The sequence below is a fragment of the Paludibacter propionicigenes WB4 genome, from assembly GCF_000183135.1.
In the GTDB taxonomy this organism is placed as follows: Bacteria; Bacteroidota; Bacteroidia; order Bacteroidales; family Paludibacteraceae; genus Paludibacter; species Paludibacter propionicigenes.
In genome coordinates this window covers 115,344-576,716 of the sequence record NC_014734.1, presented here as the reverse complement: position 1 = coordinate 576,716, position 461,373 = coordinate 115,344, and the positions used below count along the sequence as shown (strand labels likewise).

Sequence of the window (461,373 nt, the reverse complement as noted above, 5' to 3'; positions counted from 1 at the left end):
CAGATAACTTCTGCCATAATAACCAAAACTCTGAAGCTCGGAATAACTTCCCAAAATACCTTTTTCGATACCTGCTTTATTTTTAAAAGCCTGTTCAGCTGTTATCTTATCGGCCGGATCCACATCCAATGTATTGCAAGCCGGCATTATGACTAAAGAACTAAGAACTATCAGTTGATAGAAATATTTATATACTCGTTTCATTTTTTAGAACTTTATGTTTACACCAAAATTATAACTTCTCGCTTGCGGATAGGTAAAGAAGTCAGTACCTATAATTGAATTGTCGTTACCAACATAATTCACTTCAGGATCTAAGCCACTATAATGCGTAAAAGTGAACAGATTCTGAGCCGTAACGTACACCCGGAGGTTTTCCAGCTTGAATTTTTTAATCCACTCCTTTTTTAGTGTATAGCCTAGGTTTACATTTTTTATCCTCAAATACGACCCATCTTCGATAAAGCGTGAAGAAGCACGGCGATTGTTGGCTGTAGCCGTAGCATCGGAAGTAGCACGGGGAATGTCGGTTATATCACCTACATTTTTCCAACGACGGGTGACAGATTCCAGCTGGTTATCACCCCCTGTGAGCGACTCCAGATAGAGGCGTGAACCGTTGAACACATCATTGCCATACGAAAATTGAAGGAATATGCTTAAATCAAATCCTTTATAATTAAACGTATTGGTAATACCTCCGATAAAATCAGGTTGAGGATTGCCCACAATAGTCCGATCGTCAGCATCAACTCTTCCATTTTTATTTAAATCGGCATAAACACAATCACCCGTTGAAGGGTCAATACCCAGCCATTTATAATTGTAGAAAATACCGATAGGTTGTCCCACCATGACCCTATTACCTCCCCGGCCAATATTATCGATAGGTTTGTTGTTGTATAATTCCAATACTTTATTGCGGTTAGCAGATAGGTTGAACACAGTAGTCCATTTAAATGCACCATCCAAATTGACAGTTGATAAATTAAATTCAAAACCCTTGTTTTCAACCCGCCCTATGTTCTCTATAACGGATGAGTACCCCGAACTTTCAGGAATCAGGCGATCCAGCAAAAGATCTTTTGTTTGTTTATTGTAATAATCTACCGTCAATGTAATTCGGTTATTAAACAAACTCAAATCGAGACCCACATTAAACTGTGCAGTGGTTTCCCATTTTAAATTAGGATTAGGAATACCGGTAGGATAATAGCCCGATTGCTCATTATAGGCAGTAACGCCATACAGTTCTTTATACAAAAATGGGGTAATATCATCGTTTCCTGTCAAACCATAACTGGTTCTGATTTTTAGTTCACTAATTTGTTTTGGTAGATTAAGCCATTTTTCTTCAGCCAATCGCCATGCCAACGAAGCTGAAGGGAAAAATCCCCAACGATTGTTCGGTCCAAATTTAGAAGAAGCATCGCCACGACCAGAGAAAGACGCTATGTATTTATTGTCGTAATTGTAATTCAAACGACCAAAAAATGATTCAGTTCCTTCATCCAACGCATTGGCATAGGATTGCACAATGGTAGCTGCTGAAACAGTATACTGAAGGTTCTCATCCGGATAATCCTGCGCACGCGTAAACGAATAACGGTTTTGTTTCTTTTCAAAACTATAGCCGGCTAAAATATCAAAATCATGTTTTTTGAGCGAAAAATGATATTTCAGCGTGTTATTCGAAACAGCATTCATCACATTGTTGTAAGCCTCAAATCCCAATCCATTGTATTTCTTCCCTTGAACCGTATTGTATTCAAAAGCATGTTCCCTGAAATTCAGGAAATCAATTCCCCATTTAGTAGAAAAAGTCAAACCGGGAATAATGTTGTAGTTCAAGAATGTATTACCAATGGTTCGGAATGAAAAATTTTGGTTTGTTGCTCCGTCAACAATAGAAATGGCATTGGAATACGGTCCGCTCTGATTGTAAGAACCATCGGCATTATACACAGGAAAAATAGCCGGAGTTGAAATTCCGTTGGGTAGTACACCATGTGTCGACTGATCACCTTCTACGCGATCGGTCTTTGCATAAGAAATACCCAAACTGGCACCTATCGATATTTTGTCGGTCAAACTGTGATCTAGATTTAATCGGCTGTTCAAACGGTTGTAATCTGTTCCTTTCAGAATTCCATCCTGTTGAAAATAATCACCGCTTATATAGAATTTGGTCTTTTCGTTTCCTCCTGCAACCGATAATTCCACTTTAGTTGTTGGAGCTGTACGGAAAATTACATCCTGCCAGTTTGTATTCACGGTTATATTATCCATCTGGCTTTGCGTAAATCTCTGCGAACCTGCCAAATCATTGCTATATTCCATCCAACCGCGAGCATCCAGCATCTTGAGTTTTTTACCAACTTGCTGTACTCCATGCATTAAATTCACACTCAAGGTACTCTTTTGGCTTTTACCCCGTTTGGTAGTAATCACCACCACCCCATTGGTTGCGCGTGCTCCGTAAATAGAAGCAGCCGCAGCATCTTTTAAAACAGTTACAGATTCAATATCAGAAGGATTTAAATCCGATAATGCATTGGTCCCCTGCCCTTCATATCCTATCTGTGCATAATCACCCGTGGTAACCGGAATTCCATCAATAACATACAGAGGTTGATTAGAGCCCGAAACCGAACTCACACCACGAATTCTGACCGACATAGCGGCTCCCGGAGTTCCGGAATTTTGTGTTACCTGCAACCCGCTGGTTTGTCCCTGCAACACACCATCAATGGTCGATACCGGTATTTTATTAAGAGTTTCTGAATTTACAACACCTACCGACCCTGTTAGTAATGCCTTTTGTTCAACAGCATAACCCACGACTACCAATTCATTCAACAAAGTGGCATCAGGCTTCATCACTACATTAAACACCGTACGAGAACCTACAGTAAACTGTTGCTTAGTATACCCGATAAAGGAAAACTCCAACACGCTCGATTCGGATGGAACCGAAATGGAATACGTACCATCGGACTGAGTAATCACCCCGGTTGCTTTTCCCTTAATTGCAACGGTTGCACCGGGCATAGGGTAACCTTCATTGTCAACGATTTTTCCGCTGACCTTGATCTCGGATGCCGGAACTGAGGGAGTGGTAGTTTCATTACCTGCTACTAATTTCGTCGAACAAATAAATATCAGAAAAAGAATCTTCAATAAGTTTCCTCGCGTGCTCAACTTACCCGATGGTTTTATCCATGCCAGTTTATGCACTGCAATGGAAATTAAATTACATAATATTGCTCTCATTGAGAAAATAAATTTTGGGTGGAATTTTACAATAATTACATCTTTAAACAAAATACATATTTAAATAGATTTTGCAAAACTAATGAAAATATGCCATAAAACAAGTACTTTTATGAAAATAAATACCGAAATACATACAATTTGCTATACAAAGTTCATTTTCTTCATACATATAGAAAAATATAAATAAACCAAATATACAAAATAACATTGATAATCTTTGGCTTGTAACAAACTACATTTCAATAGATTTAATAGCGTATTTTGTATCGAGACATTGGGTGATTTCCCCCAAAAGGGTCTTTGTTGAGTTTTAACGCCTGCTTAGAAATTTTCAATAAATTGTCAGGGTAAATTCGTCGCTGATTTAGACAAAAAGGTTGGATATGAAGGATTTTTCTATCCTTCGGCAAGAGGGTCAAAAGGTTGAGTTGGGAATTTTAGCTTTCCATCCGTTAGTTCAGCGGTCTTTTCTTGATCATACCGCCTTTGGCATCTTTCACACTATGCATGATTATAAAAGCGTCATTGTCTATTTTCTCTACTTCTGTATTCAGTTTGGACAACTCCAATCTGGTTACCAAAGTGTAAATGATATTTGTTTCCTTCAATGGCTCGCCTCTTTTGCTAAATCCTTTTTTACCGGAATAAATGGTACAGCCACGTCCCAGTTTTTCAATTATAGCCAGCCGGATCTCTTCGTTTTTTTCTGAAATTATAGTTACACCAATATACTCCTCAATTCCAGAAACCACAAAATCCACTGTTTTTGCCGCCGCCAGATAAGTAAGAATAGCATATAATGCAATTACAATCGAAAAAACATAAGCCGCAACCGAGAATATCAATACATTAAAAACCAGTATAATGTCTCCAATGGTCAACGAAGTTCGCCGGCTGATATATACAGCGAGAACTTCGGTTCCATCCAACACCGAACCGCCTCTGATAGCCAACCCAATACCTAAGCCCAAGAAGAAACCTCCAAAAACAGCTATCAGCAGTTTATCGTCAGTAACAGAGGGGAAAGGTACAGCATGTACAAATACAGCCAATAGAATAATCGCAAATAAACTTTTTACTGCAAAGCGCTTATTTACTGTAAAATAGGCTAATATAAGGAATGGAATGTTTATTAAAATCAAAAGAATAGAAAGAGGAATGGTTGTTAGTTCGGCTGTGATAAGCGATATACCGGTAACTCCTCCATCTACAAACGAATTGGGCAATAAAAAACCTTTTAATCCGAAACTTGCAGAAACCACTCCCAGTAACATAAAGAAAATATCACTTCCCCAATGAGAGAACTCAACTTTTATATTTTGAACTTCATTCTCAAAATCTTCCGCACTTATGGTCTCGATTTTGTTTTTCAGTTTATATTTTACAATATTCCGAACTATAGTATATTGAATAAAAGGATGCATACGCTATTTGTTTTTAGGTTAGACATATACACCAAAAATACAAAAATATATTCAACCCCAACCTATTGACATATTGAGATAAACACACTTTAACTAATCTAAACTTACTCCGTGTATTTTAATGAGTTTTACTTTTAGCAGTTCAGAGTCCTGTTTTCTGGCAGTCAGTATCAGACAACAGTTGTTATCAAATGTCTGCTCAGTGATTTGTGCACCAGTATCTTTTATTATACGCATCACATCGTTCATCAACAGGTAGTCGAACCTGACTGAAATAACCTCATCAACCGTTTTTTCAATTATTTCAGCCCGATTAAGAGCATCGGCTGTAGCTTCTTTATACGCCACTACCAGTCCGCCTGTACCAAGTAAAACTCCACCGAAATAACGGACTACAATAACCAATACATCGGTTAGCTCACGAGAATTTATCTGTCCTAAAATTGGTCGGCCGGCTGTACCGGATGGTTCTCCATCATCGTTAGCTCTGAAATCTTTATGCTCAGCACCAAGCATATAAGCATAGCAAACATGGCGCGCATCGTAATACAGTTTTCTATATTCTTTTATAATCTCTTTTATTTCTTCGGCAGTTTTTACAGGGATAGCAAAAGACAGAAATTTACTTCCTTTCTCTTTGTATATTCCTTCTGCGGGAGAAGATATAGTTTTATAAGTATCTGACATTGGGATATTGAATCGGGTATAGTTAATCTGGTGAATGCGACTGTCTGTGCAAAAGTACAATTAAATTGACGGTTCTAAAATCAATAATTTCAGAAAAATCATCCCGAAAAACTAAAAATACAGTATCTTTGCAGAAGTTATAAACAACCGACTACGCTTGTTGTTAGTATAAATACAGTGTAAATGCCTCTTTAGCTCAGTTGGTAGAGCAATTCATTCGTAATGAATAGGTCGCGGGTTCGAGTCCCATGAGAGGCTCTCGATAATTCACAATTGATAATTGTTTATTTATGTTGATGTTTCAGAACGGCTTACTGGCAACTTTTATCCCTGAGATTCTCATGGTGATAGGTTTCGTTCTGTGCTTATTCACTCCTGGTTATAAGGCTAATAATTCGCATACAGAACAAGCACCGATTGTTGCTCATGTAGCCAGTTTTGAACAACGCCAGACTGTTACCTACGAACTATCAATTCATGATTTTCAGGCTGTAGCCGAATCTGTTCAGGAAACAGTACTTTCGCATCAACCCTATATTGATAAACAAACCCCAAACAGATTTGAGTTTCAGTTTTTTACCTCTGCGGGGCTCAGTTTTGTTGATTTTTCCCGTCCCCCACCCTCTTTCATTTCATAAATAATTCTGATTGAACTATAATCAGACATGTCGAACAGGTATTTTGCTGTTTGACATTCTTCTGCATTCTTTTCATAAGGCGCAGAATACTATGCTATTTTTAATTTATAAATGAAAGAGAAATGAATAAATTATTTTTTCTGGTTGTTTTTGTTTCAACTACTCTTGTTGCTCGTGCCGAGGATAAAGTAGATACTACACATGTTGTAAAACTTGAAGAGGTTGTAGTAAGCTCATTGAAAGAAACATCACCCCGCCAGACGCCCGTATCGTCGACAGTATTGACTACTGCCGGAATAAAGGCATCGCAGATTAGCAGTGTCAGAGACCTGAATGCTCTGGTACCTAACTTTTTTATCCCCGATTATGGTTCGGCTATGTCAACTACTTCGTATATACGCGGTATCGGCTCCAGAAACAGCGGTCAGTCAATGGGCTTATACGTTGACAATGTTCCGTATTTAGAAAAATCCACTTTCGACTTCGATTTCTTTGATATACGTCAGATAGAAGTGCTTCGTGGTGCACAAGGCACGCTTTACGGACGAAATGCAGAAGGCGGTATTATCAACATTTACACACTGTCACCACTGAATTACCAGAGCACAAAAATGTCGATAGGTGCTGGTAATTATGGGTTACTAAATGCCAAGCTTGGTCATTATGGTAAGCTCACCAACAATCTTGGATTTGCTGTAAGCGGCTATTACAATCACAGTGATGGATTCTTCACCAACCAGTTTACGCAAAAATCGGCAGACAAAGAAACATCAGCCGGTGGACGTTTTAAGTTGGATTGGAGTATTTCACCTGAATTTACAGCCCAATATGCAATAAATTTCGATCATGTTGATCAGGCCGCTTTTCCATACGGAGTATACAATTTAACAACGAACAAAGTAGATCAGCCTTCGTTCAATGATCCTACTTCGTACAACCGGAATATGCTTACCAACAGCTTGTCATTACAGTATAAGACCAATAAATGGATATTGACCTCTATCACTTCACATCAGTATTTCGAGGATGATATGAAGATGGATTTAGACTATTCTGCAAGCGATAAAATGGCATTGCAGCAAATGCAAAAACAAAATGCTTTTAATGAAGAACTGATATTTAAATCGAATAGCCAGAGTGATTATCAATGGAGTTTCGGGGCTTCGGGTTTTATGCAACAACTGGACAACAACAGTCCGCTTAACATGAAAAATTATCACCTGACCATTCCCGGCTTTTTTAATACCGACAACAAAGGTGCAGCGCTTTTTCATCAATCTACCTTGAATAATCTGTTGATAAAAGGGTTGTCGGTAACCGGTGGATTAAGACTGGATTATGAAGATGTAAACCTTGATTACAACACTTATGTAGATCAGGTAGCTACCGCAAAGTTCAAAGGCAATGAATCGGTTACCTTTACCGAATTGCTTCCAAAACTTTCACTGAAATATGAATGGAATGATCGCCAGTTTGTGTATGCCACTGCATCGCGTGGATATAAAACCGGTGGTTTCAATGTTCAAATGTTCTCCGATTTACTAACCAATGCATTGCCTCCATTGAGCATAACGAATCCTGATGTACGTAAAACCACTTTATATAAACCTGAATTTAGTTGGAATTATGAGATTGGCGGCCAGTGTCTGACATTCGAGAATAGATTAAAAACAACTGTTTCGGTTTTTTACAGCAAACTGGATAATGTGCAACTGGCAAAAATATTTTCGAGCACCAGCGGACGTGTGGTAACCAATGCCGGACAAGCTGAAAGCAAAGGTTTTGAGTTATCATTGGATGCAAATTTAGGAAGTGGTTTCAGTGCAACGCTCAATTATGGATATGCTAAAGCAACATTCACAAATTACACCGACACATTGAAAACCTACAGTTCGACCGGTAAAGCGATTTATACTCCGGTAGATTATAAAGGAAAGCACATACCGTATGCTCCTCAAAACACTTTAAGCCTTAGCGGAACTTACGAACACGAATTCAGAAATACTTTTATCGATAGGATATCGGCCACCGTACAATATACCGGAATAGGTAAAATATACTGGACCGATGCTAATGATGTTTCGCAGGACTTTTATTCGCTGGTAAATGCGAAGGTAGGCATTTCAAAAGGTGCACTGGGCTTAGAACTGTGGGCCAAAAACATATTGGATACCCGCTACAACGTATTTTATTTCTACTCCGGAGGAAATTTCGGTCAGCAAGGAAAACCTACTCAAATAGGCGCAACACTCAAAGTTGAATTTTAATGTATCGTTGAACATTTTGTCAAAGCCTGTGTGTTCAACTACCACCCTCTCCCCAAAAGGAGAGGGTTTTTCTTTGGCGCGACATACATTGTTTTAAAATAACATTCAGAGAATAAAATTTTTAAGTAGAAACTACTTATCGATTCTATAGAGCTGAGTTCATATCAGCTGTTAATTATTAATTGTCAATTATCAACTGTCAACTATTTCTTCAACACTCCTATCACTCCCCGCGGCGTAATGGTTTCTGCACTGATGCTAAAACTCTTGCAACTACTATTGTTATAAAACTGTATCAGGGCTTTACCATCTTTATCTGTTTTAATAGAAGGATTCCAGTACAGCGTACGGCGATAATCTTCCTCTGGTGGTAGTATGCTGTAATTCGGACTGTAAAACTCCTTTACCTGACTGTAACCATCCAACCAGGTCTTGCGTACGCCCTTGCCAGGTTGGGTAGGGCTATTCCAGTCAGGAAAAATTTCAATAAAAACTACGCAGCCATAGAGACTAGGTGGCCCCTCCACTGGGTCTTTCCATTCAATCGGCACTACGTAATTTACAATTGAACGCTCATCCTCACTGATATACATGGATTTGACACATTCGGCTCTAAGATTTTTTGGAGTATTAAAACTTTCCTCTCTATAGGTCATTTTGTAATCAACCACCAGAAAAGCCAGTTTAGTTTTATACCTTAGTATTTTGTCTGGACCATGATACAGCCAAGAAAAATCCTTATTTTTCTTTACTAAAAAATCACCCAGAAAATCTTCAGTTACTCCTCCCTGATCCAAAACTTTATCCTGCTCTGCATAAACATCATAATAAGCAAGTGATTTGGAACGGTTCTCCAAAATATCCTTTTCCTTGCTGTGTTTCTTGGCTTTCACCACCACTTCTTTCAAGTGCAGCATTTTACCTTGTACGCCTTTCTTTGCTACTGAGTCGTAGTTGATCTTCGGTACGGCGATTGCAGTTGAGTCATTTACTGCACGAAGCAATGCGTCTGTTACAATCGGGTTATCTTCTTCGGGATTGGGTATGTGGGAAAATAAGTCGGTGTAGCGGTATTGTTTGGGCGAGGGACTGAACAGTTTGTCTAACACCGTACGGTAGTCTTTCTTTTTTCTCTTTTCCCTTACCGCAAAAATCATTTCCCATCTCCCTTGCACATCGGCATTGAAACTAAACCTTCCTAAGCTGTCGGTGACAAAATACTCTGTAAAACTATTAAACAATTTGGTGCTATCATCCTTTTGGGAAATAAGGCTCGATACTTTTACATTCGGTTTAGGAATCGATCGTATAAACGAAACAACCTGACCATTAATCTCAATTCCTTTCTCGGGTTGGTGTTTTAGCTGAAAAGGTTTGGTGTCATCTACCCATGCCCAGTTGAAGCGATGCCATCCCTGTACCATCAGGAGTAAGTCTAATGCCCGTTGGTGAATGGAATCATTCGATTCAAAATAATAATCCGGATTATGCACATACCCTTTTATCTCCGACATAAGCAGCAGATTCGATTGAATGTCCTGATCAGGTTTAACATCGTTTTGTTTGTCTTTGACAGAAACGGAGAAAGTGGTTTCTACCGGAATAGTATCCCGTTCGGTAAGGGCAAACTGCATATTAATTTGCTCGTTGGGGTTGTAGGACTTTTTGTCCATTTTCGCCTGAATGTTTAGTTTCTCTGTTTGGTGAATAAACAAGAGACGGTCACACAGAATCTGTCCTTGTGAATTGAAAAGTATAAGCCTTAAAACTCCTGCCGGAAAATTGGTTTTGCAGATGCGGAAATCAATCGGCTTTCCTTCCGAGGTATCAATCATCATGTATTCATGCAGGTAGCTTCCACTTAGTAGTACCAATCCGAATATCCCGCTTGGTGTATCATTGTTTGAAAGCACACTTACCCCAATGCTATCGGGAGAGGAAAGATTATCTACTTTGAGTACTATTCCTTGTGGGTGAACAGCAGGAAGGTCGAAAGTGTATTTTTTTTCTTTGTAATCAAGAGTTGCCTGCGGGAATTTATCGGCTTTGTTTTTTTGTGTGGATAATGCTTTTGTCGGAGTGTATGTAAAGACTCCTTTTCCATCGTGCACGGATTTAAATCGAACGATAGTTTCTTTATTTTCACCGATCACTTGACCCGATACTTCAATGGGATTACCGTAAGCATCCGTAGCTTCGAAAGCAACTTGTGATGTCACTCCAGCAACCAGGTTTCCACCCTCAGGAAAGAACTTCAATGTGACTGCTTTCTCTTTTACGGGTGCTTTACGCAATACAGGATATGATCCACGTCCATATTTCATCAAACTTTTTTCTTCATAAGCTCCCGGTTTGGTAGGTTTATCATACACGGCAAAGGTACGAGAGAAAATAGTTTCTTCTCCAAAGTTGAGCATATACTTGGTATAAGCCCGCACTTCATAGAAGCCGGAATAAAACGGAAGCTTGCTCAACTTAAAGCTTCCATGACACCGACCGTTCTCTACTTTCAATATTTGCTTGTCGATGACTTCACCTCCCGGGTTAAGCAATTCCACATACAGCGTTTGGCTCAAAGTACTAGTCTTGTGAAAGCCCGAAGCAACCAGATAGCAACTAAACCAAATATCATCTCCTTGGTAATAGGTAGAGTTATCAAAGTGCAGATACACTTTTTCCTGTGGTAGGTTTTTGGAGAAATGATCTACGATACTAACATACTGCACCAGTTTGTTGACAATAGTATCATTGCTTTGGCCGGAAACCTGAATTATCAGGCAAAAGCCAAATAACAGAAGAACTGCTGTTTTTTTGGTTGTGTTCATACTGTAATGTGATTTGTTCAATAAGATTAACAACTCTGCAAAGATAATTATTTTTAGTAAATTTATGCTTTTATAGAATAAAAAAATGCATATCCTGTTGGATATACATTTTATATTGTATAAAGCAGATATATTAATCTTGGATTAAAAATCCTGATAATACATACAGATGGAATAACATATCTCAAGAACTAAGACAAACTTTCAGTCCTTCCAATAACTATATCCGATTGGGCAGAGTATAATAGCTACAACTAAAAGTTATTAGACTAAAAGTTTTGAAGCAACTTTAATTTGTTCTTGTACATGAGAAGCCATTGTGGATGCAATTTTCCGAACAACTAATTGCACCCATAGAAAACTTAATAAACCGGTCATAGTAATTGTGCTGGTTATTTTTAGACCATCTGGAGTTTCCTCTATAATGTGTTCATAATACATTTTAGCCAGTGGAAATTCTCCAAGTTCTAAACATTGTCTATTTTCAACGACTTTAATCAATTTGACTTTAACTGTTCTTCCGTTTCTTGGTTGAATCAGATAATGATTCCCAGCCTCAAATTTACCTTCTAGTTTTGCAAATTCAATTTCATTGTTCCAAACATGCCAATTATTTACGTCAGTAAATAGCTTCCACATTTGTTCTTTTGTGGCTTCTTTTGTTATGACTGTATGAGATTTTGTCCACATAGATTTATTGTATAAGTATTTAGTTTCAACATTCCTACTTATATTTTGTTCGCTTTCTCAATTACTTTTCAATGTGAAAGTTTGGACACATCCTTTTAGCCTGAACGAAGTGTGGACACTTTGCAAAACATCGAGAGATAAGCTACACTCAACAAAGTCACTTTTCTTGTCTCGGTTTATTGCTCGTTTGTTTTAGTATAACTAATAGAACTATTACTCCAAGAATTATATTAAACATTACACCTCCAATTATAGCAAGAAAGCCGTCATGGAACTTGGTTTGTATTACCATTAGTCTCATCAAATAAGAGCCAACTATAGCCACAATAACTTGACTGATTATACTTATCACACTTATCTGCCAAAATTTTAATTTTAGACTACCTTTTATAGATTTATTACCAAAGAAAATCTGAAAAACTAGTGGTAAAAATAATAGAACATCATAAAGTATTGTCAAAATCGTATTCATGTTTCAATTATCAAAGTCGGTTTTTTTCATTTATAATACTCGTTATGGAAGTCATGTTTTTTTGAGTTTTCATTCTTGTCCTTCCAATTATAAAGCAATCTTTTCTTTTTTACTACACTTCCTTTCCATTCAACACCGGTTAGAAACAAGTCTCTGCCTAGTATATCCTATTCAATTACTTTTCAATGTGGAAGTCCGTAGACTTCCTTTTAGCTTGAACGAAGTGTGGACACTTTGCTAAACGTCCAGTGCTAAGCTACGTTCAACAAAGTAGTTTTTTTATTCGTATCTAAATGCTACAGGTATAATATAATAGGTGTTTACATTTTTTCCTTTAATTTTTCCAGGTTCGAATTTCGGTAGTCTTGCAATTATTCTTAAGCACGTCAAGTCAAATGCTCGATCTAAACTCCTCAAAATTTCAATGTTCTTTACTTCACCTGTCGACGTTATTACTGTTCGGAATATAGTTTTGCCTTGAATTCCCGATTCAGCATATATTTCTGGTATTATGATTCGTTTTGATATGTAGTCTCGCAAATTTCCATATTTACTTGGAAATATTGGATACTCGTCAACACTTGTGTATATTGTGTCTGTATTTTTTATTTTCGGAGTTTTGTAGTCCTTTAAACTGCCCATTTCATAATGTTCAGTCAACAAGGTGTCATTTACGCTGTTTAAATATATGAAGCTTCCATTCTTGACGAAGGGAATAATTGAATATGCTATTCCTTTTTGTACATATTCGCTGTCTCTTAGATTTACAGCATAAACATTATTACATATCTTTCTAAAACTCCAACTTTCATTTTTTATAATTAAAATGCTATCGTCCTTTATTTTAAATCCTTCAGTATAACCTGTCGCATACCTTTTACCGTCATAATAGTTGCAGTATTCAATTTTAAATGAATCTTTACCCACTTTTATTATTTCTCTTGCATACTTTTCCGAGTTATTTGACTTTTCTTTACTTGAAAAGTATTCGATTTTCTTGTCGATATAGGTTGTGTCTTGGGCATAACTGACTTCTACAAGTAACAGAAAAGTAAACAGGATAAGCATCAAAGGTTTCATACGTCTTATTTTTTTAATATTACTGCTAACGACCGAGGCTATGGACATTGGCGGTTTGCAGGAGCAAAACTGCCGGAATGCACGTCAACCAGCCAATGAACAAGCGTGTGTTAGCAGCAGATTTTTATATTTTCTTATTTTTTTCTTCTTCTCTTATCTTTTTTCTTGTTTGATATTCATTTTCAATGATATTATTTAATTCATCATCTGAAATCTTAGTCCTCGAAATAGAATTATTTACTTCAGTAAATCCTTTTGTCAAAAGGAATCTTTTGAATTTTCTTAGTTTTTTTTCTGGACAAGCAAATACGATATTATCGATATCAAGTTCATTTTCTCGTATAATAAAATTTATATATTTATCTGTATCTATGTATTCTTTGAGAAGTTTGTCAAGCTCTAATACTAAATAATGAGTTGATTGGATTATTGCTGCAACTTCTTTAAAAGTTGGGGAATTGTGATCCTTGAAATTTTCATACATTAAAATCGGATCTAGTCCTCGAAATCTTTCTTGAATTGAATCCATTTCAACATTCCTGATATATGTTGCATATTTTTGTTCTAGTTCATTGTCAGCATGATAATGAACTAAATTATTTCTCCATTGTATTCCAAGGTGTACTAATGATAAAGGAAGATCTATAGGATATTGCGTGAAATCAATTACCTTATTAAATAGACTAAAAACAAATCTTTCATTTTGAATACTATCGTTAAAATCTTCAGGAAAATTAAATGGTTGTCTCTTAAGAAATCCTAAATAAGCATCGAGAGCATCCATTGTCCAAGACAATGCAGAATTTCGAGCAAATCTTCTCGAATTTCTAGTTGTTTCTTCAATAGAGACAGGATTCCACGTTACATGAAATGAATCACCTTTTGTTACTTCTCCTTTTCTAACGCCCTCAATGCCAATTAATATTGTAATCAAATAATGATTTGAATGACCTATCAATTGTTTGAAGTGTTTCAAATGTCCAGTCCAAATTAGTTCAAGCATATTTTTTTAATAATTTGTGAGCTTTGTCAGATTCGAACTGACGTTTCCTGCTTTATCTTAATTTCTTTGAAGGCAGGTGACTTAATCCCATGAGTCTAAAAGCTCTTTTTTTAATTTGATGCTAAATGCACGTCAGACAGCCAATGAACATAGGCGGGTGTTTGGCGGTCGTAGTTTTCTTTATTTAATGTTATTTCTTTCCCCATTTAATTTTTCCTGCAAATTCAATAGGTATATCCATGGATTTCATAAATAGTGGCAAATCCATTATTAGTGCATTATTTTCGTTAAAGTATTCTACTGGATTCCCGAGTTCGTTACTTGGATATCGGAAATTATCAGGTTTAAACTTACTACATATCAAAGAATTCATTAGAAGAACTTGCAATATTTTCATTCCATAGTTAATCAAAATGATTGTATTTACTGCTTCTTTTTCCATGGTTATTGCTACGAGTTTCTTGTAAGGATCTTTGTCTAGACCCAAATCCATTGCAGGAGCAATTTTCTTAATATAATCACAGACAGCTTCAAAAGCAGTCGGAAATTGGTCATCGTGAATTATTTTTGCCTCATTGCATATAGATTGTATCATATTCCAAGCTCCATTAACTACTTCTTTTTCGGAACCAGAATCAATTATTTTTTTTGCGTTTGTAAAAAGATGTGGATCAATGTCTGGTATCAATCCATTAGATTGTCCCTTGAAATATTTAAATAAAAGCTTAAAAGCGTTTATCGGGTCATGACTTATTTCTTTGTTAAGTTGTTGCGTAGTAATACCACCAATTGACAGTCCAATATATTTGATTGACTTTTCGACACTCTGATGATAGTGATAAAGCGAATTAGAATACTTTTTATTGTTGTACAATAAATTAGCAATTTCTAAGTCTTCTTTTGCTAGTTTCAATAGATCTTCCATAATTTTTAATTTGCTGTCAATTTTATGACCTTTATTTTTTTACTATGCCGCCTAACTTGTATATATGCGAACTGCGATCTCTCATATTTCCACTTAAGAGATGGATTTATTTTGGTGTTTAATTAATTTAATCCCCAAAGGTAAAAACATTTTTTTTATTCACAATACCTGTTCTTAATTATTTAGTATTGCGGGGATAGTTTGTTGAGTGGTAGCGGTGTTGGTTTTCTTTATGGCAAGGTTTTGTATCATGAATGGCGCATTCTCTGGCATTATTGAAGTAAACACGGTTATGTCTGTCCTTTTCCTTTGTTCTATTCCGGCATTACTGCCCTACTTCGGTCTGTTTGTTGTCAGTAAAGCCTTAATGTAGTGTTACAATGCGGCATTCCTGTACTATAATAGCACATACTTATACTACAATGCAGCATACTTTGTAAAGAATTGCTTGTTTTCTATAGGAAATAATATATTTCTCATGAGAAATAAACTATTGTTTATAGTAAACAGTATATTACCCGTTAGAAATACTTTATTTACCGTAAATAATAACTAATTATCTAATGAAAATAGTATATTATTTACAGAAAATAACTTATTATAAATAGAAAACTGTATATTTGCCATCGGTAATGAACCATTTCTAATAGTAAATTACGAATTACTGCTAAGGAATATGCTATTCTAATACAGGAAAACCGTATTGTACTATAAGAATAAGGCATTCTTTATCAGTACGGACGGAATAGTTACAAGGTGTTGGAGTTTGTAACTGAAGAACGAACGATTGTATGGTTCAATAAGTGTAAAACTGCTATACAATGGATGAATCCTGTACAATAAATTGAGAATCTAACTAATTGAAACTATATAATGTCGTATTTTTTAAATCTTACACTTTCGTGTAAATTCGTGAAATTCGTGGTTTATTGATTATTTAAACCACTAATTGCACGAATTCCCACCAATTAATTCGATAAATAAATGGTGGAAAAATGAATTGTCACAAATGAATATATGATTTTTAATTGTTCGTCCTACTTACTTTAAAAACAACGATATGGATAAAGCTATTGTTTCAAAAACTTTCTCTCCGAAGAAATACCGGGACTTGAAATTACAAGCAAAAGCACGCAGTATATTGGAACAAATGACCAATAATGCTCACTTTCCGGATATTCAGGCAACACTGGATGAATTAAAGGCTAAAATTCAAAGTTATGAGACTTCTATCATCGAGTCGAATGATGGAGGCAGACTAACTACGGTTGTTAAGAAAAACTGTCGGCGCGATTTGGAACTTTGTCTGCAGGAACTGGCCACTTATGTGGAGCTAACGAGCAAAGGCAATGCTGCGATAATAGCCAGTGCCGGTTTTGATATGCACAAGAAAGCAGCTAAGGTTGGGCAACTGGATAAAGCCATGAATGTAAAAATAAAGTTGGGATATAAACATGGAAGTGCCTGGGTAAGTTGCAATGTTGTGGATCGAGCACTCTTTTATGTGTTTGAATATTGCGAAGCTCCACTTACTGACGATAGTGTGTGGATTCAAGTCAGCGGTACGCGACGAAAGATATTGATAGAAGGTCTTACCAGCGGTAAAGAGTATTGCTTCAGGGTGGCCGGAGCACGCACCCATCCTTCGCGCATATGGAGTGAGGTGGTAAAGAGTTATGTGATTTAGACAGCAGGCGGAATAAGGAGGTCGGTTTTGTTCGTTGAGGTGGTAAGTACCGGAATAAATATAATGTTGTATAAGTAAATCCGTAAATTGGGAGAAAATAGAACCTGCCTACCGCAGGCAGGCGCGGATAAACGCTGATATAACGGATTTTTATACGGATTTCAATCTCGACAAGTCGAGATGATTTTCAATAGTTCAGGATTATATCTGTCATGCTTGCATGACTAAAATCAGTTAAAGATCCGTTTTATTATCATCCGTTTAAATCCGCTCAATCCGTAAAATCAGCGTTCCATCCTTTTTTGATAATACGAAATTAGAATCATTCGCTTACTTAAAACAAACTACCGAAAATCAGCGTCCTTCGAAAACCCCGATTCCAAACAGCGCATAATCGTATTTTATCGGATCGTGAGCATCGAAAATACGGAGTGCAGCGGTAATTTCTTCCACCGCTTTCCAGTCGTTTTGCTTACGGGTGAGTAAACCCAGTCCCCGGGCAACATTGCCTGTATGAACATCGAGCGGAAGCATGAGTGCCGAAGCCGGAATGTTTTTCCACAGCCCGAAGTCTACTTGGTTGTCGTCGTTTCGTACCATCCAACGCAGAAACATATTCAGGCGCTTGGCCGATGAATTGGCCGAAACATCAGAAACATGTTTCCGAACCCTGACTTCGTGCGGAGTGGATAGAAATACCTCCCGAAAATGCTGTAATGCGCTTTGAATGTTTTCCCCGTTGTTGTATCCGTTGGTAAAAACGGTTTCCAACCCGTGGTGATGACGATAGATATTCCTGAGCGATTCCAGAAAAAACAGACAATCGTTGCCATTAAAGGTTCGGTGAACAAAGCCCGAAACGGTTTTCCAGTCTGCCGCATCGGCTTCCATCAAAAAATCATAGGGCGAATTGTCCATCAGCCGCATAAGTCGGTTAGCATTGTTGATAATGCTTTTTCGTTGTCCCCAGGAAATGGTGGCAGTAAGAAATGCTGCTATTTCTATGTCTTCCTTTCGCGAAAACCGGTGCGGAATCTGTACAGGGTCCGAGTGAATAAATTCAACGTTATTGTATTGTTGCACCCGGGCATCCAGAAATGACTTCATATCAACATCAGGGATACGTATCGACGTATCCCTGATAGGTTGTGGAGAATCTGTAGTTGACAAAATACTCATATACAAAATGATTCCTCGAAAGACAGCGACAAAAGGTTTTCCATGTGGTAAGCGCCTTTGTTGTATCCTTTTTCTTTGAGCGAGGTGGTTAAGTCTATAGCTGTTCTTCCACTTCTGTCAGCCGATTCTTTGCTCGAAGGTTTCAGGTATCGTTCAAAAGTGGCCGCAGGTTCGCCCAAGTTGAGCACGGCATGATACAGTAGTACATTTTTACTCCTGTAGATGGCCGAACCCAGTATTCTACGGCCTGCAACAGCTATATCGGAGATTCCCACCAACGACAATCCTTTGATACCTGTTTTTTCGATCGATGAAATTATCAGTCGGTTAATGCGTTGAAATACATCTTTCGCACGCAGGTTTTTTATATTGCAGAAAACAGCAGAAATCATAATGTTATTCGGGGTAAGAATGATCGTTTCACCACCCGAAGGTCGTTTAAGTACGGTGATATTATCTTCTTGTACACTTTCCATATTCAAAGATTCGTCCGGATTACCGGAAGCTCCAAGAACTATATAGGTTTTGTCGGGTATCCAGATCAGAAACTGATCGTTTTTCTTTTTAAGCAATTGTACATCCGGAAGGCAGTAATCAAATGTGTTCAGCATAATATTCAGTGTTAGGGTATTAATAATAATCAACAGAATTATTCTACCGGCCCGAAAGCCGATTGGAATATAAAAACAAGACGGGGTTTAAAAAAACCGGGGAAGCCACCACTCTATCATCAATTCAGTGGACAACAGAACAGAATAAGCCATTCTGTTACGAGAAAATAACACGCCTGAAATAATAAGGTTCGTAAAGATGCCCTTTATAAATGAATTTTAGCGAGTTATAACCAATTTTCAAACAAGGAAACAAAAAGGACCGAAATAGATAGATTTCGATTTTTTTTATTATTGCTTTTCAGTAAAAAGAAAATAAACGACTTACAGAGTAATTAAGTATTAGGATAAATATAATGTAGTATAGTATTTTATAAATGAAAAAAGATTAGAACCTGCCTACCGCAGGCAGGCGCGGATAAACGCTGATATAGCGGATTTTTATACGGATTTGAATTTCGACAAGTCGAAATGATTTTAAATAGTCAAATATTATATCTGTCATGTTTGCATGACTAAAATCAGTTTAAGATCCGTTTAGTTATCATCCGCTTTTATCCGCTCAATCCGAAAAATCAGCGTTCAATTTTTTTTGAAAACACAACATTATATTCTTCTGCTTACTTAATATGTCTTTACAACGAAAATAGATTTGTGGTCATTCAGGTTTTCGGGATTAGTTCCGGTAGGAATGCTTTTGAGGGGTTTATATAAAATCATGTCATTGTTAGTGTCCAGTCCGTGGAACAAGGTTCCAATACTTTTGTGGATAGCCTTACATTCATTACCCAGTGTTGCCATATCATTCAAATCGACAGAGGTAGTATAAATCACTAACGGGAAACATCCATTGGGTGCAACTTCAGAATAGACTCTGTAAATAACCGGTTTGGAAGGAACATCTGTTACGGTAAGTGGAAAATGATATTTACTGTAAATCTGTTTTGTGATTTGTCGTTCAAACAGCTGAATCTCTTTGCCTTTGTTGTATTGCCACATGTGATTTCCCGGATTCAATATGCGGGTGGCTAAGTTTACATGACACATAGCATCTATCAAATAGCCTTTCTTGTATTCAGCCTTTGCCTGTTGATACCAATCTATGGCATCTTTGTGCATAATCTTCAATATCCCCGCCTGCAGGTTGTTTAGTTTCCATCTATCACCGTGCTTTGCATAGACAAACGTGAAACTTTTTTGGTACAGACTGTCCTCAAAACTGGATGTGATAACATACATCTCTTTGTTGTGCGAGTCGTAGGTTAACTGATAATCGTGTAGAGTTGCTGTACCTGAACTGACTGAAGCGATGCCTTTTTTGGCGGCATTCTTTTGATAAAATTCATTCAATATCCTGTAGTCCTTTACTTTCAATGCGCCTTTTACAACTTCCATCAATTGCAAAACTACTTTTTTATTGTCCTTCAGTCTGTCATCGAAATCGGGCAATATTCTACTGATATTATTCTGTACTATTCCATCAACTATTCTGTTGTTCAGTGTGTGTATCTCTTTCTTTATCTGAGGATCAATTTGATTGTCTTTTTTGTTTCGCTTACCGTACAAGCGGATAATAAAAGGACAAAAAGGACGGGTGATAAAAAACTACGTTTCATTATTTCTTATAAGTTTCAATAATTATTTTCTTCAACGGAATGAGATAAAAAACGGTCTCCGAGCTAAAATCTCTATTCGGCTTGCAAAGTTATAAAAAATGATACTTGTAAGTTTGATACGTTAGGATTTCTTAGCGATATGAGTACATAAAATCATTAAAGCCGACTGTCGGACGGCTTAGTAACTTTACTTCATTTCCTCTAAAAACTCTTGTTTGTAGATTCTGCCAAGTGGTATTGCTTTTCCGTTGCTCAACTGCACTTGTTGATGATTGAAAGAAACCACAAAAGTTTTATTGACAATAAAACTCTTATGAATACGGGCAAATAATTTGTTGGGTAAGATGTCCTGAAGCGATTTTAAAGACATCAACGTGATATAAACTTTGGAATGGGTATGAAACTTTATGTATTCTCCCAGTCCTTCAATATATATAATATCCTGATGCATGATTTTATTTACCAAATGATCGGCATTTATCATCAAATAATCAACTTCAGGTTGCTGATGGGTCTCAGCTAAACGTCTGTAGTTTGTAAAGTCCAGAGCTTTTTGGGTAGCAAGTTGGAAACGACCGGGCGAAATAGGTTTTACAAGATAATCCAGCACATTTAGTTCATACGCTTTTACAGCATAATCGGGGCGCGCAGTAGTGAAGATTACAAGCGGTGGATTATCGAGTTTTGCAAGCAACGAGAATCCATCCAGTTCAGGCATTTGAATGTCCAGAAATAACAAGTCAACCGGATTTGACTGTAAAAATACAAGCGCTTCTTCCGGTCGTTTAAAAGCTCTGACCAATTGGAGGTTTTCTGTTCGGGAAACGTAATCTTCCAGTACTTTTATGGCCAGGTATTCATCATCCACTATTACACAGCTTAATATCATAGAAGGTGTATTTTTAATGTTACCTCAAATATTGTATCGTCTTCATAAACTTCGAAAACGTATTTCCCAGGATATATGTTTTCCAATCGTTTCCGTATGTTAGCCATTCCTATACCGCTTGCTTCCTGTACTTTATTCCGGACACCTTTACTGTTGCTGATTTTAAAAACCAGCATATTATTCTCTACCTTCAGTTCCAATTGAATAAAAGCGTCGGAATTATTTCCAATTCCTGAGTATTTCAAGGCATTCTCCAGTAATGGAATATAAAGCAACGGCTCGATTTGGTAATCGGTAATTTCTACATCGTTTATAAATGTAAGCTTAAGGTCTTCTTCATATTTAAGCCTGAAAAGTTCTATATACGATTCAATGGCTTCGATTTCTTGTCGTAATGATACTTTGTCGTGACAATCATAAAGCGAATAACGCAAGAGTTCCGAAAGTTTCATTAATGCTTCGGGTGCTTTGTCGGATTTGAGCAATACGAGCGAATAAATATTATTGATGGAATTGAACAGAAAATGCGGACTCATTTGAGATTTCAAGAACTGCAATTCAGTGTTCAGTTGCAGTTTTTCAAGTTCGGCCATTTTCCTTTTATTTTCATAAGATCCTACTGCCAGTTTTAATAAACACGCAAATATGGCAAAAGTCAGCTCGCCGGAAAACATTAGAATAAATCTTCCTCGTTTGGGGATGTCGTATAATGGTTCCTGATTAAATTTATCCATCAACAACCTATCTCCTATTGAACGCAGAACTATGATAATTAAAATCAATAGCAGAATTAATACCGCTGCTTTTCCTATTTTTTTCTTCTGGATATAGGTTGGTACAATCCAAAAGTAGCAAGCATAGAATAATATCACATTAATTGTAACCAACACCAGCGAACGCTGAAAAAGATAAACACCATCAACAATTAATGCCATCAAATAAACAATAAGGCTAAACATAACGATCCAAAAAGACAAGTGTATGCCCCAAAAAGATGCTTTCGACTGATTATTGATTGTCTCGTTTGCCATTTAAAACTGTTTGTTACCTTGTAAATTCTTGTATCGCTGCAAAATTACGCAAAAAATATGTGCTTGTGAAATAGCTCCTATGTCGTTCATTGATAAGTTCCGGTCGTTCGTTGAAAGTAGAAAATAATTTGGTATAATGGCTCTATCTTTGTTTCAGAAAGAGAAAATTCTACAATATTAATATCAAAAAAATTAAGACAACATGAAAAAGAATGCTTTAATTTTATCGTTGGCAATAGTTACGCTATTGACAGCATGCAAGGACGAGGAAACAACAAGTTCAATCACCAATGACCAGGCTGCCGAAATGGTTTCGATGTCTTTGGCTGAAAACTCTATGGGTGCAACTGCTATTGTTCAAACATCAGTTCAAACCGGAGGTAGTACAACCCGCAGTGCTGCTCCACAAAAAGTACAATCTGTCAGTCCTGATCTGACTTTTGCCAAGGACACTACTTTTACTCTGACAAGCAAGCCGGGAGCAATCATAAGCTATTCGTTCACGGCAACGTATGGTTACAACTTTACGCTGAACCTTCAGGGGCAATTCACAAGTGCGACCGAAAATTACACTTATAGTGGAAATTATGATGCCCCTCGTGTATCTTCCACACATACCGGAAACGGAACGCTGGCCTTGACAAATATGAATACCAGTGTGGTTACAGTAAACGGAACATTTGCAAGAACAGCAAATCACACTTTCAAAGGTACTGAGGCTCTGACTACAAATACTGTAGTTAATCTGAATCTCGCAGATATTTTAGTAAATAAATCTACTGCCACTATCCAGAGTGGTTCTGCAACACTTACTATTACAGGTTCTGTTCCTAATAAAGGCGATTTTAGTTATACCGGTACTATTACTTTTAATGGCAACAGTATGGCTACGCTTGTTATCCAAGGACAAAGCTATAGTGTAAATATCAAAACCGGTGAATATACAGCTATTTAGTCCGAAATGAAAAAGTATAAAATTTAAAAAGTCAGGAAAAATATGAAAACAAAATCATTTCATGTAATTTTGCTTCTGATTCTGTGCATGCTGTTACAAAATAACGAGGCGAATGCACAAAGACGAACTGTTATTGTAAGTAACAGACCGACCAGAACAACAGTTGTAGTAACAAGAATTCCCCGGCATAGGGTTGTTTATGTAAATCGTCGAATAGTTCGTCCGGTATTGAGAGTATTGCCAACAGCAGCTATACTGATTGCACAGGCAAATTCGAAATACTATTATCATTCGGGATGTTATTATATTGAGACACCAGCAGGGTTTAGAACTGTAGCGCCACCTCCGGGGCTGGTTGTAGCTACACTTCCTCCTCATTTTGTAAGAATAACTGCTCGTTCGGGTTCTTACCTTTATTATGGCGGTGTTTTCTACGAAGAGGTTTCGGGAGGTTTCCGTGTTATCGAATCTCCGGTAGGTGCGCGGATTATTAACCTGCCCGAAGAAGCTGAAATGGTAACAGTGAATAGAAATAATTACTATGAATTTAATGGAACGCTTTATAAAAAAATACAGACTGAAAATGGAGCTGTTTATGAAGTTAGCGGAATAATTAATGATTAGATAATTGTATAGTTCTAAAGATTGTGATTAAACTAAAACCTAAAGTGTATGAAAACTACATTATTTAAAATATGCTTGCTCCTTCTTCTTTTTGGAAGTTGTTCAAGAAATATCGATACAACCGGTACTACTACCGAACCGCTGGATGATAATCTGGACGGTCCTATATCCAGACCAACGTCAGGCTATGGTGCTGACGGTACATACAAAGTGTCGGAGATTGAATTTTCGAATACAGAATATCCCGGGACTAAAGTCACGGTGTTTTACCCTACCGGTATTACATCTCCTAAGCCCACTATTTTTTATTCGCATCCTTTTGGTGGCGAAAGTAAGGAATTTAATAGAGGATTATTTGAATTTATAGCCAAAAAAGGGTATGTAGTTGTATTTGTTCCTTACGCGACAAATGATGTTAGCGTTGATCACCGTTACCTGACTTTATGGACGGGTTTTACAAAGGCGGCAGCCAATTATCCGAACATTATTGATACAAAAAAGGTTGGTTTTATGGGACATTCTTTTGGAGGAGGGGCTTCCATTGGGTTAGCTTATAAAGCCTTCACCGAAAATGGTTGGGGTGAAAACGGACGCTTCCTGTTTACTATGGCTCCGTGGTACAGTTACCAAATCAGTTCCGATCAATTGGCAAACTTTCCATCCAATACAAAGTTGGTTAGTCAGGTGTATGATGAAGATGTCATCAATGACCATCGTTTGGCAATTGATATTTTTAAAAACATCAACATCCCTGATTCTGAAAAGGATTTCTATTATTTCAGATCTTCAACAGTGGCGGGATATAAGTATGTAACAGACCATGCATTACCCAATTCAAGGTCGGCTTATGATGCCTTAGATTATTACGGGATTTACCGGATATTGGATGCTTTAATGGATTATAGTTTCAATAATAATTCGGCGGCAAAAAATATAGCTCTTGGAAACGGTTCTGCTGAACAAATAACTATGCCTGGATATAAAAACCAGTTAATGACACCGATAGAGATAACCGATAATCCTACCCCAAAGTACAGTCAAAGCAAGTACGAATTTAAATGTGGTAGTGCCAATAACCCCAGAATAGCTAATTGTAACTAACAAAAAAATAGTATGACAAAAAAAATAGTATCACTACTTCTGTTTCTGCTTGTTTGGACTAGCATTCAAGCTCAGCATGACTTTACCGAAGTAGATAAATGGATGAATGCCCATGCCGAAGACATGGGTGGTCGATTAGTTTTGCAGGTTTACAAGGACGGGAAAATAGTTTATAGTCACTCCGTCAACAAAATGAATTTCAAGCAGAAAATGGTTGTAAGATTAGCTGCAAGAAAACAGGGAAAATCTGTTGATATGGAAGATTTTACACCAACTACAAAACTTCAGATTGCCAGTTGCAGCAAATGGCTGAGTGCTGCTTTGGTGATGACTTTTGTAGATGAAGGTAAATTACAACTCACCGATACTGTTGGAAAATTTCTACCGGTGCTTTCAAAAAGTGGAAAAGGAGGCATTACGATAAGCAATTGTCTTTCTCATATGACTGGAATTCAATCACCGGACTTGAAAGAAGATCTTAAAGAAATGAAAGATCTCAACAACATGAACGATGCAATAGCCCGGATAGCTACATTTCCAATGGAAGGTCGTCCCGGATTGGTTTTTCGATACAGCAACACCGGATTGCAGATAGCAGGAGCAGTACTGGAAAAAATTAGTGGAAAGAGCTTCGAAAAACTTTTTGCAGAACGCATAGCCGCTCCACTGGAGATGAAAAATACTGATTTTGGCAAAGGGAAAGTAGCATTACCTGCAGGCGGTGCGAGCAGCACATCCAATGATTATATGAACTTTGAAATAATGATACTCAACAAAGGTGTGTTTCATGGAAAACGAATCTTGTCTGAAAATAGCATCGCGCAAATGCAGATAAACAGAGTAAACTCTGGTGTAAAAGTCGCCTACACTCCGGCCGAGACAAAAGGTGCCGGATACGGTTACGGTGAATGGGTGATGGGTAATGCAACTGTTAGCAGTCCCGGTTTATTTGGAAGCTATCCGTGGGTGGATAACAATAAAAAATATTGTGCATTCCTGACAGCGTTTTATCTAAAATCGGATGGAAGACAAGAAAAATATGCCGAACTGAAAAAGTTGGTAGATCAATCATTGAAATAAATAAATCAACAAGATGTGGTTGCAAAACAAAGAAAATATCTTGAGAACACAGGCTTTAAAATTTTTGACTAATTGATTTATAATTTAAATCATAGAATGCAATTCAGGCAAACCTCTGTAGCTGATCTACGGAGGTTTGTTCGTTTTACAATTAAAATCCTGGAAAAATACAGACTCATTTCATAAGCTAATCGCTTGTATTGGTTTTATAAGAGTTCATCTAAAGGGGTACAAAGAGTTGGTATTATATGGATTTATTACGTTTAGCGCAGATGTTTCGGTTAAGAAAACATCAATTCAAAGGGATTTTTATTATGTTCATCGGAAAATTTAAGGCATTCATCAGATTAAATGTTAGAATAAAAGCAGAATATTGTATTTTTGCAGTGTTATAATTCAATAGAAAAAACGTCTATTAATAGAATGGAAAAAAGAATTTCCGGTTTTATTCGTTTTAAAACTATTATTAAGCAACAATAAACGTTATATAAGTTATGAATATAGAAGTTAATTGAATGAGTATTTATTGCCACGAAGTGGCTAAATGTAAATAACCCCCGGTAAGTGAAGCGTAACCGGGGGATGAAAAACCGAAACACAACTCCAGCCCCGAAGTGGGCTGAATATCACTATAGATAATATATAATCTAAATAACTACAAAACAATAAATTAAACGTAATGAATTTTCGAAAAATTATTTTATTCTGTTTGTTTTCCCTGTTTGTTTACAATGCTCATGCGGTTTTACCTGCCGATAGAATTAGTTTGAACGGGAATATAAAAGACGATGCAAATGGTGAAGCGCTTATTGGTGTTACCATTTCGATTAAAGAATTAAGAACCGGAACAGTAACTAACAGTTACGGGTTTTATTCTATCAGTGTGCCCAAAGGCGAATATACGCTGGAAATTTCGTATGTAGGTTATCAACCTGTTTCCAAAAAGATCACATTGGACAAGCCGATAAAGCTGGATGTAGAGCTTAAAAATGCTGCCAAGGAAATGAAGGAAGTTGTGGTTACGTCGCAACGCAAAGATGCGAATGTAACTCTAAACCGTATGAGTGCACAACAAGTATCGATAACTACCATCAGAAAAATGCCTGCTCTAATGGGCGAAGTGGATTTACTAAAAGCTGTTCAATTGTTGCCGGGTGTTGTTTCTGCCGGTGAGGGTACATCCAGTTTTAGTGTACGTGGAGGTGGTATAGACCAAAACCTCATAGTGCTTGACGAAGCTACCATTTATAATGCATCGCATATGATGGGTTTCTTCTCGGTATTCAATAATGATGCGATTAAGAATATGACGCTTTACAAAGGCGACATCCCTGCTTCTTACGACGGACGATTGTCATCATTACTCGATATACAAATGCGTGACGGCAATTCAAAGAAATTCTCTGGGAGCGGCGGAATCGGTTTAATTTCAAGTCGCCTCACCCTCGAAGGCCCTATCGGATCGGATAAAACATCGTTTATCGTTTCAGCCCGACGAACCTATGCAGACTTGTTTCTGAAACTCTCATCCAATGATGAAATTAACAAGAACAAACTGTATTTCTACGATCTAAATGCGAAAATAAATCATCGGATTGATGAAAACAACCGTATTTTCCTGTCGGCATACCTTGGAAAAGATCTATTCAAAAATGCCGATGCAGGTTTTAATTTTGGTAATGCAGCTGTTACAGGACGTTGGAATCATCTTTTCTCGCCTAAATTATTCAGTAACTACTCGCTGAACTACAGTCAATACAACTATGGTCTGGAGTCTAGCATGAGTAATGAAAGTAATTTCGACTGGAAATATAACATGCGTGACATGAGTGCAAAAGCCGACTTCACATACTTTATTTCTCCCGAAAACACCATGAAATTTGGGTATAATGCCGTTTTGCATAATCTCAAACCCGGAACCGTAAAATCAACGGGTGGTTCAACCAATTACGACCCCTATGTTTTGCCCGATATTAATGCATTTGAACATGCACTTTATTTATTGGACGAATATCAGGTATCCAAAAAGCTTTCGGTAAAAGCAGGATTGCGTATAACCGGATTCTCCAGTATTGGAAGCGGTACGGTTTATAACTACGATAAAAATTACAATGCCATTGATTCTACAGTTTACAAGTCGGGTGAAGTCATTAAAACTTTCTATCGTTTCTCGCCACGTGTCGGAGTCACATATCTGCTCGACAATCAGTCGTCGGTAAAAGCAAGTTATGCGCGTACCAATCAGTTTCTGCAAATGGCATCCAATTCTACTGCCGGTACCCCACTCGACTTGTGGTTTACAGCTGGCAAAAACATAGAACCTCAAACCTGCGATCAATATGCGGCAGGATATTTCAGAAATTTTCTGAATAATGAGCTGGAAGCTTCGGTGGAATTCTTTTATAAAGATATGCAAAACACCATCGACTTTAAAGATCATGCCCAGTTGTTGCTCAACAAAAAACTGGATGGTGAGTTGCGCTTTGGACAATCGAAAGCTTATGGAGCAGAATTTCAGTTACAGAAAAACACAGGCAAACTTACCGGATGGATTAGTTATACCTATTCAAATGCTAAGCATACAATACAAGGCATAAATAACGGAAATTCTTATCTGGCACCTTACGACCGGCCACATACTTTCTATGTTGTTGCCAATTATGACTTAAGTGAGCGTATTTCATTTGGTGCCAATTTCATATATGCTTCCGGTCAGCCAATAACCTATCCTGTGGCCCGAATGGAAGTAGGAAATGTCATTTTACCTGTATATTCAAACAGAAACGAGTATCGTATGCCCGATTATCATCGATTGGATGTATCACTGACCTGGAAACCAAAAACCAAAAAGCCCCATGCATGGTCCGGTGAGTGGAACTTCTCGGTTTATAATGTTTATGGTCATAAAAATGCCTGGGCCATCAACTTTGTAGACGATGCTGATACAGCTTATAAGACAAAAGCTCAAATGACATACCTGTTTACGTTTGTTCCTTCTATTACCTATAACTTTAAATTTTAAAACGAAATGAGAATTAAATTCAATATAGTTGCCATTATAGTTGCAACAATACTTACGGCTTGTACTACCGATATAGCACTGGATCTTAAGAATGCAACTCCTGAACTGGTAGTGGAAGGTGCAGTTACCAGCGATACACTTGCACATGTAATTCAACTGAAAAAGACAGCCGCTTATTTCTCCAATCAGTCAGCGGAAATGATTTCAGGAGCCACAGTCACGCTGGATGATGGTGTAAGCAAAATAACACTAATAGAAGATGCTATAAATAAAGGGAACTATCAAACACCGGTCACTTATCACGGAGTAGCAGGTAGAACCTATACACTTACAATTGATAATATCGATGTAAATGCAGATGGCATCAAAGAGCAATATACAGCAACAACCAAAATGAATGCAGTGTCGCGCATAGACAGTATAATGGTTAAGAAAGAACGTATTTTCCAGAGTGATATGTGGGCAGTGAAAGCCTCGATACAAGATCCGGAAAATGAAAGGAACTATTACAGAGTCAGAAGCTACAAAAACAATAAACTGACAACGGACAGTATACAGGAATGGGGAGTTACCGATGATGAATTTTTTAATGGAAAATATCTTATCAACGAAAGGATGATTTATTTATCGGGAAGCAAAAAAGATGAAAAGCTAAAAAGCGGTGACTTGATCATGCTTGAAATGTCGGGAATTACCAAAGAATACAAAGAGTTTATCGAACAGGCTCAAAGTGAATTCTGGGGCAGAAATCCGATGTTTGGCGGTCAACCGGCAAATATAATAACCAATATCAAACAAACTCTGCCTTTAAATGGAAAAAACAATCCACATGGGTACTTTGCAGCATATTCTATAAGCAGAGCAACAACGGTATACGATGGGAATTAGATAATCATTTCGTTTCAAGAGCTCTAATTCAGGTTATAAAAGCAAAAACGATTCAATGAATAAATTGAATCGTTTTTGCTTTTATGTCTTAAATATCTAAATTAATTCCTGTTCATGCAGAACAAGGTGCGACCGTTCATATTGATTGCCTGAAAAACATGAAATCCGGTTTTTTTTATAAATACTTATATTGGTTGTGTTTGCAGTTTCCAAATAAAGGGCAGTATCATTGCTCTTCGACTTTTCTACCATATAATTTATCAGCTCTCTCATATATCCTTTTCCACGGCTTTCCGGTAACACGCCTATAACATTCAGATGTGCATATTTTCCTATGCGTGGATGATATTGATTTACCAGCTTATCCATTCTCAGAATTCTGTAGGTCGATTGAAAACCTATTTTAAAAATAAATGAAAGCTTTCGATAAATATAATTCCAGGTAAGTTTCTCTTTATTTCTAACTTTCCACAATGCGGTTGCTGTATTGTCGTCGCTCAGGTAAATCTCTCCCTTATTAAAAGATTCCTCAAATATATACTCCATTATGATCCTGAACTTATTCTTATTTTTAGATTTTTCCAGGAGATAATCAAAATAAGGATCATTTTGAAATGATCTGGTCATAATTTCCACAACAACATTTTTGTCTTTTAATCCTGCTCTTTTCATTTTCTCAATTACAATAAAATTGGCACTAATACCTTAATTTTGAACTATAAATACCCCTTAATCAGTAAGCAAAAAACAGATTATACATGGATCTTTAAAACTGATTAAAAGATTATATTTCACTACAAATATCATGCTATTTTTTATATTGAATTTTGACAAAAGTCAAAAAAAGAAGCTCTCTGTGCGTTATTTTTTTGTGCGAATCCGGCTCAAAGTTTCTTGAGATATTCCAAGATAAGATGCGATATGGCCCAATGTTGCCCGTTGTAGAATCTGAGGTCTATTAACAACCAACTGCTCGTAATTTTCTTTTGCCGATTGATATTGCAGACACAATGTTCGTTCCATTAAATCAATGTAATATTTCTCGGTCAGGATTCTGCCTACGTAATTAAATTCGGGATATTTCTTATAAATGGAATACAAATCGTTATAAGAAATGACGTATAAAATACCGCTTTCGATAGATTCTACAATCTCAAATCCTGTCGTCTGAGTAATAAACGAATAGGTAGACGTACCAAAATCATCCTCAAAACCAAACCAGCTGGTAATGTCTTTTCCATTGTGGTAATGAAATCCCCGAAGCGCACCTTTCTTAATAAAAAACAGTTGATCGCAGATCTTACCTTCATTTACAATTATCTCGCCTTTCTTTACTTTTCTAATGCAAATCTTATCAGCAAGATCAGATTTTAACTCCGAACTTAAATCCATAGATTCGCTCAGCAGTTGAAAAATTCTTTCCATTGAATTCTTATTTATATATAAACAAATCAAACTACTTACAAATATAGTCGTTTTCTCAAGGTATATGGAAATTCATTGACGAATTTGATATTAAAGAAATAAAAAAACGCTCTCCAAAATATCGTTGATATTTCGGAGAGCGCTAACTATAATAAAACCTTTATTGCAGGAAGCAACATCGGGTATAATTGTTTGATGAAAATAGGTCAGATTCGTCAAGAATCTAAGAAATCAGACTCCGCTGTATATGCTGAATCCACCATCGATTGGCAGTACAACTCCAGTGATAAACGATGCGGCTTCTGAACACAAGAATTGAACAGCACCATTAAGTTCATTGATATCACCAAAACGGTTCATAGGAGTATTCGCTAATACTTTTACGCTTCTTTCTGTCAACGATCCATCTGGGTTCAGAAGAACAGCACGATTCTGATCGCCAATAAAGAAACCCGGAGCAATAGCATTTACCCTAACACCGTCTCCGTATTTCATTGACATCTCGGTAGCTAACCATTGTGTAAAATTACTTACAGCAGCTTTTGCAGCAGAATAACCAGGTACACGGGTAATAGATTGTAAAGCAGCCATCGAAGATATATTGATGATGCTTCCTGATTTCTGTTTAGACATCACATTTCCAAACACATAACTAGGGTAAACTGTACCATTCATATTCAGGTTGGTTACTTTATCCCAATCGGCAATTTTCATATCAAAAAATTCCTGATCTGGTGCAAGCGTTGCTCCAGGAATGTTGCCACCGGCAATATTCAATAAAATATCAATGCGTCCCCATTTCTTAATAATCTCTTGAGCAGCAGCGTCCAAACTCGGAATATCAAGAACATTTCCAACCAATCCGATAGCTTCGCCGCCTAAATCGGTCAATTCTTTTACTCTCACGTCAAGATTTTCCTGGCGAATGTCCATTGCCACTACCTTCGCACCGGCTTTTACAAAACTTTTGGCAATACTTCCACCCAATACACCACCTGCACCGGTAATTACTGCCACTTTTCCTTCAATACTAAAAATTTCGTTCATATGATATGTTATTTTCTATGATTGTATATTTTTCATTTCGTTCTTTACAGTAGCCATAATACCCGAAACCTGAGCCAAAGCGTACATACGTCCTAAAAACGAATAACCTGGGTTATAAGGTCTGTTGACATCGTCGAGCATCAGTTTTCCATGGTCTACGCGCATGGGTAAATCTGGATTTTGCTGTTCGAAAATACGTACCAAATCAATCAAATGTCCTCTTCCTTCTAAATGAGACGCTTCAATAAAATTGCCATTTTCATTTACATCGGTACTGCGCAGATGCACAAAGTGAGTGCGCTTAGCAAATCGCTTAGCCAGTTCCGGAACCTGATTATGTAACCCGGAGCTCAATGAACCTGCACAAAATGTCAAACCATTATTCGGACTATCAACAGCATTCAAAAACCACTCTATATCATCTGCATTGGTAACAATGCGTGGCAAGCCAAGCACTGCAAACGGAGGATCGTCAGGATGCACACAAAGATTTACGCCATACTCTTCTGCTACAGGAATTACAGCTTCGAGGAAATACTTCATATTTTCACGTAACTGATTCTTATCAATTCCATCATAAAGAGCAAGTAAACGCTTGAATATTTCAACAGGTTGCTGATCGCCTTCCTTTATATTTCCATTAATAAAGCCTTGCGTTTTTACAATTATTGTTTGGATTAATTCATCTTTTTCAGCCTCGCTGATTGTTTTATCCAATTCATAAACCTGCTTCATTTCTTCCTGAGTATAATCTTTCTCCGCTCCTACGCGTTTTAAAATCATACAGTCGAAATATATAAAACGGATCTTATCAAAATAAAGCGAATAAGTTCCATCTTCCCCTTTACGGTATAAATCGGTTCGTATCCAATCGATAACAGGCATAAAATTATAGCAAACCGTTTTAATCCCTGCTTTACCCAGATTAGCCAAACTAACTTTGTAGTTTTCGAGCAGTCTGTCTCTGTCAGCACCACCATACTTGATACTTTCCGAAACAGGTAAACTTTCTACCACAGACCACCTTAGTCCTGAAGCTTCTATATAGCTTTTCAAATCATTTATAGCTTCCAAAGTCCAGATTTCACCATTCGGCACATCGTGCAACGCAGTTACAATGCCCTCTACTCCTATCTGGCGAAGCATATCAAGCGTTATGATATCCTTCTTTCCAAACCATCTCCAAGTTTTTTCCATCTTTTATAGCTTGTACTTTCCATAAATTTCAATAAAACAGGAAAGTGATATACATTTTTATTAATTATGATGCGTCAAATCCAGTTTGATTTTCATTAGGTCATCCAATTTATAAACGGGACGCTCAATATCATACGGAATTGGACGCTTTGAAAACTGTTGAAAATAAAGTAAACAGGCATCTTTCCACCATACTGCATCATGAGCCTGAATTCTCAGTCTGTTTTGAACTTGAGTAAATCTCTCCGGATCAACAAATCTTTCAGCTTTATCCCAGTTTTTTTGAAATTCGCGAGTCTGTTGCACCCCTTTATCATAAGTATAACAAAGCTCATCCCAAAGGATTCTGCCACTTTTCATTTTAAAATCCCAGGGTAAAAAGTGAAACCACAAGATATACTTATCAGGACAAGTGTTCGCATCGTTGAAATCCTCTTTTAGTGGAGAGAAATATTGTAGCACGGCATTGCTGCCTGTTGTTGAACGGTCAAAGCCGATACCTTTGACAGACGCATTATGATAATACTTTGGCATCCAGTCCTGACGAGCTCCAGCTACATCACACCATGGCTCCGGTCCGTAATGGTGTCCGTAAGCAAAAAGATGGTGTAATCCCAACGGCATCATATAGTTTACCGTAGCTTCACGCGATTCTAACATCATTGATTTTACCGGTTCCACAAATTTCGCATCCGAAGAGAAAGTCTGTTTAATCCATTCATCCGCAATCTTGGCTGAAGTAAGACTATTATTCCAGGCTAGTCGTCCAAAGGCATACCAATTGGCTTGCGCAAACTGATGACCACACCAGTTTGCATCGAGTCCGATATTGGCGACACCGGCTATAGCAGTTAGTTTTTGTTTGAAAATTGTGCCATCGGTAGTTTTAGCTACGGTCGAACCTTTTCCGTTGCAATAAGTATCACTTTCCAAAAACTCTTCCCACATTGTTGAAAGGAAAACCAAATGGTTAGAAAAGCCCAGATATTCCTGAGTAATTTGTACTTCGGGCATTAATGGAGTTTTTTTCATTGCTCCGAATAATGGACTAAACGGTTCACGGGGTTGGAAGTCAATTGGTCCGTTTTTGACCTGAATAATTACATTGTCTCTAAACTGTCCGTCAAGCGGCATAAATTCTTTGTAAGCCAGTTTTGCACGATCATCTTTTCCTGCATCATAAACAAATGCACGCCACATAACTATCCCGCCATGAGGTTTCAATGCATCAGCCAGCATATTAGCCCCATCGGCATGGGTACGTCCAAAGTCCTGTGGACCGGGAAGACCTTCTGAATTAGCTTTTACTAAAAATCCGCCAAAATCAGGAATCAATTTATATATTTCATTTACCTTTTTTGCCCACCACATTTTCACTTCAGGATTCAGCGGATCAGATGTTTTCAATCCTCCTAAATTGGTCGGCGAAGAAAAATTTATGGACAAATAGACCTTTATATTATATGGACGCAACTCCGATGCAATTGCTTTTACCTTTAAAAGATATTCTTCTGAAAGCATTTTAGGCGAGGCATTTACATTATTCAAAACGCTTCCGTTTATCCCTATTGAAGCATTGGCACGAGCATATTCTCTCCAAAGAGATATATCCTTGTCGGTTATAGTAGGATGTTCTTCAGAATATCTCCAAAAAATAGATCGCCCGGCATATCCGCGTTCAATGGTACCATCCAGATTATCCCAATGATTCAATACACGCACCGAATACGAAGGCTTTTCCGATATATTAAGCGCTTTATTGAATTCTCCTGTTTGAAGAATTCTCAACAAATGGTAAACACCATACAACAAGCCTTTTTCATCTGCCGATGCTACCACTGTAAAAGTTTTATTTTGCTTGCTGATAGTCTTAATTACATAACCTTCTTTTCCTTGACGTACTAATTCTTTATCAATTCCCAACGAAAGAATATTCTTATCTTTCCGGGTACCGACTATCAACTGGTTGTCTATTTGTCCGGAAACGACAGGCAGCAATTTACCTGTCTTTTCCTTCCAAATCTGTTGAAACTCTTTTACTGCAAATTTAGATTTATCTGCATTGATCCCTGAAAAAACAGGTGATTCAGCTTCTAATCTATCAAAGCGCAACCATAGTTGGTGCCCATTTTCAGCATTTACACCGATTACCATCAAGAGCATTAGTGTAAATGCTATCAGATTTCGCATCATGAAGTTATTTGTTTTTATTTGAGTGCATTTTGTTTAATGCACATGAACGATTATTTTGAAGGTGCTTATTTATCTTCTCCACCTCCATCGATGGTTTTTATAGTACCATCTTCGTTATACTCTAATTCTACAACTTTAATACTTCTCAACCATGTTTTACCTCCTGAGGGTACACTGTCGTGATGGAAAAGATACCATTTACCCTGAAACTCAACAATCGAGTGATGTGTGGTCCAGCCAACTACAGGAGTTAAAATAACGCCACCATAGATAAACGGTCCGTATGGATTATCTCCTATTGCATAACATAGTTTGTGTGTATTTCCTGTTGAATAAGAGAAATAATATTTTCCGTTGTATTTATGCATCCAGGGTCCTTCGAAATAACGACGATCATGATCTCCTGCTGTAAGTGGTTTACCATTTTCATCCAATATCAGAACGTCACGTGGTTCTTCATCAAATTGAAGCATATCATCGCTTAGCTTAGCAACGCGCGCACATAGTGCATCTTCATTATCAGCAGGTTCAGCTGGGTTTTCAATGGCTTTATTATTGCGATATCTCTGAAGTTGACCTCCCCACAATCCACCAAAGTAAATATAATAATCTTTATCATTATCTTGCAAAACAGCAGGGTCTATAGTGAAGCTTCCTTTGATAGGATCACTCTCAGGCACGAATGGACCTTCAGGTTTATCGCTTACTGCAACACCAATACGGAAAATATCATTTTTATCTTTCAACGGAAAATACAGGTAGTATTTACCATCTTTATATGCTGCATCAGGTGCCCAAAGCTGACGACCTGCCCATGGAATATCTTTAACATCGAGTGCCACACCATGATCAGTTACTTCGCCATCGATACTATCCATTGAGAAAATATGATAATCACGCATATCAAAATGGTCTCCGTTGTCATTTTCAGGAATACCCGATTCAACATCATGGGAAGGGTAAATATAAATTTTACCATTAAAAACGTGAGCCGATGGATCAGCAGTGTAAAGATCTTTTACTAGATAACGAGGTGTCTTCATAATTTTTTCATTTCCGGCTCCTTCACCGGTTTACATTAATATTTATTTATTATTTATATATTACTCCTTTGAGATATAACCTTGTACATTCTAAAATCAACTTTTAAATCTAAAAATACAGACTCAACAACATGGTTTTATATTTGAAAACAAAGGTACTAATATATAACAAAAACTCCTGATTCAATGCGAGTTTTTTCACTATTATATTGAATTTTTATCAACAAAAGAAGTTCGAAAGACATTTAGCAATGAGCAAAATATTATATCCCTGGTACATTCTTCAATGCTAACCTGTGAATATTTTTCTTTAGTATTATCATTATTCTAGTTCATAAAAATCTATTCACAAAAACTCAAGATAAAAAAAAAGAATCCCCTACTGCATTACCAGAAGGGGATTCGATTTCTAGAGTTATTATTTTCAATCTAAACACATAATGTATAAGTTATAATCTATCGAAATTTCAATACTCTCAACATAATTCGTGATTCAGCCAGATTGAAACTTTGATAAATGGCACTATTGATTCTTAACTATTGAATAGTATTCAGGTTTAATACCCCTGTCGCGAACGACTAAAGTATCTTTAGTTTCGTACTTTAAGTTCAATAATTATATTAATGTATTTTATTTAACTGTAAATTGTTCCATAGCTACACCACGATTTCTCATCACAAGTGTATCTTTTGTTACAGTATTTATTCCTTTAGCAATGTGGTTAATTTGATAACTTAGATAAAGCACGTCTCTGTCTTGATTATCGAAACTATTCTTTTCTCCTTTCTTTACAAACGAACCAGTACCACTTACAGAATAATTAGTTGGATCTGAAGAAGAAATTGTACAATTACCTGTAGTAATGTCAAAAGTCAAAATTAAATTACAAGTATAATTAGATCCACTTGCATCTTTTAATGTTACTGGATATTGTAAACCTGTAAGAGAAGTGGACGTTAAATAGCATAGATATTTTGTAAGAGAAGCATTATCTGTTAATACATCGTAAGTTTGTACATCTTTTGGATGCCTGATAATAGTACTATTAACAGAACCGGTTTGAACATCTATTCCTCTTCTTAGGTAGTAGCCATGCCAGGTATTAATGTATTTAATGGCATATAACACATAATCTTTAGATTTTACATCCCAATTTGATGCATCTAACATTCTTGGATGAAAACCCGCGTGCAAAGGTCTTCCATGTAATATAGAGTCAACATTTGTTGCCGTAGTCATTTGTAACGGAATTACATAATTATTCGTCAATGATTTTGGGTCTGCAAAAAATTTATCTGTTAACTGAACCTCAACACCACCAGATATATCACCCTTCTTAATGACAATTTGATTTGATGTTAATGTATAATAATCATGTGGCATAAAACTGATTGGAACAGTTGGATTAGCAGCTCTACCACCGGTAGGGTTACTAACCAGATTGTAACCTGTACAAATCGAATCAGCAACATTAAAATTAATGATTACATCTTTTTTATTATCATATACACCGCCCATTGTTGCATAAATAGCACATTTGTGCTGATTATCCAAACTTGTATCAAAAATATCTTCTCCTAAGGTGATAGTTCTTACCGGATATTGATAGGCAAAATACACTGAAGAATATTTAAAGTCATCAAATGTTATTGGATCATTATGACATGAAGACAACGATGTCATAACGAATAAAAACAAAATTAGTTTTTTCATGTTTTTTATATTACTTATTATTTATATTACCAGCCATCATTCTGAAGTAAATTGCTCCATTTTACTGTTTCTCCGTAAGGAACAGGACCATAATAATATTTTTTATCATTATATTGTCTAGTTTCAACAGTTGCAGGAGTACTAATTGTATAAGCTGAAGTAGTACCCGTAACAGTAATACCAAGAGCTGGAGCACTTAATTCTGGAAGAGTTACTTTCCAACGACGTAAATCCCAGAATCGAAAACCCTCAAAACATAGTTCTAAACGACGTTCATTATGAATTAATTGTCTCATAGCAGCCGGATCACTTTTAATAGATTCTAAGTATGGGTCTGTAGCTATACCTAAAGCTCTTTTTCTAATAGCTTTAATAACATCGTAAGCAGAATAACCATACCCTTTGGGATCAGCCAATGGTCCCCAGGCTTCATTAGCAGCTTCAGCATAAATAAGATAAATTTCTGTATAACGAATTTTTGGGACATAATGTATTTGCGTACTATTAATATTTGGCGCTTTATTTACATCTTGCCTAAGCAACTTACGCATGTAATATCCAGTACGAGTTGAAGTCGCAATATTATTCACAGCATCATTACCTGACGCAATATTAATTGGTACGTTAGGAACGCCAGCTTTACTTCCATGAACTACGATGTAATTTAACAAACGAGGATCTCTATTTGCATATGGATTCGCGCTCGAGTATACAGAAGCTGTATTAGTAATAGGATAACCATTTTTATCTGGAAATGCTTCGACTAAGTTTTCTGTAGGATTAATACGTCCATTTCCATTTAAAGATGGTGGAAAATTGTTGGTTTCCAACGTATTGTTAGCACCTTGAATTCCCTCTCTCCACAACATTTCCGGAGGATTAGTTCCATTATTTAATGAAGAAATTTCAGCACTATTATTATACCAGGACGTTCCATTAGTAAACCATGCAGCTGGATATGCTGGAAATCCAGCAATTCCGCCCTTCAAATTAATGATCTGAGCCGCCGCTACAGCAGCAGTTTCCCAAGTTCCATTAGAACCGTTAGCAGATCCATCATTAAACGCAGGACTTGCAGCTAATAATGCCGCCTGCGCACGAACTGCTTGCGAAATCAGACCGCTCATAAGACCTAAAAACTTTACACCAAATACACGATTGTACTTTGTATAATCAGTTATACCTGCACTTACATATTTAGCAGGAATACCTGTACTGGTAATATCAGTATAAGTTGTGGGTAAAAGAGATTTTGCACTATCTAAATCCTGATAAATTTGCGTCATACAGGTATTGAAATCAGCACGTGGCAGATTAAAATTAGAACCTGAAGCCTGTTCAGTCAAAAAAATCGGGAAACCGAGCAATTTGCCATTTACCCAACCCGCATGAGCACGTAGCAAATGATACATTAAGAGTGCACGTAAGCCATAAGCTTCGCCTCTCATACGATCTTTATACATCATATCACCCTGAGCATCTTCTGTAAACTTCATTTTGTTTACTTCAGAAATAAAGATATTCATATATTGAATACCTGTATTACAATTAGTCCACATATCTACAGCATTATTACTCGAAGTCAATTGACCTGTTGCCATTTTCAAATAATTATTTGAAGGATCATTAGTCACAGCATCATCCGTTGCAACATCGTTAAAGGACCAGTTATTCAGAGGTACTCTATCATATCCATTTACAATTAGACTATATCCAAAATTTGGATTAACATAAGTCGTATTCTTACCTTGATTATTTTCTAAGGATGGATCTAATACATCCGAACAGCTGACAAATAACACAGCAAGAATTAAGATTACAAATATATTTCTATTCATTGTCATTTTTTTTAATTCTAAAATAATATCATTAAAATGCTACTTTTACACCTGCACTGAAATATCTGGTTTGCGGTGCACTGCCAATATTTGTTTCCATCAACACTCGTTCCTTTGCAATAAGCAATAAATCATTTCCGTTGATATATACGCCCAAATCACTAATAAATGTTTTTGATAGTAATTTCTTTGGAATATCGTACGAAAGCTGAACCTTTGCTAAATTTATACGGTCATTTTTGTACAACCAGAAATCTGAATTGCGGAAGTTATTATCTCCACTCGTTGTTGTCAATCGTGGATAGGTCGCAGTCTCAGCAGTGGCAGCAGTCCAACGTCCTAACATCGGTTCAGAATATTTTGCAGTAGTACCTCCAGTAGCCCAGTAATAAGAGCCATTTTTCATTCCATAAGAACCTGTTCCGCTATTAGCAAGTATAAAGAGCGTAAAATTATTCCACTTAGCTGTTACATTTAGAGCCAAAGTCAATGGAGAACCATAACTGCCCCAAGTTCCCAGATAAACACGATCTTTATCATCAATAACTCCATCATGATTTACATCCTCATATTTAATGTCACCTGGCATCACTGTACCATACGTTTGTTTCGGACTAGCAGCTATATCGGCAGCATCTTTAAAAAATCCTAAACTTTTCAATCCCAAAATTGCATCCAATGGCTTGCCTTGAAGATTTTGATAAGCATATTGATTATTCTCACTGCGTACATTAGCTTTTGTATGGTAATAAGTTGCCACTACTCCAACACTTAAATCCAACTTTTGAATTCGTTTATTAAAGTTAGCACCTATATCAAATCCGGTACGCTGATCCTCATTGTAATTAACATAAGGTATAAAAGATGAAGCCGATGGATAAGCAACTTGCAAATAATTAGGGAATAAGTTTGCAATTTGAACAGGAATACCACTCATCAAATTATAAAAGTAGTTGCCACTAATCTGAATAGTTCTATTAAAAAGAGAAGTTTCCAACCCTAGACTAATTTCCTTTTTCTTTTCAAATGTTAAACTCGGGTTTGCTCCACGAGTAACATCAGTAGACCTAAGTTGTCGACCTTCTTGCCATGACCAATATGAACCTGCTCCGTTAGAGTAAATACCTTGGTACATATAGTAACCACTACCTGCAACAGGACTACCATTGTTAAATGAAACAAAATCAAGATCGGTATTCAAAATACCTGCTGAAGCAGTTATTTTCAAGTCATTAACAACATCAGATTTTGATAAGAAATCTTCATTACTGATTCTCCATCCTAAAGATACTGTAGGTGAGAAAGCATCCCGATGTCCAGGAGCAAGTTTAGCCGAATGAACAACACTTCCTGCAAAATCCAGATAATACTTCTGCATATAATTATAACTTGCCTGAAGACCAAAATTTAAATTAACTGCTGACGCATGATACACCTGAGATTCTTGTAACTTATAAGTATGACCAAGCAACATAGCAGATACATTATGCACCTTATTAAATGTGTTAGCGTATTTAAAAGCACCTGAAAAGAACAAAGTTTGTTGATCGTATGTATTATTCAGCCCTTGAGTATTTGTTAGTTGGTCAGTTCCATATTTAGTCAATGACTTAATAGAATCATTACTCCAACTGGATGCACCAGTTTTTAGTAGTGGCGCATAGACCGCATAAGAATTATCTCCGTGAACTGTTTGATAACTGGAGTTATAATCAACAGCAAATTGAGTTTCAAAAGATAAACCCTTTAATACTTTGGCCAAATCAAAATTCAATGATGCATCAAACTGATACTTTCTGGTTGTATTAGTATTGTAACCTCTAACATAAGCATCTGCAAAAGGGTTTGTTAATTGTGTTGAAATTCCTCCTAACAAACTATTACCATTAATCAAAAAGCTACTATTATTCACATAACCTTGAGTTGCAGCATCTGCTCCCTGCAAATAACTAAGCGGAATAAACGGTGCAAATTGATTAGGTCGTAAGGTTGCAGCCATTTGCCAATAACCGTTACTTGCTGTACTACCCGTATTGATAGTATTTTGGTCATAGAATGTAATACTTGAATTTACCTTTGCAGTAATCATATCACTCAATTTAAGATCAAGATTACCTCTTACATTAAATCTATTTTCACCTTCATCTTTACCATGACCAAAATTGATCAAAGTATTTGTGTTATAATACCCCATATTCAAATAAAACCGCGCTCTATTGTTACCACCGGTATATTCAGTTGTTACATCAGTACGATTTGAATATTTTTTAATATAGTCAGATGAATAAAAATTTACATCAGGATATTTTATAGGATTTGTACCTGCTGTAGTTCCATCTATTTGCGATTGAGGATATAAACCGGTTGCAGGTGCAACTCCATTATTATCATTAGTCAGAGCTTCATTATATAATTTCATATAATCAGCTGAGCCTAAATACTGCGGATTACGTTTTGGAACATATATTCCAGTATTCAAACGCACCTTAAATTTATTTTCATCTTTTATACCTCTTTTGGTAGTAATATTAATTACACCCCTTGCTGCACGACTTCCATACAATACGATAGCAGCAGCACTTTTCATAACAGTAATCTGATCAATTTCTGACGGAATTACATTGTATTGATCTCGTGGGACGCCATCCACCAAAACCAATTTATCACTTTGCCCCCAAATATTATTACTGTAGCCTGGAATGAAACTTGATAGATTATCTAGACTTCCATTATAATAGTTATTATTTAATAAATTAACAACATTTAAATTGGAAACGCCTCCTTGTAAGTCCGCTTTATTCGCTTTATTAAAAGCAACTTGCACTAAATTATTTTCGATTAATTTAAGTTTTACAACTTTCAATTCAGCGTTTGCTGTAACTACATTAGTTTCATATCCTACAGCTCCTACGTATAAAACACTTTTGGGAGAAACAGTAATAGAAAATTCACCAGATTCATTTGAAACTGTGCTTGCTTTATCTTTATTGTTAGTGATTACTGCACCGGGAATATGATCTCCTTTAACATCAAGCACTACCGCAGACACATTTATCTTGCTATTTTGCGCATTAGCTTTCTGCGAGAAAAGGCTAAAAAATGCGCAAAGAAAAAATATTATTTTAATATATTTCATCGTTGTTGTTGTTTTTCGATTATATATTCTTAATTACCATCCCGGATTCTGAGGAAACTCCAGATACATGCTTACATCAACCCTTTTTAATGGCAACCAGTAATGTTTCTCAGAAAAATTACGTGTGTATTGAGGCACTTCCCTCAAATTCAATATTTTATTATTCTGAGGAGTAGTCTTATCTGTGAAAAGATTAGCTGGATTTGCATTATTAGTTTCAGGAATAGCACGATCAAAATAAATACGTGTTTTTACATTATATGGGTATTTAGCCAACAAATGCCAACGACGTAAATCATTAAATCTATGTCCTTCATAAGCTAACTCTACTGCACGTTCACGTCTAAGTTCTGACATAAAACTTTCAACAGAAGTCAAATATTTAGCATTCACACCTGGTAGACGTGCATCTGTTGTTTTATCTACAACAACGCGATTACGAACCTGATTTATAGCATAAATAGCATTCTTATTAAAAACTGTGACTGGAGTATTAATGTCACCATACCCTTCAGCTACAGCCTCTGCATACATCAGGTAGATATCAGCCAAACGCATCCAAACAGGATGAATTTGGTGAGCAGCAAGTCCATCATATTGGTTAAATCCTATCGGGTCAAACTTAATCAACAAATAACCAGTGTTAGATCCTTTAAGCGGATCACAGTAGTTTCCACCGGTGTAAAGATTCGCGTATTGATTGGGTTTGGCACTAGGATTAGAAACATTATTTATCATTTTCTGAGTATCAATCGCAAAATTTAAATAGAAACGAGGATCTCTATTCTTCCAAGGATAATTTACATCATAACCTGAATTTGGATCAGCTACATCAGCTTTATTTTGATCATTAATAGGTAAACCATTATTCATACCAAAATAATTCACATAATTTGCAGTTGGGTATTGCGACCAACTTCTGCCCCATAGAATTCCGGCACACAAATATTGTTGGCTTACAGAAGAACCTAATTCACCCCAATATGTACCCCTGAAAATGGTTTCACTAGTATACGGAATTTGGCTACCACTCAAAGTCATATAGTTTTGAGAAAATTGAGAAAAAGGACACAATTTATATTTACATGAACCCTCCTCACTTGCTTTTAACAAAACTGCAAAAGCATCCGCCGCTTTTTTACAATAATCTTTATTGTATTCTTCAGCACCACCAGAAGCCATATTCATTAACGGACTTCCAGCATACAAATAATTCTTTCCAAGATAAGCAATAGCCATCCATTTATTAACACGAAGTACATTCTTGCTACTTGCATCTCCTGGAGTAATAGTTGAGGCTGTTGCCTGTCCTGCAACCGTTTTATCCCATTCATCAGGTAATAAATCATATGCTTTTTTGAAATCTTTAGCAACAGAATCGGCACTTTGCTGATAAGACAAACGCGGTAGAGTCAACTTTTGGTCAGCAGGTAGTACAGAACTAATATAAGGTAGTCCTCCCCAATATGTAATCAGGTGTAAATGAAACCAGGCTCTAAAGAAATATAATTGACCAGCAATCAAATTTTTTTCTTCCTCCGTACCATTTAACTTACTTAGATTTTTAAGTCCTAGATTACATTTTTTTATTCCATACCAACATCCAGGCCATAGCCCCTTATTTCTTGGATCATTTGCTGTACTGCTAAAATTAGAACAATCAAACCAATTTACACAGCCAGACTCTTTTTGCCAAGCCCAAAAATCACCAATATCAATTTTCCAAACCAAAGCACCTTGATTCCTAGCATTATCTTGCCAAGCTTCATCGTCTCCATTGTTAAAAAAATTATTATTATTATTATTAGCAAAATCGGGGACGCAATTATATATTTCTTCCACAAAACCCTGAAAATTTGTGAAGTTTTTATATGCGTCATCAGGATTAATCGTTGTGTTTTTCGCTTGATCTAAATACGAGGTACATGATGATATCATCCCCGTTATAGAGAAAAGGAAACCACAATATATAATTATTTTTTTATATTTTTTCATTTTATTGCAATTTTACAATGTTACCTTTAAGCCTAAATTAAAACGTTTCACAAGTGGATAGCTGGTTCCTCCATTTACTTCACGGTCATCCGGCGTTTTTGTCCATAAAAATAAGTCATTCCCATTCACAAAAATGCGTAATGACTGAAGTCCAAAACTCTTAACAGCTTTTGAATCTAGAGTATATGAAATTTCAGCATTTTTTAAACGAATATATGAACCATCATACATATAACGAGTTCCCCAAGAAGCATCACTCAAAGCAGTATTATTCACACGAGGATTTGGCGTATCTGCATTTGTATTAGATTTTGTCCAATAAGAACCTTCCTTATAAGCAAGATCAAGATAATTAAAACCAAAACTAATGTCTCCAATATAACGACTCACATTATTTACACCATAGAATTGAACAAAAGCACTAAATCCTTTCCAATCTACTCCAATAGTTGCATTATATGTATTTTCAGGATTGGTTGGATAAGCATATGGAGCTTTATCTGTAGTTGCGTTAATTACACCATCGCTATTAAAATCAACGATCCTGTAATTACCTGGTATTTTGCTATCATTTACATCAAAAGCAGTACTTCCATATAATTGATCCCATGTATTGTAATAACCATGACTTATTGTTGAAGTCACTTGATTAACTGGGAATCCCGCTTTCTTTAAATAATCTGCTAAAAGAGCTGGATCATCTTGGTCTATTACTTTACTAACAGCATGAGTCATACTGAAATTACCCCATAAGCGTAGATTTCTATTTAAGTTCTTACTAAGACGAAGATCAATTTCATATCCATGAACTTCAGTTTTACCAAGGTTAGCTGTAGGGGGAGTCATACCAAAATATGAAGGAACTGACCTTGTATTACCATTCATAATAATATTAGAACGGTTATCTTTAAATACATCGACACTACCCGCAATTAAATTTTTAAAGAATGAAAAATCAGTACCGATATTCCTTTTCGTTACTTTCTCCCATCCTATATTGGGATTCCCAATCTGAGTTTGTGTATTGTACTTATACGGACTGTTTTCACTCAATGTATTAGTCATAAAAGCTTGTGAAGTAGAATTATTCCATACATCCTGATACAACCAACGATTGCCACTACTATCGTCTCCAATTTCTCCATATGTTGCCCTTAGTTTCAGCATATCTAAAAAAGTAAGATCTTTCATAAATTTTTCTTCACTTAACATCCAACCAATTGCACCTGAAGAAAAGAAACCAAATCTATTTTTCGAAGCAAACTTTTCAGAACCGTTGTAAGCTCCATTATATTCAGCGAAATATTTTCCTTTATAGTTGTATGTAGTACGAAAAACCCAATCTTCACGAAGAGATTGAACCATAGCACCAGTAGCATATTGTCTACGTTGGAAATTTCCCATAGCAGTAACATTATGATCTCCAAAACGACCGTTGTAGAGTAGTTGAGCCTGATAATTAAGATTGCGATAAGTGCTGTTTCCATCCATTCCACCGCCATTATTAGACCAACTAATCGTTGGATAAAAATCAAAATTGGTATTTGCATCATTCGTGCTAGCATACTGTGGAATACCTGTAACAGGGTCAATATACTTTTGTCTAACAGTAACATACATATCAGTAATACCTCTATTATTTTCAATAAAGCTATTATCCAACGAAACAGTCAAGTTTGCAGAGAGTCCCTTGAGTAACATTCCTAAATCTTGATTAAGAGCAAAATCAGTAGTCAAGCGAGTAGTAGTTGTGGTTGCTTCTCCACCGTTAGCCAAGTTTGCCTCTGAATTCGGAGCACTAACACCATTAGTCGGACAATATCCCCATGTTCCATCTGAATATTTTGGATAAAACACATTGGCAGGTAAACCATATGCACCGGCCCACAGGTAATCTTCTCGAATCACATAACCAGGTGCACTTTTAGCTCCATATGAACCGAAAAGATTTACTTTAAATTTTGTTGAGTTTGTTATATTAAAATCTAGATTGGCTCTGGTATTTGCTCTATTGTAACCATAAGAAACATCATAGCCTCTATCATTGGGGAAAATTCGTGTGATATCACCTTCATGAACATAATCCATAGCAGCAAAGTATTTCACAAACTTAGTTCCTCCTGAGATATTTATATTTGCATTGTAAGACATTGCATAATCCTTGAACATCTCTTTCTGCCAATCTATATTCGGATATCGTTCCTTTTGCTCTTGTGTAGTTTGATTTCGATAATTATCAATAAAGGACTGAGGTCTGATATAATTCCAACTATTCGGAATTGTACTCATTTCATATTCTACAATGTTATTTTTTATTTCCATTGCATCGTAAGCATCATATTTACCCGGAAGTTTTCCAGGAACTTTCATTGTAGAACTAAATCCAACATCAATTTTTGCCTTTCCTTCTACACCCCTTTTCGTAGTAATAAGAATTACGCCATTTGCACCCTTAACACCATAAACAGCTGTAGCAGAAGCATCCTTTAAAACAGAGATAGATTCAACAGAATTGATATCTACACTACTCATTGAACGTTCAATTCCATCTACTAGGACAAGAGGACTACTATTATTCCAAGAACTTATACCACGTATAATAATTTGAGGATCTTCTTCACCTGGTTTACTGGTTGTTTGCATTGTGGATACTCCCGGTAGATTTCCTGTCAGTGCTGCACCCAAACTGGATACTCCACCAGTACGTGTAAGCTTATCTCCTGTAGTTTGTGTAATTGAACCCACAACACTTGCTTTCTTTTGTTGGCCATACCCTACTACAACTACTTCATCCATATTTACAGTATTGTCTGCCAATCTAACTGTAATATTATTCTTGCCTGTAACACTTACATCCTGAGAATTGTAACCGATGTAAGACACAACAAGTGTATTTTGTCCGTCTGGAACGTTTATTGTAAACTTTCCATCCACATCAGTTATAACACCTGTGTTTTTTACGTTTTTAACCACGACTGTTGCTCCAATTAAAGGTTGATTAGTTTCATCTAATACTGATCCCTTAACTACATGCTTTCCTTGAGCCAAAACAACTGAGCTCATAAAAAGCATTGACAGGAGCAAGATACTTGTCAGTTTAATTTTCTTTTTTGACATAAGAAAAAACTTGATCAATGAAATCTTGTTTATGTTTTCCATTATATAATTGATTAACTTTTTGTATTGATTTTTTCAATTTTGAATAAAACCTATTGAAATTACACTAATTAGCATTCGGTATACACTAATTATTTTGCTAAAACAATTATATTTAACTGTCATCTAATTCTTTTATCATACATCTATTGTTTAAAATTAGGTAATAATATATTTATACTCATAAAATAAAAAATCATAATAATTTTTATTTCCTTCTAATTTCACACGTGTGCTTAAATTAACTTTTCACAAGGAGAAACATAAACATCTGCCTACAAAGCACTTAAGAAATCGACTACCCACAAAATTGCTGTGTACGCCCACGAAATTTCTGTGTACGCCCACAAAAATACTGTGTACGCCCACAAAGATACAAATAATTTTCTACAACAAAAATAATAATGTAAGGATATTTTTCGATACAAAAACAAAAAAAGAAGCAAAAACACACAAATGCCAAAATTCACTCACAGCAATCATAGACTTACGAAACTTTAATTATTTTTATACAGAACAGGCATATAAATCCATTATTTCTCTTAATAAATTTTCAATCACAAGTATATAATTGACATCTTAGCTTTTTTACTATCTTTGAGAATCATATTACACAACAAAATGAATAAACTAACTGACACGCTAAAAAGCATTTACAGTCATCAACCCTACCTGCTCGTATTATTTATTTGCATATGTCTAACATTGCCTTGGATTACCATGGGCGAATTTTACACTAAAGGCGAGCCGCGCGAGGCCACTGTAGCTACTTGCATACTCAACACCGGGAATTGGGTTCTTCCTTCAGATTATGCTGATGAAGTGGCTTATAAACCTCCCTTTATGCACTGGTTTATAGCAATTTTCTCGTTACCGGCAGGTCATGTAACAGAAACAACTGCACGACTCCCATCGGCTTTAAGTTTGATTGGGATAACCATGATGTTTTTTTATCTTCTATATAAACGAACAAATTCTTATCGTGCTTTTGTGGCATCTATAATACTGTTAACTAGTTTTGAGATGCATCGTTCGGGAATAGAAGCCCGGGTAGATATGACGCTAGCATTCTTCATGATTGGCGCACTCATAAGTTTATTTAAATGGGAAGAGAAAGAACTGAAGGGCTTTCCGTTGCTCATTCCTATTTTTTTAGGAGGTGCTGCACTTGTAAAGGGACCTGTAGGCATACTTCTACCTTGTATGGTATTTGGAATTTATTTACTGATTCTGAAACGTTATTCAATATGGAAGATTATATATAAAAACATACTCATAGCTCTACCCGCTTTAGCCATTCTTTTGATTTGGTACATTTTGGCTTACAGACAAGGTGGTGAGCATTTTCTAAATCTGGTATATGCCGAAAATTTTGGACGCTTTCTGGGAATGGACAGTAAAAAATTAGGCATATCCTATGAACTTGGACACGAAGGTCCTTTTTGGTATTATATTCCTGCCATTATATTAGGTTTTATGCCTTGGAGTCTTTTGCTCATCTTCGCTGCGTTTTCAATTTCTATAAAGAAATCAACTCAAAAACAGTCTATTTGGCAACGATTTATAAATCTGGATAAATTGACTTTATTCAGCATCATTTCGGTTGTGATGATCCTTACATTTTATGCTATTCCGTCATCAAAGCGAAGTGTGTACATCATGCCTGCATATCCTGGTGCTGCTTATTTACTTACATTACTTTACGAATGGATTATCAATAAAAAACCGGTTTTAATTAAACTACTGTCACGCATACTATTAGTTATATCTGGAATTTTATTATTAATTATTGGCTGTTTTCATTTTATAGATTTATATTCTGTAGCCGCATTATTGCCACTTGATACAAAAACACTTCATGATATAAATTTATTTTCTACAGCTTTCCAACATTCTTCCATCTTTGGATTTCTAGTATGGTTTTTGTTACTTAGCGTTTTTATTAGCGCATGGTGTGTTTTAAGAAAAGGAACTGCCAGAATCGTACTAATCTCTACCTTAGTATTATTTATCTGTACGCAAATCTTTTTGGAAGGTTTAGCTTACCCTGTATTTAAAAATGGATATTCTTCCAGACCATTTGCTGAGAAAATAATGTCTAAATATGATTTAAAAAATAATACATATGTAATGAACAACTTGAAAGAATATTCCAACTTGTATGGTCTAAACTTTCACATGGGTAATAATTACAAAAATTTTGAAAAAGAACAACCCAAAAATGGATATTTCATTACAGGTCTAAGCTATATCGACAAAATAAAAGCTCTATACAACAATAAATATGTATTTAAAGAACTGGAAAGAACCTCAGACAGATTCAATGATTACGGAGATGTTATTGTATTATATAGATTCAATCAAACAGCCAAAGAAATTAAACGCTAAAGAGAGTTTTGATATATTTAAATTGAGTTTTTTCAGCAGCTTTTAAATAAATTCCATTATATATCGTTTTAATAAAAATAAATAGTCACAACATATAATTTTTTTCTAATGATGAACTTACTTTCCATTATTCTTCAGATTCCAACAGATTCTATAGCAAACGCTGCTGCCTCAGCTTCAGCGGCAGTTTCTCAACAAAATTATTTCCTCTTATTATTAAAAGGAGGTTGGGTTTTACTCCCATTATCAGTTCTATTTGTCATGTCCAACTATGTTTTTATCGAGCGGTGGGTTTCAATTAATATACTCGGAAAAGTAGATGCCACATGGGTAGCCAGAGTAAACGAAATGGTAGCTGAGGGAAAGATTGATAAAGCCATTAAGTTTTGCAACGAAAGGCAAACAGTATATGCCAAAGTACTTGCAGCAGGATTAGAATCGGCTCATGGAGAGGATATTGAAGTGCAGGATGCACTCCAATCGGAAGCCCGTCAACAAATATCGATTCTTGAAAAAAGTATGAATGTTTTGGGAATTTCGGCTTCTATTGCCCCAATGATGGGTTTCTTAGGAACTATTTTTGGAGTAATCAAGATTTTTTACAACATCTCTGTTACTAACGATTTGAATATTGCCAATATATCTGATGGTCTTTATCAGAAAATGATTAGTTCAGGAGCCGGTTTATTTGTTGGAATCATTGCTTATGCCGGATATTACATTTTAAATGGTCGTATAGACAAAGTTGTGGTACGCATAGATAAATACTCAAATGATTTATTGAAAGAAATACGTAACTACAAAAGAGGAATTAAGGCATAAATACTATAAAGCGCATAAAATAAATGAAAATAGAACGTCGAAAATTAAGAACGGCAGAAGTTTATACAGCATCGTTGAACGATATTATGTTCTTCTTATTGTTATTCTTTCTGATAGTATCTACGCTGGTTACTCCGGCTACTATTCAGGTTCTTCTTCCTAAATCCAAGACATCAAGCGATGTAGTGGTAAAAAAACAAATAAATCTCACCATTACTGCCGATCATAAATACTATATAGAGAAAAAAGAAATTACTTTTGAAGAAATCGAGCCTCAGCTGGCAGCTCTGGTAGCGAAGAAAAAAGAAAAAGAAGAAATGATTGTTCTTCTTCATGCCGATAAATCTCTAAATTTACAAGACGCAGTAAGCGTTATAGACATAGGTAATAAGCTTAAAGTAAAAATGATACTTTTCACTAAAAAGGAAAATGGATAATTACTTTAGGTTGATACAGAACGAAAAAAAACGGCTTCATTCTTCGCGAATGTAAGCCGTTTTTGTATATTCTGAGTATGTTGTTGCTATTAAAACTCACCTAACCTATGTTTCCTCACTATTTTTTCAAGTGCCGCATCTTCTCCAATGGAGTCATATTTCGTTTTCAAGTTCTCATGAAACAATAGCCCCACACCATACCAAAAAGTGGCAGGAATACCTCCCTTATACGTTTTAATAAGCCCATAGGCGCTCTCATTCGTCTCCCTTGCCAACAACTTCAACAATAATTTCCCCTGAGAGTAAGACATTTTACGTACATCTTTCTCGAACTGACTAAACAATTCCTTTTCCGTTTGCTTTATCAACTTTTTCTTTTCTTTAGCGTCATTCATTGTCGCCAGTTTAGCATTCAGATTGTCAATTACTTCTTTGGCTTTTAAAACATACGGATAAACACGGCGGATATTTTGAATTGTTTTGTAGTTGCTTTTTATAAATTCCCAATCAGAAGCAGTATTTTGACCTCTTTCTGCCAAGGCCTGACGTACCTTCTCTGTGGTTTGTTGTTCTATCGGATTCTTAGCTAAACTGTCGGGTGGAATTACTTCTTTTAATACGGATAGCGTTTTTTTTAATTGCTCCATCATTACGGAGTCTTGATTCAGAACCACGTTTGTCGGATCATCACTATCGGCTTTGTCGATGTTTTTATCCACATCTTCGTTAGTTATTTTAGATTCAATTGCTTTTTTATCTGTTGATTCAGCCTTTCCTATAGTTTTCTTATCATCAGCTTTGGTTTCAGTCATTGAACGCAAAGCTATATCCTCCAGCATTTGGAACTGAATAGGCTCCTCCTCTATTTTACTATCGTCCAGATTCATTGCTGAATCAAAACCCGGAATAACAGCAAGTAACAAGAACATTAGACCATATATCACGAGTGATAGTACTACAGCTATTGATTTTGATTTATATTTCTTAAAAATATTCATTTTAGAGTATTACTTCCAAAGCTTTTGAAGTTGCTTTTATTAAGTTACTTTTTTAAAGCAAACGGTTGCAAAGATATGGATTAATTTCTGCTTTAATGGTTGTAAGCGCTATAAAAACGATACAGAATTTTTATTAAATCATCTACAAATATTATACCCATAAATAGAATCGTCTGAACTTAAGAGAATAAGTCCAGACGATATATATGCACGATTAATTGAGACCTAATACCAACAATTCAGACATTTAAATACTCTGTCCAGAGTATACGTCAACATAATTTCATGAGAACCATAAGATTTTGTACTAATAGCGCTTACATTATAATCATAACTATAAGACAGGTGCAGGTTTTTAGACAAATCCAATCCTAAAATAGCCCCAATCTCGCTATAGGTTCTAAAAAATGCACCAACCTGAAAACCATTAGATTCGGGAGTTGGCTTGAAATATGTCGTTAGATTTAGCTCTAACTGATAAAAATTACCGTATTGAACTCCAATGGCTCCGAAACCAAGATTCATCTTTTCTAAGCTATTATTGCGGTATTTCGTATAAATATAATTCGTATTTGAAAACTGCGAATTGATAGGCTGAAATAAAGAGATTAAATTTTGAGCTGCAGCACCAAATTGCCATTTACGTCCCTGTAATTCAATTCCCAAATCCGAATTAAAATTACTCACATTTAATAGTTTTGCATACACAACAGGATCATTGGGTGTAGGCGAATTTACCTTGGAAAGATCGTATCCAACACACTGATAATTCAATCCCAAACCCAGATTTAAATGCCAGTCTCTGTTGAGAATTAAAGCATAAGCATAGGTAAAACCCAGATTAGTTGTTGAAGTATATCCTATTTTATCCTGTATTGCCTTCAATCCAAATTGCGTATTCAGATTATCCAGAAACATTGTACCCGAAGCGTAAAATGTAGTTGGAGCACCGGGAAAATTGACCCACTGCTTACGAGCAGCCATATTAAATTCCGCAAAATAGCGATCGTTTACAGATGCCGGATTGAGTGTATATGTTTTTTCCCAAAAGTGATTTAAACGTACACTTGATTGAGCAATCACAAGGATTGTCAACATATTAAAAATAATAACTATTGTCGCTTTCTTCATTGAATAAAATTATCTAACTACAGTTACATAACCGGAATTTGTTTTTGCTCCTGACTCGGATGCATAATATACCACAAAGAAATATGTATCGTTCGATACCGGTTTTCCTTTATAAGTCCCATCCCAACCATCTATACCATCATATATAAGTACTGAATTCCGATTATACACTTTTATATGCCAGCTTTTCATAAATACATCATCAATACCATCTCCATTAGGCGTAAACGTATTATACAAGGATGAATTTACGACAATGATTTGCTTGGTAGCATACTCTGTACAACCGTCCGGATCAATTGCTTTCAACGTAACATTAAATGTCTTTTCATTGGTTATATCAAATGTATGATCCAAATTATTACCGTGATCTGTTTTACCATCTCCAAAATCCCAGATATATTGTGAACCTGCATAACTTTCGCTCCCGAAACGTACTATCGGGCTGGTTACCGAAACTTCATTTTTATTTGTTTGTATGGTATAATTGTATAAATTGTAATTTGAAACCATAAACTTCAAGGTTGCAGTACAACCGGAAGCAGAAGTTCCCGTGACGCTATATTCTCCCGTCCTGTTAATCATAATGCTATCAGACTTGGAGTTATCATTCCAAAGGTAAGTAGCGGCACCTGACACATGAATGATGGTAGAATCACCGATACATATCTTAGGATCTCTGTCAAGGGTCAATACCGGCGGAGTTTCAACTGTAACAACCTGTGAGAAATTAATAGTACAAGCAGGACTTGTTATTTTCAGCTGAACAGTCTTATTTCCGGTTGTTGCAAAAGTGTGATTTACAGTTTTGTTTACGTCTGTAACTCCATCTCCAAAATCCCAGTTATATGTGTAAGCAGATAATGAATCTAACACCAAAGCATTAAACTGATAAGAATGTTTATCGCAATCTAAAACCTTATAATCAATACCAATAGGTTTTATGGATAGATTAAAAGTAGTATCAACGACACAACCATTTCCATCGGTTATCTGTAAAGTTACAGGACCAGCCTGACTGCTTTCCATTATTTCTTTATTCAATCCACTTACAGTGCCCCTTGACCATAGAAGATTATATGGAGCTACACCTCCCGAAACATGAGCTGTTGTAACCTCACTTACGATCTTAGTTGCACAATCAAGTTTAGGAGCAGAACTAAAGTTGACAAGAATAGGACTTGGTTGAGTTACTACAACTGTTAGTTGTTTTGAAAATCCGGAATTATCTGTTACATTTAAAACATAAGCTCCTGCAATAAGATTTGTCAAATTTTTACTGGTACTTGTAAAACCATTAGGACCAGCCCAGGAATATGTATAATCAAAGACACCCGGTGAGACCTGGATAGGGGTACCTCCCACAACATCTACCGTTATTGCCCCGTAATTATCACCAAAGCAATTTAAATCTACTTTGCTCACCAAACTTACGATTAATTCCGGTGGTACAGTTACATCGTAAAAAGCATGCTTAGGTACACAACTATGAGAATCGGTTACAGTAACCTCGTAGTAGCCCGGACCTATATTACTTAAGTCTTCAGTGGTAGCAAATGCAACACCATCCTTGGTCCAGGCATAATTATAGGGAGGAGTTCCTCCTGTGACGGTAATATGAATTACGGCATTATCTGCTCCAAAAAAAGTCACATCAGTCTGGATGTCGGTAGTAATTTTGATATCTGCAGGTTCAACTATAGTATATGTACTTGTTACCTGACAACTTTTGGAGTCAGTTACAGTAAGCGTATAGTTACCAGCATATAGGTTTGTTAACGTGGATGCATTTGAGGTGAACCCTGATGGACCTGTCCACGAAAGAGAATATGGAGGAATACCACCTGCAATTGAAGCAGTGAGAGATCCATCAACAATTCCAAAACATGATATATTCTGAACAGTAACAGTTGGAACAATTGTAGGATCTACAGTGACAACGACATTGAAAGCGGGTCCAGGACAAGCTCCGGAAAGTGGTGTAACCGTATAGGTTACTGTTGCGATACCAGTTGTATTATTTGTCAGTATCTGACTAATACCGGTCTGACCAATCGGCTGCGCTGAAGCACCCGATACTGACCCGGCAGGACTAATCGTAGGCATAGACCATGTATAAGTTGTTCCGGCAGGAACAATTCCATCAGTAACATCCTGAGGAATTATTGAAAATGCAGTTCCATTACAAATTTCGGTATTAAATGATGTAATAACCGGATTAGGGTTTACAACCACCTGCGCAACATTAGAAACCAGCGTAGTACAACCACCAGGCGCCATTGTTATCACACAATAATAATATGTTGTGGCTGCCAAAGCTGAAGGAGGATTATAAGTAGAGCCTGTTGCCAATGCAATCGGTGTACCTGTCGTATTATTATTTATTGTATTACTATACCACTGATAAGAAGGAGTACCGGCACCATCTTTATAAGTTATAGACAAAGGAGCAGGAGCACCACCCACACATACAACACTTGAAACAGGCTGTGAAGTAAATGTTGGTTCCGGATTTACGGTAACAGTAGCAACATCGCTGGTAACATCACAGTTTGCACCTAAAGAAGACTTTACAATACAATAATAATACAGTGTGCCCAGACTTGCTGTTGATGGCACATAAGTGCTACTTAAAGCTCCGGTAATTGCGATTCCACCGGTAGAGCTATTCACTGTATTCTGATACCATTGGTAAGTATATGCACCCAGTCCTCCCGAAGCAGTTATCGACAGCGTTTGAGGAATGGTATTTATACAAACGGTTTGAGTTGGGACTAACTGAGGTGTAAGAGTTGGATTAGCATCAACTATAATCTGAGCTACATTACTGATAGCAGGCACACAACCATTACCCGACAAAGTAACTTCTACATAATAGTAATAATTACCTGAAACAGGAAATGGCGGAGGAGTATAAGTAACATTGGTAGCACCTGCTATTGCGGTTCCACCCACCGACGAATTAACCGTATTAGAATACCACTGATAAGATGGAGTTCCCACACCGTTTATATAACTAACCGTAAGAGGAGCACCAATAGCATCTCCGGCACAAATTTCCTGAACGGGAGTTGGATGTACATCTATTGTTGGAGATGGTATTACAGTTACTGTAGCCGTATTAGACGTAATGACATTACAACCGGCCGCAAAAGTAACTTCACAATAGTAATAAGTGGTTCCTGCAGCTGCACCGGATGGATTATAATTGATACTGGTTGCTCCAATTATCGAAGTCCCCGTTGTATTGTCGTTTACGGTATTGCTATACCACTGATAAGTTGGTGCACCAACTCCATTAATGGTCGCGACAGACAATTGCGAAGGCAGTCCGTTAACACAAATAGTACTGGATACAGGTTGTGAAGTGAATGTAGGTTGAGGATTTACAATTACTTCAGAAGTATTACTGGTAACCGCACAATTCACTCCGGTCTGAGAAATAAAACAATAATAATAGCTAGTTCCTGCAGTGGCTGTTGAAGGTACATACGTACTGTTTGTGGCTCCCGTGATTGATGTTCCACCGGCATTACTGTTAGTTGTATTCTGATACCATTGATAACTAAATACTCCTAACCCTCCCGTAGCAGTGACGCTCATCGTTGTAGGAATTGCTCCCTGACACACCGTTTGAGTCAATAAAGGCTGAGCACTGACAATAGGATCTGCAACAACATTTACATCTGCTACATTACTTGTTGCAAAACCACAGTTGCTACCCGACAAAGTAACAATAGCGTAATAGTAATAATGGCCTACCGAACTCAATACAGGAGGAAGGTAGGTTGACGAAGTGGCACCCGCAATGGCCACACCACCAATTGTTGAATTAACCGTATTTGAATACCACTGATAAGACGGAGTTCCTGCGCCACCGGTATAACCAACGCTCAAAGGAGTACCGATAGTACCACCAACACATATATCTTGCAATGGAGTTGGATGCACATTTATGGATAGTGGAGAAGCAACAATAATTTCTGCAGTATTAGAAATTATAGTATTACAACCACCCATAGCAAACGAAGCTATACAATAATAATACGTTGTACCTACAACCGCACTTGAAGGTGTATAGGTTGCATTGGTTGCAGTCGGTATTGATGTACCGCCGGAAGTACTATTAACAGTATTGCTATACCATTGATAAGTCGGGGCTCCTACTCCACCTGTTGTCGATACAGACAAAGGACTAAGTGTACCGCCTATACAAACTGATTGAGGAAGCGGCTGAGTAGAAAAAGTTGGAGCCGGATTTACAATAACCTCAGAAGTATTACTAGTTACATCACAATTTAATCCTGTCTGCGAAATTAAACAGTAATAATAAGTCGTACCGGTTGCCGCAGTTGAAGGAGCAAAAGTACTTCCGGTAGCTCCGGCAATTGGAGTTCCGCCACTATTACTGTTAGTTGTATTTTGATACCATTGATAGATAAATATGCCTACCCCACCAGCAGCAGTTACGCTAATGGAAGTAGGGATTGATGTTTGACACACAGTCTGCGTCAACAATGGCTGAGAAGTAACTGTCGGGTCAGCTACTACATTTATTTGAGCAGGATTACTCGTTGCCGATCCACAATTACTTCCCGACAACGTTACTTCTACATAATAGTAATAGCTTCCAACTACCGTAAAAGCTGGAGGTGTATATGTTGACCCGGTAGCTCCTGCAATTGAAGTACCGCCGACATTTGAATTTGACGTATTCAAAAACCACTGATAAGTAGCTGTACCTGCACCACCGGTATATCCAACACTCAAAGGAGCACCAATAGTACCACCCACACAAATATCCTGTAGCGCAGTAGGGTGAGAACTTATTGTTGGTAATGAATTAACCGTTACCGTTGCCGTATTTGATGTCACTAAATTACATCCTCCCGATGGGTATGAAATTACACAATAATAATAGGTAGTTCCAACAACTGCTCCGGAAGGATTATAATTAGCACTTACAGCTCCTCCAATAGGCGTACCCGATGTGGTGTTATTTAGGGCATTGCGATACCACTGATAGGTTGGAGTACCAACTCCATTAACTGTTGATACGGTAAGGCCTGCTGGCGTTCCTCCAACACAAATCGTACTGGATACAGGCTGAGTTACAACACTTGGTTGAAGATTTACGACAACTTCAGACGTAGTACTGGTCACACTACAATTTAATCCGGACTGAGATACTTCACAATAATAATAGTTAGTTCCCGTGACAGTAGTTGGTGGGGTAAAAGTACTATTGGTTGCACCAGATATCAAAGTACCTCCAACGTTACTGTTTGTAGAATTCTGATACCATTGATAATTGAAACTTCCGGTTCCTCCGGTAGCTGTAACTCCGATGGTAGTAGGGACACTACCCTGACAGACTGTTTGAGTTGAAATTGGTTGAGAAGTAATAACCGGATCTGCAACAACAGTAACCCGAGCAGGATCACTGGTGGCCGAACCGCAATTATTGCCTGATAACGTAACTACTGCATAATAATAGTAATTTCCGGGTACCGTAAAAGTTGGTGGAGAGTACGATGAGCCGGTTGCACCTGATATTGCTGAACCACCAACATTAGAGTTGGAAGTATTAGAATACCATTGATAAGTAGGTGTGCCTGCTCCTCCCGAATAACTTACACTCAATACAGAGCTGCTTCCACCTACGCATATATTTTGCGATGCAGTAGGCTGTGTACTTATACTTGGAGGAGGAGCTACAGTAACATTCACCGTATTAGACTGAATATCGGCACATGCTCCCGAAGAAAAACTGACAATACAGTAATAACTTGTAGTTCCAACAGCACTTGTAGAAGGGGTGTACACTGGGTTTGTAGCACCCGGAATAGCTACTCCTGAAGCATACCATTGATAAATCGGAGTATCAGCAATCGGAGAAATAGCCACAGACAGATTCGTTGGAATACCGTTTAGACAAACAGTGCTGGGCAAAGGCTGTAATGTAAACACAGGAGCAGGATTAACAGTCACAACATAATTTACTGTCGGACCTGTGCATCCATTGAAAAATGGAGTTATGGCATAAGTTACAGTTCCTGCAGTAGTACCCGTTGTCGAAAGGGTTTGTGGTGGTAGCGTATTAGTTGTACCCGATGGGATAAAACCCGATACACCCGGAGATGCAGTAGCAGTCCATGAAAAAGTAGTGCCGGGAATATCTGCCGTTAAATTCACCTGCGACGTAAGAAATCCAGAGCAAACCGTTTGGCTTAAAGGAGAATTTGTTACTTTGGGTGCATTCTTAACAGTAAAAGTCTTTGAGTCTGTTACTGAAACTCCACATTCATTGGTAACATTCAATAAAACTGTATAAGTACCCGGTGAAGAATATGTGATATTAGTTGGATTTGCGTTGGTAGAAAAAGAAGGAGACCCACCCGGAAAACTCCAGGCGTATGTCAAAGCATTCAATGGAGAACAACTGGTAACATTCGCTGTTGGATTAAGCGTAGCCGTTTCACAAAAATCAGGAATATTGTTGATAGATACAATAGGAGGCTGCTTAACCTCTACTGTTTGCGTGTTATAATAAGTTCCGCAAAAATTAGTTACCGCCAATTTGATTGTATAGATCCCTGGATTCGTGAATTGAAAAGTGGGACTTGCCGATGAAGAGCCAGAACCTCCAAGATATGTATAAGCAGCAGTAGTTCCACAGTTCCCTGGCATATAAGTAACATCCCAGCTATAATTAGGAGTTGAACAGATAGCCGTAGTATTGGTAGTATTAGTTGCATTAACCGTCAGAGGAGCACAACCTTGTGTAACATCTAAATTGAATGTTGGTACAGGAGGTGGTTCAACACAAATATCGATTGAATTAGTCAATGTTCCACAACCATTCGTAGCTTTAAGTGTGACATGATATAGTCCCGGAGTAGAATATGTATGAGTTTTACTTTGAGGAGAAGTTAACTGCGTAGAAACCACTGTAAAACCATCCCCAAAATCCCAAACATAATTAGCCAGGTTTGAACAGCTGTTCCCGGGGATTGCAGTATTGGTTAAAGTTACGCTTGTATTAACACAAGTAATCATTATGCTGGGAGCTGCCTTTACAAAATTCTTTGTGACAGTATCTTCGGCCAGTTGAAATAAAGCATTTTCAACATTAAAGCTTTCTGAATTTGATATTTCGACCTTAGAATTTTTGGTATTAGTTGCAAACGAACCGTTATTGTTTATTTGAAGCAAAATCAATAATATTATCCCCAAAAAATGTTTCATAAGTTATTTTTATATGAAAAATGTGTGTTTGTATTGAAATACCATCCTGTAGCGTCAATTTACACAAGTAAATGAATGACTTGTAAGAATTAATACTACAACCAAAATTGCTTGTAAAATTACAATATTTTTTCTAATTCTTTAAAAAATACGACAACAATTTAGACAGTTAACTTGTTTTTAACTATAAAATTATTCATTATGAAGTTATTTGGATAAATTACAATGAAGAAAGCAAAATAAACCGTTTCCTGTAGCCTCCATAGAAGCTACTGGAAACGGTTTATGGAATTAAAACCAAAAATGGAATTAAGAGAATTATTACTACAAAAACATTAAGAAAACAAACAACCCGATGCAAGCTGAACACAAGCATCGGGTTTTAAATCCCATAGGTAAGGTAAACAGACGTAATATTTTGAATTTATCTTTTACTAGACTACTAAATCTTTCTACGAATAGTTTTTCGGGAACAAAGTTTCATCTAAGAGAACAAATCAAAAAAACATTCACTTTATAACTATAAAAACCACTAAATTTCTATAGAACACTAAAAAAAATTATGATACAAAAGTAGATTAAAGCATACACTTAAGTGTGTCATTTTATAAAGTGATACAAATTCTGAAATGTAATCAGGCACAACATAATGATAAGTAATTCACAAGCAGACATATACACGAACATAAATAGAAACCGCCTGCTTAGTTAAAAGAAAACAAGATACAGTTAAATATAATGAAGCAGCATCAGTTCTGTTGACGAAATTGAGATGGAGTAAACCCGGTATGTTTTTTAAAAGCCTTATTGAAACTACTTCGGGAACCAAATCCACATTCGTATCCTATTGCTTCCAGGGTCATTTTTTCACATTGAGTTGTAGTGAGTAATTTCTGAGCCTCTTTAATTCTATATTCATTTATAAAGTCCGGAAAGTTTTTCTGAAAATGATTATTAAGAATATTTGATAAATGATGAACGGGAATCCCCGTATTCATTGAAACAGAATGAATACTACATTCTTCTTTAAGAAATGGCTTTTGTGTTTCGAAATGAGTCATTAATATCCTGAAATAATCTTCAACCAAGTCATCAGATATCTTAAGAACTGCTTCTGATTTCTTTATTTCACTCGTCGATTCAGTTGAAAACATTTCAGAATGCCACATAGATTTTACAAATAAATAAGCGAACTGCACAAGCATGGCAAGCTGAGCAATTATTAAGTTCACCTTTTCATTCCCTAAATAAAAGCTTAAAGGTGCAGCCAACAACATAAACGATAGGTTGATAACAATATAGAATCTCAACCAGGAAATACTCATCTGGAAATTATTGATTGAAATTTTCGGCGAAATTTTAAACTGTTTTTTCACCGCCAAATAACAGCAAAAAAGATAAACGATTAGCTGTATAAAAACCAGAACGTTCAAGAGATTTGTATGCCACAGACCTTGTTTAAAATTAACCACCAAAAGATTCAAACGGGTTGATGTGTTTTGAGACAAAAAATAAACAATAAATGCTACAGCCGGAATGAATGGTAAAATCTGAACTAATATGTTTATTGGGGTGAGTTTTATCGGCTGGCCAAGCAGTGTTTTTACGTATAAATACAGAACCGGCCCAAACATCAGTAGCAAAATCAAGTCGAAAGGTACATAATGAACCAAATGAAAGTAGTTCTTATTCAATAGGGCAGTATAATAGAACGAAAGTTCAATACTATACGCAGCCATCAGTACGAATAAAAAACAAAGCACATTATTAGCTTTTTTAATAGGAGATTTTTTCAGCAATAGCACGGCGGCAAATGCAAAATAACTTATTCCTAAAAAGAGCGTTACGTATTTAAAAAACATGACTTGGTTCAAAAATTCAAATGCAAAGTAAATAAAAAAATATTAAATACAGCATCTGATTTCCCTGTACAACAAGCACTTTTCGACAAATATTGAGTCAAATAACTAATATAATAGAGGCGTACACCCACATAAGTCATTGACAAACATAAAAATAATAATAAAATAATAATCTGAAAGAAAAATGAATTACAGTAAACTTTTTATTACAACTTGTGATAAAATTAAAAAAAATAAATACGAATTGAAGAAACTATCCGACAATTTTATTCAAACCAGCACCAGACGGTTTCAGTAAATGTATTTTAATACAAATATAAATTCAGCGGACTGACTATGTTACATAAACCCGACAAAGAAATCTGTAGAATAATTTTGTACCTTTGTTCTATCAATCAAAAAAAATCTATATGACATATATACGCAAACCTGAATGGTTAAAAACTAAATTACAAAGCGGTTTACAGTTTGTTCATGTAAACAACATAGTAAAAGAACACGGACTTCATACAATTTGCTCAAGCGGCAGATGTCCTAATATGAGCGAGTGCTGGAATAAAGGCACAGCAACATTTATGATCTCGGGTGAAATCTGTACACGCTCGTGCAAGTTCTGCAACACACTTACAGGTCGCCCTCTCCCACTCGACCCGACTGAGCCGGCTAAAATTGCCGAATCGATTCAATTAATGAACCTGAAACACGCAGTTGTTACATCGGTCGACCGGGATGATTTACCCGACGGAGGTGCTTATCATTGGGCTGAAACCATTAAAGCTATCAGAAAAACAAATCCTGATACTACGTTGGAAGTATTGATTCCCGATTTCGATGGAAAAACAGAGCTGCTTAATATAGTAATAGCTCAGAAACCCGATATTATATCGCACAACCTGGAAACCGTCAGAAGACTTACGCCCTCTATACGTACTAAAGCAAAATATGATATCAGTTTGAAGGTGCTTTCTTACATTCACTCGCAAGGTATTATTGCCAAAACAGGAATTATGGTTGGATTGGGAGAAACTGAAGAAGAAGTTCTGACACTTATGGATGATGCTCTAGCAACAGGTTGCTCAATTCTGACAATAGGTCAATACATGCAACCATCACGTAAGAATATTCCGGTAAGCGAATATATTACTCCCGCTAAATTTGAAGAATACAAAATCACAGGACTACAAAAAGGATTCAGAATTGTAGAAAGTGCTCCTTTGGTTCGTTCGTCGTATTGCGCCGAAAAACACATTCTCTGAGCACGTATGCGCTGGTTTATTAAGATGTATATGCAGTACGCTACCACACACTAAAAACTTTTCAATAACAAAATCTTATTATTTTTTCTAAAGGATACTGATTATCAGCATTGAATTGTGCAAAATTTTATTTGTAATCGTTTCAATTTTATAAATAATCTATTTTTCTCATATCCCGTTAAAGATTTTCATTCAAAAGTGTACTTATATCAAAATATTATTTATATATTTGTATCGTAAATCTACAACAATTGATTTCGAAAGAGCTCTTTACTTAACATTATTCAGTATAGACAACTGACAATCAATCATTTATTTCTGTTTTCAGAAAGTTTTTTCAAGAAAAAATTTGTTTAGATGAATTATCACCGACTTAGTAAAGTTTTCGTTGCTAAGTTTTATCTATTCACACAAAAAAACTACAACATTATGAAAAACGTTGAATTTGAAAATGAATTAGTAGCGTTACAAAGCAACATGCGTAATTTCGCATTTTCGCTAACTTTGAATCGCGACGATGCCGAAGATTTATTGCAGGACACAACACTAAAGGTTTTAGACAACCAAGAAAAGTTTACTGATAATGTCAATTTTAAAGGTTGGGTATTGACCATTATGAAGAATATCTTCATAAACAACTATAGAAAGATTGTACGCAATCAAACTGTGGTTGATAAAACGGAAGATTTGCATCATTTAAATTTACCGCAAAATTCGGGATTCGACAGTCCTGAAGGATCTTACGCCATTGGAGAAATCTCAAACAGCATTGCTGCATTTTCAGACGAATATCGTATTCCTTTTTCAATGCATATCCAGGGATTTAAATACGAGGAGATTGCACAACACATGAATTTACCGATAGGCACAGTAAAAAGCCGAATTTTCCTTGCACGCAAGCGTCTGCAAGAACAATTGAAAGATTATCGTGATTAATAAAAAAATACATTCAAAAATAAAGCCGAAGCAACAAACTTCGGCTTTTTTGTTTAACTTTGACTGGAATTTGAATAGCAACAAATTTTAATTTAGGACTCTATGAATACAGCAATAATTATGTTAGGTAGTAACGTGAATGCTGAAGTCAATATCGAACTGGCAAAAGAGAAGCTGTCGCTGGAGTTTGATATTGAAAAAGAAAGTGCCTGCATTATATCTAAACCCTTTGGTAGTCATTACGTATCGGATTTTTGCAATAAAGCTGTAAAACTTTTGTCGGCCGAAACCAAGGAAGAAACCATCTACATGTTTAAAAGTATAGAAACTGAACTGGGACGAAATCCGCAAAGTAAAGAGTCCGGAATCATACCGATTGATATCGATTTGATATTTTGGAATGATGTTCAGGTACATCCGGATTATGACAGGTTTGACTTTGTGAAGAAATGCATTGATGAAATTAAATAAAAGAGAATAGCGTTCAGATATAAGATTATAAATTTAAAATCAAGTATATTTGTATTTTTATTCGAAATTTCAAACAGAAATTATAACTCGTTGAATTTATGAAACGAGCATGAATACAGACATTCACCAAATAGTATGAAAATCTGACATGCGAGTTCCATACGACCTTTAAAAACAATTATTATCGTATGAAACATTTTCCACCATCCGAATTGATTTTAAACAGCGATGGAAGCATATTCCACTTACATTTAAAACCGGAACAACTTGCCGATAACGTTATTTTAGTGGGTGATCCCGGCAGAGTAGCTTTAGTGGCCGAGTACTTTGACACGCAGGAATGCTCGGTATCGAGTCGTGAATTCAACACCATAACAGGTACCTACAAAGGCAAGCGTATATCGGTGATATCGACAGGAATAGGTACGGATAATATTGACATTGTAATGAATGAATTGGATGCATTGTCCAATATCGACCTCGAAAACCGAACCGAAAAGAAAGACTTTCGGCAGCTAACCATTATCAGAATAGGTACTTCGGGAGGCATGCAACCCGAAATTCCGTTGGGAAGTTTCCTGATTTCGGAGAAATCCATTGGTTTTGATGGCATGCTGAACTTTTATGCCGGCAGAGACTGTGTCAGCGACCTGGCATTTGAAAAAACGCTCAAAGAGCAATTGGACTGGAATCCTCAGTTGGCTGCTCCTTATGTGGTGGATGCCGATGAAGAACTGATACAGCGCATTGGTAAAAACGACATGCTGCGTGGTGTAACCATTTCGGCGAACGGATTTTACGGACCACAAGGAAGAGTGTTGCGCATTGATCTGGCCGATATGCATTTAAATGACAAAATAGAACGATTCCGCTACGGCAACTATAAAATAACCAATTACGAAATGGAGGGTTCTGCCATTGCCGGACTGGCCAAACTCATGGGACACAAAGCTATGACGGTATGCTGTATCATTGCCAATCGCAGAGTAGAAGCCGCTAATACTGACTATAAACCCTATATTGAAAAATTAGTAACAACGGTTCTTGAGCGGATTTAAATATAAGCGCTGGTTCATATGATAGATTAATCTTATATGTGAGCTGAACCAATGAATTAAACTTTTTAAACTGCCCCTATATCCCCTAAAGGGGACTTGGATTAGTATCGTCTGGTAACTTACTCTTTTAGTCCCCTTTAGGGGATATAGGGGCGGTTGTTTCATTAAAACAAAAAATGAAGTGGGGTTTTGGGTAAAGCCCCAATATGAAAACTACTATATCTTATAAATGTACTACGGGTAAATGCACTACCTATTTATCCTGAAAAAAACAGCAGAACTAAAAAACACGCTATGTCTACCATAACAGCTATATCCACAGCTCCGGGCACCGGAGGAATTGCGGTAATACGTGTATCGGGAAAAGATGCATTTAAAAATTTCAATCCTATTTTCATTCCCCGAAAGAAAAACTTTGTATTCCTGGAACAGGAAGCCAATACAGTAAGTTTCGGGAACATTGTAAACGGAAAAAATGAAATTGTAGACGAAGTACTGGTAAGTGTTTTCCGCGCTCCGCATTCGTTTACCGGAGAAGATGTGGTGGAAATCTCCTGCCACGGATCTGTTTTTGTACAGCAACAGATTCTACAGTTACTGATCAACCAACACTGTGTATTGGCACAGCCGGGAGAGTTTACCCAACGGGCATTTTTAAACGGCAAAATGGATCTGTCTCAAGCCGAGGCTGTTGCCGATCTGATTGCGGCTAATTCTGCAGCTTCGCACAGAATGGCATTAAACCAAATGCGTGGAGGTTTTTCGAGTGAATTGTTGAAACTCCGAACTCAGCTTCTCAACTTTGTTTCGCTGGTGGAACTGGAACTGGACTTCAACGAGGAAGATGTGGAGTTTGCTGACAGAACACAACTAAAATCGCTGGCTACAACTATTGAAAGACTTATCCTTAAACTTTCCGATTCTTTCAGTTTGGGCAATGCGCTAAAGAACGGTATACCCGTGGCGCTGGTAGGCGAAACCAATGTGGGTAAATCAACATTGCTGAATGTTTTACTGAACGAGGATAAAGCCATCGTTTCGGACATACACGGTACCACCCGCGACGTCATTGAAGACTCTATCAATATTGATGGTATAACGTTCCGGTTTATCGACACGGCCGGTATACGCGACACCAAAGATAAGATTGAGAATATGGGTATAGAGCGTACCTACCAGAAAATTGAACAAGCTTCGATAGTACTGTGGATACTGGACTGCACCCAACTGAGTGAGCATATGGAGTGGCTGACCGACCGAATTGCTAAACGTTCGGCAGGAAAGAAAGTAATCCTTGTTTTCAATAAAATAGACAAAATTGCGGATGACGAACGCGATGTATTGTCGCAACTGTTTGAGCAGTTTGAAGGTGAACGGATTTATATATCGGCTCGCGAACGGATTAACACCGACAAGCTTCAAAAAGCCCTTACTAAAGCTGCGCAGTTGCCCGATATTCATCCCGGCGACGTGGTAGTAAGCAATGTGCGCCACTACGAAGCATTAAATCATGCCCATTCTGCCATTTGCCGTGTTATTGATGGATTGGATGCCGGCATCTCTGGCGATTTTCTTTCTCAGGACATCAGAGAATGTATGCATTTTCTGGGCGAAATTACAGGACAAATATCCAACGACGAAATTCTCGGTAATATCTTCGGGAAATTCTGTATTGGGAAGTGATTGACAATTAACAGTAATTATTTTTGATCTAAATAATCATTTACACATACTGCAAATATTGTTTTCAAGGACGGAATTTGGTATGCAGAAGGTTTACATATTGAAATGAGTAGAGAAGAACTAGTAGAACTAAACAATAAAAGTAAAGTCATATACAAAAGGCTTGGATAACTATCCCATTCATGAAACAGTCTACGAAAATGATTATCCAATACGCTTCCGACTTACATTTGGAATTTAAAGAAAATAAGGTTTTTCTAAATGCAAACCCACTACAAGTATTGGGCGATATTTTGTTGTTGGCTGGAGATATAGTTCCATTTAAACTATTGGAGCAGCATAAAGACTTCTTTAGTTTTCTTTCCGATAGTTTTTCAGCTACCTATTGGGTACCAGGCAACCACGAATATTATCACTTCAATATTGCAACAAAATGTGGCGTAGTGAATGAGAGAATACTAAGCAATGTATTTCTGGTGAATAACACTTCGGTAATGCATGATGATGTAAAGTTTATTTTTTCAACATTATGGAGCAAAATTAGTCCAGCCATGGAATATCAAATTCAAAGAGCTATGAATGATTTTTATGTCATCAAATACCGTGGCTATCCTCTTTCAATAGCGCAGTATAACCAATTACACGCCGATAGTTTAGCATTTCTAAAAGAAGAATTGACATTGGAAACTTCAACTAAAAATGTAGTAGTTACCCACCATGTGCCCACTTATAAAAACTACCCTGAAAAATATAAAGACAGTATCATAAACGAAGCATTTGCTGTAGAATTATTCGATTTAATTGAGTCTACTGCCCCTGATTATTGGATTTACGGTCATACACATGGTAATACGACTGATTTTGAGATAGGGAAAACTCAATTACTCACCAATCAATTAGGATATGTGAAGTATGGAGAGGAATTAGGTTTTAGTACTGACAGAAAATTTATTTTATAATATAGTATTGTATATCAATATAATTGCATTATATTTGCACAATATCATCACTAATGCAATTATGCATAAATAATGATATTATACTAATTACTAGAATATTAAATGAAAGAACTTAAAAATTACTTCGATAGCACTTTGGGTGTAAACGTGGTGATAAAGCCATTGAAAGATGAAAAAATGAAAGGTTTGCCTTATTTTGTGATAGGTAACTATAATTTATTCACTACCGAATTATTTGGTTCTGAATTACTTTTGGTTGAAGTGAAAGAAGATATTACAGCGGATAGACTAAGAAAGCAACTTGACATCATTCAGACAACAATTCAACTTAAAGCTATAGCAGTTTTAAAACCAATTGAAGCCTATAACCGTTTGAGGTTGATTGAGAAAAAAGTTCCTTTTGTTATTCCTGGCAAGCAAATGTATATGCCCAGTTTACTTATTGATTTAAAAGAATTTGGTGTAACCCAAATAGTGAAACAAGAAGTAATTCAACCGGCAGCTCAACTTTTATTATTATTTCATCTGCAAGTAGAGTCGTTGGAAGGTCAGAATCTTAAAACGATTGCTGAAAAACTTGAATACAATGCAACAACCATTACTCGGGCTGTTAAATATTTGTTAATCAACAACCTTTGTGAATTACAAGGTACAAAAGATAAATTTCTACACTTCAGTTTCACTAAAAAAGAACTCTGGACTAATGTAGAACCTTTGATGATTAATCCAATCAAAAAAATCACATATTACACAGAAATCCTGAAGGATCAGAATTTGCGAAAATCAAATATCAATGCACTTTCCAATTATTCCGATTTGAACCCAACAGCAATGGAATCTTATGCTGCAAAACCAAGGTACATCCAACTACTTAAAGTTCAAAATCCAGATAAAATTGGTCAAAAAGAGGGTGAAATTCGCATAGAAGAATGGAAGTATGATCCTGCAAAACTAAGCCATACTGAATTTATCGACTGTTTGTCACTGTATCTGTGCTTTAGAGACAATAAAAATGAGCGTATAGAAAATGCTTTAGAACAATTAATTGACAATGTGGAATGGTAAGAGGATTGGATATATTCAAGAAATACTTTGAGGCATACCCCGATAACTATGTAATTATAGGAGGTACTGCTTGTGATTTGATTTTAGATGAAGCTGGCTTTATTCCTCGTGCAACGAAAGACATTGATATTATTTTGATAGTAGAAGCTTTGAACACAGAATTCGTAAAACAGTTTTGGCAGCTTGTTGTAGATGGAAATTATGAACGTAAGGAAAAAAACGAGGATGAACGTAAATATTATCGTTTTATGAAGCCAGGAAATACTGAATTTCCTTTTCAAATAGAACTGTTTGCCAGAAATCCAGACTTATTGGACTTTGACGAACAATCATACCTTACTCCCATTCCCGTAGATGATGATTTAACCAGTCTTTCAGCCATATTAATGAACGATGACTATTATCACTATATGTTGGAACATAGTGTGCTTGAAGATGGATTACACCTTGCCAATATCGAAGCGTTGATATGTCTAAAAGCAAAAGCATACCTTGAAATTGCGGAACGTATCGTCAATGGTAGTAAAGAAGATGCTAAACAGCTACGCAAACACAAAGGCGATGTATTTAGGCTGGCGGTCATGCTTACTGGAAACGATGTATTTAAACTTCCGGAAAGTATGAAAGCTCACTTACAAACCTTTGTTGATGGCATTGCTGAAGAATTGCCAGACAAAGCCATATTTAAAGAAATGGGACTGAATTCAATATATGCAGAAGAAGTTTTGAAGCAGCTAATCAAAAGCTTTGAATTGAATTTTGAAGCTAAATAGTTAACTTGATTATCGACAGAATGGAATGATATTAAAGCAAGGTATAATCTGATACAATAGTTACAAATATGAAAACTTTTGCCAATAACATAATACCCTTTTCGCCCACACACCCGGGAGAAGTTTTAAAAGATGAAATTGAATTTCTAAATATCTCGAAACGTAAACTTTCAACACAAATGGGCGTTTCCTACTTCGTTTTAAATGGGATATTGAATCTAAAGCGCCCTGTAAACGTGGAATTTGCATTGCGAGTTGAAGCAACTTTAGGATTGGAAGCCGAGATGCTGATAAACATGCAAACAAGATACGATATACTTACCACTCGCGCAGACAAGATCTTCATGCAGAAACTAAACGAAATCAGAAGAAGCTAGATATTATATTTAAGAGAGTATTTTGAAAGTCCCAAAACTATATTATCACAGGTGTATTTTTTAAATAACTATGGTATAAAGTTCAAGATCACAATATGCGTAAAATGACAATGTTTCAATGACATTATACACTATTTGTACCTCAACACATTTAAAATGCGAATATAACATAAGCTACATTTTTTTATTTAATAATTAGCAGCGATTGTTTTTAACAGAAATAATCATTAAAGCCCTATTTTTTCAAGGCTTTTTTATGTTATCAAATAATTATATTTAATCAAAATAAGTTGATATTACTTTCTATTTCGTACAAATCAAATTCATTATTATCTATACAAAAAATAGAAAAAACTTTGTGATTATATCTTTTTGATATTTTTTTGTTTTTCTTCTATTCGACGCATTATTGTACGAATACCAAGATTAGTTTTATTAGTTAGATTTGCAATTTGAGAGATTGACATATCACGTACAACGAGTTCGTTGACCAACGTTTCTAATTTTGTCAATCTTCTATATCTTATTTTTTCTTGGATAGAGTCATTTTCGACCAAGCTTACCTCGATTTCTTTCATTTCTTTGTTTTCTATTCTTTCCAAATTGGGAGCCCAATCATTGCTCTGAGAAGGGATGTTTTCAATGGTTTTTTGAGACTTCGGATTGTAAGAAAAAGAACCTAAATTCCAAGTAACCGCTGGAAAAATCTCAAATAACTGGAACAGATATAAATCCTTCTGTCCATTGATCATACACGCACACAATTCTATAACACCTATACTGTTATCTGCGTATTTTATTTGAGTTTTCTCATATCGCACTGTTTTTCCCTGTTTCAAATCTTGAATAATAGTTTTAATATAATCAGATTTAGGAAACATTTCACCCTTTCTATTATTGAAATCTTCAATACTTCTCAATTTTAATAATTTCAGAGCAGGTTCGTTAATATCAACCAAATTGCTTTTTCTATCAAAAATTAGTGTAAATGCAGGCAAAGACTTCAACATTATCATCATTTCCTGTAAATTACCAGTAAGAGAAAGATATTTATACATAATATTCTTTTGATTAAAATTGTATTCTTATTGATTTAACGTTAGTTTAATTCGTGCATCTTCGTTTTAATATGTTTATATACAAAAGATATTGTATCTATGATAATGCACATTATGATACCCATAACTGCCGCTAATAACATAATTGGGGTGAAAATAAACATTCTTATAAATGACACGATAGAATTCAGCATAATTGTCTGTGTTTCATATTTTCGAAATTAATTAGGAGTTATTCGCAAATTAATTTCGGGTTAATTTATTGTCCATTTGGTTTAAAAATCACACCTGCAGTCGCAATCATTATTTTAATATCCAGAAGGAGTGACCAATTATCAATATATTCCAAATCCATATCCATCCATTCATTAAATGTTACCTTATGACGTCCCCAAACCTGCCATATACAAGTAATGCCAGGCTTCATACTGAGGCGACGTAATTGATGTCGTTTATATTGTTGCACTTCTTTAAGGAGTGGCGGACGTGGTCCTACAATGGACATGTCACCTTTGATAACATTCAGAAACTGAGGCAATTCATCCAAAGATGTTTTGCGGAGTATATGTCCTAATTTTGTTATTCTTGGATCATTTACAATTTTAAAAACAGGCCCGTCGGCTTCATTTTTTTCTAATAGTTTTTCCTTAAGTTCTTCTGCATTACTCACCATAGTACGAAATTTATAACAGTAAAATCTGCGACCATTTTGTCCTATCCGTTCTTGTTTGAAAAATATTGATCCTCCATCCTGAAGTTTAATTGAAACTGCTAATAAGAAAATTACAGGTGAAGATATAAACAGTACAGCTGTACTCAGTAAAATATCCAGAATCCCCTTTATCTTCAAACCAATATAATTCTCAGAAGTGGTTTGGTGAGTTATAAAATTATGATCGAATATCGGATTAATCGTATAATCAAAATTCATTTTTTGTTTAAAAAAATGCTGCATAATATGCAGTCTGACTCCTATTTCGTTTAACTCAGAGATCATTTGTTCCAAATTATACCGTTTATCACTCAAAGGGAGGCAATAAAAAACATCATCGACAGGGTAAAGTGTTATATAGCGTTTGAGTGTATCTTGATTCTTTATTATATGAGCCTTTTTATAAGTTTCTTTGAATATTTCATCAGGTGATATAATAGCTAATAAGCTATAGCCCCAATCTTCAGCTTTTATAAATGACTTGATAAAAGAATGTGAACTTTCATCGCCAACTATAATTACATTTCTTGTATTGTATCCTCTTTTTCTGAGGTAGCACATTGAGTAATATAAAATAAACTTAAAGCATATTAAGAGCAAGAGATCAGCAGTGAAAAATATTGATAAGTATTGAAATGAATGATTTATATTCCGTAAATAGGGAACAAATTCTAATTCAAGAAGTAAAAATAAAGAGCCAAAAAATACTGTTGCTGCATACCCACGCAACATGCTAAATACCGAACTTGCTCTAAAAATAATACCTAAACGCAGTTTGTATATAAATGCACCCCATATTACTGCTATTTGGCTTAGCAGAATTACTTTTTCATTAAAACTAAAGACCTCTTCTGTAAAAAAACTTTCTGTGAATATAAATATTAAAATTGTGATTATTATTTGGACAAAAGTCATTAATAGAGATAACCATAATTCTCTTTTATTTATCATATGTTTATTATTTTAATTTTGTGATAGGAAAACAAAGGTACTATCCAACAATTTCGATAGGATCAATCAACGACACTTAATCAATTAATGATTAGATTCGATTGATAATAAGACAGATACATTCTTATTGTAGATAAATACTGACTTTATGCCTCATGGACATTTATCTAAATACAGGTGTTAGTATTATGTATTCGGGTTCATAGGGCATAAGAAATGTGAATTGCTGAGAATGCGAGGACTTCAATTGTGAGAAAAGTATGGAACTCTTATTTTTAAACAATATTGCTATAAGGATAGCATCATAGTCAGCGTTAACAGTAATTTATAATTGCTTTATTTATCTCCTTGGCAGGACTCCCAGAAACAGTCATAAAAGGCTCTGTATCAGACACGACTAAGGATTGAGCACCTACCATGGTATATTGACCCAGATTCACTCCCTGTCTGATACTACAACCTGCAGAAATCCAACAACCGTTACCTATGACTGTGATGCCTTTAGTTTGGATAAAAGTTTTGTCGCTATGATCCTGAGTTGCAATATTCACATTGCTACCAATGCGACATTGTTTACCAATTTTAATTTTATCATCACAATAAATATTAGAGTTACTACCTATAATTGATAAATGATCCATCTCTAAATTCCATGGATGATAAATTGTGGTTGTTCTACTGATAATGACTGTTTTTGCAAGTTTGGCTCCAAATATTCTTAGAAGCATAATTCTTGGGAATCTTAGCCATGTTGGGAAAAGCCTAAATATTGTTTTATTTAAAAATGGCCACATAAAGTTCCTAATTCGAATATAACTTGTATCTGAACTAGCTTGTATACCATTTTTACATAGATTATTATCCATATGTATATTGGGTTTAATGTATAGACATTTTAGTCATTAAACATTCTTGTGAGTAAAACTATATTCATAATTCAACTAAGCGAATCAATTTAGATTCTTATATTGTTCTGAATAATATTCTAATATTTTCCTAAGATTATTTCATCCATCCATTCCTGATTATCAAGATACCAACGGACTGTTTTTTCAATACCCTCTTCAAATTGTAAACTTGGTTCCCATCCTAACTCTGTTTTTAATTTAGTGGAGTCTATCGCATAACGCAAATCATGACCGGCTCTGTCGGTTACATAAGTAATCAAATGATCGCTACTTCCCTCAGCATGACCTAACAAACGATCTAAGGTTTTAATCAATACGCGAATAATATCTATATTGGTCCATTCATTGAAACCACCGATATTATAAGTTTCTGCAGTTTTTCCTGTATGAAAAATAAGATCAATAGCTCGAGCATGATCGACCACATACAACCAATCCCGTACATTTTCGCCTTTTCCATAAACCGGTAACGATTTTCCATGTCGTATATTATTTATAAATAGAGGAATAAGTTTTTCCGGAAACTGATAAGGGCCATAATTATTACTGCAATTGGTTACAATAACAGGCATACCATAGGTATCATGAAATGCACGTACAAAATGATCACTAGATGCTTTACTGGCCGAATATGGACTATGAGGATTGTAATTAGTCGTTTCAGTAAACAGCTCACTATCCATTTCTAAAGCTCCGTATACCTCATCAGTAGAAATATGATAAAAAAGTTTTCCATCATAAGCATCTTTCCACGACTGTTTGGCAGCCTGTAAAAGCGATAGTGTGCCCATTACATTGGTCTGCGCAAAGGTAAACGGATCTTTAATACTTCGATCCACATGACTTTCGGCTGCCAAATGAATCACTCCATCGATCTGGTATTGATTAAAAAGTGCCAGCATCTGATCAAAATCACAAATATCTCCTTTTATAAAAGTATAATTTGCATTATCTTCTACATCCTTCAAATTAGCTAAATTACCGGCATAAGTCAACTTATCCAAATTAATGATCTTGTATTCGGGATATTTATTTACAAACAAGCGAACCACATGGGAACCGATAAATCCGGCACCTCCTGTAATTAATATATGACGTTTAAAGTCCATGTCTTATTGATTAAATTATTATATTATTGTAAAAAACTAAATTACAATCCAAAGCTCAGAATTACGAAGTCTCAGAAACTTCCTTCCAGCTCCTTCATACACTTTTGTAAAGAAACTTTCCAATGTGGTACCTTACAATTAAAATCAGCTTTGACTTTGGTTTTATCGAGTACTGAAAAGGCCGGACGTTTCACCTTGCTGGGAAATTCATCCGAATGGCAAGGCTGTATATCACATGTATCGTGCGCAGCCAATGCGGCTATCTCAATTGCAAAATCATACCAGGAGCATACCCCTTCGTTGCTATAATGATAAATACCATTCAATGTTTCGTACTGCTTTGTTTCAATAGTTTGGAAAATAAGGGCAGCTAAATCTCCGGCATAAGTCGGAGTACCTACCTGATCAAAGACTACTGATAGTTTTTCCCGTTCGTCAGTCAAGCGAATCATCGTTTTTACAAAATTGCTTCCAAAGGCAGAGTACAACCAAGCAGTACGAAAAATTAAATACTTACAGCCGCTGTTTTGAACAGACTGCTCACCTGCTAGTTTTGTTTGGCCATAAACACCAAGCGGATTAGTCTGTTCATCTTCCCGACAGGGTGTATTTTTAGTGCCTTGAAATACATAGTCGGTTGAAACATGAATCAATGTCGCACCAACATCCTGACAGACTATAGCCAGATTTTCAACTGCTTTGTTGTTGATCAAATTCGCCATTTCACTATCATCCTCTGCCTTATCAACATTGGTGTAAGCAGCACAATTTACTATTATCTCTATTTGTTCTTGCTGAATCAAAATTCGAATTGCTTCTTGATTGGTAATATCCAATTCCTCAATATCCGTAAAAATGAATGTATTCGTTTTTGAGATGGGAGCAAGCTTCCGCATTTCATTGCCCAACTGGCCATTGGCTCCTGTTACTAATATTTTACTCATATTGATTAATTTTATAGTCAAATACTAACTTCATTTCCTTTAATGACGAATGATGTTTATCCTTTTCCGATAAAATTACATCTCCGCTCGGAATCTTCCAGTCAATACTCAAGTCTGCATCATCCCAAGCTAAAGCTCCTTCGTTTTTAGGCGCATAGAAATTATCGCATTTATACTGAAAAATAACATCTTCACTCAATACCACAAAGCCATGGGCAAAACCTCTGGGTACAAAGAATTGTCGTTTATTCTCTTCACTTAGCTCAACGGCTACATGCTGTCCAAATGTTGGTGAACCTCTACGAATATCTAAGGCAACATCCAACACCTTCCCTTTCACTACGCGTACCAGTTTGGATTGTGCATAAGGCGGTTTTTGATAATGTAGCCCCCGCAAAACACCATAAGTCGATTTAGACTCGTTATCTTGAACAAATACCGTTTTACATACTTTCTCTTCAAATTCTTTTTGCGAAAAAGACTCAAAAAAGTATCCTCTCTCATCAGCAAATACCACAGGTTCAATAATACAGACCCCTTCAAGCTTTGTTTTTATTATATTCATCTTTCATTATATTTAATTAAAATCCGAGATGGATAATTTACTCCTATTTCTCTAATTGCAACAGATATTGTCCGTATTGATTTTTCTTCATGGGTTGAGCCAGTGCAATCAGTTTTTCTTTAGCAATCCAACCTTTGCGATAAGCAATTTCTTCCAGACAGGCTATTCTTAATCCTTGTCTTTTTTCAATAACTTCCACAAAAGTGGAGGCTTCCGATAGCGAATCGTGTGTGCCGGTATCTAACCAGGCAAAACCACGTCCCAATAATTGTACTTTTAATTCCTTCACCTTCAGAAATTCCTGATTGACCGTTGTTATTTCCAACTCACCTCGTGCAGATGGTTTTATACGTTTGGCTACCTCTACTACTTTGTTCGGATAAAAATAAAGGCCTACCACCGCGTAATTCGATTTGGGATGCTCTGGCTTCTCTTCGATGCTTAACACAGTACCTTCTTTATTAAACTCAGCTACACCGTAACGCTCCGGATCATTCACATAATAGCCAAACACCGTGGCTTTTTGTTGATCCACATTGCTCACAGCATCGGCTAAAGTTTTACTAAAGCTTTGTCCGTAAAAAATATTATCGCCCAATACCAGACATACCGAATCGGTACCAATAAACTCCTCGCCTATCAAAAAAGCCTGCGCTAATCCATCGGGAGAAGGTTGTTCGGCATACTCAAACGATACACCAAAGTCTGAACCATCGCCAAGGAGGCGTTGAAACCCGAACAAATCTTGTAGAGTTGAAATAATCAGAATTTCCTTTATTCCAGCCAACATCAACACCGATATAGGATAATAAATCATCGGTTTGTCATATACCGGTAGCAGTTGTTTACTCACTCCCTTCGTAATGGGATATAAACGTTTACCGGAGCCTCCGGCTAAAACTATTCCTTTCATACCTCTTATTTTTTATTTAATTTTCAAAAATACCATTTTCAGATTGCTCTGTGTACAGTCTAAAATTTTGAGAACTTAGCCCATGTTTCTTAAAATACATCAACATACTTTTTACATGAAGTAATGTTTTCTTTCCAAATTTTGAACTAGCTCTTTGATGATTGTGAATCATAGTAGATTCAGGATAATAAATAACTGGCTTTCCTAACTTCCATGACCTTAAACAAAGGTCTTCGTCCTCCATGTACAAAAAATAATCTAAATCAAATCCTTTCAATCTAGCAAAATGCTCACGCGACAAAAAAAGTGCAGCACCAAGAGCCCAATCTACGAATTGACATTGGGACACATCTATATCTTTACGCAAGTAATTGTAAATAATTGAATTAATAGATTCATCTTTACCTCTTGACAAGGCTCTATAGAATAAAATTTTCAAATTAATGAATGAACGTACAGAATGTTGAAATGTTAAATTCGAGTTAAGTAGCTTAGGTACAATAATTCCAAAATTATTTGATGATTCTGCATAATGAAACAGCTTATCAAGACTTCCTTTAAAAAGGATAATGTCTGGATTTATTATTGCTATATATTTACCTCTAGAGGCAAATACACCGATGTTATTATTTTCTCCAAATCCACATGGTTGCTGGTTTTGAATAACTTTTATACTTGGATAATTTATAGTAATATATTCAACACTGCCATCTGTTGAACAATTGTCAACATAGATAGCTTCAAAATTAATTGTGGGTTTATTATCTCTAAATAATGACTGATAGAGTTTTACTATATAGTCGAGATGATTCATTCCAACAGTTATGATAGATACTTGGGGCAATTGGTTCATTTGAAATTAAGTCATTTTATTAATAAATAATTGATACAATCATTTGGCATTTAGCCGAATTAACCACATCCATAAGATTGAATTACAGAAAAGTATCAATCTCTTATATCTTGTTATGCAATGTACTAACAGCAGATGTGGTGACGTAAAATTTTAAAAAAGGAGGGTAATAAATAAGAATTAACTCACTGATATTTTTACAAATAGAATGATTATATATTTTAATATTTCTGAAGTATGTTCTGAATATATGATAATAACTTGAACTGAAAATATTAAGACATAATTCTCAACGATTAACTTGATATTTGGGTATATCAAATATATTAGCTCTCCAAGCTATTGTATCACAGTCAGCTCTGTTAAGTACTTTGGAATAGCTCGTGCCTAACAAATGAAAATTGTAAATTTGAAATAAAGAAACTAAGAGCAGAAATTAAACTGTAATAAGATTGAAAAATTACACAAATAACGATGGATGGTAAAACAATAATACTTTAGTTAATGAAAAGAGTGCTCATAAACACTAATCAATACAAATTGTCTATTTCGAAGGCGGTTTGATTGAGGATATTTAAAGACAAAAAATTACAAAACAAACAATCAAATAGCAATCAGTTTAAGTTGCAGTAAATGTCATGATTCTTTTATACTCGTCCTGATATAAGATTGACATTCGCTTTGCTGTATAATATTCTTCAAATAGCTGTTGTATATATAATGACGTAGAATTAGCATCCAGTAAAAGAACATTATCTATGGCTTTTATCAAACTTGCAGTATTACTTTTGTCGTAAAGGTATCCAATTAATTTATTTGCTTTACGCATAACTTCTCGGTGAGAAGGGATGTCAGACACTACACAAGGTAATCCTGCAGCCATACTTTCCAATTGAGAGTTTGATAAACCTTCAGTATCGGATGCCGAAATATAAAAGTCTGAAGCCCTTAAATAGTCTGAAACATTACTTTTAAAACCTAGTAAAAGAATCAAATCAGATTCGTATTTTTTTAAATCTTCATACATTTCGCCATTTCCAAGAAGAATGATTCCAATATCTTTACGGTTCATCTTTGTAAATAATTCTACTAGTAAATCAGGACCCTTTTCTTTTGAAAATCTACCAACAAATATAAAATACCTAATATTATCCTTTAACCCTAGTTGCTTCCTCAAAGTCGCTCGCTCGTATGGCGATGATTTCCAAACAGGAAAGGAACATCCGTTGGGAATAGCCAGCATTTTAATTCTCTTTTCCTGCCAATAGGATTCTGCAACACTTTCGGAACACGCAATTGGTAAATCCATTCTTGAAGTAAAAAAATGGCTTAGAAGAATAACTGCAGAACCTTTCAATGCACCATATTTAATTTTTTGCTGGATTCCCGGATAAATATGAACTGTTTCAATTTTTTTATACCTTTCAGAAAGAAATGGTACCAAAAACATCGATCGAGGGCAGTGTGTATGAAGAATGTCTGGTTGGATATTCTTAATTACTTTATTTAAATCAACAAACATTCGCAACGGATTAAGAAACTCTTGGGGTGATAACTGTTGAATATCTATAGGAAGACTGGAGAAGTCATTGATTCTTGTTGTTTCTTTTTCTGGAACTAATGTAATAATCGAGACTTTAAAAAAATCAAAATTAATATATTTTATAATATTGTACATTACATTGACAGGTCCCTCGTTACACAATGAAGAAACCACATAGCAAACAGATATTTTATTTTGAACCATATGAATGTTAGTTTAGTTGATACTCACCATTTATTGTACGACCTTCGTTGCATAAATACATATTTAGTGAAATGCCATCAGTATCTATAATTCTCAAAAAGATATGTGCTTTCTTCGAAGGTTGGGTTTTTAAAATATTTTTAATCTCGAAATTAATTGAATCAAAAACTAGCATTTTTTTTCCGGGATAAATTTTCTTGATATCAATATTGGGTTGTATCACTTTTATTTGCCGTCCTGCTAAATCTCTTAAAACAATCTGGAGCTTCCAATAATTAGCATAAACTGGAGCCAAACCCAGATTTCCGACTCTCATTTTTATCATTAACCTATTATTTATTGAATAAACACTGTCTTTCTGAAAATAAAGTCGAAAACCAACAATGTTTAATAATGATTTCATTACGGCAGCTTCTTCACTAGAATAATTTCTTTTCATTGGTAGAAAAGAACTTATATGATATTTATAAATATCATATTGTTCTATCGGTAAATCTGTTCTAACAACTCGTCCTTCTTCTCTATTAGGTATCAGATCGTTAACTATATTTCCCTCTCCAGTAACTGGAGCTTTTGTCCATTTAATTAATGCTAAATTATGCGTATCTATACCTTTGTAGTTAAGCGTAAAATCACCAGAACTTGTTTGGCTGATATGATCTAAAAATATACCAAATTCTCCAACATCCGTTTTTGCGGTCATTTCATAGAATGCCCATTCTTTCCACTTATCAGGAATATTACTCGTCTTTCCCATAGCTGGAGCAATTAACCGAATATCGTGAAAATATTTTTGATACATTCTATCCATTTGTATCATGGTTTTTGAATCCTCAAACACATCTGGTTTATTTTTGTATTGGGTAATAAGATAATTATTATGTCCTTCTCCCCAAAATCCCCAAAAACGGATTTGAATTGAATTTATATATCTTCGTCTTGTCACGTTATGCCAAGGAGCGTTTAAAAAAACATTAAAATTTAATAGTAATTTTTGATACTCATTTTGAGCAATATGATTTCTCCAATCAATACAATACCAGTATGTATCAGATTCATTTACATAAACTAATCTAGGTCTGTATTCTTTTGATTTCATTAACTTCTCATGTATCTCGTTTGGATAACATACATATACTTCTTTCCCATTATACATTTCCAATCCTAATCTATATCTTGTATCTTTTTTCATCGAAAGATTAAAAAAGATTCCAATATCAATTCTTTGCTTATATTTATATGCTTCTTGGAATACACTCCTCAAAATACTAAAATCAATTTTTCCATTATTTACAACATCTCTCCAAGATAGACGAGAATATAGTCCATCTAGAAAAGGCTTTAAATAACTAGGTTGTTTCTCCAAATTCGACCAAGTTAAGCAACCAATTCCTGGATTATGAAAATAAACAGTCGAATCTAAGTAGTATTTTGATTGATTATCAATGCCAAGCAAATTGAAATTAATGAAGATAATAAGAAATATGACTAGGGTTGATTTCATTATATTTTTGACTTTATAACATATAATAAATTCCTTGCGTAATCAATGTATTTATTATTCATTATCTGAATGCTATCTCGATCTATTAGAATTGAATCCAATATTAATTTTCTAACAATATCCAAATGTTCGTATTCTTTTAGATTTACATGATATTTTTCAAGTCCGTAATCTGACAAAATCCCTAAAGTTTTTGAATTACCATTTTTTGAGAATCTTTTCTTTTCCCAATCTATAGCTATAACTGGTTTACAATTTCGAAGTGTGAAAACTGAATCATGAAATCTTTCTGTAACAGATAAATCAATATACCTGAAAACGCCAGCCCATTCCATAGCGTCAAGCTTGTCCAAACAAATATCAGCATAAGGATTATATGCCGTTGAAACAACATTGTAACCCAATTTTCTTAAAATATCTGCCAACTCTTTTCTATAAGGAAAGCCTGAATTGAAATTATACAATACATACCGTTCTTCTCTCTTAAACAGATTCCGATGTTTAGGTTTGAGATCAAAAAGAGATAAATCCAAAAAATAAGAAGGATCAGGTTGCTTAAGAACCATATCTTTAGATAAGCCTAATCTATTTACAAATAAATCAATGGTAAGATCATCTCGAACTCCAATATGCAATGCCATAGATGCAACCTCCATTAAATCCTGATTAACTTCAAAGTTAGCTGGAGAAGCACTCGCTGCAAAATAAACTTTAGGGACATTCAATGGCATCCAATTTAAACCAATTTGCCCTTTACTTCCAGTCACCTCTTCTAGTATGGTATCACTCCCAATAACAACTAAATCATACGACTTTATAAAGTTGATGGATGTAACATCATAATTAAACATATCAACTTTTTGTTTTGTATAAATGAAATATTTTTGCTCAAGCATCTTATACCTAAGCATACGATAAGCAGCTGCTCCTTTTTGAAATATATATGTTTTTATTGAAATCTTACCGGAACGAGCCATTTGATTTCCTCGTTTAAAATCAGGAAAATTCAAAAATACAATTTCCGAGTCAGGAAAAATTTTTCTTAGACCTGTTTGTACCCCAAAAGCTTGAATAAACGTTCCAGGATTGACACCTCTCGAAAAAGTAATAACTAGTATCCTCATATTTATCTAAATAATTGTCAAATAGTTGCTATATGCAAATCTTTCTGAAATTGCAACATTAAATATATCTTTCAAATGTCCAACGCCAATAAGAACAATTGGAACCTCATTTTCCTTTACTCCAAACTTTCTATATAAAATTTTTGTCTTTGAACTCATCATTGCCACAGTCAAAGGAATAGTACCTAATCCTAGAGAATGTAAAGCATACATAAGTGTCATAGCATATAAACCTCCATCGACATAAGCTTGATGAGATTCATTTATAAAATAGCTTTTTAAATTACATGTTATCAATAAAGCTGTGTCAATAGTATTTCCAAAGCCTTTATTACCTAATTGCCAATCAAGAAGTTCACTTTTTATAATTATATCTCGGAAAGCATATATATGCCAAGGTTGACGATTACATGCTGAAGGGCTTTTTGAAGCTATTCTCACAGCTTCCTTTATTAAATCTAAATCAACGAGCAATCCAGAAAAATCTCTTACGGAAAACCTCTTGTCACAAAAAGTCGCAAAATCTACCTTCGAATATTTAAAAATATCAATCTTTGAGACTTGCATTGTTCCACCTAAACAAGAAAGTTCAGGAGAGAAATTTTCAAATAGATCATTGTACCTATTCACAATTTCACGATCAGTCTTTTCACCAGAAAAAGAGATGTAAGCGTCAAAAACAGGTTTTGCTAAATCAAAAAGATTATCATACCCATAGTATTCTTTATAAGAACGCATAAGCGATAAAACATTCAGAATTTTCAATTTACCAAATCCTGCTCTAGGTTCGGGTAATGATAACCCTTTTTCTATACTATGAATACCAATAAGAATATTGGCATAGAACTTTTCTCTATCTTTTTCAATACCTATAGCTCCTATATTATTTATTAACCGTTTATAATCATAGAGCATTTCAATGAATAGACGAATAGATACGACTAGTCGATTGTTTTTTATTTTTTCCTTATTTATCATTTTAAATCATTTTAAAAAAATCGATATAGCTTAAAGAGACGGCCTCCAAAGAATACTTAGAAATTACGTTCCTATGAATTTCATTTTTCATTTGTTCATAAGTATGATTATCCATTCGTGCTGCTTCCACTAAAACTTCTCTTAATGAATCTACATCCCCATTTCTAAAAAGTAATCCATTTATTCCGTGTGTTATGTGTTCCTTGAAGCCATCTATATCAGATGCTATAACCGGAAGGTTATAATTAAATGCTATCATAAGTGGTCCACTTTGAGCTACATTTTCATATGGCAGCAGTAAGAAGTCTACTTTCGTGAAAAGTTCGGGAATATGATTGTCTGGAATACGTTCAAAGAAAGTGATTATCGAGGGATGATTATCAATCATTTTAGAGTAATATTCTTGATTATCACATGAACCGGCTATTATCAACTGTATTTTTCTTGACGTATAATCAGGTAGTAGACATAAAGATTTAATTGCCAAATCAAGTCTTTTGTTATTTTTTACATTTCCAAAGAATAAAATCTTCAACTTGTCTAAATCAAAATTATAGTTATCTGATTTCACACAACCATAATCCTTTATTACTAATGGAGCATAAAAATATTTCTTATTAGGATATTTTGAGTTTAAGTAATATTTTAAATGTTCGGAAAAGATATGCAAAACAGCTCTTCCCTTAAGAACATAATTTACATACCAAGTCATCACACGTTTATTTGGCCACCCATCATATGGTATAACATTATGCGCGGCGTGAACTATTTTAATATTTCTATTTAACATCCAATATAAAATAGGGTAAAAGAATGGCATTCCAAAAAAATTTACGTAAAGAACATCGGGTCTTATCTTATTTATCTTTTTAATTAAGGCTACATATTCCTTTATGATATTTATCGACATATTCCTACTGTGTAACACACAGATATCCATATTGGAACTTAAATTATTAACTATTTCTACTTTACTTCCAAGTGTTTTAAGAATAGTCCATTCTACATCAATATTTTTACTTTTTAAAAACGGAATTAGACTCATATCCACATCTAAGAAGTAATCGCCCGTTATCCAATAAATTTTTTTCATAAAATAATAATTACTAAATACCATCAAACAAAAATCTAAATATATTTAGACAAACATCACACTAAGTGATAGAAATTAAATAGTATCATACTTTTCAAAGATCTACTTTTCAATACTGTTGTAATTTCAAGCCCTCTCAGGGAATTTAGAAGCAATTATCAAATAAATTTTCCGTCTAAAGTCTCTAAGGGCAATAAAAAACAATTGAATATAGAGAAATACGTTTAAAATTCATTATTACTTTCTATTGAGTTTAAACAATCAATTGCATCTCTTAATGCACGAATATAAGCTTTCCCAAATACTAAATCAGGTTCCATGTAATTGCCTTCACCCCATTCATTCCAAGACTTAAGCATAACAACACGACGTTCAGGCGACTTTTTATGCACAATATCTAAGACTTCATCAACATGTTTTCTGAAATATTCTGGAGTTGCATGAACGAACAATGTGCCATTCCAACCACTTCTTGGTGTATGATCCCAATTAGGAACAATTGTAGGCAATACATCTTCACAAGCATCTTCGCTTTTATCTACCAAAAATTTATAATATTTTCGATAATCAGTTATTCTTGGTGGTCTATGAAGCAATAAACCTTTCAATCCTTTTGCGATACGAAATAAACCACGACCTATCCTTCCCATATCATTTATTACTGAACTAGAGCTGCCACCCAATCTCTGATATGTAACTGCATTAAATCCTTTTTGCAACATACTATCTTTTGTTATATTTGGGTGAACAATATTAGCAACCAAATATAGTCCTTTATCAAAGCCAATATCTTTAGCCCATGCATTAAACAACTTCAAATATTGCTCTGGTATTGAAACAGGATCAAATATTAACAGAAATGGACAATCATCAACTCTTACATATCGACTGTCTGAAAATGCTTTAGCTAAATAATCAAAATGTAACTTAGCATCATCTATTCCAGGATATTGTTGTTCAATTAAAATATTATTCGTTGAAGAGCCATCATTATTCCAATTTTTCGAAAACCAAGAATGGTTTGCCCAAGCTAAACAGAAAGGAAAATCAGGTTTTCCTGTTTTTAAAACCTCGTCAAAAACATTCTCAAGTAACCGCTGTCCATTACCAAACCAATAATGCCAATAGCAAAAAGCATCTACACCCGCCTCTTTTGCTAACAATGTTTGCTCTTGTCTTACCTCAGGCAACCTTAAATCGTAATAGCCTAAATCTGCAGGAACTTTCGGTTGATAATGACCTTTAAATAAAGCTTTTGCCTTACCTACATTTGTCCATTCTGTAAAACCCTTTCCCCACCATTCATCATTCTCTGGAATGGGATGGTATTGAGGTAAATAATAAGCCAATATCTTTATGTTTTTATCCATGAAAATTATACTTTACTTGTATTTTTAAAATGTATGTAATAATGATTGAGAAAATAAGAATATAAGTACTATTTATGTAGGAAAATGTGAATAAGCCCATAAAAATAGAATACGAATACAAATTAATGTATACTAAATCAAACGGGTTAATACAACCTTTCCTTATACTAATTCTTCGAATTAAAAAAGCTATTGACAACAGTATTAATAAAGTGGCGAATGGGCCAAAATCTATAAGCAAATCACCGAAACTAGTATAAAAAACATACATTCTGATATGAGTTATTTTTTCTAATAACATAATATTTCTCTTATCACCAAAAAGTTGATAAAAGGAATTTTGACCATTAGTAAAACTAGTTGTACTCCACCCATCTTTGTAAAAGTTGACCAGTCCCTCTCCTAAATATCTGTATATCCAATCAAGTATTGTGTTATCAGAATTGTATATGCCATGATCACCAAACCTGCTTAATGTTGCCCAAAATAATCCTAAAACAAACAATGTTCCGATGAACAAAAGGGATAATCTAATAATTTTATTAATGAATATTGGAAGAAAGTTTTTAAATAACAAGTAACAATATGCAACATTCAAAATTGTAGCAGTTGCAATACCTCTTGATCCACTACATAATCCAAGAATAGAAGAGTTAAAAGCCGCAAAAATCAAACCAATGGCTATAATAATATTGACTTTAAATTTAGATAAATATATAAAGAGAAACGAAGGGGTAACAAATTGCATCCATATAAGTATAGAATTAAAGCGAGCTCCTAAAAAAGACATATGAGCTCTTGGATCAAAATCTAAATTATCTCGCGACTCATAAATACTACCAAAATTACTAAATCCACTAGTTAATAAATGAAAGATATTTTCAATAAAAGGGAGATATGCAATAATAGATATAAAATATATAATGTATAAGAATAGATTAGATGGTGATTTTATATATTGAATATTATTCGAATTAATTTTAAACAAAGGACTGACTGTTATTAAAAAGCAAACATATATATATATAATTGGAGCAAGAGTTATTGTTGATTTATAAGAGCTATAGGCAGCATTTGAGGAATTGTACAAAACGGAAAATATTGAAAATAAGAACCATATAATAAAGATATATAGTAATTCATTCAACCGTTTAATCTTTATCAAATAATACAACAATGGAATTAAAAATAAAACATTGCTAAAAATGAGATATATAGATTCTTGTATTGATTGACTCATTTTAGAATTGATTTAATTTTCAAAGCTAGTTCATTGATTATATTCCTTTCTTTATCAGTTAAAATACACAAATATCCAACTGCACATATGATAAAAGTATTACTCATGAAAACGACACATAAAGAAATCAAGTTATTGCTAAATTTTTCGAAGAATTGTGATATAAAATAGCTGAATAAAACATTAAATGCAATTAAAACACTGATAGGAATTAACACTTTGTTGAAATAATATTTGTAATCCAAATCACAATATTTTTTTGCGAAATAGACGGTCACAAATAAATTAACAACACCTGCAACTATTGAACAAATTAATATTGATGATGCTTTATAGCCAAAATATAATAGTAAATAACCTATCGGAATTACCATAATTTGAATGGAATAAGTTGTTATCTGAAACCATTTAATCTTTCCATACGCATGGATTGATAGTTCTAACCCATGATAAAACTGATATATTAATGTATAAATAAGAATTAATGTACAAAAAATCACAGAATTATCTGGTATTTTACTTAACCATAAATGCAAAATGTAGTCCATTTTAATAATTATTGGTATTACTAAACAAGACATCATTAATGTCGGAAATTTACAAGCAGACAGGCTAAGTTCTAACATTCTGGAACGATTTTTAGCACCTTCACTTTTTATTATTTGTGGCTGAATGGCTCTAAGTATTGTATTAGAAAAAAAACTCATTTGCCCGTTTACTTGATTGGCAATTCCATACGCAGCATTAGCAATTACTCCTAAGAATAAATTCATTATAATTGCTATACCCTGACCCTTAGCTATTACCCCTACAGCTCCGATTAAGTTCCAACCAGCATAAGATGCGATTACTTTAAATTGCTTGTAGTCAGTTATTTTTGTAATTTTCAACTTTGTAACCTCAGCATATCTTTTGAAACAATAAACCCGGGTAATAATCATTGTCAAAACACTTATAGACATAATTAAAACTGAATATAGCTCCAATCTATTTCCTAAATATTGAATTAGAAGAAATGCTGACAGAAATTTTAAAATTGATTCCAACACATCTGTAAATGCTAGGAATGTCATATTTTCAAATGAATTAATTACGGACTGGTAAGGTACTGATATGATAGTAAAAAATGTACTCACAGATAAGCAATGCAAAACAAAAAATGCAAGACTCGTTTTCCCTTCTGGTATTTTCAAAAAATTATATAAAAGAAAATATCCTCCAATTTCAAATAAAATTATAATAGCAATCCCAATAAATAAATGCAAAATCAAACTGTAATAAAACGTTTGTCTTAATTTTGTTTCATTTCCTTCCCCTATAGCAAAAGATAAAAATCGTTGCGTTGCAACTGACATTGCAGTATTCAAAAAAGATAACATTAAGATCACTCCAGCAACAAGATTAAAGATCCCATAATCCTCACTACCGAGTGCCTTTAAAACCCACCTTGTAGCAAGGAGTGAGAGTACCGCTGTAATTATCATTCTTACATAAAGCACACCTGTATTGAAAATAATTTTATTACTTGCTTTCATTAGAAATGAGTGGTTTTAAAATTTTTGCGGGGACGCCCCCCATTATCGTATATGGTAACACATCTTTTGTGACCACTGCATTTGCAGCAATTACTGCACCTTTACCAATATGTACCCCTGCCATGATACTTGCTTTGTCTCCAATCCAAACATTGTCTTCAATTATTACAGATCCTTTGGAATAAATCTTTCGTTTTATAGGAGGGATTTCTAGTTCTCCAAATGAAGAATTCCCATGAGAATTGTCCGTTATAGTAACTCTGCGACCTGTTAATACTCCATTGCCAATAGAAATTAAATTAGTAGAACTTATATGGCAATATTCACCAATTGAACAATTATTACCTATTTTTATTGAAGGATAAAGCTTAACTTTCTCATATTTATCCCAACATGTTATAACAGCATGGCAGCCAATACTTGTATTTTCACCAATTTCGATATGTTTTCCTCCTAATAAAAAACAATCTCGACCAATTACCGAGTTTACTCCTATATATTTAATATTATTCCCAATCCAAAAAGTATATAGCCTATCTAATTTACGTTTAATTATACGGTAAGTTTGATAGCTATAGAAGCGATGCACAACTTTAAAGAAGATTCGATATACTTTATATAAATAACTTTTCATCTTAACTTAACAATAAAATCAAACATTATAACTACTAAATTGTAAATACCAATATCAACTGCTCCTTGCATAATACTACTCTAAATATATAAAGAAAGACCCTTATGATAAAAAACAACCGAAAATACAGCATCAGTGTATTCTTCGCTATTCGCTTATTATTTTCCGAATGAGACATCTATATATTTCATAATTAATTGGTTTAAAAATAATGGGTTTTTAGAGATTTGTGATTCAATTCATTTATAACTGGTATAAGTATAAAAAATCAGTTCTTTATAATATATAAGACCAGATTTTACAATAAGATTATAATAAAATAAGAAAGAGCTGGAAATAACGTTTGACTGTTGCGGCAGCAGCAACCAATATTTAAGAGATAACAAGATTTTCAACCTTATTTCCGGCTCTTTCTTTCAATCGTGTGTTGTTTAGTATTAGCATCTAAGAACTTATAAAAATTATATAATCTAAGGAAACATTTTACCTCAAAGTACTTTTGAATCCTATACCGATTTATTGAATAGGTATTAAATCAACATTAACAAAATATATTCCTTATAAAGAAACCAGATAATCTTGTATTATACATGTTTTCCAGTATCGGTTTTCTTACTTCCATAACCATAGCCGTATCCATATCTGTTTTTTCCATACCCATATCCGTATTTTCGATGATAAGCATATTTATTCGATTCTAAATCTACGTCGTTCACTACCAGGAAGAGCCGTTTTAATGATTTTTCATCCTGAATACGATTAATAAAGTCTATATTTCTTTTATCTGTATACCGTGCTCGACAAACATAAAGTGTAAGATCGGAAACACGATCAATCAGGTAACTATCCGAAACTACACCTACAGGAGCCGAATCAATCACTATATAATCGTATTGTTCTTTCAGCTCATCCAGGAGGCTATCAAAGCGTCTCTTCATAATCAACTCATTAGGATTTGGAGGTATAACCCCTGCTGGTAATATATCGAGTAATGGAAACTCGGGAGACGAAAATATCATGGATTTATAATCCGTAATTTGCCCCGATAAATAAGCAGTAATACCATCTTTAAATTCAATTCCGAAATGCTTGGCTAATTGAGGTTTTCGTAAGTCCATGCCCATTATCAATACTTTTTTCTCGGCAAGGGACAGCATAACCGATAAATTGATGCCTACAAAAGTTTTGCCCTCACCCGCCATAGTGGAGGTTACTAATATGACCTTTTCAGTAGGATGATCAAGTGTAAACTGTAACTTTGCACGCAACAAACGGAATAATTCGGAATTTGAACTGGAATTTGTGTGATAATCGATAAATATTGAACTGGAATCGTTATGACCTAATTCTGATATAACCGGTATTTTTGTGCTTTTTTCAACATCGGTTCGGTTTCTGATAGATGTGTTTATTATTTCCAATAAGTAAATAATAGCAGCCGGGATCAATAAACCTATGACCAAAAACATCAACATAATCATTGTACGATGTGGTCCCACCTGAGTAGCATCGTCAGGCGCATTCAATACTCTTCCTTTAGGCACGGTTACAGCCATATTGAGTGATGCTTCTTCTCTTTTTTGGAGTAAAAAAAGATAAAGGCTCTCTTTCACTTGTTGCTGGCGCTTAATTTCGATAAACTCTCTTTCCTGACGGGGCATATCCCGGATTTTTGATTGTATAAGTGAGTTTTGTGCACCTAAATCAGTATTACTTATTTGCAAGCCTTTACGGATATTGGATATACTTATCTGAATGGCTTTACGAGTGGCATTAATCTGTTCATTTAATGTTTTGAGTACTGGATTTTCAGAGGATGAACCTAGTGCAATTCGTCCGCGTGTCATAAGTAATTCATTGTATTTTTGAATTACAGCTACCAATCCAACATCTGTGAGTCCTAAATTTGGAATCAGAGCAGATTGATGAGCAGGATTGTTTATAAACTCATCTACATATTTAATCAGATGCTGTTGCATTTCTACTTGTACCTGAAGTTGATTGTATGTACTATTCTTTTCGAGGTACATTTTAGCATCTTCATCAATGTCTGTCAGTTTATTGGTTTTTTTATAACTTTCCACATCCTTTTCCACATCACCTAACTCACTTGCAAGTAATTTTAAACGACCATCAATAAAAGTAGCTGTATTAATTGCCGACAAATTGTTTTGCTCGGTGGCATCCTGATTGTATATAGTACTTAAGGTATTCAGAATATCCTGCCCTTTTTTTGCATGAGCAACTTTCAGGGTTAGATCAATCACATCTGCTAATTTTCCGACTTCAGTAGTTAGTGATTTTTCAGCCAGATATTTAGCAACTTTAGATGGATTGCTGATTGAAACTTTAATTGGTTCATCAGGAAACGTTTTTCCATGACGAAGAAGTATAGAAATTATTCCAGCAGGAGTTTTCAAAATGGCCGGTAGTTTTTTCGCTTGTAATTGGAAAGTTGAGTCGTTATAGTTTCCTTTGATATTTAATTGTCCGTCTTCTGGTGTAATATCAAGTTCTAGCGGAAATTGCAATTGATTTAATGAAAGACTGTCTAAATGAACATACAGTGGAGAGGCGGTGTAAAGATCTTCACTTTTCAAAAAAACTTTATGCGAATAGTTAGTATGTAGTTCCAGATTATTAACCACTCGTTTCATCAGAGTAGTAGAGTGAATTACCTGCTCTTCATTATTTGCCATTGTAGCTGACTTACCCCCTCCTATTCCTACAGCATCTAGTTGTTTTAGCACAGAAAGTTCATTCATTTGTCCACTTTTTGACTGATCAATAATTAATATGGATGATTTTACTTCATACACATCATTTTGAGTACGGCTGTAAAAGAAGCCGGCAATAATTGCAATGACAGCTGAAAATAAAAACCATTTCCAATGAAAAATTATTCTTTCGAATATTTCTCTCCAGTCGATAGGCTTTTCCTGAATATCCTGTTCGAATTGTTCAAAGTTATTGTCCATTATATAAAATAATTATGTTATTCATTATGAAATAAAAAAACTATAAATCAATTATTAAGTCTATTTTCTCAAAACGGCAATTAAAGATGCTAATGAGATAAGTGTGCTGATGATTGAAACAGATAACGTTTCAGCAGTACTTAGACTTGAAGCTCTCGATTTGGGGCCATTTGGTTGAATATAGAGCACATCGTTTTGTTGTAAATAATAGTAGGCTGATTTAATCAGGCGTTCATCACGTAAATCAATCCTGAGGGTCTCCCGTTTCCCGTTTTCGTTTTCGCGGATCAGTAACACATTGTCGCGTTTTCCATAAATAGTCAAATCGCCGGCTAATGCTATGGCTTCAAGAATATTAATCTTTTCATTTTGGATAGTATATACATTAGGGCGTGCTACTTCACCTAAAACAGAAACTTTATAGTTGGCATACCGGATGGAAATAATAGGATCTTCTTTTATATAAAATGGGTGAATTTTATCTTTAATAAAATTGGATAATCCTGTTTTGGTCATTCCTACTGCTTTAATTTTCCCAATTATAGGAAATGTGATTTCTCCATTGGTATCAATTAAATAGTTTTGCAAATTGCCACTGGTAGCAATTGATGTTATATTTGTACTGCTCGGATCGTAATTAGAGAGACCTTGACTTTGAACTAACGGAAGATTAAAAGGTAGTGCAGACTCGGGGGTATTGGCATTAACGGTAATAACCAATAAATCGCCAACCTTTAACTTTGGATCGGGAATTTTTGACTTAGTGGTATCTGCATAACTAACCTGAGATCCGGCATTTTGAACATAAACTATCTTTTTAGACATATTGCAGCTGCTTAGCAGTATCAATACTATAAAAAATGGAATTATTTTTTTCACTATATAAGTTGTTTAAGTGATTAGACAAACGATTATTTATTTTGAGATGTCAGAGCGAAGATCGAAGTTGTAGCTAAGTGGATGCTTTCATTCTGCTGCAAACTGTTTAGTTCCGAATCTAATTGTCAAATAGAGTGTTAGAAACTAAAGATAAGAAGCTGTCTTATATGGCAAAGCCCCTCCAGTCCCATAAATGACCAGATAATTTGTTTGTTTATAATGTTTTAATCGGAAAAATCGAAGCAATTATTATTGTCGTTAAGAAGGATTTAGCCCTAGATATTTCGTTACGACACCTTTTTGTATTCTAAAAATTGCTTTTTGTACATCCAACTTTAAAAGAAAAGCTAGATAGTAAAGATCTGAAGCTGCCTTATAAAGCAAAGCCCCTCCAGTCCCATGAACGACCAGATAATATACTTATTTACAGAGAATTACTGTATATTTAAATCAATTTTAATTTGTCGATATAAAGGAATTTATCACTAAATAGCCGTTAATACCAACATCTTATTCAAAACTTGTATTCTTTTTGAGAACAGTATCTTGCTCAATATCTATAGTCGAGCCGAATTCCTTAAATAGCAGTTATTGTATAACCCATGCTATATTATCGGTTTACTTCAACTCAGTCCATGTACCCAAATTCATTCAGATATATATTCAAAAAAGAAATATATTTACCTTTCTATCTTTACCACCTGGTTTAATTTGACGCTCACAAAGATTCCTATTTGGGCAATTTGTAAAATGATATACTCTTTACCTACTTTTGTTACTGTACCATCTATATTTTTTAATGGCCCGCAGGCAATTTGAACTTCATCATTCAATCCGAAAGTACAAATTTTCCCTTTTGCTTTTTCTATAAATAATTTTATCGAATCTATCTCCGTCGGCTTTATAATAGCAGGACGAGCATTATAAAATATAATTCTTAAAACACCATTAACTCGAACTAGACCCCGTAAAATCTCATCAGTAGTTCTTACGAAAATATAGGATGAAAATAATGGCAGTTCAACGAGCGCTACTCTATCCGACCACCTGCGTGGAGAAAGATGCAAAGGCAGATATGTTTCAACTCCCTCTGCTTTCAAGCGTTGTTCTACTAACTTTTCTGCTCTGGATGCTGTATAAAGAAGATACCAATTCATTATTTAGGTCAAATATTTAATACATTAATTATGAATCCTAATAAAATTCAATTCGGTATAACGAACGAAATTATTAAGTTGCATTTAAATTAGTCCAATAATATAATCAATGTACTAACTTTACAATTAATCAATTAATTGATTAATATGATTCTTTTATTTTATTATTACTCCGCCTAGTTTTATGGCAGTATTCCGTATTGATATTTTCTGTGGAGTGCTAATATCTCCATTCAGAGCTTTACGGATAGTTGGGTAAGTGCCTAGTTCTAATAGATTTTTCTTTACCCTATAGTCAACAATAATTCTTTTTTCTTTCTCCATATATGTCTCAATTAATAATATTTCATATATTTGTAAGTTTGCAAGTTTGAAATAGATTAAAATACATTACAACGAATCAGAGTATTTGCTACTCACAACTGTAATTTTCACCTCGTATGATAGAATTTTATATTACCATGCTTTGTAGTATAATATGCTATTAAATACTATTTGTTTAGCATTTTTGTGTTCTATTAAACACTTTGCAAATATACACATTTAGTTTATATTCGAGATGTATTGTGAGTTAAAAATACACATTATGTTTATTTTTAAAGTTTATTGCCATGAAAAGCTTAATTCTAAATGAGTTGAAAAGACACTACAATTTCAAAAAAGATGTCGAACTTGCAAAATTTCTGGAAATAACGCCACAAATATTGTCAAATTGGGATAGTCGTGGAACTTTTGATCTACATAAGATATACACAAAATGTGTAGATGTTAGTCCGGATTGGATATTATCAAACGGACAAGGTAACATGCTGCGAAGTAATTATACTCAAAATGAGAATGAAGTCAGAAAAATCAATTTATCTAAGCCAAACAATGATTTAAACATTAAAATACATATCGTCGATACTTCAGTTATAACGAAAGTGTCAGATCAACTAGATGAAATAAATTTTAACGTTTTTGATTGTATAGTATTACCTAAAACTGCACTTCCTGACAACTACAAATATCTATGTATCAACATGTCAGGAAATTCAATGTTACCGACGCTTTATGATAAAGATAAGATTGTTGTCCGCCTACTCAAGAAATCTGAATGGTATGAAATGCCAAATGAACATGTTTATGTGGTGGTTGATAAAAATAAAAAAACCTATATAAAGCGAGTAAGAAATAAACTCAATAATGGTTTTATCGTTTGTACCTCAGACAATCTGGATAAAATGAATTATCCTTGTTTCAATATCGCTGAAAGCGATATTATGTCTATATGGCATGTGGAACTATACATCTCCAGTAAAATGATAAATATCAATGAAAATTACATCAATAGACTAAAGGTTGTAGAAGATCGTTTAGACAATCTCTCTCAAGCGCTAAATAGATAGCTCTTATTATATTTCAATGTAGCACTTATTCAAGAACATTCCCCCAAAAAAAAACAATCATAATTATTCTACAGGTTCGATTATTATCATCAAACTCATCTTGAGGCATATTTATTAAAACAGCTATATCTTGAAGAAAATTAAATATATCTACATCATAGATCGATAAACAAACTACGCTGACTACTTATATTCTCTTAGCATTATGAATAAATAGACAGCAATAAGTCTTTTGATAAAAAACAAAAAATCATAAACATATACAAGAATAGTGCAGTAAGAATATGTGAGGATATCTAATTATTAAAAATGAATTTACTCATACAGAAATACCGAACTATAGCCTATCCGATAAATGGAGTATTTTAATTATTATTTATATAGGTATTTTATTATTTTAAAAGAAGTATGATTTTTCAATATGTTTTTTCACTATTTGTACCTCAATAGAATCATATATCTAATATAATGACTGTTATACTTTCTGTATCGGGAAATAAATACTACTGAGCGGAAATGAGTATGCCCTAAAAACATTTTATCCACTAAGTACGTTGCACCTGTAGGAAGTTTACATTTAATCAAACTCCCTGCAGGTGCAATTTTTATATTTAAAACTCAGCTCGTATGACATCGAATACCCCCACCAGACTTTCAGAAACAGAACAGCACGAACTGCTTAAAACACTCAAAAGCCGTTTCGTAAAAAATATGAACCGACATACAGACCTGACATGGGATGCGGTGGAACTGAAACTCAGCGCGTATAGCGAAAAGCTTTGGTCATTAAACGAAATGGAAAGAACCGGAGGAGAACCCGATGTGCTGAAAAAAGACCCAGAAACAGGAGAATTTGTTTTCTACGATTGCTCAGCCGAAAGTCCCAAGGGACGCAGAAGCTTATGCTACGACAGGGAAGCGCTTGAATCGCGCAAGGAATACCCACCTGCAAACAGTGCCGTAGACATGGCCAATGCAATGGGAATAGAGATACTCACGGAACAGGAATACCGCGAATTGCAACAGTTCGGAATTTTCGACACCAAAACCTCGAGTTGGATAGTGACTCCCAAAGAAATAAGAGCACTGGGAGGAGCTATATTCTGCGATCGTCGGTACAATCATGTTTTTGTGTATCACAATGGTGCCGAATCTTATTATGCCGCCCGGGGTTTTCGGGGTTCGCTGAGAATTTGAACATCCACAAGCCTTTGTCCGCCTAAAAACAAACCTGAAATGCGTTTTAACGGCAACCCGGGGTGTATACATAGAGCATAAGTAAATGATCAGGATATAGTTGCGTGTGCTGAAATATTCCGACAAAAGTACCGATTGGCAACGGTTGTTATTTTTTAGCAAAATAAAATTACTTACAAAATTATCTAAAACACAAGTCATCCATTTACAAACAGAACCATATTACAGCAAAAGAATAAAAAATGAAAGCAAAGTCTATCCTCAACGGGTAGACTTTTTCATTCTATACAACAGAAAAATGCAGTTTTTGTATATTCTTTCTATCTTTCTGATAATCAAGAATAAGAAAAAATATGAAAATTATTCATCTATTTCGTTGATAATGAAGAATAATTAATGTAAATTTGCACGAAATTTGAAATACGGAAAAATTTCAGTAATCAGCGTAAAAAAACTGTCCTGCTTTTCCGTGCATTCAGGTTTGTTTTCAGTTCGGAATTATCAAACTATTATAACTTATATTATTATGAAACCGACTCATATTGAGCATTTAGGTATTGCAGTAAAAAGTCTCGAGACTGCTATCCCTTACTACGAAAATGTTTTAGGATTAACATGTTACGCTGTAGAAGAAGTACCGGAGCAAAAAGTAAAAACAGCTTTTTTCAAAGTAGGACAAACCAAAATTGAATTGTTGGAGTCAACGGACCCTGAAGGTCCGGTAGGAAAATTTATCGAAAAGAAAGGCGAAGGCGTTCATCACGTTGCATTTGCAGTAGAAGGCTTGCAGGCAAAACTTGATTTAGCAGCTGAGCGCGGTGTAGCTCTTATCGACAAAGCTCCACGCAAAGGTGCAGAAGGACTAAACATTGCTTTCCTGCATCCAAAATCTACTTTCGGAGTATTGACCGAGCTTTGTGAAGATCCAAACAAGTAATTTCTAACAAGCCGACAGATTTTGACTGGTACTTACACGTGATTTTGTATTGGTAGTGTGAATCTGAAAGTTATTGATATATATAAAAATGGAAAATCAACAAAAAGTAAAAAACCTCATTGATTTGCGCGTTCAGGCCAAATTAGGAGGTGGTGAAAAAAGAATTGCTTCACAGCATGCAAAAGGCAAGTTTACAGCTCGCGAACGTTTGGAAATGCTGCTGGATGAAGGTAGTTTCGAAGAACTGGACATGTTTGTTACGCACCGTTGCAACAACTTCGGTCTGGAAAAAGAAAAATACCTTGGCGATGGTGTAGTCACCGGTCATGGTACTATCGACGGACGTACTGTGTATGTTTTTGCGCAGGATTTTACAGTTTTTGGAGGTTCATTGTCAGAAACAATGGCGCTTAAAATTTGTAAGGTAATGGATATGGCCATGAAAATGGGTTGTCCAATGATTGGTATTAACGATTCGGGTGGTGCTCGTATTCAGGAAGGTGTAACTTCATTGGCCGGTTATGCGGAAATTTTCCAACGTAACATTATGGCTTCGGGAGTTATTCCTCAGATTTCAGCTATCTTCGGACCATGTGCCGGTGGTGCTGTGTACTCTCCTGCCCTTACCGACTTTGTATTGATGACTGAAGATAACAGCTACATGTTCGTAACAGGACCTAAAGTTGTAAAATCGGTTACCGGTGAAGATATTTCTACAGAAGATCTTGGTGGTGCCGATATTCACTCACGCAAATCGGGTGTATCGCACTTCAAAGCCGAAAACGAAGAAGAAGGTATCCTGCTTATCCGTAAGTTGCTTTCTTATCTGCCTTCGAACAACCTGGAAGAAGCTCCGTTATTCGAAAACACAGATCCTATTGTTCGTTTGGATGACAAACTAAACTCTATTGTGCCAGACAATCCGAACATGCCTTACGACATGAAGGATATCATTCACGGTATTGTGGACAACGATGAATTCCTGGAAGTTCACCAACACTACGCTCGTAATATCATTGTCGGTTTTGCTCGTTTCAACGGTGCCCCTACCGGAATTGTGGCTAATCAGCCTAACTTCCTTGCTGGTGTGCTTGACTGTGATGCTTCACGTAAAGCAGCCCGTTTCGTTCGTTTCTGCGATGCGTTCAACATTCCTGTATTGACATTGGTTGATGTTCCCGGATTCCTTCCCGGATCTGGACAAGAGTATGCCGGTATCATTTCGCACGGTGCTAAATTGATGTTTGCTTATGGCGAGGCTACAGTTCCTAAGGTAACTGTAACAATCCGTAAATCGTACGGTGGAGCACACGACGTAATGAGCTGTAAACAACTTCGTGGTGACTTTAACTACGCATGGCCAACTGCTGAAATCGCCGTAATGGGTGCAGCCGGTGCTATTGAAGTATTGGAAGGACGCTCTATTTCTAAAATTACCGATCCGGAAGAAAAAGCAGCATTCGTCAGTGAAAAAGTGAATGAGTATAAAGACAAATTCGCTAATCCATATCAGGCAGCCTCTTATGGTTATATCGATGATATTATTGAACCACGTAATACACGTTTCCGTGTAATTCGCGCATTCCAGGCGCTGGAAACTAAAAAAGTGGTTAATCCGCCTAAAAAACACAATAATATACCTTTATAATTAGTCCTATGATATTTGATAAACTTTTTGGTAAGAAAACCAAGTCTGAAGAAACAGTTGAAGACAAGGTAAACGGTGAAATTCCGTCAGCAGATATCGTGGCTATTTCAATGGCTTTGCATTTGTTTTATGACGAGGTTCACGACAATGAAAGTAATGTTATTACGATTAAACGAATCGAAAGACGCTACTCACCCTGGAGTTCAAAAATTTATGGTATAAACAACAGTATCAGATAATAAGATATGAAGAAATTCAAATTTACAATAGATGGGGCTTCATACAGTGTGAATGTCAAATCGATAGAAGGTAATCAGGCCGAAATAGAAGTGAATGGAAAATCGTACGCAGTAGGATTGGAACAAGAGGTAAACACCCTTAAAACTCCTATTTTAGTTCGTAAAGAAGTACAGTCAAAACCGGGCGAAAACAAAATTACTGCTGCACCAGTACCAAAATCAGCAGGTAAACCAAGTGCTAATGCGCTGAAAGCTCCGCTTCCAGGCAGCATTATACGTGTTGTTGCCAAAGTTGGTGACACCGTAAAACAAGGTGACTTGTTGTTGGTAATGGAATCTATGAAAATGGAAAACAACATTCTTTCTGAAAAGAACGGTGTGATTAAAAGCATTTCTGTAGAAGCCGGACAAGCTGTATTGCAAGATGATATATTACTGGATATAGAATAGATTTAAAAGCTGTGAAAACAGCTTTATTGCAACAATAAAAAATGCCCATCGATAATTCGATGGGCATTTTTGTTTTAGTAAGTTTTATGTCTAAGGAAATTACAACTCAGAAACCAGTTGTTTTAGTTTAGTTTCAGCCAGTTTCAGGTTATACCTGAAATTTATCAGACGGGTATTGGATTGCACATAGTCTTCCTGTGCTAAATGAACCTCCAGCGAAGTCGCTTGTCCGTGTTTCAATCTGTCAATACTGATTTGTAGATTTTCTTTGGCTAACTGGTTATTTTCAGATTCAATTTTCAACAATTGCTGTTGGTTCTCAAACTCTGTCAATGTATTCGTCAGCTCTGTATTCACCTGCAATTTTATGTTTTGTAAGTCAAGCTCTGCAGACTGCGCCTGTATTTTGGCGGTAGTTTCTTTCCGTCTTGTTTCTCCGGCGTTGTACAACGGAATAACCAACGTTCCTCCAACCTGAGGCCCATTAGAGTTGTTTTGCAACAGAGAACCTGCCGAATTCACCGTACGCGAAGCATAATAACCACCTTTTAAACTCAGTGTGGGCAGATAAGAAGCACGGCTTTCTTTCAAAGCCAGGTTAGCAATCTCAATTTGTTTCTGAAAGTTTAGAATGGATGCATTTGATTTGTTTAGCTTATTAAACAGCAGTGCCCGATCGGGCTCGTATCCCAACGGAATTGAATCTGAAATCTCAATAGATTCAGTGGCACTTTTGCCCAATAGCAGATTCAGCGTTTTTAATGCTTCATCAATCGCAAATTCCTGATTTATGACATTCTCAGTCGTAACATTCATATCTATTTTGGATTGCAACAATTCCGATTTCAATCTCGAACCCGCATTATAACCGGTCTGAGCTATAGTAACTCTGGTAAAATTATAATTCAACGCTTCTTTAATCGAATTCAGTTGTTGCTTTTGGCGGACAACATTGTAATATGCAGCTATTACGTTGTACAAAGTCTGCGTGACTTTCTCTTTAAACTGAATTTCACCCAAAGCCTGAATTTCGTTCAGTTTGCTTTTGGTAACGAACATTTTACCTCCATCAAACAGGTTCCAGCTTAGTTGAGCACCAGCAGAAAGAGCCGTTGTGGAAAGTGATGGTATATTCGTTTCAGTCCCGTTACTGAGCTTCTGAGTAGAATTATTCACACTGTAGTTACCGGAACCCGTAAGAGCCACCGTAGGCAGCATACCGGCATTTCCGGCAGTGTTATTCACTCTGGTTATTTCCGCATCATTTTCGGCTACACGTATATCAAAATTCTTTTTCAAAGCTGTTTTGATAGCATCCTCTATAGTCAGTTTGTTTTGAGCACCGACAGTAGTACAACCTAAAAATAAGATGAACAAAACGCTTATCTTCATTATATCTATAGTTTTGTTTTTCATTCCTCAATGTTGGTTTTATTTTTACTTGACATAACGATATACATAATCGGAATAACAAATAAAGTTAGTAATAACGAAAAGCATAAACCTCCCACCACAACAATACCTAATGGTATACGACTGGTTGATCCGGCACCTAAAGCCAATGCAATAGGCAACGCACCGAAAATAGTAGCCAGCGAAGTCATCAAAATCGGACGGAAACGAGCTGCAGCCGATTCGAATGCTGCTACCCGTTTATTCATGCCCAATTTTCGCTTCTGATTGGCAAATTCAACGATAAGAATACCATTCTTAGTCACAATACCAATAAGCAGAATCATACCGATTTCAGAGAAAATATTCAGTGTCTGACCGAATATCCACAACGAGAGCATAGCTCCTGCAATAGCCATCGGAACTGTAAGCATAATAATAAACGGATCGCGAAAACTTTCAAACTGCGCAGCCAGAATCAGGTAGATAAGCAACAGAGCCAGAATCAAAGCGAAAGAGATATTAGAGTTACTTTCGGCAAAATCTCTGGACGGACCTGAAAGCGCTGTGGTAAAGCTCGAATCAAGCAGTTTGTCTGCAATGCGATTCATCTCGGCAATTCCTTCGCCCAGCGTTTTACCTTCGGCAAGGTTTGCAGAAACGGTTGCTGACTTATACCTATTGAAATGATATAAAACAGGCGGTGAACTATTTTCTTTCATTTCCACTAAGTTGTCGAGCTGTATCATGCTGCCACTATTAGATCTGATATACATCGAGGAAATATCGGCAGGAACATTTCTGTCCTGACGTTCCATTTGCCCAATAACGTAATATTGCCTGTTGTTACGCAAGAAATATCCATAACGACTACCACTGAAAGCAAGATTCAAGGCGTTGGTTATATCACGTTCATTAATTCCAAGGCTGGTTGCTTTTAATCTGTTTACAGTAATATTCAGTTCCGGTTTATTAAACTTCAAATCCACATCCACATTACTGAAAACCGGACTACTCTGGGCTTCTTCCATAAATTTAGGCAATACAGCCTGGATTTTATCAAAATCGAGGTTCTGCAATACGAACTGAACCGGTAAACCTCTGGAATTGGAAGTGGCAATAGTTGGCTCCTGACTGGCAATAACGCGAGCATCAGGAACAGAGTCATTAATCTTACCCATACGTTTGAAAATCTCCTGTTGTGATAACTTACGCTTCGTTGGGTCTGAAAGGAAAATCATCAGCGATCCGCCATTAACTCCCGAACCAGGACCACCGCCACCATAACGTGCTAAGGTATATTTAGCAGCAGGGAACTTCTCCATCGTGGTTTTAGCCAGGTTATCTATTATCTTTTGCGTCGAGGTATACTCTGTACCTTCAGGAGTAGTGATACTTGTACGGATGTAACTATGATCTTCGAGAGGAGCTAATTCCGACTTAAGGTTTCTGCCAAGCGCAAATATAATAACAATACATAAACCAAGAATTGAAAATGAAATCCATTTATTCTTTATAAAAAAGGATAGAAAACGTCTGTACTTCTTTTCCATTCCGACAAAGAAAAACTCGCTTTTCACATAAAAGTTTGAGTGATGAGAAGCAGATCCACCCAAAAACACATTTAATACGGGCGTAAGCGTTAACGAAACCAAGGCAGAAATAAGTACTGCACTAGCCACCACTATACCGAATTCGCGGAAAAGACGTCCGGTAAAGCCCTGCAAGAAAATAACAGGAATAAACACAATGGCCAGTGTAAGCGAAGTGGAAATAACCGCAAAAAATATCTCGCGTGTACCTTCCAGCGCTGCCTGAAATTTATTCATTCCCTGCTCAATACGTTTAAATATATTTTCCGTTACTACAATACCATCATCCACCACTAATCCGGTGGCCAATACAATTCCGAGTAAGGACAGTACATTTATGGAAAACCCGAAAATATACATGATAAAGAACGTTCCGACAAGTGATACAGGAATATCTATCAACGGACGCAGTGCAATAATCCAGTTACGGAAAAATAAGAATATAATAAGTACTACCAGAAAAATAGAAATCAGCAAGGTTTCAACTACATCCTTCACTGACTGACGAACAAAATCTGATTTATCGCGTCCGACATTCAGTTCCACACCTTTGGGTAAGTTGAGCTTAATCTGGGCTAAACGTTTGTTGAATTCATCAGAAATCTGAATAGTGTTAGCTCCCGGCAATGGGATAATGGCCAGGTTTAACCCTGTATTTCCATTGATAGTTCCACCCGATTCTTCATTTTGAGGACCCAGAACCGCCTCACCAATATCACTCAAACGAATAACCTGATTATCGGTTTGTCTTATAATTAAATTATTGAAATCCTTCTCTGTAAGTAATCTTCCAAAGGTTTTCACTGTAAGTTCAGTTGCGTTACCCCGTATTTTTCCACCGGGCATTTCCACGTTTTCTTTTTGAAGTGCAGTGCTTACATCACCGGGGGTGACATTGAGCGCAGCCATCTTGGCAGGATTGAACCACAAGCGCATAGCCGGACGTTGCTGTCCGAAAATTGACACCGAACTAACTCCGGGTATGGTTTGCAATTTTTCCTGCAAAACAGTCTCAGCATAATCACTCAGCTCTATTGCATTCATATTGGCACTTTGAACTGTGAGCATAATAATCGGATCACCGTTAGCATCTGCTTTGGTAACAATAGGCGGTGCATCAATGTCTTGCGGAAGACTTCTCATCCCCTGCGAAACTTTATCACGCACGTCATTAGCTGCCTTTTCAAGGTCAGCACCTAATTCAAATTCAACTGTAATATTACTCGAGCCAATGGCCGACTGCGAAGAAATAGATTTTACCCCTTCAATACCATTAATCGCTTTTTCAAGCGGTTCGGTAATTTGGGATTCAATAATTTCCCCATTAGCTCCCGTATAGCTTGTCTGCACGGTGATAATTGGTGGGTCGATAGCAGGATAAAGGCGTACCGACAAAAAGTTGAATCCAACCGCACCCATTAAAATAATAACAAGACTTAGTACAATGGAGCCTATTGGTCGTTTTAATGCTATATCTGAAATGGTCATAATTATTTTTTTACAGATGAAAATTTCAATGGATTACCTTCTTTCAAAAATTGCAATCCTGAAGTTACAACAGAATCACCCACTTGCAAACCTTCAGTAACTTCAACTTTAGATGATTGGCGAACTCCTGTTTTAATCGTTACAAAATGAGCCTTCCCTTTCCGCGAAACAATGACTGTTTTGCTGTCCTCCTGAGGAATAATACATTGTGTGGGTATTAGCAAAGCATTTGGATTTTCGTTTAGTCTTAATGTCACATTTGCAAAAGCACCGGCTATCATTTCAGGCGAACGGCTATTGACAACAGCTCTCACCTTCAAATTACGGGTTGAAGCATCGATACCTTCTTCGGTTGCTATCACCGTTGCATCATACACCTTCTGCGGATTACTCATACTGAATTTCACCTTCATACCGGTTCTTACCGATGAGCTGTATTTTTCAGGAACACTAAAATCAATCTTTATCTTATTTTCTGTGCGTATAGTTGCCAGCAAAGTCGATGGTGTGATAATCGCACCTACACTTATATTACGCAATCCTATCACACCATCAAAAGGTGCACGAACTTCGGTTTTACGTATCAGTGTTTTTTCTACTTCAATATCAGCCCTTAACGAATTGAGTTGCAAACTGGTTTGATCATAATCATTCTGCGTAATACCATTCACTTTAAGCAATTCGGATTGGCGATTATAAACCTGCTGTTGTATAGCCAGTTGTGATTGCAGTTTTTTAAGAGTAGCCTGCAGGTCATCGTCAAAAAGCTTCACCAACAAAGCACCTTTTTTCACAAACTTACCTTCCGGTAAATTAATCATTACCACTCTTCCGGCTACCTCATTTTTCAAATCTACTGCTTCGTAAGCCATTAAGGAACCTGAAACAGAAATTTCAGTTATCAGGAGCGATGGTTTCAAAACGTAAGTTTCCACTTTTTTCTGTTTCTTTTCTTTTGGGTCTCGTTTATTCTCTTTTTCAGATGGTTTTGAAAAACCTATTTTCAAAAAGAACGCCACCAGTAATATCATTATTACGGCAATCCAGAGAGTTGATTTTTTTTTCATATGAGAATCATGTTGTTAATTGTTCGCTTGATTATATAGTACATTTAAACTTTACAATTCTTTTGTTTCAAGATTTCTCTCAATAACAGAAAGTGTCTTGTAGAGCTCTTCAATGCTGTCTGTGGATAAACCATCGAATGCGCACGAAGTAGTTTGACCGATTGCATTTTTAATATCGGGTAAAGCAAGTCGCGCTTTGTTGGTTATAGTAAGTTTATATTTTCGTTTATCAGTTACACTCTGAACGCGTTCGACATAACCATTGGACGACAGATAATCTATTATACGAACAACTTGTACCTTGTCGCACAATAGTTTATTTGCCAACTCCTGCTGCGTAATACCATTACCAGCTTCTATCAACAACAGCGGATAGAACGAGCGATTAATGTCGAGATGAGATAAGTGACCGTTAAGCTCTAGCCAGAACATTCGAGCTATTCTGTCCATTTTACGGCCAACAGGTTCTTTCATGGCTTAGTTAGACTTATTATTATTCAAAAAGTTTATTCAATGCTGTAAAATTACTAATAATATTTTTAGTTATCAATGTTATCTATTTTTTTAATAGAAAATTCATATGTTCAGCCAACACCTTTTCATACAATGCATTTCTTCTATAAAAACTCAATTAACAAAACATTAAGCACACTCAGATATTATAGTTATAGAAAACAACATTGAATTCCTCATGAATATTTAAACCAAATTGTTTGAACAAAATAACCTTTAAATCTAAATATATAACACAAAAATGCAGTTAAGTTCTGAATTATGTCTATTTTTACCGCTGAATAGCTGAGAGCTTGGATATAAGCAACAGCTGTGACTGCATTTCCAAACAATTACTGTAGAAAGCAAATAATAAACGACATATAATTTCAGGGAGCTTTTTGTAGCTTCATAATCTCAAAATAATCACTTATATGAACTTTTAGCCCCAATGCTATGTTCTTCGTATGAGTGATTTTTATTCTTGAAATGATTATTTTTTAAGTACAACAATTTAAATCACACGCAATGCAACCTAATCCAGAGCAATTTATTCAAATTTTTGCAGCTCTAATAGCCGGCTCCATACTTGGTTTAGAAAGAGAATATCATAATAAACCGGCGGGGTTCAGAACTATGATTTTGATTTGCGTCAGCTCATGTTTATTCAGCATACTTTCTGTTTCGCTTTCTGGAGGTGATCGCATAGCTTCAAATATCGTTACTGGTATTGGTTTTATTGGAGCCGGAGTTGTTTTTAAAGAAGGCGTAAATGTAAGAGGAATAACCTCGGCAGCAATAATATGGATGGCAGCTGCTATTGGGATGAGTATAGGTCTGAAGCATTATGCATTAGCAGCCTTGGTTGTATTTATTGTATTAGTAGTGTTGGTTGTACTTACCAGACTTGAGCGTTTAATTGAAAGTTTGCATCAAATAAAAACCTACGAAGTTCATTTCAGAGCTGCTGATTATTCTATAGAAGAACTTGAAAATGAATTAAATAATCTTCGTATACGTTTTACCAGAATAAAAACAGGAAAAGAAAACAATATTGTAAAAGTTGAATATAATATTGTATTCTCACCCAAGAAAAACAGAGACAGAATAGATAATTTCTTTATCAATAACAACAAAATAACAGGATTTGACGTTTAAAATACAGTAAAAAAATCAAGTATGAATTCAAAACGCATTTATTTGCTAATCATAGCATCATTCCTTTTTTGTGGCACAACAATGTTCTCGGCCACTCCCAACGACTCAATAAAAAGTCAAACTCCTGCAGAAATATTGCCTTTAGGAAAGACATTATACGAAAACAGCTGTGTTCGTTGCCATAAACTTAAAGAACCAGGTAATTACACACAAGAACAATGGCCGGGTATAATGGATAAAATGCAAAAACGCTCCAGAATTACTGACGAACAAAAAGCCACAATACTTACCTATTTACTTAGTGAAGCTAAGAAAGATGTAAAAACTGTTGAATAAATTTATTTATTTCAATTGAAGCAGGCTTATCGTATTCCCAATTTATAAAAACATTCGGTGCGCTTTAGCGCTGAAATCAATATATTTTAAATAAAAATACAATATATTTGTCCATTTAAAATTAAAGTCGTACATTTGCAACGTTTTCAAATCGCAACAGCAGTCCTGCTATTGTCACACAATCAAAAAACTTAACATTCACACAACAACGTTTTTTCCTTTAATGGAAAACCTCACCAACAACGTTTATTCATCACTTTATGAGTAATTACACCATTTTGCAATTGAATGCGAAAGAACTGTCCGAGCTAAAGGATATCGCAACCGCATTGGGTCTGAAAGTATCAAATTCAGCAAAAAAAGAAACTTTGGTCTATGACATTCTGGACCAACAAGCCGTTGTAAATGCACAACGCAAAACTATCACTAATGAAAATCAGGAAATTGATCGTAAAAAACGTCTCAGAGTGCCTATTAAAAAGACACCTGAACAAAAGGCGCAGCAACAGGCAGCAAAACAACCTGTTGAAAACCCAACGCAAAAACCTGAACAAAAAGAGATTAAAGAACAAAGACCTTTAATTGTCAAGCCTGTAGAAGCAGTAGTAAAAGAGGATGCCAAACCGCTTGAAAATGCAGTTAAGGAAACTAAACCGGCAAAAAAAGTCAATAAGCCAAAACAAAAAAGTGCAAAGCCTATTGTAATCAAACCATCGGCAGATGATGCTGAAAAAATTGAGGCAAAAGAGACACAAACTTCTGCTACCATTGCTCCTCCGACCAAAATTATAGTACTAGAAGACAGGCTTGAAAGCGAATCTATCGAAGAAACTTTATTCGTTCCTGAATCTACAGAAAACCAACCGACTAACGAATCTGAAATTCCAAAACCAATATTGGAAACTGCAGAAATTAAAGCGGTTAAACAAAATAATAACCAGAACAACGGGAATAACGGAAATAACGGAAATAACAATCGCAACAAGTTCAATCAACGACCAGAAAAAGGAGAAAAACAATTCGACTTTGATGGTATACTAGAAGGAACAGGAACGTTAGAAATGATGGCCGATGGCTATGGTTTCCTTCGCTCTGCAGACTATAATTATCTGGCATCGCCTGATGATATATATGTATCACAATCTCAAATTAAACTTTTTGGTTTAAAAACAGGAGATACCGTAAAAGGCGCTATACGCCCTCCAAAAGAAGGAGAAAAATACTTCCCGCTAATTAAAGTAGCTCAAATTAATGGTCGTTCGCCTGAATATGTGCGCGATCGTGTACCATTTGAACATCTGACTCCACTTTTCCCCGATACTAAATTTAATCTTTGCAGTGGCAAAAACGACACTTTGTCTGCGCGTATGGTTGATTTATTTTCGCCAATTGGTAAAGGTCAACGCGGATTAATTGTTGCGCAACCTAAAACAGGTAAAACTGTATTATTAAAAGATATAGCCAATGCAATAGCAGCTAATCATCCTGAAGTTTACATGATTGTATTATTGATCGATGAACGTCCGGAAGAAGTAACCGATATGGCTCGCAGCGTGCGTGCTGAAGTTGTATCATCTACTTTTGATGAACCTGCAGAACGCCACGTAAAAGTCGCCAGCATGGTTCACGAAAAAGCAAAACGTATGGTAGAATGCGGACAAGATGTAGTTATTCTGCTTGATTCTATTACCCGTTTGGCTCGCGCTTACAACACGGTTTCGCCGGCATCGGGCAAGATTCTTTCGGGTGGTGTTGATGCTAATGCATTGCACAAACCTAAACGTTTTTTTGGAGCAGCCAGAAACATTGAAAACGGTGGTAGTTTAACAATCATTGCAACTGCACTGACAGAGACCGGATCAAAAATGGACGAAGTAATTTTCGAAGAATTTAAAGGTACCGGTAACATGGAACTACAACTCGACCGTAAATTATCAAATAAACGTATTTTCCCTGCTGTGGATATTATGGCATCAAGTACGCGTCGTGACGATCTGCTTTTAGATCAGGACACATTAAATCGTATGTGGATACTTCGTCGCCATTTGGCAGACATGAATTCTATGGAAGCAATGGAATTCTTAAAAGACCGAATGGAACGTACTGAAAATAACGATGAGTTTTTAGTTTCGATGAACGCCTAAATTAAATTCAATCAATATTCAATGAAAGAATCGCCTGATAAATCAGGCGATTCTTTTTTATATAATTGATAATTTTTATACCGAAAATCATACAATTGTTATACTAACATGATAATTAGTATTATATTTGTATTCTAAATTTTTATGTCTGTAGTTATACTTTAACCTTAAAGCAATGAAATTAAGTTTACTGACTGTCCTTATTGTATTACTCTCATTTTCCGCCTGCAGAAAAGATGAGGTGACTCGCGTAAACCTGAATTATAACAGAATAACACTCAAGGTTGGCGAAAAAGACACCCTATTGGCAAACTTGTTATACGATGGAGATATAAATAAATTTCCAATAACATGGTCGTCAAGTTCCACCAGCATCGTACAGGTCTCCGGTGGTATTATTAATGCTATCAGCGAAGGTTCAGCTACAATTACTGCTGAAGCCGGAGGTAAAACAGCTAAATGCCAAATCACAGTTATCAAAAAGAATACTGATTTTGTCTTCACAAAAACATCTGCCTCATTTTGGGGAGACTATTTCAAAGTCGGGTCTAATAATCTCACAATGTATCTTCTTGAAAATACGTTAAGCATTGACCCCAGCGGAAATCTGCAAGGAACCGGAAGTTACCTGTACATTGATTTCAATATTGCGGCATCGGATAGCACCCTGAGCGAAGGAACTTACTCGATAGCCAACACCAGAGCTCCCAAGACTTTCATTCCGGGCGATACAGTTAGTTATGAGGGAGACACATTTGTCATTGGCACAAATATTAACACCATAGGTTCCAATGCAAAATCCTATATCATCAAAGACGGTTATTATAAAATATCTAAAGATGGAAGCGGGTTCAAGATTGAAGGGCAATTAATTTCGACAAAAGAAGAAATAATCCAGTTTACATATAATGGCTCTGTAGACCTAATTAACAAGATCAAGCCAGTCTACCCGGCTTTAACTCAGGCAGATTTATATTACTGGGGTGATATATACACAAGTAAAACAGCCAATAATTTTACTGTATTAATGGGAGACAAGAATATCAACATGGACAATATGTCTGGGAATGGTGACATGCTAATGCTGGAACTAAATACAGCTCTTAGCGTTACCAACACCATCCCCGATGGAACATACGAGATGATGGCAGGCTTACAAATCCAGTATTTACTACCCAATACGCTAGTGCCCGGCTATTCTTCCTCAACGGGCAATAAATGGGGCTCGTGGTATATAGGAAAATCAACCGAAGCCTTGCTAACCGGAAATGCCACATTTACTAAAACCGGAGACATATACAACATCAACTACCAACTTTTCAATGACATAAAAACAAAAGTTTCCGGTACGTTCAGCGGTAAAATGCGTTACTTTAATTACTCCTCATCTTCTTCCAGTGTAAAAGCAGAAAAAATGAGGCAATTACAAACACAAAAAGAGCATAAAAATCTCAAACAGAAAAGTCTTAGAAGAATGATTTTAACTCCTGTAAGACAATAATAAAATTAAACAAAGCATCTCGTAAACTATTATGAGATGCTTTGTTTTATGCACAAAAGTGTTCATTCTATGCAAGTTTTTTATGGGTTTAGGAAAAAAGAACTATCTTTGCAACCGAAAAAAAACAACTATCAATTAGAGTTTAGAAAAAAAATAGTCGTTTACTCATCTAAAACCATAATAATACGCTACAAATCAATCGCATTCATAGTGTATTCTATTTTAAAAATAAAACCACATATTTTATGAAATTACTAGAAGGAAAAGTAGCTATCGTAACCGGAGCTGCACGTGGAATCGGAAAAGCAATTGCACTTAAATTGGCAAGCGAAGGTGCTGCCATTGCATTCACCGATTTAAATATCGACGAAAATGCCTTAAACACACAAAAAGAAATTGAAGCATTAGGAGTAAAAGCGAAAGGATACGCTTCAAACGCAGCTAATTTTGACGAAACTCACACTGTAGTTGCCGAAATAGCTAAAGAATTTGGCCGTATTGATGTATTGGTAAACAATGCCGGTATCACAAAAGATGGTTTAATGATGCGCATGAGCGAAGGTCAATGGGATGCCGTTATCAACGTCAATCTTAAATCGGCTTTCAACTTTATACATGCTGTAACTCCAATCATGATGAAGCAAAAAGCCGGAAGCATTATCAACATGAGCTCTGTTGTTGGAGTTTCGGGTAATGCCGGTCAATCTAACTATTCAGCTTCTAAGGCAGGAATGATTGGTTTAGCAAAATCTGTAGCAAAAGAACTTGGTTCGCGCGGTATCCGTGCTAATGCTATTGCACCCGGTTTTATCGAAACAGAAATGACTCATGCACTAACCGAAGAACAACGTGCAAAATGGAATGAAACTATTCCATTGCGTCGTGGCGGAAGTCCTGACGAAGTGGCAAAAGTAACCCTTTTCCTTGCATCTGATTTATCAAGCTATGTGAGCGGACAAGTTATCAATGTATGCGGTGGTATGAACACCTGATTATTATTGATATTTAACTATAGACCATATATTATTAAAGCGCTTCAAAGAAATTTGGAGCGCTTTTTGCATTTAGTATTGTTATGGAATAAAACTTATATTTACACGCATTTAAAACGAAAAAATAGTATCTTTGTCAGTCTTTTTCCGAAAATCTGACAAAACAGGCAAAAACACACCAATACATTTATATAAAACATTGAAAAAATGGGATTTAATGAATTTTTAGGAAAACTACTGGGAAATAAATCACAACGGGATTTAAAAGAAATATCTCCTTACGTAGATAAGATAAAAGCAGCTTATTCTGAAATTGTATCACTTACTAATGACGAATTACGTGCTCGTACAGAAACAATTAAAACACGTATTCAGGATTATGTGGCTAAAGAGACTGCACGTGTGGCAGAGCTGAAAGCAAGCATTGAAGAGACTGAAATTGATCTGCGTGAAAAGATTTATTCGGAAGTAGATAAGCTCGAAAAAGAAATTACTGCCAAATATGAAGAAATTCTGGACGAAGTATTGCCTGAAGTATTTGGAATAATGAAAGACACTGCCCGCCGTTTAAGCGAAAATGACGAAGTAATAGTTACCGCCAATGACTTTGACCGCGATTTGGCAGCAAATCATGATTTCGTAACCATACACGGAGACAAAGCCCATTATAAAAATCAATGGTCTGCCGGTGGAAACATCATTAAATGGGAGATGGTACATTACGATGTACAATTATTCGGTGGTGTAGTACTACACAAAGGAAAAATCTCTGAAATGGGTACCGGTGAAGGAAAAACGCTGGTAGCGACCCTTCCTGTTTTCCTGAATGCTTTAACACGTAATGGTGTGCATGTGGTTACTGTTAACGACTATTTATCAAAACGTGACTCCGAATGGATGGGACCATTATACATGTTCCACGGACTCACAGTAGATTGTATCGATAAACATCAGCCAAATTCAGAGAGTCGCCGACAAGCCTACCTGGCAGATATTACATTTGGAACCAACAATGAGTTCGGGTTCGACTACTTGCGTGACAATATGGCAACTGCCCCACTGGATCTGGTTCAACGTAAACATAATTATGCGATTGTGGATGAGGTTGACTCGGTTTTGATTGATGATGCTCGTACACCGTTAATTATCTCTGGTCCGGTACCAAAAGGAGAAGATCAGTTATTTGAAGAATTACGCCCGAAAGTAGAACGGTTGGTTAATGCCCAAAAAGCACTGGCAACTAAATACCTTGCCGATGCCCGTAACTTATTGAAATCGGATGATAAAAAACAACAGGAAGAAGGAGCTCTGACCCTATTCCGTTCGTATAAAGGTATGCCTAAGAACAAACCGTTGATTAAATACCTCAGCGAACAGGGAATGAAAGCGTTGTTGCTTAAAACTGAAGAGTTTTACATGCAGGAAAACAACCGGAATATGCACATTGCTACCGATCCGCTTTACTTTGTCATTGACGAAAAAAACAATACAATTGAACTTACCGATAAAGGTATTGATTTAATTACCGATAACACAGACGACGCACATTTCTTTGTATTGCCTGACGTAGGTAGCGAAATAGCTGAGTTGGAAAAAAATAAAAGCCTTAGCGCTGAAGAAAAGCAAACCGTTAAAGACGAAATTCTTCAAAGCTACTCTATCAAGTCAGAACGCGTTCATACAATTAATCAATTATTGAAAGCCTACACATTATTCGAAAAAGATATTGAATATGTGGTAATTGAAAATAAGGTAAAAATTGTAGATGAACAGACCGGTCGTATTATGGACGGTCGTCGTTATTCCGATGGTTTGCACCAGGCTATTGAGGCTAAAGAGCGCGTAACCATTGAGGCAGCTACTCAGACTTTTGCAACCATTACGCTGCAAAACTATTTCCGTATGTATCATAAACTTTCGGGGATGACCGGTACAGCTGAAACAGAAGCAGGCGAATTATGGGATATCTATAAATTGGATGTTGTTGTTATTCCTACCAACAGACCGATTGCAAGAAATGACATGGAAGACCGCGTTTATAAAACAAAACGCGAAAAATATACTGCCGTAATCGAAGAAATTGACCGCTTAGTGGCCGAAGGACGTCCTGTTCTGGTGGGTACTACTTCGGTAGAAATTTCAGAATTGCTGAGCCGTATGCTTACCGGTCGCAAAATAAAACACAATGTACTGAATGCCAAATTGCACCAACGCGAAGCTGAAATCGTAGCTGAAGCCGGACAAAAAGGCACTGTAACCATAGCCACCAATATGGCGGGTCGTGGTACCGATATTAAACTGACGCAGGAAGTAAAAGATGCCGGTGGTTTGGCCATTATCGGTACTGAGCGTCATGAAAGCCGTCGTGTGGACCGTCAGTTACGTGGACGTGCCGGTCGTCAGGGCGATCCGGGTTCATCTGTTTTCTACGTTTCACTGGAAGATGATTTGATGCGTCTGTTCGGATCTGAGCGTATTTCGGGCATTATGGATAAACTGGGCTTCGAAGAAGGTGAAATGATTGAACATTCAATGATTTCAAAATCGATAGAACGTGCACAGAAAAAAGTAGAAGAAAACAACTTCGGTAGACGTAAAAACCTGTTGGAGTACGACGATGTAATGAACTCACAACGCGAGGTGGTTTACTCAAAACGTCACCACGCTTTGATGGGAGAACGTATCGGAGTGGATATTACCAATATGATTTACGATACCGTAGAGAATATTGTGGAAAGCACCCGTAACAATGGTGACTACGAAGAGCTGGAGGATGAATTACTCAAGGTTTTCGCCATGGATGTTCCTTTTAGTCAGGAAGAATTTACAAGCACCAAAGCCAACGTTCTGAGCCAAAAGGTTACTGAAGCTGCACTGGAAACTTTTAAACGCAAGATGGATAAACTGGCTTCTATTGCTTATCCTGTAATTAAAGACGTTTATGAGCAAAAAGGTCAACAATATGAAAGCATACTTATTCCAATTTCGGATGGAAAAAGGGTATTCAATATTACAACGCACCTGAAAACTGCTTATAATACCGAAGCGCGTGAAGTGGTAAAATCGTTTGAAAAACAAACGCTGCTTTATGTGATCGATGATGAGTGGAAAGAACATCTTCGTCAGTTGGATGAGTTGCGCAACTCGGTTCAGAATGCAAGTTACGAACAAAAAGATCCTCTTTTGATCTATAAACTGGAATCGTTCGGGTTATTCAAAGAAATGATTGACTCAATGAACCGTAAAGTGCTCGCGATTCTTATGCGCGGTCAAATTCCGATGCGTGAGCCGGAACAGGTTCGTGAAGCCCGTCCAAGTCAACGCATGGATTTGAGCAAATACAAAACTCAAAAAGACGATGCAGACAGCCGTAGCGAGGATCCAACCAAACAAGATACACGCGAGCTTCAACACCATGAACCGATACGTGTAGAGAAAAAAGTGGGACGAAACGACCCTTGCCCTTGCGGAAGCGGAAAGAAATACAAAAATTGCCACGGCGCTAATTAATAAGCAACCCCTAACCCCTAAAGGGGGAATTGAAGTTACTATTGTATGTGAAATAATATATACGAAGTAATTATGTTCCCCTTTAGGGGTTAGGGGTTTAAATTTAATATTGATATCTATGTTATTAGGCTACATTAACTGGACTGTTGATCCCGTATTATTTCATCTCGGACCATTGACTGTTCGCTGGTACGGATTTTTATGGGCTGTGGGTATTTACGCCACTTTGCTGATTGTGCAACGACTTTTCAAGCACGAGAAACTACCTTCGGAATGGCTGGACAAGCTTTTCATTTACACAGTAGTGGGTGCTATAGTTGGTGCCCGTCTGGGTCACTGCCTGTTCTACGAATGGCAGTTATTACCCGAACCTGCAACATTCCTGGGCATAACCTTCAAATACGGCAATCATTACCTTTCGCATCCGTGGGAGTTATTATACATCTGGCGGGGTGGTTTGGCCAGTCATGGTGGCGCTATCGGAATTTTGATAGCCATATTTTTCTATAATAAAAATGTATCGAAAAAAGGTTACATCTGGGTTTTCGACCGCTTGGTTATAGGTGTAGCTATCTGTGGAGCCGCTATTCGGTTGGGAAATCTTATGAATTCTGAGATTTACGGCAGTGCCACTTCCCTACCCTGGGGATTTATTTTCCTGCGCGATGGACAAACAGAGCCCATGCATCCTACCCAGATATATGAAATGATCTATTGTCTGCTAACTTTTGTGGTTACCTGGTGGTTATACTGGAAAAAAGAAGCGTATAAAAAGAACGGTTTGATCTTTGGCGTTTTTCTTATCGGTATTTTCGGTTCACGTTTTATCTTGGAATTTATAAAACTGAATCAGGAAAGTTTTGAGTCGGGCATGATTCTTAATATGGGACAAATTCTTAGTATTCCATTTATCATTTGGGGAATTTGGTTGATAATAAAGAGCAATAAAACTCCGATTGCCGAAAAATAGTCATTCAGGAAAGCCTTACAGCAAAACTATATGAATAAAAAAAACGAAGTTGATTTTACGAAAGTAAAGCCATACAATCAGGATGAAGAAAAGACGGCTCAGCTAGCCCGAATGTTCAATACCATATCGGATAAATACGATAAGTTTAACGACATCATGACCTGGGGACTGGCCAGAATGTGGCGTAAACAATCTCTGCTGGCGTTGAAAGCATACAATCCGCAATACATTCTGGATATTGCTGCAGGAACTGCCGACATGTGCATCAAATCCTATAAATATCTGAAACCAACACATGTTACCGGTGTAGATATTTCGGAGAGAATGCTGGAAATGGGACGGGTGAAAGTGGCAAAAGTCAACTTAACGGATAAAATTGATTTAGAGGTTCAGGACGTTTCGGCAATGACCTTTGCCGATGCCAGTTTCGATGCGGCAACCATTGCTTTCGGCATACGTAACTTCGAGAAGCTCGATGCCAGCCTGCAACAAATACACCGGGTTTTGAAAACCGGCGGACACTTGTTGATACTGGAAATGAATGAGCCTCAAAAAGGATTGTTATTTAAAGGTTACAAGCTATACACCCGGGTTTTTGTACGCTTAACCGCCAAGTACCTGTCGAGCGACGAAAAGGCCTATGATTACCTTCAGGAATCGATGCACGCTTTCCCCAATGGTGAGCGATTAATTGCTATTTTAGCAAACAATGGTTTTACTCTGAACAAGAACCACAAATTCAGTTTTGGAGTTTGCAGCATGTATTTGGTTCAGAAGTAAATTTCGTATAAAGAAACAACCCGAACTTATCAAAAAACAAAGGCTTATCGAATTGTCGATAAGCCTTTGTCAATTTATGTTTGTTTTTACAGACACTTGGTTTTTAGTTATCTGCTCCACGCAGCAGATTAATATCTCCTTTAAGTTTATATTCCCCTACTCTCAGTTTGGTTTTCGAATCGGGTTTTGAATTCGGATCGTAATCGGACCCCAGGGCTTTGATAATATAAAAATAAGCTCCAGGGGCTGCTTTCCTACCTCCTATGTTACCATCCCAGCCTTTCATTGGGTCTGTCCACTCATAAACTAACCTGCCCCAGCGATTATATATCCAGCAATGAAAACTTATAATGGATTTGTATGCCACCCTGAATTCATCATTAAATCCATCTCCGTTCGGTGTAAATACATTGGGAGCAACAATTTGAGATTCGGAGACCGTAACCATAATAGAGTCAGTAAACATGCAAGATTTAGCATCGCCATGACTTACTGTGACAGCAACTTTATAGACACCTGCTTCTGAAAAAGTATTTCGGATATCTTTATCTGTTCGGCTAATAAAAGGTTGAAAGGCTTTGTCTTTAAATATTTCCCATTTATAATACTGAGTTATCGGTTCATTAGCATTGCTCAAAAATTGCATATCAAACGGAGCCGATCCTCTGATTTGCTTCGCTGTCGTTGGTCTTTCAGCTTCATTTGTGGCATTACGGGTGCTCACTATGGATGTCTCGTGGCAGACAACTGCTATCGGAGTATAATCAGTACTGACAGGTGTAAGCTCTATTCCCAAATCCTTTGCATATTGATCGCCGATAAGAGTGAATTTAGTGCTGCAATATGGAGCAGGAACTGATTTTGGAGATGCAATTGGTGAAGAAATAGTTATTGTTGTATCTTTGGGTGTCCAGGCAGTACCGTTCCAACTAAGCGTAGTATAAGCGATATTAAAATCTCTGGTAATTGGTAAAGAAGTAGCACTGGCGGGAGTTTGGTAGCTGAGTGCCGGAATATCTGCATCAATAGCCAGACTCACCGTTTTACACTCACTGGTTTGAGCTGTAGGAACGCTGACAGACTTTAGAACCGGAGGCCTATAATCAATCACCCAAATATCTGCAATCTTCTTATCATCAACAGTCAATCTATAACCTGTAGCATCTTCTGGAGAAATAATGTTTTGTCCGGTATTACTAGAACCAAAAGCACCACTCGTAAACTTTGTCCATGTAATACTGTTTTTGTCTAAAAAGGGACCGTTATAAGTTATTTCTGTCATTGGATTTGTTATATCTTTAAAGATAAACACATAATCAACACCGGGGAATATCTTTCGTACACCATTAGAAGAACAAGTAATATCCGGGGAAGCAGAAACAGCTATAGTAGTCAGGCAAAAACTAACTAGAAATAAGATTTTTTTCATGAACGAATGGCTAAAAATTGCTTAATTAAATTACTGTATGCAAATGTACATCTTTCTTATCAATAACAAAAAAAACTTCTAATTATTAGCCTTATTTGCTTGATAAAGTATATTTTTAGTATTTTTGTCGTTGTAACTAAAAACAATTAGTAACAGCCGAAAAATGAAAAAACAATTAGCCAACTATATACTCGCGGGATTTCTTATATTGACATTTTCTTTAGCCGGACAAAACCATAATTATCCCACAAAAAAAGTAAATGGTATAGAGTATTACGTCTATACTGTACAGGTAAGTGAAGGCCTTTTTGCGGTAGCCCGAAAATTCGATACCACGCCGGACGAAGTCAGTAAAGCCAATCCATACATTAAAAACGGATTGAAAGCAGGTCAGGAAATTCTTGTGCCGATAACTAACAAATCTGCCAAAAACATCAAACCGGAAACACCTGCTAAAGCCACACTGCAATTTACCCAGCACAAAGTAGAAAAGAAGCAAACGGTTTTCGCTATTTGTCAGAAATACAATATCAGCCAGGAAGAACTTATAAAATACAATCCGGAAATTGAAAAAGGATTCAAAGAAGGTTTGATACTGCGAATTCCTGTTGCACGTAAAGACACAAAACCAGCGGTAAAAGAAACCGCACCGACTGTGGCTGCCGCTCCGGCTGTAGCAAAACCAATTTCTACCCCTGCTGCTGCAACAAGTAAAAGTCCGCAATTTACCACACACACCGTAAAACAGGATGAAACTTTATTTTCAATCTGCAAACGTTATAATGTAGAGATTAAAGACGTAGTAAAAGCCAATCCGGGTTCGGAGATTAAAATAGCCGTAGGTACTGATTTAAAAATCCCTCTCAAATCGGATTCTCCGAAAGTGAAAGAGCTTAAAAACGAGACTGCAAAAGCAGAATCGAAAGCTGTAGTTGAAAAGCAGGTTGCTCCAAAAGTTATTGAAAAGAAGATGATCCGAATTGCTTTTTTGCTTCCGTTTATGCTTGATCAGGCAACAAAAGAAGCTAAATTCGACCGTTTTATCAACTTCTATTCAGGAGCTTTACTCGCCATTGAGCAAGCCAAGGACAAAGGCATTTCCTTCGAAATTTACACATTCGATACCGATAATTCGGATGAAAAACTGAGTGAAGCGCTGGCCAGCCCCGAACTCAAATCCGTTGACCTGCTTATCGGCCCGGCTTTCACGAACCATGTGCCCATGGTTAGTAATTTTGCTAAAGAGAACAAAATAAACACCTTAATTCCATTTACAGGCAAAGTTTCCGACATAGACGAGAATCCTTATTTATTCCAGTTTAATCCGGGAACTGACACCGAACTATCCTACTTAATGGAGTTATTGTCCGGAAAGTATAAAAATACGCACATTGTGTTTGCCGAGATACAGGGCGTCAATCCACTGGACGATGGTAAATTAAAAGCCGATGCTCTTCGCAAAGAACTTACCAAGGGACGAAAAACATTTTCTACTATAGAACTATCAGGATCAAGTAATGGGGATTTTGCCGGTGTCCTTAAAAAAGGAGAAAAGAACCTGATAGTCTTTAATACAGACAAATTCCAGAGTGTAAGCTCGTACATAAACTCTTTGAGCTTGTACGCTCCTAACTTCGACGTTACGGTACTGGGTCAATACAGCTGGAGAAATCAGGCAGAGAAAACTCCCAAAAGCATTTACCTGTCACCTTTTATCTCCACCATGAATATTGGACTAATTGGTGAGTTTAATAAAAAGTTCGACCAATACTACGGAAAAGACTTGACAAACGAATCTCCCCGTTATGATGTTTTGGGTTATGATTTGACGAATTATTTTATAACGCTGATTTCAAAATACGGAAGTAAATTTGGCACCAAAATCAGTTCCACGTCGTCCATAACCGGTATCCAATCGCAACCGCTCTTCGAACGCAATGCGCCCGATGCAGGATTTATCAATCAACGTGTTTATCTGGGAGAAGATAAAGCACGCTAAAATCAGTACGCCTACAAGAAATGAAAAAAACGCTCATACTACTGTTCATTACAATAAGCTCTTCGCTGATGGCGCAAGACCGGTTAATTAAGCCCGAAATATATGTTGGAGCTAACTTTGGAGTTACAGAATCTATGGTTAGTTTTCATCCAAGTGTAGATCAGAGTTTTTTGAAGGGTTACAACGGAGGATTGGTATTCAGATATATAGCCGAGAAGAACGTAGGTATGCAAGCCGAATTAAACTTATCTCAAAGAGGCTGGAAGGAATCATCGGGGCTCTATACCCGCCAGTTGAATTATCTGGAACTGCCTTTTATGACGCACATTTACATTGGCAAAAAGAACAGATTCTTTATCAATCTGGGTCCTAAAATTGCATACTTGATTTCCGAGAAAACCATTGTAGACAAAACCGTAAATTCTACCGAAACGCAACACACTACGGCCATCGAAAATCCTTTTGATTATGGTCTCTGCGGTGGAATAGGGATTCTCTTTAATATTAAAGGAAGCATCTTTCAACTCGACTCCAGGGCTGCTTACTCCTTTGGAGATATATACTCCAACAGCAAAAAAGATTATTTTGATAACTCGCACAATATCTCACTGTCGGTCAATTTAGGCTGGTTAATTCAGGTGAAATAATTTTCAAAAAAAAAAATAAAATGTCTATCATTCTTCATATAGAAACATCTACAAACGTCTGTTCGGTAGCACTGAGCGAAAACGGCAGTTGTTTATTTTCCAAATCAAACGCCGAAGGAATGAACCATGCGGCGCTATTAAGCGTGTTTATAGCCGAAGCACTTGAGGTTTTAAAATCTAATGAAAAGAAACCTGACGCGGTGGCTGTAAGCAGTGGTCCGGGATCGTATACCGGCTTACGCATAGGCGTTTCTACCGCCAAAGGTTTGTGTTACGGATACGGTATTCCGTTAATCGCCGTGAGCACACTTGAAGTACTTACTGCCCAGGCATTACAATCTGTTTCCGATCAAAATGTACTTTACTGTCCAATGATCGATGCACGACGCATGGAAGTATATGCTGCTTTTTATAACGCTGATTTGGAAATTAAACGTGAAATATCGGCAGACATTATCGATTCAAACTCTTATGCTGACATGCTTGACAAGCAACCTGTGTACTTTTTCGGAAATGGAGCTGAAAAATGCAAGAGCACCCTCACCCACCCTAATGCCCGCTTTATTGACAACCTTGTCCCACTGGCAGAAAATATGATTTCGTTTGCCGAAAAGGCATTTGCAGACAACAACTTTGTGGATGTGGCCTATTTCGAACCATTTTACCTGAAAGAATTCCAGACAACAACGCCTAAAAAAATGTAGAGACACACATATTGTGCGCCTCTACAACTTCTTACAATGTAAATTCCTGTCCGGCCTCCGGTATTTCAATATCATGGAAACCAGCCTTTTTCAGTTCATCGGCATACGATAACTGCACCTTATACTCACCATGGACTAAAAATGTCTTTTTAATTTCGACGGGATTCTGGCAGCTCAAAAATGATTTCATCTCATTGTAATCGCCATGACCAGAGAATGCTTCAATACGGGCAATGCGGGCATTGATTTCGTGCATTTCGCCGAAAATGGATATAAACCGTAAACCCGGTTCCTGAATACGTGCTCCAAGCGATGTTGGCGAGCAATAACCCACCATCAGAATGGTATTCCGCCAGTTTGAAATATTATTAGCCACATGGTGTTTAATGCGACCGGCTTCCAACATGCCCGAAGAAGAAATGATAATACAAGGTTCGTTATAATCGTTCAGCGCTTTGGATTCGTCTACATTTTTAATGTAGTGTAGCGAATTAAAGCCAAACGGATCATCGTCTGTTTTCAATACCTCTTTTACATCAACGTTCATGCATTCAGTATGCATTCTGAACACATCAGTAGCATTTACCGATAGCGGACTATCTACAAACACCTCTATCTTTGGCAATAAACCTTTGTTGTACAAATTATTGAGCACAAACACAATTTCCTGAGTACGTCCGATAGAAAACGATGGAATGATAAGTTTTCCCCTGTTGTCGACACAGGTTTCCCTTACTATTTTCAATAAATCTTCTTCACTTTCTTTTTCCTCGGCGTGCAATCTGTTACCATACGTAGATTCGGTAATCAGGTAATCGCACTGCGGGAAGGCTGTTGGCGGATGTATAATACGATTATGTGGACGACCAATATCGCCCGTATAAGCCAAATGAACTTTTTTACCATTTTCCAGCAGTTCAAGGTTGACAACCGCGCTGCCCAGCATATGCCCTGAATTGGTAAATTTCACATTGATTTTATCATTAATCTGAAAACGACGGTCATACGCAACACCTATAAACAGTTCCATACATTTCTCTGAATCTATTTGATTATAAATAGGTTCAACGGGTGGAAGACCCTGTTTATCACGCTTTTTATTAAACCATTTATTATCCAGTTCCTGAATATGTCCACTATCGGCCAGCATAATGGCACAAAGGTCGCGGGTGGCATTGGTACAAACCACAGAACCTCTGAAACCGAGATTGTACATATAAGGAATTAAGCCCGAATGATCAATATGGGCATGACTAAGAATAAGATAATCGATAGATGCAGGATCGAACATCAGATTACGGTTCATCGAGTCGGTTTCCAAGCCCTTACCCTGAAACATACCGCAATCCAGTAAAATACGCTTGCCTTCGTTGGTTGTAATTAGATGCTTACTTCCGGTAACTTCGCGGGCAGCACCAATAAATTTGATTTTCATGGTATAATGATTTTAAATGTTTAAGGAATATCATTCAAATAAACCGATAGTCAAACCGTTTTACTTTTTCTACTCCAAAACTACACATTCTATTTTACAATTCCAATTTTACCAGTTAATTATTTATTTATCTTTATCAGAAATTAATCTATTGTAAATTCTAAGCAACTGCATAAACTTTAATTTTTTTCAGTATTATTATACAGCTAATAAACCATAAAAAACTTGTTTTGCATTGATTTCAATGAAAATATGCTAATTTTGCCATCTCTGCATTGCAAAATAGAAATTTATTCCTACATTTGTGTGCTAATAAATGCATATGGAAGCGTTTTATAAAACACATAAGTATTTAGTTGAACACGTACAATCGCCGGTTAGGCGCTTATTAATGGACGAAATCGACTGGACACATCGCCTGATTGGTATAAAAGGCAGTCGGGGTGTGGGAAAAACTACTTTTCTGCTTCAATATGCCAAAGAGCAATTTGGTACCGATCGGAGTTGTTTGTATGTGAACTTCAACAACTTTTATTTTACAAATCACACACTTGTAGATTTTGCTGCTGAATTTTGTGCACAGGGTGGAAAAACTTTGTTGATAGACCAGACGTTTAAGTACGAAAACTGGTCGAAAGAGCTGAGAGAATGCTACTTTCGTTTCCCCGATTTACATATTGTCTTCTCTGGATCGTCTGTTATGCGTCTGATTGAAGATAATCTTGATCTACAGGATATTGTTGCTTCCTATAATTTGCGCGGGTTTTCATTCAGAGAATTTCTGAATTTGCAGGCCGGAAAAACATTTCCCTCTTATAATCTCGAAGAAATCATACAAAATCATGTTCAAATAGCTCAAACTATTTGCAGTCAGGTTAAACCCCTAGATTATTTTCAGGATTATCTGCACCATGGTTTCTATCCTTTTTTTCTGGAAAACAGAAATTTTTCAGAGAACCTGTTGAAAACCATGAACATGATGTTGGAAGTAGATATATTACTTATCAAACAGATAGAATTAAAATACCTGTCTAAGATACGCAAGCTACTGTATCTGATTATGAATACTGCCCCCGGAGCGCCCAACGTAAGTCAGTTGAGCAAAGAAATAGAAACTTCGCGAGCAACTATAATGAATTACATTAAGTACCTGAAAGATGCACGGTTACTAAATACCTTGTATGCCGAAGGCGATGAATATCCCAAGAAACCGAATCAGGTTTATCTTCACAATACGAATCTGATGTACGCGGTAACGTTGGGCAATGTAGATAAAACAGCCGAGCGAAAAACGTTTTTTTATAACGCGCTGCACTCCCGCCATAAAATAAATATGTGTAAGTATCACATGGATTTCTGTATTGATCAGACACATCATTTTAAATGCGAGAGAAAACCGGATACGGGCAAGCACTATTCGAAAGCTATGTATGCTGCCGACGAAATAGAGGTCGGCAATAAAAACGAAATACCGTTATGGTTATTTGGTTTTCTGTATTAAGAAATAATTAAAAACAATTTGCTTCTCTCCCCTTAAGAGGTTTGAAGTAATCAGATAATAAAAACAAAAAATCAAACATTAATAAATTACTAACAAAATGGCTAAAACAAAGAAATTTTTAACCTGTGATGGTAATCAGGCTGCAGCGCACATATCCTATATGTTCAGCGAAGTAGCTGCTATTTACCCAATCACACCTTCGTCGACTATGGCAGAATATGTTGACGAATGGGCAGCCTCAGGTCGTAAAAACATCTGGGGTGAAAAGGTGCAAGTGCAGGAAATGCAATCAGAAGCCGGAGCCGCTGCCGCTATGCACGGGTCTCTACAAGCTGGTGCTTTGACTACCACTTTTACTGCTTCTCAGGGTTTATTGCTTATGGTTCCGAATATGTATAAAGTAGCCGGTGAATTGCTTCCTGGCGTTTATCACGTATCGGCTCGTGCTTTGGCTTCACATGCTCTTTCAATCTTCGGCGACCATCAGGATGTGATGGCTGTACGTCAGGTTGGTTGTGCTATGTTTGCCACTGGCTCTGTACAGGAAGTAATGGATTTGGCAGCTGTAGCTCACTTAGCAGCTATCAAAACCCGCGTGCCTTTTGTACACTTCTTTGATGGTTTCCGTACTTCACACGAAATTCAAAAAATAGAACAACTAGATCAGGAAGATTTAATTCCTTTGATTGATCAGGAAGCATTGAAAGATTTCCGCGACCGTGCTTTGAGTCCTGAACATCCAGTGGCTCGCGGTACTGCTCAGAATCCGGATGTATATTTCCAGGCTCGCGAAGCAAGTAATCCTTTCTACGATGCTATTCCATCGGTAGTAGAAGAATATCTTGATAAACTGGCTATCGTTACAGGTCGCAAATATGGCTTGTTCGATTACTATGGAGCTGCTGATGCTGACCGTGTGGTAGTAGCTATGGGTTCTTCAACCGAAGCTATCCGCGAAGGTATTGACTACCTGAACGCTAAAGGCGAGAAAGTAGGTTTAATTTCAGTTCACTTATATCGTCCGTTCTCAGCAAAACATTTCTTGTCTGTATTGCCTAAAACTGCAAAACGTGTTTGCGTATTAGACCGGACCAAAGAACCGGGTGCTGGTGGCGAACCATTGTATTTGGATGTAAAAGATGTATTGTATGGTACTGCCGAACAACCTATCGTTGTTGGTGGACGTTACGGTTTGTCTTCAAAAGACTTTACTCCTGCTCAGGTTATTGCTGTGTATGAAAACCTTGCTTTACCGGAACCAAAAAATCACTTTACTGTAGGTATTGTTGACGATATCACCTTCACTTCACTTCCTTTGAAAGAAGAAATTGCATTGGGTGGAGCAGGAACTATCGAAGCTAAATTCTACGGATTGGGAGCTGATGGTACAGTAGGTGCTAACAAAAACTCTATTAAAATTATTGGTGACAATACCGATAAATACTGTCAGGCTTACTTTGCTTACGACTCTAAGAAATCCGGAGGTTTTACCTGTTCGCACCTGCGTTTTGGTGAAACACCTATCCGTTCTACCTATTTGGTTACTACCCCTGATTTCGTGGCATGTCACGTGCAGGCTTACCTGAATTTGTACGACGTAACCAAAGGATTGAAGAAAAACGGTACATTCTTATTGAACACTATATGGAGCCCTGAAGAAGTTCAGAAAAATCTGCCTGCTAAAGTAAAAAAATACCTGGCAGCCAATAATATCAGCTTCTATATTATCAACGCAACGAAGATTGCCGAAGAAATCGGATTAGGTAACCGTACCAACACCATTCTTCAATCGGCATTCTTTAAAATCACCAACGTAGTACCTTACGAACTGGCTGTTGAAAAGATGAAATATGCCATCAACAAGTCATACGGTAAGAAAGGTGAAGACGTAGTGAAGAAAAACTATGCAGCTGTTGACCGTGGTGGTGAATACACCAAGGTAGATGTATTACCTGAATGGACGAATCTACTTGAAGAAAGCGATATCAGCACTGACATTGTTCCTGCATTTATCGGCGACGTGGTTCGTCCTATCAACGCACAGGCCGGTGATGACCTTCCTGTATCGGCGTTTAAAGGACGTGAAGATGGAACCTGGGATCAGGGAACTTCTAAATACGAAAAACGTGGTGTGGCTTCGCACGTACCGGTTTGGAACTCATCAAACTGTATACAGTGTAACCAATGTGCTTACGTTTGTCCTCACGCTGCTATCCGTCCGTTCATTCTGGATTTGAAAGAACAGGAAAATGCACCTCAGTTCGAAATGTTGAAAACCAACGGTAAACAATTTGCCGATATGACATTCCGTATTCAGGTAGATGTGCTCGACTGTATGGGTTGTAACAACTGTGCTGAAGTTTGTCCGGGTAACAAAGGCAACAAAGCGCTTACAATGGTGCCAATCGAAACCCAATACGACAATCAGAAAAACTGGGAATACTGTATTGATCACGTAGCATCTAAACAACATTTGGTAGATACTAAATCTAACGTGAAGAACTCACAGTTGGCAACTCCGTTGTTCGAGTTCTCGGGTGCTTGTGCAGGTTGTGGTGAAACTCCATACGTGAAGTTGATTACCCAATTGTTCGGCGACCGTCAGATGGTAGCTAATGCAACCGGTTGTAGCTCTATTTACTCTAACTCTGCCCCTTCTACCCCATATACCACTAACCCTGAAGGTCACGGACCGGCTTGGGCTAACTCATTGTTCGAAGACAATGCGGAATTTGGATTGGGTATGGTGTTTGCCAACGATAACATGCGCGACCGTTTGGTACGTTTGTTTACCGAAGCGCAAGCTGAAGCAGGTATTTCAGACGAGCTGAAAGCTTTGTTTACCGAATGGATTGAAAAACGTAACGATGCTGACGAAACTATTATTTTGGAACGCAAAATTACTCCGTTAGTAAAAGCATCCGATAACGCAATCGCAAAACAAATTGCAGGTTTGACACAGTACATTATCAAACAATCTCAATGGATTATTGGTGGTGACGGTTGGGCTTACGATATTGGCTTTGGTGGATTGGATCACGTGATTGCCTCTGGCAAAAACGTAAATATCCTTGTACTTGATACAGAAATTTACTCTAATACTGGTGGACAGTCGTCAAAATCTACTCCGGTAGGTGCTGTGGCTAAGTTTGCTGCTTCGGGTAAACGCGTACGTAAAAAAGACCTGGGTATGATTGCTGCCACTTACGGATATGTTTATGTAGCTCAGGTAGCTATGGGAGCTAATCAGGCACAAACACTGAAAGCTATTCGCGAAGCAGAAGCTTATGACGGACCATCAATCGTTATTGCTTATTCACCATGTATCAGCCACGGTATACGTGCCGGTATGGGTAAAGCACAAGAAGAGCAAAAACGTGCTGTAGAATGCGGATACTGGCATTTGTATCGTTACAATCCTACATTGGCAGAAGAAGGAAAGAACCCAATGACACTGGATTCGAAAGAACCACAATGGGAAAACTTCCAGGACTTCCTCAAAGGAGAAGTACGTTACACTACCCTGTTGAAACAGTTCCCTGAAGAAGCAACAGAACTGTTTATAGCAGCCGAAGCTAATGCCAAATGGCGTTATGATGGCTACAAACGTATGGCCGATCAGGTTTTTTAATACTTAAAACCATATAATTATCATTTAAGACCGCTCCCTGTGAGCGGTCTTTTTTTATACTAGAGTCAATAAACTTCCTTAGTATGGAGTTTATCATCCAACATTAAATCCCCGCTGACGAATGTTATCTTAAAATGATCTCCGTTTCCTACATGTTATTCCCAACAAATGGATATGGCTTTTCCCTCTATTTTTTCTATCCATTAACATAGTGGTTCAACTACAAAAGTCACTAACTATCCCGACATATTTACTCCTGATTACCGGTATATATAATCATCTATTAAGTGAAAGATAACGCAGTGGCATTTATGGATTTTTTACTACATATTTCAGTCATATTTATTACTATTATAAAAATTTAATTTATATTAACATTGGCCTAATTTATGTTTTTTTATGAACAAAAAATACACTCAAATGGTATAAATAATTATACCGTTACACTAAATATCTATTTTTCAATATTTTGACGTACAAAAAATATTTCTAAGAAAACCCTAATCATTTACCATTATCATTTCCAAACACAGAATATTAAACATCTATCATTCAATATTTTAAATATATTGCAGTAATTTTGAAAACAATTAGAATAATACAAACATTGACATGATTATAAATAAACGATATAAACGCCGTGATGATATATAATGAAAAAACAATAATGCTTTCAGATGAGAACGCATTAAAATTTAGTGAACTATTCGACTTAGCAGAATTGCAAAAAATACAAGATTCGTTTTCAGAACTTACCGGAATAGCATCTATTATCACATTACCGGATGGGCAACCTGTTACGCAGCCCAGTAATTTCAATTCATTATGCAAAATTATTTGCAAATCTGACAAAAGACATATTAACTGTCTGAAATCGGAGACTCAACTTACACAAATGAGTTTCAACTCTGGTTATGTGCATATCCAACCTTGCTTAAGAACCGGACTTTGGAATACTGGAGTTTGCATTGTTGTAGGCGGAGTTCATGTTGCCAATTGGATGATAGGGCAAGTAAAAAACGATGAACTGGACATAAATGAGATAATAGAATATGGAGAAACCATAGGTATTAGTACGAAAGAGATAACTGAAGCTTATGAACAAGTACCTTTTATGACCGGCGAAAAGCTTAAATCTATTAGTACGTTTCTAAACTCGATAGTAACTGAATTGGCTCAAAAGGCTCTATACAAGTATAGACATAAACAAATAACCTCGGAAAATAATGCCCTGAAAAAAGAAATTAAACACATTAAATCTAATTATGAAATAAGATTAAACCATATAAATCAAGGGGTAGTAGCAATTGATCCTGACTCCCGAATTATCTATCACAACTCGGCATCTTACAGCATTTTTAATCTTCAACCCGATACATACAAAGGCTTCAGTATTTATGATTTTGCAATTGAAATTTACAATATCCGTGGAGAAAAGATAGATATAAGAGATCATTTTGCAAACTTAATAGCAGATAATTTAAATCCAATTGAAAATGTGCTTCTTGGAATATCGGTAAATAAAGGAAAAATCATATGGATTAAATTGAATAGTAATCATATATACTCTGCCGAAAATAAACTTTTGGAAGTTATATTCTCGTTCGAAGATGTTACTATTGAAAAAAACAACAACGATGGCTATATTGAAACAATTCAGTTTCTCAGAAAAACCCAACAAATAGCATCAATAGCAACTTATACTACACGTCCTCAAGAAGATAAATGGTATGGTTCAAAGTCTCTTTACGAAATTTTAGGGCTGAATAACCAAAGAATAAGATCCCATAAAGAATGGGTGGATTTGATTCATCCTGACTTCAAAGGCGAAATTATCAACTGTGTAGATGATATAGTATCTAACAATAAAACATCCTATAGCAGGAGCTATAAAATAATAAAACAACACAATAACGAAGAGCGTTGGGTACATGATAATGGTGTTGTGATTAGAAACAATGAGGATAATACTCTTACTGTTGTCGGTACCTTACAAGACATAACCGACCTGAAAAAAGAGGAAGAACAGGCTCAACTAAATGAAGAAAAATACAAGATGATTTTTGAAAATGCGTTGGATGTATATTATAAAATTGACACAACTGATTATAAAGTTTGTGAGATAAGTCCGGCATTAAAACATTATACAAAAATCAAACGTGAAGACATTATTGGACAGAAATACAATAAATTTTGCATTTTTGAAGAAAAATGGCAAGAATTTAAAGAGAAAATACATGCTGAAAAACGAATACACGATTATTGCACTAATCTATATGTCAGCGGAGAAGGATTGATTCCGGTTTCTATCAGTGCTAACCTGACATACGACAACTACGGCAATCCAACACATATTGAAGGATTTATACGTGACATATCTCAGCGAAAACACATGGAGGATATGCTGAGATTAAGTGAATCGAGGTTGCGAAGCTACATTGAATTTTCGCCTTATGCTGTAGTCGTTTGGACCACTTCCAAACAACTGACCGAAGTAAACCATGCAGCTTCAAGAATAACCGGGTATAATTCTGAGGAGTTACTTTCAATGGATATATCGTTACTGGTTGCAGATGTTGATCGTACAAAATTTACTCGTCATATACAAAAAGCAATTGATTACGGACTGGCTGCAGATGAGCTCCAAATTCAGACCAAATCGGGCAAAATAAAACATGTAATTGCTGACACTGTCAGAATGTCTGAGAACGAATATATCGGTTTTCTAAGCGACATTAGTTATCGTAAACGAATAGAAAACAGTTTAAAACAAAAACAGTATCAGCTTGAAGAAGGTGAAAAAATTGCAGGTATAGGCTATGCTTTGATTAATTTCAATAAAGGAAGCTGGGAATCCTCATCGATGATGGATCAAATTATTGGGATAGATGAAAAATACGAGAAGAAAATCGAAAATTGGATTAATATAATTCATCCGGATATGTTAGAAAAGCTCAAAAATGATTTTCTCAATGAGTTTATTCCTAAAAGGCTTCCGACAATGGAAGCAGAATTTAAAATTATTCGCCAGAACGATCATCAGGAACGTTGGCTGAATGTAGTTGGAAAATCCGAGTTTGATACAAACGGGCGTATAATAAGCCTTGGATTCACCTTGCAGGATATTACCGAGAAAAAAAAATGGGTAGACATACTTTATGGAAACGAAGCTCTCTACAGAAGCATAATAAATGCTTCACCCGATGTTATAGTAGTAATTGGATTAGATGGAACTGTGAAAACAATTTCTCCCATTGTGAAACAAATGTATATAACCGAAGATATCAATAGTATAGTTGGTCATTCAATTTTTGAATTTATACATCCCGATGAACATGAACGAGTAAAAAACAATCTCAAATTAATGTTTGAAGAATACATAGGCTCCATTGAGTATCAAATGATACGCTCCAATGGGGAAGTATTTACGTCTGAAATTAATGGGGACATAATAAAAGATAATAATGACAACCCTACCGGTATGGTATTTATCATAAGAGATATTACACAACGAAAGCAAGCAGAAGATAACTTATCCAAATCGAAACAGCAACTCAGAGAATTTGCAGGACATTTGCAAAGTATTCGCGAAGAAGAAAAAATAGCATTGGCACGAGAAATACATGATGATCTGGGACAAATACTGGTAGCTATGAAAATAGACATGGGCATTTTGAAAAAGAAACTAACAAATCCGCTCAACGGTTTGTCAGCTGAGTCAATAGATAAAGAGATGACAAAAATGCTTGATCTAACAAATAAAACTATCGGAATAGCTCGAAGAATAATGTCGGATTTACGTTCAGAAACACTAAATCACCTGGGCTTCATAGAAGCAGCTACAATATATATCAATAATTTCCGTGAGAGGTTTAAAATTAATTGTAAGTTCGAAAAAAACGTGGATAAAATTGAACTCTCTCAAGAACAAACTGTTGCACTGTATAGAATATTGCAAGAATCATTGTCCAATATAGTTAAACATGCAAATGCGACCAACATAAAAGTAGCTGTTTGCAGTACCAATAAAACTCTGACGTTTCAAATTGAAGACAATGGTTGTGGATTTGACATGAACAGCCCGGGCAAAATAAACTCTTATGGACTGATAGGAATGAAAGAACGAGTAACCTTGTTGGATGGTAACATTAATATCGAAAGCCATGTTGGAGCAGGAACATCGATACGTATAGAAATACCTATTTTGCCTTAATTTTGTTTCGGCCTTATAAATCGTATCAAAACAAAATGAATAGCATGTTGTTAGTTGTATATACAGGAAGCAGTGCAATCGCCCTATTCTGAGAATAAACAACTTAATAAAGTTTATCTGAGAGAACAAATTACTTATTCAATCAGTCAATGAGAACATCAAAATTATTATACATCCTTAAAATCTTTATCATTATGACAGGATTGATTTCATGTTCCTCAATACCCAAAGGTGTAAAAGCTGTTGAACCCTTTAATAAAGAATTATACCTTGGTAAATGGTACGAAATAGCCCGGATTGACTTTAAGTATGAAAAAGACCTGGATAATACAACAGCTGAATATTCTTTAAATACCAATGGCACCATTAAGGTGGACAATAAAGGATATAATACTAAGAAAGGAAAATGGAAACAAGCTATAGGTAAAGCAAAATTCGCAGGTGCAGACACCATTGCTATGCTTAAAGTTTCATTCTTTGGACCGTTTTATGCGGGATACAATGTCATTACCCTTGATGCTGAATATAAGTATGCATTGGTAGGTGGAGCCAGTTTTAAGTATCTGTGGATTCTATCGCGTGAAACTACCATACCCGATGAGATTAAAAAGAGATATTTGAAAGTTGCCACTGATGCAGGATATCATACCTCCGACCTGATATGGGTAAAACATGAAAACCTGAAATAAATTACAAGCCTTACGCAACGCTATTACGAAAAAAGCAATTACCCGAAAACAGGTAATTGCTTTTTCTGTAAATGAACGCTAGTTGTCTTTAAATCTGCACAACAAGGTATTTAGATACGCTCCAGAACTTCGACGGATTGAGAATTTCTATAGAAACTTTCTTATCATCGCCCGGTACCAGTTTATAGCTATTTTGAGGATGTAGCGATAGTATCTTTACACTTTTGCTATTAGTAGGTATTGACGATACATTTCGTAAATCGATTTGTGTAAATACAGAATTGTCGAACTCTGTACTCAACACTTTTCGGCTCTTGAATAGTCCTCCGGCCGAAATCACTTTGGCTTCCTTAAGCTTTTTAGAAGTAGCTACACAGTACCATACAGTATTAATACTGGCGTCCTGACCTTTGATGGTTGATTTTTGTTGCTCAATAGCACTTTGCTGTTCGGCAATACTTTTGCCCTGAGCATCTACAGTAGAGCTCAATTCGGTGATTTTGATATTTTTCTGGTCAAGCTCATCCTGCAACGATTTGATACGTATATCTTTTTCTTCCATTTCGGCTTGCAGGCGCTTAATTGTTTCGGTCAGCAAAGCATTTGCTTTTCCTTTTTTGGTAGCCAAATGTTGTAGTTCTACTATTTTAGCCCGGTTTTGCTCCATAGTTTCCTTAATGGCTTTCATCTGAGCTGCTATTATCTCTCTTTTGCTAGCAGTACTGCCTTCTACGCCTTTGAGGTTAACCTGCATTTGCTTTTCATTCTTATTAATTTCCGAGAATCCGGCTTCAATATCATTCAAAACTCCAAGTGTCTGGCTATAACTGGAGTCCAACGTTTGCTTGACCATAGCCAACGAATCGCGTTGAGCAACAACAGCTTTGTATTTTCCTGAATTCTCCACACACGACGGCGTCAGAAATACGAGCGCTGCAATAACTGCATAAAATTTAATTGTCTTCATCTTTTTATTGAGTTTAAATAGTTTATAAAATACTTTATTATAATATGATTTCTATCATCCTGATAGAGCGGATCAATAGGTTTAAGCAATGTTATTTCAAAGCTGCGTCAGAGTGTGTATCTCATCTGCACTGTTTCATACATTTATAAACTTACATATAGTACCTTTTATTGTAAATCTTTACAACTTTTAAGTACTTTGCTACAAAAAGCCCCTGAAAACAATTCGCATTCATTGATTATAAAAGCCAGAAGAACCATTCTGAACAAAAAAAATACAGGATTGTTAGCTGTGTGTATTAAAAAGAGATTCAGAAATAATCTGACGTAGTTAATTGTAAAAAAAGTTTGTTTTGAAAACCATATTAGCATTATTAGGATTGATCAGTTTAGGACTCGGTATAGTCGGAGCCTTTTTACCATTACTGCCAACGGTTCCGTTTGTTCTGCTTTCTGCATTTTTATTCGCACGAAGTTCGGACAGATTACATAACTGGTTAATGACTCATAAAATCTTCGGTCAACTTATCAGAGACTATCATGAAGAGAGAGGCATCACCATTCAGGGGAAAGTTGCAGCTATTGGTATGATGTGGATTTCCAACATTATCAGTATTATATTTGTAATCAAAGATATACTCTGGCTTCAAATACTAATGAGCATAATAACGCTAAGCGTCACAATTTATATACTTCAATATAAAACAAAAAGAAAATCGTGACATACTCAATTTAATTCCATCGTATTAGTATTGTTATTTAAACGCCTAAAAACTATTCACTACCGAATACTTTTTAAAGTCCTACCCTCCCCTGCTTATAAATCACAGACAAACTTTTTCTTTTAAACACCAACTAATTGTTTTAAATTTAGCGTTATTCCTTGAAGATATTTTAGTAATATTGCAAAGTGAAACCTACACATTAGAAGTTCAGCAATAGAACTATCTGGAATTTATTATTTCGTTCGCAATAGGATTTTAAATATTTTATTTTCAACGCCTTATTAAATTCTATTATCTCGGCTCTTCATTATTACCCTTTTAATAAAAAAGATATCTTTTTCCAATGCTAACTCAAATTGAATTTTCATTAAGCCAACGGAACCGGGGATTTCATTTGATTACAAACGAAATCGAACGAAATTTGCCTTCGCTTCCTGAAGCAGGAATACTCCATTTATTCATTAAACACACTTCGGCTGCATTAACATTGAACGAAAATGCAGACCCTGATGTACAATCGGATATGAGTAAGATATTTGACCAGTTGGTAAAAGAACGCGAACCATACTACGACCACACGCTCGAAGGCAGCGACGATATGCCAGCCCATGCAAAATCAACTATTGCCGGCGTTAGCTTGTCTGTGCCTATCACCCGCGGTCGATTAAACCTTGGAATATGGCAGGGTATCTACTTATGCGAGTTTCGGAACAGAGGTGGAAACCGACAAATAGTGGCAACAATTATCAGTTGAAAAACACAACTTTTTCATAAAATACACATACTGACTTTACAACAGCATGCAAAAAACAAAAACAATCAATAAGATACTTGTTATCCGGTTTCGTCGGATTGGCGACGCGGTATTATCATCGGCTATATGCTCTTCGTTAAAGAAAAGTTTCCCAAACGCAGAAATCCATTATGTGCTGAACGAGAATATAGCTCCGCTGTTTGAAAATCACCCGGACATCGACAAGCTTATTACTTTCTCGAATGACGAAAACGATAATATCGTAAAATATCTTCATAAAGTATGGAAGATTGTACGCTCAAACCGTTATGATATAATTGTAGACTGTCGATCGACTGTCAAAACTCTGTTTTTTTCGTTGTTCTCCTCACCCACCCCGTACAAACTGGGCATCAGCAAAAAATACAATCTGATTTCCAACCACACGATTGAAGTTAGTAATTACGAAAGCAATGTAGACAGAATGGTGGCTTTGCTTGAGCCCGTCCAAAAAGAATTAAACCTTCAATTGACAAAAGATTTTGTTCTTGGAATTACGGAAAAAGAACAAGCGGAATTTAAAAGCTACATGATACAGGAAGGTATCCACTTTTCAAAGCCAATTATTGTATGTACTATTGCGGCCCGAATTCCACGTAAAATATGGAATATCGACTATATGGCTGAAGTGCTTTTGCGGGTTATTGAAAAGTATGACTCTCAACTAATATTCAACTTTGTAGGCGATGAGTTTTCTGTAGCTCAATCGGTTAAAGAAAAGATGGGAAATCCGTCTCAGGTGTTTTTAAATGTAGAGGCAAAATCACTCAGGGAACTAGGTGCGTTACTCAAAAATTCCGACTTCTTTTTTGGAAACGAAGGAGGTCCACGTCATATATCGCAAGCCTTAGAAATACCTTCGTTAGCAATTTATCCTCCGGGAGTTGCCAAGAAAGAATGGCTTCCCAATGCATCCGATAAATATCAGGGTGTTGAACCAGCCGATATTTTAAGTGATTCAGAACTAGTCAATTTGGATTATACCGAAGCTTTCAATTCTATGACACCCGATATTATTGGTGAAAGACTATTCAAGATGCTGGATATTTACCTGAAAGCTAAAATCAATTGATAAATCAAAATACATTAGTACTCTAAGGATATATTTACGAAATGACTATCTTGTAAGTAAATGATAATTATTGTTGATATGTTTTTTGTCACATAGTTCACACTCGTTTTAAATAGGAGATATAAGACTAAGAACACATAGCATTATCCCGAATACGGGATAATTTCAGACTGAGCAAGATTATCGTCAGATACTTTTACTATGTGACCTAAGTCTTTTTTATCATGATTTCTATGTGTTCTATTGTGGTAAAAATATATCATTAAATATTAGCAAGTACTTATATTTATATTTAAAGAACAAATCGATATTCTTTATCGTTTTTAATCATAATCAGGAAAGTTGCCAGAGTGGTCGATTGGGTCGGTCTCGAAAACCGATGTACGGGTAACTGTACCGTGAGTTCGAATCTCACACTTTCCGCCAGAAGTGATACATAGAGACACTTATACCAAAAACGCCACTGTAATCAGATTACAGTGGCGTTTTGTATTATATAGGCGGTAGGCAATTACATACCGAAACTTAATGCGCTTATCTGTGAGTAAATGGTGCTGATAAGACCAACAACCAAAATACCTGCTGTACAGATTACCAAACTAAGTTTTACAGGGAAATCACTTTTTACTGTTTCAATTGGATTCTCGCTTTTGTTCAGGAACATTGCTTTAATTACGAGCAGATAATAATACAATGAAATAATAGTGTTTAATAATGCGATAAATACCAATACATAATATCCTTGTGCAATTGCTGCAGAGAAAACAAAGAACTTACTAAAGAAGCCTGCAAAAGGTGGTATACCGGCCAAAGAGAATAAAGCCAGCATAAGCACAAAGCTTAGACGAGGATTAGACTGGTATAAACCGTTATAATCATCCAGTTTAATCTTTCCTGTACGTTCTTCAAGCACAGAAATCACTCCGAAGGCTGCTAGATTGGAGAACATATACACCAACACATAGTAAACCAACGAAGCCATTCCTATCGTTGATCCGCTAATAATAGCCAATAAGATATAACCGGCCTGAGATATAGAAGAGAACGCTAAGAAACGTTTCAGATTCTGTTGACGAATGGCGAATAAGTTAGCTACTGTTATACTTACAATTGCCAAACCATACAAAATCGGTTGCCATTGGTCTACCAAATTAGCAAACACTTTTACCAGTAAAGTAAAGAGTACAAACACTGCAGATCCTTTAGATATGACAGAGAGGTATGAAGTAATGTTGGTTTGCGCTCCTTCGTATACATCGGGAGTCCACAAGTGGAAAGGAACCAACGAAATTTTGAAAAACAAACCTACAGCAAAAAATACAAATGCCATTATCTGAAGAGGTGTGCCGGTAATCAATGTGGCTAAATCAGCGAAATAAAGAGTACCTGTTGATCCATAGATTAAAGACATACCAAATACCGAAATACTCGAAGCAAAAACTGCAGAAAGTATGTATTTAGCACCGGCTTCAGCCGATTTTCTATTGTATTTGTCAAAAGCAACTAACGTAGCCATAGGAATAGAAGCTGTTTCAAGTCCGATAAAGAATATCAGGAAGTTGCCTGCAGAAATCATGAAATACATTCCTAACAAGGTAGAAAGAGTCAGGAAGTAAAATTCTCCTCTTTTAATGCGATTAGCATCTTCATTCAAGAACTTGTGTGCCTGTAATAAAACCACGATAGTTCCAATATTCAAAATACTTTTCACATAAGTGTGTATGGGTTGATATTCGAACATTCCTCCTGCTATACTGAAAGTATCGCGTGGCATACAATTTATAATGGTGTGTGCTGTAAGAAGTACCAGAGCTAACGGTTGAAAATACTTCAACGCTTTTTGGCTGGCAAATATATCGAAAATCAAAAGAAAAATCATCACTCCTAACAGTGAAAACTCTTCGCGCATTTGTAAAAAACTACTGTAATCCATTATATGAGTTGAGTTGTTTAGTTGTTGATTTGTTTATTTCTTGAATCTAAGTTGTGTACTTGTTTACTCATCAACTTGTATACTTGTTATTATTTAATCAATTGTCCTATAACAGGAAGAACACTTTCGTGAATCATGCTCGAAATCCAAAAAGGTGCAGATCCTATAGCAAAAATCGAAACAATAAGTACAACAACTGAAATGCGTTCGTACCATACAGCATCGGTCAATTCTTCGTGATGCTTATCAAATACAGGACCTAAGATAATTTTACCCACAACACGCAAGATATAAACAGCTGTAATTACGATAGATGCACAAGCCGCAATAGTCAATACTCGGTGGAACATATCTGTGTGTTGGAAAGATCCGACAAAAATAGTCATTTCAGCAACGAAGCCACTTAAACTTGGCAATCCTAATGATGCCATACCTGCAATCACATAACTAACACCAAGGAAAGGCATGATTTTCATCAAACCGCCCATCAGGCGAATATCCCTTGTATGAGTACGTCCGTAGATCATACCAATCAAAGCAAAGAAGAGAGCCGTCATTAATCCGTGCGAAAGCATTTGCATGATAGCACCAGTAGCGGCAGTTTCATTCATCATCAGAATAGCAAACAACACCAATCCACAGTGACTAACTGAAGAGTAAGCATTGATATATTTCAGATCGGTTTGGTGAATAGCACCAAAAGCACCATAAACCACCGAAATACCGGTCATAATAAGGAATATCCAGGCCATTTCGTGTGCTGCCTCTGGCATAAGATACATTGCTACGCGAAAACAGCCGTATCCACCCAGTTTCATCAACACACCTGCGTGCAACATCGAAACTGCTGTAGGAGCTGAAGCATGACCATCGGGAGACCATGTGTGGAATGGAAATAATGCACCCAACACACCAAATCCCATAAAAGTAAGCGGGAAGAAATAACGTTGCATTTCTACCGGAATGCTATGCAGTTTTGCTATTTCCAAAATGTTCATGGTAGTGGCACCTGAAGCGAAATAAATACCTAAAATACCAACCAATAATAAAGCCGAACCACCCATCAACATAAGGGTTAGTTTCATGGCAGCATATTCTTTCTTTCCACTTCCCCACACTCCAATAAGCAAATACATTGGAATAAGAGCGATTTCGTAGTACATAAACATGGTAAATAAATCTATGGAGATAAAGAAACCATATACTCCGATTGACAAAAGACTGTACCACAAGAAAAACTCTTTAGGAAGCGGATCTATTTTCCACGAAGCGAAAACCCCTGTAAAAACAATGATGGAAGACAGGATAAGCATAGCCACCGAAATTCCGTCGACACCTACCGAGTAGTGAATATTAAATGCAGGATACCATACAGTTGTGGCTGTATATAGCATTTCCGCGGTATTACCGGCTGCACGATCGGTAAGATACATGTATGTCAATACACCTGACAAAATCATCAACAGCGATGCACCGGTTGTCATAACAAACAGAATCTGTTTTCGACTGCTCGAAACAAATAATCCGATAATCATTAAAACCGGTATAAGAACGAATAAGGATAAAAAGTTCATATTATAATTATTAATACTACCCCGAACCCCTACAGGGGAAAAGATAAGTTAGTAATATTGTAAATAAATCAAAGACAAAACTAATAAACCTCCCTTTTAAAGGAGAATGGGGCTAGAAAATCAGCACCAAAAGTGTAATTAAAAGTGTTCCTAATAAGAATACATACGCATATTGCTGTACCTGTCCCGATTGGAAGCTTTTGATTTTTACAGACACCCATTGACTGGTATTCGCAAATCCATCCATAGTGGCATCAATAACATGACGGTCGAACCATGCAATAGGACGTGATATATTGTTGAAAATAATTTTCTTGGTGATAAACATATACACTTCATCAAGATAGAAACGATTACTGGCACCTTTGTACAATCCAGAGAAAGTATTAGCCAGCTTATCCGGTGTAGCTGTTGGTTTGCGATACATAAGCGTAGCCACCAAAATAGAGATACTTGCAATTACAACACTCATAATAGCAATCGTAAGATCAATATGAATATGATAATCGGCACCGGTACTGCTTACAAATTCACCGAAAGGAATAAATCCGGCAACACAGGTTACTGCAGCAAGAAATACCAATGGGAAAGCCATTGCAAAAGGAGATTCGTGTGGAGTATGTCCATGTCCGTGGTCATCGTGTCCGTGAGCTGCTTTTACCTGATAGTCTTTACCCCAGAAAATGCTGTAGTATAAACGGAACATATAGAAAGCTGTCAATGCAGCAACGAAAGTCATTAAACCTCCAATGTAAGGACTGAATTCATAACTTGCCGAAAGAATTTCATCTTTACTGAAGAATCCGGAGAAAGGAGGAATACCGGCAATAGCCAAACAAGCAATAAGGAATGTCCAGTTAGTTATCGGCATATATTTGCGAAGTCCGCCCATATCTTTCATCTCATTACTATGTACTGCGTGGATTACCGAACCTGCACCAAGGAATAACAATGCTTTGAACATGGCGTGAGTAAACAAGTGGAACATAGAAGCCATAAAACCGGTTCCTTCATGTCCTTCGTAGCCTGAAACACCCAATGCAACCATCATGAACGCAATCTGAGATATAGTTGAGAAAGCCAGTACACGTTTAATATCGGTCTGTACACACGCAATAACGGCAGCAAACAAAGCTGTAAATGCACCTACATACGCTACGCCGTGTAAAACTTCAGGTGTTTGGAAATAATATACGGGGAAGAAACGGGCTACAAGAAATACACCGGCAACAACCATGGTTGCAGCGTGTATTAATGCCGAAACAGGAGTTGGACCTTCCATCGCATCAGGCAACCATATTTGTAACGGAAACATAGCCGATTTACCTGCACCACCGATAAAAATACCGGCCATGGCCCAGCTGATAACCGAGAAACCCATAAAAGTAACCCCTGCACTTCCGGCAAACACGGTTGGGTGTTCTGCTGTCAATGCTCCAAAGTCAAATGTTTTTGTATAAAATGAAAGTATCAGAATTCCAATCAGGAAGAACAAATCGGCAAAACGCGTTACGATAAATGCTTTTTTGGCAGCAGCCACCGCCGAAGGTTTCGTGTAATAGAAACCAATCAGAAGGAATGATGAAACCCCTACCAATTCCCAGAAAATATACATTTGGAAGATATTGGTTGCAACAACCAGTCCTAACATAGAGAAAGTAAACAAAGACAGAAAAGCATAATAGCGCTGAAAACCTTTTTCACCGTGCATATAGCTAAGACTGTAGAAGTTTACCAAAAACGATATTGTAGTAATTACCACCAACATCATTACGGAAATAGGATCCAGTAATATACCTAAATCAATATGCAGGAATTCTGTAAAACGAATCCATTCCATATTCATAGGAATAACTTTTTCATAAACACCGTTCACTTTATGCATAGTGAAATATTCCCAGGCTGTGTAGTATGAAAGAGTTGTAATTATTCCCAAAACAACAGTTCCGATGATGCCGGCAACCTTTGGCTTCCATTTCGAATCCACAAGTCCCAATACAATGAAACTAAGCAGTGGAAGTACTAAAATCAATAATGTATATTGCATGTTTTATAATTATAAGTTATGAATTATTAATGGCAAATTAATAATACTATTCTTTCATTTGATCTAAAGTTCCCACTTCAACACTAGTCAGATTACGATAAATGTTGATAATAATAGCTATGGCTACAGCTGTTTCACAAGCTGCAATAGCGATGGTGAACAACGTGAAGTAAAAACCTTCGAGCTGTCCGGGATACAAGTAGCGGTTAAATACTACAAAGTTGATATCGGCAGCATTAAGCATAAGTTCTATTGAAATCAAAATCATCAGAAGACTTCTGCGGGTCAGAAAGCCATACACTCCTGAGAAAAACATTATCAGACTTACAGCCAGATATGCTTCCATAGGCACTGAGCCTGTAAATAAATTCGTTAATAAATCACCCATGATATAGTTATTAGTTTGTAGTCGGTAGTTAGTAGTTTTACTTCTTATTACTTACTTCCTGCTAAATTTAATTTATCGTTTTCTTGCAATCATAATAGCTCCGATAATACAAGCCAGCAATAAAATACTGATAGCTTCAAACGGCAACAGGTATTGATATTTTTCAGTTCCCATCATGGTATGACCCAGTTGTTGAGGAGTCAGATCGGCTTGTGCCACCAAAGTAGAAACTTTCCTGATATTCCAGTAAATAATATGTCCACAAAATGCAACACCTGCCAAAGCTGTAATTCCGGCTGCTACACGACGTATAGGCAATTCTGTTTTTACACTCTCACCGGGTCTGTTAGTCAAAAGGATCGCGAAAATAAACAACACCATTACACCACCGGCGTATACGGCTATTTGTACCGCAAAAAGATAGTTGTACCCCAACAACAGGTATAGACCGGCTGTTGCTAATAATACAAATAACAAATAAGTTGCTGAGCGAATGATACGTTTGGATGTAACAGCCATTATTGAAAAAATAGCTATGATTGCGCCTAAAATGTAAAATATAATTTGTTGTGCCATAAGTTAGTTAATAGTTGATAGTTGACAGTTAACTGCCAATCAGCATTTATATTATTTCTTACTCCCCTTTAGGAGCCTGGGGTTGTTCTTTCTTTTTATCTCTGAGTTTGGAACCTTCACGATTTAATTGTTGCATAAGCTTTCCGCGAGTAAATACAGCATTTTCGAAAGTGTTTTCAAACTTAATAGCATCCGACGGACAAGTAATTACGCAAAGATTGCAAAAAGTACACATTCCCAAGTCCCATTGGTAGGTATCCAGTATCTTTTTCTTTTTTCCGTCTTCGGTCTCTATCATTTTAGGATTTACCTTGATAGTACCGTTAGGGCAATTCATTTGGCAAATACCACAAGCAGTACAGGCATGCTCATTATTTTCGTCATGCGGCATGGTTAACTCTGCGCGAAAACGGTCAGAAATTACTAGTGTGTCTCTGTTCTCAGGATATTGTTGCGTTACTTTTTTAGTCCACAACTCTTTCCATGTTTCGCCCATACCTGTAAGCAACGACTTAATACCGGTAAATAAGCCTGAAAAATATTTTAGTATTGATTTCATCTAATAAATAATTTATAATTCACAATTCGTTTATTGCCCTTAGATTTATACTTATTATCTCTATTTAAAATAAGCCGGGAAATAAATCGGTGAGAGTTAAACCGGTAAGAACCAGAATAACCATAACCAGGATATTCACTAAATTGATTGGCAATAGGTATTTCCATTCCAGATTCAACAGTTGGTCAATACGCAAACGAGGGAATGACCAACGAACCCACAAGCTTAAGAAAATCAAAACTGCAGTTTTTCCGAAGAACCAAACGTAAGAAGGAATGAAATCCATAATTCCGTTGAATGAGTCCCATCCATGAACCTGAATTGGCATATATCCACCTAAAAATACTGTAGTAGCAATTGATGCAATAATAAACATATTCAGATATTCAGCCAGATAGAAGAATCCAAACTGAAGTCCAGAGTACTCAGTATGATAACCGGCAGTTAATTCAGATTCTGCCTCCGGTAAGTCAAAAGGACCACGGTTAGTTTCAGCATGTCCTGAAATCAAATAAATAACAAAAGCTATGATAGACGAAATATGTCCATTAAATATATTCCAACAATAACGTTGTCCTTCTATCATTTCAGAAAACTGCATAGTTCCCGCCAATACTACAATTGTCATCAATGCAAATCCGGCTGAAAGCTCATAACTTACAAACTGAGCACCACTTCGCATAGCACCAATCATGGAGTATTTATTATTACTTGACCATCCTGCCAATAACACTCCAATAATTCCTAACGATGAAACCGCTGTAACATACAACACACCGATATTGAAGTCAATAGCATGAAGTCCTTTACCAAAAGCAATTGCACCAAAAGTTCCCATTGATGCTACAATCATAAAGAAAGGAGCCGTAAAGAACAAAAAGCGGTCTGAACGATTGATCTTGATAATTTCTTTCAGCAAAATCTTAATCATATCGGCCACACTCTGGAGCAAACCCCATTTTCCTACACGATTGGGACCGAAGCGCGCCTGAAAGAATGCTGTAATTTTACGCTCAGCATAAATCAATATCAATGCAATAACCGCGTAAGCAGTCAACAGCACAACAGCGACCAAAACAAATTCAATCAATAATACCCAAAATTCGGGTAAACTACTTCTCAATGTAGTGTCTAACCACGTTGTCAGGTTGCTAATTTCTAATGGTTGTGAATAATTTAATAACATATTATGTACGAATTTCTCGAATTAAAACGAATTATACGAATTTTAATAACGCCGGAGACTAATAACAACTAATATCGCCGTAGGCAAATATCAATGAAATCATCTGTCAATATCCGGAATCACGTAGTCCATAGAACCACCAATACCAATAAAGTCTGATATTTTTTCATTTTTACAAATCAAAGGCATAGCAGAAACCAAAGCCATAGAAGGCGAACGGAATTTCAAACGATATGGAGTTTTGTCGCCACGGCTTTCGATAAATACACCGAATTCACCACGACAAGCTTCTACACGTGAGAAATACTCACCTTCAGGAAGTTTGATAATGGCTTTTGTTTTAGCACAAACATCACCTTCAGGTATATTATCAATCAATTGTTCTATGATATGCAGAGATTGCTCAATTTCATCCAAACGGTTCAGGTAGCGGGCATACGAGTCGCCTTCTGTACGAATAATTTCCTTGAATTCCACTTTATCGTAAAGCGCATAAGGTATGTGTTTACGTATGTCGCACGACCAACCTGATCCACGTCCGGCAGGTCCCGTAACAGCGTAATTAATAGCATCTTCTTTAGACATATTACCAATTCCTATCATACGACCTAACGCAATTACGTTGTGAGAGAAGAAACGGTCATATTCAACCAGTTTAGTTCTCATGTAAGGAATAAATGCTTTTACATCTTTCTGAAATTCGTTGTAGATATCGAACATTACACCACCAATCACATTCTGATTGATAATTAAACGTCCACCGCAGGTTTTTTCAAAAATGTCAAGAATAATCTCGCGCTCGCGCATACCATAGATAAAAGCAGTAGTGGCTCCAAGGTCATTGGTCTGACAAGCCCAAGCCAATAAGTGAGAATCAATACGGTTAAGCTCATCCATTATAGTACGGATATATTGAGCGCGCTCAGGAACTTCAATTTCAGCTGCTTTTTCTACACAAAGACACAAACCATGGCGGTTGATATTGGCAGAAAGATAATCAAGACGATCTGTAAAGTGAAGTATTTGAGGATAAGTAAGGCTTTCGCTGAGTTTTTCGATACCACGGTGTATATAACCACTGTGAACATCTATTTTCTTTACGATTTCACCATCCAGTGCAGTACGGAAATGCATTACTCCGTGAGTAGAAGGGTGCTGTGGGCCTATATTAATGATATAATCATCTTCTTCGAAGATATTGACATTTTCTTCCACCAGTTTACCATCAATTTCCATGATGCGTGGCGCAACGTCAATAATATCTTTACTTTCGAGCGATAATGCATTCAGTTCAGGATTTGCATCATAGTCCTTGCGCAATGGATAACCATTCCAGTCGGCGTTAAGGAAAAACTTGCGCATATCCGGATTGTTGATAAAACGGATACCTAACAGTGCGTACACTTCGCGCTCATTGTAATGTGCAGTTTCGAACAAGTCAGTTACCGAGTATAACAATGGATTTTCTCTGTCGGTTGTGCCTGTTTTCAGAACCAGTTCCTTTGATAAATCGGTAGATGAACAAAGCAGGTAGTTTACACCCAGTTCTTCTCCACGATCCATACCGATAAGTTTTACCAGCATATCGAACGGAAGTTCTACATTGTCGCGAAGCGTTTTAGCTAACAAATGTAATTTGTCCGAAGCAACGGTAACTGTTAGTTTTTGCTTTTCTTCAATAACTGCAGTTGGTACAGTATTAAGTATTAGCTTTTTTATATTTTCCATTTTTCTTGAATGTCTTATGTCAAAGGTCAAAAGTCTGGTATCTTGTCTTTCGACAATCGACTTTTGTCATCGTTTTATCGTTGTTTATGTCCCAAAAACTGTTCAAGCTTAATTTTACGTTGTAACTGCATTAAGCCATAGAATAATGATTCCGGACGTGGTGGGCAACCAGGAATATAAACGTCCACAGGAATAATCTGATCTACACCCGGTACCACATGATATGAATTTACAAACGGACCTCCTGATATAGCACAGGCACCCATGGCCACCACATATTTCGGTTCAGCCATCTGATCGTACACACGCTTAATAAGTGGAGCCATTTTATGAACCATAGTTCCGGCCACAATCATCAAATCGGCCTGACGCGGACTGTTACGTGTAACCTCCATACCGAAACGAGAGATATCATGGTGAGCAGCTGCAGAAGCCATAAATTCAATACCACAACAACTTGTAGCGTAAATCAACGGCCAAACAGAATTGGAACGACCCCAGTTTATCAACTCATCTATTTTACTCAAAACGACATTTACGCCATTGGCCTCGAGTTCTTTGATGTAATTTTCCAAATACTCGTTGTCGTTAAATTCCGCGGTAGGAATTCCTTTTATATTGATATTTTTTAATTCCATTTTAATACTCCTTTCTTCCATGCATAAGCAAGGCCTAAACCAAGAATTACCACGAAAAACATAATACTGTACAATCCGGTGTATCCTAAGTCGCGCACAATGGTAGACCATGGGAACAAGAAAATTGTTTCCACGTCGAACATTAAATACAAAATGGCATACAAATAATAACCTGCCTTAAACTGCATCCACGATGTGCCGTGTGTTGGGATACCACATTCATAAGGTTCTCCTTTTTGGAGATTGAATGATTTTGGTGCTAACAAAATGGCTATACCAAGTCCGGCAATAACCAATGCGACTCCGGTGAGTACTACTACCAGAAAAAGCGATAAACTGCTCATATATATGAATAAATTTTATTTGCCTAAAAACGGTGCAAAGGAACGATTTTTTTTTTACTTCAACGAATATTAAGCGGTTAAAAACCCATTTTTGAGGGCTATACCCAATTTTGCAATCCCGACGTTACATTTAGTACAATAAACTAATATACAAATACTTAATCACAAATCAAAAAGACAGTGTTAATCGCGATTATAATATATTATATTTCATTAACTGTTTTTCGTGAACTTTTTCGGCATACAGAGTAAACAATATGATTTTAATCGTGTGTAAAACATGAATGAATAATTTTAACATTAGTAGCACACAAACCTAAAAGCTGGCTTGCTTAATAGCAAGTTAGCATTTAGCTCTATGAGTAATAATTCCGAACAATACAAAGTATCTTTTGAGATAAGAAATAATCAAACACTCAATATTATAAACATCAATTCAGATTCAACAATAAACAGGGCAAATCAAAAAATAAATATATACATTTGGAGCATCAAATTAAACCAAGCAAAAACAATTATTAAACTTAATTTCTAATTACATTATGAAGAAAAACTATTTTTATGTTATTCTCTTTGCATTTACCGCATTCTGTTTTCAAAATTCTGCATTCGCTCAGGGAAGTGCTCCGGTAACCCGACCTACATCAAGAGTGGTGGAAGATGGTGGAACCGGTGCTTACAGTGCTATTATGCTTATTGAAAGTACACTCCCAACCCATACAGTGTTCCGTCCAAAAGACTTAAGTGCATTTGGCGAGAAAAAGAAATTACCCATCATTGCCTGGGGTAACGGTGCTTGTGCTAATTCTCCGTGGGAACATATCAACTTTTTATCTGAAGTAGCTTCGCATGGTTTTCTGATTATTGCCATTGGTCCAATGCCTCTGGAAGGGGAACGTGGAGGTGGAAAATCTACTTCGTCGCAAATGGTTGATGCCATTAACTGGGCTATTGCTCAAAACAGCGACAAGAAAAGCCCGTATTATAACAAGATTGATATTACCAAAATTGCCGTAAGCGGTATGTCGTGTGGTGGGCTTCAGACATTGGAAACAGCTCCCGATCCGCGCGTAACTACAGCTGTAATCTGCAACAGCGGTATTTTGGGCGATGCAGGAGGTGGAATGAGCGGAATGCCAAACCTCAAGAAAGATCATCTGTTGAAACTGCATACTCCAACACTTTATATCCTTGGTGGCGAAACGGATATTGCTTACAACAATGGTATGGACGATTTCAAACGCATCAATCATGTTCCGGTTTTTGTTGCCAACCTGAATGTTGGTCATGGCGGAACCTACAGCAAACCTCATGGTGGTGAATTTGCCAAAGTAGCAACAGCATGGTTTCAGTGGCAACTGAAAGGCGACTTGGAAGCTGCAAAAATGTTTACAGGTAATCCTGCCGGCTTGTCGAACTTACCTGAATGGAAATACGATAAAAAGAAAATGCCTTAATTGCTTTATTGACATAGGTGTTGCATCCTGCAACGAAATTGATTGAACCGTCCAACTGCTGAATGTTGGGCGGTTTTTTTTATAGAAATAATCGATAAAATATTGCATCGCTAAATTTAAAATGCTGTGTCGCCGCCATGCGGCTTACATATCATTTAGATCGGCGAATTCAACCAAACTCTCGCCACTATGTGACTAATACAGGTGCAGAGCACCGAAAGTTTGATAGAACAAGGAATCCCAATAACAATGAAAGCCGCATCGCGGCGATAGATAATGAAAACTAAACATTCAATTATGACAACTTATCCCATTTTATTTGAGTCGTTTTAGAGTTAAACGAAGTTAAACTATAAATATTAGTTCAAAAACTATAATAAATAGTTGTTCAACTAAAAATATTAGTTTATGTTTGCATCGTAATTAATCAATAAAAGGAAAAATGAAAGAACTAACCACCAAAGAAGAAGAAATCATGCAGTTTTTTTGGGCAGAAGGACCCCTGTTTGTAAAACAATTAGTGGACAAATATCCTGATCCGAAACCGCATTTCAACACGCTTTCTACTTACGTGCGCGCTTTGGAAGAAAAAGAGTTCCTAGATCACGAGAGCTTTGGAACTACCTACCGTTACTTCCCCGTTATTCAGGCTGAGGATTACCAAAGCCGGACGTTGAAAAATGTGGTGAAGAAATACTTCAACAATTCATATCTGAATGTAGTCAATTCATTTATCAAGTCGGATGATATATCGATAGACGAAATCAGGAAATTGCTGGATGAAGTTGAAAAATCAGCTAAAAATAAATGACAACCTCTAATACGCTAAGATATGGAAACAACACTTTTTTATCTGCTACGTGTAAGCATTGCTGCCACCATTCTGTACCTCTTTTTTAAGTTTATTCTGAGTAAAAGGACGTTTCATGCCCTTAATCGAATTGTAGTGCTTTGCATGGTGGTCATGACCCTAGTGCTGCCCTTGTTTACGATAACGCTGCCGATAATAAGCTTCTTCCAACCCAAGGTGGAAACAGCAACCTCACAACTCACAGTCGAACAGGTACTAGCGCTATTGAAAGCTGGGGGATATTTTAATGGTTCCACAATAGAATCTACACCAGCCACAGAAATTCCGGGGATAAAAATTTTCGGAGTAATATATCTGATAGGTTTTACCCTTGCTTTGATGCGGTTTTCCATCAGCTTTATCCGCATGAGTCGCATTATCCGGCTGACTCAAAAAGCTCAATTGGATGATAATAGCTTGCTGTGCATTTCCGACAAGAAGGTTTCACCCTTCAGCTGGATGAAGTACATTGTGCTGTCAAAGGACGATTTTACTGATGAAAATAAGGATATTATTCGTCACGAGCAAGCCCACGTAGCTTTTGGGCATTCGTACGATTTGCTCTTTCTCGATCTGTATTCCCTCGTTTTCTGGTTCAATCCGTTTGCCTGGTTGCTACGGCTGGAACTGCAAACCATTCACGAATATCAGGCCGACGAGAAAGTACTGGCTGAAGGTGCCAACGCCAAAAACTACCACCTATCACTCATCCGCCAATGCGTGGGTGAATACAAGTTTGCCTTAGCTAATAATTTCGAATACAACAATTTACACAAACGAATCAAAATGACAATGGGCACAAAATCCTCTTCCCGTCAGAAATGGCTTTACGGAACCATTGGCTTATCTGTCATGCTTTGTATAGTAGTTCTCTCCTTTAGTGGACTGAAAGCCAAAGCCGCTGATTTGAAAGAGATGATTAAATCAGAACTTTCTGCGGCTGATTCTACTCAAAAACCAACCCCGTCCGTTGTAAGAATAAGGAAAGTGGATGTAAAAAATAACGAAACAGTCACTCCCCAAATTATTGTTGGTGACACTGTAGCACCTGACTCAAAAATTAAAGTGCGACTAAGCCCAAACGAAGATATTCGTGTTGTGGGGTATGGAACACAGTTAGTAACGGAATCAAAAGCAAATCATAGTCCATTGGGTTTAAATCTTAATGGTACAGCAAAACCAATGATAATTGTTGATGGGAAAGAATACTTTCAAAGTATTGATGCAATCAATCCGAATGATATTTTAAGTATTGAAGTTTTGAAAGATGCTTCTGCTACCAAACTATATGGAGATAAGGGTAAGAATGGCGTAATATTGATTACGACTAAGAAGAATGCTGCCAGTTCAACAAATAACGAATTGAAAATCAACACAAGTAAACCGCTCAAATTACATGCAGAACTTGTTTATGACAAAGAAAAAGATGCAGGTTCAGCATCGAATGAAGTCAAAAACAATAAAGGTCTTCGGTTCAATGCTACATTTCATAAAGATGTGCATCAACCACTTACTTCGGTTGATGGTAAGGAAGCACCAGCTAACCCTATACAAATTTCGATTGCTAATATAGAGGCTATAACCATACCTATGGACACTACTATCGCCCGATGATTATCTGACAAAATAGATAAGAATGAAGTGGTATTAATCGAAATGAAAAAAAAGTAATACAACTTTGCAAAGAACAATAAATTAGTAATCAGTATGAAAAGAATCATAATTTCGTTGTTATCCGTTTTTCTATCTTTCAGCGCTTTTGCTCAAGGGGGAAAAGAGTTTGTAATTAAAGGTACGCTTAAAAATGTAGCAGATAGTACAGTGATTCTTTTAATGAAAGAGGAAGGAGCTTTCGGATTGCAAGCAAGTTCGGATACCGTAAGGAATGGTAAGTTTATGTTTAAATGGAAGGTTGAGAATGGGAAAGAAAAATACTCATTGTTTCGTGGTCCTAATGAAAGTGAATTTCCAACAATGTCATTGGATATTTGGGTAAAACCCGGTTCTGTGATAGAAGTAACCGGAAACAACAAATGGATATATACATGGGATGTAAAAAGTGATATTCCTGAACAGATAGAGCGAAGCAGGTTTATCAAGATAAATAAAACAGATTGGGATAAATATCAATATGTAGATGTCGAAAAAAATACTATAGCTAAGGGAAATCTCGAAACATCGAGAAAAAAAGCTCTTACCGACTCATTAAATAAATTGACCAAAACAATAATCAATAGAATAGTTATAAAGGAAATAGAGCTATTAAAACAAAAACCGATAAAAACCATTGCGGGCATGGAAGTTTTAAATAGAGCTGTTACAGAAATGAAAAATAAAAACAATAAGTCAAAACTGTTAGAGTTGAAGCAAATTTACCGCCAATTGACAAAACAACAAAAAGAAAGTGTTGAAGGATATAGCATCTACACTCTCCTTTATCCTCCTAAAACAGTTAAGGCAGGTGACATGATGGTAGATGGTGATTTATTCGATTTGGATGGCAACAAACATAATCTGGCAGAATATAGAGGGAGGTATATCCTTTTAGACTTTTGGAATTCCGGTTGTGGTGCCTGTATTATGAAATTTCCTGACTTGGCGGAGATTTATGAAAAACAAAAGGATAAACTTAATATCGTTGGTATTAATATGAATACAGTAGCTGCGTGGAAAATAGGAAACCAATTTGCAAAAATAACGTGGACCAATCTAAATGATAGGAAAGAATCTGCAGGTCTCGCTACAAAATACAAATTGAAAGCAACACCACATTATGTATTTATATCTCCCGAAGGAAAAATTCTTTTTACCACCTCATATTGGGAGGAATTGGTGAAAAACATGGCAGAATATATAAAGGATTGAAAGGCAATTTGTCGATATATACACTAAAGGACAAAAGAATTGAATGCTGGAAAGAAAGCAAAACTTGCTTATAACACGCTCTCTTAGAAGCTCTATACATAATACATTTTGAGTATAAGAATCCACACCAAAGAATCAAAAACGCCATGAAAACAAAACAAATCCTGTTAGCAATCACAACTTTTCTATTGACTATAAGTATATCTACCGCGACAGCACAATCGTCCTTTAAGACAGATCCTCAGGCTGCTACTTCGATTGATAAAGCATTGATTGAATGTATTTACAGTTACAGGTTGAATGTACCCCTGCTTGAAAGTACGACCAACGAGAAAGAACTTCAGACTTATACTACCATTTTGCAAGCCAACAGCTCTACTTCCAAATTTTGGGATTGGAACTCTTTCAAGAAAGATAGTATCATCTACACTTCGACCGACTTACCGGCAGATAGCTTAAAAAAATTAAATGAAAAGTACTATTCGATGGTAAAATATATGTTCACACCGGTGATTATCAAAAATTATCCCAAGGAAAAAATGATCGTTACCGATGACATAATCCCTGAAGATTATATTTACGCGGAAAATAAAGTTGACCGCAAATGGACATTACAGGATAGTACACTAAAGATTTGCGGATACGAATGCAACAAAGCTGTTGCCAAGTTTGGCGGCAGAGAATGGACGACGTGGTATGCACCCGAAATTGCTATCAGTGACGGTCCGTGGAAACTTTACGGATTACCGGGACTGATACTGAAAGCCAGTGATGCCACAGGAACTCATACCTTCGAGGCCATTTCGATTCGAAAATCGGATCGCCCTATTTACTTGGATAAGAATATTACACAATTAAAAATCAGTCGTGATCAGTTTATCAAAAACAAGAATAAATTCGAAGAAGATCCGATGAAGAATATACCCATGGCGCAGATAAAATCAATTAGTGTTAATAAAAATTTGAATGTGATACAGATCAATAACAAACGAACTTCGGCTCGGGGAGTTAACAAAATTAAGTATTCTCCGCTGGAACTCGAATAGTAGTAACAACCCCGTTTTGTCAATAGCCCTATCTTGAATAAGTATGCGTAATAAGCTGTCGTTCATTTGTTTTCTGGTTCTTTTCAGTCATTCTCTGTTTGCGCAGAAAACCGAAATTAGCGGAACTGTGAGCGATAGCATTACACATTCGCCGGTAGAAGGGGTGGTGGTAAAAGCATTGTTGAATCAAAAAATGATTGCTTTCTCTACCACAAACAAATTAGGCAAGTACAATCTGGGATTTGAAAATCAATCGGGGGCGTTAACCCTCAATTTTCAGCATATCTCTTACAACAGCAAAATAAAAATTGCGTCAAACCGATCGCAGCAATTAAACGTGTCTTTGAGTTCAAAAACCTTGATGTTGCGCGAAGTCAGTGTTGCTGCCCCCGCGGTAATTCATAAAAGCGATACGGTGTCGTTTAATGTCGGTTCCTTCAAAACTGCGGGTGATCGCTCGATAGAGGATGTTATCAAAAAAATGCCGGGTATAAATGTGAATAGCGATGGAAAAATTGCTTATCAGGGTAAGGACATCAGCAAGTTCAACATCGAAGGACTGGATATGTTGGGAGGGAAATACACCCTTGCTTCGCGTAATATTCAGGCAAAAGATGTAAACCGGGTGGAAATGATTGAAAACTTTCAGGATGTAAAACAACTGCAAGGCAAAGAGTATAGCGATAAAGTAGCCCTGAATCTGAAACTAACCAAGGAAGCCAAAATGCGACTACTTGGAACTGCCGAGCTTGGAGGTGGATTCAGGGGAGATGATGTGCTTTATCACGGTGTACTGACCGGAATGACATTTGCCAAAAAAGTTCAGTTTATTGGTACATTAAAGGCTAATAATTACGGGAGTTCCCTCTCGAACGAGGTTATAGGCTTTTATCAAAACGATAATATTACTAACGTGATGAACGGACTGATGAATTCCGATCTGTCGTCATCACCTCCTTTAACTGCTAACCGATTCCAACAAAAAAACGACTTGATGGCTTCGCTCAATTCGGTGATTAAAGTAAACGAAAATGTTATTTGGAGAATTAATGCAGATTATACACGTGATCAAAAGCAATTTCAGTCAGAAACAACCTCAAATTATTTTGTAAACAATAGCAACGTTGAAATAAAGGAAACACAAGCACCTCAATATTTGAAAAACTCGCTGAAAGCAACCGCATATTTGCAGGTCAACAGTCCGAAAATTTACCTCGACAATGCTATAACCTTTTTGGCAAGCAATGTAGATAATCGTTTCGGTGTGATTACGGGCGGTAATTCCATTCAACAAAATGTTACGAACAATCTGACGGGAATTCAAAATCGTTTTACTTTGATAAAAAGAACCAAGAAAAAGCAGTACAACTTTGCTTCACAGGTTAATTACAGTGACATGCCGGATAATCGGTTATCCATAACAGGCGTGCCGGGTGTTTCGGGCGAATTCTATCAGGCAGGAAAAGGAACTACATTTGCAACTACCAACAGCACTTCTTTTGGCTATGATTTAAGCCGGGTATCACAACTCAGTCTGGCACTTGCATTAAATGCTGACTACGATCGGGTTTATACTCAACTTCAGCGGGGCGATAGCTCCATAATTAATCGGAATCAGGGACTAAAAATTACAACATCCATTTCGCCTATATATCGTTTGCAGTCGCTAAATCAAAGGTATGGATTTAGCATCGGGCTACCGGTGAATTTTTACAATTTAGCCTACCTGAATCGATTAAACCCAAATGCCGATTTTTATTACAATATGCCTTTCTTTAGTCCGAAAATTGAAGGACACTATATCTTCTCAGCATTCACCAAGCTGGAGTTTAACTCCGGAATTAATAACAGCATTGGCGATATAACAGATTTTGTGGTGAATCCCATACAAACGTCTTATAACCAGCAGACCGCCAAATCCGGCATTTTGGCAAAAAGTAGTAACTTTTCTTCCCGATTGAATTTTGAGTTTAAAAAACCTGTGGAGCTGTTTTTCTCCAACTATTCGGTTTCATACGGTGCTGTTAAACGTAATATTCTGAGTAGTCAGACAGTGAACACCGGAACAACCAATGTTGGGGTGAATACATCCGCCGTGGCAGATGAAAATACAACAAAAAACATCTCATTTTTGGGCAATGCCAGCAAAGTATTTACCGCCATCGGAACCACACTTTCTCTACAATCCACCTACGGCATATCAACCGGTTTTCAAGTACGCCAGGGAATCAAAACGGATATCAATTCTACCAATTTCTCAATTTCACCCGATGTAAAGACACAAATTTCCAAACAACTGGAAATAAGTTATTCTATGAATTATAGTCTGTCTTCACAACAAGCAACCAATTTCACTACCACTTATCACCAGCAATCGCATAACATCTCCATGTCATACAGTCCTGTTGATCAGCTGATAATCTATGGAAAAATGGATTTCAACCGTCGTGAAATAAGCAAGGATAATTATAAAAACATACAGCTCTTCGATGCAGGTGCGCGTTACAAACGCAAAAAGTTTGAGGCTGAACTGAAGCTCAACAATTTATTGAATACGAAAGAATACAGCTACACCGTAGTCAACCAATTGGATGTATTTTCGTACAAATATTACCTCAATCCCCGTGAAATTCTCTTGATTTGCAAATTCAATTTGTAGTTTCAATATTCCCACCATCTCTGATTTTGTCGGATTGTCAACGATTATCATTCTACAGTATTTTCATCTAAAATTTAAATCATATAACACTTTCTGACAACTAAATCGAACTGACCAAAGTTTTTCAAATTTTATTTAAAGTTTATATACAAATCTTTGGTTACAATAAAAATAGTTAGTAGATTTGGGGTGTGAAAGAATCAAATCAGCCAGTACATTTTTGAGACTGTATTCAGGACAATTTGGTAAATAGCGGGTTACGTCGTGTTTTATAAATAAAGGATATTATCGGATTTTCATAACGTTATATTTTCCTTACAATTTAAAACTACAAAATCATGAAAAAGGTAACATTCGCATTGTTTTTTTGTTTCGGATTGCTTACGAGCGCTTATTCGCAAACAAAACAAGAGTCTATCCGTGAGTTATTCCAACTTATGAGACAAGATTCGGCAGTACTGAAAAGCTTCGATTCATTAGCGCCCATGTTTATTCATAAACGCAATCAGCCGATGGATGCAGAGGCGAAAGCAAAATCGCAGGAAACAATCAATATGCTGAGGCAAATGACCAAGATGATTATTGATATGGTAACTGAAGACAAGGTGAAATTGTACGACAAAAACTACTCACGGGAAGAAATCAATAAACTGATTGAATTTTACAAGTCGCCTGTAGGGCAGAAATATGTAAATACTACCCCGGGAATTACCAACGAAATAATGACAAAGGTGCTAAAAGAATATCTGCCTGAGTTGCAGAAAAAAGCAAATAGCAACGAGGAATAAAACATCGCTTCTTGAAGCTCCAATAATACGATTTGTATGAAAGTACAGATACCGCAAGCCAACCCTTTTCGCCACATATTTCCGGTTTTCATCACGCTGTTGCTCTTCGGCTGTAGTTCAACCCGACATCTGGAAAACAAACGCAACAAGGAAGTATATGACGCGTTGGGACTGACTAAAGAGCGGAGCGATAATATTGCGCTTTACAAAGAAGCGGCTTCGTGGTTGCACACCCCTCACGTAGACGGAGGAACATCACGCAAAGGTACAGACTGTTCCTTTTTAGTATTCAGCATTTATAAAACCGTTTATAACAAGGTACTTGAACGAAACTCTTCTGCCATGTTGAAGAAAAACTGCGAAAAAATCAACCGAAACAAAATCAGGGAAGGCGATTTGGTGTTTTTCAATACGAGTGGCAAGAGCAAATCAACCGTTAACCACGTAGGCATTTATTTGAAAGATAATAAGTTTATTCATGCTTCTACTTCCAAAGGTGTTATTGTTAGCAGTTTGGACGAGAACTATTTCCTTAGAACCTGGGTTTGTGGAGGAAGAGTCCGATAAACTCTGATTCATTTATGCTCAGAACCTACAAAGCTTCAACAGTATTAAATACCCCGATTTGACTGATGAAAATACGGTCAATCGGGGTATTCTGCTTTATTTCACTTCAGCTTACTGTAACCTTTAAACAAAACCTGCGTCTAATAATCAATCGTGACGCAAAAGGTGACTAACAAATATATCGCTTTTTCTATTTGTAATAATATCAGCAGATTGAGCGTTTATATACAATACCAACTCTATAATCAAAAACAATAAAAATCAGAAACAATATGGGATTATTTGATGTATTTAAAAGAAAAAATTCCGATGAACAGTTTAAAGAATCTGAACAACAGTCGGACGAACCGAACTCTGTGGATACAAGTGAGCAAAATTTATTAAACAATGGAGATTTCAGTTCCACCAACAAAAGTTTATCTGCCGAGCTACCTATTGATGAAATCTACAAATACCTTCAGTTCGACTTTGAAAGCAGAGGATACGAAGATGCATTGAGTAATCCGGATATATCGTACCGCGATATGAATAAAAAATTGATCGTCAGCAACCTGAAAGTAATTTTCAAACAGACAAAACAAACCTATACCGATAATCTGAACCGAACCGATTTTCATATCAGCTCACGTTCGCAAGCAGGGTTGGTTGACATTGTGGAACTACTCAAAAATCAGAAAAGTATGCTGACGGAACATCTGAAAGAAGTGATAAAAATGGAAGAAGATCTTGAAAAAGAAGAAGATTATATGATAGGGATGCTACTATCTTACGAACGAGGATTCTTACGAGGACTGGCTGCATTATCGCTCGAAACATTAAACATAAAAAGATAAGCTATGAACGGTTGGACAAGATTTAAATGTTTCATAGTCGGTTGGAATCCCGATATACTAAAAAACTGTAGCGAAGCAAGCTATAAAGCTTTAAAGAAGTATGCTTCCTCCATTCTTATTCTGTTGTTTATTTGGGGTGCTACCGGATACACATTTGCCCAAAGATACCTCTCGGTACATACGTGGTGGGGCTGTGCCCTGACAGCATTGATATTTATGATTATCGTTATCCAGATAGAGCGGCAGGTGATACTGACGGTGGGTAAAAACAAATGGATCGTGCGATTCAGAACACTGCTTGCCATACTGATGGCACTGATAGGCTCTACGATATTGGATCAGATTATTTTCAAAAACGATGTGGAAAAAGTGCTGGTGGACATACGGGCCGATAAGATAAACGAAATTTCGGGCAAACGGCAGAAAACCATGCAACTTGAAATCAATAAATTGAATATGATCATTGATTCGTTGGATGTGATTAATTCCAAGCTCAATGATGAAGTGGCCAAAAGACCAACCATTGCTGTTACAAACGTAACTACCGAGAAAAATCCTGTCGTAAATCAGGATGGCACCAAAACCACCAACACCAAGACCATAGTATCGACGCAGCATGTAGCCAATACGAGAATAGAACAAATAAAATCGAACACCGCTACGATAGATAAATGCAGGAGCAGGCTTGACGAATTATACAACCAGAAAATCAATGTAGAGGTAACAGTCAGAAAAGAGCTGGAAGCAAATGCAGGCTTTTTGGAAGAACTCAAAGCCATGATAGTACTGATTAGTTCAGAAGCGCTGGCCGGAGTTTTTTACTTCCTGTTGTTCACGTTTATTCTGGCGCTTGAATTGCTGGTGGTGGTGAGCAAAACAAAAGACGTAACCTGCGACTACGACCTGGTGGTGGAACATCAGCTTAATGTAAAAAGAGATGTTATGAATGATTTGGTAAAGAAACAGTAAAACCACTCTCCTACCCTTTTCTCCAAAAGCAAAAGCAGGTGAACCAGAACCGGTTCACCTGCTTTTTTCTTATTCAATGATTTGTTTATCAGCAAAATTAATTCTGCAACCTGTAAACCGCAAAGGTTTTACTTTCCAGCTTAACATTAAGCACATTGCCTTCCAAGGTCACGGGAGTTTCTACCGGTACAACCGCGTAAGGATTGTCCAGCGTATTTTCCATATCCAAATCGGGAGAATGCAACTTTGTACAAGTGCTTTTGGCAAAAGCAACGCCTTTTTTTAGACCCGCTAGCGTTATACTCACCGATTGCTCTTTGTCACTTGTATTGGCTACTTTGATTATGTACGCCTTCGCCGTTTTGTCCCATGCCGCAGTGGCATAAAGTCCGTCTTTACCGGTCACTGGTTGATTATTTATTGTAAGTGGCAACACATTTGTGCCTTTATTCATTCCATAAAGTTGCTGCACGTAATAATTCACAGACCGAACACTGCGCAGGTTATCAAACCAAATCAGATCCGGACGCCACTGGTAACCATCCACATGAGCAAACAACGGAGCATAGGTACACATCTGAACTAAATCGGCATTACGCTCAAAACCGGTCATGAAAGCAGCTTCACACAAAGCCGATTCAAAATTATTCTTCACGCTCTGAACATGGCAGGCATACTCGCCGGCAAATACCTTTGGACCTTTGCGATCGTAAGCATCATAGCGGGTAGCGTTAGTCAAAAACCATTTCGGATCTTTGTAATAATGCTCATCTACCAAGTCGGTTTTCAGACGTTTCATTTCTTTCCAACCAAACTCAAAATCTTTACCATCGGGGCTTGGTCCAGCCGATCCGATAATTTTGAAAGTCGGATATTTTGCACGAATAGCTTTGATAAAAGGCTCCAGTCGTTCAGGATAAAGCGTACCCCACTGCTCATTACCAACAGCCATCACTTTTAGATTAAACGGTGCAGGGTGACCCATATCGGCGCGTAGTTTGCCCCATTTGGTGGTAACATCTCCGTTGGCAAATTCTATCAGATCAAGTGCATCCTGTATATAAGGGTCAAGTTCTTTGACAGAAGCGTGTGCTTTTTCGTCTTTGTTCTGAAACTGACAAGCCAGTCCGCAGCTCAACACCGGCAGAGGTTCGGCTCCAATATCTTCGGACAACTGGAACAATTCAAAAAAGCCCATGCCGTAGGTTTGAAAATAATCGGGGAAGAAACGGTGCGTAAAAGTGTACTGCCAGCGGTTTTCGTTCAGCTTACGGTTTTCAACCTGACCAACGGTATTTTTCCACTGATAGCGTGTTTCCAAATCGGTACCTTCCACAATACATCCGCCGGGAAAGCGAAACACACCGGGGTGCAAGTCATACAATGCCTGCGCCAGGTCTTTGCGTAATCCGTTTTCACGTCCTTTCCATGTATCGACAGGGAAAAGCGACACATGATCCAAATCAACCGCAGCTTTGGATGTCAGGAAAATGCGCAAACGTGCTTTGGCTTCAGTTTTGGGAGCTTTTAAAATCACCTGATATTTTTTCCATTCCTTGGAGTCAAATGTCAGATTTTCCTTGACCAGTACGTTGCTTGCACCATCGATCAGTTCCACCCTGATGCTTCCGGCTCCTGCTTCGGGCAATCGAGCCCAAACCGAAAAGCGGTAAGTGGCATTCTGCTTCACAGCTACGCCAAAGAAACCTTCGTTGTCCAGTCCTGTTTGCTTATCGCTATGACCTGCTTCGTGTAGTCGGACGAAATGCGGGTTGTTCGTAAATGCCGGTTTGTCGTCGCGCACTTCTACTTTTCCGAAACTTGTCCATCCAAGCAGGCTTTGTGGAAACTCGAAAGAGCGGTTTTTGATCATTTCGGCATACAATCCGCCATCGGCTCCGTAATTAATATCTTCAAAAAAAATACCATACATGGTTGACTGAATGGGCGAGCCCACTTTTTTCACATCAACCTGCATGTTCAGTGTTTGAGAAATGGTTGGCTGAGTTCCCAGTAAAGCGGAAAACAGCAACGCACCAAAAAATAATGGTCTTTTCATGCTTAAATCTGTTATTTTAAATTATTATCTGATGAAAATCAACGGTATCTCGATACAAGAAAAAAGCTACAAACAATTAAACAATGTGGTTTAGAATCATGAAAGGATTCAATGTAATTTGTAAATCGGCCTAGCCAATAACCACGGGTAAAATCCGTGATATAAGTATAAATAATCTGAAGCTCCAATGAGATTCAACCCATAGTTTCTAGATATTGAACCCCATTCGGGGTTCTGATTCCAGTTGAGTTATTTCCACGGGTTACACCCGCGGTTATTCACATTCAAGTCCTTCGGACTTGACAAATTGACTACAGCCCCAAAAGTCAGGCAAAGATATTATTTTTAATTGCAAGTTTGCTTGCGTTATATCATTCAGAGTCTCAAATTCGGTAGAAATTGCTCTGTTTATTGAGTAGTCAAAATAATTAATTATGCTATCTTTGCCTGACAATAAAAAATAATACCTGAAAAAATGAATATGACATCCAACTTCTCCAAAACTTTCTGCAGAAAATTGCTCCCTCTGCTAGGCTTTATCCTACTCATCCAACCCTCAGCCGTAAACGCTCAAAACGCGGTAAAATATCCTTTTCAGGATACCAGCAAAACGATTGACGAACGGGTAAAAGACCTGGTTTCGCGCCTGACGCTGGACGAAAAAGCGGGACAAATGTTACACAACGCACCCGCCATTAAGCGACTGGGAATACTCCCCTACAGTTGGTGGAATGAAGCGCTTCACGGAGTAGCCCGCACAGGCCGAGCCACCGTATTTCCCGAAAATGTAGGCCTAGCAGCCACATTCGACGAAGACCTGGTGTACAGAATAGGTCAGGCTATTTCGGACGAAGCATGGGCAAAGTATAATATTGCGCAACGATTGGAAAACTACGGACAGTATTCAGGGATTACTTTCTATGCACCCAATGTAAATATATTCAGAGACCCACGCTGGGGACGCGGACAGGAAACCTACGGCGAAGATCCGTTTCTGACATCACGCATGGGAGTTGCTTACGTAAAAGGTATGCAGGGAAACGACCCTAAGTACCTTAAAACTGCCGCCTGTGCCAAGCACTACGTTGTACATTCGGGTCCGGAAGCACTACGCCATTCGTACGATGCCGAACCGCCTATGAAAGACTTTATGGAAACCTACGTGCCTGCATTCGAAACATTGGTGAAAGAAGGAAAAGTAGAAAGCGTGATGTGTGCCTACAACCGCACCTTTGGGAAACCCTGCTGCGGCAGCTCGTTCTTACTGCACGATTTGCTGAGAGAAAAATGGGGATTTACTGGCTATGTAACCACCGATTGCTGGGCTATTCAGAATTTCTACCTGCACCACGGAGCTGCTAAGGACTCGTTGGAAGCCTGCGCACTGGCTATAAAAAGCGGAGTGAATCTGAACTGCGGTAACGAGTTCAACTACCTGCCGGCTGCTGTCAGAAAAGGACTGGTGACCGAAAAAGAAGTAGATGAAGCATTAAGCCAGCTGTTGCGTACCCGTTTCAGACTCGGCTTGTTCGATTCGCCCAATGAAAATCCGTATGCCAAAATCAAAGAAGAAGTGATCGGCAGTCAGCAAAACATAGACCTGGCCTACGAAGCGGCTGCAAAATCGCTGGTACTGCTGCAAAACAAGAACAACACGCTGCCGTTGAAGAAAGATATGAAATCGCTGTACGTGGTAGGACCTTATGCCGCTAATCAGGATATTTTGCTTGGCAACTACAACGGGGTAAACAGTCGCCTCACCACCATTATGCAAGCCATTGTAGGCAAAGTAAGTGCCGGAACGTCGGTAAACTACCGTATAGGGGTTGAACCCAGCGCACCCAATAAAAACAGCATGAACTATTCGATAGGAGAAGCTGCCGATGCTGATGCAGTGGTAGCCGTATTCGGTATTTCTGGCGTATTCGAAGGCGAGGAAGGTGAATCGACTGCTTCTACCAGTCGTGGCGACCGCCTGGATTTGAACCTGCCACAAAATCAGCTCGACTACCTGCGCGAGTTAAAGAAAAAATGCAAGAAACCCATCATTCTGGTACTTACCGGAGGTAGCCCGATATGTACACCCGAGTTGGCAGACATGGTAGATGCCATTTTGTTCGTGTGGTACCCGGGTCAGGAAGGCGGACATGCTGTGGCCGATGTGATTTTTGGCGATGTAAACCCATCAGGACGCTTGTGTATCACTTTCCCTAAATCGGTGAGTCAGCTACCGGCGTTTGAAGACTACAGCATGAAAGGACGCACCTATCGCTACATGACCGAAGAACCGCTTTACCCCTTCGGGTTTGGTCTGAGCTATACAAACTACAGCTACAGCAATATCAAAACCGATAAAGATAAAATCAAAAAGGGCCAGTCGGTACACGTTACCGCTACCGTTAGCAACACCGGAAAAACTGCCGGCGAAGAGGTGGCGCAACTTTATATCACGGACGTAAAGGCCAGTGCTCCTACTCCACTTTATGCACTCAAAGGCACAAAACGCGTAAAACTGGCCGCGGGCGAATCGAAAGAGGTTTCGTTTGAAGTTACTCCGCAAATGATGGAGCTGGTAACCGTAACGGGCGAAAAAGTTATCGAACCCGGCGACTTCAAAGTGTACATTGCCGGAAGCACACCTTCTGCACTCTCCATCAAACTGGGTGGTGCAGCTCCCGTATCGAAGACTTTCAGTGTGAAATAACATGCTCCGCACTTATCCAAATTCAGCAGAACCTCCATAACAGTTGTCGTGGAGGTTCTGCCGTTTGTAGAATCTTAAAAACAGTTGTTTGGGAACATCTATAACTTGTAGAACCTTGAAAACAGTTGTTTTGGAACATCTATAACTTGTAGAACCTTAAAAACAGTTGTTTTGAAACATCTACAACTTGTAGAACCTTGAAAACAGTTATTTTGGAACATCTGACGGAAATAATAGACCAAAAACAGTTGTTTTCTAACAACTGACGAGTGTCAGAGCCTTCAAAACAGTTGTTTTGAATCTTCCGCCGTCAATTATTCAGGTTTCAACAACACTCCTTTGTTCTTGCGTCCGTCCACTTTCATCACTATCGGTTTGTCGAAGCGCACATGACGGATATAGTCCGACTCGTACACGGCTGGCTGAGCATTGAGGTAGGCAGTATCGTAGGTACCATCCTGCTGATAAGGATTAATGGTGAAATACGCCACCCCAAACGATGTAAGGTTCTGAAAAAAGTGCGTCCCCTGACTCGGATCGACCCGATAATTCGACAAGCCCGATTCCACAATCAGGCGGGCATTGCTGATGTGAGGCCATTTCACCGGAATGCCCAACCACGGATCTGCAGAGCCCCATCTGCCCGGACCTACCAGAGCGTAATGTCGATTTTCGGCGATTAGTTGGCGGTTAATACGTTCAATTTCGGTGGTTATCTTCGGATTATTGGCTGCGCTGAAAGCCTCGGGTTTCACGTAAACCAAATCGTAAAGATCAGTTGTCACACCATGTCCCAAAGCGCTTTTACAAGTGATAATGGCATTCTCGTCGGCAATAGCGCCAATATCTTCGTTTATCATTTCCTTGCTGTCCACTATCGGACGGATTTGCAGCAGGTAAAACACATGTTGCTTAGCCGGTGAATAATCCAGGTTCACGGCAAACTCTATTTCTATCGGTCGTCCCATTTCGGCTTGGGCTATCCGCAGCACCTCTTTCAGTATGTCTGCCAGCGGAAACACATCGTGCTGTAGTATATTGGCAAAGGTTATCACCTTGTGCCCACCATCGTAGAGGCCGTTCTGAATCACATTGTCCTGTAGGTTGTAGGTAGAAGCTATGTATTGCAGCGTACCGTCTTTCAGCGCATCATCAACAGGCACTTTCAGCAGATTAAAACCATCGTCCACCTGCGGCACAAAGTTGGTTTCGTTCAGATCCAGTGCATTGAAGAATTTCTGCGTTTCGCGTAGCGTTAGTTCAAGCGTACTGGTTTGTAACACATTGTTAGGGTAAGCCGGCGAGAAGCGCAAACTCATGCCACCATCCATTATGTGCTTGCCCAGCCCCATGGCTATATTGGCAATACCGTCCTCCGGTTTCTCCGCCCCTATGGGGTAATAATTCAGCGAGCGCGCCACCCCCGAAAACGAAGGATAAAAGCGGTTATCATAAGCGTTTCCGCATATTTCCTGCAACACGATAGCCATTTTTTCTTCGTCTATCACATTCTTGGTAGCCGTCATGTATGCTTTGCTGTCGCGATAAAACACCGAGGCATACACTGCCTTGACGGCTTCGGTTATCATCACCAGCATGTGGGTTCGGCTTTGCGGATTATAGGGCACCATGTACGTGGAGTATATTCCCGCAAAAGGCTGGTAGTGCGAATCTTCCAGCAAGCTCGACGAACGAACGGCAATGGGCGAAGCGATAGCTCCCAGAAAAGCGTGCAAGTCGGCAATGAGTTGCTGTGGCAGGCGCGCCTTCAGAAAGTGCGCCAGTATGTCCTCGTCCTGCATGTCCGACAAAGCCAACGGATAAAGCTGATTCAGCTCCATAAATTCCGTAAAGTTATCGGTACACAATACCACCGTTTTGGGGATGGTTATCTGCGTATGTTCAAAATTTTCGAAACTCTCATTACGTTTTATCATGGCATCGATAAATGCCAGTCCGCGCCCTTTTCCGCCCAATGAACCTTCGCCAATGCGGGCAAAGTTGGAGTACTGGTCAAACCTGTCGCGCTGAAAAACGGCCACCACTCCCCTGTTCTTCACCTTGCGGTAATGCACTATGGCATCGAATATGATTTGTCGCACTCGTGTCAGGTCGCTGGCCACATCGTTGTCCACATTGATGTTTTTCAGAAATTCTGCCAGCGGAAACATGGCGCGCGAATATAGCCATCGCGATATATTATTGCGCGACACATGATAATAAAGCGATTCGTTGCTGATGCTGAAAATCGTTTCCTGCAAGCCCCGCAGGTTTTGCACCCGGGCTTCTTCTTCGCCGGTAATGGGATGTATAAACAAAAAATCGCCAAACCCGAAGTTGTCCGTTATTTTCTCACGCAGTTCCAGCAGCAGGGTTTTGGACATCTTGTTCAGGAATGCAGCTTTAAGCTCATCGGCAGCAGCATGGTTAGCCTCTTCGGTCGACTCAACTATGAGCGGGATATACGAATCCTGAAGGCGAATGGCTTTACACAGGTTGATGCCCGCGGACTTGTTTTTCATGCCGTCTTGCGAGTAACTCACATCGGTAATCACCCCCAGCATGTTTTTCTTGTATTTTTCGTAAATGGCCATGCCCTCTTCGTAGGAACGCGCCAGCAGAATCTTAGGACGTCCGCGCATTCTGAGCATTTGTTCGTGCTCGTTGAGCGCCTCGGTCATAAATGAGCGCGACTGCATAAACACGAATTTATACAAATGCGGTACAATGGACGAATACCACCGGATGGAGTCTTCTACAAACAAAATAACCTGCACACCCACCGAGTTCACATCCTCCTCCACGTTCATGCGGTCTTCTATGAGCTTAATGATGGCCAGCAGAATATCTGAATTGCCCAACCAGCTGAACACGTAGTCGATGGCGCTTACATCCTCGTTGGCTATGCGCTGCGATACCGATTTGGAGAAAGGCGTAAGCACCACAATGGGAATATCGGGAAATTGCAACTTCACGCTTTTAGCCCATTCAAAAGGATTGATGCTGTCGCCACTGGGCATGGAGATAATCAGTTCAAACTTGCGCTCAGCCAGTAAGGCATTGGCTTCTTCGGCCGTGGACACCAACGTGAAGCGTGGCGGATAGCGCAGGTTGAGCGACGTATATTCATTAAAAATCTGTTCGTCGATGCGTCCGTCTTCCTCCAGCACAAAAGCATCGTACTTACTGGCATACAGCAGCACATTGTAGATGCGGTGCGTCATCAGGTTAGCAAAAGACGTATCTTTGAAATACAGTTTTTTTATGCTGGGTGAGTTCATTGGATTGGCAGTTTGAAGATTCACAGTAACGAAATGCGACATAGCAAAAGTAATAAAAGGATTTAATCTATAGCCGTAAAACGAATAAATATTTAACCCCGATGATTTCCTGTCATTTCATGCCACATATTGGCAAAGAATAAAATCCTATAAACTCATCATGCAATAAAGTACTGCATTACGATAAAAAAATACTGCCATAACTAACACTTATTATTTATATTTGTACAATTAATTATTCTGATACAAAAATGAAAAACAAACTAACCGGATTAATTGTCGCATTGTTATTGAGTTCATCGATTCTCAGTGCGCAAAAAACAAAAGATTTCGACCTAAAATCGCAAGATGGAAACATCACACTACATGTAGTCGCTGGTAAAAAACTCGTATGGTCGGTACAACTCAAAGGCAAGCAAATCATTGCCCCTTCAGCCATGTCACTGCAACTGGGAAACGGAGACGTATTGGGCGATAATGCTAAAGTCAGTTCAGCGAAAACCGAAAAGATTAATACCACATTTAAGGCTTTGAACTACAAGAAAACTAACGTTCAGGATGTGTACAATGAACTTACACTGACTTGCAAGAACGATTTTGGCGTGAAATTCCGTGTTTACAACGACGGTGTGGCTTATCGATTCTTCACGAAGAAAAAAGGCGAAATCGTAATAAAGAACGAAGAAGCCAACTTCAACTTCACACAAGATTACAAAGCATTTATTCCCTATATGTGGGATTATCGCGACGGAAAAATCTTCAATTCGTCATTCGAAGCACTGTATAAAGAAACCAAAATTTCAAAATTTGCGACCGATTCACTGGCTTTCCTCCCGCTTATGGTGGACGAAGGCGATAACAATAAAGTGGTGATTCTGGAAGCCGATCTGGAAGATTACCCCGGCATGTACCTGAACCTGAACGACACCCACAAAGGTTTTATGGGCGTATATGCACCTTATCCGTTGGAAACAAAAATGGGTGGATATAACAATATGAACGTTATCCCTACCAAAAGAGCCGAATACATTGCTAAAACCAACGGAACCCGCAGTTTTCCATGGCGCGTGGTGGTTATCAGCCAAAGCGACAAAGAATTATTAAACAACGACATGGTGCAAAAACTGGCTTCTCCGTCCAGAATAACCGATGCCTCGTGGGTTAAACCCGGACAAGCGGCCTGGGACTGGTGGAACAACTGGAACATTACCCATGTAGACTTTAAAGCAGGCATCAACACCCCTACTTACAAGTATTATATCGATTTTGCGTCAGCCAATAAAATCAGTTATATCATTTTGGACGAGGGTTGGTCGGTAGAAGGAGATTTGAGCAAAGTTTCACCGGCTATCAACCTGAAAGAAATTGTGGACTATGGAAAACAAAAGCATGTGGATGTAATTCTGTGGGCTACCTGGTCGAACATTGCCAGGCAAATGGATGAAATCTTTCCACAATACTCAAAAATGGGTGTGAAAGGGTTTAAGATTGACTTCTTCGATCGCGATGATCAGGTGGTGGTTGCTTCTACCTATGCCATTGCCAAAAAAGCTGCCGAATATCATTTGATGGTAGATTACCACGGTATCTACAAACCAACAGGTATCCAGAAAACCTATCCAAACGTTATCGGTTTTGAAGGCGTGAAAGGCATGGAAAACTATAAATGGGCTACCGAAGACCAACCACGCTACGCGGTGAGCATACCGTTTATCCGCATGATGGCAGGCCCGATGGATTATACACCGGGGGCTATGCGCAATGCTATCAAAGCCAATTACCATCCGGTTTCCTCAGCGCCTATGAGCATGGGAACACGATGCAACCAACTGGCTATGTACGTCGTTTTCGAAGCACCATTCCAGATGCTGGCCGACAACCCTACAATCTACATGAAAGAGCAGGAATGTACCGACTTTATTACCGGCGTTCCTACTACCACCGACGAAACAGTGGCTCTCGATGGCGAAGTGGGAGAATATGCAGCGCTGGCACGACAGAAAGACGGGATTTGGTACGTAGGCGCAATGACAAACTGGAATAGCCGCCAACTCACGCTCGATTTTTCTTTTTTGCCAGAAGGCAACTACAAGGCCGTAGTATTTTCGGACGGAATTAATGCCGACCGCGACGCTACCGATTACAAAAAAGAAACAAAAAGTATAAAATCCGGCGACAAACTAAAAATACAACTGGCACCCGGTGGCGGATGGGCAGCCCGGATTGAAAAGATTCACTAATCACTACTTAAGCCACCGCTGGCGCGGATTTGTAATCCGTGCCAAGACAGATAAAGAGAACAATTTGTAATAATATGGAGTTGGCACGGGTCGCAGACCCGCGCCAGCATGGGGAATAATTTCAACCTATTAATTATAATGTATTTCAATCAATCCCTTTTGCTAAATTGAAACTTTCAACGATTGAATAAATCCGTCGATAAATACCAGGTGATAGTGCAACACAAGGGGGCTACCGTCAAAAGAGCCCGAAACTTCAGCCGATAAAACACCGGTTAACCCTGTTTCAGTATATCTAACAGGCTTCATAATTATTTTATAATTCTCATTGGCATTTTTAATCCAACGCTCTATTTCGGTTCTGCCGTTGTAGGTTTGGCCTTCATCAACAACCACAGCTGTTTCCGCAAAACAATTGGCATAAACTATACTGTCATGCCTGTTCTGCGCTTTTACTAATTCTGATACTACTTCAGGTAAATTCATTGTTTCCATTTTTTATTCTTTTTAAATTGTTGGTATTGTTCCTCCGTCAATGACGTATTCCGTTCCTGTCAGATAGCCTGCACGGGGTGAAACCAAAAATCCAACCAGTTCAGCCACTTCTTCGGGTTTAGCCGGCCTGCCATAAGGTATTCCACCCAAGGCATCCATTACGCTTTGAGTTGCTTGTTCAATTGTACTGTTCGAGCTTTCGGCAATTCGCTCCATCATCTTAATGGCAGATGTTGTCATAATCCATCCGGGCGAAACAGTAAGTACCCGAACTCCTTTGGGCGAAACTTCGTTGGATAAAGCTTTGCTATAATTAATCAGCCCCGCTTTGGCTGCTGCATAAGGTAAGGTAGATTCATACAGAGGCAATTTTCCCTGAATGGAAGCTATATGAATAATAACTCCATTTTTCTGCTCAATCATTTGCGGTAAAAAGCCTCTGTCCAATCTAACCGGTGCTATTAAGTTGGTTTGAATCGTAGTTTCCCAGTCCTGATCTGTCAAAGCCCTAAAACCTCCGCCGGACGTTTCCGAGCCACCCAGATTATTTACAAGAATATCAAGTCTACCGAATTTTCCCAGAATTTCGTCCACTACCTTCTGTGTTCCTTCGGGTTTACTCAGGTCAGCAGAGATAAAATGAAGTTGCTTATTTTCTTCAGGTACATTTCTTGCCGTAATGATGACAGTTGCACCGGCATCCAATAATCTTTGAGCAATTGCTTTTCCCGCACCTTTTGTTCCACCTGTCACTAAAGCAATTTTATTGGACAGTTCGTTATTAAAATTAAATGGTTCCATATTTCTATTATTTTTGATGACAAAATTAGGGTATACAGTCAGGCTGAGCAAGTACGGAAAATCGAATTGCATAGGGATAAATTTATCACCTATTGATTATTTTGGAACATTGCATTATATTTGTTGCATGTATGAAAGAAAAATTCCATTGAATTTAAATTGCGGTCTCGACCTTATTGGCGAGGTACTTTACGGCAAGTGGAAAATCCGGTTGATATGGTTTATCAACGAGGGTTTTCAGCGACCGAGCGAACTACAACGTAAAATACCGGATGCTTCCAGAAGAGTACTTAACATACAATTGAAAGAACTAGAAGCACATGAGCTTGTCACCAAAGTGATTTATGCGCAAGTACCGCCTAAGGTTGAGTATAGCCTTACCGAATTTGGAAAAACACTAATTCCTGTTATTTCAGCTCTGGGGTATTGGGGTGATGAGCATCAGGAACGCTTACGAAATCTAATTCTGCAAAATATATCATCAAATCAGATTTAATACAGAATTATTGATTTGATATCTTACGTTTTTCTTCATATAAATAATGGAAGAAAGCCGTATCCTCACAGATTTTCAGCGCAGTTTGTCATAATCCCCCGCTGGCGCGGATTTGTAATCCGTGCCAAGACACAGAGGAGCAAAATAAAGGAGAACAATTTTCTAAAAGTTGGAGTTGCCACGGGTCGCAGACCCGCGCCAGCATGGAGGAAGCTTCAACCTTGAGTATATCGAAAATGGAGTCAAAGAGTGAGGAATCCAGGGATTCTTGGGCAAACGAGAAGATGAATGATAAAAATCCATGGATTCTTGACCCAACGAGGAGATAAACAGCCAAGGACGATTGGGCAAGCGAGAAGATGAATGATGAAAATCCAGAGATTCTTGGGCAAACAAGAAGATAAATGATGAAAATCCAGGGATTCCCGGGCAAACGAGAAGATGAATGCCGAAAATCCAGGGATTCTTGGGCAAACGAGAGGATGAATGATAAAAATCCAGGGATTTCTAGTCAAACGAGAAGATGAATGCTGAAAATCCGAGGATTCTTGACTCAACGAGGCGATGAATGATAAAAATCCAAGGATTCTTGGTCCAACGAGGCGATGAACAGTCTAGCAGCCAAGGATGCCTCGTTTGAACGCCCGCTACCTCTCTGGAGTAACTCTGACCCTCTTCGTAGTGGGTCGAAGCCTCTCTGAAAGTATGGAGAGGGACTTAACTATGATTTGAAATTCCTGGGGTTTATTTGCCAAACATTATATAATTCAAGTTCTGCTACTTATATTACAAGATATACACTATATTTGCAGCAGATATTCTGTGCTGGTATCAGCCGGATTATAATAAACCTGTTTACACTCGTCCATAAGCTATGAAAGCTACGCATGTATTATTTATCATTGCCTTGTTCTTCGCGATAGGTTGCACCGATCATTACAACAGCAACCGGGACAGCGAGGTGAAACCCGAAGCCTCGTTCAGCTTTCGGGGCAATACAAGTGCCACACTTAAAATGGCTACTACCGATACCTGCACCCTGTTCAACACATCGGTCAATGCCGACTCGTCTACCTGGACACTGGGTGACGGACGAACATTGAAAACACGACAAATAGTACTCTCCTACCCCAAAGCCGGAACATACACACTAAAACTCAAAGTCCGCAAATTTGATGGACAAACAGCCGAAATATCCAAAACCGTGGTGGTGGTCAACCGCATTTTAAAGAAAATAATTATAGACAAGGTTCAATGGGACACCACCATCGTGAGTCAGGGATGGCCAACGACCAACAAGGTGGATATTTATTTTCAGATACAGCTGTACAATGACATCACCATGAAACCGAAAGGCATTTACCCCAACTGCCCTGTTTTATACGCTTCGCCCGTGATCAAAAACATAGTTAGCAATTACGTGCCGCCCACCTATGCACCCATCGAAATAACCCTCACCGACAAATTTGTGCTCGAAAAAGCCCTGTTATCCAAAACCGTCAGTCCATCGAGCCTCAACAACCTTTATATACTAAGCGTGATGGCTGTGGATGCGAATGGCAAAACCTACTGTTTGACCAACAACGTGTGGTATGACATTGAACTGGACATGCTGGAAGATTTGCCGGGCAATAAGTTCAGCGTAAGCAGCAATTTCATCACATCGTTTAAATTGATCTGCGACTACGAATAGTTTCCTGCCAACCCATCCGTCTTTTTGATTTCGTTGAGAGATTATCCCAACTGTAATGCCTCGCCACAAGGTCGTGCAGCAAGCATTAGTATGTCCACATCTTGCCTGTCAAACAAAAATCATATGTCATTGTTATAGTTATTATTCAAAAAAACTCCCGAAGAATTTGAATAACATTTCGTTTAAAAAATCACATATAACAAATCAATCTAAAACGAATTATTATGGCAAGTACAAGCACTTATCTCAACTTCCCGCGCAATACCGAGGAAGTTTTCAATTTTTATAAATCGGTTTTCGGAGGCGAATTCAGCGGAGGCGGCATAGCCCGTTTTGGCGATTTTCCATCGCCCGAAGGTGCTCCTGCGATAGCAGAAGCTGATAAAAAACTGATTATGCACATAGAATTACCAATACTGGGTGGACACATTCTGATGGGATCTGATGCTCCAGAATCGTTCGGTTTCAAAGTAAATCAAGGAAACAATATACAAATTTTGCTCGATCCTGACACGAAAGAAGAAACTCAAAGATTATTCAACGCCCTGTCAGAAGGCGGAAAAGTAACCATGCCGCTGCAAGACACTTTTTGGGGAGCTTACCACGGACACGCTACCGATAAATATGGCATACAATGGATGTTCAACTTCACTGCTAAATAAACACACTGTATGAGTCCATTCAAATCTATAACCATCAGAGCCACCATCAAAGCCCCGCGCGATGTGGTGTGGAAATACCTTACGGAACCTGCGCACGTGGTACACTGGAATCATGCGTCTGACGACTGGCATACTACCAAAGCCGAGAACGACTTACAGGTTGGTGGAAAGTTCAACTACAGAATGGAAGCCAAAGATGGAAGTTTCGGCTTCGATTTCGGAGGCGTTTATGAACAAATTGTCAAAGAACAACTGATCAGATACTCACTTGGCGACAACCGAAAAGTAAGTATCGAGCTCAGCGGACTGGGCGACGTTACGGTTGTGACCGAGACATTTGATGCAGAAAACGAGAATCCGTTGGAAATGCAGCAGACAGGTTGGCAGGCTATACTGAACAATTTAAAGCAATATACCGAAAGCAATAAATCCTGACAAATATGACAAATCTAATTACACCATGTCTTTGGTTCGACAATCAGGCGGGAGAAGCAGCCACGTTTTACACCTCCATATTCCGAAACTCCGAGATTGAAACTACCAGCTACTACGGTAAAGAAGGAGTTGAGTTTCACGGACAACCGGAGGGGACTGTATTAACGGTGGTTTTTCGGATTAACGGGCAACAGTTTACGGCGCTTAATGGCGGTCCTTTATTCAAGTTCAACGAAGCTATTTCGTTTCAGGTTTTCTGCGACACACAGGAAGAAATTGACCATTACTGGGAAAAACTGACCGAAGGCGGCGAGGAAGGACATTGCGGTTGGTTGAAAGATAAGTATGGTGTATCATGGCAAATAGTGCCATCCGTACTCTCAAGCCTAATGACAAATCCCGAAAAAGCAGGCAAAGTAACCAATGCATTTATGCAAATGAAAAAGTTCGATATCGAAAAGTTGCTAAATGCCTAATGAAGAAGTCCCAATAGAACAATCTATCATACTATCACTCGGGTTGCCGGACAGCAACCCGAGTTTTATTTACAAAATTTCACACACATACTGATTCTTTTATAACTTCTCCATAATTAGTTCAGAGTCACAATGTGTAACTTTGCGTTCGAAAAAAAACATCAATATCCCCGTTGCGCTCTGCGGTTAACTGACATATAAAAACAATAATGCAAAACAAACGAACAGAACAGATACCCGGAAGAAAAACCGCTAAACCTAATATATTCGGAGTACTGAAACCTTACAAATTAATGATCTCTGCTTTAATAGGTTTTGCCCTGTTAAGCAATGCAGTCAATCTTATTATTCCTAAACTCATTTCTGGAGGTATTGATGAATTTACCGGCGGAGTATTTTCATATCAAAAGCTGATTGTAGAATTTCTGATAGCAGCCCTGATAATTTTTATTTTTACGCTGCTACAAGGCATTCTGCAAACGTACGCATCCGAAAGAGTTGCGCGCGACCTGAGAACCCGACTAACGGACAAAATATCCCGTCAGAGCTATGACTTTATCCAACAGTCGAACCCCTCAAAACTGCTTACCAACCTGACATCCGACATTGATTCCATCAAAATGTTTGTGTCGATGGCCATTGTGCAGCTTGCTTCATCCATCTTTATCATTATTGGTGCCAGCATCCTGCTCATCAGCATCAATTGGGAACTGGCGTTGTGTGTACTTATCATTATTCCTATTATTATCAGCGCCTTTGTAATCGTTTTCCGCCGTTTGCAAAGCTTGTTCAAAAAGAGCAGAGAAGTAGTAGACTGGCTCAACAAGGTAATCAACGAAAGCATTCTGGGTGCTGCATTAGTGCGTGTACTTAATTCCCAAATGCTGGAATACAACAAATTTATGAATGCCAGCACACAGGCTCGTAACCTCGGGTTATCCATTCTCAGCCTGTTTGCCACACTTATACCCATCGTGGTTTTCGTTGCCAATATGGCTTCACTCATTATTCTGGCACTGGGCGGACATTATGTGATAAGCGGTGCCATGTCCTTGGGTGATTTTGCTGCATTCAGCTCCTACCTCACCATTCTTATTTTTCCTATCATGATTATAGGTTTTATAAGCAACTTTGTGGCTCAGGCTTCGGTGTCGTATGGAAGAATATGTGCCGTGCTCGATGCCGAAGAAACCCGCGATACAGGAACTGTCAATACACCACTGAAAGGCAACATCGAAATGCAGAATGTGTCTGTGGTTTACGGCGACAAACCTGCACTGAAAAATGTATCGTTCAGCATACAACCCGGAACCAAAACAGCAGTAATAGGACCAACTGCAGCAGGCAAAACACAACTGTTGTATCTGCTCACCGGACTTATAAAACCGGCTAAAGGCTCCATTCTCTTCGATGGCATCAACATTGATGATTACGATAAAGAAACATTTCAGCATCAAATCGGATTTGTGTTTCAGGACAGCATCATGTTCAACATGAGCCTGCGCGAAAACATAGCTTTCAACGAGAAAGTAACGGACGAGCTGATGAAAAAAGCCATTGAAACTGCCGAACTGAATGACTTTATCGACACACTGCCGCAAGGGTTGGACACCATAGTCAGCGAACGTGGCACCAGCCTTTCGGGAGGACAGAAACAGCGAATTATGCTGGCGCGGGCATTGGCATTGAATCCCAAAATTCTGTTGCTCGACGATTTTACAGCCCGGGTGGATACGCAAACCGAAGAGAAAATTCTGCATAACGTAGCGCAAAATTACCCCGACCTGACACTGCTTTCGGTAACACAGAAAATAGCGTCGGTAATCAACTACGGACAAATTCTTTTGCTCGAAGAAGGCGATATTCTGGCACGCGGAACTCACGAAGAACTGATGATTTCCAGTCCGGAATATGTTCAGATTTTTAATTCTCAACGTAGCACCAACCATCTGACTATTGACAATTAATACTGCAAGAATGAACTACAATCTCAATATAAAAAAAGGATTTCTACCCAACGAAAAAGTAAGCACCGCCACCACCCTGAAAAGGTTGATGTCACTCATAGGTATAGAGCGTAAAAACCTCTATATTGCCATGGCTTTTATATTTCTCAATTCAGGTCTGAGCCTTATCGGACCTTACCTGATGGGACATGCCGTGGATAGTTTTGTAGTGACTAAACAATACGATGGTCTGATAAAATACTCAATCATACTTTTCTGCGTATTTTGTGCAGCCCTGGTGAGCGGCTATACCCAGGCTCAGCTGATGGGAAGAGTAGGTCAGCGAATGTTGTACAATCTTCGAAATACCATTTTCGGCAAATTGCAGGAACTGCCCATCGACTTCTTCAATCAGAATAAAGCCGGCGATCTTATATCGAGGGTAAACAACGATACCGACAAAATCAACCAATTCTTTTCTCAGTCGCTGGTGCAATTTATGAGTAGTATTTTTACCATGCTGGGAGCCGGTATATTTCTGCTTTCGATAAATGTAGAACTGGGTCTGGCTGCTTTGGCTCCCGCCATTGCATTGCTCGTTATCACACGCTCAATATCGCCGTGGGTAAAAAACAGAAATGCCAAAAACATGAAAAGTACCGGTAGTTTAAGCTCCGAAATTCAGGAAAGTCTGAATAATTTCAAGGTCATTGTGGCATTCAACCGTCGGGATTATTTCCGTAAACGATTCGACGAAGTGAATAAGGAGAACTATCAAACAGCTGTAAAAGCAGGTATTGCCAACAACATCTTCACACCCGTGTATGGTTTTTCGTCCAACGTAGGACAAATGGTGGTGCTTGCATTTGGTATTTATCTCATTGCCCACGGACAATTTTCGGTGGGCTTACTCATCAGTTTCTTGGCTTATATCAATCAGTTTTATAATCCACTGCGTCAAATTGCCGCTCTTTGGGCAAACTTTCAGGTGGCACTCGCCGGCTGGGATCGTATTTCGCAGATTCTGCAAATGGAAAACAACCTGACTGTTCAGGAAAGTGATGTCAAAGAAGAAAGCTGCTGCTTACTGTCTTTCCGTGATGTTTCATTCAGCTATATTCCCGGAAATGATATTTTGAAAAATGTAAGCTTCGATCTGGAACGTGGAAAAACATACGCTTTTGTTGGACCTACCGGAGGTGGTAAAACCACTACCGCATCGCTGATGGCCAGACTGTATGATCCTACTGCCGGACAAATCATACTCAACGGTGCGGATATCCGCTCACTGGATGCAAGCACCCGAACCGCCAAGATAGGCTTTATCCTGCAGGAACCTTTCCTGTTTACCGGAACCCTGCGCGATAATATTCTGTACGGAAATCAGTGCTTTATAGGGCTAAGCAACGATGAACTGATGGACGAACTAAAAGAAGTAGGACTGGAAGGCTTACTCGAACGTTTTGATGGAGGTCTGGATGCAGAAATCAAATCATCGGGCGATGGAATAAGTCTGGGTCAAAAGCAACTAATTGCGTTCATTCGTGCCGTTCTACGCCGGCCGGATTTACTCATCCTCGATGAAGCAACAGCCAATATCGATACCGTAACGGAGCAATTACTCGATGAGATTCTGAAAAAACTACCTAAAACAACAACACGGATTATCATTGCACACCGACTGAACACCATAGAAAGTGCCGACGAAATTTTCTTTATCAACGCCGGTGCTGTGACCAAAGCCGGATCGATGGAAGAAGCGGTGAACCTGCTGATGAAAGATAAACGCGAAAGCTAAGAAAGTAGTTGCTAATATTTAATGATATATTTTACCACAGTAGAACACATAGAAATCATGAGAGAAAAAGACTTAGGTCACATAGTAAAGAGTATCTGACGATACTCTTGCTCAGTCTGAAATTATCCCGTATTCGGGATAATGCTATGTGTTCTTAGTCTTATATCTCCTATTTAAAACTAGTGTGAACTATGTGACAAAAAAAACATATCAACAATGATTATCATTTGCTTAACAATAAAACCGCATGAAACAAATATTCGTAACCGCAGCCATCAGCGGCATGCTGGCAGTAGCGCTCGGAGCTTTCGGGGCTCATATTATCAAAAAAATGATAACACCCGATATGCTTGAGGTTTATAAAACCGGCGTTCAGTATCATTTCTATCACACTTTCGCATTGCTGGCAACAGGAATACTACTGTATTTGCAACCATCGAAATCACTCAAAACTGCTGCATATCTATTTATGGCAGGAATAGTTTTATTCTCGGGGTCATTATACGCTCTTGCTATCACCGGCATCAAAGCATTGGGTATCATTACTCCCTTTGGCGGTGTGGCCTGGCTCATAGCCTGGTTATTATTAGCCATTCATTTCGGTAAATATACCCGTACAGAATGATGTAAAATCTCTTTATTACTGCATAAAAACGAAACAAGCCATGATGAACTCAAATATTCATCATGGCTTGTTCTATAATGTGGGTGTTCTATTGTTGGCGCGCTACCTCACCGTGGTGAATTAAATCCAGTCCTACAGTTTGTTCTATGTTAGATACACGAACAGGAATAAATTTATTGATAGTTTTAAACAACAAAACGGTAAATATAAAGGCATAGCTGATGGCAAACAAAATAGCCACACACTCTTTCAGCAACAACATACCGTCGCCGCCAAAGAAAATGCCATTAGGAACGGCAGCATTAATAGCACTGTTGGCAAAGAAACCCAGGCAAATAGTTCCGATTACTCCACCCATGCCGTGTACTCCCCATACATCCAGCGCATCGTCCCAGCCTTTGTGTTCTTTAAACTTAACTGCCAGAAAACAACCTACAGCCGCAATGATACCGATAATGGCCGCTGAATAAATATCAACGTATCCGGCTGCCGGAGTAATGGTAGCCAGTCCGGCAACAGCCCCTGTCATCAAACCAATAAATGTCGGTTTCTTTTTGCCTGTATTCCATTCTATCAACAACCAGGTAATAGCGGCAAATGAAGCGGCAGTATCTGTGTTGAGAAAGGCCGAAATTGTAACAGAATTTACCGCCAGCTCACTTCCGGCATTAAATCCGTACCAACCGAACCAGAGCAATGCTGTACCAATGGCAACCAGCGGAATGTTATTCGGATCAGTTTTCTCTTGCCGGCGCCCCACAAAGTAAACCGACGCCAATGCTGCAAACCCGGCCGTAGCATGTACCGTGATACCACCTGCAAAATCGAACACACCCCATTCGGCAAGCAAACCACCGCCCCATACCATGTGAACAAACGGGTAATACACAAAAATTTGCCACAACACGAGGAAAAAAATGTAGGATTTAAATGAAACCCGATTGATGAATGCACCGGTTATCAGAGCCGGAGTAATAATCGCAAACATCATTTGATAAGCAATAAAAATGTACTCCGGAAAACGCTTATCGGGCGAGTAAAGAGTAGATGGCGTAATTCCGTGATAAAATGCTTTATCCAGATTACCCAAAATTCCAAAAAAGTCGGTGCCTGAATGTAAGTTGCCACTAAAGCAAACAGAATATCCAAATGCGAACCAAAGAACAGTGCTTATTCCCATAGAAACAAAGCTCTGCATCATAATACTTAAAATGTTTTTTTTACAGCCTAAACCTCCGTAAAAGAAAGCTAATCCCGGCGTCATAAGCATGACGAGACTGGTGGCCAAGATCATAAACGTGGTCAATCCTACATCTAACATAATGGTGTTTTTTAGTTTGGCGCAAAACTACATAAATATGTCCATATTTCCTACCTAAATGTAGGAAATATTCCTTTTGAAGTTCAAATTGTCATAAACTACTGATTTTTATTATCAAAAGGATATGTCTTTAAGCCTAAGACTGTTTAGTTTTTGCATATTAATTCAATAAAATTGAATATCTATAATTTTATGCCTAAAAAAACGACTTTGAATATAAAACTCAAAGCCGTGCTATTTATATCACTATACGTTAATCTTAAATAGTATTCTCAAAACGAACCTGTTTTACAAATTGAAAGACGAATTTTCCTATTCAATGGTATTGTCAATCAAAGAATTATTTGTACCTTTGCCCCGCTTTAATAAAAAACTAAGTATTAATTACTAAAAAGCTAACAAACAGTATGTTAAATCATTATGAAACCGTTTTCATTTTAACTCCCGTTTTGTCTGATGTACAGATGAAGGAAGCGGTAGAAAAATTCAAGACCATTTTGACAGAAAATGGCGCGACTATTACCAATGAGGAAAATTGGGGATTACGCAAATTGCAATATCCTATCCAAAAGAAATCAACTGGTTTTTATTCATTGCTTCAATTTGATGCAGAACCTACAGTAATCGCTACACTGGAAACTCAATTCCGTCGCGACGAACGTGTACTCCGTTTCTTATCGTTCCGTTTGGACAAATATGCATTCGAGTACGCTGAAAAAAGAAAAAATGTCAAATCTAAAGAAGTAAAGGAGAACTAAACCATGGCAGCAAACAACGGAGATATCAGATATTTGACTCCACCATCAGTTGATGTAAAAAAGAAAAAATATTGTCGCTTCAAAAAAAGCGGTATTCGTTACATTGATTACAAAGATCCTGAATTTTTGAAAAAATTCTTGAACGAACAAGGAAAAATCCTTCCACGTCGCCTTACCGGTACTTCGTTGAAATTTCAACGTAAAGTAGCTCAAGCAGTTAAAAGAGCACGCCATATTGCGTTGCTTCCTTATGTAACCGATATGATGAAATAATAAAGAAGGAGGAAAAAGTATGGAAATTATATTAAAAGAAGATGTAACCAACTTGGGTTACAAAGGCGATATCGTTAAAGTAAAAGATGGTTACGGACGTAACTTTCTGATTCCAACAAAAAAAGCCATCATAGCTACTGAATCGGCTAAAAAAATGTTGGCTGAAGATTTGAAACAACGTGCTCACAAATTAGAACGTCTGAAAAACGATGCTATCGAATTAGCTGAAAAAGTAAAAGATATCACATTGACAGTAGGTGCAAAAACAAGCACTACCGGCAAAATCTTTGGTGCTGTTGGTCCTATCCAATTGGCAGATGCATTCGAAAAAGCTGGTTTCACAGTTGATCGTAAAGTAATTGTTATTAAAGATGCTGTAAAGGAAATTGGTTCTTACAAAGCTACTTTAAAACTACACAAAGAAGTAAGCGTAGAAGTTGCTTTCGAAGTTGTAGCAGAATAATTTCGCAATTCAAAAACAGAAAAGACCGATACGCAAATTTGCATATCGGTCTTTTTTATAATCTTCAGCGATTCTTAGCTGATTTTCTTCGAAATCAAATTATCGAAAGAAAATTTACCGCTACCTCCAATCAGTAAAGCAATTGCCAGACCGACTACCAGAATAAAATACTCTATTCCTTCACCTTTTTGCATTCCAAACCAGTTCATAAAGAAACCGTTATTGATATGTCCGCCCAGGAAAGCTGCTCCGGCCATAGTTAAACCAACCGAAAAGGCCATAAAACGGGTTCCTAAACCAAAGATAATTCCTATAGCACCTACAAATTCGGCAAGTATAACAAGTACGCCAATCAAATAAGGCATTCCCATCGATTGAAAAGCTCCTATTGTTCCGGAGAATCCGTATCCGCCAAAAAGACCAAGTGCTTTTTGCATACCATGAGGTAAAATTACGATACCTAATGCCAGGCGCGATACTAATAAAGACCATGATTGTTGATCTGTAGCTAAAAATTGTTTAATTGTTTTCATAATCATTTTTTTGTTTTGTGTCAGGTCTGCTTTATAAAATTCAAAGACCCGGTTTGTATATTTAATTGTATGAGTTTTAATTTATTTCGGTTTCAACGCATAGGAACTTCCATTATAAGCAGCTTGGATAATCCTTCAGAAGATATCTCTATCGAAGATACTTCGCTTACTCCCAATCCGTCGCGCTTGCTTAGTTTCTGACCCGCAACCGTCACTTCTCCTTCTATCACAAAGAAGTATGCACCGTTATTCTTATCTTTTAATTCATAATTTCCTTTCCAGCCTTCGGATAAGTCTCCCAAATGAAACCATGCATTCTGATGTATCCACACTCCCTGATCGTTAGGATTTGGCGAAAGTATCTGGTACAACTCATCAGGTTTCTCAACTCCGGCCAATGAAATCTGATCATAGCGCGGAGTTACATTTCTTTTATTCGGTATCACCCAAATTTGCAATAGCTGTAATTCCTGATCTTTATTTCGGTTGAACTCACTGTGAAAAATTCCGGTTCCGGCACTCATCACCTGAATTTCTCCGGCAGCTATTTCACCGTGGTTACCCATGCTGTCTTTGTGCTCTACAGCTCCGATCAATGGAATAGTAATGATTTCCATATTATCGTGCGGATGTGTTCCAAAACCCTCTCCACTGGCAATCCAATCATCGTTCAATACCCGTAGAGCACCGAAATTAACCCGTTCTGGATTGTAATAATTTGCAAAGCTGAAAGTGTGGTGAGTATCAAGCCAACCATGATTGGCATGACCGCGTGTGCCTGATTTATGCAAAATTGTTTTCATAATTGTGTCGTTTTTTTTAACCCCTAGCCCCTAAAGGGAAACTTGATTAGTATTGTCTTTAAAAATTAAAGATCAAAATATAATAGATTTACTAGCTCAATTCCCCTTTAGGGGTTAGGGGTCGTGTTTATTTTTTTGATACGACAAAGGTACGGCGACAAAACGCAGAGGGAGGTAATGAAATCAGGCTAATGATTGCAAAAATCAGGACTGACGTGCTGAAACACGAAATTCGGATGGAGTTTGACCGGTAATTTTCTTAAAAAAATTATTAAAGTGAGCAGCTTCATCAAAGCCAAGCTCGTAAGCCAGCTCTTTGTTGCTGATATTGCTAAACAGTAAGGAACGTTTAGCTTCTGTTATTAATTTGCTCTGTATATGGTCTTTGGCCGATTTACCGGTTAAGTTTTTCACCGTTTTATTGAGGTAGTCACTCGTAACGGATAAATCATCGGCATAATCTGACACCATATGCGCTACAGCATATTTATGATTCAGTTGTTGCTTGAAAGTACGTAGTATGTGGTTACTGGTTTCCACCAACTGTGGGTTGTTACTTTTGCGCAGGCTGCAATGATTATTACTCTGTATAAGAAATACCTTGACCAATGAGCCCACAGCCTCCTGAGTGTAGGTTTGTAACGACTGAGAAAAGTGTTCCATCTGAATCAACAGATTTCGATAAACCGGCAGATCATTCTCATTTATCGGTAGTGGTGGCGATTGCCCGTAATCGTTGAATAAATAAATGTCATTTATCAGCTTATCAGGAATAGAATTAGCTATCAGGAATTCCTCGGTAAACGTAACAACCCATCCCTGAGGTTCGTCAGTAAATTCTATTTGGTGCATCTGCCCGGGAAGAATAAAAAAGATAGAACTATCTACGATAGGAAATTCAGTAAAATCAATATAATGAGTTCCTATGCCCTTCTCTATGAAAATAATAGTGTAATAATCGTGTCTGTGAGGGCTGTCAGCTTCTCCGTTGGCATTTTGGTAAACAACGTCAAGCTTCTTCAGCGCAAAGCCGGCATACCCCTGCGATGCCTCAGTAAACGAATATGTTTTTATGTCTTTATGCAGCAAATTCATCTTACACCAATAGTTAACCTAATAATTCAAGAACACCACAAAGGTAATCATTGTTTAATAGAAATAAAAAAAGCAGAACAACTTCCTTACAAAAAAGGGTTCTGTTCTGCTTATTATAGTATCTAAAAGTTATTGATTACTTTCTACCCCAAAATTTCTTTGAAACTACAGGTTTCGCTGGAGCTTCGTTTTTCACAGGTGGAGCAATTACTTTTCTGGGTTCAGCGGCACTGTCTGTAGCAGCTTTGCTTATCGGCGCTCTATTGTGTGTAATTTTGGGTTTATTCGGGTTAGGCTGACGGATATTCTGATTTGGTTTTGATTTCGACTTGGATTTACCAACTACGGGCATGTTTTCAGCCGGAAACGGATGGTCTTTAATTACCGGAATCTGAATAGAAATTAGCTTTTGAATATCGCGCAGGTATTCATGCTCTTCAGCATCGCAAAACGACACAGCCTTTCCATCCAGTCCTGCCCTACCTGTACGTCCTATACGGTGAACATAGGTTTCAGGGATATTCGGGATTTCATAATTAATAACAAGATTCAAATCATCAATATCAATACCACGTGCTGCGATATCGGTTGCTACCAAAACACGCGTTGTTCTGTCTTTAAAATTTCGCAACGCATTCTGACGGGCATTTTGAGACTTATTGCCATGAATTGCTTCTGCTTTAATTCTAGCTTTCGTGAGCAAACGCTGTACCTTATCCGCACCATGTTTGGTGCGCGTAAACACCAAAGCAGTTTTAATTGATTTATCCTGCAACAAATGTATCAACAAATCCTTTTTGTTGACTGCATCCACAAAATACATTTCTTGCTGAATAGTTTCGGCAGTGGTTGAAACCGGAGTAACAGCCACTTCTTCGGGATTCGTAAGGATTGAACCGGCCAGCACTCGTATCGATTCGGGCATAGTAGCCGAAAAGAAAAGCGATTGACGCTTAGCAGGAATGATTTTAATCAGTTTTTTTACATCATGTATGAATCCCATATCAAGCATACGATCGGCTTCATCCAATACGAATATAGAAAGCTCATTCAACTTCACATATCCCTGTGTTTGCAAATCGAGTAAACGACCCGGTGTAGCTATCAGTATGTCAACGCCCATTTTAAGTGCGCCAACTTGTGCTCCTTGCGGTACACCACCAAAGATAACGGTATGCCGCAAATTCATAAATCGACCGTAGGCTGCAAAGCTTTCGCCAATCTGGATAGCCAGTTCGCGCGTAGGAGTTACAATCAATGCTTTGATTTTGCGTGGAGCTCTTTCGGCTCCTTTATTTAATTGCAACAACTGCAGGATAGGAATAGCAAAAGCAGCTGTTTTACCTGTGCCTGTCTGAGCACAGCCTAATAAATCATGTCCTTTAAGTACAATTGGAATTGAAATTTCCTGAATAGGTGTAGGTTGAGTATAACCTTCGTGAGAGAGAGCGTTTAAGATCGGCTCTATAAGATCTAATTTATCAAATGTCATAAAATAATAGCGTATTCGTTCTCTTTCACAAACTTTTCATTAAAACACGACGAAATACGATTTTGGACAAAGGTACGGAAAATAAACGAGGGAATCAAAAAAGACACATTGATAGCAGCTCCGTGTGCGAACACAGGAATTTATATAATTATTCATTAAATCAATCTCTGAAGTCTGATTCCGTGCACACGACAACTGCATTTGTGCAAAATTTAAAGTTTTTTAAGCATAAAAATTGATATAATAAGGATGCTGACCAATATAAATCCTTATTTTTGTAGCGTTGAAAACAAAATTGAAATTTAAAAAAGCTACTATCATAGCATTATTTATCAGTTTCTGATATACAATTTTCAGCTTTCATTTCACTTGAAATGGAAAAACAATAAAAACCTCGAATCACTTGAAATCTGATCACCCACATAAAATCTCCGTAGGGAGAGGTACATTTGCATCCCCGTAAATGCAACTCCCTAAATTGACTCTTCTGTAGGAAATAATAGACAATATTATTTCTCCAACAAATCAGCCAAACACATCCGATAATTTTACCACGGGTAAAAGGCATAATCATCACATGCTTCCTATCCAGCAAAAATTAGGTCTTTAAGTGTATAGAAAACAAGTTGCATGAGAGCTTTCTCTATCAACAAAAATACTACCAGTTAACAAAATTATCGGATAAACATAATGAGTTCATCCAACGAAAAGCTTATTATTTACATAATTACGTTTCAATTTTCCATTTCGATATAGACTAAATTAAATTCATAGAATAATCAAAATTATAAAAGGAGGAAAATAATGAGTAATGCTGATACCGTTTCAACGGATATTTTAATTATTGGAGGCGGACCTTCCGGTTTGGCAACTTCCATTCATTTAGCCGACATCTTAAAGCAGAATGGCTTAGCGCGCAGAATTTTACTTATAGAAAAAGGAAGTTCTATCGGAAGCCATATTCTATCGGGCGCTGTAATTAAACCGGAAGTTTTCAAGCATTTATTACCGGATGTAGAATTCTCCGACATTCCGTTTAATGCCAAAGTAACAAAGGATTCAACGGTATTATTAAGCGAGAATGGTGCGTTTACACTGCCGGTACATGTGCCTTACATGAACAACGCAGGGAACTATACCGCTTCTTTAGGACAGATTTGTCGGTTTCTGGCGCAAAAAGCAGAAGAAAAAGGTGTTGAAATTTATACCGGATTTGCAGTTGATGAAATTCTGTACGAGCATGGAAAAGTAATCGGTGCCAAAACCATTGATACCGGAGTGGATCACCATGGCAACAAGCAGGAAAATTTTCAGGCAGGAACACGCATTGAAGCAAAACTCACCGTATTTGCCGAAGGTACACGCGGCAGTCTGGCTAAAAAGCTCATAAAAAAATATGATTTAGAGAAAGACAAAAACTGCCAGATATATTCGTTAGGGATTAAAGAACTCTGGAGTGTTCCCGAAGGAAATATCAAACCGGGTGAAGTGTATCACACCATGGGCTACCCATTGAATCTGAAAGAATTCGGAGGTGGATTTGTGTACGGATTAAATGATAACAAAGTTGCTGTTGGTCTGGTTGTTGGACTCGAATACGAAGATCCGACCTTCGATGCTCACAGTGCTTTTCAGGTATGGAAAACAAACCCGTTTATAGCCAAGTTTCTGAAAGGTGGAAAATTGGTGGAATACGGTGCAAAAACATTGCCCGAAGGCGGCTATTACTCTATTCCTAAATTATACACTGACAATGCATTAATTGTAGGTGACAGCGCTGGATTGGTAGCCATGCCTGCTTTAAAAGGAGTGCATTTAGCCATAACTTCCGGTATGCTGGCGGCTAAAACTGCAGCAGATGCTTTGACTAAAAATGATTTTTCCGAAAAAAGACTATCAGCATACGAAGCATCTATCAAGGAAAGTGTAATTTACAAGGATTTATATCCTGTTCGGAATTTCAGACAAGGATTTTCGAAAGGATTAATCGCAGGTGCATTCCATTTCGGAACACAACTGATAACCGGTGGAGCAGGCTTCAGTGGTAAACTGAAAAGTCATCCGGATAAAGATGCGACCAAAACGCTCGCCGAATTTAAAGGTAAGCCATTCAAAGAAAGATTTAAAGGGAAACTTGAATTCGATAAAGTATTGACATTTGATAAAGTTACAGATGTCTATTTCTCAGGAGTTAATCACGATGAACAACAAGTTCCGCACGTGAAGGTAAACAACCCCGAGTCATTTAACGCCATCAACATCAAACAGTACGGTGCTCCGTGCCAGTTCTTTTGCTCATCCGAAGTATATGAACTTCATACAGACAAAAACGGACATCAGGAGTTACGCATACATGCCGAAAACTGTATGCACTGTAAAACCTGCGACATAAAAACTCCCGGTGATGGCATTACCTGGTCGGTACCCAATGGCGGTAATGGTCCTGATTTTCAAAACATGTGATTAATTCATAATTATTAATTCATTATTCATAATTAAAGAAATGGCTCTTACAATTATAAGTTTAATAAAACAAGTACCACTCGCCACAGAAATGCGAATGGGGGAAGATGGCTTAATGGATAGAACGAAAGCAAAGTCAATCATCAACATCGATTGTCAGTTTGGTCTTGAAGCCGGATTACAACTCAAAAAACAATATCCTGACGCCAGACTCATTGCCTGTTCTATGGGACCCGGTTCGTTCGAAGTAGCATTGCGCACCGCCATCTCGATGGGTTACGACGATGCGTACCTGCTTTCGGATCGTAAGCTCGGAGGTAGCGACACCTATGCTACAGGATTGGCCATATCAACTATGCTAAAACACCTCGGCTTTACCAAAGATGCTAAGGAACCGTTTATCATTCTGGCGGGTCGCCAAACCAGCGACGGAGATACGGCGCACGTTCCCTCGCAGGTGGCAGAATCTTTAGGCATTCCACAGGCAACTTTTGTGGAAACAGTAAAAGCTGACGGAGAAGGCAATGTTATCGCTAAGCGTATTATCGAAGGTGGTTATCAGATGATGAAACTACCAATGCCGTGTACCATTTCATTGACTCCAACGGGCATTCCTCCTCGCAAACCTTCGCTGACCGGAGCTATCAAAGCACGTAATGCCAAAATCACGGTTTTTGGCATCGATGATATCGGGCTGGGAACAGAAAAAATCGGTTTGAGCGGATCACCCACTATTGTTGCCGGCGTAGTAAATATCGTGAGTGAACGTGCTCCTATTATCATGTCGCAGGGAAGCAATGAGACTGCTTTGGTTGACAGTTTAATAGCCAATTACAACAAAGGAGCTAATGTACTGGAGAAAAAAGAAGCCACTGAAAAGAAAGTTTCGGAGAAACCTGAATTTCCATTCTACGATAACCGCAACGGCGCTAAAGGTATTATTACATGGGCAGAATTGGCAAACGGAAAAATTGCACGCCCATCGCTGGAGCTGCTAACTCCCGCACGCCATCTTGCCGATCAACTGGGAGATGATACGAAAATAATGACACTGCTGATTGGAAAAAATGTGAAAGATCAGGCGCAAATTCTGTTCGAACATGGTTCGGATGAAGTTATCGTTGTAGAAGATGATAAACTCGAAGAATACCTGGTACTACCGTTTTCCAGTATTTTTGAGCAGGTAATAAAAGAAAGAAATCCCGAGATTGCCCTTTTTGCAGCTACGACATCGGGTAGAGAACTTGCACCCCGTATCGGCATGAAAACCGGTAGCGGTGTAACGGCAGACTGTACAGGACTGGAAATAGGAGAATACGTAAACCGGAAAGAAAAGGTTATCAATAAACCGATTTTGCACTCACGTCGTCCAACCTACGGCGAAAGCAAGTTGGCAACCATCCTTGGCTTTGTGTATCCACAAATTTCAACTGCGCGTGCCGGAACCTTTGAAGTACCTGCCAAGGTGGAAGGAAGAACAGGAGTCATTTCAACTTTTGCCCCTAAGCTCACAAAAGATGAGTTCAAAGTTGAGATATTGCAAACGGTTCGGGGTGAGGGTAACTCTGTAAACCTCTTTGATGCAGATGTCATTGTTTCAGGTGGACGCGGTACTACCAGTGACGGACTGGAGTTGATCAAAAAACTAGCCGATGCACTCAAAGCACAGGGCGTGAAAGCCGAATGGGCATGTAGCCGTGTGGTGGTGGACGAAGGTTTCTCTGAATATGCCCGCCAGGTAGGTCAAACAGGTAAAACAGTACGTCCTAAATTGTATATCAGTGTTGGGATATCGGGTGCCATCCAGCATATTGCAGGAATGAAGGAATCCGAAAAAATTATTGCGATTGATCATAACCCCAAAGCATCGATATTCCATTTTGCCGACTTTGGTATTGTGGGCGAATATACCGATATTATACCGGAATTGACAGAACGTGTAAAGGCCGGATTTACCTTTGGGATTGAACCTGCAAAGAACTGATTCAACACACAAATGTAGGCAGAGCTTAATCGTTTCTGCAAAAAATAAGAGGGAAAACCAATGCTTTCCCTCTTATTATATCCGCATGTACCGAAATTACATATTCAGCCTGTTGAGTTTTACACTCCAGGCAACCCAGTCAACTACATTGGTGGCAAAATAAACCTGGCGCAGCGAGAGGAATAACGAACGAACATCCGTAATGGTAGAACCTAACAATTGATTAACCGTAGTGCTTGTTCCATCATCAAAGGTTATTTGCAAATCTCTGTTATGACCTATTACGCTAAACTCTGTCGCATCATCTTTGCTACCCGAATCAATAATTTTCACCACAGCTTTCGTTTGCAGCACGCCTCCTAAATAAACTTTGGCGCTATCCAGACCATTGTTACCGTGCGTAGGAGTTCTTATAACCTGAACATTTCCGATTGTCAATGAATACTGTTTTTCGCGATGGCGACTGGCCGAATCTTTGATAGCTGTAAATTTTTCTTCAAACAATGTTGTACCGCCTTTGGAGATATTGTAAACCGATAAAATTGTATCACCGGTTGAATACTTCAATTTAGCTTCGTACCCATTAGCAAAGGTAAAACCTGATACAAAATTCTGACCTTCTGACTTGTTTCTTGACGATTGAACTGTCAGAGAACCGATACTGACATTTTTAACCGTAATGGTAGAAGCCAGATTGTAGTTCCAGAGGTAACGTCCGAACACATAATTATACTTCGAAACGTCAATTACATAATCATTCACCAGCGTAGTATCGGCCGGAGTGTACAGAAGCAATAGTCTGGGATGTTTTATTTTTGCTTCCGGAAGGCGTACAATAAAATCGGAGCTTGTCCCGGTTTTAGCAAAGAAATTAAACAACATCGGACTCCATTTTTTGTACTTTGCCGCTTTATAATCGTAAACTCCGGCAATTTGAGACAGGCTAATAGTGTCAGTAATAGGAGTAACTGATGATGCTTCAGCAGATTTTACCATACTGGGAGACGTAGCCAAATCGGAATTGGATAAAATACCATAACCTGATGAAGCGGTTATTGAGTTCACTGCAGTGATTAGTTCCTGCGCATTAGCAGTTATAGAAGTCTTCAACGACTGATTATTTAATCCGTCCTGAGATGTACAACTCCATGCAATAACGCTAAATAAAACTAAAGCTAAGTAAATACCTTTTGTTTTCATAATCCATTAATTGAAAGTAATTAAACTATTTGTTTTTCATTTAAAACAGCGATTTACACTTATTATTATAGCGCAATCATGGATTATAACAACTTTTACATCAACTATATTTTATCTCATTCAGTATTTTTAAAAGTTCACTAACGATATTCACAAGAATTAAACTTCAGCTTTCCTATTTTAATATTATGCAAACCTACACTATATTATCATCCGCTTCGTTTTCGATATGGCTTATCTCTTCCGGCTCTGCATGGATATAAACTTCACTGCGTACTACTCTCGATTTTATTTCCTTTTCTATTTTATCGCACACTTCATGCACATCACGCAGGCTTAAATCCGGATTAAAATGAACATTAAATTTAATAAAAGTATCGGCACCGGCGGTACGCGCTTTCAATCCATGAAATTTCAACACCTCCGGAAAACCCTTCAGTACTTCGTGTACAATTATGGTTGTATTCTGAGGCGATTTGTCCAACAGAACATCCACCGCTTTTCTACCCAACTGATAAGAAACATACAAAACAATGACCGCAACAAGCAATGCCGCCACGGCATCAGCTGCATACCAACCCAGAAACTGGTAGGCTATCAGACCGAACAATACCACCGTAGAACTCCATATATCGGTAGAAAAATGCAGCGCGTCGGCTTCAAGCGCCTGACTATTGTGTTTCTTTGCCACCCGGTATAAAGCCCTGGAACGTGAATAATCAATAACGATGGAGCTGATAACTACAACGTAGCTCCAAACACTTACCTCAATATGAGTATTGCCAGACACCAGGCGATGAATAGCTTCATAAATAATCCAAACACAGGTAACGAGCAATAATAGTGTTTCGATAAAAGCGGATAAATTCTCCACTTTACCATGCCCGTAGTTATGATCCTTGTCGGCAGGCTTATCCGAAACCCGCACCGAGAAATAAGTAATCATAGCTGCCACCATATCCAGTGCCGAATGAAGCGCTTCGGACAAGATGCCCAAACTACCGGTCAACAATCCAATTATTAATTTAAAGCCAGTAATAAATACAGCTGCCAGCACCGACATTAGTGCCACACTCTTCTTTTCTGTAATCATGATACCTTTTGTGTTGTGAAAATCTGCTCAAAAATACGCAAAGAATTTATTATCCAATCAGAAATTAGCACTAAGTTATTAGCATGCAGCTAATTTAGAATGATCCAAATTAGCTATAAAAAAACAGAGCTTATACATCCTTCTGTATAAGCTCTGTTTGTGCAGCATTTTATCTATGTGGTATTTAAACCGTCTTCTTCTTTATGAATTTATTATAATCAATATAGTATAATACTTTGAGCGAAATACTGTTTTTCTGGTTCAACCAGGTGTTGTGCAGATTGTTCCAATAATTATTATTGAATACATTCTGATCGGTATAAGCCGAATTTTTCCAGGTGCAAACCAACTCCGATCCCGGAGCAAAGTTCCATCTGAAACTCATATCCACCGTAAAAGCATTGTAGTTTTGATCTTTGCTCTGTTTATAAGACGGGTTATCTGCCAGCGAACCATCCGATTGGAGCAAGTAAAACGACTTGTTATTGGCGCCCGACCAATAATGACGAGCCCTGAGGCTCAGACTGGCTTTGTTGCTAAGAATGTACGATGACGAAAAAATATTTTCCAGCGAATTCACATTACGACGGGCAAAGATAATCGAATCATTTGCAGAGTTTTTATCCACAAAACCTTTTTCGTGTGTAGAATTATAGAAGCTGATCATATAACTTATCTGGAATCGTTTCCCAATGCGAAGCGTAGTCTGAAAATCACCAAAATTAGAATATTGACCTATTGAAGATTGGCTTCCGTGTCCGTAATGAAAGTAAAAATTCAGGGGTTTTCGTTCATCCGTACTCAGATTTAAATTGAAGTTGTAAGCTCTGGGCCTTTTATAAAACCTGCCGGATACACGCGGTTCAAAATAATCATAAACATCGGTATCATATCTTCCGTTTATATTCAGCCAGTAATTATTTTTAAACTGGGCATTGGCATTATATCCCAGCTCATTACAATACAAAGTATTGGGGTTAAACATTCTGATATAATCCCAGTACACAAAGCCGTTTATTTCCCTGAAAATTCCAAATGGTTCGGTTTTCTGAGCATGAGCATAAACTTCTGTTGTTTTCTGATTGTTGCGCTGAAGATAGCCCAAATCGTTAGGATTATACTTATCGGTATAGAGATCCTGGTACACACCGTATTGGAAATTTCCTTTGTTTTTGGACAAGGACAAATAACCGTAATATCCTGTCTCACGAATACTATCGCCACGGTAACTTACAGCTCCTTTCCCTTTCAATGCATAGGTTTTCGATTTATCACGGAGCTGGAACTCAGTAGCACTAACGTTGGCTCTGAACGGACTGCCAAACATGTAAACATTGGTATTGATAAGACTTACATAAGAATTGTTTTTCAACGATTTATCCACCACCATTACATTGTAATTGGTGAAAGGCTGTACACTCACATCGTGGGTTAATCCAGTCAAAGTATCTTTCACTGTAGCATTCGACTGTAACGACATAGCATTCAATACACCTATGCCCCACCCGTCTTTGGTTCTTCCGGATATTTTGGTTGCATTCACCAGTTGTGTTTCACCGGGATTGTAATCTACGATTTCATGATCTTTCAGATTATCTCCAGCCGAAAACATGGGAGAAGCACCAATGCGTCGCGAATAAAAGATATTGCCCCGCTGGAAAAGCTCGGTTCCTTCGTTGAAGAACTGTCTCTTCTCACTGTAGTAAAGTTCATAAGGAGAAAGATTCAGTTTTTTATCATCAGATTGTATTTGTCCAAAGTCCGGTACAAGCATCATATCCAGCGTGAAACTTTCGTTTATACCGTATTTAAGGTCTAACCCACCCTTGTATAAAAAACTGGAAGAAGAAGTACTGCTTTTAGGCTCAAAGTAAGTAGCCAGGTACGGACTCAGCGATAATCTCAGGGGTGGTTTCACATCCTTTATTCCGGTAAGTTGCCCTTCCTGATGAATAAAACCGGATACTTTCCTATCTATAAAACTCCAGGAATTATTAGAATTATATCGACGAATGTTTCTGAACATGTTCAATCCCCAGGTACTACCCGATTTCTCGGAAAACCTGAGTTCCGAAAAAGGGATACGCATCTCTACTGTCCATCCTTTGTCCGTTACACGGGTTTTACTTTCCCACACGGCATTCCAGTTGGTATCTTCGTTATCGCCATCTCTTTTTATTGCTTTCAAATCCACCTGAACACCCGACGGAGTAATAAAAAATCCATAGGCCAGCTGTCCCTGATTATACGGGTCGATATAAACGCCAAAAAAATCGGACATACCCATATCATCGCGTTCAGTCAGGAAATTAAAAATACTGTCGGGCTTGCTGTCGTAAAGCGTTGCCCCAACATAAATGGCCGATTCGTCGTAAAAAAAGTAAGCCTCCGTAGACTCCATGGCAGGTTTACCGTTATAAGGTTGGATTTGCAGAAAACCGCCGGTTGGTTTATGTTGGCTATAAACCTCCTCATCCAGTATTCCATCAATGATAATCGGTTTAGTTATTCGAACGGCTTCTACGCTTTTCTTTTCTTGTGCAGATACAGAGTTCAGACAAAACAGAAGTAATAAAACAGCGATAAACTGGTGTTTCATAGTTATATTTAAAGGATTAATCTAACAAAATTATAAATACAATCAATTCAAATCAATACAGAAATTTCTAAAAATTTGTCAATGCAAAAATAGTCTTTGCTTTCAAAGTATTAACTCATTAAACAGTTAAATAAATACAGCGCATTGAAAACTGTTACAACTAATAGCATCGAACGAAGATCTGGCATAACCCCCTATAAATTCGTCATTATAGATTTTCGGTTATGTATATCGATTCAAGTTCCAACTACCTGTTCAATTATTAAGACGACACAGAGCGAAAAATCTTACATCAACATCGAAAAAAATTGATATTCAGAATAAACAAACAAGAAATACTTGAATAAGTTTAGTTCCCGAATCAACAAAGAAGCTGAGTATTTACCCAATAATTATCGGCAAATAAATTAAACAGTAAATAATCACTGATTGACAGAATTAAAACTAAAAGAATTCGTAAATTTGCAGCATCGTTTGAAACGATTTTTTTCGAAGGAAAAAACTATAAAAAACAAACTGTTATTTAGTAATGAAACGACAAGAAGAGTTGCTTAAAGAGACTTTAAACAACGGCAATAAACCCAAAATTTACTCCCATAAAGTGATATGGGGTTTTTCAATTTTTTTCTCATCTATTTTCGGAGGGGTATTGCTTATGCAAAACCTGCGTGATATCGGTAAAAAGAAGGAAGCTAACATTGTGCTGTCAGCATCGGTAGTTTATACCATTATCACTTTTATCGTGGTTAACATCCCCGAAAAATCTATTTCGTCGCTCACCATGGCGTTCAATTTTGTAGGAGGTTACGTGTTGTCAGAGTATTTTTTCAAAAACTACATCCATGACGCTGAGCTTTATCCCCGTAAAAAAATATGGAAGCCCCTGATTATTTCCATTATCATTACCTTGCCCATTATTGTCACCCTGATATATGCGCTTAGTATAGAAGAATAAAATGCTGAAAAGCAGTTAAGTAGAACGAACAATTAAATGTCGTATATTCATTCGTGACAATTCATATTTCCACAAATTAATTCAAGAAATAATTTGTGATAATTAGCTCCGCTGACCGTTGGTTCGTGCAATTTGTGGTTTAAATAATCAACAAACCACGAATTTCACAAATTTCCACGGAAGAGGAAGAATTAAGAAATACGACATTATACAGTTTAAATTACTTACAACACTAGGTTTATGAAAAGAATCATTTTTCTGCTTTCCGTTTTCTGCTTTTGCTTCTTTTTAAACGGCTCTGCACGCGGAGGCTTTCGCATGTCGGGACGTAGTTTTCGTTCTTCTGGGTTCAGAACCCACAGTAATACACCTAAAGTTGTAACACGTCCTGTCGGCAGAGTACGTGTAATCAGACCGGCATCCTTTTATCACCGAAATCCCAGTTACAGAATGGTAAACAACCGGTATTATCCGGTTTACCACCGAAGCCCGAATTACCTGCTGTGGTACTTTGTATTGTTCAATCACAGAACACACCGCAACGATACTATCCGGGCAAAATCGAAAGAAGAACTGGACAGAAAAGTAAAAGCAACTTCTACAGAGTGGTAACAAACAAAAAGCACGTCAGCCAGCCAATGAACAAAAGCGTGTATTAGGGGTTATGCGATTCATTTTCTATATATTTGTTGTTTCTAATTTGTCAATGTTGGAGTCAGTCAGATTTTGAATGTTCTTTGTTATTTTCTCTATGTCCCATTCCCACCATTTTAGTTTACGTAACCTTTCAATTACTTCTGTTGAAAATCTTTTTTTAATCTCAATTGCAGGATTTCCGCCAACGATTGAATATGGTTCAACATCTTTGATCACAGTTGAATTTGTCGCAATAATTGCTCCGTCCCCAATTGTCACGCCTGCCATAATTGTTGCGTTATAACCAATCCAAACATCGTTACCTATGATTATGTCACCTTTTTGAGGATATTGCTTTCCGTCCATTGCATTTTCCCAGCCGTTTCCGAAAATCGCAAAAGGATATGTTGTCAATGAGTTTGTCAAATGATTTGCTCCATTCATAATAAATTTCACGTCAGAAGCTATCATACAAAACTTGCCAATAATTAGTTTGTCGCCAATAAAGTCAAAATGATATTTTACATTTTTCTCAAAGTTCTCAACATTTTCAAAATCGTCATAATAGGTATATTCACCAACAATTATGTTTGGATTTTTGACGATATTTTTCAGAAAGCAAAGTCTGTCATAGTTCTCAAGTGGAAAGTCTTTTTCTTTGTCTGGTCCAGTCATCTCTTTACTGTTTTGGATTTCTAAATTCGTTGTTTCTTTGTTTTTTTCGCTTACCCATAACGACCGAGGCTATAATTTTTTGGCAGTATGCGGTCTTGCCTGCTGCAAGCGGGAACAAAACTGCCGGAATGCACGTCAGCCAGCCAATGAACAAGCGTGTGTTAGGCGGTCGTGCTTTGTTGATTTAAATTAGTCTTACGTCTAGTGATATATTCAATATATTCTGGATAAGTGAATACATTAGTTGAAAATCCACTCTTGCTTGCAGCGTTTTTTATCTCACGATCAGACGTCACAAAGTAAATTCGGGAATTTGTTTCAGGTTCAATAAAATCTCCAACTAAAAACATTAAATGAATGTCCCAAATGAAATTTTCCCTATTTCTTTCCTCAAAATTGAAGTTTGGCTGAATAAACTTCTTTAGTACTTCTTTGTAAAGTTGTATAGGAGCTTTATATATTTTCTTGAAGACCTTTGATTTTATTAAAAGTTGTTCTTGGCTTTCTTGTACAATTAAACCTTTACTTATAAGATTTTCATGCATTTGCAATATATAACCCATTGAAATTTCATCTTCCACTTCATCAGAATTAAAATACTTTAACGCTTTGTTTCGCATATTTACATCATTTTCAAATACTGTCCAGTCTTTTGCAGTTGGATCAATTTCCGCTATAAGTCCTTTGAGTAAATTTTTGAAAAATAATTCTGTTTCGTTTACTTGGTCTCTTATTTGTTTCAAGTTAAACTGGTATTTTCGTAATACTTTTTCAATTGGTTGTTGCGCTATAGCTGCTACAATTTCACCTAATTGGATGTCAATACTTTCTCTTTTCGTATCTCTTACATTATAGAAATAATAGTTCATCTGTAAATCAAAGTCAGCCAGAATAGAGAATTCTTTTGAGTCACCACAATGAATAAACATAGCTTTCAACGCTTTAATTGCTTTTCTATGCATCTTATCTCTTTTTCCAGCAACGTGGTAAAGTAATTCCTTAATAACAATTGGATGCATTAATGCAGATATGTTTTCTCTTTTCTCAATTGATTTGAAATTTTCAACGTCAACTTTTAATTCCGAAAAATTTTTGTCTGATGTCAGATATCTATATGCATTTGTATCAAAAATCACTTTTTCCATAATGTTTTGTTTTTTTGCCTTGCAGCTAACAACCGAAGCTATTGGCATTTGGCGGTTTGCAGGAGCAAAACTGCCGGAATGCACGTTAGCCAGCCAATGAACATAGAGCGTGTGTTATGGGCTAGTTATTTCTGGTAATAGTTTTTCACTAGTTCTTCTGTTAACAACTCAGTATCAATAATCATTGGCTTTGTCGCTTTTCGAAACAAGATACACCTACCGATTCTTATATTCTCATTTTTCCTAGTGTCGATAAAATATTCTTTTCCATTTAATTCGAACTTAACAAATCTCTTGTTCGACCAATATTGTTTAATTTTCATGTTGGTCAATAGCTCACCAGCACTCATTGAAGCATTGTTCGTATTTTCTGAAAAGCTTTCATAAGCTTGCTCGTCTGCTTTCTGCATAGAGTCGCATTCAGCATCTGTCGATTGAATAAAAAAGATTCCGTCACTTTTAATTTCAAACAGTTTTGACGTGTCAGCTATCTCAGAAGATAAAATAGTCTTAAAATCAATTGTTCCTAGAGTGATTTGTTCGACTGATTTTTCTGTGAAGTCCTTGTCGTTTGCAATATGTTGTTTTTTGTTTTCTGTCTGTCTACAAGAGGTTATAACAAATAATAGAATGCAAATAGTTGTTGTTTTCATGTTCATATTTCTTCTTATTTATAAGTTTTGAGTCGTGAAATAAGAAAGTCATCGATGTTCTTTTTTCTTTTTTAATAACTGCCGCTAATGACCGAGGCTATGGGCATTTGGCGGTTTGCGAAAGCATTCGCTGTCGTGGAACGACAAAGTGAATTGAAAATCAGCGAAGCTAATGCGGGCTTGCCTGTGGCAAGCAGGAGCAAAACCGCAGGAATGCACGTCAGCCAGCCAATGAACAAAAGCGTGTGTTATGTGGTCGTTTGTTTATATTCAATTCCTTTTATATGAACTTTCTGCCTGTTATATCTACTAAATAACAATTCCTTAAATAGCTCTTTCAAATCTTGTTTTCCTGTCAATGACATTGTAACTTCGCCCTTTTCAATTGTACTATTTATTTGTGGAACGCTAATTATTTTATTGTTAATACTGAATGCAATGCGATTACCTATATTATTCTTTGTCAGATTATAAAACTGTTTGGTGCCATAATTATCTAATTTGAAATTTACTATATAATTTGCTCTCTTCTCCCATTTAGTCGGTTTCCAATTTTTATCAAATTCTATAGCAATATTGGTTACGCTTTTCTCAATAGATAGATTTGTAAAATTTTGTTCGTCCAGTTTATTTCTCGTTTTGTTCTTATTTATCAGAAATAATGCAATTGAATCTTTTTTTAACGTGTTGCACCATGCAAAAATTAAGTCAGAAGGTAGTCCTTTTATGTTATCTTTCTTTTTCAAAGAATTGTTTATTAACAAAGTGTCACTAATTGCAAAGTCTCCAACATGAGAATTCCCAGATTGTATTTCGTTTATACCATATTGTCTAAAAACACTAAAGATTGACGACTTTGTCAACACTTCAACTTCATAAGTATCAAGAAAATATATACTTGCATTTCTTAAAATATTTTTCAGTTGTTTAGATTTAAATATGGGAACAAAAGTTATTCTTACGATTGAGTCGTTTTTATAGACTACATTTAAATCAGGAAGACTAAGTGTTTTTAATTCACTAACAATATTGTCAATATATGGATGCTGAACTTCAATATCAATTTCAATAATTGAATCTTGTTTTTGTTTTGAGTTTAAATTGGTTCCCTTTAAATCAAACAAAGACAGCATAAGAAATATCATTAATACCAGTTTATTTGTCATACTGTTTTTTTTTAATTACACCTAACAATTCGCTATGCTAACTGCTTATTCGCATACAGGAATATAATCCGGTCATATTATTACCCATTTCTTGTTAACGAATTCGTATTGCAAAGATATTAATATAATTTAAATGACAATTAATTTCTTATTAGATATTTAAATTATCCAACAAGGAGGAGAGAGATACTTACTGGTCAGCAACACACATTCTTGCTCTACACACGGTTTTTTAGACCCTTCCAAACGAAAATTAGACGGGTCCAAGAATATTTTGTTGCCTTCCAAACGAAATTTGTTGCCGTCCAAAAATTGTTTGGACCCTTCCAAACGAAAATTAGACGAGTCTAAAAATATTTTGTTGCCGTCCAAACGAAATTTGTTGCCTTCTAAAAATTGTTTAGACCCTTCCAAATGAAAATTAGACGGGTCTAAAAATATTTTGTTGCCGTCCAAACGAAATTTGTTGCCGTCTAAAAATTGTTTGGACCCTTCCAAACGAAAAGAAAACGGCAACAAAAATATTTTGTTGCCGTCTAAACGAAATTTGTTACCTTCCAAAAAATGCTTGGAACCCTACTACAAATAGGTCGGGTCTATTCAATAAACAGTGTACTTATATCCGAATGTGCAAACGTGCAGAGAACACATTCACCGGTCCTTGCCTGTCTTTGTTATAACCGGGATTTAGTACCAGTTGATATGTTCCGCTCAGGGACATAGCGGGAGTTAATGCAAACGAATAATAGATTTCGGCCAGCTGCTCCAATCCGTAATTCAGATTACCATCGCCCAGCATAAAACCCCTGCCGCCTGCCTGCAAATAATCCTGATGTGCTTTCGAAATGCCTGAAACAACTACGGCAAGTCCCACATTATCATTCTTACGCTTCCATCTATCGCCGGTCATGGATAGTCCGGCGCTTGCACTGCGGTCTATTTCAGTAAACACCCAGGTTTCATTGTTTCCATCGTTCCAGCTCGCCTTGAAAAAGCATCCTAAATCGTTGGTTATATTCTGTTCGGCATTAATCCCAAAACCATATTTAGTATTTCCGTATTTCTCTACCGATTGGATAGTAGGATTTACAGGGTTCTGAGCAATGCTTTGCCGGTAGTTACCCATATTGCCTGTAGTAAAGAATCCGAGTAGACGAACAGCACCGTCCTGATTGGCTATTTTATAGCGGTGAGTATATTCCAGCGTATGCGAGCCGGCTTTTGAAACATTCCAGTTCATCACACTACCGTTGGCTGTTTTGGGGATGAGAGAAAATGCGTATCGAAGTTCATTATTTGGTGTTACATACTCTAACACTGCACTCGGCGTATAACCTCGTGTATTTGCCGGATAATCCCATGCACCGTTACTCATCAGTCCCCAACTCATAAACTGGGTTCTTGGATCGTGGCTGAATTTATTATCGTCAAAAAAGTCGGAAATACTTATTTTACCCAGCGTAAGGGATATATAGCTGGTTGGCAGCTTACCGGCCAATTGATTTAAGTCACTAGCCTGAAAGGTCGTTTCATTGGACAAAGCAAAGGTCTGAGTGAAAAACATTCGTGCCATGTAAATTTTAGGAGCCGGATCACCAATGCGGAAAGTTTCACCATTGGTAGCGGCAGCTATTCCCAGAGCACCGCTCAAACCCGATCCTCCGGCTATTTCGGGATTAATAAATGCACTTGCACCTTTCCATAAACGGGCTCCAAGATACAAGGTAGAAGTTAAAGATGTCTGATTTTCTGCATCTGTTGTCAAGCTATTATCTCCACTGTATTTTGCAGCGAATGATGTTTTGTTTTGATTGATAATGGTTGTTTGAGCATGAATAGAAACATTCTCTGTTTTTAAAGTGTCTGCTTGCTGAGCAGCTAATCTGAACGTAATAAGCGATAAAATAATGAGTGTAAATTTAAACTTCATTCGAAATGGTTTTTGGATGAATTATAGAATAAAAGACAAACGCCTTTCATTTTCAATTTGTTTTATGCCGGTTGAAATTCTGCCAATGTATTTTCATTAATCACCGGAGCAACCGGATATTTTGCGCAAAGATAATGCTTATTATATTCAGACAAACACCCCTCGCTTGTAACGAGAGGTTAAGTGGTTATTTGTTTACAACAAAAAAATCAGACTCTCATCCTCAAGGGTACGCTCACCATACGATTAAAAGCTCCGGACTGTCACCTGAAACCAATGACAAACGCCAACATGCTCTCATATTATAAACTTATCCGGAAGGGCAAGACAATTAATGCATTAACTTCGATAAGATCTCTGTTGAAATACTAGAATAACTTGTATCTTTGCTTCATCACTGTTTTTCATTAAATATCTGCGAACTAATGTAATTGAGATCATTCGAATAAGAACCATTGCCTTCGAAAGAGGCTTTAAAAAGTCTGTTGCATGAAAATTTTACTCACCGGAGCAACCGGATATATTGCACAAAGATTATTGCCCGTTTTATTGGAAAATGGACATGAAGTCATCTGTTGCGTACGAGACAAGAACCGGTTTAACACGAAGAATTATTTGACTTCGAACCTGTCGGTCATAGAGGCAGATTTTTTAAAGGCTGAGAGTCTACAGCAGATTCCATCGGATATAGATGTAGCTTATTACCTCATTCATTCCATGTCGACACAAAACGCTGACTTTAATGATATGGAGGCAGTATGTGCCACTAATTTCAAAAAACGCATTGAAGAAACAAATGCCCGACAGGTTATTTACCTTAGTGGAATCAGTAATGCGGATGAGTTGTCAAAACATTTGTCATCGCGAAAAAATGTGGAAACTGTTTTGTCGGGTTCTGATTTTGCACTCACCACATTAAAGGCCGGCATAATAGTCGGATCAGGAAGTGCTTCGTTTGAAATCATTCGCGATTTAGTGGAGAAACTTCCCTTTATGATTACACCACGTTGGCTAAAAACAAAGTGTCAACCCATAGCCATTCGTAATGTCGTAGAATTTTTAATTGCTGTAATTGCTAAAACAGAAACTTACAATAACAGTTACGATATTGGAGGTCCCGATGTACTTAGTTACAAAGAAATGCTGTTGCAATTTGCCCAAATACGAGGTCTGAAAAGGCGGATCGTTATTGTTCCGGTAATGACGCCTAAAATTTCGTCCTACTGGTTGTATTTTGTTACGTCCACATCGTATGCACTTGCAAAGAATTTAGTAGACAGCATGAAGGTTGAAGTAATTTGTAAACCGAATGATTTAGCCCGGCTGCTTGGCATTAAACTTATTGATTATGGAACAGCCATACAACTTGCCTTTGATAAAATAGAACAAAATCAGGTGCTTTCAAGCTGGAAAGATGCACAAACAAGTGATATATTCAGCAAAGGATTCTCCAGATTTATAGAAGTACCGGTCAATGGATGCTTTAAAGACATTCGTACAGTTACGGTTGAGAACAGCAATACTTCCCTTGATAAAATATGGGCCATTGGGGGTAAAACAGGTTGGTATTACGGAAACTGGCTTTGGGAAATAAGAGGTTTGTTGGATCAAATTGCAGGAGGTGTTGGAATGCGAAGAGGACGGAGAAGTGCCACAGAAATATTCTCCGGCGATGCACTCGATTTTTGGCGTGTACTTATAGCCAATAAAGAAGAAAAGCGCTTACTGCTGTATGCCGAAATGAAACTGCCGGGCGAAGCATGGCTGGAATTTAAAATCGATGAGAACAATTGCCTTACACAAACAGCCACCTTCAGACCGCTGGGCCTATTCGGCAGACTGTACTGGTATTCGGTACTTCCTTTTCACGGACTAATTTTCAAAGGCATGATCAATAAAATAGCGGAAAACTAAAATACAGTCTGTGAATAACGTAAGCTTAACTAAGCTTTGCTATATTGGAAATAAATCAGTCAATACCCGTTCGTTACTTTGCTGACTATGCTGTTTTTCTTATTCTGTAAATTCAATAATTCTGTACATTCTGCTTCCGACAAATTGCACGTCAGTTAGCCAATGAACTAAGAGCGTTTGTTAGCAAATCGTGCATTCATTTTTTGTTTGTCGTTCTTTTGATTAGAAGTCTTTGCCACAACCACAAGCTTCAATATAATTTGTTTTATAGAAGTTCATCAATGAGGCTACTGAGTCTAAAGTTTCGTCATATTTAAAGTTTAGTAATCGTCTAAATAATTCAACTGAAATCTCGAGCTTAATGTCAGATTTAGTGTGAACTATCTCATCTCTTAAATTTTTCAAGTTAATAATGTGTTGATTGGTTGGGGTTCTGTCTTTAAAAAAATTCTTTTTGTGAAATTGTGGTAGCACGATTTTTAATTTGTCCATAAAACACACATTTTCTTGAATTTGTATTTTATTATAAACCTCTGTCTTTTTTCTGCCATCAACAATGTAATTTTCTCCATCTGGTAGCATCGAATTTATAAATGATTCTATTGAAGTAAATAAGTTTACGACGTATGAACTTGCAAGACCATAAAAGTTGAAAAGTTCATTACTACAATCATGAGTAATTGTATCAACATTGGATAAATGTGATAATAATATTTCTTGTTGTTTTTTTCTTTCAATGTTTAGTGAATAGGCAAAGTTATAATATACTAATGTGTAGTCAGGTAATGGTATGTTGATATACTTCCCATTATGGTTGTAAATAAATGCATAAATCATTTCTTCACTATCAGATAATTTCAACCCAACAAAACAATCCTTAGATTTTTGTTTTAGCAATTTTTGATTATCTTCAAGCAAATCTATTTTCTGAAGATTATTCAGGTTTGTAATTGGTAAAGTACCTTGAAATAAATATTTTTTCTTAATATGTTTCATAGCTTATGCTGTTCAATTTCAAACCAGTTCTGTTTCTTTTTTTATAACATCTGTTTATGCGAACATCATGTTCGTCTATTTCCACCTTATGTCGGGTCATGTATTTCTTTTCCAGCCCCAAAGATAAAAACATTCTTTTACAAAATCTATAATTGTATTAATTTTTTAATTCACACAACAAACAATGTATTAGCTTAATGCAGCTTTTGTCCCCCTTTCCCGCATATTCAGTCTCCTGCGTTTATGTTTCTTGTTCCTGCGTTTATGTTTCTCGCTCCTGCGGTTATGATTCTTAGTCCTGCGGTTATGATTCTTGCTCCTGTGGTTATGATTCTTGCTCCTGTACTTGGCGGAATGGCTTCTGCGATGAGCGGAACAGCTTCCGCGGTGAGCGGGATCGTCTCCGCGGTCTGCGGGATTACTTCCGCGGTGTGCGGGATGGCTTCCGTGGTGTGCGGGATGGCTTCCGCGATATGCGGGATTACTTCCGCGATGTGCGGGATGGCTTCCACGATGTGCGGGATGGCTTCCGCGGTGTGCGGGATGGCTTCCGCGGTGTGCGGGATCGTCTCCGCGCTGTGCGGAATGGCATCCGCTTTTAAGAATCTTGCTCATTGGGGGCAGATAGTTTTCGCACCAGCCGAAAAACAAGTACCTTTGCTGCCACAACTAAAAACATCAACTCAATGACTTTTGCAGACTTAGGCATAAACGACGATATCATACAGGCGCTGGACGGTAATAATATCAGCACTCCCACCGACATTCAGCTACAGGCCATCCCGCATATACTGAGCCACACCTCCGATTTGGTGGCGGTGGCGCAGACCGGCACAGGCAAAACGGCCGCTTTCAGTATACCCATTCTGCAGTCGGTCAACCCGCTTCTGCCGCAGATACAGGCACTGGTGCTGGTTCCTACCCGCGAACTGGGTCAACAGGTAGCCCGCGAATTTTTCCTTTTCTCCAAATACCTGTCGCGGGTCTTTGCCGAAGCGGTTTACGGCGGTGCGCCCATCGAAGATCAGATACAAAAGCTTAAGCGCCCCACCCACGTGGTAGTAGCTACGCCAGGCCGGCTCATCGATTTACTGGAACGCAAAGCCCTGAGCCTGGATCACCTGAAGTACCTCGTGCTCGACGAAGCCGACGAAATGATGAATATGGGATTCAAGGACGGGATAGACAGAATTCTGGAATCCTGCAACAAGAACATCACCAAAATGCTGTTTACAGCCACCATGCCAGCCGATGTAAAACACATTATCAGCAAATACCTGCGACCGGGCTTTGCCGAAATTCACATCAATGCCGAAGAATTTATCAACCGCAACATAGAGCACAGCTACCTCCTGTACAAGCAAGGCGAAAAGCTGGAATACCTCAAAGCCTTCCTGTCCGGACATGCCGACGAGCGGGGCATTGCCTTCTGCCGTACCAAGCTGGATGCTAAACGTCTGGCCAAGCAGCTTGCCGGATGTATTGTGTCGGCAGACGCCCTGCACGGCAATCTCAACCAGGAAATGCGCGACAAGGTAATGCGCGCTTTCAAAAGAGGGAGCATCAACCTGCTAGTGGCTACCGACATTGCTGCACGCGGCATCGACGTGAAAGACCTGGATTACATCGTCCATTACAGCCTCCCCGAAAAGACTGAACAATACACCCACCGCAGCGGACGCACCGCTCGTGCCGGAAAATCGGGGATATCGGTATGTCTTGCCACAAAAGATCAGTTGGAAGACATCCACACTTTGCAATCCGAACTCAACATCCTGTTTAGTCCCCTGAATCTACAGCCAAAACACGAAAAACCCGAGCCACCCATCACCCTGCATGTAAACATCGGTCTGGGACAAGGCTTTACTAAAAACAGCCTGAAAGAATTTCTGGTGGAAGAAGCCGGACTCAACACAGACGATATACAAAACGTGTTGGTGGAAGACAACCGATCGCGTTTCAGCATTCCGGGTCAACTGGAGAAACAGGTATTAATCAACCTCAAAGGTTACAAACTGGCGCACCGCAACCTGAAATTCAGCCGTTAAAGGAAAAAGACAACCGTAAGTCGGGGTATGGGGCAGAAGCCCCTCCAAATAACCACATCAACCGTTCAACAAGAAAAATCGGCTCTTCAACCGATTTTTCTTGCATCCGATTCGTTGAATACATTATATTTGTACCCGACAAATCAACCAGTCAACCAATCACCCAATTAACTAATCAACCAATCACCCAAATGGATACATTCTCCGCCAACAACACCCGCCTGCTGGGGCTACTCGAAATATGGGAGCCCCGTTTACTGGCATTACCCCACGATATTATCGCCGTTCGCCGGAATAGTCAGAACCGCAGCATCAAACAAATTCTGGGGCACATGATCGATTCCGCTTCCAACAATACACATCGTATTATTCATTTGCAGTATCAAAACAGTCCGTTGATATTTCCGGATTATGCAGCATTGGGTAATAACGACCGCTGGATTGGCATTCAGAATTATCAGGACGAGGACATGAACGATCTGGTTCAGCTCTGGAAATACAGTAACCGACACATAGCCCACGTTATCAATCAGGTGAACCCCGACAAGCTCGACAATATATGGCTATCGGCACTCAACGAAGAAGTATCGCTCCGCAATATGATTACGGGTTACCTCAGCCACTTCGAGCTGCACATCAGCGAAATAGAAGAACTGATAAACCGGAAATAAACGCAGCTTGCCGAACGATTGATATCGTCCGGCAAGCCGAAATACAAAAACTGTTGGGAGAATTTAGTCCCAGTTCAGAATCACTTTACCACATTCGCCGCTCTCCATCACGTCGAACCCACGCTGGAAATCATCGACCGAAAAACGGTGCGTAATAACCGGGGTAAGATCAATGCCCGTAATCAGCATTTGCTCCATCTGGTACCAGGTTTCCCACATTTCGCGTCCGTAAATTCCCTTCAGCGTAAGTGCTTTGAATATAATTTTATCCCAGGCTACCGTGGTGGTATTAGGCAAAATTCCCAGCAATGCTATTTTCGAACCATTGTACATGTTTTCTACCATATTGTCAAAAGCTATCGGCGAGCCTGACATTTCCAGTCCGATATCAAAACCGTGCATGTTCAGACTTTTAATGGCACCCTCTATTGTTTCGCCACGACGTGGGTTCACTGTCATGGTTGCACCCATTTTTCTGGCTATATCCAGTCGGTAGTCGCTCAGATCCGTAACCACTATATTACGCGCTCCGGCAAACTTACAAATGGCCGTAGCCATAGTTCCGATAAGTCCGGCACCCGTTATCAGCACATCCTCGCCTATCATGGGGAATGATAAAGCCGTGTGAGTTGCATTACCGAACGGATCCATGATGGAGGCAATCTCGTCAGGAATACGCGCATCCAAATGCACCACGTTTTCGGCCGGCAACGACAGGTATTCGGCAAAAGCTCCATCGCGGTTTACTCCCACTCCTACGGTATTTTCGCATACATGCAGTTTACCACGGCGGCAATTCCTACAATGTCCGCAGGCAATGTGTCCTTCGCCCGTTACGCGGTCGCCAATGCGGATATTACGCACCCCGTGTCCTTTGTCCACCACCACACCCACGTATTCGTGTCCTATGGTCATCGGTGTTTTGATAGTGCGCTGCGACCACTCATCCCACTTGTAAATATGTAGGTCGGTACCGCATATAGCTGTTTTCTTTATTTGAATTAATACATCGTTTACTCCCACGTGCGGCATGGGCACCTCTTCCATCCATATTCCCTTTTCGGGACGAAGTTTTACGAGTGCTTTCATATTGTTGATGTGTTGAATAGTTGATTAGTTAATTGGGTAATTGGTTGATTGGTTGATTGGGTAATTAGTTGATATGACAATAAAAATTGGTTGATTGGTTAAATAATACCCTTTCTCATAATATCGCGAACGAAGTAAGCAAATATCGCCGTAGGCAAATATCACGAACGAAGTGAGTTAATATCGCCGCAGGCAAATATCGCGAACGAAGTGAGCTAATAACGACGAAGTCAAATAACCTTCATTTCTTTACCCACCTTGCTAAATGCTGCAATACACTTATCGAGATATTCGGTTTCATGCGCTGCCGATATCTGAACACGGATGCGCGCCTGACCTTTGGGTACAACGGGAAAATAAAATCCCGTTACGTAGATTCCCTCGTCGAGCAAACGTGTAGCTACTTCCTGCGACAGTTTGGCGTCGTACAACATCACAGCACAAATAGCCGATTCAGTAGGTTTTATATCAAATCCAGCGGCTTTCATACGTTCAACAAAGTACAGGGTATTTTTGTGTAGTTTATCCTGAAGTTCGTTGGTTTCATCCATCATCTCAAACATCTTTATTCCGGCAGCAGCCACCATCGGCGGAATAGAATTTGAAAATAAGTACGGACGCGAGCGTTGGCGCAGCAAATCAATTATCTCTTTTTTGCCGGTGGTAAATCCGCCTATCGCACCACCAAAAGCTTTACCTAGTGTTCCGGTTATTATTTCAATTTTTCCGCGCAGGTTATAACGTTCTGTCACTCCCCTACCCGTTTCGCCGACTACCCCTGCCGAGTGTGATTCGTCCACCATCACAATAGCATTGTATTTTCCGGCCAGTTCATATATTTTATCCAGCGGCGCCACATTACCGTCCATCGAAAACACACCATCGGTCACTATCAATCTGAAACGTTGTGCCTGAGCTTTCTTCAGTTGTTCTTCCAGTTCGGTCATGTCCGCATTAGCGTAACGATAGCGCTGCGCCTTACAGAGGCGCACACCATCAATAATAGAAGCATGATTCAACGCATCGGATATAATGGCATCTTCTTCGCCGAGAAGGGGTTCGAAAACTCCACCGTTAGCATCAAAGCAGGCAGCATACAAAATGGTATCTTCCGTTCCGAAAAAGCGGGCTATTGAAGCTTCCAGTTGTTTGTGAATATCCTGCGTTCCGCAAATAAACCGTACCGACGAAACACCGTACCCATGCGTATCCAGTCCCTTCTTTGCCGCTTCTATCAGCGAAGGGTTGTTGGACAGTCCGAGATAATTATTGGCACAGAAGTTCAGCACTTCTTTTCCATCGGCTACCCGAATGGCAGCACCCTGTGGTGTAACTATAATACGTTCCTTTTTATATAAACCGGCATGTTCTATATTGGTCAGTTCTGTTTGCAAATACGACCTAAAATCCTGGTACATAACAATCATTTCTAAATTAATACTATATTATTTTGAGCTTCCGTAGCTTTTGTGCACAGCAGCTTTGAATGAAAACTATTGAAAGCAAAAGTAATCAAATAAGTAAATAATTATTCAAAAAACAGTACTTTTCTGTTGCACATACCGGCAGGCAATCAAATAGAAGAAAACAAAAAAAGCTACCTTCGTTTTTAAACGAAAATAGCCTTTAAAACACACATCTGAAAGTTCGGATGTTCAGTTTTTCAATTTTTGAACGATAAATTGATTTTGTAAACCACGGGATAAATAAGACACGCAACGCAAATCCCAAAAGCAGATTCAAGAAATGCGAAGGTCGTAAAGATTCCTGCTAAAATTAGTGCAGGCGTATTCCATCCTGCCAGAAAAGAGAAAATTATTGCTATATTAAAAACTAAACCTATTCTTGCTGCAAAAATTTTGGGTCCCGCATTTATCAATGCAGGTTTTAAACCAACGGTTTGCGCTATGATCTTCGAAACAGATGACAATACACTGTATCGGTACCACCGACCAGATCTCAAACCAAAATCGATCAGTAAAAACACAATCGGAATAATACTTCCGCTAACAAGAAACACTGAGAGCAAAACTACGGTAAAAGCGCCGTTTAGACGGGCTACGTGCTCGTCAATTCTTCTATCGGATATGGGGCAAAATGCTGTTGATTTCATAAGCTGAATGTATGACTATTTATACGATACAAAGATAGAGTGAACGATCAGCTCATAAAATACCATTCAAACAGTATTTTATATACCATAAAGCAGGGATATTTTCGCTTTTGGGAGTATCGCTGAGCCTCTCTGCCCTGTCTGACTATGAAACGTTGTATTTTTTTAAAACTTCGTTTTGTATATCGTTATAAAAAAGTGTACTTTTGCACAACTAATCAGCGCTTATGACAAACGATAATATGGTGTTACGCACCGAACATTTATTCAAAAAATACGGCAAACGTACGGTGGTGAATGATGTATCCATCAACGTGAAACAAGGAGAAATTGTAGGATTGCTCGGACCTAACGGTGCCGGAAAAACCACTACCTTCTACATGACAACCGGTCTGGTAACTCCAAATTCAGGAAAAATTTTCCTGAACGATGTGGATATTACAAACTATCCGGTGTACAAACGGGCTCAGAATGGTATCGGGTACCTGGCTCAGGAAGCATCTGTTTTTCGTAAAATGACGGTAGAGGATAATATAAAGTCAGTACTGGAGATGACCAAATTCAGTAAAGCCGATCAGAAAATCAAACTGGAAAGCCTGATTGCTGAATTCAACCTGGAACATGTACGCATGAACATTGGCGACCGCCTTTCGGGAGGTGAACGCCGTCGTACTGAAATTGCGCGCTGTCTGGCTATCGAGCCCCGTTTCATTATGCTCGACGAACCTTTTGCAGGAGTTGACCCCATTGCTGTGCAGGATATTCAGGATATTGTATGGAAACTGAAAGATAAAAACATCGGTATTCTTATTACCGACCATAATGTAGATGAAACGCTGACCATCACAGACAGAGCGTACCTGCTTTTCGAAGGACGCATCCTGTTTCAGGGCACATCGCAGGAACTGGCCGACAATCCGGTCGTTCGTGAAAAATACCTGGGTCGTGACTTTGAGCTGAAAAAGAAGACGCGTGTATAGTAATGCTTTTCGCATCCTGTTTCTTTATAAAGCAGATTGCTAACTTGTGAAGTTGACTCACCGAAAACAACTGATATTGACACGAGAATAATGAATCACGATAGTATTGAAATAATTGTAGATAAGGATATACGCCTCAAGATTGTTGGAATTGAGGATGCAGAATCTATTTTCAACACGATAAATAATGAACGTAAATACCTTGAAGAGTGGCTGCCATTCGTAGAAGATACGCGCGATATTTCATACACAAAAGCATTTATTGAAAACTCCACAGCAGCTAATTCCTCCAATTTTACTTTCACTATTTCATACCACAACCATTTTGCCGGACTCATCGGATTTAAAGATACTGATTTTGACAACAAGAAAACCGAAATCGGATACTGGCTTTCTGAATCGCTTCAGCACAAGGGCATTATCACTCGTTCCTGTAAAGCTTTAATAAATTACGCTTTCGATAAAATGGATATGAATCGTATCCAGATAAAAGCAGCCGAAGAAAATCAGAAAAGCCGGAACGTAGCCGAGAGACTTGGCTTTACCTGCGAAGGAATAGAGCGCGATGGTGAACTTCATAGCCGCGGTTTTGTTGATTTAGTCATATACAGCTTACTCAAAGCCGAAAGATAAAACTTACATGCAAAAAGCAACTGTCACCATTTTGGGTTGTGGATCGGCCATGCCAACACGCAAAAACTTTCCGAGCTCGCAGTTATTGGAAATCAGGGATAAGCAGTACATGATTGATTGCGGAGAAGGAACCCAGATACGAATGTGCCAAACGGGTGTCAAAACCAATCGTCTGGGTCATATTTTTATTTCGCACCTCCACGGCGACCATTGCTTTGGTCTTATAGGACTTATCTCGACCTTTGGCATGCTCAATCGTACGGCAGAGCTTCACATACACGCTCAACCCGACTTAGAGAAAATAATGCAACCGCAACTTCAGTACTTTTGTGCCGATCTTTCTTTCAATGTTGTATTTCATTCGATCAATCCTCGAAAACATGAAATGATATTTGAAGACCGCTCTATACGGGTCTTTTCCATTCCACTCAAACATCGGGTACCTTGCTGCGGTTTTCTGTTCGAAGAAAAAGCGCGCGACAGGCATATCATTCGCGAAATGATTGACTTCTACAAGATCCCTACCTGGCGCATCCCTAAAATAAAACAGGGCGAAGATTTTGAAACCGAAGAAGGCGAAATAATTCCGAACGAACAGCTAACCCGCGAGAGCACTCCTCCAAAGCGATTTGCTTATTGCTCCGACACGGCATATTCCGAAAAAATTATCCCTATAATCAGTAACGTAGACTGCCTCTATCACGAAGCTACATTTATGGAAGATGAGCATGTCCGGTCTAAACAAACCGAACATTCTACTGCTCGACAAGCAGGCACTATTGCTTTAAAGGCCAACGTCAAGAAACTCATCATCGGGCATTATTCCGCTCGTTACAACAATCAGACAGAATTACTCAACGAGGCCAAATCCGTTTTTGAAAACACCGTTCTGGGTGAAGATATGACTATTTACGAAATCTAATATGATAATGGAATGATGTGATAATGTGTTGATATATTACATTCTACACTTTCAAAGCATTCAATTCAATCTAAATTTCGAGTTTTAAATCTTGGATTCTTTGTTCTTGAATATCGTCTCTTGTCTAAATCAACACATATCCCCACCGGGTTTACCTATTTTTGCCAGTCCACCCAGCGACGTTTCCTTGTACAAGCTTGGCAAGTCTTTTCCGGTCAGCCGCATTGTTTCCACCACTTTATCAAAACTAATGATGTGCTTACCATCCGAAAGCATGGAAGCCATATTGGCATCTAACGCACGGAGAGCAGCAAATGAGTTTCGTTCTATGCACGGTATCTGTACCAAACCGCATACCGGGTCGCAGGTCAGCCCCAGGTGGTGTTCCAGCCCCATCTCTGCAGCATATTCTATCTGTTGCGGACTAGCACCAAACGCCTGACTGGAAGCAGCAGCAGCCATAGCACACGCCGAACCAACTTCTCCCTGACAACCAACCTCAGCACCGGAAATAGAAGCATTTACTTTAATGACATTGCCAAACAGTCCGGCTGTTGCCAGTGCCTGAAGAATATTTTTGTCGGAGAACTCATGGTAGTTTTTCAAATGATACAAAATAGCAGGTAAAACACCTGCCGATCCGCAGGTGGGAGCAGTAACTACTTTCGCACCACTGGCATTTTGCTCCGACACAGCCAGCGCATACGACATTATCAAACACCGATTCTGCAAACTGACTTTATAGCTCTTTGCCTTAACCCAATAAGAAGCTGCCTTACGTCTTAGATTCAACTCGCCGGGCAACACACCATCATTATCCAATCCGTCCTGAACTGATTGCTGCATAGTCTTCCACACTTCATTCAGATAATCCCAGATATCAGACTCCTCGCGCTCCTGAACATATTCCCAGTAAGTTTTACCCTGACGCTCCACCAAAGGCAGTATTTCTCCAAGAGTATTATGTTCGTAGATATGTTTTTCAGTCATGTACGAATTTTCATCGGCTATTTTTCCACCACCAACGCTGTACACCAACCAGTCTTTAATCAGATGATTCTCTGCATCAAAGGCTTCGAATTTCATACCATTGGTGTGAAACGGCAAAACAATATCAGGAAACCAAGCAAAATCAACAGTAACCGGAAATAACGAATCGGTTATAGCCTGGTCTGTAAAATGCCCTTTGCCTGTTGCTGCCAGACTGCCATATAAACTAACTTTGTACAATGCAGCGTTTGGAGTTTTGCTCTTAAACTGTTCAGCTGCTATTTTCGGACCCATAGTATGGCTGCTCGAAGGTCCGTGTCCTATTCTAAAAATCGATTTTATACTTTCCATGTAATTCTATCATTTAATAAGTTATGTCATTCTTCAAAAGAATAATAAACATAAACAAATGTACTATTATTTTCTATACCCTTTTATAAAAAAAAGTAAAGACGAAAAAAAATCCGTCTTTACTTTGAATGCGTTATTTATTAATAATTCACCTAAATCTTCGGATAAGCCTCCTGAAAGAACGAACCATTTTATACCCAATCAGCAATCCATCAACCAGATTCAGGCTTTTCTGAAATGATCCGAGAATATACGAAGATATAGAAGCCGGAGAAAGCAACCTTTGCGACGAAGTACTGATAAGTTCTTTTTGCTGTTGAATTTGTTGGCGCAATTCGGCTTTACGGAACTGTAGTTCATCTAAGCCTGCTTGTTTTTTCTGAGCCGGATTTGTGGTCGGAACTATTTCCATAGCTTGTAATTATTGATTTTTAGACAAAAATAAATTTGAAAGAAATCTAACCATTGGATTGATAATTAATTTCTTCCGAAACACCATCAACAAAGCAATTAATCCGAAATAAATAACCGAAATAATGGCAAAACTCAGGCTCAAACTACCAACCAGCGGTTCAACAGCATAAGCTATTGAAAAAAACAAATAAAACAAAGCTATGATAACCAGAATAATAATCAGCGAAACGATTAAAAGAGTCGATAATAATATCGCCAGCTTTTCAACAAATTCCACTTTTACATATTCGGTCTGCAGCAATACATACTTCTTTATATCGTCGTAGAGTTGCTGAAAGTTCTCAACAGGTTCTTGCGTATTAATCATTAGCTTACCTATTTAAATGAATCATTTTTGTTCGGGAGATACCTGCGATTTGATTTCATCCACCAAATCATCCATTTCAGCTTTGCTTAGTTTAACTCCTCGTTTTTCGAGTGCATCTACTATTTTTTTGCGGGTTTCTTCCCCACTTTCAGGAGCAAACAGCACGCCTAAAGCTCCACCAACAATAGCACCGCCAAGAAATGCGGCTAAAAGACCAATTGGATTTTTCATAACACTACGTTTTTAAAATTTAATATCAAATAAAACGATCTTATCAGAAAAAAATTTATTTTGTTGCCATTTATAATAACAAAATTAGACTCCTTAAGTTCAAAGTTTTAGTCTAAACTATAACCGAATCCCCGCAGTTTTGTGTCTTTATTTCGCCAGTCTTTTTCAACCTTTACAAACAGTTCTAAAAATACCTTTTTATCAAAAAACACTTCCATATCTTTACGCGCCTCGGTTCCTACCTTTTTCAGCGATTTTCCACCGTGACCTATCAAAATTCCCTTTTGAGAATCCCGCTCAGCGTATATCACAGCATTAATGCGTATCAATCTATCGTCTTCCTGAAACTGTTCAACCTCCACTTCTACCGAATAAGGAATTTCCTTTTCGTAATTCATCAAAATTTTCTCGCGGATAATCTCAGTAACAAAGAATTTTGCCGGTTTATCGGTCAGTTGGTCTTTATCAAAAAACGGTGGCGACTCCGGCAATAAATCTTTAATGCGCGAAAACAGCGAATCAATATTAAACTTTTCCAACGCCGATACAGGATAAATCTCGGCACGGGGCAATAACTCTTTCCATTTTTCCACCAGCACAACCAGTTTCTCTTCGTCTATCAAATCTATTTTATTGATAATAAGAAGCAATGGAGCAGGGTTTAATTTTACTTTTTCAACAAAATCTTCATTCTTCTCGTACGAATCGAAAACATCAGTCACATAGAGTAACACATCTGCATCGGATAATGCCGAGCGAGAGAATTTAAGCATAGATTCCTGCAACCGGTAATTCGGTTTCAACACACCGGGAGTATCCGAATATACAATCTGGAAATCATCACCATTTACAATCCCCAAAATACGATGACGAGTTGTCTGAGCCTTTGAAGTGATAATTGATATTCTTTCACCTACTAAAGCGTTCATTAAGGTCGACTTACCGACATTGGGATTACCTACAATATTTACAAAACCGGATTTATGCATGTGGATAGTTTAATTTCAGCATCAGATTCATCGTTTAAATTATTCTGAACCTGTGGCATTACAATATATTTTCGGCAAAGATACGATAATTTATGCATATGTAAAATCAAAGTTTTGATTCATACTTTTTTAGTATATTTGGCGTTTCAACAGAAAGAAGCTATTTTATTACAATCTGTTTTATTTCATGCTCAATATCAACAAAATAAACGAAATATCTCAACGCCTTAAACTTATATTCATTGTATTGGCCATAGGTATTGTAGCTGTTTCCACACTTTTCACAAACAGATTGGCTCATTCTTTGGCATTGGAAGAGAGAAAAAAGGTTGAAATCTGGGCTGAAGCAGTGCGCCAGTCCAATCTGGCCGACGAACACACAAACCTGGACTTAATCATCAAAATCATTGAAGGAAACACCACCATTCCTATTATTTATACCGATGCCAACAATCAGGTTATATCTACCCGTAATATAAATGAACCCCAAGAAAACATCCCTGAATTTTACAAAAATGAAATAGAAAGATTAAAAACAAAAAATACGCCTATCGAATTAAAGTTCGGCAAATCAAAACAATATCTATACTACGATGATTCACTGTTTATCAAACAATTATACTATTTCCCTTTTGTACAGCTCAGCATTATCATAGCATTTATACTGATTGCATTTTTTGCCTTCTCCAGTTCCAAAAGAGCAGAGCAAAATAAAGTCTGGGTGGGACTTTCAAAAGAAACCGCACACCAGCTTGGTACTCCCATTTCGTCTCTGCTTGCTTGGGTCGATTTACTCAAAATGCGACACAGCGAAGACAATCTCATTGGCGAAATGGAAAAAGATGTCAACAGACTGGGTATAATAGCCGAACGATTCTCCAAGATAGGTTCAAAACCCGATTTGCAGGTGGTGAGTTTGAATGATACGCTGCTCAACGCGGTGCAATACATGACAAAACGATCATCGCAAAAGGTGAACATACAATGTCATTTTCCAACCGAAGAGCCTGTATTTATCAGGTTGAACACACACCTTTTTGAATGGGTTATAGAAAACTTGTGCAAAAATGCAATTGATGCCATGAATGGCATTGGCAGCATCGACATCACTCTGAGTCAAAAAAATAAGTATGTATATATCGACATAAAAGATACCGGAAAGGGAATTGACCGCAGAAAATTTAAAGTCGTATTCAATCCGGGATTCACCACTAAGAAAAGAGGCTGGGGACTTGGGCTTTCGTTAGCCAAGCGTATCATTGAAGAATATCATGGTGGAAAAATCTTTGTAAAACAATCGGAATTAAATATCGGAACCGTGTTCAGAATAGTCTTAAAAACTAAACACAAGTAAAAAGTTGATAATAAGTTAGCCAAAAATACTCCGACAACTATTTTAAACACCATTAAATTCGGCAATAAATTTATTTTTAGCAATAAATTTGATAAAATAAAAAAGAAAGTATTTTGTAATAGAACATATTTTTGTACCTTTGCGCGGTTTTAAATATAAAGTGAATAATGTCAAAATTCGAGTTATATAATGTAGTATTAAAGGATATTGATAATGAAACTCGTGTCATCGAATATGATCTTGATGACGCCTATTTCAAAAAGATTGATAGCCCTGAAGTACAAAAAGGAAATGTAAAAGCTAAAGTAAGCGTTCATAAAAAGATGAATACTTATGAGCTACAATTTCAGCTCGATGGTTCTATTATAATTCCATGCGACCGTTGTTTGGATGATATGGAACAACAAATTCACTACAAAGAAAAACTACAAGTTAAGTTCGGTGATAAATTTGCCGAAGAAGACGAAGTTGTTATAATTCCTGAATCAGAAGGAGCTATAAATGTTGCCTGGTTTTTATACGAGTTCATTGTATTAAACATCCCGATAAAGCATGTACATGCTCCCGGAGAATGCAACAAAACAATGGTTGTCAAACTAAAAAAACACATTACCCGTCAGAAAGATGATTTGGACGATGACAATTCGCCGCTTGATTTCGATGACGATGATGACTTTACAGCAGAAGAAGTTCAAACTGACCCGCGATGGGATGGTTTGCAAAATATAACAGAAAACAATTAAATAAACAACTAAGATGGCACATCCTAAGAGAAAGATCTCGAAACAAAGAGCAAGAAAAAGAAGAACGCATTATAAAGCTATACCTCAAACATTGGCTAATTGCTCAAATTGCGGCGCTGCACATATTTATCACACTGTTTGCGGCGAATGTGGCTACTACAGAGGTAAATTGGCAATTGAAAAATTGGCAACAGTTTAATACAGATAATATTGTAATTAATATTTTCAAATAATCAATTAAGCTCTAAATTCAACCTTTAGGGCTTGATTTTTATATACTTAATAATTTTAATATGTCTAGTATCAGAGCAGTTATTACAGGAGTTGGCGGATACGTTCCAAACTATATACTGAATAACGAGGAGCTTAGCACCATGATGGACACCAACGACGAATGGATTACTTCCAGAGTCGGAATAAAGGAACGCCGCATTTTGAAAGACGAAAATGTAGGTACATCATATTTAGCCGCTAAAGCTATTGAAGACTTGTTTGCTAAAACCGGTACAAAACCGGAAGAAATTGACTTGATAATTTGCGGTACTACAACTGCCGATCATATATATCCTTCATGTGCTTCGATGATTGCCGAGAGAATGGGAATCAAAAATGCACTTGCATTTGACTTACAGGCAGCATGCTCTGGATTCATTGTTTCGCTTACCACCGGTGCGAGCTTTATAGAATCCGGTCATTATAAAAAAGTACTGATTATTGGTGCCGACAAAATGTCTTCGATTACAGACTATAGTGATCGTACTACTGCACCGCTATTTGGTGATGGTGCCGGAGTAGTATTACTAGAGCCTACCAATGAAGAATTTGGCGTAATTGACTCAATTTTGCGTACCGATGGAATTGGAGTGAAACACCTTCACATCAAAGCAGGAGGTTCAGCTATTCCTACAACCTCTGAAACTATTGAGAAAAAAATGCACTATACCTATCAGGAGGGTGCATACGTGTTTAAACATGCTGTAACCAACATGTCTGAAGTTTCGGCCGAAATCATGGAAAAGAATAACCTGAGCAAGGATGATATTGCGTGGTTAGTACCACATCAGGCCAACTTGCGAATAATAGACGCAGTTGTACAACGAACCGGCGTGGAATACGACAAAGTAATTATTAATATTGATCACTTTGGCAACACTTCAGCTGCAACTATTCCTCTGGGAATATGGGAAGCACAAAGTAAATTCAAAAAAGGAGATAACATTATCCTTACTGCCTTTGGAGCAGGATTTACCTGGGGAGCTGTGTATTTAAAATGGGGATATTAAGAAACATTTCTACTATATCAAAAAAGAACCGCACTGAAAACAGTACGGTTCTTTTTGTATAAAAACTTATACAGAATTATTTCTCCAACCTGCTGTTGGCTATATTGCAATACTCCGTCGATAGCTCATACCCGATAAAATTTCGCTTCAATTTTTTAGCTGCGACAGCTGTACTACCGGATCCCATAAACGGATCAAGCACCAAATCACCTTCGTTACTGCTTATTTCAATAAATGGCATACAAACCTTCAGCGGTTTTTGAGTTTTGTGTTTGGTGCGTTCCTTTCCCATACAAATAGGAGCCTGTATAAAATTATGCATATCATTTACAGGCTTATGGTTCCATGTTTTAGGCGAACCCTTTGAAAAATGAACCAACAACTCCATGCTGTTAGCATACATTTTTCGGGTATACATGGCTGGAAACGGATTGGTTTTATGCCAATGGATAACTTTACGAAACTGAAAACCCGTGCGCTCTACCATACGGTTGATAAATGAAACAAAATCATCGCCACACCACAAATAACCGGAAGCACCCGGTTTACACACCCGAAAACACTCCATCAGAACATCCTCCAAAAACTGTAAATACTCATCTTCTGATTTAAACCCATCAAAATCGAACTCGGTAACAACATCTTTATGATTTTTCAAACCCTGTACATTTTGAGCCCGGTGCTGATAATAAGGTGGATCAGTAAAGATCAAATCCACACATTCATCCGGCAGCTGCTTTAATCCATCAAGGCATGACTGGTTATAAATTATATTGAGTTCCATTTGTGAGATGTATAATATCTAAATGAATTAGGTGTTATGACAGGTCTGTCAACAAATAAAATAGAAGTAAAATGTCTAATATATTTCAAAGAAGAGGGTCAATCATTCATCCCTCCAAAATACTTATCCAGTAGATTCTTAGCAGCAATAAACGAACTTACCTCATTCGAAAGCACCCGTCGTTCACTGTCAGAAAGCGCTTGCTGAATTTCCACATTCTGATAGAAATTTGCTTTTAGCTGTTCATTTATAGTTTCATACATCCAGTATTTCGACTGAGAGTTACGTTTAAATTCAAAGTAGTCATTTGATTTTACGAACTTCACATAACGCTCAACCATATCCCAAACTTCTGGAATTCCATTCAATTCGACTGAAGAACAGGTAATAGCCTCCGGCGACCAACCTGAATCGTGAGGTGGAAACAGGTGCAAAGCATTCTGATATTGCGACTTAGCCACACGTGCTTTGTCCACATTAGTTCCATCGCACTTATTAATGGCAATACCATCGGCCATTTCCATTATTCCACGTTTAATTCCCTGCAATTCGTCACCGGTACCCGCCAACTGGATCAGCAAAAAGAAATCGACCATTGAATGTACCGATGTTTCCGATTGCCCTACTCCCACCGTTTCTACAAAAATGGTATCAAAACCGGCTGCTTCACACAGAATAATACTTTCTCGCGTTTTACGGGCTACGCCGCCCAATGAACCTGCCGAAGGAGAAGGACGTATAAATGCATTCTTAGCTACTGAAAGCTCTTCCATACGGGTTTTATCGCCCAATATACTCCCTTTGGAACGTTCACTACTGGGATCGATAGCCAACACGGCCAGTTTATGCTTATTTCTCACTAAATGCATTCCCAGTGCTTCGATAAAAGTACTCTTACCTGCTCCCGGAACGCCGGTAATACCAAGACGAACAGCATTGCCTGCATAAGGAAGACATTTTTCTATCACTTCCTGCGCTATAAGCTGATGCTCCGGTAACGAACTTTCTACCAACGTTACCGCCTGACTCAACATACTGATATTACCCTCCAGAATACCAGCCACAAACTCTGCAGCAGTAAACTGGCGTCGTTTTCTTGATGGTTGCTTATAGGGGTTGACCATAGGTGCAGACTGCACACCTTCATTCACGCTTAATCCTTTGTACAAAGGATCATTCTCAGGATGATCATTATTTTTATAATGCATATTATCACAGACTTAAAAAGCCAAGAAGTTGCAAACAAATCCTGGCTTTTTAAATTTAAAATTGTATTTAATTTTATTCTCTTTTTTCTTACTTCTGAACTTTCCAACTTACCACTACAATCAGAAATGCATTTTCAGGATCGTTAGTTTGTATGGTGAAAGATTTCTTATACTCCGCTTCACTCAGATTTCGGGTGTTGAGACCTATTACTATATCTGTCTTTTTATTGACAGCCACACTATTCTTTGAAGTTTTGATCGACAGCTCTTTATTATTGTTTATAATTCTTCTGATTTCAAGTGTACTTAAGCCTTTGTTTAGTAGTTTGAGTTTTCCGGTCCTTTTAGAGCCTTCCCTCAAAGTTCCTAGGTCAATTTCTCTTTCAGGCAACTCAATTACGGGAGATTTCCGTCGTTGCTCCAAAGTCAGTTTACTGAAATCTTCTAGGATATTAGCAACTACGAGTATTCTTGTATCATCAGTAAATCTACGGACACCGTTCAGGCTTAGGTAAACATCGTCAGACAAAGGACCCCATTGGTTACAGTTTTTTGAGTTGAGCGTAAACGTAATTTTGCCTTCTTCACCCGGATTCAACACCTCGGGCAAAACAGTAGCCGACAGATATCCCGGAAGATTTTCAATTGTTGGTCTCAGAGATGCTTTACTCGTATTTTGAATTCCCAACACGCGCGTTTGCATCCTGCCCCTTTCCACATTTCCGATCGACACCACCTTGGCTTTCAATCCTAAACCTCCGATGTTTACCGGATATGTTGAATCTTCACCTGATTGCCTCGGAATGACCTCACCCTGTATTGACAAATTTACCAGTTCATCAGTTGCATTACTATACACTGATACAGGTTTAAAGAACTTACCGGGACGTCCGAGCGGATTATAGGTTACCGTAATTGTACCCTTTTTGCCCGGTTCAACAGGTGTTTTAGTCCAAACAGGTGTTGTACAGCCGCAAGAAGACTGAACCCTGCTAACAACCAAAGGTCCTTTTCCGTTATTTACGAAACTAAAAATATAAGTTACTTTACCATCTTCCTCCTTAATTTTCCCAAAATCATGCGACTTCACGTCAAAAGCAATACTTGCTTTCTGAGACATTACCAATACGGAAAAAAGAAGACCAATCAACAACAAACTATATTTTCTCATAACTTTCTAAAAGCAAGGATTCTACTGTCAAAATAGCAAGAACTATTTCTTTGATGCGGCTTCAGCTTGTTTCGAAACAGGAATAACCTCACCTTTTATAACCAACATAATAGGCTCCGCTGTATCGTTTGTATACACCATTATTTGTTTTTCAAAAATAGTTTTGTTTCTAACATCAAATGTTACAGTTATACTGCCTTTTTTGCCCGGTTCTACAGGTTCTTTAGTCCACGATGGAGTGGTACAACCACATGAAGTCTGCACACGACTAACTACCAAAGGAGAATTACCCTTATTTGTAAACTCGAACACGTGTGTAACACTACCATCTTTTTCGTTTATTTTACCGAAATCAAAAACTTTTTCGCTGAAAGTTGCAACCGGTTTTTGAGCCATTGCTACAACTGAGAATACTAAACACACCAAGAAAAGACTATACTTCTTCATAATTCTAAATTATTAATATTTTAAAAAATAAATCCATTTTTCGTTGAGACATGCAAAAATATAAAAAATGTAGCTCATTCTTCCGAAAAAATTAATATATCTGTTTAATTTTAGTTAAGAATTGTATTGAACCAATACAATCAACAAATTAATACCGTTTCTCAGATAAGACAGAGTGATTTATTCATGATCTTCTCTCTGAAAATTAATCCGGACAGCTCACAAAAAATGGCTACCTTTGTCGGACAAACTAAAAAGCGTATGAAATCAACCATAGAGCAACTCACAGCAGACTACAATAACTATGCTATAAATTGCTATCGCCACCTGCATGCACACCCAGAGCTTTCGTTTCAGGAATTTGAAACATCCAAATTCATTCAGGCTGAATTAACCGATATGGGTATTCCGTTTCGCGCAGGTATAGGTGGAAATGGCATTCTGGGAAAAATAGAAGGAGCAAATCCACATAAAAAAGTAATTGCCTTGCGAGCCGACATGGATGCATTGCCTGTTTGCGAAGCAGTGGATATTCCCTGGAAATCAACAGTAGAAAATGTTATGCATGCCTGCGGACACGATGCTCACACTACTTGTTTGCTGGGAGCTGCAAAAATTCTGCAACAATTAAAAAATAATTTCGAAGGAACAATATTACTCATTTTCCAGCCGGGCGAAGAAAAAGCACCCGGAGGTGCCCGACTTATGCTCGAAGATGGATTATTTGATGATATAAAACCTGAATTAATACTGGCTCAGCATATTTCTGTTGATTTCCCTACCGGTACAATGGGCTTTCTGCCAGGAAAAATAATGGCTTCTGCCGACGAAATTCACCTAAAAATTACTGGCAAGGGCGGACATGGAGCATTACCGCATCTGTGCAATGATACTGTACTGGCAGCTTCGCAGATCATAGTTTCACTACAGCAAGTCAGTAGCAGACTCTGTCATCCGCTTACACCCATGGTACTCACCTTTGGAAAACTGATAGCCGATGGGGCTACCAATGTTATCCCTAACGAAGTCCTCATTTCGGGCACGCTGCGCACTTTCGACGAAAAATGGCGCAAAGAGGCAAAAGAACATATCCGCAGAATAATCAAAGAAACCTGTAATGCCTATGGATGCGACGTTGAAATAAACATGCCTGATGGCTACCCCAGTGTAGTAAACGACGAAAAAATAACTTCGGAGGCACGTAAATTTGCAGGAGAATGGATTGGTGAGAACAATGTCAGAACACTTGAAACACGAATGACATCGGAAGACTTCGGTTTTTTCACCCAGCAATATCCTTGTTGCTTTTTCAGATTCGGTGTAAAAGGCGAAATAAATGCCAACACGGGAGGATTGCACAATCCCAATTTTCAGATAGATGAAAAAGCGCTGACGATTGGAATAGGGGGAATAGCGTGGTTGGCTTGGAAGTTTATGACGAAATGAAGCAACGCTAACCCTAAAAGGGAACTATGCAAGTATTAATTCATTTAAAATATAACACCACAAAACAGGCAAAATAGAGAACAGAAAATAGTAAAGAAAACAATACTAACTTTAATCCCTTTCAGAAGTTAAGAACTCTCCAGTTCCTCTTTAGGGGTTAGGGGTCTATCTTCTTTATAATGATATACTTTATCGTAAAGTGTTTCCTTTATAAGACCAAAATGTGTTTCAGCAAAATGTTTGTCGTTACACATTAATTGCATCGGAATCAGAAAATCATCGCCTTCATACGGTGGCTGAGCATAATTATGCGATATAACACTAAAGCCTAGTCGTTCATAAAACTGTATGCGTCGGATAGCCGTAGTATCAACAGGCATTTCAACCTCAAAAACAACAGGCAATTTGGTTTGCTCTTTAAACATTTTGAGCGCCTCAGTACCAATGTGCTGATCCCTCATGGTAGGTGACACTGCAAAATGTTCTATATAGAAGAACCTGTCAAACGTCCAGTAGTTAAGCAGTCCCACAAACTTTTCATCCCTGAGAATTGCCTGGGCAAAGAATCGCTTTTCGTAATTCAGCTCATATTCAAGTCCTGCCCATGTGCGGCGTTCGGCAGTGGGGAAAGCCAGCGCATACAAGTTGAACAAATTACTGAACAACAAATCAGAAACATTATTAATTCGATGAAAACTAAGCATATTCCGTATTTAAAATATAAAGTTAGTTGTGCAAAATTAATACTTTTATGCGCTTAACAAAATATACGGAAAAATGTTCAAAATTATACGCATTTTGAGTATAGTACTCCATTGCAAAACAATAAAAAAAACGTACTTTTGCGCTCGGTTTCAATTAAAGAAATTTTTATTCAATCAATATATTAACTAAACAAGAAAAGTATGATTTATTCGCACGAAGTAGAACACATGTGTGTTGTAAAAAAAGGCCCAAATCATGGACCAGCTCCCATACCTGAAGAAGGCAAATGGGTAAAATCGAAAGAAATAAAAGACATTTCAGGTTTAACTCACGGTGTGGGTTGGTGTGCACCACAACAAGGCGCATGTAAACTGACTTTGAACGTTAAAGATGGTATTATCGAAGAGGCTTTAGTTGAAACAATCGGTTGCTCGGGTATGACTCACTCAGCTGCAATGGCTGCTGAAATTCTGCCGGGAAAAACTATCCTTGAAGCATTAAATACTGACCTGGTATGTGATGCAATCAACGTAGCAATGCGTGAATTATTCCTTCAAATCGTGTACGGACGTACACAATCTGCTTTCTCTGAAGGTGGTCTGCCAATCGGTGCAGGTTTGGAAGATTTGGGCAAAGGTTTGCGCTCGCAAGTAGGTACTACATTTGGTACAAAAGTAAAAGGTGTTCGTTACCTTGAGTTGGCTGAAGGTTATATCAGCCGTATGGCATTAGACGAAGACGGAGAAGCTTGCGGATACGAATTCGTACGTGTAGGTCCAATGTTGGATTTAATCAAAAAAGGAGTTGATGCAAACGAAGCATTGAAAAAATCGACCAGCAAATACGGTCGTTTTGATAACGCTGCGAAATATATCGATCCACGTCACGAATAATGAATAATTGATAATGAATAATGAATAATTATGAAAGAGAATGTTGTTGTAAATAAAAGCAAAGCATTTGCTATCAGAATTATTCGTTTATATCAGTATCTTTTATCAGACAAAAAAGAATATATTCTTTCAAAACAATTATTACGTTCAGGAACAAGTATAGGTGCAAATGTAAAAGAAGCAATTCAAGGTCAAAGTAAAAAGGACTTTATTGCCAAAATGCAAATTTCACTCAAAGAAGCCAGTGAAACAGAATATTGGCTTGACTTATTACATGAAACTGATTATTTGGACGAAAATCAATATATTAGTATTAATAATGATTGTGTAGAATTAATCAAACTACTGACTTCAATAATCAAACAATCGAAAGAATAATTCAGATACAAGTTTTAATTATCAATTATTAATTATCAATTATCAATTAAATATTATGCCACTATTTGAAAGTTATGACCGTCGTATAGACAAAGTCAATGCGGCTCTTAATACATACGGTATCAAAGATATCGACGAAGCCAAAGCAATTTGTGCTGCTAAAAACATCGATCCTTATGCAATCTGCGAAGGCATCCAAAATATCGCGTTCGAAAACGCAAAATGGGCTTACGTGGTAGGTTCAGCTATCGCCATCAAAAAAGGTTGTAAAACTGCTGCTGAAGCTGCCGAAGCTATCGGTATCGGTTTGCAGGCATTCTGTATCCCGGGTTCAGTAGCCGAAGACCGCAAAGTAGGTCTTGGTCACGGTAACCTGGCTGCTATGTTACTTCGCAACGAAACTAAGTGTTTTGCTTTCCTTGCCGGACACGAATCATTTGCTGCTGCCGAAGGTGCTATCGGTATTGCTCAATCAGCTAACAAAGTACGTCAGGAGCCATTGCGCGTTATCCTTAACGGACTTGGAAAAGACGCTGCTATGATTATCTCTCGTATCAACGGATTTACCTATGTTCAAACTGACTTCGATTACGCTACAGGCGAATTGAACGTAGTGAAAACTAAATCATACTCTGACGGACCTCGCGCTGCTGTAAAATGCTACGGTGCTGACGACGTTCGCGAAGGTGTGGCTATCATGCGTGCCGAAGGTGTTGACGTATCGATTACCGGTAACTCTACTAACCCAACACGTTTCCAACACCCTGTTGCCGGTACATACAAAAAAGAATGTATCGAAAACGGTCGCAAATATTTCTCTGTTGCTTCAGGTGGTGGTACCGGACGTACCCTTCACCCTGATAATATGGGTGCAGGTCCTGCTTCTTACGGTATGACCGATACTATGGGACGTATGCACGGCGATGCTCAGTTCGCAGGTTCTTCTTCAGTTCCGGCTCACGTGGAAATGATGGGATTCCTGGGTATGGGTAACAACCCAATGGTTGGAGCTACTGTACAAGTGGCTGTAGCTATTGAAATGGCAAAATAAGATAACCCCTAAATCCCCTCCTAAAGGGAACTTTAAGATTAGAAACTCCCCGATATGCTGATGCGTATCGGGGAGTTTTGTTTAGTAAATTGAAATTGAAGGAGATTATAACCTACATTTTCTTTCCAATATAGAACACATAACCGTAGTACTCCTTATACTTATCGTATAGTTGAGCTTCATACCGCTGGTATCCAACAAATTCTTCCGCAGTTTTATTACCTGCATGCTTTTTCAAAAAAGATTCTTGTCGCAATGCCTGTGCTGTATAATAATCCGTCCAGGTCAGTTCTGGCACAACAAAAGTAGCTATAGGAAGATAACCTGCATTTTCCATTTGAGCAACCTTGTTCGAAATTGTATCAATCTCCGGATAAGCATTCTGCCAAAAACCCCCGATTTCGTCAGGTCGTTCTGAAGTAAACCAGGTGTTTTCAGTCATAGCGATATAACCGCCCCGTTTTAAGAATTTCCGCCACTCTTTTAATCCGCATTCAAATCCGATATTATAAATCGCACCCTCACACCAAATCAAATCAAGTTCTTCATCGTCAAACGGAAGATTATCCATATTGCCAACAACGCCCGTTACTCTGTGTTGAAAATTATTCTTTTGGGCATTTTCATTCAGTTGACTGATAAAATCCGGCCATAATTCTATACCGATAATTTTACTCGGCGTATTTTGAGCAAGCACCATTGTCTGACCACCGGTTCCGCAACCGATATCGGCAATTTTGGATTGCTGCGAAAGACCATTTATAAAACTTAATGCCTTGAGCGTTAAATCAGCATTTCCGGGTCCCTGACGTTCTGTGTCTGAAAAATAGTCATAAATAATATTCAAATCAAATTCGTGAATGGTTTTATTTTCGTTATTCATGGTTTTAATGTATTGTGGCATACACGCAAAGACATATCAACGCCTTCGGCATTGTATGCAAATTAAATTAAAGTTTATATAATAGGAAATTGCCCCGGAAAAGAACTTACCGGGGAACTAACGAAAGGACAATCTGTATAAGCGATACAGACTGTTTACAATACCAAATCCGATTTAATTGAAGAACTAAACATCCATTTGTTTTAATGACACAAAGATATTGAAAATAATGATACAAAAAACAGCGTGGGATAAGAAAATAGTATCGGGGATTTTATTATATTCAGATTCCCAACGCTTCGCTCGTCCCTTTAAAAAGGGAATATTTTTGAGGATACGACAGAAGATCTGTACATTAAAGCGTATTTGTATTTTACATTAATTCTCGGACTGTTCATGCATTTCTGCTTTCGTTAATCAAAATATAAGTATCTTTGCATGCTGAAAAAACAAGCTGAAAATTTTAAACCTCGCCATGCTCAAAGAATATCTGAACCAACCCTACCCCAGAGTGCACAAAAGCTGGAAGTATGCCATTCCCCTTAGTATATTCATCGCATTGTTTATGATTGTTTTTCAGCCCTTCGGTTTTTCGGACTACAAGGGTAGCAAAATTATTATCGGGTCCGGATATGGATTGGTTACATTGGTAACATTGATTTTCGACACTATCGTCAGCAGAATTTTTTTCAAAGACTGGTTTGAAAAGAAAGAGTGGACTGTGCTAAAACAAATAATCTGGCAGGTATGTGTCCTTTTTACGATAGGGTTGGGAAATTCCCTTTATGCCTCGTGGATTAACGGGTCGTGGGGTTTCAATATGTTTCTGGCATTTCAGTGCTATACAGTGGCTATAGGCATTACCCCCATAGTATTGATAACGGTAATTCAGCAAAACCGACTACTGACTGAAAACCTGAAATCGGCGCAAGACTTTAACACCCAGTTACACCCGAAAGACGAAATTGCGGGGAACGAAATAGTAAGCCTGCTTTCTGATAATGAAAAAGACCGACTTGATATTGAACTCTCGCAACTATTGTATATCGAATCGAGCGGTAATTATATCGAAATCTTTTACACAAAAGACAAAGCGCCGAAGAGCATGCTGCTGCGCTCCACCCTGAAACGAACAGAATCGCAACTGGAACCACACCCGTCGGTAGTAAAGTGTCACAGAGCTTTTCTGATTAATGTGGACAAAATCATTCATGTCAAAGGAAACTCTCAAGGATTGAGGCTGGTACTCAAACACACGGATACGGAAATACCTGTTTCGCGCAATTTTTCAAAGTCTCTGAAAGACAAACTGAACTCTCTGACTTAAACACCAAAGACCGACAACACGTAAATGTCTATTATTTAATATTATAACCTATTCAGGCATTTATGTGGTCAAGAATCCGGGCTTTTCTAAATAAAACAGCTTTTATTGTAGTAATTATTGCCTTTTATTAGCATATCTTTCTCAACATTACTAAAAAAATAATCATAACCATTAAACCTTTCTGTTTTACTTTCGTCCAATAAAACGAATGAAAAAAGGATACAAGTATGTTGTTGATGCTTTTTATTCATAGTATCATAATTATTGAAAGAAAATTGTTTTTTAAGGATTATTCATTTATACAATTCGTTTATGAAAAAGTTATTATTAATTATTATCGTTATTGTTTCAACCAACCTGTTGGGATTTGCCCAGCACAGCATCCAGTCAATGGTATTTGACTCGAAAAACGCGTTGCCTTTAGAATTATGCGCAGTAAGATTATTACATCTTCCTGATTCGGCATTGGTACAAGGCACTCAGACAAACGGCAACGGGAGTTTTATGCTAAGCAAAGTAAAACCCGGAAATTATACACTTATTGTCAGTATGATTGGTTATGTAAGTAGCCGTCAAAATGTAACAATGGCAAATAAAGATATCATTCTGAAAAACATTCAACTGGGAGAAGATTCTCACTTGCTTAAAGAAGTAGAAGTTAAAGGTACCGCAGCCCAAATGGTGGTAAAAGGTGACACCATGGAATACAATGCTACAGCATTTAAAACCGTAGAAAACGCCGTGGTAGAAGATTTATTGAAAAAATTACCGGGAGTGCAGGTAGGAAGTGATGGTAAGATTACCGTAAACGGACAATCTATCACTAAAATCCGTGTGGATGGTAAGAAATTTTTCGATGGAGATGTAGAAACTGTTACCAAGAACCTGACAGCCGATATGATTGAAAAAATTCAGGTATTAGATCAGAAATCGGATGTAGCATTGATGACAGGTTTTGAAGATAATGACACAGAACGTATCATCAACTTAACCACTAAAACCAATAGAAGAAAAGGTGTATTCGGTAGCGTTACCGGAGGTGGAGGTTTAGACATAAACGACGGTGCACGATACGATGCTAACGCTATGATAAGTATTATGAACGGCGATTCGCAAACTGCTGTACTTGGAGGTGCCAACAACACTAACACAAGCCGTAGCGGACTCTCCAGAGGCGGATTGGGTGGTCCATCCGGTGGGCTTACTCAAACTCAAAACTTTGGAATGAATAATAACACAACTTTAAGTCCAAAATTTAAATTAGGTGGAGATGCTTCATTTAATCACTCTACCAACGAGTCGATTACTGAAAATAACACCACCAGCTACCTTTCAGGTTCAACTTTCACGAATCATTCATTTAATAATTCTACTCCGGAGAACTATGCAGCCAATTTAAGACTGGAAAGTGAATGGAAACCGGATAGTCTTACTACTATCGTTCTCCAGCCAAGTATTCGTTACAATCGCTCATTCTCAAACAGTACAAGTGATTATACTTACCTTACCGGCAATGACACTACTACTGTGGGTAATTCGGCCAATACAGGTAACGGAACTTCTATCAATGCAGGTTTGAACATTATTTATAACCGCAAGATGCAATCCAAAAAAGGACGTACGTTGAATGTTAATTTCAGATCTTCTTTATCTTCAAGTAATAATGAAAGTTACAACTCATCGAACAAAACAACAGCGAATGTACTTACGCAAGTAAATCAATACACTAAGAATACTTCAGATCGTTATAATTTCAACTTAAATGTATCATTTGTTGAACCACTCTGGAACGAAAAGAACTTATTGCAAACAATTGCATCTGCTAGTCTGTCTAACAGTACTTCTGAAAAAAATCAATTCAGGAAAGATCCATTTTCAAGCGATTACACGCTTAAAGACAGTATCTACAGCAATAGCTTCGACAATCAGTTTTATACAGAATCATTGGAATTGAACTACAAGCACGTAGAAAAACTATGGAATGTTACCTTTGGAGGTAGAGTAGAGCCTTCGCAAACGGTAAGTAATACAGTTTATGGTGATGGAACACTACGCGATGTACCTACATTATCTGTAGTTAACTTTGCTCCTACCGCACGTCTTCAATACAATTTCACAAAAAAGACTTTCTTACGTGCCGACTATCAGGGAAGAACTTCTCAGCCAAGTATAGATCAGATGCAACCGGTTAAGAATAATTCAAACATAATGAACGAAACAGTAGGTAATCCCAATCTGAACCCTTCTTTCAGCCACAATTTAAGAATTATGTACTCAGCTTTCAATGACGCGACATTCTCGTCATTCAACACAGCCATAAATCTTCAGGCCACAAAAGATGCGCTTGTAACCAATAGTATATATGACAACACCGGAAAACAATATTCTCAAGCAGTCAACTCCGGTTCAATGCCATTTAATATCATGGGAATGGTAATGTTTAACACGCCGATTTTAGCAAAAACATTGCACTTTATGACTAACACTTCGTTCGGTTTAAATCAACGCTATGGCTATTCTAAACATTTAAATTCTCAGGCTATTAGCACAGACAATTTAATTCTGGGTGATTTGAGCGACACCAAAGCTTATAGTGCAGGCGAAATGCTTTCATTGACCTATACTGGTACAATATTGGAAATCGGAGCAAGAGGAAATTTCAGGTACTCAAATACCAAGAACAATTTGAATACAGGCACACAAGTAACTAAGGACTGGACAGCTTCAGGAAACTTAACGTTGCACTTACCTTACAATATCAACATTGGTACAGATTTGAATTATTCAACGTTGCAAGGTTATGCAACAGCAGACCAAAAACAATTAATCTGGAATGCTACATTTGATAAAACTGTATTTAAAAACAATAAAGGTGTAGTTGCATTCAAAATAAATGACATTCTTCACCAACAATTGAATTTCAGACAAACAGTTGGCGATAACTATATCACCTACAGTAAATTCAACACACTTCCGTCTTACTTTATTGTAAGCTTCTCTTACAAAATTGCTGATTTCGGAGGAAACGGTAATCAACGTGGACCTGGAGGAGCAGATTTCCAACGTTTCGGAGGTCCTGGTGGCATGGGTGGAGGACGTCCAGCTGGTGGATTCGGTGGTGGAGCCGGTGGCTTCGGAGGCGGCAGACCAACCTTCTAATCTACATTTCTTATAAAAAGACCCCTGATAAATTATTATCAGGGGTCTTCTTTTATTACTTTAGCAAATCTTTCAGCGCCTTAGCAACGTCAGGATATGCAAACCGGAAACCTTCGTCCAAAAGCCTTTTGGGGTACACATTGACACTATTGAGAACCAGATCGGGTTCAATGCCTCGGAGCCTGGCTCCTATTTTCACTGCAAACTCGGGTGCAGAGATTCCAATGGGTACACGAAGACAATTCCGTATCTGCTCCATAAACCCCCGATTAGGGATCGGTTGAGGTGAAGTACAGTTTATCACTCCATGCATATTTTTGCTAGCTATCAGAAACTGTAATATCTGAAAATAATCTTCCTCATGAATCCAACTCATGATTTGCCTTCCATCACCCTGTTTTCCGCCTAACCACAAGCGGGTAAGGGTTACAAGCGGTTGTAATGCTCCCCCACCCTTGCCTAACACAACAGAGGTACGCAGAGCTATCTGGCGTGTATCAGACAACTGAAACGCGAAAAATGTCTTTTCCCAATGTTTCACTACTTCGGCCAGAAAATCATTTCCGGATTCAGTTTCTTCCTCCGTCATCAAATGATCGAATGATGGTTTGTAGATTCCGGTAGCACTGGCATTAATCCAAACCTTCGGCGGTTTTATGCAGGCCAGTAACGCATTACCCAACCAAAGTGTGGTATTTATACGCGATTCGATAATCGCTTTTCTATTCTCCTCAGTGTATAAACAACTGATTGATTTACCTGCAAGATTAATAACTGCCTCAGCACCTTCTAAAGCCTCTGTCAACCCAATAGGATTCCATGAAATATGTTCAGGATTTCGTGACACTATCTGCACATTATACCCCGCTTTCTGAAAACGTTCGGCAATATAAGTTCCTATAAATCCTGTTCCTCCGGCTATAACAATTTTTTTCATACGTATATCTGAAGACAAATTCCTAATAATATATGGTTTATACAGGTTATTGTTCTATAACAAAAAATCCTCTGCAAAAGTTGCAGAGGATTTTTCTTTATTCTAATACGAAATATATCGTTGACTACTCGTGAGCACCCATTTTAAGCATGCTTACTTCTCTTTCGCTAAGGAAACGATATTTTCCACGTGGAAGTTGTTTTTTAGTCAGACCGGCAAAGTATACGCGATCCAGACGAATGATTTTATATCCAAGCTTTTCGAAAATACGACGAACTACACGGTTCTGTCCGGAGTGAATTTCAATACCTACTTGTTTCAAATCGCCTTCTTTCACAAATTCAAGTGCATCGGCAGCTATGTTTACATCATCAAGCGGAACTCCGGCCAAAATAGTTTCAAAATCAGCTTTTTCAAGCGGTTTGTCCAGCGTTGCATGATAGATCTTCTTCTTATCGTATTTTGGATGAGTCAATTTTGAAGCCAAATCGCCATCATTAGTCAGCAATAAAACTCCGGTGGTGTTTCTATCCAGTCTACCCACAGGATAAATACGCTCGCTACAAGCATTTTTCACTAAATCAAGCACTGTCAAGCGATCATGTGTATCTTCCGAAGTAGTAACACAGTCTTTCGGCTTATTGAGCAATAAATACACCTTACGTTCAGAGCGTACAGTTTGTTCGTGGAACATAACCTTATCGGTGAGTAAAACCTTAACACCCATTTCAGTTACAATTTCGCCATTTACCGAAATTACTCCAGCCTGGATATATTCATCAGCCTCACGGCGTGAACAGATTCCTGCATTAGCCAGGAATTTATTTAAGCGGATAGGTTTTGTAAGGTCAACAACTGTTTTCTTAAATTCCAGTTGTTTCTTATTACTGTATTTAGAGTTTGGATCGTAGCTATCATCGGCTTTGCGGTAAGGCTTGCGGAATGTAACTCCATCCTTTTTATTATCATAACGAGTTTCTATGAATTCTGATTTCTGACCTTCACCCGGCTTTTTGAAACTCAATTTGCCTGTACGTGGTTCATCTTCCGAAGGTCTGTTATAACTTCTTCCGTATGTTTTTTCTCCATTGCTGTCAAGACGGTCTTCCCACGGTTTTGGTTTACTATCACGGTTCTCCCAGGGTTTTTTAGGTCCACCAAAGCCCGGTTTACGATCACCGTAAGCAGGTTTATCGCCCCAAGGTTTACGCTCTCCTGTAGAGTTTCCTGTTTCCCATGGCTTTTTGTTAGTTGTAAATCGTGGTCTTCCACCTTCACGGTTTTCATAGGGTTTACGTTCACCGTAGGCAGGTCGGTCATCACCACTGCTTCTGAAGGATTTTTTTTCTCCGAATGAAGGGCGACCACCTTCGCGGTTTTCGTATGGTTTGCGTTCGCCATAAGCTGGTCTGTCGTTTCCACCACTGCTGAAAAATGATTTCTTTTCGCCAAATGCAGGGCGGTTATCTTCTCTCTTATTGTAATCCGATGTTCCTGATGTCCTGTTATCATCACGATTCGGTCTTTCGGAACTAAATTTTGCTGCTCCACGAGAGCCTTTCAATATCGATTTCACATCGCGTTTCTCAAACGGTTTACCATCACGGCCGGCACCTGAATTCGAATTACCTTTCGAATTTCCCTGCCATTTTTCATTGTTTGTCTTCATTCAAATTTTTATATGTATATTTGGGGTACAAAGTTCGTAAAAAATCCCGAATAAACCGCACATTTTTAGCCTAAAAGCAAGTTCAAGCAGAAAAAAAATGAATTATTCTTTACAGATTACAAATTGTAACATGAATCAATCCATTATAAGATTTCTCTTAGTAAACAGCTTCAATTTATTCGGTAGTGTAAAAACATATTTCATTATCAATTGTTTTGATGATGAAAAACGTTTAACAAGATAATACACTTATAAACCAAATGACTACATACATTTCTATGCTGCGCGGGATAAACGTGGGAGGGCATAAAAAAATCAAAATGGATGCATTGCGTCTAATGTTTACCGAAATGGGCTTTGAGAATGTACAAAGCTATATTCAGAGTGGGAATATTATTTTCAGGGCAAATAAAACTGATTCTATCAGGCTTTCAAACAAGATATCAAAACAAATTCTCTCCACTTTCGGATTTGATGTTCAGGTAGTGATTATTACGGTAAAAGAGCTTGAAGAAATACTGACAAACAATGAGTTTAGTTCAGCCCCGGAGAAAAATCCCGAAAATAGCTATTATATTTTTCTGCAGGCAAAACCAGATCAAAGCCTTTTGAAAAACATTATTCCGGCAGATTATACTCCTGATGAATTCTCTTTCGGAGATAAAGTCATATACGTATATTGTGCTTCAGGATATGGCAACACCAAACTAACCAACTTATTTTTCGAAAAGAAACTAAAGATTTTCGCCACTGCCCGCAACCATAGCACCACCACTAAATTACTTACTTTGGCAAAAGAACTATAGCACTATCCCTCTCTTGAACTAAGTTCTTAGATAAATATAATGTCGTATAAGTAAATATAGAAATGGGAAAAGATTAGAACCTGCCTACCGCAGGCAGGCGCGGATAAACGCTGATATAGCGGATTTTAATACGGATTTTAATCTCGACAAGTCGAGATGATTTTCAATAGTTTAACCTCTTATATGTCATGCTTGCATTACTAAAATCAGGTTTAAATCCGTTTAATTATCATCCGTTTTTACCTGCCTGCCGCAGGCAAGTCCGCTCAATCAGCAAAATCAGCGTTCCATTATCTTTTAATAATACGACATTATATTATTCCGCTTACTTATTTTATTCCGACTGCATTAAACAAACAAAAGCAAATTTTGCAGCCAAAATTCCAAATTGTACTTAAAATACCGTCGGTAAAGGTTATTATCTATCGTTGTAAGCAAACAAACAGTTGAAACTGTATGTTTGAGAAAGAAAAACAACATGAAATACTATATCATTGTTTTACTGACAATAATTACGCTTGACGGTTTTGCTCAACAAAAGGTAAGTAGCGGATATCAGGTAAAGATTGTCCGCTTTGAGGACTTAGAAAAAGTTCTGAATAAGAACGATGACAAACTGTATGTGGTCAATTTCTGGGCTACATGGTGTAGGCCTTGTGTATTGGAGTTACCGGAATTTATGGAAGTAAATAAAGCAAACCGCAGTAATCAGCATTTCAAAATGATACTGATAAGTCTGGACATGGCAAAGGATGCAAAAACGCTTGTACGACCCTTTCTGATTAAAAACAAAATTGATGCGGATGTCTATCTGCTCGACGACAACAAGCGTATGAACGAATGGATACCGGCTATTGATAAAAGCTGGAGTGGTGCCATTCCGGCAACCGTATTCTACAAAAATGGAAAGAAATTAGAATTTATTGAAAGTCAATTAAACAAAAAAGAACTGGAACAAATCATTAACAAATACTTATAAAACAACAAACAATATGAAAAAGATAGGATTAATTATATTTTCGTTACTACTCATGGCCGGTCAGACAAAAGTTGCGGCAGAAAAAGGATATAAAATCGGTGATAGTGCCGCAGACTTCAAATTAAAAAACATTGATAACAAAACAGTATCACTAGCTAACTACACTTCAGCCAAAGGATTTATTGTCGTATTTACCTGCAATCATTGTCCGTATGCTAAAGCGTATGAAGACAGAATAATAGCCCTGAATAAAAAGTATGCACACTTGGGTTATCCGGTGATTGCTATTAATCCAAACGATCCGAAAGCAGAACCATCAGACAGTTTTGAAGCGATGCAGGTACGAGCCAAAGAAAAAGGATTTACATTCCCGTATTTATTTGACGATGGTCAGAAAATCTATCCATTATTTGGAGCTACAAAAACTCCGCACGTATTTGTGCTGAATAAAGAAAACGGAAAAAATATCGTAAGATACATTGGGGCTATAGATAATAACTATTCTAACCCTGCTGATGTAAGTCAAAAATATGTAGAAGCAGCTGTTGATGCCTTGCTTACAAACAAACCCATTGCCCAAAGCACAACCGTTGCTATAGGTTGCAGTATCAAGTCACAGAAAAAATAATACCTTAACTCAGTTTCTGTATAAAGTGCGAACCAACTGTATGTGGTTCGCACTTTTTTTTGGTAACATTAAGGCCGAACTTCCAATAACAATAAAACTGTTTGAGATTATTCTGCAAGAATATTTTATCACTAATTAAACAAATAGAACCAACTAAAACAATTTTTTCATATTTTTGCACAAAACAAATTTTAGGTTAAGCGAATTGACCTGGCTAAGTAATGACGGTATACGCATGCTGGTACCGATATGCAAAAAAAATAAAATGGCAATCAGCATGTAGATTGTCTGTAACAAATTAACGAATAGAATAATGAAAAGACTCTTTGTTTTAATGATGGTGTGCTTATCTGCAACCATTTTTGCCGAAAGCGCATTAGCTGCAACTCCTACAAAAAAGACAGTAAAAACAACTACTACTGCCACAAAGGCTAAAGGAAAAACCACAACAGCTAAAGCAAAAACTACGACTAAAAAAGCTGTAGTTGCGAAAGACACCGTAAAAATTGCAGTGAAAGACACAGTTGCTACCGTAAAAAAAGAAGACTCGATAATTAAATCGGTTTACACAGCCGTTAAGGACACGCTTACTAAAGTAGCCAAAGACAAATTAAACAAAACATCATTTGGAGTTAAAGATTCAACTGCCAATAAAATAAAATCAACACTTGGTGGTATTTTAGGAGGAAAGTAAATCCAACACACATATACTAAAAACGCGAGCCGAATTAAATTCAGTTCGCGTTTTTTTATTATGAATTATGCATTACGAATTGTGCATTATTTATTGTATTGATTCACCAAGCTATCCACTTCATCAAGTATAAGTTTAGAGAAATCGGCTACCTTCATGGTTCCTTTGTCACCTTCACCCTGACGGCGTACTGACACTTCCCCATTTTCAGCTTCTTTTTCGCCTACAATCAACATATAAGGGATACGTTTCAATTCGTTATCACGGATTTTACGACCAATCTTTTCGTTACGATCATCCACCTGCACACGAATATCCTGAGCGTTCATTTCCTTCGCAATTTGGAATGCATAATCGTTGAATTTTTCGCTGATTGGCAATATCACTACCTGATCAGGAGTCAACCACAACGGGAATTTCCCGGCAGTATGTTCTATCAGTACAGCCACAAAACGTTCCATAGAGCCAAACGGTGCACGGTGAATCATTACCGGACGATGTTTCTGATTATCTTCGCCGGTATATTCCAGTTCGAAACGTTCGGGCAGGTTATAATCCACCTGAATAGTTCCCAGCTGCCACTTACGTCCGATGGCATCGCGAACCATAAAGTCAAGTTTCGGACCGTAAAAAGCAGCTTCGCCGGTTTCAACACGGGCTTTCAATCCTTTTTCGGCACAAGCCTCAATAATGGATTGTTCGGCTTTTTCCCAGTTCTCGTCTGAACCTATGTATTTTTCGCGGTTATTTGGATCGCGTAACGAAATCTGAGCTTCAAAGTTTTCAAACTCCAATGCATTGAAAATAATAAAGATAATATCCATTACTTTCAAGAACTCATCTTTCACCTGATCGGGACGACAGAAGATATGCGCATCATCCTGTGTAAAGCTTCGTACACGAGTCAGTCCGTGTAGCTCACCGCTTTGTTCATAGCGATAAACCGTACCAAATTCGGCCAAGCGAACAGGTAATTCTTTGTAAGAACGAGGTTTGAATTTATAAATTTCGCAGTGATGCGGACAGTTCATTGGTTTCAACAGGTATTCTTCACCTTCTTCGGGTGTATGTATCGGTTGGAATGAATCTTTTCCGTATTTCGCATAGTGACCGGAAGTCACATACAGTTGTTTGTTTCCGATATGCGGAGTCATTACCTGTTGGTAATCGAAACGGCGTTGGATCTTCTTTAAGAAATCTTCCAAACGCAAGCGCAACGCTGTTCCACGTGGTAACCACATGGGAAGCCCCTTGCCAACCATTTCGGAGAACATAAACAATTCCAGCTCTTTACCAATCTTACGGTGGTCACGTTTCTTAGCTTCTTCCAACAAAACCAAATACTCATCGAGCATTTTCTTTTTTGGGAAAGTAATACCGTACAAACGAGTCAACATCTTACGTTTTTCGTCACCACGCCAGTAAGCACCTGCTACGCTAAGCACCTTGATAGCTTTAATATCGCCTGTATTCGGTAAGTGAGGTCCACGACAAAGATCTGTAAAATTACCTTGTGTATAGAGTGTAATTTTGCCGTCTTCCAACGCTTCAATCATTTCTGTTTTATATACTTCGCCAATATCACCAAAGCGTTTCAGTGCATCAGCTTTACTAATATCGCTACGAACAATAGCCTCTTTACGCTGGGCTAGTTCCAGCATTTTAGCTTCAATGACAGGTAAATCACCTTCTTTAATGGAAACTTCACCCGGATCTACATCGTAGTAGAAACCGTTTTCGATAGCCGGACCAATACCGAACTTAATGCCCGGATACAATTCCTGAAGGGCTTCGGCCATAAGGTGAGCAGATGAATGCCAAAATGCATGCTTGGCTTCTTCATCATCCCATTTATGCAATTTAATGGCTGCATCGGTTTCGATAGGGCGGGTTAAGTCCCAAATTTCATCATTTACTGTGATAGCAAGCACTTCTTGTGCCAGTCGGGAGCTGATACTTTCAGCTAGTTGCAGTCCGGTTATGCCTTTGGCAAATTCGCGAACCGAACCGTCGGGGAATGTTACTTTAATCATACGTTTTTTGAACCTTACAAATGGTTTTTAAATTTTGAGTTGCAAAGATAGAAAAAAATGAAATGTTTCTAACTTATTTTTCGGAGAAACACCGTGAGGTTGATTTATTTCGATACGATTCGGATAAATCTGCATCTTTAATGACGCTGTTTTTCTGAAAGTTTAAAATTAGAGTTTCTAAAAGTTTGTTTTTATATTTACTCTGACTTGCTATTTTCATAATTCAAAGGCGATAATCCTTCGTTCATCGATTTTTACTTGTTAGAATATGTTCATAATCTGTAATTTTGTCTATTGATAAATGTTACATTTACGTTAAACATTGCAAAGTGAACAATTACATCCAGAAAATAGTTATACTTTTGTAACCATTATCAAAACAAAACAAAATGCCGGATAATATTATTTCAATTGATTCAGTTATTGAAAACTTAATTTCGATACATCCACTTCTAACAAAGAGTTTTACAAGATCCATCCGATCTAAAACAAATCTTAACCCCGGATCTCTATACGTATTGGGTATTCTAACACGACATGGCAAATTATCAATGTCAGAAATTGGTTGTAAGCTATCGATGCCAAAACCACATATTACTGCCTTAGTTGACAAACTGATTCTGGAAGAAATGGTGGAACGCCTTTTCGATCCGAAAGACCGTCGACTGGTCTATGTGCAGGTAACCCCAAAAGGCACTGAAGATTTCAATGTCATAAAGCAAGAAATAAGTCAGGAAATGAGAGTGAGACTGGAACTACTTGATGAAGAAAAAATAAAAATTCTAGCACAAGCATCGCAACATTTAAAAGAAATCCTCATGGAAATTTTTGTTGATAATAAAACCGACTCATCTTGCTGTAAAATAAAATAATATATTAATACAATTAAAATCAAATTTAGGTATATGAAAAAGAAAAAAGACTGGAAAATTTACATTCCGCTGGGTGCGGTTATTTTACTGGTGGTTATTGGTTCAATCTATTGGTACATAGATTATGCTAGCTATATTAAGACTGATGATGCTGTGGTAGCATCAGACAATGTTTCGGTTAGTCCGAAAATCATGGGTCGTATAAGCAAACAATACGTTGAAGAAGGTGATTCGGTGAAGGAAGGACAATTGCTGGCCGAAATTGACAGCGTAGATCTGCTGGCTCAGAAACAACAGGTTTTAGCTTCAAAAGTACAAACTGAAGCCAATAAAGTACAAACTGAAGCCAAATATCAATTTGACCAGAAGAACATTAAGGTGCTTGAAATTGCACTTGAGAAAGCAAAAGAAGACTTTGCCCGCTCAAAAGCGCAATATTCGGGAGGTGTCACCACCAAAGAACAATACGAACATTCTTTAAAAACACAGGAAACAGCACAAGCACAACTAGATGCTGCTAAAGCTCAGTTACTTGTTTCTAAAACACAAATCAAGAGTGCCGAAACAGCCATTGCCAGTGCACAAGCTCAGATTGGTGTAATCTCAACTCAATTGAGCAATACTCGCCTTTACGCTCCGGTAAGCGGTGTTGTTGCAAAACGTTGGTTACTGGCAGGTGATATTGCTCAACCAAGTCAATCTATCTACACCATAAACAACAATAGCAAGTTCTGGATTCTGGTCTATCTGGAAGAAACAAAAATGGAAACATTGCACGTAGGACAAAAGGCCAAGTTTACATTGGACACCTATCCTGACGTCGTATTTACAGGAAAAGTATTTACAGTAGGCTCAACTACAGCTTCTCAATTTTCATTAATTCCACCCAATAATGCATCAGGCAACTTTACTAAAGTTACCCAACGTGTTGCTATAAAAATTTCAATTGATGGAACTGAAGGTCAAAAACAACTTTCATCGTTTAAACTTTTAACCGGCATGTCAGCTGTAGTTAAAATCATAAAATAAGAATGCGTAAAATATCAAATACACATAGACTACGCCGTAAACTCAGAAGCAATAGCTCTATATATCACCCGAAAAGCCCTACATACAAGTGGTTTGTATTAGCCAACATCATGGTGGGGACATTTATGGTGGTATTAGACAGCACCATTGTGAATGTAAGCTTACCTAAAATCATGTCATCATTCGGAGTAGGGTTATCGACCATACAATGGGTGATCACAGCTTACATGCTTTCAATGGCAGCAATGCTTCCGACTTCAGGATGGCTGGCCGACAAATTCGGGTACAAAAGAGTTTATTTTTGGGGATTATTTCTCTTTACTTTAGGTTCTTTGCTCTGCGGTTTGTCTAATGACGAAAGTACACTGATAATTTCACGCGTTATTCAGGGAATTGGTGCAGGAACTGTTCAACCACTTGGTATGGCCATTATTACCCGCGAATTTCCGCTTAAACAACGTGGTGTGGCGCTCGGGTTCTGGGCAATTGCCGCGGCAGCATCCGTTTCTTTCGGACCGCTTATCGGAGGTTATCTGGTAGATAATTTCTCGTGGCAATTAATCTTTGACGTAAATGTTCCTGTAGGAATTCTGGCTCTTCTGTTTACCATACTTATACAGCGTGAATTTGTAAGCAAGAATGCCCGTAAGTTCGATTATATAGGTTTTATATCCGTCATCATTTTCTTGCCTGTATTACTTTATGCACTGTCAGAGGGAAATGCACAAACAAATTCAGCAGGTTGGACCGCTCCTTACATTCTGGCCTGTTTTGCAATTTCAGGAATAGCATTTACAGTATTCTTAACCCGCGAACTTACAACAAAGTACCCGTTGCTTGATTTGCGTCTGTTGAAAGACCGCAACTTTGCTATGAGTAATTTGCTGATGTTTGTATTTAGTATCGGAATGTTCGGTAGCACATTTTTACTGCCGCTTTTCTTACAAAATTCGCTGGGATATACGGCCTTGCAGTCGGGAGCCGTTTTTCTACCGGTAGGTATAATTCAGGGACTCTTCTCCCCTATTTCAGGTTGGTTCTCAGATAAAGTAAATCCCAAAGTGCCAATCATTGCCGGAGTAGGTCTATTGGTTGTAAGTTTCTTCCTTAATTCAGAATTGTCGTTGTTCACCGAACATGATTACATCATGACATCACTGTATCTTAGAGGATTAGGCATGGGGCTGATTTTTACACCATTGAGCACTTTGTCTTTGCTTACTATTCCACGTGAGAAAATGGCGCAGGCTTCGGGAATTATGAATACCATTCGTCAAATCGGAGGTAGTCTTGGTGTGGCGCTGTTATCTACAATTTTGACTGCCCGTGTAAACTTTCATGCCCAAATGTATGGAGGCTCGGTGCTGTCTGGTTCAGAATCGTTTAAGACCATTACAAAGAACATGGCTTATTACATTCAGCAACATGGCGGAGGCTCATTTAGCACTGCGCTAAAACAAGGTCAGAGCCTATTAATGTCGAACGTAAGTTCGCAAGCCTACATACAGGGCATTAACGACGACTTTCTGATTGCGGCGTTTATCTCCATACTTGGTTTCATTCCTATCTTATTGCTCAAATCCAAAAAGAAAGGTTCAGCACCTATAGAAAGTGAACATGTAGCAATGATGGAATAGACTACTAGAATTAAGCATTTTACAAACAAACACGTATAAAATGAAACAGGCATGAACTATGAGTTTCATGAAAGAAAAATGAAAATCTGCCATGCAAGTTCCATGTGACTTTTAAAAAACAATTATTTTCACATGAAATCAATAATTAAACTAACAGTAATTTTACTTCTGCTTCCGGCATTAGTTGCCCACGGACAAAGTGCAAGTAAAATTTCAGGAGATTCATTGAGTTTATCTCAGATTCTCAACGAAGTGATATACAACTATCCTTCAATAAAGAAGGCTCAATCAGACATTGAATCGTCAGATGCCAGAATAGGATTGGCTAAAACCGCCTACCTGCCCGATGTAAATCTGGCTGGCTCTTTTGCACTTCTTGGACCAACCACATCACTGACGATGCCAGGTTTGGGGTCATTTCACTTGTATCCACCCGACAGTTATTCTGCCGCAATAAATATAAGTCAGACTATTTACGACTTTGGTAAAACCGATAAAAACATAGCCTTCGCAAAACAAAATAAAGAATTGGTCGGATTATCGGTAGATCAACTGAAGCAAAAACTTTCAGGTATGCTGGTTGGAAACTACTACTCCATAGTTTTTGTTCAGGAAGCTCTGAAAATCAAAGAAGAAGAACTAAACACGTTGAATGTCCATTTGCAGTTTGTTCAAAAAAAGGCTGCTACCGGGTCGGCTACAAATTATGAGATTCTGACTACGAAAGTTCGAATCTCTACAATTGAGAATCAGAAAACCGATTTATTAAACACTCTGCAAATTCAACTGAGCCAACTAAACTCATTTTTGGGGAAACAGCAAGACACTAAACTTACAGTGAAGAAAAGTCTGCTTAGCCCTCAAATTATAGCTGCGAATGACTCGTTGTACAACTTTGCCATCAATCACAGAAGTGAGATGAAAATTGCCCGTCAGAAGAACATATTGACTGATACACATCTGAAAATTGTAAATGCACAAAACAATCCAACCTTAAATTTCAACGGTACAGGCGGCATTAAAAACGGGTACTTCAATAACAAATATCAGGATGTAGGTAAATTGAATTATGTTGTTGGAATTGGACTGAAGGTACCGATTTTCGATGCCAATCGTACAAAATATAACAGAATTCAGGCGCAGTCCGAGATTAAAAGTAACCTACAAGACACCGAACTGACCCGAAGAGCTATTATAAACGAGGTAATTGAAAGTAAATCGAATACTGAAACGGCATTAAAAAAAGTCAACCAATCCGAATTACAACTTGAGCAAGCAGAACAAGCTTATTCATTAGCAGACACCAACTTTAAAGCCGGAGTTATTACCAATCTTGATTTGCTCGACAGCTCAACGGCTGTGGCAGAAAGCAAACTGGCATTACTAAAAACAAAAATTGAATACTCTATTAATTTCTTAAAACTGAAGATCGCACTTGGCGAACAAATTTACTAAGTTCAAAATCAAAACATGTTTTTTCAAAGAGCTAACCGTAAAAGGTTGGCTCTTTTTTTGTAAAAGCCACAGCATTATTAGTTTTTTTCGCTACATTTGAAGTCTGAAAACAACATTAAATTAAGAAACAAATGAAATCAACCTTTCTAATCAAATGCCTTTTTATGGGGACACTATTATTCTCCGGTATGGAGCTTCAAGCTCAGGATTGGCCTAATTTAAACCGCTTTCGCGCTGAAAATGCATTACTGGGTGCTCCTTCTAAAAAAGAAAAGCGTGTAGTTTTTATGGGCAATTCCATTACACAGGGCTGGAAAGAAGCTCGTCCTGATTTTTTCACGAAAAACCCGTACATAAACCGTGGTATAAGCGGACAAACTACTCCACAAATGCTTGTTAGATTTCGTCAGGACGTAATTGCACTACAGCCCAAAGTGGTGGTAATACTTGCCGGAACCAACGATATTGCAGGAAACACCGGACCATCAACTCTCGAAATGATTGAAGACAATTTAGCCTCTATGGCCGAACTGGCAAATGATAATGGAATACGCGTTGTATTATCATCAGTACTTCCTGCGTTTGACTATCCGTGGAAACCGGGCATGGAACCTGCCGAAAAAATCGTTACACTTAACGCCTGGATAAAAAGTTACTGCGAAAGAAAAGGTTTCACATACCTGGATTATTTCACTCCAATGGCCGATGAACGTCATGGATTAAAAAAGGAACTTACCTATGACGGCGTTCATTGCACTGTAGAAGGCTATAAAGTTATGGAACCGCTGGCAGAAGAAGCCATCAAAAGCGCTTTGAAACACAAGCCAAAGAAATAAGCATCTATCCATCAAAGATATAGACTAAAGACAGTAAATTTCTCTGATCCACTTCGCAAAGTGAGTGAGTCGGAGAAACCGAGATAATATCAGCTTAATACCTAAGGGAAATGCATCAATTATTTTGATGCATTTTCTTTTGTGTTATGATTATCTTTTTGTATCTTTGCGCCCTGTATTTTCACAGTCAACATAATGTCTAACCTACTATTTATTAGTAACAAAAACAATTTTCAGAAATGGAAGAAAACAAAAACATCACTGAGGAAGTAATTCCAACAGTGGAAGAAACAGTAATTGAAGAAACACAAGCAGTTGTAGAAACTCCTGCTGCAGCGGAAGAAGCTCCTGTAGTAGAAGTTATCGAAGAAGCACCAACAGCTAAAGTAAAAGCTCCTGCACCCGTACCAGCAGGTGATTTTGACTGGGATGCTTACGAAAAAGGAATCACATTAACCGACTCGGCTAAAGAAGATTTAGAAAAAATTTACGACAATACTCTGAATGCTATCAAAGACAAAGAGGTTGTTGAAGGTACAGTTATTTTAATCAACAAACGCGAAGTAGTTGTAAACGTAGGTTACAAATCAGATGGCGTTGTGCCAATGAGCGAATTCCGCTACAACCCTGATTTAGCCGTTGGCGACAAAGTAGAAGTTTACATCGAAAGCCAGGAAGACAAAAAAGGACAATTAATCCTTTCTCACAAACAAGCTCGTGCAACCCGCTCATGGGATCGTGTAAATGCAGCTTTGGAATCACAAGAAATCGTAAAAGGTTTCGTAAAATGCCGCACCAAAGGTGGTATGATCGTAGACGTATTCGGAATCGAAGCATTCTTGCCAGGATCACAAATCGACGTGAAACCAATCCGCGACTACGATGTATTTGTAAATAAAACAATGGAATTCAAGGTTATCAAAATCAACCACGAATTTAAAAACGTTGTTGTATCTCACAAAGCTCTTATCGAAGCTGAACTTGAATTACAGAAAAAAGAAATTATCGGTAAACTTCAAAAAGGTCAGGTTCTTGAAGGAACTGTTAAGAATATCACTTCTTACGGAGTATTCATTGACCTTGGCGGCGTAGACGGTTTAATCCACATCACCGACCTTTCATGGGGACGTGTTTCTCACCCTGAAGAAATCGTTACATTGGATCAAAAACTCAACGTTGTTATTCTTGACTTCGATGATGAGAAAAAACGTATCGCTTTGGGCTTGAAACAACTTTCTGCTCACCCATGGGATGCTTTGAGTGCAGATCTTAAAGTTGGCGACAAAGTAAAAGGTAAAGTAGTGGTTATGGCCGACTATGGTGCATTTGTTGAAATTGCTGCCGGTGTTGAAGGTTTAATCCACGTTTCTGAAATGAGCTGGTCACAACACTTACGCTCTGCTCAGGACTTCTTGAAAGTTGGAGACGAAGTAGAAACAGTAATTCTTACTTTAGATCGTGACGAACGCAAAATGTCTTTAGGTATCAAACAACTAAAATCTGATCCTTGGGATAATATCGAAACTCGCTACGCTCTTGGAACTAAACATGTAGCTAAAGTTCGTAACTTCACTAACTTCGGTGTTTTTGTTGAAATCGAAGAAGGCGTTGATGGATTGATTCACATTTCAGATCTTTCATGGACTAAAAAAGTAAAACACCCATCTGAATTTACTCAAATAGGTGCCGAAATTGATGTTCAGGTTCTTGAAATCGACAAAGCAAACCGTCGTTTGAGCTTAGGCCACAAACAATTGGAAGAAAACCCATGGGATGTTTTGGAAACTATGTTTACCGTTGACAGCGTTCACGAAGGTGTTATCGTTGAAATGTTAGACAAAGGTTCTGTAATTTCATTGCCTTATGGTGTTGAAGGTTTTGCTACTCCAAAACACTTGGTAAAAGAAGACGGATCACAAGCTCAGGTTGATGAAAAATTAGCTTTCAAAGTTATTGAATTCAACAAAGATGCTAAACGTATCATTCTTTCACACAGCCGCATTCATGAAGATGCTAAACGTGCAGAAAAAGGTGAATCTACTGCAACAGCTGTAGAAGCTCCTGCTAAAAAAGCTGCTCCAAAACGTGCTAAGAAAGAAGAAACTGTTGTAGCTTCAGCAACTCCTGCTGCTGAAAAAACTACACTGGGTGATATCCAGTCTTTGTCTGACTTGAAAGACAAAATGGATTTAGCTGCTGAAAAGGCTGCTAAGAAAGAAAAGAAAGCAAAAGCTGCCGATGCACCTGCAGCAGCTGAAACTACTCCTGAAGTAGCTCCAGAAGCTTAATTCTATCCTTTATATAATTGAATGGCTGTCAGGAAATCCTGACAGCCATTTTTATTTCGAATCAGACTGCTACACACATACAAAAAAATCAGGCTAACCATTTCGGTTAGCCTGATTTAGTATTGAATAGTTACGATATTTTTTCTATTTCTTCTTGTAGGTCAATTTCATTTCCCTTTTTGTCGTAAAATTTGTATTGTAAGAAGCCTAGTTTTTGAGCAGCTATTACCTTACAACCTTTTCCAAATTTACGTTTCCATTGCCACTTCATCGAGAATAAACCTTTAGAGATATAGGCATCTACGTAGGGGTGGATATGCAATGTGAATTCTTTAATTAATAATTTGTTTACTAAATAATCTATTTTACTCTCCAACTGATCTGTAAACAAGATCGATGGTTTAGTTTTACCATGTCCGAAACACGTCGGACAAGTTTCTTCAATATCAATATGTATAACCGGGCGAACTCTTTGTCGCGTCATCTGCAATAACCCGAATTTACTCAATGGTAGAATATTGTGCTTGGCTCTGTCATTGGCCATGTTCTCACGCATTCTGTCGAATAATTTCTGACGGTTCTCTGTCTCATGCATATCAATAAAGTCAACCACGATAATGCCTCCCATATCGCGCAAGCGAAGTTGACGGGCTATTTCGTCGGCTGCAGCTAAATTCACATCAAGGGCATTGTCTTCTTGTCCGTTACCCGCTTTTGATCGGTTTCCGCTGTTAACGTCAACCACATGCAGGGCTTCAGTGTGCTCAATTATCAGATACGCGCCATTTTTAAACGATACGGTTTTACCAAAAGCTGATTTAATTTGCTTGGTTATACCAAAACTATCATAAATAGGCAATTCATCCTGATACAGCTTAACAATATCTTTACGATCGGGAGCTATCAGATTGACATAATCCCGTACTTCTGCAAAAACTGCCTGATCGTTGATATGAATATGCTTAAAACTTGGGCTGAATAAATCTCTAATTATTCCTACCGTGCGACCTAATTCTTCTAAAATCAGCGAAACTCCTTTTGTTTGTTGTGTTTTGATTACAGCTTCTTCCCAGCGTTTTACCAAAATCTTCAACTCATTATCGAGTTCAGCTACTTTTTTTTCCTCTGCAACCGTTCGTACAATAACACCAAAACCTTTGGGTTTAATGCTTTGAATCAGCTGTTTGAGTCTTTGTCGTTCTTCTTCTGTTTTTATCTTCTGAGATACCGACACTTTGTCGGCAAACGGAATCAGAACTAAAAATCTGCCTGCAATAGATATTTCCGCAGTCAATCTTGGACCTTTAGTAGAGATAGGCTCTTTGGTAACTTGTACCAATATATCCTGTCCCGGTTTTAAAATGTCATTAATTGAACCGTTCTTCTCAATTTCCGGTTGCAGTTTTGTTTTTTGAATGGCAGGCGTTTTTTTACGGTCGCTCAACGCCTGCGTTGTAAATTGTGTAAGGGTGTTGAAATTGGAACCTAAATCAAGATAATGTAGAAAAGCGTCTTTGTCGTAACCTACGTCCACAAAGGCTGCATTTAAACCGGGCATTATTTTTTTTACCCTTCCCAAGTAGATATTTCCCACGGCGAACTGTTCTTCACGTCCCTCCTGGTTAAGTTCTACAAGGCGTTTGTCCTCGAGCAGCGCAATAGAAATTTCGGATGTCTTTACATCTACTACTAGTTCGCTATTCACTTTTTATTATTTTTGATTAAGTTGTTTTAAAAAAAAACAAACTTAAAGCCAAGATTTACGCTTATAAGTTTGTTTTCTTGGACTTTATCACTAAAGACCATTAAGACTTATTTCTTTTTGTGTCTGTTCTTTCTTAGTCTTTTTTTCCTCTTGTGAGTCGACATTTTATGTCGTTTTCTTTTTTTACCGCTTGGCATCTTAAATTGAATTAGTTATATGTATAAAAAAAATTATTTTACTACGCTCACGAAAGTTTTAGCAGGTTTGAATGAAGGAATGTTGTGAGCTGGAATAATGATTGTAGTATTTTTTGAGATATTACGGGCAGTTTTTTCAGCACGTTGTTTGATAACAAAGCTACCAAAACCTCTTAAATACACGTTTTCATTTTTAGATAGTGAGTCTTTTACAGTTTCCATAAAAGCTTCAACAGTTGTCAATACAGTAACCTTGTCAATACCTGTATTTTTAGCAATTTCATTTACGATGTCTGCCTTAGTCATTTCAGTAATTTTTTATAAGTTAGTTAATAATGATATTTCCTTTTTTTTATTCAAACGGACTGCAAATATATTGCTTTTATTCTGATTAAAAAACAATTGCAGTCTTTTTTTTCTCCTAAACAGCGATTTTTTTTATTTAGACAGCCCTTTTTTAATCTGTAATTTCTTTATCATGAGCAAACCTAAATTCCCTCTATACAATATTATATTCACTGCCTATTAATATTGTATCAGAAACAGTTTTGAGATCTCAGAGACTTATTCCACGACATTTACAATCCTTTAAATCAAATACTTGTTTCACCCTATTTGATTTCCGAATATAGCATTCTTCAATGTCCAGGCATTAAAGAAGAACAACAGCTAAAATGTTATAAATCGAAAGTGTCACTAATTAAATGAAATGATTTCGAATCGGGTTAGAAGTGCATAATAATTCATAATTCGAATCAAAATAAGTGCCCCATCAGTATAGTTCATTAATGTCAACAATACATTTTCAAAGTCAGTTATCCTCCCAATTTAAGAATACTAACAAATCATAGAATTAAAATTTGGACGGTTTTAATAATTTCCATTTTGAGTGTTGAATACAACCCCTTACCTTTGCCGGCAAAGTTCAGAATAATTAATTCTATCAGCAATACCAATAAAAGGGTATTTTTATACATAATTTACAAAAATGAATAATACTACAGACGCTTTATCTCAAATATCCAACATACTAACCAAATGGTACATAGAAAATAAACGTGATTTACCATGGCGAGAGATTACTGATCCCTATAAAATATGGATATCCGAAATTATATTACAGCAAACACGTGTAAATCAGGGAATGAGTTACTATCTGCGATTTATAGAACGATTTCCTACGGTAAAAACACTTGCCGTAGCTGATGAAGATGAGGTGCTTAAGTATTGGCAAGGATTAGGATATTACACCCGAGCAAGAAATTTACACAAAGCAGCCAAGAAAATTGTTTCGGACTTTGAGGGTGAGTTTCCGAAACTACACGCTGACATCCTTAAACTAGCCGGAATTGGAGTTTATACGGCCGCAGCTATTTGCTCATTCGCCTACAATCAGCCATATGCCGTTGTAGATGGAAATGTGTATAGGGTTTTATCTCGTTTGTTTGGAATAGAAACACCCATTGATACAGGCTCCGGTCAGAAAGAATTTGCCGAATTGGCGCAAAACTTACTACCAACTCAACAGCCGGGGCTGCATAATCAGGCTATAATGGAATTTGGAGCTTTGCAATGTACACCAGGTCTACCGGATTGTGTGAAGTGTCCTTTGAATACTTTTTGTAAATCTTTACAAAACAACAATATAAACAACTTGCCAATAAAATCTCAAAAAACAAAAGTAACGAGCAGATACTTCAACTATTTGTTTATTGAATATCAAGGAAATACATTTATCCAAAAGCGAACGCAGAAAGATGTGTGGCAAAACTTATGGGAGTTTCCACTGATTGAATCAAATCATTTACTGACTGACAAAGAACTGATCGACAATCAATTTAGCAATTCTCTATTTGAAAAAGTCAACAATATAACCATTTCAAAAATATCAAACCCGATGAAACATGTTCTGAGTCATCGGGTTATATATGCGCAGTTTATTACAATCAGTTTAGCCGAATTGCCCACAGGATTATCAGAGCTAAAACAAATTCCAATAAGTGAGTTAGATAATTTTGCAGTATCAAGACTTATGGAATTATTTCTGGAGACACTGACAAAATAGAATTTAATTCAACGACAAGTTCGTTTTCACCATTTTTTCAAGCTCACTATAATCTCCACTGTATCCTACTTCAGGCTTATATTTATCTTTCATTCCGATAAAAATCATTGTAGGCATAGCATTCACTTTAAAGCGCTGAGCCAACTCTGGGTCTTTATCAACATCAATCTTATACACTATAAGTTTTCCTTTATACTTATTTTGTATAAGCTGTAAATGCGGAGACAGTATTTTACATGGTCCACACCAAGTAGCATGGAAATCAAGAATAATTGGCAGATTCCCAATTCGTTTAAATGATTTATCTTTATCAAAATTCCAGACTTTTTCCTTAAAACTTTTAGCATTAAGCTCTACTATTTCAACATTAGCGGATTTTTGTGCTAAAGCCACTGTACTAAACAGCAAGCCAACTAACAGTATTTGAAATATTTTTTTCATATTATTTTTTTCAACTTAGTTTATATCGATTATTCAGATTACTTATTTTGCTTATCACTATTTATCCTGGCAATTATGGCTTTGGCCTTCTTCACTTCCTTTTGTAGATTAACAACATCCTTTTTTACTTTCCACAAATGATAAGTTTCTACAATTGCATTTTTATCGGTTTCAGCTAAATTGTAAACATACGTTCTTTTGCCATACAAGGTTATTTTTATTTTGGAAGTAGCATTTTGAGCAATAAAAGCCGCAACACCTTTATCGGCATTATTTTTAAAAGTCAGTGTTTCCCAATGCAGACCTCCATCACTGTAACCATGATATGCAGGATTGGTTATTTCAAGAGTATCGGTATGCGCAAACAAATCATTAACCGAAGCTTCCAGCGATGTTTGTTCTATTTTTGCGCCATAATAATTACTAACAAGATAAATGTCAGCATTTTCATCTACATAAGATTTCAGATAAGTCCTGCTGATATTACTTTCGGTCTGTTGGGTTTTGTAGATATAATTACCTACGTCCTGATATTTTAAATCTTTTTCGAAACGAAAGTTTTTTTGAATAGAATCCGACTCACGCTGTTTGATTGGTAAAATGCTGTCACAATACGCCAGATTTCGGGTACTTTCTATATAGGCAATTGTATCTGCAAATGCAGCTGCTATACGTCGCTTATCCACTAGCCGAGGATACAGGAGATGAATACTATCAATTTCGATTTTGGCCGCATTCAACGAATTCGCTTTTATAAGTGTTTCGATTCGCTTTAAACGCTCATCAGCTTGCTTCTCTTGTTTGCGTCGTTCACTACACGAAACGAGCAAAACAAAAAGCATCAGTAAAATTAAGCTTTGATATAATTTTCGCATCTTTCTTTTTCTAGGTATGTTATTCGGAGTTTTATATAAAAACAAGCTTAATCTGGATATGAGAAAAATCCTTCCAAAGCTTATTCCCGACAAAATTAATCGATTTTTCTTAAAGTACCAATTTCATATTTCAATAGAACAAACGTACATGCAATAAACAAAGTTTAATTATTTTGTCATCAACTTCATTTAAAAACATAACTATAACTTGTTTTAACCCGCTAAATAAATTTATTGCCAGTCTTCATTTTCTTAGATTTTTGCAGTTATTTTACACATTTTGTATATCTTTGCTTGAAAATTATCAATTCAAATTAAATGATGCGAAAATCGCTTACCCGGATTTTACTCTTCATGATGTTGGCTCTACAGCTAACTTCGTGTATTACAACGCACCAATTGAATTATTTACAATCTCCCAAAAACAACGTACAAACTTATAAAGACACCATTTCTTACAAGGACTACCGGCTAAAAGAAGGTGATCGTTTGTTTATTCAGGTTTATTCCACCGACGAAAAAACGAATACATTATTTAATGGAGCCGGAAATACCGGCATGCAAATGATGACCGGATCATCAGAAAATATGGATTTATACACCTACCTAGTGAAGCCTGATGGCAATATAAAGTTCCCATTAATAGGCGATTTAAGCGTAAAAGGAAAAACCATCCGAGAAACAAAAGAGAGTTTGGAACAAGCAATAAAATCTATTCACAAAGCCAATTCTGTTGATTCTGAAAGCTCTGTTGATGTCAGAATGGTAGGTCGTACTTTCAGCATTATCGGTTCCGGAAAATCTGGTCGTTTCCCATTCCCAAAAGAGAAAGTAAATGTTTATCAAGCACTTGCCATGGCCGGCGATTTAAGTTATTATGCAGATCGAAGTAAAGTCCGAATTTTGCGTGTAACAGAAAACGGCAATCAAATTAAAAGCTTTGACCTTCGGAGTGCCAGTATAATCAATTCTGAGTTTTATTATCTGGAGCCTGACGATGTGATTTTTCTTCAACCAATGAAGCAACAATTTTTCGGAGTATCTACATTTTGGGCAGCTTTATCCACTATAATCACAACATATTCATTGGGTTACTTTGTTTATAAAAGCTTTAAATAGAATTTAATCGTTGTAAATACTATATCGGTCAAATTCTGATTCAATGCAACATGAGAAATAAAAAAAATATACTGGTTTTGGTTTTGGTATTGTTCACGCTTTCGTCGTGCTACAATTATCAAAAATTGCGTTTGTTGCAGGAAAATGACCGCGCCTTACCTGTATATGATAAATCCGGTTATAAAAATTATAAGATTCAAGTCAATGACGAGATAACATACCGCTTAATAACTTCTGATCAAACAATCTCAAAGGTCATTGGATCAAACGGAGGAAACTCTTCTCAAAATCAAATTTCGTACAGAGTTTACACCGATGGCACAATAGATTTACCTTTTATTTCTCACATTCCTGTGGCTGGGCTAACGCTAGATGAAGCAACAACTGTTATAGAAAACCGATTTAAAAAACTCATGGCCGATGCGGTTGTCAAACTCAGTCTGGCAAACAAAACTTTCACAATATTTGGCGATGCAGGCTCAGGTATATTTCCTATTTACAAAGAAAAACTAACTATTTTTCAGGCTCTCTCTATGTCCGGAGATTTCAGCGAAACCAGCGATAGAAAGCATGTCAGGATTATTCGAGAATCTGAAAAAGGAACCGAAGTGCTGGATTTTGATATACGCCCTAAAAGTTTAATTGATTCTAAGTACTATTATATTTACCCGAATGATATTATTTACGTACAAAGAGATTCTTCGAGCTTCTATAAAGTCAATAATTATGCGACTTTACTTAGCGTTATCAATTTCTCATTATCCTTATTGTTTGGAGTTTTAAACTACAAAAAGTAATTTACAATCATTTGTTTCACTTAATGAACCAACCAGATGGACAAGTTTAATTTAGAAAAACCATTTAATAGTGAGGAGGAATCCGGTTTTGACATCATGGAATGGGTTTCCTATTTCCTGAACAACTGGTACTTGTTTGTCATTGGGATTATTCTTTCATTGGGATTAGCCTACATTGAAAACAGGTCTTGGTTGCCAACTTTTCAAACTGAAGGAAGGGTATTGATAGATGAAAACCGCTCGTCCAACGCCAATAGCTCTCAGGCCCTAATGCAAGGATTTGGGATTCAATCGGGATACAAAAACGCAAAAAATCAAATTATTATGTTGGGGTCTAACGACTTATTCAGCAAGGTTGTGGATAGTTTGCCTTTCTTAAAAGTAGATTATATATCCAAAGGAAGTTTTAAAACCCGAAATTTATACAAAACAACTCCTATAATCATTCAAACAGATTATATTGCCCCTGAAGCTTACGGGGTACTTTTCAAAATCAAACTACACTCTAACGGATCCTATACAATTTCTGTTGATGACAAAAATTTGTTTAGTAAATTTCAGATAAATGGAAGATATGGACGTCCGTTGCAGCATAATTTATTTTTCCTGACTGTACATAATGTAAATAAATATATGGGAAATACAGAAATGTATTTCAAATTCAGAACCAAAGAATCTCTCGTAAATGATTTTATTTCCCGCTTCAGCACCAGCTATGTAACTGAAGGGTCATCTGTTTTACGAATTAATTTCGTGAGTGACACACCTGACAGGGATATTGACTTTATAAATAAACTCTGTGAAACTTTTCTTGCTGATAATCTGAGTAGAAAGAACGATGCTGCAAATAAAACTATCCAGTTTATAGATGAGCAATTAAAAGGTGTATCAAAATCGCTGACAACCTCGGAGAGTCAGATGACTAATTTCCGACAAAGCAATAAGATTGTTGACGTATCAAGTCATACTAGTGATTTATTGGGCAAAGCAACAAAATATGATGGACAGCAAGCAGAACTTAAACTAAGAGAAGACTATCTTACTTATTTGACTAAATATTTAAAAACCAATTTAGAAGATGGAGCAATTGTTGCACCTTCTAGTTTGGGGTTGAGCGAACCGATGTTAATGAAACTTGTCGAACAAGTAAACGATTTGTACAATCAACGCTCTGACTTAACAGAAGCAAACCCGTACTATGCCAAGTTTACAAAACAGATTGAAACTTCCAAATTGACTATCCTGGAAGTAATAAAAAGCATGCGCGCTTCACTTGAAATAGAGAAATCGGATTTCAATAAACGCCTGTCTGTTGTAAACAAACAAATTGAAGAATTGCCGGAAAAAGAGCTTGAACAAATTGCTATCCAGCGTAAATACAAAATGGATGACAACTATTACACTTTCTTTTTGCAAAAACGTGCTGAATCTGAAATCCTCAAAGCATCAAATACACCGGACAATGACATTCTGGATAAAGCGCGTATAGTGGGAGTTACTAATTCCGACAAAAGGTCGAAAACCACAATGGTATTTCTTCTATTTGGGCTTTTGATTCCAACTTTTATTGTAATATTAATTGAATTACTAAATAATACTGTACACTCCACCAAAGACGTAGAAAAGAATTCTGTTTTCCCACTTATTGGGGCTGTCAGACATACAAAAAGTACCGATCCTCTGGTTGTTTCCAAAAATCCACGATCTGCATACACCGAGATGTTCAGAATTATTCGAACGCGTATAGAATTTATAGTACAGCGTAAAACTAACATAATAGTAATGACCACATCTACCGAATCTGGAGATGGTAAAACATATTTTTCAATCAATCTGGCCTCCGTTTATGCAATGGCCAGTAAGAAAACTATTTTGGTGGATATGGATATTCGGAAGCCGAGTGTAAATCAACGATTCAATATTGTGCACCCACTTGGAGTCACCAATTATCTGGTCGGTCAATGCGCATTGGATGAGATCATTTTAAAATTACCGAAAGTTGATTTTGACATTCTACCTGCAGGATCAATTCCGCCTAATCCCGGAGAATTAATTCGTTCCGAAAAATTAGGTAAAATGTTCGAAGAGTTACGCACCCGATATGACTTTATTATAGTTGACTCCAGCCCGATAGGTATGGTTACAGATGCTTATTCATTAGCACAACATTCTGATGTCAATCTTTTTGTTGTTCGTAACGGGAAAACAAATAAGACATTCTTTAAAAAACTATGCGCTCAATTGAAGCTGGACAATATACCTCAATTATACACTGTCTTAAACGATGTACTGGATGATGAAAGCAAATACACTAAATATAAATTATATAAATACGCTTATCTGTTTGGGTTTAGCTACGGGTACACCTCTAAGAAGAAAAAAGGTGATGCCGAGAAATATTTCCACTACTATCAGGATGATACCGAAATATAATCTGAACAAAATAGAATTAGTCTATGTTACTCATTTAAACAGCTAAATGAAATAATTAATTAATACCCGAATTTTAGATGAAAAAAGTTGCTCTTATTACAGGAATTACAGGACAAGACGGCGCTTACTTAGCCGAGTTATTGTTGAAAAAAGGTTATACCGTACATGGATTGAAACGTCGTTCTTCACTTTTCAACACTGATCGTATTGACCATTTGTATCAGGATCCACACGTGGATGACCGAAATCTGGTTTTGCACTATGGAGACATGACAGATTCCATGAACCTTACAAGAATTATTCAGGAAACTCAACCTGATGAAATTTACAATCTAGCAGCTATGAGCCATGTAAAAGTAAGTTTTGACACACCTGAATATACAGCCAATGCAGATGGAATAGGTACTTTACGTATTCTCGAAGCTGTAAGATTGCTTAATCTGACTAAAAAGACTCGTATCTATCAGGCTTCTACTTCAGAATTATACGGACTGGTGCAGGAAGTACCTCAAAAAGAAACAACCCCCTTCTACCCTCGCTCTCCTTATGCTGTTGCAAAAATGTATGCATACTGGATTACAGTGAACTATCGCGAAGCATATAATATTCACGCTAGCAATGGAATTCTGTTTAATCATGAATCTCCCTTACGCGGTGAAACTTTCGTAACCCGTAAGATAACCCGTGCAGCTGCTCGTATAGCAATGGGTATGCAAAATAAACTGTTCTTAGGTAATCTATCATCAAAACGTGACTGGGGGCATGCAAAAGATTATGTACGCGCTATGTACCTCATCTTACAACAAGACGAGCCAAGCGATTACGTTATAGCAACAGGAATAACAACTGAAGTAAGAGAATTTGTACGGATGGCTTTTGCGGAAATCGGTATTAAAATTGAATTTAAAGGTGAAGGTATCGACGAAAAAGGGTATATCGGCAGTGTTGATAAAGATGTATTTACAAAAACTGTAGGGGCCGAGTTTTTAGATGCTATCTTAGCAGTAAAAGAACCGGTAGTTGAAGTAGATGCTAATTATTTCCGCCCTACCGAAGTTGATTTGCTGATTGGCGATGCTACTAAATCCCGAACCAAATTAAACTGGACTCCTGAATATGATCTGAAAGCATTGGTAGAAGATATGATGATTTCGGATGTAAAGCTAATGAAAAAAGAAACTTATCTGAAAGACGGTGGATTCAGAGTTTTAAATTATTTTGAATAAAACATAGTACAGTAGAGACAAGTTAATACTTGTCTCTTTAAATTTAATTTCATGGACAAAAATTCAAAGATATACATTGCCGGTCATAACGGCATGGTAGGCTCTGCAATAAAACGAAATCTTGAAAGTAATGGTTTCTCCAATATAATTACCCGCTCAAAGGAACAACTCAATTTACTCAGCGAAGAATCTGTTGCCAGCTTTTTTGCACAGGAAAAGCCGGAATATGTGGTACTGGCAGCTGCCAAAGTTGGTGGAATTGTAGCCAATAACACCTACCGAGCGCAATTCATTTATGAAAACCTGATGATTCAAAATCACGTTATTCATCAAAGCTATCTGAACGGTGTAAAGAAACTTCTATTTTTGGGTTCATCTTGTATATACCCCAGAATGGCTGAACAGCCAATGCGCGAGGATGCATTACTCACAGGAATTCTAGAGTCAACCAATGAGCCTTATGCAATAGCCAAAATTGCAGGAATAAAAATGTGTGAGGCATATCACGCTCAATATGGCTGTAACTTTATTTCCATTATGCCTACCAATTTATACGGGCAAAATGACAATTATGATTTGGAGAAATCGCATGTTTTGCCGGCTTTAATCAGAAAAATGTATTTAGGAAAATGTTTAATGGAAAATGCATGGGACAAGCTGCGTGCAGACTTAAACAAACTACCTATTGAAGGCATAAACGGATCATTTGGCGATGAAGAAATACTTAAGATACTTGAGAAATACGGAATATCATCCATGAACAATAAAGTCTCAATTACTTTGTGGGGTACAGGATCACCGATGCGTGAATTCTTACACGTAGATGATATGGCTGCATCAAGCATATTTTTACTAATGAATTACGATGCTCCTGACACAACCCCATCGCACGTTAATGCCGGCTGTGGAGAAGATTTATCAATTAAAAAATTATCGAAAATTGTTCAAAAAACAGTTGGTTATTCTGGTGAAATAATCTGGGATAGCACAAAACCTGATGGAACTCCGCGGAAGTTAATGGATGTATCAAAACTAAAAAGCTTAGGCTGGGAACCAAAAATTTCGCTGGAAGAAGGAATCAGAAGAGTAGTATCTGTGTATATAAATGAATAATTCACAGTATCCGCATTAATATAAGTATTTTTTTAAATGAAGATAGCTATCGTTGGAACCGGCTATGTCGGTTTGGTTTCCGGAACTTGTTTCGCCGAAATGGGCGTTGATGTGACTTGTGTTGATATTGATGCCAACAAAATCAACAATTTGATTAAGGGTATCATTCCTATTTATGAACCAGGCCTCGAAGACATGGTTTTGCGAAATGTAAAAGCTGAAAGATTGCATTTTACAACAAATCTGACATCTGTTTTAAACGACATTCAGGTTGTTTTTAGCGCTGTAGGCACTCCGCCCGATGCTGATGGTAGCGCAGATTTACAATACGTGCTTGAAGTAGCACGTACTATTGGACAAAACATGCAGCAGTATATTTTGCTCGTTACTAAAAGCACAGTTCCGGTTGGAACGGCATCGTTAGTTCGTCAAACTATACAAACTGAATTAGATAAACGCGGTGTTTCTATAGATTTCGACGTAGCTTCAAACCCTGAATTTTTAAAAGAAGGAGATGCCATTAAAGATTTCATGAGTCCGGACAGAGTGGTGGTGGGTGTTGAAAGTGAAAAAGCAAAAGAATTAATTACTAAGCTTTACAGGCCATTTCTACTGAACAATTTCCGAGTTATTTTCATGGATATACTTTCGGCCGAAATGACTAAATATGCTGCCAATGCAATGTTGGCTACACGTATAAGTTTCATGAATGATATGGCCAATTTATGCGAACTTGTAGGAGCAGACATTAATATGGTGCGTAAGGGAATAGGTACCGATCAACGGATTGGAGGAAAATTCTTATATGCCGGCTGTGGCTATGGCGGATCATGTTTTCCAAAAGATGTGAAGGCTTTAATTCAAACTGCCGATAAAAACGGATATGATTTACGCGTGCTTAAAGCCGTTGAAAACGTAAATGCTTACCAAAAACAAGTATTATTCCACAAGTTGGAAAAACACTTTAAATCAGATCTGGCAGGTAAAACCATTGCTATCTGGGGATTATCGTTTAAACCAAACACAGATGATATGCGTGAAGCACCATCGCTGGTGCTAATTGAGAAACTACTTCAGGCTGGCTGTAAAGTGCGTGCTTTTGATCCGGTAGCAATGCATGAAGCAAAACAAATCGTTCACTCAAAAATGGCTGATTTGATTCAGACTGATTCATCTAAGATATACTTTGCCAACGATATATACGATGCTGTATTGGATGCCGATGCGCTGATGCTGGTAACAGAGTGGAAAGAGTTTCGTATGCCAAGCTGGGGTGTTGTAAAAAAATCAATGAAAGGCGTTTTGGTACTTGATGGCAGAAATATTTACGATAAAAGCGAAATGCAAGAATTTGGATTTACTTATGAACCGATTGGATAAAAAATATCCTAAATAAAAAAATAAATATATGACCTCTGTTGAAACCGTCGGTTTTTTTGCTTCTGTACTATCAGTGTTAAATCAATTTCCTCAGGCAATCAAAGTTTTCAAATCAAAAGACACGCACAGTATTTCGCTTGTAATGTATTGCATTGTAGTTGTGTGTATTACAATGTGGCTGGTATACGGAATTATGCTACGCGATGCCCCATTAATATGGGCTAACGCGTTGTCACTTTTGCCAATTACCTACATCTTTATCATGAAACTCAGTAATACGATTAAAGGTAAAGATAAACTGTCAATATAAATTACATTCGGAAATCAAATCGCTCTGTACGGGTTTCTTCGTAAATATCACGATTAAAACTATACAATCTGGCTGGCTTGTGAGACACGCCTGTTTGAAACTCATCTAACGGAATAAGGTATTCCATTTTATTGATCTTTCTACGATAATTTCGTTTATCGTAGTTTGTATTGAAAATAGTTTCATACAACTTCTGCATTTGAGTGAGCGTAAATTTTTCCGGAAGTAATTCAAACACTAATGGGTCGTGCAATAAGTCGTTTCTTAGCTTCTTAAATGCTTCCTCAAAGATTTCGTTGTGGTCGAACATTAGGCGTTCTACTTCATAAGCATTCATCCAATTCGCGTCCTCAATAAGCATGCTGTTATCAATGTCATTCATATTCAATAGTGAATAAAAACCAACAGTAACAACTCTATCATCCACAATTCGAGGGCGAACCCACTCATAGTCAACCAGATTTCGCTTTAGCCTTTCAGGATCACTGAAAACTGAAAACTGTTTTACATAGATATTTTCAAGTCCCGTTTGTTCCTTGAGAATACGTGCAGCAGTATCATATATTGTTTCTGTACGTTTCACATGGTTTCCCGGAAGTTTCCACTCTAAATGCACATCTCCATCCAACGGGATATACTCTCTTCGTACCAACACGCGTAAATTATTATCATCGTAACCAAAAATTGCACAATCGACGGATAGAGTCGGCAAAAACTCTCTTTCAAATGCTTCTTGACTTATTCGATTTGGATTTGATTCTGATTCAATAGCCATTGTGTAAATAATTATAATTTCGTGATTTTATTCAAAAAAAGAAGAAGACTTTGATTTAAATAATAAATTACCGTCCTTTTTATTCGAGTACAAAGATATTGTAAATAATACACTATCTAATAATATTGAACTATAAATATTGTTTTTTTTGTTTATTAACTATTCTTGTTGTGAATTGATTATCAAAGAACTATAAACAAAGTTAGAAATAAAACATAATCTTTGTGTATTTTAGACACTATCAAACTTGGAGAATGCAACATTTCATTCTATATTTGCAATTCAGTTATAATCAAAATCACGATAATGAACAAATCACAGAACAGATGAAAAAGAAATGCTATTTAAAAAAATATCCTATTTTAATATTGTGTTTGCTGATACAATTTTATGGGATTGCAGCTGAAAGAAACAAAACTCGCTTTTTTAATATTTCCGGACAAAATATTATAGCTCCGAATGGTACAAATTTCCAGATAAAAGGAACAAACTTAGGTAACTGGCTTAATCCTGAAGGATATATGTTCCTTCTCGACAATGTCAATTCTTATAGATTAATAGACCAGACATTAAAAGAGCTCGTTGGAGCTGAACGTACAAATAGTTTTTGGAAGCAATTTCAGGAGGCTTATATCACCCGACATGACATAGCTTACATAAAAAAGACAGGGTTGAACTCTATTCGTATTCCTTTTCATTATAAACTATTCACAGCTGAAGATTATATGGGATACAATAATCCCAATAGAGGGTTTGAATTGCTCGATAGAGTGATAAGTTGGTGTAAAATGGAAGGATTGTATGTTATTCTGGACATGCACGATGCACCGGGAGGCCAAACCGGCGACAATATAGATGACAGTTATGGATATCCCTGGTTGTTTGAAAATAAAAACGATCAGGCTCTGTATTGTTCAATTTGGTCGCGCATAGCAAAACATTACAAAAGCGAAACTTGTATTATTGGATACGACTTGCTTAATGAACCTATTGCACATTATTTTGAAAACAAGAATGAAATAAACAAAAACTTAGAACCTGTATATAAAATGGCAATCAATGCCATAAGAAAATATGACAAGAATCACATAGTAATGCTTGGTGGGGCGCAATGGGATAGTAATTTTGAGGTTTTCTCTGATTGGCATTTTGATAATAAAATGATGTATACCTGTCACCGATATTGGAGCGACACCATACAATCCAGTATTCAGGACTTTCTGGATTTTAGGAAAAAAGTAAATCTACCACTTTATATGGGAGAAACTGGTGAGAACAAAGATGAATGGATTAGTTCCTTTCGTAAATTATTGGAAAGGAATAATATCGGCTGGCATTTTTGGCCATACAAAAAACTTGAGAACAAAAGTGGAATTGTAAGAATAATTGTTCCTGAAAAATGGAAATTGATTGTAGAATACGCTAAAAAAGACAGAAGTAGCTTTGAGAAAATAAGAAATTCCCGACCAGTCCAGTCAGATGTTCTTGAAGCAATGAATACATTAATAATCAACATGAAATTTGAAAATTGTAAAAAAAATGAAAACTACATAAAGGCTCTGGGAATGACCCCATAAATTACCATATTTAACACATGTAGTAAAGCCTTGCCATACAATCATTTGGCAAGGCTTTGTTTTAAATTAATGTTAAAGTTTATACTTAGTGTAAGAAAAACACTCTGTTTGTTTGTTTATTGAAATAATAGATTTTATATTTGCAGAGTCAAAGTTATTGTTATTATGACACTAATATAGAATAAAGCCCTTAAATCCATATTGAAAATGTTATAAATTTTAGTGAACAAAAAAGTTCTATCCGCTAGTATTTAAGACTAGATATAGAAATTGAGATCACAAGATTTAAGCACAACAAATTATTATATGAAAAAACACGTATTACTACTCCTCTTTACTCTTATCTGCCTTACTACTTTAGGGCAATCAAAATCAAATCCTGCAGCACAGGCTGACTTACTTATTCGTCAAATGACACTTGATGAAAAAATTGGACAGCTAAACCAATACACTAGCGATAGAAATGCAACCGGTAAAATAACTGCCGATGGAGATAAAGCCAATCAGATTCGCCAAGGAAAGGTCGGCTCCATGTTGAACGTGATTGGCGTTGAAGAAACTCGAAAATTACAAGAACTAGCGTTACAATCCCGCTTAAAAATCCCAATGATTTTTGGATTGGATGTAATTCATGGTTTTAGAACTACTTTCCCTATCCCACTAGGCGAAACAGCAACCTGGGACTTAGAATTAATGGAAAAAACGGCTCATGCTGCAGCCACCGAAGCAGCAGCTTATGGTATTCACTGGACCTTTGCTCCAATGGTAGATATATCGCGTGATCCTCGCTGGGGACGTGTTATGGAAGGAGCAGGCGAAGACACTTACCTGGGATGTTTAGTGGCTAAAGCCCGTGTAAATGGTTTTCAGGGAAATGGCTTAGGTAATATTGATGCTATAATGGCTTGTGCGAAGCACTTTGCTGCTTATGGTGCAGGTGTTGGTGGACGAGATTACAATTCTGTAGATATGAGTCTAAGGCAACTTAATGAAACCTATCTCCCACCCTTCAAAGCTGCTGCAGAGGCAAATGTAGCTACATTCATGAATTCATTTAATGATATTAATGGTATACCAGCTACAGCTAATAAATACATTCAACGCGACAAATTGAAGAAAGAGTGGAACTATAAGGGATTTGTAGTTAGCGACTGGGGTAGCATTGGTGAAATGGTTGCCCACGGATATGCAAAAAACAGCTATGACGCAGCTATGAAAGCAATAATCGCCGGTTCAGATATGGACATGGAAAGCAGATGTTATAAGGATAATTTAAAACAATTAGTGCTCGATAAAAAAATAGACATCAAACTAATTGATGAAGCTGTTAAAAGAATTTTAATAAAGAAATTTGAACTCGGCTTATTTGAGGATCCATTCCGGTTTTGCAATCAAGAAAGAGAGAATAAGCAAACTAATAATTTAGCTAACAGAGAATTGGCTCGTGAAGCAGGAAAGAAAAGCATTGTATTGCTAAAGAACGATAATCTTAGCACCGGAAAGCCTCTACTTCCACTTTCTAAACAAATTAAAAAAGTCGCCTTAATTGGACCTTTATTTAAAGCTACAACAGCCAATCATGGTTTTTGGTCAGTTGCATTCCCCGATGACAGCTCCCGAATCATATCACAATATCAAGGTATCAAGAATAAACTTGATAAAAGCTCAGAGATACTATACTCTCATGGCTGCAATATAAATGATAACGATAAATCTGGTTTTGAAGAAGCCGTTGCAACTGCTAAATCGGCAGACGTAGTTATCCTATCGCTAGGTGAGGCCGCCAATATGAGTGGCGAAGCCAAAAGTAGAAGTAACTTACATCTACCCGGTGTGCAAGAAGAATTACTCAAAGAGATTCACAAAACCGGAAAACCTATTGTTTTATTAATAAATGCCGGTCGTCCTTTAATCTTTAATTGGGCTGGGGATAACATTCCTTCAATTTTATATACCTGGTGGCTTGGCACCGAAGCCGGTAATTCTATTGCCGATGTACTGTTTGGCGATTATAATCCTGCAGCAAAACTACCCATGTCATTCCCTCGAACTGAAGGTCAAATTCCGGTATACTATAACCACTATAGCACGGGTAGACCAGCTAAAGATGAAAATGACAAAAACTACGTTTCAGCTTATATCGATTTACAAAATAGTCCACGATACCCATTTGGATACGGACTTAGTTATACAAAATTCGATATCGATAACCTCAAATTATCATCAACTGAATTATCAAATCAGAAGAATAAACTGACTGTGACAGTAGATCTCACTAATTCGGGCAATTACGATGGAGAAGAAGTAGTTCAATTATATATACGCGATTTGTTTGGATGTGTAGTTCGTCCGGTGAAAGAATTGAAAGGTTTTCAAAAAGTTATGTTGAAAAAAGGAGAAACCAGACAAATCACCTTCACCCTTACTCCAGAAGATTTGAAATTCTTCAATAACGAAATTGAGTATATCAACGAAGCCGGAGATTATGAACTATTCGTTGGAAGTTCTTCTGATGCCAGTTTAAAAGCAAACTTTAAATTAATATTATAAACCAAATCATGAAAGTCAACAATCATGAATAATTCCTCTTGAATAAGAATTTATATAAAAAGAACAAATTGACAATTAAAAATTATTGTTTTATTATTAAATTAAACCTATGAACAAAAAATCACGCCAAAGATGTAAAAATCTAAATTTACATCTAAACAAACTATTTATTAGTTTGATTTGTACTGCTACTTTGCTGATAATTAGTACAGCATCGGTATCTGCAGCGACACCTATAAAGGGTACTATTACAGACGAGAAAACAGGTACTGCTCTAATCGGTGTAGGTGTTTTGGTAGAAGGAACTACTACTGGTACTACGACCGACATCGATGGACATTTTACAATCAATGTTCCATCAGAAAATTCTGTTCTAGTAATTTCATACATCGGATACACTAAACAGAAAATAAAAGTAGGTCGACAAACAAATCTGAAAATTTCACTATCCGAAGACTCACAAAATCTTGACGAAGTAATAGTTGTAGGATATGGAACTCAGAAAAAGAGTGTTGTAACAGCTGCAATTAGCCGTGTAACAGCAGAAGATTTGAGCAAGACTACACCTTCACGTATTGAAGATGCCTTAAAAGGAAAAATTTCGGGTGTACAAATCACTCAAAGTTCAGGACAACCTGGATCGGATTCAAAAGTTCGTATTCGTGGTATTGGTACCGTAAACAATAGCGAACCACTTTATATTGTGGATGGTATGGCTGTTGGCGGTGGTATTGATTATCTGAACCCTGCCGATATACAATCAGTAGAAATATTGAAAGATGCAGCTTCTGCTGCCGTGTATGGAACACGTGGTGCCAATGGTGTAGTGTTAGTAACTACCAAACTGGGACAAAAAGGAAAAATGGCCATCAACTACAATGTAACTTATGGTATACAAAACCCCTGGAAAAAAAGATCAGTATTGGATGCAACTCAATACATGACTTTAATGAACGAGGCGTCTATCAATGATGGTAATGCTCCTAAATACACTAACACCCAGATTTCAAATGCAGGTAAAGGTACCGACTGGCAAGATGCTACCTTTAATTACGACGCTCCTGTGGTAAGTCATCAAATTAGTGCAAGTGGTGGTACCGATAAGGCTACTTACTTCCTATCATTTGGATATTTCAATCAGGAAGGTATCGTAGGTGGTAACTTTGGCAAATCAAACTACAATCGTTACAGTTTGAGATCAAACAATACTTACAGCGTATTTGAAACAAAAACACGTGATTTCTTAAACAAATTAAGAGTTGGCGTAAACGTAAACTATTCAAGAACAAAATCTACAGGCGTTGAAACAAACTCTGAATATGGTTCAATTTTAGGTAGTGCATTGGCATTTGACCCTACTGTTCCTGTATATGCATTGGATCCGACAGCTGTTTTAGCGGCTCATCCTACTGCTGTAAAAGACAAAAATGGTAATGTATATTCAACTCCTCCTGCAGGTTTTCAGGAAATTGCCAATCCGGTAGCAATGCTGGATGCACCTTCAAAATCGACAGGTAATGCTGATAAATTCGTAAGTAGTTTTTGGGCTGAAATGGATGTAATCAAAGATTTGAAATTCAAAACTAATTACGGGGTCGATCTCGCATTCTGGGGTAACGACGGTTATGCTTTCCCACATTTCCTTGCTACACAAGGTAAAGACATAACTCAAAGTTCTGTTCACTCTGAAATGCACCGCGGATTTACCTGGCAACTTGAAAACACGTTGACCTACACAAAGAAAATTGCAGAAAAACATAACTTATCCGTTTTACTCGGCCAATCAGCTAAGAAATACACTTATCGCGATTTATATGGCGATGACTATAACTTGTTAGAAACAAACCCTGACAAAGCCAATATCAACTCGGCTATTGCAGCCAGAACACTTGAAAGAGTTGCCGGTGGAACAGGCGGGTTCACTGCTCAAACATTGGCTTCGTACTTTGGCAGATTAGATTATAACTACGATGAACGCTATATTTTCCAGGCTACAGTTCGCCGTGATGGTTCTTCAAGATTTGGTTCTATGCACAAATGGGCAATATTCCCTGCATTATCATTAGGTTGGAATGCAACAAATGAAAAATTCATGGAAGGCCGTCCTGAATGGTTCAGCACATTAAAATTCCGCGGAAGCTGGGGTAAAAATGGTAACGAAAACATTGGTGATTTCAGATACACTAGTTTAATGGATGGTAATCAAAACTATTATTTCGGTTCAGGAACCAATTCAACCATGCAATACGGTACCAGCCCATCGGTTATTGCCAATCCGGAAGTAAAATGGGAACAATCGGAACAACTTGACCTTGGTTTTGAATCACGCTACTTCAACAATGCTTTAAGCTTTAGTTTTGATTATTTCAAGAAAAAAACCAATGGTATGTTGATGGACTTACCAATACCTGCCTACGTAGGTAAAGGAGCTCCGATTGCTAACGTAGGTGATATGGAAAACTGGGGATTGGAATTTGAAACAAGTTATAAACTGAATGTAAAGGACTTTACATTTAATATCGGCGCTAATGCTTCTTTCTTAAAAAATAAATTAATCAAACTGGGTAATGCATCCGGCGAAGCTATTTATGAAAATGCTGGAGCAACAGGTGTAGGAAGTTATGTAAAAGGCAAAAACGGAGAAGTTTTTCCATATTTCTATGGTTATAAAACCGGTGGAATTCTTCAAACACAAGCCGAAGCTAATGCTTACAATAGCAAATATGGTGAAAAAGCACAACCCGGAGATGTTATTTTTATGGATATTGCAGGAGCTAAAGATGCAAATGGCAATGATATAGGCGATGGCAAAATTGATGACAATGATAAAACCAAAATTGGTAAAGGAATGCCGGACTGGACTTTCGGTTTGAATCTTGGAGCAGAATGGAAAGGATTTGACTTAACTGCATTCTTCCAGGGAACAGCCGGTAACGATATTTTCGATTACTCACAAAGAGGTGATATCACTGCAATGAACAGACCATCATGGGCACTTGGCAGATGGATTGGTGAAGGAACTTCAAACAGTATTCCTCGTATGACAGCTGTAAATCCTAATCGTAACTGGCGTTCTTCAGATCTTTATGTTAAAAACGGATCGTATATTCGCTTAAAAACGCTGCAATTTGGTTATACATTACCTCAAAAATTGATGCGTAAAGTTGCCGTTGACCGCTTACGTTTATTTGTAACAGCCGAAAATTTATTGACGCTGACTAAATATGATGGTTTTGATCCTGAAATTGCAGCCGGTGGTTACACCACAATTGGTGTTGACAAAGGAATTTACCCACAAGCCAGAACGATTTCAGTAGGTGCTAACATTACTTTCTAACTTTAAAAAAAACAGAAGATATGAAAAAATATAAATTTATTCTATTATTAGCGGCAGCAATAGGATTTGTGTCATGTGGCGACGAATTTCTGACCAGCCATCCGACCCAATCGCAAGAAGCGGGTGGAGCTGCTACTGAAGGTGCGATATTATCCAATCTGGGTTCTTGTTATCAGATTTTACTGTTTGACAGTTATGCTGCCAACAACTATAACAGTATCGTTTTGATGTCCGATTTACGGTCAGACGATATCTATAAAGGTGGTGGCGATGCCGGTGACCAAGGACAATTATACCGTCTTTCGCAATTGGATGCTACAGCTACTGAGTTACCTGGAGGCCTCTGGAATATTTATTATTCGGGCTTGAGCCGTTGTAACAATGTAATTTTAGCTTGTGATAATGCAGTGAATGTACCTGAAGCTAATCTGAATCAATACAAAGCAGAAGCACATTTCTTACGTGCTTACTACACTCATTGGTTATGGAAATTCTGGGGTAATATCCCTTATTTCGAAGCTGACTTGGCTGCACCTTATATGGCTAAACAATATACAGCCGACGAAATCTATACAAAAATCATTGCCGATTTGGATTTTGCAATCACAGGCGACAAATTGCCAATGCGCACTACTGCTGCTAATGATGGACGTGTAACCAAAGCGGCAGCGCAAATGCTAAAAGCCCGCGTAGTTATGTATCAGAAAGATGCAACTAAATATGCAGAAGTATTGAAAGATATGACTGAAATTATCAAAAGTAACAAGTATGCTTTAGTGAGTGACTTTTCATCGATATGGTTGAATACAGGTGAATTTGGCAGCGAATCTATTTTTGAAACCAACCAGTTACCTGAAGGAAAAACATGGTCATCAGGCTGGCAAGGATACGGAACTAACCTTCCTGCCTTTATTTCGCCGAACAACCTTAGCGGTCAATCGCTTTACATTGGTGGTTGGGGATTTGGTCCGGTACGTACCGAAGCTTACTCTATATACGAAGCAGGCGACAAACGTTTAGTCGGAACCATCAATAAATTTGATGATGGTACTTATACTCCACGTTTCCAAAACACAGGATTGTTTATGTCTAAATATGCTGCACGTAAAGGGTATAACCCTCCTCCGGGCGATATAGATTTGAACTTTGATAACAATCTACGTATTTTCCGTTATGCCGAAACATTATTGAATGCTGCTGAATTAATGGTAATGAACAATGTAGCTCCTGTAAATGGTGTAACAGCTCAGGATTGTTTGGATCAAATCAGACAACGTGCCGGATTAACTTCGATACCTGCTACTGCAGCTAATATCAAACTTGAACGTCGTCGTGAATTCTTAGGTGAAGGTATGCGCTTCTGGGATATCGTACGCTGGGGAGATACCAGTTTATTGACCGAAAACAAACCTGCATTTTCATCAGTAAGAACCTGGGCAGATTACAAAAAGTACTTACCTATTCCACAATCTGAAATTGAAAAAACAGAAGGTGAGTTTAAGTTGAAACAAAACACAGGCTACAATTAATTCACACATCATAAAAACAGAATAGATATGAAAAATATATTTAAAACAGGAGCGTTAGCAGTGCTTTCATTGCTTATGATGACAGCTTGCGATCCGCAACAAAATTCGGATTACGCTTTGGGAGCAATGCCAACAGCTGATCAGTTAAGCTTCACGGCCACACCAACAGCATCGAAAGCCAATATTATTGACTTCGCGAACACCTCTTCTGTAAAAGGAATTGCGACCTGGGATTTGAACGGTAGCAAAGCTAAAGGTGAAACTACACAAGCTACTTTCCCATTTAAAGGAGAATATACAATTACAATGACATTGTATACCTCAGGTGGATCGGCAAGTATCACCAAAAAAGTGGTCATAGCTAATGATGACATGTCATTGCTGAACACACCAATGTACAATTCATTAACCGGTGGAGCTTCTAACTTAACCGGTAAAACATGGGTATTTGATCAATATTATGATGGACATTTCGGAGTTGGTCCTTTCGATGCCAACTCGCCAAGTTGGTGGAGCTGTCCTGCCGAAGGAAAATCAAAATGTAGTTTATATACTCAGGAATTTACCTTTACACAAGTGGGTGTAAAATTCGGTTGGAAAAATAATGGTTATGTTTATACTAATGCATCTGGAAAAACTGCACTTGCTGCTTTGGGTTATTCAACCTCAGTTGTGCCACCGGATGGTGACTTTGATGTGGCTTATGTACCAAAAACAGACTATACGTTTACATTGAACGAAACGGCAAAAACAATCACACTTAGTGGCGGAGCTTTCTTAGGACATTTTGCAGGTACTTCTACTTATCAAATTTTGAGTATCTCGGACGATGCATTGTACCTAAAATGTGTAAGTACAGTTGAACCCGGTAATGGCTGGTGGTACCGTTTAGTTCCAAAAGAAAAGAACATTAAACCGAATATCATCATTCCATTGAAAGAAATTGCACTGAATGAAGATTTTGAATCGGCTACACCTAAAGTTGTTTTCGCTAAAGAAGACATGGGTTCACTCACAAATGCATTCTATTCGAATCCTGCTCCGGTACCTGTAAATACTTCTTCGAAAGCATTTTTATACCAAAAAAGCACTGGCTTTTATTCAAATGTTTTCTTCCAGGCTACAGGTTACAAATTTGATTTATCTGCACAAAACAAAATTACATTGAAGGTATTTATTCCTTCGTATAATGACTATACAACTTCAAATGCTGTGGCTGGAAGCTGGGTAACCAATACGAAACTGAAACCTCAGGTAGCTGTAAAACTTCAGGATGGAAGCTTGGGTGGAAATGCATACACCACTCAAACTGAAATAATCAAAGGCGATTTGGCAACTGATAAATGGATTGATCTAACATTCGATTTCAGCAGTGTTAGTGGTCGCAAAGATTATGACAAGATTGTTATCCAGTTTGGAGCCGAAGGTCAGGCCGGAACAGGTATCTTCTATATGGATGAATTTCACTTTATCAAGTAATTAATAAAAGTAGATAGTCGGAGTGCAGGTATTATTCGACAAGCTTGCACTCCCATCTATCCGCAAATCAAAAAAAGTGTTAAATATAAATATTCTGAATAGTCGGATTTAAAAGTGGTTGAGTCCGACTATTCTTAACACTTCCAATAAAAAATATATGAAAAAAGCACTTTCTCTTATCAGTTTGGTTCTTCTTATCAGCTCGTGTAGCGGCTCAAACTCTCCCGAAAATGAAATAACTTCAAAACTAGCAGTAACGAATGTTATTCACGAAAGAAGCAGTACGACGACTACGACTTATCGATTCACCATAAACGTCACCCCTACCTGCTCAAAACCCATTACGGTCGACTATAAAACCGTTGATGCAACAGCTGTAGCAGGTAAAGACTATACGGCACTAACCGGTAAGCTCACCATTCCTGCCAATACTTTAAGTGCTTATGTAGATGTTACTGTACTAAAAGATAGCCTTCGACAGGAAGATCAAACTTTTACGTTCGAACTGAGTAATCCTACCAACGCTTCTATTTCCGGCACAGGAAAAGCTATCGGAACAATTCAGAACTACGGAACCTATTTACCGATTGATGGCACAGGCTATACAGGTGCAACAAATTACCCCGGAATGACACTCGCCTGGAGCGATGAGTTTACGGCTAACTATATCAACTCTAGTAACTGGTCGTACGATATCGGTGGTTCGGGCTGGGGAAATAATGAATTGGAATACTACACCAATTCCAACAAAAATGCCTACACAACAGGCGGATATTTAGTGATCGAAGCCCGCAAAGAAACTATGGGTACCAACAACTACACATCGGCCAGAATGATCTCAAAAGATAAGAAAACATTCACCTACGGACGAATTGATTTCAGAGCCAAATTACCAAAAGGACAAGGCATTTGGCCGGCATTGTGGATGCTCGGCAATAACATTGGCACAACATCATGGCCCGCATGCGGCGAAATTGACATAATGGAACTACTGGGACATGAACCACAAAAAACATACGGCACCATTCACTGGGGTGCTGCAGGCGGAGCAAGTACACATATCGGTGGCAACTACTCTTTACCTTCACTGACTTTCAACGATAAATTTCACCTATTCAGTCTTAAATGGGAGGCAGATAAAATGACCTTTCTGATAGACGATGTGGTGTATTTCACCGCTAATAAATCACAGGTTAATGGTGATTATCCGTTTGATAAACCATTCTTCTTTATCATGAATGTGGCTGTTGGTGGTAATTGGCCGGGCAATCCGGATGCAAATACAGTATTTCCGCAACGAATGATAGTGGATTACGTACGGGTTTTTCAATAATTATTCAGGTTTAAAAAAGAAAAATACAAAATATGTTTAGTAAACAACTTCCTTCGCTGCATTCTTTCTTAATATTCTCAGTTGTATCAGCATTGGCAATAGTGTCAAGCTGTGCAACCGGGAATGAAATAGTGCAAAACAAACCCGAAGAGCCTAAAAGTATAAATTCGGATGTATCCTATTGGTTGACGGAATCCAGCTCAATGAGCTATTTAAAGAAACAAACAAAAGCTTTAAATTTCGCAGCCACATCCAATGTGAATCCAACAATAACTGTGGACTCGCTAACAAAATATCAAACTATGGACGGGTTTGGATTTGCTATGACTGGCGGAAGTGCCTTTTTGATTAACAAACTGGGCGCTACTGACAAAACTAATTTGATAAAAGAACTTTTCTCGAACGACAGTACGGCTATTGGTATCAGCTATCTACGGGTAAGCCTCGGCGCATCCGATTTAAGTTCCTCCGTATTTTCGTATGACGACATTGATCCATCGGATGTCGACAACGATTTGCAACATTTCAGCCTAAAACCCGATTCAGCCGATTTGATTCCAGTATTAAAATCCGCATTGGCCATCAATCCGAACATCAAAATTCTGGCTTCACCCTGGTCGGCTCCTGCATGGATGAAAACAAACAAAAGAGCAAAAGGCGGTAGTCTGAAACAAGAATTTTTCGGAGTGTATGCCCGCTATTTCGTAAAATACATTCAGGCCATGAAGGCACAGGGAATTCCTATCGATGCCATCACTATTCAAAATGAACCGTTGAATCCGGATAATAATCCGAGCATGTACATGACGGCGCTTGATCAGGCATTGTTTGTCAAAAACTATCTGGGACCGGAGTTTGCTAAAAACAGTATCACCACAAAAATTATTTTGTACGATCATAACTGCGATATGTACAGCTATCCGATAACGGTGCTTGACGATCCGGATGCACGTAAATACAGCGACGGATCAGCTTTTCACCTTTATGGTGGGAATATAATTTCGCTTACAACGGTTCACAATGCGTACCCCGAAAAGAATGTGTATTTTACCGAACAATGGGTAGGTGCACCGAGCAATTTTGTGGAAGATTTAAAATGGCACGTAAAAAACCTTGTTATTGGTGCCCCGCGTAACTGGAGTAAGAATGTGATTGAATGGAATCTGGCTTCCGACCCTAACTACTATCCTCATACCGATGGTGGTTGTGGAACGTGCCTAGGAGCATTGACTATCGGCAACAGCGTAACACGTAACGTAGCTTATTACATTATTGGGCATGCATCTAAGTTTGTCCCTGCCGGATCGGTACGTATTGAATCGAGTGTAGTAACAAATTTACCAAATGTAGCTTACCTCACTCCTACCGGCAAGAAAGTGCTGATAGTGCTCAACGAAAGCAACGCATCGCAAACTTTCAATATTCAGTTTAAAAACAAAATTGCAAGCACTGTTTTGGGTGCAAGTGCAGTTGCAACCTACGTTTGGTAATATCCATAGAAAAAAAGAATAAATAATCAATATGAAAAAATATATAATTACTTTAGCTATTACATTAATATCCACCAATTTGTATATTAATGCTAAAGAGAGCATCGATTCGGGTTCAACAAAAACTGCCAAACAATACACTACTTCCGAGACTGGGAATCAACGATTGACATACGTTGGCGACTTAAAGTTTGAAGCTAGAAAACAACCCGCTGAAGCCGAGATCAGCATTTTTGTAAACCAGAATAAAAAGTTCCAAACTGTATTAGGAATCGGAGGAGCTCTGACCGATGCTTCTGCCGAAACATTTGCTAAAATGCCCGTTGAAAAACAAAAAGCATTTTTGAAAGCTTATTATAATCCAATTGATGGTATTGGTTATACGCTTGCCAGAACCAACATCAACAGTTGTGATTTCTCAAGCGATAGTTATACCTACGTTAAGGATGGAGATGCGGCTCTGAAAACATTCAATGTTAGTCATGACCTGAAATATAAAATTCCATTAATCAAGCAGGCAATAGCTGCAGCTGGTGGTAAACTTACATTGTATGCTAGTCCATGGAGCCCACCGGCTTGGATGAAAGACAACAATGACATGCTGCATGGTGGAAAATTACTGTCAAAATATAACCAGTCCTGGGCTAATTATTTTGTTCGGTTTATCCAGGAATATGAAAAAAATAAGATTCCGGTTTGGGGTATATCGGTACAAAACGAACCAATGGCTAAGCAAACCTGGGAATCATGTATTTTCACTGCTATTGAAGAAAAAGATTTTGTAAAAAACTTTCTGGGACCTACACTGCACAAATCCGGCATGGAAACCAAGAAAATCATCGTTTGGGATCATAATCGCGATGTGATGGTGCAACGAGCTAATGATACCTACGCTGACAAAGAAGCTGCAAAGTACATTTGGGGAGTTGGTTTTCATTGGTACGAAGACTGGAGTGGTGGCAAACAGCAGTTTGAAAATGTACAACGTGTAAACGAAGCATTCCCCGATAAACATCTCATCTTTACCGAAGGCTGTATTGGCAATTTTGATTTATCCAAAATCAATGATTGGAATATGGGAGAACATTACGGAGAGTCGATGATAAATGATTTCAATAATGGTACAGTAGCTTGGACGGATTGGAATATATTATTGGATGAACAAGGTGGACCTAATCATGTAAAGAACTTTTGCTTTGCACCGGTTCACTACAATACAAAAACCGACGAACTGATTTTTAATAGCGAATTTTATTATATTGGTCACTTTTCAAAATTCATAAAACCCGGAGCCAGAAGAATTTCGGCATCTTCCAGTAAAAGTTATCTGATTACTACCGCTTTTCAAAACCCTGATGGAAAAATTGTAGTAGTGGTAATGAATAAAACAGATAAGAGCGAAACATTTCTGGTGTGGCTGAATGGCCAGTCAATTAAATCCACCTTGCCTCAAAGATCTATTTCTACATTTTTCATTGATTAATTATGGTTAACTGATTATTATTGTGTTTTAGGTATTAGTTTTTTTTAAAAGAAAGGGAGGTATTTATCAATACCTCCCTTTCCACAAAAATTTCAACCATTCCCCGAGCTTGCTTTCAGCGGGATTATTCTGGATATTCCAGATACGCTCCTTTACCAGTTCATCCGGTAAAAACTGTTGTTCTACAAAATGATTCGGGAAATCGTGAGAATATTTGTATGCCTTCCCGTAATTCAGTTCTTTCATTAGTTTCGTTGGGGAATTTCGCAAATGCAAAGGAACCGGCAAATTTCCGGTTCGTTCGACCAACGCCAACGCATCATCAATGGCAAGATAAGCCGAATTACTTTTAGGCGACGAAGCAAGATAAACTGTAGCTTCTGCCAGAATAATACGCCCTTCAGGCCATCCTATTTTCTGCAACGCATCAAAACAGGCATTTGCAATCAGCAAAGCATTTGGATTAGCCAATCCAATATCTTCAGCTGCAGAAATCACCAATCTGCGTGCAATAAACTTAGGGTCTTCCCCACCCGCTACCATGCGTGCCAGCCAATAGACAGCCGCATCGGGATCGCTACCTCGGATAGATTTGATGAACGCTGAAATAATATCATAGTGCATTTCACCATCCTTGTCGTAAGCCGACGGGTTTTGCTGTAAACGTTCTGTAACAGTTTCGTTGGTAAAAATTACTTTTCCTGATTCTTCTGCATTTACCACAAGCTCAAGAATATTCAACAATTTCCGGGCATCGCCTCCGGAGAACCGTAATAAGGATTCGGTTTCTTCCAACACAATTTCGCGGTTTTTCAACTCAATATCTGTGGTTATGGCACGCCCTGCCAATTCCAGCAAATCTTCTTTCTCCAACGATTTTAGCACGTACACCTGACAGCGCGAAAGCAAAGGTGTAATAACTTCGAATGAAGGATTTTCGGTTGTGGCTCCAATAAGTGTTACAGTTCCATTCTCAACTGCTCCAAGCAATGAGTCCTGCTGAGACTTGCTGAAACGATGAATTTCATCAATAAAAAGAATCGGATTAGCCTGCGAAAAAAAACGATTTGCCTTTGCTTTTTCTATTACCTCGCGCACATCTTTTACACCCGAAGTTACAGCACTCAAGGTATAAAAAGGACGATCCAGCTTATTGGCTATAATCTTTGCCAGCGTAGTTTTACCCACACCAGGAGGTCCCCACAAAATGAAAGATGCCACATGACCGGACTCTATCATCTTTCTCAAAATGGCATTTTCTCCTACCAAATGTTTTTGTCCGATATAATTATCGAGCGTTTGGGGGCGAAGTCGTTCAGCTAAAGGAGGCATGATATTGTAGTTTATTCTTTCTACAAATGTAGGGAAAATTCAGCAATAGCAGCATAATAAGAAGTCCGATTTATCAGATTTTTATCTTTCGCAATTTTTAAAAACAAAGCGCTTATTTATCAATATATTTGATTCATATTCCGTCGTTTCCTTTAATTTCTTTATTTTTGTAGCAGAAAAGAGTTATAAAATCATTTACCAATAAAGCTGTATGAAAAAACGGTACTTTTTTGTTTTCTAATGTTGAGTCTTATTGCCGGAGCTCAAACAGCTTATCGCACACAAATATTTTATCCTAACATTAAAACATTGCAGATTGGTTTGGTTGGTGAAAAAATGGGATTGCCTCTGGTCAAGCTAAACAGTTCGGATATATTACAAATCAGTTTTGACGAGATGTCTCACGAAGCTCATTCATTCAGCTATAAAGTGCTACACTGCAATGCCGACTGGACTCCTTCAACCATCAACACCAACGAATACCTGAATGGATTTACGACCGGCAATATAACCGATTACGTCACATCGCTCAACACCACGTATTTGTACACTCACTATACCTTTCAGCTACCCAACAACGATCTGAATTTTAAAATATCCGGAAATTATGTAGTCATAATATACGAAGATAATCAGGCTGACAAGCCCATTGCTCAGGCCTGCTTTTCGGTAGTAGAACCTCGTATAGTAGTAACAGCTGCGATAAGGGGAAATACAGACTCCGAGCTTTCAGGAAAGTCGCAACAGCTGGATTTTGATGTTTTACTGAACGGCTATCCTGTGCGCGATCCGGGATCGGAAATAAAAGTTGTGGTGAGACAAAACAACCGAATTGACAATCAGGTGACAGATATAAAACCCACCTATTTATCCGGTTCAAAATTGAGCTATATCAACAACGGAGCTTTAATTTTTGAAGGAGGAAATGAGTATCATCGGTTTGATATATCGTCCGTTTACGCAGCCGGCGAAGGAGTTGATTTTATAAAATACATTCAACCGCATTACGACGCTTTCCTTGTCAAGGATAAAATCCGAACTTCAAAATTTTATTCGTCAGAGAAAGATGTAAACGGAAAGTTTGTAATCAATATGCAGGAAGGGCAAGACGATAATACCGAATCCGATTACATGACTGTGCATTTTAATTTGCCGACAAAACAACCTTTCCTCGATGGGCAACTCTATCTCGGAGGCGAATTTAATTACAATCTGCTGAATGAGGCTGTTCGAATGAAATACGACAACGATGCTGAAAGTTATACCCAGACTGTATTATTAAAGCAAGGGGGTTATAATTATCAGTATTGGTTTGTACCCAAAGGTCAGCGAAAAGGATCTGCCGAACGTGTTGAAGGCAGCTACTGGCAAACCAACAACGAATACACCATATACGTTTACCATCGCCCCTGGGGTGAGCGATACGACAAACTGATTTGCGTCAAAATTGTTGATCAATTATAATTAATCAACGCATCATAATATCCTCGCTTCAATCTCACATGTTAGTATTTTTTTGTATTTTTGCCGCCCGTATAACGTCAATAATAATTCTCAGTAAAAGATGAAAGTATATAAGTTTGGTGGCGCATCGGTGCGCTCAGCAGAAGGAATCCGCAATATAGCTCATATTGTTTCGGGAGTGAATGATCAGCTTTTCATAGTGGTTTCGGCCATGGGAAAAACCACCAATGCCATGGAGGTTGTGCTCGATTATTTTATGAAAGCCAATCATCAGGCTTCGCTGGATAAACTAACCGAAGTAGAGACCTATCACCACGATATTATTACCGAACTATTCGCCCAACCAGAAACAGGTAAAGCTGCTATCAAACCACTTTTTGATGAACTGAGGCAATATATTACCAACGGAATTGGCGACGACTATGATCGTTGGTATGACCGCCTGGTATCGTACGGTGAAGTTATCTCTACTAAAATTGTATCTGTTTTTCTTGCCGAATCCGGTATTGATAACGCCTGGCTTGATTTGCGCCAACTGATTGTAACTGACAGTAACTACCGCGAAGCCAATGTGCGCATGGACGAATCACAAATCAGATTACAACAAGCAGCCGACTTTAGTAAAAACCGTATTTATATCGGTCAGGGTTTTATCGGTGCAAATATTAAAGGTGACCCTACAACATTAGGGCGCGAAGGCTCCGATTACTCGGCAGCTGTTGTAGGCAACCTGCTCAATGCCGAAAGTGTGACTATCTGGAAAGATGTTCCCGGAATTCTGAATGCCGACCCACGCATTTTTGAAAACACAGTGCATATACCGGAGCTGACTTATCTGGATGCTGTGGAACTGGCTTACAGTGGAGCACAAATTATTCATCCAAAAACAATTAAGCCACTAGAGAACAAACAAATTCCACTTTATGTACGTCCTTTTGGCAGCCCCACAGAGGCAGGGTCGGTAATTAAAGCAACGACAGAAAAACCGATTGAAGTACCCATACTTATCTTGCGTAAAAACCAGGTGTTGGTTACCATTCGTCCGCGTAATTTCTCTTTTGTTCTTGAAGAAAGCCTGTCTAAGGCTTTTGCCGTAATGAACAAACACCGGCTCAAAGTGGCTATGATTCAAAGTTCTGCCATTAGTATCTCAGTGTGTGTAGATAACACGCGCTACCTGGCCGGAGCATTGGATGAGCTGGGAAATGATTTCAAAGTAACCTATAACGACGGATTGGAATTGCTAACTATCAGAGGTCTCAACGATGAAATTGTAGAAAAAAACACTACCGGAAGAACATGCTTACTCACACAACGTACCCGAAGAAGCGGACGGTTTTTAATGAAAGAAATCTAAGTCAATAGAGTGATAGAATGCCTCTAAATTCATGTTTTTCATGACCAAACAAATAAGCAAAAATTGGCTGTATCTCTCAAACTGATACAGCCAATTTGCTTTTATTTATTAACCATGGATTACATGATATTATTTCTCACCTGCTTTCTTTCCCAAAACCATATCTATGGCTGATCCAACAGGATTTTCAGTTTTATAATCAAAACCGAGCAAGGCTGCTATAGTTTTCGCATACTGATTATTATAGTATTGCCCACTGGTAATCTCACCCTTGGCAGGAGTATCCGGACCCATAGCTATAAACCATGTTTGGCTTGAATTGGCTGTGTTGCTTCCGTGATCCTTCCATCCTTTAGGACCTTCACCACGTCCATGATCGCACGTAACAAGTAAGGTTGTCTTATCCTTGTAAGCAGGATTGTGTTGCACCCAATCCCATAATTTTCTCAGAAAGTCGTCGGTGTAATGAGCAGAATTAAGGTAATCGTTGTATCTTCCACCGTGAGCAAAATCATCGGTTTCGTCGAAAGCCAGATAAAGAATACGAGGACTTTTCTCTTTCAAATACTCAAAGCCCAAATTGAATGTTACCCCATCCAGCCTTACACCGTCAAATACATCGGGCAGTTCTGTTTGCATCTCATTCAGAAGTTCCAGCTTGCTGCCGCTTTTTAATCCGTCCATATTGTCAAATGCAGCGTTCACCAAAAGACCACTTCTCTTTTCGTTGAGGATGTCGTTAAATGCATCCCATGAACTGAATGCAGCTATGCGTCCATTGAATTCTGCTGATTTGTTCATCATTTCAAATACTCCAACATTGGGATTTGGACCAAATTCATTTGAATTGACACGCTCATCGGCAAAACCGGTAAGGATTTCATTATATCCCGGATACGAGAACCAATACGGATTCTTTACATTCACGAAACAACCCTTAGTGCGGTTACCGTAAATCTGACCTTGTTCGGCTACCGTTCCCCAAATAAATGGCAACAACATTTTGCGTCGTTCAGCAAGGTTGTCGTTCCAGTATCTTTTCTCGTATTTTCCGGTATTTTCTACTAACTGTTTATTATGAAGGAATGATGAATCGGCACCATTGAAAAGCTCTTGCCATCTAAGGCCATCAATTGTAACTAAAATGATGTTTTGAGTTTTGGTTTTTGTTCCGGCTGTGAGTGAAATACTCATTGATAAAATAAGAAATTGTAATAATATTTTTTTCATTAGATTCTTTAATTAATGATTAAATTAATTCTGTATTTATTTCAAAATCCACATTACACCGTTGATATCGTCGTTATTGTTATACTGCGATATAGCGGCTTTATAATTTGCTGTATTTGCTGTTTTTTCGCTATCGAAATACTGAAAACGAACAGGAATTTTCTGGTTATTGCCTGTACCTGTACCTGTTTCAAAGGTTGGAACTCCAGTACGACGGTAAGTGAAGTAAGATTCTAATCCTGAGTGGAATGCCAATGCAAGATACTTCTGCTGCAGGATCTGAGTCAGCCCTGTATTATCATTACCGGTATATTTTACCGTCGATTGATTATAATACGTATCCCAATCCACATTTACAGAGTAAGTATTATAAGGCGAAGCATCGCTTATTCCCGATCCTTGTTTCATAAAATACACGCTCATTGCTCCCGAAGAAGGAATACTGTAAAATGCCCAGGAAGTTTTAATGCCGGCTTTATAATGATCTTCGGCAGTTCCCAATGGTCCGGTTGTAATCCAACCTCTGTTGATAGCTTCGGCAATATTAAAACACAGCTCCTGATAACTAATTTCCAACGTAGGCTCACCTGTATAGGTTCTATAAAAATGATATCTGTTGATCATAGAGTATTGTCCATTCGTATTTTTTGTGTACATGATACCCTGATCTTCACCCGGATTAGCACCTTTAAATACATTAAAATCAGTAGCAGAATAGGTAGAAAGCAAAGCTTGTGCCGGCTCACAGGTTATAAACACACGCGGATCTTGCAATTTAGTGAGTAAACCAACATAAGTGTCCGAACAGTTTTCGCGCGTAGCATTGTATCCATAGCTTCCCGGATTACGTGGGTACATATTGCTTGGATACAAATAGGTGAATTTTAAATCATCAGCTGCACTCGTCATAATTGGATAAGTAGCTGGAGTGGCTATTATTTTAGCAAATTGTTGTTTTACATTCAAATCTGTGTCCGACGTTTTCTTGCTCAAATGAATAAGCAGACGGAGGCGGAATGTATTTACAAGTTTTTGCCATTTGCTTAGGTTGTTACCATAATAAATATCTCCGGCAATTGTAGTTCCTTTGGATATCTCGGTAGCCAGTAATGAATTTGCAGTTTCCAACCATTGGAAAGCCTGAACAAATACTTCCTTTTGGGTATTGTACTTTGGCGTCAGATTACTGACACCGGCCAAAGCTTCACTCATAGGAATATCGCCCATTTCAAGACTCATTTTTGTAAAATAGTAAGCTTTCAGGAAATCTGCAAGTGCAATATAAGCCTGATTGCCCATTGCTTCAGTCTCCATTTGTTTTACATTTTTGAGAGTCTTATAGTAATTATCTCCACCACCAAAATCGTAACGGTTGTTACCATAATAGTCGTAATTCATCAAATAGTACTGACACCACCGTTCATTCATTCCCTCCGGCTCGTCATTCAACGAGTATAATACATTGTTGAGCAATATCGAAGCAGGAACAGCGCCGGCTAAATTCTCGTTTTTCTTGAGTTCGTTGAAATCACTGCAAGACGAAAACAGTAGCACAAAAAGCGAAACGGTAACTATTAATATATTATTCTTTTTCATTTTATAATACATTTAAAATTAGAATGTAACATTTAAATTCACTCCAAATCTGCGGGTAGTAGGTGTTTGGAGACCCGAGGAACTTGAAGCCCCATTGTATTGATCAAGATCTACATCTTTAAAACGCTTATCACCATAGATATAAAGCAGATTTCTGGCTACAAAAGACAGAGATACTTTTGTTATTTTAAGCGGAGATATCCATTCCTGAGGGAAATTATAGCCAATAGTCAATTCGCGTAACTTAACGTAAGTTTTGCTCATCAGATTTGATTCATTTACCCCATAATATTTGCTCACATAGTCCTGAACTTGAGTAACTGTTGTATTCGGAGCAAATTGAAGTGCATCATAATTGGTTATTGCACCTGTTTTAGTATCATACTTAATATCTACACCATTGGAAACAACCACTCCCTGACCAACATAGGCTCCTGCCCATGCTTTTTCTCCCGCATGTTGATCGTCCAAACTTCTGGCAACACCATAAGCACCTTGTACTGTTTCTATATTACTTCCTCCACGCATGGTTTTCATGTGTAGATAATCAAGCATCACACCGCCTACATTGCCATCGAACTGGAAGCTTACATACGCATTCTTATAGCTGAATCTGTTGAACAAACTCCATTGAAAATCACCGTTCATGTTACCCAGATATTGACTCACTTGCATTGCAAGGGGTTTACCTGAAGCGTCATGGATAATTTGGCCATCTTTCGTTTTGTAAAATGCAGCTCCGTATAGTTTATCGGTACGATCACCTTTTTGGAAGAAAGTATTGTAAGTATCCTGACCTGAAGGTAGTTCTGCATAAACCTCTTTAAATCTACTCCAGTTAGCTAAAACATCCCAGCTGAAATCCCTTGTTTTAACAGGAACTCCTTTAAACGATAACTCAATACCAGATTTGCGGGTTTTTAGCGCATTGATATAGTTGTAATCATATCCGGTAGTGGTCGAAATCACATTCTGTAGAATTTTAGGACCATCTAAGTATTGAAATACAGTTGCATTAAGACCTAAACGATTTTTCAGGAAGCTAATATCAAGCCCCTCTTCATAGTTTACACGAACTTCAGGTTGTATATTCGCATCGAAAAGCGTGTTTGTATAACTGGCTGAAGTTTGGTTATTGTATAACTTTGATATTGAATAGGTATTACCCATTGAATAGCTGGGACCACCGTAAGGTGATAGATAATTCGTTCCGTAGTCCAGCGGATAACCGTAAATATCTGTAGACGAACCTCCACCAAGCGATGTAATTGTATTAAATGGAGCTGTTCCAACAGTTTCGCTGGTAGGTACGCTTTTTACTTGTGCAAACGAAGCTCTTAACTTCAACGACGAAATAAAATCAGGCAGTTTCACGTAATCCGAAACCAAAGTAGCCACTGACACACTTGGGTAAAAATACGTATCGTTACTACTTACAATAGCCGACGATTTATCCACACGGGCTGTTGCCGAAAGCGTGGCATATTTACCAAAATCCAGATCCATAGAAGCATACGCGCTATAAACATTCATGCGGGATACAAAACTGGTAGATTGAACTGCATTCAACGAGTTTCCAAATGAATAAACATTGGGAACAACCAAATAATCAGTGGTTGTAAAGTTGGAGTTATATTTAAAGATACGAATGTTACCTCCTGCCAAACCTGACAGTTGAACAAAATCTCCCAACATATAATTGTAATTCAGCTGCAAGTCGGTATTGTTGTCCAACAAATTTCGATGATCTTCGCGATAGTCACCCATCCCACCTTCACGACCATAAGGATGTGCCGAAAATGGCATCTTTTCATTGCGCAACATATTGTAAGTTGATATTTGTGTACGCAAACTCATATTTAAGTGATCATCAATAGTGTAATGACCCGTAACATAACCGTATGTATCTTTCTTGTCATGTCCTCTTAACCATTCATTAGTCATGAGCCAAGGATTATGATAACGTTGGTACTCTGCAAAAAATGATTGAGTGTTTGTCTTTCCCGGTTGCCAAATAGCTTTTATTGCAGGATCATTCACATCCCAGTCGGCACCAGTCCAAATGGCTACGTTATATATCAAACTGTTCGGTCCGTAACTAACATCGGGATAATTAGGTGTGTACTGATAATTAAAATTCAAATTGGCATCTATCGAAAATTTCTTACTGATATTATAAGATGCAAATACATTGAAATTAGTGATATTCAGACTCATGTTCGGAATAATACTTTTCTGATAAGAATGTGACATCGAAGTTCTGATGGTATAATCTTCACCACTTTTAGTCACAGAGATATTATTCGTTGTTTGAAATCCTGTTTGTAGAAAATTGCCCAAATTATTCTGACCTCTTGACAAATAAGGCGTTGGTTTAATGTGCCCGTTATATTTCACATCGCCAAAAGTAGTTGTCCATGTTTGATTTGGCGTATATTCACCATCCCATTGAGGTATCAATTGCCCTCTGAATTTTGGTCCCCATACATCATAGTCCCCATCATTCAAACCGCCGCCTTTACCATCGCTGAACGCGTAAATACAGTTTTCGCCTGCACCGTATTCTGTTTGCAAACGTGGGAATGCTAAGAATCCTTTGTCGAACATATTTGAAGAATTCAATTCAACGCTTAATCCCTTTTTACCTTTAGTCCCTTTTTTAGTAGTTATCAGAATAGCTCCGTTTTTAGCACGGCTACCGTACAATGCTGCTGCAGCCGGTCCTTTTAGCACTGAATATGAATCAATGTCATCCGGACTAATATTCCATGTATCGGAACTGATAGGAACACCATCCACAACATACAGCGTCAGATTATCACCTCTTAATAAAACGTTTGGAGTACCCAGCATTTCCGATGAAGCTCCCACCGATAAACCAGCCACTTTTCCGGTTAATCCGGTTATAGGGTTCGCATCACGCGCCTTTACTAAATCCTTTCCTTCAACCTCTTGCACAGCATAACCAATCGTTGATACTTTCTTCTCAATACCAAGTGCCGTTACCACAACTTCTTTGATCGCCTGTGAAGTTTCTCTCATCACAAGTCTGATTTCACTCTGATCTTTAACCACAACCTGACTGGCTTCGTAACCAATATACGAAAATGTAAGGATGTCTCCTTTTGTGGCATTAATGCTGAAACGTCCGCTTACATCTGTTACAGAACCGATGCTTTTACCCTTAATCATGATACTTACACCGGGCAATTCTACCCCTTGGGAATCTACAATTTTTCCTTGTACGGACATCTTTTGCGCATAGGCAAAAGTTCCATATAACAGCAAAAATTGAATTAATAGAAAAACACTAATTTTTTGCATATTTTTAATTTTTAGTTATAATATTCTTTTGGATTAAACATAGGTAATCCCGTATCACAATTCATGTAATTTTTTACATGAATGTAATTCAACACATTAATCGAAATATGATTGTGATTAGGATTCCTAGGGGCTAGAAATTAATTGATACTTTCGAGTTTTACCTCATAAAGATAGACTTCCAATAGTTTTGGAGCATCTTCACTTACTGATTTCAAACGCTGTTCAAATTTATCTGTATTCTCGTCAAGTATATTTAACGCAATGGTAAGCACTTTGTCGTACTCTTTTTGTGCTACATTGCTATTTAAATCTCCTTTTTGTACTGATTTTTTTAAATAGCGTTCTATCTTTTTTACAGACAAATAGATTTCCGGTTTGCGGAAAATTGTTTTTGTTGCGCTATTACCGGGAGCAACAGGCACTTTATAACTGTAATGGTCATTAAATAAATACATTTTCTTTGCTATTTCATTGCCAAAAAAATGATTTCCAGCCATTTCATCTGTTACATTCTCTGTAGATTGAGCCTGTGAAGTTGACATAAATTCAAAAGTCGGCTTTACGCTAGTGACAGTATTTATAACTTCAGTAGCTTGAGTCTGAGTTCTACCGGCAATCAATACTTCCTGAGCATTAGCCGAAAAAATCGTGCATAACAACACCATAGTGAGTTTTCCTAAATTTCTCATTGATTTTACCTGTTTAAATTATACCTGTTTAAGTTTACTAGTTTTGTCTAACATCTGTATATATTATACATTTTATACGATACAAAATTACTCGTAACATATTACTATCTAATTAATGCGATGTTATATTCCAATTAAACAATTGTCCATTATCAGCGATTTGTTTACTAATAAGAAACAAAAGCAACTTCTTACCAGAATTTCATCCTTTGTATTGTCTCAATCAACTTTTCCATATCGGAGGGATAAACCACGCCTATATTGCCAATACGAAATGTATCTCCATTCGATATTTTTCCGGGATATATCACATACCCATTATCTTTCAACACATTATAAAATTTCAGAAACGAGTATTCTTTCTCTTGCGGTGACAAAAAAGAAGTAATTATCGGCGATTGCATATTGTCCGGTAAAAGCGCGTCAAACCCGATTTTCCGCATTCCGTCCACAAGTGTTTTCTGGTTTTGGGAGTAGCGTTCAAAGCGTTTTTCGATTCCTCCTTCTTCTTCCAATTCAGTCAAAGCCTGTAAAAAAGCCCGAACTGCGTGCGTGGGAGATGTAAATCGCCATTTACCTCCGCCGTCCATAGTTGCCCACTGATCGTATAAGTCGAGTGATAAGGAACGAGCCTGATTCTTGCATTTTTCCAGTTGATCTCTGCGGGCTATAATAAACCCAAAGCCGGGAACACCCTGTATGCACTTATTGGCTGAACTGATTAGAAAATCAATTTGCCATTCGTTGATATCCATCGGAATACCACCAAAACTACTCATAGCATCCACAATGGTGATTTTATGATATTCTTTGGCTAAAGCAACAATCTCGCGTACGGGATTTAGAATGCCGGTGGTAGTTTCGCAATGAACAACAGCCAGATGGGTTATTTCGGGTATTTCTTCAAGCAATCTTCTTATATGAGCAAGATCCGGTTGACTGGTTTCGGGCAAGATATAGGCTTCGAACGGAATATTCAACACTTTTGCAATTTGAATCATACGCAGACCATACGCCCCATTAGCTATAATCAACAATTTTCCTGTAGCAGGTATTGCAGAACCTATAACCGACTCTACAGCAAACGTTCCGCTACCTTGCATCAACACAGTAGAATACCGCTCAGTAGCTGATGTAGCCAGCTGAGTTAGTCGCGTCCGTATCTCCTGAACAACTTTCAGGTTATAATCTTCGTCCCACGTACACCAATCACGCAACATGGCTGCCTTCACGGTTTTACTTGTAGATAATGGCCCGGGAGTCAGCAACAGATAGGGGTTCTCCGGTAAATTCATGTTGTTCATTTTCTTTGTCTGTTTTAAATTGATAATATTTATTCCTGAAATAAAAATAGGATAGTGTGGTAAGTGTGAGTCCTAACACAGAAAGCCAGAGACCGGCCTGACTAAAAAAGTCGATCCATCGAATCTGAGAGCTAAAGAAATTTTTATAGAACGTAACTCCCAGGCTACCCAAATATCCGAAAGCATCGGAGACATAAATGACAAATCCGATATTGCTAATGTATTTAAAAGACGAAATCAGCCTTTCATACAAGAATGCGTTGAATGGCACATAGCCCAGGTAAAGACCTATGCCTACAATAATCATCCACGGTGTTCCACCAATTACATGTGAATTAAATAACAAAGTAGCGGCAATAATCAACAGAAACCCGACGAATATGATGAACAAAATCAGATTAAAAGCTTTGTAATTGGAACGAACAAAAGTGATTAGTGCCAATGAAAGCAGGGTGAACAACGCAACCGGAAGTTCAGCAACTGTAAAAATTGCCGGATCATTTTCGTAGCCTAATGATTTCCAAATTTCCACCGAAAAGTTATCACGCAACTCCCTGAAAATAGTGAGAAAGGTATAGGTTGTTACCAGCAAGATAATTCCCCAGTAAAATTTATGGAGAAAAGCTTTTCTTTCGGTTCGGTTCATCGGAAGGCGTTTGGTGCGAAGCCTTTCGTCTTCAGCCGTAGGAGGAGGAATGCAATCGAGCAGGAATACGGACAGTACCAACGGAAGAGCAAAAAATAAACCCGTGAGAAAAGGCATAGCAAACTCGCTTACATGCAAGTCGACAATCACCCATTTACCTACCGACTTGACAACCCCCGAAGCAATAATAAAACTGGCGCTGAGTCCCGCTCCCAACAATTCAGTCAGCCGCCGACCTTCAAGATAGCTAAAAACAACACCCCAAATCATTCCCAGCGGAAGACCGTTGAAGAACATGAAAATGACATTGTAGGGCTTCGGAACAAGCCAGAAAAGTAGCAGAGCCACTTCGGCTATCCCGACAAGAATCAGAATATATGCAGCCCGGGAATTAGCCTTTAATTCCGCAATGTATTTAATTCCCAAAAACTTGCTCAAAGTATAACCTATTACTTGCGAGCTGATAAGCCATATTTTATAGTCGACACCCCAGAAACTCATACCTTCGAAAACCCCTACGGTAAAAGGTTTTCGGAACGCGTACATACAGGAATAGGTGAGAAAGGCAGCAAGTGATACCACCAGCGCAAACACCCAATCGGGCTGACGCTCCATCCATTTACGAATCTTTATTTGAATAGAATACATACAGTTAGAATATTAATGGATAAAATCTTGAAAAGCATCATTCAAAATATCTAGCGCCCGATGCAATTCGGCTTCCGAAATGATAAGTGCCGGCGACAGCGTGATCACGTTACCTTGGGAGACTTTAAAGCTCAAACCCTTTTCAAGGCAACGATACATCACTTGCTCGGCTTCTGTTACTGCTCTTTCCTTGGTTGCACGATTGGTAACCAAATCAACACCCCACAAAAGTCCGATTCCACGCACATCGCCTATCATCTCGAATCGCTCCTGCATTTCGAGCAATCGGGTCTGCATAATTTGTCCTAAATCTTGCGCGCGTCTCAACAAACCATTCTGCTCAATCACTTCCAGTACTGCCAACGCAGCCGCACTTCCAACCGGTGATTTTTCATGCGTGAAATGACCTACCGAATGTTCGGCTACAGCATTGTACTTTTCGTTGGTGAGAACCGCAGCCATTGGAAACACTCCCCCACCCAATCCTTTGCCAATAGTCACCATGTCAGGCACAATACCGTAATGCTCAAAAGCAAAGAACTTTCCGGTTCGTCCTAATGCAATCGGAATTTCATCGAGAATAAGCGTTACATTAAATTCGTCGCACAAAGCACGGACTTTCTTCCAAAATCCTGTTACCGGTATTTGTACGTCCGTGTTACGAATTGTTTCGGCTATAAAAGCTCCTACATCACCTTCGTTTTCAAATACATGCCGGATATATGCCACGTACACGTCCTGATCGGGATCGTTTTCCCAAAGCGAACGATAGCTTACAGGTTGTGGAACATGCTCCACTCCCGACATCAACGGACCCGTACTTTTCCGAAAAGATGCTTCACCGCCTACTGAAATCACATCCAGTCCTCCTCCATGAAAAGAACCCCACATCGACACAACTTTATGCTTTCCGGTTACAACCCGCGATAGTTTCAGTGCTATTGAGTTAGCTTCAGAACCGCCCGGGGCAAAAAGCACACGATTTAATCCGGGAACCATCGTGCAAAGTTTTTCAGCCAATTGAATGGACTCATTGTTTGTATATCTCCGGGGAGAAAAAGGTAGCTTATTCAGTGTTGTCACCATGGTCTGAATGACTTTCGGATGCCTGTATCCAACCTGATGTACATTATTACCGTGAAAATCCAGCAATTTTCTTCCAGAAGCAGTAATGATGTATGGACCTTCGCACTCCTCCAGTACCTCCATGCAAGGCGATGACATAGCCTGATGAACAAACCACGATGCGTCCCTGTCCAGCTGTTCGATTGTCTCTGTTTGCAATCCTGCGATCCAGTCTTTTCTGGCTTCTGTCAGGTTTATATCTCCTTCAACCTTCAATGTTCTGTCATTGCTCATGTTTACTTATATTAAACTCTATTAATTTTTTATTGCACAAAGTAACAGCTTAGATATTACAAGTATGTTGCATAGTTATGAATAACTTATAACTATATATCTGGACTAATATATTTTTCATATTTTTGCAGCGAGTAGAAATAAGAACAGCACAAAATTCACTATTAGTAAACTATATGAATGGAAATGAAATAAGTTTTGTCGGCAAACGGATAAAAGAAATGAGGCTTAGTAAGGATTTAAAACTCGTAGAGGTTGCCATCAAATCCGGAGTTAGCAAGGGGCTGTTGTCGCGTATTGAGAATGGTCGAACGATTCCGTCATTACCCGTATTTTTTAATATTATAAGTGCACTGGATGAAAATCCGAAGACATTCTTCGAGCAAATGAATTTTGATTCAAATTCACCTTTTTACATCCTTGTAAAAAGAGAAGAGTATCAACCTATCGAAAAAGAATATTCGGTGGGCTTTCATTATTTTTCCATACTGAGTCACTCGTTTAAAGACATTACATTCAGTGCCGTCTACCTTGAATTAAAACCTAATGCAAGACGCGATATGGTCATTACCGATGGTATGGAGTTTATCTATTTAGTAGAAGGAGATATTGATTACAAACTGGGTGAGGCGATGATTACCATGAATCAGGGTGATTCACTTTTTTTCGACGGACGTGTGCCTCATCTGAAAATCAATAACTCGACAACAACTGCGCGTATACTCGTAATTTATCTATTATTTAATTCGTAAAAACAAACAACTTATGTCACAACTTGTAGAAATGATCGTTTTTGATATGGCCGGAACCACCATAAAAGATAACCATGAAGTGGAAGATTGCTTTATCAAAGCTGTAAATGAGACCGGATTAACTACTACCCACGACGAAATAAACGCCATGATGGGATGGTCGAAACGAAATGTATTTGAAAAATTGTGGAGGAAAGAATTGCCAAAGGCATCGGCAAAGGATTTAGCCAAACGGATTGATTATTCATATGATGCTTTCCGCGAAATTCTGGAAGCACACTATTTGCACACAGCCATAATCCCGACAGAAGGAGCTTTAGAAGTATTCGAATTTCTAAAAGAGCGAAACATCAAGATTGCACTAACAACCGGATTTTACCGTAAAGTAACGGATATCATCCTTCAAAAACTAAATTGGAATGTAGGCTTGGATAGAAATTACGCAGGCAACGTGCTTATAAATGCATCCATCAGCAGCGATCAGGTGATAGCCAGCCGCCCCGCTCCTTTCATGATTTTCCGCGCTATGGAACTTTGTAATGTCGCAGACGTTAGAAAGATTATAAAGATTGGCGACACACCGTCCGACCTGGCCGAGGGGAAAAATGCAGGTTGCCTTTATTCCTTTGGTATAACCAACGGAACTCATTCAAAAAGTGAGTTGGAAATATATGAAAATGATGGTTTGCTGGAAAATCTTTTTGAGTTTAAGACTCGGCTTGAAAGCATTTTGTAAAATGATCCAATAAAATAAGAACCTATGACAACACTAAAACACCTAAGTTTATTCATTCTCCTGTTGGCAATGCATACGGTGCAAGCTCAATCGATAGATGAAATCTCTAAAAACAGGTTGATTCTGCCAAATGGCTGGGGATTGAGTCCCGTGGGAAAAATGCTCACGCTTGGTGATCTTCCATTGAATATTGCTGTATCGCATTCGCAAAAATTACTGGCGGTTACGAACAACGGACAAAGCACACAAAGCATTATGCTGATTGATGCTGTGAAACAAACCCGACTCGACTCCGTGATAATCGGCAAATCGTGGTTAGGACTGGCCTTTTCGGCAAACGATCAGTTTCTGTATGCATCGGGAGGAAACGACAACTGTATAGTCAAATACAGTCTGGCCAACCAAAAGCTAAAGGCTGTGGACACGCTGGCATTAGGCAAACCCTGGCCGGTACGAATATCCGTAGCGGGTATTGCGGTGGATGATGCACGTAATAAATTATACGCAGTTACCAAAGAAGACAATGCCTTGTATGTCTATGACCTGAAAGCGAAACATGTTCTGTCCCGCACACCTCTGGGAGGAGAAGGGTATAACTGCATCCTGTCTCACAGTAAAAACGAACTTTACATAAGCTGTTGGGGAAGCGGCAAAATCTTGGTTTGGGACACGCAGCAAGCGAAGTTTTCGTCCGACATTGCCGTTGGCAGCAATCCGAATGATATGTGTCTGACAAAAAATGGTAAATATTTATTCGTCGCCAATGCAAACGATAACTCGGTATCGGTTATAGACCTCCGAAAAAGACAAGTAATCGAAACACTCAATGCAGCTTTGTTTCCTCATTCGCTGGCCGGCTCCACCACCAACAGTGTAGCACTTAGCGAAGATCAGAAAAAGCTCTTTATTGCCAATGCCGACAACAATTGCCTGGCGGTATTCGACGTGAGCGAACCCGGCGAAAGCGTCAGCAAAGGATTTATTCCAACAGCCTGGTATCCAACCTGTGTGCGTACGGTAGGAAAAACCATTTTCATTTCCAACGGAAAAGGAAGTATGTCGATGGCTAATCCTGACGGTCCGAATCCCTACGGAAGAGATGAAGAAGTGGTGTACCAACAAGGGGGAACTATCAAGAAATCGACTCCGGTACAATACATCGGGGGGCTTTTCAAAGGAAGTCTTCAGATACTGAATAACCCTACCGATAAGGCTTTGGCTGTTTATACCAAAAGTGTATATAAAAACACCCCCGACCCACAAGGCAAAGACTTCAAAATTCCGGAAAACAACCCGATTCCACATAAACCCAATGTTACATCGCCCATCAAATATGTATTTTATATCGTCAAGGAAAACAGAACCTACGATCAGGTTTTAGGCGATATGCCCGAAGGCAATGGTGATAAAAATCTCGTACTTTTCGGCGAGAAAGTTACTCCCAATCAACATGCCATTGCGCGTGAGTTCGTTCTTCTCGACAACTTCTATGTTAACGGCGAAGTGAGTGCCGATGGGCACAACTGGAGCTTAGGAGGATATGCCACCGATTATTTGGAAAAAACCTGGCCGACAAGCTATGGCGGACGCGGAGGCGATTACGATGCAGAAGGAAACCGGAAAATTGCCAACAACAAAGACGGATTTATCTGGGACTTTTGCAAACGAAATGGAGTGAGTTATCGCACCTACGGAGAATTTGCCGACGATTATAAACCGAACATTCCGGTGCTAAAAGATCACTTCTGTCCCTTTTATACCAGTTGGGATCAGAAGGTGCGCGACACCATTCGTTTCACACAATGGCGCAAAGACTTCGATTCATTGCTGGTTCATCAGTCATTGCCGCGGCTCAATACCCTCCGCTTTATCAACGACCATACCGAAGGCCTGAACAAAGGCAGACCTACTCCCAAAGCACACTGTGCTGATAATGATTTAGCCGTGGGGATGTTTGTCGATTACCTGAGCCATTCACCCATCTGGAACGAAAGTGTAGTCTTTGTTGTGGAAGATGATGCTCAGAACGGCCCCGACCATGTAGATGCGCATCGTTCACCGGCCTTTGTGGCAGGAGGATTCGTAAAAACAGGTTTTGTGGATCACACCATGTATTCTACAGCCGGTATGCTTCGCACCATGGAACTCATTCTGGGTATTCCGCCCATGAGTCAGTACGATGCTTCGGCCGAACCCATGTGGCGCTGTTTCGACAATACCCCACAGCATCAACCTTATCGCGTAAAGCCACATCAGGTTGATCTGAACGAAGTGAATACCGACACCAGCAAATATGCATACATCAGTCAGAAACTCGACTTCAGAAAAGAAGACGAAGCCCCTGACGGCATTTTGAATGAAATAATCTGGAAAGCAGTAAAAGGAATTGACAGCCCCTGTCCGCCTTCTGTTCATGCTGCATTTTTTATAAACCGGTAAATTGAAAATCAGACTTTCATATTTTGTCCGATAAATCTTCAAATTAAAAACAAAGAGCTGATAAATCATTATCAGCTCTTTTGAGTATTAGTATAGCTCATGCTGCCGCACGATTCTATCGTGTGGCAAACCATCAACTAATCTCCAAAACCTTTCTTTTTTGTATTTCCACGCGATATAATCGCGCGGGAGCGGTAGGAGTTTTTTCTTTAGTTATCATTTCGGAAAAACGGATTCAACATAAAGACTTTCATTCATAAATTCATTGTCTGTGTCAAATCCATGTTCTTTTAATATTTTCAATCCGAGTTCATAATTTTCTTCACTGACAGATAATTTAGCACATCCTGAGACATGAAAAGGGCAATCGGCTTCTGCCATTAATACAGTATCCATTTCCGACTCAATTCCATTTAATTTTAATAAGATTTGTGCGTCACTACATTCCCAGTGCATCATGGTAATCATTAAATTCTTTCTATTGCTCATGTTTTTCTTTATTAAGTATCTATTAAGTATGTCTATCAGCATCTTCGCTGTCGCACGATTCTATCGTGTGGCAAACCATAAACTTACCGCCTATTGCTCCTTAGCATTACCATGCGATACAATCTCGCGGGAGCGGTGTGTTTCAAAAGAAAAAAGGAACGCAAATTTAGCTACGCTGACCGCTGGTTCGCAAATAAACACAAATTATAAATAGCTAATATAGCCATATTTACAGAAACAACATTTGCGTTCAAAAAAAACACTTATTGGATAAGCCTCTTTTGAGTATTAATATAGCGTTTTCGATATCAAAACCGATAACGAACACTTACGGAAAGATCCTCGAATGATCCTCCAAAATTTTTTGGCAAGCAATACCATCCCGGACGATAATCAACCGAAAGCTGCAACGGTATTGTAAAGTTATACTCAAGACCCAGCTGACCCAGTGCACCAAGTGCATTACCATCCTTTAGAATACCAAATTGCGGACCGACTCCCAGATACCACTTAAAACCTGCATCAGATTTATTGATATCCCAAACCCATTGATAGATTCCGGTCAGACAAGTACCTGTATCACCACTGCCTGCATTCCAACTGTTCACGCCCAAGTCCACTTCCAATCGGTTAGAACTCCCGAGAAAACGTTGATAGGTGAATTCCCCTCCGTTTCCATAACGAAACCCTATTGCGTTACGCTTGTTTTGAGCACCCGTTGTACTCACCATAGTTGCTATAAAAGCAAGTGTAAAAATTAATTTCCTCATTGTTCTTCAACGTTTATATCTACCAAAATTTAACCTCTATTATTTCAGCACAAAAATATAACATAAATTTGACATTTACAATAGGAGTTATATATACAACTATAAAAATTATTATAATAGAAGTTGTTACATATTGAGAATATAAAGTCAAATAAAAACAGCTGCACCAATGCTGCCGCACCATTCTATCGTGTGGCTAACCATAAACTACCGCCAATCCTCCTTAGCTTTCCCACGCGATACAATCGCGCGGAAGCGGTGTTTTTTGTCTATATTTCAATTATTCTTAGATTTCTCATAATTTCAGGAATTGAATTCTTTATATCTTCTTTGTTTTCAGGAGTCATGTCTCTTCCTAAAATCAAACAATTAAATGCTTCTACTGGGAGAATTATGTGTCGTTCTTCTTCCGTTAATAAATCGTTGGAAAATCTATGTGTTCTATATTCTTCCTCTTCTATATATTGAATTTTCTTAGAATATATTTCTAAATTCATTTGGGTGTTGACTGAATGTTTGGGTGTTGGATATATTATTGGTAATTCGTGATAATACCTTACAACTCTTCCACCACCAAGATATTTAAATAAAATCTCTGAATTAAATCCAATACAAAACCCTTGATGATTATTAGCGTATTCAATCCACATTCTTTCATTTTCCGGATTTCCGGTTAAGCTTAAAACTCCAAATTGTGATGAAAAGTCTTCAAAGAAACCTTTATGAAAAATCTCAATATATGTGCTATTTTTAAAAGGATTATTGTTAGTCATTTTTTTCGCATGAGTACGATGCTGACTTCTCGTCCAATTAGGATTATCTTCTTTAGAATGAAAAACATATTTCTTAAAAACGTCGTCTCTTGATAACAAGTCGAACCTAATAGGTATTCTACAGTCGTCCTCGTCAGTAAATGAACTTGGTGGTGCTAAATACACTTCTCTTTGAGTAATAATACTCTTATGTAGAGTTCTATCCCAGTCTCTATATTTGTATAAAATAGTTGGATATGGTGTATTGTACGGCATTTTTTCTTTTTTTAAACTTGCTGCTAACGACCGAGGCTATGGGCATTTGGCGGTTTGCGGGAGCAAAGCCGCCGGAATGCACGTCAGCCAGCCAATAAACAAAAGGTGTTAGCTGCTAGGCGCTGTTGAGAATAGTAAGTTTTTCTATTTTCTTAAATCTAACATCGCTTTTCTGACCTCAATTAAATCATACTTCTCAGAGTTTACTTTTTTTATAACATATCTCAACAATACGTCAATTTGTCTTGCTTTTACCAAACAAACTTCCTCTGAAAATTCATGAATTCCACCAGATAATTGGTCATGTAATAGTTTAATTGGATTGTCTCCAATCTCTTTCAATGACTTTGGTATATATGGATTTATATTCGTTATTAAATTTGACATTTGGTGGTTCATTTCATACTCGCTCCAAGCTAATTTGACTTTGTCGGAACCATCGAAATCCAATTCAGAAATGTCTTTTACTAGTCGTTTAATTTCATTCTCAATTATTCTTCTAAAATATGCAAATGCACCAATTCCATAACTTACAGATAAGTTTGATAATGCTTTTCTGTAATTTTCCTTATCTTCTTCATTTAAATAATCTAAAACTATTTTCTCAGGATTTCTTTCAAATGTAGGAAACTGACCAAATTTTCGAATATATATTTTTGGAAGATCTTTACCGTTCTCAATTGCTTCGTCTGTGAAAATATTAAACAAGAATTCCATTTTATAGTCACAAGATTGGCAATTACTAGGAAGAGCAAAAGTGAAATTTAATTTTCCAAAATTGTCTTTGAAATAGTCAACAATATTATTTCCGACAAGAATATATTGTTGTCCGTAATTTCTTCCAAATTTAAATGTGTGTTCTTCCTTTTCAAACGGACAGTAAAATTTATATGCTTTACTTTCGAAAAAATCGAGTACATTAAATTCATAGTTCTTGTCAAAAGTGTCTAAAAATAGAGTTTTTGAATATAGAGGGAAATCTCTCAAGAAAGTAACTAATTCTTTATTGTCAATAATTTTCATGGTTCTAATTTTCTATAGTATTTAAAACATGTAATGCTCTATCTTGTTTTTTTTGCGCTTGCAGCTAACATCTGTGTATGCGAACATCTAATTCGCATATTTCCACTTTATGTCGGGTACTATATTTTTACAAGCCCAAAGATAATAACATTACTTTACAATATCAATTATTATGTTGTTTTTTTTAATTTAGACAATTTACTGCACAGTCTCTTATCAGAAAACTCTTCAAAAAAAACAAACCGTCTCCGGCAATGCAACCGGAAACGGTTTTCGGGAAAAATTTCAAACTTTCACAGGTCTGTGCAGCTGTTGCAGCCTACAGACTCTCCCTGTGTATGCGGGAGGAACGTTTCAATGTTGATTGATACAGGTGTTATCCTACTATCATGGCGCTGGCGGTAATGCTCCACGGACCGCTTTCGCCGTGCGTGTTTACCCAACGCAGCCAATAATACGCCATTTTTCCTGCCTGATCTCCGTCAAAGTCCACTTCGTAAGGCGAAGCGGTGCAGGTAGTCAGATACTTTAGTTCGGAAACCAGCTTAGGGGCTTCGCCATCTACTTTTATATAGATTTCGCATCCGTGCACTCCTGCCGGTTTCGCCTTGCTTCGTGGTGATGCTTCGTCCGCAAAGTTAACGATGTGTCTTTTGCGTGTCGAAAAATCAATAGAGGCTACAGGGCTTGTTTCCGGTTTTGCTACCGAAGTGCGTGTTCCTGTTTTTACGGTCAGGCCCATGCGTGTGCGGTCGCTATCCGAAACTCTCGAATTGTTGCTCAGCCACTGTGCTACGAAACTTCGGATATAGCTTTCGTAGTCGGCACGTGCTTCTTTTTTGTCGGCAACATCGGCAGCCGTACGGTTTTGTTTGTTACTGGCCTTGGCATACGATGTATCCCAGACGCTCTTTTTTACATTTAAGGTTGCATAATCTTCTCTTGAAATTTGCCACCTGTCTACATTCGGTTCGGTGTTGCTCACCAAACTTTCCTGCCAAGAGTTGAACTCCCCATCGCTTCGGGGGATGTAATCAGAGTTGCTCATAGGTTTGTGATTTGAATTAGAAATTAGACAATTAAATATACTGAAAGTTTGAAATTCCTGTTCTGCCACCGTTTCGGATTAAAATCCCAATGTTCTGTATTTTAATCCCAGCCATTGGGGCTTTAATCCCAAAGTTTGGTGTCTTAATCCGCAACTTTGGGGTTTTAATCCCAAAGTTCGGGGTTATAATCCGGGACTTTCGTGTTATAGCCCCATTGTCTCGTGTTATAGCCCCATAGCTTCGGGTTATAGCCCCGATTAGTGGGGCTTTAACCCCATCGTCTCGGGTTACTCTGTCAATGGTTGGGGTTAAACCACGGATGCATTGTAGAGCTCTACAAATCTATTTGTAATCTCCGCAACGGATCAGCATACCAACCCGACATTTTCGGGTTTGTCTACCAACTATATTTATAAGTGGATGATTACCTGATGTTTCACTTTCAAATTTAAATTATATAGTTTAATTTTCCAAGAAAAATCATATATACATCGTGAAATTGTTGGCGTTAATAATTAGTTTAAAATCAATAAAATAACGATTGGCCAAAAAACTATTTTATATACATCCAAATTTGGACATAAAAAATAGCGGTATTTTAACCAACGTAAAATACCGCTCAATGCGTAAACCCCAAAAAAAGAATGAATGAAAAGGATCAATACAGGAGAGAAAGATCAATAGGAAAAAGTGGAGTTAAGTAGTAGAAATTAAATAATGTCGTATAAGTAAATCTAGAAATGGAAAAAGATTAGAACGCGGATAAACGCTGATATAGCGGATTTTATACGGATTTTAATTTCGACAAGTCGAAATGATTTTCAAAGGTTTATATTCTTATCTGTCATGCTTGCATGACTAAAATCAGTTTTGTATCCGTTTAATTATCATCCGTTTTTACCTGCCTGCCGCAGGCAAGTCCGCTCAATCCGTAAAATCAGCGTTCCATTCTTTTTTAAAAATACGACAATATATTCTTCCGCTTACTTACATTATACACATATCATATTGCGAATAAAAAAATATAATGTCTGGGGCAAATTAAAACAACCTCTCGGCAAAGGGTACAAGCAAAGCAGTCATAATGCCCATAATACCGATAGCCAGGCCACTGATAGCTCCTTCTACCGCTCCCATTTCCATGGCGCGGGCAGTGCCTAAAGCATGAGAAGCAGAGCCCATAGCCAGGCCTTGTGCTATTTTACTTTTAATCCCTAATTTTCGGAGTACTATGGGTCCGGCCAGTCCGCCAAATATACCGCATATCACCACAAAAGCTGCCGTGAGCGAAGGAACTCCGCCCGATTTTTCGGACAGGCTCATGGCTATAGGCGTAGTAACCGACTTTGGAGCCAGCGAAGCCATCATAATGTGATCGGCACCCATTAATCTGGCAACAAGCACTACACTTAGTATGCCCACCAGACTACCCACAAACACGGACGTAAGGATAGAAACCACGTTTCCGCGTATATGTTCTATTTGTTCGTAAAGCACATAACCCAGCGCCACCACACTGGGACCAAGCATAAAGTTCAGTATTCGGGTTTGCTTGTAAAACGTAGGATAATCGATACCTGTAAATTTCAGGAAAGGAATGATGATAATCATCGAGATAAGCAGCGGCGGAAGCAAAGCTATTTTTGTACGTTTATAGATAAACACACCCAACAGGAATGTACCCATCGAAAACATCAACAGAAAAACCTCCGTGCTGATAAGCGGTCTGATGTGGTCTAATACATTATTCATAATTTGGGTCCTCCTTTTTTTGCCCGTTTTTTTTCAAATCGTTCCTGTATAAGCGCTACGGTAACAATGGTAAGCACCGTGCTAATGGCAATGGCTATAAGAATGGTGAATAAGGATTTGGAGAGTAGCTCGGCATACACCATCAGCCCAACTGCCGCCGGAATAAAGAACACAGCCATGTTTTTGGTTATTACAATAGATACATCTTTTACATTATCCGGTTTAATAACCTTGAAAAAAAGGCATACAAAAAGTAATATCATGCCTAATACACTACCGGGTATAAATCCCCTGATAAGCAAACTCAGCATTTCGCCCAGAAAATAGAACAGCAAAATAAAAAATGAACCTTTTATCATAAATCGTTACTAATATTTAATGATATATTTTATCACAATAGCACACATAGAAATCATGGGAGAGAAAAAGACTTAGGTCACATAGTAAGAGTATCTGACGATACTCTTGCTCAGTCTGAGATTATCCCGTATTCGGGATAATGCTATGTGTTCTTAGTCTTATATCTCCTATTTAAAACTAGTGTGAACTATGTGGCAAAAAACATATCAACAATAATTATCATTTACTTAACTCACAAGATCAGATCATGAAAAGATTAAATTGTAACAAATCAACCATCGGTTTGTTTTTATACGCAATCAAAGATAAAGACTAAATGAAAGATGTCAGCCGTAGAATGCGTATTATTTTTCATATAATATATCGGTGCTCTGCACCTCTGGTTTATATGTCTGACTAATTTCTACAAATAGTTCGGGACTCTGTCCCTCAAAAAGGTGCAGAGCACCAAACTATTTGTAGCAATTGGTATCGTTTTATCATCATTAGGTGCAGCGCACCGTAACATTGTATTATCTTATCTGGAAATAAGCCGGAGTCAATCTCAAATTCAGGTTTATAAAAAACTGAAAAGCAGCATATTTCCCAATTCTATCTTTATACTTTAAAAAATGTACATTACCGAAGCAAGCACACGATGATTATTTACGTTATTCGCAGTGCCTGCGGTTCCGTCTTTGCGTACATTACCATAAGCAGCCGTTGTAAAATCGTATTCAAGCCCGAATTTCATATTTGCCAGGTTATAGCTTACCTGTGGAGCCACCCGATACAAACGATCAACGACAGACTGCGATGCATCATAATAGCCATAACCGTAAGCAGTGTATTTACCACCCTTGCGTGCAGCCAGATCCTCATTTGTACCAAGGTTCTGAGACAATCCAAGGAGCACACTCACCTGAATTTTTGTTCCGTACACTACGTTCAGCCACGTACTCAGATTATTGAAGTTAGTATATTTCAATACGGTAGTAGAGTCGGCAGCATATTTACTCACACCGTATCCGCCCAACATAAGCTGATCGCTCAGGTTTTCGCCATAAATGGCTTTCGCTTTTATCTGAAATTTGTTGTTTACATACTGGCTATAAGCTACAGCACTTAACGACGATACATATTTTACATCAGGTTTTAGCGATTTAAAATCAACCCCTACTCCATTGGTCCAATGCGCATTTTTATTTTCCAACCCTACAAAAAGATTCGGAACTAAAGCATTTTTCATATAGGTATTAATGGTTCCCAGAGGTCCCTGCGATGCATATTGCATTTCGTAAAGTGCAGCAGCCGTAAATGAAAGAGTAGAACTCAGGCTTTGTTTTAAACGTACCTGCGGACTGCGGTTAAAAGGTTGGAATGGTGCACCGGCATTGGCCGAAAAGGTAGAAGGAATCACGCTTCCGAACAAGGGATGCCAGGTTTGACCTACAAGTAATTCGGTTTTAGCCCAGTTCAGTTTCATGTAAGCCTGACGGATACGAAAAACATAATAAGAAGTTCCGAAACCTGCAAAGTCGGCTTCAATCTTACCCGAAGTTTTAGCACCCAACACAGGTGTTCCGGTAATATCTACACCAAGGCGGGTATTAACGCTAAGCATCTCTGCTTGCGCCACTTCATTTTTATCAACTCCGGCGCTTAGCTCAACCGGTTTAGGAAATAACTGAATAATACCATCGACCATCTCTACATTCTGACGGGAATTATAAAAAAAGTCGTTACCTACGTAACCGTATATTTTAGTTTTTGTAGTTTGTTCCTGAGCAAAAGCAAAACTTGCAGAAGCTAACAGAATACAGGAAAGTAGTTTTTTAAATGTCATTTTTATTTTTTTGATAAGAAAACTATTTGTATTAGATTTATCAGGTGGAAAGGAGTGCAAAAAAACGCGTAAATCGGGCGGTTATTAATAGCCCATCAAATGTTCAATCAGAATTTTCAGACCAATACCCATAAGAATGACTCCACCCAGAATTTCAACTTTAAAATTAAACCGTTTGCCGAAATGCACGCCGATAAACATACCAATGAGCGTGAACAGAAAACTGGTGAGCCCGATAATAAGTATGGCTTCCCATATTACTCCTGAATATGGAATAAGCACAATGCCTGTTGCCAATGCATCGATACTGGTTGCCACTGCCAGCGATAACAACACCGACCATTTAAAAGGATTCGGAGCCTCGTCTGAGTCGGGATCTTTAGGTTTAATTCCTTCAACTATCATTTTACCGCCTATGAGTGCCAGTAATACAAAAGCTATCCAGTGGTCAAAGGCTTTCATATAACCTGCATAGCCCACACCCAGCGTATAACCTATCAGAGGCATAACAGCCTGAAACAATCCAAACAGCAGCGCCATCCGAAGAGTAAGCCATACGTAGTACTTCTTTGCATGCATACCCTTGCTTATCGAAACAGCAAAGCAATCCATAGCAAGTCCAATGGCGATGATGATGATTGATAGAATATCCATGTAGTTGAGAGGTAAGGGGTAAGAAAGCAAGAGGTAAGAAAAAAATAAAAAGGTAAGGAATAAAATGATATAGCAAATTGCCTACCTCTTACTCCTTACCTCTTACTTCTATTTATTAAAGCATTGCTTTTACTTGTTCGTAAACGTTCTTGCCAGTAAAGCCAAGTTTTTCGTCCAATACTTTGTATGGAGCAGAGAAACCAAATGACTCTAATCCCCAGATTTTACCGTTAGCACCTACTAAACCTAATAAGTTTACAGGCAGACCGGCTGTAAGTCCGAAGATTTTTGAACCTTTAGGCAATACGCTTTCCTGATATTCTGCCGATTGGCTACGGAATAATCCTTCTGAAGGCACAGAAACCAAACGAATTTTTACACCTTCGGCGCGAAGCAATGCAGCTCCTTCGTATAATGTAGCAACCTCAGAACCTGAAGCCACAAGAATTACATCAGGATTTCCATCACATTCTACCACATATCCGCCTTTTTGAGCTTGTTCAGCTTCTGCTTTACGATTTGTAGCTGCAGGAAGATCAACAATGTTCTGACGAGATAGAATCAAACCTGTAGGAGTTGAAGTATTTTCCATGGCCATCTTCCATGCAACTGTACATTCTTCAACATCGGCAGGACGAAGAACCAACATAGAGTTGTGACCTTTGTGGTTTTTCAGTTTTTCCATCAAACGGATTTGAGCTTCTTGTTCAACAGGCTCGTGAGTTGGTCCATCCTCACCTACGCGGAATGCATCGTGTGTCCAGATAAACTTCACCGGTTGTTCCATCAAAGCAGCCATACGTACGGCAGGTTTCATATAGTCTGAGAATACAAAGAAAGTAGCACAAGCAGGAATTACACCACCGTGTAAGCTCATACCGATACAAAGACAAGCCATGGTCAATTCGGCCACACCAGCCTGAAGGAATGCACCTGAGAAATCGTCTTTAGTAAATGCTTTGGTGTTTTTCAGGAAGCCGTCTGTTTTATCAGAGTTTGACAAGTCGGCACTTGCAACCACCATATTTTCTACTTGTTTAGCCAATTCAGCCAAAACAGTAGCCGAAGCTGCACGTGTAGCCTGACCCGGTTTTTGAACTACGGCATCCCAGTTCATTTTAGTTTTTCCGCTGAAGAAGAACTCAAGTTTTTCTGCCAATTCAGGATTTGCTTTTGCCCACGCTGCTTTTGCTGCTTGTTTTTCAGCTGCAATTTTCTTCAATTCTTCAGCTCGTTTAGCATATAATTCTTTTGTTTCTTCGAAAAGAACAAATGGATTTTCAGGATTTCCACCTAAGTTTTTGATACTTTCAGCATAAGAAGCTCCACCTTCGCTCAATGGCATACCGTGAGTTGCACATTGACGTTCGAAGCTTGTTCCATCAGCTTTCACAGCGCCTTTACCCATAATGGTTTTACCAATAATCAAGGTAGGACGTTTAGCTTCAGCTTTTGCTTCTTTCAATGCAGTACGGATTTCAATGGCATCGTTACCATTAATTTCAACTACTTTCCAACCCCATGCAAGGTATTTTTGAGCTACGTTTTCGCTGGTTACAGCGTTAGTTTCAGTTGACAACTGAATATCGTTTGAATCGTAGAACATTACCAGGTTGTTCAATCCAAGGTGACCGGCAATACGACCTGCACCTTGTGAAATTTCTTCCTGAATACCACCATCAGAGATAAAGGCATATATTGTTTGACTCATCAACTCTCCAAAGCGTGCTTTAAGGAACTTAGCAGCTATGGCAGCGCCTACAGCGAAAGTATGACCCTGACCCAGTGGTCCTGAGGTATTTTCAACTCCACGCATAATGTCCACTTCGGGGTGTCCCGGAGTTGGACTATCCCATTGACGGAACTGTGCCAATTCTTCCATAGTAAACTTTCCTGCACAAGCAAGTACAGAATAAAGCATTGGAGACATATGACCCGGATCGAGGAAAAGACGGTCGCGACCTTCCCATTTTGGGTTTTGTGGATCATATTCCAAAAATTCTGAATAAAGTACGTTGATAAAATCGGCTCCACCCATAGCACCTCCCGGGTGACCTGACTTTGCTTTTTCTACTGCTGATGCAGCCAATATACGTATATTGTCAGCTGCACGATTTAAATTTTGAATAGAATTCATAAGTTTGTAAATTGGTTATGTTTGTAATTTATTTTAATTTCAAATCAATGAGCGAATTATTTCTTTTTCGCTGTAATTACTTCACCGGTTGGGGGCTTAGCAGTATTCTTCTTTTTTGATGGCAATTGAAATTTATATCCTATAGTATAATTCAATCCCAAATTAGAACTTTTGTTCGTTCCGAAACCCGGAATATACCAGGGTGTAACAGCTCCATCTGCAGTAGACGTCAACAGGTTTTTATTTCTGATAGTCCAACCCATGTATATATTTTTCAGCACTTCTACCCTAATTCCTGCGGTAAGCTCAAGCCAGACCTTCGTTGTAGATAAATTATTGTAGTTCATTGCCTGTACAGGTCCACCCCAATATTCGTCAGTGATGTTTACATTGCTTATGCTGTAATTAAAATTGGACACCCCTAACCTTACTCCCAGTAAAAGCATGCTGTTTATAGCATTAGCAGCTTTCTTGTGTTTGAGCATATTAATATCGATACCACCTCGCCAAAAAACTCCGTTGGTATTAAAGCCTACGTTATCAACAGTTAGCTTATCGGCACCGGCATAACCAAACTCGAAAGTTGGGTAAAACTTATGTTTTAAGTCTATTTTTACAGCTCCCTCGTAAGAGTAAGTTACTCCTTTTGATAAAGCCGAACCTACAATAGAAGCTACATCTCCCTCCACAATAATTCCATTGAAAAACGGTACGGGAATACTATCTGAAACAGTCTTTTGTTGTACTTTAATTTTCTGTGCCTGTACGGAATAAACCATCAACATGCAAAAAATCAAACTACTTGTATATTTGAATATTTTCAACATTGATGTTATTTACTTGGCGTTTGGTAATTCTTAGTGAATCAATAAAATTATTGGTTGTCAAAACAGTATCTACTGAATGAATTTTTATACTCCCGCACTCAAGCGATAAGTATTTATCCATATTCTGATGCGCTACGGTAAAAGTATCTTTTTTATTCTTATAAATTACTATATCATCCTTATTGGTAAGCGGATTCGGTGTAGTAATAGTTGCATTAAAAACAATTTCATATACTGAGTTAGACTCAAAGCTCTGTAGTGGCAAATTAATTTTGCTCAACCCCTTAGCATTATTGTATAAAACCGAATCTACATAAACATATTTATTTAAAGCTTTATCATATTTCAGTCCCCTCACCGTCAAGCTGTCGAGAACCATGGATGTAGAAGTTCTAGTCAGGGTGTTTTTAGTCACGTGATACATTCCCACATTCATCAACACCGTCCGATTGGTTCTGCAACTTTCATCCACTGCACACGAGAAACCGACAAACAGGCAAAGGATGAATATAATATATTGAGTTTTTTTCATTTATTTTCTTTCAAATACATTTCCGTTAGGACAAATAGTTTTGAACCTCATTTTTAAGTTTATCAATGGCTAGTTCAGTTGGAGTACGTTCACTGGTATCGTAAACCTGAATAATCATCTCAGCCAGTTCCGAAGCCGAATTAGCCGGATTGCATTTTGAGGCACAAGAGTTTACTAACCTCAGTAAACTCTCCTGCGTAGCACGAATATGAACCCATATTTCGTTGCTTACATAAATTTGTTGCGATAAGTTATGTGAAAACTCCTGCCGAATTGAAGCCAACAGCTGAGTTTGGAGTTCCAGATTAGTCATACCGGGTTTAGCCACACTTACAATGAGAGTGGAAGGAGTGGTTCGTTCCAATACAAGGATTAAGCGTTCGTATGCCCGCAGTCTAATGGGCGTCAAAGTATTAACTACGTCTTTTCGCAGTTCGAAATTGCGACGTTTATCTTCGTTCTTTAGCAGTCTGTCTATCAACAAATAAGCTGTCAACAAAACAAGTATTGCCGGCAATAATATTTTGAGAATATCCATGATTTCCATACTGCTCTTTTATAATTAATCCAATTATTTATTCGAAGTTCCGGTTTTCAAAAGTTTTATATCAATGGGCTGCATAGTTATAAGGCAACCCTTCGGTATCGACAACAGTTCATTTTCAATCGATTTGTAAAATGCTTCCAAAACCTCAGTTTTATCTATCATCTCTATTACTACCGGAAGTTTCTCGGTCAGTTCCCAAAATCTTGTCGAACTGATTTCAGTACTGCTTTGACCGTATCCCATTATGCCCCGATAAACAGTAACACCTTTTATGCCGCTCTTCTTTGCCGTCGTAACCAGATACTCGTACAGCAAATCGAGACCAATTCTATCCGTACTGCTGGCATAGAATTTCAAAATACTATTTCCGGTTGAATTCATGTTACTATAAATTTGAAGCTACATATCCCAAATAAACTGCTAAAAACCCAAAGAATATACTAAAACCCGTATAGAGTAATACCGATAAAAACTGACCATTCTGCATCAAAGTCAGGTTTTCGTTGGTAAATGACGAGAAGGTAGTGAAACCTCCGCAAATACCAACCATCAGAAACAAACGCATACTTGGCGAAATAACTTCGGTTCTGGCAGAAACCCCTGCTATAAAACCGATAAGCAAACTTCCCAAAACATTAACCGTCAGCGTTCCCATTGGTATCGACAAAAAATGCCAGTGCAAATTTAGCTTCGAAACCAGAAACCGGGCAATACTTCCAATAGCGCCACCCAATCCAACGATTAACAACTGTTTCATTCCAACGGGTTTAAATTTCTTTTTCTATCTGGTAATTATTCCGTTCCGTAGAATTTCGCGCCACTATTTCGCCCACAAAACCGGCCAAAAATAATTGCGTTCCTAAAACCATGGCCAACATAGCCAGATAAAAGTAAGGACTATCGGTTACCAGCGATACTTTCACATTCTCAATTATAGCTATAAGCTTATTCACTCCAACAGCTATAACTGCAAGAAAACCAAGCAAGAACATCAAAGTGCCGTATAATCCAAAAAAATGCATCGGTTTCTTCCCGAACTTTGACAAAAACCAAAGTGTCATCAAATCGAGGTAGCCATTTACAAAACGGTTCAATCCGAATTTTGTTTCACCAAACTGCCGTTTGCGGTGTTCAACTACTTTTTCGCCAATGCTGGTAAATCCTGCATTTTTAGCTAAGAAAGGAATGTAACGATGCATTTCGCCGTACACTTCTATATTCTTAATCACCTCATTGCGATAGGCTTTCAAACCGCAGTTCATATCGTGCAGATTGAGTCCGGTCACTTTGCGAGCCGTAGCATTGTATATTTTTGAAGGGATATTCTTTGTAAGCTTAGAGTCATAGCGTTTCTTTTTCCAACCCGACACTAAATCATAATTCCCATTTTTAATCATTGAGAACAATTCCGGTATTTCATCAGGGCTATCCTGTAGATCGGCATCCATGGTAATAACCACATCGCCTTTGGCAGCACGAAATCCACAATACAAAGCCGGAGATTTTCCATAGTTATGACGGAATTTTATTCCTCTTACATTCGCCGATTGTTTCTGAAGCGATTCAATAACCTCCCACGATTTGTCTGTGCTTCCATCATTTACAAAAATAACTTCATAGCTATATTTATTTTCATTCATGACGCGCTCTATCCACTCAAACAATTTTGGGAGCGACTCGTCTTCATTATACAACGGCACAACTATTGAAATATCCATATTTAATTTAGTTTCATGTTCTTATTAGAAAAAGCTAATATATACCGGCAATTACTGTTGATCAAACAAATCATTTGACTTCTTTCTAACGAAAAATGCCATAATTAATGCCCAAAATGCACCGGCAAAAGCACTTGCAAAGATATTCAGTATGGAAAACGGAATTGGAGTATAAATAATCTGCATAGCTTTATGAGTATTATTGTCTATTGAGAGGTTCATACTTTCATATGCTTTCAATATAGTATCAAGCATATATGCTAAATACTTAGTATCAATAAGACTTGTGTAAATAAGCACAACCATCGACATCACGACAGAGCCAAATAAATAGATCAGAAAAATATACCTGAAAGCTTTCCAATAAGAGATAAAACCCTCGCATTCGGTTTCCCTGAAATGAAGACTGGTTCTGAAAAGCATAAAAATTACCATAACCGAAATAAAAATGGCTATCATAGCCAAAATCTCATATCGTTGAGTAGAAAGAATAAACTTAGCAGACAACAATAGTCCGATAAAATGGAAATTGTGTAAAGCCGATTTTGCAATATTGGGTTGCATAGAGGTGTTTTTAGTTTTAATCGCACAAAAGTACAAAAAAACCGCCAAAATGAAAAGGATATTTTAAAATACTCCTTACCAACTTTGAGAATGAATTGATGAGTATAAAAAACATCGGAAAGTAATTGAAATGAGCACAATGAAACCCTGAGAGAATAGTACAGACAAACAAAAAACGGGATGCCTAAACCGACATCCCGTTTAAAATTAATATATGTTGTTTTACAAGCCCTTTTCCGATAAATATCGTTCGGCTTCGATGGCAGCCTGACAACCCGTTCCGGCAGCTGTAATAGCCTGACGATAATGAGGATCAGACACATCACCGGCCGCAAAAACGCCTGACACATTGGTACGTGGTGTACCGGGAATAGTTTTAATATAACCAACTTCGTCAGTCTCAATCCATGGTTTGAAAATGTCCGAATTAGGTTTGTGGCCGATTGCCAAAAAGAAACCATCGATATCAATATGAACCTTTTCCTCATCGGACTGTCCGCGGCGTTTTACCAGATCAGCTCCCTGTACCACGTTTTCGCCGGTGAGTCCCAGTGTTTCGTGTTCAAAAAGCACTTCAATCTTCGGATTGCTCAACACTCTTTCCTGCATAATTTTAGAAGCACGCAAAAAGTTTTTACGCACAATAAGATACACTTTACTTGCCAATCCGGCCAGGTAAGTTGCTTCCTCGCAAGCTGTATCACCGCCACCAACAACTGCTACTGTAAGCTTCCGGTAGAAAAAGCCGTCACAGGTAGCACAAGCCGACACGCCCGAACCTGCATATTTTTGTTCATCGGGCAATCCCAGGTATTTAGCAGTAGCACCGGTTGAAATAATGATGGTTTCGGCTTCAATAACCTTCTCTCCATCAATAGTCACCTTGTAAGGTGCAGCAGACAAATCGGTAGCTGTAGCCGCACCAAAACGAATATCGGCTCCGAAACGTTCAGCTTGTTTTTTCAGGTCTTCCATCAATTCCGTGCCGGTTGTACCCGATGGATATCCCGGAAAATTTTCTACTTCGGTGGTAGTTGTTAGTTGTCCGCCGGGTTGCATACCTTCGTACAAAACGGGCGAAAGATTAGCGCGTGAAGCATAAATTGCAGCAGTATATCCTGCAGGACCTGAGCCAATAATAAGGCAACGTACTTTTTCGTTCATATATTTAAATCGTTTTTTGTGAGAATTTAATTGTCAAACAAATATAACATCAAAAGGTTTTATGTATGATGATAATGAAGATTCTATAGCGGTATTTATAAATTCAATAGACATATCACATTGAATTTTCCAGAAAAAAACTATCTTAGATCATTAACAGATACACCTTTGTGTTTTGCCGCATTGAAAACAAAGATATTATCGGCAGCCGCTATTCCTTTTTTGAAATTGCTCAAGACAAGCAATGAACTGGTTCCGTTTTTATTCGACAGTTTGATAGAAGACAGCCCTCCTGAGGCTTTATTTACCTGAACTTCTATCTTGATAATATCCTTACTTCCTGCTTTTGGGAGCATTTCTATGCAATAGTTCTGAGCCGATTTTGCTTTTGCAGAAAACTTAATCGTACATTTTGATTTGAAACCCGACAGGATAGCCATGGGGTTTGTTTCAGCAAGTTCTTTTTCGGATGGCTCGGTTATCGAAACCTCATTATTTTGTTCCACCCAAGCCCATTGAGTTTTTCCATCAAACCAGACTTTCATATCGCTCATTTCGAGCACAAACTTTGCTCCCTTCAGTGTAAACACACCGCTCGAAGCCAAGCCCTGAAGGTTGTTTTTATCGGTAGCTATTAGTTTGAAATTAGTTTTGATGGCATTTGTTTTAGCCATTACCAGTAAATCGGTCAGGATTTTTTCAGCTTGCGGATTATTCTGAGCTACGCTTAACTGAGCTGATAAAACCAGAATGGCAATTGAGAAAATTATTTTTTTAAGCATAATACTATATTGTTGAATAGTGATAATTGTTGAGATGATAATAAACTATAAGTTCTTCAAAATCTGTTCCAAATGGTAATCGTCCATCACCAGTACCTGACGGGCTTTACTTCCTTCGAAAGGTCCGATAATACCAACCACTTCTAACTGATCAACAATACGACCCGCACGATTATAACCAATTGAAAATTTACGTTGAATGAGCGATGTAGATCCCTGCTGATTAGCCACAATTAAGCGGGCAGCCTCTTCAAAAAGAGGATCGCGCTTACTCATATCCACCGAGCTTGCATCTATTCCTTCGCCTTCTACCCCGACATATTCAGGCAAATAAAATGCCGTTGGATATGCCTGCTGCTGGGTAATATGATGTACGATATTTTCTACCTCGGGAGTATCTACAAAAGCGCACTGAACGCGCGTCAGATCATTTCCCTGCGAGAAAAGCATATCACCCCTACCCACCAGTTGATTTGCTCCCGGAGAATCGAGAATAGTGCGCGAGTCAATCATAGACGATACGCGGAATGCTACACGCGCCGGGAAATTGGCTTTGATAACACCGGTAATGATATTAACGGACGGACGTTGCGTGGCAATAATCATGTGAATTCCTACCGCACGAGCGAGCTGGGCAATACGGGCAATCGGCATTTCCACTTCTTTTCCGGCAGTCATAATCAAATCTCCGAACTCATCTACAATCACCACGATATATGGCAAAAACCGGTGTCCTTTCTCCGGATTTAAATGACGAACAAAGAACTTCTCGTTATACTCCTTAATGTTTCGGACATGCGCTTTTTTAAGCAGATCATATCGGTCATCCATCTCCTTACAAAGCGAGTTTAGTGTTTCAACCACCTTACTTGTATCCGTAATAATGGCATCATCCCCATCGGGTAATTTTGCCAGAAAGTGCTTCTCAATGTCTCCGTAAATATTAAACTCTACCTTCTTCGGATCTACCAACACAAGTTTCAACTGTGACGGATGCTTTTTATAAAGTAAGGAAGTAATAATGGCGTTCAAACCTACAGATTTACCTTGTCCAGTTGCACCCGCCACAAGCAAGTGAGGCATTTTAGCCAAATCGACCATGAATATATCATTGGTAATGGTGCGTCCAAAAGCTACGGGAAGTTCAAACTTAGACTCCTGGAATTTTTTGGAAGCGATTATCGAATGCATCGAAACTACCTGCGGATCGGAGTTTGGCACCTCTATACCGATGGTACCTTTGCCCGGAATAGGCGCTATGATACGAATACCGGTAGCCGCCAGACTAAGCATAATATCATACTCCAGATTACGGATTTTGGAAATACGCACACCTGCTTTCGGCACAATTTCGTACAACGTGATAGTTGGACCGACAGTTGCTTTAATTGTTTCTATCTCGATTCCGTAGTTTTGCAATGTTTTGATAATACGATCTTTATTGGCATTTTGCTCCACCATGTCTATCTGCGTATCATTGTCGGTACCATACACTTTGAGCAAATCAAGTGTAGGAGGAGTATAATGCGACAAATCAAGTGTGGGATCGTATTTACCTAACTTGGCCACATTGTAAAAAGGGTCTTCATTATCGTCGTTAGTCAAACCGGACTCTTCATCTTCTGCCGTTCTAACCTCCTCATTAGCTTCGGGCTGTTGAATTTCAAAAAGCACATCGTTCTTTTCAGGTTCAGGAGTTTCGATGACAAGTTCCTCATCGCTTTCATTGCCTTTTACAATCCAGTCTTCGGGTATAATTTCAGTTCCCACCGCCACGGTAGCTTCTGATTCATATTCATCTGATTCTTCGGAAAATTCCAGTTCAGGCTCAGCAGCTATTTCAGCATCTTTAGGTTTACGTTTAAATAGACCTTTGAGAAAAGGAATCGTTTTCTTAGAGGAAACAATCGCATAAATAAGAAACGACCCGATTAAAATCATCAAAGTTCCGGAGTTTCCCACATAGGAAATCAGCCAGCGGCTCACTTCGTCGCCCTGCTCACCACCCGGCGAGAATGAAAATGTATAGCTGTCGGTAAACGGAATCAACACAAAACCGAGCAAAGTAGAAAACCAGACCAGCCAAAAGCAGGTATGAAAAAACGCTTTCCAAACCGGAGTAACCTTTGCTGTAAGTAATCGTAACCCGATTATAGTTCCGAAATAAATCAGTGCAAACGAGGCTATTCCGTAGCCGCGACGTAAAAACGTATCCGACAATATGGCGCCTAACACCGATCCCCAATTCTGAATATCGGAACGCATCTTTTGCAATTCGCCCCAACTGAGCTCCATCTTACTCTGATCGACATACGCAAAAAAGAAATAAGAAACGAACGACACCAGTAGAAACAAAACACCTATCAACACTGCAATTCCCATTACAATGCGGGTACGCTCATCAGTCAGGAAGTTTTTCAGTCTTACGCCAAAACCCGGTTCATTGGGATCTCTTGGCTTACTTTCTTTTTTTGAAGCAGCCTTTGGTTCTGGTTTGGGGATGGTTTTTATGGGTTTCTTTGGTGCCATGTATTTTTGCTTACAGATAGAGTTATAGTAGTTTATTCTTTAAAATGCAAAAATAATAAAAATGAACTCGCATATTACATCTTTTCCTATAAATTTGCAGAAAAAAGAACCATTCCCTCGGAAGATACTCTGGACGAAGTCTCTGTAATAAAATCCGGGCAGAATTTTACAAATTGACGCAATGACAACAAAACAACGATACACTCACATTATTGACTGGTTTACTAAAAATATGCCCGTAGCCGAAACCGAATTACACTATACCGATCCATTCGGATTGCTGGTAGCTGTTATTCTGTCGGCGCAATGTACAGACAAGCGAGTAAACATGATTACGCCCCGTTTGCTGGCCGATTTCCCTACCCCTGAGGCAATGGCAGCTACCAACCACGAAGTTATTTTTGAGTACATAAAATCCATTTCCTATCCAAACAACAAAGCCAAACATCTGGTAGGCATGGCTCAAAAATTAGTTTCGGACTTTAACGGTGTGATGCCGGACGATGTAGCGATGCTACAAACACTTCCGGGCGTTGGGCGCAAAACTGCCAACGTTATCGCATCGGTGGTTTTCAACAAACCCACGATGGCTGTTGATACACACGTATTCCGTATTTCCGAGCGATTGGGGCTGACAACCAACTCAAAAAATCCACTGCAAACAGAACAAGAGCTGGTTAAATACATACCAGCCGATTTAATTCCCAAAGCGCATCACTGGCTTATTCTGCACGGACGCTATGTATGCCTGGCCCGTAAGCCCAAGTGTGAAGAATGCGGAATTACAGAGTGGTGCAGATTCTATAAATTAAATCAATAAATCCGCTTATAAAACAGAATCAAATCAACGGTCTAAAACAAAAAAACAGTTTTATCATTGTCCATTATTAATAAGTTTTTATCTTTGTGGCAACAAAACAAATTTAAAATTATACCAATTATGATAGATGAAGAACTAGTCCGTTGCCGACCTTGTGGGTATGTAATGAAAGCAAGCGACTTAGGCGATGTTTGTCCGGCTTGCGGACTACCAAGAAATGTTTTTGAACCATACAGAGAAAGAGTTTCGGCCAACAGATTGTTGATATTGAGTCTGGACATACACCCTATCGCCATTCACCTTTCACAAACCTTTGTGGCACTTACACCACTACTCATTGTGTTTCACTATATTTTCCCCAATTTTGAAGAAACTATAGTACATTCGGTTATTACATTTTCGGTTTGGGCTTTACCCCTTTCGTTAGTAATATCATTCATTTCGGGGGTAGTAGATGGAATCACAAGGTTTAAAACGTTGAGAACTCCGTTATTGAAGTCGAAGATCATTTATAGTATTTTTATTCTGATATTTTCCTTTGCTCAGTTACTCATTTTCACGCCCCAATCTTACACATGGATTATCATGTTGCTTAGTTTAGCATCACTGGGTTGCGCTGTGAAACTGGGACTTCTGGGGAAACACCTTATCGATGTCATCCTTCCGGGAACTTATGTTCGCAGAAAAAAGAAGAGCACAAAATATGCTCCTAAAGGCAAAACCGAAGCTGCTGAAAAACCGGTAAAAAAATCGAAAACTGACAACGTACAAGCTGAAGAGTAACCAGACTATAACAACAATTAATTAATCCTCGCTTCTGCACGTGCTTGTAAGCGGGGATTTTTTTATTCCAACACCAACACATCGAAGAATAATGAGAAGACTCGATAAAGAAATAACCGACAACAAAGTAATTGAAGAAATTTTGCTGCGTTCTGATATATGCAGGCTGGGACTGGTAGATAATGCTGAAGCGTACATTGTTCCGGTAAACTATGCCTACCACAACAATATAATCTACATTCATTCGGCACATGCCGGAAAGAAAATAGAACTGCTGAAACAAAACAGTAAAGTCAGTTTTGAAATAGAGCTTCATCATGAAATTGTGAAGAGCGATATTCCTTGCGGATGGACAGCCAAATACCGCTCGGTCATGGGAAGAGGCACCATTACGATAGACAATGACCCCGCCATAAAGAAAAAAGGGCTTGACCTAATAATGCGAAAATACGGTGCGGACATGGAGTTGAATTACGAAGAAAAAACTTTGGCTCGCATGACTTTGCTAATACTGAAAATTGACAGCATCACAGGAAAACAATCGGGTAATTGGTAAACTAAGAATAAAAAATACATTATTTAAAAACGCAGTGCGGGGGCATCACCCTATCACTAAAATAACATACTCATATGATTCCCAAAGAAAAAATTGAAGCCATTCTTGCAGAGCAGGAACTCACCGATTACCGTTGGATATCACCCAAAGAAATAGTGGTAGCGCAGTGGGTTAGGGTAAAATGTATGTTTGGTTGTAGCGATTATGGCACCGGCACTTGTCCACCACACACGCCGTCTGTAACTGAATGTGAACGATTTTTCAGCGAATATCAAACTGGATTGATTATTCGGTTGAGCATATTTGCCGATAAAAACGACTATCCTTCCGATTGGTCAAAAGCGATGACTGCTAAACTATTGGAAACCGAACGAAAAATTTTCATTAGCGGTCATCAAAAAGTATTTTTGCTCAATCAAACCTGTTGCTCAATTTGCAAAACCTGCGTGGGCAACCGCCACGACTGCAAAGATAAAAGCCATTCGCGCCCAAGCCCCGAAAGCTTTGCAGTGGATGTTTATCAAACAGCACGCAATGCCGGATACGACCTGAACGTGGTAACCAACCCCGGCGAAATGAACCGCATTGCGATAATATTAATAGAATAAAAGGACAGATAAGAACAATTCAAGATTACCAGACTCAAAAAAACTCAGTTAGAAAAGGAATTACTTCAACTCAAACCTATCAGCATCGCGCCATACTGCAAATTTTTGGCGATAGCGTTGCAGAGGTTCTGGGGTGAGCTCTGCTGTTTGAATAGAGCTTTCGTTTTCGGGGAAAGTCAATAGTGAATTGGCATTGAAGTCGAGCAGGGCAGAATGTCCGTTGTAGGCTATTCCCAGTCCGTCCACTCCTACCCGATTCACACCGCACACATAGGTTTGATTTTCGATAGCCCGGGCTCGCAGCAAAATATCCCAGTCATTAATACGTCGTTCGGGGAAGTTAGCCACGTAAATCAGCAAATCATACTCATTATTTACATTGCGTGCCCATACCGGAAAGCGCACATCGTAGCAAACCAACAAGCAGATATTAAAACCGCAATAATTTACAATTAAACGCTTATTGCCTGCCGAGAAGTGATTTTGTTCGCCGCCCATAGAGAACAAATGACGTTTCCCTGCAGTTACTACGCTACCATCAGGATAAACAAAAAAGGAAAGATTGTACACCTTACCTTCTTCAGAGGCGATGAAGCTACCGGCGATAGCAAACGCATACTTATTAGACCAAAGCTTTAGTTTCTGAATAGTGTCACCCTCCTTCGGTTCGGCTAAATGCAAATCATCGGTGCAAAACCCGGTCGTAAACATTTCGGGCAGCACCACCAAGTCCGTTTTACCGGCCAATGCAGCCAACTGCTCTCCTGTCTTTTGAAGGTTAGCATCCTTGTCGGCCCAAACTATAGTATCCTGAATAATGGAAATGCGCATGATAAATTGTTGTTTGCCTGCGGCGTTATTTACTTCGTGATATTTACTTCGCGATAGTTGCCTGCGGCGATAGTTACTCCGTGTTATTAGCTTCGCGATATTATATTACATTTTCACTTTCAACTTTCAACTATCAACTACTCTTCTGGGATATAAAAATTCTTTGGATTCTTGGCGCTGACGTTTTTATAGTACTCCTGAATCTCTTCCAAATCGGCTTTCTCGTTTCCGGTTGGGTAAAAAACTTTTTTGATGGCCATCTCTTTTTTCTCATAATCGATATAAGCCAACTGTATAGGCACATTAGTCTTTACTGCGATATGATAAAATCCCATCTTCCATTTATGCACCAGACTGCGAGTGCCTTCGGGAGTAATAGCCAGGTGAAAATACGTCCTTTTGTCGAATTCTTCAACCATTTGCTGCGTCACCGAGTTTCGTTTCGAACGGTCGACCGGAATTCCGCCCAAAGAATCAAATAAATAATTCAGCGGAAAAACAAACCACGATTTTTTAATCAGAAAAGACGACTTCCGTCCCAAAGCCCAATAAGAAAGTTTGCCAATCAAAAAATCCCAATTGCTGGTATGTGGGGCTACACAAATCACACTTTTAGCGGGTTCCTCTACAGTCACAAATGCTCGCCAACCGGCCGATTTCAATATCCAGGTACTTAGTTTTTGCATGTTTTTTAGTTGTAATTTGCAAACTCCAACAGAACTAAAAGCAGATTTGCAAATAATTATCCTTTTCGAATTAAAACAGTCCGGAGTGCGAACAGTTCAATTTTTCAGGCTGCAAAGGTAGCGCTTTTTGAGAAACTTCAGGCTGTTGAAAACTATTTTCGTTTCCAATCAATCAATTTGCTAACTTTGCAGAAGAAAAAAATCCCGCCTGACTCCTCACGAGAATATCAAAGACATCGACAACAAGAGTATGGGAGCTGAATAATTAATTATATGGATTTATCTTTTTTAAACGAACTCAACGAAAGTCAGCGCAGTGCTGTTGAATATACCGAAGGTGCATCGCTTGTTATAGCCGGTGCCGGATCGGGCAAAACACGCGTATTGACTTATAAAATAGCTTATCTGCTTAAAAACGGAATGGCACCATCATCTATTCTGGCACTGACATTTACCAACAAAGCTGCGCGCGAGATGAAAGAGCGTATTGCCGCTATGGTGGGCGAAAAAACAGCGCGCTATCTTTGGATGGGCACATTTCACTCTGTATTTTCAAGAATTCTGCGTTCCGAAGCTGAACGGATCGGCTATTCGAAGAACTTTACCATTTACGATTCCGCCGATTCAAAGAGTCTGGTCAAAACCATTGTAAAAGAGCTGAAACTGGATGATAAAGTATATAAACATGGTTTCGTTCAGTCGCGCATTTCGTATGCCAAAAACAACCTGATTACTCCCGATGCGTATTTGGCCAACGCCGATTTAATAAAAGCCGATGTGACCTCGCGCATTCCATTGATGAAAGACATTTATCAAATTTACTGCAACCGCTGTAAACAAGCCGATGCAATGGATTTTGACGATTTGCTTTTGCAAACAAATATACTTTTCCGCAACCATCCAGACACTCTGCAAAAATACCAGCAACTTTTCGGATACATTTTGGTAGACGAGTATCAGGACACGAATTTTGCGCAATACCTGATTGTAAAGAAACTGGCAGAACAGCATGAAAAAATATGCGTGGTAGGCGACGACGCACAAAGTATCTATTCGTTCCGCGGTGCTAATATCGACAATATATTAAAGTTCAAGAGCAGCTATAAAAATGCCCGGGTATTTAAACTGGAACAAAACTATCGTTCCACCCAAACCATTGTCAATGCAGCCAATAGCCTGATAGATAAGAATGCGCAGCAAATACGCAAAACGGTTTTCTCGGAAAAAGAAACCGGCAAACCCATCAAAGTACTGAGTGTTTTTACCGATTTTGAAGAAGGTTTTATAGTGGCAAACAACATATCCGATTTGCGCTTTTCAGACAAATATCACTATCAGGATATTGCCATTCTGTATCGAACCAATTCGCAGTCGCGCGTGATGGAAGAAGCCCTGCGAAAACAAGGTATTCCGTATCGTATCTATGGCGGATTATCGTTTTACCAGCGGAAAGAAATTAAAGACGTAATAGCCTATTGCCGCTTGGTGTGTAACCCGAATGATGAAGAAGCTTTGAAACGCATTATCAACTATCCTGCCCGTGGAATAGGCGATACCACCGTCAACAAACTGATTGAATGCTCGCAACTGCACGCGGTCAGTGCATGGGAAGTGCTTTCGGACATGCTCAAATACAATCTGCCCGTAAATGCCGGAACAGCCAATAAGCTGGCTCAATTCCGTAGCATGATTGACGTTTTCGCCGAACAAATCACGACTCAAAATGCTTATGACTTGGCCAACAGCGTTGTCAAAGTTTCGGGTGTTATTGCGGACACATACACCGACCACTCACCGGAGAGCATGAGTCGACAGGAGAACGTACAGGAATTGCTCAAAGCCATTCACGAGTTTTGCGAAACAAAACAAGCCAATGGTGAACCTACTGCTTTGTTGCCCGACTTCTTGTCGGAAGTTTCGCTGCTTACCGATCAGGACACCGACAAAGAAACCGATAAGGACAAAGTAACCTTAATGACTGTGCATGCAGCCAAAGGATTGGAATTTAAAGCCGTTTTCATTGTAGGAATGGAAGAAGAACTTTTCCCATCGCCGTTTTGCACTCAAAGCGAGCGAGAACTGGAAGAAGAACGTCGACTATTTTATGTCGCTTTGACACGTGCCGAAGAACTTTGCTACATCAGCTATGCAAAATCGAGGTTTAAAAACGGTAAAACCAATTTTTCGAATCCCAGCAGGTTTATAAAAGACATAGACGAACAGTACCTGGATATGCCGGCAGAAGCAAAACCCAAACAAGCCCGCATTAACGACTGGGACGATGATATGGAAACAGAACGAAATCGTTTCAAAAGCTCTTTTTCCAAACCCATTTTCAAAGAAAACAGCTTACCGGTATCACCAAAACGAATGGTAAAAATAAGCAATTCTGCCGGCGACAAAGTTCCTACAGAGAATGGCTCTATTCCCACCGGAGCTTTCGTAAAACACGGCATTTTCGGCATAGGCAAAGTTCTGGAAACAAGCATCGTAAACGGAAATGAGAAGGCAGACATCGACTTTGGTGAAAAAGGTGTGAAATCATTATTATTGAAATTTGCCAAGTTGGAAGTGTTGGAATAGAAAAATGATTATCTTTGTAAAAACAAACTTTCTTTGAAAATAAATCTGGGAAATAACGAAATAAAAATTATAAAATAAAACAACTAAAATCATGGCAAAAACAACAGCTGAGGAGTTGAAATTTCCAACCTCCGACAAACTGAAAGCATTGCAACTGGCAATGGACAAAATAGAGAAAGACCACGGAAAAGGCACCATCATGCGTATGGGCGACACAAAAGTGGAAGATGTGGCTTTCATTTCAACCGGATCTATCGGATTGAATGTGGCTCTGGGTGTAGGAGGTTATCCTCGTGGCCGTGTAATTGAAATTTACGGACCGGAATCTTCCGGTAAAACTACGCTGGCTATCCACGCCATAGCTGAAGCTCAAAAGGCGGGTGGTATAGCGGCTATCATTGATGCCGAGCATGCTTTCGACCGCTTTTATGCCGAAAAACTGGGAGTAAACATTGATGAATTGCTTATTTCTCAACCTGACAATGGTGAGCAGGCGTTGGAAATTGCAGATCAGTTAATACGTTCTTCGGCCGTGGATATTGTAGTGATCGACTCAGTAGCTGCATTGACTCCTAAAGCAGAGTTAGAAGGCGATATGGGCGATTCAAAAATGGGATTGCAGGCACGTTTGATGTCACAGGCGTTACGTAAACTGACCGCCAACATCAACAAAACCAACACTACCTGTATTTTCATCAACCAGTTACGCGAGAAAATCGGTGTTATGTTTGGTAACCCTGAAACAACAACCGGTGGTAATGCGCTGAAATTCTATGCGTCTATCCGGTTGGATATCCGTCGTATCGGTCAGCTGAAAGATGGCGAAGAAGCTATCGGTAACCAAACCCGGGTGAAAGTGGTAAAAAACAAAGTTGCACCACCGTTCCGCAAAGCTGAGTTCGATATTATGTACGGGGAAGGTATTTCAAAAACAGGTGAAATTCTTGATTTAGGCGTTGAATATGGTATCATCAAAAAAAGCGGTTCATGGTTTAGCTATGGCGAAACCAAACTTGCTCAGGGACGTGATGCTTCTAAAGCGCTGATTAAAGATAATCCTGAACTTGCTGCTGAACTTGAAGCTAAGATTGTAGAAGCTATTCAGAACAAATAGATTCATATAAATGAAATCCTCATCTGATTAAGTGTAAAAACTTAATCAGATGAGGATTTTCTATTTATAGCCACGAAGTGGCGTAGTCTTTAAACATAGGGCGAAGCCCTATGAGCTGCGAAGCAGCGACTTAAGCCACGAAGTGGCATAATCGTAAGACCTCATAATGCGAACGCCATGGCACAGTCACTCGTCAAGAATTACATTCATCTCGTTTTCAGCACAAAGCAGCGACACCCCTTTATTGATGAATCCATCGAGAATGAGCTTTTTAATTATCTGGGTGGAATTTGTAAGAATTTGGAATGTCAGCCCATTATCGTTGGTGGACATGCTGATCATGTTCACATCCTTTGTCTTCTCTCCAGAAAAATAGCATTAATGAAACTACTGGAAGAAGTCAAATCACACTCTTCCAAATGGATTAAAACGAAAGGAGAAAGTTACAAGAGCTTTTACTGGCAAGATGGTTACGGGGCATTTTCTGTAAATCCAAAAGAAGTGGATATAGTTATCAAATATATTGCAAATCAACGGGAACATCACACCCGAAAGACTTTCCAAAGAGAATTCCTGCAATTTCTCGAAGAGTATAAGGTAGAATACGATGAACGCTATATTTGGGTATAGACTTTCCTTTTTGCCGGATTTGCCAATCTCGCCACTTCGTGGCTAAGTTTACTTATTCTCTAATCGTCGGGCTTCGCCCGACGCAAACAGAAACCGCCACTTCGTGGCTTTATTCATCATCTTTTACCTCCCGAACAATCTGACATTTTTATCAGACACCCTGATCAACGTTATCGTGTCACACTTCGTAACGTTTCTAAGTTATGCTTCATAATCCTAACTGTTCGACTAAATCTAAATAAACGTGTCAGACTTGCTGATCCGCATTTCACACGCTTTACAATCGAAACTTAGCTCGTAGACCTGATCATTATTCCTGAGGTAAAGCGGCTCTTTAAAAGTAGCTTTATAGCCTTCCTTCGGGCACCAACCCATATTGAATTTAATGCAATGTTTGCAAAACATAAGTGGCACACCTTCCTGAGCCTTCACCTCAAACCCGGGCATGACTTCTTCCACTCCATGCTCCTTGTAAAATGCTTCTGAAAGTTTATTGGTCACATTTCCCAGGTAAGTCAGCGCTTTGGTTGGAAAAGCAGTCGGTTTAGCTCCCAAAGCGGTTTCTCTTACATAAGATTGAGTTCTGATTTCGTCTAATTGCTCGATAGCTTGTCTGCGCCATTCGCTTAACTGCGAAGCCGGGAAGAACCACGGAGAATTAATCTGAATTTGTATATCTGTAGCTTCGTAAATGGTATTTCCAAGCTTGGATAGCTGATTCTTAATATTGTCATTAACCACTTCAGGCTTCTGTGCAGGTTGTTTGTCACACACTGCTTCGAACGTATTTGAAATTCCATCCTCGTCGGTTAGTTGAATAAAAAAACCGTCAGGCGTTTCCCCGAAAAGCATCTCCACTCCTACCCGGCGTTCTGACGTTTTGCCTTTCAATATCTTTTCGAAAGCCTGATCCTGATTTCTATACAAAAAAACACCGACATCCATTCGTGGTATATCAGCAGGAAATATCTGCTTTCTCTCCACCCTGTTTACCCTGAATCCGGTCAAATCGCCCTGCTTATTGATAAAACAGAGTCCATCACCGTTATTCAATTCTGTACCGTTTTGGACTTCAAAAAAGTTTCGTCCAATATAGGTTACTTTTCCTATCGGTTCACCCAATGACTTCGGTGTATCTTGCTGAACAATATCATGTTTTCTTCCGTGCAGAAAATAATCGGTATTACTCCGCCGAAAACTCTTCTCGGGATTTGGTTCAAAAAGTAAGGTCGTTCGTCCTGCGGAGGCTCGTTGGTATCCGGTACTACCATCCAAAATGGCATCCAGTCTTTTTCGATAATAAGCCGTGATATTCTTCACATAATCAACATCTTTCAATCTCCCTTCAATTTTAAATGAAGAAACACCGGCCTCCATCATTTCGTCCAATGAATCGGACAAATCAAGGTCTTTCAATGATAGAAGATGTTTATTTTTAGCCAGCAAATTATCATCAGCATCGGTCAATTGATAGGGCAATCTGCAATACTGTGCACACTGGCCACGATTAGCACTGCGCTCGCAATTAGCTTGACTCATATAACACTGACCGCTGTAACTCACACACAAAGCACCGTGTACAAATGCCTCAAGCTCCACATCGGTTTGCGTTGATATTTCGGTTATTTGCTTCAAAGATAATTCACGAGCCAGCACGACACGTGAAAAACCGACATCCTGCAGAAACTTTACCTTTTCAACAGTTCGGTTATCGGTTTGTGTGCTGGCGTGAAGTGCAATGGGTGGTAAGTTCAGTTTCAGAATACCCATATCCTGAATAATCAGGGCATCGGCTCCGGCATTGTAAATATCCCAAATCAATTTTTCAGCTTCAGTCAATTGATCATCGGTGAGTATCGTATTCAAAGCAACCAACACTTTCACCCTGAATTTATGAGCATATTGCACCAGGGTAGCAATGTCTTCCACAGAGTTTCCTGCAGCAGCTCTCGCTCCAAATTGCGACGCACCGATATACACGGCATCAGCACCATGATTTATAGCCGCCAAACCGCATTCAAGGTTTTTGGCAGGTGAGAGAAGTTCTATTTTCCGCATTAATGTATTTTCGTCAAATCGTAAGGCGTTTCCTGATAAACAAAGTAGTTCAGCCAATTAGTGAACATCAGGTTAGCATGACTGCGCCAGCGCACCAAAGGATCATTATTCGGGTCATTATCCCGATAATAATTTAGTGGAATATTGATTGGTAAACCTTTGGCTAAATCGCGTTTATACTCAGTATCAAGCGTATTAGGAGAATACTCCGAATGTCCGGTAACAAAAAACTCACGACCATTGCGCGCCATAACCATATACACTCCGGCTTCAGGAGATTCCGAAAGCAAAGTCAACTCTGGCACGCGACGAACGTCTTCGGCACGCACTTCGGTATGCCGACTGTGAGGCACATAGAAAACATCATCAAAACCCCGAAAGATTGGATTTTGAGGTTCAAATTTATTGTGCTCAAACACTCCGAACATTTTCTCTGAAAGAGGATATTTAGGCACACCATAGTGATGATATAACCCTGCCTGCGCAGCCCAACAAATATAAAGTGTCGACGTTACGTGCGTTTTAGCCCAATCGAATATTTTGGTAATTTCAGACCAGTAATTTACCTCTTCGAATTCTAACAACTCCACCGGAGCACCGGTAATAATCATACCGTCGTAGTTACTCTTGCTTATTTCATCAAATGTCTTATAGAAAGTCATTAAATGCTCAATAGGCGTATTTTTAGACGTATGGCTTTCCATATGCATAAAATCTATTTCTATCTGAAGCGGCGAATTTGACAACAACCGGATTAAATCCGTCTCGGTTGTAATTTTCACCGGCATCAAATTCAGAATCACAATTTTCAGTGGACGAATTTCCTGAGAGGAAGCTCGCTCCGAATCCATAACAAAGATATTCTCCTCACGCAGAACATCTACAGCAGGCAATGTGACGGGGATATTTAATGGCATAATCTTGAGTTTGAAATTCTAAAAAATAAAGAAACGACTGAATAACTTGATAAAATCCGGAAGATTAATAATACTTCCTGTATATTTTCCAGTAAGCTGTACTTCCAACAAAGTCAGTCAGAAAATCATTTAGTTCCGACAATAACTTCGTCGATTTAGTATGAACAGCCCAAGCCTGATGTTGTTCAAAACCAATCGGCAAGGACACATCTAAGTTCGGGTATTGCATTTTTATTTTAGTTACAAATTGCTCATCGCAAATAGTATATTTAATTCTTCCTGACGAAACCATACTTATCAGTTGCTCGGGACTTTTACCCTTAACCTCCGATATTTTTATTGGCATGGCTATTTCATCAGACAAATGCTCAATCCGCATTTTAAACGGCGAATTTTCAGGAATACAGATAGTCTTATTCGCCAAATCACTGATCTTATTAATAAACGTTTGAGCAGAATCTTTAATGTCTTGCTGCACCAAAACCTGTCTCGATGTGAAAAACGGATTGGTAAACAGCACATCACTTTTCCACTCGGTGGTAACAGGCATAAAACTGGCTATTATATCATAATCACCTTTCAACAATCCATCTACACAGGTTTTCATATCATTGTGTTCCGAAACTACCAGTTCAACACCCAATGTGTCTGCAAAAGCTTTAATTAATTCGTACTGAAACCCGAATATACTATCGTCTTTAATCGAAAAACCAACACTGCTGCTATCTGTCACCACCGAAATTCGTCCCGCTTTAAGGATTTCCGGCAAATCATGAATTTTGCTTTTATCACGATGCACAAATACGGCAGCTGCAATCAATATAGCTACTATAACAATTCCGATTATGATTCGTGTTACTTTCATCGTTTGTAATTTTCCGACCAACGAATGTCGGCATTAATCATAGAAATTCCATGAAATACCGATTTTAGTCATCGCAGGATCAATCGGATAATTTGGCATAGAGAAATAAGCATCGTTAGCAAATTTCTGATTGACATGATAATACTCCCAGAAGAAACGTGTCCTTTTCAAATGAAAATTAGCATACACATTCACAACCGGATAATTTCCAATTTTCACAGTAGACTGATTGTAAAACTGACCTGTGGCCGGCATATACGACGGAGCATAATACGAAGTGTGATAACGTACGCTGGCCCCTAACTGAATACTCAACACATGAAAGAAAACATCATGATAATACAGGTTATGATACAATGCAAAATCAGGAAGCGGTAATATATCTTTTTGCGAGCTTAACTGATACACCACGTTGTTTTCCAACGTAAACTTGCCTACATGAAAATCTTGTTTCAAATTAGCCGACAAGACCTGAATGTTACCTGAAAATTGTTTAGGCACAGCCTGTCCATTAAAGTAAATATAGCGCGACAAATTCTCAACCGCTACGTTCAACGAAAATGACCGTGTCGGTATGGCGAAAGTACCACCCATCTGCGTTCGGTAAATACTTGCCAGACTTTGATTCCACCGAAAATGGTTCGATTGATAATTCTGCAAAAAATAAGACGGTTTATCGCTCCTGACAAAACCACTTGCTACCAGTGATACACTATCATTCCAGAGTTTAAAGAAACCTCCGATATTTCCTTCCAGTTTAAAATTTCCGGCCTTGTAACCAAGAAAACTAACTTCGCCCAGCACATTGTACTTAAACAATTGTCCACGTTGCTTAGATAAAATACCACCCACTTTCGTCGAGGTTTTCGACATGTGATTTACCAATGTGTCTGTATTAAAAGTGTAGCTCTGAACCTCATTTTCGATAAATGCTTTCAGCCCGAATTGCAACCATTTATTAAATTCCTCTTCCATACTTACCGAAAAGGTATTGGTAAGCGTAGATAATGCGGAAGTATCATTCGTTTGTTTGAAATACGAATTATTATAAAATGGCGCCCCAACCAACTGAGGTTCGTAATATCTCTTTCGTAAATCATCGAACTTCAACGTATGGGCGAATCGCGTTACAGGAACATAATCCAGTCTTACCGAATCTTCGTTTACACGTACAGGCCTTTCAATCCCAATACTATACTGTTGATTATAATACAACTGACTCTGTTTATAGTTGGAAAAACCAAGTATTCTGGTAGGTATATCTTTCGTGGCTTTACCCTTAGGCGAAGTAATATCCGTGCTATCGGCAACACCTCCGTTTTCAAAATTACTCAGGTTATTGATAGCCACCAAACCTGTAGCGGTATAATGTTTTCCCTGATAACTCCCGAACAAAGAACCTGAAAAACGCTTAACCGACTGATTTCCATATTCACCTATCGCATAAACATAATCGAGCGTGGTACCAAAATTGAGTCTTTTATTGGCATTAGCCGTAAATAAGAACTTGATATTATCCTCTGAACGGTAAGTTGTTCCACCGGTTTTATAATCCAGGTTGCTGTATGGAGTTTTAGTATTATAAAATGTTGCGTGGTCAATATTCATCAAATAAGGATAATACGCATTCGAGAAAATAAAATCATTGTTCGCCGGACGATCAAAGTACAATTTGGACTGAATGGGCGAACCTAAATTTCCATTGTATGAATTAGCTATACTGAATCGGTCGATCGGATTAGAAATTTGAAAATTCAGATGCATGGTATCCACTGGAATAGAATCGACCGTTGCGAATTGGTCAGTAATGCGCCATGTTTTCACAAACCTGTAATTTGGAGGTACTTGTTGCCCCAAAACAGAAACTATAACAAATATAAATGGAACAAGAACAACTATCTTTTTCACCTACAAAATATTAATTTTACACTTAAAGTTTATTTCCAATCCCTCATTATAAGGCAGTTTTGGGATAGCTGCAAAGATACAAAAATATATTGGCGAAGCCGAATACACGTACGTTATAAAATCAAAAACGAAATTAACTTGCCAGTTTTTCCGCAATTGAACAGAAATACCCGTCAAGTCTTTGGCTTAATTGCCCGAGATTATGAAAGATTGGAGTCATAACGTGTCAACATATTTAATTAATTATCAAACGTTTAAATTTATCCCATTTTTATCCATTATGCTCCAAACAAAATAAATGTATATTTATGAATAAAACAGGCGAAAAAGTTTGATTATAACAAATAAAAACTCTAAACTTGCAGTATAAACCAAATGGCAAAATGTAATGCGAGAACCTATACGTTTTGGACTGATTTTGACATTGGGTTGATTAAAGCAAGGACGATAACTATCATTTTGACACTATATTAAGTTTCAAAACAAACTAAAACTTTAATTTATTGTCTACGTTTATTAAGTACATAACTACTTCATTTTAAATTTTTATAGTATGAATATTGAAAAGTTGATGCAATCGTTAGAGGCAAAGCACCCCGGCGAAAATGAATACCTACAAGCTGTGCGGGAAGTCTTAAGTACTATTGAAGACGTTTACAACCAGCATCCCGAGTTTGAGAATGCTAAAATTGCAGAACGATTAGTAGAGCCCGACAGAATATTCACGTTTAAAATTCCATGGGTCGATGACCGCGGTGAAGTACAGGTAAATCTGGGTTATCGCATTCAGTTCAACAATGCTATAGGACCTTACAAAGGTGGATTACGTTTTCACCCATCAGTTAACCTATCTATTTTGAAGTTTCTGGGCTTCGAGCAGATTTTCAAAAACGCACTTACCACATTACCCATGGGCGGAGCCAAAGGCGGATCGGACTTTAATCCTAAAGGCAAATCCGATGCCGAAGTGATGCGTTTTTGTCAGGCTTTTATGCTGGAACTATGGCAACACATAGGACCCGATACCGACGTGCCTGCCGGAGATATTGGTGTTGGAGGACGTGAAATTGGTTATCTCTACGGTATGTACCGGAAGCTTGCACGCGAAAACACAGGGGTATTAACCGGAAAAAATCTTGAATTCGGCGGTTCATTAATTCGTCCTGAAGCAACCGGATTTGGAGGGCTGTACTTCGTAAAACAAATGCTCGAAACTGCCGGACAGGATATCAAAGGCAAAACCATTGCCATTTCGGGATTCGGGAATGTAGCCTGGGGAGCTGCAACCAAAGCAACTGAACTAGGCGCTAAGGTTGTAAGTATTTCCGGACCTGATGGATATATTTATGACGAGAACGGCATTTCGGGAGAAAAAATTGATTATATGCTCTACCTGCGTGCCACCTGCAACGATATTGTTTCGCCGTATGCCGAAAAATTCGGGGCTCAATTCGTGCCCGACCGTCGTCCGTGGGAACTTAAAGTGGACATAGCCCTGCCTTGTGCAACACAAAACGAGCTCAACGAAGAAGATGCTAAAGCATTGATAAACAATGGTGTTATATGTGTTGGTGAAGTATCAAATATGGGTTGTACGCCCGAAGCCATTGAGTTATTTTTACAGCATAAAATCATGTATGGTCCGGGCAAAGCAGTAAATGCAGGAGGCGTAGCTACTTCCGGACTTGAAATGTCGCAAAATGCTATGCACCTGACCTGGACAGCCGAAGAAGTGGATGCTAAACTGCATCAAATTATGAGTGAGATTCATGCTCAATGCGTGAAAAACGGACGCGAAGCCGACGGTTATATCAATTATATGAAGGGTGCCAATGTAGCGGGATTCCTGAAAGTGGCTAAAGCCATGCTGGCTCAGGGTGTAATATAATCAGTGAACAGTGAACAGTGAACAGTGATCAGTGAACAGTGATCAGTGAACAGTGATCAGTAAACTGTTATTGATTTCAATACAATATTTTAAAGAGAGAACTCAAAGCTTTGAAAGCCGAGAGTTCTCTCTTTTTATATTTGTAACCCGTTATCAAAAGTGCTATCTTTGCACCATAAAAATAACTATCCATTATCCAACCACAGACTTATGCTCAACCTGCTCAATCAACACAGAACTGTTCGAAAATATACTGACAAGCCTATTGATTCCGAACTGCTTACTAAGCTTCTGGAAGCAACATGCCGCACTTCCAATACCGGAAATATGCAAGCGTACAGCATAGTAGTTACAACTGATGCAACTCTTAAGCAACAGCTCGCCCCTACCCACTTCAATCAACCCATGATAACGCAAGCCCCCGTTGTACTGACTTTCTGCGCTGATTTTAACCGGTTCACAAAATGGTGCGAACAACGTCAGGCCGACCCGGGATATGACAACTTTCAATCGTTTATGGCAAGCACCATAGACACATTGCTGGCAGCACAAACGTTTTGCATTGCTGCCGAAAGTGAAGGACTTGGTATATGCTACCTTGGAACAACAACTTACAATGCAGGCGAAATCATTGATATACTAAAACTGCCTAAACTTGTAGTGCCGATCACCACCGTAACTGTAGGTTATCCTGCCGACCTGCCCGAGCAAACCGACCGTCTGCCTCAGGAAGCAGTGGTTCATTTTGAAACATACAAAGATTTCACATCGGCCGATATAGACCAACTCTATGCCGAAAAAGAGAATAGTGATTTTTACAAACAATTCGTGGCGGAAAACAAGAAGGAAACGCTTGCTCAGGTATTCACAGACATACGCTATTCACGCAAAAACAACGAATTTTTCTCAGACAAGTTTCTGGAAGTGCTGAAAAAGCAAGGATTCTTATCAGTTATCAATTGACAATTATCAATTCTCAGTGCATCATAAAATACAAAAGCGACCGATTCTCAATTGAACCGGTCGCTTTTATTATTTAAAGCTAAGTCAAAAAGCGGCTTTATACTGCTTTAAAACTCATATCCAAACTTTTTACAGAGTGAGTAAGTGCACCAACCGAAATATAATCCACACCGCATTCGGCGTAGTCTTTCAACGTAGCAAAGGTTATCCCACCCGATGATTCGGTTTCATACTTACCACCGATAATCTCCACTGCTTTGCGGGTATTTTCAGGAGTAAAATTGTCAAGCATAATCCGATCAACACCACCTTCGGCCATCACCTGAGCAAGTTCATCAAAACTACGCACTTCTATTTCTATTTTCAGATCCTTTCCTTTTTCTTTCAGGTAAGCTTTTGTACGCTGAATGGCCTGAGCAATGCCACCGGCAAAGTCAACGTGATTGTCTTTAAGCAGAATCATATCATACAATCCGATACGATGATTTACACCGCCACCAATCTTCACAGCTTCTTTTTCGAGCAAACGAAGTCCCGGAGTTGTTTTGCGTGTATCCAACACTCGGGTTTTTGTACCTTCCAGCGCTTTTACATATTCTCTGGTTCGGGTAGCCACGCCACTCATGCGTTGCATAATGTTCAGCATTAAGCGCTCTGTTTGCAGGAGCGACTGAATTTTACCTTCAACCACAAAGGCAATATCACCGACTTTTACTTCGGCTCCATCTTTGATAAAAACAGTCATTTTCAGTTCAGGATCGAAAGCTCTGAATATCTCACGAGCCACTTCAACGCCTGCTAAAACGCCGTTTTCTTTTATTATTAACTGAGATTTTCCAATAGCCGTAGCCGGAATACATGAAAGAGTTGTGTGGTCGCCATCGCCAATATCTTCGGCAAACCAAAGCGAAATAAGTTGTTCGAAATCGTTAGTCATTGGAAGGTTCAATTCTGAGTTGTTGAATTTCATTTTTTCGTGTTAGTACATATACGCGAAAACTGCCCGAAGATGTTTTAAGAATTCCTATAGCAAAACTAGCCGCGTCTTTGTTTCCTTTGTGTAAAAGCTGAAATGAACTAACCGGATTTTTTCTGAAAAAATCGGCTATTATTCCTGCAGCCTGTTGCTTGCTGAAAACATCGTTTTTGTTTTCGATAACAAGCTCAACGTTGGCACTTAAATGAGCCGAAAGCTGACCGGCACCACCGTTGTTCAGAGCTGAAATTATATCCGGTGAAACTTCTGAATTCTGTGCTTCAATCAAAGGAACGGCACAAAACAAACAGCTGCAAAGTAGAAATAATTTAATAGTTTTCATGCGATTGTCGTTAATTATTTTATTCTTATTCTGCTGAAACACTTAGCTTTCAAAATTCAGTCGTTGAAGTCTGATGGAGCACTTGTTTCATCTTAAAATAAATTTATGCGAAAAACATTTTTAATTCCATGAATTTGTGGTTAAAAAATGCCATATTTGCATTGCGTTATGAAATCTAAGTGCAAAAGTACATTAATTAATTCGTAGCAACCAAATAATTGTTTGAATTTTACTACCAGCAAATAGTAAGCCAAAAAAGCACAACTGACTAAATAAATGAAAATTACATTCTTAACTGTTGGGAAAACAACGAACCAATATCTTATTAAATTACAGGAAGAATATCAAAACAGGCTCAAATTTTATATTCCTTTTGAAACTGTGGTTATACCCGAACTTAAGAACACTAAAAACCTATCGGTTAACGAACAACAGGAAAAAGAAGCCGATTTGATACTGAAAGCCTTTGAAGCAAATGACGAAGTAATTTTGCTCGACGAACGGGGAAAGCAATATACTTCGGTAGGATTTTCGGAGTTTATGGCAAAAAAAATGCTGGCTTCGCATAAGCGCATGATTTTTGTTGTGGGTGGTCCATACGGTTTTTCGGAAAGAGTATACCAGCGTGCCAATGGCAAGATATCGCTTTCGTCCATGACTTTTTCGCATCAAATGATACGGTTGATTTTCACCGAACAACTTTATCGGGCAATGACAATACTTAAAGGAGAACCCTATCATCATGAGTAGCTAGGATAGTTACAAGTTACGGGTTACAAGTTACAAGTTACGAATATAGGAGTCAATTGAAAGACTATTTATTGCCACGGAGTGGCTAAATGTAAATAGCCCCGGTAAGTGAAACGCAACCTGGGGATGAAAACCGAAGCATAACTCCAGCCCCGAAGTGGGCTGAATATCACTATAAAACAGGGGCGTAAAAATCCAACTTATAGAATATCTAACAGACTAATAGATTAAAAGATGTCGTTTACACAAAAAAAATCCACAAACTCTTACCTGGTTATTGCCCTGATCGTGAGCATTACCTTCGGCTTTGTGTGCGACTTTTTTTACCAGCAATCGCCAAAGCGCTCTATCAACTTAAAAAACTTTCAGAAAGAAGTTATACGGAAGGAGAAAGTAGCCGATAAAACGCTGGAGGACATGAAGAAAATCATAACGCATGGTTCCTCCGATTCGTTGATACATTATCCTTTCGGCGATGAGGACATTGCATACTACGTGTTCAAAAAAGGCGGGCTTGCATTTTGGTCGGACAACCGGTATGACATAAGCAGCACTTCAATGCCCGAGCTGAACAGTTGGCGCTACACACAGCTGCCCAATGCTTACTGCATAACAAAGGTGAAAGATATTGGCAACTGGAAGTTGATGGCATTGATTACCATCAAGAACAATTATCCTTACGAAAACCACGAACTCACCAACAGTTTTGCCAAGGGTTTCAGAATAGATAAGCAGGTACAAATAGTAGCCGGTAACATAACGGACAAGAATGCTGTATTTTCCTCGCACGACAATTATCTGTTTACCCTCACGGCACCCAAAACTCCTGTCTACAACGAAAGATGGGCTTTGGCCGGGCTTTTGGCGTTTACACTGGCATTTATCCTGTTCTTCACCATCTATGTGCGAGCACCCTACCTGATAAACAGACGAATCCTCAGCCTTCGGGAGTTTTCCATTTTAGCTGTAGGCGTGGGAGCATTTATCGGAGCTTGTTTGTATTTCAACTTTCCGTCGCTCGTATTCTGGAATAAGATATTTACGCCCTATCAGTATGCGTCCAACTCCATACTGGCATCCATCAGTCACTTAACTGTTGTTACCGGGTATTTTATTTCTACTATCTACCTCTTTTATTTTCATGCCTATACCAATTCTATCAAACACCGGGCAGGGCATTTTATACTTCAAATCATCTTTGTATTATATTTCGTATTGGTTTATAATATCCTGAGCGGACTTATCCATCACTCCAGTATTCAGATCAGTATCTTGAGTTTCAAAGATTTTTCTGGGGTTACGCTTTGGGTGCATTTTCTTATACTGGTGTGGGGAATCGGGCTGGTACTTTTATTCCTCAAATCGCACAATTGGTTTAAAACAAAACATCTACTGAATCAGGCTCTGATTGTTGATGCTGCCTTATCGCTGCTCCTATTCGTTGTTTACGCTACCGTAGCGCCCGAATCGGCCATACGAATAACAGTCTCTTTCAGCATTATTTGTGGGGTGCTTTATTTTCCATATATTTTCAAAAAATACAAAAACAATAATGTTTACATTGCCTGCTGGGTATTTGTTTTTACGGCCTTTCTGGTTTGCAACTCTTTTATTATCGATAGCCAGAAACGAAACGACAAATACAAGGTACTGGCTCAAAACATTCTGGTAAACGGAAATACCGAAAACGATAAGATGGCCGATATTCTGCTGGAAGAGCTCGACTACAAGATATCGACCGACCGCCGGATAGGATTGCTGGTTTCGAAAAAAGACTCGCTCACCGCCGCCAATGAATACCTGAACAAAAAATACCTGCGCGGCTTTTGGAACAAATACGAGATGCGCATCAACGCTACCTATGCTCACTCTGCACTGTATAACGATTACGAGCAATTTATTCTCACTTCGGGTACCAAACTGAAAAACACCCATTTCTACAGCGTACCGGCCAACGAGAGTAATATGTCTTATATTGGTAAATTTCAGGCCAACTATAATCGTCCGGATTCCATGTTCTTTTTCATGGAGTTCTACCCCCGCCGCAACTTCAAGAGCTACAGTTTCCCGAATTTGCTGATAGCGTCTACGCCCGACATACAAGCCCGCCTGAATATCGGCATTGCCAAATACGATCGGGAGCGATTGGTGTATTCGTCCGGTAAATTTGAATTTCCGCAAGAGAACAAATGGCTGCACAAGAAGCAATCGGGCTTTTTTCATCAGGAGTATAAAGGCTATACGCACTATATTTACTCGCCCAGCGACAAAAATTATATCGTTATCTCCGAGCTGCAACCGCACCATGTGACTGATTATTTGCTCTATTTCATTTACACCTTTCTGGCATTCTTTTCGGCATGCTGGCTCTTTGTGTGGGCATTTTTCTACCTCCGGCGCAACAGCGGCTACAGGCTTGGGCTGACCGCAAAATTTCAATACGCTTTCATTACCCTGCTGATTATAAGTTTTCTGGGTATTTTCTACGTGTCGGTCAATTACATCGAACAAAAATACCAGCAGGAGCAAATTGATAACCTGGAGAACAAAAAGAACTATATCCAAAAAGCACTGCAGGATATATATTACTGGAATCAGGATTTGAACGTGCTCAATACGCAGGCGCTGAACTTCACGTTGCAGGATTTGTCCTACATATACCACACCGACATTCATGTATACGATAACCGCGGTATACTGATGGGCAGCTCGCAACCGCTGATATTCAACAAAAACCTGATAAGTAACAAAATAGCGCCTCTCCCCTATTTTAGCACCACGTCTAACATTAACCAATACGAGCATATAGGCAAACTGAACTACCTGACGGGCTACATCGACTTTGTAAACGGCGATTTTACGCAGATAGGCTACATTGCCGTGCCGCAGTTTTTCAGTCAGGACGAAATCCGTAGCGAGATTGAGAGCTTCCTCACCGTGATTATTCATATCTATATGATTATTATCGTGCTTGCTATCGTGCTGAGTTTATTTATTGGCAAGCAACTTTCGGCTCCGCTCATCGTGCTGGAGATGAAACTAAAAGACATGCGCCTGGGACGACGGAACGAAAAGATTGACTATAATCTGAACGACGAAATAGGACAACTGGTGCAACAGTATAACCGAACGGTGGACGAACTGGAGCAAAGTGCGCGCTTGCTGGCAAAATCGGAACGGGAGTCGGCATGGCGGTCGATGGCACGGCAGGTGGCTCACGAAATCAATAACCCGCTTACGCCCATGAAGCTCACCATACAACAGCTACAGCGCACCAAAAAGATGCAGGATAAGCAGTTCGACGATTATTTCGAGAAATCAAGCGTTATGCTTATTGAGCAAATTGATAACCTGTCGCGCATTGCCGGCACTTTCTCCAACTTTGCCCGTATGCCCGAAGCCAGCTTTGTGCGGGTGGATGTGGCAGCCAAGATTTACTCCGTGTTCCGCTTGTTCATGAACAACAACGAACACGTAACCATGCACTACGAAGGTGCAGAGCAAAACGTATTTGTATATGCCGACCCCGAACAGCTGGTGCAGGTATTCAATAACCTGATCAAAAATGCCCTGCAAGCCATACCCGAGGAACGCGAAGGAGAAATAAGCATACGCCTGACCGAAGAAGCCAAGGAAGTGACGATAACCGTGTCGGACAACGGGGCGGGAATTGTTGCCGAAATACAGGACAAGCTGTTTATACCCAACTTTACCACCAAGAGTACCGGCATGGGACTCGGCCTGGCCATTGCCAAAAACATTATCGAAATTTCGGGCGGAAGCATTACGTTCAGCACCGCCATTGACGAAGGTACCACCTTTACTGTCAGACTGCCTAAATCGGAATAAGCTTAACTCTAACTTTGCGCGCTGCCCGGAATCCACTTTTAAGTAGTTACGAATATCTCATGATCTATTTTATCACAATAGAACTCATAGAAATCATGAGAGAGAAAGACTTAAGTAATTGAAACTGTATAATGTCGTATTTCATAATTCTTCCTCTTTCGTGGAAATTTGTGCAATTAGTGGTTTATTGGTTATTTAAACCACAAATTGCACTAATTATCACAAATTAATTCAAGAAATAATTTGTGGAAATATGAATTGTCACGAATGAATATACGACATTTAATTGTTCGTTCTACTTAGATCATATAGTAAGAGTATCTGACGATACTCTTGCACAGTCTGAAATTATCCCGACGTTCGGGATAATGCTATGTGGTCTTAGTCTTATATCTCCCATTTAAAACTAGTGTGAACTATGTGACAAAAAAACATATCAACAATAATTATCATTTACTTATATACATTGAGATTTCTAAAGTTTTTTTGAAGATAAGTAGTTACTAATATTTAATGATATATTTTATCACAATAGAACACATAGAAATCATGAGAGAAAAAGACTTAGTTCACATAGTAAGAGTATCTGACGATACTCTTGCTCGGTCTGAAATTATCCCGTTCGGGATAATGCTATGTGGTCTTAGTCTTATATCTCCTATTTAAAACTAGTGTGAACTATGTGACAAAAAAACATATCAACAATAATAATCATTTACTTAAAGTGCATATCAGATTCCCCTTTCTGTATTACTTTTGCGCAATAAAAATTTTATAATTTATGGCAGACGAAAAGAAAGAACCCTGGTTAAACTATTTGGCATTAACCACAATAATTTTTGCAGTAGCAGCAACCTTATCTACCTTTAAAGGTGGAGGTTATTCCACCCGTTCGGTATTAAGTCAGGAGCAAGCATCGAATAAGTGGTCGTATTTTCAGAGTAAAGGGATGAAGTTGTACCTCTACGAAACTCAGCGAGACATGCTGGTACTGGACTTACAACGCGTGCCTAAGTCGGATAAGCCTACCATTGAAATGTATCAGAAAAAGATTGCCGAATACGAGCAATCGGTAAAACGTTACGATAAAGAAAAATCGGAGATTAAGAAAGATGCCGAGTCTTTTGAGGCCACGCGCGATGAAGCTAAAAAACACTCGAACGAGTTTGGATTAGCAGTCATATTTCTGCAAATATCCATTCTGCTTTCATCCATTGCAGCATTGATTAAACGAAAATATCTATGGATAATAGCAATAGGAGTTGGTTCCGTGGGGTTGATTTATTTTGTCAATGGATTCCTGTTGTTTTTCTGATAAATACTCCCGTCCTTCGGATCGCCGATCCGTATAAAATAAGCTTACAACCCGCGAATTGAACAAATCGATTCGCGGTTTTTTTATGTTGTATAAGCCGGAAGATAAAACGAAAGCGGTTCGATGGTGCCCGATGAGGTAATAGTTGAAATGCGCCCTGAGCGGAAAGAAGCCGAACGGAAAAACACCCGCACTACACCGGAAATGAGCAAAAGTGAGTAAACCATAGCCTTAACTACGCAACAGACTACGAGAACCGACAGACTCCGCACTCAGTCCGACATGGAAAATACTTAAACCGAAACCGAAAATACTCAGTCCGTCGTCGAAAATACTCAGTCGGAATGCAAAAATACTTTAATGGAACTATATCCCCCTTAAAAAGTCTTAAAGATTACTCAGTCCGCATGCAAAAACACTCAACCCGCAGTGAAAAACACTCAGTCCGTCGTCGAAAATACTCAACCGGAATGCAAAAATACTTTAATGGAACCATATCCCCCTTAAAAAGTATTAAAGAATACTCAGTCCGCAGTGGAAAATACTCAGTCCGACACAAAAAATACTCAAACGGAAAGCCTTTCCCCTCAGTCCGACATAAGTTCCCCTCGGCCGGAAAGCAAAAATACTCAGCCCGAAGCAAAAAAACACCGACTGAAGCAAGCTGACACTCAACCCGAAGCTATGATAACTCCACCCAACCGAACACAAACCAAACCCAAGAGGGAAAAACATAAAACCGTCGGTGGTAACTCCTGAACGGAGCTACTGCCGACGGCACAAGGAATAGTGAACATATTTTTAACTAGAAGTGCATTTATTGGGGTTTTACCCCAAAACCCACTTCATTTTTTCGTCATATAAAACTACCGCCCCTAATTATCTCCCGTTGGTCGCTGACCGTTGGTTCCCCTAAAGGGGACTTAAAAGAGCAAGTCGCAAGACGATACATATTCAACTCATGTTATGAGAAATTGAGAAGCGATTTAAACATGCTTCATCCATTGTCAGAAAGAGTCCATTTATTTCGGACGGGTAAAGGGTATATTGCTGATTTGCTTGTACTGAGGCGAAGTGGCTCCGAAAACCGACTTTACATACTGCTTGGCGGCCAGTGCCACATCAATCAGCCCCGTGCCTTCGGTGTAGAGCAACGCCCGACGAACTATGTCCGAAGCATCCAGAGCCGCCTGAGCAGTAACCACCGCGTCGTTGAGCGCTTTATATTCCGTAAGCGAACTATTGAGGGCATTGACAGACAATTCCCGCTCATTGGGTAGGTACGAAGGAATGGTATTAAGGAGCTGCTGCAGTTTTTCGAAGTTCACAATTTTGCGCTCGAACGTGCCCTTGTGCAGTGTCACCTGGCGGACGTTGTTTCCTTTGGCTTTTTCGGCGGCCAGTTCTTCGTCTGTAGGTTTGGTGCTTGCTCTTTTGGCTCTAAGCTCGCGCACGATCGATTCGGCCTGGTCTATTATCTGCGGGGTGGTGCCACATATCCGCACGGCATTGATAATGCGGGTTACCGTGTCGTCGAAACCTTCGAACTTGTTGGCGCGGGCGGCGGTGGCGTTATCCAGTGCAATCTCGTTGTCTTTAACTGTTCTGTTGACTTCCACGCCCTGCTGATACAGTCTGTTCAGCTCCGAAAGAGTGAGCGCAGACACCGAAGGATTGTACTGAGGACCAAAAGTAAGAATGCACGAAATTTCAGTATTAAAGTTTGTCACATTATGCTCGTGACCGGAGCCAATTGATGTTTTCATAAGCGAAATAGATTAATTGATTTGTTAAGTTAGAATAAATATTTAAGTATATAATGCATAATACATCAGGCGGCCGCCACAGATTTGCGGGTGTAAATATAGAAATGGTTTTTAATTAAAAAAATAATACAAGCCAGAGATTAACATTATTTATAATATTGCTAAGCAGCTGTACATATGCACTAATAGCATTGAATAAAGCCGAAAAGTAAATGCAAAACAAAGTATGCAACATTGCTAAAACCTAACAAATATGGGAGTTTGAGACACAATCTATATTTTGTATAAAAAGAACATAATACAACTTAAAAACATATTTTTTAGCCTTTTTGGGACTGTTTGATTTTTATGTTTTTTAATACTTTCAGAATAAGTGGAATTAATCAAAAGAGTACAACGTTAATATAAAAGATTATTTATATCTTTGGAGCTGCAGAAAACAGATAATCTTGCCAAAACTGAAACAAGCATGATATCATTACGCAGATAAAGCTAGTATGGGCACGTAAGAGAAAAATAGCAGAAACAAGCCCGCAAAACTCTGTTTATTTCAAAAATCAATCATAAAAAGAATTACTATGAGAGTATCAAAAGTCAAAGTGAAAGACGGTGGAAAAGACAAGATGGTTTTGGTTCATCGTAAAACAACAGGTGCCCAACTCGTTTACTCGGGACAGCCTGTAAGTAATGAAACCAGCAACATCCTCCCCGAAAAGAAGCGACAGAGCTTTGATTTGAGTACGTTGAACAAAACTATTATCAAGTTTGATACTGCAAAGAAACAGAAACTCAATGTTGACCAATATAAGATTGTAGAAAAGATATTCAAATATCCAAAACAAGAACTTCCAAAACAAATTAAAGCCGAAGAGATTCTTCCTTTTCTAAACCACAAGTTTCAGGAACCGGTTAAGTATTGGAAAAACGGTAAGGAAGAAAGTTTCAACCTCACACTGCTGATTGTAGAAGCAGTACAGGCTCAAGACAAACGTAAACTCCAACCCTATTATGACTGGAAGACATGGTATATTCAAACCAAAAGTGACCTGTTGAAAAAATCGATAGAAAACAACCGTATTGACCTGACCGAAAACCTCAGCAAACGTAAGAAAGCGTTGCTAGCTTGGGAAACGGAGTTTACAGCAAGCGGAAGCATCGACCTCACCCATTATCATAAGGTATATATGACCGATGTGCTTTGTAAAATGCTGCAAGATGTAAAACCCCTGACCGATGACAAAGGGAAAATAAACACCAATGCCTATCACCGTGGATTGAAGAAAGCACTACAGAACCACCAACCCGCTATATTCGGAACTCGCGAAGTTCCTAACGAGGCAAACCGTGCCGACAATCAATTATCGATTTATCATCTGGAAGTGGTGAAATACCTGGAGCATTATTTTCCTATCAAAACATCGAAACGCCGCAACACGGCAGATGATATTGCACATTACCTGAAAGCGCAAACCCTAAAGACCACCATTGAAAAACAATTGGTCAATGCGATACGTGCCAACATCATCCAGCAAGGAAAAACCAACCATCACGAGCTAAAAGCCGACACCACCAGTAATGACCTGATACGGATAAAAACCAACGAAGCTTTTGTGCTGAACCTGACAGGTACTTGCGCCTTTGCCGCCAACAATATCCGAAACATGGTGGATAATGAACAAACCAACGATATACTCGGTAAAGGTGACTTTATTAAAAGCCTGCTTAAAGACAATACAAACAGTCAACTTTACTCTTTCTTTTTTGGCGAAGGTTTATCGACCAATAAAGCCGAGAAAGAAACGCAACTTTGGGGCATACGCGGAGCAGTGCAACAAATACGGAATAATGTAAACCATTATAAGAAGGATGCTCTTAAAACCGTATTCAATATCTCCAATTTCGAAAATCCGACCATTACAGACCCTAAGCAGCAAACAAATTATGCTGATACCATTTACAAAGCCCGATTCATCAATGAACTTGAGAAAATACCCGAAGCTTTTGCACAGCAACTCAAAACCGGAGGTGCAGTGAGTTATTACACGATTGAAAACCTGAAAAGCCTACTCACTACTTTTCAGTTTTCTCTTTGCCGTTCTACCATTCCTTTTGCTCCGGGATTTAAAAAAGTATTCAACGGGGGGATTAATTACCAAAATGCCAAACAAGATGAAAGCTTTTACGAACTGATGCTCGAACAGTATCTACGCAAAGAAAACTTTGCCGAAGAATCGTATAATGCTCGTTATTTCATGCTAAAGCTTATTTACAACAACTTGTTTTTGCCCGGGTTTACAACAGACAGAAAAGCATTTGCCGACTCGGTTGGTTTTGTACAGATGCAGAATAAAAAGCAAGCAGAGAAAGTAAATCCGAGAAAAAAGGAAGCCTACGCCTTTGAAGCTGTGCGCCCCATGACCGCAGCTGACAGTATTGCCGACTATATGGCGTATGTACAAAGCGAACTGATGCAGGAGCAAAACAAGAAAGAAGAAAAAGTCGCGGAGGAAACCCGTATCAATTTCGAGAAATTCGTGTTGCAGGTATTTATCAAAGGCTTTGACAGTTTTTTGAGAGCAAAGGAATTTGATTTTGTACAAATGCCACAGCCGCAGTTGACCGCCACAGCCAGTAATCAGCAAAAGGCCGACAAGCTAAACCAACTGGAAGCAAGTATAACCGCCGACTGCAAACTGACACCACAGTATGCAAAAGCGGACGATGCCACCCATATAGCTTTTTATGTTTTCTGCAAACTGCTCGATGCCGCGCACCTGAGCAACCTGCGCAACGAACTGATTAAATTTCGTGAGTCGGTGAATGAATTTAAGTTTCACCATCTGCTTGAGATAATAGAAATATGCCTTCTGAGCGCCGATGTAGTGCCTACCGATTATCGGGATCTTTACTCCAGCGAAGCCGACTGCTTAGCCCGCTTACGTCCGTTTATTGAACAAGGAGCAGATATCACCAACTGGAGCGACCTTTTTGTACAAAGCGACAAACACTCTCCGGTAATTCACGCCAATATAGAATTGAGTGTGAAATATGGCACAACCAAACTCTTAGAACAAATAATAAACAAAGACACGCAGTTTAAAACAACAGAAGCAAACTTCACGGCTTGGAATACTGCTCAGAAATCGATTGAGCAATTGATTAAACAACGCGAAGACCATCACGAACAATGGGTAAAAGCTAAAAATGCCGATGATAAAGAAAAACAGGAAAGGAAAAGAGAGAAAAGCAATTTCGCTCAAAAATTTATTGAAAAACATGGGGATGACTATCTGGATATTTGTGATTATATAAATACCTACAACTGGCTGGACAATAAAATGCACTTTGTGCATTTGAACCGATTGCACGGTTTGACCATTGAACTGCTGGGACGCATGGCCGGATTTGTGGCTTTATTTGATAGAGATTTTCAATTTTTTGACGAACAACAAATCGCAGATGAATTTAAACTTCACGGTTTTGTAAATCTACATTCTATTGACAAGAAACTAAATGAAGTTCCTACAAAAAAGATAAAAGAGATTTATGATATAAGAAACAAAATAATCCAAATAAATGGGAATAAGATTAACGAATCTGTTCGTGCCAATTTAATTCAATTCATTAGCTCCAAAAGGAATTATTATAACAATGCATTTCTACATGTAAGCAATGATGAAATTAAAGAAAAGCAAATGTATGATATTCGTAACCACATTGCTCACTTTAATTACCTTACAAAAGATGCAGCTGACTTTTCTCTGATCGACCTGATAAACGAACTGCGTGAATTGTTGCATTACGACCGCAAACTAAAGAATGCGGTTTCTAAAGCCTTTATTGACCTGTTCGACAAACACGGTATGATATTGAAACTAAAGCTCAATGCCGACCATAAACTGAAGGTAGAAAGTCTGGAACCCAAGAAAATCTACCATTTGGGGTCGAGTGCCAAAGACAAACCGGAATATCAATACTGCACTAATCAGGTAATGATGGCTTATTGCAATATGTGCCGCAGCTTATTAGAAATGAAAAAATAGCAGATGGGATTGTATATACGCTGTATTATCGTAGCTTTGCATAGCTTTTAAGCGTAAAAGTAGTTAGGTTACTGATAAATACAGATACTATCTTGTGGATTATCCCAATATTGAAGGGAACTAAAACGCCCTAGTTCTGTTATTAGCCAATGTTTTACTTGTGGATTATCCCAATATTGAAGGGAACTAAAACATACTCTTTGAAACTCTCTCCTGAATAACGCTTGTGGATTATCCCAAAATTGAAGGGAACTAAAACTTATCAGGGATGTTGCCTACGTTATCATCTCTTGTGGATTATCCCAAAATTGAAGGGAACTACAACTACCAGGTTCACATGTTCTGTGATTCGTTTCTTGTGGATTATCCCAATATTGAAGGGAACTACAACACTGGAGCTTGTCCAGAAATTTTCAATTTACTTGTGAATTATCCCAAAATTGAAGGGAACTACAACATGAAGCAGTAATATAACCATTAGGATTCGCTTGTGAATTATCCCAAAATTGAAGGGAACTACAACAAGCTACTGAAGAATCAATTTTTGATTTCTCTTGTGAATTATCCCAAAATTGAAGGGAACTACAACTAGTTTATAATCGGTTATTTCATAATCCCACTTGTGAATTATCCCAAAATTGAAGGGAACTACAACTGGTGGGGTAAAAATCTATTCCGAATAGCACTTGTGGATTATCCCAATATTGAAGGGAACTACAACCTTCCATAGTCTTCAGCAAATATGTTTTTACTTGTGGATTATCCCAAAATTGAAGGGAGCTAGAACGTCATATAATTTATCCATGCAGGTTGTTTTCTTGTGGACTATCCCAATAATGAAGGGAACTACAACCCGTTAGCTACGGTAATATCATTAATCACACTTGTGGATTATCCCAAAATTGAAGGGAACTACAACCACTAAGCAATTTCCATTGATCAGGTGTAACTTGTGGATAATCCCAAAATTGAAGGGAACTACAACATATCCTGCTCGTCGTTCATCACTCTTTCTCTTGTGGATAATCCCAAAATTGAAGGGAACTACAACTGCAGCAAGCCCGGCACCAGCCAGTAAGAGCTTATGGATTATCCCAAAATTGAAGGGAACTAAAACCATCTTATCGTTGTGTGGATTTTTTACGGCCTTGTGGATTATCCCAAAATTGAAGGGAACTACAACATTGCCTGAGTGTTTCCGCTTACTGCTGTACTTGTGGATTATCCCAAAATCGAAGGGAACTAAAACTTCAAATTGTTTTGTGTTCATTTTTGCTTTCTTATGGATTATCCCAAAATTGAAGGGAACTACAACTCGAACTTCCGTTTATTGTTTTAATGTTTACTTGTGAATTATCCCAATATTGAAGGGAACTACAACTCAAACTATATAAACTCATAATCCTAATTCCTTGTGGATTATCCCAATATTGAAGGGAACTACAACCAAATTCGCATCGCTCAAATCCGCACCGCTCTTGTGGACTATCCCAAAATTGAAGGGAACTACATCACGTTATCTTCTCCATTGTACGGTTTTACTCTTGTGGATTATCCCAAAATTAAAGGGAACTACAACGAATTTATTGAAGTTATAATTTTCGTTTTCCTTGTGGATTATCCCAAAATTGAAGGGAACTACAACATACGCCAATCTGCATTGCAGCAGTAATACTTGTGGATTATCCCAAAATTGAAGGGAACTACAACATACGCCAATCTGCATTGCAGCAGTAATACTTGTGGATTATCCCAAAATTGAAGGGAACTAAAACAAGGACATGCACATACCCACATGTTTTTCTCTTGTGGATTATCCCAAAATTGAAGGGTAACACTACAGCTGACATCAAAGCACAAACAACCCCGAATGAAATTCATCATTCGGGGTTGTTTTTATAAAGGTTAGCTTAGCTAATTGCAGTCCTACAGCAAATCACTACTTCTTCAAACGCAATATCTCCGGATTTTCTGCAATAAATTTATTGGCAGCTTCGTAGCCCTGATGATAGATAGTGAAGTAAGAGTCGTAGCTAAACTCATGAAAGGTTTCGATGGCAGGCGGTTCAATGATAAAGCGGCACAAGTCGCGCCCGGGGAGTGAGTTTTGGTGCTCCATGGCCCGTACGGCATAAGCCAGCGTATCCATCGGGCGCTTAAGATCCACCGACAGTTTATATGGAATAACGTCCACCCCGATAATATCCCTGCATAGCTCTTCAATGCCCTGCGCCGGCATATTATTGAGCAATCCACCGTCCACGTAGTGCGTTTCGCCGTGTTTTATCGTTTCGAAAACACCCGGAATACTGGCCGACGCTGCTACCCATTTATCCAGTTCGTTGCCCGAATCTACGATTTCCCATTCGGCTTTGTTGAGATTCACCACGCACACGTACAACTTCTTTTGCAGCTGTTCGAAACTGTTGTGCGGAATCACTTCCTTTATCAACTGGCGCAATATGCTGTGAGTTGCCAGTCCCGATTTCAGAAACGTGGGCTTGAACGACATCAATTTCGTGATTTTATAGAGCTTATCCTCTTTAATCATCTGCAACATTTCAGCCGGCGTATGACCTGCTGCATACAAACAGCCGATAATACTCCCCATGCTCGATCCCACAATGTGCGTAGGACGAATGCCATGCTCTTCGAGCGACTGCAACACACCCACGTGCGCAAAACCCAGTGCACCTCCCCCACTCAGGCAAATGCCGAGCGTCTGTGTGCCCGACGAGAAATTGAATAAATTCTTTATAATCTTCATAGGTATTTAGTTACGAGTTACAAGTTACGAGTTACAAGTTACATTCTCTGAATGCTATTTAGGGTCTGCTGAAGAACTCCGGCAGGAGTTAATGTGCATAACCTCCAGTGAGCGAAGCTAAACTGGAGGATGTAAATGACCTGAAAACATCAACCCCGTAGTGGGTTGAACAAGAATAAGCTATAATAATTGAACCCACTACGGAGTTCTGACACTTAGGGTTGACTCAATCCCCCAATTTCATTGTGGGTTATCCACAATTAATCCCTACGGGATTTGATATATCTTTCTAAATGATGGACAAAGAATTGCATGCTGTAAATTAAATCTATTGAAACAGAAGCCTATAATAGTTAACGGATAAAAAACTTTCGGAATAGAATCACATAACAGCATAAAATGGCTTATTTTTGTATGTTCTTTAAAGTCAATGATGGGTTAGTGATACCGGAATCGTCCATTCTGCTTCGCCTGAGCTTATACAGGCCATAATATACCAACTCAAATTGCAGCGATTAAATTATAAGCAAATGATAATTATTGTTGATATGTTTTTTTGTCACATAGTTCACACTCGTTTTAAAAGGAGATATAAGACTAAGAACACATAGCATTATCCCGATTGTCGGGATAATTTCAGACTGGGCAAGAGTATCGTTAGATACTCATACTATGTGACCTGAGTCTTTTTCTCCTCCTTGATTTCTATGTGTTCTATTGTGATAAAACAGATCATTCAATATTAGTAATTACTTATTGCACTCAAAATTAAAAAAACTTTTCGATTTATAGTGGTCTTTAAACATAATAACTTAAAATAGTTTACAATGAAACGCTTTACTCTTACATTCTTTCTAGCCTTAAGTATCAATTTATTGTTTGCCAACTTGCTGTACGACATTACCGATGGCAGATTCAGAGCTAAATCTGTAAACACTCCCCGTTCGATGAGCGATGGGGAACACTTCAGCCTTATGCCAACAAGCAAAGCGGTGGTAAAATACAATTTCAAAACCGGAGCTGTAGTCGATACCATTTTCAGTATCTCACGCTTAAAGAAATCGCCCATCAAGTCTATCTCAGGTTACGAGTTTAGCCCCAACGAAGCCAAACTGCTGGTGTATACCAACGTGAAATATCGCTACCGCCGCACATTCACCGCCGATTATTACGTGTATGATATCAAGCGCAACGAACTTACGCCGCTATCCGAAAACGGATCCCAGGAAGTACCGCTCTTTTCGCCGGACAGTCGCTACATTGCTTTTGCACGGGAAAATAACCTGTACATGAAGAAACTGGACTTCAACACCGAAATAGCCATAACAAAAGACGGCAAGTTCGGAAGCATTATCAACGGAACTCCTGACTGGGTGTACGAAGAAGAATTTGAAGACACACGCTACTTCGAATGGAGCCCCGACAGCAAACTGCTGGCATTCGTAAAATTCGACGAAACAAAAGTACCCGAATACTCCTTCCCGCTTTATATTGACAATACCAAAGAAAAAGGCGAACTGACCACCTACCCTTCGACCTATAAATACAAATACCCAAAGGCAGGTGAAAACAATTCGCTGGTGAGCGTTTGTGTGTACGACGATTACCTCAAATCGATAAAAACCGTAAAGCTGGGCGATGACAGCGATCAGGACTTCTACATTCCCCGCATAAAATGGACCAATTCTCCCGACCAGTTGGCTATTTTCAAGCTTAACAGAAACCAGAACAGACTGGACATGATTCTGGCTAACCCAAAATCATTAGTCACCAAACTGTGTCTGCGTGAAGAAGATAAATATTATGTAGATTATGAGAACATCGATTTCATTCGCTTTTCGAGCGATAACCTCTCTTTTATCGGCGTAAGCGAGAAAGATGGATACCGTCATGTTTATCTGTACAGTATCAACGGAGTGGTAAAAAAACAACTTACCAAAGGAAAATGGGACGTAACCGATGTGTACGGCTTCGACGAGAAAAAGCAGGTATTGTATTACCAATCGGCAGAAGCATCGCCCATGCAACGTGATGTGTACGCTATTGATACCAAAGGAAAGAAAACCCGACTGACCGACGGCAAAGGAACACATAACGCCAGCTTCAACAGCACATTTACGTACTTTGTAGACAATGCTTCGAGCGTAGAAACACCGAATATCTACACGCTCCGAACCAATACGGGAGCTGCGGTAAAAGTGCTGGAAAACAATGCTGCTGTGGCCGCAGATTTCAAATCGTTGAATTTGCCGAAAAAAGAATTTTTCGAATTTACAACTTCCGAAAACGTCAAGCTGAACGGCTGGATGGTAAAACCGCTCAACTTTGACCCGAACAAAAAATATCCGGTGTTGCAGGTTCAATACAGCGGACCCAATTCTCAGCAGGTATTAGACAGTTGGAAAATTGACTGGGAATATTATCTGGCAACCAAAGATTATGTGGTAGTATGTGTAGACGGACGCGGCACGGGAGCCCGTGGAGCTGAATTCCGCAAGTGCACCTACCAGCAATTAAACATACTGGAAACCAAAGACCAGGTGGAAACAGCTAAATACCTGGCACAACAGAGCTATATAGACAAAGACAGAATCGGAATCTGGGGTTGGAGTTATGGCGGTACCATGACCTTATTCAGCATGACTACAGGCGAGAAAGTATTCAAAGCCGGTATTGCCGTTGCACCCGTAACCGATTTTCGCTTGTACGACACTGCCTATGCCGAACGCTATATGCGTCGTCCGCAAGAAAACTTCAAAGGATACGATCAATCTTCGGCGCTTCTTCGTGCTGGCAAGTTAGAGGGTAATTTGCTGATTATTCACGGATCTGCCGATGACAATGTTCATGCTCAAAACACCATGTTATTTATTGATAAGCTGGTAGCTGCCGACAAACAATTTGAGATGCAATTCTACACCGACAAAAATCACAGCATACTGGGCAAACAAACCCGCAGGCACCTTTACACCCGAATGAGCGAGTTTCTGTTCAGAAGTCTGTAATACATTCTGTCTCTGAATTTCGCAAGTAGCTAATTGGTGTTTAAAAACATGTTTTGACGGAGGTATTCTTTGCAATTTTCTGGATTATAATACACAAAAAGCATTAACTTTGAAGGTTTTTTAAAGTATCAATTATTGTAACATTTATTTATCTAACAAAGTATTTTATATGAGCACAGAAAACAAAAATTACGCATTGCCAATTGCAATGATGTTTGCGTTATTTTTTATGGTTGCCTTCGTAACAGGTTTACCTAGTCCAATGGGTGTTATTGTTGCAAAACAATTTGGAGCATCTAACTTTGAATCGCAATTGGGATTCCTTGGAAATTTCTTAGCTTATGCCTTTATGGGTATTCCGGCAGGTATTATGCTGAAAAAATTCGGGTATAAGAAAACAGCATTATCTGCTATCGCAGTTGGTTTTGTTGGAGTAGCCGTACAATTTCTTTCAGGACAGGTTGGTAGCTTCACAGTATATCTGGTAGGTACTTTCATTTCCGGATTCTCAATGTGTATGCTGAATACGGTAGTCAACCCAATGTTGAATACCCTTGGCGGCGGCGGTAACTCCGGTAACAGATTATTACAGTTCGGAGGATCTATCAATTCTATTGGTGCAACTATCACTCCAATGTTAGTAGGTTTCCTAATGGGTGCAGAAGCCGGTCGTACAATTGAAAAAGCAAACCCTGCGCTTTTCCTTGCACTGGGTATTTTTGCTTTGGCTTTCGTTGTATTATCGTTTGTGAAGATTCCTGAACCTCACATGGAGACTGCCAGCGAAAGAAAAGTAAAACATTCGCACAGTCCGTTATCTTTCCGTCACTTTGTTTTAGGTGCTATCGCAATCTTTATTTATGTAGGTATCGAAATCGGTATTCCAAGTACAGCTAACTTGTTTATGACTGCTTCAAAAACAGCAAGCAATGTTGGATTGGGAATCGACGCAACCACTGCGGGTAGTATTGTAGGGGTTTATTGGTTATTAATGCTAATCGGACGTTTGACAGGTGCATCAATTGGTGCAAAAGTATCCAGTAAAACCATGTTGATAGGAGTATCATCTTTAGGCATAATCTTAGTTCTATTAGCTATTTTCTCGCCTATTACGAGCACTGTCAGTATGCCTGTTTTCAAATCAAATCTATCCTTTGGAATAGCACAGGTGCCAATAAGCATTTTGTACCTGGCACTTTGCGGTCTCTGTACTTCTATTATGTGGGGTGGTATTTTCAACCTTGCAGTTGAGGGGCTGGGTAAATACACCGCAGCAGCTTCGGGTATTTTCATGGTAATGGTGTGTGGTGGAGGTATAGTGCCACTTTTCCAGGGTTTTGTATCTGACCATTTAGGTTACCTGAACAGTTATTGGGTAATGTTTGCCTGTCTGGGTTACATGCTTTTCTATGGTTTAATAGGTTCTAAAAATGTAAACAAAGACATTCCTGTTGAATAATATTCAAAATTTATAATCAAAAATTATATGACAATGGAAAAACCATATGTAATAGGCATGGATATGGGTGGAACAAATACCGTTTTCGGCATTGTTGATACCCGGGGAAATGTAATATCAAAGAGTGCTATTAAAACCGGCACCCATACGGATGTTAACTTATATATCAACGATATTCACGCCGAGCTTTCAAAATTGATTGAGGCTGCCGGTGGTATCGGTAAAATTAAAGGCATAGGTGTAGGAGCTCCTAATGGAAATTACTATACCGGTAATATTGAGTTTGCTCCTAATTTACCCTGGAAAGGAATTGTTCCTTTTGCCAATCTGATGGCAGATAAATTTGGAGTTCCTGCTGCATTGACTAACGATGCAAATGCAGCAGCAGTAGGCGAAATGACCTACGGCGCAGCTCATGGCATGAAAAACTTTATCATGATAACACTGGGAACCGGTGTGGGTAGTGGTATAGTGATAGACGGCAAGGTGGTTTACGGACACGACGGATTTGCCGGAGAGCTTGGGCATGTAAATGTTATGCGCAATAACGGTCGTCTTTGTGGTTGTGGAAAGTCAGGCTGTCTGGAAACTTATGCTTCGGCTACGGGTGTTGCACGCTCAGCACGCGAGATTCTTGAAACCAGTACCAAAGAAAGCCTGCTGCGCAATATTCCGGTGGAAAGTATTACTTCTAAAGACGTATTCGATGCAGCTATGCAAGGCGATGAGGTAGCTAAAGAAATTTTCAACTATACAGGAAAAATTCTGGGCGAATCATTTGCTGACTTTGTAGCATTCAGTGCACCTGAAGCCATTGTTCTTTTTGGCGGTCTTTCAAAAGCAGGAGATTTAATTCTGAATCCTATTAAAGAAAATATGGAAAAGAATTTACTTCCAATCTGGAAAGGTAAAGTGAAAGTATTATTCTCAGAACTTAAAGAAGCTGATGCTGCTGTACTTGGTGCAAGCGCACTGGCCTGGGAATTGTAATATATACAGTAAAAAGACGAAAAAAAAACGCTTCCCGTATTGGGAAGCGTTTTTTTTGTATCCACAGAGATACGTATTTTAATGAAATATATTCAGGAAGTTTCGCGGTACCTGCGTTTCAAAGCTCACCACTTCGGTAGTCACCGGATGATAAAATGCCAATAATCGGGCATGTAAACCTAGTCTGTTGATTGGACTTATGTTGGCTCCATACTTTTTATCCCCCACAATGGGATGACCAATATCCTGCATATGAACCCGAATCTGGTTTTTGCGTCCGGTTTCCAGTTCTATTTCTAGCAGCGAATAATTGTCGTTCGACCTGACACAACGGTAGTGCGTCACGGCTTGTTGACCACCATTATCGGTAGCACTCGAATGTATTTTGAGCGATTTCTCGTTTTCCAACAGCCAACTTACAATCGTATCCTGTTCTTTCTCTACCTTACCTTCGACCAAGGCCACATAAATACGACGTGTAATAATTCGGTGCCAGTTTTCCTGAAGAATCGTCTGAACTTCTTTGTTTTTGGCAAACATAATTACACCCGAAGTTTCACGGTCGAGACGGTGAACCACATAAATACGATTATCTGGGGAGCTTTTCTTTACGTGGTTTTTCAGTATCGAGAAAGCAGTTGTTTCATCAGGATTTCCGGTGCTTACAGTCAATAATCCCTCTTTCTTTTCTACTACTATCAGATATTCATCCTCAAATATTATCTTCAGTTTCGGGTGATTCAGCTCTATGTTTCCTCTACCGTTGTTAATAACAACAAGATCTTCAGGTTGTAAAGCCAGATTAAATTGAGTAGTGATTTTGTTATTGACCATCACTTGTCTGTGTGCCAGAAGAGATTTTACCGAATTGCGGCTCATTCCACCCATCTTAGACAACAAAAAAGTCATCAACTCTATCGGTTCGGTTACTTTTAAATAGGTTTCTTTGGGAGCGCGAGCCTGAGGTTTACGTTTCATTGTTATGTTTGAATTTGGACTTTACAGTGGTTTTTACACCAAAAGAAGTCCTCTTATTTTAAATAATTTGCAACAAAAATAGCAGCATTTTCTCCATCAATAGCTGACGAGGTTATTCCGCCCGAATATCCTGAGCCTTCACCTGCCGGAAATAATCCTTTGATGACTGTATGCTGACCTGTTTCAGGATCTCTGGGTATACGAACAGCAGCCGACGAACGGGTTTCGACACCTACCACCACGGCATCATTTGTCAGATAACCGCGCATCTTTCGGTCGAATTTCTTAAACCCTTCTCTTAATCTCGACGAAATAATATCGGGTAACCAAAAATGTAAAGGCGACGAGATTAATCCGGGCAAATAGGAACATGCGGGTAAATCGGCTGAAAGTTTTCCTTTCACAAAATCGCCCAAGCGCTGAGCCGGAGCAGCCTGCTTAAGTCCACCGTTGTTTTTATAAGCCAGATTTTCGACGTACTGTTGAAATTTCAATCCTGCCAACACGCCATATTCTTTAAAATCCTCCGGAATATCTTCCGGTCTGATTTCTACAACAATCCCTGAATTGGCATAAGGAGAATTTCGCTGAGAAGCGGACATTCCGTTCACTACAATCTCATTCTGATTACTGGCTGCAGGCACTATATGACCTCCCGGACACATACAAAACGAATATACGCCCCGGTCATTCACCTGATCCACCAAATTATAACTGGCAGCAGGAAGATACGAACCGCGTTCTTTACAATGATACTGAATACTATCAATCAAACTCTGCGGATGCTCTACACGAACGCCCATGGCAAAACCCTTCGGTTCGAGAAGAATACCCTGATTATGGAGCATTTCGTAAATATCGTGCGCCGAGTGACCCGTAGCCAGAATAAGCGCCTTGGCATTGTAAGTGTTTCCGTCGGCTGTTTTGCAGCCAACCACCTGATTATTTTCAATCAGAATTTCGGTCAGTTTTTGCTCAAAATGAATTTCACCGCCACAGGAAGTAATGGTTTTGCTGATGTTTTCAATTACTATCGGTAATTTATCAGACCCAATATGCGGATGTGCTTCGTAAAGAATTTCTTCTGCCGCTCCATGATAATGAAAAATCTCAAAAATTCGTTCGGTATTTCCTTTCTTTTTAGAACGGGTGTAAAGCTTTCCGTCCGAAAACGTCCCTGCTCCACCCTCACCAAAACAATAATTGGAGTCAATATTTATCCCATTATTACGGTTGAGTTGTGCTATATCTTCTTTACGGGCATGCGTATTTCTGCCTCGCTCCAAAATAATGGGCTTTATTCCGTTTTCAATCAGCTTTAGAGCAGCAAATAATCCTGCCGGTCCGGCGCCAATAATCAATACCGGCTTTTTATTATCCACCGATTGATAAGCAAAAACGGGTTTTTCGTGTGCAGGTGCTTCTTCGTCCCAATACACTTCCACCGTCAGGTTCACTTTGGGCTGAAAAGAACGCGCATCAATCGACTTTTTGGTAGTACGGATGCGAGTAATACGCGCTGGGGATACTTCCAGCTTATCGGCCACTTGTTTGGTTAGTAATTCGGGCTTTTCAGCCTGTTCGGGAATAAGGCTTAGTTGTATGAGTTCGTGCATAAAGAGTTCAAATAAATTGGATTGCAAAGATACGCAAATTATGCATAAGAATAGCGGGTTGTATTTGATGGGTTCATTACCATCTCACCACATTCATCTTGATTTCAAAAAAAGTATTCAGCCCTACTGTAAAACTTTTCGCATAGACTGTAAATTTTCTTTACAGCTAGGCACTTCCCCGTTTTTGTATACACAGCTAATTATCAGTACAAATACCCTTTTGGCACAGTTTTGGAAAATGGAAACAACAATAACAACAGAAAAATATATGAAAAATTGGATTGTAATCGTGTTTTGGATGTTTAGCATGCTACTTTGTGCACAGGAAAAAACCTGGACGCTGGATGAATGTATGCGCTACGCCGTGGAGCACAGCACCAAGCGGGTAAAACAGGAAGCACAAAACGAAATTTACAAACAAAACAGACTGGAAGCTGTTGGCGGACTACTGCCCAACCTGAATGCTTCGGCCGACGGAAATATGTCTTTCGGGCGTGTGTTGGACAAAGACACGTATCAGTACGTCAACAAAAGTACCTTGTACAATGAGTATGCCCTCAGTTCTACCCTGTTGCTTTTCGACGGTTTTGCACAACTGTCGAAAGCCAAAATGGAAAAGCTGAATAAATTGAAAGGCATTCAACAATTGCAGGACATCAAAGATATGGTGGCTTACGAAACAATGGAGATTTTTTTCAACGTACAATATTACCAAGGCACGGTGAAACTGGCCATACAGCAACTGGACCAAAGCACAGCCAACCTGCAACAGGTGAAACGGATGGAAGAACTGGGCATCAAGGCAGCCCCTGATGTGGCGGAACTGCAAGCCAAAGAAGCCGAGGACAGATACCTGCTCACCAAACAGAAAAACCTGTTGGTACAGGAAATTATCCGCCTGAAAGAAAAAATGAATTTTCCGGTAACCGAAGATATTAAAACCGCCGGGTACGACATCCTGCTGCCTACTGATACGCTGCGCGAAAATGCGACAGATATTTACCAGAAAGCATTGAGTTATTCGCCCAAAGCACTGGCATCAAACAAGTCGGTAGAGTCTACCCAAATGGCGGTTAACGTAGCCCGGGGACGGTTCTTTCCAAAGCTTTCGCTGTACGGAGGTGTCAACAGTTATTTCTCTCGCATGATGGACGGAACTCCTTACACGCCGTTCAGAGACCAGCTCAACACCAACGAAAGCTATTATATCGGGCTATCGCTCAGCATTCCTATTTTCAATGGTTTTTCGCGCTCGGCCGAATACAAACGAAGCAAACAACAGCTGGTCATTGTCCGTACCGAACGCGAAGAGACCCTGCGGTCGCTCTATAGCGATATTGAACAGGCAGTGGCAGACGTTAACGGGCTGGCAGACGAATACCGGCAAGCCGGCAAACGCACTGAATCAATGAAAATAGCCTATCAGGTTAACCAACGAAAATATACCGAAGGCCTGATCAGCGTTCTGGATCTCAACACCAGTGCCAACCGACTGCTACAAGCGCAGGTGGAAGAACTGTATACCAATTTAAAATATCAGATGAAATACAAACTGCTGAATTATTATAAAGGGCAGGCAATATACAATTAACAGTGAACACAGTTAGCAGTAAGCAGTAAGCAGTAAGAAATGATGGTTAAGTAACTGCTCAATTCAACAATTATACTAGTCAACAAACACAGATTTCAATAAATATGGACATTATACTTGAAAAGAAAAAAGGACTGAGAAAAAAACACATTCCTTATGTGGCGGGAGGAAGCCTGATACTAATCCTCATTTTGTGGATGATTTTAGGCAATCACCGGTCGCGCCTGACGGTGGAACACGACAAACTGATGGTGGATGAGGTGACCCGCGGCGAGTTCAACGATTATATCCGCATCAACGGACAGGTGGAACCGATCAATACCATTCAGCTCAGTGCTATCGAAGGTGGTATGGTGGAGCAAAAAGTAGTGGAAGAAGGCAGTCAGGTACATCAGGGCGAAGTCATTGTCCGGCTGAAAAACCCGATGCTCAACCTGAACATTCTGGACAGCGAGGCGCAACTGGCCGAAAAACAAAACTTCCTGCGTAACACGCAGGTGCAGATGGAACAGGAAAGACTCAGCCTGAAAAAAGAAAAACTCCAACTGGAACTGGATGTGGAACGCAAAAAACGGAAGTTCATGCAATACAAACAGCTGTATGCCGAAAAACTATGTTCGCAGGAAGACTACCTGCAAGCCAAAGAAGACTATGAGTTTGCTGTGAATAGCCGTAGACTGGTAGTGGAACGTCAGAAACAAGACTCAATCTACCGCGGCATTCAGATAAGACAAATGGAAGAAAGCCTGCACAATATGCGCCAAAACCTGACCCTGGTACGGCAGCGCATCGATAACCTGAACGTAAAAGCTCCGGTTGACGGTCAGCTGGGATTGCTCGATGTGGAAATAGGTCAGTCGGTAGCAGCGGGAAACAAAATAGGACAAATCAGTGTATTGTCCGACTACAAAATCGAAGCGCTGATCGACGAACACTATATCGACAAAGTAAAAGCCGGACTGAGTGCCACCTTCGAACGGCAGGATAAAAACTTTGCCCTGCGGGTGCGCAAAGTATACCCCGAAGTACACGACAAACAATTTAAAACCGACTTCGTTTTTGCAGGTCACCGACCGGATAACATTCGCACCGGCCAGACCTACTACATCAACCTGCAACTGGGACAACCCACCCAAGCTGTGATGGTTCCGCGCGGATCGTTCTACCAGACTACCGGCGGTCAGTGGATTTTCGTCGTATCGAAAGATGGCAAAACGGCTACCCGCCGCAATATCACCATCGGCCGACAAAACCCGCTTTACTACGAGGTAACAGCTGGCCTGCAACCGGGCGAAAAAGTGATTACTTCGGGTTATGAAACTTTTGGGGATAGCCAGGAACTGGTGTTACAGTAAACAGTGAACAGTGAACAATTATCAGTGAACAATTAATTATGGCAAACAATATCAGTACAGCTTTTCGTTCGGTTTGCAAGAAAAAGCAGAACAACGGAATTAAAATAATATCATTGGGTGTAGGACTGGCCATGGGGCTTGTGCTCATTGCCAAAGTATGCTTCGAACAAAGTTTCGACAACTTCTACCCCCACAGCGAACGTATTTATCAGATACAGGAAAATGTTGTTTCCGGAAATGACAAACCGAATGCTTACGGTCAGGTGAGCGGTGGAGTAGCTCCGGGAATGAAAGCAGACCTGCCTCAGGTAGAAGCAGCTACCCGGCTCACATTCCTACAGAACGATGCCGTCTTTTTCACGCAGGATAAAAAACGACTTACCGGGACTTTCATTATGGCAGACAGTTGTTTGTTCGATGTGTTGCCCCATCCGATGATCACCGGAAATGCAAAGAAAGTATTATCGCAACCGATGTATGTATTGATATCCGAAAAGATAGCAAAGAATATGGGCAGTAATGCCGTAGGGCAAAGCATCCGGCTAGATACATGGCCGACTCAGACTTTAATCGTCGGAGGAGTGTTTAAAGATGTACCCGAAAATACCCATTTAAAATACGATGTGGTAATTTCACTGAACTCCATCTTACACTTTTTTCAAAATGACGGCACACAAAACTGGGTTGGTAACGACCGTTACCTGGGCTATGTCCGCCTTGCTCCCAACACAGACCCAACGAGTCTGACCCCGGCCATCAATAAAATGCAGGCACGCCATGTAGATATGAATGAGCTTAGAAAAGCCGGAGTAAAACTGTCATACAGTTTATTGCAGCTGGAAAAAATTCATAGTGACGAACCGTCAACAAAGCGTATGTCTATTCTGCTGGCTTTACTGGCTTTTGCCCTTATTTTTACGGCCGTATTAAATTATATTCTGATCGTGCTGTCGTCGCTGGTAAAACGGAGTAAAGAAATAGCCATTCATAAATGTTACGGCGCTGCCGAAAAGAATATCAGCAGTATTGTGCTTACCGAAACCGCCATTCATTTGGTAGCTTCAGTCATCGTAGCCACGCTACTTATATTTCTCTTCCATACCCAGGTAGAAGAAATACTGGCAGCACCTCTCCGTGCCTTGTTCACATTCCGCACCGGCCTGTTACTCGCCGTAGTTTGCATAGCTGTATTCTTTAGCTCCGGCATTGTTCCCGCACGAATTTTCGCCCGAATACCTGTTTCGTCGGCCTTCCGCAACTTCAAAGAGTCACGACGCAAATGGAAACTCGGATTACTTTTTCTTCAGTTTATTGCCACCGCTTTTCTGGTCACGCTGTTGGTCATCATCGGACGGCAATACAACAGCATGGTAAATGACAATCCCGGTTATGTGTATGAAAACCTGCTTTACTGCAACACTTCGGGCGTAACTAAAGAGGAAAGGCAAAAAGCCATAGAAGAACTGAAACGTATACCCGAAGTGCAGGCAGTGGCAACCTGCTCCACCTTACCTATGTTTGGAGCTTCCGGCAATAATGTCTCAGAACCGGACAAAGCGCAGGAACTGTTCAACATCGCCGATTTATATAATGCCGATGCCGATTATCTTTCTTTAATGGAAATTCCGGTAGTGGCAGGAAAAGACTTTGAACATAGCACAGCCGATTCGGCACAGGTACTCGTTAGTCAAAGCTTTGCCAATAAACTTGCGAAAATGTTGAACTGGAATGATGGAGTGGTAGGCAAAACAATCCGGGTTTCCGAACACGGTATATGCACCATCAAGGGCATTTACAAGGATATCCGCATCGGCTCCATCAGTGAACCCGACCCACGACCATCAGCTATATTCTCGGCCAATGTTCCATTAAACAACATTATGATTAAATTCCGTCAACTTAATTCGGATGGTATCCGACAAGTAAATAAAGTATTGCAAACCGCCTTGCCCAACAAAGACATTGTAGTGACACCCTACAAAACCAGCATGACTTTTCTGTATACCTCATCCCGCTTATTCAGAAATTCGGTGCTGATTGGAGGCATTATTACGCTTATCATTGTCCTGATCGGGTTAATCGGTTATACCAATGATGAAATAAACCGCCGAAGCGCCGAAATAGCCATTCGCAAAGTAAACGGAGCATCAGCCAGAGAGATTCTACGGCTTTTCATAAAGGACATTCTGCGTATAGCCATTCCGGCACTGGTCATCGGGGAGTTATTGGCAGCCCTTGCCGCCGAAAAGTGGATGGAAAACTTTGCTCAGAAAACCAGTCTGTCACTTTTTATCTTTTTAGGATGTGGAATAGCCGTATTAGTTATCATTCTATCCGTAGTCAGTATGAACTCATACCGCACAGCCGTTCAAAATCCGGTGGATGCCATAAAGAGAGACTAAACGGTAAGCAGTAAGCGGTGAGCGGTAAATTATAAAATATGAAACGAGCATAAAGCAGGTTTAAACCATAAGACCATGTTTATTGCGAATTCCACGCGACAAGTAACAAAATAATAAAATATGAAAGCAATATTTCGAAATTTCTTCTTTGTACTTAAACGATTCAAAACTTCAAGCATCCTGAATATTCTGGGTCTTTCGGTGGCTTTTGCGGTGTTTATTGTCTGTTTAATACAAGTGTATTACGATTATAACTACGACAGAAGCTACAATAAATCGGCTAATATTTACCAATTAGTTCAACTATATAGTGACAACAATCGGGGCATCACCATGACTACTCCTATGGCCAAAGAAATGTCAGAGGTATTTCCGGAGATAAAAAGTTATTGTTTAATTCGTTTTATTCGCAATGAAACATTCGATGTAATAAATAAAACTGGAAGCAAACAAAAATTTACGGCTACCGTAAACGATGCAACCATTGGCCTGCTGGACGTATTTACTCCGAAGATACTTGCCGGAGATCCCCGACAGGCTTTGACACAAAAAGGGAAGGCAATGATTTCGGAAAATACAGCACACAAGTTTTTCGGAAATGCCAACCCTATAGGAAAAACGGTTTTCTTCCACTACGATAAAGCTCCACTTACCATCGTGGCTGTATTCAAAGATTTTCCTAAGAACAGCTCATTGTCCAATGACATTTTTGTGTATTTGCCCGATGACGACCCCAGCAATTACAACTATAAAGGCTATTTTGAGATACTTCCTCGTGATGTGAATAAACTGATCGCAAAAATCAATGGGAAGAAAAAGTATGGAGAACTGATATCACAAAGGTTCAATAATCCCAAAGACGAAGTGAAAGTGAAAGCTGAGTTTCAGGATTTGACAAGTATGCACTTTGATTCTCTAAAATCTGATGGAACAGGGAGTATCACTACTACCTTATCACTGTTAGCCATTGGTATTCTTACATTGATTATTGCCTATATCAATTTTCTGAATTTTTCCATTGCCATGGCTCCGGCCCGGGTGCGGGGATTAAATATTCAAAAAATTCTTGGGGCTAATTCCAGGACATTAAGATATATAGTTGCAGCCGAGGGTCCGTTTTTCTCAATGCTGGCATTTATCATTTCGATATTCATCATTTCATTTTTAAAGCAAAGCTCCATCTACGAATACTTTTCAGCAGACTTATCATTACAAAAGAACTGGATACTCCTCAGTATTATTGGGGGTTTATCTCTTATCTTTGGATTCTTATTCGGTTTATATCCTGCTCGATATATCACTTCCTTCCAACCGGCAATTGCGCTGAGTGGTTCTTTCTCTTTGTCGGGAAAAAGTGTCAAGCTGCGAAATACCCTTATCACAATCCAATTTGTATCTGCCATTACGCTGATAATTGTTTCCGTTTTCATCAAAACGCAACACGACTATATGAAAAATTATGAGTGGGGTATGCAAAAGGAAAACATTGTTTACTTACCATGTCAACAAATTAAAACCTCTATAATTGCATTTGGTGAAGAATTAAAAAAAGATCCACGGATACTCGATTATACAGCATCTTATTTTATCCCCGGTGAAGTGGGTATGACATGGGGGCGGGATTTTGAAGGGAAACAGGTATCTGCAGTAATTTGGCCGGTATACCCCAATTTTCTTCGATTCTTTGGTGTAAAGATCAGAGAAGGTCGGGACTTTCAAAACTCTGATAGCACAGGAGCAAAGCACGGTATTATTTTTAATCGGCAATTCCTAAAAAACAATTCTTTAAAACAGATTCTTGGTAAAGACTTTGAAGGCTTTAATGCTAAATTATCGATTGTCGGAATTGCAGAGAATGTCAATTATAGTTCATTAAAAGACTCCATTCAACCCATGGCATTTGCTATATTGAATGACAGACAAATGCAATGGGTAATTATAAAGATTTCAGGAACGGAAACATCCTCTACAATCAACTATATCAAAAAAACCTGGGAGAAATACAGCGACGAAGATTTTGATATTAAATTCTTAGACAAATCAATCAACGATTTATATAAAAACGAGAGTAATCTTTCCAAGCTAATCTCCATTTTCGGAGTAGTTATTATCATCATTGCCATCATGGGTGTTTACGGACTCATTGTATTCAATGCCCGTTACAAGTCCAAAGAGATTGCCCTCCGGAAAGTAAACGGAGCTTCGGTAAAAGAAATCATGCTGATGCTTAACCGCTCTATATTGATTCAGTTGGTTATTGCCTTTGCGCTGGCAGTACCATTATCGTACTACATCGTGCATCGATGGTTACAACAGTTTGCTTATAAAACATCCGTTTATTGGTGGATATTCCTGCTTGCCGGATTACTCGTATTTGTCATTACCGTGATAACCGTCAGTTGGCAAAGCCACAAAGCAGCCACAGCCAACCCGGTAGATGCAATAAAAAATGAATAAAGCCCCCTAACTCCCCCGAAGGGGGAGTTAAAGAAAAAAATCTAACTGAACAAAAATTATATATAACAATAACAACTTGCTCGTCAAAAGTCCCCCTTGGGGGGATTTAGGGGGCTGAAATTCGAAACATTATGATAAAGATTAATGATTTACAAAAGAGCTTCCGCACGGAAGAAATTGAAACAGTGGCATTGAACGGAGTTTCATTACACGTAGCCGAAGGTGAATTTATTGCCATTATGGGACCCTCGGGATGCGGGAAATCAACCCTGCTGAACATCCTTGGACTATTAGACAACCCGACTTCGGGCGAATACTTTTTGGCCGACACCGAAGTGGGACATTTGAAAGAGAAACAGCGTACCGACATGCGTAAAGGCAATATCGGGTTCGTATTTCAGAGCTTTAACCTGATTGAAGAAATGAATGTATATGAAAATGTGGAACTACCTCTGGTTTACCTGAAAGTAAAGGCATCGGAACGTAAACAACGCGTGGAAGAGGCTTTGAAACGTATGAACATCAGTCACCGTGCCAAGCATTTTCCAAATCAACTCTCCGGTGGACAGCAACAGCGTGTGGCCATTGCCCGGGCAGTGGTGGCTAACCCAAAACTGATTTTGGCCGATGAGCCGACCGGAAATCTGGATTCGAAAAACGGAAAAGATGTGATGAGCCTGCTGTCCGAGCTAAATAAAGAAGGAACTACCATCGTGATGGTGACACACTCGCAACACGATTCTACCTTTGCACACCGGGTCATCAACCTGTTCGATGGTCAGATTGTGTCGGAAGTGGAAAGCAAGATGTAAACTCTGCGCTTTTAAAATATAACCGCAGAAATAGTAAAACTCAAAATAAAATGAATTACTTCGGTTCAACATCCGAATAATAATCTTCTTTGCCAAATACATTTACGTTGGGTATTTACGATTTCTGCGGTTTTACTCTATCTATTATTTAGATTAAGTTGCGATCTGAGGCCACTCCGAAGCGACTAAATATCGCTAATTAGTGATCAACCGTCAACTCATCACAGTAAACACCGTCCATCCTTCGGCTGAAGTGGTATGAGTTAACTTACCACCATGCAAACGCATAATATAGCGTGAGATACTCAAACCAATACCGGTTCCGGAGTCTTTGGTGGTAAAAAACGGGATAAAAATATGTGGAAGCACTTCCTTTGGAATTGGGTTGCCGGTGTTACTCACTTCCACCTGTACCTTCCCGTCAGCTAGGCGATTTATGCTGATGCGTATCCTTTTAAGTTCGGTATCAGTAATAGCCTCCACAGCATTTTTCACCAGATTTACCAGCACTTGCGTAATCAGTTTTTCGTCAGCCAGCCATTCGGTATGTTCGTCGGCCTCCCGCAGTTCTACCTGAATATTCTTTTCGTTGATACATTTTTCTTCCAAATGAAGAATTTTATCTATCAGCGGTTTTACCTCAAAAGATCGAATGTTTGGTTTGGGAATGGCCGTAAATTTACGGTACGAATCCACAAACGACAACAAGCCTTTGGCCGTGGAATGAATCGTTTCGAAAGCCTCGATGGTGTTCAACCGTAAATCTTCTTCCGATGAATCGTTCTCCGGCATATTATGCAATGTAAGTAAAGTCTCACTCAACGAAGTAATAGGCGCAATGGAGTTCATAATTTCGTGCGTCATCACCCGTATCAGCCTGATCCACGACTCCATTTCTTTTGCTTCCAGCTCATTGCCAATATTGTTGAGCGTAATTACTTTCATCCGTCCGCGTTTAATGACAATTTCCGATAAGCTCAGACTCACCTGCATTTCCTCACGCTCATTGCTCACCTCAATGCGGGGATTATCGCCCACCCGTAGATTCCGAAACAAATCCGGAAAAGCTTCATTGACATTGCTTAGCTGATTGATATGTGTAAAGACCGGTAAACCCATCAGGTCCAGTGCCGATTGATTCACCGTTTGCACATGCCCTTTTTCGTCCATAATGATAATCCCCGTAGATACACTTTCAATAATTAAGCTCAGGAACTTTTCATTTTCCACCACCTCCTTGCGTGCACCAACCAAGATTTCCTTAATACGATTTAGCATCACGTTCAGCTCCTTTTCCCGTCGCGACAATTTATCCTCCGAAAAATGGAATGAATAATCCCCATTATCCAACGCATTAAGCAAGAAAAGCACATTGCTGTTGAACTTTTTATAATGTTGATGCATGTTGTACAAGCAAATAATGGTAGCTATTCCACTTATAATGGCAAATGACACTTCCCCTCTTACCGTGAAATAAGTCAAGGCCGCCACCGCAAGCATCAACAAAACAGTAAACGTAAGAAGTCTGTATTGAATAGATTTAAACATAATACTTTTACAAATCGTATTTTTTTATTTTACTGTAGAGCGTAGGGCGGGTAATGCCCAGTTCGATGGCAACAGCCGACATATTTCCGTTGTTTTTTACAATAGAATTCTCTATCAGCATCTTTTCGGCATCTTCAAGGCTCATATTTGCCAGCTTTGGGCTCTTCTTTTCCTGCTTCCGTAGGTAAAAATCGTCTGCCTGCAATTCTGTTCCGTCACAAAGTATCACGGCTTTCTCCATGGCATGTTGTAATTCACGCACATTACCCGGCCAGGCATATTCTTTCAATTTTTGAATCGCATTTTTACTCAGTGTCAAGCCTTTTTTATCATATTTGCCGCTATATTTCAGAAGGAAAAACTCTGCCAGTTCAGGAATATCTTCAGATCGATCGCGCAGTGCCGGAACTTCCAGATGTATCGTATTAACCCGATAAAGCAGATCTTCGCGAAACTCACCGTTTAGTACCGATTGCTCCAAATTGCGGTTAGTGGCACAAATCAGCCGGATATCCACCGGAATCGGTTTGTTATCCCCCACCCTAACCACTTGCCGGGATTGGATTACACTCAGCAATTTAGCCTGTAATGCATAGTTCAAATTTCCAATTTCATCCAGAAAAAGTGTTCCCCCATCGGCGGCTTCAAACTTTCCGGCTCTGTCGGTACGGGCATCGGTAAAAGAACCTTTTACGTGCCCAAACAACTCGCTTTCAAACAAAGTTTCGCTTACGGCTCCCATATCAACAGTTACCAAAACCTCTTCACTACGCACCGACAAGCGATGAATCTCGCGGGCAATCACTTCCTTTCCGGTTCCATTTTCACCGGTAATGAGAATACTGGCATCTGTTTTAGCAACCTTGCTTAGTAAGCTACGAAGCTCCCGCATAGTCTCGGATTGTCCCCAACAGAAAGCTTTATCCCTGTTTAATTCCCGATTAATAACCGTTTGTTTCTCGCGCAACTGCTTTACTTCTTTACGCGACTGACGAAGGGAATAGGCCGATTGGAGAGTTGCAACTAATTTTGCATTATCCCAGGGTTTTACTACAAAATCGCTGGCTCCTTGTTTCAACGCACTTACCGCTAAATCAATATCAGCATAAGCAGTAAACAGGACAACGGGAAGTTCGGCATCAAACTTTTTAATTTCCGACAACCAGTATAATCCTTCATTTCCGGAATTGATACCGGCAGAAAAATTCATATCAAGCAAAATCACATCCGGGCGATTATCATTCAACTGGGAAACCAGTGTATTGGGAGAGTTCAGTAAAATCACTTTCTGGAAATAGCTTTCAAGCAATATCCGCAAAGCACTTAGCACATTTTTATTGTCATCGACAACCAGTATACAACCCTTTTTCATTGTAAAATTATTTTACAACAAAAATACAAGCTTCTTTTTAATAACAAGCAAAATTTCAGAAGAATAATAGCAAAAAATCAGATAATAAAAAAACCGTTTTGAATCAAAAGATTCAAAACGGTTTTTTCGTGATCCGGATGAGATTCGAACTCATGACCCACGCCTTAGAAGGGCGTTGCTCTATCCAGCTGAGCTACCAGACCAATCCTTGCTTTCATTTCTAAAGCGCTGCAAAAGTAGTTCAATTTTTGGAAAGATGCAACACTTTCTTCTAAAATTGGGGAAAAGCACTAATTAATCGACTAAAATTGCTAATTTTGCGTGCTGTAAAAGGATAAGATAAATTTAACATTACTCGTAACGATGAAAGTATTAAAATTCGGCGGAACATCCGTAGGTTCGGTCAAAGGAATTCTAAGTGTAAAGAAAATTGTTGAGGCACAGAGTGAGCCTGTAATTGTAGTTGTTTCTGCTCTTTCGGGCGTGACGGATCAACTTTATAAAGTTGCAAAATTAGCTTGCGATGGTGATAAATCTTATCTTACGGAATACGATCAAATGCTTACGCGCCATTTAGAAGTTATTGAGGGCGTTATTCCTGAAAGCAAAAAAGAAGAGGTCGTTAATCTGATAAAATTACAATTTGTCGACTTATCCAATATCTTTCGCGGAGTTTATCTTATTAAAGATATTTCCACCAAGATTATTGATACTATAGTTAGTTATGGCGAATCTATTTCGTCCATAATTGTAACGCATGCCATCGAAGGAGCTGTTCATTTCGACTCTAAAGAGTTCGTAAAAACTGAAAATCAGTTTGATAAGCACATTGTCGATTTCGAAAAGACAAACGTACTGATAGGTGAAACATTCAGCAATTTACATGAAATTTCTGTTTGCGGAGGTTTCATTTCTACCGATGCTAATACCAACTTTATCACTAATTTAGGCCGGGGTGGCTCCGACTATACAGCAGCCATTATTGCTTCTGCTCTCAAAGCATCCATCCTCGAAATCTGGAGTGATGTGGATGGTTTTATGACTGCCGATCCACGTATCATAAATAATGCTTATGTAATTGAAAAACTGAGTTTCATAGAAGCTATGGAACTTTGTAACTTTGGAGCTAAGGTAATTTATCCTCCTACAATTTTCCCTGTTTTTCATCAAAATATTCCCGTAAAAATAAAAAACACCTTCAATCCTGAAGCAGAAGGAACCTATATCTCCCGTGAGAAAACAGGTGAAATTGGCAAAGCCATTAAAGGAATTTCGTCTATTAATGACACTTCGCTGATTACAGTACAGGGACTTGGTATGGTAGGTGTTATCGGTGTAAACTACCGGATTTTCCGTGTTTTGGCTAAAAACGGCATCAGCGTATTCCTTGTTTCGCAGGCTTCGTCTGAAAACACCACCTCTATCGGAGTGCGCAATGCTGACAGTACGCTGGCTGTTGAGGTCTTAAGAAAAGAGTTTGCTTATGAAATTGCTCAGGGAGAAATCAATGAAATCTTCTCTGAGGATGATTTAGCTACAGTTGCTATTGTTGGAGATAATATGAAACGGACTCCAGGTATTGCCGGAAAACTCTTTGGAACGCTGGGACGGAATGGTATAAATGTAGTAGCTTGTGCTCAGGGAGCATCTGAAACTAACATTTCATTTGTCACCGATCGTAAATCGTTACGCAAGGCATTGAACGTAATTCACGATTCATTCTTCTTGTCTGAATATCAGGTACTCAATATATTTGTTGTTGGAATTGGCACAGTAGGCAGCAGCTTGCTCGATCAAATCAAAAAACAACAACAAAAGCTTATGTCGCAAAACGGACTTAAACTGAATGTTGTAGGGATAGCATCCAGCAAAAAAATGCTTTTTAATCGGGATGGAATTAATCTTGAAAATTTCAAAAACGAATTATTGTCGAAAGGCGTAGATGCTAGTCCGAAACTTATTGGTCAGGAAATAGTCAATATGAACATTTTCAACTCTGTGTTTGTCGATTGTACTGCTAACAATGACATCTCGGAACTGTATCAGATTCTCCTCGAAAACAACATATCGGTAGTTACTGCCAATAAAATTGCAGCATCTTCTGCTTTTGAAAATTATTCAAATCTGAAAGAAACTGCTCGTCGACGTGGTGTAAAATTCCTGTTCGAAACAAATGTTGGGGCGGGTTTACCTATCATCAACACGATGAACAATCTAATCAACAGCGGTGATCATATTCTTAAGTTGGAAGCTGTACTTTCAGGGACTTTGAATTTCATATTCAACACATTAAGCAGCGAAGTCCCATTGAGTAAAGCCATCTTAATGGCCAAAGAAGCTGGGTTTGCTGAACCAGATCCCCGCATTGACTTAAGTGGAAAAGATGTGATTCGGAAACTGGTTATCCTGGCCCGCGAAGCCGGATATAAAGTTGAGCAAGCTGATGTTCTGAAAAATTTATTTATCCCGGATAAATACCTCTCCGGAAATTTGGAAGACTTTTGGAAAAGTGTACCAGAACTTGATGGTGAGTTTGAATCTAAACGACAAACGCTGGCCGCTCAAAATAAACGTTGGCGATTTGTAGCTACGATGGAAAAAGGTAACTGTAAAGTTGGTCTACAGGAAGTTGATAATATGCATCCTTTCTATGATTTGCAAGGCAGCAACAATATTATTTTGATAACAACAGAACGCTACAACGAGTTTCCAATGATGATAAAAGGCTACGGTGCTGGAGCCGGTGTAACAGCTGCCGGAGTGTTTTCTGATATCATGAGTATTGCCAATATACGATAATACGGCATGAATAAGTTTCTGAGTTCAATTTTAGCATTGATAATATCTTGTGTGTTTTTTACAGCGTGTAAAAAGCAGGCTCCACAACTTCCATCGAACAAAGGAGTTGAGATAGACAATGTGAATGCATCATTGATTAAAATTAATCAACGACTGGCGGCTAAGGAGGATCTGAAGCTGAAACAGTTTGCTAAAACGAAAGGTGCGTTCAAAAAAAACGAAACGGGTTTTTGGTATATAATTTACAAGTCTGGTAATGGACCGTTGCTCAGAGATTCAGTTAGCTGCAAGTTGTCCGGACAACTTATGCTATTGAATGGTAAAACTGTAGAAGAAGATACAAAACAACTTGTAATTGGAAAAAAAGAAGTGATAGCGGGGCTTGAAGAAGGCTTAAAACTTATGCGCAAAGGCGATAGTGCTACTTTTATTATTCCCTGGTATTTGGGATATGGATTGATTGGCCGCAAGCCGTTGGTTCCACCATATACTTCTATAATTTATAAGATAAAAGTATTGAATTAATTTTTATATCGATGTAGGCATTGTCTACAATATAAAAAATCTCAACTACATATCTTATATCTTTATTTATTTTATTAACTTTTGGTTCTCGATTTTTAATCGGATATTTGTATAAAAATAATTTAGTGATATGAAACGAATTTCTTATCTATTCTTTCTTGCTTTCCTGACATCATTGTTGGCAACATCTTGTAGTGACACAAAGACTTACGCTGAGTTGCTCAAAGAAGAAAAAAATCTGATTGATGCATATGTCAAACGTAATAATATCGAAGTAGTTTCTACGTTTCCGGCTAATACGGCATGGAACAATAATGGAAGAGACGTCTATGTACTAACTAAAAGTGGTTTATATTTCCACATGGTTAATGCCGGCGATTTGAGCAGTAATGATACTTTGATGTTGAAAAATATTGTTGTGCCACGTTATAAAGAGTACACTTTGAGCGTTGCTTCCGATACCATAAGTAACTGGTCAACGATAGATTATGCAGACCCAAGCAGTTTCACTTATGGTGACCTTACACTTTCTTGTAAGGCTTTTCATGAAGCTGCTTCGTACATGAAACGCAATGAATCTATAGCTAAAATCATTGTACCATCTTCTATAGGTTTCAACGCGGACTTATTAACGGTTACACCAAAAGCTTTTGATCTAAAAATTAAAATTCAAAGATAGTAGAACACTAAAACTTTGAAAACAAACACATAAACAAAAATAACTCACTAAAGCATGACTTTGATAAAATCAATTTCCGGTATTCGCGGTACAATCGGCGGAACGGTTGGTGATGGATTAAACCCTTTAGACATAGTTCGATTTACAGCAGCTTATGCTACTCAAATCAAGGCAACTAAACAAACAAATTCAAACAAAATAGTAGTTGGAAGAGATGCGCGTATCTCTGGCGAAATGGTTAATCAACTAGTAGTTGGAACACTGCTGGGCATGGGTCTGGATGTGGTTAACATCGGATTAGCTACAACCCCAACAACTGAATTGGCTGTGACCATGGAAAAAGCAGCCGGAGGTATCATTCTTACGGCCAGTCACAATCCGAAACAATGGAATGCACTAAAGCTTTTAAACGAGAAAGGTGAATTTCTGAATGCCATTGAAGGTGAAAACGTATTGAAAATTGCTTTGGATGAAAGTTTCACGTTCTCCGATGTAGATCAGCTAGGAAAACTCACTATTGATTCTTCATACGACAAAAAACACATCGATAGTGTACTTGCTCTTGATTTAGTAGACGTAGAAGCGATTAAAGCCGCCAATTTTAGCGTTGCCATTGACTGTGTAAACTCTGTTGGTGGTATTATCATTCCCGCATTACTTGAAGCATTGGGAGTAAAGAAAGTTGAAAAACTCTTCTGTGAACCTAACGGTCATTTTCCTCATAATCCGGAGCCATTGCCTGAACATCTCACGGATATATCATCGCTAATGAAACAAGGCAAAGCAGACGTCGGATTTGTTGTAGATCCCGATGTTGATCGCCTTGCTATAATCTGTGAAGATGGAAGCATGTTTGGAGAAGAATACACCTTAGTATCTGTAGCTGATTATGTGCTTCAACATATGCCGGGAAACACTGTTTCCAATCTGAGTTCAACACGTGCTTTACGCGATGTTACCAATTTACGTGGCGGAAAATATACTGCTGCGGCTGTAGGCGAAGTGAATGTCGTTACAGCAATGAAAGCTACAAATGCTGTTATTGGGGGCGAAGGCAATGGTGGTATTATCTACCCTGCCAGCCATTACGGACGTGATGCTTTGGTAGGCATTGCTTTGTTTCTGACCAATCTGGCCAAAACTAAAACAACCGTATCAGACCTACGTAAAACATATCCTGAGTATTATATCTCTAAAAATAAGATTCAATTAACTCCCAGTATAGATGTTGATGGAATATTGTCTGTTATAAAAAAATCGTATCAACAGTTTGAAGTAAATGATATCGATGGAGTAAAAATTGATTTTCCTACGGGTTGGGTTCATTTACGTAAATCAAATACAGAGCCTATTATTCGCATTTACTCTGAAGCCGGAACAGCAGAACAAGCAGAAGCATTTGCTTCAGCTATAATTGAAGAGATTAAAAGAATTGCAAACATATAATAAACTCTCGTACACAAAAGGCCTATTCTCGCGAGAATAGGCCTTTTTTATGCCAATATTTCATTCCTCTCAATATCGTCATAAAACGAATCAAACGCACTCTACACACCTCATTCTCATTCTATCAATCAACACCTTTGTCATAAATAATCTCTGATAGTGATTCTTTATCTGCTCCCCATACTCAAATCATCACTGTAGCCCTACAGCGAAAATAAAAACGCGGCAATCTAAATGGAGTATATTCAAATCATTTAGATGACAAATAAGGTTTTGTTTGGTAGCAATAGTTGATTCTACTAAGGTTTGACCTTATTTCTTTCAATAATATTGCCTTAGTAGAGAATGAGAAAATAAAATTCAAAACCTTATTCCTTTGTTTTTAATGACATAGTGACAAAATATATAGATTCTTATATCGAACTCACGTAAATCAGATCGTATATATTGCCAGTATTTGATTTAGGGGCAAAAAAAAGCCTCACACAATTGCTTGTATGAGGCTTTAAAAACGGCGGCTATCTACTCTCCCACTTTGCAGCAGTACCATCGACGTGGACAGGCTTAACTTCTCTGTTCGGAATGGGAAGAGGTGGAACCCTGTCGCTATAACCACCTAAATACGGTTTATTTAGTTGACAGATTATTGGTTAATTAGTTGGTTAGTTATGATTGGTATTAAACCAATTACTTATTACACTTAATTACTCAATTAACTTGTTATAATAGATAATTGAAAAAGAAGAGAGAAAAATACGCAAAGAGCGGGTTTGTTTCCTTTATCTCTACCTTTATTATTCCCCTTTAGGGGTTAGGGGTAGATTAGGGGTTCTAAAAAAGCTATCGGGCAATTAGTATCACTCGGCTCTACATTTCTGTTATACACCTGTGACCTATCAACGTGGTAGTCTTCCACGACCCTCAATGGAAATCTAATCTTGAAGATGGCTTCGTGCTTAGATGCTTTCAGCACTTATCCAAACCGAACGTAGCTACTGGGCAGTGCTCCTGGCGGAACAACCCATCGACCAGAGGTTCGTCCAACACGGTCCTCTCGTACTAGTGTCAGACCTTCGCAAATTTCCTGCGCCCACAACAGATAGGGACCGAACTGTCTCACGACGTTCTGAACCCAGCTCGCGTGCCACTTTAATGGGCGAACAGCCCAACCCTTGGGACCTTCTCCAGCCCCAGGATGTGACGAGCCGACATCGAGGTGCCAAACCATTCCGTCGATATGAGCTCTTGGGAATGATCAGCCTGTTATCCCCGGAGTACCTTTTATCCTTTGAGCGATGGCCCTTCCATACGGAACCACCGGATCACTATGCCCTAGTTTCCTACCTGATCGACTTGTCGGTCTCTCAGTCAAGCGCGCTTATACCATTATACTCTACGACCGGTTACCAATCGGCCTGAGCGCACCTTTGGAAGCCTCCGTTACACTTTTGGAGGCGACCACCCCAGTCAAACTACCCACCATACAGTGTCCTCCCTACAAGGGAGTTAGAACTCAAATAATCAAAGGGCCGTATTTCAAGGGTGACTCCACAAACACTAGCGTGCCCGCTTCGCAGTCTCCGGCCTATCCTACACATTAATTACCCAAATTCAATGTAAAGTTGCAGTAAAGGTTCACGGGGTCTTTCCGTCCCGTTGCGGGTAATCGGCATCTTCACCGATACTACAATTTCACCGAGCTCACAGCTGAGACAGTGCCCAGATCGTTACACCATTCGTGCAGGTCGGAACTTACCCGACAAGGAATTTCGCTACCTTAGGACCGTTATAGTTACGGCCGCCGTTTACTGGGGCTTCAATTCAATGCGTCTCTTGCGATAACATCTCCTCTTAACCTTCCAGCACCGGGCAGGTGTCAGGCCATATACTTCATCTTTCGATTTTGCATAGCCCTATGTTTTTGTTAAACAGTCGCCTGGGCCATTTCTCTGCGGCTTCTCATTCAACATGAGGAAGCGCCCCTTCTCCCGAAGTTACGGGGCTATTTTGCCTAGTTCCTTAGCTGTGAATCACTCGAGCGCCTTAGTACGCTATACTTGACCACGTGTGTCCGTTTGTGGTACGAGTACTTATAAGATTAACGTTTAGCGGATTTTCTTGGGAGTCTGATTACATCCATATCCGATTGCACAAGTGCGCTCGGTACTATCAGGTTCGACTCTAGGAGCGGATTTGCCTACCCCCGTCAATATCTACACCCTTTAACGACCTATTCCGTCAGGCCGCAGGACTTTCACTGCTCCGTCCCCACTTCACTCTTATAAGTAGTACTGGAATATTAACCAGTTCTTCCATCGGCTTCGCCTATCGGCTATACCTTAGGCCCCGACTAACCCTGATCCGATTAGCGTTGATCAGGAAACCTTAGTCTTCCGGCGGGGAGGTTTCTCGCCTCCCTTATCGTTACTTATTCCTACATTTGCTTTTCCAGCCGCTCCAGAGTAAGTTGTCCTTACGCCTTCAACGCTGTACTGGAATGCTCCCCTACCAATTATACAATGTATAATTCCATAGCTTCGGTAATATGCTTATGCCCGATTATTATCCACGCCAAACCGCTCGACTAGTGAGCTGTTACGCACTCTTTGAATGAATGGCTGCTTCCAAGCCAACATCCTAGCTGTCACTGCAGTTCGACTTCGTTAATTCAACTTAGCATATATTTGGGGACCTTAGCTGATGGTCTGGATTCTTTTCCTCTCGGACATGGACCTTAGCACCCATGCCCTCACTGCTGCAAAACATTTATATGCATTCGGAGTTTATCAGGACTTGATAGGCGGTGAAGCCCTCGCATCCAATCAGTCGCTCTACCTCATATAAACTATTGCAACGCTGCACCTAAATGCATTTCGGGGAGTACGAGCTATCTCCAAGTTTGATTAGCCTTTCACCCCTACCCACAAGTCATCCGAACACTTTTCAACGTATACCGGTTCAGTCCTCCATTTCGTGTTACCGAAACTTCAACTTGCTCATGGGTAGATCACTTGGTTTCGCGTCTACTCCCACTGACTATGGCGCCCTGTTAAGACTCGCTTTCGCTTCGGCTGCGTACCTGAAATACTTAACCTTGCCAGTGAAAGTAACTCGTAGGATCATTATGCAAAAGGCACGCTGTCACACCACGAAGGTGCTCCAACCGCTTGTAAGCGAACGGTTTCAGGATCTATTTCACTCTTCTATTCGAAGTACTTTTCACCTTTCCCTCACGGTACTGGTTCACTATCGGTCTCTGGGGAGTATTTAGCCTTACCGGATGGTCCCGGCAAATTCATACAGGATTTCTCGTGTCCCGCACTACTCAGGATACTGCTATCAAAATAAAACTTTACCTGTACGGGATTATCACCCTCTATGATCGATCTTTCCAAATCGTTCCAGTTCGTTTTTATTCCAAATATCGCAGTCCTATAACCCCAACAATGCATTACTACATCATTGGTTTGGGCTTCTCCGCGTTCGCTCGCCACTACTTGCGGAATCACTTTTGTTTTCTTCTCCTAAGGGTACTTAGATGTTTCAGTTCCCCTCGTTCGCCTCCCGCATAGCGGGATAACATAGCTTCACTATGTTGGGTTGCCCCATTCGGAAATCTCGGGATCATAGGTTATTTGCACCACCCCCGAGCTTATCGCAGCTTATCACGTCCTTCATCGCCTCCCAGAGCCAAGGCATCCACCGTTCGCTCTTATTTGCTTTTTTTATTTCTTGTTTGCTCGTATCCATAGTTATCAGACGCATTTACATGCGTCTCTACAAATACTCAATGCTTAACTTTAGATTACTCTATCGCAAAGCATTGCTTTACTACTTTTTCTCTCTTTCTTTCAATATATCAAAGATCGCTATTGAATGAATAATTAATAATTGATAATTAATAATTATTTTGTCTCACGACAATTATTCATTTAATGTGTTGATTGTTAGTGGTTCAATACTAATAATCTGTATTACTTTTTTGCTATTCTTCAAAAAAAAACAACCCGCTGGTCGATTTTTGTGGAGAATATCGGGCTCGAACCGATGACCCCCTGCGTGCAAGGCAGGTGCTCTAAGCCAACTGAGCTAATCCCCCGAGTATTTTCAGTTATCAGGGAACACTTATCAGTTATCAGTTCTTCAACTGTTCACTGTTCACTGCTCACTGTGAACTGTTGTTGTAGTCCCAGGCAGAGTTGAACTGCCGACCTCTACATTATCAGTGTAGCGCTCTAACCAACTGAGCTATAGGACTGAATTTCAGTTATCAGTCATCAGCTTTCAGTTATCAACTTCTCTTGTGTAACTACCGTTTTCAGTTATCAGTCATCAGGTATCAGTTATCAGCATTCTCTGTAACTTGCATTACCGCTGACTGTTCACTGTTTACTGTTCACTGCTGACTGTATTTATATCATAAACAACATAATGTAGTACTCAAAAAGTTTGCACTTTCCTTGTATACCACTTTTCTACTAAGTTTCGATAACATCGCTCCAGAAAGGAGGTGTTCCAGCCGCACCTTCCGGTACGGCTACCTTGTTACGACTTAGCCCCAGTTACTAGTTTTACCCTAGGACGCTCCTTGCGGTTACGTACTTCAGGTCCCCCCAGCTTCCATGGCTTGACGGGCGGTGTGTACAAGGCCCGGGAACGTATTCACCGCGCCATGGCTGATGCGCGATTACTAGCGAATCCAGCTTCACGGAGTCGAGTTGCAGACTCCGATCCGAACTGAGAGAGGCTTTAAGAGATTAGCATCTTGTCACCAAGTAGCAACCCTCTGTACCCCCCATTGTAACACGTGTGTCGCCCCGGACGTAAGGGCCGTGCTGATTTGACGTCATCCCCACCTTCCTCACACCTTACGGTGGCAGTCTCAATAGAGTCCTCAGCTTAACCTGTTAGTAACTATCAATAGGGGTTGCGCTCGTTATGGCACTTAAGCCGACACCTCACGGCACGAGCTGACGACAACCATGCAGCACCTACACATCTGCTATTGCTAGAAGACCTGTTTCCAAGTCGGTCAGATGCATTTCAAGCCCGGGTAAGGTTCCTCGCGTATCATCGAATTAAACCACATGTTCCTCCGCTTGTGCGGGCCCCCGTCAATTCCTTTGAGTTTCATTCTTGCGAACGTACTCCCCAGGTGGAATACTTAACGCTTTCGCTTTGCCACATACAGTATATCGCATACAGCTAGTATTCATCGTTTACTGCGTGGACTACCAGGGTATCTAATCCTGTTTGATCCCCACGCTTTCGTGCCTCAGCGTCAGTTGTATCCCAGTAAGCTGCCTTCGCAATTGGTGTTCTGTGTTATATCTAAGCATTTCACCGCTACACAACACATTCCGCCTACCTCATTTACACTCAAGACCCTCAGTTTCAATGGCAATTTTACGGTTGAGCCGCAAACTTTCACCACTGACTTAAGGGTCCGCCTACGCACCCTTTAAACCCAATAAATCCGGATAACGCTCGGATCCTCCGTATTACCGCGGCTGCTGGCACGGAGTTAGCCGATCCTTATTCGTAAAGTACATACAATAGAGTACACGTACTCTTTTTTATTCCCTTACAAAAGAAGTTTACAATCCATAGAACCTTCTTCCTTCACGCGACTTGGCTGGTTCAGGCTCTCGCCCATTGACCAATATTCCTCACTGCTGCCTCCCGTAGGAGTCTGGTCCGTGTCTCAGTACCAGTGTGGGGGACCTTCCTCTCAGAACCCCTAATGATCGTTGCCTTGGTGAGCCGTTACCTCACCAACTAGCTAATCATACGCATGCCCATCTGTAAGCCATAAATGTTTAACCACTAAACCATGCAGTTCAGTGGTATTATGCGGTATTAGTCCGAATTTCTCCGGGTTATTCCCCTCTTACAGGTAGGTTGCATACGTGTTACTCACCCGTGCGCCGGTCGCCACCAAAGTATTGCTACCTTTATGCTGCCCCTCGACTTGCATGTGTTAGGCCTGTCGCTAGCGTTCATCCTGAGCCAGGATCAAACTCTTCGTTGTATCTTTTTTTTATTTGCTCGGATGCTATCTATTCCTAAATTTATTGTAGAAAATTGACGTGGTATAAAAAATCTTTGTATCCTTTGACAGATACTCCCATTTATAAAAAATGTTCCCTTTCCTTATACTACATTATTTGTTGTTCATGTATTCTCAAAGATCGATGCTTGATACCCCTAACCCCTAAAGGGGAATTTGGAAGTTGCACTTCGCAGTGCAGTTGTTTATCAAGACTTCTAATGTTACTACAAAATAGCTCCCTATTTTATAACTTGTTTTGCTTTCGTTCTACCCTCAAATTTTGTGAGACAAACGGGCTGCAAAGATACTGCTTTTTCTCAATATACCAAACTTTATTAGAAAAGTTTTGATTTTTATTTTCAAGAAAATTTGTCGGGAAAACTTAATTTTATCCAACTTAACTGTTTTTTAATCAGTCAGTTATTAAACCATTTTTAAACCCAAAGCTTCTCTCTCAAAGCGGCTGCAAAGGTAATGCTTATTTTTAAACTACCAAACTTTTTGAGAAAAATAATTTCTTTATTTATTTGACACCTCTTTTCATTACCTAACTACCGTGCTTCTCTCTCAAAGCGGGTGCAAAAGTAGTCACTTTATACATACAAACCAAATCATTTTACCTTTTATTTCTGCTGTAAAACATACAAATCCCCTTAAACGCCTGATAAAAAACTTGTTCATACACAAAAATAATTTCAAAAAAAATGAGCCTAATTCGTTTCCAGAGACAAAAGCCGGAGAGAAGCAACGCAATTTAAGCTAAAAGCACGAAGAGATTAAGATTCTAGCACAAGTAATAGCGATAAAACGAGTAGGAAAATGATTGAATTAATTCACAAACTGATTCTGGATACTAGTTCTCAGCGCTAACTTTAACTGTTCAATATCCACTTTATGCCCTAATTCTTTTTCCATAGAGGTAACTCCTTTATCGATAAAACCGCATGGATTGATATAATTGAAGTATTCTAATTGAGTATTCACGTTCAATGCAAAGCCGTGCATGGTAACGAAACGTGAACTTCGAACTCCAATAGCACATATTTTTCGGCAGGTTGGCAATCCCACATCAATCCAAACTCCTGTTGCCCCATCCAAACAAGAAGATTGTATATTATATAATGATAAGGCATGAATAATGGCCTCTTCTATATAATGTATATATTGCTTCAATCCCAGATTGAAATTTGCCAAATCGAAAATAGGATATCCCACTACCTGACCCGGTCCGTGATAAGTTATATCTCCTCCCCTATTAGTCTGCACAAAACTGGCATGTTTAGCCTGTAGCTGAATATAATTCAACAAAAGATTTTGTTCATCTCCACTTTTCCCAAGCGTATAAACATGAGGATGCTCGCAAAAGACAAGAAAATTATCTGTCTCTATACCTCCAACCTTTCTTTCAATTGTTGCAGAGAACAACGCTTCTTGTTTTGACCATGCTTCATTATATTCAATTAATCCCCAGTCAACAAATTGTATCTGACTCATTTTCTTCTGTGCTTTTTATGTTGTTTCGGACTTACAGGTCTTTTATCAAAATCCACCTGAGGTAGTTTGCCCATTAGATTCACGATCTGATTTTTACGTCCCAGAATGTAACCTGAAGGATTTCCGGCATTAAACTTACGGGGATTAGGCAGACAGGCTGCAATTAGTGCAGCTTGTGATTTTGTCAGTTCTGAAGCATGTACGCCAAAATACTCCTGGGCAGCAGCTTCTACTCCATAAATCCCATCACCCATCTCGATAACATTCAGGTAAGCTTCCATAATACGTTTTTTTGACCAAACAAGTTCAATCAGTACCGTATAATAAGCTTCCAATCCCTTTCTAATATAGGAGCGTTGTGGAAAAAGAAATACGTTTTTGGCTGTTTGCTGAGAAATTGTACTCCCGCCTCTGATTTTTTTTCCATTCAGATTGTGCTCAAACGCCTTCGTCATATCATTAATAGAAAATCCGTGGTGCGTTAGAAATAAATTATCTTCTGAAGCAACCACAGCTTGTATCATATTGGGCGATATATTATCGATTGACACCCATTGCTTGCTGTTTTTAGGCATCTCACCCTGAGCAACAGACTCAACAGAACGAATAAACATGAGGGGAGTAACATATATGGGAGTAAACCAATCGATTATTACCCATGCAATACTGATTACAAAGAGGATAATCAATAGCTTTCGCAGGAAACGAAATAGTCTGTAACCAAATTTTCTTTTTACCTTAACATCAGAAATTCCGGTAACGACATCTGATGTTGCTGAATTTTCGGGCTGCTCAATCATATCAAAAATAGAAAAATAAAATTATCCGTTTTAAAACTATCGAAACAAATTAAACCAGTTTAAAACGCACTCGCCAGCGATTATTTTCAAAATCGTGACTGATAATCTCAAATCGACCTAATTCAGCTGTGTTACTCACATGCTGACCAATACATGCACAAGCGTCGTAATCGCCAACCCGAATAATCCGTAAAGTCTCGGTAGCATCGGCAGGCAATTTTGACAAATCTACCAATTGAGCAGCATCTTTTCTATCCATAAAATCGATAGTTACCGGTAGATGCTGATTAATAACTGCATTCACCTTGTCTACCAATTCAGAAATTTGCTCTTCTGTAGGCGCTTCGGACAACACATAATCACATTTTGATTTTTTCTTTTCTATATGAGCATTCATCGACCGGGGGCATCCAAACATACGAATCATAGTCTGATTCAAAATATGCTCGCAAGTGTGCATTGGTTCGCAATAATCTTTCTTAGGTTGATTTATAATATTCTCCATCGGATCAAAATTAGGATGCAAAGATAATCAATCGAACTGAAAACAATAAAAAAACGGACAGTCCATTTCTGAACCATCCGTAAATTAATTATCTCAATTTTCGCTACTCAGTCAGAACGAGTGATGTATCGGATTCCGGCAATTGCATATCATCTTGTTCATCTTTTAAATTCACGCCCGACAACTTACGTCTGAAAGACTCATCCACAAGATACAATAGTTTGGAATTTGCAGCTGCATAGGAGAGGCCATCACGACGTACATTCGAAATACAATTTCGTCGTTCATCGGTTGTGCCATTTACCGGCGCATAGGTGATATAAATCCCCATACTATCGGGAGACGTCAAACCCGGACGTTCGCCAATAAAAACAATAGACATTCGGGCATTAAACAGCTCTGCCACAGAGTCAGCAATAGCCACTCTACCCTGCTCAACAACACAAATTGGCGCTAAAGAATAATTCCTGCGCTTGAGTTCCGGCAAAAGCAAGCTAAACAAGGAGTAAATATTACTCTCAATGGCTACAGATGAAAGCCCATCGGCAACAACCATCGCAATATCGTACGCGCTTTCTTTCTGAGTTTCTTTGATTAACCTGATAGAATTTTCAGAAAGCGTTCTGCCTAAATCCGGCCGTTGCAGGTAAACAGCACGATCCGTAGCACCGGATTGAATCAACAGCACCTGATTGTCACAAATTTCCTCCAACGTATTTTTTACCGATTCCTTTTGAAGCGGTACATGTACCGCATCGATTGCCCGTGCATGTGCCAGTTTAAATGCCAACGATTCTTTTGTTGGAATAGAACTTCCACAACGCCCGATTGCAATTCTGGCTTTTGTGTGTATTTTTAAAGACTCCCAACTGCTGGCAATAATAGTTTTTTCTTCTCGGCTAATCATAACGATGATGCATTTAAAAAGAACTGATAATTTTGGCGTAATTCGACAGGTTTCATTGTATCACTGAAAAGATTCATTTTAATGAGCCATGCCTCAAATTCCGGCGCCGGCTTCAATCCAAGTACCGATCTGACATACAATGCATCATGAAACGAAGTACTTTGATAATTCAGCATAATATCATCAGCTCCGGGCACACCCATTATAAAATTACAACCGGCAACTCCGAGTAAAGTCAACAACACATCCATATCATCCTGATCGGCTTTGGCATGATTAGTATAACAAATATCAACTCCCATGGGCAAACCTAATAATTTGCCACAGAAATGATCTTCTAATCCTGCCCGAATAATCTGCTTACCATCATAAAGGTATTCAGGTCCAATAAACCCAACCACAGTATTAACCAACAAGGGATTAAAGCAACGAGCAAGTCCATAAGCACGCGTTTCAATAGTTTGTTGGTCTACCCCGTGATGAGCATTGGCTGATAATGCACTTCCCTGACCTGTTTCAAAGTACATGCAATTATTTCCTATCGTTCCCCTGTTAATACTCAATCCCGCTTCGTAACCTTCTTTTAAAAGATTGTAATTCACTCCAAAACTCTCATTTACGCCCTGGGTTCCTCCAATGGACTGAAAAACCAAATCTACCGGAACTTTATTTTCAATGGCTTTGATTGTGGTAGTGATATGCGTAAGTACACAACTTTGCGTCGGGATCTCAAATTTCTCCCTCAATTCATCCAGCATATGAATTAATTTACAAACCTGCTGGTAATTGTCTGTCGCCGGATTAATTCCAATAACCGCATCTCCGCATCCATAAAAAAGCCCATCCAGCACACTGGCTGCAATAGCTTTCATATCATCCGTAGGATCGTTGGGTTGGAGTCTTACGGAAATTCTGTTTTTTAATCCGATAGTATTTCGAAATGAAGTAATTACACTGATTTTGGATGCGACCTGAATCAGATCCTGATTACGCATAATCTTAGAAACAGCTGCTACCATTTCCGGAATTAATCCCGGGGCAATCTCTCTCAAAACTGCTTCATCAGTCTCATCCATTAATAACCAGTTTCGAAATTCACCCACAGTCAGGTTAGAAATTCGTTGAAATGCAACGAAATCATGCGTATCAAAAATTACTCTGGTTACTTCATCATCGTCATACGGAATAATCTCTTCTTTTAAAAAATCGGATAAAAATGTATCGGCCAACACCATCTGCGCCGCAACTCTTTCTTCATTGGAGCCTGCCGAAACACCCGCCAAAGAGTCTCCTGATCGCTCAGGAGATGCTTTAGCAAGCAATTCTTTCAGTGAATTGAATGAATATGTATTAAAACCGATACTAGTAGATCTTTTCATCATTAATCTTTTGTCACAACCTCTGAAACAACTTCTTCTTCCCCTAACTTAGCTTTTTGATAGGATGCTATTTTAAACCATGCAAATGACACAGCCATTATAATTACATATATTCCGGCCAATTGTAAGTTGTAATAAACCACAGCCACCAATGAGATAACAGCAATAATTAACGCAACAATTGGAGTCAATGGGAAAAACGGAACTTTGAAAGGCCTTTCAAGTTCAGGTGCACTTTTTCTCAGTTTTAATACTGACAACATCGATACTATGTACAATGTAAGAGCTCCGAAAACCGAAATCGTAATGATTTCTCCAGTACGACCTGAGAAAAGAGCTATAATTCCGATAAACATATTTACAATTAATGCAACTGCCGGAGTGTGGAATTTCTTACTGATTTTACCCAATACAGGTGGAAGAAAGTTTTCTTTTCCCATTTCATAAACAGCACGTCCAGAGGCCAATATAATACCATGAAATGAGGCAACCAGTCCAAACAAACCAATAAAAATAAGCATGTGATACAAAAAGCTGCTATTGCCTACTATTTGAGTTAAAGCCAGTGGTAACGGTGAGTCTGTAGCAGCAGCACCCGGAGCTGGATAAACTACGGCTTCCCAACCACCTACACCAATGGAAGATACAAAAGTCAATATGGCCAACACAACTAGAGTAAAAATTGCCGAACCTAAACCGATTAGTACATTTCGCTGTGGGTTAATTGTCTCTTCCGCAACATTTGCAACACCTTCAATAGCCAGAAAAAACCAAATAGCAAAAGGTATAGCCGCAAATATTCCACCAATTCCATTCGGAAATGCATTGATTGACAAATTAGACATCTCAAATTTAGGTAATGTTACCCCCGAAAAGATTAAAAGCTCTCCAACGGCAAGTATAGTTACAAACAATTCGAACCGGGCAGCAGTCTTGACACCTGAAACATTCAATGCTGTAAAAAGAAGATAAGCTACTACGGCGATTGACGTGGTGGAATACTCCGGCAAAAACAAATGGAAATAAGCCCCGATGGCAGCTGCAATTGCAGGAGGTGCAAACACAAACTCAACAACCTGAGCCATACCTGCCAAAAATCCAAAACTATTTCCATGTGATTTTCTGCCGTACACAAAGGCACCACCAGCTTTAGGAATAGCACAAGCTAACTCCGTATAACTAAATGTAAAGCACAAATACATGACAATAATAAAAAGAGTAGCAATAGCTAATCCCAGAGTTCCGCCTACAGGTAATCCCAGATTCCATCCGAAATACATTCCCGAGATAACAAATCCGACTCCCAAACCCCATAAAGATACCGGTCCGAGCTTACGTTCCAATGTTGGCGCGTTTTGTTTTTTTGTAGTTTCCATACGTAATTGTTTTTTGAATTATAAAATATGTCCTTTTCTTGCAAACAAAATAAGAACATTGAACTTCTCTTATAAAAATACCATTATGATCCATTTTTAAAACAATAGATATCATAAATATGTTATTCAAATGCAAAAGTAGACATAGTGATATATTTTATCAATAAAAGCTATCAAAAATACAATAAAACAAGAACACAATAACAATTTATTACTTTTCGACAAACATGAACACCATATCGAAACATAAAACCGTGAAAAAGCATCAAACGCAATTACACATTACTCCCAGGCATAAAAAAAGACGGATAACTCACATCTGAGTTATCCGTCTTTCTTTTATCTAAGCAAATTCTTATCTCTTCTTGTATGAAGAAGAACCGCCTTTATAGCTTGAGCTACTTCTACGGTCACTTCCTCCTGAAGGACGGCTACTTCTATCGCCCAAATCACGGTTACGCCATGGTTTTTCACCGGCACCTGCTGTTGCAGCCGGACGCGATTCCCGATCACCTCCACGATATCCGCCTCCTGAACGGCTACCGCCATAACTTCCACGAGCACGATACTCAGGTTTACGGCTACCACCACCTTCGAAAGATTTACTTCCTTTGGCTTCAGCTACAATATAATCGGTTTCACCGGCAAACGCCATCACTACTTTTTCTACCTGATCGGAGAAAACATCGAAGAATGTAAATTTGTTGGTTACTTCTATTGATCCGATACTAATCGACTTATCGCCGGTTACATCATTTATAATTCCCAGAAAACGTTTTGGATCGATACCTTCGCGCTCACCTACATTCATTTTCAATCTAACCTTGCCACCGGATTTAGAACCACGATCATTTCTATCGCCATTACGTTCACCTCGCTCACCACGTTCGCTACGTTCCGGCAAGTTCAAATCTTCGGCATTCTTGTAATAACTCAAAAAACGGTTAAATTCCAATGAAACAAAGCGTTTGAGCAATTCTTCCTTGCTCAGATATTCCAATTGTTTCATAATCTGAGGCATATAAGTTTCAATCTGTTCTTCGCTAACTTCCACATTTTCCATGCGGTCAATCATATAAAACAATTGTTTCTTACACACTTCCAATCCATTAGGAATTTGCTCCTGAATAAAGGTCTTCCGAAGCATACGTTCAATATCTTTGATTTTGAATCGCTCTTTAGAATGGATAATAGATACAGCTATACCTTTTTTATTGGCACGACCTGTACGACCGCTTCGGTGTGTATAAACCTCTACATCATCCGGCAAGTTATAGTTGATTACGTGGGTAAGATCACTAACATCCAATCCACGTGCAGCAACATCGGTAGCAACAAGCAACTGAATATTTCTGATTCTGAATTTTTGCATCACATTATCCCGCTGAGCCTGAGAAAGGTCTCCGTGTAGTGCATCTGCATTATAACCATCGTGCATCAGTTTATCCGCTACTTCTTTGGTTTCCTGACGGGTACGACAGAATACAATACCGTAAATATCCGGATTTAAATCTACAATACGTTTCAACACTAAATAACGTTGTCTGGCTTGCGATACGTAATATATATGTTCTACATTTTCCGAACCTGCATTTTTAGTTCCAACAGTTATTTCTTCGTAATTCTTCATATAGCGTTTAGCTATATTGGCTATTTCCTTAGGCATTGTAGCCGAAAAAAGCATCGTACGACGCGTTTCCGGAGTACGCTCCAAAATAGTTTCAATATCTTCCTTGAAACCCATATTGAGCATTTCATCAGCTTCATCAAGAACCAAAAAGTCAATAGCTCCTAATTCGATTTTTCCACGCTCAATCAGATCGATAAGACGACCGGGAGTAGCTACGATAATTTGAGGAGCAGTATCCAACTGACGTAGTTGCGTACGAATATCTTCACCTCCATAAACCGGCACGATACGCATACCGCGCATATTCTTTGAATAGCCTTTCAAGTCGTTTGCTATCTGAATACACAATTCGCGTGTAGGAGCCAACACTAAAGCCTGCACCTGTTTGCGACCAGCATCTATCATGTTCAGTACCGGCAACCCAAAAGCTGCAGTTTTACCAGTACCCGTTTGCGCTAAAGCCACCAAATCAGCCGTTTGTTCAAGCATGAAAGGGATGGTTTTTTCCTGTACGGGCATAGGTTGCGCGTACCCAAGTTCTTCGATGGCCGATAATATATCGTCCTTCAAATTCAATTCTCTAAATGTCATTTGTTTGTTTTTAGTACACGTTTACGAGTAGTCATCCGGCGATATTTTTATGAGTTCAAATTCGCATTGAATTTTTTCATCTCATAGAACCCTCATGTACATTCTATTCTTAAAAAGAACAAAAATTGGATTCGGGCTTCATTCGTTTCAAAAAACGTGTACCCTTTTTTAAGCAGACTGCTCTGGTTAAAGCAGTATAAATCGGATATTTACTCACAACGTATAGTTGTTTATAAATCGGGTGCAAAGGTAGTAAAATTATTCAATAAATATACACCATTCCGTAAAATAAAAACTTCATAACTTTCAAGGCTATAAATAATCGGATATTCTAACCATTTACTTACTTGTATTATTGAAATTTTTCATTAATTTTGTCAGCAAATTTACGCAGAAACATATATTTGAATATCAAACAATTATAACTATACAGAACATGAAACCAATGATCAAAAGTCCTTTGCAAATTGCACGTGCAAGCTACCAACCAAAGTTGCCCACTGCTCTTAAAGGCAATGTTGTTTTAAAAGAAGGTGCTGCCACCGAATCAGTTGCTGACCAGGCTGACATTAAAACATTGTTTCCGAACACTTACGGAATGCCGTTAATCTCTTTTGAAGCAGGAGTTAAGAAAGAATATCCTGCAGTAGCTGCCGGTGTTATTTTATCTGGTGGACAAGCCCCCGGTGGACACAATGTAATTTGCGGATTATTTGATGGATTAAAAGCGCTTAATCCTAACAACAAATTATATGGTTTTTTGGCTGGTCCAAGCGGATTGGTTGATCATAATTATATCGAGCTTACAAAAGAAATCGTTGATGAATATCGCAATACCGGTGGATTTGACATTATTGGTTCAGGTCGTACCAAACTTGAAGAAGAATGGCAATATGACAAAGGAACTGAGATTTGCAAAAAATTAGGTATCAATGCTATCGTTATTATTGGAGGAGATGATTCAAATACCAATGCTTGTGTATTGGCAGAGTATTATTCTCAGAAAAAGACCGGAATCCAGGTGATCGGTTGTCCTAAAACTATTGATGGTGATTTGAAAAACGAAATGATCGAAACTTCTTTCGGTTTTGATACTGCTTGTAAAGTATACTCTGAACTAATCGGTAACATCCAACGTGACGCAAACTCAGCTAAAAAATACTGGCACTTTATTCGTTTAATGGGACGTTCAGCATCACACATTACGCTCGAATGCGCTTTGCAAAGTCAGCCAAACATCTGTATTGTATCTGAAGAAGTTGAGGCTAAAAACCAAACATTGAACGATGTAGTTGACGATATTATTAAAGTTATTGTTCATCGTGCAGAACACGGGTTAAACTTCGGAACAATCTTAATTCCAGAAGGTTTGATCGAATTCATTCCGGCGGTAAAAAAATTAATTTCCGAATTAAACGACTTACTGGCTCACAACGAAGATTTCAATGCATTGAATACAGACGAAGAAAAACGTCAATATGTAAAAGGTATGTTGTCTCCAGTTAGTGCAGAAGTTTACCGCAGCTTACCAAAAGGAATCGCAAAACAATTAACATTGGATCGCGACCCACACGGTAATGTTCAGGTGTCTCTGATTGAAACCGAGAAATTATTAATCGAAATGGTTGCTAAACGTTTGGCTCAATTGAAAGCCGAAGGTTCTTACAAAGGCAAATTCTCCGCTCTTAATCACTTCTTTGGCTACGAAGGCCGTTGTGCTATCCCTTCAAACTTTGATGCCGATTACACATATTCATTAGGTTATACTGCTTCGGTTCTTATCTCTGAAGGAAAAACCGGATACATGTCTTCGGTTCGTAATCTTACAGCTCCTGCTGCCGAATGGATTGCTGGTGGTGTGCCTATCACCATGATGATGAATATGGAAAAACGTCACGGAAAAATGAAACCTGTTATTCAGAAAGCATTGGTTCAACTTGATGGCGCTCCATTCCAATACTTTGCGAAACACCGCGAAAGCTGGGGTGATGAAAAATCAAGCTACATCTATCCGGGACCAATTCAATACTACGGACCAACTGAAGTGTGCGACCAACCAACAAGAACTTTATTGTTGGAACAAGAAAAATAACACCTTATCAGGAGTATATATCAGAAGAACGGATTTACTGAAAAGTAAGTCCGTTCTTTTTTTATGCATTTATGATTTTAGAATTTGATAATTGAGTGAAAATGTGTAGCTTTGAAAAACTAAAAACCGAAAAATATGCTGCTTCTCTTATCACCTGCAAAAATACAGAATTTTGAGCCTCAAGATGTTGTAAAAAAACATACTCAACCTCAATACATGGATGAGGCAGAATTACTCATCAACAAAATAAAGGAATTATCACTATCTGAATTAGCCAAATTGCTGGATGTGAACAGTAACCTGGCTCAACTTAATGTTGACCGTCACTTCAACTGGCAACGTCCTTTTACAAGCAAAAATGCAAAACAGGCCGTATTTGTTTTCAATGGAGAGGTTTTCCATGGGTTGGACGCAAAAAGTCTGTCTTCTGAGAATCTTACATACTTGCAGTCACATTTACGCATTTTGTCCGGACTTTACGGAGTTCTTCGCCCTTTTGATTTGATTCAGCCCTATCGTTTAGACGTAAGCACAAGATTAAAAACCGATGCCGGCAATAATTTATATGCATTCTGGGGGAATAAAATTACCGAAGCTCTTAATGATGCAGTTAAAGCATCTGGTGGTTCGCAAACTCTGCTCAACCTGGCATCCGGAGAATACATGAAATCTATCAATAAAAAACTGCTTCAAGCCAATGTCATAGACTTTGACTTTTTGCAATACAAGAACGATGAATACAAACCGATAGTGATATACATCAAAAAAGCACGAGGTATGATGGTACGATATGTAATTGAGAATAAGATTGACAATGTGGAAGATCTGAAAGGATTTAACGCGGAAGGTTATTGGTTCAGTCCACAACTATCTACAGAAAGTAAATTCGTCTTTACCCGATGATACATCCTGCTCAAATCCTGAAAATTAAGAAGTATTTCAAACAAAAAAGACCAGATATATATCCGGTCTTTTTGTTTGAAATTAAATTCACTCTAAATCCAACGTACATAGCAGAAATCCTGACGATGAGGAAGATCTTCGTTTTTAGGGAACATACGGAAACCATACTTAAATGACCCCGCCATATTCAACTGATATTCAATACTAAAGAACAGTTTCGTTCCTTCTGTTTTCACCAGTTTGAGCTCTTCTACATTATAGAGAGTGTCCACATTGTTCTTTCCTAATTTAGTAGCAACAAGCTCTATTCCAATACCATTATCATTAATTTCATGAACATCAATAACAATATCAATTGTGTTAATCTCACCAACTTGTGGATTATGGATTAATTTATCAGGCACATCCATTGAAACTATCTGAATTTTATCCCAGCCAGCAGCAACTTTTTCTTTCCATGCAGTAATTTCTTTTGCTTTGGCATAATCATTCGTCTTTAACAATGCTGAACGTGTAGCCAGTTTGGTATAAAAACGAGCAATATAGTCATCAATCATACGCTTTGTAGTAAAGCGAGGTGTGATTTGAGCTAATGAATTTTTGATAACCTGTATCCACTCCGGCGAATATCCTTTAGTATTTTTGGCAAAATACAATGGTATTATTTCATTCTCCAGCATACTGTAAATGGTTGCTGCATCGAGTTGATCTTGATGCATATCATTTTCGTAAGTACGCTTTTCTGTCAATGCCCAACCGGCACCTTTCACGTATCCTTCAAGCCACCAGCCATCAAGAACGGAGAAATTCAACACGCCATTCATTTGAGCCTTTTCTCCTGAAGTTCCAGAAGCCTCCAAAGGACGAGTCGGTGTATTTAACCATATATCAACTCCACAAACCAAGCGTTTTGCCAATCGCATATCGTAGTTTTCAAGGAAAATAACTTTTCCAAGGAACTGAGGCATACGCGATATTTCGATAATTCGTTTAATCAATCCTTGTCCGCCACCATCAGCAGGGTGAGCCTTTCCTGTAAATAAAAACTGAACAGGATGAAGAGGATCATTTACAATTTTTTCCAAACGCTCCAGGTCTGTGAACAAAAGATGTGCGCGCTTATAAGTAGCAAAACGACGACCGAATCCAATAATCAACGCTTTGGGATTGATAGCTTCCAGTACCGATACGATGCGCGATGGATCACCCTGATTTTTCAACCAGTTTTCGCGGAACTGATCCTTAATATAATCTATCAGTTTTATTTTCAAATTCATACGGGTATGCCAAATTTCTTCATCCGGAATTTGATACACACCTTCCCAAATTTTCATATTAGACTGATCAGCATAAAAAGCCTTAGTAAAATATTTTTCGTAAATTGCTTTCCAATCTGAAGAAGTCCATGTAGGTAAGTGAACTCCATTCGTAACGTAACTAACGTGCAATTCTTCTGGGAAATAACCTTTCCAGATAGGATTGAACATTTCCTGAGACACTTTTCCATGTAACCAGCTAACACCATTCACTTCCTGACAGGTATTACATGCAAAAGTACTCATGCTGAATTTTTCGTTATGATCTCCGGGGTGCTCACGACCCATATCGATAAAGTCGTCCCAACTCAACTGAAGTTTAGCCGGATATTCGCTCATATATTTTTGGAATAATCCTTCTTCAAAGCTGTCATGTCCGGCAGGAACCGGTGTATGAACCGTATAAAGCGAACTTGCACGAACAATCTCAAGCGCCTGATTAAATGTCAGATTCTTATCTGCAATCAAATCAACCAAGCGTTGGGTGTTTATCAGTGCAGCATGTCCTTCATTACAGTGATAAACTTCTTTCTCTATTCCCAGTTTTTTCAGAGTCAGAATACCACCAATTCCAAGCATAATCTCTTGTTTCATACGATTTTCCCAATCGCCACCATAAAGTTGGTGTGTAATAGAGCGATCGTATTCACTATTCATATCGTTATCGGTATCAAGCAAATAAAGAGCTATACGCCCAACCGAAACTTTCCATACGTGTGAGTAAACTGTACGTCCGGGATAGGGAACTTCAACCACTATCGGCTCGTCGTTAGCATCTTTCAGTTGCTGAATTGGCAAATTATTAAAATTCTGAGCCTCATAAACAGCAACTTGCTGACCATCTACAGACAGAGATTGAGTAAAATAACCATAGCGATATAAAAATCCGACTGCGGTCAGGTCAACGTTGCAATCACTTGCTTCTTTCAGATAATCTCCGGCCAACACACCCAAACCTCCTGAATAAATCTTCAGAACCTCGGTGAGTCCGTATTCCATACTGAAATAAGCTATCGAAGGTACTTTCGTATTTTTTGGAACATTCATGTAAGCCTGAAAATCATCATAAACAGCATCTACCTTTTTAATGAATGCAGCATCCTGACCTAAAGCAACCAGTTTTTCGTAATTCAAAATATTCAGTAGTAAAACAGGATTTGATGAAGCCTCAATCCAAGCCTGTTTATCTATTTGACGAAACAAACTTTTAGCATGACTATTCCAGGTCCACCAGATATTTTGAGCAATTTCATCTAATTTATTCAAACTTGCAGGCAAGTGCGACTTTACACTGATTTCCTTTAAGTTCACATCATTGACATTGTTAACTTTGATTTTCATACGCTTTTATCTATTTAGTAACTAATACGTTATTCCAAGAATAATAATTAAAAAAGCAATTGTTGTAATTTATTAATATATTTCAATACAAAAATACGCAAAATATGAAATGAACTGGCAACAAGATACTCAAAAAAATCGATATTCATTTCAAACGATTGCAGAGAACGAAGATCCTCACCTATAAAAAATTATCCAATACTCAATCTTTTATTTCTATTGGTGAGCGCTATGTGGTAAGCATTATCATAGAAATGAATAAAATGCTTCCAAAGAGCTTTTTCTGCTATAACTGAAGCTCTTTTACGAACTTTTTTTATTTCTGTTTCATCATAAGCCGCAAAGTCAAAAATCATTTCTGCTATTTGAGTAGCCACCAGATAACCATTATAATCTGATCTGTGAATCACTCCAACTCCATTTTTAATTGGCTGAGGATTATGAGAAACCCACTGACCAAATCCCGAGAGATCTGTAGTAATAGTTGGCACGGCAAAAGCTACACTCTCCAAAGGAGTGTAACCCCAAGGTTCATAATAAGATGGAAATACCGTTAGATCCATTCCTATAAGCAAATCGTAATACGATTTATTAAAAACTCCATCAGCCCCATTCAGATACGAAGGTACAAACACAATCTTCACACGTTGCGATGCTTGATTATTAAAGTGAAACCAATGAATGGCAGACATCACATTATCATTATAATAATCATAAAGTTCGTGAGTAGTGAATCTGTTGGTAGAATCCAGTTTAATTTCAGGATGTTGTAAACTGGAAATCAAGTCTAATCTTGATCCTTTTATATGTCCCGGCACCATGATAAATGCCACTATCTCTTTAGTCAATTCCTTTTCAGACAATATTTTCAACGATTCAAGGAAAGTATCAATACCTTTATTTTTATATTCGTATCGTCCGGCAGTGCTTATCAACAGCGCATCAGACGATAGTTCATACCCTAATAATGTTTCCGTTACTTTTCGTAACGTTTCCCGGGCTTCTTTTCTTTTTTGTGCGAAATTCTTTCCTTGTGGTACAAAGTCATCCTCAAATCCATTGGGAGTAATTACGTCCGGCTTTTTGTCTAGCAGTTGTTCACATTCAATTCCAGTAATTTCGCTCACCGTAGTAAAACAGTCGACTGTATGAGCTGCCACCTTTTCGGTAGAATGTTTTGAAACCATGTTCAACTCGTATGACATTTGGTCGCCGTTATATTCCGCAAGGTAATCGTACAAAGGTTTATGATTTCCGGCTATTGATCGGCCGATAGAAGTAGCATGAGTTGTAAATAATGTAGCTATTTCGGGTACACCATTTTGTATATAAAAAGCCCCAAAGGTAGTCATCCACTCATTAAAGTGCGCAACTACCTGATTATCGGAAGTCAACTTAAAAAAACGATAATAACTTTCGATAATCATACCGGTGGAATAACCGAACATCGATGATTCATCATAATCTCCGTAAGCGGCTATTGAATTGACACCCACCAGTTCCCAAACCCGACCATAAATCTCGTTCTTCTGAGCCATCAACGGCAAAAAGTTAACAAGTACAGCGATAGGTTTTCCGGGAATATCCCATCTGCCTATACGTATTTTCAAGCCATACTCTGCATCCGTAAATTCTTTCCAATCCTTATATAAATCGGGAATTTCTTCAAACAATGGATTGGGCTTATCCAACCAAACATCGGGTCCGATAAATATCAGTTTGTCAGGATGCGACTGTTGCAAAGTAGCAGCACGAGTTGACAATACCGTGTAGATACCTCCAACCATATTACACACCTCCCAACTGGTTTCAAAAATATATTCCGGATTCAATGTTTTCGACATGAATTTTAATTTTAAAATGATTGCAAATGTAATACATTTAGATTGGAATTATTGTTAACTTCGTATTTCCAGACGAATTTAAACAGCAAAAAACATCGATTTACATGTTTTAAAACATAAAATCAAACAATTTGTTCTATTTTTAAGAATCTCATAGCAATAAATTAAGAAAAGCTTCAACTAAACAGCCAAACGGCGTACTGACATTTTAATGCGGTGAGTGCTTCTTTACTTTATAGGATTTGCTGCCTCCATAATGTTGAAAACTATATATACAAAAACAGCATTTTATTCAGCAATAATGCCTATTTTTATTGTCAAATGTGATGTTAATTATTTATTATTCATTATCAACAAGTTAAACAAGTATGGGTACTAAGAAAAATTTTGTTTTAGACACTAACGTTATCTTACACGATTATAAATGCGTTCATAATTTCGAAGAAAATGATATTTACATTCCAATAGTAGTACTTGAAGAGCTTGATCACTTTAAAAAAGGGAACGAACAAATAAATTTCAATGCCAGAGAATTTACCCGCGAACTGGATTTAATAGCGGATGATCAATTATTTACAAAAGGAGCAAGCCTTGGAGCCGGGAAAGGTAAGCTTTTTATCATTACCGGTGGTGAATATCCGGAAGTTATTTCAAAATCATTTGTTGAAAAAACGCCCGATCACCGTATTCTTGCCGCAACTTATGTCTTGCGCGAAGATAAAAAGAAGAACAAAACAATTCTCGTAAGCAAAGACATAAATTTACGAATGAAAGCCCTTTCGCTCGGGCTGGAAGCAGAAGATTACATCAACGATAAAGTAACCGATTTCAATGTTTTTGAGAAAAATTATGAGACCTATGACAATATTGCACCTGAGTTGATAGATAAATTATACACTGGCGATGGCACCATCCCGGTTGAGGATCTTGACTTCGCATCAGACATTGAGCCTCAGGAATGTTTCATACTTAAAAGTGTTCGTTCAAGCGTGTTGGCACGTTACAATCCTCAGATAGGTATGGTAAAACGTGTAGAAAAAGAGCGCTCCTTTGGCATAGAACCCCGGAATGCTGAACAGGCTTTTGCAATGAATGTGTTACTTGACGAAGACATTAAACTGGTGGCACTAACCGGAAAATCGGGAACAGGAAAGACTTTGCTTGCACTTGCTGCCGCCTTGCAGAAAAACGAATCGTACAAGCAAATTTTGCTGGCCAGACCTATTGTAGCGTTGGGAAACAAAGATTTAGGATTTTTACCCGGAGATGAGAAGCAAAAAGTGGCTCCCTACATGCAACCCCTGTTCGACAACCTGAATGTGATAAAACATAATTTCTCCTATCAGGGTAAGGAAATAAGACTGATAGAAGAACTTCAACGTAACGAACAACTGGTAATCGAAGCCCTGGCCTATATCCGCGGACGAAGCCTGAGCGAAACTTTTTTCATTGTGGACGAAGCTCAAAACCTTACACCTCACGAGGTAAAAACAATTATTACAAGAGCCGGAGAAGGTACAAAAATCGTTTTCACGGGCGATGTACAACAAATAGATTCGCCTTATCTGGACATGTTTTCTAATGGACTGGTCTATATGATTGATCGCATGCGCGGGCAAAACATCTTTGCTCACATTAATTTGGTGAAAGGCGAAAGAAGCTTTTTATCCGAATTGGCGAGTGATCTTCTATAGATTCTTTTACGAAAACTATATCATTTTATAGTTACTCAAACCGAGCAAGTGACTTTGTTTTAAATTCGAGAGGAATTCGTTTCCAACTTTAAATAATAACAGAAGTTTTTTCATTAAACAATTTCAGCTTTCGCGGGGTTTTAATTTCAATTCAACTATTATTTATGACGAGTCAGGCCGAAATTACAAACAATCTTGCAACCGAAAAGATCGGCAAACTCATCTGGACGTACTCACTCCCTGCGATTGTGGGAACTGTGGTTATGTCGTTATACAATATTGTAGATAGAATCTTTATCGGGCAGGGAGTTGGTCCGTTAGCCATTTCAGGTTTGGCACTAACCTTTCCCTTTATGATTCTGCTTATGGCATCGGGCATGCTGGTGGGTGCAGGTTCGGCTGCCAGAATATCCATTACCCTGGGTGAAAACAACAAAGAAAAAGCAGAAAAGATTCTGGGCAATGCGCTTACCCTCACCTTTATTATATCCGGCACGGTCATTATCCTTTCGTACATATTCATGCATGATTTATTGCACCTGTTTGGAGGAACCGAAAACACCACACGATATGCAGAGGATTTTATGCGGGTAATTATTCCCGGTGGAATCTTCTCAGCGTTAAGCTACGGTTTTAACAATATTATGCGAGCTTCGGGCTATCCTCACAAAGCCATGTACACTATGATTATATGTGCTGTACTCAATGCAATTCTGGCTCCGATATTTATATTCGTATTTCATTGGGGCATTCAGGGTGCGGCACATGCTACAAATATCTCATACTTCGTAGGAACAATCTGGGTTTTGACACATTTTCTCAAACCGGATTCCAATATTCGGTTCTACCGCAAGAACTTCAAATTAGAAAAAAAAATAATACTATCTATCATCAGCATTGGACTCTCACCTTTCAGCATGCAACTGGCCACCTGTTTCGTCGTCATATTAGTCAATACTACATTAATTCATTATGGTGGCGATTTGGCAATTGGAGCATTCGGTATTATCAACAGTATAAACACCCTGATAGTAATGATTATTATTGGTCTGAATCAGGGTACGCAACCCATTGTCGGGTTTAATTATGGTGCAAAGAACTTTGAGCGCATGTTTAAGACACTTAAGTATGCCATAGTGATCGGAACCTGCATAACTACACTGGGATTTTTGATTGGAACATTTGCACCAACACTTATTGCCAGACTATTTACCACCGATGCCAAATTACAGGCAATAGCTGCAAAAGCTCTTCAGATATCAGTTATTATGTTTCCCATTATTGGTTCGCAGATAGTAATTACCAATTTTTTCCAGTCCATTGGTAAAGCCAAGGTTTCAATATTTTTGAGTCTGACGCGACAGTTTCTATTTTTGATTCCTTGTTTACTAATTTTCCCTCGCTTTTTGGGGGTTACAGGAGCATGGACTGCTATGCCGGTATCTGATGGATTGGCATCGATCGTAGCCTATGTTACAATTTTCCTTTTTGTCAGGAGGTTCAAGGCCACAACGCCTCGGCGGGCATAAAACAAAAGAAGAGAAAACATTTCTGCTTTCTCTTCTTCGTATTGTTATGAAAAATATCTTTTACTTTTGTACCAGAACCCACGCATCAGGAAATCTGTTAGAAATTTCTTTGATACGGGCATGAGCCTGATTGTAGTCATTAAAAGAAGATATAAGCACACGGTACATACCTTTTTCGTTTACAACGATTAAAGCTTTGTTTCCTTCAGCTTTCAGAGTAGTTTGAAGTCCTTTAGCATTGGTTTGTTTACCGAAACTACCAACAACAACGTGATATTTATAATTTAGTGATCCGGCTTCGCCATCTACTAAACTAAAATTTTCGTTACGGGTAACTTCATTTTCAGCTGTTTTTACATTTTCCGGAGCTTGATAGGTAGGAGAAGGAGCGGCTATTGTATTTGTAACAGTTGTTTTTGGGGCAGCAGCCTGAATATTTGCGCCGGCAGGAATTTCGGCTATTTTCTGCTTTGTTTTACAAGCTGAAGTAGCCAGCATGACTACAGCAAGTGCCAAGATTAAACGGATTGTTTTCATGTTTCTTTGTTTATTTATTTAATTGTACAATATTTGCTTTTATATTTCGGACTTACAAAACAAGAGTAGTATACTCGCTTGCTTAAAATTTCAACTAAGTCGGTATGAAGTGCAAAGATGATAAGAAAAAAGCAGTTAAACAATAGTATCGAAAAAATTCACAAAAAAACATGGTCTCGTTCAAACAAAATGTCGCTAAATGACGTTTTAGAATAAGAAAAGAAAAACTTTATATAATTTATTAACTCATAAAACAATTAAGTCATGAAATTTTCATTGCCCGAATTACCTTACGCACACAACGCACTAGAACCAGTAATCAGCGAGAAAACAATAAGTTTTCATTATGGAAAACATCATCAAACCTATGTAAACAACCTAAATGGGCTAGTTGAAGGAACTGAATTTGAAAATTCTGATCTGGAATCAATCGTAAAAAAGTCGGAAGGTCCGATATTCAATAATGCAGCGCAAATCTGGAATCACACATTTTATTTCCTAACGCTGACACCCAACAAAGGAAGCGTACCAAGCGAAAAACTAGCAAAAGCTATCGATGCAGCCTGGGGGTCGCTGGATAATTTTAAAGCAGAATTCAACAAAGCGGCAGTATCTGTATTCGGTTCAGGTTGGGCTTGGTTGGTAAAAGATGCTGAAGGCAAATTATCTATTGTAAAAGAAAGTAACGCCGGCAACCCAATCACACGTGGATTGACTCCACTTCTTACATTTGATGTTTGGGAACATGCCTATTATCTCGATTATCAAAATCGCCGCCCTGATTATGTGGCTGCGCTCTGGGATTTAGTAGACTGGAAAACAGTTTCGGAGAGATATTAAAAACACACGAAAAATCAACTTCAAAGGCGGAATGAACTAAACCTCATTTCGCCTTTTTCTTATCCTAAAAGAATGAAAATTATTCTGTTATCAATTTTAGCAATTCGAGCTACAATAGTTAATAAATACAACTAAACATTCTTTTTCCTAAAAATCGGATGCCCTTTGTACTGAAATGTTTCAAAAAAATTATCTTTGCAGTCGGATTTCAAAGAAAGCGTTGGAATTGAATCAAAATCTCTAAAAACAACATTAGATTAATTAGGCGAATGAAAAACTTATCTCTCATCATTAATGCCGTGCTGGCAGTAGCTATTGTAGTTCTTTTTGTGTTAGTACTAAGTAATAAATCAAATTCAGCCACAAAGCATGCTGTAACAGGGAAAGACACCATTATATCCGGCAAATTACCCATTGCCTATGTAAATGTTGACTCATTGCTATTGCATTATCAATTTGCAAAAGACGCTAACGAATCTCTTATCAAAAAACAAGAGGAATCTCGTGCTACGATTAATTCGAAAGCCGTTCAATTAAAAGGAGAAATGGACGAATTTCAACGAAAATTAAACAACAATGCTTTCTTAAGTCGTGACCGTGCAGAACAAGAACAAGCTCGTTTACAAAAGAAACAACAAGAACTTCAGGAGTTGGATGGCAATCTGAGTAAACAATTAATGCAGATTCAACAAAAAATGAGCGAACAACTGCGCGATACCATTAATGTATTTATGAAACAGTTTAACAAAGACCATAAATACCAATTAATTATTAGCAATACATCGAGTGATAACGTTTTATATGCTGACAAAGGCTATGATATTACCGAAGAAGTAACCAAAGCGCTTAACGAACGTTATGCGGCAAAGAAATAACCTTCATAAAGAAGAACAAAAAAGCGCTAATCTAAAATTTTAGATTAGCGCTTTTTGTTGTAATAAAATTTTATTGTTTTGCAGCTCCTCCTCTGAAACTAAGGAAAAGAGTGGAAAGCGCATAAATCAACAGCATGAGTACCCAATACTTGGTACCCGTAAACATAAAATAACCAGCCAAACCCAGAGCAACGCTGGATAAAAAGCCACTGGCTCCCAAACGTCGTTGGCGTGTATCAGCCGACTTGTTATCAAACGCACTTTTCAGCTGATAAATAATCAATAGAGCAGCACCTGTAGAAAAAATATAAGGAGCATAAGCTACGTTGAGCGGTTTGCACAAAGCACCGGCCAGAGTCAACGTTCCGCCCGTTATAAAAAGTAATTTCAGAAATTGTTGGTTGTTCATTCTTTGATTATAAAAATATCTTCGTTTTCCCTTTTCATATAATAATGTTCGCGGGCAAATTTTTCCAGATTTTCCTTGCTGGACTGAAGTTCGTTTTTCTTTTGTTTATTGGTTTTTATCTCATCCTGAAAGAATTTCAACTCTTTTTCCATCTCCACGATGCGTTGATGAGACTGCCAACGATGAATTAAACTATGGTCGTCGAAAAAAGTAACGAGCACAGCATAAATCAAAAACACAATAAGATATTTATTTAAAAGTATCTTTCTGAGTCTATTCCCTTTAGTCTTTATTTCAGGCATAATATTGCAATCAAACCAGCGCAAAAAAGCTGGATTCAGGCGTCTGACAACATCTATATTTGTTTGACAAAGGTAAGCAAATTTTACGTTCATCCTTTTTTTTCAGAAATCTTTTTTTTGTGCGAACCGAACCATCTATTTTCAGTATATTTGCATTCAAAAGCAGAAAAAAGAATTCGGTTTATGGAAAATTTCATTGTTTCGGCGCGCAAATATCGCCCATCGACGTTTAACTCGGTTGTCGGTCAATCTTCATTGACTGTAACCCTCAAAAACGCCATCAAAAGCAATCATTTGGCCCATGCTTACCTGTTTTGCGGACCGCGTGGAGTTGGTAAAACTACCTGTGCGCGTATATTTGCCAAAACCATAAACTGCCAGAATCTTACTTCCGATTTTGAAGCCTGCAATGAGTGTGAATCCTGTGTATCGTTTAACGAGCAACGTTCGTACAATATCCACGAGCTTGATGCAGCTTCGAATAATGGTGTAGACGATATCCGATCGCTGACCGATCAGGTGCGCATACCACCACAAATTGGAAAGTATAGCGTCTATATCATTGACGAGGTTCACATGCTGTCGCAAGGTGCATTCAACGCTTTTTTGAAAACTCTGGAGGAGCCACCTGCACATGCTATTTTTATTTTAGCTACTACTGAAAAACATAAGATTATCCCTACGATTCTCTCGCGTTGCCAGATTTACGATTTCAACCGGATAACGGTGGCCGATACGGTTAAACATCTGCAAATGGTGGCCGAAAAAGAAGGCGTAACGGTAGATGTAAACGGACTGAATGTAGTAGCCCAGAAAAGCGACGGTGGAATGCGCGATGCATTATCGATATTCGACCAGTTGGTGAGCTTCTGTGGCAACAACATTACATATCAGGGCGTAATTGAGAATCTCAACGTGTTGGATTATGAGTATTATTTCAAGCTTGTGGAAGCCTTCCTGAAAGGTGATGTAAGCCAGTCGCTGCTATTATTCAATGAAGTATTGAACAAAGGCTTTGATGCGCATCATTTTATCACCGGACTCAGTTCTCACCTGCGCGACGTACTGGTAAGCAAAGATCCACAAACGATAAGCTTGCTTGAAGTGGGAGCCGACATTGGAGAACGTTATAAAACACAGGCTCAGAATTGCTCGCCCGATTTTCTGTTTCAGGCACTTAAAATAAGCAATGATTGCGATATTGACTACAGACAAAGTAAGAATAAACGACTGCTGGTAGAACTGGCTTTAATTCGTCTGTGCCAACTGACGGATGAAAAAAAAAAGTCCATACTAACTGACGAAAAGCCTGCGCCAATTCAAAAAATTCAGGTAGCGGCAACTTCGGAGCCAACTGTAGCACAACCTGTAGTAAACAAAGTAACGACACCTGTGCAAACAGCCCCGCCTGTTACACGACCTGTAATAACTCCCAAACCCAAAGATGTAGTAGCTGATTCAAAACCTAGTTTTGTCCGTCCGGGAAGTATATCGATAACAGCACCCGGAAAAAGCAACATAGAGCAGCAAACAGCAGCAAACGAAACGGTAAACGAAGCACCTTCATCGGTGTTGAATAAAGATTTTAGCGAAGAAGCATTGCTACAAGCCTGGCAGCAATTTGCCGAAACCATCCCCGAACAGGGTAGAATGACCAGTCTCTTTTTGAGCACATATCCGAAAATGACGTCAAAAACCACTTTCGAGATTACGGTAAGCAACATCCTGCAGGAAAAAGAATTGAAACGTCTCCAACAGGATATTCAAAGCTTTATCCATGCCCGACTGGAAAATTCGCACGTCAAAATGACGATTAAAGTAATGGAGGAAACTGCCGTACAGCGCGCTACATCACCCGAAGACCGCTACAGAATAATGGCTGAACAAAACCCGGCACTTGATATTCTGAAAAACGGATTACAACTTGAAATTGATTAAATGGCAGTTAAAAGAAGTTTCTTTGCTTATGATAGCGAGGTAACAATACTGAAATAATGGTTTTTCTCTTTGCAATCATAGAACTTTGCTAAAAAATAAGATAATGGACGACAATATTTTTTCAGTAGAAGATTACATCAAGGAAATTGAAAAACTAAAAAAAATCGAAAACTTACCTTCTGAAGAATTGAAGTCGGTATTACTAGAACACTCAAAAAATTCATTTCCAATCCTTTTCAGACCTATTTGTATTAATAATACGAGTTATTGGAGATTAACCGAATCTAGACATTATATGAATATCGGGCTAATATCTGAGTTTTCTTACCCTCCATCTGCACTTACTAAATTTGGACGAGCCAACATTCCATACCATCCTGTTTTCTACTGTAGCGAATCTCCAACAACACCCTTTTTCGAAATGGTTAATGAAGATGACTTTAAGGATAAAGTTTACTATTTAAGCAAATGGATAGTAAGAGGAAATAAAGAAGTCAAACTAGCAACTTTTACATTTGCTAAAAACATGCCTGAAAATTCAGATTCAGAAAGTCATTTTGTATCATTTGATAAATTTAAAGATTTATTTAGCGAAAACGAGAATTTGCAAAGAAAGGCATACGATGCTTTTGTTTATTTAAGTGAGTGTTTTGTAAAAGAACAACACTATGTTACATCTTTTATTGGTTACGACCATTTGTATGGTATGAATGAGTACTCTGCAGACATGTTATTATACCCCAGTATAAGAACAGATAACAATAAATTGAATTTTGCCATTCATCCTAACTTTGTTCTGCAAGAGATGGAACTGGAATATGTGATACAACTAAACGTTAAAAAACTTCATAAATTAGACTTTTCTATCGAATTTGAAATTTTAAATGTCGGGTTTAATAATAATGGGTTTTTAAGTTGGCAATCTTTCAAAAAAATTCCTGAGAGTATTCAAAATAAAATACATAATGACTTAAAATATACCACACTATAAATTAACCTATTTACAGTAGAATTCAATCAATTCGCCTAACTTGTATAGTTAACGCAGACACTAATTATCAGATGCTTGCGTCATTGGCGCAAGGTTACTTTGAACAAACCTCTTATTTCCGTTAGCCACGAAAACTTCAAAAAATCATTTATACAAACAGAACAAATGCAACAAGAGCTGTCTCCAATCTGAAACAGCTCTTGTTTGATTATCGTTATGTTGGAGGCGCAAGACCTTGCGTCTCTACGGTTATTATTCTACAATTTTTTTCATCGCAGTCATGGCAGCACGAAGCTCAGCACCACAAATTTCGATTGAATGATTACGGATAGCCGCATTGACTTTTACCAATTCGAAGTTATCAACACGTCCGTTACTGCTAGCATTGAAGTTTTTACCAATAACGTTGGTATCAATTTTCTTCATAAAGTCAGCCAAAAGCGGTTTACATGCATGATCGAACAAGTAGCAACCGTACTCAGCCGTGTCGGAGATAACGCGGTTCATTTCGAACAATTTCTTGCGTGCAATGGTGTTGGCAATAAGTGGAGTTTCGTGCAACGATTCGTAGTAAGCCGATTCGTTCTTGATACCCGAACAAGTCATAGTTTCGTAAGCCGACTCAACACCTGCTTTGATAAACGCAACCATCAATGTAGCATTATCAAAATACTCTTGTTCCGAGATTTCAACATCACCTGCAGGAGTTTTTTCGAATGCTGTTTCACCTGTTTCGGCACGCCATGTCAACAAGTTTTTGTCGCCTGCAGCCCAGTCTTCCATCATGGTTTTAGAGAATTCGCCAGACAAAATATCATCCATGTGCTTGATAAACAATGGACGCATAATATCTTTAAGCTCTTCAGCCAATTTAAACGCTTCAATTTTAGCAGGATTAGAAAGACGATCCATCATATTGGTGATACCACCAATTTTCAAGGCTTCGGTAATAGTTTCCCAACCATATTGAACCAACTTCGATGCATAAGCAGGATCAATTCCTTTTTCAACCATTTTGTTGAAAGAAAGGATAGAACCGGTTTGCAGCAGTCCGCAAAGAATAGTTTGCTCACCCATCAAATCCGATTTTACTTCAGCCACGAAAGAAGAGTGAAGTACACCGGCTTTGTGACCGCCAGTACCCACGCAATAAGCTTTGGCTATTTCCAATCCGTCGCCATTCGGATCATTTTCCGGGTGAACGGCAATCAGCGTAGGAACACCGAAACCGCGAAGATATTCGGCACGAACTTCGGATGCAGGCGATTTTGGAGCCACCATGATAACTGTAATATCTTTGCGGATTTGAGTTCCTTCTTCCACAATATTGAAACCATGCGAATAAGATAAACAAGCTCCTTTTTTCATCAAAGGCATTACCTGATTTACTACCGAAGTATGTTGTTTATCAGGTGCCAGATTCATTACTAAATCGGCAGTAGGAATCAATTCTTCGAACGATCCGACTACAAAGTTGTTGTTTTTAGCATTTTCATAAGAAGCCCTTTTTTGGTCGATAGCTACCTGACGCAATGCATAAGAAATATCCAAACCACTGTCGCGCATGTTAAGACCCTGAGCCAAACCCTGTGCACCACAGCCTACCACCACGATCTTTTTTCCAATAAGTTTTTTCACTCCATCAGCGAATTCGCTGCTTTGCATAAAATCACATTTTCCTAGTTCCTGAACTTTCAGGCGATGAGGAAGTGAGCTAAAATAATTTGCCATGTTACAAATAACCCCTAACCCCTGAATAAGGGGAATTTTTGGGTAGTTTTTAATTGTTTATACTATTTGTTATATTTTGTTCTAATTACTGTTTTCTCAAAATTCAGAGATCCGTAGAAGTGTTAGGAATCAGTACCACTCTTGCCCGACAGGCAATTTTGTCATCCTTCTTTATCTCAAAACGAAAGTCATTATCTTCAACCTTCATCCCCACAATTTCCACAAAATCGCCATACAGCATTTCGTGTACATAGTTTATTTCAAATCGCTTCACCTGATATTTCCGGTAACAACTCAATGAAAAGCAATCGCTTATCCATTGAATATACCGTATGCTATTAACGTGTCCGTTTATATCAATATCACTGTATTTCACCTTGAAACCATCGTATTCATCACCATCAACAGCTCCTAATTTAATGGGTTTATCAATCAATCCTTCTTCGCCGTTTGCAAAGTCATGAATACCCTCAAGCGTTTGCAAATCCTTGGCGCGGCGCGTTTTCATATCAAAAAACACCCATACCGAACATGCATTACCAATAATTTCACCCTTAGCATCCCGAATACAAAAATTACGAGTCGTGTTGGCCCGCCCAACTTCTTCCACCCATGTTTCCACTTCAATATTCTCGTATTGTTCCGGAAACCGGTTCATCTCAATGGCCATACGCGTAAGCACCCACGAGCAGTCCATTTCGTTCAGGCGACGCAGTCCAAAACCATTGTCATCAGCATTAAACTGAGCCGTTGTAAGCAAAATATCTCCCAACGAAGACATTGTTGCACGAAATTGAAAATCGACAAACTGCGGTTGAATCTGAAATGAATATGTTTTTTTTAACGACATTGAAACGATGTTTTCAATTATTCTCTCCGTACTTTTCCTGTATTGCGTTCAGCATATCGCTCAGGCGCTCTACCTTCGATCGGGTAATAGCCACACGTCCTGAACGAATAAACTGCAATACACCTATCGACCCGCTCAACTCCTCAAACATTTGCTGGGTTTCGTTATAATGACCGGCCTTTTGCAAAACTACAAAATCATTATTCATTTCCAGAATACGGATATGATATTTTCTGACAAGATCTTCTATTGAGCCTTTTTCGAGCAGTTTTTCAGTAGCAACTTTGTATAAAGCTATCTCCTGGAAAACCAAATCTTCATCCGTATTATAATATGCTTTTAATATATCAATTCGTTTATCAATCTGCTTCACCACTTTCGACACTATATCTTCCGTAGCAAAAAGCGTTATTGTAAACTTATGAATACCTTTAATAGCCGATGGAGACACAGAAAGCGTTTCGATATTAATGGAACGTCGGGTAAAAATAATGGTTATCTGCCCCAACAAACCCACTGTGTTTTCCGAAAAGATGGTAATCGTGTATAATTTAGTTTCCATTATTTTAATCTCCCAATAAAATGTTAGTAACGCAAGCACCGGCCGGAACCATAGGGAATACCATGCCTTTTTTCTCTACATTTACAACCAATAGATATGGTTTATCATCTTTCAGCATGTCAGCAATAGCAGCATCAAGTTCTTCACGTTTATGAACTTCGGTTCCATCAATCCGATATGCTTTGGCAATAGCAATAAAGTCGGGGTTTACCATTTCGGTAAATGAATAACGTTCTTCGAAGAACATTTCCTGCCATTGACGCACCATCCCAAGGAAATGATTGTTCAAAATAATCATTTTCACTCCGATTTGCTCCTGCATGATTGTTCCCAGCTCCTGAATAGTCATTTGGAAGCCGCCATCACCACTGAACATACACACCGTACGATCAGGAGCGCCCATTTTAGCACCCATAGCAGCCGGAATACCAAATCCCATGGTACCTAAACCACCGGAGGTAACTAAACTTCGAGTCTGCGAATAGTTTGAATATCGTGCAGCAAGCATTTGATTTTGTCCCACATCCGTTACGATAACCGCATTATTCTTGGTAGCTTCCGATACCTTATGAATAACCTCACCCATCGTAATTTCACCCGATTCAGGATAAACTTCGCGTTGTATTACTTTTTCAAATTCAAGTTTTTCGTATTCTTCAAACGAAGCAATCCATTCAGTATGTTTCGCTTCTTTAATTTTAGCTGTCAATGCCGGCAATGTTTCTTTAGCCGTTCCCAATACCGGAGCATCAGGAATTACGTTCTTGCCAATTTCAGCCGCATCAATATCTAAATGTACAATTTTCGCCTGTTTGGCATACGTTTTCAAATCACCGGTTACACGGTCATCAAAACGCATCCCGATAGCTATCAACACATCGCACTCATTGGTCTTCATGTTTGGAGCCACGTTTCCGTGCATTCCCAAGAAACCCTTATTCAAAGGGAAATCACTTGACATAGCCGAAGCACCAAGCAGTGTCCAGGCTGCCGGGATATTTCCTTTTTCTAAAAATACTTTCAATTCCTCTTCTGCATTTGCCAATACAACTCCCTGACCTACCAACGCAAAAGGTTTTTTGGCTCCATTAATCAATGCAGCAGCAGCCTCAATCTGCGAAGGTTGTAATTCGGGAATTGGCAAATAACTCCGAATAAAAGTGCAGGGTTTATACTCAAATTCCACTTCCTGAGTTTGGGCACTTTTAGCTAAGTCAAGAACAACCGGACCCGGACGGCCGGTACGCGCTATGTAAAAAGCACGGGCAACAGCCCAGGCTATATCTTCGGGGCGACGAATCTGATAAGCCCATTTAGTAATAGGCTGTGTGATACCAACCACATCGATTTCCTGAAAAGCATCGGTACCTAAGAGTGGTGTAGCAACCTGACCGGTGATAACCACCATGGGTGTACTGTCCAACATGGCATCGCCTATGCCGGTAATGGTATTGGTTGCAGCAGGTCCCGAAGTAACCAGACAAACCCCTACTTTGCCCGAAACACGCGCGTAACCCTGAGCAGCATGTGTTGCTCCTTGTTCGTGACGTGTAAGAATATGATTTATATGTTTATCGTAATCGTAAAGCGCATCAAAAACGGGCATAATAGCACCGCCCGGATAACCAAATATGGTATCTACGCCTTCTTTTACGAGAGCCTGCATAAAAGCGTGAGCTCCTGTTATTTTAGTTTTTGTTTCCATAATATAATAACCCCTAAATCCCCTAAAGGGGACTTAAAGAGTGAAATAATAAAGTTATTCACAAATCATAAAATTCTCAAAACGCAAACCCTCCAAAAAGTCCCCTTTAGGGGATTTAGGGGTTTTTAATCTATCATCCTCACAGCACCTTTATCGGCAGAGCTTACCAAGCTGGCGTATGCACGAAGGGCTTTTGAAACGACACGATTTCTATCTTTAGGCTTGAATGCATCTTTGCCACGGGCTAATTCAGCTTCGCGACGTTTTTGCAATTCTTGCTCGCTTACTTTCACATTAATTGAACGGGTTGGAATATCTATTTCGATAATATCACCATTCTGAATCAATCCTATATTTCCTCCGGATGCTGCCTCCGGCGAAACATGTCCGATAGACAAGCCGGATGTTCCACCGGAAAAACGACCATCGGTAATCAAAGCACACTCTTTTCCAAGATGTTTTGATTTGATATAAGACGTTGGGTATAACATTTCCTGCATGCCCGGTCCTCCTTTTGGACCTTCGTGTGTAATTACCACCACATCGCCCGAAACCACATCGCCTTTCAAAATTCCCACACACGCAGCATCCTGCGAAGTGAAAACTTTAGCTGGTCCGCTAAACTTCCAGATACTTTCGTCGACACCGGCGGTTTTAATAACGCATCCATCCTGCGCAATGTTCCCCTTCAGTATACCCAATCCACCATCTTTGGTGTAAGCGTGTTCAATGTCACGGATACAACCGTTGACTCGATCGCCGTCCAGTTCGGGATATTGTGTATGCTGAGAGCCCATTACCAGATTGAATTTGTGAGCAGGTGCGCTCTTATATTTTTCAATCGCTACGGCAGAAACCTTAGGACTGGTAATATCAAATTGTTCAATGGCTTCAGCCAAAGTCAAACCATCTACCCGGCGAACCGAAGTATCAAGTAAACCACCTTTGCTTAATTCTGCCAGAATTCCCAAAATTCCACCGGCTCGATTTACGTCCTGAATATGATATTTTTGAGAATTTGGAGCCACTTTACATAAGCAGGGAGTTTGGCGAGAAAGGAAATCCATATCGTCCATGGTCAGCTCAACTTCAGCCTCATGTGCTACAGCCAAAATATGAAGAACTGTATTGGTAGATCCGCCCATGGCAATATCAAGCCTCATGGCATTCAGAAAAGCCTGACGGGTAGCGATGGAACGTGGCAAAACGCTGTCATCGCCATCAAAGTAGTATTTATTAGCATTCTCAACGATCTTTTTAGCTGCATCGATGAATAGTTGCGTGCGGTTTGCGTGAGTGGCTACGATTGTTCCATTTCCGGGCAAAGCCAGTCCGATTGCCTCGTTCAGGCAGTTCATGGAGTTAGCCGTAAACATTCCTGAACAAGATCCGCAAGTTGGACAAGCGGCATTCTCTATGCGTTTCACCTGATCATCGGATACGCTTTCGTCAGCCGATTGTACCATGGCGTCAATCAAATCGAGATGTTTTCCATCAAGTTCTCCTGCCTCCATTGGTCCTCCCGAAACAAAAATAGTCGGGATGTTTAGTCGCATTGCTGCCATCAACATTCCCGGAGTAATTTTATCGCAATTACTGATACAAACCATGGCATCAGCTTTATGAGCATTCACCATGTATTCCACACTGTCAGCAATAATATCGCGCGATGGCAATGAATATAGCATTCCATCGTGTCCCATGGCTATTCCATCATCGATGGCTATCGTATTAAATTCAGCTGCAAAGCAACCAAGTTTTTCTATTTCAGCTTTTACTTTCTGACCTATTTCATGCAAATGAACATGTCCGGGAACAAACTGTGTAAATGAATTTACAATAGCAATAATAGGTTTTCCCATTTGTTTGTCAGTCATACCATTTGCACGCCAAAGGGAGCGGGCTCCGGCCATTCTCCGACCACCTGTGCTTGTAGCACTACGTAATTCTTGTTTCATATAGCCTCGTAATTCCTAAGGGGAATTTTAATTAGTTAGTAACTCATCATTTCCAAATCCCATAAGGGCTTTGGGCAATCCCTCAAAATAAAAAACCTTTCTCCGTTATGGTGAGAAAGGTTTTTTGTATTTAACATACATTTATACACGTAACCATCTCACCTCTGATTGTTGACCAAAAGAAGCACGACGAGTACAAGAATTGTATAAAGGCGTTGAGAAGTCATAATTTTGTTTGTTTTTCGGCTGCAAAGATAAGGCAAGAAATTGAAACCTCAAATAGTTTGGAAGAAATAATTGTTATTTTTGTATAGATTGTAAGGAATCGGGCTTATTTTATTCGAAAAAATCATTATTCTATATAAAATGAGCAATTTGGGTGCGAATGTGTTATATGAAAAATATATCTGCCACAAAGATAAGCAGTCTAAGATGGAAAATGATGGCAAATTTATATTATTTTTGTAAGCTATTTTGACAATATCATGGAAAAAAAAGACTATCAATATATTAACCACATAAACTCACCTATTGATTTAAAAGCAATTAGCAGAAATGAACTTCCGGCGGTTTGCGATGATCTTCGACAATTTATTATCGATGAAGTATCAAAGAACCCGGGACATTTAGGTTCCAATCTAGGTGTGGTTGAACTTACGGTGGCAATCCACTACGTTTTCGATACGCCTCACGACCGCATTATATGGGATGTTGGCCATCAGGCTTACGGACATAAAATTCTGACCGGACGACGCGATCAATTTTATACAAACAGGCAATTTAAAGGTTTATGTGGTTTTCCCACTCCCAAAGAAAGCGAATACGATTCTTTTGGTGTAGGGCATTCATCCACCTCTATATCGGCAGCATTGGGTATGTCTGTAGCGTCGCTGCTTAAAGAAGAGAAAAACCGGAATGTGGTGGCTGTAATCGGTGATGGAGCCATGACAGGCGGTTTGGCTTTCGAAGGATTAAACAATGCATCGGTAAACAAAAACAACCTGCTGATTATTCTGAACGACAACCAGATGGCAATTGACCCTGTCCAGGGCGGATTTACGCAATACCTGGTAGACATTACCACCTCGCGCACCTATAATAAGATAAGATTCAGAGCGGCTAATCTGCTGAAAAAGATGAATATCATTACCGATAACAACATTCAACGGATAACGAAATTCAACAACAGCGTAAAAGCAACCTTATCCAACCAGAATAATATCTTCGAAGGAATGAATATCCGCTACTTTGGACCGGTGGATGGTCATGACGTAGACGGATTGGTCCGAATAATGTCCGAGATTAAAAATTTCAAAGGCCCCAAAGTGCTGCACGTCATCACGAAAAAAGGGAAAGGATATGAACCGGCTGAAAAGTCGGCAACTGTATGGCATGCTCCCGGTAAATTTAATGTAGAAACCGGCGAACGAAACACTTGTGTGCCAAACAACCCTACTCCCCCACTCTTTCAGGATGTTTTTGGAAAAACTTTGCTAAAGCTGGCTTTGAGCAACGAAAAAATAATGGGAATAACTCCCGCCATGCCCTCAGGCTGTTCGATGACTTTCATGCAACAGGAATTACCCGATAGAGTTTTTGATGTAGGAATAGCCGAAGGTCATGCCGTAACTTTTTCGGCCGGAATGGCTAAAGAAGGCTTATTGCCGTTTTGCAATATCTACTCTTCGTTTATGCAACGTGCTTACGATAACGTGATTCACGATGTGGCGTTGCAAAATCTGAACGTGGTGTTCTGTCTGGACAGAGCCGGAATAGTTGGTTCCGATGGAGCCACCCATCATGGATTATTTGACCTGGCCTACATGCGTTGCATTCCGAATATGACTATAGCTGCACCCCGCAACGAAATTGAACTCAGAAACCTGATGTACACAGCTCAGCAACCCGACATGGGACCGTTTGTAATTCGCTATCCGCGTGGCAAAGGAACTATTGTTGACTGGCGACAACCCATGAGAGCGCTGGAAATTGCCAAAGGAGAATGCCTCAAAGAAGGTGAAGACCTGGCAATACTGACCATAGGCACCATGGCTACCAATGCCCAAAAGGCTATTGAACAAATGGAAAATGAATGGGAGATATCCGTGGCACACTACGATATACGCTTCCTTAAACCGATAGATGAAGCAATGCTTCACGAAATTGGCAAAAAATTCAAGCAAATAGTAACGATAGAGGATGGCGTTATTCAGGGAGGATTTGGTAGTGCCGTGCTGGAATTCATGTCGGAACATAATTACACACCGCGGCTTAAGCGACTTGGTATACCGGACAGCTTTGTTGAACACGGAACACCTGAGGAACTATACAACATGCTGGGTCTTGATGCTGAAGGAATAGCCAAAAGTATAACAGACTGGATAGGTTGTTCGAAAAACCTGAAGCACGAAAAACTGAAAGTATAAAAAAACGAACAAGAAGAGACAGATTAGCTATAGAACAGATTCTATAGCTAATCTGTTTTAAAGCCGAACAATCAGCCGCCGGATGGAGTTATTTAATTGCATTTATTTCAGTATAAAAACAGGAAATGTCGCTAACAAAAAATACAAACACGATGGATTTAAAAATAAACTCTTATCAATTCGGTGAACGCCCCGACGTTACGAAACCGGATCCGGATTTTTACAAAGCACTTGGCGAAAAAGGGATACGCAATATGGTCAGTAAACATTACGACCTGCTGCGCGCGAGTGACATCAAAAAATTATTCCCAAAAGACGATGCCGAACTTGAAATAGCCAAACAAAACTCTGCCGATTTTATGATTCAGATTTGCGGAGGACCTGATTATTTCAACCAACGCAGAGGAAGGCCTATGATGATGGACAGGCACTCTCAGTTTTCCATTGCTCCCGAAGGAAGAGTGGTTTGGCTAAATTGTTATAAAAAAGTGCTGCTCGAACTTGATATTCCTGAAAATTTAGTACTTTCGTTCTGGAATTATATCAACGTCTTTTCCAATTGGATGGTCAACACACCCGGCGGAACATTTAAAATTAAAGGAAAAATATAGCTCCGAAAATAATCAACATCACTTATTCTTTCGATGAAAAAAGCTTTAATCATTCTCCTATCTATCCTCACTATTAACGGGTTTTCGCAAACAACCATTTCTACGAAAGAACCAATACGACTGTTGGACAACCAACACAAAAAAACCAAACTGACTAAACTTCTGAACGAAGCTAAGTGGAATAAACTTTTCCCGAACCGATACGGATGCAACTCCATCGACCCGCTAAAAGTAACCGGCGATTTTTATTCATTCAAAGCACTGGTAGAGGCGGCAAAACATTTTCCCGATTTCCTGAACAGTGATAGCGAGACTCAAAAGCGTGAACTGTCAGCTTTTTTGGCCAATATTGCTCAGGAAACTAGCGGAGGCTGGGCAGAGGCTCCGGGCGGCTATTTCAAATGGGGACTTCGCTATGTTGAAGAAAACCAACAGGGGATAATCAATCCCTATGCCGATTCGTCGAAGAAAAACTATCCTCCGGTGGCAGGTAAATACTATTACGGGCGCGGGCCTAAACAATTGAGCTGGAATTATAACTACGGACAATTCAGTGAAGCATGGTTTGGATCTAAAGATACCTTGCTACAGCATCCCGAACTGCTGGCGGAAGATGGCGAATTAGCATTTGCATCGGCTCTCTGGTTTTGGATGACGCCCCAATTTCCGAAACCATCGTGTCACGATATAATGACCGGAAAATGGAAACCTACTGCCAATGACCTGCAAAAGGGACGCGTACCCGGATTTGGTGCAACGCTGAACGTGATAAACGGCGGCGTGGAATGCGGAAATGGCAATGAACTGGAAAAAACTTCGTACCGTTACGAATATTATAGGTATTTTTGCAACTACTTTCATGTTTCGCCGGGCGAAAACATTACCTGCACCGACCAGAAACCTTTTGGGCAATAACAATTTCAATCTTTCACAGGAAACTAAAGCGAATAGTAATTTCTCTTGATATGTTTTTGCCACATAGATCACACTAGTTTTTTAAATAGAAAATATAAGACCAAGAACACATAGTATCATCCCGAATATCGGGATAATTACAGACTGAGCAAAAGTATCGTCAAGATACTTTTACTATCTGACCTAAGTCTTTTTCTCTCATTATTTCTATGTGTGCTACTGCGATAAAAAATATCATTAAGTATTCCCAATATAAAACAAAAGAGCGGAAATAACTATCAAATCAATTGGCGGGATTAAACACAAATACAAACTATTAAAACGTAGAAATCATGGCAAAATCTCAGGACGCAAAGAAAACAGTAAAAAAAAGAGCCTCTCAAAACTCCGAAAGAAAAAAAAGGAAGAAAAGAGAGCCAAGAAATTGAAAAAAGGCTGATCGCTATATTGACAAAAAACACAACATTCACTAAAATGGGTTGATATGAAAGTATTATTTATTGGAGGAACGGGCAATATCAGTTCGGCATGTTCTGAACGGGCAATCAGTCGGGGTATTGATTTATATCATTTAAACCGGGGATTCAGCGCAAGTACGCACGCTATAAAAGGAGCCAAAACAATTATTGCCGATATCAGAAACCCGGGTGAGGTGGAGCAAGCCATTGTCGGCCATCACTTTGACGCGGTAGTTGATTTTATTGCTTTTCTGCCGAAACATATCCAGCAGGACATAGAGCTCTTCACAGGCAAAACAGATCAGTTTGTGTTTATCAGTTCGGCTTCGGCATACCAAACTCCACCCGAAAAGCTCCCCGTAACCGAGGAAACTCTGCTGAGCAACCCCGTATGGGAGTATTCCCGAAATAAAATTGCCTGTGAAAGTTTGCTTAAAGCAGAATTTCAGAAAAATGGATTTCCATATACCATTGTTCGCCCATCGCACACGTACAGTAAAACGCTCATCCCACTTGAAGGCGGATACACCGTGCTGCACAGAATGCTGAAAGGGCTGCCGGTGGTGGTTCATGGTGATGGGTCGTCTATCTGGACACTGACTCACCATGCCGATTTTGCGGTAGGTTTAGTCGGGTTGCTGGGCAATAATGCCGCCATCAACGAAGCATTTCATATCACATCCGACGAATGGCTATCGTGGGATAGTATTTTCGGCATTATGGCTGCCGAACTTGGGGTTACTCCTCATCTGGTGCATGTTCCATCCGAAGTAATTGCCCGTTACGACAAAAATATGGGCGATAGTTTGCTGGGTGATAAAACGCACAGTATGATTTTCGATAATACCAAAATCCGCAACTATGTTCCCGACTTCAACCCCCGCATCGGATTCCGACAAGGAGCAAAAGAAATAGTAGATTGGTATAAAGAAAATATGATAAACGAAGAACCGGACGAACACATCAACAATGTAATGAATAAAATCATCAATGATTTCCGGAAATTATAAGTTTCGATTGGTCGCTCTTTAGCATTCGCGACAAATAAAATAACACCCCCCCGAAAGCCCAGTACTTTCGGGGGTTTTGTTATTTATGCTAAAAAACATATTTATTTTCTTCCAAAAAAATTTGGATGTTAATGTTATATTCTATAAATTTGCATCGTAAATTTTGAAAAGAAATTACACTGATTCTAAATACAAAAAACAAACTTAACAAAGAACTAAAAATGAAAAATGAACTATTGCCAAAAAGATTCTCCGGATTAAACGGAGATGTTTATGCCGGATTTGGACCTCGCTTAGCAGCCAAAATTTTAGATATCATTATAATGTTGCCAATTGTGGGGCTTATGATGTACGTGAACGGTTTAAGTAAGTCGGCCTATTTTTATGCCGTTGTACCCAGCTTGCTCGTATATGTTATTTACGAAGTGGTGCTGGTGAAAATTTACGGAGGAACACCCGGTAAATTGATTATGGGAATAAAAATAATACAAAAAAACGGTGATGACATTGATTGGCGTGCTGCTTGCTACAGGTATTCCGTTGAATTCTTTCTGGCCATTCTGGGTGTTTACGTAATGATTCTGACACTAAACATGATTGACGACGCTACCTATACAAGTTTAGGGTTTCTCAAAAGAAATCAGTTACTTGGAAGTATTAATCCTATTCCCAATAAGGTAGAGTCATGGCTAAGCGGGCTATGGACACTCAGTGGACTTATTGTTTTGGTTTCCAATGCCAGAAAACGGTCAACACACGATTTTATAGCCGGAACAGTGGTTGTAAAAGCAGTGATGCTCGATAAAATCAGAGAGATAATAAGCCAGACAGATACCGAAGAAGTAGAATAATTATATCGAAACGAATGAGACAACAGATAGTGATAAAGTGATAGAAAGTCATTTTATCACTATTTTTTTCATAAGCATGTTTATAGTTTATTAGAGTCTTTTGCATTACAGCTTTTTTGTATCTTTGCAAAAACGCAACAGAGTTATAGGTAACCAATGAATGAGAAGAAAAAAGCAGTCGTAATAGGTGCAGGTGTGGGCGGAATAGCCACCGCCGTTTTTTGGCACAAAAAGGCTTTGCCGTAGAAGTATACGAGAAAAATGCCAACCCGGGTGGCCGGTGTGGTCAAATGCTGCAAGCCGGACACCGGTTCGATCTGGGAGCTACCATCTTGCTCATGCCATCGCTCTACCGCGAGATTTTTTCGGCACTGGGCATGGACATGGACAAAGAACTTGAAACTACTTCGTTGGAACCTGTATATAAATTATTCTTCAGCGATGGTTCCGACTTTGCTTTTACTCGTAAACCGGAGAGAATGAAATCGCAACTGGAAGCTATAGAACCCGGAAGCAATGCGCATTACGAACGATACATAAAAGAAGGCTATGGTTTCTTTCATCAATCAATGGACGGCTTACTGAACAGGAACTTTTATCACATGTTTCAGTTTATAAATATGAAGAGTGTATGGTTACTTATCAAACTGAAAACCTGGATAAAACACACTGATTACATCAAACGTTTCTTTAAAGACCGCCGTCTGCAAATGGCGTTTACTTTTCAGAATATCTACGTGGGGCAAAACCCCTACAAACAGCCGGCATTTTTCTCCATGCTACCCGCTGCCGAAATCACCGAAGGAGCTTTGTTTCCTCAAAGCGGAATGCACAAGGTCGTGACCAAATTACTTGAAAAAGCACTGCCGCTGGGAGTGAAGTTTCATTATAAGAAACCGGTAGCTAAAATCATTGTAAGCGGCAATAAAACGAATGGAATTCAACTGGAAAACGGCAAGATAATCAATGCTGATCTGGTGATAGCTAATGCCGATTTACCCTATGTATACTCGGAGCTTCTACCCGATAAAAAAGTAGCGGCACGGCTGAAAAAGAAAGAATATTCCTGCTCTGCCATTGTTTTTCATTGGGGAATGGATAAAATTTATCCGCAACTGGATCATCACAGCATTTTTCTGAACGACCCTTACAAACAAGGCATGGAGAAGATTTTTGATGAAAAATCATTATCAGACAATCCCAGCTTTTACATACATGCTCCGACACGAACCGATAAGTCGGCAGCTCCCGAAAATGAAGATACGCTCTCAATCATTGTACCCGCTCCGCAACTGGCTGGAAACCTGGAACAAGATTGGCAAAAACTAAAACAAACGGCGCGCGAAGGAGTAATCCGTCGACTAAAAGAAGCCGGAATGACCGACATAGAAGAACATATAAAGTTTGAAACGTGTTACCTTCCAAAGACATGGGAAAGCTATTGCAATGTTACCAATGGTTCGGTATTCGGGAGCTTAAGCCATATTATTTTTCAAATGGGATATTTCCGTCCGCACAACAACCACAAAAAATATAAGAACCTTTATTTCGTGGGAGGAAGCACGCATCCCGGCAATGGAGTTCCGCTGGTGCTCCTATCGGCCAAACTAACAAGCGAGAGAATACTGAAAAATGAAAAATCTACCCCTAACCCCTAAAGGGGAATTTATGTTAGGTATGTCTCTTATATCTTAACAAAAACCAGACGACGGTAGCTAAGTTCCCCTTTAGGGGTTAGGGGTTTATAATTTAATCTATGAAACTTTATACAGACATTTTCCAATCTATCAATTTCGAGAAAATAATCGATCATCCGAATATATTGATAGCCGCCCGCTTTTGGGATGAAGAAAGATATCAGGCCGCAAAGGTTTGCTATAAATTCATGCGTGCCATCGACGACCTGATTGATAATTACAAGACAGAACACAAAACGATTGCAAATGAAGATAAAGCCCAATTTGAACGGGAAGTAAACACTTGGATCAACACCATTGTGAGTGCATCGGAAAACTGCCTTACTCAAAACGAAATAATCCAAACTGTTCAGCGATTTCATATTCCCGCCTGGCCGCTCGAAGCCTTTGCCAAATCGATGATTTATGATGTTTACAACGATGGATTCCCAACATTGCAACATTATCTTGATTATGCCAGTGGCGCATCGGTAGCTCCGGCGTCTATCTTTGTGCATTTATGCGGATTAAAAAAAGAAAACAATGAATATATCGCACCAAAATTCGATGTAAAACAAGCAGCAACTCCCTGTGCTGTATTTAGCTATGTGGTACACATCATTCGGGATTTTGTAAAAGATCACACCCACAATCTCAATTATTTTCCCGACGATTTGATGGCTAAAAATGGCCTTAACAGAGAAAATCTGTTGGCTATGGCTCAGGGAGCTGAAATTACAAGCGGTTTTCGGGAAATGATTCGTGAACTTTACGCTGTGGCTGATAACTATCGCCAAAAAACGTACGAAGTAATGCAAAGCATTAAACCGCAACTGGAGCCGCGTAGCCAGCTGAGCCTTGAAATTATTTTTTCGCTTTACCTGATGGTTTTTGAGCGTATCGATATCGAAAACGGAACATTCACTACCGAAGAACTAAATCCGACTCCACAAGAAATTAAGGGACAGGTTTGGAAAGTGATTGAAAAATTTGAAATATCCAACCGACAGGCATTATCTTATTATTAACGACCACACAAAAGGCAATGGATAAGCTAACAAGAAGCACAGCGATACCCATTTTCCAATTCCTTCTTTCTTTGTATCTTTGCATTCCATTCTAAAATCGTAAATCAAAAATCGCTAATACAATTATGGCCGACGATAAAAAAGTTATTTTCTCTATGGTGGGAGTCAGCAAGGCATTTTCACCACAAAAAAAAGTATTGAACAACATTTATCTTTCATTTTTCTATGGTGCAAAAATCGGAATCATAGGTCTCAACGGTTCGGGTAAATCTACGCTGCTGAAAATCATTGCCGGAGTTGAAAAAACCTTCGATGGCGAAGTAGTTTTCTCTCCCGGATACTCGGTAGGTTACTTAGAACAAGAGCCTCACCTCGACCCGTCTAAAACTGTAAAAGAAATCGTTCAGGAAGGTGTTCAGGAAATAGTAGATATGCTTGCCGAGTACGAACGCATCAACGAACAATTTGCCGAGCCCGATGCCGATTTCGATAAACTGATTGCACGTCAGGGTGAATTGCAGGAATTGCTGGATCATGCTGATGCGTGGAATCTGGATAATAAATTGGAGCGTGCCATGGATGCACTTCGCTGCCCCGATGAAGATGCTCAGGTGTCCGTGCTTTCCGGAGGTGAACGTCGCCGTGTAGCGCTTTGTCGCTTGTTACTTCGTCAGCCCGACATATTATTGCTCGATGAGCCAACCAACCACCTGGATGCCGAATCGGTAGAATGGCTGGAACATTACCTTCAGCAATATGCCGGAACTGTTATTGCCATTACCCACGATCGATATTTCCTGGATAATGTTTCGGGCTGGATTCTGGAACTGGACCGTGGCGAAGGAATTCCGTGGAAAGGAAATTACACCTCGTGGTTGGAACAAAAAACCACCCGTATGGCCAGCGAAGAAAAGCAAGCCAGCAAACGCAGAAAAACGCTGGAACGCGAGTTGGACTGGGTACGCATGGCGCCTAAAGCCAGACATGCTAAGGGAAAAGCCCGTCTGGAAGCTTATGACAAATTAATAAACGAAGATCAAAAGGAAAAAGAAGAAAAGCTCGAGATTTTTATTCCAAACGGACCTCGTCTTGGAAACAAAGTAGTTGAAGCCATTGATGTTTCTAAAGCTTTTGGAGAAAAATTACTTTTCGAAAACCTCAATTTTATGCTTCCACCCAATGGCATTGTAGGAATTATCGGTCCGAACGGTGCGGGTAAAACCACACTTTTCCGTCTGATGATGGAACTCGAAAAGGCCGACAAGGGAACATTTGAAGTTGGAGAAACAGTAAAAATCGGTTATGTAGATCAGAGCCACGCAGATATCGACCCCGAAAAGACCGTTTATCAGGTTATTTCCGGAGGAACAGAATTTATACGTGTTGGAGGCAAAGAAATTAATGCACGTGCTTATCTTTCACGGTTCAACTTTGCCGGTGGCGATCAGGAAAAACTTTGCGGAATATTGTCCGGTGGTGAACGAAACCGACTTCATTTGGCTCTCACACTGAAATCAGAAGCTAACGTGCTGCTACTCGACGAGCCTACCAATGATATTGACGTAAACACTTTGCGTGCTTTGGAAGAAGGGCTGGAAGCCTTTGCCGGATGCGCCGTTGTTATATCGCACGACCGTTGGTTCCTCGATCGTATTTGTACTCACATCATCGCATTCGAAGGCAATTCACAGGTATTTGTGTTCGAAGGATCGTACTCAGAATACGAAGAAAACAAAAAGATGCGTCTGGGTGACGAAGGTCCGAAACGAATTCGCTACAAGAAACTGATTGTTTAATTACCAGCAGAACAAAAAAATTAAATGCATGACAGAAGAATCGCTTCGCCGGAACATACTGGCGAAGCGATTTTTTTTCAAAACTATTTTTCTATTCTGTCATTATACTGATATCATACATTTCAGAAGGAATCCCCATAAAGTAACTCATCTCGTAAAACAATAAATTGTATCTTTGCAAAATACTTTTTTGAACAAAATACAAATAAAACGACTGACAAACATTTAGTCGTAAATCATTATTATTGAGCATTATGAAAACAGACATAAACGCCTATATAACTGAAAATCAAAATCGTTTTTTTGAAGAATTATTTAGCCTTATCAGAATACCGAGTGTAAGCGCTCACAGCCACCGGCAAACCGAGATACATCAATGCGCTCAGAGATGGAAAGAACTGTTGCTCGAAGCTGGCGTTGACGAAGTAAATATATTTCCTACTGATGGTAATCCGATTGTATTTGCCACTAAAGTGACAGACCCGGCTCTCCCTACAATAATGGTTTACGGACATTATGATGTCATGCCGGCTGAGCCACTTGAATTGTGGAAATCATCACCTTTTGAACCCGAAATAAGAGACGGTAAAATTTTTGCACGTGGAGCCGACGACGATAAAGGTCAGTCATTTATGCATGCAAAAGCTTTTGAATACCTTGTAAAAACCAATCAGCTGAAATACAATGTGAAATTTCTCTTGGAAGGTGAAGAAGAAATTGGCTCGGAAAATCTGGAAAAATTCTGTAGTGAAAATGCCGAAATGCTTAGTTGTAATACCATTTTAGTGTCTGACACCAGCATGCTATCGGCTGAAACACCAAGCATCACTACCGGATTGAGAGGACTGGCTTATTGGCAAATAGAAGTCACTTCTGCTTCCAGAGATTTACATTCGGGGATTTTCGGAGGCGCAGTGGCCAATCCGATAATGGAGCTAACCAAGATTTTGGCTCAACTAACCAATTCGGAAGGAAAAATAACCATTCCAAATTTCTATGATGACGTGGAAGAAGTTTCTGATTACGAGCGAGAACTGATTGCTCAAATACCATTCGACGAAGAAGATTATAAGAAAAAGCTCAGCATCAAGAACGTTTCGGGCGAAAAAGGATACAGCACCATAGAGCGTACCGGTATACGCCCTGCATTGGATGTATGCGGTATTTGGGGCGGTTATACTGACGAAGGAACAAAAACCGTTCTCCCATCAAAAGCCTTTGCGAAGCTTTCCGCTCGCTTAGTTCCTCATCAACAATACGAAAAAATTGCTGAACTGGTAACAAAGCATATTAAGCAAATCGCATCTGAGAACGTAGAAGTAAAAGTAGATTTTTTGCACGGATCTCAAAGCTATGTTTGCCCTATCGACTCTCCTGAATACAGAGCAGCCGAAGCTGCCTATACTAAAATTTTTGGTATAAAACCCTTACCTGTGCGCCGTGGAGGAAGTATAGGTGTTATTCCTGTCTTTGAAAAAGTATTGAAAGTGAAACCTCTATTAATGGGCTTTGGGCTTGAATCAGATGCTATTCACTCTCCCAATGAAAATTTCCCCATCGATCTGTTTTTTAAAGGAATCAGAACGATTACAGAATTCTATCTTCAAATTCAGTCTGATAAGAAGTCATAACGTTGCATAATACATACAATACTAATAATCTGAATATTAGCGAAAAACTTAAATCTCATTAAGTATTTTTCAGAAAAATATTCCTGTAATTGTTTTGTAAACTAAAAAGAAAACATTACGTTTATTGCACTTTTAGAAAACTTTTTTATAAACAATTCTAATACTTAATGTCATGACAAAAACGATAACATTCAACGAGCTGAGGAGGGTGAAAGATGCTCTTCCAAGCGGCAGTATGACTAAGATCGCTTCAGAACTTGGTCTGGAAAAAGAAACAGTGCGTAATTATTTTGGAGGACACGACTACAAAGATGGTAAAAGTTGCGGAGTACATATAGAACCCGGACCCGATGGTGGATTAGTAATGTTGGATGACACAAAAATTCTCGAAATGGCAATCAGTATACTTGATGCTCACAAAGCATAATTTTCTCATAAATTATCCGGAAAGCAGTGACAAACAACCTCACTGCTTTCTTTTTTGAAATACATACGATTAAAACAACAAATTTAAGCCTGCTATAAATTAGAATTGATTCAATGACTTTACCCGAAGCCTTTATTAAACGAACTACTGAATTACTGGGAGATAATTTTGGAGCACTTGAGAAAGCTCTTGGTGAAACTCCTCCTACAAGTATCCGAGTGAACAACAAAATGGATTACGCACCATCAAAAAATCAGGTTCCTTGGTGTGAGACTGGTTATTATTTGGATGAACGCCCCCTGTTTACTGCCGATCCGCTTTTTCATGCCGGAGTTTATTACGTGCAGGAAGCCAGCTCTATGTTTCTCCAACAAGCCGTTATGCAACATTTCAAAGAGGCTCGAACAGTCCTAGACTTGTGTGCTGCACCCGGAGGAAAATCAACTCTTTTATCTCAGGCCTTATCGGAAAACAGTTTGTTGGTAAGCAATGAGATTATCCGATCAAGAGCATATATTCTAGCAGAAAATCTTATCAAATGGGGAAATCCGAACGTTGTAGTAACGAATAATGAACCCAAAGATTTTTCCAACCTTCCGGGCTTTTTTGATGCAGTTGTTGTAGATGCACCTTGTTCAGGCGAAGGAATGTTTCGGAAAGATGCAGGAGCTATCGACGAGTGGTCGGAATATAATGTTAGCTTATGTGCTACACGCCAGCGTGAGATACTTAGCTCTGTATGGGACTCGCTCAAAGAAGACGGCATCTTGGTTTACAGCACTTGCACCTTTAATCGGGAAGAGAATGAAAATAATGTGTGTTGGATATGCGAAGAACTTGGTGCTGATCTTCTGAAAATTGATTTACAGGCAAACTCTGACATAATAAGTAGCGATTACGGCTACAGATTTTATCCACATAAAACTAAAGGAGAAGGATTTTTTATTTCTGTGGTAAGGAAAACCTCACAAACAAATAAAACAAGCAATAAGATTAAGACTGATAAAAAAGGCATAAAAATTGTAGCATTAAATAACATTCCGACTATATCCTTAACCGACACAAACAATTGGACAATAATTAATGATAACAACAGGCTCAACGCATTTTCAACCGACAGGCTTAATGATTATCTGTTGATAAACAAACAACTGAAATGCATGCAATCAGGACTTTTGTTAGGCGAAATAAAAGGAACTGACTTTATACCTTCGGCAAGTGTCGCCTTGTCAAAGAGACTTGATAAAGAATCTGTAGAGACGGTGGAAGTAGATTTAAACACTGCAATTTTATTTTTGAAAAAAGAAGCTATTTTTCTTCCTGACAGTAAACGAGGTTACCTGTTGGTTTGTTATAGAGGTCAGGCTTTAGGCTGGCTAAAAAATATGGGAAACAGATGTAATAATCTTTACCCTCAGGAATGGCGCATAAGGATGAAATTATAATGAACAGCCGACCTGTAACACTGACTATGAACCGAAAAATTTCAGATTAATTATGGATATTCTTTTTCTTGGGACAGGAACTTCTACGGGCGTACCCGAAATCGGCTGTAAGTGTGAAACCTGTTTATCTACAGATATTAAAGACAAGCGATTGCGTGCCTCTGTGTTGATTCGTGAGGGTGAATCTCAGATTTTAATTGACGCCGGTCCCGATTTACGACAACAGATATTGACTTACAAAATAGATAAACTATCGGGAGTGCTTATTACTCATGAACATTATGACCACATTGGTGGGATTGATGATTTACGGCCTTTAGGAAAATCTCAGATTTATGCCGAAAAAAAAGTTTGTGAAGTGATTCAAAAAAATATGCCTTATTGTTTTGGAGAAAAAAGATACCCGGGTTCACCGATCATTGAATTGCATGAAATAACCGACAAGCCTTTCTATGTGAATAACATAGAAATTCAGCCAATAAGAGTAATGCATGCAAGATTACCAATTTTTGGATTTAGAGTTGGTAATTTTGCCTATCTGACCGATGTAAAAACAATAGAAGAAAGTAGCATAGAAAAACTAAGAAATTTGGATATTCTGGTATTAAATGCCTTACGTCCGGCACCTCACATGTCACATATTTCGCTTAGTGAAGCATTAGAAATTACAAAAAAGATTGGTGCTAAAAAGACTTTTTTTACACACATGAATCATCATATGGGCTTTCATAACTTAGTAAACCAACAATTACCAGAAAATATTCAGTTGGCTTATGATGGTTTAGAACTAAAATTATAAAAAAATTTCTATTTTTACAGTACAATAGCCAAATTAATTATGAGAACTCAAAAACTAAAATTCATACTCCTTACTTTTGGAGTTGTTTTTATAACATCTTGTAGTACTCCTTTACTCTATACATCACTGGATGTTCTCCGTCCTGCTCAGGTAGCTTTTGCACCCGAAGCAAAGAGCCTTCTGCTTGTTAACAACACAGTGGTTCAACCACCATATCAGGGACATAAGACAGAACAACTGAACAAAAAAGCAAAAAACGTTGACATATCTACAGATAGTCTGTCTATTTATTGTTTAGGCGCACTTTTGGAAGATGTAGAAGGAAAAGATTTTTTTTCTACAATTAATCTCGTACCTAATTCTACAAATAAAACTAACGATTTTTCCAAAATCACCGAACTAGACGAAAATACTGTCAAAAGTTTATGTCAGGCCAACCATGCCAACGCTATTCTTTCACTTGATAAATTACAAGTAATAGACAATATGTATGAGTCATACGTAGAGTCTTTCACAGCAGAGAACACTTTTGTTGCAACTATTGAGCTTCAGTTTGAAAGTACCTGGAGCATCCACTATTTAAACAAACCGGATGTAACTAAAGTAAAATTCAAGGATGTTGTTACCTGGGAATCAAGTTCGGACAATATAAAACAGGCAGTAAAAGAGCTACCAAAAAGAACTGATGCTCTGATAGATGGGGCACTGGCAGTAGGTCGTAAATGTGTAGACAGATTCATTCCATATTGGGATAAAGTGGACAGATATTTTTACGACAGTAAAAACAAAACAATGAAACAAGGAATGGATTCCGTTTATGTCAAAAACTGGAAATCTGCTATAAACTTATGGGAAACTGCTTACAATACTGAAAAGAGCCGCCTGACCAAATCTCAAGCAGCTAACAATTTAGCTATAGCCTATGAAATAACAGGAAATTTAGATAACGCCTTGCTATATGCCAAAACATGCTTCTCACTTTTAGGAGAGTTGTCTACCCCTAATTACGATTCCGTGATGCGAATTGCCAACTACATCGAAGAATTAAATACCCGAAAAAAAGAGATAGATTCACTGAAAATACAATTAGCCGAATAAATAAAAAGAAAATAATAAAAGACTTATATATGCTTAACACTGCTGATAATAAAATACTTCAACAACGTGGAATTTCTATTGAACAGATTGATGAACAACTCCGGTCCTTTGCTACCGGATTTCCTTTTCTAAAAATAATAAATGCAGCCGAACCACAAAAAGGAATTATACAAGTTAATGAGAGTGAACTTAAAAATGCGTTGAATCAATGGAATGACTACCTTCAAACCGAAGCAACCATCATTAAATTTGTTCCGGCATCAGGCGCTGCCAGCAGAATGTTCAAAGATCTTTTTGAGTTTTTGGAAAGTGATAAGAACGAACCGCAAAACGAATTTGAAAATACATTTTTCAATAAAATTGAGCAATTTGCATTCTATAATGAACTGAACAAAGTTTGTTTAGAAAACAACAAGCTATCTATAAAAGAATTGATCAGCAACAAACAATACAAACCAATTGTTGCAAATCTTTTGCTGGAGAGCGGTTTAAATTATGGCTCTTTGCCCAAAGGTTTGTTGCGCTTCCACTCCTACCCGACCGAAAAACGCACGCCACTACAGGAGCACCTTGTTGAAGGAGCTTTATATGCTGCAAATAAGTCAAACAATGTCAACATTCACTTCACTGTATCCAAAGAGCACCGCTTGCTGTTTGGAAAACATCTGGATGAATCGCTCAACGCTTTTGAAGAAAAATATGGTGTGAGTTATAACGTGAGTTTTTCAGAACAAAAACCATCTACAGACACTATAGCCGCCGATGAGAATAATCAGCCTTTCAGGGAAAAAGGATCTCTGGTTTTCCGTCCCGGTGGACATGGTGCACTTATCGAGAATCTGAATGATCTGAGCGGCGATATTATATTTATCAAAAACATAGATAATGTCGTACCGGATTCGCTCAAAGAGTTGACAGTTATTTACAAGAAAGTGATTGCCGGAATACTGATAAATCTTCAAAAGCAGACTTTCAGCTACTTGCATGAACTTGAAAACGAATCAATTTCTGCGGCTAAACTTTCAGTTATTGCGCAGTTTTGCGAAACACGACTGAACAACCATTCTGATGGTATAGAAAAGCTTTCAAATAATGGATTACGCTTATATTTATACAATAAATTAAATCGTCCGATGCGTGTTTGTGGAATGGTAAAGAATGTGGGTGAACCAGGTGGTGGTCCATTTCTTACTGTAAATGCGGATGGTACAATTTCTCCTCAGATTCTGGAAAGTTCTCAAATAGACCTCAACAATCCTTCGGATAAAGAAAAAATGCTGAAATCTACGCATTTTAATCCGGTTGACTTAGTTTGTGCGGTGAAAAATTATAAAGGCGAGAAATTTGATTTACTAAAGCACGTAGATAAAAATACCGGATTTATTTCATTGAAATCGAAAAATGGAAAGGAATTGAAAGCTTTAGAACTACCTGGCCTGTGGAACGGAGCAATGAGCGATTGGAACACCATTTTCGTAGAAGTGCCGATCGAAACATTCAATCCTGTAAAAACGGTCAATGATTTGCTAAGACCTCAACATCAATAAGTAATAATAACCTGATAGCCATATATAAAAAATATATGGCTATTATTTTTCTACTGTAGCTTTTATGACCTTAATGTTTTCTATAGGTCTATCATTGTCGTCAGTTGTTGCATTAGCAATTTTATCAACAATATTCAACCCATCTATCACTTCTCCAAAAACAGTATAATTACCATCCAAATGCGGAGAACCACCCAGTGTTTTATAATCATTACGCTGTTGAGCACTATATTTATAGGTCGGATGATTTTTTAAATGAGTTTGCACTACCGTCATAATCGAATCGCCCATCGCATCCAGTTTCTTTTGATTGTTTTCTTTTCTGTATCGGGTTATTTCAGCCAGCTTTTTTTGTCCAATTTCCTGAAACATTTTCTCTTCCAACTTCACCATCCTAACTCCTTCAAGACTGTCCAACTGCGCATCGGTAAATTTCTTGCCCTGGACAATATAGAATTGACAGCCCGATGAGGCTTTTTTCGGATTTTGTTGATCACCTTCACGAGCTGCCGCCAATGCTCCGCGTTTATGATAATATTGAGGATAAATAAACTCTGCCGGAATTGTATATCCTACGTCACCCGATCCGAGCATCTCTCCCGCTTGAGCCGTTTTGGATTTTGGATCACCTGCCTGAATCATGAAATTGGCTATTACACGATGAAACAAAACGCCATTGTAATATCCAGCATTTACTAACTTCAGAAAATTATCACGATGCTTAACCGTTTCAGGATATAACTTCACTTTGATTGTACCGTAAGTAGTTTCTAAACGGACAATAATATCTCCGTTATTCTTTTTACCAACGCACGATTCAGACACAATAAACATTGTGAATAACAATAAAAGGATAGTTTTCCGCATATATTTCATACAATTTGGACATTACTTAAACACTAAAACAAAGGTACATAAAAATCAGATTAAACAAAACATCTTTATCCAACACAGAAAAACAAGCAAAACAGTAATAAATTCATATATTTGTAGGGTTAAAAAGAAAGAGAAACGATAATTATGTACGAAGCTTTACAGCAATTAGATCCTATCCGAATAAATTTCTCGGCATCGGGTATGCATTTTATTAATATTGTGCTGGGTTTTATCATGTTTGGTGTGGCATTAAGCATTAAACCAAAGCAATTTATTGAAATATTCAAAGAACCAAAGCCCTATTTGGTGGGGTTGTTCGGACATATATTTGCGTTACCTTTTATGACTTTTTTGCTTGTTATAGCACTCAACAATTTCATTACGCCCACCATTGCAATGGGAATGTTCTTGGTAGCAGCCTGTCCGGGCGGACATATATCCAATTTCATGACCTCGTATGCAAAGGGAAATACAGAACTCTCTGTGGGATTAAGTGCCAGCACCACAATATTAGCAACATTTACTACGCCGTTCAATTTTGCATTATGGGGAGGCTTGTATATGCATTTTGTTAGCAACAAAGCCGGACATCTATTGCAATCACTGGAAATAGATAATCTGCAAATGTTTGAAACTGTTTTTCTACTGCTGGGCATACCACTAATTCTGGGAATTCTTTTTGCAAAATACTTCCCCCGAATTACTGAAAAATTGAAAAAACCTATTCAATACATCTCCATCGTCTTTTTCATCCTATTGGTTGTTTTAGCATTCTCCAACAACCTGGATCTGTTTCTAAAACACATATTCTACGTATTCTTCATTGTCCTCCTACATAATCTGCTGGCATTCCTGACTGGTTTTTCGCTTGCTTCGATATTCAAAGTTTCAAACCGCAACAGAAGAACAATCACGATAGAAATGGGCATTCAGAATTCCGGTTTAGGATTGGTACTGCTTTTCAACACAAAGATTTTTCCGCACGATATGGCACTTGGAGGAATGCTGTTCATCACAGCTTGGTGGGGAATATGGCATATAATCTCCGGTCTTAGTATTGCTACTTACTGGTCGGGAAAACCATTAAAAATTAATTAATTACAACTATCAATTTCTATGGCGAACATATACGATCTTCCTCTCGCATTTAATTTAACCAGAAGATATACAGTCTTTTCTTTTAAGCGTTATTATGGCGAATTTATAATTACCGGAAAGGAAAATATACCAACTGAAGGCCCTGTAATATTTGCCCCAAATCATACAAATGCCCTGATGGATGCAATTGCGGTTCACGCTATTGTTCGATCGACATTACCTATTATATTCCTTGCCAGAGCAGATTTATTCAAAAATAAGAACGCAGCTAAATTCTTACGTTTTGTCAAGATCATGCCTGCCTTTAGGATGCGCGATGGCATGGAGAACCTCGGGAGAAACAACGAGGTATTTGATATGTGTGTTGAAGTGCTAATGAATAAAAAGGCATTGGGTATAATGCCTGAAGGTAATCAGGAAATTGAACGTAAACTTCGCCCATTAGTAAAAGGCATTTTTCGGATTGCATTTGCAGCACAACAAAAGCTGGAAGTTCAAAACAGTGTAAAGATAATTCCTGTTGGACTTGATTTTGGAAGCATTGTAAAAGCCAATAAACACATCATCATTAATGTGGGAAAACCAATTGATGTAGCTGATTACATGAATAGTTACAATGAAAATCCTGTAACTGCCACCAATGAAATCAGAGATCGATTGCGAACCGATTTGGAAAAGTTATCGTTCAATCTGGCTACAGAGAATTATTACGAATACTTTGAAACTGCAACCGAAACCGCAACTGTAAGCACATTGAACGAATTAAATTTACCGGAAAACACCTTAAACAGATTTAAAGCCCGACAAACTGTTGCAGAAAGATTAGTAGCGTTAGAGAGTTCCCGTCCCGAGCGAGTGAAATCATTGGCTGAATTGTGCTCAAAATACACCATCGCATTAAAAAAGCTTAATCTGAGAAGTGGAATATTAGATAAGCAAGTCGCTTCAGCAACTAATTTGCTTTTAAACGGATTATTGAGCATTGTAACTCTTCCCATCTTTTTAATCGGTTTTGCGCTGAATGTTATCCCTTTCCTTGCGCCTGTTTTTATCAGGAAGTACGTCATAAAACCTGAATTTACAGGTTTTTTCAGTTCGCTACAATTTGGATTGGGAATGCTCACTTTTCCATTATGCTACATTCTGCAAACAATCCTTTTCGGCTGTGTGATTAGTTCGGAATGGTGGTGTTTACTGCTTTTCTTTTTTAGTCAATTTCCTTTGGGAAAAATAGCTTTAAGCTGGTACAGCAGAACAAAGAAACACATTGCCAAATGTCGATACAAGATTCTGGTACAAAAAAAATCATCCGAATTACTTGTTGCTCAAACATTGCGTGAGCAAATAATCCGGATGATTTCTGATGACTCGTTGAAATAATTTCCGCTACTATTTACGATTGAGGTATTTCGCTATTTTCTTGCGATTCTCGAACAATGCACTTACGATAAGCGAAACCAAGTAGCCTATTAACAAACCAAGAACCCCATATTTTACACTGCCATTAATCGGAATTTGAATAACGGCAAAGCCTGAAGGCAAAGCCATCGGTTGTTTATAATTTACATACTGAATTTCAGCTTTTGATTTTGCTTTGTGTATATTAAGCAAATCGTCGTAAAATAATTGTTTCTTTTGTTCTCCAACTATCAGTTTGTTGTTTTCAAATTTAATTTGTTTGTCTACATCTTTAAAGTACGAGACTTTAGCCAAACTATCAATGCGTTTGCATTCTGCATTGCAAATGTCAATTTCTTGCTTCAATTCATTTTTCTTATTTTCAAACTGAGTTTTCATCACCTCATTAGTGTTGAAATAATTCAGCAATGCTTTTTGAACAATTGGAATTTGACCTGTATTTTTAGTTTTTATTCTGAAATAAAGTCTATCTGTCATTCTAACATTCAACGTATCTGTCAATGGATGATTATTATCAAAATCCACTCTGTCAGCGATCTTATCTTTCAGATAATCTATAACATAAAACGATTGAAACTGGACAATATTTCGGGCAACACTATCAGGAATCTGAAGCGTAGCCGACAAAGAATACAGATTGTTAGTAGATATTGAATTCTCAAGTTGCTTGCAGATTTCCTTTACCGTCTGCGCCTCTGACCCATAAATCATAGCCATGGCTTCGGCTTTATAAATGCGGGCGGAGGGTCTGGACAAAAACAAACCGGCACCAACAGCCAGACCAGTGATAATTATCGTTATCAAAGCATGACGATAAGAAAGCCTCAGCAAGTAACCTAAACCTTCAAGTACAGATTTCAACAAGCCGCCTAACCAATCAAACAGCATAGCGATAAGCTGTAACAAATTAATTTCTTTCAATTTATCTTTTTCCATATTTACTCGTTTATTTCCAGAGTTTTTGTATCATTATTTTCGTATGATTCCACGCTTTCATTTAAAATATTATCGTCAGTTTCATTTTCATCCTCATCCCATTGAACTACCGGTTTCTGGGGACCTTCCTTCCTGTACCATATTGACAGAACAATGCCTACAAGTCCGCCGGCGAGGTGACCTTCCCAAGATATAGTATCTTCAACCGACAAGGGAAAGATATGCCAAATCATGCTTCCATAAATAAACGCAACCACCAGCGACAAAGCAATAAGTGGTACATATTTACGAATAATTCCACTAAAAAAGAGAAAAAACGCTATCGAATAAATCAGGCCGCTGGCGCCAATATGCCAACTTTCTCTTCCTATCACCCAAAGAATTAAACCACTGACAACGTACGAAATCAATAATACTTTAGTGGCAATCGGCTTATAAAAGAAATAAAGAAAACTGCTCAAAAGTACAAAAGAAATCACATTGTTGGCTAAATGTCCCCAATCGGCATGAATAAAAATAAGCGTAAATACTCCCCAAATGTTTTCCACACGGCGTGGAAAAATTCCACCGGTATGGAAATCCCAATCCATCCCCTTTTCTAACAAAAAACTTAATACCATCAATAGCCCCAGAATAGCCGGAATAAATGCTGCATTGACAAACTGACGCTTTTCAGAAGAATTATCGGGCTCATTAAGCATGTATTACCTATTTTGTTTTCGGCACAAAGTTACAATTTCCTGTTGAAGTTAACGTATTTATGCAAACAAAAATAGGAATTTATAAAATATGAAGATATACATCAAGATGCTGAGTAGTTAATAACACATATATGAGCATTTGCTGCTGTGCAAATTAAATAATTCTGAAACCTTTACAAAACGCGGAAATTTATCGACAAAAGCCTTTTTTTTTCCAAAAAAGTATTATATATTGCAGTCGATAAAATAAGAAAAAATTCTCCTACTCAGTATTAGGTTACGTTCTCAATAACAATAATTCTTAATGCTTCGGTGTAACCCAATATGAATATCAAATCTTAGTATAAATTTATGAGTTATCTTAATTTTGACAAAACCCTGCTGATAAACCTTGAAAAATCTCTTTCAAAAGAGATGATCAGGACCAACAGAGCCGGAACATACAACAGCACAACCTTAATTGATTGCAATACCAGGAAATATCACGGACAGCTTGTAATGCCGATTCCGGAAATAAATAATTCGAATCATGTTTTGCTATCATCGTTGGACGAAACTGTTATTCAGCATGGAGCTGAGTTCAATTTAGGCATTCACAAGTTTGAGGGGAATAATTTTAGTCCTAACGGACACAAGTACATTCGTCAGTTCGACTGCGAGATTGTTTCACGTACTATTTATCGTGTGGGAGGCGTAATTCTTTCTAAAGAGAGAATGTTAGTTTCTTTTGAACCACGCATTCTGATTAAATATACATTGCTTGAAGCTCATTCGGCAACTTTATTAAGATTTAAACCTCTGTTGGCATTTCGGGGGGTAAATGAGCTGACACATGAAAATAGTGTTGCCGACACATCATTTACTGAAGTTCAGGATGGTATCAGCATGCGTTTATACGAAAAATACCCGTATCTGCACATGCAGTTTTCAAAAAAAGTAACTTACAACCACCAACCTTATTGGTATAAAAACATTGAATACTATAAAGAGCAGGAACGTGGTTATGAGTACAAAGAAGATTTATTGGTACCCGGCTATTTCGAATTGCCGATAAAAAAAGGTGAGTCCATTATTTTTTCGGCAGGAGTGTCTGAAGTTTCCCCACGTAAACTAAAATCGCTTTGGGAAGAAGAACTGCTGCGCAGAAATCCCAGAACCGATATGTTTGCCTGCCTTAAAAACTCAGCCGAACAATTTTATAAAAGAGAAGGCGATAAAACTTATTTACTGGCAGGTTATCCATGGTACGGTGCCAGAGCCCGCGACCAATTTATTGCATTGCCGGGCTGCACACTCACCGTGAACAGAATGGACTATTTTGATGCGATTATGCAAACTGCCATTCCGGAAATAGAGCGTTTTATCGGAGGTGAAAGAACCGGTTTTAAGCTTGAAGCCATTGATGATCCGGACGTTTTGCTGTGGTTTATATGGACAGTTCAGCAATTTGCCGAAATAGTTTCTTTGTCTGAAGCGGTTAACCGATACGAAAAATTAGTAACCAATATTATTCAGTTCATTCGTAAGCACAATCATCCTAATCTTTTTCTGCACAGCAACGGCTTGCTGTATGTAAACGGAACGGAGAAACCCGCCACATGGATGAATGCCATGGAAAACGGTTACCCTATCACTCCCCGAACCGGTTATGTGGTTGAGATAAATGCTTTGTGGCACAACGCACTCAAATTTGCAGCACAACTGACTCGCGAAAAAGGGAATGATCATGCAGCTGATTTGCTCGATTACCAAGGCGAAATAACCCGTGAAGCATTCACCAATACGTTCTGGAACGGAACTTATCTATATGACTATGTGAATGGTAGTTATAATGACTGGGAAGTCAGACCTAACATGATTTGGGCGGTGGCATTACCCTTCTCACCATTGAACAAACAGCAACAAAAATCTGTTTTGGACATTACAACCAAAGAACTTCTCACACCAAAAGGATTAAGGACATTAAGCCCTAAAAGCGGCTCATACAGACCAAATTACGTTGGCGGACAATTGGAACGGGATCGAAATTACCACAACGGTCCTGTGTGGCCCTATACCTTTGGTGCGTTTGCCAGAGCATACTTGAAAATTTACAAACAAAGTGGTAAATCTTTCCTTGAAAGAATGCTTGTCGGTTTTGAGGCTGAGATGACAGAATTGTGCGTTGGTTCTCTACCTGAACTATTTGATGGAAATCCTCCGTTTAAAGGACATGGAGGAATGTCGTTTGCCATGAGTGTGGCTGAGATATTGAGAGTGTTAGACTTATTGGAAAAATACGAAAAAGAATAATACATGAAACGAGCTATAAAACAGAGTTTTAAACAAAAAAAGCCATGTTCGTTGCGAGTTCCATGCGACAACTATTAAAAAATAAAAATGAACGCATGAAAGCATTAATGTTTGGTTGGGAATTTCCTCCCCATATCCTGGGTGGATTAGGAACGGCAAGCTATGGGTTGACGAAAGGAATGGCATTGCAGGAGGATATGGAAATCACCTTCGTAATTCCCAAACCGCATGGTGACGAGGATCAGAGTTTTTTAAAAATAATAGGTGCCTGCAACGTTCCGGTGGTATGGAAAGAAAACACCTGGGATTACGTAAATCAACGAATTGGTTGGATTATGTCTCCTGACGAATATTTCTCGCTTCGCAACGGCATAAAATACGACTATAGCAGGATATACACCAACGATTTGGGCTGTATCGATTTCTCGGGGCGCTATCCCGATAATTTGATTGAGGAAATATCGAATTATGAGGCGGTGGCAAGTGTTTTGGCACATCAGACCGAGTTTGATATTATCCACTCGCACGATTGGCTGACCTATCCTGCAGGAGTTTTTGCCAAGCAAATCAGCGGAAAACCGCTGGTTATTCACGTTCATGCCACCGATTTTGACCGAAGCCGCGGACAGGTAAACCCAACCGTTTATGGAATTGAAAAACGGGGTATGGATATGGCCGACCATATCATGACGGTGAGCGAATTGACCCGAAAAATTGTAATCGAAAAATACCATCAGGATCCACGAAAGGTAACCACAGTACATAATGCTGTAGATCCCTTGAAAAATATCGACTCATTTACAAAATCTCCCCGAAAGGACAAAGTGGTCACTTTTCTGGGACGCATTACAATGCAAAAAGGACCTGAATACTTTGTTGAAGCAGCTCATCTGGTACTGCAAAAAACAAGTGGAGTGCGATTTGTAATGGCTGGTAGCGGCGATATGATGCAGGCAATGATAGATCTTGCTGCAAAACGCGGAATAGCCGATCGGTTTCATTTCACCGGCTTTTTGAAAGGAAATCAAGTACACGAAATGCTTGCTGAGAGTGACGTTTACATTATGCCATCAGTTTCTGAGCCCTTTGGTATTTCGCCACTTGAAGCGATGCAGGTTGGTACGCCGACTATTATATCAAAACAATCGGGCTGTGCAGAAATTCTGACACATGCCATTAAAACCGATTACTGGGACATTGACGCTATGGCAGATGCCATTTATGCCATTGTAAAAAACCCGGCGATGTACAACAGTTTACGCGAGCTTGGGCGCGAGGAGGTAAATAACATTAGCTGGTACGATGCCGGATTAAAGGTGCGTAAAATTTATGAAAGTGTTATGTAATGAGGTTTAGCGTTATCAAACCATTCAGTAACTAAAAGAAATATAAGTAAATATCGTCTTGCTAAGGCAAGGCAAATATCGATAATAACATGAGAAACATTTGTTTTTATTTTCAAATTCATCTTCCGTTTCGCTTGAAACGCTACCGTTTTTTCGAAATAGGTAAAGATCATTACTATTACGATGATTTTCAGACAGAAGATCGGATGCGTAATGCGGTTGAGCAATCGTACCTTACTGCCAACAGAACCATCTCAGAAATGATCCGAAGTTCTAACGGCAAATTCCGCTGTGCATTCTCTATTTCGGGCGTAACCCTCGAACAGCTTGAGCAATATGCCCCTGAGGTTATAGACAGCTTCAAAGACCTCGCTAAAACCGGCAGCGTTGAGTTTTTTGCCGAACCTTATGCTCATTCATTATCTTCTATTTTCGATGCCAACGAATTTGAACGACAAGTGAAAATGCATGCCGACAAAATAGAAGCACTTTTTGGCAAACGCCCGACGGCACTATTCAACTCGGAGCTTATTTATTCCGACGAGGTAGGTGAACTCGTCTATAAAATGGGATATAAAACCATGATGATAGATGAAGCCAAACATATTTTAGGCTGGAAAAGCCCAAACTATGTTTACAATCACTCCTACCTCCCAAAATTAAAACTATTAGTCAGGAATAACCGCCTGAGCGACGATATTGCCTTCCGGTTTTCGAATATGTCTATGACTGCCGAAAGTTTCATTGCTTCCATTGCCGCCCTCCCAGCCGAAGAAGCAGTTATCAACCTTGGAATGGGATACGAGGTACTGGGTATGATTCAATCTGCCCAATCGGGTATCTTCGAATTTCTCAAAGCATTGCCGTATCATGCGCTGGAGCAACAAATGAACTTTGTGCTTCCGTCTGAATTGAGCAAAAAGAGCGACTCAGCCGGTGCATTGTCCGTTCCATACCCTATCAGTTGGGTTGGCACCGATAAGGATTTGACACCCTGGATGGGGAACGACCTCCAGCAAGAAGCTTTAAACAAGTTATACGCTGTTGGCGAGCGAGTACGTATGTGTACCGACAAGCCCCTGCTGCGCGACTGGCTGACACTACAGTCAACAGATCATTTCCGCTACATGAGTCACAAGGATGCCTGGGGAACCAACTTTGAGACCCCGTACGACGCTTTTATGAACTACATGAACATACTGGCCGATTTTCTGGAACGAGTGGATGAACAATATCCTACCACTATCGAAAACGAGGAGTTGAACGAACTGCTTAAAACCATCAATAATCAGGAAAAGGAAATTGAAAAACTGGAAGAAGAACTGAAAAAACTCCGTGCCAGAAAAGCCAAAAAGACAGAAGAGTAAACTCATCTTTAAGTACGTTAACAAAAACCCGCTATGAAAAATCATAGCGGGTTTTTTGTGATATATATTTCCTACAGTCAACCGAATTCAACCTACTCTGTACCCGAAAATATATTGCTATGTTGCAAAGTTCCATGAATAATAACATTTACCAAAATATTAAAAAGGCCTCTTTAATTGTTGTATCTCATTTAGAATATTACACAAATAAAGCAAATTTACAGTGATTAAAATTTTGATATATAAAATTTGTTATTTATATTTGTACTTCACTTACGTTAAGAAATATGTATTCATTACCCAACTTATTATCAAACCCTTGCTATCGAGCATTAACACAGTATACTACAATTCACTAACTTTCCATATTTATAAAATACATACATATAAATCAACAATAAATAATCATGAAAAAAACCATCCTTTTATCAATCATCTTTGCAGCTGCAACTTTTACTTCATTTTCTCAAACCAAACAAGAATCCATTAAACAATTATTCCACTCAATGCAAGTTGATTCGACTATGGAAAAAACATTTAGAGCCATCATTCCGACAATCACAGCACAACTACCTAAAGGAAATATTGACCCAGCTAAATCTGAAGCTCTAAATCAGTTCATGAGTTCGTTGATGAATTCAGCCAAAGATATGTGCAAAAAAATGCTTGACGAAGATCTAGTAGTTATTTACGATAAGTTATTTACCGAAAACGAGATAAAAGATCTGATTGTTTTTTACAATACCCCTACTGGAAAGAAAATGATTGAAAAACAACCTGAGATGCAAATGGAAATGACCAAAATACTCATGCAAAAGTACATACCCGAATTGCAGAAAAGTATCGCTGATTCGGCACTTAAGTTGAAACCTGCGGAGTAAGCTCTGCAGATTCTTAACTAAAATAAATCAATAAAAATCATGGAAAAATTTAGCATACTCTTTAATGGCGATGTAATTATATTTATTTTAATCGCAATTATATATTTTTTGTACTCAGCTACTACAAAAAAGCTATCGGGCAATTATGCCCGCTTTATAATAGTTTTTATGCTGTGTTATTACATCGTGTTTTATTTATTATCGCTAAAAAACCCTTCGGATGCAAAAGGACTTTTCATATTATGCTTTTTGCCAACATTCACACTTTTTCATTGGTTGATTCCTTTCAAGAAAAATAAAAGAGTCACTAAGATATTTGCCATTCTTACAGGCATATTGATATTTATTGTCCTGTTTATGTATGTGGCACTTTATTTTAGCAAAATGTAGGATTATCTGTTATGTTACGCACAACCGCTTCAGGTGGTTGTGCGTATATTAGAACTAAGCACCAAAACATATTCATTAAAGCTGAAACCACAGACTAGGATATTTATTAAACCATAAATTACCAACCTTTTTCAGATTATATTCTATGAAAACATCTTCTTTATCTACTACCATATTTTATTATATTCTGAGTCTGATTATCGTAGTAGTTTTAATCTACATGATTTCGATGAAAATCACTCTCGTATTAAGTGCGCTTATTTATCTTTATTATCGGAATCATGTTTTGGAATTGAATAACGCAAACCCGACAAACACACCTAACCGAAAACGAGCAAAACCTATTGTGTTCATTTTCCTTCTTATTTGGGGAGTACTATCTGCATTGCTAGTATTTAAACATGAGTTGTCTCCAAACTTAAACTGGTACAAGTTGGTGCTTATCGGATTTGCATTCTCGGTAATTATTGTAGTTATTCCAGTGCTTATCGCTGAAAACAGCTATACCAAAGAGAAAAACAAGAAATTCATACAGCGAAACTGAAAGTATAAATATACAAACAGACAACCGACTTATTCAACACAACATAATAGCCTGGGTTAGCTGGTGAAACAGTTAAACGTATTCTTTTTTGCATTTACATTCCAATTTTATTCTTTCAGCAGACAGTTTGATTTCTCCGTTTGAATTTATTCACTTACTTTTGTGTTCTCAAAACCGGATAAGGACTTTATGCAAGAATTTCTACAAGATAATATATTTAAAATCATCTCCGAAGCTGCCGACGAACAACAACAGGAATGCTACGTTATCGGTGGTTTTGTCCGCGATATTTTCCTAAAAAGACCATCGAAAGATATAGATGTAGTGGTGGTAGGCAGCGGCATTGCACTGGCCGAAAAAGTGGCATTGAAACTCGGAAAAAAAGCTAAACTCACTGTCTTTAAAAACTTTGGTACGGCACAGGTAAAGCTGAACGACCTGGAAGTAGAATTTGTGGGTGCCCGCAAAGAATCGTACCAACGCGACTCGCGCAAGCCGATAGTGGAAGACGGTACACTGGAAGATGATCAAAACCGACGTGATTTTACCATCAATGCACTGGCTATTTGCCTGAACAAAGACCGATATGGCGAATTGGTGGATCCGTTTGGCGGAATTGAAGATTTGAAAAATTTTGTTATCCGCACACCGCTCAATCCTGACATAACTTTCTCTGACGACCCACTGCGCATGATGCGCGGTATTCGGTTCTCGGCTCAGCTAGGCTTCTTTATCGAAACAAATACCTTCGATGCCATAGTTCGGAACAAAGAGCGCATCGAAATTATTTCCAAAGAACGAATTGCCGACGAATTGAACAAAATTATGGCGTCGCGTAAACCATCAGTAGGGTTTATTTTATTGGAAAAGACCGGACTGCTGGAATTAATTTTTCCTGAAGTACTGGCGCTCAAAGGTGCAGAGACAAAAGATGGTATCGGTCACAAAGACAACTTCTATCATACACTGGCCGTGCTCGACGGACTCTGTGAAATGACCGATAATCTTTGGTTACGCTGGGCGGCGCTGCTACACGACATAGGAAAGCCACGCACCAAACGATTTGACAGTCGACTGGGCTGGACTTTTCATAACCACAACTTTATAGGCGAAAAAATGATTCCGGAGATTTTCCGTAAAATGAAATTGCCTACCAACGAGAAGATGAAATATGTTCAGAAAATGGTTTCGCTCCACATGCGTCCCATTGTGCTGAGCGAAGAAGAGATAACCGACTCGGCCATTCGGCGACTGCTGTTCGAAGCGGGCGATGACATTGACGATTTGATGACGCTGTGCGAAGCAGATATCACGTCCAAAAACCCTGAGAAAGTAAAACGATTCCGTTCTAATTTTCAGTTGGTACGCAACAAATTAAAAGAAATAGAAGAAAAAGACCGGGTTCGAAACTTTCAACCACCGATTAGCGGTCAGGAGATTATGGAGACTTTTAATCTTCCGGCTTCGGCCATTGTCGGCGATATAAAAATGCGTATAAAAGATGCCATTCTGGATGGTATCATCCCCAACGAATATAAAGCGGCACATGCTTATATGCTGCAAATAGCCAAAGAGTTGGGCGTTACAGATAAAAAATAAAAAACAAAGTTACAGATTCTGGCAGGCAATGGAGCAGATGTCTGAATCTGATCAATAATCATAAATAAGCGTTATTATGAAACATTTAATTTCAATCTTTATTGGCATGTCAATCATCACAACATGTTTTTCTCAATCGAAAATAAAATATCCGCCTACCGCCAAAGGTAAGGTGGTAGATACTTATTTCGGTGTAAAAGTAGCTGAGCCTTATCGCTGGCTCGAAAATGACACCTCGAAGGCAACTGCCACGTGGGTAAAAGCCCAGAACAAAGTTACTTCGAAATATCTGACGCAAATACCTTTCCGCGATAATCTGAAAAAACGATTGACCGCTCTGACAAACTACCCGAAATACGGTTCGCCATTCAAGAAAAACGGCGTGTATTTCTATTTTAAAAATAACGGACTTCAGAATCAGAGCGTACTTTATCGTCAGAAAACGCTGAAATCGGAGCCTGAATTATTACTGGATCCTAATACGCTCTCTGCAGATGGTACAGTGGCGCTGGCAAACCTGGCATTTTCGAAAGACGGAAAATACCTGGGATACTCCATAGCCCGCAGCGGTTCAGACTGGAACGAAATCTTCGTGATGGATATAGAAAGTAAGAAACTGCTTTCAGACCATATCAAATGGTCTAAATCTTCGGAAATAAACTGGCAGGGCAACGGGTTTTATTACAGCGCCTTCGATGCACCGGAACCGGGCAAAGAGTATTCAAACAAAAACGAGTACGAAAAAGTATATTTTCACACCATTGGTCAGGACCAAAAGCAAGATAAGCTGGTGTACGAGGACAAACAACACCCGCTCAGAGAATGCTATGCCGGCATAACTGATGACGAAAAGTTTCTTTTTATATCCATTACCGAAACTACTACCGGAAACAGCTTGCTAATGAAAGACCTCAGCAAACCTGAATCGACATTTATTCCTTTGGTTACCGGCTTCGATAACGATTACTCGGTGATAGACCATGTTAACGGTAAAATATACATCCTCACCAACTGGAAAGCGCCAAAACAACGATTGATGGAAATTGATCCGGCAAACCCTGCCCGCGAAAACTGGAAAGAAATTATTCCCGAAACTGCCAACGTGTTGGAGAAAGTCTCCATTATCGGAGGAAAAATTCTGGCGGAATATATGATAGACGCTACCAATCATGCCTACGGTTTCGACTTCAGCGGTAAGAAACTCTACGAGGTGCAACTCCCTACGCTCGGTTCACTTAGCGCATTTTCGGGCGACAAAGACGATAACGAAGCTTTTTACACGTTCACTTCCTATACATTCCCGGCTACTATTTACCGCTTCGATGCTGCAAAAAACACATCAGAACTGTTTCAAAAATCGGAAGTATCTTTCCGCCCCGAAGACTATGTCAGCGAGCAGGTATTCTATACCAGCAAAGACGGTACCCGCGTACCAATGTCTATCACCTACAAGAAAGGGATGAAAAAAGACGGTAAAAATCCGCTTATGCTCTACGCTTACGGCGGTTTCAATATCAGCCTGAATCCAACATTCAGTGTAGCACGTATACCGTTTCTTGAAAATGGAGGAATATACGTGGTGGCCAACCTGCGCGGTGGTGGCGAGTATGGCGAAGCATGGCATCTGGCCGGAACAAAAATGAAGAAACAAAATGTGTTTGACGATTTCATTGCCGCCGCCGAATACCTTATCGCCAAAGGTTATACATCCAAAAAGAAATTGGCTATAGACGGTGGTTCCAATGGTGGATTGCTGATTGGTGCCTGCATGACTCAGCGCCCCGACCTGTATGCAGTGGCTATCCCCGAAGTAGGTGTACTGGATATGCTCCGCTACCATTTGTTCACTATCGGTTGGTCATGGACGAGCGACTACGGTAACAGCGGTGAGAGCAAAGAAATGTTTGAGTACCTGAAAGGCTACTCGCCACTGCACAATATCCGCGCTGGTGTAAAATATCCTGCCACCTTGGTTATGACAGGCGATCACGACGACCGCGTGGTACCGGCTCACTCCTTTAAGTTTGCCGCCACGTTACAAGCACTCAATGCCGGAACAAAACCAACTTTAATCAGAATTGACTCAAAAGCGGGTCATGGAGCCGGCAAACCGGTAGGCAAGGTTATCGAGGCACAAACCGATATGTGGTCGTTTGTAATGTATAATCTGGGTATGAAACCAACATTTTAATGGATAATTGACAGTTATTAGTTGATAGTTACGCTTTAAATATCAAATGTTTATAGTTCTTCCTGCTTTGCGTTCAAGAACAAATTCCATTTTTTTAAGCGAAACCCTTTGTCAAATACGCCAAAAAGCCTATCTTTGCACCGCTTTAGAAAAATGGCGGGATAGCTCAGTTGGTTAGAGCGTCGGATTCATAACCCGGAGGTCACGAGTTCAACTCTCGTTCCCGCTACACACAAAAGGAAGTTCAGTAATGAGCTTCCTTTTTTATTTGCTTCATACAATGTAAAGCCTTGTAACCAAGGCTCAACTTCAGATTCCGACGATATAAATGTGAATTAATGTATATTTAAATCAATATATAATAATATTCTGCCGAAAACAAATCAGTTTAAACGATTAAACATATATTTGTGCCAATAAATCTGTTCAACACAAAAAATCATCTACGTTCATGAAAAAGAATGTATCCCTCAAAGACATAGCAGAACATGTTGGAGTTTCAACTGCTCTGGTATCGTACGTGTTGAACAATAAGTTAAAAGACAGAATTAATAAAGATGTAGCAGCTAAAATCAGACAAGCTGCAGAAGACCTTAACTACCGTCCCAATCAAATTGCACGAAGCCTGAAAGCACAAAAGACTTTTACCATTGGCTTAATTGTAGCTGATATATCCAACCCCTTTTCTTCCCAAATAGCACGTATCATTGAAGATGAAGCTAAAAATTACGGTTACTCTGTGATTTTTGGAAGTTCCGACGAAAGTATCGAAAAAACAAGTGATTTAATCAAGCTTTTCCTTGACCGTCAGGTAGATGAATTAATCATAGCTTTACCCGAACAGACTGAATCCCAGGTTCAACATCTTAAAAAAATCAATGTGCCCTTTGTATTGATTGACCGCTACTACCCAGACATCAAAACCAATTCAGTTAGTATTAATAACTTTAGTGCTGCGCAAAAAGCCATTCAACATTTGCTTGATAATGGGCGGAAACGCATTGGAGTAGTTGCATATAAAACCTCACTGTTTCACTTGAACGAACGTATCAGGGGTGCCGTGGATTTATTAGCCGATAATGCACTTGTAGGTGAAGTTAAAATCAATTCAATCAATGAAGACGTTATTGCTGCCATTGATTGGTTTCTGGCCGACCCAAATCCTGTTGATGCCATATTTTTCACTTCAAACTTATTGGCAGTTTCCGGATTAAAATATATCAACAAAATTGGTATTAGAATTCCCGAACAGCTCGCTGTTGTTGGCTTTGATGAAACAGATGCATTTGACTTGTTTTACGCTCCGATAAGCTATGTAAAACAGCCTTTAAACGAATTGGGAAGTGAATCCATAAAGTTACTTTTAAAGACGATTGATGACAAAGAAAACAACGAATCAATTGAACTTGAAACAGAACTGGTAATTAGAAATTCATCTATAAATCAAAAATAATTTTTTTACTCGAATGTTTAAACGATTAAACAAGCTAGATTCAAATTAAATAATCAAAAAAATCTAAGAACATGAAAACAACAAATGAAAAACAGAAAACGGTAGTATGTTACGGAGAGATATTATGGGATATCTTCCCCACAAAAACAAAGCCAGGTGGAGCACCTATGAATGTAGCATATCATTTACGCAAATTTGGAGTTGACAGCCGAATGATTAGTCGCGTAGGAAATGACGAAGCAGGTGAAAAGTTGCTGAAATTGCTTACAGAATGGAACATTCCCATCGAAAACTGTCAGATTGATCAGGCTTATGAAACCGGCAAGGTTATAGCTACCGTACTCCCCGGAAACGAAATGAGTTACTCCATTCATTCACCAGTTTCGTGGGATTATATCACGTCCGGAGTTGACAACGACAGTCTTGTAAGCGAAGCAGATGCCTTTGTGTATGGAAGCCTCGTCACAAGAAATGAAACATCGCGCGAAACACTATATCAACTCATAGAAAAAGCAAAGTTTAATGTATTCGACATCAACCTGCGTCAACCATTTTATTCGCCAGAAACAATTGAATACTTACTCAAAAAATGCAATCTACTAAAGCTGAATGAATCAGAATTGGGATTAATCATCACCTGGTTTTCCAATAACAAATTTGACGAAGAAGCTTCAGTTCGATTTTTACAGAATGAATTCAATATCGATGAAGTAATCGTCACCAAAGGTGCAGAAGGTGCAAGCTATTACACAAAATCAATATCATACTCATTCCCTGCCTTCAAAGTACAAGTAGCAGATACCTGTGGAAGCGGTGACTCATTCTTAGCGGCATTTTTAGCAAAGAAATTTGAAGGCGAATCGCCTGAAACATGCATGATCTACGCCACCGGACTAGGAGCCTTTGTAGCTTCGCACGAAGGAGCATGTCCAGCCTATGATATTGCAAAACTTGAATCTTATATTTTCCAAAAACAAACTTCATAACAAACCAATAAAATCTAATTATTATGCAAACAACAAATGCAACATCAGTTAAGTCGGTCGATGTTGAAACAACAACTTCAGGCACTGCACAAAAAACGAACAGTTACGTGCTTCCTTTAATTCTTATTGTCAGTTTATTCTTTATGTGGGGAATGGGCGGTAGTATTAACGACATTCTCATCCAACAGTTCAAAAAAACCTTTGTACTAACAGATTTTGAATCAGGTCTCGTACAATCGGCTTTTTATCTTGGCTATTTTTCACTGGCTATCCCTGCTTCACTCATCATGCGTCGGTTTAATTACAAAACAGGTATTGTCATCGGTCTTTTCTTATTTGCTACAGGCGCTTTACTATTTTATCCTGCCGCCGAAAATGCGTCGTATAGCTTCTTTTTGGTTGCACTTTTTGTTATTGCTTCAGGTCTTACATTTTTAGAAACAGCCGGCAATCCTTATGTATCGGCTTTGGGTAGTCCCGAAACTGCCACCATGCGTTTGAATCTGGCTCAGTCATTTAATCCAATCGGTTGTATAACAGGAATTCTTATTGGCCAAAATTTCATCCTTTCGGGCGTTGAACACACCAAAGATCAGTTGGCCAAAATGTCGCCGGAAGCTGTAAAGGCTTATTATTCGTCGGAAGTACATGCCGTTCAGACTCCATATTTAATCATTGGAATAGTGATTATCATAGCTGCACTGGTTATTCTGATTACGAAGTTTCCCGTTGTGAAAGACGAAGAAGCACATGGAACTTCAACCACCAGACAAACTCTTAAATTCATTTTTGCAAAACGGCATTTCAAACAAGCTGTTATGGCTCAGTTTTTTTACGTAGGGGCACAGGTTTGTATCTGGAGCTTTTTAATCCGCTACATACAAGGCACTATTCCCGGAACTCCTGAAAAAACCGCAGCCAATTTCCTTACTATCTCACTTGTAGTATTTACAGTCGGTCGTTTTATTGGAACTGCGTTGATGAAAAAATTTAAAGGACATAATTTGCTTTGGATTTATGCTGCTATTAATATATGCTTAATCAGTGTTGCACTGGCATTTCCCGGCACAATCGGACTTTGGGCATTGGTTGGTACCAGTTTCTTTATGTCGATCATGTATCCTACTATTTTCTCATTGGGAATACGGGATTTGGGTGAGCATACCAAACTAGCTGCATCAGTATTGGTTATGGCCATCATCGGTGGCGCGTTGATTACACCTATCATGGGATTGGCTTCAGTTCATTTCGGCATAGGGAAAGCAATTGTGGTTCCATTAATATGTTTTACTGTGGTAGCTTATTACGGCATTAAAGGTTACAAAGAAAAAACAGAAGCCATTGATTAATAAAATCACATATCGGCAAACGGATTATTATCTGGATTATTTGACTATCTGGAAACTTCAACTACAAAGTTAATAATTTTTTTAGTTCTTTGTTTAAACGATTAAACAGGCAATGCCATGAGAAACACACTTATTATATTATTGATTTGTATATTTCCTACCTGCGTTTTTTCGCAAGTGGTAATAACCAACACCAACTTTTCGTTGGGAACAACCGGACGTATAGGTGTTGGGTTATCGCCAAACGGAGAAGGTACACAATGGAAGCCGCTGAATCTATCGGGGCAAGGCTCTTTAGCAGGACGTATGGAGCAAAATGATTATATGGATATATTACCTGCCATACATTTTACGCCCAAACTCAACGGAGAAGACAGTACCAACGTCACTTTTCAGGTGCGGTTAGGTATGTATTCGGCTAACGGGCAGTTTATGGGTAATACCAGCACCCGCACAGATAAAGGGTTGACCATAATTCTACCCGAAACCTACATTGAAGCACGCAATATTATGGGTAGCCGATGGTCTGCATGGGCAGGAGTTCGCTTTCGCCGGTACGATGACATTCACATTTGCGACTATTTCTATTTCGATGATCATTCGGCTCAGGGATTCGGCGTAAGCTATAAAACCACCGAACTTTCGTTACTGATGCCTGCATCTACAGATTCTGCCGGTGTGTATCCTTATAATTACGCTGTTACCGTTGCAGGAGCCAGCAATCCTGCTATTCGCCAGCGAATGGTTTGGATAGCTGAGCACCGCTTTAAGTTCAACGATGGAAGCGTGATTAAACTATTGGGTGAATTTCACTCCGTACCGGCATCGTCACAAAATGCATCGAGAGCGTATGCTGCAGACCACGGTTGGGTGGCAGGAATAAAGTTCAACAATCCGCTAAAGACTCCCCTACCCGGCTCATTCAATCAATTTGCGGTTCGATACGGAACCGGAATAGCCAATGGTGGTGATAATGGAAATACATGGACATGGGCAACCTATGGTCCGCCGGATGCAAATGGTAAATATACTCGTGCATACTCGTTTACCACGGTGGAACATTTTCTGTTGAACCTGTCGAGAAACTTAAGTGTAAATGGTTATGGTGTATTCACCCAAAGTCATGGCGGTTCATCAGGTTCCAATATGGATACATACTTTAATGGCACCCAAATGTATAATCGAAAACGGGATATTGTTATCGGCGGTAGGCTGTTGTATTATGCCACCGATTGGTTACACCTGATTGGAGAAGCACACTACGCTACACGAAAAGATGGCGACAATCCGGAAGCCGGTATGTGGAAATTCTCCTTTGCACCCACTATTGCAGCACTTGGCAAACGCGACCCGTGGTGCAGACCACACATTCGTCTCGTATTTTCGGCAGCCCGTTACAACGATTATGCACGCAACAACCATTATTCACCCTATCTGCAAATCAACCAAAACCGTTGGGGAACCTATATCGGGGTAAAAACGGAATGGTGGCTGTTTTAATCAGTTTACAGTGATCAGTTAACAGTGATCAGTTCATAGTTTTTCCTTTCCACATTTTACATTTTACATTTAAAAACATACCATTATGCCTATATTTGGAACAACAATATTATCATTTATTCCCGGCTGGAGCCCAGAAGGAGGACTTTATGCTATTGGGAAAACAGCGGAATACGGTTTCGATATGCTGGAAATTATTTTGCCTGCATCGTTGAATATCGATACAAAAACTGTAAAAAAACAACTCGACAATTACGGTATTGTCGGAAGATGTACCTTGAATTTACCTGCCAATTGCCATTTACCGGTTTATCCCGAAAAAGCAACAGCCATTATGAAAGCAGCTATCGACAAAGTGGCTGAAATGGATGGCGATTTTCTGGGTGGTGTGCTACATTCTGCTATTGGTCAGTTTACAGGTCAACCGTGTACAAATGCAGAACGCCTCATCGTTCAACAGATATTTGCCGAAGTAGCTGCTTATGCCCGTGAGCGCAATATCACCATTGCTCCGGAGCCGATTAACCGCTACGAAAGCTATGTATTTACTGCCGCTGAAGAGGTGTTGGAAATGATAGATTCTATCGGAACCGACAATATCGGGGTGCATTTGGACACCTTCCACATGAACATCGAAGAACCCAACTTCTACAACCCGATTATTAATGCCGGCAACCGATTGAAACATCTGCACATCACAGAAAGTGACCGCGGTATGCTGGGCGAAGGCAACGTTCATTGGGATGATTTATTCCGTGGACTAGCTGAAATTAACTACCAGGGACCATTGGTGCTTGAAAACTTTTCTTCGGAAATTAAAGAGCTGGTTGGACCTACCTCACTGTGGAGACCGTCCAAATATAACTCGGAAGATTTGGCCAAGGGTAGCCTTGCTTATATGAAGAAAATGGTGGATAAATGGTACAAAAACTAGATTCCCATTTATCTCAGGAAAAGAAAGGAAGTTCAGAAATGAGCTTCTTTTTTTTATTACCTTATATAAACTGTTGAATATCGAAAACTGTTGATATATTTGTAAAACAAATACGACCAACCTATCATGAAACAAAACTGGCAAGAACATCTGGAACTATTGATGCAACAATACGCTAACCGCAAGCATCCACTCGATTATAAAAGCCGTTATCAATTATTAGTGTTGGTGATACTCTCGGCACAGGATTCGGACAAGCACATCAACGAACTGGCTTCGGCTTTTTTCGAAGCTTATCCATCTATAAACAGTTTGGCAAAAGCAAGTGCGGAAGAATTGCATCAACACATCAGCACGGTTCGCAACTTTGGGAATAAAGCAGGCTGGCTGGTGAAACTGGCGCAGCAGGTAGGCGATGACGATAACATACCTACCACGATGTCTGAGCTTACTAAGCTGCCCGGTATCGGGCGAAAATCGGCCAATGTGATTATTCGCGAATCGGGCAACGAAGCCGAAGGGGTTATAGTGGACCTGCACGTGGTACGTGTTGCTCCACGAATAGGAATAGCTACCGGCACACAGCCGGAGAAGATAGAAAAACAGCTTATGTCCATCGTACCGCGCGAGCGTTGGAACGATATTGGAATGGCTATTTCGTTTATGGGTCGCGAAGTGTGCCGTCCCTCCCACCCTAAGTGCGACAGTTGCGTGATGAGCGCAGTCTGCAATTTTCACAACGGAATTACCGAAGAGGCCGGAAAAACCAATGAGCCTTCATTGTTTTAGGTATTACGTCAAACAACCAAAAACAAAAAATGCAAACACTCTAAAACAGCGTTTGCATTTTTGTGTGATAAAGTTAGAGCGATTATTCCTTGCTAAATTCGGCATCAGCTACAATTCTAATTACGTCGCTAACCACAGCTTCAGGAAATTTAGGTCCAATACCAAAGTCCGAGCGCTTAACCGTTGCAGTAATATGAAATCCGGAAGTACTTTTCTGGTTCATTGGATTTACAACAGTACCGAAGTAAGTCACATTCAGCGTCACCACTTTAGTCACGCCATGCAACGTAAGGTTACCTTTCAGAGCAAACTTTTTATCCGAAATCTTTTTCAATGAAGTGCTTTCGAATGTCAGCTCAGGATATTTTTCCACATCAAAGAAATCTGCAGTTTTCAGGTGGTTATCGCGCATTTCAACTCCGGTAGAGATACTGGCGGTTTTGGCAACTACACTTACCTTCATATCCATAAAATCAGGCTTAGTTGTTTTTACTTTGACAGTGAAATTACTAAACTGTCCGCTTATTTCAGAAATGGTAAGGTGTTTCACCACAAAACCTAAACGAGAGTGCATAGGGTCGTTCGACCACGATTGTTGAGCCGAAGCTACCAATGACAATGACAATGCTAAAATGCTAAAAAGAATCTTTTTCATACGATTTGTTTTTATTTGTTATTACTAAATACGATTATTAATTTCTATGCTGCAAAATTACAGTTAGCAAACAGTACCCGAAGTATCAAAATACGGAGAATGAATGCAAAAATCCGACATAAGGCCTATTTAAGATTATTCTTATGGATTTTATCTGCTATTATTCTTCTTTTTACAATAGCAAATAACCCCGAATAATGAATCTCATTCGGGGTTGTTTGTTTATTCTTATAGAGACGCACGGCCGTGCGTGTAGGTTAGAGATGCAAAGTATTGCGTCTCTACGATTATTTATTTCCAAACACCAACCGTGTTCCGTCGTAATCTACCACTATGGTTTGATCGGCATGTACCGCTCCGCCAATAAGCTGTTTGCTCAAGTCGTTAAGGACATATTTCTGTATGGCACGTTTCACCGGGCGCGCTCCAAATTGAGGATCGAAACCTTCAGCAGCTATATACTGCACGGCAGCCTCGGTCAGCTCCAGTTGTACACCGTTGCCCGCAAGCGTATGCTGTATAATCGAAATCTGCAAACGAACAATTTCTTCAATCTGTGTTTCGTTGAGCGGCGCAAACATCACCAGTTCGTCAATACGGTTCAAAAACTCAGGACGAATGGTTTGTTTCAACAGTTCGAATACCTGCAGCTTGGTTCTCTCGACAATTTCAGCCTGATTTTTATCGGTCATTCCTTCAAAACTTTCCTGTATCAGCGACGACCCGATGTTCGAAGTCATAATGATAATAGTGTTTTTGAAGTTCACCAACCGGCCTTTGTTATCCGTCAAACGTCCGTCGTCCAACACTTGCAGCAGCACGTTGAACACGTCGGGATGTGCCTTTTCTATCTCATCGAAAAGCACGACCGAATACGGTTTGCGTCGTATGGCTTCGGTCAGCTGCCCACCTTCATCGTAGCCCACATATCCCGGAGGCGACCCTATCAGACGGGTAACGGAGAATTTCTCCTGATACTCACTCATATCGATACGCGTCATCATGTTTTCGTCATCGAACAGGTATTCGGCCAGCGCTTTAGCCAGCTCGGTTTTACCCACACCGGTAGTACCAAGGAATATAAACGAACCGATAGGTCGCTTAGGGTCTTGCAGTCCTGCCCTACTTCTACGTACAGCATCCGAAACCGCAGCTATCGCTTCCTCCTGACCCACCACACGCTTGTGCAGCTCGTCTTCCAGATGCAGCAATTTATCTTTTTCGCTTTGCAGCATTTTCTTTACCGGAATGCCTGTCCAGCGACTTACCACATCGGCTATGTCTTCGCTATCCACCTCCTCTTTTATCAGAGCGTGTGCTCCCTGCATAGCAGCCAGTTTGGTTTGCAGCTGAGCTATCTGTTCCTCGGCAGCCTTTATCTTTCCGTAACGAATTTCCGCCACCAGTCCGTAGTCGCCGTTGCGTTCAGCCTTGTCGGCTTCGTATTTCAGGTTTTCAATGTCTACCTTGGTTTGCTGAATACCGTCTATCAGCTGCTTTTCGCTCGACCATTTGGCACGCATCTCTTTACCCTCTTCTTTCAGGTTGGCAATTTCCTCGTTGAGCTGAGCCAGTTTACGGGTATCGTTTTCGCGCTTGATGGCTTCTCGTTCTATCTCCAACTGTTTAATGTTACGGTCGATAATATCCAGTTCTTCGGGCACAGAATCCACCTCTAGCCGGAGTTTGGCAGCCGCTTCGTCCATCAGGTCGATGGCTTTATCAGGCAAAAACCGATTGGTAATATACCGGCTCGATAGTTCCACCGCAGCGATGATTGCATCATCTTTGATTCTCACTTTGTGGTGATTTTCATAACGTTCCTTCAGTCCACGTAAAATGGAAATGGTACTCGGTACATCCGGTTCATCTACAGTTACAAGCTGAAAACGACGTTCTAACGCCTTATCTTTTTCAAAATACTTTTGATATTCATCCAGCGTAGTTGCACCGATAGCCCTCAGCTCACCACGTGCCAGTGCGGGTTTCAGTATGTTGGCAGCATCCATGGCTCCATCGCTCTTGCCCGCTCCCACCAAGGTATGAATTTCGTCAATGAACAGAATCACTTCACCATCGGCTTTGATCACTTCATTCACTACGGCTTTCAGTCTTTCTTCAAACTCACCCTTGTATTTAGCACCGGCAATCAACGCACCCATATCGAGCGAGAAAATCTGTTTCGATTTCAAGTTTTCAGGTACATCGCCGCGAACAATACGATGTGCAAGCCCTTCGGCAATGGCGGTTTTACCCACACCAGGCTCACCTATCAAAATAGGATTATTCTTGGTACGACGGCTCAATATCTGAAGCACCCGACGGATTTCTTCATCACGCCCAATCACAGGATCCAGCTTACCGGCACGTGCTTGTTCGTTGAGGTTAATGGCGTATTTGTTCAGCGCATTATAGCTTTCTTCGGCTGTAGCCGAATCTACTTTCGCTCCTTTTCGGAGTTCCATAATGGCTTTTTGTAATTCAGATTCTGATAATCCGGCATCTTTGAGCACCTTGGTCATTGCATTTCTTTCGGCTATAAGCGCTAAGAGTAAATACTCCAACGACACAAACTGATCACCGGCCTTGGATGAAAGCGCCGTAGCTTTTTGTAACACGGCGTTGGTCTCTCTGCTCAGGTAAGGCTCACCACCGGACACCCGCGGTAAACCGGCTATCAGGCTATCAACAACAGCTTCAAGCGCCGAAGCATTAACGCCCAACTTACCGAATAAAAATTTTGTTATGTCCTCACCTTTATGGACTACTGCTTTGAACAAGTGAGGAGTTTCTACTACCTGCTGACCATTAGCTTGTACCAGTTCAACAGCTTCCTGTACAGCTTCCTGAGATTTCAGCGTAAAGTTATTTAAGTTCATAGTTTTGTTTTTTAATTCTAAATCAATTTCTTTTTAAAATACAGATCCGTTTTGCCTGTTCCGCTCAAATATGCGACCAATGTCTTCAAATTACAAGAAATGTCTTGTTATAGCACTAAAACAGCTTAAATTCAAGACAATAAGTCAGAATTCAGAATTTCAACACTGTCAGATTTTCATGTAACAAGCAGTTATATTTCCTATACAGAGAAAAGTTTGACTAATTCTGATGCAAAACTGCTAGTTTTATCATTTTGTCAGCGACAAGTATAAATCTGGGCATATTAATCAGGCTTTGAATAAAAACAAACTGCAATTAATACACTTATTTTCATTCAATTGAAATATAAGTAAGAAGACTTGTACAAAATTTTGACTCCATACGAACAGTTAAATAATGTTGCATAGCTTACATTTATCAAAAAAAAACGATTTTGAGTTTTGTTTTTCATAAAAAAAACTAACTTTGCCATTCTTAAAAAGGAAATCACATAACCAATTTTCTAATAAAAATCTAATATGAGTAACACAAAAAGAGTCTATACCTTTG

The 461,373-nt window shown here is 38.6% G+C and carries 356 protein-coding genes, 7 tRNA genes, 3 rRNA genes and 1 pseudogene (2 of these 367 running past the window's edge); 187 read left to right on the top strand and 180 right to left on the bottom strand.

The annotated features are described in order from the left end of the window. From PALPR_RS02335 to PALPR_RS02320, 4 genes are all read right to left on the bottom strand, one after another. Positions 1 to 204: the 5' end (the start) of a RagB/SusD family nutrient uptake outer membrane protein gene (locus PALPR_RS02335; RefSeq protein ID WP_013444000.1), read on the bottom strand. Its footprint begins 1,143 nt before the window's first position; the window shows 204 of its 1,347 coding nt (coding positions 1-204); its start codon is at positions 202 to 204; its stop codon lies off the left edge, out of view. Positions 205 to 207: 3 nt separating this feature from the next. Beyond that, a complete protein-coding gene (locus tag PALPR_RS02330; RefSeq protein WP_148226412.1) occupies positions 208 to 3,273 on the bottom strand; it encodes a SusC/RagA family TonB-linked outer membrane protein in 3,066 nt (1,021 codons plus the stop codon). Positions 3,274 to 3,728: 455 nt separating this feature from the next. Next, the gene (locus PALPR_RS02325; RefSeq protein WP_013443998.1) at positions 3,729 to 4,700 is read right to left on the bottom strand and encodes a YitT family protein; all 972 of its coding nucleotides are present in this window, start codon (positions 4,698 to 4,700) and stop codon (positions 3,729 to 3,731) included. 93 nt (positions 4,701 to 4,793) lie between these two features. Further along, positions 4,794 to 5,393, bottom strand: a complete 600-nt coding sequence (locus PALPR_RS02320) for an IMPACT family protein (RefSeq protein WP_419185427.1) — start codon at positions 5,391 to 5,393, stop codon at positions 4,794 to 4,796. 179 nt (positions 5,394 to 5,572) lie between these two features. Between PALPR_RS02320 and PALPR_RS02315 the strand changes: the two genes are divergently transcribed. The 3 genes from PALPR_RS02315 (at position 5,573) to PALPR_RS02305 (ending at position 8,292) form a co-directional block, all read left to right on the top strand. After that, positions 5,573 to 5,645, top strand: a tRNA-Thr gene (locus PALPR_RS02315). Between the two features lie 32 nt (positions 5,646 to 5,677). Then, the gene (locus PALPR_RS02310; RefSeq protein WP_013443996.1) at positions 5,678 to 6,025 is read left to right on the top strand and encodes a hypothetical protein; all 348 of its coding nucleotides are present in this window, start codon (positions 5,678 to 5,680) and stop codon (positions 6,023 to 6,025) included. Positions 6,026 to 6,147: 122 nt separating this feature from the next. Beyond that, positions 6,148 to 8,292, top strand: coding sequence for a TonB-dependent receptor (locus PALPR_RS02305; RefSeq protein ID WP_013443995.1), 2,145 nt, complete (start codon positions 6,148 to 6,150; stop codon positions 8,290 to 8,292). 203 nt (positions 8,293 to 8,495) lie between these two features. On the opposite strand, the gene PALPR_RS02300 is transcribed toward PALPR_RS02305, so the two are convergent. The 6 genes from PALPR_RS02300 to PALPR_RS02270 all read right to left on the bottom strand — a co-directional run bounded on the left by PALPR_RS02300 (position 8,496) and on the right by PALPR_RS02270 (position 15,287). Next, a complete protein-coding gene (locus PALPR_RS02300; RefSeq protein WP_041620144.1) occupies positions 8,496 to 11,117 on the bottom strand; it encodes a hypothetical protein in 2,622 nt (873 codons plus the stop codon). Positions 11,118 to 11,381: 264 nt separating this feature from the next. After that, positions 11,382 to 11,807 (bottom strand): SRPBCC family protein, encoded by a 426-nt coding sequence (locus tag PALPR_RS02295; protein WP_013443993.1) that lies wholly within the window; start codon positions 11,805 to 11,807, stop codon positions 11,382 to 11,384. Positions 11,808 to 12,558: 751 nt separating this feature from the next. Continuing rightward, positions 12,559 to 13,359 (bottom strand): energy transducer TonB, encoded by an 801-nt coding sequence (locus PALPR_RS15265; RefSeq protein WP_013443991.1) that lies wholly within the window; start codon positions 13,357 to 13,359, stop codon positions 12,559 to 12,561. A 124-nt stretch (positions 13,360 to 13,483) separates the two neighbouring features. Further along, positions 13,484 to 14,362 (bottom strand): hypothetical protein, encoded by an 879-nt coding sequence (locus PALPR_RS02280; RefSeq protein WP_013443990.1) that lies wholly within the window; start codon positions 14,360 to 14,362, stop codon positions 13,484 to 13,486. 17 nt (positions 14,363 to 14,379) lie between these two features. Continuing rightward, positions 14,380 to 14,467 (bottom strand) — tRNA-OTHER (locus tag PALPR_RS02275). 85 nt (positions 14,468 to 14,552) lie between these two features. Continuing rightward, the gene (locus PALPR_RS02270) at positions 14,553 to 15,287 is read right to left on the bottom strand and encodes a HEPN domain-containing protein (protein WP_013443988.1); all 735 of its coding nucleotides are present in this window, start codon (positions 15,285 to 15,287) and stop codon (positions 14,553 to 14,555) included. Between the two features lie 1,060 nt (positions 15,288 to 16,347). Here PALPR_RS02270 and PALPR_RS02265 point away from each other — a divergent pair. Then, positions 16,348 to 16,974, top strand: coding sequence for a fibronectin type III domain-containing protein (locus tag PALPR_RS02265; RefSeq protein ID WP_013443987.1), 627 nt, complete (start codon positions 16,348 to 16,350; stop codon positions 16,972 to 16,974). Between the two features lie 354 nt (positions 16,975 to 17,328). Here the strand turns inward: PALPR_RS02265 and PALPR_RS02260 are convergent, their stop codons facing one another. The 5 genes from PALPR_RS02260 to PALPR_RS15260 all read right to left on the bottom strand — a co-directional run bounded on the left by PALPR_RS02260 (position 17,329) and on the right by PALPR_RS15260 (position 22,300). After that, positions 17,329 to 18,153, bottom strand: a complete 825-nt coding sequence (locus PALPR_RS02260; protein ID WP_013443986.1) for a TIGR02757 family protein — start codon at positions 18,151 to 18,153, stop codon at positions 17,329 to 17,331. After that, complete coding sequence (locus PALPR_RS02255; protein WP_013443985.1) at positions 18,150 to 18,764, bottom strand: lipoyl protein ligase domain-containing protein; 615 nt, start codon at positions 18,762 to 18,764, stop codon at positions 18,150 to 18,152. The genes PALPR_RS02260 and PALPR_RS02255 overlap by 4 nt, the downstream gene beginning before the upstream one ends. 624 nt (positions 18,765 to 19,388) lie before the next feature. Beyond that, on the bottom strand, positions 19,389 to 20,330 hold the full coding sequence (locus PALPR_RS02250; protein WP_013443984.1) for a hypothetical protein: 942 nt from the start codon (positions 20,328 to 20,330) through the stop codon (positions 19,389 to 19,391). A gap of 237 nt (positions 20,331 to 20,567) precedes the next feature. Then, entirely contained in the window at positions 20,568 to 21,269 is a 702-nt protein-coding gene (locus PALPR_RS02245) for a LytR/AlgR family response regulator transcription factor (protein ID WP_013443983.1), read from the bottom strand. Beyond that, the gene (locus tag PALPR_RS15260) at positions 21,266 to 22,300 is read right to left on the bottom strand and encodes a sensor histidine kinase (protein WP_013443982.1); all 1,035 of its coding nucleotides are present in this window, start codon (positions 22,298 to 22,300) and stop codon (positions 21,266 to 21,268) included. The genes PALPR_RS02245 and PALPR_RS15260 overlap by 4 nt, the downstream gene beginning before the upstream one ends. Before the next feature lie 202 nt (positions 22,301 to 22,502). Here PALPR_RS15260 and PALPR_RS02235 point away from each other — a divergent pair, with 202 nt between their 5' ends. The 6 genes from PALPR_RS02235 (at position 22,503) to PALPR_RS02210 (ending at position 29,970) form a co-directional block, all read left to right on the top strand. Next, positions 22,503 to 23,255 carry a hypothetical protein gene (locus tag PALPR_RS02235; protein WP_013443981.1) on the top strand — a complete coding sequence of 251 codons (753 nt, stop codon included), beginning with the start codon at positions 22,503 to 22,505 and terminating at the stop codon, positions 23,253 to 23,255. Between the two features lie 42 nt (positions 23,256 to 23,297). Further along, entirely contained in the window at positions 23,298 to 23,879 is a 582-nt protein-coding gene (locus PALPR_RS02230; protein WP_013443980.1) for a DUF6515 family protein, read from the top strand. Between the two features lie 48 nt (positions 23,880 to 23,927). Further along, complete coding sequence (locus tag PALPR_RS02225; RefSeq protein WP_013443979.1) at positions 23,928 to 24,980, top strand: alpha/beta hydrolase; 1,053 nt, start codon at positions 23,928 to 23,930, stop codon at positions 24,978 to 24,980. Positions 24,981 to 24,992: 12 nt separating this feature from the next. After that, positions 24,993 to 26,060 (top strand): serine hydrolase domain-containing protein, encoded by a 1,068-nt coding sequence (locus PALPR_RS02220; protein WP_013443978.1) that lies wholly within the window; start codon positions 24,993 to 24,995, stop codon positions 26,058 to 26,060. A 679-nt stretch (positions 26,061 to 26,739) separates the two neighbouring features. Beyond that, positions 26,740 to 29,082: a TonB-dependent receptor gene (locus tag PALPR_RS02215; RefSeq protein WP_013443977.1), complete on the top strand. Its 2,343-nt coding sequence runs from the start codon at positions 26,740 to 26,742 to the stop codon at positions 29,080 to 29,082. Between the two features lie 6 nt (positions 29,083 to 29,088). Beyond that, positions 29,089 to 29,970: a DUF4249 domain-containing protein gene (locus PALPR_RS02210; RefSeq protein ID WP_013443976.1), complete on the top strand. Its 882-nt coding sequence runs from the start codon at positions 29,089 to 29,091 to the stop codon at positions 29,968 to 29,970. Between the two features lie 96 nt (positions 29,971 to 30,066). On the opposite strand, the gene PALPR_RS02205 is transcribed toward PALPR_RS02210, so the two are convergent. From PALPR_RS02205 to PALPR_RS02155, 11 genes are all read right to left on the bottom strand, one after another. Beyond that, positions 30,067 to 30,642, bottom strand: coding sequence for a GNAT family N-acetyltransferase (locus tag PALPR_RS02205; RefSeq protein WP_013443975.1), 576 nt, complete (start codon positions 30,640 to 30,642; stop codon positions 30,067 to 30,069). 189 nt (positions 30,643 to 30,831) lie between these two features. Beyond that, entirely contained in the window at positions 30,832 to 31,395 is a 564-nt protein-coding gene (locus tag PALPR_RS02200; protein WP_013443974.1) for a Crp/Fnr family transcriptional regulator, read from the bottom strand. Positions 31,396 to 31,626: 231 nt separating this feature from the next. Then, positions 31,627 to 32,442, bottom strand: a complete 816-nt coding sequence (locus PALPR_RS02195; protein WP_013443973.1) for an SDR family oxidoreductase — start codon at positions 32,440 to 32,442, stop codon at positions 31,627 to 31,629. 15 nt (positions 32,443 to 32,457) lie between these two features. Then, positions 32,458 to 33,639: a mannonate dehydratase gene (gene uxuA, locus PALPR_RS02190; RefSeq protein WP_013443972.1), complete on the bottom strand. Its 1,182-nt coding sequence runs from the start codon at positions 33,637 to 33,639 to the stop codon at positions 32,458 to 32,460. Positions 33,640 to 33,699: 60 nt separating this feature from the next. After that, positions 33,700 to 35,829 (bottom strand): alpha-glucuronidase family glycosyl hydrolase, encoded by a 2,130-nt coding sequence (locus PALPR_RS02185; protein ID WP_148226496.1) that lies wholly within the window; start codon positions 35,827 to 35,829, stop codon positions 33,700 to 33,702. Positions 35,830 to 35,897: 68 nt separating this feature from the next. After that, positions 35,898 to 36,875 (bottom strand): glycoside hydrolase family 43 protein, encoded by a 978-nt coding sequence (locus PALPR_RS02180; RefSeq protein ID WP_013443970.1) that lies wholly within the window; start codon positions 36,873 to 36,875, stop codon positions 35,898 to 35,900. Between the two features lie 631 nt (positions 36,876 to 37,506). Then, positions 37,507 to 38,589, bottom strand: coding sequence for a DUF5627 domain-containing protein (locus PALPR_RS02175; RefSeq protein ID WP_013443969.1), 1,083 nt, complete (start codon positions 38,587 to 38,589; stop codon positions 37,507 to 37,509). A gap of 26 nt (positions 38,590 to 38,615) precedes the next feature. After that, positions 38,616 to 40,427, bottom strand: a complete 1,812-nt coding sequence (locus PALPR_RS02170; RefSeq protein WP_013443968.1) for a RagB/SusD family nutrient uptake outer membrane protein — start codon at positions 40,425 to 40,427, stop codon at positions 38,616 to 38,618. A gap of 31 nt (positions 40,428 to 40,458) precedes the next feature. Then, on the bottom strand, positions 40,459 to 43,563 hold the full coding sequence (locus PALPR_RS02165; protein ID WP_013443967.1) for a SusC/RagA family TonB-linked outer membrane protein: 3,105 nt from the start codon (positions 43,561 to 43,563) through the stop codon (positions 40,459 to 40,461). 33 nt (positions 43,564 to 43,596) lie between these two features. After that, positions 43,597 to 45,558: a RagB/SusD family nutrient uptake outer membrane protein gene (locus tag PALPR_RS02160; protein ID WP_013443966.1), complete on the bottom strand. Its 1,962-nt coding sequence runs from the start codon at positions 45,556 to 45,558 to the stop codon at positions 43,597 to 43,599. 12 nt (positions 45,559 to 45,570) lie between these two features. After that, on the bottom strand, positions 45,571 to 48,675 hold the full coding sequence (locus PALPR_RS02155; RefSeq protein WP_041620588.1) for a SusC/RagA family TonB-linked outer membrane protein: 3,105 nt from the start codon (positions 48,673 to 48,675) through the stop codon (positions 45,571 to 45,573). Positions 48,676 to 49,335: 660 nt separating this feature from the next. On the opposite strand from PALPR_RS02155, the gene PALPR_RS02150 reads away from it, so the two are divergent. The 3 genes from PALPR_RS02150 (at position 49,336) to PALPR_RS02140 (ending at position 52,361) form a co-directional block, all read left to right on the top strand. After that, positions 49,336 to 51,102, top strand: a complete 1,767-nt coding sequence (locus PALPR_RS02150; RefSeq protein ID WP_013443964.1) for an ArnT family glycosyltransferase — start codon at positions 49,336 to 49,338, stop codon at positions 51,100 to 51,102. Between the two features lie 108 nt (positions 51,103 to 51,210). Next, complete coding sequence (locus PALPR_RS02145; protein ID WP_245544421.1) at positions 51,211 to 51,924, top strand: MotA/TolQ/ExbB proton channel family protein; 714 nt, start codon at positions 51,211 to 51,213, stop codon at positions 51,922 to 51,924. 23 nt (positions 51,925 to 51,947) lie between these two features. Continuing rightward, positions 51,948 to 52,361 carry an ExbD/TolR family protein gene (locus PALPR_RS02140; protein ID WP_013443962.1) on the top strand — a complete coding sequence of 138 codons (414 nt, stop codon included), beginning with the start codon at positions 51,948 to 51,950 and terminating at the stop codon, positions 52,359 to 52,361. A gap of 89 nt (positions 52,362 to 52,450) precedes the next feature. Here PALPR_RS02140 and PALPR_RS15255 read toward each other — a convergent pair whose 3' ends face one another. From PALPR_RS15255 to PALPR_RS15250, 4 genes are all read right to left on the bottom strand, one after another. Beyond that, the gene (locus PALPR_RS15255; protein ID WP_013443961.1) at positions 52,451 to 53,359 is read right to left on the bottom strand and encodes a DUF4294 domain-containing protein; all 909 of its coding nucleotides are present in this window, start codon (positions 53,357 to 53,359) and stop codon (positions 52,451 to 52,453) included. A gap of 225 nt (positions 53,360 to 53,584) precedes the next feature. Beyond that, positions 53,585 to 54,490 (bottom strand): PorP/SprF family type IX secretion system membrane protein, encoded by a 906-nt coding sequence (locus PALPR_RS02130; RefSeq protein WP_013443960.1) that lies wholly within the window; start codon positions 54,488 to 54,490, stop codon positions 53,585 to 53,587. 9 nt (positions 54,491 to 54,499) lie between these two features. Continuing rightward, a complete protein-coding gene (locus PALPR_RS02125; protein ID WP_013443959.1) occupies positions 54,500 to 61,738 on the bottom strand; it encodes a PKD domain-containing protein in 7,239 nt (2,412 codons plus the stop codon). A 749-nt stretch (positions 61,739 to 62,487) separates the two neighbouring features. Then, a complete protein-coding gene (locus PALPR_RS15250; protein WP_013443958.1) occupies positions 62,488 to 63,600 on the bottom strand; it encodes a helix-turn-helix domain-containing protein in 1,113 nt (370 codons plus the stop codon). 410 nt (positions 63,601 to 64,010) lie between these two features. Here PALPR_RS15250 and lipA point away from each other — a divergent pair, with 410 nt between their 5' ends. From lipA to PALPR_RS02075, 9 genes are all read left to right on the top strand, one after another. After that, on the top strand, positions 64,011 to 64,856 hold the full coding sequence (lipA, locus tag PALPR_RS02115) for a lipoyl synthase (RefSeq protein WP_013443956.1): 846 nt from the start codon (positions 64,011 to 64,013) through the stop codon (positions 64,854 to 64,856). A gap of 429 nt (positions 64,857 to 65,285) precedes the next feature. Further along, positions 65,286 to 65,792, top strand: a complete 507-nt coding sequence (locus tag PALPR_RS02110; RefSeq protein ID WP_041620585.1) for an RNA polymerase sigma factor — start codon at positions 65,286 to 65,288, stop codon at positions 65,790 to 65,792. Between the two features lie 102 nt (positions 65,793 to 65,894). After that, the gene (locus PALPR_RS02105) at positions 65,895 to 66,263 is read left to right on the top strand and encodes a 2-amino-4-hydroxy-6-hydroxymethyldihydropteridine diphosphokinase (protein WP_013443954.1); all 369 of its coding nucleotides are present in this window, start codon (positions 65,895 to 65,897) and stop codon (positions 66,261 to 66,263) included. Positions 66,264 to 66,451: 188 nt separating this feature from the next. Continuing rightward, positions 66,452 to 67,321, top strand: a complete 870-nt coding sequence (locus tag PALPR_RS02100) for a nucleoside phosphorylase (RefSeq protein ID WP_013443953.1) — start codon at positions 66,452 to 66,454, stop codon at positions 67,319 to 67,321. A 294-nt stretch (positions 67,322 to 67,615) separates the two neighbouring features. Further along, a complete protein-coding gene (gene mnmE, locus PALPR_RS02095; RefSeq protein ID WP_013443952.1) occupies positions 67,616 to 69,004 on the top strand; it encodes a tRNA uridine-5-carboxymethylaminomethyl(34) synthesis GTPase MnmE in 1,389 nt (462 codons plus the stop codon). Between the two features lie 182 nt (positions 69,005 to 69,186). Further along, positions 69,187 to 69,963 (top strand): metallophosphoesterase, encoded by a 777-nt coding sequence (locus PALPR_RS02090; RefSeq protein ID WP_245544420.1) that lies wholly within the window; start codon positions 69,187 to 69,189, stop codon positions 69,961 to 69,963. Positions 69,964 to 70,065: 102 nt separating this feature from the next. Beyond that, entirely contained in the window at positions 70,066 to 71,028 is a 963-nt protein-coding gene (locus PALPR_RS02085; RefSeq protein WP_013443950.1) for a hypothetical protein, read from the top strand. Continuing rightward, entirely contained in the window at positions 71,022 to 71,801 is a 780-nt protein-coding gene (locus tag PALPR_RS02080; RefSeq protein WP_013443949.1) for a hypothetical protein, read from the top strand. The genes PALPR_RS02085 and PALPR_RS02080 overlap by 7 nt, the downstream gene beginning before the upstream one ends. Before the next feature lie 68 nt (positions 71,802 to 71,869). Beyond that, positions 71,870 to 72,178: a HigA family addiction module antitoxin gene (locus PALPR_RS02075; protein ID WP_013443948.1), complete on the top strand. Its 309-nt coding sequence runs from the start codon at positions 71,870 to 71,872 to the stop codon at positions 72,176 to 72,178. Positions 72,179 to 72,540: 362 nt separating this feature from the next. Here PALPR_RS02075 and PALPR_RS02070 read toward each other — a convergent pair whose 3' ends face one another. The 21 genes and pseudogenes from PALPR_RS02070 to PALPR_RS15870 form a co-directional block, all read right to left on the bottom strand. After that, the gene (locus tag PALPR_RS02070) at positions 72,541 to 73,236 is read right to left on the bottom strand and encodes a hypothetical protein (RefSeq protein WP_013443946.1); all 696 of its coding nucleotides are present in this window, start codon (positions 73,234 to 73,236) and stop codon (positions 72,541 to 72,543) included. Positions 73,237 to 73,495: 259 nt separating this feature from the next. Further along, on the bottom strand, positions 73,496 to 74,899 hold the full coding sequence (locus tag PALPR_RS02065; protein ID WP_013443945.1) for a sugar transferase: 1,404 nt from the start codon (positions 74,897 to 74,899) through the stop codon (positions 73,496 to 73,498). A 314-nt stretch (positions 74,900 to 75,213) separates the two neighbouring features. Further along, complete coding sequence (locus tag PALPR_RS02060; RefSeq protein ID WP_013443944.1) at positions 75,214 to 75,765, bottom strand: LbetaH domain-containing protein; 552 nt, start codon at positions 75,763 to 75,765, stop codon at positions 75,214 to 75,216. An 84-nt stretch (positions 75,766 to 75,849) separates the two neighbouring features. Next, a pseudogene (gene rfbB / locus PALPR_RS02055) lies at positions 75,850 to 76,916 on the bottom strand (dTDP-glucose 4,6-dehydratase). A 71-nt stretch (positions 76,917 to 76,987) separates the two neighbouring features. Next, positions 76,988 to 77,860, bottom strand: a complete 873-nt coding sequence (rfbD, locus tag PALPR_RS02050; RefSeq protein WP_013443942.1) for a dTDP-4-dehydrorhamnose reductase — start codon at positions 77,858 to 77,860, stop codon at positions 76,988 to 76,990. Continuing rightward, on the bottom strand, positions 77,853 to 78,425 hold the full coding sequence (gene rfbC / locus PALPR_RS02045) for a dTDP-4-dehydrorhamnose 3,5-epimerase (protein WP_013443941.1): 573 nt from the start codon (positions 78,423 to 78,425) through the stop codon (positions 77,853 to 77,855). Before rfbC ends, rfbD begins: the two co-directional genes overlap by 8 nt. Positions 78,426 to 78,468: 43 nt before the next feature. Beyond that, positions 78,469 to 79,338: a glucose-1-phosphate thymidylyltransferase RfbA gene (rfbA, locus tag PALPR_RS02040; protein WP_013443940.1), complete on the bottom strand. Its 870-nt coding sequence runs from the start codon at positions 79,336 to 79,338 to the stop codon at positions 78,469 to 78,471. 16 nt (positions 79,339 to 79,354) lie between these two features. Continuing rightward, the gene (locus PALPR_RS02035) at positions 79,355 to 80,191 is read right to left on the bottom strand and encodes a glycosyltransferase family 2 protein (protein WP_013443939.1); all 837 of its coding nucleotides are present in this window, start codon (positions 80,189 to 80,191) and stop codon (positions 79,355 to 79,357) included. 619 nt (positions 80,192 to 80,810) lie between these two features. Further along, a complete protein-coding gene (locus tag PALPR_RS02030) occupies positions 80,811 to 81,938 on the bottom strand; it encodes a glycosyltransferase (protein WP_013443938.1) in 1,128 nt (375 codons plus the stop codon). Positions 81,939 to 81,945: 7 nt separating this feature from the next. Beyond that, positions 81,946 to 83,442, bottom strand: a complete 1,497-nt coding sequence (locus PALPR_RS02025; RefSeq protein ID WP_013443937.1) for a DUF4832 domain-containing protein — start codon at positions 83,440 to 83,442, stop codon at positions 81,946 to 81,948. After that, positions 83,442 to 84,566, bottom strand: coding sequence for a polysaccharide pyruvyl transferase family protein (locus PALPR_RS02020; RefSeq protein ID WP_013443936.1), 1,125 nt, complete (start codon positions 84,564 to 84,566; stop codon positions 83,442 to 83,444). Before PALPR_RS02020 ends, PALPR_RS02025 begins: the two co-directional genes overlap by 1 nt. Positions 84,567 to 84,572: 6 nt before the next feature. Beyond that, a complete protein-coding gene (locus PALPR_RS02015) occupies positions 84,573 to 85,544 on the bottom strand; it encodes a nitroreductase family protein (protein WP_013443935.1) in 972 nt (323 codons plus the stop codon). Between the two features lies 1 nt (position 85,545). Then, entirely contained in the window at positions 85,546 to 86,637 is a 1,092-nt protein-coding gene (locus tag PALPR_RS02010; RefSeq protein ID WP_013443934.1) for a glycosyltransferase family 4 protein, read from the bottom strand. Between the two features lie 224 nt (positions 86,638 to 86,861). Continuing rightward, positions 86,862 to 88,007 (bottom strand): glycosyltransferase WbsX family protein, encoded by a 1,146-nt coding sequence (locus PALPR_RS02005; RefSeq protein ID WP_013443933.1) that lies wholly within the window; start codon positions 88,005 to 88,007, stop codon positions 86,862 to 86,864. After that, a complete protein-coding gene (locus PALPR_RS02000; RefSeq protein ID WP_013443932.1) occupies positions 88,000 to 89,247 on the bottom strand; it encodes an O-antigen polymerase in 1,248 nt (415 codons plus the stop codon). The genes PALPR_RS02005 and PALPR_RS02000 overlap by 8 nt, the downstream gene beginning before the upstream one ends. Beyond that, positions 89,244 to 90,782, bottom strand: a complete 1,539-nt coding sequence (locus PALPR_RS01995; RefSeq protein ID WP_013443931.1) for an MATE family efflux transporter — start codon at positions 90,780 to 90,782, stop codon at positions 89,244 to 89,246. Before PALPR_RS01995 ends, PALPR_RS02000 begins: the two co-directional genes overlap by 4 nt. Next, positions 90,769 to 91,416, bottom strand: a complete 648-nt coding sequence (locus tag PALPR_RS01990; RefSeq protein WP_013443930.1) for an acyltransferase — start codon at positions 91,414 to 91,416, stop codon at positions 90,769 to 90,771. The genes PALPR_RS01995 and PALPR_RS01990 overlap by 14 nt, the downstream gene beginning before the upstream one ends. Before the next feature lie 584 nt (positions 91,417 to 92,000). Next, positions 92,001 to 94,394 (bottom strand): GumC family protein, encoded by a 2,394-nt coding sequence (locus PALPR_RS01985; protein WP_013443929.1) that lies wholly within the window; start codon positions 94,392 to 94,394, stop codon positions 92,001 to 92,003. A 60-nt stretch (positions 94,395 to 94,454) separates the two neighbouring features. Beyond that, a complete protein-coding gene (locus PALPR_RS01980) occupies positions 94,455 to 95,219 on the bottom strand; it encodes a polysaccharide biosynthesis/export family protein (protein ID WP_148226411.1) in 765 nt (254 codons plus the stop codon). A gap of 734 nt (positions 95,220 to 95,953) precedes the next feature. Next, positions 95,954 to 96,430, bottom strand: a complete 477-nt coding sequence (gene nusG / locus PALPR_RS01975; RefSeq protein ID WP_013443927.1) for a transcription termination/antitermination protein NusG — start codon at positions 96,428 to 96,430, stop codon at positions 95,954 to 95,956. Between the two features lie 156 nt (positions 96,431 to 96,586). Next, positions 96,587 to 96,754 (bottom strand): hypothetical protein, encoded by a 168-nt coding sequence (locus PALPR_RS15870; protein WP_013443926.1) that lies wholly within the window; start codon positions 96,752 to 96,754, stop codon positions 96,587 to 96,589. A gap of 287 nt (positions 96,755 to 97,041) precedes the next feature. Between PALPR_RS15870 and PALPR_RS01970 the strand changes: the two genes are divergently transcribed. The 6 genes from PALPR_RS01970 (at position 97,042) to PALPR_RS01940 (ending at position 102,289) form a co-directional block, all read left to right on the top strand. Continuing rightward, a complete protein-coding gene (locus tag PALPR_RS01970; RefSeq protein WP_013443925.1) occupies positions 97,042 to 97,818 on the top strand; it encodes a LexA family transcriptional regulator in 777 nt (258 codons plus the stop codon). A gap of 627 nt (positions 97,819 to 98,445) precedes the next feature. Then, the gene (locus PALPR_RS01965) at positions 98,446 to 99,015 is read left to right on the top strand and encodes a DUF4256 domain-containing protein (RefSeq protein ID WP_013443924.1); all 570 of its coding nucleotides are present in this window, start codon (positions 98,446 to 98,448) and stop codon (positions 99,013 to 99,015) included. Between the two features lie 526 nt (positions 99,016 to 99,541). Further along, entirely contained in the window at positions 99,542 to 99,952 is a 411-nt protein-coding gene (gene mce / locus PALPR_RS01955) for a methylmalonyl-CoA epimerase (RefSeq protein ID WP_041620580.1), read from the top strand. Between the two features lie 88 nt (positions 99,953 to 100,040). Continuing rightward, complete coding sequence (locus tag PALPR_RS01950; protein ID WP_013443922.1) at positions 100,041 to 101,600, top strand: acyl-CoA carboxylase subunit beta; 1,560 nt, start codon at positions 100,041 to 100,043, stop codon at positions 101,598 to 101,600. An 8-nt stretch (positions 101,601 to 101,608) separates the two neighbouring features. Continuing rightward, positions 101,609 to 101,839 carry a hypothetical protein gene (locus PALPR_RS16140; protein ID WP_013443921.1) on the top strand — a complete coding sequence of 77 codons (231 nt, stop codon included), beginning with the start codon at positions 101,609 to 101,611 and terminating at the stop codon, positions 101,837 to 101,839. Between the two features lie 6 nt (positions 101,840 to 101,845). After that, on the top strand, positions 101,846 to 102,289 hold the full coding sequence (locus PALPR_RS01940) for a biotin/lipoyl-containing protein (protein ID WP_013443920.1): 444 nt from the start codon (positions 101,846 to 101,848) through the stop codon (positions 102,287 to 102,289). A 99-nt stretch (positions 102,290 to 102,388) separates the two neighbouring features. On the opposite strand, the gene PALPR_RS01935 is transcribed toward PALPR_RS01940, so the two are convergent. Genes PALPR_RS01935 through PALPR_RS01920 form a run of 4 tightly spaced genes read right to left on the bottom strand, consistent with a single transcriptional unit; the run spans position 102,389 to position 108,302 of the window. Continuing rightward, a complete protein-coding gene (locus PALPR_RS01935; protein WP_013443919.1) occupies positions 102,389 to 103,705 on the bottom strand; it encodes a TolC family protein in 1,317 nt (438 codons plus the stop codon). After that, positions 103,702 to 106,761 carry an efflux RND transporter permease subunit gene (locus PALPR_RS01930; RefSeq protein WP_013443918.1) on the bottom strand — a complete coding sequence of 1,020 codons (3,060 nt, stop codon included), beginning with the start codon at positions 106,759 to 106,761 and terminating at the stop codon, positions 103,702 to 103,704. Before PALPR_RS01930 ends, PALPR_RS01935 begins: the two co-directional genes overlap by 4 nt. A 2-nt stretch (positions 106,762 to 106,763) precedes the next feature. Then, positions 106,764 to 107,828, bottom strand: coding sequence for an efflux RND transporter periplasmic adaptor subunit (locus PALPR_RS01925; RefSeq protein ID WP_013443917.1), 1,065 nt, complete (start codon positions 107,826 to 107,828; stop codon positions 106,764 to 106,766). Between the two features lie 51 nt (positions 107,829 to 107,879). After that, a complete protein-coding gene (locus PALPR_RS01920) occupies positions 107,880 to 108,302 on the bottom strand; it encodes a MarR family winged helix-turn-helix transcriptional regulator (RefSeq protein WP_013443916.1) in 423 nt (140 codons plus the stop codon). A 546-nt stretch (positions 108,303 to 108,848) separates the two neighbouring features. Here PALPR_RS01920 and PALPR_RS15245 point away from each other — a divergent pair. From PALPR_RS15245 to ubiE, 8 genes are all read left to right on the top strand, one after another. Then, complete coding sequence (locus tag PALPR_RS15245) at positions 108,849 to 109,478, top strand: MgtC/SapB family protein (RefSeq protein ID WP_013443915.1); 630 nt, start codon at positions 108,849 to 108,851, stop codon at positions 109,476 to 109,478. 21 nt (positions 109,479 to 109,499) lie between these two features. Continuing rightward, a complete protein-coding gene (locus tag PALPR_RS15240; RefSeq protein WP_013443914.1) occupies positions 109,500 to 109,814 on the top strand; it encodes a c-type cytochrome in 315 nt (104 codons plus the stop codon). A gap of 260 nt (positions 109,815 to 110,074) precedes the next feature. After that, positions 110,075 to 111,958, top strand: coding sequence for a transcription termination factor Rho (gene rho / locus PALPR_RS01905; protein WP_013443913.1), 1,884 nt, complete (start codon positions 110,075 to 110,077; stop codon positions 111,956 to 111,958). A 175-nt stretch (positions 111,959 to 112,133) separates the two neighbouring features. After that, positions 112,134 to 113,459: an Ig-like domain-containing protein gene (locus PALPR_RS01900; RefSeq protein WP_013443912.1), complete on the top strand. Its 1,326-nt coding sequence runs from the start codon at positions 112,134 to 112,136 to the stop codon at positions 113,457 to 113,459. 245 nt (positions 113,460 to 113,704) lie between these two features. Further along, positions 113,705 to 114,451, top strand: coding sequence for a 3-oxoacyl-[acyl-carrier-protein] reductase (gene fabG, locus PALPR_RS01890; RefSeq protein WP_013443910.1), 747 nt, complete (start codon positions 113,705 to 113,707; stop codon positions 114,449 to 114,451). Positions 114,452 to 114,658: 207 nt separating this feature from the next. Beyond that, positions 114,659 to 117,961, top strand: a complete 3,303-nt coding sequence (gene secA, locus PALPR_RS01885) for a preprotein translocase subunit SecA (RefSeq protein WP_013443909.1) — start codon at positions 114,659 to 114,661, stop codon at positions 117,959 to 117,961. Between the two features lie 118 nt (positions 117,962 to 118,079). Then, positions 118,080 to 118,931, top strand: coding sequence for a prolipoprotein diacylglyceryl transferase (gene lgt, locus PALPR_RS01880; RefSeq protein WP_013443908.1), 852 nt, complete (start codon positions 118,080 to 118,082; stop codon positions 118,929 to 118,931). 30 nt (positions 118,932 to 118,961) lie between these two features. Further along, complete coding sequence (gene ubiE / locus PALPR_RS01875) at positions 118,962 to 119,711, top strand: bifunctional demethylmenaquinone methyltransferase/2-methoxy-6-polyprenyl-1,4-benzoquinol methylase UbiE (protein ID WP_013443907.1); 750 nt, start codon at positions 118,962 to 118,964, stop codon at positions 119,709 to 119,711. A 103-nt stretch (positions 119,712 to 119,814) separates the two neighbouring features. Here the strand turns inward: ubiE and PALPR_RS01870 are convergent, their stop codons facing one another. Further along, positions 119,815 to 121,140, bottom strand: a complete 1,326-nt coding sequence (locus PALPR_RS01870) for a T9SS type B sorting domain-containing protein (RefSeq protein WP_013443906.1) — start codon at positions 121,138 to 121,140, stop codon at positions 119,815 to 119,817. A 163-nt stretch (positions 121,141 to 121,303) separates the two neighbouring features. On the opposite strand from PALPR_RS01870, the gene PALPR_RS01865 reads away from it, so the two are divergent. From PALPR_RS01865 to tsaB, 3 genes are read left to right on the top strand one after another with little or no spacing between them, the layout of a single operon-like run. Beyond that, positions 121,304 to 123,139, top strand: a complete 1,836-nt coding sequence (locus tag PALPR_RS01865; protein ID WP_013443905.1) for a LysM peptidoglycan-binding domain-containing protein — start codon at positions 121,304 to 121,306, stop codon at positions 123,137 to 123,139. Positions 123,140 to 123,159: 20 nt separating this feature from the next. After that, entirely contained in the window at positions 123,160 to 123,786 is a 627-nt protein-coding gene (locus PALPR_RS01860) for a porin family protein (protein WP_013443904.1), read from the top strand. A 20-nt stretch (positions 123,787 to 123,806) separates the two neighbouring features. Continuing rightward, entirely contained in the window at positions 123,807 to 124,490 is a 684-nt protein-coding gene (gene tsaB, locus PALPR_RS01855; RefSeq protein ID WP_013443903.1) for a tRNA (adenosine(37)-N6)-threonylcarbamoyltransferase complex dimerization subunit type 1 TsaB, read from the top strand. Between the two features lie 31 nt (positions 124,491 to 124,521). Here tsaB and PALPR_RS01850 read toward each other — a convergent pair whose 3' ends face one another. Continuing rightward, positions 124,522 to 125,925, bottom strand: coding sequence for an MBL fold metallo-hydrolase RNA specificity domain-containing protein (locus PALPR_RS01850; protein ID WP_013443902.1), 1,404 nt, complete (start codon positions 125,923 to 125,925; stop codon positions 124,522 to 124,524). Positions 125,926 to 126,247: 322 nt separating this feature from the next. On the opposite strand from PALPR_RS01850, the gene PALPR_RS01845 reads away from it, so the two are divergent. From PALPR_RS01845 to PALPR_RS01830, 4 genes are all read left to right on the top strand, one after another. After that, positions 126,248 to 127,426, top strand: a complete 1,179-nt coding sequence (locus tag PALPR_RS01845; protein ID WP_013443901.1) for an AAA family ATPase — start codon at positions 126,248 to 126,250, stop codon at positions 127,424 to 127,426. A 97-nt stretch (positions 127,427 to 127,523) separates the two neighbouring features. Continuing rightward, on the top strand, positions 127,524 to 131,057 hold the full coding sequence (gene nifJ / locus PALPR_RS01840; protein ID WP_013443900.1) for a pyruvate:ferredoxin (flavodoxin) oxidoreductase: 3,534 nt from the start codon (positions 127,524 to 127,526) through the stop codon (positions 131,055 to 131,057). 643 nt (positions 131,058 to 131,700) lie between these two features. After that, the gene (locus tag PALPR_RS01835) at positions 131,701 to 135,270 is read left to right on the top strand and encodes a PAS domain S-box protein (protein ID WP_041620128.1); all 3,570 of its coding nucleotides are present in this window, start codon (positions 131,701 to 131,703) and stop codon (positions 135,268 to 135,270) included. Positions 135,271 to 135,464: 194 nt separating this feature from the next. Beyond that, a complete protein-coding gene (locus PALPR_RS01830; protein ID WP_216086314.1) occupies positions 135,465 to 135,959 on the top strand; it encodes a lipocalin family protein in 495 nt (164 codons plus the stop codon). An 88-nt stretch (positions 135,960 to 136,047) separates the two neighbouring features. Here PALPR_RS01830 and PALPR_RS01825 read toward each other — a convergent pair whose 3' ends face one another. Beyond that, a complete protein-coding gene (locus PALPR_RS01825) occupies positions 136,048 to 136,926 on the bottom strand; it encodes a Cbp1 family collagen-binding glycoprotein adhesin (RefSeq protein ID WP_013443897.1) in 879 nt (292 codons plus the stop codon). 352 nt (positions 136,927 to 137,278) lie between these two features. Between PALPR_RS01825 and PALPR_RS01820 the strand changes: the two genes are divergently transcribed. The 4 genes from PALPR_RS01820 to PALPR_RS01805 all read left to right on the top strand — a co-directional run bounded on the left by PALPR_RS01820 (position 137,279) and on the right by PALPR_RS01805 (position 139,941). After that, positions 137,279 to 137,647, top strand: coding sequence for a YbaN family protein (locus tag PALPR_RS01820; RefSeq protein WP_013443896.1), 369 nt, complete (start codon positions 137,279 to 137,281; stop codon positions 137,645 to 137,647). Between the two features lie 346 nt (positions 137,648 to 137,993). Further along, entirely contained in the window at positions 137,994 to 138,404 is a 411-nt protein-coding gene (locus PALPR_RS01815; protein WP_013443895.1) for a secondary thiamine-phosphate synthase enzyme YjbQ, read from the top strand. A gap of 46 nt (positions 138,405 to 138,450) precedes the next feature. Then, positions 138,451 to 139,515: a glycosyltransferase family 9 protein gene (locus tag PALPR_RS01810; protein WP_013443894.1), complete on the top strand. Its 1,065-nt coding sequence runs from the start codon at positions 138,451 to 138,453 to the stop codon at positions 139,513 to 139,515. Between the two features lie 336 nt (positions 139,516 to 139,851). Next, positions 139,852 to 139,941, top strand: a tRNA-Ser gene (locus tag PALPR_RS01805). Between the two features lie 85 nt (positions 139,942 to 140,026). On the opposite strand, the gene PALPR_RS01800 is transcribed toward PALPR_RS01805, so the two are convergent. The 10 genes from PALPR_RS01800 to PALPR_RS01755 all read right to left on the bottom strand — a co-directional run bounded on the left by PALPR_RS01800 (position 140,027) and on the right by PALPR_RS01755 (position 150,488). Beyond that, complete coding sequence (locus tag PALPR_RS01800) at positions 140,027 to 141,448, bottom strand: NADH-quinone oxidoreductase subunit N (RefSeq protein WP_013443892.1); 1,422 nt, start codon at positions 141,446 to 141,448, stop codon at positions 140,027 to 140,029. Between the two features lie 89 nt (positions 141,449 to 141,537). Then, entirely contained in the window at positions 141,538 to 143,022 is a 1,485-nt protein-coding gene (locus PALPR_RS01795; RefSeq protein WP_013443891.1) for a complex I subunit 4 family protein, read from the bottom strand. 112 nt (positions 143,023 to 143,134) lie between these two features. Next, entirely contained in the window at positions 143,135 to 145,069 is a 1,935-nt protein-coding gene (nuoL, locus tag PALPR_RS01790) for an NADH-quinone oxidoreductase subunit L (RefSeq protein ID WP_013443890.1), read from the bottom strand. 46 nt (positions 145,070 to 145,115) lie between these two features. Then, on the bottom strand, positions 145,116 to 145,457 hold the full coding sequence (gene nuoK, locus PALPR_RS01785; RefSeq protein WP_013443889.1) for an NADH-quinone oxidoreductase subunit NuoK: 342 nt from the start codon (positions 145,455 to 145,457) through the stop codon (positions 145,116 to 145,118). 72 nt (positions 145,458 to 145,529) lie between these two features. After that, complete coding sequence (locus PALPR_RS01780) at positions 145,530 to 146,033, bottom strand: NADH-quinone oxidoreductase subunit J family protein (RefSeq protein WP_013443888.1); 504 nt, start codon at positions 146,031 to 146,033, stop codon at positions 145,530 to 145,532. A gap of 58 nt (positions 146,034 to 146,091) precedes the next feature. Next, on the bottom strand, positions 146,092 to 146,592 hold the full coding sequence (locus PALPR_RS01775) for a 4Fe-4S binding protein (RefSeq protein ID WP_013443887.1): 501 nt from the start codon (positions 146,590 to 146,592) through the stop codon (positions 146,092 to 146,094). A gap of 64 nt (positions 146,593 to 146,656) precedes the next feature. Next, positions 146,657 to 147,778 (bottom strand): NADH-quinone oxidoreductase subunit NuoH, encoded by a 1,122-nt coding sequence (nuoH, locus tag PALPR_RS01770; RefSeq protein ID WP_013443886.1) that lies wholly within the window; start codon positions 147,776 to 147,778, stop codon positions 146,657 to 146,659. A gap of 99 nt (positions 147,779 to 147,877) precedes the next feature. Beyond that, complete coding sequence (locus PALPR_RS01765; protein ID WP_013443885.1) at positions 147,878 to 149,506, bottom strand: NADH-quinone oxidoreductase subunit D; 1,629 nt, start codon at positions 149,504 to 149,506, stop codon at positions 147,878 to 147,880. Positions 149,507 to 149,580: 74 nt separating this feature from the next. Then, entirely contained in the window at positions 149,581 to 150,144 is a 564-nt protein-coding gene (locus tag PALPR_RS01760) for an NADH-quinone oxidoreductase subunit B (RefSeq protein ID WP_041620125.1), read from the bottom strand. Then, positions 150,135 to 150,488: an NADH-quinone oxidoreductase subunit A gene (locus PALPR_RS01755; protein ID WP_013443883.1), complete on the bottom strand. Its 354-nt coding sequence runs from the start codon at positions 150,486 to 150,488 to the stop codon at positions 150,135 to 150,137. The genes PALPR_RS01760 and PALPR_RS01755 overlap by 10 nt, the downstream gene beginning before the upstream one ends. A 542-nt stretch (positions 150,489 to 151,030) precedes the next feature. Between PALPR_RS01755 and PALPR_RS01750 the strand changes: the two genes are divergently transcribed. From PALPR_RS01750 to PALPR_RS01705, 10 genes are all read left to right on the top strand, one after another. Further along, positions 151,031 to 151,945: an alpha/beta hydrolase family protein gene (locus PALPR_RS01750; RefSeq protein WP_013443882.1), complete on the top strand. Its 915-nt coding sequence runs from the start codon at positions 151,031 to 151,033 to the stop codon at positions 151,943 to 151,945. Positions 151,946 to 152,387: 442 nt separating this feature from the next. After that, complete coding sequence (locus PALPR_RS01745) at positions 152,388 to 152,756, top strand: BlaI/MecI/CopY family transcriptional regulator (protein WP_013443881.1); 369 nt, start codon at positions 152,388 to 152,390, stop codon at positions 152,754 to 152,756. Between the two features lie 21 nt (positions 152,757 to 152,777). After that, on the top strand, positions 152,778 to 154,409 hold the full coding sequence (locus tag PALPR_RS01740; RefSeq protein WP_013443880.1) for a M56 family metallopeptidase: 1,632 nt from the start codon (positions 152,778 to 152,780) through the stop codon (positions 154,407 to 154,409). Positions 154,410 to 154,502: 93 nt separating this feature from the next. Next, complete coding sequence (locus PALPR_RS01735) at positions 154,503 to 155,660, top strand: TlpA family protein disulfide reductase (protein WP_013443879.1); 1,158 nt, start codon at positions 154,503 to 154,505, stop codon at positions 155,658 to 155,660. Between the two features lie 146 nt (positions 155,661 to 155,806). Then, a complete protein-coding gene (locus PALPR_RS01730) occupies positions 155,807 to 156,706 on the top strand; it encodes a GLPGLI family protein (RefSeq protein ID WP_013443878.1) in 900 nt (299 codons plus the stop codon). A 43-nt stretch (positions 156,707 to 156,749) separates the two neighbouring features. Next, positions 156,750 to 159,365, top strand: coding sequence for a carboxypeptidase-like regulatory domain-containing protein (locus PALPR_RS01725; RefSeq protein ID WP_013443877.1), 2,616 nt, complete (start codon positions 156,750 to 156,752; stop codon positions 159,363 to 159,365). A gap of 338 nt (positions 159,366 to 159,703) precedes the next feature. Further along, complete coding sequence (locus tag PALPR_RS01720) at positions 159,704 to 160,153, top strand: DUF2059 domain-containing protein (protein WP_013443876.1); 450 nt, start codon at positions 159,704 to 159,706, stop codon at positions 160,151 to 160,153. A 36-nt stretch (positions 160,154 to 160,189) separates the two neighbouring features. Then, the gene (locus PALPR_RS01715) at positions 160,190 to 160,720 is read left to right on the top strand and encodes a C40 family peptidase (protein WP_013443875.1); all 531 of its coding nucleotides are present in this window, start codon (positions 160,190 to 160,192) and stop codon (positions 160,718 to 160,720) included. Between the two features lie 272 nt (positions 160,721 to 160,992). After that, complete coding sequence (locus tag PALPR_RS01710) at positions 160,993 to 161,553, top strand: hypothetical protein (RefSeq protein WP_013443874.1); 561 nt, start codon at positions 160,993 to 160,995, stop codon at positions 161,551 to 161,553. A gap of 3 nt (positions 161,554 to 161,556) precedes the next feature. Continuing rightward, positions 161,557 to 162,522: a DUF4407 domain-containing protein gene (locus PALPR_RS01705; protein ID WP_013443873.1), complete on the top strand. Its 966-nt coding sequence runs from the start codon at positions 161,557 to 161,559 to the stop codon at positions 162,520 to 162,522. A gap of 97 nt (positions 162,523 to 162,619) precedes the next feature. Here the strand turns inward: PALPR_RS01705 and PALPR_RS01700 are convergent, their stop codons facing one another. Then, entirely contained in the window at positions 162,620 to 164,581 is a 1,962-nt protein-coding gene (locus PALPR_RS01700) for an alpha-L-arabinofuranosidase C-terminal domain-containing protein (protein ID WP_013443872.1), read from the bottom strand. A 475-nt stretch (positions 164,582 to 165,056) separates the two neighbouring features. On the opposite strand from PALPR_RS01700, the gene PALPR_RS01695 reads away from it, so the two are divergent. Next, positions 165,057 to 167,285, top strand: a complete 2,229-nt coding sequence (locus PALPR_RS01695) for a glycoside hydrolase family 3 C-terminal domain-containing protein (RefSeq protein WP_013443871.1) — start codon at positions 165,057 to 165,059, stop codon at positions 167,283 to 167,285. 314 nt (positions 167,286 to 167,599) lie between these two features. On the opposite strand, the gene PALPR_RS01690 is transcribed toward PALPR_RS01695, so the two are convergent. Continuing rightward, on the bottom strand, positions 167,600 to 170,608 hold the full coding sequence (locus PALPR_RS01690; protein ID WP_013443870.1) for a PEP/pyruvate-binding domain-containing protein: 3,009 nt from the start codon (positions 170,606 to 170,608) through the stop codon (positions 167,600 to 167,602). A gap of 209 nt (positions 170,609 to 170,817) precedes the next feature. Between PALPR_RS01690 and PALPR_RS01685 the strand changes: the two genes are divergently transcribed. Next, complete coding sequence (locus PALPR_RS01685) at positions 170,818 to 172,806, top strand: glycoside hydrolase family 97 protein (protein WP_013443869.1); 1,989 nt, start codon at positions 170,818 to 170,820, stop codon at positions 172,804 to 172,806. Positions 172,807 to 172,968: 162 nt separating this feature from the next. On the opposite strand, the gene PALPR_RS01680 is transcribed toward PALPR_RS01685, so the two are convergent. Then, positions 172,969 to 173,301, bottom strand: a complete 333-nt coding sequence (locus PALPR_RS01680) for a nuclear transport factor 2 family protein (protein ID WP_013443868.1) — start codon at positions 173,299 to 173,301, stop codon at positions 172,969 to 172,971. 12 nt (positions 173,302 to 173,313) lie between these two features. Then, complete coding sequence (locus PALPR_RS01675) at positions 173,314 to 174,102, bottom strand: SDR family oxidoreductase (protein WP_013443867.1); 789 nt, start codon at positions 174,100 to 174,102, stop codon at positions 173,314 to 173,316. 127 nt (positions 174,103 to 174,229) lie between these two features. Between PALPR_RS01675 and PALPR_RS01670 the strand changes: the two genes are divergently transcribed. The 8 genes from PALPR_RS01670 to PALPR_RS01635 all read left to right on the top strand — a co-directional run bounded on the left by PALPR_RS01670 (position 174,230) and on the right by PALPR_RS01635 (position 182,233). Further along, a complete protein-coding gene (locus PALPR_RS01670) occupies positions 174,230 to 174,598 on the top strand; it encodes a winged helix-turn-helix transcriptional regulator (RefSeq protein ID WP_013443866.1) in 369 nt (122 codons plus the stop codon). Positions 174,599 to 175,472: 874 nt separating this feature from the next. Continuing rightward, a complete protein-coding gene (locus PALPR_RS01665; protein ID WP_041620123.1) occupies positions 175,473 to 176,291 on the top strand; it encodes a PKD domain-containing protein in 819 nt (272 codons plus the stop codon). A gap of 224 nt (positions 176,292 to 176,515) precedes the next feature. Continuing rightward, entirely contained in the window at positions 176,516 to 176,953 is a 438-nt protein-coding gene (locus tag PALPR_RS01660) for a VOC family protein (protein WP_013443865.1), read from the top strand. Positions 176,954 to 176,962: 9 nt separating this feature from the next. Further along, positions 176,963 to 177,388 (top strand): SRPBCC family protein, encoded by a 426-nt coding sequence (locus tag PALPR_RS01655; RefSeq protein ID WP_013443864.1) that lies wholly within the window; start codon positions 176,963 to 176,965, stop codon positions 177,386 to 177,388. A 5-nt stretch (positions 177,389 to 177,393) separates the two neighbouring features. Then, entirely contained in the window at positions 177,394 to 177,864 is a 471-nt protein-coding gene (locus PALPR_RS01650; protein ID WP_013443863.1) for a VOC family protein, read from the top strand. Positions 177,865 to 178,073: 209 nt separating this feature from the next. Next, on the top strand, positions 178,074 to 179,831 hold the full coding sequence (locus PALPR_RS01645) for an ABC transporter ATP-binding protein (RefSeq protein WP_013443862.1): 1,758 nt from the start codon (positions 178,074 to 178,076) through the stop codon (positions 179,829 to 179,831). Between the two features lie 10 nt (positions 179,832 to 179,841). Then, positions 179,842 to 181,608: an ABC transporter ATP-binding protein gene (locus PALPR_RS01640; RefSeq protein ID WP_013443861.1), complete on the top strand. Its 1,767-nt coding sequence runs from the start codon at positions 179,842 to 179,844 to the stop codon at positions 181,606 to 181,608. A 247-nt stretch (positions 181,609 to 181,855) separates the two neighbouring features. Further along, complete coding sequence (locus PALPR_RS01635) at positions 181,856 to 182,233, top strand: DUF423 domain-containing protein (protein WP_013443860.1); 378 nt, start codon at positions 181,856 to 181,858, stop codon at positions 182,231 to 182,233. 88 nt (positions 182,234 to 182,321) lie between these two features. Here PALPR_RS01635 and PALPR_RS01630 read toward each other — a convergent pair whose 3' ends face one another. Further along, positions 182,322 to 183,554, bottom strand: coding sequence for an ammonium transporter (locus PALPR_RS01630; RefSeq protein WP_013443859.1), 1,233 nt, complete (start codon positions 183,552 to 183,554; stop codon positions 182,322 to 182,324). A 407-nt stretch (positions 183,555 to 183,961) separates the two neighbouring features. Between PALPR_RS01630 and rpsF the strand changes: the two genes are divergently transcribed. The 3 genes from rpsF to rplI are packed head-to-tail and all read left to right on the top strand — an operon-like array spanning position 183,962 to position 185,048. Beyond that, the gene (gene rpsF, locus PALPR_RS01625; RefSeq protein WP_013443858.1) at positions 183,962 to 184,312 is read left to right on the top strand and encodes a 30S ribosomal protein S6; all 351 of its coding nucleotides are present in this window, start codon (positions 183,962 to 183,964) and stop codon (positions 184,310 to 184,312) included. A 3-nt stretch (positions 184,313 to 184,315) separates the two neighbouring features. After that, positions 184,316 to 184,585 (top strand): 30S ribosomal protein S18, encoded by a 270-nt coding sequence (gene rpsR, locus PALPR_RS01620; RefSeq protein ID WP_013443857.1) that lies wholly within the window; start codon positions 184,316 to 184,318, stop codon positions 184,583 to 184,585. 19 nt (positions 184,586 to 184,604) lie between these two features. Next, positions 184,605 to 185,048 carry a 50S ribosomal protein L9 gene (rplI, locus tag PALPR_RS01615; RefSeq protein ID WP_013443856.1) on the top strand — a complete coding sequence of 148 codons (444 nt, stop codon included), beginning with the start codon at positions 184,605 to 184,607 and terminating at the stop codon, positions 185,046 to 185,048. A gap of 74 nt (positions 185,049 to 185,122) precedes the next feature. Here rplI and PALPR_RS01610 read toward each other — a convergent pair whose 3' ends face one another. The 4 genes from PALPR_RS01610 to PALPR_RS01595 form a co-directional block, all read right to left on the bottom strand. Continuing rightward, positions 185,123 to 185,581 carry a DoxX family protein gene (locus PALPR_RS01610; RefSeq protein ID WP_013443855.1) on the bottom strand — a complete coding sequence of 153 codons (459 nt, stop codon included), beginning with the start codon at positions 185,579 to 185,581 and terminating at the stop codon, positions 185,123 to 185,125. A 92-nt stretch (positions 185,582 to 185,673) separates the two neighbouring features. Further along, positions 185,674 to 186,384 carry a pirin family protein gene (locus tag PALPR_RS01605; protein ID WP_013443854.1) on the bottom strand — a complete coding sequence of 237 codons (711 nt, stop codon included), beginning with the start codon at positions 186,382 to 186,384 and terminating at the stop codon, positions 185,674 to 185,676. 204 nt (positions 186,385 to 186,588) lie between these two features. After that, on the bottom strand, positions 186,589 to 187,479 hold the full coding sequence (locus tag PALPR_RS01600) for an AraC family transcriptional regulator (RefSeq protein WP_013443853.1): 891 nt from the start codon (positions 187,477 to 187,479) through the stop codon (positions 186,589 to 186,591). A 136-nt stretch (positions 187,480 to 187,615) separates the two neighbouring features. Continuing rightward, positions 187,616 to 188,971: a DEAD/DEAH box helicase gene (locus tag PALPR_RS01595; protein WP_013443852.1), complete on the bottom strand. Its 1,356-nt coding sequence runs from the start codon at positions 188,969 to 188,971 to the stop codon at positions 187,616 to 187,618. A gap of 804 nt (positions 188,972 to 189,775) precedes the next feature. On the opposite strand from PALPR_RS01595, the gene PALPR_RS01590 reads away from it, so the two are divergent. Both PALPR_RS01590 and PALPR_RS01585 read left to right on the top strand, forming a co-directional pair. Continuing rightward, entirely contained in the window at positions 189,776 to 191,434 is a 1,659-nt protein-coding gene (locus tag PALPR_RS01590) for an electron transfer flavoprotein-ubiquinone oxidoreductase (RefSeq protein WP_013443851.1), read from the top strand. A 40-nt stretch (positions 191,435 to 191,474) separates the two neighbouring features. Beyond that, a complete protein-coding gene (locus tag PALPR_RS01585) occupies positions 191,475 to 193,418 on the top strand; it encodes an FAD-binding protein (RefSeq protein WP_013443850.1) in 1,944 nt (647 codons plus the stop codon). Between the two features lie 96 nt (positions 193,419 to 193,514). On the opposite strand, the gene PALPR_RS01580 is transcribed toward PALPR_RS01585, so the two are convergent. The 3 genes from PALPR_RS01580 to PALPR_RS01570 all read right to left on the bottom strand — a co-directional run bounded on the left by PALPR_RS01580 (position 193,515) and on the right by PALPR_RS01570 (position 198,310). Continuing rightward, complete coding sequence (locus tag PALPR_RS01580; protein WP_013443849.1) at positions 193,515 to 194,618, bottom strand: hypothetical protein; 1,104 nt, start codon at positions 194,616 to 194,618, stop codon at positions 193,515 to 193,517. Positions 194,619 to 194,814: 196 nt separating this feature from the next. Continuing rightward, positions 194,815 to 195,711: a cation diffusion facilitator family transporter gene (locus PALPR_RS01575; RefSeq protein ID WP_013443848.1), complete on the bottom strand. Its 897-nt coding sequence runs from the start codon at positions 195,709 to 195,711 to the stop codon at positions 194,815 to 194,817. Positions 195,712 to 195,895: 184 nt separating this feature from the next. After that, complete coding sequence (locus PALPR_RS01570) at positions 195,896 to 198,310, bottom strand: DUF5916 domain-containing protein (RefSeq protein WP_013443847.1); 2,415 nt, start codon at positions 198,308 to 198,310, stop codon at positions 195,896 to 195,898. Positions 198,311 to 198,839: 529 nt separating this feature from the next. On the opposite strand from PALPR_RS01570, the gene PALPR_RS01565 reads away from it, so the two are divergent. Continuing rightward, positions 198,840 to 199,265 (top strand): hypothetical protein, encoded by a 426-nt coding sequence (locus PALPR_RS01565; RefSeq protein ID WP_013443846.1) that lies wholly within the window; start codon positions 198,840 to 198,842, stop codon positions 199,263 to 199,265. A 240-nt stretch (positions 199,266 to 199,505) separates the two neighbouring features. Then, a complete protein-coding gene (locus PALPR_RS01560; RefSeq protein ID WP_041620120.1) occupies positions 199,506 to 199,877 on the top strand; it encodes a hypothetical protein in 372 nt (123 codons plus the stop codon). A gap of 66 nt (positions 199,878 to 199,943) precedes the next feature. Here PALPR_RS01560 and PALPR_RS01555 read toward each other — a convergent pair whose 3' ends face one another. The 5 genes from PALPR_RS01555 to PALPR_RS01530 form a co-directional block, all read right to left on the bottom strand. Continuing rightward, on the bottom strand, positions 199,944 to 200,576 hold the full coding sequence (locus tag PALPR_RS01555; RefSeq protein WP_013443845.1) for a CatB-related O-acetyltransferase: 633 nt from the start codon (positions 200,574 to 200,576) through the stop codon (positions 199,944 to 199,946). Between the two features lie 161 nt (positions 200,577 to 200,737). Next, positions 200,738 to 201,721, bottom strand: coding sequence for a hypothetical protein (locus tag PALPR_RS01550; RefSeq protein ID WP_013443844.1), 984 nt, complete (start codon positions 201,719 to 201,721; stop codon positions 200,738 to 200,740). Between the two features lie 125 nt (positions 201,722 to 201,846). Continuing rightward, positions 201,847 to 202,374: a hypothetical protein gene (locus tag PALPR_RS01545; protein ID WP_148226409.1), complete on the bottom strand. Its 528-nt coding sequence runs from the start codon at positions 202,372 to 202,374 to the stop codon at positions 201,847 to 201,849. Between the two features lie 248 nt (positions 202,375 to 202,622). Then, on the bottom strand, positions 202,623 to 203,540 hold the full coding sequence (locus PALPR_RS01540) for a SecDF P1 head subdomain-containing protein (protein WP_013443841.1): 918 nt from the start codon (positions 203,538 to 203,540) through the stop codon (positions 202,623 to 202,625). A gap of 616 nt (positions 203,541 to 204,156) precedes the next feature. Then, the gene (locus PALPR_RS01530; protein ID WP_013443840.1) at positions 204,157 to 205,470 is read right to left on the bottom strand and encodes a carbohydrate porin; all 1,314 of its coding nucleotides are present in this window, start codon (positions 205,468 to 205,470) and stop codon (positions 204,157 to 204,159) included. Between the two features lie 489 nt (positions 205,471 to 205,959). Between PALPR_RS01530 and PALPR_RS01525 the strand changes: the two genes are divergently transcribed. Beyond that, positions 205,960 to 207,384, top strand: a complete 1,425-nt coding sequence (locus tag PALPR_RS01525) for an SDR family oxidoreductase (protein ID WP_013443839.1) — start codon at positions 205,960 to 205,962, stop codon at positions 207,382 to 207,384. 222 nt (positions 207,385 to 207,606) lie between these two features. Here PALPR_RS01525 and PALPR_RS01520 read toward each other — a convergent pair whose 3' ends face one another. Beyond that, complete coding sequence (locus PALPR_RS01520; RefSeq protein ID WP_013443838.1) at positions 207,607 to 208,380, bottom strand: hypothetical protein; 774 nt, start codon at positions 208,378 to 208,380, stop codon at positions 207,607 to 207,609. 686 nt (positions 208,381 to 209,066) lie between these two features. Here PALPR_RS01520 and PALPR_RS01510 point away from each other — a divergent pair. After that, the gene (locus PALPR_RS01510; protein WP_013443835.1) at positions 209,067 to 210,428 is read left to right on the top strand and encodes a DEAD/DEAH box helicase; all 1,362 of its coding nucleotides are present in this window, start codon (positions 209,067 to 209,069) and stop codon (positions 210,426 to 210,428) included. A 191-nt stretch (positions 210,429 to 210,619) separates the two neighbouring features. Continuing rightward, entirely contained in the window at positions 210,620 to 211,099 is a 480-nt protein-coding gene (locus PALPR_RS01505) for a hypothetical protein (protein WP_013443834.1), read from the top strand. Positions 211,100 to 211,162: 63 nt separating this feature from the next. Here PALPR_RS01505 and tdh read toward each other — a convergent pair whose 3' ends face one another. From tdh to PALPR_RS01490, 3 genes are all read right to left on the bottom strand, one after another. Beyond that, positions 211,163 to 212,188 (bottom strand): L-threonine 3-dehydrogenase, encoded by a 1,026-nt coding sequence (gene tdh / locus PALPR_RS01500; protein ID WP_013443833.1) that lies wholly within the window; start codon positions 212,186 to 212,188, stop codon positions 211,163 to 211,165. A 230-nt stretch (positions 212,189 to 212,418) separates the two neighbouring features. Beyond that, positions 212,419 to 213,606, bottom strand: a complete 1,188-nt coding sequence (kbl, locus tag PALPR_RS01495) for a glycine C-acetyltransferase (protein ID WP_041620564.1) — start codon at positions 213,604 to 213,606, stop codon at positions 212,419 to 212,421. A 245-nt stretch (positions 213,607 to 213,851) separates the two neighbouring features. Continuing rightward, a complete protein-coding gene (locus tag PALPR_RS01490) occupies positions 213,852 to 214,301 on the bottom strand; it encodes a DUF4395 domain-containing protein (RefSeq protein ID WP_013443831.1) in 450 nt (149 codons plus the stop codon). Positions 214,302 to 214,528: 227 nt separating this feature from the next. On the opposite strand from PALPR_RS01490, the gene lptB reads away from it, so the two are divergent. From lptB to PALPR_RS01475, 3 genes are all read left to right on the top strand, one after another. Then, positions 214,529 to 215,281, top strand: coding sequence for an LPS export ABC transporter ATP-binding protein (gene lptB, locus PALPR_RS01485; protein WP_013443830.1), 753 nt, complete (start codon positions 214,529 to 214,531; stop codon positions 215,279 to 215,281). Positions 215,282 to 215,371: 90 nt separating this feature from the next. After that, the gene (locus tag PALPR_RS01480; RefSeq protein WP_013443829.1) at positions 215,372 to 215,914 is read left to right on the top strand and encodes a GNAT family N-acetyltransferase; all 543 of its coding nucleotides are present in this window, start codon (positions 215,372 to 215,374) and stop codon (positions 215,912 to 215,914) included. Positions 215,915 to 215,921: 7 nt separating this feature from the next. Continuing rightward, entirely contained in the window at positions 215,922 to 216,836 is a 915-nt protein-coding gene (locus PALPR_RS01475; RefSeq protein ID WP_013443828.1) for a ribonuclease Z, read from the top strand. A gap of 129 nt (positions 216,837 to 216,965) precedes the next feature. On the opposite strand, the gene PALPR_RS01470 is transcribed toward PALPR_RS01475, so the two are convergent. From PALPR_RS01470 to era, 5 genes are all read right to left on the bottom strand, one after another. Beyond that, entirely contained in the window at positions 216,966 to 218,177 is a 1,212-nt protein-coding gene (locus PALPR_RS01470) for an L-serine ammonia-lyase (RefSeq protein WP_013443827.1), read from the bottom strand. A 148-nt stretch (positions 218,178 to 218,325) separates the two neighbouring features. Further along, positions 218,326 to 218,589: a hypothetical protein gene (locus tag PALPR_RS01465; RefSeq protein ID WP_013443826.1), complete on the bottom strand. Its 264-nt coding sequence runs from the start codon at positions 218,587 to 218,589 to the stop codon at positions 218,326 to 218,328. Positions 218,590 to 218,598: 9 nt separating this feature from the next. Continuing rightward, positions 218,599 to 218,958: a phage holin family protein gene (locus tag PALPR_RS01460; RefSeq protein ID WP_013443825.1), complete on the bottom strand. Its 360-nt coding sequence runs from the start codon at positions 218,956 to 218,958 to the stop codon at positions 218,599 to 218,601. 21 nt (positions 218,959 to 218,979) lie between these two features. Then, positions 218,980 to 219,189, bottom strand: a complete 210-nt coding sequence (locus PALPR_RS01455; RefSeq protein ID WP_013443824.1) for a YtxH domain-containing protein — start codon at positions 219,187 to 219,189, stop codon at positions 218,980 to 218,982. Between the two features lie 107 nt (positions 219,190 to 219,296). Continuing rightward, positions 219,297 to 220,178 carry a GTPase Era gene (era, locus tag PALPR_RS01450; RefSeq protein WP_013443823.1) on the bottom strand — a complete coding sequence of 294 codons (882 nt, stop codon included), beginning with the start codon at positions 220,176 to 220,178 and terminating at the stop codon, positions 219,297 to 219,299. Between the two features lie 187 nt (positions 220,179 to 220,365). Between era and PALPR_RS01445 the strand changes: the two genes are divergently transcribed. The 4 genes from PALPR_RS01445 to PALPR_RS01430 all read left to right on the top strand — a co-directional run bounded on the left by PALPR_RS01445 (position 220,366) and on the right by PALPR_RS01430 (position 223,558). Next, positions 220,366 to 221,532 (top strand): sensor histidine kinase, encoded by a 1,167-nt coding sequence (locus tag PALPR_RS01445; protein ID WP_013443822.1) that lies wholly within the window; start codon positions 220,366 to 220,368, stop codon positions 221,530 to 221,532. Positions 221,533 to 221,699: 167 nt separating this feature from the next. Next, entirely contained in the window at positions 221,700 to 222,275 is a 576-nt protein-coding gene (locus tag PALPR_RS01440) for a YceD family protein (RefSeq protein ID WP_013443821.1), read from the top strand. Between the two features lie 13 nt (positions 222,276 to 222,288). Next, a complete protein-coding gene (gene rpmF / locus PALPR_RS01435; RefSeq protein ID WP_013443820.1) occupies positions 222,289 to 222,474 on the top strand; it encodes a 50S ribosomal protein L32 in 186 nt (61 codons plus the stop codon). A gap of 94 nt (positions 222,475 to 222,568) precedes the next feature. Further along, positions 222,569 to 223,558 carry a beta-ketoacyl-ACP synthase III gene (locus tag PALPR_RS01430; protein WP_013443819.1) on the top strand — a complete coding sequence of 330 codons (990 nt, stop codon included), beginning with the start codon at positions 222,569 to 222,571 and terminating at the stop codon, positions 223,556 to 223,558. A 76-nt stretch (positions 223,559 to 223,634) separates the two neighbouring features. Here PALPR_RS01430 and PALPR_RS15235 read toward each other — a convergent pair whose 3' ends face one another. The 4 genes from PALPR_RS15235 to PALPR_RS01410 all read right to left on the bottom strand — a co-directional run bounded on the left by PALPR_RS15235 (position 223,635) and on the right by PALPR_RS01410 (position 227,168). Beyond that, positions 223,635 to 224,342: a DNA-methyltransferase gene (locus PALPR_RS15235; RefSeq protein ID WP_013443818.1), complete on the bottom strand. Its 708-nt coding sequence runs from the start codon at positions 224,340 to 224,342 to the stop codon at positions 223,635 to 223,637. 98 nt (positions 224,343 to 224,440) lie between these two features. Continuing rightward, positions 224,441 to 225,550, bottom strand: a complete 1,110-nt coding sequence (gene meaB / locus PALPR_RS01420; protein ID WP_013443817.1) for a methylmalonyl Co-A mutase-associated GTPase MeaB — start codon at positions 225,548 to 225,550, stop codon at positions 224,441 to 224,443. A gap of 88 nt (positions 225,551 to 225,638) precedes the next feature. Next, complete coding sequence (locus PALPR_RS01415) at positions 225,639 to 226,721, bottom strand: DUF1573 domain-containing protein (RefSeq protein ID WP_013443816.1); 1,083 nt, start codon at positions 226,719 to 226,721, stop codon at positions 225,639 to 225,641. Between the two features lie 42 nt (positions 226,722 to 226,763). Continuing rightward, positions 226,764 to 227,168: a DUF1573 domain-containing protein gene (locus tag PALPR_RS01410; protein ID WP_013443815.1), complete on the bottom strand. Its 405-nt coding sequence runs from the start codon at positions 227,166 to 227,168 to the stop codon at positions 226,764 to 226,766. 261 nt (positions 227,169 to 227,429) lie between these two features. Between PALPR_RS01410 and PALPR_RS01405 the strand changes: the two genes are divergently transcribed. After that, positions 227,430 to 228,614, top strand: a complete 1,185-nt coding sequence (locus PALPR_RS01405; protein WP_041620560.1) for a M20 metallopeptidase family protein — start codon at positions 227,430 to 227,432, stop codon at positions 228,612 to 228,614. A gap of 128 nt (positions 228,615 to 228,742) precedes the next feature. On the opposite strand, the gene PALPR_RS15230 is transcribed toward PALPR_RS01405, so the two are convergent. Next, positions 228,743 to 229,318: a GNAT family N-acetyltransferase gene (locus PALPR_RS15230; protein WP_013443813.1), complete on the bottom strand. Its 576-nt coding sequence runs from the start codon at positions 229,316 to 229,318 to the stop codon at positions 228,743 to 228,745. Positions 229,319 to 229,519: 201 nt separating this feature from the next. Between PALPR_RS15230 and PALPR_RS01395 the strand changes: the two genes are divergently transcribed. From PALPR_RS01395 to PALPR_RS01385, 3 genes are read left to right on the top strand one after another with little or no spacing between them, the layout of a single operon-like run. Further along, positions 229,520 to 230,212, top strand: a complete 693-nt coding sequence (locus PALPR_RS01395) for an iron-sulfur cluster assembly scaffold protein (RefSeq protein ID WP_013443812.1) — start codon at positions 229,520 to 229,522, stop codon at positions 230,210 to 230,212. Between the two features lie 30 nt (positions 230,213 to 230,242). Continuing rightward, positions 230,243 to 230,590 (top strand): four helix bundle protein, encoded by a 348-nt coding sequence (locus PALPR_RS01390; RefSeq protein ID WP_013443811.1) that lies wholly within the window; start codon positions 230,243 to 230,245, stop codon positions 230,588 to 230,590. Between the two features lie 55 nt (positions 230,591 to 230,645). Continuing rightward, positions 230,646 to 231,641 (top strand): GGGtGRT protein, encoded by a 996-nt coding sequence (locus PALPR_RS01385; protein WP_013443810.1) that lies wholly within the window; start codon positions 230,646 to 230,648, stop codon positions 231,639 to 231,641. 112 nt (positions 231,642 to 231,753) lie between these two features. Here the strand turns inward: PALPR_RS01385 and PALPR_RS01380 are convergent, their stop codons facing one another. Further along, positions 231,754 to 232,524, bottom strand: a complete 771-nt coding sequence (locus PALPR_RS01380; protein ID WP_013443809.1) for a class I SAM-dependent methyltransferase — start codon at positions 232,522 to 232,524, stop codon at positions 231,754 to 231,756. A gap of 475 nt (positions 232,525 to 232,999) precedes the next feature. Here PALPR_RS01380 and PALPR_RS01375 point away from each other — a divergent pair, with 475 nt between their 5' ends. After that, a complete protein-coding gene (locus tag PALPR_RS01375; protein ID WP_013443808.1) occupies positions 233,000 to 233,851 on the top strand; it encodes a LytR/AlgR family response regulator transcription factor in 852 nt (283 codons plus the stop codon). A gap of 312 nt (positions 233,852 to 234,163) precedes the next feature. Beyond that, positions 234,164 to 237,010: a TonB-dependent receptor gene (locus PALPR_RS01370; protein WP_013443806.1), complete on the top strand. Its 2,847-nt coding sequence runs from the start codon at positions 234,164 to 234,166 to the stop codon at positions 237,008 to 237,010. A 55-nt stretch (positions 237,011 to 237,065) separates the two neighbouring features. On the opposite strand, the gene PALPR_RS01365 is transcribed toward PALPR_RS01370, so the two are convergent. Next, complete coding sequence (locus PALPR_RS01365) at positions 237,066 to 237,947, bottom strand: TIGR01777 family oxidoreductase (RefSeq protein WP_013443805.1); 882 nt, start codon at positions 237,945 to 237,947, stop codon at positions 237,066 to 237,068. Positions 237,948 to 238,071: 124 nt separating this feature from the next. Further along, positions 238,072 to 239,616, bottom strand: coding sequence for a pseudouridine synthase (locus tag PALPR_RS01360; RefSeq protein ID WP_013443804.1), 1,545 nt, complete (start codon positions 239,614 to 239,616; stop codon positions 238,072 to 238,074). 260 nt (positions 239,617 to 239,876) lie between these two features. On the opposite strand from PALPR_RS01360, the gene PALPR_RS01355 reads away from it, so the two are divergent. From PALPR_RS01355 to PALPR_RS01340, 4 genes are all read left to right on the top strand, one after another. Continuing rightward, positions 239,877 to 240,422, top strand: a complete 546-nt coding sequence (locus PALPR_RS01355) for a DUF1697 domain-containing protein (protein WP_013443803.1) — start codon at positions 239,877 to 239,879, stop codon at positions 240,420 to 240,422. A 478-nt stretch (positions 240,423 to 240,900) separates the two neighbouring features. Beyond that, the gene (locus tag PALPR_RS01350) at positions 240,901 to 241,401 is read left to right on the top strand and encodes a TlpA family protein disulfide reductase (RefSeq protein ID WP_013443802.1); all 501 of its coding nucleotides are present in this window, start codon (positions 240,901 to 240,903) and stop codon (positions 241,399 to 241,401) included. 13 nt (positions 241,402 to 241,414) lie between these two features. Then, complete coding sequence (locus tag PALPR_RS01345; protein WP_013443801.1) at positions 241,415 to 242,029, top strand: thioredoxin family protein; 615 nt, start codon at positions 241,415 to 241,417, stop codon at positions 242,027 to 242,029. Between the two features lie 313 nt (positions 242,030 to 242,342). After that, complete coding sequence (locus tag PALPR_RS01340; protein WP_013443799.1) at positions 242,343 to 242,723, top strand: hypothetical protein; 381 nt, start codon at positions 242,343 to 242,345, stop codon at positions 242,721 to 242,723. 86 nt (positions 242,724 to 242,809) lie between these two features. Here PALPR_RS01340 and thrS read toward each other — a convergent pair whose 3' ends face one another. After that, the gene (gene thrS, locus PALPR_RS01335; protein WP_013443798.1) at positions 242,810 to 244,756 is read right to left on the bottom strand and encodes a threonine--tRNA ligase; all 1,947 of its coding nucleotides are present in this window, start codon (positions 244,754 to 244,756) and stop codon (positions 242,810 to 242,812) included. Positions 244,757 to 245,145: 389 nt separating this feature from the next. Between thrS and PALPR_RS01330 the strand changes: the two genes are divergently transcribed. From PALPR_RS01330 to rpsA, 6 genes are all read left to right on the top strand, one after another. After that, the gene (locus tag PALPR_RS01330; protein WP_013443796.1) at positions 245,146 to 245,628 is read left to right on the top strand and encodes a MarR family winged helix-turn-helix transcriptional regulator; all 483 of its coding nucleotides are present in this window, start codon (positions 245,146 to 245,148) and stop codon (positions 245,626 to 245,628) included. A 33-nt stretch (positions 245,629 to 245,661) separates the two neighbouring features. Further along, the gene (locus PALPR_RS01325) at positions 245,662 to 246,657 is read left to right on the top strand and encodes an HlyD family secretion protein (protein ID WP_013443795.1); all 996 of its coding nucleotides are present in this window, start codon (positions 245,662 to 245,664) and stop codon (positions 246,655 to 246,657) included. A gap of 2 nt (positions 246,658 to 246,659) precedes the next feature. After that, positions 246,660 to 248,294: a DHA2 family efflux MFS transporter permease subunit gene (locus PALPR_RS01320; protein ID WP_013443794.1), complete on the top strand. Its 1,635-nt coding sequence runs from the start codon at positions 246,660 to 246,662 to the stop codon at positions 248,292 to 248,294. 132 nt (positions 248,295 to 248,426) lie between these two features. Beyond that, complete coding sequence (locus tag PALPR_RS01315; RefSeq protein WP_013443793.1) at positions 248,427 to 249,749, top strand: TolC family protein; 1,323 nt, start codon at positions 248,427 to 248,429, stop codon at positions 249,747 to 249,749. A gap of 131 nt (positions 249,750 to 249,880) precedes the next feature. Continuing rightward, on the top strand, positions 249,881 to 250,585 hold the full coding sequence (locus PALPR_RS01310) for an SGNH/GDSL hydrolase family protein (protein WP_013443792.1): 705 nt from the start codon (positions 249,881 to 249,883) through the stop codon (positions 250,583 to 250,585). A 239-nt stretch (positions 250,586 to 250,824) separates the two neighbouring features. Then, positions 250,825 to 252,873, top strand: a complete 2,049-nt coding sequence (gene rpsA, locus PALPR_RS01305; RefSeq protein ID WP_013443791.1) for a 30S ribosomal protein S1 — start codon at positions 250,825 to 250,827, stop codon at positions 252,871 to 252,873. Positions 252,874 to 253,003: 130 nt separating this feature from the next. On the opposite strand, the gene PALPR_RS01300 is transcribed toward rpsA, so the two are convergent. Next, the gene (locus PALPR_RS01300) at positions 253,004 to 254,578 is read right to left on the bottom strand and encodes an Rne/Rng family ribonuclease (protein WP_013443789.1); all 1,575 of its coding nucleotides are present in this window, start codon (positions 254,576 to 254,578) and stop codon (positions 253,004 to 253,006) included. A 230-nt stretch (positions 254,579 to 254,808) separates the two neighbouring features. Further along, positions 254,809 to 255,081, bottom strand: a complete 273-nt coding sequence (locus PALPR_RS01295; RefSeq protein ID WP_013443788.1) for an HU family DNA-binding protein — start codon at positions 255,079 to 255,081, stop codon at positions 254,809 to 254,811. A 682-nt stretch (positions 255,082 to 255,763) separates the two neighbouring features. Between PALPR_RS01295 and mutY the strand changes: the two genes are divergently transcribed. After that, positions 255,764 to 256,840, top strand: coding sequence for an A/G-specific adenine glycosylase (gene mutY / locus PALPR_RS01290; protein ID WP_013443786.1), 1,077 nt, complete (start codon positions 255,764 to 255,766; stop codon positions 256,838 to 256,840). Between the two features lie 3 nt (positions 256,841 to 256,843). On the opposite strand, the gene PALPR_RS01285 is transcribed toward mutY, so the two are convergent. Then, positions 256,844 to 257,281 carry a thioredoxin family protein gene (locus tag PALPR_RS01285; protein ID WP_013443785.1) on the bottom strand — a complete coding sequence of 146 codons (438 nt, stop codon included), beginning with the start codon at positions 257,279 to 257,281 and terminating at the stop codon, positions 256,844 to 256,846. Positions 257,282 to 257,319: 38 nt separating this feature from the next. Then, positions 257,320 to 258,156, bottom strand: a complete 837-nt coding sequence (locus PALPR_RS01280) for a hypothetical protein (protein WP_013443784.1) — start codon at positions 258,154 to 258,156, stop codon at positions 257,320 to 257,322. A 318-nt stretch (positions 258,157 to 258,474) separates the two neighbouring features. Here PALPR_RS01280 and PALPR_RS01275 point away from each other — a divergent pair, with 318 nt between their 5' ends. The 7 genes from PALPR_RS01275 to PALPR_RS01245 all read left to right on the top strand — a co-directional run bounded on the left by PALPR_RS01275 (position 258,475) and on the right by PALPR_RS01245 (position 266,534). Then, on the top strand, positions 258,475 to 259,275 hold the full coding sequence (locus PALPR_RS01275) for a polysaccharide biosynthesis/export family protein (protein ID WP_041620109.1): 801 nt from the start codon (positions 258,475 to 258,477) through the stop codon (positions 259,273 to 259,275). Positions 259,276 to 259,325: 50 nt separating this feature from the next. Then, positions 259,326 to 260,072, top strand: a complete 747-nt coding sequence (locus PALPR_RS01270; protein WP_013443782.1) for a polysaccharide biosynthesis/export family protein — start codon at positions 259,326 to 259,328, stop codon at positions 260,070 to 260,072. A gap of 36 nt (positions 260,073 to 260,108) precedes the next feature. Then, entirely contained in the window at positions 260,109 to 262,505 is a 2,397-nt protein-coding gene (locus tag PALPR_RS01265; protein ID WP_013443781.1) for a GumC family protein, read from the top strand. Positions 262,506 to 262,582: 77 nt separating this feature from the next. Continuing rightward, positions 262,583 to 263,731 carry a GDP-mannose 4,6-dehydratase gene (gene gmd, locus PALPR_RS01260; protein ID WP_013443780.1) on the top strand — a complete coding sequence of 383 codons (1,149 nt, stop codon included), beginning with the start codon at positions 262,583 to 262,585 and terminating at the stop codon, positions 263,729 to 263,731. A 51-nt stretch (positions 263,732 to 263,782) separates the two neighbouring features. After that, on the top strand, positions 263,783 to 264,844 hold the full coding sequence (locus PALPR_RS01255; RefSeq protein WP_013443779.1) for a GDP-L-fucose synthase family protein: 1,062 nt from the start codon (positions 263,783 to 263,785) through the stop codon (positions 264,842 to 264,844). A 36-nt stretch (positions 264,845 to 264,880) separates the two neighbouring features. Further along, positions 264,881 to 266,224, top strand: a complete 1,344-nt coding sequence (locus PALPR_RS01250; protein ID WP_013443778.1) for a UDP-glucose dehydrogenase family protein — start codon at positions 264,881 to 264,883, stop codon at positions 266,222 to 266,224. 28 nt (positions 266,225 to 266,252) lie between these two features. Next, positions 266,253 to 266,534, top strand: coding sequence for a SemiSWEET family sugar transporter (locus tag PALPR_RS01245; RefSeq protein ID WP_013443777.1), 282 nt, complete (start codon positions 266,253 to 266,255; stop codon positions 266,532 to 266,534). Between the two features lies 1 nt (position 266,535). Here PALPR_RS01245 and PALPR_RS01240 read toward each other — a convergent pair whose 3' ends face one another. Beyond that, positions 266,536 to 267,309, bottom strand: a complete 774-nt coding sequence (locus PALPR_RS01240) for an NrtR DNA-binding winged helix domain-containing protein (protein ID WP_013443776.1) — start codon at positions 267,307 to 267,309, stop codon at positions 266,536 to 266,538. A 326-nt stretch (positions 267,310 to 267,635) separates the two neighbouring features. On the opposite strand from PALPR_RS01240, the gene PALPR_RS01235 reads away from it, so the two are divergent. The 8 genes from PALPR_RS01235 (at position 267,636) to PALPR_RS01200 (ending at position 282,087) form a co-directional block, all read left to right on the top strand. Continuing rightward, complete coding sequence (locus PALPR_RS01235; protein WP_041620548.1) at positions 267,636 to 268,886, top strand: glycoside hydrolase family 5 protein; 1,251 nt, start codon at positions 267,636 to 267,638, stop codon at positions 268,884 to 268,886. A 306-nt stretch (positions 268,887 to 269,192) separates the two neighbouring features. Beyond that, positions 269,193 to 271,436 (top strand): beta-glucosidase BglX, encoded by a 2,244-nt coding sequence (gene bglX, locus PALPR_RS01230; protein WP_013443774.1) that lies wholly within the window; start codon positions 269,193 to 269,195, stop codon positions 271,434 to 271,436. Positions 271,437 to 271,545: 109 nt separating this feature from the next. Further along, positions 271,546 to 274,773 (top strand): SusC/RagA family TonB-linked outer membrane protein, encoded by a 3,228-nt coding sequence (locus PALPR_RS01225; RefSeq protein ID WP_013443773.1) that lies wholly within the window; start codon positions 271,546 to 271,548, stop codon positions 274,771 to 274,773. A gap of 20 nt (positions 274,774 to 274,793) precedes the next feature. Beyond that, positions 274,794 to 276,302, top strand: coding sequence for a RagB/SusD family nutrient uptake outer membrane protein (locus PALPR_RS01220; RefSeq protein ID WP_013443772.1), 1,509 nt, complete (start codon positions 274,794 to 274,796; stop codon positions 276,300 to 276,302). 27 nt (positions 276,303 to 276,329) lie between these two features. Continuing rightward, on the top strand, positions 276,330 to 277,781 hold the full coding sequence (locus PALPR_RS01215) for a PKD domain-containing protein (RefSeq protein WP_013443771.1): 1,452 nt from the start codon (positions 276,330 to 276,332) through the stop codon (positions 277,779 to 277,781). A 157-nt stretch (positions 277,782 to 277,938) separates the two neighbouring features. Beyond that, positions 277,939 to 279,114, top strand: a complete 1,176-nt coding sequence (locus PALPR_RS01210; protein ID WP_013443770.1) for a family 16 glycosylhydrolase — start codon at positions 277,939 to 277,941, stop codon at positions 279,112 to 279,114. 32 nt (positions 279,115 to 279,146) lie between these two features. Further along, the gene (locus tag PALPR_RS01205) at positions 279,147 to 280,604 is read left to right on the top strand and encodes a glycoside hydrolase family 30 protein (protein WP_013443769.1); all 1,458 of its coding nucleotides are present in this window, start codon (positions 279,147 to 279,149) and stop codon (positions 280,602 to 280,604) included. Between the two features lie 31 nt (positions 280,605 to 280,635). Continuing rightward, a complete protein-coding gene (locus tag PALPR_RS01200) occupies positions 280,636 to 282,087 on the top strand; it encodes a glycoside hydrolase family 30 protein (RefSeq protein WP_013443768.1) in 1,452 nt (483 codons plus the stop codon). A 66-nt stretch (positions 282,088 to 282,153) separates the two neighbouring features. On the opposite strand, the gene PALPR_RS01195 is transcribed toward PALPR_RS01200, so the two are convergent. After that, positions 282,154 to 283,419 carry a replication-associated recombination protein A gene (locus PALPR_RS01195; protein ID WP_013443767.1) on the bottom strand — a complete coding sequence of 422 codons (1,266 nt, stop codon included), beginning with the start codon at positions 283,417 to 283,419 and terminating at the stop codon, positions 282,154 to 282,156. A gap of 240 nt (positions 283,420 to 283,659) precedes the next feature. On the opposite strand from PALPR_RS01195, the gene PALPR_RS01190 reads away from it, so the two are divergent. Further along, positions 283,660 to 284,883: a type IX secretion system plug protein gene (locus PALPR_RS01190; RefSeq protein WP_013443766.1), complete on the top strand. Its 1,224-nt coding sequence runs from the start codon at positions 283,660 to 283,662 to the stop codon at positions 284,881 to 284,883. 100 nt (positions 284,884 to 284,983) lie between these two features. Next, positions 284,984 to 286,240, top strand: coding sequence for an aspartate kinase (locus PALPR_RS01185; RefSeq protein ID WP_013443765.1), 1,257 nt, complete (start codon positions 284,984 to 284,986; stop codon positions 286,238 to 286,240). A gap of 129 nt (positions 286,241 to 286,369) precedes the next feature. On the opposite strand, the gene PALPR_RS01180 is transcribed toward PALPR_RS01185, so the two are convergent. From PALPR_RS01180 to pbfA, 7 genes are all read right to left on the bottom strand, one after another. Continuing rightward, on the bottom strand, positions 286,370 to 287,470 hold the full coding sequence (locus PALPR_RS01180; protein ID WP_013443764.1) for a sulfatase-like hydrolase/transferase: 1,101 nt from the start codon (positions 287,468 to 287,470) through the stop codon (positions 286,370 to 286,372). Positions 287,471 to 287,506: 36 nt separating this feature from the next. Next, positions 287,507 to 289,066 (bottom strand): SusD/RagB family nutrient-binding outer membrane lipoprotein, encoded by a 1,560-nt coding sequence (locus PALPR_RS01175; protein WP_013443763.1) that lies wholly within the window; start codon positions 289,064 to 289,066, stop codon positions 287,507 to 287,509. Positions 289,067 to 289,084: 18 nt separating this feature from the next. Then, positions 289,085 to 292,390 (bottom strand): SusC/RagA family TonB-linked outer membrane protein, encoded by a 3,306-nt coding sequence (locus tag PALPR_RS01170; protein ID WP_013443762.1) that lies wholly within the window; start codon positions 292,388 to 292,390, stop codon positions 289,085 to 289,087. A gap of 140 nt (positions 292,391 to 292,530) precedes the next feature. Further along, a complete protein-coding gene (locus PALPR_RS01165) occupies positions 292,531 to 293,082 on the bottom strand; it encodes a hypothetical protein (RefSeq protein WP_013443761.1) in 552 nt (183 codons plus the stop codon). 191 nt (positions 293,083 to 293,273) lie between these two features. Next, positions 293,274 to 294,377 carry a 2-aminoethylphosphonate--pyruvate transaminase gene (gene phnW / locus PALPR_RS01160; RefSeq protein WP_013443760.1) on the bottom strand — a complete coding sequence of 368 codons (1,104 nt, stop codon included), beginning with the start codon at positions 294,375 to 294,377 and terminating at the stop codon, positions 293,274 to 293,276. Further along, positions 294,319 to 295,680 carry a DUF5690 family protein gene (locus tag PALPR_RS01155; protein WP_013443759.1) on the bottom strand — a complete coding sequence of 454 codons (1,362 nt, stop codon included), beginning with the start codon at positions 295,678 to 295,680 and terminating at the stop codon, positions 294,319 to 294,321. The genes phnW and PALPR_RS01155 overlap by 59 nt, the downstream gene beginning before the upstream one ends. Positions 295,681 to 295,692: 12 nt before the next feature. Continuing rightward, positions 295,693 to 297,039, bottom strand: coding sequence for a (R)-1-hydroxy-2-aminoethylphosphonate ammonia-lyase (pbfA, locus tag PALPR_RS01150; RefSeq protein ID WP_013443758.1), 1,347 nt, complete (start codon positions 297,037 to 297,039; stop codon positions 295,693 to 295,695). A 176-nt stretch (positions 297,040 to 297,215) separates the two neighbouring features. Here pbfA and PALPR_RS01145 point away from each other — a divergent pair, with 176 nt between their 5' ends. Genes PALPR_RS01145 through PALPR_RS01135 form a run of 3 tightly spaced genes read left to right on the top strand, consistent with a single transcriptional unit; the run spans position 297,216 to position 300,966 of the window. Continuing rightward, complete coding sequence (locus PALPR_RS01145) at positions 297,216 to 297,791, top strand: helix-turn-helix domain-containing protein (RefSeq protein ID WP_013443757.1); 576 nt, start codon at positions 297,216 to 297,218, stop codon at positions 297,789 to 297,791. Positions 297,792 to 297,804: 13 nt separating this feature from the next. After that, positions 297,805 to 298,527, top strand: coding sequence for an HAD hydrolase-like protein (locus PALPR_RS01140; RefSeq protein ID WP_013443756.1), 723 nt, complete (start codon positions 297,805 to 297,807; stop codon positions 298,525 to 298,527). Positions 298,528 to 298,551: 24 nt separating this feature from the next. Next, positions 298,552 to 300,966 (top strand): bifunctional YncE family protein/alkaline phosphatase family protein, encoded by a 2,415-nt coding sequence (locus PALPR_RS01135; RefSeq protein ID WP_013443755.1) that lies wholly within the window; start codon positions 298,552 to 298,554, stop codon positions 300,964 to 300,966. 216 nt (positions 300,967 to 301,182) lie between these two features. Here the strand turns inward: PALPR_RS01135 and PALPR_RS01130 are convergent, their stop codons facing one another. From PALPR_RS01130 to PALPR_RS01035, 20 genes are all read right to left on the bottom strand, one after another. Beyond that, positions 301,183 to 301,455, bottom strand: a complete 273-nt coding sequence (locus PALPR_RS01130) for a hypothetical protein (RefSeq protein ID WP_013443754.1) — start codon at positions 301,453 to 301,455, stop codon at positions 301,183 to 301,185. 308 nt (positions 301,456 to 301,763) lie between these two features. Next, positions 301,764 to 302,225 (bottom strand): hypothetical protein, encoded by a 462-nt coding sequence (locus PALPR_RS01125; RefSeq protein WP_013443753.1) that lies wholly within the window; start codon positions 302,223 to 302,225, stop codon positions 301,764 to 301,766. A gap of 269 nt (positions 302,226 to 302,494) precedes the next feature. Continuing rightward, the gene (locus PALPR_RS01120) at positions 302,495 to 303,253 is read right to left on the bottom strand and encodes a DUF2971 domain-containing protein (RefSeq protein ID WP_013443752.1); all 759 of its coding nucleotides are present in this window, start codon (positions 303,251 to 303,253) and stop codon (positions 302,495 to 302,497) included. A gap of 144 nt (positions 303,254 to 303,397) precedes the next feature. Further along, entirely contained in the window at positions 303,398 to 304,276 is an 879-nt protein-coding gene (locus PALPR_RS01115; protein WP_013443751.1) for a hypothetical protein, read from the bottom strand. Positions 304,277 to 304,652: 376 nt separating this feature from the next. Then, complete coding sequence (locus PALPR_RS01110) at positions 304,653 to 305,324, bottom strand: hypothetical protein (protein ID WP_013443750.1); 672 nt, start codon at positions 305,322 to 305,324, stop codon at positions 304,653 to 304,655. A gap of 1,042 nt (positions 305,325 to 306,366) precedes the next feature. Beyond that, on the bottom strand, positions 306,367 to 307,077 hold the full coding sequence (locus PALPR_RS01105) for an LrgB family protein (RefSeq protein WP_013443749.1): 711 nt from the start codon (positions 307,075 to 307,077) through the stop codon (positions 306,367 to 306,369). After that, positions 307,074 to 307,436: a CidA/LrgA family protein gene (locus tag PALPR_RS01100; protein ID WP_013443748.1), complete on the bottom strand. Its 363-nt coding sequence runs from the start codon at positions 307,434 to 307,436 to the stop codon at positions 307,074 to 307,076. The genes PALPR_RS01105 and PALPR_RS01100 overlap by 4 nt, the downstream gene beginning before the upstream one ends. 605 nt (positions 307,437 to 308,041) lie before the next feature. Next, positions 308,042 to 309,262: a hypothetical protein gene (locus tag PALPR_RS01095; RefSeq protein WP_013443747.1), complete on the bottom strand. Its 1,221-nt coding sequence runs from the start codon at positions 309,260 to 309,262 to the stop codon at positions 308,042 to 308,044. 84 nt (positions 309,263 to 309,346) lie between these two features. Then, positions 309,347 to 309,916 carry a manganese efflux pump MntP gene (locus tag PALPR_RS01090; RefSeq protein ID WP_013443746.1) on the bottom strand — a complete coding sequence of 190 codons (570 nt, stop codon included), beginning with the start codon at positions 309,914 to 309,916 and terminating at the stop codon, positions 309,347 to 309,349. A 115-nt stretch (positions 309,917 to 310,031) separates the two neighbouring features. Then, a complete protein-coding gene (locus PALPR_RS01085; RefSeq protein WP_013443745.1) occupies positions 310,032 to 312,053 on the bottom strand; it encodes a transketolase family protein in 2,022 nt (673 codons plus the stop codon). 56 nt (positions 312,054 to 312,109) lie between these two features. Beyond that, complete coding sequence (locus PALPR_RS01080; RefSeq protein WP_013443744.1) at positions 312,110 to 312,880, bottom strand: DUF6048 family protein; 771 nt, start codon at positions 312,878 to 312,880, stop codon at positions 312,110 to 312,112. Further along, positions 312,852 to 313,412 (bottom strand): DUF6452 family protein, encoded by a 561-nt coding sequence (locus tag PALPR_RS01075; protein WP_013443743.1) that lies wholly within the window; start codon positions 313,410 to 313,412, stop codon positions 312,852 to 312,854. Before PALPR_RS01075 ends, PALPR_RS01080 begins: the two co-directional genes overlap by 29 nt. Before the next feature lie 25 nt (positions 313,413 to 313,437). Beyond that, positions 313,438 to 313,959: a DUF7935 family protein gene (locus PALPR_RS01070; RefSeq protein ID WP_013443742.1), complete on the bottom strand. Its 522-nt coding sequence runs from the start codon at positions 313,957 to 313,959 to the stop codon at positions 313,438 to 313,440. 24 nt (positions 313,960 to 313,983) lie between these two features. Next, entirely contained in the window at positions 313,984 to 314,340 is a 357-nt protein-coding gene (locus PALPR_RS01065; RefSeq protein ID WP_013443741.1) for a DUF190 domain-containing protein, read from the bottom strand. Positions 314,341 to 314,344: 4 nt separating this feature from the next. Then, entirely contained in the window at positions 314,345 to 314,716 is a 372-nt protein-coding gene (crcB, locus tag PALPR_RS01060) for a fluoride efflux transporter CrcB (RefSeq protein WP_013443740.1), read from the bottom strand. 10 nt (positions 314,717 to 314,726) lie between these two features. Further along, positions 314,727 to 315,677, bottom strand: a complete 951-nt coding sequence (locus tag PALPR_RS01055; protein ID WP_013443739.1) for a glycosyltransferase family 2 protein — start codon at positions 315,675 to 315,677, stop codon at positions 314,727 to 314,729. 51 nt (positions 315,678 to 315,728) lie between these two features. After that, complete coding sequence (locus PALPR_RS01050) at positions 315,729 to 316,241, bottom strand: DUF4199 domain-containing protein (protein ID WP_013443738.1); 513 nt, start codon at positions 316,239 to 316,241, stop codon at positions 315,729 to 315,731. 222 nt (positions 316,242 to 316,463) lie between these two features. Next, entirely contained in the window at positions 316,464 to 317,405 is a 942-nt protein-coding gene (gene trxB / locus PALPR_RS01045; RefSeq protein WP_013443737.1) for a thioredoxin-disulfide reductase, read from the bottom strand. Between the two features lie 140 nt (positions 317,406 to 317,545). Further along, on the bottom strand, positions 317,546 to 318,187 hold the full coding sequence (gene lolA1 / locus PALPR_RS01040; RefSeq protein WP_013443736.1) for an outer membrane lipoprotein periplasmic chaperone LolA1: 642 nt from the start codon (positions 318,185 to 318,187) through the stop codon (positions 317,546 to 317,548). 45 nt (positions 318,188 to 318,232) lie between these two features. Then, on the bottom strand, positions 318,233 to 320,716 hold the full coding sequence (locus PALPR_RS01035; RefSeq protein WP_013443735.1) for a DNA translocase FtsK: 2,484 nt from the start codon (positions 320,714 to 320,716) through the stop codon (positions 318,233 to 318,235). 181 nt (positions 320,717 to 320,897) lie between these two features. Between PALPR_RS01035 and nth the strand changes: the two genes are divergently transcribed. From nth to PALPR_RS01015, 4 genes are all read left to right on the top strand, one after another. Then, positions 320,898 to 321,536: an endonuclease III gene (gene nth / locus PALPR_RS01030; protein ID WP_013443734.1), complete on the top strand. Its 639-nt coding sequence runs from the start codon at positions 320,898 to 320,900 to the stop codon at positions 321,534 to 321,536. A 120-nt stretch (positions 321,537 to 321,656) separates the two neighbouring features. After that, entirely contained in the window at positions 321,657 to 322,319 is a 663-nt protein-coding gene (locus tag PALPR_RS01025; RefSeq protein WP_013443733.1) for a rubredoxin-like domain-containing protein, read from the top strand. 91 nt (positions 322,320 to 322,410) lie between these two features. Continuing rightward, on the top strand, positions 322,411 to 322,875 hold the full coding sequence (locus PALPR_RS01020) for a pyridoxamine 5'-phosphate oxidase family protein (protein ID WP_013443732.1): 465 nt from the start codon (positions 322,411 to 322,413) through the stop codon (positions 322,873 to 322,875). A gap of 74 nt (positions 322,876 to 322,949) precedes the next feature. Then, on the top strand, positions 322,950 to 323,483 hold the full coding sequence (locus tag PALPR_RS01015) for a DUF2284 domain-containing protein (RefSeq protein ID WP_013443731.1): 534 nt from the start codon (positions 322,950 to 322,952) through the stop codon (positions 323,481 to 323,483). 60 nt (positions 323,484 to 323,543) lie between these two features. Here the strand turns inward: PALPR_RS01015 and PALPR_RS01010 are convergent, their stop codons facing one another. Further along, positions 323,544 to 324,314, bottom strand: a complete 771-nt coding sequence (locus PALPR_RS01010) for a nitrilase-related carbon-nitrogen hydrolase (protein ID WP_013443730.1) — start codon at positions 324,312 to 324,314, stop codon at positions 323,544 to 323,546. 137 nt (positions 324,315 to 324,451) lie between these two features. After that, a complete protein-coding gene (locus tag PALPR_RS01005; protein WP_013443729.1) occupies positions 324,452 to 325,000 on the bottom strand; it encodes a lysophospholipid acyltransferase family protein in 549 nt (182 codons plus the stop codon). Between the two features lie 273 nt (positions 325,001 to 325,273). Between PALPR_RS01005 and PALPR_RS01000 the strand changes: the two genes are divergently transcribed. The 3 genes from PALPR_RS01000 to tnpA all read left to right on the top strand — a co-directional run bounded on the left by PALPR_RS01000 (position 325,274) and on the right by tnpA (position 329,327). Further along, positions 325,274 to 327,583, top strand: coding sequence for an ATP-dependent helicase (locus PALPR_RS01000; RefSeq protein WP_013443728.1), 2,310 nt, complete (start codon positions 325,274 to 325,276; stop codon positions 327,581 to 327,583). A gap of 91 nt (positions 327,584 to 327,674) precedes the next feature. After that, the gene (gene recA, locus PALPR_RS00995) at positions 327,675 to 328,697 is read left to right on the top strand and encodes a recombinase RecA (protein ID WP_013443727.1); all 1,023 of its coding nucleotides are present in this window, start codon (positions 327,675 to 327,677) and stop codon (positions 328,695 to 328,697) included. A gap of 177 nt (positions 328,698 to 328,874) precedes the next feature. Next, entirely contained in the window at positions 328,875 to 329,327 is a 453-nt protein-coding gene (tnpA, locus tag PALPR_RS00990; RefSeq protein WP_013443726.1) for an IS200/IS605 family transposase, read from the top strand. 234 nt (positions 329,328 to 329,561) lie between these two features. Here tnpA and PALPR_RS00985 read toward each other — a convergent pair whose 3' ends face one another. The 4 genes from PALPR_RS00985 to PALPR_RS00970 form a co-directional block, all read right to left on the bottom strand. Continuing rightward, positions 329,562 to 331,385, bottom strand: coding sequence for a peptidase U32 family protein (locus PALPR_RS00985; protein ID WP_013443725.1), 1,824 nt, complete (start codon positions 331,383 to 331,385; stop codon positions 329,562 to 329,564). Further along, positions 331,385 to 332,302: a homoserine O-acetyltransferase MetA gene (gene metA, locus PALPR_RS00980; protein ID WP_013443724.1), complete on the bottom strand. Its 918-nt coding sequence runs from the start codon at positions 332,300 to 332,302 to the stop codon at positions 331,385 to 331,387. The genes PALPR_RS00985 and metA overlap by 1 nt, the downstream gene beginning before the upstream one ends. A gap of 64 nt (positions 332,303 to 332,366) precedes the next feature. After that, positions 332,367 to 333,167, bottom strand: a complete 801-nt coding sequence (locus PALPR_RS00975; protein ID WP_041620103.1) for a transporter substrate-binding domain-containing protein — start codon at positions 333,165 to 333,167, stop codon at positions 332,367 to 332,369. Between the two features lie 33 nt (positions 333,168 to 333,200). After that, positions 333,201 to 335,075 (bottom strand): putative porin, encoded by a 1,875-nt coding sequence (locus tag PALPR_RS00970; protein ID WP_013443722.1) that lies wholly within the window; start codon positions 335,073 to 335,075, stop codon positions 333,201 to 333,203. A gap of 553 nt (positions 335,076 to 335,628) precedes the next feature. On the opposite strand from PALPR_RS00970, the gene gdhA reads away from it, so the two are divergent. Together gdhA and PALPR_RS00960 are read left to right on the top strand one after the other, a co-directional pair. Next, positions 335,629 to 336,963, top strand: a complete 1,335-nt coding sequence (gene gdhA, locus PALPR_RS00965; protein WP_013443721.1) for an NADP-specific glutamate dehydrogenase — start codon at positions 335,629 to 335,631, stop codon at positions 336,961 to 336,963. 210 nt (positions 336,964 to 337,173) lie between these two features. Then, entirely contained in the window at positions 337,174 to 337,926 is a 753-nt protein-coding gene (locus tag PALPR_RS00960) for an NADPH-dependent oxidoreductase (RefSeq protein ID WP_013443720.1), read from the top strand. Positions 337,927 to 338,023: 97 nt separating this feature from the next. Here the strand turns inward: PALPR_RS00960 and nadC are convergent, their stop codons facing one another. Next, entirely contained in the window at positions 338,024 to 338,863 is an 840-nt protein-coding gene (gene nadC, locus PALPR_RS00955) for a carboxylating nicotinate-nucleotide diphosphorylase (protein WP_013443719.1), read from the bottom strand. Further along, complete coding sequence (locus tag PALPR_RS00950; protein ID WP_013443718.1) at positions 338,856 to 339,245, bottom strand: DUF4783 domain-containing protein; 390 nt, start codon at positions 339,243 to 339,245, stop codon at positions 338,856 to 338,858. Before PALPR_RS00950 ends, nadC begins: the two co-directional genes overlap by 8 nt. A 276-nt stretch (positions 339,246 to 339,521) precedes the next feature. Here PALPR_RS00950 and rlmH point away from each other — a divergent pair, with 276 nt between their 5' ends. The 3 genes from rlmH to PALPR_RS00935 all read left to right on the top strand — a co-directional run bounded on the left by rlmH (position 339,522) and on the right by PALPR_RS00935 (position 345,159). Further along, a complete protein-coding gene (rlmH, locus tag PALPR_RS00945) occupies positions 339,522 to 339,995 on the top strand; it encodes a 23S rRNA (pseudouridine(1915)-N(3))-methyltransferase RlmH (protein ID WP_013443717.1) in 474 nt (157 codons plus the stop codon). A gap of 234 nt (positions 339,996 to 340,229) precedes the next feature. Then, on the top strand, positions 340,230 to 343,844 hold the full coding sequence (locus PALPR_RS00940) for a sensor histidine kinase (protein ID WP_013443716.1): 3,615 nt from the start codon (positions 340,230 to 340,232) through the stop codon (positions 343,842 to 343,844). A gap of 781 nt (positions 343,845 to 344,625) precedes the next feature. Beyond that, on the top strand, positions 344,626 to 345,159 hold the full coding sequence (locus PALPR_RS00935; RefSeq protein WP_013443714.1) for a DUF4337 domain-containing protein: 534 nt from the start codon (positions 344,626 to 344,628) through the stop codon (positions 345,157 to 345,159). 83 nt (positions 345,160 to 345,242) lie between these two features. Here PALPR_RS00935 and PALPR_RS15865 read toward each other — a convergent pair whose 3' ends face one another. Then, complete coding sequence (locus PALPR_RS15865; RefSeq protein WP_171805013.1) at positions 345,243 to 345,386, bottom strand: hypothetical protein; 144 nt, start codon at positions 345,384 to 345,386, stop codon at positions 345,243 to 345,245. A gap of 795 nt (positions 345,387 to 346,181) precedes the next feature. After that, entirely contained in the window at positions 346,182 to 346,925 is a 744-nt protein-coding gene (locus PALPR_RS00925; protein ID WP_013443711.1) for a hypothetical protein, read from the bottom strand. Between the two features lie 578 nt (positions 346,926 to 347,503). On the opposite strand from PALPR_RS00925, the gene cas13a reads away from it, so the two are divergent. After that, positions 347,504 to 350,968 (top strand): type VI-A CRISPR-associated RNA-guided ribonuclease Cas13a, encoded by a 3,465-nt coding sequence (gene cas13a, locus PALPR_RS00920; RefSeq protein ID WP_013443710.1) that lies wholly within the window; start codon positions 347,504 to 347,506, stop codon positions 350,966 to 350,968. An 874-nt stretch (positions 350,969 to 351,842) separates the two neighbouring features. On the opposite strand, the gene PALPR_RS16135 is transcribed toward cas13a, so the two are convergent. Next, the gene (locus tag PALPR_RS16135) at positions 351,843 to 352,238 is read right to left on the bottom strand and encodes a hypothetical protein (protein WP_419185419.1); all 396 of its coding nucleotides are present in this window, start codon (positions 352,236 to 352,238) and stop codon (positions 351,843 to 351,845) included. Between the two features lie 144 nt (positions 352,239 to 352,382). Between PALPR_RS16135 and PALPR_RS16130 the strand changes: the two genes are divergently transcribed. Beyond that, on the top strand, positions 352,383 to 352,640 hold the full coding sequence (locus tag PALPR_RS16130; RefSeq protein WP_419185418.1) for a hypothetical protein: 258 nt from the start codon (positions 352,383 to 352,385) through the stop codon (positions 352,638 to 352,640). 267 nt (positions 352,641 to 352,907) lie between these two features. On the opposite strand, the gene PALPR_RS00915 is transcribed toward PALPR_RS16130, so the two are convergent. Continuing rightward, the gene (locus tag PALPR_RS00915; protein WP_013443709.1) at positions 352,908 to 353,735 is read right to left on the bottom strand and encodes a patatin-like phospholipase family protein; all 828 of its coding nucleotides are present in this window, start codon (positions 353,733 to 353,735) and stop codon (positions 352,908 to 352,910) included. Between the two features lie 827 nt (positions 353,736 to 354,562). On the opposite strand from PALPR_RS00915, the gene PALPR_RS00910 reads away from it, so the two are divergent. From PALPR_RS00910 to PALPR_RS00900, 3 genes are all read left to right on the top strand, one after another. Beyond that, complete coding sequence (locus PALPR_RS00910; RefSeq protein ID WP_013443708.1) at positions 354,563 to 356,740, top strand: S9 family peptidase; 2,178 nt, start codon at positions 354,563 to 354,565, stop codon at positions 356,738 to 356,740. A gap of 169 nt (positions 356,741 to 356,909) precedes the next feature. Next, on the top strand, positions 356,910 to 358,199 hold the full coding sequence (locus tag PALPR_RS00905; RefSeq protein ID WP_013443707.1) for an MFS transporter: 1,290 nt from the start codon (positions 356,910 to 356,912) through the stop codon (positions 358,197 to 358,199). Positions 358,200 to 358,232: 33 nt separating this feature from the next. Next, the gene (locus PALPR_RS00900) at positions 358,233 to 359,189 is read left to right on the top strand and encodes an ROK family protein (RefSeq protein WP_041620100.1); all 957 of its coding nucleotides are present in this window, start codon (positions 358,233 to 358,235) and stop codon (positions 359,187 to 359,189) included. A gap of 78 nt (positions 359,190 to 359,267) precedes the next feature. Here PALPR_RS00900 and PALPR_RS00895 read toward each other — a convergent pair whose 3' ends face one another. Beyond that, a complete protein-coding gene (locus PALPR_RS00895) occupies positions 359,268 to 360,167 on the bottom strand; it encodes an RluA family pseudouridine synthase (RefSeq protein WP_013443705.1) in 900 nt (299 codons plus the stop codon). A 53-nt stretch (positions 360,168 to 360,220) separates the two neighbouring features. Continuing rightward, complete coding sequence (locus tag PALPR_RS00890) at positions 360,221 to 361,783, bottom strand: NAD(P)/FAD-dependent oxidoreductase (protein ID WP_013443704.1); 1,563 nt, start codon at positions 361,781 to 361,783, stop codon at positions 360,221 to 360,223. A 268-nt stretch (positions 361,784 to 362,051) separates the two neighbouring features. Here PALPR_RS00890 and PALPR_RS00885 point away from each other — a divergent pair, with 268 nt between their 5' ends. The 5 genes from PALPR_RS00885 (at position 362,052) to PALPR_RS00865 (ending at position 370,400) form a co-directional block, all read left to right on the top strand. Further along, positions 362,052 to 363,374, top strand: coding sequence for a TolC family protein (locus PALPR_RS00885; RefSeq protein ID WP_041620535.1), 1,323 nt, complete (start codon positions 362,052 to 362,054; stop codon positions 363,372 to 363,374). A gap of 104 nt (positions 363,375 to 363,478) precedes the next feature. Beyond that, positions 363,479 to 364,729, top strand: coding sequence for an efflux RND transporter periplasmic adaptor subunit (locus PALPR_RS00880; protein WP_013443702.1), 1,251 nt, complete (start codon positions 363,479 to 363,481; stop codon positions 364,727 to 364,729). Between the two features lie 38 nt (positions 364,730 to 364,767). Beyond that, positions 364,768 to 367,131 (top strand): ABC transporter permease, encoded by a 2,364-nt coding sequence (locus tag PALPR_RS00875; protein ID WP_013443701.1) that lies wholly within the window; start codon positions 364,768 to 364,770, stop codon positions 367,129 to 367,131. Between the two features lie 120 nt (positions 367,132 to 367,251). Next, positions 367,252 to 369,588: an ABC transporter permease gene (locus tag PALPR_RS00870; RefSeq protein ID WP_013443700.1), complete on the top strand. Its 2,337-nt coding sequence runs from the start codon at positions 367,252 to 367,254 to the stop codon at positions 369,586 to 369,588. 131 nt (positions 369,589 to 369,719) lie between these two features. Next, positions 369,720 to 370,400, top strand: a complete 681-nt coding sequence (locus PALPR_RS00865; protein ID WP_013443699.1) for an ABC transporter ATP-binding protein — start codon at positions 369,720 to 369,722, stop codon at positions 370,398 to 370,400. A 213-nt stretch (positions 370,401 to 370,613) separates the two neighbouring features. On the opposite strand, the gene PALPR_RS00860 is transcribed toward PALPR_RS00865, so the two are convergent. From PALPR_RS00860 to PALPR_RS00850, 3 genes are all read right to left on the bottom strand, one after another. Continuing rightward, a complete protein-coding gene (locus PALPR_RS00860) occupies positions 370,614 to 371,948 on the bottom strand; it encodes a sensor histidine kinase (RefSeq protein ID WP_013443698.1) in 1,335 nt (444 codons plus the stop codon). Between the two features lie 7 nt (positions 371,949 to 371,955). Further along, positions 371,956 to 373,320, bottom strand: coding sequence for a sigma-54-dependent transcriptional regulator (locus tag PALPR_RS00855; RefSeq protein ID WP_013443697.1), 1,365 nt, complete (start codon positions 373,318 to 373,320; stop codon positions 371,956 to 371,958). Between the two features lie 129 nt (positions 373,321 to 373,449). After that, positions 373,450 to 373,523, bottom strand: a tRNA-Arg gene (locus PALPR_RS00850). 160 nt (positions 373,524 to 373,683) lie between these two features. On the opposite strand from PALPR_RS00850, the gene thrA reads away from it, so the two are divergent. From thrA to glmM, 4 genes are all read left to right on the top strand, one after another. Continuing rightward, a complete protein-coding gene (gene thrA / locus PALPR_RS00845; protein WP_013443696.1) occupies positions 373,684 to 376,119 on the top strand; it encodes a bifunctional aspartate kinase/homoserine dehydrogenase I in 2,436 nt (811 codons plus the stop codon). Positions 376,120 to 376,125: 6 nt separating this feature from the next. Further along, positions 376,126 to 376,644 carry an FKBP-type peptidyl-prolyl cis-trans isomerase gene (locus tag PALPR_RS00840; RefSeq protein WP_013443695.1) on the top strand — a complete coding sequence of 173 codons (519 nt, stop codon included), beginning with the start codon at positions 376,126 to 376,128 and terminating at the stop codon, positions 376,642 to 376,644. A gap of 130 nt (positions 376,645 to 376,774) precedes the next feature. After that, positions 376,775 to 377,323, top strand: coding sequence for a DUF4827 family protein (locus PALPR_RS00835; protein ID WP_013443694.1), 549 nt, complete (start codon positions 376,775 to 376,777; stop codon positions 377,321 to 377,323). Positions 377,324 to 377,377: 54 nt separating this feature from the next. Further along, positions 377,378 to 378,769 carry a phosphoglucosamine mutase gene (gene glmM, locus PALPR_RS00830; RefSeq protein WP_013443693.1) on the top strand — a complete coding sequence of 464 codons (1,392 nt, stop codon included), beginning with the start codon at positions 377,378 to 377,380 and terminating at the stop codon, positions 378,767 to 378,769. Between the two features lie 509 nt (positions 378,770 to 379,278). Here the strand turns inward: glmM and rrf are convergent. From rrf to PALPR_RS00770, 12 genes are all read right to left on the bottom strand, one after another. Then, positions 379,279 to 379,389, bottom strand: a 5S ribosomal RNA gene (rrf, locus tag PALPR_RS00825). Between the two features lie 211 nt (positions 379,390 to 379,600). Continuing rightward, positions 379,601 to 382,495 (bottom strand): 23S ribosomal RNA (locus PALPR_RS00820). A gap of 298 nt (positions 382,496 to 382,793) precedes the next feature. Further along, positions 382,794 to 382,868 (bottom strand) — tRNA-Ala (locus tag PALPR_RS00815). 85 nt (positions 382,869 to 382,953) lie between these two features. Next, positions 382,954 to 383,027, bottom strand: a tRNA-Ile gene (locus PALPR_RS00810). Positions 383,028 to 383,272: 245 nt separating this feature from the next. Further along, positions 383,273 to 384,800, bottom strand: a 16S ribosomal RNA gene (locus PALPR_RS00805). The 16S, 23S and 5S rRNA genes sit together here with 2 tRNA genes alongside, the layout of an rRNA operon. An 849-nt stretch (positions 384,801 to 385,649) precedes the next feature. After that, on the bottom strand, positions 385,650 to 386,315 hold the full coding sequence (gene lipB, locus PALPR_RS00800) for a lipoyl(octanoyl) transferase LipB (protein WP_013443692.1): 666 nt from the start codon (positions 386,313 to 386,315) through the stop codon (positions 385,650 to 385,652). Continuing rightward, a complete protein-coding gene (gene mtgA, locus PALPR_RS00795) occupies positions 386,312 to 387,115 on the bottom strand; it encodes a monofunctional biosynthetic peptidoglycan transglycosylase (protein ID WP_013443691.1) in 804 nt (267 codons plus the stop codon). The genes lipB and mtgA overlap by 4 nt, the downstream gene beginning before the upstream one ends. A 49-nt stretch (positions 387,116 to 387,164) precedes the next feature. Then, positions 387,165 to 387,620, bottom strand: coding sequence for an alanyl-tRNA editing protein (locus PALPR_RS00790; RefSeq protein ID WP_013443690.1), 456 nt, complete (start codon positions 387,618 to 387,620; stop codon positions 387,165 to 387,167). Between the two features lie 103 nt (positions 387,621 to 387,723). Then, the gene (gene eutC, locus PALPR_RS00785) at positions 387,724 to 388,527 is read right to left on the bottom strand and encodes an ethanolamine ammonia-lyase subunit EutC (RefSeq protein WP_013443689.1); all 804 of its coding nucleotides are present in this window, start codon (positions 388,525 to 388,527) and stop codon (positions 387,724 to 387,726) included. Next, positions 388,524 to 389,909, bottom strand: a complete 1,386-nt coding sequence (locus PALPR_RS00780; RefSeq protein ID WP_013443688.1) for an ethanolamine ammonia-lyase subunit EutB — start codon at positions 389,907 to 389,909, stop codon at positions 388,524 to 388,526. The genes eutC and PALPR_RS00780 overlap by 4 nt, the downstream gene beginning before the upstream one ends. After that, positions 389,909 to 391,282, bottom strand: a complete 1,374-nt coding sequence (gene eat, locus PALPR_RS00775; protein WP_013443687.1) for an ethanolamine permease — start codon at positions 391,280 to 391,282, stop codon at positions 389,909 to 389,911. Before eat ends, PALPR_RS00780 begins: the two co-directional genes overlap by 1 nt. Before the next feature lie 355 nt (positions 391,283 to 391,637). Further along, complete coding sequence (locus PALPR_RS00770) at positions 391,638 to 393,503, bottom strand: DEAD/DEAH box helicase (RefSeq protein WP_013443685.1); 1,866 nt, start codon at positions 393,501 to 393,503, stop codon at positions 391,638 to 391,640. A gap of 445 nt (positions 393,504 to 393,948) precedes the next feature. Between PALPR_RS00770 and PALPR_RS00765 the strand changes: the two genes are divergently transcribed. Both PALPR_RS00765 and yaaA read left to right on the top strand, forming a co-directional pair. Continuing rightward, positions 393,949 to 395,595 carry a diphosphate--fructose-6-phosphate 1-phosphotransferase gene (locus PALPR_RS00765; RefSeq protein WP_041620527.1) on the top strand — a complete coding sequence of 549 codons (1,647 nt, stop codon included), beginning with the start codon at positions 393,949 to 393,951 and terminating at the stop codon, positions 395,593 to 395,595. Between the two features lie 135 nt (positions 395,596 to 395,730). Then, a complete protein-coding gene (yaaA, locus tag PALPR_RS00760; RefSeq protein WP_013443683.1) occupies positions 395,731 to 396,498 on the top strand; it encodes a peroxide stress protein YaaA in 768 nt (255 codons plus the stop codon). Positions 396,499 to 396,590: 92 nt separating this feature from the next. Here yaaA and glgP read toward each other — a convergent pair whose 3' ends face one another. Next, entirely contained in the window at positions 396,591 to 399,155 is a 2,565-nt protein-coding gene (gene glgP, locus PALPR_RS00755; protein WP_013443682.1) for an alpha-glucan family phosphorylase, read from the bottom strand. A 191-nt stretch (positions 399,156 to 399,346) separates the two neighbouring features. Further along, the gene (locus PALPR_RS00750; RefSeq protein WP_013443681.1) at positions 399,347 to 400,999 is read right to left on the bottom strand and encodes a glycosyltransferase; all 1,653 of its coding nucleotides are present in this window, start codon (positions 400,997 to 400,999) and stop codon (positions 399,347 to 399,349) included. Positions 401,000 to 401,367: 368 nt separating this feature from the next. On the opposite strand from PALPR_RS00750, the gene PALPR_RS00745 reads away from it, so the two are divergent. Both PALPR_RS00745 and PALPR_RS00740 read left to right on the top strand, forming a co-directional pair. Beyond that, the gene (locus PALPR_RS00745) at positions 401,368 to 402,693 is read left to right on the top strand and encodes a PhoH family protein (RefSeq protein WP_013443680.1); all 1,326 of its coding nucleotides are present in this window, start codon (positions 401,368 to 401,370) and stop codon (positions 402,691 to 402,693) included. A 164-nt stretch (positions 402,694 to 402,857) separates the two neighbouring features. Then, entirely contained in the window at positions 402,858 to 404,222 is a 1,365-nt protein-coding gene (locus PALPR_RS00740) for an MATE family efflux transporter (protein ID WP_013443679.1), read from the top strand. Between the two features lie 60 nt (positions 404,223 to 404,282). Here PALPR_RS00740 and PALPR_RS15225 read toward each other — a convergent pair whose 3' ends face one another. Further along, entirely contained in the window at positions 404,283 to 404,759 is a 477-nt protein-coding gene (locus PALPR_RS15225; protein ID WP_013443678.1) for an SPOR domain-containing protein, read from the bottom strand. A gap of 264 nt (positions 404,760 to 405,023) precedes the next feature. On the opposite strand from PALPR_RS15225, the gene PALPR_RS00730 reads away from it, so the two are divergent. Further along, a complete protein-coding gene (locus tag PALPR_RS00730) occupies positions 405,024 to 405,599 on the top strand; it encodes a superoxide dismutase (protein WP_013443677.1) in 576 nt (191 codons plus the stop codon). A 269-nt stretch (positions 405,600 to 405,868) separates the two neighbouring features. Then, complete coding sequence (locus PALPR_RS00725; RefSeq protein WP_013443676.1) at positions 405,869 to 406,474, top strand: OmpH/Skp family outer membrane protein; 606 nt, start codon at positions 405,869 to 405,871, stop codon at positions 406,472 to 406,474. 70 nt (positions 406,475 to 406,544) lie between these two features. Here the strand turns inward: PALPR_RS00725 and PALPR_RS00720 are convergent, their stop codons facing one another. Both PALPR_RS00720 and PALPR_RS00715 read right to left on the bottom strand, forming a co-directional pair. Then, entirely contained in the window at positions 406,545 to 406,883 is a 339-nt protein-coding gene (locus PALPR_RS00720; RefSeq protein WP_013443675.1) for a hypothetical protein, read from the bottom strand. After that, a complete protein-coding gene (locus tag PALPR_RS00715; RefSeq protein WP_013443674.1) occupies positions 406,880 to 407,278 on the bottom strand; it encodes an FtsB family cell division protein in 399 nt (132 codons plus the stop codon). Before PALPR_RS00715 ends, PALPR_RS00720 begins: the two co-directional genes overlap by 4 nt. Positions 407,279 to 407,368: 90 nt before the next feature. On the opposite strand from PALPR_RS00715, the gene PALPR_RS00710 reads away from it, so the two are divergent. Both PALPR_RS00710 and PALPR_RS00705 read left to right on the top strand, forming a co-directional pair. Further along, a complete protein-coding gene (locus tag PALPR_RS00710) occupies positions 407,369 to 409,123 on the top strand; it encodes a DNA polymerase III subunit gamma/tau (RefSeq protein WP_013443673.1) in 1,755 nt (584 codons plus the stop codon). Between the two features lie 103 nt (positions 409,124 to 409,226). Further along, entirely contained in the window at positions 409,227 to 410,114 is an 888-nt protein-coding gene (locus tag PALPR_RS00705) for an RES domain-containing protein (RefSeq protein WP_013443672.1), read from the top strand. A gap of 252 nt (positions 410,115 to 410,366) precedes the next feature. Here the strand turns inward: PALPR_RS00705 and ilvC are convergent, their stop codons facing one another. From ilvC to ilvD, 5 genes are all read right to left on the bottom strand, one after another. Further along, positions 410,367 to 411,845, bottom strand: coding sequence for a ketol-acid reductoisomerase (ilvC, locus tag PALPR_RS00700; protein ID WP_013443671.1), 1,479 nt, complete (start codon positions 411,843 to 411,845; stop codon positions 410,367 to 410,369). Positions 411,846 to 411,948: 103 nt separating this feature from the next. Next, a complete protein-coding gene (locus PALPR_RS00695; protein ID WP_013443670.1) occupies positions 411,949 to 412,695 on the bottom strand; it encodes an acyl-[acyl-carrier-protein] thioesterase in 747 nt (248 codons plus the stop codon). 13 nt (positions 412,696 to 412,708) lie between these two features. Further along, the gene (gene ilvN, locus PALPR_RS00690) at positions 412,709 to 413,260 is read right to left on the bottom strand and encodes an acetolactate synthase small subunit (RefSeq protein WP_148226493.1); all 552 of its coding nucleotides are present in this window, start codon (positions 413,258 to 413,260) and stop codon (positions 412,709 to 412,711) included. Position 413,261: 1 nt separating this feature from the next. Then, complete coding sequence (gene ilvB / locus PALPR_RS00685) at positions 413,262 to 414,962, bottom strand: biosynthetic-type acetolactate synthase large subunit (RefSeq protein ID WP_013443668.1); 1,701 nt, start codon at positions 414,960 to 414,962, stop codon at positions 413,262 to 413,264. Positions 414,963 to 415,087: 125 nt separating this feature from the next. Then, positions 415,088 to 416,920 (bottom strand): dihydroxy-acid dehydratase, encoded by a 1,833-nt coding sequence (gene ilvD / locus PALPR_RS00680; protein ID WP_013443667.1) that lies wholly within the window; start codon positions 416,918 to 416,920, stop codon positions 415,088 to 415,090. Positions 416,921 to 417,402: 482 nt separating this feature from the next. Between ilvD and dxs the strand changes: the two genes are divergently transcribed. The 14 genes from dxs to PALPR_RS00610 all read left to right on the top strand — a co-directional run bounded on the left by dxs (position 417,403) and on the right by PALPR_RS00610 (position 434,638). After that, entirely contained in the window at positions 417,403 to 419,346 is a 1,944-nt protein-coding gene (dxs, locus tag PALPR_RS00675; RefSeq protein ID WP_419185431.1) for a 1-deoxy-D-xylulose-5-phosphate synthase, read from the top strand. A gap of 152 nt (positions 419,347 to 419,498) precedes the next feature. After that, entirely contained in the window at positions 419,499 to 419,957 is a 459-nt protein-coding gene (locus tag PALPR_RS00670; RefSeq protein WP_041620095.1) for a globin domain-containing protein, read from the top strand. Positions 419,958 to 419,990: 33 nt separating this feature from the next. Next, entirely contained in the window at positions 419,991 to 420,872 is an 882-nt protein-coding gene (locus PALPR_RS00665; RefSeq protein ID WP_013443664.1) for a chitinase, read from the top strand. 484 nt (positions 420,873 to 421,356) lie between these two features. Beyond that, complete coding sequence (locus tag PALPR_RS00660; RefSeq protein ID WP_013443663.1) at positions 421,357 to 422,340, top strand: NAD-dependent epimerase/dehydratase family protein; 984 nt, start codon at positions 421,357 to 421,359, stop codon at positions 422,338 to 422,340. 221 nt (positions 422,341 to 422,561) lie between these two features. Further along, a complete protein-coding gene (locus tag PALPR_RS00655) occupies positions 422,562 to 423,191 on the top strand; it encodes an RDD family protein (protein ID WP_013443662.1) in 630 nt (209 codons plus the stop codon). A gap of 221 nt (positions 423,192 to 423,412) precedes the next feature. Next, positions 423,413 to 424,849, top strand: a complete 1,437-nt coding sequence (locus tag PALPR_RS00650; protein ID WP_013443661.1) for a phytoene desaturase family protein — start codon at positions 423,413 to 423,415, stop codon at positions 424,847 to 424,849. 98 nt (positions 424,850 to 424,947) lie between these two features. Continuing rightward, positions 424,948 to 425,895, top strand: a complete 948-nt coding sequence (locus PALPR_RS00645; RefSeq protein WP_013443660.1) for a phytoene/squalene synthase family protein — start codon at positions 424,948 to 424,950, stop codon at positions 425,893 to 425,895. Between the two features lie 125 nt (positions 425,896 to 426,020). Continuing rightward, positions 426,021 to 427,691 carry an energy-dependent translational throttle protein EttA gene (ettA, locus tag PALPR_RS00640; protein WP_013443659.1) on the top strand — a complete coding sequence of 557 codons (1,671 nt, stop codon included), beginning with the start codon at positions 426,021 to 426,023 and terminating at the stop codon, positions 427,689 to 427,691. 254 nt (positions 427,692 to 427,945) lie between these two features. After that, on the top strand, positions 427,946 to 429,322 hold the full coding sequence (locus PALPR_RS00635) for a dipeptidase (protein WP_013443658.1): 1,377 nt from the start codon (positions 427,946 to 427,948) through the stop codon (positions 429,320 to 429,322). Positions 429,323 to 429,494: 172 nt separating this feature from the next. Beyond that, positions 429,495 to 429,749 (top strand): hypothetical protein, encoded by a 255-nt coding sequence (locus tag PALPR_RS00630; RefSeq protein ID WP_013443657.1) that lies wholly within the window; start codon positions 429,495 to 429,497, stop codon positions 429,747 to 429,749. 113 nt (positions 429,750 to 429,862) lie between these two features. Continuing rightward, positions 429,863 to 431,194, top strand: a complete 1,332-nt coding sequence (locus PALPR_RS00625; protein ID WP_013443656.1) for a methyltransferase RsmF C-terminal domain-like protein — start codon at positions 429,863 to 429,865, stop codon at positions 431,192 to 431,194. Positions 431,195 to 431,246: 52 nt separating this feature from the next. Continuing rightward, positions 431,247 to 431,993, top strand: a complete 747-nt coding sequence (locus PALPR_RS00620) for an MBL fold metallo-hydrolase (protein WP_013443655.1) — start codon at positions 431,247 to 431,249, stop codon at positions 431,991 to 431,993. Between the two features lie 39 nt (positions 431,994 to 432,032). After that, positions 432,033 to 433,091 carry a DUF6340 family protein gene (locus tag PALPR_RS00615; RefSeq protein WP_013443654.1) on the top strand — a complete coding sequence of 353 codons (1,059 nt, stop codon included), beginning with the start codon at positions 432,033 to 432,035 and terminating at the stop codon, positions 433,089 to 433,091. A gap of 29 nt (positions 433,092 to 433,120) precedes the next feature. Beyond that, positions 433,121 to 434,638 carry a DUF4301 family protein gene (locus PALPR_RS00610; RefSeq protein ID WP_013443653.1) on the top strand — a complete coding sequence of 506 codons (1,518 nt, stop codon included), beginning with the start codon at positions 433,121 to 433,123 and terminating at the stop codon, positions 434,636 to 434,638. A gap of 42 nt (positions 434,639 to 434,680) precedes the next feature. Here the strand turns inward: PALPR_RS00610 and PALPR_RS00605 are convergent, their stop codons facing one another. After that, entirely contained in the window at positions 434,681 to 435,505 is an 825-nt protein-coding gene (locus tag PALPR_RS00605; RefSeq protein ID WP_041620091.1) for a peptidylprolyl isomerase, read from the bottom strand. A gap of 153 nt (positions 435,506 to 435,658) precedes the next feature. On the opposite strand from PALPR_RS00605, the gene PALPR_RS00600 reads away from it, so the two are divergent. After that, positions 435,659 to 436,612 carry a bile acid:sodium symporter family protein gene (locus PALPR_RS00600; RefSeq protein WP_013443651.1) on the top strand — a complete coding sequence of 318 codons (954 nt, stop codon included), beginning with the start codon at positions 435,659 to 435,661 and terminating at the stop codon, positions 436,610 to 436,612. Positions 436,613 to 436,630: 18 nt separating this feature from the next. Next, positions 436,631 to 437,992, top strand: coding sequence for a 1-acyl-sn-glycerol-3-phosphate acyltransferase (locus tag PALPR_RS00595; RefSeq protein WP_013443650.1), 1,362 nt, complete (start codon positions 436,631 to 436,633; stop codon positions 437,990 to 437,992). Between the two features lie 9 nt (positions 437,993 to 438,001). On the opposite strand, the gene PALPR_RS00590 is transcribed toward PALPR_RS00595, so the two are convergent. Both PALPR_RS00590 and PALPR_RS00585 read right to left on the bottom strand, forming a co-directional pair. Beyond that, positions 438,002 to 438,967, bottom strand: coding sequence for a hypothetical protein (locus PALPR_RS00590; protein ID WP_013443649.1), 966 nt, complete (start codon positions 438,965 to 438,967; stop codon positions 438,002 to 438,004). A gap of 2 nt (positions 438,968 to 438,969) precedes the next feature. Then, positions 438,970 to 439,668, bottom strand: a complete 699-nt coding sequence (locus tag PALPR_RS00585) for a rhomboid family intramembrane serine protease (protein WP_013443648.1) — start codon at positions 439,666 to 439,668, stop codon at positions 438,970 to 438,972. Between the two features lie 351 nt (positions 439,669 to 440,019). Here PALPR_RS00585 and PALPR_RS00580 point away from each other — a divergent pair, with 351 nt between their 5' ends. The 15 genes from PALPR_RS00580 to PALPR_RS00510 all read left to right on the top strand — a co-directional run bounded on the left by PALPR_RS00580 (position 440,020) and on the right by PALPR_RS00510 (position 457,289). Beyond that, positions 440,020 to 441,960, top strand: coding sequence for an amylo-alpha-1,6-glucosidase (locus tag PALPR_RS00580; RefSeq protein ID WP_013443647.1), 1,941 nt, complete (start codon positions 440,020 to 440,022; stop codon positions 441,958 to 441,960). Positions 441,961 to 442,055: 95 nt separating this feature from the next. Further along, on the top strand, positions 442,056 to 443,306 hold the full coding sequence (locus PALPR_RS00575) for a glycosyltransferase (protein ID WP_013443646.1): 1,251 nt from the start codon (positions 442,056 to 442,058) through the stop codon (positions 443,304 to 443,306). Positions 443,307 to 443,395: 89 nt separating this feature from the next. Continuing rightward, entirely contained in the window at positions 443,396 to 444,673 is a 1,278-nt protein-coding gene (locus PALPR_RS00570) for a glycoside hydrolase family 57 protein (protein ID WP_013443645.1), read from the top strand. A gap of 407 nt (positions 444,674 to 445,080) precedes the next feature. Further along, the gene (locus PALPR_RS00565) at positions 445,081 to 445,554 is read left to right on the top strand and encodes a DUF2059 domain-containing protein (RefSeq protein ID WP_013443644.1); all 474 of its coding nucleotides are present in this window, start codon (positions 445,081 to 445,083) and stop codon (positions 445,552 to 445,554) included. Positions 445,555 to 445,593: 39 nt separating this feature from the next. Further along, positions 445,594 to 445,944, top strand: a complete 351-nt coding sequence (locus PALPR_RS00560) for a hypothetical protein (protein ID WP_013443643.1) — start codon at positions 445,594 to 445,596, stop codon at positions 445,942 to 445,944. A gap of 145 nt (positions 445,945 to 446,089) precedes the next feature. After that, positions 446,090 to 446,488 carry a hypothetical protein gene (locus PALPR_RS00555; protein ID WP_013443642.1) on the top strand — a complete coding sequence of 133 codons (399 nt, stop codon included), beginning with the start codon at positions 446,090 to 446,092 and terminating at the stop codon, positions 446,486 to 446,488. A 189-nt stretch (positions 446,489 to 446,677) separates the two neighbouring features. Next, positions 446,678 to 448,087 (top strand): CCA tRNA nucleotidyltransferase, encoded by a 1,410-nt coding sequence (locus PALPR_RS00550; RefSeq protein ID WP_041620088.1) that lies wholly within the window; start codon positions 446,678 to 446,680, stop codon positions 448,085 to 448,087. 76 nt (positions 448,088 to 448,163) lie between these two features. Next, positions 448,164 to 450,278: a prolyl oligopeptidase family serine peptidase gene (locus PALPR_RS00545; protein WP_013443640.1), complete on the top strand. Its 2,115-nt coding sequence runs from the start codon at positions 448,164 to 448,166 to the stop codon at positions 450,276 to 450,278. A gap of 155 nt (positions 450,279 to 450,433) precedes the next feature. After that, positions 450,434 to 450,507 (top strand) — tRNA-Met (locus PALPR_RS00540). Positions 450,508 to 450,729: 222 nt separating this feature from the next. Next, positions 450,730 to 451,731: a LacI family DNA-binding transcriptional regulator gene (locus tag PALPR_RS00535; protein WP_013443639.1), complete on the top strand. Its 1,002-nt coding sequence runs from the start codon at positions 450,730 to 450,732 to the stop codon at positions 451,729 to 451,731. 71 nt (positions 451,732 to 451,802) lie between these two features. Further along, positions 451,803 to 452,717, top strand: coding sequence for a carbohydrate kinase family protein (locus PALPR_RS00530; protein WP_013443638.1), 915 nt, complete (start codon positions 451,803 to 451,805; stop codon positions 452,715 to 452,717). Between the two features lie 23 nt (positions 452,718 to 452,740). Beyond that, positions 452,741 to 454,066, top strand: a complete 1,326-nt coding sequence (fucP, locus tag PALPR_RS00525) for an L-fucose:H+ symporter permease (protein ID WP_013443637.1) — start codon at positions 452,741 to 452,743, stop codon at positions 454,064 to 454,066. A 117-nt stretch (positions 454,067 to 454,183) separates the two neighbouring features. Next, positions 454,184 to 455,566: a carbohydrate porin gene (locus tag PALPR_RS00520; RefSeq protein ID WP_013443636.1), complete on the top strand. Its 1,383-nt coding sequence runs from the start codon at positions 454,184 to 454,186 to the stop codon at positions 455,564 to 455,566. Positions 455,567 to 455,651: 85 nt separating this feature from the next. Beyond that, the gene (locus PALPR_RS00515; protein ID WP_013443635.1) at positions 455,652 to 456,500 is read left to right on the top strand and encodes a sugar phosphate isomerase/epimerase family protein; all 849 of its coding nucleotides are present in this window, start codon (positions 455,652 to 455,654) and stop codon (positions 456,498 to 456,500) included. A 126-nt stretch (positions 456,501 to 456,626) separates the two neighbouring features. Further along, complete coding sequence (locus PALPR_RS00510; RefSeq protein WP_013443634.1) at positions 456,627 to 457,289, top strand: endonuclease III domain-containing protein; 663 nt, start codon at positions 456,627 to 456,629, stop codon at positions 457,287 to 457,289. Positions 457,290 to 457,371: 82 nt separating this feature from the next. Here the strand turns inward: PALPR_RS00510 and PALPR_RS00505 are convergent, their stop codons facing one another. Together PALPR_RS00505 and clpB are read right to left on the bottom strand one after the other, a co-directional pair. Beyond that, entirely contained in the window at positions 457,372 to 457,944 is a 573-nt protein-coding gene (locus tag PALPR_RS00505; RefSeq protein WP_013443633.1) for a YceI family protein, read from the bottom strand. A gap of 287 nt (positions 457,945 to 458,231) precedes the next feature. Further along, the gene (clpB, locus tag PALPR_RS00500; protein ID WP_013443632.1) at positions 458,232 to 460,823 is read right to left on the bottom strand and encodes an ATP-dependent chaperone ClpB; all 2,592 of its coding nucleotides are present in this window, start codon (positions 460,821 to 460,823) and stop codon (positions 458,232 to 458,234) included. Between the two features lie 519 nt (positions 460,824 to 461,342). On the opposite strand from clpB, the gene ppdK reads away from it, so the two are divergent. Continuing rightward, on the top strand, positions 461,343 to 461,373 hold the beginning of the coding sequence (gene ppdK, locus PALPR_RS00495; protein WP_013443631.1) for a pyruvate, phosphate dikinase. 2,693 nt of this gene lie beyond the right edge of the window; only the first 31 of its 2,724 coding nucleotides appear in the window; its start codon is at positions 461,343 to 461,345; the stop codon falls past the right edge of the window.

Bases quoted from the DNA above. Each gene is read 5' to 3' on its own strand.
- PALPR_RS02330 (WP_148226412.1), bottom strand. From the start codon at position 3,273: ATGAGAGCAATATTATGTAATTTAATTTCCATTGCAGTGCATAAACTG.
- PALPR_RS02325 (WP_013443998.1), bottom strand. From the start codon at position 4,700: ATGCATCCTTTTATTCAATATACTATAGTTCGGAATATTGTAAAATAT.
- PALPR_RS02310 (WP_013443996.1), top strand. From the start codon at position 5,678: ATGTTGATGTTTCAGAACGGCTTACTGGCAACTTTTATCCCTGAGATT.
- PALPR_RS02305 (WP_013443995.1), top strand. From the start codon at position 6,148: ATGAATAAATTATTTTTTCTGGTTGTTTTTGTTTCAACTACTCTTGTT.
- PALPR_RS02300 (WP_041620144.1), bottom strand. From the start codon at position 11,117: ATGAACACAACCAAAAAAACAGCAGTTCTTCTGTTATTTGGCTTTTGC.
- PALPR_RS02295 (WP_013443993.1), bottom strand. From the start codon at position 11,807: ATGTGGACAAAATCTCATACAGTCATAACAAAAGAAGCCACAAAAGAA.
- PALPR_RS15265 (WP_013443991.1), bottom strand. From the start codon at position 13,359: ATGAAACCTTTGATGCTTATCCTGTTTACTTTTCTGTTACTTGTAGAA.
- PALPR_RS02280 (WP_013443990.1), bottom strand. From the start codon at position 14,362: ATGCTTGAACTAATTTGGACTGGACATTTGAAACACTTCAAACAATTG.
- PALPR_RS02270 (WP_013443988.1), bottom strand. From the start codon at position 15,287: ATGGAAGATCTATTGAAACTAGCAAAAGAAGACTTAGAAATTGCTAAT.
- PALPR_RS02265 (WP_013443987.1), top strand. From the start codon at position 16,348: ATGGATAAAGCTATTGTTTCAAAAACTTTCTCTCCGAAGAAATACCGG.
- PALPR_RS02260 (WP_013443986.1), bottom strand. From the start codon at position 18,153: ATGAGTATTTTGTCAACTACAGATTCTCCACAACCTATCAGGGATACG.
- PALPR_RS02255 (WP_013443985.1), bottom strand. From the start codon at position 18,764: ATGCTGAACACATTTGATTACTGCCTTCCGGATGTACAATTGCTTAAA.
- PALPR_RS02245 (WP_013443983.1), bottom strand. From the start codon at position 21,269: ATGATATTAAGCTGTGTAATAGTGGATGATGAATACCTGGCCATAAAA.
- PALPR_RS15260 (WP_013443982.1), bottom strand. From the start codon at position 22,300: ATGGCAAACGAGACAATCAATAATCAGTCGAAAGCATCTTTTTGGGGC.
- PALPR_RS02235 (WP_013443981.1), top strand. From the start codon at position 22,503: ATGAAAAAGAATGCTTTAATTTTATCGTTGGCAATAGTTACGCTATTG.
- PALPR_RS02230 (WP_013443980.1), top strand. From the start codon at position 23,298: ATGAAAACAAAATCATTTCATGTAATTTTGCTTCTGATTCTGTGCATG.
- PALPR_RS02225 (WP_013443979.1), top strand. From the start codon at position 23,928: ATGAAAACTACATTATTTAAAATATGCTTGCTCCTTCTTCTTTTTGGA.
- PALPR_RS02220 (WP_013443978.1), top strand. From the start codon at position 24,993: ATGACAAAAAAAATAGTATCACTACTTCTGTTTCTGCTTGTTTGGACT.
- PALPR_RS02215 (WP_013443977.1), top strand. From the start codon at position 26,740: ATGAATTTTCGAAAAATTATTTTATTCTGTTTGTTTTCCCTGTTTGTT.
- PALPR_RS02210 (WP_013443976.1), top strand. From the start codon at position 29,089: ATGAGAATTAAATTCAATATAGTTGCCATTATAGTTGCAACAATACTT.
- PALPR_RS02205 (WP_013443975.1), bottom strand. From the start codon at position 30,642: ATGAAAAGAGCAGGATTAAAAGACAAAAATGTTGTTGTGGAAATTATG.
- PALPR_RS02200 (WP_013443974.1), bottom strand. From the start codon at position 31,395: ATGGAAAGAATTTTTCAACTGCTGAGCGAATCTATGGATTTAAGTTCG.
- PALPR_RS02195 (WP_013443973.1), bottom strand. From the start codon at position 32,442: ATGAACGAAATTTTTAGTATTGAAGGAAAAGTGGCAGTAATTACCGGT.
- uxuA (WP_013443972.1), bottom strand. From the start codon at position 33,639: ATGGAAAAAACTTGGAGATGGTTTGGAAAGAAGGATATCATAACGCTT.
- PALPR_RS02185 (WP_148226496.1), bottom strand. From the start codon at position 35,829: ATGCGAAATCTGATAGCATTTACACTAATGCTCTTGATGGTAATCGGT.
- PALPR_RS02180 (WP_013443970.1), bottom strand. From the start codon at position 36,875: ATGAAGACACCTCGTTATCTAGTAAAAGATCTTTACACTGCTGATCCA.
- PALPR_RS02175 (WP_013443969.1), bottom strand. From the start codon at position 38,589: ATGAAAAAACTAATTTTGTTTTTATTCGTTATGACATCGTTGTCTTCA.
- PALPR_RS02170 (WP_013443968.1), bottom strand. From the start codon at position 40,427: ATGAATAGAAATATATTTGTAATCTTAATTCTTGCTGTGTTATTTGTC.
- PALPR_RS02165 (WP_013443967.1), bottom strand. From the start codon at position 43,563: ATGAAATATATTAAAATAATATTTTTTCTTTGCGCATTTTTTAGCCTT.
- PALPR_RS02160 (WP_013443966.1), bottom strand. From the start codon at position 45,558: ATGAAAAAATATAAAAAAATAATTATATATTGTGGTTTCCTTTTCTCT.
- PALPR_RS02155 (WP_041620588.1), bottom strand. From the start codon at position 48,675: ATGTCAAAAAAGAAAATTAAACTGACAAGTATCTTGCTCCTGTCAATG.
- PALPR_RS02150 (WP_013443964.1), top strand. From the start codon at position 49,336: ATGAATAAACTAACTGACACGCTAAAAAGCATTTACAGTCATCAACCC.
- PALPR_RS02145 (WP_245544421.1), top strand. From the start codon at position 51,211: ATGATGAACTTACTTTCCATTATTCTTCAGATTCCAACAGATTCTATA.
- PALPR_RS02140 (WP_013443962.1), top strand. From the start codon at position 51,948: ATGAAAATAGAACGTCGAAAATTAAGAACGGCAGAAGTTTATACAGCA.
- PALPR_RS15255 (WP_013443961.1), bottom strand. From the start codon at position 53,359: ATGAATATTTTTAAGAAATATAAATCAAAATCAATAGCTGTAGTACTA.
- PALPR_RS02130 (WP_013443960.1), bottom strand. From the start codon at position 54,490: ATGAAGAAAGCGACAATAGTTATTATTTTTAATATGTTGACAATCCTT.
- PALPR_RS02125 (WP_013443959.1), bottom strand. From the start codon at position 61,738: ATGAAACATTTTTTGGGGATAATATTATTGATTTTGCTTCAAATAAAC.
- PALPR_RS15250 (WP_013443958.1), bottom strand. From the start codon at position 63,600: ATGTTTTTTAAATACGTAACGCTCTTTTTAGGAATAAGTTATTTTGCA.
- lipA (WP_013443956.1), top strand. From the start codon at position 64,011: ATGACATATATACGCAAACCTGAATGGTTAAAAACTAAATTACAAAGC.
- PALPR_RS02110 (WP_041620585.1), top strand. From the start codon at position 65,286: ATGAAAAACGTTGAATTTGAAAATGAATTAGTAGCGTTACAAAGCAAC.
- PALPR_RS02105 (WP_013443954.1), top strand. From the start codon at position 65,895: ATGAATACAGCAATAATTATGTTAGGTAGTAACGTGAATGCTGAAGTC.
- PALPR_RS02100 (WP_013443953.1), top strand. From the start codon at position 66,452: ATGAAACATTTTCCACCATCCGAATTGATTTTAAACAGCGATGGAAGC.
- mnmE (WP_013443952.1), top strand. From the start codon at position 67,616: ATGTCTACCATAACAGCTATATCCACAGCTCCGGGCACCGGAGGAATT.
- PALPR_RS02090 (WP_245544420.1), top strand. From the start codon at position 69,187: ATGAAACAGTCTACGAAAATGATTATCCAATACGCTTCCGACTTACAT.
- PALPR_RS02085 (WP_013443950.1), top strand. From the start codon at position 70,066: ATGAAAGAACTTAAAAATTACTTCGATAGCACTTTGGGTGTAAACGTG.
- PALPR_RS02080 (WP_013443949.1), top strand. From the start codon at position 71,022: ATGGTAAGAGGATTGGATATATTCAAGAAATACTTTGAGGCATACCCC.
- PALPR_RS02075 (WP_013443948.1), top strand. From the start codon at position 71,870: ATGAAAACTTTTGCCAATAACATAATACCCTTTTCGCCCACACACCCG.
- PALPR_RS02070 (WP_013443946.1), bottom strand. From the start codon at position 73,236: ATGTATAAATATCTTTCTCTTACTGGTAATTTACAGGAAATGATGATA.
- PALPR_RS02065 (WP_013443945.1), bottom strand. From the start codon at position 74,899: ATGATAAATAAAAGAGAATTATGGTTATCTCTATTAATGACTTTTGTC.
- PALPR_RS02060 (WP_013443944.1), bottom strand. From the start codon at position 75,765: ATGGATAATAATCTATGTAAAAATGGTATACAAGCTAGTTCAGATACA.
- rfbD (WP_013443942.1), bottom strand. From the start codon at position 77,860: ATGAGTAAAATATTAGTAACAGGAGCCAATGGCCAGTTGGGCAATGAA.
- rfbC (WP_013443941.1), bottom strand. From the start codon at position 78,425: ATGAATATAATAAAAACAAAGCTTGAAGGGGTCTGTATTATTGAACCT.
- rfbA (WP_013443940.1), bottom strand. From the start codon at position 79,338: ATGAAAGGAATAGTTTTAGCCGGAGGCTCCGGTAAACGTTTATATCCC.
- PALPR_RS02035 (WP_013443939.1), bottom strand. From the start codon at position 80,191: ATGAACCAATTGCCCCAAGTATCTATCATAACTGTTGGAATGAATCAT.
- PALPR_RS02030 (WP_013443938.1), bottom strand. From the start codon at position 81,938: ATGGTTCAAAATAAAATATCTGTTTGCTATGTGGTTTCTTCATTGTGT.
- PALPR_RS02025 (WP_013443937.1), bottom strand. From the start codon at position 83,442: ATGAAATCAACCCTAGTCATATTTCTTATTATCTTCATTAATTTCAAT.
- PALPR_RS02020 (WP_013443936.1), bottom strand. From the start codon at position 84,566: ATGAGGATACTAGTTATTACTTTTTCGAGAGGTGTCAATCCTGGAACG.
- PALPR_RS02015 (WP_013443935.1), bottom strand. From the start codon at position 85,544: ATGATAAATAAGGAAAAAATAAAAAACAATCGACTAGTCGTATCTATT.
- PALPR_RS02010 (WP_013443934.1), bottom strand. From the start codon at position 86,637: ATGAAAAAAATTTATTGGATAACGGGCGATTACTTCTTAGATGTGGAT.
- PALPR_RS02005 (WP_013443933.1), bottom strand. From the start codon at position 88,007: ATGGATAAAAACATAAAGATATTGGCTTATTATTTACCTCAATACCAT.
- PALPR_RS02000 (WP_013443932.1), bottom strand. From the start codon at position 89,247: ATGAGTCAATCAATACAAGAATCTATATATCTCATTTTTAGCAATGTT.
- PALPR_RS01995 (WP_013443931.1), bottom strand. From the start codon at position 90,782: ATGAAAGCAAGTAATAAAATTATTTTCAATACAGGTGTGCTTTATGTA.
- PALPR_RS01990 (WP_013443930.1), bottom strand. From the start codon at position 91,416: ATGAAAAGTTATTTATATAAAGTATATCGAATCTTCTTTAAAGTTGTG.
- PALPR_RS01985 (WP_013443929.1), bottom strand. From the start codon at position 94,394: ATGGACAATAACTTTGAACAATTCGAACAGGATATTCAGGAAAAGCCT.
- PALPR_RS01980 (WP_148226411.1), bottom strand. From the start codon at position 95,219: ATGTCTAAAAAGATAGTTTATGTTCAAAATGCCGGATCTCAGGTTAGT.
- nusG (WP_013443927.1), bottom strand. From the start codon at position 96,430: ATGAATTGGTATCTTCTTTATACAGCATCCAGAGCAGAAAAGTTAGTA.
- PALPR_RS15870 (WP_013443926.1), bottom strand. From the start codon at position 96,754: ATGGAGAAAGAAAAAAGAATTATTGTTGACTATAGGGTAAAGAAAAAT.
- PALPR_RS01970 (WP_013443925.1), top strand. From the start codon at position 97,042: ATGAAAAGCTTAATTCTAAATGAGTTGAAAAGACACTACAATTTCAAA.
- PALPR_RS01965 (WP_013443924.1), top strand. From the start codon at position 98,446: ATGACATCGAATACCCCCACCAGACTTTCAGAAACAGAACAGCACGAA.
- mce (WP_041620580.1), top strand. From the start codon at position 99,542: ATGAAACCGACTCATATTGAGCATTTAGGTATTGCAGTAAAAAGTCTC.
- PALPR_RS01950 (WP_013443922.1), top strand. From the start codon at position 100,041: ATGGAAAATCAACAAAAAGTAAAAAACCTCATTGATTTGCGCGTTCAG.
- PALPR_RS16140 (WP_013443921.1), top strand. From the start codon at position 101,609: ATGATATTTGATAAACTTTTTGGTAAGAAAACCAAGTCTGAAGAAACA.
- PALPR_RS01940 (WP_013443920.1), top strand. From the start codon at position 101,846: ATGAAGAAATTCAAATTTACAATAGATGGGGCTTCATACAGTGTGAAT.
- PALPR_RS01935 (WP_013443919.1), bottom strand. From the start codon at position 103,705: ATGAAAAACAAAACTATAGATATAATGAAGATAAGCGTTTTGTTCATC.
- PALPR_RS01930 (WP_013443918.1), bottom strand. From the start codon at position 106,761: ATGACCATTTCAGATATAGCATTAAAACGACCAATAGGCTCCATTGTA.
- PALPR_RS01925 (WP_013443917.1), bottom strand. From the start codon at position 107,828: ATGAAAAAAAAATCAACTCTCTGGATTGCCGTAATAATGATATTACTG.
- PALPR_RS01920 (WP_013443916.1), bottom strand. From the start codon at position 108,302: ATGAAAGAACCTGTTGGCCGTAAAATGGACAGAATAGCTCGAATGTTC.
- PALPR_RS15245 (WP_013443915.1), top strand. From the start codon at position 108,849: ATGCAACCTAATCCAGAGCAATTTATTCAAATTTTTGCAGCTCTAATA.
- PALPR_RS15240 (WP_013443914.1), top strand. From the start codon at position 109,500: ATGAATTCAAAACGCATTTATTTGCTAATCATAGCATCATTCCTTTTT.
- rho (WP_013443913.1), top strand. From the start codon at position 110,075: ATGAGTAATTACACCATTTTGCAATTGAATGCGAAAGAACTGTCCGAG.
- PALPR_RS01900 (WP_013443912.1), top strand. From the start codon at position 112,134: ATGAAATTAAGTTTACTGACTGTCCTTATTGTATTACTCTCATTTTCC.
- fabG (WP_013443910.1), top strand. From the start codon at position 113,705: ATGAAATTACTAGAAGGAAAAGTAGCTATCGTAACCGGAGCTGCACGT.
- secA (WP_013443909.1), top strand. From the start codon at position 114,659: ATGGGATTTAATGAATTTTTAGGAAAACTACTGGGAAATAAATCACAA.
- lgt (WP_013443908.1), top strand. From the start codon at position 118,080: ATGTTATTAGGCTACATTAACTGGACTGTTGATCCCGTATTATTTCAT.
- ubiE (WP_013443907.1), top strand. From the start codon at position 118,962: ATGAATAAAAAAAACGAAGTTGATTTTACGAAAGTAAAGCCATACAAT.
- PALPR_RS01870 (WP_013443906.1), bottom strand. From the start codon at position 121,140: ATGAAAAAAATCTTATTTCTAGTTAGTTTTTGCCTGACTACTATAGCT.
- PALPR_RS01865 (WP_013443905.1), top strand. From the start codon at position 121,304: ATGAAAAAACAATTAGCCAACTATATACTCGCGGGATTTCTTATATTG.
- PALPR_RS01860 (WP_013443904.1), top strand. From the start codon at position 123,160: ATGAAAAAAACGCTCATACTACTGTTCATTACAATAAGCTCTTCGCTG.
- tsaB (WP_013443903.1), top strand. From the start codon at position 123,807: ATGTCTATCATTCTTCATATAGAAACATCTACAAACGTCTGTTCGGTA.
- PALPR_RS01850 (WP_013443902.1), bottom strand. From the start codon at position 125,925: ATGAAAATCAAATTTATTGGTGCTGCCCGCGAAGTTACCGGAAGTAAG.
- PALPR_RS01845 (WP_013443901.1), top strand. From the start codon at position 126,248: ATGGAAGCGTTTTATAAAACACATAAGTATTTAGTTGAACACGTACAA.
- nifJ (WP_013443900.1), top strand. From the start codon at position 127,524: ATGGCTAAAACAAAGAAATTTTTAACCTGTGATGGTAATCAGGCTGCA.
- PALPR_RS01835 (WP_041620128.1), top strand. From the start codon at position 131,701: ATGATATATAATGAAAAAACAATAATGCTTTCAGATGAGAACGCATTA.
- PALPR_RS01830 (WP_216086314.1), top strand. From the start codon at position 135,465: ATGACAGGATTGATTTCATGTTCCTCAATACCCAAAGGTGTAAAAGCT.
- PALPR_RS01825 (WP_013443897.1), bottom strand. From the start codon at position 136,926: ATGAAGACAATTAAATTTTATGCAGTTATTGCAGCGCTCGTATTTCTG.
- PALPR_RS01815 (WP_013443895.1), top strand. From the start codon at position 137,994: ATGCTAACTCAAATTGAATTTTCATTAAGCCAACGGAACCGGGGATTT.
- PALPR_RS01810 (WP_013443894.1), top strand. From the start codon at position 138,451: ATGCAAAAAACAAAAACAATCAATAAGATACTTGTTATCCGGTTTCGT.
- PALPR_RS01800 (WP_013443892.1), bottom strand. From the start codon at position 141,448: ATGGATTACAGTAGTTTTTTACAAATGCGCGAAGAGTTTTCACTGTTA.
- PALPR_RS01795 (WP_013443891.1), bottom strand. From the start codon at position 143,022: ATGAACTTTTTATCCTTATTCGTTCTTATACCGGTTTTAATGATTATC.
- nuoL (WP_013443890.1), bottom strand. From the start codon at position 145,069: ATGCAATATACATTATTGATTTTAGTACTTCCACTGCTTAGTTTCATT.
- nuoK (WP_013443889.1), bottom strand. From the start codon at position 145,457: ATGGGTGATTTATTAACGAATTTATTTACAGGCTCAGTGCCTATGGAA.
- PALPR_RS01780 (WP_013443888.1), bottom strand. From the start codon at position 146,033: ATGGCACAACAAATTATATTTTACATTTTAGGCGCAATCATAGCTATT.
- PALPR_RS01775 (WP_013443887.1), bottom strand. From the start codon at position 146,592: ATGAAATCAATACTAAAATATTTTTCAGGCTTATTTACCGGTATTAAG.
- nuoH (WP_013443886.1), bottom strand. From the start codon at position 147,778: ATGTTATTAAATTATTCACAACCATTAGAAATTAGCAACCTGACAACG.
- PALPR_RS01765 (WP_013443885.1), bottom strand. From the start codon at position 149,506: ATGGAAAATATAAAAAAGCTAATACTTAATACTGTACCAACTGCAGTT.
- PALPR_RS01760 (WP_041620125.1), bottom strand. From the start codon at position 150,144: ATGGAATTAAAAAATATCAATATAAAAGGAATTCCTACCGCGGAATTT.
- PALPR_RS01755 (WP_013443883.1), bottom strand. From the start codon at position 150,488: ATGAGCAGTTTATCGCTTTTTCTGGTAGTAGTACTCACCGGAGTCGCA.
- PALPR_RS01750 (WP_013443882.1), top strand. From the start codon at position 151,031: ATGAAGAAAAACTATTTTTATGTTATTCTCTTTGCATTTACCGCATTC.
- PALPR_RS01745 (WP_013443881.1), top strand. From the start codon at position 152,388: ATGAAAGAACTAACCACCAAAGAAGAAGAAATCATGCAGTTTTTTTGG.
- PALPR_RS01740 (WP_013443880.1), top strand. From the start codon at position 152,778: ATGGAAACAACACTTTTTTATCTGCTACGTGTAAGCATTGCTGCCACC.
- PALPR_RS01735 (WP_013443879.1), top strand. From the start codon at position 154,503: ATGAAAAGAATCATAATTTCGTTGTTATCCGTTTTTCTATCTTTCAGC.
- PALPR_RS01730 (WP_013443878.1), top strand. From the start codon at position 155,807: ATGAAAACAAAACAAATCCTGTTAGCAATCACAACTTTTCTATTGACT.
- PALPR_RS01725 (WP_013443877.1), top strand. From the start codon at position 156,750: ATGCGTAATAAGCTGTCGTTCATTTGTTTTCTGGTTCTTTTCAGTCAT.
- PALPR_RS01720 (WP_013443876.1), top strand. From the start codon at position 159,704: ATGAAAAAGGTAACATTCGCATTGTTTTTTTGTTTCGGATTGCTTACG.
- PALPR_RS01715 (WP_013443875.1), top strand. From the start codon at position 160,190: ATGAAAGTACAGATACCGCAAGCCAACCCTTTTCGCCACATATTTCCG.
- PALPR_RS01710 (WP_013443874.1), top strand. From the start codon at position 160,993: ATGGGATTATTTGATGTATTTAAAAGAAAAAATTCCGATGAACAGTTT.
- PALPR_RS01705 (WP_013443873.1), top strand. From the start codon at position 161,557: ATGAACGGTTGGACAAGATTTAAATGTTTCATAGTCGGTTGGAATCCC.
- PALPR_RS01700 (WP_013443872.1), bottom strand. From the start codon at position 164,581: ATGAAAAGACCATTATTTTTTGGTGCGTTGCTGTTTTCCGCTTTACTG.
- PALPR_RS01695 (WP_013443871.1), top strand. From the start codon at position 165,057: ATGAATATGACATCCAACTTCTCCAAAACTTTCTGCAGAAAATTGCTC.
- PALPR_RS01690 (WP_013443870.1), bottom strand. From the start codon at position 170,608: ATGTCGCATTTCGTTACTGTGAATCTTCAAACTGCCAATCCAATGAAC.
- PALPR_RS01685 (WP_013443869.1), top strand. From the start codon at position 170,818: ATGAAAAACAAACTAACCGGATTAATTGTCGCATTGTTATTGAGTTCA.
- PALPR_RS01680 (WP_013443868.1), bottom strand. From the start codon at position 173,301: ATGGAAACAATGAATTTACCTGAAGTAGTATCAGAATTAGTAAAAGCG.
- PALPR_RS01675 (WP_013443867.1), bottom strand. From the start codon at position 174,102: ATGGAACCATTTAATTTTAATAACGAACTGTCCAATAAAATTGCTTTA.
- PALPR_RS01670 (WP_013443866.1), top strand. From the start codon at position 174,230: ATGTATGAAAGAAAAATTCCATTGAATTTAAATTGCGGTCTCGACCTT.
- PALPR_RS01665 (WP_041620123.1), top strand. From the start codon at position 175,473: ATGAAAGCTACGCATGTATTATTTATCATTGCCTTGTTCTTCGCGATA.
- PALPR_RS01660 (WP_013443865.1), top strand. From the start codon at position 176,516: ATGGCAAGTACAAGCACTTATCTCAACTTCCCGCGCAATACCGAGGAA.
- PALPR_RS01655 (WP_013443864.1), top strand. From the start codon at position 176,963: ATGAGTCCATTCAAATCTATAACCATCAGAGCCACCATCAAAGCCCCG.
- PALPR_RS01650 (WP_013443863.1), top strand. From the start codon at position 177,394: ATGACAAATCTAATTACACCATGTCTTTGGTTCGACAATCAGGCGGGA.
- PALPR_RS01645 (WP_013443862.1), top strand. From the start codon at position 178,074: ATGCAAAACAAACGAACAGAACAGATACCCGGAAGAAAAACCGCTAAA.
- PALPR_RS01640 (WP_013443861.1), top strand. From the start codon at position 179,842: ATGAACTACAATCTCAATATAAAAAAAGGATTTCTACCCAACGAAAAA.
- PALPR_RS01635 (WP_013443860.1), top strand. From the start codon at position 181,856: ATGAAACAAATATTCGTAACCGCAGCCATCAGCGGCATGCTGGCAGTA.
- PALPR_RS01630 (WP_013443859.1), bottom strand. From the start codon at position 183,554: ATGTTAGATGTAGGATTGACCACGTTTATGATCTTGGCCACCAGTCTC.
- rpsF (WP_013443858.1), top strand. From the start codon at position 183,962: ATGTTAAATCATTATGAAACCGTTTTCATTTTAACTCCCGTTTTGTCT.
- rpsR (WP_013443857.1), top strand. From the start codon at position 184,316: ATGGCAGCAAACAACGGAGATATCAGATATTTGACTCCACCATCAGTT.
- rplI (WP_013443856.1), top strand. From the start codon at position 184,605: ATGGAAATTATATTAAAAGAAGATGTAACCAACTTGGGTTACAAAGGC.
- PALPR_RS01610 (WP_013443855.1), bottom strand. From the start codon at position 185,581: ATGAAAACAATTAAACAATTTTTAGCTACAGATCAACAATCATGGTCT.
- PALPR_RS01605 (WP_013443854.1), bottom strand. From the start codon at position 186,384: ATGAAAACAATTTTGCATAAATCAGGCACACGCGGTCATGCCAATCAT.
- PALPR_RS01600 (WP_013443853.1), bottom strand. From the start codon at position 187,479: ATGAATTTGCTGCATAAAGACATAAAAACATATTCGTTTACTGAGGCA.
- PALPR_RS01595 (WP_013443852.1), bottom strand. From the start codon at position 188,971: ATGACATTTGATAAATTAGATCTTATAGAGCCGATCTTAAACGCTCTC.
- PALPR_RS01590 (WP_013443851.1), top strand. From the start codon at position 189,776: ATGAGTAATGCTGATACCGTTTCAACGGATATTTTAATTATTGGAGGC.
- PALPR_RS01585 (WP_013443850.1), top strand. From the start codon at position 191,475: ATGGCTCTTACAATTATAAGTTTAATAAAACAAGTACCACTCGCCACA.
- PALPR_RS01580 (WP_013443849.1), bottom strand. From the start codon at position 194,618: ATGAAAACAAAAGGTATTTACTTAGCTTTAGTTTTATTTAGCGTTATT.
- PALPR_RS01575 (WP_013443848.1), bottom strand. From the start codon at position 195,711: ATGATTACAGAAAAGAAGAGTGTGGCACTAATGTCGGTGCTGGCAGCT.
- PALPR_RS01570 (WP_013443847.1), bottom strand. From the start codon at position 198,310: ATGAAACACCAGTTTATCGCTGTTTTATTACTTCTGTTTTGTCTGAAC.
- PALPR_RS01565 (WP_013443846.1), top strand. From the start codon at position 198,840: ATGAAACGACAAGAAGAGTTGCTTAAAGAGACTTTAAACAACGGCAAT.
- PALPR_RS01560 (WP_041620120.1), top strand. From the start codon at position 199,506: ATGAAAAGAATCATTTTTCTGCTTTCCGTTTTCTGCTTTTGCTTCTTT.
- PALPR_RS01555 (WP_013443845.1), bottom strand. From the start codon at position 200,576: ATGACTGGACCAGACAAAGAAAAAGACTTTCCACTTGAGAACTATGAC.
- PALPR_RS01550 (WP_013443844.1), bottom strand. From the start codon at position 201,721: ATGGAAAAAGTGATTTTTGATACAAATGCATATAGATATCTGACATCA.
- PALPR_RS01545 (WP_148226409.1), bottom strand. From the start codon at position 202,374: ATGAAAACAACAACTATTTGCATTCTATTATTTGTTATAACCTCTTGT.
- PALPR_RS01540 (WP_013443841.1), bottom strand. From the start codon at position 203,540: ATGACAAATAAACTGGTATTAATGATATTTCTTATGCTGTCTTTGTTT.
- PALPR_RS01530 (WP_013443840.1), bottom strand. From the start codon at position 205,470: ATGAAGTTTAAATTTACACTCATTATTTTATCGCTTATTACGTTCAGA.
- PALPR_RS01525 (WP_013443839.1), top strand. From the start codon at position 205,960: ATGAAAATTTTACTCACCGGAGCAACCGGATATATTGCACAAAGATTA.
- PALPR_RS01520 (WP_013443838.1), bottom strand. From the start codon at position 208,380: ATGAAACATATTAAGAAAAAATATTTATTTCAAGGTACTTTACCAATT.
- PALPR_RS01510 (WP_013443835.1), top strand. From the start codon at position 209,067: ATGACTTTTGCAGACTTAGGCATAAACGACGATATCATACAGGCGCTG.
- PALPR_RS01505 (WP_013443834.1), top strand. From the start codon at position 210,620: ATGGATACATTCTCCGCCAACAACACCCGCCTGCTGGGGCTACTCGAA.
- tdh (WP_013443833.1), bottom strand. From the start codon at position 212,188: ATGAAAGCACTCGTAAAACTTCGTCCCGAAAAGGGAATATGGATGGAA.
- kbl (WP_041620564.1), bottom strand. From the start codon at position 213,606: ATGTACCAGGATTTTAGGTCGTATTTGCAAACAGAACTGACCAATATA.
- PALPR_RS01490 (WP_013443831.1), bottom strand. From the start codon at position 214,301: ATGAAATCAACAGCATTTTGCCCCATATCCGATAGAAGAATTGACGAG.
- lptB (WP_013443830.1), top strand. From the start codon at position 214,529: ATGACAAACGATAATATGGTGTTACGCACCGAACATTTATTCAAAAAA.
- PALPR_RS01480 (WP_013443829.1), top strand. From the start codon at position 215,372: ATGAATCACGATAGTATTGAAATAATTGTAGATAAGGATATACGCCTC.
- PALPR_RS01475 (WP_013443828.1), top strand. From the start codon at position 215,922: ATGCAAAAAGCAACTGTCACCATTTTGGGTTGTGGATCGGCCATGCCA.
- PALPR_RS01470 (WP_013443827.1), bottom strand. From the start codon at position 218,177: ATGGAAAGTATAAAATCGATTTTTAGAATAGGACACGGACCTTCGAGC.
- PALPR_RS01465 (WP_013443826.1), bottom strand. From the start codon at position 218,589: ATGGAAATAGTTCCGACCACAAATCCGGCTCAGAAAAAACAAGCAGGC.
- PALPR_RS01460 (WP_013443825.1), bottom strand. From the start codon at position 218,958: ATGATTAATACGCAAGAACCTGTTGAGAACTTTCAGCAACTCTACGAC.
- PALPR_RS01455 (WP_013443824.1), bottom strand. From the start codon at position 219,189: ATGAAAAATCCAATTGGTCTTTTAGCCGCATTTCTTGGCGGTGCTATT.
- era (WP_013443823.1), bottom strand. From the start codon at position 220,178: ATGCATAAATCCGGTTTTGTAAATATTGTAGGTAATCCCAATGTCGGT.
- PALPR_RS01445 (WP_013443822.1), top strand. From the start codon at position 220,366: ATGCTCAATATCAACAAAATAAACGAAATATCTCAACGCCTTAAACTT.
- PALPR_RS01440 (WP_013443821.1), top strand. From the start codon at position 221,700: ATGTCAAAATTCGAGTTATATAATGTAGTATTAAAGGATATTGATAAT.
- rpmF (WP_013443820.1), top strand. From the start codon at position 222,289: ATGGCACATCCTAAGAGAAAGATCTCGAAACAAAGAGCAAGAAAAAGA.
- PALPR_RS01430 (WP_013443819.1), top strand. From the start codon at position 222,569: ATGTCTAGTATCAGAGCAGTTATTACAGGAGTTGGCGGATACGTTCCA.
- PALPR_RS15235 (WP_013443818.1), bottom strand. From the start codon at position 224,342: ATGGAACTCAATATAATTTATAACCAGTCATGCCTTGATGGATTAAAG.
- meaB (WP_013443817.1), bottom strand. From the start codon at position 225,550: ATGCATTATAAAAATAATGATCATCCTGAGAATGATCCTTTGTACAAA.
- PALPR_RS01415 (WP_013443816.1), bottom strand. From the start codon at position 226,721: ATGAGAAAATATAGTTTGTTGTTGATTGGTCTTCTTTTTTCCGTATTG.
- PALPR_RS01410 (WP_013443815.1), bottom strand. From the start codon at position 227,168: ATGAAGAAGTATAGTCTTTTCTTGGTGTGTTTAGTATTCTCAGTTGTA.
- PALPR_RS01405 (WP_041620560.1), top strand. From the start codon at position 227,430: ATGAAATCAACCATAGAGCAACTCACAGCAGACTACAATAACTATGCT.
- PALPR_RS15230 (WP_013443813.1), bottom strand. From the start codon at position 229,318: ATGCTTAGTTTTCATCGAATTAATAATGTTTCTGATTTGTTGTTCAGT.
- PALPR_RS01395 (WP_013443812.1), top strand. From the start codon at position 229,520: ATGATTTATTCGCACGAAGTAGAACACATGTGTGTTGTAAAAAAAGGC.
- PALPR_RS01390 (WP_013443811.1), top strand. From the start codon at position 230,243: ATGAAAGAGAATGTTGTTGTAAATAAAAGCAAAGCATTTGCTATCAGA.
- PALPR_RS01385 (WP_013443810.1), top strand. From the start codon at position 230,646: ATGCCACTATTTGAAAGTTATGACCGTCGTATAGACAAAGTCAATGCG.
- PALPR_RS01380 (WP_013443809.1), bottom strand. From the start codon at position 232,524: ATGAATAACGAAAATAAAACCATTCACGAATTTGATTTGAATATTATT.
- PALPR_RS01375 (WP_013443808.1), top strand. From the start codon at position 233,000: ATGCTCAAAGAATATCTGAACCAACCCTACCCCAGAGTGCACAAAAGC.
- PALPR_RS01370 (WP_013443806.1), top strand. From the start codon at position 234,164: ATGAAAAAGTTATTATTAATTATTATCGTTATTGTTTCAACCAACCTG.
- PALPR_RS01365 (WP_013443805.1), bottom strand. From the start codon at position 237,947: ATGAAAAAAATTGTTATAGCCGGAGGAACAGGATTTATAGGAACTTAT.
- PALPR_RS01360 (WP_013443804.1), bottom strand. From the start codon at position 239,616: ATGAAGACAAACAATGAAAAATGGCAGGGAAATTCGAAAGGTAATTCG.
- PALPR_RS01355 (WP_013443803.1), top strand. From the start codon at position 239,877: ATGACTACATACATTTCTATGCTGCGCGGGATAAACGTGGGAGGGCAT.
- PALPR_RS01350 (WP_013443802.1), top strand. From the start codon at position 240,901: ATGAAATACTATATCATTGTTTTACTGACAATAATTACGCTTGACGGT.
- PALPR_RS01345 (WP_013443801.1), top strand. From the start codon at position 241,415: ATGAAAAAGATAGGATTAATTATATTTTCGTTACTACTCATGGCCGGT.
- PALPR_RS01340 (WP_013443799.1), top strand. From the start codon at position 242,343: ATGAAAAGACTCTTTGTTTTAATGATGGTGTGCTTATCTGCAACCATT.
- thrS (WP_013443798.1), bottom strand. From the start codon at position 244,756: ATGATTAAAGTAACATTCCCCGACGGTTCGGTTCGCGAATTTGCCAAA.
- PALPR_RS01330 (WP_013443796.1), top strand. From the start codon at position 245,146: ATGCCGGATAATATTATTTCAATTGATTCAGTTATTGAAAACTTAATT.
- PALPR_RS01325 (WP_013443795.1), top strand. From the start codon at position 245,662: ATGAAAAAGAAAAAAGACTGGAAAATTTACATTCCGCTGGGTGCGGTT.
- PALPR_RS01320 (WP_013443794.1), top strand. From the start codon at position 246,660: ATGCGTAAAATATCAAATACACATAGACTACGCCGTAAACTCAGAAGC.
- PALPR_RS01315 (WP_013443793.1), top strand. From the start codon at position 248,427: ATGAAATCAATAATTAAACTAACAGTAATTTTACTTCTGCTTCCGGCA.
- PALPR_RS01310 (WP_013443792.1), top strand. From the start codon at position 249,881: ATGAAATCAACCTTTCTAATCAAATGCCTTTTTATGGGGACACTATTA.
- rpsA (WP_013443791.1), top strand. From the start codon at position 250,825: ATGGAAGAAAACAAAAACATCACTGAGGAAGTAATTCCAACAGTGGAA.
- PALPR_RS01295 (WP_013443788.1), bottom strand. From the start codon at position 255,081: ATGACTAAGGCAGACATCGTAAATGAAATTGCTAAAAATACAGGTATT.
- mutY (WP_013443786.1), top strand. From the start codon at position 255,764: ATGAATAATACTACAGACGCTTTATCTCAAATATCCAACATACTAACC.
- PALPR_RS01285 (WP_013443785.1), bottom strand. From the start codon at position 257,281: ATGAAAAAAATATTTCAAATACTGTTAGTTGGCTTGCTGTTTAGTACA.
- PALPR_RS01280 (WP_013443784.1), bottom strand. From the start codon at position 258,156: ATGCGAAAATTATATCAAAGCTTAATTTTACTGATGCTTTTTGTTTTG.
- PALPR_RS01275 (WP_041620109.1), top strand. From the start codon at position 258,475: ATGATGCGAAAATCGCTTACCCGGATTTTACTCTTCATGATGTTGGCT.
- PALPR_RS01270 (WP_013443782.1), top strand. From the start codon at position 259,326: ATGAGAAATAAAAAAAATATACTGGTTTTGGTTTTGGTATTGTTCACG.
- PALPR_RS01265 (WP_013443781.1), top strand. From the start codon at position 260,109: ATGGACAAGTTTAATTTAGAAAAACCATTTAATAGTGAGGAGGAATCC.
- gmd (WP_013443780.1), top strand. From the start codon at position 262,583: ATGAAAAAAGTTGCTCTTATTACAGGAATTACAGGACAAGACGGCGCT.
- PALPR_RS01255 (WP_013443779.1), top strand. From the start codon at position 263,783: ATGGACAAAAATTCAAAGATATACATTGCCGGTCATAACGGCATGGTA.
- PALPR_RS01250 (WP_013443778.1), top strand. From the start codon at position 264,881: ATGAAGATAGCTATCGTTGGAACCGGCTATGTCGGTTTGGTTTCCGGA.
- PALPR_RS01245 (WP_013443777.1), top strand. From the start codon at position 266,253: ATGACCTCTGTTGAAACCGTCGGTTTTTTTGCTTCTGTACTATCAGTG.
- PALPR_RS01240 (WP_013443776.1), bottom strand. From the start codon at position 267,309: ATGGCTATTGAATCAGAATCAAATCCAAATCGAATAAGTCAAGAAGCA.
- PALPR_RS01235 (WP_041620548.1), top strand. From the start codon at position 267,636: ATGAAAAAGAAATGCTATTTAAAAAAATATCCTATTTTAATATTGTGT.
- bglX (WP_013443774.1), top strand. From the start codon at position 269,193: ATGAAAAAACACGTATTACTACTCCTCTTTACTCTTATCTGCCTTACT.
- PALPR_RS01225 (WP_013443773.1), top strand. From the start codon at position 271,546: ATGAACAAAAAATCACGCCAAAGATGTAAAAATCTAAATTTACATCTA.
- PALPR_RS01220 (WP_013443772.1), top strand. From the start codon at position 274,794: ATGAAAAAATATAAATTTATTCTATTATTAGCGGCAGCAATAGGATTT.
- PALPR_RS01215 (WP_013443771.1), top strand. From the start codon at position 276,330: ATGAAAAATATATTTAAAACAGGAGCGTTAGCAGTGCTTTCATTGCTT.
- PALPR_RS01210 (WP_013443770.1), top strand. From the start codon at position 277,939: ATGAAAAAAGCACTTTCTCTTATCAGTTTGGTTCTTCTTATCAGCTCG.
- PALPR_RS01205 (WP_013443769.1), top strand. From the start codon at position 279,147: ATGTTTAGTAAACAACTTCCTTCGCTGCATTCTTTCTTAATATTCTCA.
- PALPR_RS01200 (WP_013443768.1), top strand. From the start codon at position 280,636: ATGAAAAAATATATAATTACTTTAGCTATTACATTAATATCCACCAAT.
- PALPR_RS01195 (WP_013443767.1), bottom strand. From the start codon at position 283,419: ATGCCTCCTTTAGCTGAACGACTTCGCCCCCAAACGCTCGATAATTAT.
- PALPR_RS01190 (WP_013443766.1), top strand. From the start codon at position 283,660: ATGTTGAGTCTTATTGCCGGAGCTCAAACAGCTTATCGCACACAAATA.
- PALPR_RS01185 (WP_013443765.1), top strand. From the start codon at position 284,984: ATGAAAGTATATAAGTTTGGTGGCGCATCGGTGCGCTCAGCAGAAGGA.
- PALPR_RS01180 (WP_013443764.1), bottom strand. From the start codon at position 287,470: ATGAAAAAAATATTATTACAATTTCTTATTTTATCAATGAGTATTTCA.
- PALPR_RS01175 (WP_013443763.1), bottom strand. From the start codon at position 289,066: ATGAAAAAGAATAATATATTAATAGTTACCGTTTCGCTTTTTGTGCTA.
- PALPR_RS01170 (WP_013443762.1), bottom strand. From the start codon at position 292,390: ATGCAAAAAATTAGTGTTTTTCTATTAATTCAATTTTTGCTGTTATAT.
- PALPR_RS01165 (WP_013443761.1), bottom strand. From the start codon at position 293,082: ATGAGAAATTTAGGAAAACTCACTATGGTGTTGTTATGCACGATTTTT.
- phnW (WP_013443760.1), bottom strand. From the start codon at position 294,377: ATGAATTTACCGGAGAACCCCTATCTGTTGCTGACTCCCGGGCCATTA.
- PALPR_RS01155 (WP_013443759.1), bottom strand. From the start codon at position 295,680: ATGTATTCTATTCAAATAAAGATTCGTAAATGGATGGAGCGTCAGCCC.
- pbfA (WP_013443758.1), bottom strand. From the start codon at position 297,039: ATGAGCAATGACAGAACATTGAAGGTTGAAGGAGATATAAACCTGACA.
- PALPR_RS01145 (WP_013443757.1), top strand. From the start codon at position 297,216: ATGAATGGAAATGAAATAAGTTTTGTCGGCAAACGGATAAAAGAAATG.
- PALPR_RS01140 (WP_013443756.1), top strand. From the start codon at position 297,805: ATGTCACAACTTGTAGAAATGATCGTTTTTGATATGGCCGGAACCACC.
- PALPR_RS01135 (WP_013443755.1), top strand. From the start codon at position 298,552: ATGACAACACTAAAACACCTAAGTTTATTCATTCTCCTGTTGGCAATG.
- PALPR_RS01130 (WP_013443754.1), bottom strand. From the start codon at position 301,455: ATGAGCAATAGAAAGAATTTAATGATTACCATGATGCACTGGGAATGT.
- PALPR_RS01125 (WP_013443753.1), bottom strand. From the start codon at position 302,225: ATGAGGAAATTAATTTTTACACTTGCTTTTATAGCAACTATGGTGAGT.
- PALPR_RS01120 (WP_013443752.1), bottom strand. From the start codon at position 303,253: ATGCCGTACAATACACCATATCCAACTATTTTATACAAATATAGAGAC.
- PALPR_RS01115 (WP_013443751.1), bottom strand. From the start codon at position 304,276: ATGAAAATTATTGACAATAAAGAATTAGTTACTTTCTTGAGAGATTTC.
- PALPR_RS01110 (WP_013443750.1), bottom strand. From the start codon at position 305,324: ATGAGCAACTCTGATTACATCCCCCGAAGCGATGGGGAGTTCAACTCT.
- PALPR_RS01105 (WP_013443749.1), bottom strand. From the start codon at position 307,077: ATGAATAATGTATTAGACCACATCAGACCGCTTATCAGCACGGAGGTT.
- PALPR_RS01100 (WP_013443748.1), bottom strand. From the start codon at position 307,436: ATGATAAAAGGTTCATTTTTTATTTTGCTGTTCTATTTTCTGGGCGAA.
- PALPR_RS01095 (WP_013443747.1), bottom strand. From the start codon at position 309,262: ATGACATTTAAAAAACTACTTTCCTGTATTCTGTTAGCTTCTGCAAGT.
- PALPR_RS01090 (WP_013443746.1), bottom strand. From the start codon at position 309,916: ATGGATATTCTATCAATCATCATCATCGCCATTGGACTTGCTATGGAT.
- PALPR_RS01085 (WP_013443745.1), bottom strand. From the start codon at position 312,053: ATGAATTCTATTCAAAATTTAAATCGTGCAGCTGACAATATACGTATA.
- PALPR_RS01080 (WP_013443744.1), bottom strand. From the start codon at position 312,880: ATGTTGAAAATATTCAAATATACAAGTAGTTTGATTTTTTGCATGTTG.
- PALPR_RS01075 (WP_013443743.1), bottom strand. From the start codon at position 313,412: ATGAAAAAAACTCAATATATTATATTCATCCTTTGCCTGTTTGTCGGT.
- PALPR_RS01070 (WP_013443742.1), bottom strand. From the start codon at position 313,959: ATGGAAATCATGGATATTCTCAAAATATTATTGCCGGCAATACTTGTT.
- PALPR_RS01065 (WP_013443741.1), bottom strand. From the start codon at position 314,340: ATGAATTCAACCGGAAATAGTATTTTGAAATTCTATGCCAGCAGTACG.
- crcB (WP_013443740.1), bottom strand. From the start codon at position 314,716: ATGAAACAGTTGTTAATCGTTGGATTGGGTGGCGCTATTGGAAGTATT.
- PALPR_RS01055 (WP_013443739.1), bottom strand. From the start codon at position 315,677: ATGGATATTTCAATAGTTGTGCCGTTGTATAATGAAGACGAGTCGCTC.
- PALPR_RS01050 (WP_013443738.1), bottom strand. From the start codon at position 316,241: ATGCAACCCAATATTGCAAAATCGGCTTTACACAATTTCCATTTTATC.
- trxB (WP_013443737.1), bottom strand. From the start codon at position 317,405: ATGAACGAAAAAGTACGTTGCCTTATTATTGGCTCAGGTCCTGCAGGA.
- lolA1 (WP_013443736.1), bottom strand. From the start codon at position 318,187: ATGCTTAAAAAAATAATTTTCTCAATTGCCATTCTGGTTTTATCAGCT.
- PALPR_RS01035 (WP_013443735.1), bottom strand. From the start codon at position 320,716: ATGGCACCAAAGAAACCCATAAAAACCATCCCCAAACCAGAACCAAAG.
- nth (WP_013443734.1), top strand. From the start codon at position 320,898: ATGACAACAAAACAACGATACACTCACATTATTGACTGGTTTACTAAA.
- PALPR_RS01025 (WP_013443733.1), top strand. From the start codon at position 321,657: ATGATAGATGAAGAACTAGTCCGTTGCCGACCTTGTGGGTATGTAATG.
- PALPR_RS01020 (WP_013443732.1), top strand. From the start codon at position 322,411: ATGAGAAGACTCGATAAAGAAATAACCGACAACAAAGTAATTGAAGAA.
- PALPR_RS01015 (WP_013443731.1), top strand. From the start codon at position 322,950: ATGATTCCCAAAGAAAAAATTGAAGCCATTCTTGCAGAGCAGGAACTC.
- PALPR_RS01010 (WP_013443730.1), bottom strand. From the start codon at position 324,314: ATGCGCATTTCCATTATTCAGGATACTATAGTTTGGGCCGACAAGGAT.
- PALPR_RS01005 (WP_013443729.1), bottom strand. From the start codon at position 325,000: ATGCAAAAACTAAGTACCTGGATATTGAAATCGGCCGGTTGGCGAGCA.
- PALPR_RS01000 (WP_013443728.1), top strand. From the start codon at position 325,274: ATGGATTTATCTTTTTTAAACGAACTCAACGAAAGTCAGCGCAGTGCT.
- recA (WP_013443727.1), top strand. From the start codon at position 327,675: ATGGCAAAAACAACAGCTGAGGAGTTGAAATTTCCAACCTCCGACAAA.
- tnpA (WP_013443726.1), top strand. From the start codon at position 328,875: ATGGCACAGTCACTCGTCAAGAATTACATTCATCTCGTTTTCAGCACA.
- PALPR_RS00985 (WP_013443725.1), bottom strand. From the start codon at position 331,385: ATGCGGAAAATAGAACTTCTCTCACCTGCCAAAAACCTTGAATGCGGT.
- metA (WP_013443724.1), bottom strand. From the start codon at position 332,302: ATGCCATTAAATATCCCCGTCACATTGCCTGCTGTAGATGTTCTGCGT.
- PALPR_RS00975 (WP_041620103.1), bottom strand. From the start codon at position 333,167: ATGAAAGTAACACGAATCATAATCGGAATTGTTATAGTAGCTATATTG.
- gdhA (WP_013443721.1), top strand. From the start codon at position 335,629: ATGAATATTGAAAAGTTGATGCAATCGTTAGAGGCAAAGCACCCCGGC.
- PALPR_RS00960 (WP_013443720.1), top strand. From the start codon at position 337,174: ATGCTCAACCTGCTCAATCAACACAGAACTGTTCGAAAATATACTGAC.
- nadC (WP_013443719.1), bottom strand. From the start codon at position 338,863: ATGACTAACGATTTCGAACAACTTATTTCGCTTTGGTTTGCCGAAGAT.
- PALPR_RS00950 (WP_013443718.1), bottom strand. From the start codon at position 339,245: ATGAAAACTATTAAATTATTTCTACTTTGCAGCTGTTTGTTTTGTGCC.
- rlmH (WP_013443717.1), top strand. From the start codon at position 339,522: ATGAAAATTACATTCTTAACTGTTGGGAAAACAACGAACCAATATCTT.
- PALPR_RS00940 (WP_013443716.1), top strand. From the start codon at position 340,230: ATGTCGTTTACACAAAAAAAATCCACAAACTCTTACCTGGTTATTGCC.
- PALPR_RS00935 (WP_013443714.1), top strand. From the start codon at position 344,626: ATGGCAGACGAAAAGAAAGAACCCTGGTTAAACTATTTGGCATTAACC.
- PALPR_RS15865 (WP_171805013.1), bottom strand. From the start codon at position 345,386: ATGGTTTACTCACTTTTGCTCATTTCCGGTGTAGTGCGGGTGTTTTTC.
- PALPR_RS00925 (WP_013443711.1), bottom strand. From the start codon at position 346,925: ATGAAAACATCAATTGGCTCCGGTCACGAGCATAATGTGACAAACTTT.
- cas13a (WP_013443710.1), top strand. From the start codon at position 347,504: ATGAGAGTATCAAAAGTCAAAGTGAAAGACGGTGGAAAAGACAAGATG.
- PALPR_RS16135 (WP_419185419.1), bottom strand. From the start codon at position 352,238: ATGAACACAAAACAATTTGAAGTTTTAGTTCCCTTCGATTTTGGGATA.
- PALPR_RS00915 (WP_013443709.1), bottom strand. From the start codon at position 353,735: ATGAAGATTATAAAGAATTTATTCAATTTCTCGTCGGGCACACAGACG.
- PALPR_RS00910 (WP_013443708.1), top strand. From the start codon at position 354,563: ATGAAACGCTTTACTCTTACATTCTTTCTAGCCTTAAGTATCAATTTA.
- PALPR_RS00905 (WP_013443707.1), top strand. From the start codon at position 356,910: ATGAGCACAGAAAACAAAAATTACGCATTGCCAATTGCAATGATGTTT.
- PALPR_RS00900 (WP_041620100.1), top strand. From the start codon at position 358,233: ATGGAAAAACCATATGTAATAGGCATGGATATGGGTGGAACAAATACC.
- PALPR_RS00895 (WP_013443705.1), bottom strand. From the start codon at position 360,167: ATGAAACGTAAACCTCAGGCTCGCGCTCCCAAAGAAACCTATTTAAAA.
- PALPR_RS00890 (WP_013443704.1), bottom strand. From the start codon at position 361,783: ATGCACGAACTCATACAACTAAGCCTTATTCCCGAACAGGCTGAAAAG.
- PALPR_RS00885 (WP_041620535.1), top strand. From the start codon at position 362,052: ATGAAAAATTGGATTGTAATCGTGTTTTGGATGTTTAGCATGCTACTT.
- PALPR_RS00880 (WP_013443702.1), top strand. From the start codon at position 363,479: ATGGACATTATACTTGAAAAGAAAAAAGGACTGAGAAAAAAACACATT.
- PALPR_RS00875 (WP_013443701.1), top strand. From the start codon at position 364,768: ATGGCAAACAATATCAGTACAGCTTTTCGTTCGGTTTGCAAGAAAAAG.
- PALPR_RS00870 (WP_013443700.1), top strand. From the start codon at position 367,252: ATGAAAGCAATATTTCGAAATTTCTTCTTTGTACTTAAACGATTCAAA.
- PALPR_RS00865 (WP_013443699.1), top strand. From the start codon at position 369,720: ATGATAAAGATTAATGATTTACAAAAGAGCTTCCGCACGGAAGAAATT.
- PALPR_RS00860 (WP_013443698.1), bottom strand. From the start codon at position 371,948: ATGTTTAAATCTATTCAATACAGACTTCTTACGTTTACTGTTTTGTTG.
- PALPR_RS00855 (WP_013443697.1), bottom strand. From the start codon at position 373,320: ATGAAAAAGGGTTGTATACTGGTTGTCGATGACAATAAAAATGTGCTA.
- thrA (WP_013443696.1), top strand. From the start codon at position 373,684: ATGAAAGTATTAAAATTCGGCGGAACATCCGTAGGTTCGGTCAAAGGA.
- PALPR_RS00840 (WP_013443695.1), top strand. From the start codon at position 376,126: ATGAATAAGTTTCTGAGTTCAATTTTAGCATTGATAATATCTTGTGTG.
- PALPR_RS00835 (WP_013443694.1), top strand. From the start codon at position 376,775: ATGAAACGAATTTCTTATCTATTCTTTCTTGCTTTCCTGACATCATTG.
- glmM (WP_013443693.1), top strand. From the start codon at position 377,378: ATGACTTTGATAAAATCAATTTCCGGTATTCGCGGTACAATCGGCGGA.
- lipB (WP_013443692.1), bottom strand. From the start codon at position 386,315: ATGAGTCAGATACAATTTGTTGACTGGGGATTAATTGAATATAATGAA.
- mtgA (WP_013443691.1), bottom strand. From the start codon at position 387,115: ATGATTGAGCAGCCCGAAAATTCAGCAACATCAGATGTCGTTACCGGA.
- PALPR_RS00790 (WP_013443690.1), bottom strand. From the start codon at position 387,620: ATGGAGAATATTATAAATCAACCTAAGAAAGATTATTGCGAACCAATG.
- eutC (WP_013443689.1), bottom strand. From the start codon at position 388,527: ATGATTAGCCGAGAAGAAAAAACTATTATTGCCAGCAGTTGGGAGTCT.
- PALPR_RS00780 (WP_013443688.1), bottom strand. From the start codon at position 389,909: ATGATGAAAAGATCTACTAGTATCGGTTTTAATACATATTCATTCAAT.
- eat (WP_013443687.1), bottom strand. From the start codon at position 391,282: ATGGAAACTACAAAAAAACAAAACGCGCCAACATTGGAACGTAAGCTC.
- PALPR_RS00770 (WP_013443685.1), bottom strand. From the start codon at position 393,503: ATGACATTTAGAGAATTGAATTTGAAGGACGATATATTATCGGCCATC.
- PALPR_RS00765 (WP_041620527.1), top strand. From the start codon at position 393,949: ATGATCAAAAGTCCTTTGCAAATTGCACGTGCAAGCTACCAACCAAAG.
- yaaA (WP_013443683.1), top strand. From the start codon at position 395,731: ATGCTGCTTCTCTTATCACCTGCAAAAATACAGAATTTTGAGCCTCAA.
- glgP (WP_013443682.1), bottom strand. From the start codon at position 399,155: ATGAAAATCAAAGTTAACAATGTCAATGATGTGAACTTAAAGGAAATC.
- PALPR_RS00750 (WP_013443681.1), bottom strand. From the start codon at position 400,999: ATGTCGAAAACATTGAATCCGGAATATATTTTTGAAACCAGTTGGGAG.
- PALPR_RS00745 (WP_013443680.1), top strand. From the start codon at position 401,368: ATGGGTACTAAGAAAAATTTTGTTTTAGACACTAACGTTATCTTACAC.
- PALPR_RS00740 (WP_013443679.1), top strand. From the start codon at position 402,858: ATGACGAGTCAGGCCGAAATTACAAACAATCTTGCAACCGAAAAGATC.
- PALPR_RS15225 (WP_013443678.1), bottom strand. From the start codon at position 404,759: ATGAAAACAATCCGTTTAATCTTGGCACTTGCTGTAGTCATGCTGGCT.
- PALPR_RS00730 (WP_013443677.1), top strand. From the start codon at position 405,024: ATGAAATTTTCATTGCCCGAATTACCTTACGCACACAACGCACTAGAA.
- PALPR_RS00725 (WP_013443676.1), top strand. From the start codon at position 405,869: ATGAAAAACTTATCTCTCATCATTAATGCCGTGCTGGCAGTAGCTATT.
- PALPR_RS00720 (WP_013443675.1), bottom strand. From the start codon at position 406,883: ATGAACAACCAACAATTTCTGAAATTACTTTTTATAACGGGCGGAACG.
- PALPR_RS00715 (WP_013443674.1), bottom strand. From the start codon at position 407,278: ATGAACGTAAAATTTGCTTACCTTTGTCAAACAAATATAGATGTTGTC.
- PALPR_RS00710 (WP_013443673.1), top strand. From the start codon at position 407,369: ATGGAAAATTTCATTGTTTCGGCGCGCAAATATCGCCCATCGACGTTT.
- PALPR_RS00705 (WP_013443672.1), top strand. From the start codon at position 409,227: ATGGACGACAATATTTTTTCAGTAGAAGATTACATCAAGGAAATTGAA.
- ilvC (WP_013443671.1), bottom strand. From the start codon at position 411,845: ATGGCAAATTATTTTAGCTCACTTCCTCATCGCCTGAAAGTTCAGGAA.
- PALPR_RS00695 (WP_013443670.1), bottom strand. From the start codon at position 412,695: ATGTCGTTAAAAAAAACATATTCATTTCAGATTCAACCGCAGTTTGTC.
- ilvB (WP_013443668.1), bottom strand. From the start codon at position 414,962: ATGGAAACAAAAACTAAAATAACAGGAGCTCACGCTTTTATGCAGGCT.
- ilvD (WP_013443667.1), bottom strand. From the start codon at position 416,920: ATGAAACAAGAATTACGTAGTGCTACAAGCACAGGTGGTCGGAGAATG.
- PALPR_RS00670 (WP_041620095.1), top strand. From the start codon at position 419,499: ATGGATTTAAAAATAAACTCTTATCAATTCGGTGAACGCCCCGACGTT.
- PALPR_RS00665 (WP_013443664.1), top strand. From the start codon at position 419,991: ATGAAAAAAGCTTTAATCATTCTCCTATCTATCCTCACTATTAACGGG.
- PALPR_RS00660 (WP_013443663.1), top strand. From the start codon at position 421,357: ATGAAAGTATTATTTATTGGAGGAACGGGCAATATCAGTTCGGCATGT.
- PALPR_RS00655 (WP_013443662.1), top strand. From the start codon at position 422,562: ATGAAAAATGAACTATTGCCAAAAAGATTCTCCGGATTAAACGGAGAT.
- PALPR_RS00645 (WP_013443660.1), top strand. From the start codon at position 424,948: ATGAAACTTTATACAGACATTTTCCAATCTATCAATTTCGAGAAAATA.
- ettA (WP_013443659.1), top strand. From the start codon at position 426,021: ATGGCCGACGATAAAAAAGTTATTTTCTCTATGGTGGGAGTCAGCAAG.
- PALPR_RS00635 (WP_013443658.1), top strand. From the start codon at position 427,946: ATGAAAACAGACATAAACGCCTATATAACTGAAAATCAAAATCGTTTT.
- PALPR_RS00630 (WP_013443657.1), top strand. From the start codon at position 429,495: ATGACAAAAACGATAACATTCAACGAGCTGAGGAGGGTGAAAGATGCT.
- PALPR_RS00625 (WP_013443656.1), top strand. From the start codon at position 429,863: ATGACTTTACCCGAAGCCTTTATTAAACGAACTACTGAATTACTGGGA.
- PALPR_RS00620 (WP_013443655.1), top strand. From the start codon at position 431,247: ATGGATATTCTTTTTCTTGGGACAGGAACTTCTACGGGCGTACCCGAA.
- PALPR_RS00615 (WP_013443654.1), top strand. From the start codon at position 432,033: ATGAGAACTCAAAAACTAAAATTCATACTCCTTACTTTTGGAGTTGTT.
- PALPR_RS00610 (WP_013443653.1), top strand. From the start codon at position 433,121: ATGCTTAACACTGCTGATAATAAAATACTTCAACAACGTGGAATTTCT.
- PALPR_RS00605 (WP_041620091.1), bottom strand. From the start codon at position 435,505: ATGCGGAAAACTATCCTTTTATTGTTATTCACAATGTTTATTGTGTCT.
- PALPR_RS00600 (WP_013443651.1), top strand. From the start codon at position 435,659: ATGTACGAAGCTTTACAGCAATTAGATCCTATCCGAATAAATTTCTCG.
- PALPR_RS00595 (WP_013443650.1), top strand. From the start codon at position 436,631: ATGGCGAACATATACGATCTTCCTCTCGCATTTAATTTAACCAGAAGA.
- PALPR_RS00590 (WP_013443649.1), bottom strand. From the start codon at position 438,967: ATGGAAAAAGATAAATTGAAAGAAATTAATTTGTTACAGCTTATCGCT.
- PALPR_RS00585 (WP_013443648.1), bottom strand. From the start codon at position 439,668: ATGCTTAATGAGCCCGATAATTCTTCTGAAAAGCGTCAGTTTGTCAAT.
- PALPR_RS00580 (WP_013443647.1), top strand. From the start codon at position 440,020: ATGAGTTATCTTAATTTTGACAAAACCCTGCTGATAAACCTTGAAAAA.
- PALPR_RS00575 (WP_013443646.1), top strand. From the start codon at position 442,056: ATGAAAGCATTAATGTTTGGTTGGGAATTTCCTCCCCATATCCTGGGT.
- PALPR_RS00570 (WP_013443645.1), top strand. From the start codon at position 443,396: ATGAGAAACATTTGTTTTTATTTTCAAATTCATCTTCCGTTTCGCTTG.
- PALPR_RS00565 (WP_013443644.1), top strand. From the start codon at position 445,081: ATGAAAAAAACCATCCTTTTATCAATCATCTTTGCAGCTGCAACTTTT.
- PALPR_RS00560 (WP_013443643.1), top strand. From the start codon at position 445,594: ATGGAAAAATTTAGCATACTCTTTAATGGCGATGTAATTATATTTATT.
- PALPR_RS00555 (WP_013443642.1), top strand. From the start codon at position 446,090: ATGAAAACATCTTCTTTATCTACTACCATATTTTATTATATTCTGAGT.
- PALPR_RS00550 (WP_041620088.1), top strand. From the start codon at position 446,678: ATGCAAGAATTTCTACAAGATAATATATTTAAAATCATCTCCGAAGCT.
- PALPR_RS00545 (WP_013443640.1), top strand. From the start codon at position 448,164: ATGAAACATTTAATTTCAATCTTTATTGGCATGTCAATCATCACAACA.
- PALPR_RS00535 (WP_013443639.1), top strand. From the start codon at position 450,730: ATGAAAAAGAATGTATCCCTCAAAGACATAGCAGAACATGTTGGAGTT.
- PALPR_RS00530 (WP_013443638.1), top strand. From the start codon at position 451,803: ATGAAAACAACAAATGAAAAACAGAAAACGGTAGTATGTTACGGAGAG.
- fucP (WP_013443637.1), top strand. From the start codon at position 452,741: ATGCAAACAACAAATGCAACATCAGTTAAGTCGGTCGATGTTGAAACA.
- PALPR_RS00520 (WP_013443636.1), top strand. From the start codon at position 454,184: ATGAGAAACACACTTATTATATTATTGATTTGTATATTTCCTACCTGC.
- PALPR_RS00515 (WP_013443635.1), top strand. From the start codon at position 455,652: ATGCCTATATTTGGAACAACAATATTATCATTTATTCCCGGCTGGAGC.
- PALPR_RS00510 (WP_013443634.1), top strand. From the start codon at position 456,627: ATGAAACAAAACTGGCAAGAACATCTGGAACTATTGATGCAACAATAC.
- PALPR_RS00505 (WP_013443633.1), bottom strand. From the start codon at position 457,944: ATGAAAAAGATTCTTTTTAGCATTTTAGCATTGTCATTGTCATTGGTA.
- clpB (WP_013443632.1), bottom strand. From the start codon at position 460,823: ATGAACTTAAATAACTTTACGCTGAAATCTCAGGAAGCTGTACAGGAA.